A 461373-nucleotide genomic window follows, 5' to 3' on the forward strand; every position below is an offset into this window, starting at 1 on the left:
CCTCTCGGTACTGATCAAGCACTACACGGCGACCATCGCCATCCTGGCGATCCTCAGCTACATCGTCGCCATCTACGGGCACTACCCGGAGGGCGGGGACGTCCCGCGCCACGTACGGTTCGCCCGGCTCGTCCAGCAGGTGGCGACGAAGGCGTCGGCCGCCACGCTGATCCTGCTGACCGTGCTGTTCTTCACGGTGGTCGACCGGTCCGTACCGTCGGACCGGTTCGTCTCCGACCACGCGGGCCAGTGGGGCGCGACGCTCTACATGAGCGTCTTCTACCTCTACTTGGGCGCCGCCTCCGCCGTCTGCGCGTACCAGTGGGCCCTGGCCACGGCGGGCGCCGCCCGACGCCACCTGCGGGTGGGCCTCGGCATGATGACCTTCGCCATGTTCATCGGGGTCGGTTACACGGTCAGCCGGACCCTGTTCATGTGGGTCAGCGTCGTCGACCAGCCGGGGGCTGACTTCGCGCGGACCTTCGACGAGGTCACCGAGGCCGCCCAGGTCGTGCTGTTCGCGTTCTTCGCGCTGGGCGCGTCCATCCCGGCCTTCCACAAGGGCTGGCGGCGGGCGAAACTGTGGCGGGCCCAGGTGGCGCTGCATCCGCTCTGGTACGAGCTGATGACGGCCTTCCCCGACCAGCCCTTCGAGCCACCCCTCTCGCTGCGGCGGGAGCTGACCCGCTTCGACACGCCCGCCGATCTCCGGGTGGACCGCTGGGCGGCCGACATCGCGGACGCGGTGGAGAAACTGCGCCACTACGTGCCGGACGGCCTGCTCGCCGGGGCGAAGGAGGCGGCGGCCGGGGACACACCCGACGCGGCGAAGGCGGGACCGCTCGCCGAGGCGTACTGGATCAGCGCGGCCCTCGCCGCCAAGGCGGGCGGCGCGACGGCGGGCAAGGCGGCCGCCGTCGAACAGCAGCACGCCATGGACCAGGAGGGCGAGGTCGCCTGGCTGGTACGGGTGGCGACCGCGTATCGGACGATCACCCCGGAGCGGAGGCGGCGGCTCCTGGACGGCATGGGGCTCCCGAGCGCGGCGGAGGGGCCCGCGGGCACGGAGCGGACGGCGGCGACGACGGAGCGGACGGCGTGAGCGGTACGACGACGGAGCACGGCGCGGACGACAGCCGTACGGCGGGCGCGGGCAGAACCGACGAGATCAACACGGCCGACGAGACCAAAGTGGCCGACGAGACCGACGTGGCCGATGTGGCCACCGGCCGGGGCCGGAGCGATCGCGTCACCTCGCTCGCCCGCGCGGTCACCGAGGTCTTCCAGCCGCGCAACCTGCTGCTGGTCGGCATGGTCGGCATCGGACTGGCGGCGGCCGGCGACTGGACCGGCCTGCCGTGGGGTCTCCTCGCGGCCCTGTGCGCGGGCATCGTCCCGGCGAGCTACATCGAGTGGGAGCGCAAGCGCGGCACCTGGGGCGACCGGCACGTCGTCGACCGCACCAAGCGCGCGCCGATCTTCTTCGTCATCCTCGGCTCGACAGGCGCCGGTTCGGCGGTGATGGTCCTCGGCGGCGCGCCCACCGGCATCCTGGTCACGATGCTGTCCCTGTGGGGGATGACGATCGGCCTGTTGTCCGTCAACACCGTGTGGAAGATCTCGGTGGACGCGGCGGTCGCCTCCGCGGTCGTGGCGCAGCTCGCGGTGGTCCACTCCCCCTGGTGGCTGCTCGCCTACGCGTTGACCGTCGCGGTGTGCTGGTCCAGGGTGGCGCTGCGGTACCACACCGTGGGGCAGACGATCGCGGGGGCGGCGCTCGGCGCGGCGACGACGGCGGCGTTCCTGTTCGTCTGACCGGAGCACGTCCGGCCGGGTCACCCGTCACGACGAGCCGGGGGCGTCCGGCCCGGTCGGCCCCGGCTGCCCCGTCCACTCCGACGGCTCCGTCGGCTGCGTCTGCTCCGTCGGCTCGGCGGCGTGGGTGACCAGGTCCGCGAGGTCGGGGAACGCCGCGAGCCCGGCGGACGCGACGGGTTCGGCGGACTGCGCCGGTGCCAGCGGCTGCTCGGCCCAGATGGTCTTCCCGCGCGCCGTGTAGCGCGTGCCCCAGCTCTGGGCGAGCTGCGCGACGAGGAAGAGGCCCCGGCCGCCCTCGTCGCTCATGGTGGACCGGCGCAGGTGCGGAGAGGTACTGCTGCCGTCGGAGACCTCGCAGATGAGCACGGTGTCGTCGCGGATCAACCGCAGATGGATGGGGGCGGTCGCATAGCGGATGGCATTGGTGATGAGCTCGCTGACGATCAGTTCGGTGGTGAACGTGACCGATTCCAGCCCCCATGAAGAGAGCGTTCCGGTCACGTCGGCACGTACGCGCGCGACCGCGACCGGATCGTCCGATACCTCCCGGACCACGACGTGCTCGGCGTCCAGTGCGCGGGTACGTGCGACGAGCAGGGCGACATCGTCCTCCGGCCTGTTCGGGCCGACGGGCAGCAGGGCCTCGATGACCGCGTCGCAGGTCTCCTCGGGCGAACGCGCGATCGGCGCCGGGCCGGCGAGCGCCTGCCTCAGTCGCTCCAGGCCGGCGCCGATGTCGTGCTCGGGGTTCCCGAGCAGGCCGTCGGTGAACAGCACGATGTCGCTGTGCTCGGCGAGCCGCATGTCGTACGTCTCGAAGGGGAAGCCGCCCAGCCCGAGCGGCGGACCGCCGGGCACCTCCGGGAAGGCGACGCCGCCGTCGGGCCGGACGACGGCCGGGGCGGGGTGGCCCGCCCGGGCGAGGGCGCAGGAGCGGGACACCGGGTCGTAGATCGCGTACAGGCAGGTGGCTCCCATGAACCCGGTCCCCGCGTCATCGGCGCCGCCCGCCGCTCCGGGCTCCGGCTCGCGCCCCCGGCGGCCCTCCTCCTGGTCGAGCCGGATGACGAGTTCGTCGAGGTGGGTGAGGAGTTCGTCGGGCGCCAGGTCGAGCGCGGAGAAGTTGAGGACGGCGGTCCGCAGCCTGCCCATCGTGGCGGCGGCGTGCAGGCCGTGGCCGACGACGTCGCCGACGACGAGGGCCACCCGGGCTCCGGAGAGCGGGATCACGTCGAACCAGTCCCCGCCCACCCCGGACCGGGCCGGCACATACCGGCAGGCGGCCCTGACCGCGTTCTGTTCCGGCAGGTCGCCGGGGAGCAGACTGCGCTGGAGGGACACGGCCGTGGCGTGCTCGCGGGCGTACCGCCGGGCGTTGTCGACGCAGACGGCGGCGTGGCCGACCAACTCCTCGGCGATGGACAGGTCCTCGGCGTCGTACGAGGCCCGCCCCGTTTGCCGGTAGAAGCTCGTGACGCCGAGGACCGTGCCCCTGGCCCGGAGCGGCACGGTGATCAACGACCGTATTCCCTGGTCGACGACCCACCGGCCGTGCGCGGGCTCGCGGAACCGCCGGCCGGGGTCCACGGACAGGTCGGGCACGAGCGACGACTGCCCGTGGGTGAGGCTCCGGCTCTGCGGCGAGCCGGTGCTGTAGCGGACGAGCCGCCCCGTCTCGTAGAGCGGCCGCCGGCCGTTCGCGGCGGCGGTGGCCATCCGGCGGAGTCCGTCCTTCGTCAGGGGAGGCTCCTCGCCGTGCGCCATCGACTCGAACAGGTCCACGGTGACGAGGTCGGCGAAGCGTGGCAGGGCCGCCTGCGCGAGTTCCTCCGCGGTCCTTGGCAGGTCGAGGGTGGTACCGACGCTCACGCTCGCGTCGTAGAGCAGCTTGAGGCGTTCCCGGGCCTCCGTGGCCGCCCCGGCCAGCGTCCGCAGTTCGGTGGTGTCCCGGAGGGTGACGACCGTGCCCACGGTGCGTCCGCCGACCCGCGTCGGCTGCTGGTTCACGGCCAGGAAGCGGTCCGCGGACCGGTGCACCTCGTCGGTGGCGACGCGGCCCTCCGTCAGGAGCCGGGTGAGGGGCCCGCCGAGGCCGAGCTCGGCGACGGGCCGCCGCTGGGCGTCCGCCGGCAGGTTCAGCAGGCGGCGTGCCTCGTCGTTCGCCAGCAGCAGCCGGCCGTCGCGGGCGACGATGAGGACCCCTTCCCTGACGGCGTGCAGCACGGCGTCGTGGTGCTCGTACATCCTGGTGATCTCGGCCGGTCCGAGTCCGTGCGTCTGGCGCCGCAGACGTCTGCTGACGACCGTCACTCCGCCGACGGACGCGGCGAGCGCGCCGGCACCGCCCCCGAGGATGGGGGGAAGCCGACGGTTGACCGCGGCCGAGGTGTCCGCGACCGTCACTCCGGCGTTGACGACGGCCACCACCCTGCCCCTGGCGTCGAAGACGGGGACCGCCGCGCGGATCGACGGGGACTTCAGCGTGTGGCCCGGGACCATGTCCGTGAAGGGGCGGCCGGCCGTGGCCGGGTACAGGGGTCCGCTGACGCGCTTGCCGATGTAGCCGGGATCGGGATGGGTGTAGCGGATCCCCTTCGTGTTCGTCACGACGATGTAGTCGACGCCGGTGTCACGCTGGGTCTCACGTGTCACCGGTTCCAGCCGCGCGCTCGGGTCGGGCGATCGCAGCGCGGGGAGCAGCCCGGGAGAGTGTGAGAAGGTCTCGGCGACGGACAGCGCGCGGGCACGAGCCACGTCCTCGCCGGTGTGGCGCGCCTGTGCGACGACCGCGGCGACCGCGCCGCCCACCAGCAGCACGATGATCACCACGACGAGGGCGAGCATCTGGCCGGCGACCGTACGCGGCCCGAGCCGCCGACGCGGCCGGGGCTCCGGGTGGCGGGGCCGCGACTGGCGGGGCGGCGGACGCGGACGGACATCTCGATACATATTCACCTCCTTCACCACACATGTGATGCAAATCACATGTGTGGATATCTTTACGCGTTCATGGCGCGCGGGCCGGCCCTCCGGGGAAATCGGGGGCCGGTTGTCAGTGGCGGCTGGCAAGCTTCTCCTCGCGCACCGAGCGTGGCCACTCGATCACGAACGGTGCCTGGCCGGTGCGTTTCATCGGCTCTGTACGTGCGTCTGTTGGTGCGTTTGTACGGGAGGGGCGGTTCGATGACAGCACAGCACGGAACGAAATCCGGGGCCGAGCAGGTGTCCGCGTCCGAACGGCTGCTGTTCGGCGGGCCGTTACGGTACGACATGGGCTGGAGCAAGCACGAGGACGCCGCCCTCCAGCTCAACCTGCGATCTGTGGTCAGGCGGCTGCCCGGGCTGGTCGGGACCACGGTCGGGCTGGCCCGGGAGGCGGACAGGGGCGCGCTGCGGCTGGTGACGCTGGCGGAGGTCGGACGGGGGATCGGGCAGGCGGTCGGGCTGATCGCCGTCAACCGTGTGCTGGCGCACCTGCTCGGGGAGGGCTCGACCACCGACCGCCTCACGGGGGCCGCGCCCGCCCTGGCCGTCGCGGGTGGGGCCGCGCTGCTCGGGGCGGTGCTGCGGGCGCTGTCCACGGCGGGCACGGGGCAGTTGGAGCCGAAGGTCGAGCGGGTCGCCACCGAGCGGTATCTGACACACACCGCCCGGGTCGAGCTGGAGGCGGTCGAGGACGACGAGTTCCACAAGCTGCTCGACAGCGCGCAGTACGGGGCGAGTTCTGCGCGGCGCATGGTGCAGTACTGCCAGAGCGTGGTGACCGCGCTGATGTCGCTGGTCGCGTCCGCCGGGGTGCTCGCCCTGCTGCACCCGGCGCTGCTGCCGCTGCTGGTCGCGATGACGGTGCCCAGCGCGTGGGCCGCGCTGACGGTGGCCCGCCGCCGGTACGTGTCGTTCCAGGTCTGGGTGCAGCACGCGCGGGCAGGGCGGCTGATCAGCGGTTTGCTGATCTCCACCGACGCGGCGGCGGAGATCCGGGCGCACGACGTGGGGCCGTTCCTGCTGCACCACTTCCGGGCGATGTCGCAGTCGCAGGAGGCCGAGCAGCGCCGGCTCTCCCGGCTCGATGCCCGCACGGGCCTGATCGCGGCCGGCTGGACCGGCCTGGCGACCGTCGCCGCGTACGCCGCGCTGGGCGGGCTGTTGTGGGCGGGCTCGATGGCGCTGGCCGTGGGCGGGACGGCCGTCCTCGCCATCCGCACCGGATCGGCCGCCCTGGAGAACCTGATCCTCCAGGTGAACCACCTGAACGAGGAAAGCCTGTTCGTCGGTGATCTGCACCGGCTGTGCGAGGAGGCGGGCCGCCGGGCCATTCCGGTCGGGGGGCGCCCGCTGCCCCCGGCGCCGGCCGCCATCACCTTCGAGGACGTGGTGTTCACGTACCGGGGGAAGGACAGCCGACGCGCGCTCGACGGCGTCTCCCTGACCATCCCGACCGGCAAGATCGTCGCTCTGGTGGGTGAGAACGGCAGCGGCAAGACCACGCTGGTCAAGCTGTTGTGCGGGCTCTATCGCCCCGACTCGGGCCGGATCCTGTGGGACGGACTGGACGCGGCGGAGGCGGACCGTCAGGAGCTGGTCTCCCGGGTCGCCGTGGTGGGGCAGGACTTCTACCGCTGGCCGTTCACGGCGGAGGTGAACATCAGCATCGGCCGCAGCGAGGTGCCGGTGACCGAGGAACGGCTGACGGACGCCGTCCGGTACGCGGGGGCGGAGGAGCTGATCGAGGAGCTGCCCCGCGGCCGGCGCACGCTCCTGGCCCGTGGCTTCAAGGGCGGCCACCAGCTCTCCGGCGGGCAGTGGCAGCGTCTCGGCCTCGCCCGCGCCCACTACCGCGCCGGCCGGGTCCTGGTCGTCGACGAGCCCACCTCGGCGCTCGACGCCCGAGCGGAACAGCGGCTGTTCGAGCAGATCCGTAGCCTCGCGGACGCCGGCCAGACGGTCATCCTCATCACCCATCGCCTCGGCTCGGTACGGGCCGCGGATCTGATCCACGTCCTCGACCACGGGCGGGTGGTGGAGAGCGGCACGTTCGACGACCTGCTCTCCGACACCACCGGCGGACCGAAGGTGTTCCGCGACCTCTACCGCCTCCAGGCCGCCCAGTACGCACCGCAGGCACCGCCCGCACCGGCCGCCTCTGATGCCGTGTCCGGAGCGGTGCCCGGGACAGCGCCTGGGGCGGTGCCCGGCCCCCGGGCGTGAGGGGCGTCGGGCCCGGGCCGCCGCACTGCCCAAGGGCGTCGGGGCAAGCCCTGCCGGATGGTCAGACTCGCGCGGTCCCAGCGGTCCCAGCGGTCCCAGCGGTCCCAGCGGTCCCAGCGGTCCCAGCGGCCCGGACGATCCCGGTGGCATCGGCGGCGTCGGCAGGCCGGGAGTCCGTGGCCACCGGGCCGCTCGGGCCGACGACACCGGCCTTTCCCCCGACCATGGGCTACAAATGCGGGGTCCACCGATCACGGAGACAGAGGCGGGGGGAGACAGACGTGACAGGGCAGGAAAGCGGGACCTGGACCGGGACCGGGGCCGGCAGCGGAATCGGTGCCAGTACCGAGACCGGGGCCGGCGTGGAGACCGGAGGCGGGGCCGGTAGCGGGGGCGGGACCGGTAGCGGGGGCGGGGCGGGCAGCGGAGGCGGGGCCGGTAGCGGGGGCGGGGGCGGGACCGGCGGCGCGGGCGGGGACGTCGGTGGCGTTCCGGATGCCTATCTGACGGGCTACGCCGACATCCTCGCGGCGGCGGCCGCCACCGGCCGCCGCCTCACCCGCGACGAGCTGCTGGCCCGTCGGCAGCTGGGCGAGCAGGCGGCCGACGCCGGTTACGGACTGCGCGCCCTGGTCGGCGCGCACCTCGCCGCCGCCCGCCTCCACTGGCCCCTCACCCGTGCCACCGACTCGGCCGACAGCGTGCTCGCCGCCCTCGAACAGTCCGTGGACGCCTTCGCCGAGGGTTACGAACGCGCGCAGCGGCTCGCCGTACGGCAGGAGGTCGCCGCGCGCCGGGAGTTCATCGACGACCTGCTGTACGGGCGCGGCGAGCTGGGCCGGCTGGCCGAGCGCGCCGAACGCTTCGGGCTGCGCCTGTCCTACGAGCACGCCGTGGCGGTCGCCGAGGGCCCGGTCCCGTACGACGAGGGCGACGCCGTGCCGCGCTCGGTGGAACAGGCCCTGGTCAGCCGGTTCGGCGACCGCAGCATTCTGCTCACCACCAAGGCCGGCCGGCTGGTGTGCATCGCGGCGGGCGACGAGGCGGACGTGCTCGCCTTCTTCGCGAAGCAGGCGTACGCGGCCACGGACGGCGGCCGGATCGGGATCGGCCGCCCGCAGCCCGGCCTGGGCGGGGTGGTGCAGTCGTACGAGGAGGCCCTGAACGTCCTCGACCTCGCCGCGCGCCTCGACCTGGACGGTCCGGTCCTGCGCGCGGCGGACCTGCTCGTCTACCCGGTCCTCACCCGCGACCGGCAGGCGATGACGGAACTCGTCGTGAACACGCTCGGCCCGCTGGAGGCCGCGCGCGGCGGCGCCCAGCCGCTGATCGAGACGCTGTCCGTCTACTTCGACGCCGGGTGCGTGGCGGCGGAGGCGGCGCGGCGCCTGTCGCTGAGCGTACGGGCGCTGACGTACCGGCTGGCGCGGATCCACCAGCTGACCGGGGCGGACCCTGCCGACCCCGTGCACCGGTACACCCTGCAGACGGCGGTGATCGGAGCACGGCTGCTGGGCTGGCCCACACGGGCGTTCTGAGGCCCGAGCCGGGCCGGAGCACCGCGAGAACGCCGGTCGGGGAACGCCGGGGAAGCGTCGCGGGAAGGACGGCGAAAGGTCCGCGGAAAAGTCCGACGGGACCGGCGGAACGGCGGACAGGCAGGGGCCCCGTCTGATAGGTGCCTGTGACAACGACCCGGCATTAAGAACGCGTTAAGACTGCCGGGTTCCGGCAATGCGTACATCCGTTCACGCATGGAAACATGACCGGCGAACAAGGAAGCGCGGAAGTGACGGCGCGGGGCGAACGCGGGACAACCGCGGAAGGAAGCCCGGAGGAGACACGGGCAGAAGCACGCGAGAGGCACGGGACACGACGCGGAACCGGCGGTATCCAGCGGCAACAGGGGGAGGGAACGTCCCATGGGCTTGTTTCTCGGTCTCGGCATCGCGGGGATCGTCCTACTCATCCTCTCGCTGGTCTTCGACGGGGTGCTCGAAGGGCTCTTCGACGGGGTCGGCGCACTGGACGGCCTCTTCGACGGGCTGCTGTCGCTGCCGGTGATCGCCGGTTTCGTCTCGATGCTCGGCTTCGGCGGCGCCCTCGTCCTGGGCACGACGGACCTCGGCACGGGACCGGCCACCGGCACGGGGGTGGTGGCCGGTCTCGGCGCCGGATGGCTGACCTGGCGGCTCAGCCGGGCGCTGATGAACGACCGGACCGCGGTCGCGCCCCGGGGTGAGGACCTCGTGGGCACGACGGGCACGGTGGTCACGGCGATCCCGGCCACAGGCTACGGGGAAGTACTGCTGAGGCTGAGCGGTCAGCCGGTGAAATTCGCCGCGAAATGCGCGCAGCCCGTGGAGTACGGCGCGGAGATCTGGGTGGAGGAGACGCTCTCGGCGAGCGCGGTCTCGGTACGCCCGGTGCGGCGCTGACGGACCGACGGGCTGGGGGCGGGCCGCGGCGACGCGGGTCGGCCGGCCGGGCGGACGGGGGTCGTCCGGGCGGCCGACCGCCGGGGCGCGGGCGTGCGCCCCACGCGTACGGCACCCCCGTATGGCACGCGTACACGCACAACGATCCTGCTGCCGTCGTCCAGGAGACAACGGGAGGCACGGGGAGCCAAAGGAGAGAACCGTATGAGTCCAGTCGTCACAGCCGTGGTGGGGATCGTCGTCCTCGCCGTCCTGCTGGCACTCGTCGTGATCACGCGCTACAAGGTCGCCGGTCCCAGTGAGGCGTTCATCGTCACCGGACGGCGCGGCAAGCGCACGACCGACCCGGACACCGGCCTGGTGTCCACCGACAACAGCGGCCAGAAGGTCGTGGTGGGCGGCGGGGTGTTCGTCATCCCGTTCGTCCAGCAGAAGTTCTCGCTGGACCTGTCCAGCCGCCACATCCCGGTGGCGGTACGGGGCGCGGTCACGCTGCGCGGCGTGAAGGCCAACCTCGAAGGCGTCGCCATCGTCAAGGTCGGCGGTACGGAGGACTCCATCAGGGCGGCGGCCCAGCGGTTCCTCCAGCAGCAGGGCGGGATCGTCGGCTTCACCCAGGAGGTCCTGTCGGGCGCGCTGCGCTCGATCGTCGGCCGCATGTCCGTGGAGGACATCATCCGGGACCGCGCGGCCTTCGCCGGCCAGGTCGCGGAGGAGGCCGAGGCCAGCCTGTCCGGACAGGGGCTGGTGCTGGACGCGTTCCAGATCCAGGACATCACGACGGAGGGTTCGTACCTGGAGGACCTCGGCCGCCCGGAGGCCGCGCGCGCCAAGCAGGAGGCCGACATCGCGGAGGCGGTGGCGCGGCGCGCCGCCGAGCAGGCGCGGCTGAAGGCCGAGGAAGAGATCGCGATCGCCCAGCGGACGTTCGCGCTGAAGCAGGCCGAGATCAAGGCCGAGACGGACGAGGCCGCCGCGCGTGCGGCCGCCGCGGGCCCGCTCGCCCAGGCGGCGCGCGACCAGGACGTCCTGAGCGAGCGGGAGAAGGTCGCCGAGCGCCAGGCCGCGCTGACCGACCGCGAGCTGGACACCAAGGTGCGCAAGCCGGCCGACGCCGCCCGCTACCAGGCGGAGCAGGAGGCCGAGGCGCGCCGTATCGCCCAGGTCAAGCAGGCCGAGGCCGACGCGGAGCGGTCCCGCCTCACCGGTGAGGGCGAGAAGGCGCACCGCGCCGCGCTCGCCGACGCGGTACGGATCGAGGGCGAGGCGGAGGCCGACGCGATCGGCGCGAAGGGCGCGGCCGAGGCGGAGGCGATGCGGAAGAAGGCGGACGCGTTCGACCGGTACGGCGACGCGGCGGTCCTCCAGATGCTGGTCGAGGTGTTGCCGTCGGTCGTGGCGAAGGCGTCGGAGCCGCTGAGCGCGGTGGACAAGATGACGGTGATCTCGACGGACGGCGCGGGCAAGCTGGCCCGTACGGTCACGGACAATGTCGCGCAGGGCTTCGAGCTCCTGGGCTCGACGACGGGAGTCGACCTGGCCGAGCTGCTGAAGGGCATCGCCGGGGGCAAGATCGCGGAGAAGAGCGCCGGGAAGAACGTGGCGTCGAACACCGAGACGAACGCCGAAGCGAACGTGGGCAACAGCACGGTCGGGAGCGGCGCCGGGGGCGGAGCCGGGAACAACGGCCGTATCGAGCTCACGGATTAGGAGTCCGTTCAGCCGGCGTCGGCGAGCCTTGCCGCACGGTCACCTCGTGCGGCAAGGCTCGCCGTCGCCGTTCGCCGTCTCCCGGAGTTCACCGGAGTTCATCTGACGGCCCCTTGTACGGATCCTCTGTTCACCTGCCGGCTGTCGCACCGTTCATCGGGCGCCCCCTAGTGTCGTCCGGCTGGGCGCACGGCCGACAACACCCGCGGCGCCCGCCCCCAGGACAGGCAGCTCCCGTCCACACCGCCGCAGCAGGAACGAATGGAACGAACCGAATGACTCAAGCGACACTGGCTCGGGTCCCGGATCCGGTACCCGAGCCGGAGATCCGCCCCGTCCCCGCGGCCGCGCGGCCGGACCAGAAGCACGACCGGATGCGGGCCCTCGACGGGCTCCGCATCCTGGCGGCGCTCATGGTCTGCGTTTTCCACTACGCGGGAAAGGCCCAGACCTCGCACGCCTGGGGCCAGTCGCCGAAGGAGCTGTTCCCCGACCTGTCGCAGGCCGCCACCTACGGCGCCCTGGGTGTCCAGCTCTTCTTCGTCATCAGCGGTTTCGTCATCTGTATGAGCAGTTGGGGCCGGTCGCTCGGGGACTTCTTCCGCTCACGCGTCTCCCGGCTCTACCCCGCGTACTGGGCGGCCATCGTCCTCACCACCGCGGCCTGCGTGGCGCTCCCCTCCGTCATCGCACCGCTGCGCCTCGACGAGGTGCTGGTCAACCTGACGATGCTTCAGCAGCCGATGGGCGTGGGCCGGGTTCTCGGCGTGTGCTGGACCCTGTGGGTCGAGGCACGTTTCTACCTGCTCTTCGCGCTCTTCGTGGTGTGGAAGGGCGTCACCTACCGCCGAGTCGTGATCTTCTGCTGCCTGTGGACGGTGGCGGGGGTGCTGGCCCGGGTCGCCGACCACCCGCTCACGGACGAGATCGTGATGCGGGACCACGCGCCCTTCTTCATCGGCGGGCTCGCGCTCTACCTGATCCACCGCTACGGCAGCGATCTGCTGCTCTGGGGCATCGTCGCCACCAGCTGGCTGCTCGGCCAGCGCTACTCGACGACGGCGCTGTGGGACCCGAACGCGACGTCCGCGTTCCAGGAGCGCTCCCCCTACGTGATCCTGCTGGTCGTCACCTTCGCCTTCGCCGCCGTCGCGGCCGTGGCCCTGGGCTGGCTCCGCTGGGCGAACTGGCGCTGGCTGACCTTCGCCGGCGCCCTCACGTACCCCTTCTACCTGGTCCACGAGCACCTCGGCTGGTTCGCGATCAGCATCCTGCACCGCCACTTCGGTGTGGAGCCGCGCGTGACGTTCGTGGCCACGATCCTGCTGATGCTCACGCTCGCGTGGCTGATCCACCGCCTGGTCGAGAAGCCCTTCGGCCCCCGCCTGAAGCGCGCGATGAAGACCCAGGCGGACCGGGTACGGACGCAGATCCGCGCGGCGGCCTGAGCCCGCCCGCCCGCATACCTGTACGTACGTACGACGGTGGCCCGGCGGAGGGGGAGATCCCCCTCCGCCGGGCCACCGTGCGACCGCGGTCGCATCCGAACACGGTCACGCTCGAACATGGTCACGCCCGAACGCGGTCGTTACCGTTTGAACGCGTCCCTGGTCTTCGCGCCGGCCTCACGCATATCGCCCTTGGCGCGCGTGGCCCGGCCCTCCGCCGTCATCCGCTCGTTGCCGACGGCACGTCCCAGGGTTTCCTTGATGGCGCCCTTGACCTGGTCGGTCTTGGCACCCGACTTCCTCATGGCGTGGTCGCCACGGGCCTTCCGGTCGGCTGTCATGGTCCCGCTCCTCACTGTCGAGCCGTTTCCCTGACAAGAATCCGCCTGCCCGACTGTCCCGCACGCAAACAAGCGGGAGCGCGTGGCAAAGGTGAACGCCCGCCTCAGTAGCGGTCGCGGAAGTCGGCGAGGATCTCCTTCGTCCGGCGCGCGGACTCCGCGTGCGCGACCATGCGGTCCATGGCCTCCATGTGCCCGACGACCTCGTTGGCGTTGTCGAGGTAGAGCGCACCGGTCAGGTACTCGACGTACGCCATGTCCGGAAGCTCGGGGATCGCGAAGCGGAACAGGACGAACGGGCTGTACGTACCGGGGTGGTGGCCGGCGGCGAACGTGGCGATCTGGAGCGTGACGTTCGGCATCTCGGCCGACTCCAGCAGCCGGTCGAGCTGCGCGCGCATGACGGCGCCGGACTCGACGGGGCGGTGGAAGACGGTCTCGTCCATGACGACCCAGAAGTTCGGGGCGTCGGGCCGGGTGAGCAGGGCCTGACGTTCCATCCGAAGGGCGACGAGGCGTTCGATCCGGTCGGGATCGGTCCGTCCGATGGCCCCGTACGTCAGGACGCCACGCGCGTAGTCCTCCGTCTGCAGCAGCCCCGGCACGAAGTGCGGCTCGTAGGCACGGATGGTGCGGGCGGCCTCCTCCAGGCTGACGTGTCCGCCGAACCAGTCCGGCAGCACATCGTGGAACCGCTGCCACCAACCCGGTTTGTTGGCCTCGTCGGCCAGCTGGAGGAAGGTGACCACCTCGTCGTCGGGCACGCCGTACGCGGGCAGCAGGATCTGGATGTACGGGATCTTCAGCGCGACCTCGGCCGTCTCCATCCGCCGGATCGTCCCGGCCGCGACCCGGAGCAGCCTGGCCGCCCGGTCGCGGCTGATTCCGGCCCTTTCGCGAAGGGCCTGCAGTTGTCTGCTGAGGACCAGCTGGCCGATCGTCGGAGCGGACCGCGGCTCGCTCACACCCCACCCCCGAGCACGAACATGCGGGCAGTTTGCCACAAGGGCCGGATCATGGACATGGTTCGGCCACCGCCCGGATCCCCTCCCGGATCATCGCCCGGTTCACCGGCCGGTGAACCGGTGGCGACGGTGAGAAGATCGGCCGATGGCCGGGAGATGGCGAATGACGGATACCATCGATCCCTGTCGTTGCCGATGACTGCTGGGGTGATCCGTACGTGTCCCGACCGCGTGTAGGTGTGGCCGTGCTGACCATGGGCACCCGGCCCGTCGAGCTGCGGGCACTGCTCGACTCCGTGGCCAAGCAGCGGGAGGCCGCGAGCAGGATCGTGGTCGTGGGCAACGGCGCGCCCCTGCCCGAGCTGCCCGAGGGCGTCGTCGGCGTGGAGCTGGAGAAGAACCTCGGCGTCTCCGGCGGCCGCAACGTCGCCATGGAGAAGCTCCGCTCCTTCGGTGACGTGGACGTGCTCGTCGACCTGGACGACGACGGACTGCTCATCGAGGCCGACGTCTTCACGCGCATCGCCGACCTGTACGAGACCGATCCCCGGCTCGGCATCGTCAGCTTCCGCATCGCGGACGAGACCGGTTTCACCCAGCGCCGGCACGTGCCCCGGCTCCGGGTGGACGACCCGATGCGCGGCGGCGAGGTGACCACCTTCCTCGGCGGCGGACACGCGCTCTCGATGGCGATGCTGGACGAGACGGGCGGCTGGCCGGACGAGTTCTTCTTCACGCACGAGGAGACCGACCTCGCCTGGCGCGCCCTGGACGCGGGCTGGACGATCCGGTACGAGCCGGAGCTGGTGCTCCAGCACCCCCGTACCTCGCCCGCCCGCCATGCCGAGTTCTACCGGATGACCGCCCGCAACCGGGTGTGGCTGGCCCGCCGCCACCTCCCCGCCGTCCTCGTCCCGCTCTACCTCGGCACGTGGATACTCCTCACGGTCGCCCGTACCCGCTCGGCGAGCGGACTGCGCGCGTGGTTCGGCGGCTTCTTCGAGGGCACGCGAACGGCGTGCGGCCCCCGCCGCCCGATCCGCTGGCGGACCGTACGCCGCATGACGGCGCTGGGCCGCCCACCGGTGATCTGAACCGCCTGCCGCTGATCCGATGGGTCCACGGGAGAAAACGCCTCCGGACCTCCCGCCTTCCGCGCCTCCGGACTCCCGTCCGGCCTCATTCCGCCCCGGCGTCCACCTTTTCCGCCGGTGGCACGACGGTGAAATACTCACCGCCCGCCGGAACACCGATTCCGCGCCAGCGAAACGGAATTCCCCTCCCCACACCCGGATCCACGTGGTCCATCAGTGGGAAGTGGACATGCGGCTCGGTCGAATTGCCCGAGTTTCCGCATTGCGTCACCACTTGCCCCGCCTTTACCCGGTCACCTACGCCCACCGTGAGGGATCCGCGCCTGAGGTGGGCGTACAAGGCGTACGTGCCGTTCCCGAGGTCCAGGACCAGATGGTTGCCCGTGATACGGCGCGCGCCGAGCATCTCCCGCACGAAACCCTCGATCGCCAGCAGGTAGAGGAGCGCCGGCAGCGAATTGCGGCTCAGATGGTCCCGCTGCCGGTCCTCCGCGTGGACGACCGTGGCGTCGGCCGCCGCCGGGGGCGCCGAAGGCGGGGAAGTCGCGGTTACGGCGTAAGACCGGCCACAGCGCGGCGAATGACGGGCGCGCGCCACCCGGAACCACGCCACCACCGGACACTCGCCCCGGCCCCGGCCCCGGCTCCCCCTCCGGCTCCGGCTCCGGCTCCCCCTCCGGCTCCGGCTCCGGCTCCGGCTCCGGCTCCGGCTCCGGCACGATGTCGATCGCGTACGCCTGCCCGTACCGTACGTGCCATGGCTCGGCACCTTGTCCGCCGGACTGTTGAGCGCCGACCAGCGACCGAGCCCCTGCCCGGTCGCCAGTGGCCACCGGGCAGGGGCTCGGCCCCGAGAGCGGACTCCGTTACGCCAGCAGCGCCGGGATCGTCCCCTCGTACGCCTCCCGCAGCTCGCTCAGCTCCACGCCGAACTCGCCCTGCACCTCGATCGCCGTGCCGTCCACGACACCGATCCGCGTCACCGGCAGCCCCCGCGCCCCGCACATGTCGGTGAAGCGGAGCTCCTCGCTGCGCGGCACGGCGACGACCGCTCGGCCCGCCGACTCGCTGAACAGGAAGGTGAACGCGTCGAGACCGTCCGGTACGACCAGTCGCGCGCCGTTGCCGCCGCGCAGGCAGGACTCCGTCACGGCCTGGATCAGACCGCCGTCGCTCAGGTCGTGCGCCGCGTCGATCATGCCGTCGCGGGACGCCGAGATCAGGATCTCGCCGAGCAGCTTCTCCCGGTCGAGGTCGACCGCCGGCGGCAGCCCGCCCAGGTGGTCGTGCACGACCTGGGACCAGGCCGAGCCGCCGAACTCCTCGCGGGTGTCCCCCAGCAGATAGAGCAGCTGGCCCTGCTCCTTGAAGGCGATCGGCGTCCGGCGCGTCACGTCGTCGATCACGCCGAGCACCGCGACCACCGGCGTCGGGTGGATGGCCGTCTCGCCGGTCTGGTTGTAGAGCGAGACGTTGCCGCCGGTCACCGGGGTGCCGAGGGCGAGGCAGCCGTCCGCCAGACCCCGCGTGGCCTCGGCGAACTGCCACATCACGGCCGGGTCCTCGGGCGAGCCGAAGTTCAGGCAGTCCGAGACGGCGAGCGGCTTGGCGCCGGAGGCGGCGACATTGCGGTACGACTCGGCGAGCGCGAGCTGCGCGCCCGCGTACGGGTCGAGCTTCGCGTACCGTCCGTTGCCGTCCGTCGCCATCGCCACGCCCAGGTTCGACTCCTCGTCGATCCGGACCATGCCGGCGTCCTCGGGCTGCGCGAGCACGGTGTTGCCCTGCACGAAACGGTCGTACTGGTCGGTGATCCACGCCTTGGACGCCTGGTTCGGCGACGCGACCAGCTTGAGCACCTGCTCGCGCAGCTCCGCCGAGTTCGCCGGGCGCGGCAGCGCGTTCGCGTCGTCCGCCTGGAGCGCGTCCTGCCACTCGGGGCGCGCGTAGGGGCGCTCGTACACCGGGCCGTCGTGCGCCACGGAGCGCGGCGGCACGTCCACGATCTGCTCGCCGTGCCAGAAGATCTCCAGCCGCTCGCCCTCGGTCACCTCGCCGATGACCGTGGCGATGACGTCCCACTTCTCGCAGATCTCCATGAAGCGGGCGACCTTGTCCGGCTCGACCACGGCGCACATGCGCTCCTGCGACTCGCTCATGAGGATCTCCTCGGGCGAGAGGGTCGCGTCACGCAGCGGTACGGTGTCCAGCTCGACCCGCATGCCTCCGGAACCGGCGCTCGCCAGCTCGCTCGTCGCGCAGGACAGGCCGGCGCCCCCGAGGTCCTGGATCCCCGCGACGAGCTTCTCGGCGAAGATCTCCAGGGTGCACTCGATCAGCAGCTTCTCCTGGAAGGGGTCGCCGACCTGGACGGCGGGCCGCTTGGCCGGCTTGGAATCGTCGAAGGTCTCGGACGCCAGCACCGAGACGCCGCCGATGCCGTCGCCGCCGGTGCGGGCGCCGTACAGGATCACCTTGTTGCCGGCGCCGGACGCCTTGGCGAGGTGGATGTCCTCGTGCTTCATGACGCCGATACAGCCGGCGTTGACCAGCGGGTTGCCCTGGTAGCAGGCGTCGAAGACGACCTCGCCGCCGATGTTCGGCAGGCCCAGGCAGTTGCCGTAGCCGCCGATGCCCGCGACCACGCCGGGCAGCACCCGCCTGGTGTCGGGGTGGTCGGCGGCGCCGAAGCGCAGCGGGTCCACGACGGCGACGGGGCGGGCGCCCATGGCGAGGATGTCGCGGACGATGCCGCCGACGCCGGTGGCCGCGCCCTGGTAGGGCTCGATGTAGGAGGGGTGGTTGTGCGACTCGACCTTGAAGGTCACCGCGTACCCCTGGCCGACGTCCACGACGCCCGCGTTCTCACCGATGCCCACGAGCATGGCGTCACTGGCCGGGGCCTTCTCGCCGAACTGCCGGAGGTGGACCTTGGACGACTTGTACGAGCAGTGCTCGGACCACATGACCGAGTACATGGCGAGCTCGGCACCGGTCGGGCGGCGGCCCAGGATCTCGCGGATCCGCGCGTACTCGTCCTCCTTGAGGCCGAGTTCCTTCCAGGGCTGGCCGGTGTCGGGGGTGTCGGTCGCGTGCTTGACGGTGTCGAGGGTCATCAGGCGCTTACCAGCTTCTTCAGGATCGAGGTGAAGAATCCGAGACCGTCGGTACGGCCCGTACCGATCAGCGGCTCCACGGCGTGCTCGGGGTGCGGCATCAGGCCGACGACGTTGCCCGCCGCGTTGGTGATGCCGGCGATGTCGCGCAGCGAGCCGTTCGGGTTGCCGTCCAGGTAGCGGAAGGCAACGCGGCCCTCGGCCTCCAGCTCGTCCAGCGTGCGCTCGTCGGCGGTGTACCGGCCGTCGATGTTCTTGAGGGGTACGGAGATCTCCTGGCCCGTCGAGTAGTCGCCGGTCCAGGCGGTGTCCGCGTTCTCCACCCGGAGCTTCTGGTCGCGGCAGACGAAGTGGAGGTCGTTGTTGCGCAGCATCGCGCCCGGCAGCAGGTGGGTCTCGGTGAGGATCTGGAAGCCGTTGCAGATGCCGAGGACCGGCAGGCCGGCCTTCGCCTGCTCGATGACCGTCTCCATCACCGGGGAGAACCGGGAGATGGCACCGGCCCGCAGGTAGTCGCCGTAGCTGAAACCGCCCGCGAGGACGACCGCGTCGACCTGCTTGAGGTCCTTGTCGCGGTGCCACAGGGAGACGGGCTCGGCACCGGCGATCCGGGCGGCGCGCAGGCTGTCGCGGTCGTCGAGGGTGCCGGGGAAGGTGATGACTCCGATACGAGCGGTCACCGGGACACCTTCTCGGCAGCGTTCCCGTTATCCGCATCCGCGTCGGCCGCCGCGTCCGCGTTTTCGATCTTCACGGTGAAGTCTTCGATGACGGTATTGGCGAGGAACGTCTCCGCCATCTCATGGATACGGGCAAGGGCGGCGTCGTCGACCGGCCCCGCCACTTCGAGCTCGAAACGCTTTCCCTGGCGGACGTCGGCGATGCCCCCGAAACCCAGACGGGGCAGTGCGCGCTGCACCGCCTGTCCCTGCGGGTCGAGGATCTCCGGCTTGAGCATGACGTCGACTACGACGCGTGCCACTGGCACTCCCGGTGGTGTGGTGCGGCTGGTTCTGCTGCTGTTGTTCTCCGGGGAATCCCCCAGACCCGGGGAAATCTCCCGGACCCCCCGAGCTTCCCTCAGCCTACCTGGCCGGAAAATCTACACGGGTAGACGCACACCTCGGGGCGGGAGGCGCGCAGAGCTGCCCATGGGGCGGACGAGGCGGGCGGCCCGGCCGGCCGTCGGATCCGTCGGTCACCCGGATACGACCGGAACGGGCGGCCGTCACACGCGGAGATCGCGTGGTGATTCCGGCCACGAACAACACGCCGGGAAAAAATCAGGAAAAGAATCACGCCCTGGCATTGCCCGGGACACGCTGATGTAATTGGCTGAGCTTCACATTGCGGCAGTGACCGCTGTACAAAGGAATGCAGCGGGAAAGCTGGATTGCCGCACCTTCTCAAAACAGCCGTAAGGACGGTATCACCGCACGTCGACCGTGTTTCCCACACGAGTCGGACACGGGCGGGGGCAGGTACCGAAGGAAAGGACCGATATCCGTGGCGCAGCGCGTAGTGGTTACGCTCTCCGACGACATCGACGGCGGCGAGGCGGCGGAGACGGTCATGTTCGGCCTGGACGGGAAGACGTACGAGATCGACCTCAACCCCGCCAACGCCAAGAAACTCCGCAAGGCCCTGGCGCCCTTCGTGGCGGCGGGCCGGAAGCAGACGCACGCCGGCAGGCGCGGCAAATCCCGTACGAGCTACCGGCACACCTCCCTGGCCCCCGATCCCGCCGCCGTCCGGGCCTGGGCGCAGTCGCACAAGATGGACGTGCCGGCCCGCGGCCGGATCCCGAAGAAGGTCTACGAGGCGTTCCGCGAAGCGCGTTGAGGCGTGCGGGGCCCGCTCGCTCCGTCGCGGCCCGTCCACCGCGGCCCGTCCTACGGGCGCTCCCGTCCCGACGCGCGGAGGTCCCGACGCGCGGAGATCCCGACGCGTGGACCCCGGAGTGCCGTGCCACCGGGCGGGAGCGCGGACGCGCGCCGAGGGGCCCCGAGCGGGCCGAAGGGGGGCTCTGCGCACGGAGTTGCGAAGCACCCCCATTGATCGGCTAGAGTTTGGAGCACGCCGAGGGGCAAGGCCGAAAGGCCGGAAAACCTCACGGAGCGTGCGGGTGTAGTTCAGTAGTAGAACGCCCCCTTTCCAAGGGGGAGGCGCAGTGTGCGATTCCTGTCACCCGCTCCACATCGCTCTCTCCGATCCACTCCTGTGGATCAGGTAGAGTGATGACGCACCGGTCAGCGACTGCCTGTATCGCCAGTCGCCCATCCGATGCGATGCGGACGTAGCTCAGTTGGTAGAGCGCAACCTTGCCAAGGTTGAGGTCGCCAGTTCGAACCTGGTCGTCCGCTCTGACAGAAGGCCCTGATCAATTCGATCGGGGTCTTCTTCGTGTGCGCGCTCGGCTCCGCCGTCTCCTTCGCCGCCTTCCCCGTCCATGACATTTGTCATGAACGCCGATGACAGCGCGCACTGCCCGCCGCCCCGGACCGGCGGAAATCTTGAAGACATGACTGAGCCTTCTCGAACGCTGACCCGGACGCCTTCCTGGAACGACGACAGTGACCCGGTGATCGAGGTGGACGAGCTGCGGCGGGCGTACTCCGGTGGTTTCACCGCGGTCGACGGCGTCTCGTTCTCCGTGGGGCGCGGCGAACTGTTCGCGCTGCTCGGTACGAACGGCGCCGGAAAGACCTCCACCGTCGAACTGCTGGAAGGTCTCGCCCGGCCCGACTCGGGCGAGGTGCGCGTGCTCGGCCACGATCCGTACCGCGAACGCGCCGCCGTCCGCCCCAGGACCGGAGTGATGCTCCAAGAGGGCGGCTTTCCGTCCGATCTGACGGTGGCCGAGACCGTGCGGATGTGCGCGGGCTGCACCAGCGGTGCCCGGCCGGCCGGCGAGGCGCTGGAGATGGTGGGGCTCGGCAGGCGGACGAAGGTACGGGTCAAGCAGCTCTCGGGCGGCGAGCGGCGGCGGCTGGACCTGGCACTGGCGCTGCTCGGCCGGCCCGAGGTGCTCTTCCTGGACGAACCGACCACGGGCCTGGACGCCGAAGGGCGGCGGGACACCTGGGACTTGGTGCGACGGCTGCGCGACGGCGGCACCACGGTCCTGCTGACCACGCACTACCTGGAGGAGGCGGAATCCCTCGCCGACCGGCTCGCGATCATGCACCGGGGAAAGATCGTGGTCTCCGGCACCCCGGCCGAGGTGACCACCGCGCGCCCGTCCCATATCCGCTTCACGCTGCCGCCGCACGTCCCCGCCGGCCGGCTGCCGCTGTCACTGCGTGCGGCGGCCGACGGGCAGCGGGTGGAGATCAGGACCCGGGAACTCCAGCGGGATCTGGGCGAACTGCTGCGGTGGGCCGCGGAGTCGGACGTGAACCTGGGGGCGCTGGACGCACGGTCGGCCTCGCTCGAAGAGGCGTTCCTCGACATCGCGACGGAACACGCGGAAGCGGCGGAAGCGGCGTGAGGAGAACACCGACGGAGACGGTGACGGTGACGGGCACGGGAACGGGGACAGAGATGGCGACGGGGATGGGAATGGCGGAAGAGACAGGGACACGGATGAGCACGGGGGCTGTTGTGACCGGCGATACGGAAAGGCGGGCCGGCGACGGACCCGGTGGCAGGCCCGGCACGCCAGGCAGGCCCGGCCGGAAAACGGACACGGACGCGGCAACGCCCCGTACGAGCACGCCGTCGGGACGTCTCGCGGCGCTCGGCCGCGCCGAGTTCACGCTGCTCCTGCGGAACAAGACGGCGCTGTTCTCCGCTCTGTTCGTACCGGTGGCCACGATCGCGGGCAGCAAGGTGTCGCTCGACCGGATCGACCTCGGCAAGAGCGGACTGAGCATGGTCGAGGCGGCGCTGATCGGAGGCCTCGGAACGGTACTGATCATGGCGGTGTACTCGAACCTCGCCGCCGCGTACACCGCCCGCCGCGAGGACCTCGTCCTCAAACGGCTGCGCACGGGCGAGGCCTCCGACGCGGAAATCCTCACCGGTACCGCCCTGCCGGCGGCCACGGTCACCCTCGTCCAGTGCGCGCTGCTGGTGACGGCGGGCAGCCTGTTCCTCGACGTGAGCGCCCCGCGCCGACCCGAACTGCTGATCGCCGGCCTGCTGATCGGTACGGCCCTGCTCGCGGCGCTGGCCGCGGCGACCTCCGCCGTCACACGCACGGTGGAGAGCGCGCAGATCACCATCATGCCGTTGTTCCTGATCTCGGTGCTCGGCTCGGGGCTGTTCGTCCCCCTGGACGTGCTGCCGGAGAAGGTCGCCTCCGTGTTCGAACTGCTCCCGCTTTCCGGCGTCATGACGCTGATCCGCGCGGGCTGGGTCGGCGGGATCGAGGCGTACGACGTGCTGGGAGCGGCCCTGACCGCGCTGGCCTGGACGGTGCTCGGCGTGTTTGCTGTACGTCGGTGGTTCCGCTGGGAGCCCCGCCGCTGAGCCATGTGGCACCAGGCGCGGGGTCTCGGGGGCCCGGGGGCCCGGAGAACCAGGGATTCGGGACCCGGGGATTCGGGTCCGGCTGACGCCTGCGTGACGCGGGCCATGCCGGCCGTGCGAGCACGACCGACCCACGACGAGGAGAACGGGAGAGCACGATGACCGGGCGGACCGGGCGGACCGGGCCGGTGGAAGGTTGGCGGCGGACCTGCCGACGGGCCGCCGAGGCCGGCCACCGGGCCAGGAGCAAACACGGGAGCGGGAACAAGAGCAAGCCGGCCCGGGTGGAGCAGTACACCCGCGCGACGTTCACGGCCTTCGCGGGCGTCGAGAGCGGAGCGGTCACCACCTCCCTGCTCTTCGAGTCCGCGAGTCCGGCCGAACGCTGGCTGTTCCTGTTGGTCCTCGCCCATTCCGTGCTGGGGGGCCTGCTCGCGAACCGGGCACTGGACTGGCGGCTGGGCCGCCGTGAGCGGCCCGTCCGGCTGACCGTGGGGATGGCCGTGCTGTCCGCCGCGGGCGTCTTCGCCCTGCTGGTGCTGCGCATCGCGGACCAGGTGCCCAAGTCGGAATTCGGCGTGCTTCTGATGTTCCTCATCGGCTTCGGGCTGGCGGGGATCTCGCTGACACTGCGGACGACCGTCCACCGGACGTACGCGGTGCTCGGCGCGGCGGCCGGACTGGCGGTCGTGACCTTGCTGCTCGGGGCGGGCTGGGGACAGGCCGGCCTGAACGCCGTCGGCGTCCTCGCCATGGGCTCGGTGCTCGTCGTGAGCTATGTCTTCTCGGCCTGGCTCGTGGACGTCGTCTGGGAGCTGGACCGGGCGCGCGAGCTGCACACGCGGCTGGCCGTCGCGGAGGAACGGCTGCGCTTCGGGCGGGACATGCACGACGTGATGGGCCGCAACCTCGCGGTGATCGCGCTCAAGAGCGAACTGGCGGTGCAGCTCGCCGAGCGGGGCAGGCCGGAGGCGGTGGCCCAGATGAGCGACGTGCAGCGGATCGCGCGTGAGTCTCAGCGGGAGGTGCGGGACGTCGTACGGGGCTATCGCGACGCGAACCTGCACATGGAACTGGAAGGAGCACGTGGGGTGTTGGCGGCGGCGGGCATCGACTGCCGGGTCGAGGGCGATGACGGTACGGGCCTCGCGGCCGAGGTGCAGTCGGCACTGGGATGGGTCGTGCGGGAGGCGACGACGAACGTCCTGCGGCACGGGGACGCGCGGCGGTGCACCGTACGGCTCGCCGTGCCGGGGGCGGGGGAACGCGGCGACGGGGCGGCGGTCCTGGTGGTCGAGAACGACGGCGTACCGGCGGCGGACGAGAGGGACGAGGGTGACGGCAAGGGGAAAGCGGCCGGGCCCTCGCACGGGTCCGAACCCGCGGCCACGCCGCGGAAGGGCTCCGGCCTGACCGGCCTGCGGGAACGCCTGGCGGCCCTCGACGGCACGCTGGAGGCCGGCCGCGCGACCGGTGACCGCTTCCGCCTGACGGCCCGGATCCCGCTGGCCGTGGCCGGGACGGGTGGTGCGGGGCCGGGCACGAGTGCCGGTGGCGTCGAGGGCGTCGGTGGCGTCGGTGCCGATGCGGGCATGCCCGGCACGGAAGCGAACCGTACGGCCCCGATGGCCGCGGTCCGCGGGGACTCGGCCCGGCCGGGCCGTACCGGAACGGCGTCCCGGACCTGGAGCGGCGGTGACGGCGATGGCGGGGGCGCCGCCGTACCCTCCGTGGCCCCCGGCACCGGTGAGGAGGTCGCCACCGCATGACATCGGCACCCGTACCCCTACCCGAGCCCGAGCCCGCGTCCGTGTCGGCGTCCGGCTCCGGACCGGCAGCCGTGCCCGTCTCCGTACCCGGCCCCGGGGCGGCGCCCGCGCCCGAGTCCGCGTCGGCGCCGGGCACCACCCCGCCCGTGCGCGTCCTGCTCGCCGACGACGAGCATCTGATCCGGGGCGCCCTCGCCGCCCTCCTCGCCCTGGAGGACGACCTGGTCGTCGTCGCCGAGGCGGGCTCCGGCCCCGAGGCACTGGCCATGGCACGCGCCCACCGGCCCGACGTCGCCGTACTCGATCTCCAGATGCCCGGCGCTGACGGTGTGAAGGTCGCCACATCCCTCCGCACCGAACTGCCTGGCTGCCGGACGATGATCGTGACCAGCCACGGCCGTCCCGGCCATCTCAAACGGGCGCTGGCGGCGGGCGTGCGCGGATTCGTGCCCAAGACCGTCAGCGCCCGGCAGCTCGCCGAGATCATCCGTACCGTCCACGCGGGCAACCGCTATGTCGACCCGGAGTTGGCCGCCGACGCGATCTCCGCCGGGGACTCGCCCCTGACCGCGCGCGAGGCCGAGGTGCTGGAGTTGGCGGCGGACGGCGCTCCGATCGCGGAGATCGCGGAGCGGGCCTCGCTCTCGCCGGGGACCGTACGCAACTACCTGTCGTCGGCCGCGACGAAACTGGGTGCCGAGAACCGGCATACGGCAGTGCGTCTCGCCCGGCGCCGCGGTTGGGTATAGTTGGTCCCACGCCACGGCGCAAGCGGACGTAGCTCAGTTGGTAGAGCGCAACCTTGCCAAGGTTGAGGTCGCCAGTTCGAACCTGGTCGTCCGCTCAGGTGAAGTAACAGCATCACCCAGCAGTACGAGGAAGGGCCCCGGTCGGAGCGACCGGGGCCCTTCCTCGTACCCGCCGTGCCCGCCGGGAACCACGTACGCGCCGGAATCCGCGGCTGCCCCCGTGGCCGCCCGCTCACTCCCAGGCGGTGCCGGTCAGGTGCTCGTACGCCTCCAGGTACCGCGTCCGGGTCGCGTCGACGACCTCCCGCGGCAGCGGCGGAGGCGGCTGCTCGCTCGCCCGGTCCCAGCCGGAGGCGGGCGAGGTCAGCCAGTCGCGTACGTACTGCTTGTCGTACGAAGGCTGCGCACGGCCCGGCTCCCAGCCGTCGGCCGGCCAGAACCGGGAGGAGTCGGGCGTGAGCACCTCGTCCGCGATCACCAGCCGCTCGTCGGCGTCGAACCCGAATTCGAACTTGGTGTCGGCGAGGACGATGCCGCGGTCCCGGGCGACGTCCCGGGCCCGCGCGTACACGTCGAGCGTCGTACGCCGCAGCCGGGCCGCGGTCTCCGCGCCGACCTGACGGGCCACCTCCTCGTACGACACGTTCTCGTCGTGGTCGCCGACGGCGGCCTTGGTGGCGGGCGTGAAGATCGGGGCGGGAAGCTCGGAGCCGTCGACGAGCCCCTCGGGCAGCGCCAGCCCGCAGACGGTACGGGTCTGCTCGTACTCCGCGAGGCCGGAGCCGGCCAGGTAGCCGCGCGCGACGCACTCCACGGGGACCATGCGCAGCGGTCGGCAGACGAGCGTACGGCCGGCCCAGTCGGCGGGAGCGCCGGCGGGCAGGTCGGTGGAGATCACGTGGTGGGGGACCAGGTCCTCCAGCCGCTCGAACCACCAGAGCGAGAGCTGGGTGAGGACCCGGCCCTTGTCCGGGATCTCGGTCGGCAGGACCCAGTCGAACGCGGACATGCGGTCGCTGGCGACCATGACGAGGGCGCCGGCTTCGTCGCGGTACAGATCGCGCACCTTGCCGGTGTGGAGGTGCACCAGACCCGGCACCTGAAGGGGTTCGGGCTTTTCTACGAATCCGGACACGGTTCCTCCCGGTGGCTCTGTCCGATCTGAGAGATCGCGTCGATTCTCCCGTATGCCGGAAGGGGCGGCTCCGAGGGGTGGGAGCGGGGCGGCCGCTCCTTGCCGTGGAGGCTCCCCGCTGCCCCACGTGAGCGGGGCAGTGGGGCAGAGTCTTCTCTCTGTCCTGTTGTCCTCTGTCCTCTGTCCTCTGTCCTCAGTCCCGCTTGCAGATACGGTCCAGGAGGTTGGCCGTCGCGCGTTGGACGCGGGCGTCGACATGCCCCGGCCGGTCGAGCGCCGGGGACCAGGCGAAGGTCCCGGAGGCGAAGACGAGCGCTCCGGAGGGGGCGCGGTAGAGCGAGGTCTCCTGGTGACAGCGGGCGTTCTCGCTGTCGCGGTACGGGGAGTGGGCGAGCAGGATCCGGTCCTGGTGCTCGGGCAGGGCGGTGCGCGGGAAGTAGCGGTCGGCCTCACCGGCGACGAGTCCGTCGATCGCGTCGCCCTCGCCCGCGCCGGTCGCCTCCCAGAGCCAGTGGCCGGCGTTCCGCACGACCAGGGGGTGCGGCTCGGGGACCCGGCCCGCGTACTGGATGCCGAGCACCTCCTGCTCCGGCCGGTCCCGCTCGCGCCAGAGGGCGGAGCGGCCGGGGCCACGCCTCTTGCGGCAGGTGAGGAGGCGGTCGGGCACACCGGAGGCCGACGGGGACAGCTCCACCTGCCAGTACATGGTGTTCGCGGACAGGAAGACCAGTGACGTGCCGTTGTCACGCGCCCGCTCGACGGTGCGGCGCATGGGGACGGACCAGTACTCGTCGTGGCCGGGGAAGATCAGGCCCCGGTAGCGGGTGGGGTCGATACGGCCGGCGTGCAGGTCGCGGGCGTCGGCATAGGCGAGGTCGTAGCCGTACCGCTCGGCCCAGCGGATGAAGTCGTAGGCGTGCCCGACGTGCAGCGGCAGGCCGGCGCCCGCGTAGGGGCGGTCGAAGGAGACCGTGGTCGCCGCGTCCTGTTCGCCGAGGAGACGACCCTCCGCGTCCCAGGCGTGGTAGAGGCTGGCGCCGGTGCGGCCGTCCTCGGGATAGAGGTTGTACGCCTGCCAGGTGACGTCGGGGAGCAGGAGGAGCAGGTCGGCGGCGCGGTCGTCGCGCACGGTGAAGGGGACGTGGGAACGGTGGCCGTCGGCGGTGGTCAGAACGGCCACATAGGCACCGAGCGTCCAGTACGACGGAACCTGGAGCCGCCAGGACAGCCACCAGTGGTGGCAGGAGACGGTACGGTCGGCCGCGAGCGGCGGGGGCTGGACGATGCCGGGGAGTCGGGGGCTGGTGGTTATCTTGAACGCGCCGTCGCCGCCGTAGTGCCCGATCCGGTAGATGTCCACGGAGTACTGCTGGGGCGGGTCGACGGTGATGTGGAAGTCGATCGCCTCGCCGGGCGCGACGGCGCCGGCGGACGCGAAGCCCTTGATCTGGCAGTGGACGTCGTCGGCCGTGCGGGCGCCACCGCTGCTGCCGTCGGCCCGGACATGCCCCGGACCACCGACGCCGCCCACGCTGCCCGAGCCGCCCATGCGGCCCGGTACGCCGGGGCCGCAGCCGGTGGCGCTGCCCGCGCCCTCGTTCTCGTCGGCCGGATCGCTCGCGTCGCTCGCGGCCCTCGCGCCATTCGCGCCATTCGCGCCATTCGCGCCATTCGCGCTGTTCGCGCTGTTGCCGTGGCCCGGCCCGCGGGCACCGGCGCCGCCGCCGAACCCGCCGCCGACACCGCCGACGCCGCTGAAAGCGCTGCCCATGTGGGGCTCGGCGTACCAGGGAACCACCTGACCGGTGTCGTCGAAGTAGGTCTCGCTGCCCCGCAACCAGGGCAGTGGCCCCTGCCCGAAGGGGTCGGTGACCGCGTGGGCGAGTGCGCCCGATTCCCATCGCCGGATATGGTCCGCCCCCATCGTGCGCCCCTCCTCCGAGCTCCCGCGCCTCTTGGTGGCACGGTCGTTGACGTGTGCTTCGTGACGAGCGCCGACGCGCCGGTGACACGATCGGATACGACGGGGATACGTCCGGGAGAGGACCACGGCGTGGCCAGGGCCCAGCCGCTCGTCCGGCCGGGGCACGCTCCGAAGGCATCCCCTCTTCCGTGCCCGACGGCTCGGGCCGCCCCGACGCCACCCCGATGTCACCCCGAAGGTCGGCGTTCACCTCCAGCACATCACATAACGCTTGCGCGCCGTCACCGTTCGTCGCGAATTGACGTTAGTGGAACGGCCTACTCCGGATGTGCGACGCGGTACGGGGCAATGTGGCGTTGCGGGTAGCGCGGGGTGTACGGAGGGGCGCAGCGGCGTCCGCAGGGGGAGCGCGGGCGTCAGGTGGGGAGCGCGGCCGAGTCCGTCGGCTGTCGACGGGGAACCGGAGCGGGCCCATGAGGGGACGCCGCATGGGGCGGTTGACGTAGGCGTTGACGTACACCGGCAGGGGCGGGGGCTGGACATGGATGTGGGCTGTCCGGTCGCGGTACGGCATGCGCACGAGCAGGGAGTGTGCGGTGAATGGGAGCGCACTCGCCACTCGACCGCGCTGCCGGACTCAGGACTCCTGGCCCCCGCGTGCGAGCCGGGTCTGCACGGACGCGGCACGGCGTACGGCCCCGAGGCCGTACGCACCCGGCTACGGCTCAGCCGCTCAGGCGCTCGGGCACTCCAGCCGCTCAGACTCGCCCAGCCACTCAACCACTCAGCTCAGCCACTCAGGCGTCCAGGCACTCAGACCAGCCGTACCGGCTTCTCCGCCCGTACCCCCAGCGCCGTCAGCCAGGCACGGAGCGGCTCCGCGTCGCCGCCTTCGACCAGGCTGAGAACCCGGGCGCCCAGGTCCGCCCGGCGCTCGCCGTCGACCAGCAGGGTCGGGCCGTCGAGCCAGTCCAGGCCCGGGGCCGCGCCCGCCGTGTCCACGGCGGAGCAGCAGACCATGGCCGTCACATGGTCGGCCAGCAGGTCACGGCCCGTACGGGGCGGCTGGAGCGGGAACAGCGGCAGCGGGTCCGCGCCCCAGTGGACCAGCGCCCCGCCCGCCGCCTCGGCCGGGATACGCGGCGCAGCGGCCTCCTCCCGGGCCAGCTCGGCACTGATCCCGGCGGCCAGGGCGTCACCGGCCTCGACCGCCGGGCCGTCCTGGCCCGAGAGATGGTCCATGACCCGGGCCAGGGTGGGCCCGGGGGCCGGCGTGGGCTCGGCACCCGGAGCGAACCCCGGCCTCGGCCGAGGGCCGTCCCCCGGCGCGGCACCGGAGGGGACGGAGGAGCCGGGGAAACCGGAGGATCCGACCGAGCGGGAGGGCACGGAGGAACCGGAAGGGACCACAGAACCGGAAGAGTCGACGGAGCCGACGGAGCCGGGTGCGGGCCGTACCGCCATGCCGTCCAGGACCCGGTGCAATCTCGCCGCTTCCGTACGCCACTTACGGTCGACGACCTCTTCCGGATACTGCTGCCAGTCCACCGGCGACCAGTCCGGACCGGCGTCCGCCGGCCCGCCGTGGAACAGCCGTGCGGCCAGCAGCGAGGCCGCCTCGTCCACCACACCGGGCTCCTCGAGCAGATCGCAGGCGGGCCGCTCGCCGAGCCGGGAGGCGAACCCCTCGGCCAGCCGGTCGCGCCGGGAGAGCTCCGTGAGGGCTGAGACCACTCCGGCGTCCAGGCGCGACGGCCAGCGGCCCATGCGCCAGGCGGGCAGGGCCACGCGGGTCAGCAGCCGGTCCCAGCCCGCGTAGGCCAGCCCCACCTGCTCCTGCGCGAGGATCCGCAGGCCGTAGTCCACCGCCAGGGCACGCTCGGAGGCGGCCGCCGCGACGCCCCGTTCCATCAGCGAGGCATGCTCGCCGCAGCCGCGCAGCAACACCCGTGCGACACGGCCGACGAAGCCGAGCGCCAGTCTCCGTACCGGACCGTTGCCGGGGCGGGCCGCGGCTGCGACCGCCGCGTCCAGACCGCGGACGAAGCGGCGGGCGGCGGCTATGTCGGGGTGCGCCGAAGGGCCCGTGCCGGCGACGACCGGGGCGAGCACGGCTCGCAGCTCGGCGACGCGCATCCACCACAGGAAGGGCGAACCGATCACGAGGACGGGCGCGGCGGGCGCCGACCGCTCTTCCTCACGACCACGAAGCCCACGACCGAGCCGGAAACCGCCGCCGACGCCACGCGCCCGCTGCCGCCGGCTCTCCCCGCCCACGCCCGTGCCCTTACCCGTATCCGGCCCTCGGTCGCGCTCGGGTCCGTACGCCGGGTGGGTACGGTCCTCCAGCCAGCTGTCGCAGTCCGGTGTGAGGGCTATGGCGGAGGGGGCGGGTACGTCGAGCCGCTCGGCGAGATCATGGACCAGCCGGTACAGATCGGGGGCCGCCTGTTCCGTGACTCCGACCGTGGGGCTCAGGGCCGGTCTGGCGCGGGCGATCACGGCGGCGACGGCCCCGGCGACGAGCAGCACGGCCACCGCGAACCCGGTCACGGCCCAGCGGGCGGTGCCCCAGCCCGCGCCGCTCAGCCTGCCCGTGGCCCCACCGACCAGCAGGACGACCGCGACTGCGGCGGGCAGGAGAGCGACGGCCAGCGCCCTGCTGCGCACGCGCAGCACGGCGAGCGCCCGGACACGGGCGCCCCGCGCGCCCAGCTCGTCCCCGATAGCGGAAGCGGACATGGTCGGACCCTCACCCCCTCTGCCCAGTGGCCCGTGCGGCTGCGTTGCTCACTCCCCCAGAGTGGCACCCGCCACTGACATCGCAATGTCGGTGAGCCAAGTGCCGGAACGCATGCGCCGACCCTAGTTCGGGCCCTGAAGCGCGTCACCCAGATGGCCTGTTCGTCACTCGATGGAATGGCTCTGGGTAAAGCTGCTGACGTACGCCCATCGGGCTGCCGCCCCCTGACCGCGCGGTCGGCACAGAGAACCGGGCGGCGGACCGGAGGGACCGGCAGACCGGCCGAAACGGCAGCAACGACAGCAACGACAGCAACGACAGAGAACAGGCTGGACCGGCAGAAGCGCGGGGAAGCGGGGAGGGCGGGTCCAAGGCGTGGAGGGACCCCCGCCCGGATTCGGACAGACGTACCCGCCCGGGCACCGCCCCGCCCGTACCGCCCCGCTCAGCCTTCCGCCGCCGCGCGGGCGATGTCCGTACGGTGCTGGGAGTCCGCCAGGCGGACGCGCCCGAGCGCGGTGTACGCGCGCTCTCGCGCCTGCTTCAGGTCCTGGCCCGTCGCCGTCACCGAGAGCACCCGGCCGCCGGAACTGACGACCCTGCCGCCGTCCAGCCGGGTCCCGGCGTGCAGGACGTACGCCTCCGGGGCGTCCTGTGCGGCGATCTCGTCCAGTCCTTCGACGAGGTCGCCCGTGCGCGGGGTGCCCGGATAGTTGTGCGAGGCGACGACCACCGTGACGGCGGCGTCGTCACGCCACGCCAGCGGCGGCAGATCGGCCAGCGTGCCGTTGGCCGCGCCCAGCAGGACGGCGGCGAGCGGGGTCTTGAGCCGGGCCAGGACCACCTGGGTCTCCGGGTCGCCGAAGCGGGCGTTGAACTCGATGACCCGTACCCCCCGGCCGGTGATCGCGAGACCCGCGTACAGGAGCCCGGCGAAGGGGGTGCCACGGCGGCGCAGTTCGTCGACGGTGGGCTGGAGGACCGTGTCCAGGACCTCCGCCACCAGCTTGGGATCGGCCCAGGGCAGCGGGGAGTACGCACCCATACCGCCCGTATTGGGCCCCTCGTCGTTGTCGAGCGCGCGCTTGAAGTCCTGCGCGGGCTGGAGCGGGAGGACCGTCTCGCCGTCGGTGATGGCGAAGAGCGAGACCTCGGGGCCGTCCAGGAACTCCTCGACGACCACCCGGCCGCAGGCGAGCGCGTGCTCACGGGCGGCGGCGCGGTCCTCGGTGACGACCACGCCCTTGCCTGCCGCGAGCCCGTCGTCCTTGACGACGTACGGCGGGCCGAACGCGTCCAGCGCGTCATCGATCTGCTGGGGGGTGGTGCAGACGTAGCTACGCGCCGTCGGCACGTTCGCCGCCGCCATCACGTCCTTGGCGAACGCCTTGGAACCCTCCAGCTCGGCGGCCTCGCGCGACGGGCCGAAGCACGGGATGCCCGCGTCGCGTACGGCATCGGCCACCCCGGCCACCAGCGGCGCCTCGGGGCCGACCACGACCAGCTCGGCCGCCAGCTCGGTGGCGAGCCGGGCCACGGCCGTACCGTCCAGCGCGTCCACCGGATGCAGCTCCGCCACCTCGGCGATCCCGGCGTTGCCGGGCGCGCAGTGCAGAGCGGTGACGTCGGGGTCGAGGGAGAGAGAGCGGCACAGGGCGTGTTCGCGGGCGCCGCCACCGATGACAAGGACCTTCACGGGAGGCAGCCTAGCCCGGAAGGCGCGCCCGGCCGCGTGCGGGCCCGCGCGGAGCTTGGACGGGACCACAGGTGAGGCGCCGTCATTCGTTCGTATATTCCTCCACCACCGTGGCGCCGAGCTCGCGGACGATGAGGTCGTGGCCGGAGAGGGCGGAGTCGACCAGGTCCGGATCGTCCTCCTCCGGAATGTCGTCCTCCAGCGACACCGAGGGCCGCGGCGGAGGCGAGGCGGGTCTGTCCCCCTGGGCCGGCTCGGCCGAGGGCGGGGCGGAGGAGGAGGAGCCGGGGGCGGCGGTGCCGGGCCGTTGCGACGCGGACGAGGACGACGACTGGAACGGGGCCGGCGCCGTGGGCGCGTCACCGGCCGGGGGGCGGGAGCCGGGGCCACCATTGCCACCGCCGGGCGCGGGGGCTCCGTAGCCGCCTCCGCCGGATCCGCCACCGGCGGCCGAGCCCGTGCCCGCGCCTCCGAATCCGCCACCGCTGCTTCCGTGGCCGCCGCCGGCGTTGCCGTAGCCACCGTTTCCGTAGCCGCCACCAGCGCCACCGCCACCGCCGTAACCACCGCCTCCACCAGGGGCGGACGGCGGGGCGGACCCGCCGGACGGGTCGATGATCGCCTCGATCTTCCACTGGACGTGGAACTGCTCGGCGAGGGCCTGGCGGAGCACCTCCTCGCTGCCGCTGCTGGTGAAGTTGTCACGGGCGCCGGCGTTGATGAAGCCGAGCTGGAGCGTCGTCCCGTCGAAGCCCGCGACCTGCGCGTTCTGGCTGAGCAGGATCCAGGTGAAGCGGCGGCGGTTCTTGACGGCCTCCAGGATGTCCGGCCACATGTTGCGCACCTGCCCGGCGCCCTGGGCCATGCCCGGCTCCGGCCCCTGCCCCGGCGCGCCGGCGGGCGCGCCACCGGACTGCGGGATGGCGGCCGCCGGCCGGGTGGGGGCCGTGCCCTGACCGGGTGGCGAGGCGGTGGGCCAGCCGCCGGGCCGACGGCCGCCCTCCGCTCCGGCGGCGCCTGGCCACGCCCCGGGCCGCTGCCGCTCGGCCGCGGGCTCCGGTGCGGACTGCGGTGCGGACTGCGTCGGCTGCGTGGCCGGCGCGGAAGGAGCCTGCGCCGGAGCCGGGGGCACCGGGGCCGGAGGGGGGCCGGAAGCCGCGGGACCGGGAACCGCCGGAGCGGGAGCCGACGTGGCCGGCGGTACGGGAGCGTGCCCGCCGGGCTCCGGTACGTACCCCGCCGGGGGGCCCTGCCCAGGTCCGGCCGTGAACGCGGCGCCCGCGACCGACGCGGCCGCGGCCGCCCCGCGCTCCAGCCGGTCGAGCCTCGCCCGGACCGAACGCTCGTCGTCGAACGCGGCGGGCAACAGGACGCGCGCGCAGATCAGCTCCAGCTGGAGCCGGGGCGAGGTGGCACCCCGCATCTCCGTCAACCCGGTATTGACCAGATCGGCCGCCCGACTGAGCTCCGCGGCCCCGAAGACCGATGCCTGCGCCTGCATGCGCTCGACGACATCGGCCGGGGCGTCGATCAGCCCCTTCTCCCCGGCGTCCGGCACGGCGGCGAGAATGACCAGGTCACGGAGGCGCTCCAGCAGGTCGGCGACAAAGCGCCGGGGATCGTTGCCCCCCTCGATGACCCGGTCCACCACCTCGAACGCCGCGGCCCCGTCGCCCGCCGCGAAAGCGTCGACGACGGAATCGAGCAGGGAGCCGTCCGTATAACCGAGCAGGGCCGTGGCCATGGCATACGTCACACCGTCCTCGGCCGCGCCCGCGAGCAGCTGGTCCATGACGGACATCGAGTCCCGCACCGAGCCGCCCCCGGCCCGTACGACCAGCGGCAGGACCCCGTCCTCGACGGGGATCCGCTCCTTGCCGCACACCTCGCCGAGATAGTCCCGCAGTGTCCCGGGCGGCACGAGCCGGAAGGGGTAGTGGTGCGTACGCGACCGGATCGTGCCGATGACCTTCTCCGGCTCGGTCGTCGCGAAGATGAACTTGAGATGCTCGGGCGGCTCCTCCACCACCTTCAGCAGGGCGTTGAACCCCGCCGAGGTGACCATGTGCGCCTCGTCGATGATGTAGATCTTGTACCGGCTGCTCGCGGGCCCGAAGAACGCCTTCTCCCGGAGATCACGGGCGTCGTCCACGCCTCCGTGCGACGCGGCGTCGATCTCGATGACGTCGATCGACCCCGGCCCGTTCCGCGCGAGGTCCCGGCAGGACTGGCACTCCCCGCACGGTGAGGGCGTGGGCCCCTGCTCACAGTTCAGACACCGCGCGAGGATGCGCGCACTGGTCGTCTTCCCACAGCCCCGCGGCCCGCTGAACAGGTAGGCGTGATTGACCCGGTTGTTCCGCAGGGCCTGCTGGAGCGGGTCGGTGACATGCTCCTGGCCAATGACCTCGGCGAAGGACTCGGGGCGGTAGCGGCGGTACAGCGCAAGGGACGACACACCTACGACGATATCGGCCCCCTACGACAACACACCGCCCCTCCGCCCCCCCGCTCCCCGCCCGCACACGCAAGCGCCCCCCACGCACCCGCCAGAGCCGACCTACCCTTGCTGCCTTCCGGCCCTGGGGGAGTTCAGTCAGATAGCGCCACGTGAGGGGCTGCGCCCACAGTACCCGATGCCGGCACCTGGGAACGAGTTCGCTAGCACTCCTCAACGTCTTGTATTGTTTGCGGCGGAGGATTCGCCTAGAGGCCTAGGGCGCACGCTTGGAAAGCGTGTTGGGGGCAACCCCTCACGAGTTCGAATCTCGTATCCTCCGCAGACGCCTGTACAGGCGAACGAAGACCCCGGACCGCTCAGCGGCCGGGGTCTTCTGCATTGACCTCAGTTCCAGTATCGCTCATTTCCGACATTAGCGACATTCCAGTGCGCAGCGCAGAGTCGTTGGCAGGCGCCGAGTGCACCCCGCCAGCATCGCACCCTGCAAAAAGAGATAGGAGTACAGTTTATGGAGTCGTACTTCTATCTCTGGGGGTGAAGCGTGGACAAGCCTGCCGAGATGTTCGACCGGGATCACGAGTGGTCGGCGCTGAGCCGGTTCATCACCGATCCTCAGCCGGGAGCAACCCTTGGCGTGGTCTCTGGGCGTCGCCGCCAAGGCAAGACGTTCCTGCTGGATGCCGCCTGCCGTGCCACCGGAGGGTTCTATTTCGGTGCGACCGAGGCCGCCGATGCCGAGTCGCTACGGCGGATCAGCACCGCGCTGACCGCCCATGTCCGCCCCGCCGTCCCGTTCCACTTCGTCAACTGGTCGGAGGCGGTCGACGCGCTTCTCGCGCTCGGCTCCGAGCGGCCCGTCCCTGTCGTGATCGACGAGTTTCCCTACCTCGCCAAGGCCAACCCTGAGCTTCCCTCGATCATCCAGGAGGCGCTGCGGCCGCTGCGTGACCAGCGCACCGCCTCCCGCACCCGGCTCTTGCTGTGTGGCTCGGCGCTGTCCTTCATGGGGCGGCTGCTGTCAGGCAATGCCCCGCTGCGTGGACGGGCGGGACTGGAACTGGTGGTCCGCCCACTTGACCACCGCCTCGCCGCCGAGTTCTGGGACATCACCGACCCCCACCTGGCCATGAAGGTCAACGCGATCGTGGGCGGCACTCCCGCTTACCGGCGCGAGTTCGCGCGCGGCGACACCCCCAAGGGTCCGGACGACTTCGATGACTGGGTGGTCCGTACCGTCCTCAATCCCGAGACTCCCCTTTTCCGCGAGGCCCGCTACCTACTGGCCGAAGAACCCGACCTTCGTGACACCGCCCTGTACCTGTCCGTCCTGGCTGCCGTCGCGGACGGCAACGCCACCCGCGGGGGCATGGCCGGCTATCTGGAACGCAAGGCCACCGATATCGCGCACCCCATCAACGTCCTCGAAGACGCGGGGCTGCTGCGCCGCGACGCAGACGCATTCCGCGACAACCGGCCCACCTACCGCATCGCCGAACCGCTGATCGGCTTCTACCACGCGATCATGCGACCGGTCTGGGACCAGCTCGAACGCCCCGGCAGTGCGACTCGGGTGTGGCAGGCCAGCCGTCGACGCTTCGTCAGCAACGTCCTCGGGCCCCATTTCGAACAGGTCTGCCGGGACTGGGCCCTCCATCATGCCGATCCCGGGCATCTCGGCGGCCTGCCCGCCCGCGTCGGGCACGGCGTGGCCCACGACCCCAAGGCCCGCATCGGCCATGAGGTCGACGTGGCGGTCATCGGAATCGCGGATGGTGCCAAGCCGCCGCTCCTGGCCATCGGAGAGGCCAAGTGGAACGACACCATGGGTGCTGCGCACATCGAACGTCTCCGGCACATCCGCGACCTCGTCACCCTGGCGGGCCGCTACGACACCACCAACACCCGACTCATCTGCTTCAGCGGAGCCGGATTCAACGACAAGGCGCACGCCGCGGCGGCGGCCGACCCGGACATCCGACTGATCGACCTGGCGACCCTCTACGGCGAGGTCTGACGTATGCCCACGCATCCGTAACCGGCAGGGACGCAATGGTGAGCGCCACCCTCTGCCGAGCGCTCCGTCAAGGCCCCTGAATGACGCAGAGCACAACCGCCCGAGCCGGACGCTTCCAGCAGGGACGCTTATCCGACTGACGGTCCCAAGCCCTGGATACCTGGCGTGTCACCACGGACGATGCCGATGTGGCCGTCCGCGTCGCCGGCCACGAGCAGGACGCAATCTTCGCAAGAGCGGCACACAGAATTCGCACGGCCTCCCGCATGCCCGGTTAGGTTGATTTGCACTCGATCCCGAGTGCGAACTCCGAATATGCGAACGTGAACAGGTCGCCGGCACCCCTGGCGGCGCAGCCAGCGCAGTCAGCGCAGTCAGCGCAGAAAGAATCGCGGATGGACTACTGCTCCTCCTGCCATCGGACGCTCAACGGTGCCCTCGTATGCCCCGGGTGCGGTGCGTACGCCCCCGACATCGCCCCTCCCGGCCATGACTCACACCACGCGTCGGCCACGACCGCGACACCGCCTCAGCCGTGGCACACACAGGAGTTCCCGGCCCCAGGGGCCGGTGACGACGGCGGCGACGCTCCTCGCCTCGCCACCGCGCCGTTTCGCCTCACCGCCGCGTCGTATCCCCTCGGCGGCGCCGAGGACGCGATGACGGACACCTCGGCGCGGGAGACGGCGGCCGCGGCCGCGGCCGGGACCGCGGACGAAATCTCGGGCGCATCCGGCACCGGACAGCCCGAAAGCCCCGAGCTGTCCGAAAGGCCCGGGTGTACCGAGCCCGCGACGCCGGGCCGCGCGGCCCGGCGTCGTCAGCTGGCCCGGTGGAAGAAGCAGCGGCGCCGCGCCGTGGTCGCCTCGACCGTCGCGCTCGTCGGCGGCGGCCTGACCCTCGCCGTCCTGCCGTCCCGGCCGTCCGCCGGCCCCGCGCAGGCGGCCTCGGCGCCGGAGCCGGCGGCCTCGGCCCCCACCTCTGTGGACGGGACCGAGACCGACTCGTCATCCGTGCGGCCGCGCGCCCGTGACACACGGGAGCCGGGCGCCGACGCCTCCCCGTCCACGGTCAACGACGCGGCGATCAGCGGCTCGTCGCGGAAGACCGACACGGCGGTGGCGGGCGGCGCCGAGAAGAGCCGACGGCAGACCACCGCCGTTGTCACCCGTTCCACAGCGCCCGCGAGCCCGGAGCAGCGCACCACGCCGGTGACGGCCGACGTGGTCCCGCCCGCCGCCGAACCGCCGGCCCCGCGGACCACAACACCCGAACCGCCGCCCTCGGCCCCGCCCGCCGACGACTCCGGCGCGGACACCACCGCGCCCGCGAACCCCGAGGCGAGCACGCCCGCCGACCCGGCCGACCCGGCCAAGCCGCCACGGGAGCAGCTCTGCCTGCTCGTCCTGTGCGTCGGCTGAACGAGGCGTCGGTCGGACCTGAACCAGTCAGTGGGGCGGACCACGAAAGCGGTCCGCCCCACTGACGTTCTTCCTGTCGTACCGGCGGTTCACAGGCGGGCCGGCAGCCCCGGGCCGGGCATCCGTCCAGCGGTCCGTTCAGGGAGAGCGGACAGGGGTGAGCCCCCTCGCCGGAAGCGGATCGGGAGGGGGCCAGGTTGTCGTCGGTCAGCAGGAGGCGGGTGGGACGCTCTGCTCGTACTGGAAGACGTTGTGAGGGTCGTACTTCTCCTTGATCCGGCGCAGTCGGTCGAAGTTGCCGTCCCAGTAGGCGGTTTCCCACTCCTGCATGCCGATGTTCGGGACGTTGACGTAGGCGCCGTGCACGTAGGGCCGCAGCGCCTGGCTGAACTCCGCGATCCACGCCTGGGCCCGCGCGGTCAGTTCGTCGCCGCTGCCCGGTACACCGCGGGTGCCCCAGCCGACGCCCGGCTCGGAGTAGAAGAGCGCGTCGCGGTGCGGGAACGACGTACCGCCGCGGGGGCTCTTCCTGACCGCTCCGCCGAAGGCCTGGGTGAAGAAGTTGCTGTCGTCCGTCGGCGCGTCCCGCATGAACGAGGCGATGATGCTGATCGCCTTGTCCGGGAACGGCTTCTTGGTGAACTGGGAGAAGAACTTCCAGTTCGCGGGTTCGTCCTCGGTCGGGACCTGGAACCCCGCGTACACATCGCCCCAGTTGCCGACCTGCGTCGTGACCTCGGGACGGCCGACCGAAAGGATGGGGGCCAGCAGTTTCTTCGCCTCCGCCGGCGTTCCCTCCGCCAGGACCGCGAACAGCAGGATCTGCTTCGGGTGCACCTCGAGCTGGGTGCCCAGGCGGTTGTCGGTGACCGGAGCCGTACGCTGCCAGTTGTCGAAGACTCCGTGCAGGTCCCCGAGGCCGTCCCACGTCGCCCGCAGGTACGTGACGCTCTTGAGCGGAGCCACCTTGTAGGTGAGGGACGTGACGATCCCGAAGTTGCCGTTGCCCGCGCCGCGCAGAGCCCACAGCAGGTCGGAGTGGTTCTTCAGGTCCGCCTTGATCACCTTGGCGCACTCGGCGCCTTCCGCCACGACGACCTCGGCGCCGATCAGGCTGTCGCAGGCCATACCCAGATACCGGGTGAAGAACCCGAGGCCGCCGCCCAGGGTGGCACCGGCCAGGCCCACGCTGCCTTCCGTTCCCGTCGTCACCGCGAAGTTCTTCTCGGCGAGCGTGGTCACCGCTTCCAGCTGGTTGAGGCCGGCACCGACCGTCGCCGTGCGGGCCCTGGCGTCGATGTGCGCCGACTTCAGCTCGCTGACATCGATCACGATGCCGTTGTCCACGTTCGACCAGCCCTCGAGGCTGTGACCACCGCTGCGCACCCGCAGTGCGACGTTGTGCTGCCGCGCCCATGTCAGGGCGTTGACCACGTCCCGGGTGTTCTGGACGTAGACGATGACCAGCGGATAGTGGACGAACAGCTCGTCCCAGCCCAGGCTCGCCTCCGCGTAGTCGGGATCATTGGGACGCACGATACGGCCGGTCAACTTCGCCGGCGGGCACTTCGCACCCCCAGGCCCGGCACCCTCTGCCCTGACGACGCCCTCGGCCCCGGCGGCCACAGCGCTCGCGGCCGTGGGCTGGGCGGCCGCGACGCCCGGGACGACGACCGCGCCGGCACCGGCGACCGCCGTTGCCTTGAGTAGTCCGCGACGAGAAAAGTCGTTCATGTCCCTGCTCCTTCCGGCCACCAGCCGGATCAAATTATCCCGTTATGGGCGATTTGCGCGAGGCGGACGATAGCAAAAGTGATCACGGTGACCCGCTTCCGACACGCTCAGCAGCCGCCTGATCCCCCGCGTCGTCACCGCGCGGCCGGCTCGTACGCTGAGAGCCGTCGGCAGCCTCGTCAACCGTCGGCGTGACGAGACGGGACGGGGCGAGGCGGGGTCAGACGTGGTCGGACGAGGTGGGACGAGTCCTGCGATCAGGAAGGCGGTGGCCTCGATGCGTCGGCGCATCATCGTCATCACGGCTGTTCACGAACCCGCGGCGCCCTTCCTTCCTCCGACGACCAGTTGACGGCAGGCGCTCTCGCCCGTGACCTGGCCGTGCTCGAAGGCGACCGCGGTATCGGCTGGGCCACGGCGCGTGTGCTCGACCTGCTGCCCGACGGCTCCACCGCCGGCTTCGACCAGGATCCGGACGAGGGGCCCGTCGAGCCCGGCGCGGTGCTGGAGCACTGGCGGGCCCATGACTTCATCGCCCAGGTCCACCCGGCGACCCTGTTCATGCGCCGCGACCTGCTGCTCGCCCTTGGCGGCTGGATGGCTCTGCCGGCCTCCGAGGACACCGGGCTGCTCCTCGCGCTGAACTCCGTCAGCCGAGGCTGGTTCACCCGCGAGTACGGGCTGCTCTACCGCAAGTGGCCCGGCCAGGCGACCAGTCAGGCGGCCCACACGGACACAGCCGAGCGGACCGCGCGCATGACCGTCATCGAGGCCAGAACGCGAGCGATGGCGCGCGCGTGGGGGCGCCGGCCGGCCGACGGGTGAGTCACGGCCGGGCGCGGTTCCACGTCAGGCCACCGCACTTCTCCTCAGCTGGGCCCAGGCGCGCCGGCCTCCGTCCCACCCCGGCTTCGCCCCGCCCCGACCTCCGTCTCACCCCGGCTCAAGCCCAGGCCCGGGCCCGGGCCGCCGAGGAAAATGGTTCGCGTCCGGCGCCCGCCGACGCAAGCATGCGCTCATGCCCCGCTCCGGATCCGAAGGAGAACCCGCGCGCATGCCGTACTCCGGACCACCCGCCTCCCCCGTACGCGTTCCCGCTCGCATCGCGGCCCTCGCCGAGGGGCGCGACCCGCACCCCGTCTGGCAGAACGAACGGGGCGGCCTGACCTTCCGGATCGGCGACAGCGGAGACAGCGGTGGCAGAGACGGCGATGGCGAGAGCCTGTTGTTCGCCAAGTGGGCACCGGCGGGCTCCGGGCTCGATCTGGCCGCCGAGGCGGTACGCCTCGAATGGGCCGGCCGTTTCACTTCCGTACCCCGCGTACGGGAGTACGGGGCCGACGACGCCGGCGCCTGGCTCGTCACCCATGGGCTCCCCGGCGAGAGTGCCGTCGCCCCTCGGTGGAAGGCCGATCCCGCCACGGCCGTACGCGCGCTGGGATCGGGACTGCGGGCCCTGCACGATCAACTGCCCGTGGCCGACTGCCCCTTCAGCTGGTCCGTCGGCGACCGGCTGGCCCGCGCCAGGGCCGCCGGCATCCAGGTGAGCGCGGACCTGTTGTCCGCCACCCCGCCGGCCGACCGCCTCGTCGTGTGCCACGGCGACCCCTGCGCGCCGAACACGCTGCTGCACGAGGACGGTACGTGGTCCGCTCACGTGGACATGGGCGCCCTCGGTGTCGCGGACCGCTGGGCCGACCTTGCCGTGGCCACCTGGAGCACCGGGGTCAACTACGGCCCCGGCTGGGAGGACGCCCTCCTGGACGCCTACGGAATCGCCCCCGACCCGCACCGTATGGACTTCTACCGCCGCCTCTGGTCGGCGACCTGAGCGACGCCCCGGCCCGCCGCTCCGCGCCGGCAAAAGAACTTCCGTCGGCCGGACGTGTCCCGTACCGGAGTCTTGTGGGACGCGCGGTCACGTCTGATGCTGTGGTTTCTTGTTGCCTTCCGTTCGGAGTCAGCCCCCATGAATGCCGAGTGCCCGAGCAACGACCAGCACACCGCCGCCCCACGACCGCGCCGGCGGTCCCTCCTCGTCTCCGCGACCGCCCTCGCCGGCTGGGCGGCCTTCGCCGCGCAGAAGAGCGCCTTCGCCGCCGACGGCGTCGGCGCGGGCAGGGCCGGCGGCGGCAGCGCGGCCCCCGGGGACGAGTGGGATGCCCGGCCGCGCGTCTTCCAGATCAACCGGGAGGAGGCGCGGACCCGGCTCGTGCCGTACGGGAGTGTGACCGACGCGGTGCGCGGGCGGCGGGTCGAGGAATCGCCCTACTACCGCTCCCTCAACGGGGATTGGCGGTTCCGCTGGTCGAAGAACCCGGAGCTGCGGCCCGTCGGCTTCCACGCCCCGGACTACGACGACAGCGGCTGGGACCGGATCCCCGTCCCCTCCAACTGGGAGATCGAGGGGTACCCCGAGCCGATCTACCTCAACATCAAGTACCCGTGGGTCGGGTACGAGACGCCCGAACCGCCCGACATCCCCCGCGAGTTCAACCCCGTCGGCTCCTACCGCCGTACCTTCGCCCTGCCCGCCGACTGGAGCGGGCGCCGTACGCTGCTCTCCTTCCAGGGCGTGAAGTCCGCGTTCTTCGTGTGGGTGAACGGGACGCGCGTCGGCTACAGCGAGGACAGCTACACGCCCGCCGAGTTCGACATCACCGCGCACGTCCGGCCCGGCCGCAACACGCTGGCCGTCGAGGTCTTCCGCTGGTCCGACGGCAGCTGGCTGGAGGACCAGGACATGATCGACCTGTCCGGGATCTTCCGTGACGTGTACCTCTACTCGATCCCGCCGACGCACGTGCAGGACCTGTTCGTCCGCACCGACCTGGACTCCGCCTACCGGGACGCGGTGCTGACCGTCACGACGACCGTACGCGACCGCGGCGGCGCGCGGCCGGACGGGCACCAGGTCGAGGCGGTGCTGTACGACGCCGGGGGGAAGCGGGTCCTGGGGCGTCCCCTCACCGGGCGGGTCGCCTTCCCGGCCGCCGGCGAGGCGGAGGGCGACGCCGTCGTCACCCTGACCGCCGACGTCCCCGCGCCCGCCCTCTGGTCCGCCGAGGACCCGAACCTCTACACCCTCGTGGTCACCCTCACCGACCGCTCCGGCAGACCGGTGGACGTCCAGCGGACCCGGGTGGGCTTCCGCCGGATCGAGTACGGACCCGGCAGGTACACCATCAACGGGAAGCCGCTGATGTTCCACGGCACCAACCGCCACGAGTCCGACCCCGACCACGGCCAGGCGGTCCGCGAGGAGCGGATGGTCGAGGACATCCTGCTGATGAAGCGGCACAACATCAACGCCGTGCGGACCTCCCACTACCCGAACCACCCCCGCTGGGCGGAACTCTGCGACGAGTACGGTCTGTACGTCATCGACGAGGCGAACCTGGAGACGCACGGGGTCCGCGACCGCGTGCCGGCGTCACTGCCCGAGTGGACGGACGCCTGCGTGGACCGGATGCGCTCGCTCGTCGAGCGCGACAAGAACCACCCGTGCGTCGTCGCCTGGTCGCTCGGCAACGAGGCCGGCCAGGGCGAGAACTTCCGGGCCATGGCCGACTGGACACGCGCGCGTGACGCCTCACGGCCGGTGCACTACGAGGGCATGAACGCCGTCGCCGACGTCCACAGCGAGATGTACACCAGCCCCGCCGGCGTGGAGGCGTACGGCCGGTCCGGCAATCCGAAGCCGTACCTGCTGTGCGAGTACAACCACTCCATGGGCAACAGCGGCGGCAATCTCCAGGAGTACTGGGACGTCTTCGAGCGCTACCCGAACCTGCACGGCGCCTTCGTCTGGGACTGGGTCGACCAGGCGATCCGGCTCCCGGTGCCGGGCGACCCGAAGCGGACGTACCTGAGTTACGGCGGTGACTGGAAACCCGGCTACCCGACGGACGGGAACTTCAGCTGCAACGGCCTGGTCGACGCGGACCGGCGGATCCACCCCGGCCTGCTGGAGATAAAGAAGATGTACCAGCCGGTGGGGATATCGGCCGCCGCCGAACCGTCCGCCGGGGACTCCCAGGTCGCGGTTGCGATCCGCAACAAGCACCTCTTCAGCGGCCTGGACGCCTACGAGTTGCGGTGGACCCTGACCCGGGACGGCGAGCGCGTACGGCAGGGCACGCTGCCCGCGCCGAAGGTCGCGCCGGGCGGCACGGCCACCGTGCGCGTGCCCGTGGGGCGCCCCGGCGCGGCAGCCGACGGCGCGGCAGCCGGCACTGACACCGGCACCGGCACCGGCACCGGCAAGGACACGGCCGGGCAAGGGGGCGAATACTGGCTCGACATCGCCTTCGTCCTGCGCCGGAAGACCCGCTGGGCCGACGCCGGGCACACGGTCGCCGCCGAACAGCTCGCCCTCGGGCGGCGCTCCACCGCGACCGAGACCGCGCCCACGCCCACGCCCTCCGCGACACCCGCCGCCCCCGGCCTCACCGTCAGTGAGTCGGACACCCGGGTACGGGTCAGCGGGCGCGGCCTCGACGTGGTCCTCGACAAGACGACCGGCACGCTCGCCTCGTACCGCCACCGCGGCCGGCTCCTGCTCGCGGGCGGGCCCGTGCCCAACTTCTGGCGCGGTCCCACCGACAACGACATCGGCCGGAAGTTCCACACCACGGCACGCACCTGGCGGGACGCGGGCGCCGACCGGACCGTGACCTCCGTCGAGGTCTCGCAGCCCTCTCCCGGCGAGGTGCTGATCGAGGTCGCCGCCACGCTCCCCACCGCGCCCGCGGCGTCCGCCTGGCACACCGTCTTCCGGGTGCTGGGCACCGGCGAGATACGGGTACGGCACACGCTCGACGCGGCCGCGGGCCTGCCCGACCTGCCCATGGTGGGCGCGCTGCTGACCGTACCGGCGGGGTTCGAGCGGCTGGAGTGGTACGGGCGCGGTCCGCACGAGAACTACTCGGACCGCAAGAGCGCGGCCTTCGTGGGGCGTTACCGCTCCACGGTCGACGACCAGATGGCGCCGTACGTCCGGCCCCAGCAGACGGGCAACATGACCGACGTGCGGTGGCTGTCCGTCGTCAACCGGTCGGGGGAGGGCCTGACCGTGACCGCGGATCCCGGTCCCGCCGCCGACGACGCCGCTGATGCCGGCGGCGATGCCTCGGCGGCGGCCGACGCGTCGCTGCTGGAGTTCAGCGCCCTGCACCACTCGCCGTTCGACCTGGAAGGCCCCCGCCACCCGCACGACCTGACGCGGCGTGCCGAGACCGTCCTCGGTGTCAACCACCGGCAGATGGGCGTGGGCGGCATCAACTCCTGGGGCGCCGCCCCGTTGGAGGCGTACCTGCTGCACGCCGGCCGCAGCTACACGTACGGCTACCGGCTGCGGCCCGCGTAGCGCCGCCGCGCGAGTACGCCCCGACCGCCGCTCCAGCGGTTGCCTTTCACGCGCCGTGAGGATGCACCGCAGGGCCGACTGCCGGGGGCGAGAGTCCGGAGCTCGGGGCCGGGTGGCTCAATGGGGGGACGGAACGGGACGGCGGAAGCAGGGGCGGGGAGACGACGTGGGTTATTCGATCGAGCAGATGTCCGAATTCGCCGGGATGACGGTACGGACACCCTTGGACCGTACGACCGCGCACGGTACGACGGCCGCGGGGAGACAGTCATGAGGATCCTCATCGCGGCGGCCGGTTCGTACGGGGACATCGCCCCGTACACCGGACTCGCCGCCCGCCTCCGCGCGGCCGGACACGTGGTCGCGCTCGCCGCCGACCCGTCCTACGACTCGCTCCTGCGCTCCGCCGATCTGTGCCCGATACCGCTGCCCGCCGATCCGCGGTCCGCGGGCGGGGCCGCCGTCGGCCGGGCCTCGGCGGGCGGGTCCGCCGCGGGCCGGGGCGGCGGGGACGTCTCCGGGAGCGGCAACCGCGCCCTTATGCGCGCCGCCGCCGAGTTCGTCCGGACGCTGGGGACCAGCCTCGCCCGCGCGGTCGCCGAGGCCGACCCCGAAATGCTGCTCCTGTCCACCACCACGGCCCCGCTCGGCCGGCAGCTCTCCGAGGCACTCGGCATCCCCGCCCTCGGTGTGGCCCTCCAGCCCGCCCACCCCACCGGGGACTTCCCGCCGCCCGTGAGCGGCGCGCGTTCGCTGGGGAGACGGGGCAACCACCTCGCGGGCCGGGCCGCGCAGCACGTGGTGGACCGGCTGTACGCGGACGCCGTCCGGGCGCTGCGTACGGAACTGGGCCTGCCGCACGCGTCCGCGACGGCGATCCGGCGCGCGCGGGCGGCCACGGTCATGCCCGTCCTGCACGGATTCAGCACGACGCTGGTGCCGTGCCCCGCCGACTGGCCCGCTGAGCTGAAGGTCGTCGGCAACTGGTGGCCGTTCGTGCCCTCCGGCGCCCGGCTGCCGGACCGCCTGGCGGACTTCCTCGCCTCGGGGCCGCCGCCCGTCCTCATCGGCTTCGGCAGCATGGGCGCGGGCCACGGGGAGCGGCTGGGGCGCACAGCCGTACGGGCCCTGCGCCGGGCCGGGGTCAGGGGAGTCCTGCAAGCCGGCTGGGCCGGGCTGTCCGCCGACGACGAACCGCCCGGTGACGACATGCTGACGATCGGGAACGTGCCGCACGCGCTCCTCCTCCCGCACCTCGCGGCGGTCGTCCACCACGCCGGCGCGGGGACGACGGCCGCCGCCCTGCGCGCCGGGTTGCCGTCGGTGCCGGTGCCGGTGACGGCGGACCAGCCGTTCTGGGCCGCCCGGCTGGTCGCGGCCGGCGCGGGCACGGCACCGCTTCCCTTCGCCGCCCTGGCCGCGGACCGCGCCGAGGAGCGCCTCGCCGCCGCGGTCGGCCGTGCCGTACGGGACGCCTCCCTGCGCGCCCGCGCCGAGGCGGCGGCCCGTCACATGGAAACCGAGGACGGCGCGGGCGCCGTGCTGGCGGCGGTGGAGGAGACGCCCCTGGTCGGCGGCGTGTGAACGGACCGGCGAACCTGACCGGCGAACCTGACCGGCGAACGGGGCCGGGGGGCGTGAACGAACCGGCGGGAACCGGCGGACAGGGCCGATGGTCGTGAACGCGGCGGCGGACGGGTCCGGATGGAAGGACTTCACCGGAGCCGTGCGGGTAGCCGGGCGGTCATGGGCGAGATCCTGGTCGGTACGTGTTCCTGGACGGACCGCGCGCTGCTCGCCTCCGGCTGGTACCCGCCGGGGCGCCGCGACGCGGCCGGGAGACTGCGTCATTACGCCGAGCGGTTCCCCGTGGTGGAGGTCGACGCCACGTACTACGCGCTGCCCAGTGTCCGCAACAGCAGGCTGTGGGCCGAGCGGACACCGCCCGGCTTCCGCTTCGACGTCAAGGCGTTCTCACTGCTCACCGGGCACCCGACACGGCCCGAAGCGCTGCCCGCCGATCTGCGCGAGGCGTTTCGTCGACAGCAGCGGCCGGGGCCCGGGCGACGGGACGGCGCGGGCCGTGACGCGAACGCCGCCGCGGGCGCCGGCACCGCCACGGGCACTGGCACCGGCACCGGCACCGGCACCGGCGGTGGTGCCGACAGCGGCGCCGGCACCGGCGGTGGTGCCGACAGCGGCACCGCCGGCGGCACCGACGGCGGGCTGCTCGACGAGATCTGGCGGCGTTTCAGCGGCGCGCTGGAGCCGCTGCGCCGGACGGGCCGGCTCGGCACGCTCCTCTTCCAGTTCCCGCCGTGGCTCGCACCCGGGCCCCGGGCGGAGGCGTTCCTCGACCGGTGCCGGGAGCGTACCGCCGGCTGGCCCGTCGCCGTCGAGTTCCGGCACCCCGGGTGGTGGCGCGCGGAACGGCTCGCCGCGACCTCGGCGTTCCTCGCGGACCGGGACATGACCGCCGTGGCCGTGGACATGGCGCAGTCGCTCGCCACATCCGTACCGCCGGTCTCCCCCGTCACCTCGCGCCGACTGGCGATGACGCGCTTCCACGGCCGGAGCGGCGCATGGGGTACGGGGACCAAGGAGGAACGGTTCCGCCACACCTACGCCCCGGAGGAACTGGCCGAGTGGGTGCCGCGCCTGCGGGCCATGGCCGACGAGGCGGACGCCGTCCACGTCATGTTCAACAACTGCTGTGCCGACGCGTCCGTCCGCGCCGCCGCGTCGATGCGCCGGCTGCTCGACGAGGCAGCGCACCGCCGCCCCGGCCCGGGCCTCCGCAGGTAAGCCAAACCTTTCTTCGCACGTAATGGGAACACAAAGAAACACTGCTGAAACTTTGCCAGATCAATTCGAGTGACGGTGTGTCGTTTTACTCGGCTTTGGTTTTCTGTAAATGTTTTCTCCGTCAGCACATTGTCCGAACCCGTGCGTCGGCACGGGTTCCGGAACGAGGAGAGACCAATGCGCTACGGCCCCGCCCTGCGAGAAGCGGTCGCATCCCCCCGTACGACCCCTCTCATCGGCATCTACGACATGTACTCGGCCTCCATCGCGGCTCAGCACTACAACGGCTTCTTCGTGTCCGGATTCGGGTTCGCCGCCTCGCACTACGGGCTTCCCGACATCGGTTTCATCGCCTGGCCGGACATGGTCGCCTTCGCCGAGCGGCTGCGGCTGGCCTTCCCCGGCCACCACATGCTGGTGGACATCGACGACGGGTACGTGGACCCGGAGGTCGCCTGCCACGTGGTGCAGCGGCTGGAGCGCGCCGGGGCGTCCGGGGTGATCCTGGAGGACCAGAAGCGGCCGCGCAGGTGCGGACACGCGGACGGCAAGCTGGTGCTGCCGCTGGAGGAGTACCTGGAGAAGCTCGAACTGGTGCTGAGCAGCCGGCGGGACATGCTCGTGGTGGCCCGTACGGACGCGACGGAGGAGTCCGAGATCGTGCGCCGGGCGGCGGCGCTGGCGGAGACGGACGCGGACGTCGTCCTCGTCGACGGGGTCCGCAGCGTGGACTGGATCCGCAAGATCCGCAAGGTCGTCGGCGACAAGCCACTGCTGTTCAACCAGATCGCGGGCGGGAAGTCACCGCGGCTCTCCCTCACCGAACTCTCCGAACTCGGCGTCGACGTCGCCATTTACAGCACCCCGTGCCTGTTCGCCGCGCACGGCGCGATCGACGGCGCGCTGGTCGACCTGAAAATGGCGGACGGCCGGCTGCCGGACACCCGGGAAACCGGGGCGATCGGGGTGCGGGGTTCGACGGAACTGCTGGAGAAGAACATCAGCAGGCACCACGAAGTCCCCGAGACCGGTGGGATGCGCGAGAACAGTGAGGTTCTCGATGTGCCCGAAGCCCGTGAAGTCCGTCGGCCGGTTTCCGTCTGACCGGGAGAATTTCGCTTCCGTGACATCGAATCCTTTCCGCCCCGGCACCGGTCGGCACCGGTTGCCGGGCAAAGGGACCCGTCTCGCGCGGACGTCCGCGACGCGTGTGTGCGTCGCGGCGGCCGCGGGTGTGCTGTACGGCGGCGGTGCGGCACAGGCGGCGGACGCGGCGCAACCGGCGGAGGCGGCGCCGACCGCGCCCGCGCCGTCGGCGGCCGTCTCGTCCACGCCGGCGCCGTCGGCGGCCGTGTCGTCGGCGCCCGAGGAAGAGCCGGACGAGCCCGACGATCCGCCACCGCCCGGCAACCAGCACAGGGGCCTCATCGTCATCGACAACTCGTCCGCCGACTCCTGGCTCGAGGTCGACCGGACGCTCAACACGCTGATCGGCAGCAGGGGCACGGCGGGCAGCGACCACGACGGGGGCGGCGGCGCGATCGACGTACACGCCGGAGACGTCCGTGACTCCGGCGGACCCGTCGCGTCCGGAGGTTCATGCCCGTGCCCCGGCACGACGGCCCCGCCCCCGGCACCCCGGTCCTCCCCGCTGGGCTGGATCACTCAGCTCGGCCATCCGCCCTGGCAGGGCGAAGGCAGCGAATAGCGCGCGAGCGACCACACGACAGGGCGGCACACACGGCAGGGCCGCACGCGAGACAGACCGCGAGACAAACCGCGAGACAGACGAGACACATACGGGAAGAGGGTGAGTGAGACATGACGTCCCCGCTCCGGCCGGCGTCCCCGCTCCGGCCGATGTCCTGGCCCGGCCGGGTGCTCAGGGCGGTCGACCCGTATGTCGCCGCCCTTCTCGGTACGGTCCTGTTCGCCGCGCTGCTGCCCGCCACCGGCCGCGCGGGCGTGGCCGTCGGCGGCGCCGCCGACCTCGCCATCGCGCTGCTCTTCTTCCTCTACGGGGCCCGGCTCTCCACCCGCGAGGCGGTGGACGGCCTGCGGCGGTGGCGGCTCCATCTCGTCATCGGGGCCAGTACGTTCGCGCTGTTCCCGCTGCTGGGGATGGCGGCGGGCGGGCTCGTACCGTTCCTGCTCACCGATCAGCTGTATCTCGGACTGCTCTTCCTCTGCGTCGTCCCCTCGACCATCCAGTCGTCCATCGCCCTCACCTCCACGGCCCGGGGCAACGTTCCGGCGGCCATCTGCGCCGGAACGTACTCCAGTCTCGTCGGCATGATCGTCACACCGCTGCTCGCGGCCTGGCTGATCGGGTCCACGGTCAGCTTCTCGACCGACGGGCTGCTGGCCATCGTCGGCCAGTTGCTGCTTCCGTTCGTGGCCGGGCAGGGGCTGCGGCGCTGGATCGGGGCGTTCGTGGGGCGGCACAGGAAGGCGCTGAGCCTGCTGGACCGGCTCTCCATCCTCCTCGTCGTCTACACGGCGTTCAGCCGTGGCATGGAGGAGGGCGTCTGGCGGCAGCTCACCGCACTGCGGCTGCTCACCCTGGTGACGCTGGCCGCGATCCTGCTCACGCTGGCGCTCCTGATCACGTCGTACGCCGCGCGGCGCCTCGGCTTCGGCCGGGAGGACCGGATCGCCATCGTGTTCTGCGGCTCGAACAAGAGCCTCGCGACGGGACTGCCCATGGCCGCCGTGCTGTTCGGGGCCACGGCGGGACCGGTGATCCTGCCGCTGATGCTCTACCACCAGGTGCAGTTGATGGTCTGCGCCGTGCTCGCGAACCGCTGGTCCCGCACAGCGCCGGAGCCGTCCCCGACACCAGGGCCGGCGCCGGCGGAGGAGGCGGGCACGGCGGGTACCACCGCCCCGGGGCCGCGCCCGCTGATGAGCGAGCCGACCGCCTGATCGCCGCCACCCCACCGTCCACAACCGTGAAAAGGTCGTGGACGGAAGCCCGCGTGCCCGACACTTCACTCCAATGCCGACCCTATTGTCCATTTTTACACCCTTGCTCTTTTTGGGTGTATTGCGGTCGACGGTCCGTTCCCATTGGCCAGTTGAACGTTGTTACGGTCGTGGATCCACGAGAATTCTGGGAACGGAACACCGTGTTGGCCGAGGCTTTCTGCGCCAGTGACGAGCGCGTGCGCGAGGCGCAGGCGGTGCTGGACGAGGCTCAGGTGGGACGGAGCAGGACGCTCGCCGCGTTCGCCGTCACCGTCGGCAGCGACGGTACGGTCGCGAACCTGCTGGGCCTGGGTGAGCGCGAGGTGCGCGTGGCGCGCCGGACGGTGGGGCGCGAGGAAGCCCGGTGCGTCGCCGAGGAGTTGCTGCGGGCCCCGCACGTGGCGCAGGCGACGCAGGCGGCGGCTCAAGCCGGGCAGTTGCCCCACATGCCGCAGATGACTCATGACCCCTTCGCCGAGGCACTGACGATGGAGGTCCAACTGCCGCACCAGCGCAACGAAACGGTTCAGCCGGGACCGGAGCCGCCCGCGCAGGACGCGCTGCTGCCGCCGACCGCGCACCTGACGATCCCCACCGCACCCATGGGTCAGCCGGGGCAGCCCCCGGTGCCGCCCATGCCTCCCACGGCGGGCACCGGCACGGCGCCGGAGACCTCGGGCGGCACGGCGCCCTCCGGGGTCTTCGGGGCCCCGACGGCCCCCGTCACACCCATGGCGCCCATGCCGTCGATGCCCCCCATGGCGTCCATGGCCCCCATGGCGTCCATGGCCCCCATGGCGGCCGCGGAGGACGGTGTCGCCTGGTCTCCCAGCATGGACTCCGTCCTGGTGTGGAGCTGGAAGTCCGGGCTCGACCTCCAGACAGTGGCCGCCGAACTGGGCCTGGACCTCCGCGCGCTGCTCCTGCGCGTCCAGGCCCTCGCCGACGACGGACGGCTCAGCGCCGGCTCCTCGTTCTCCGACAGCAGGCACTCCGGTCACCCTGGCCACCCGGGCCACCCCGGGCGGCACCGCCGGCACCCGGAAGACCCCTATCAGGCGTACTACAGCCCCACCACGACGGCGTTCCCCACCGCCGTGCACCACTGATCGCGACCGGATCGCCGGAGGGCGGCACGGCGGGAGGGCCCCTTCGCGGCGCGAGGGGGCCCTCGCCATGCCCGGGCCGCGCGCACCACCCCGGGCGGCCCGGTCAGCGCTGCTCGCGGGCGCCGTCCAGGCGGCGGCGCAGCCCGTACGGGTTGTCGTCGTGCAGCGCGGCCGGGAGCAGCTCGGCCGGGACGTCCTGGTAACAGACCGGGCGCAGGTAGCGGCGTACGGCGAGGGTGCCGATCGCGGTGGTACGGGCGTCGGAGGCGGCCGGGAACGGGCCGCTGTGGACCGTCGCGTAACCGACCTCGACCCCGGTCGGCCAGCCGTCGTACACGACCCGGCCCGCCTTGCCCTCCAGCAGCGGCAGCAGGGCGCGCGCGGTGTCCCGGTCGCCGGTGCCGTGGTGCACGGTCGCGGTCAACTGTCCCTGGAGGGCGTGCGCGACCTCGACCAGCTGCTCCGTGTCCCGGCAGGTCACCACGGTCGCGACGGCGCCGAACACGCCGTCCCGGAGCGCCGGTTCGGCCAGGAAACGCCCGGCAGGGACCGTGAACAGCCTGGCCACACAGGTGTTGGCGCCCTCGCCCGGCCGACCGGCCGCCACTTCCCGTACGTCCTCGACCGCCGCGAGCGCCGCCGTGGCGCGCTCGTACGCGGCGTGGACCCCCCGGGTCAGCATGGTGGCCCCGGTGCACGCGGTCAGCGCGGTACGGGCGGCCACCAGGAACTCGGCCAGCTCCAGGCCGTCGGCGGCCACCAGCAGTCCGGGAGCCGTACGGAACTGTCCCGCGTCACGCGTGAGTTCCCGGGTGAACGCCTCCGCCAGCTCGGCGGACCGTTCGCGCAGGGCGCCGGGCAGCAGGAACACCGGGTTGAGGCTGGTCATCTCCGCGTACACCGGGATCGGTTCGGGGCGCGCGGCGGCCGTGCGCAGCAGCGCCGCTCCACCGGCGCGCGAGCCGGTGAAACTGACGGCCCTGATCCGGGGATCGGTGACGAGGGCCCGCCCGGTCTCCGCGCCCGAGCCGAAGACCAGCGAGAACACGCCCTCCGGGAGCTCGCTGTGGCGCACGGCGGCGGCGACGGCGGAGCCGAGGAGTTCGGCCGTGCCCAGGTGCGAACTCGGCGGCCGGACCACGACCGGACAGCCGGCGGCGAGCGCGGCGGTGGTCGCCTCGCCCGCCACGGAACGGGCGATCGGGGACTCGGCCGCGCCGAACACGGCGACGGGGCCGAGGGCCAGATGGCGTTCGCGCAGGTCGGGACGGGGCTCGGGGGAACGGTGGCGCAGCGCCCGGTCGATCCGTACCTCCGCCCAGCCGCCGTCCCGCACCTCGGCGGCGAAGATCCGCAGCTGGGCCGCCGCCCGGTCGCGTTCGGCGGTCACCCGGCCGGTGGCGAGGCCGGTCTCGGCGACCGCGCGGTTGATCAGCTCACCGCCGAGCGCCTCGACCCGGTCGGCGATCCGCTCCAGGAAGGTAGCGCGCCGCTCGGGGGAGGTGGCGCCGTACGAGCGGGCCGCCCGCTGCGCGAGCACGCACGCGTGGGCGATGTCGTCGGGGGTGGCGGAGCCGTAGGCCGGTTCCAGGGGGGTGTCGGTGCGCGGGTCGGCGGCGGCGAGCGCGGGGCCGGTGCCGGTGCGCCGCTCGGCACCGAGGAACATCGCTCCGGTCAGGGGCATGGGCCGTCTTCCTCTCCGTTTCCTTCTGCGCCGCTTCGTCTTCCTTCTGGACCGCTTCGCCCTGGAGTCGTTCCCGGGCGGGGCTTTTCGGGCACCCGGCCGGAGGCGGGGTCAGGCGCCTGTCCGGAGGCGGGACCGGGGGCGCGGCCGGCGCCGGGGCTCGTGCCGGGTTCCTTCGGTGCGAGCCGCCACACGACGGCGGCGAGTTCGTCACACGCCTCCTGGATCCTCAGCCGTACGTTCGCCTGCTCGGTCACGATCGCCGCCAGCAGCAGCGAGGTCAGCGCGGCCGAGCCGTTGAGGACCTGGAGGCTGATCATCCGCTCCACCAGCGTGTGGCCCTCGAACGCGCCGACGCTGTCGGTCGCCTCCGAGATCGCGAGGACGGACGCGAAGAGCACGTACGGAGCGCTGCCCGCGAGTTCGAAGCGCAGGGCGGCCCAGATGAGGACCGGGAAGATCAGATAGAGCATGCCCAGCGGACTCATCACGGCGACCGGGGTGACCACGGCGGCGACCACGGACAAGGCCACGGCCTCGGGCCACCGCCGTGTGTTCCAGGGCGGCCGGAACCTGGGCAGGATGAGCAGCAGCGGGGTCACGACCAGCACCCCCATCGCGTCCCCGGCCCACCACGCCGACCAGGTCGGCCACCAGGCGTCCGCCGGCAGCCTGCCGCCGAGCAGCAGCGACGCCGTACCCATCGTCGCGCTGACGAGCATCCCGCCCAACGCTCCGAGGAACACCAGCGCCACCCCGTCGCGCAGCCGGTCCAGCTGGGTACGGAACGCCACCTTCCGGAGCATCAGCAGCGCACAGAGCGGGGCGAGGGTGTTGCCCGCGACGATCCCGATGTCGGCGGTGTTGAGCGGACCGAGCGTCCGGACGAAGGCGAGCGCGCCGAGCGTGACACCCGGCCAGACGCCGGGCCCCAGCCGGAGCAGCGCGGCCAGGGCGATCCCGGTGGGCGGCCACAGCGGCGTGACGACCGCCTCACCGAAGGTCACCTGTTTCAGCAGGCCGAGCCGGCCGGCCCCCCAGTAGACGGCGGTGACACCGAGGATCCGGAGCAGCGCCACGGACAGGCGCCCCGCTCGTCGGCTCTCCTCGGTACGCACCACACGAACCATCAGACATCGGTCACCGCCCGGGTACGCCAAGACACGCACTGGCGGGCACGGGCGTCACCCGGGGCGGGCGGGCCGGAGGTGTCCGTACGGGCCTGTCGGCGTGAGCGGCACCGGCGGCACCTCCGGTCGTCCCGATGCCGCCGGAGGGGCCGGCACGGCCGGCGCCCCGTCGTGGCACAGGATCAGGACGGCCGCGTCGTCCGTGTGCCCGGTCGACTCGGCCACCGCCATGACCCGGGCCGCCAGCTCGGCCAGGTCGCAGCCGGCGCCCGCCTGCGCGCGGGCCAGCCGTACCACGCGGGCCAGCCCCTCCTCGATCGGCACGGACGGACCCTCGACCACCCCGTCCGTGAGCAGGACGAGCACCCACCGGCCCGCCAGCCGGCGGCGCGTCACCGGGTACCTCTCGCCCGGCGCGATACCGAGCGGCAGCCCGCCGGCGTCCTCGGCGACCCCGGCCCCGCCGTCGGCGGTGGCCCATACGGCGGGCGTGTGGCCGGCCCGGGCGCTCTCCAGCACCCGGGTGACGGGGTCGAAGCGGAGGAACGTACAGGTCGCGAAGAGGCCACAGCCCACGGACAGCAGCAGGTCGTTGGCCCGGCTCAGGGCCTCGCCCGGATCCCTGGCCACCGCCGCCGTCGCCCGCAGGCCGATCCGGACCTGTCCCATGAAGGCGGCGGCCTCGACGTCGTGTCCCTGCACGTCCCCCACGCAGAACCCGAGCGTGCCGTCGGGCAGCACGAACCCGTCGTACCAGTCGCCACCGATGTCCAGCCCGTCCCGGGCGGGGGCGTACAGCGCCAGGGTCCGCAGCCCCGGCGCGGCGGGCAGCTCGGCCGGCAGCATCCCGCGCTGCAACGCCTCCGCCAGCTCCACCCGGGCCCGGTGCAGCTCGGCCCCCTGCCGCGCCTGGGCGGTGAGCCGCCCGAGCGTGGTCAGCAGGTCATCGGCGCTCGCCGACGGAGAGGCCGACGAAAAGGGGGTACGCCGGGTCATGCACCGCTCCGGGGATGTGCGTGCGCGCGGGTCTCGATGAGGATCCGAGACGGTCCGACAGTCGCAGATTCATCATATTTCTCTCCGCCAACCGTGGCGACCGCCCGACGCGGGTGCCACCGTCGACCGCGGCGAACCCCGGGCACCCGCGAACCGCGGACCCTGTCGAGCCGGCCGACGCCCACGACGCAACGGCCGACACGACAGTGGCGTGCCTGCCCGCACGCCGGCGAACGGCTCAGCCGGCACCCGCGCCGGTGCCCGCGCCCGCGCCGCTCGCCGCCGACGCGCCGAGCAGGGTGGTCGGCGTGCCGGACGCCCAGGGTTCCAGGGCCGGCAGGTGGCGGCGGGCGTGGCGTGCTCCGGCGGTCGGGAGGGCCGCCCGTACGAGGCGGGCCGCGCGCAGCCAGGGCTGCGCGTAGATGTGGTGGGCCCGGCGCTCGATGCCGGAGGCCAGCCGGTCCACGGCCGGGGCCACCGGGTACGTGCGGTCGGCCGGCCAGGGCAGCCGGGCGCGCAACTCGCGCAGCGTCGAGTCCTGTTCCGCGCTCCGTGCCATGTCCGTGTCGGTCCAGCTCAGGTACGCGACCCCGACGCGTACACCGTGGTGCGCGACCTCGGTCCGCAGGGCGTGGGCGAAGGACTCCACCCCCGCCTTCGACGCGCAGTAGGCGGACATCATCGGCGCGGGCGCGAGGGCGGCGAGCGAGGCGATCTGCAGGTAGTAACCGCGCGAGACGAGCAGCGCCGGCAGGAACGCGCGGGCGGTGACGGCGCTGCCGACGAGGTTGACCTCGATCACCCGCCGCCACGCCCCGGGATCGGAGTCCAGGAACAGCCCGCCGGCCGCGACCCCGGCGTTGGCGACGACCGCGTCGACCCGCCCGAACCGCTCGGCCACGCGCCGTGCGGTACGGGTCATGGCGTCCGCGTCCGTCACATCGGCGTGCCAGTGGTCCGCCTCGCCGGGCAACGAGGCGGCGACCCGCTCCAGCGCGGCTTCCTCCGAGCCGACGAGCGCCAGCCGGGCGCCGCGCGCGGAGAGGGTACGGGCGAGCTGCGCGCCGATGCCACGGGCGGCGCCGGTGACAACGGCGGTACGCCCGCGGAGCGGCAGATGGCTGCTCATGAACGGACCTCCACGGTGAGGGGACGGGGCCGGCCCGCCGTCCCCGCGCGGCGCTGCGCGGCGCTGCGCGGGGACGGCGGCGACGACCGTACGGAAAAGGACACCAAGGGAAACGACGACGGGACGACGGGCCGGACAGGGGTCGGGCCCCCTTCCGGTGTCAGGTGGCCGGTGGCAGGTGATCGGCGGCGGGTGACTGGTGGCGGGTGACCGTGGCCGGGCAGGGGGCGCGCGGCCGGGTGGCGCGCGGCCGGGTGGCGCGTGGCCGGGTGGCGCGTGGCCCGGCGGAAGCGGCGCGGCCGAGGCTGCGGATTCGCCGGGACGGCGGGCGGGGGGACCCACCGGATACCGAAGAGGCGAGCGGCGTGGGGAGCAGCGACAGCGACGTACAACGGCCGACTGCCCGCAGTCGTCAGGCCCGCCGCAACGCCACTACCGCGTTGTGCCCGCCGAAGCCGAACGAGTGGCTGACCGCACGCTCGATCGGCCGGTACAACGGTGTCTTGGTCACGCATGCGATGTCGAACTCGTCCGCCGGGGCGTCCAGGTTCGCCACCGGTGGTACGACCCCGTGCTGGAGGCTCAGCACGGTCAGCCCCGCCTCGATCGCGCCCGCCGCCCCCATGCAGTGCCCCAGCACGCCCTTCGGCGCCGTGACCGGGGGCCGGTGCGGAAAGACCCGGCTGATCATCGCCGCCTCCGTCGCGTCGTTCAGCGGCGTCGACGTCCCGTGCGCGTTGACGTGCTCGACATCGCCCGCCTGCCAGCCCGCGTCCCGCAGCGCCGCCTCCACCGCCCTCTGCGCGACCGCGCCCGAGGGGTGCGGGCTCGTCGGGTGGTGCGCGTCCGTGGTCGCCCCGGCGCCCGCCAGCAGCGCGCGCGGCCCCGCGCCGCGCGCCCGCGCGTCCGCCTCGCGCTCCAGCACCATGACGGCCGCGCCCTCCCCCATGACCAGTCCCAGCCGGTCCGCCGCGAACGGCCGGCACAACCGCGCCGGATCGTCCCCGGGCCGGGCCACCGCCGCCGACCGCGAACGGGCGAAGCCGGTCATCGCGACGGGGAAGACGATCGACTCCGTCGCGCCCGCCACCGCGATGTCGCACTGCCCGGTGGTCAGCAGGTCGCGCGCCACGGCCAGCGCCGTGACGCCGGACGAGCACGCCGTGCAGGGCGCCATGCTGGGGCCCGTCGCGCGCATGTTGATCGCGATCTCGGCGGCCGGCATGTTCGGGATCGTGAGCAAAACACCCGCGGGCGATGTCGCGCCGGGGCCGCGCCGGTCGAGCGCGACGGCCTGTTCCGCCAGGCTCGCCGAGCCCCCGCTGCTGGTCCCGACCACGACGGCGACCCGGGTGCCGTCCCAGGACCGTGGGTCGAGCCCGGCGTCGGCGACCGCCTCGCGCGCGGCGAGCAGCGCGAACTTGACGTAACGGCCCATCCGGAACGCCGTGCGTCCGCCGATCGCCGCGTCCAGGTCGATGCCGTCGACCGTACAGGCGAAGTCGACCTCGCAGCCGCGCAGTTCGGGGACCCTCCGGGCGGTCGAGGCCCCGGCGCACAGTCCGTCCCAGGTGGACTCGGTGTCATGACCGGCCGGAGTGATCATTCCCAGGCCGGTGATGGCGACGGCGGGCCGGGGCTGCTGCCGGGTCATCGGCCGACGCTCATGGCCTCGGCCCGGTGCGCACCGGCGCCGTACGTACCGGCGCCAAGCGAACCGGTGCCACGCGAACCGGCCTCCCGCGAACCGGCCTCGCGCGAACCGGTGGCCCGTGCCTCGGTGTCCCGTGCCTCGGTGTCCCGTGCCTTGGCGTGACAGGCACCGCCACGCGCGTCGGCGCCGCTCGCCGCGGCCGTACGCGTGTCCACGCCGCTCGTCCTGTCGCCGCTCGCCGCCGGCCCGAACGTCTCGCCCTGGCGCGTCCCCGGCGCGTACGCCTCGGCCTCGTACGCCTCGTTCGCGTCGTTGAGGAACTTCGCCTCGTCGAGGAACGCCGTGATCTCCGTCAGCGTGGCTCCCTTGAGGAACGACTCCGCGTCGGCGTCGATGCCCAGTGTCTCCTTGATGATCACGGCGAGCTCGGCGACGGCGAGGGAGTCCATCTCCAGACTGTCCATCGTGGCCTCGGGGATGATCTCCACGGTCGGCACCTTGAACGTCTCGCTCAGCACCTCGGCGATCTTCGGGTGGATCTCGCTCATGACATGTCCTTTCGAGCGGATGGATGGGTTCGTGGGGTGAGCCGGCCCGGCGGTGGCACCGCGCTCCCGTCACGGCCGCCACCGGACCAGGGGGTACGCCATGCTCCGGTACGACGCCGGACGGCGCCGCCTCGCGTACGGAGGACGGCGGCGCGGCCCCTCCGGGCTTCACCGCATCGGCAGTACGGATGCGGGGGGCGCCGCCCCCGGGGCGACGGCCGGCCGCGCCGCGTGCCAGGCCGCACCCGCGTCGTCGTAGGCGGCGACGTAGCCGGGCCCGGCGATCGGCCGGTCGGCGAGCCACTCCTCGGGCAGGGCGAAGGAGGCGACCAGGGCGGGGGCGTGACCGGCGAGTTCGGCGACGAGCCGTTCCACGGCCTCGGGCAGTTCGTCGAGGTGACGGGCGGTCAGCCGGCCCCGGGCCAGCAGGTCGCCGCTGTTGCGGTCGATCCACCGGAGCGCGAACAGCCGTCGCAGGGCGCACAGCACCTGCGGGGCTTTCGAAGCACCCTCCGTCGCTCCGGCCGCCTCCACCGCGTCGACCGCCCGCACCGCCCGCACCGCCGCCCCGAACGCCTCGGCCGCGCGTCGGTACGCGTACGCCTCGACGGCCCGGAGCGCCGCGCCGGAGGCGGCGTTCCAGCGCGCCAGCGGGTCGCCGTGCGGTGCCCGCCGCATCCGCTCCCGGGCCCGGGAGAGCCACAACTCCTCGATGTACCAGAGGAGTTGGTTCAGGAAGCGGGGATCGGTCAACGACTGATGCTCCGGGGCGGCCCCGGTGGCCGTGGTGGCCGGGCCGGGCGCGGTCGCCGGACCGGGCATGGTCGCCGGACCGGGCGCGGATGCCGGGGCCGGCCCCGGCATCGCGGCGGGTTCCGGCCTCGCCGCGAGCCCCGGCCTCGCCCCCGGCCCGGGCCCCGGCCTGGCGGGGACCAGCATCTCCGCCGCCGCCTTCGCGAAGATCGCCAGGTTGTCGCCCTCCGCCGTGATGACCCCCTCGATCCCCGTCATCAGCTCGGTCATCCCGTTGTTCTCCAGCAGCCCCTGCGCCCCGCAGCGCTCCCGCGCCTGGAGGATCACCGTCCGCGCCTGCCAGCTGATCCAGCCCTTGGCGACCGCGACCAGCCGCTCGGCCTCCTCCCGTGTCCGCTCCGTGCGCGTCTCCCACGCGTCCACCGCCGTACGGTGCAGGAACGTCATCGCGTACACCGTGGCCAGCGCCTCCACGAGCGGCCCGTGGTGGCTGCGGTGCGCGAACACCGGCACCGTCCGGCCGGACCTGACTCCGGAGATCAGCCGGTGCCCGCCGTACCGCACGGCCAGGGCCAGCGCGGAACGCGCCGAGCCGACCGCGCAGGCGCTCATCGAGAGCTTCCCCGGGGTGACCCGGCCGATCGAGGCCAGGAAGCGGCGCCGCCGGCCGCTCTGGCCGCCGATGAACGTGCCGTCCTCGCCGAGGCGCCCCTGCGCACCGCCCAGCAGGGCGTCCCGGGCCACGAAAACGTCGTCGAACGAGGTCAGGCAGTGGTCCACCGGGCTGCCGACGCGGTTCGGCAGCCGGCGCACCCGTACCCCCGGCAGCGCCCCGGCCGCGTCGGTCAGCGGGGCCAGGAACAGGAAGACGCCCTGGTCCGCGCCGTCGTCCATGATCAGCCGGGCGGCCACCACCCCGGACTTGGGACCCCCGGCCGGGCTGGTGTTCGGCATGAACTTCTGCGCCCCGGCATGCGGGGTCCGCAGTACGAAGCCGTCCCGCTCGCGGTCGTACGTCGCCGTCGTCTCCACGGCGGCGGCGTCGTTGCCGTGGGCCACCTCCGTGCACAGGAACGTGCCGGTCCGGCGCAGCGCCAGGAAGTCGGAGAGGTCCCGGCCGGTGCCGTCCGGGCCGTGCCCGCCGGCCCGGTCCTGGTCGAGCAGGCTGCCCAGGAAGAGGTTGTAGTGGATGCCCGCGACCGTCGTGAACGCGGGATCGACCGGCCCCAGCCACTCGTGCAGCGCGGCGAGCGCGCGCACGTCGGCGACGAGACCCGCCGGCCCGTCGCTCAGCGAGGCGTTGACGGACCGCAACCGCCCGTACGCCAGGGACAGCCGCTCCTCCGCCGATGCTCCGGGTCTGCTCCGGAACATCTCCGCCGCGGCGAGCCGACGCCACGGTCCGTGCTCCCGGTCGAAGCGGGCGCGGGTGAAGTCGGCGCGGGTGCCGAACAGGACGCGCGTCAGTCGCTCCACCAGAGGGGACGGCAGGACGGGGGAGCCGGACGGCACCGACGGCACGGACGGGGCGGACAGGGGTTCCTCGACGGTGTTGTTGAGCATCGCGGTCACACGAGAGTGAACGACCAAAGGCATGGCGAAGAAACGACTATTCAGCAGTCAACCAACCAAGACATTCGTTCGGTGAGCACCCTTGCGCTCCGATGTGCAACAGGTCGCGCACGTGCACAAACTCCCTGGTGCCGCGCCTTGTTCACGCGCGGTACAAACTCTGCCCAGGCCCCGGGCCGTACCTCGTTCACACGCGCCGGAACGCCAGCGCCACATTGTGCCCACCGAACCCGAAAGAGTGACTGATCGCGGTCTCCACCCGCTGCCGCCGCCCCTCCTTCACCACGCAGTCCAGGTCGAACTCCACGGCGGGCGCGTCAAGGTTGGCGATCGGCGGAATCAGGCCATGCTCCAGCGTCAGGACCGTCGCCACCGCGTCGATCGCCCCGGCCGCCGCCAGGGTGTGTCCGACCACGCCCTTCGGGGCCGTGACCGGCGGGCGGTGCGGGAAGACCCGGCCGATGAGCGTGGCCTCCATGGCGTCGTTGAGCGGGGTGGAGGTGCCGTGCGCGTTCACGTGAGCGACGTCGTACGGACTCCAGTCCGCGTCCCGCAGCGCCGCCTCCACCGCCGCCTGCGCGCCCCTGCCGTCCGGCGACGGCGCGGTGGGGTGGTGGGCGTCCGTGCTGGAACCGGCGCCGGCCAGCAGCGCCCGCGGCGCGCGTCCCCGGGCCCGCGCGTCCGCCTCCCGCTCCAGGACCACCGTCGCGGCGCCCTCGCCGATCACGAAGCCGTCCCGGTCGGAGGCGAACGGCCGGGAGGCCACCGCCGGGTCGCCCTTGCGCGTCGACAGCGCGCCCATCCGCGCGAAAGCCGTCACCACCAGCGGCGTCAGCACGGACTCGGCACCCCCGGCGACCGCCACGTCGCACTGCCCGGTCACCAGCAGGTCGCGCGCCACGGCGATGGCGGTCGCCCCGGACGCGCAGGCCGTCGCCGGGGCGAGGCTCGGGCCCTTGGCCCTGAGCGCGATGGCGACCTCGCCCGCCGCCGCGTTCGGGATCATCATCGGCACCAGCGCGGGTGAGACGGACTGGGGGCCGTCCGCCCGCATCTTCAGCGCGTTGTCGACCAGGACAGAGACCCCGCCGACGCCCACGCCGAGCACCACGGCCACCCGGCCGCCGTCCCAGGCCAGCGGGTCGTGCCCGGCGTCCGATACGGCCTGCCGGGCGGCGATCAGCGCCAGTTTCACGAAGCGCGCCATCCGCCACACCGACCGCCCGCCGACCAGCGCGTCCAGGTCCAGGTCGTCGACCGCGCACGTGAAGTCGACGGGCGCGCCCGCCAGTTCGGGGCGGCGGCGCGCGACGGACCGCCCCTCGCACAGGCCGGCCCAGAACGCGCGCTCATCACCGCCCGCGGGGGTCACCACCCCGAGCCCGGTCACCGCGACCGGTCCGCCGTACGGCCCGCTCCCGCCGGCCCGGTCGGCTCTCTGCGTCATGCTCTTTTCCTTCCCTCGGGGATTCTGTGGTTGGAGAGTTGAGGGGGCGGCACGTCACCGGCCCCGGGCGGCACGCCGTCCGCTCCGGGGGCACCGCCGCGCGCATGTCCACCGCCGGCCAGCGGAGCACCGCCGTGCCCCAGGTGAGGCCGCCGCCGAAGGCGGTGAGCAGCACGCGGTCGCCCGTGCGGAAACGTCCCCGCACGGCGGCGTCCGCCAGGGCCAGGGGAATGGAGGCGGCACCCGTGTTGCCCACCCGGTCCAGATGCGTCACACAGCGCCGCTCCCCGATGCCCACCCGCTGGGCGACGGCCCGCAGGATCCGGGCATTGGCCTGGTGGGGAACGAAGTGGTCCACCTCGGCCGGGTCCCAGCCCACCGTGGTCAGCAGGGAGCGGCAGGAAGCCGTCATCCGCTCGACAGCGTGCTGGTAGACCGCGCGGCCCCGCATCCGGAAGTACGTGTCCTCCCGGGCGGGCGCCCCGTCCGCCGCCCGGGGCCGGGCCCGGTCCCGCGCCCCGCCGCCGGCCACGGTGATCAGGTCGTACCCCGCACCGTCGCTGCCGAGGTCGAAGGCGAGCAGTTCCCCGGGGTCGCCGGGGCCGCCCACGCCGATCAGCGCCGCGCCGGCCCCGTCCCCGAACACCACGCCCGACGCGCGGTCGCGAGGGTCCAGCAAGGTCGAGTACACGTCCGCGCCCACCAGCAGCACCCGGTCGTACAGCCCCGAGCCCACCAGCCCCCGGCAGACCGCGAGACCGTAGACGAAGCCGCTGCACACGGCCCCGATGTCGAACGCCGGTACCGGTCCCAGCCCCAGCCGCGCCGCCAGCGCGGGCGCCGTGCCCGGGCAGGGATGGTCGGGCGTGGCCGTGGCCAGGACGACAGCGTCCACGGCGGCGCCCGCGGCGGAGGCGTCCGCCGCGAGGAACCCCTCCCCAGCACCCGCGCCAACGCCCGTACCCACGCCCACGCGCGCGCCCGTACCCACGCCGGCGCCCGCGCGGTCATCCCCTCTGTTGTCATCCCCTCCGTCGGCGTCACCGGGCAGCAGCAGCCGCGCCGCCTCGTACGCGAGGTCGCCCGTCGAGACCCCCGGCCCCGCGCGGTGCCGGCCGGCGATGCCCGTACGGGTGCGGACCCAGGCGTCGTCCACGCCCCACTCGGCGGGCAACTCCTCGTTGCGGACGGGCCGTCCGGGCACCCACCCGGCGACGGCCTCCAACACCGCCGCCCGTACCGGACGGGCCCGCGGCGCCCGCCCCGCCCCGGGCCCCTCCCCTGCGTATTCGCTCGTCACGCGCGGCCCCCATCCGGTTGACGATCACAGCGATCACACGGATCACTTCGACCGGATGACAAACGGTCCCGCGCACAATCGGGTTACTGCGCCATACGGGCGACAGGCGGCGCGGCGGGCCGGGTGGGCTCCCAGCCGGGCAACCGGAGCCGCGCCGCCGACATACCGATTCCCGACGTACCGATCCCGCCGGGCAGGGTCGGCAGCCAACTCGCCCGCCCCGTAAGGTCCTCGATCAGTTCCTCCTCCTTGTACCGCTTGCAGTGGTGGTGCCAGTTGAGGATGCCGGACAGCCAGTTCTCCAGATCCCTCACATGACCGTCCAGTTCCCTCCGCGCCTCGGCGTCCAGCCCGAAGTCGTCGTACAGCACGGGAAGTTCATGGGCCACGACATGCTGGAACTGTCCCATTCGCGAGTTCATCAGGTCATCGACGATCGTGAGAGCCGTCGGATAGTCGCAGTCGAAGAAGTTCCGCACGACGAGCACTCCGTTGTGGATCTCCCCTTCGAACTCGACCTCCTTCTGGTACGAGAACACGTCGTTCAGCAGGGAGACGTAGTCCTGCGCCGCGTTCTCCAGCGCCCTCATCGGGCCGCTCCGGAAGATCTCCGGCCGCGCCGTCCGCGGGTGCCCGGTCCGGCACAGGCTCATCGTCATGGCGGAGCCGAAGGCCCGCCGGCGCGTCTCGATGAAGTCGACGGGGTCGGGGATCCGGTGCTGCGCCCGGTTCGCCAGCTGCCACAGCCAACTCGCGGTCATCTCCTCGACCGCCGCCCGGAGCGCCTGCCGCTCGGCCACGTCCATCGGCCCCGCCGTCCGGGCCCAGAGATCGGCCAGGCCCCTCTCCAGCGCCCCGGCCGGAGGCGGTGTCGGGGCCATGTCGATCGGCATGAACAGCGAGAACCGCCGGCTGCGGACCGCCACGCCCGCCAGGTCGTGGCCGGCGCCGAAGACCGCCGGGAAGCAGTCGCCGCCGTACATGCCCCAGGTCAGCCAGTCCGAGGTCAGATCGAGCTCCTCCGGGGTGGCGTCGGGACGGATACCGGCGGCACACAGCGGCGGGTCGATCCGTCGGAGCCGCTTCTCGTCCCAGACGCCGGAGCGACCCGCCCCGGGCCGGGGCTCCAGCATTCCCGTCCGGTGCGCCCACTCCACCGCGTGCTCCCGCGCGCGCTCCAGGTGCGGGCTCAGCGCGAGGGGGAACGGCATCCGGAAGGCCGGCAGGACGGAGGGCCCGACGTGCTGGAACGGGACATGGCTGAAGCTGCGCGCCCGCGCCGCGCGGCCGGCGCCGATGGTCCGGAGGATGTCGGCCGCGGACGTGCCGAAGCCGACGGGCGTCATGGCGAAGGCCGTGCCCCCGGGCAGGGCGACTCCGGCCGGCCCGGCGCCCCCGTCGCCGCCCGCGCCGTTCATGTAGCGGCTGGAGCGCATGTGCCATTCATGGCCGCCCGACTGCCAGTCCTGGAGGCCCTTCACATACGCCAGGGTGTCGGCGCACTGCCGCGGTGTCAGGCCCTTCTCCGCGAAGAGCGGCCCCAGTTCCGTCAGAGCGGTGTTCTCGAACTGCTGGACGCGCGAGGTCAGCAGATCGTTGACGGCGTCGGCCGCCTCCTGGGTCGTACAGCCCAGGAACGTCTCCAGGACGAGCACACCGTTGCTCAGCTCCCCCTCCTCCTCGATCTCCCGCTGGTAGGAGAACAGGTCGTTCCGCAGGTGGACGGCGTCCGAGAAGGTGTCCTTGAGGACCCGCATCGGCCGGGACGCGGCGATCTCCGCGGGGACCTCGGCGCCCGCCGCGTACTCGACGAGCCCGGCGGACCAGGGCGCGCCGCCGACCTTGCGGCGCATGTCGATGTACTCGACCGGATTCGCGATCCGGTGCGCGTTGATGTTCGCGAGTTCCCAGTCGGACTCGTTCAGCAGGTTCTCGGTGGACTCGGCGAACCGCTTCCGCCAGGCCAGGGACATGCTCGGGACCGTACGGGCCCAGAGGTCGGCCAGTCCGGCCTCGACCGGATTGGCCGGCTCGGGAAATCCCGCCGCCAGCTCCATCGGCATGAAATCGGCCAGTCGTTCGAGATATGCCTTTCCGCCCGCGCGGTCCTGGGGCCGTTTGTAGACCTCCAGGAAATGGTCGTCGAAGAAGAAGACCCACACATACCATTCCGTGACCAGGGACAACGTCGGGCCGTCACAGTCCGGGTGGGTGTACGAGCACAGCAGGGCGTAGTCATGGGAATCCAGGTCGGCCTCCTCCCAGACCCCCGATCCCTCCAGCATGCCCATGCCCCTGGCCCACTTCTTGGAGTGCTCTCTGGCCTCCTGGAGGCGAGGGTTGAGTCGGGCCGGATACGCCATGTAGAAATCCGGCAGTTCAAAGGGCTGTGTCACGGGCGCCCGGCCTTTCCGATGGTTCCGGGATTTGCTCCCCTTCGACGGGAGTGAGCCCAGCAGGAAACCGCACCGCGAACCGCCCCTTGCCTTGCCACCCCGTTGACCGAGCACTACCCGCCACGCCGAGCCGCCATCCACACGTCCCAATAAGTCATATGAACCGATTGAGGGGGGCCGGACGGGGCCATGCGCATGCGGCGCGGCCGGACCCGCGCGATCATCGGGACATGAGCCCCGCCATCCGTCTCGCGCAGCAGCCCGAGGCCGACGAGCTGCTCGGCCGCAGCCCGCTGGCCGCATTGGTCGGCATGCTGCTGGACCAGCAGATCCCCATGGAATGGGCCTTCACCGGCCCGTACACGATCGCCGTCCGCATGGGCACGGACGATCTCGACGCGCACCGCGTCGCCGCGTACGACCCCGAGTCCTTCGCCGCGCTGCTCAGCGGGAAACCCGCGGTGCACCGCTACCCGGGCTCCATGGCCGGGCGCGTGCAGCAGCTCTGCCAGTACCTGGTCGAGCACTACGACGGCGATCCGACCGCCATCTGGCGCGATGTCGCCACCGGCAAGGAGCTGCGGGAGCGGCTGAACGCCCTGCCGGGCTTCGGAGCGCAGAAGTCACAGATCTTCCTGGCGCTGCTGGGCAAACAGTTCGGTGTACGGCCCCAGGGCTGGCGGGAGGCGGCCGGCGCGTACGGCGACGAGGGTTCGTACCGTTCGGCCGCCGACATCACCGGGCCCGAATCGCTGGCGAAGGTCCGGGCGTTCAAGCAGGAGACGAAACGGGCGGCGAAGGCGGCCAAGACCGCGAAGGCCCCGGGGACGCCGAAGACACCGAAGACGCGAAAGACGCCATAGGAGCCGGGCCCCGGCTCGTTCCGCGCCGGTTCCGCGCCCGTTCCACACCCGATCCTCCCCATACGACCCCGTGACCTGTGACACAGCTGTTCACATGCACGCACCCTCATGGCTAGTTTTCGGTCACGCCCCTCACGTTCGTTCACATCTGTTCGCATCGGAAGGACTCTTGTGACCGCAACTCCCCGCAGGCTTCTGGCAATCGCGGCCGCCACGGCGCTCGCCACCCCGCTCCTGCTGTCCGCCTCCTCCCCGGCCACCGCACGGCCGGCGGACCCGGCGAAGGAAGCGAGCAGACTGGCGAAGAAACTGGTCCGTGAGGCCGGTGCCAAGGGCGCCTACCGGCACCTGGAGAAGTTCCAGTCCATCGCGGACTCCCACAACGGCCACCGGGCGGCGGGCACGCCCGGCCACGACGCCTCGGCCACGTACGTCCACGACCTGCTCAAGAAGGCCGGCTACCAGGTCTCCTACGACACCTTCGAGATCACGTACATCGAGACCCTGGCCGAAAAGCTGTCCGTCACCGCGCCGACTCCGCGCGACGTCACGATCAGCGCCCTGTCGTACACCAAGTCCACGCCGGAGGGCGGCATCAAGGCCGACCTCGTGCCCGTCCCGGTCGACGCCACCACGGGGTGCGAACCGGGCGACTACGCCTCGGGAGCGTTCACCGGCAAGATCGCGCTGATCCAGCGCGGCGGCTGCACCTTCGCGGACAAGCAGAAGCAGGCGGGCGCGGCGGGTGCCGTCGGCGCGGTGATCTACAACAACACCGAGGGCGCCCTCAACGGCACGCTCGGCGACCCGAACGCGGGCGTGATCCCCACCGGCGGCATCACGAAGGCCGAGGGTGAGGCCCTCGCCGCGGAGGCCGGGAAGGGACCCGTCACGGTCTCCCTGGACATCCGCCAGCTCCAGGAGCAGCGCCAGACCCGGAACGTCGTCGCCGAGACCAGGGGCGGCCGGGCCGACCGTACGGTGATGCTCGGCTCGCACCTCGACTCGGTCACCCAGGGCCCCGGCATCAACGACAACGGATCAGGGTCGGCGGGGCTGCTGGAGGTGGCTCTCCAGCTGGCGAAGACGCACGAGAAGCCGGCGAACAAGGTGCGCTTCGCGTGGTGGTCGGCGGAGGAACTGGGGCTGCTGGGCGCCGAGGCGTACGTCAAGGACCTCACCGCCGAGCAGCGCGAGGACATCGCGCTCTACCTCAACTTCGACATGATCGCCTCGCCGAACTACGCCCAGTTCGTCTACGACGGCGACAACTCGGACGGCGTGGGCTCGGGCCCCGGCCCGGAGGGAAGCGCCCAGCTGGAGAAGGGGATCACGGACTTCCTCGACAGCAGGAACGTTCCGCACGAGGGCACGGACTTCGACGGCCGCTCGGACTACGGCCCCTTCATCGAGGTGGGCATTCCCTCGGGCGGCACGTTCACCGGCGCGGAGGGGACGAAGACCGAGGCGCAGGCGAAGAAGTACGGCGGGGAGGCGGGGGTGGCGTACGACAAGTGCTACCACGCGGCCTGCGACGACCTGTCCAACATCAACAAGAAGGCGCTCGACATCAACATCGATGTGATCGCCAACGCGGTGGGCACCTACGCCCATGACCTCCGCCCGGTGACCAGGCCGGTCACGGAGCCGGGTCTCAAGACCACCGGCTCCACCAGCGGCACCCCGCACGCCCACGGCCACCAGCCGCGCTCGTAACGACCACGCGCCGTGCCCCGGACCTGACCCAGGCCCGGGGCCCCCGGCCCGCTGCCAGGCTTTCGCGCCCGCCGTACGCGGTTACGCGACGGCGGACGCGAAAGCCGTAGGGGGCTTTCGCCCGGCGCCGCCAGGGGCTCGGGTCAGTTCACGGTGACCGTGTGCAGCAGGTCGTTGTAGCCCGTGGCCGCTTCCCATATGCCCTGGTTCGCGAGCCTGATGGAGTACTCGGGCCGCTGCGACAGCTGCGGGTCGGGGAGGTTGAGCAGCAGGTTGTAGGTGCCGGCCGGGACGTCGGACGGCACGGTCACGCCGCGGTCGACCGTGGTCGTCGTGCCCGGGGCCCATGTGCGGGGGTCACCCGCCAGCGGGAGCCGGTAGACCTGGGCAGTGGACGTGTCGCGCAGGACCACCTCCAGGCCGCGCGGGTTGAACGGCGCCGCGAATCCCTCGTTCCTCACGGTGAAGTTCACCGACAGGGAGCCGCCCCGGCTCACCGAACTCGGGTAGGTGCCGCTCTGGAGGGCGAACCGGTAGCCCAGGTTCCGGGTGATCTCGGGCAGGCAGCCACCGCTGCGCCAGCCGTTGATCACGTTGGGCTCGTAGTCGGTGTTCAGGTACGACCAGTGGAACATCCTCAGCTCGGAGAGAGTGGTGGGACAGCTCGTCCGGGGGGCGTTGACCCCGCAGGTCTCGCCGCCCATCGCCAGGTAGGACGTCTCGGAGGCCAGGTAGGGGTATTCGACGGCGGGGTTCTCGTACGTACCGTAGTCGTCCGCGCTGGCGAGGAAGCAGTCGTTGTGGTGTCCGAGCCGGGCGTTCGTCGAGCCGTTGTACGCCTGGCCGGCCGGGAGCGCGGACGTGCCGTACATCGTGCGCTTGTACTTCGGCGTCCGCAGTTGCACCATGCGCGTCGAGGGCAGCACGCCGAGCGTCTTGTCGACGACGGCCTTGCGGTTGGCCCAGTCGGCGGTGGTCACCTTGCCCGCATCACCGAAGTTCTTGGTGTAGTACCCCTCGCCCCAGGCGCCGACGAAGCCCGCCTGCACGACGTTGATCACGTCGCTGTTCGCGCTGAGGTACGGCCCGAGCTGGTCCAGGTGCGCGAGCACGCGGTCCTTGGGCGCGTCGACGCCGTCCGCCGACTCCGTGTAGGCGAACCGCACGATCGTCTTGAGCCCCGCCTGCCGTACGGCGTCGAACTGCCGCTGGAGCCGGTTCAGGGCGGTCTGGCTGATGGCGCTGTTCTTGAACTCCTCCAGGTAGAAGACGCACATCACCAGCGACACGCCCTCGTTGACGCGGTAGCCGCGCAGGGTGGCCGCGTCGAAGTCGCTCTGGTCGCACCGGGACGTGTGGCGGTAGAAGCCGCGCTCGGGGTTGGCGAAGCCGTCGGTGGTCCCGGGGTACGTCACCGAGACGGCGCCCGCCCCGGCCGCCCCTGCCATCTGGGCCGGCCGGGCGGTATCCGCGGTACCCGCACTCCGGCCGCCCTCCGCGACCTGCGCGGAGACGGGCGAGGCGCCGACGAGCAGGGCGCCCATGAGGGCCGTCGCCGTCAGCCCCGCGCGGAGCGACGGACGACGTGCTGGTCTCTTCATTCTGGTGATTCCCTTCGGGGGATGTGAGGGGACTTCGTGAGGCGGCTTCGTAAGGGGCCGGTCAGCCGGTCAGCCGGTCAGCCCTTGACGCCCGTGTGCGCGATGCCCTGGACGAACTGGCGCTGGAGCAGCGCGAAGGCCGCGATCACCGGCAGCGAGGCGAGCAGCGAGCCCGCCATCAGCACGGGGTAGTCGGTCTGGAACTGCCCCTGGAGGGCCGCGAGTCCCGCCGAGAGCGTCATCTTCTCCGGATCGGTGTTGACCACCAAGGGCCAGAACAGATCGTTCCACGACCATAGGAGCGCCAGTACGGACATCGCGATCACCCCGGGGCGTGCCAGGGGCAGCATGACGTACCAGTAGGTCCGCAGCGGACCGGCACCGTCGAGGCGTGCCGCCTCCTCCAGTTCGCGCGGCAGGCCCAGGAAGAACTGCCGCAGGAGGAAGACGCCGAAGGCGCTGAACATCCCCGGCAGGATCAGGGCCTGGAGGGAGTTGAGCCAGCCGAGCGACGCCATGATCTCGTACTGCGGGAGGACGAACAGCTGCGGCGGCACCATCAGTACGGACAGGAAGAGCCCGAACAGCACCGAGCGCCCGGGGAACCGCAGCCTTGCGAACGCGTAGGCGGCCAGCGGGCACAGCAGGATCTGACCGGCCGTACGGCCCGCCGCCATCAGCGCGGTGTTGAGGAACTGGTCGCTGAACGGCAACAGGTCGAACATCCGGCCGTAGTTGTCCCAGCGGCCCTCCGGCAGCAGCGACGGCGGGACCCGGGTGGCGCTGGAGAGCGTCTTCAGCGAGGTGATGATCTGCCAGAGGAACGGCGCGATCATCACCAGGGAGGCGGGGATCAGGATGGCGTGCACGCCGACGTGCGACGGGCGGCGGGACCGGGCACGGCCGCCCTTGTGGGCACGAGCCCCGGGCGCGGACCCGGCCCCCGGCGCGTTCCCGGCCCCGGGCCCTGTCCCTGGACCCGGCGCGGCGCCCGGCCCGGCCCCGGCCCCCGGCACGGCCCCTGCCTCTGCCCCGGCTCCCGTCGCCGCCACGGCTCTCGGACGGACCTCAGCCATAGTGCACCCACCTCTTCTGCACCCGGAACTGGAGGGCCGTCAGGGCCACGATGACGACCAGCAGCATCATCACGATCGCCGCCGCGTAGCCCCGGTCGTCGGTCAGGAAGGCCCGGTCGTAGAAGAGCTGGACGACCGTCTGGATCCGGGGGAACGCCGGATTCGCCCGGCCGGTCAGACCCGAGCCCGCCAGCACGTAGACCAGGTCGAAGAGCTGCAGGGAGCCGATCACCGAGATGACCGACACGAAGAACGCGGTGGGTGACAGCAGCGGGAGCGTGATCCGGAAGAACTGCCGGACCGGTCCGGCGCCGTCGATGGCGGCGGCGTCGTAGAACTCCTTGGGTATCGCCTGGATGCCCGCCAGGAAGATGATCAGGTTGTAGCCGAGGCTGCTCCAGACCCCGACCGCGGCCAGCGCGAACAGTGCCGTGTCCGGGTCCGCGATCCAGTGCGGCCCGTCGATGCCGACCAGCGCCAGCGCATGGTTGATCAGGCCGTATTCGCCGTTGTAGAGCCAGCGCCAGACCATGGCGACGGCCACCGGCATGGTGACGACGGGCAGGAAGAACAGGGTGCGGTAGACGCCCGTACCGCGCAGGCCCTCCCGGTTGAGGAGTGCGGCGAAGACGATGGCGAGCGGGATGCCGACCAGGCCGAGAGCGGTGTACGCCAACGTGTTGACCAGCGACTGCGCGACCTCCGGGTCGGTCAGCAGGCGGTGGTAGTTGTCGAGTCCGGTCCAGGTGTGGCCGCCGAAGACGCCCCACTGGGTGAACGAGAAGTAGCCGGTCTGGAGGACGGGCCACAGGTAGAAGACCGCGAGGCCCAGCGCGGCGGGCGCGATGAACGCGTACCCCCACAGGGCCTCGGTCACCCGGTCCCGGCGCGGGCGCCACCCGCCGGGCCGGGGCGCCCCGGACGCCGGGGCGGATCTCGCGCGCCGGGGTCCGGACTCGTGTCCTTCGGTGCTGGTCATGCCCCTCACTCCCTGGCCAGCAGGTCGTTCATCGTGCGGGCGAGTTCGGCGGACGCCTCGCCGGCCGTCCGCTCACCGGTCCATGCCTGGGTGAGGTGGGTGAGTTCGGCCTCGTTCCACGCGGCGGTGTTCTCCGACACGGGGAAGGGCACCGCGTAGTCGACGGCGTCCAGGAACGTCGTGAGCGCGAACCGCGGGTGGTCCTTCACCCATGCCTGCTGCGTTCCGTCCCGCGCGGGGAGCGGGCCGCTGCGGCCGATGGCGAGTGCCGCCTGCTCGGAACCGAGGAATTCGACGAACTCCCACGCCTCCCTGGGGTGGTCGGTCGTGGCGGAGACCACATTGGCCACCCCGTGGATGACGGTGGCGCGCTTCTCGCCCCGGGGGAGCGGCGCGACGTCGACCTTGTCCTTGGTGTACTCGTTCGCCGAGAACTCGCCCGCGTTCCAGGATCCGCCCCAGTACATGGCGAGCTTGCCCGCCTCGAAAAGCTGGAGGGGGCTCGTGTCCGTCATGGTCTGAAGATCGGGCGAGTGTTTCTTTTCGATCAGGTCTGTCCAGAACTCCAGCCCTTTGATGGTCTCGGGTTGGTCGTAACCGGACTTCTTGCCGTCGGGGGATATGACGTAACCGCCCGCCTGGGCGATGGTGTTGTACTGGTACTCCTGGAAGCTGGTCAGCGGCGCCGCCGCGCCGTAGACGCCCTTGCCGGGATCGGTCAGCTCGGCCGCCGTCCTGTTGAAATCGCTCCAGGTCCAGTCCGGGGCGGGGTGGTCGACGCCGCGTGCGTCGAAGAGCGCCTTGTTGTACCAGACCCCGATCGTGTCCATGTCCTTCGGCAGCCCGTAGAGCTTTCCGTCGTACGTGTACAGATCGATCAGGGCCTTCGGATAGACGGAGAGATCGACCTTGTCCTCGGCGACCTCCTTGTCCAGCGGGCGGATGACGCCATTGGACGCGTAGAGCCGGAAGTACGGACCGTTCATCCAGAAGACGTCGGGCGCGGACCCTCCGGTGACGGAGGTCTTGAGCTTGTTGAAGTACTCGGTCCACGGGGTGAGCTGCACCTTGACCGTCACGTTCGGGTGCGTCCCGGTGAACTCCCGGCCCAGTTGCTCCAGGACCTTCTTCTGGTTCGTGTCCCAGGCGGCGTACGACAACTCGACCTTGCCGCCCTTGCCGCCGCTTCCGACGCCCCCGGCGCCCGTTCCCCCGCCCGAACAGCCGGAGAGCGCCAGCACCACCCCCAGCGCCCCCGCGCACCAGCGCGCTGCCTTCCCCATGCCCAGTCCTCCTCATGAACGAGGCGCACCGGGGACAGCAACGCGTCGCCGGGGCCGCGAAGTTGTATTAACTATGGAGACCAGGGAAAGTAAGTCAAGAGCCCGGCAGGTAAGAGACGGGTTACGATGCGGACCGCCGGGCCGACGGGCCGACGGGCCGCAGTACGGTCGGTCAGGCGCGGCCCGGCGGCCGGAAGCTTTCGGCCGGGGCGATCTCCCCCGGTGCGCGCAGACCGCGGTCGACGTGGTCCAGCGCCAGCCGCAGCGCGCCCAGGGCCACGCCCTCGTCGCCGAAGCGGGAGACCCTGACCTCGGGCGTACGGATGCACCAGCGGTCCAGCTCGCGCCGCAGCGGTTCGGTGACGAGGTCGCCGGCACGGGAGATCCCGCCCCCGACCACGACCAGTTCGGGATCCAGCGTGAGGACGAGGGCCGAGGTGCCGACGGCGAGGGCACGGACGTAGCGCCGTACGGCCGCGAGAGCCGTACGGTCACCACTCCGCGCGGCCCGGAAGACGGCCTCGACGGCGTCCTGCGGATCGACGCCGCCCCGGCCCGCGCCCGCATCGCCGCCCCCGCCCCGGCCCGCACCGCCGTCCGCGTCGCCCCCCGGGCTCACGCGTTCACCGGCGTCCGCTCCTCCTCCCGCCCCGGCCCCGGCCCGCCAGGCCCGCAGGTGCCCGGGGGCACGCAGCCAGCCGACCGCGGGCAGGGCGCCGATCTCGCCCGCCGCGTTCCCGAAACCCCGGTGGAGCTTGCCGTCGATGATCAGACCGGTGCCCGTGCGCAACCCCGCGAGCAGGAACACCACGTCCTTGGCGTGCCGCGCCACCCCGCGCCAGGACTCGGCCAGCGCGGCCAGCTTGGCGTCGTTCTCCACCAGGACCGGACCCGCCACCAGTCCGCCGACGTGCCCGGCCACGTCGAGCCCCGTCCACTCCGGCAGCGCCTCCGAGAGCATGACCCGGCCCGTGCCGTCGACCAGCCCCGTCGTGGCCACCCCGGTCGCCCAGACGCCGGCGGCGTCCGTACCCGCCCCGGCCAGCGCCGCGCGGACGGCCTCGTCCACGGCGGCCAGCCGCCGCGTGCGGCCCATCGCCGGGGTGACGGCCACCCGCGCGCCGTGCCGGACCTCGCCGTCCAGGTCCGCCACCATGGCCAGCACCTTGTGCCCCCCGATGTCGACCCCGAGCACCCGGCCGGCGTCCGAGCGGAACCGGTAGCGGCGCGCGGGGCGCCCCAGCGTGCCCGGCGCCGGCGCGACCTCCGCCACCCAGCCGCGCTCCACCAGCTCCCGCACCACGTCCTCGGTGGACGCCCGGGACAGGCCGGTACGCCCGGCGAGCTCGGTCAGGGTCAGGGCCAGGGCCGGTTCCCCGCGCAGGGCGTCGAGCACGGCCAGCGCGTTGAGCCGACGGAGCTGGGACAGATCTCCGCCACCCGGATTCTCGGTCATGACACACCCTTGAGGCCGGCCGCGCAAACGGCCAATAATAAGGGACTCCTGCGTAACTCTTGAGGGGATCCCATGGCAGCGGTGACTCTAGCTCTCGTCGGTTCCGGTCTGCGGGGGCGGTCCTACGCGCGGCACGCGGTCTCGTCCGGCCTGGGGCGGGTCGTCGCCGTGGCCGAGCCGGACCCGCACCGCAGGCGATCCGCCGCGGCCGAGTTCGGGATCCCGGCGGAGCGGGTGTACACGGACTGGACCGAGCTGGCCGCGCAGCCGCGGCTGGCCGACGCGACGATCATCGCCACCCAGGACCGGCTGCACGTGGACCCCGCGGTGCGGTTCGCCGACCTCGGCTACCACATCCTGCTGGAGAAGCCGATGGCCGTCGCCGAACGGGACGCCGTCGCGATCAGCGAGGCGGCCGAGCGCAACGACATCCTGCTGGCGGTCTGTCACGTGCTGCGCTACACCCCGTACACCCGCGCCCTGCGCCGGCTGCTGGAGTCCGGCGCGATCGGCCGGCTCGTCAGCGTCCAGCACCTGGAGCCGGTCGGCTGGTGGCACCAGGCCCACTCGTTCGTACGGGGCAACTGGCGCCGCCAGGACACCTCGGCGCCCATGCTGCTGACCAAGTCCTGCCACGACATCGACTGGCTGATCCACCTCTTCGGCGAACTGCCCGAGCGGGTCTCCTCGTTCGGCGGGCTGAGCCACTTCCGCGCCGAGGACCGGCCGGAGGGGGCGGCGGACCGCTGCCTGGACTGCCCGCTGGAGCCCGGCTGCCCGTACTCGGCGAAGCGGCTCTACCTCGGCTGCCTCGGCGACCCGGACCAGGAGTTCTGGCCGCTCTCGGCGGTCACCGAGGACCACACGGAACGGGGCGTGCTGGACGCGCTGCGCACCGGCCCGTACGGCCGCTGCGTCTACGCCTGCGACAACGACGTGGTCGACCACCAGGTCGTCAACATGGAGTTCGCCTCCGGCGCCACCTGCTCCTTCACCATGAGCGCCTTCACCCCCATGGAACACCGCCGCACCCGGCTGCTGGGCACGCACGGCTTCGTGGACGGGGACGGGCGGACGCTGCGGGTGGTCGACTTCCGCACCGGCGGGGAGCGGACTGTCGACGCGGTCGCCGCCACTGCCGCCGCCGACACCGCCGGCGGCTCGAGCGGCTCGGGCGGCGCGGTGGGTCCGTCCGCGGACGACGGCCACGGGGGCGGTGACGAGGCCCTGACGGAGGCGTTCCTGACCGCAGTCGCCACCGGTGACGCCTCGGCACTGCTCTCCGACGCGGCCGAGAGCCTCGCCACGCACCGGGTCGTATGGGCGGCCGAACGGGCCCGGGTCACGGGCACGGTCGTACGGCCGGTGGGCGACTCGTCCCTCTGGGGCGACGACGTCACCGGACGGGGTGGTTCCGTTCAGGCTTCGCTCCCCCTTTGACGCCGGATGCCCCCTTTGCGCTCCGCCGTCCTGGCTGCGCCCCGAGCCGCTCGCCCGGTAGGCTTTCCGTGTGATCTTCAAGCGCATCGGTAACGGGAGGCCGTATCCCGACCACGGCCGGGAAAGCACCCGGCAGTGGGCGGATGTCGCGCCGCGCCCGGTCCGCCTCGATCAGCTCGTCACGACAAAGGGACAACTGGACCTGGAGACGCTGCTCGCCGAGGACTCCACCTTCTACGGCGACCTGTTCGCGCACGTCGTGAAGTGGCAGGGCGACCTCTACCTGGAGGACGGCCTGCACCGGGCGGTGCGCGCGGCGCTCCAGCAGCGTCAGGTGCTGCACGCGCGCGTGCTGGAGCTGGAGCTGGACCAGAGCTGATCCGTACGGTCCTACGGTCCCGAGGCCGATCCGTACCGTCCGAGGCCGATCCGTACGGTACGCACGCGTCGTCTCGGGTCGGGTCGATTCGGGCGCGTGCGGCCCGGGCCCGCCGTTCTCCCGCCGCCGCCGGCCGTCTCGGCCGGCGCTGAGCCTTTCGAGGGCTTTGCCGCCCCCGACGGGCCAATCAGATGATCATTCGGTAGGCATCCATCGCAGGGCCCACTACGCTGCGCGTATGAGCATGCTGACTCCCCCCGGCATGGGCGGAAAGTACCGCATCACCGGCGACACGTACCCCCGCATGCGCCGCCCCCGCCAGCGCCGCAGGATCGTGCGCCTGGCCATCGCCTCCGTAGTCGCCCTCGGCATGGCGGGCTGGGGGACCACGCAGCTCATCGATGTCCTCTCGGGCAACGCCGAGGGGAAGAAGAACACGGCCAAGACAGCCTCGAAGCCCGGCTGCGACCCGGCTGCCGCACCCGTCAAGGCACTCCCCGAGCCGGGCCAGATCAAGGTCAACGTCTACAACGCGACCCCGCGCGTGGGTCTCGCCAAGTCCACGGCGGACGAGTTGAAGAAGCGGGGCTTCGTCATCGGCAAGGTGGGCAACGCCCCGGCGGCGTACGACAAGAAGGTGCCGGGCGCCGGGATACTGGTCGGCTCGGCCGCCGCGACGGACGGCTCACTGACAGTGCTGGGCGCGCAGTTGAAGGGCGCGACACCGAAGGCGGACGAACGGAAGACGGCGGACGTCGACCTCATCCTCGGTACCGCGTTCAAGGAGCTGAGCGTGCGGAAGGAAGCGGCGCAGACGCTGGCGGCGCTGTCCAAGCCGACGAACTGCTGAGCGTTACGAGGCGCCGACGCGGTACGGAGCGGAGGGTACGGGGCGCGGGGCGGAGGGTACGGGGCCGCGAAGGCTCCCCGTACACCCTCCTCGTACTCCGTACCCCGGCACCGCCTGGCGAGCTCTACAGCCCTCCCTCGGACATCCCGTGCACGGCCGGGATCGTGCCCAGCCGGCCTTTCTGGAAGTCCTCGAACGCCTGCTCAAGCTCTTCCCTGGTGTTCATGACGAACGGACCGTAGTGGGCCATCGGCTCCCGGATCGGCTGCCCGCCGAGCAGGACGACCTCGAGGTCCGGCGTGTGAGAGTCCTGCTTCTCGTCCGCGCGGACGGTCAGCGAACCGCCGGCGCCGAAGACGGCCGTCTGGCCCACGTGGATCGGACGGCGCCCGGCACCGACCGATCCCTTGCCCGCCAGCACGTAGGCCAGCCCGTTGAAGTCCTCCCGCCACGGCAGTGTGACCTCAGCGCCCGGCGCCACCGTCGCGTGGATCATCGTGATGGGGGTGTGGGTGATGCCCGGGCCCTCGTGCCCGTCCAGATCGCCCGCGATCACCCGGAGCAGCGCACCGCCGTCCGGCGAGGTCAGCAGCCGGACCTGGCCGCCGCGGATGTCCTGGTAGCGCGGGTCCATCATCTTGTCGGACGCCGGGAGGTTCACCCACAGCTGGACGCCGTGGAAGAGACCACCGGACACGACCAGGGACTCGGGCGGAGCCTCGATGTGGAGCAGGCCCGAGCCTGCCGTCATCCACTGGGTGTCACCGTTGGTTATGGTGCCGCCGCCGCCCTGGCTGTCCTGGTGGTCGAAGATCCCGTCGATGATGTACGTGACGGTCTCGAAGCCCCGGTGCGGATGCCACGGGGTGCCTTTGGGCTCTCCCGGCGCGTACTCCACCTCACCCATCTGGTCCATCATGATGAACGGGTCGAGGTGTCGGTAGTTGATCCCGGCGAAGGCCCGGCGCACCGGGAAGCCCTCACCCTCGAACCCGCTGGGCGCGGTCGTGACGGTGAGCACGGGACGGGCCACGGCGTCGGCCGGGGCGGAGACCCGGGGCAGGGCCAGCGGGTTCTCGACAGTTACAGCGGGCATGGGGGCCTCCTCGGGATCCTTCACCCTCAACTTAGTTGAATGGTGAACATCCTGCAAGCGCCCCTCATTCCCCCGCGCCCCCGCACATCTCCCGCCTCCCCGCGCGCCGTCGGCCCAGGACAGACCGAGGGCGCACCCGTGTACGCGGGTGCGCCCTCGGGGGCGGCGAAGCCGGGGCGGGGTCAGCCGTACATACGGCGCATCGCGAAGTCCACCATCTGCTCGACCGCCTTCGCGTCGAACACCATGCGGTGATCGCCCTCCATGTCGAGCACGAAGCCGTACCCCGTCGGCAGCAGGTCGATCACCTCCGCGCCCGTGATCACGAAGTACTTCGACTCCTTCCCCGCGTACCGCCGCAGCTCCTTGAGCGTGCTGAACATGGGGATCACCGGCTGCTGGGTGTTGTGGAGCGCGAGGAAGCCGGGGTTCTCACCGCGCGGACAGTAGACCTTCGAGGTCGCGAAGATCTGCTGGAAGTCCTCCGCGGACAGCGTGCCCGTCGTGAACGCCCGTACGGCGTCGCCGAGCGACGGAGGTGACGGTTCCGGGTACAGCGGCTGCTCGCCGTACCCGCCGGGGCCGACCCCGCCCATCTGCCCGCCCATCTGCTGGTGCGCGTGTGACGACGGATGCGCGTACTGCTGCTGAGCGCCCGAATTCTGGTCGTAGCCGTACATGGCGGCAAGCGTACTGAGGATCGCGGCCGGGGGGAGCCTCGTCACAGATGAGAGAAGAGGGTTGCTTCTTATTACCCACGGGTAGCATCATCGGTAGCTACTTACTGGTACAAGCACGAGGGTTCTGCCTCCTCTGCCTCCCGAGCCTTACGGAGTCGTCGTCATGGGGCACTACAAGTCGAATCTCCGCGACATCGAGTTCAACCTCTTCGAGGTGCTCGGGCGCGACAAGCTGTACGGCACGGGACCGTTCGCGGAGATGGACGTCGAAACGGCCAAGAGCATCCTCGAGGAGGTCGTCCGCCTCGCGGAGAACGACCTCGCGGCGTCCTACACGGACGGCGACCGCACCCCGCCGGTGTTCGATCCCGAGACCGGCACCGCCCCCCTCCCGGCCACCTTCAAGAAGAGCTACCAGTCCTACATGGACTCCGAGTACTGGCGGCTCGGCCTGCCCGAGGAGATCGGCGGCACGACTTCGCCCCGCTCGCTGATCTGGGCCTACGCCGAGCTGGTGCTGGGCGCGAACCCGGCGGTGTGGATGTACGCGTCGGGTCCCGCCTTCGCCGGGGTCCTCTTCGACGAGGGCACCGAGGCACAGAAGAAGATCGCCGAGATCGCGATCGAGAAGCAGTGGGCCTCCACGATGGTCCTCACCGAGCCGGACGCGGGCTCGGACGTCGGCGCGGGCCGGGCGAAGGCGGTGGAGCAGGAGGACGGCAGCTGGCACATCGAGGGCGTGAAGCGGTTCATCACCTCCGGTGAGCACGACCTCTCGGAGAACATCCTCCACTACGTGCTCGCCCGCCCCGAGGGCGCCGGCCCCGGCACGAAGGGCCTCTCCCTCTTCCTCGTACCGAAGTACGAGTTCGACCCGGAGACGGGCGAAATCGGGGCGCGCAACGGCGTCTACGTGACGAACGTCGAGCACAAGATGGGCCTCAAGGTCTCCAACACCTGCGAGCTGACCTTCGGCGACCGGCACCCGGCCAAGGGCTGGCTGATCGGCGACAAGCACGACGGCATCCGGCAGATGTTCCGGATCATCGAGTTCGCGCGGATGATGGTCGGCACGAAGGCCATCGCCACCCTCTCCAGCGGCTACCTGAACGCGCTGGAGTACGCCAAGGAGCGCGTGCAGGGCCCCGACCTGGCACAGTTCATGGACAAGTCGGCGCCCAAGGTCACCATCACGCACCACCCCGACGTGCGCCGCTCGCTGATGACGCAGAAGGCGTACGCGGAGGGCATGCGCTCCCTCGTCCTCTACACGGCGTCCGTCCAGGACGAGATCGCGGCCAAGGAGGCCGAGGGCGAGAACACGAAGGCGCTGCACGGGCTGAACGACCTGCTGCTGCCGATCGTCAAGGGGTACGGCTCCGAGCAGTCGTACGAGCAACTGGCACAGTCCCTGCAGACGTTCGGCGGGTCCGGCTACCTCCAGGAGTACCCGGTCGAGCAGTACATCCGGGACGCCAAGATCGACACCCTCTACGAGGGCACGACCGCCATCCAGGGCCAGGACTTCTTCTTCCGGAAGATCGTCCGCGACCAGGGGCAGGCGCTGAACACGCTGGCCGAGGAGATCAAGACATTCCTCGCCGTCGGCACGGGCGGTACGGACCTGGCACCGGCCCGCGACGCGCTGGCCAAGGCCGCCGTGGACCTGGAGGCCATCGTCACGCACATGCTGACCGACCTCACGGCCACCGGCGAGGACGTCGCCAACATCTACAAGGTCGGCCTCAACACGACGCGGCTGCTGATGGCTTCGGGCGATGTGGTGGTCGGCTACCTGCTGCTGCGCGGGGCCGCGGTGGCGGCGGAGAAGCTGGAGACGGCGACGTCGAAGGACGTGCCGTTCTACCAGGGCAAGATCGCGGCGGCGAAGTTCTTCGCGGCGAACGTGCTGCCGGGCGTCTCGACGCAGCGGGCACTGGCGGAGTCGGTGGACGGGTCGCTGATGGAGCTGGACGAGGCGGCGTTCTAGTGCCCCTCCCGGCAACGTTTGCCCCGTCGCGACGCCCGGCACGCGCGCTCGCCGCGTTGGCCAAAAGCCCAGGTAGCTCCGCTACATGGACTTCTGACCGCCTTGCGATGTATTGCCCGGCGCGCTCCAGAAGCGGCGTGCCAGGGGAGTGAGGCAGCGTTCCGGGGGCCGCCGTAGGGCCGCTCCCGGACCGCCCCAGGACCGGTGCGCGCACCGGGCTCGGTGCTCGGACCGGTACCCGCACCGGTCCGAGCGTCACAGGACCGCGTCTCCTCTGGCCGTTCTCGACGCCGGCCCCGGGGGCGGCGTCGAGAACGGCCAGAGGGCTGTCAGGGCCGGTACGGCGGGGCCGGGGGTCGCCCCGGCCCCGGAGCGCCCGGCCTCGCGGCCGTACCCGCCCGTTCCGGGCACCATGCCCGCCCGACACGCGCCCGCGGCGGGGCGCCTCTTCCCTCACGGGAGAGGCGCCCCGCCGTTTCCTGTCTCTCCCCCGGGCACCATCTGTGCCCGCACGCACGGCAATTCGTGCCCGTTCGCACCTTGGGCGGGCCTTTTCGCGGCGCTCCGCCCGGGAGCTCGGCACGGGTTCGTTCCGGCCAGGCGCGCGCGGTCCGAACCGGCACTGGAGCCGGTGTCGGGACCCGTCGTTATGGTGAACCCCATGAGCACTCCCGCCCGCTTCGACCGCGGCCACACCGACGACCTCATGTCCTTCCTCGCGGCCAGCCCATCGCCGTACCACGCGGTGGCCAACGCCGCGGAGCGCCTGGAGAAGGCCGGCTTCCGGCAGGTGCGGGAGACGGATGCCTGGGACGGCTCGGCAGGCGGCCGATTCGTGCTGCGCGGCGGCGCGATCATCGCGTGGTACGTGCCGGAGGGCGCCGAGCCGCACACCCCGTTCCGGATCGTCGGCGCCCACACCGACTCCCCGAACCTGCGGGTGAAGCCGCTGCCGGACACCGGCTCGTACGGCTGGCGCCAGGTCGCGGTCGAGATCTACGGCGGGACGCTGCTCAACACCTGGCTCGACCGCGACCTCGGACTCGCCGGCCGGGTCACCCTGCGGGACGGCTCGCACCGGCTGGTCAACGTGGACCGCGCGCTGCTGCGCGTGCCGCAGCTCGCCGTGCACCTCGACCGTTCGGTGAACACGGACGGGCTGAAGCTCGACAGACAGCGCCACATGCAGCCGGTCTGGGGCCTGGGCAGCCCCTCGGAGGGGGATCTGATCCGCTTCGTGGCGGAGGAGACCGGCACGGGCGCCGACGACATCATCGGCTGGGACCTGATGGTGCACGCCATCGAGCCGCCCGCCTATCTGGGCCAGAACCGGGACCTGGTGGCCGGGCCCCGGATGGACAACCTCATCTCCGTGCACGCGGGGACGGCCGCGCTGATCGCGGCGGCCGCCCGGGCAGGCGGCGCGCCGCTCCCGTACATTCCGGTGCTCGCCGCCTTCGACCACGAGGAGAACGGCTCGCAGTCGGACACCGGCGCCGACGGCCCGCTGCTCGGCACGGTCCTGGAGCGCTCGGTGCTCTCCCGGGGCGGTGGGTACGAGGACCGGGCGCGGTCGTTCGCCGGCACGGTCTGTCTGTCGTCCGACACCGGCCACGCCGTGCATCCGAACTACGGCGACCGCCACGACCCCACGCACCACCCGCGCCCCAACGGCGGCCCGATCCTCAAGGTGAACGTGAACATGCGGTACGCGACGGACGGCAGCGGCCGGGCCGTGTTCGCCGCGGCCTGCGAGAAGGCGGGCGTGCCCTGGCAGTCGTTCGTCTCCAACAACGCCATGCCGTGCGGAACGACGATCGGCCCGATCACCGCGGCCCGGCACGGCATCCGGACCGTCGACATCGGGGTGGCGATCCTGTCGATGCACAGCGCGCGCGAACTGTGCGGCGCGGAGGACCCGTATCTGCTGGCGAACGCGCTGGTCGCGTTCCTGGAGGGCTGACGCCCCGGCGGTGCGGCCCTGTCCGCCCGCCCGAGGCGAGCAGCCGGTCCGCACGAGGCTGTGGCAGCCGCACGAGGCTGTGGCAGCCGGCCCGCAAGAGGTGAGCAGCCGGTCCGCACGTGGCCCGCACGTCCGTCGCTCCCGCACCCGCCGCCCGTACGACCGCCGCCCCGGCCACCCGCCGACCCACACGCCCGCCGACCTGACCGGCTTCGGCTGTCGCCTCGAACGGCCGCCGCCCGCATGGCCGTTCCGGACGGGGGTACCCGAACCCATGGCCCGGAACGACCACCACTCACACAGGAGGCGGGATTCATGGGCATAGGCGGATGCATCGTTCTTGTCGCGGTGGGGGCGATCCTCACCTTCGCGACCGACTGGGAGATCGACACGGTCAATCTCGATCTGGTCGGTCTGATCATGATGGCGGTCGGCATCATCGGTATCGCCACGTTCACCAGCATCGCCCGCCGTCGGCGGGCCGTCGTCCCACCGGTCGCCCCGACCGTCGTGGACCGGGACGACCACCACACTCGTTACTGAGCGTGTCGCCGACGACGCGTATGCCGGGCGTCGACGCGTATGGGACGCCCGTGCGCGTCAGACACCCGTGCGCGTCAGACACCCGCACGCGTCAGGCGTCGGCCGGGGCGTCGAGCCCGGCGAGCACGAGCGCGAGGCGGCCGGCTCCCTTACCGTCGGAGCCCCCCGTACCACCCGTGGCGTTCGTACCGCTCACGCGGACCGGCACCCCCCAGTCCTGCTGGTGCACATGGCAGGCCGGGTATTCGTTGGCGGGGTCGTCGTCACAGGACGCGGCCATCGCCGAGACGTGCAGGACGCCCTCCGGCACCCCGTCGGCCAGCACCAGGTCCCGGCTGAGGTCCGTACCGAAACCGGCGCCCTCCGCCAGCAGCTCGGGCGGGGTGGCGGAGACCAGGAGCCGGGTGGAGGGCCCGTACCGCGTGTCGAGCTTCTGGCCCGTCGGGGCCGAGAAGAGCACGTCCAGGCGGAGCGGGCCCGGCGCGACCTCCGTGGCGGCCCGCCGCGTGCGATGGGCGACGGCCTCCACGCGGACCGCCTCGTCCGGCAGCCGCAGCCGGGTCAGCCGGTGGCGCGCGGACTCGACCACGACGATGTCCTCACCGACCAGCACGGCGTCGCTGGGCTCGCGCAGATCCGTGGCGAGCGTGGTCACCTCGCCGGGAGCGCCCTCGTGCGCGCCGGGCGCGTAGCGGCGCAGGGCATGGTTGTACGTGTCCGAGACGGCCACCGAGCCGTCGGGCAGCGCGGTGACGCCCAGCGGGTGCTGGAGCAGGGCCTGCCCGGCCTCGCCGTCGCGGTGGCCGAAGTCGAAGAGGCCGGTGCCCACGGCCGTACGGACCACGAAGCCGCCGCCACCGGCGGCCGCGGGCCCGGCGTCGGCCGTGGCCGCGGCGCCCGTGGCGCCCGCGCTGCTTGCGGCGTCCGCGGTTTCGCCGTCAGGAGCCCGCTCGACGTACCGCAGGGCGCTGGTCTCCGAGTCGGCGACCCACAGCCGGTCCCCGGCCGCCGCGAGCCCGGACGGCTGGGCGAACCACGCCTGGTCCGCCGGCCCGTCCACCAGCCCCTCGTTGGTGGTGCCGGCCGCGGCCTCGACGGTCCCGGTGGCCGGGTCGTACGTCCACAGCTGGTGCACCCCGGCCATCGCGATCCACACCCGGTCCTGCCACCAGGCGACGTCCCACGGCGAGGAGAGATCCACCTCCAGGGCCGGCCCGGCCGACGGTGAGCCCTGCCACCACTGCCTGCCGGTCCCGGCGACGGTCTCGATCGTGCCGTCGGCCGGGTCGTACGCGCGCAGCGCGTGGTTGACGGTGTCCGCGACGATCACCCGGCCGTCCGGGAGCAGGGCGAGCCCCTGCGGCTCGCTGAACGAACCGGGGCCGAAACCGCGCTCGCCCGAGCCGATGCGGCGCACGACCGTCTCGCCGTCCTCCGCCAGCTCCACGAGCTGGTGCCGGGTGGAGTCCGAGACCAGGAAGTGACCGTCGGGCAGGACGAGCGCCTTGCCGGGGAAGCGCAGATCGGTGGCCACCGGCTCCGGCGGCACGTACGGCCCGTCCCCGCGCCGCAGTGTCCCCTTGGCGGCGTGCTCGGCCTCCAGCTCTCCCACCAGGGTCTCGAGCGCGTGCGCGTGCCCCTCGCCCGCGTGCTGGGCGACGACATAGCCCTCGGGGTCGATCACGACGAGCGTGGGCCAGGCCCGTACGGCGTACTGCTTCCAGGTGGCCAGCTCGGGATCGTCCAGGACGGGATGGTGCACCTCGTACCGCTCGACGGCGTCCACGACGGCCTGGTGATCCGCCTCGTGCACGAACTTCGGCGAGTGGACACCGATGATCACGACGGTGTCGCGATGCTTCTCCTCCAGCTCGCGCAGCTCGTCCAGGACGTGCAGACAGTTGATGCAGCAGAACGTCCAAAAATCAATAACAACGCACTTACCTCGCAGGTCCGCGAGGCTGAGGTCCTTGCCACCCGTGTTCAGCCAGCCCCCCTTGCCGATCAGCTCGGGGGCACGGACACGGGCACGTCGGGGCGCGGGCGCGGGGGTGGGCGCCGGGGCGGCATCGTTCATGGTTCAAGGGTGCCACTAGGGAAAAGCCCTGTTCGGGGAGGGCGGCAGGACGGGGCACAAACCGCGTCGAGCGCCATGGCCCGCGCCCGGGGCAGCCCGCCCGGGCACGCGGGCGCAGTTGGGCTTGCCCGAACCTGCCCGAACGCGCTCGAGTTCGCTCCGGAATTCGGGAGTGTCGCACCGGGCCGCACCGAATCGCGTCGGCGGTTTCCGTTGCCCGCCCCCGCCGCCTGATTGCACCGATTCACACCGTACGCCCCGGTCTCGGTGAACCGAGGCCGGGCACAGTACCACCGTCCTGGCGTTCCCGACGTCAACTCGGGCCTACGATCGTCACACGAAAGCACTGCCAGGGTGCCATCGGGCAGCGTAACTTAGCTGCCGAGCCTCCCACGCAGCCCGCAGCCCGCAAGCCGACCGTCAGCCCGCGTACCGCAGAACCGCCGAGGGGTCCCGTGACCGTCCATCCCAGCCTTCAGAACTACGCCGACGCCTGGTCCCACTCCATCGAGGCGCTGACCGAGCTGGTGCAGCCACTCGTCGAGGGCGAGTGGAACAGGCGAACGCCGTGCCCGGGCTGGTCCGTGCGGGACGTCGTCTCGCACGTCATCGGGATGGAGTGCGAGATGCTCGGGGATCCACGGCCGATCCACTCGCTCCCGCGCGACCTGTACCACGTACGGAGCGATTCCGCGCGCTACATGGAGCTCCAGGTCGACGTGCGGCGGCACCACACCGGGCTGGAGATCGTCTCCGAGCTGGAGTACACCGTCATCCGGCGCAACCGTCAGCTCCGCAACGAGAACCGCGACCCCGACACCATGGTCCCGGCGCCGCTGCGCAGCCGGCAGACCCTCGAAACGGCCATGCGGATGCGGGCGTTCGACGTGTGGGTGCACGAGCAGGACCTGCGGCACGCGCTGGACAAGCCCGGCAACCTCGACGGCCCCGGCGCGCAGGTCGCGCGCGACGTGCTGCTGGAGGCGCTGCCGAAGGTGGTCGCCAAGGACGCCGGGGTGCCGCCGCATTCGGCGGTCGTCATCGACGTGAGCGGGCCGGTGGAGTTCCTCCGTACGGTCCGGGTGAACGCGGAGGGACGCGGCTCGATCGACGGCTCGCCGTCGCTCGGTCCCGTGGTGTCCCTGGCGACGGACTGGGAGACGTACTACCGGCTGGCGTGCGGGCGGGTACGGTCGGCAGCGGTGGCGGACCGGGTCAAGATCGACGGCGATCAGGAGCTGGCCGAGGCGATCCTGCGCGAGTTCGCGGTGACGCCGTAGGAAGCCGCGCGCGTCGCACGGGGCCCCTGGGACCGGGGCCCCGTGCCCGCCCCTCCCCTCCCCTCCCCTCCTCTTCGGCCTCCCCTCCTCTTCGGCCTCCCCCCTCACAACCCTTCACACCGGTACGTGCACGGCCTCCACCCGGCTGGCCACCAGCCGTTCCCGCTCGCGGCGCGCGGTACGGGCCCGTAGTCGCAAGATCTGTACGGCCCCCAGCGCCTGGAGGACGAAGAGGGAACTGAAGGCGATCCGGAAGTTGTCGTCTGTCGCGTCCAGCAGAACGCCGACCGCGAGCAACGTCGTCATCGAGGCCGTGAAACCACCCATGTTGACGATTCCGGAGGCCGTTCCCTGACGCTCCGGCGGGTTCGCGGGCCGGGCGAAGTCGAAGCCGATCATCGAGGCGGGGCCACAGGCGCCGAGGACGACGCAGAGCGCGATCAGCAGCCCCATCGGGGCCCGGCCGCCGGGGTACGCGAGCGTCGCGGCCCACAGCAGGGCCGTCGCCCCGACCGTGCCGAGGGCCAGCGGCGCGCGGGCGGCGTGGTGGCGGCCGATGACCTGCCCGTACACCAGGCCGACGACCATGTTGGAGAGCACGACCAGGGTCAGCAGCTCACCGGCGGCGGCCCTGGACAGCCCCTGCGCCTCGACCAGGAACGGCATGCCCCACAGGAGCAGGAAGAACATCGCGGGGAACTGGGTGGTGAAATGCACCCACAGGCCCAGCCGCGTGCCGGGTTCGCGCCAGGCGGCGGCGATCTGCCGACGCACGTACGCGGTGCCGGCGTGCTCGGCCGGCGGCGGCTCGTACCCCTCCGGGTGGTCCTTCAGGAAGAGCAGCGCCAGTACGAGGACGAAGGCGCCGGCGAGGGCGCTGCCCGCGAAGGTCGCGGTCCAGCCGAGGCCGTGCAGGGTGCGGGAGATGACGATGGTGGAGACGAGGTTGCCCGCCATGCCGATGAGCCCGGCGAACTGCGCGATCATCGGGCCGCGACGGGCCGGGAACCAGCGGGTGCCGAGCCGCAGCACGCTGATGAACGTCATCGCGTCACCGCAGCCGAGCAGGGCCCGGGAGACGAGCGCCATGCCGTACGAGGGGGAGAAGGCGAAGCCGAGCTGTCCGACGGTGAACAGCACGATGCCGATGGTCAGCACCTTCTTGGTGCCGAGCCGGTCGACCAGCAGGCCGACGGGTATCTGCATGCCCGCGTACACGAGCAACTGGAGTATGGAGAACGTCGACAGGGCCGAGGCGTTCACGTCGAACCGGTCGGCGGCGTCGAGGCCGGCCACGCCCAGGCTCGTACGGAAGATCACGGCGACGAAGTAGACGGTGACGCCGATGCCCCAGATCCAGGCGGCCCGGCGGCCGCCTGGGGGATCGCCGGGCAGGGTGGCGGAGACCGCGCTGCTCACCGGCTCCCCGCCTCTCCACGGACCAGCACCTTGACGCGGCTGACGTGGCGGCGCACGCACGAGGCGGCGGCCTCGGCGTCGCCCGCTCTGATGGTCTCGAGCAGTTCGGCGTGCTCGGTGATGTTCTTGGCGATGCGGTCGGGGTGTGCCTCCATCACGGCCACGCCCATCCGCAGCTGCCGGTCCCTGAGCTGGTCGTACAGCTTGGAGAGGATCTCGTTGCCCGCGTTCCGCACGATCTCGGCGTGGAAGGACCGGTCGGTGACGGCCACGGCCGCGAGGTCCCCTTCGCCGGCCCGCCGACGCTGTTCCTCCAGCAGCTCCGCGAGCCGTTCCAGCAGCCGCGCGGGGGCGGGTACGGCCTTCCGCACGGCGAACTCCTCGACCAGCAGCCGGGTCTCGACCACGTCCGCGATCTCCTGCGCGGAGACGGCGAGGACGAGGGCGCCCTTCTTGGGATAGAGCTTGATCAGCCCTTCGACCTCGAGCTTGAGGAGCGCCTCGCGCACGGGTGTACGGGACACTCCGACGGCCTCGGCGAGCTCCCCCTCGGTGAGCAGGGTGCCGCCTTCGTAGCGGCGGTCGAGCACGGCTTTCTTGACATGACTGTAGACACGGTCGGCGGCGGGAGGTCGTTTGGCGGGTGCGGCGGCGGGCGCGGGTGCGGGGACAGCGGCTGCTGAGGGCATGCACACAGCTTAGATACAACAGTGGGGCGCCAGCATCGGCAGTCCGGGATACGGACGGGTACGAGGGGACTACGGGGCGAGGGCGCGACTCTGACCCGGGAGAGCCCCGACGGACGGCGAGAGCCGTGGCCGGCGGGTGTCGACGGACGGCGAGAGCCGCGGCCGACGGGTGTCGACGGACGGCGAGAGCCGCGGCCGACGGGAGCCGACCGACGACGGGGCCGACGAGGGCCGACCGAAACCAAGGGCCGGCCGACGAGGCCCGACGCACGACAAGAGCCGACGCACGAGGCCGCCAGGACTGACGGACCGTGACCGGCGCCGCCGGAACGCCCCTGGCGAAGGAACCCACCAGAGAACCCCGCCCCACCCGGGCAACGGCTACGGTCTACGGTTGACGCGGACCCCGGCGGAGAGAGCCCTCGCATGCGACGTCACTGCTCGGAAGCCCTGATCACCCTTGGGCGCGGATACGTACGAGACGCCCCCGGGGTGTTCGGCAAGGCCGCGCTGGCCGCTCGTCACCTGAACCCGCGGTTGCGGGACAGGCCGAGGCGGCGAGTCGTGCCGTCGCGGTTCGGGGCCCGGTTCGCCGTGGACACCCAGGACCTCATCCAGCGGTACCTGTACCTGTTCGGTATTTGGGAGCCGCACATGACGCGATGGCTCCGGACCCGGCTACGGCCCGGGGACACGTTCGTCGACGTCGGCGCGAACATCGGCTACTTCAGCGTGCTCGCGTCCAGGCTCGTCGGCGCCGACGGACAGGTGGTCGCCGTGGAGGCCTCTCCGACGTTCCACGAGCGGCTGTCCCAGCACCTGCGGCTCAACGACTGCCGGAACGTGCGCGCCCTGAACGCCGCCGTCTCCGACAGCCGGAAGACGCTGACGTTCGTGCTCGCCAGCTCGGCGAACATGGGCGCGAACAGCATCGTGCCGTACGACGGGCCGGCGGAATCGTCGTTCGACATCGAGGCCCGGCCGCTGGCCGACCTCCTCGATCCCGCCGAAATCGCCCGGGCGAGGGTGATCAAGATCGATGTCGAGGGCGCGGAGGGGGCCGTCGTACGGGGCATGGCCGCCATGCTCGACCAGCTTCGCCCGGACGCGGAGATCAGCGTCGAGGTGACTCCCGATCGCATGGCCCTGCTCGGTGACTCCGTCGAGGAACTGCTGACCACGATGCGGAGCCATGGGTTCCATGTCTACCGGCTCGCCAACGACTACGCGCCTGCGAGCTATCCGGCCGCACTGCGCGGGACTCCGGTCGTACCGGTCCGGTGGCGGGGCCCGGTGGTGGAGGAGAGCGATCTCATCTTCTCCCGCGTCGACGCGGAACGTCTCGCCTGACGCGACCACCCCGCTCGACGAGGGGAACGGCGGTGCCCGACGGGCAGCGCGGACGACAACGGCCCTCGACCGGATTGCCTGGTCAGGGGCCGTCAACGTGGTGCGGTGGGTGTGGGATTTGAACCCACGGTGACTCGCGCCACGACGGTTTTCAAGACCGTTCCCTTAGGCCGCTCGGGCAACCCACCCATGCCCCGCCCACCAGTGGCGGAGCGCCTACAGCCTACCGGCTGGCAGATCGGGATGTGCGGCGCCGGGCAGTCTCCCGGGGTGGGGGGGGCCGGTCCGCTGGTCGTGGGCCTGGTCGGTGGGTCGGGGCGTGGCGGGCGCGGAAGGTCCTAGGCGACGCAGAATTCGTTGCCCTCGGGGTCCCGCAGGACGACGGCGTAGCGGTCGATGCCCGGCTCGTTCATGATCCGAAGCACCGTGGCACCGGCCCGGGTCACCCGTTCCACCGCGGCCGTGACCCGCTGAGTGCGTACCGTCAGAGGGACGTCGCGTCCGCCGCCCACCTTGAGGTCGAGGTGCACTCGGTTCTTGGTCGCCTTGGCTTCCGGGACCTGCTGAAACCATATGCGTGGTCCGCGCCCCGCCGGGTCGACGATCGACTCCGGCGCTTCCCCGGCGCCGGGTGGCAACTCCTCCTCCAACAGCCCCGCGTCCGCCCAGTAGTCCCGCCATGTCGCGTGCCCACCGGGTGGGGGCTCGGGCACATAGCCGAGCGCCTCGGACCAGAAGGCCACCAGCCTCCGCGGGTCCGCGCAGTCGATCGTCAGCTGTAGCGTCGCTTCCATACCCGCAGGGTCGCAGACGGGTCGGACAATGCTCCCCTCCCGGCTCTTCGGGAGCGTCAGCCGAAGGCCTCCGCCGGGAGTCGGGGACCGTCGTTCCGGTCAGGGGCGGGCGGCGGCAGCCGGCCGGCCCGGCTTTCCGCGACGCGCAGGACGTCGGCCAGTGCCTCCGTCATCCGGACGAGCGCGAAGCGCAGTTCGCGGGAGCCCGCCGTACGGTCGGCGAGGACGGCCTTCGCGCCCGCGAGGACCTCCGTGCCCGAGGTCGTCTGCGCGGTCTCCAGGAGGTCGGCGAGGCGGGACAGCACACTCGTGGTGTCATCCGTCCGCAGGAAGCACGGTTTGCCGTCGGGCGTCGCCCACGGGAGCAGTCGCAGGGAATCGGCCGGAAGCGGGAGCCGGGGCATCGGGTCGTTGTCCTGGTTCATACGGCCGTCTCCCACCTCTCGGCCCCCGTATGGCACGCGCATCCGCACGTCTCGTGGACGAGGGGCGGGACGGCGGGCGGAGCCGGTGGTTCCGACTCTCCGCACGCGAGATGGGTGCCGATGCGGCATGCGGACGAGTAGTACGGCACCGCCTCGGCGCGGACCGGCGGTTGCTGGTGACTCGTGCACATCAGTGGACCTCCGCGACGTTGGAGTACGGCCGTTCTCACCGATCAGTACGTACGGAGGGACCGCAGCGTTGTGCCGCGCGCGGACGAGCTTCCCGATCCGCACGGTCATCGGCCGAATCCGGGTCCCTCCCGTGGACGGCGAAGGGCGGGGGCCGAACCGTGCCCCGGTTCGGCCCCCGCCCTCATGCTCTGCCCTCGGCCCGCGCCCGCCGCGACGAACGCGGGGGGACGTGAACTGTCAGCTCTCGCCCTTGCGTTCGCCCAGGATGACGTCGACCGTCGACTCCTTGCCGTCGCGCTTGTACGTGATCGTGACCTTGTCGCCGGGCTTGTGCGTCCAGATCTGGCCGATCAGGGTGGGCCCACTGTCGATCGGGGTGTCGTTGAACTTCGTGATGACATCGCCCGCCTTGAGGCCCGCCTTCGCCGCCGGGCCGTCCGGAGTGACCGCCGGGGGCCCGCCCTCGCTCTGCGGGGAGATCATCGCGCCGTCGCCGCCTTCCGCCACCGAGACCGTGGCCCCGATCAGCGGGTAGACCGGCTGGCCCGTCTTGATGAGCTGCTCGGCCACGTTCTTGGCCTGATTGATCGGGATGGCGAAACCGAGGCCGATCGAGCCGGCCTGCGACTGGCCGAGACCGCCGCTGCCTGCCGACTGGATGGCCGAGTTGATCCCGATGACCGCGCCCCGGGAGTCCAGCAGCGGACCGCCCGAGTTGCCCGGGTTGATGGAGGCGTCGGTCTGGAGGGCGCTCATGTACGAGTTATTGGAACCGGAGCCGTCACCCGAGGCCACCGGACGGTTCTTGGCGCTGATGATGCCCGTGGTGACCGTGTTCGACAGGCCGAACGGCGCGCCGATCGCGATCGTCGGATCCCCGACCGCGACCTGGTCCGAATTGGCGAGCGGAAGCGGAACCAGTCCGGAAGGCGCCTTCTTGAGCTTGATGACCGCCACGTCGTAGCCCTCGGCCCGGCCGACGACCTCGGCGGCGTGCTTCTTGCCGTCGGAGAACGTCGCCGTGAGGTCACCACCGTTCGCCGCCGACGCCACCACGTGGTTGTTGGTGAGGATGTGGCCTTCCTTGTCGTACACGAAGCCGGTACCCGTACCGCCCTCGCCGTTGCTCCCCTGGGCCTCGATGGTGACGACACTCGGCAGCGACTTGGCGGCCACCCCGGCGACCGTCCCGGCGTCGCGCTTGAGATCCTTCGGGGCTTCTCCCGCGGAGACGGTCGTCGAGCCGATCGACCCGTCGTTGTTCTCGGCGGCCCAGTAACCGACCCCGCCGCCCACGCCGCCCGCGACCAGCGCGGCCACCAGGACGGCTGTGATCAGTCCGGCCGAACGCCTGGGCGGCTGCTTCGGACCGTGGCCGGGCACCGGCGCGCCCCAGACGGCCGTCCCCTGACCGCCACCCCCGTACTCCGGGGCGCCGGCACCGTACGCCGGGCCGGCACCGTACGCCTGTCCACCGCCGTACGCCGCGTCTCCAGTGCCGCCGTACGGCGGCTGTACGGGCGGGGGAGGCGGCCAGCCGGCCGCCGCGGCCTGGGACACCGTAGGAGCCTGTACGGGATCACCCGCCGGGGCGCCCAGGGGCTCACCCGCGACGGCTCCGGCCGGGGGCGCCGCGTACGGACCGCCCTCCGGAGCGCTACCCGGCCCCTGCTGACCGGTCCCCCGCGGGCCCGAAGGCCCGGAGGGAGGCGTTCCCTCGGAGGCAGGCGTGCCTTCCGAAGCGGCGGCGTGGGGAGCGGTGTCGGGAGCGGTCTCCGGTACGGGAGGTACGGACGGGACGGCGGGAGCCTTGCCCTCGTTGCCCTCGTTCTCGGTGCTCACAGCTCGTTCTCCTCGGGTCCACGTCGGTCTTCGGCACTTCGGCACTTCGGCACTTCGGCGGGAGTTCCGCTGTGCGGTCGTACGATGGCGCACGTGTGCTGGGGCCAGCCTTTCCCACGTCGCGTCAGGCCACTGTAAGCAGGACCTGTGCGTCTGTCCGCCATCCTTTATTCCGGACAAAACGAACGCATCCGGAACCGACCGGCCGGGGAACACCAGCTCTTCACCCACGTACCCCGCCACGATGACACCATGACGCCGTGACTGAAGCACGAGAGCACCGCATTCAGGTGGTCGCCCATCGCGGAGCGTCGGAGGACGCCCCCGAGCACACCCTCGCCGCGTACATGAAGGCCATCGAGGACGGTGCGGACGCTCTGGAATGCGATGTACGGCTCACCGCCGACGGACACCTGGTCTGCGTCCACGACCGCCGGGTGAACCGCACCTCCAACGGGCGGGGGGCCGTCTCCGCGCTGGAGCTGTCGGATCTCGCGGCACTCGACTTCGGCTCCTGGCGGGACAGTGAGGAGAGCCCGGACTGGCGGGACCCCGGCTTCACCTCCGTTCTGACCCTGGAGCGACTGCTGGAACTGGTGGTGGACGCGGGACGGCCGGTCCAGCTCGCCATCGAGACCAAGCACCCGACCCGCTGGGCCGGTCAGGTGGAGGAACGGCTGCTCCAGTTACTGAGGCGCTTCGGCCTGGACGAACCCGGGCGGGGCACGGGCCCCGCACCGACGCCCGCCCGCGCGACGCCCCCCACTCACGGCCCGGGCACGGACGTGGGCGGGGGCCCTGGCGCGGAAGTGGTCCCGGGGCCGGACGTGGTCGCGGGGCCGGACGGAGTCAGGGGGGCGAATGAGGTCGGACAGGCCGAGTCGACCGTCCGGATCATGAGCTTCTCCGCCCGCTCGCTGCACCGCATCTCCTCGGCCGCGCCCCGGCTGCCGACCGTCTACCTGATGCAGTTCGTCTCGCCCCTGCTCCGCGACGGACGGCTGCCCGCGGGAGCCCGCATCGCCGGCCCCGGCATCCGGGTCGTCCGCAACCACCCGGGATACGTCGAACGGCTGCACCGCGCGGGACACCGCGTCCACGTCTGGACGGTGAACGAACCGGAGGACGTCGACCTCTGCGTACGACTCGGTGTCGAGGCGATCATCACCAACCGGCCCCGACAGGTACTGAGCCGGCTGGGCCGCCTCCCCTGATCACCAACAGTCACGGAATCAACGCCGTCAGAGGACCTGCGAGCACAGGGGGTCACAGGGAGTGCACCGGCGCATTCACAGAGCGCTCGATCGTCACGACTGCGCCAAAGCCCGGCACATCGCTCGGTTTCCGGTTCCGGGCAATGGGGCATTCACACGGTGGCGTGGGGCGAAGGAGGTCTCGGGGGTGGCGTTTGTGGTGGCACAAGAAGTGCCCACGTCGTCGTGCATGGCCGTTCCCCATGGCCCTGCGGGCGTGGGTAAGGCGCGGCACCGTATGCGGGAGCAGTTGCGACGCAACGGGGTGTCCGATTCGGTCGTGGACGACGCCGTACTGATCCTTTCCGAACTGCTCAGCAATGCTTGTCGGCACGGGCGGCCGTTGGGGCGCGCGGAAATCGGTGACGGTGACATCCGGGCGGCCTGGCATGTCGACAAGGCGGGACGGCTGACCGTAGAGGTGACCGATGGCGGCGGTCCGACGCGGCCGACACCGTCCACGCCGTCGGTGACGGCGCGCGGTGGCCGGGGGCTCAACATCATCACGGCCCTCGCCAAGGAGTGGGGCGTGCGGGACAGCGATACGGGAGAAGTCACCGTCTGGGCGCTCGTGAACGAAGGGCGTCGGCACGAGGACTTCGCTACGCGCGTCACGGGTCCCTCATTGAGCGGACTCGGCAGCGTTGACGGCCTGCGTGGGCTCGACGGCATCGACGGCGCGGACGCGTTGGACGGCGTGGGCAGCGTGAGCGGAATACGCGAGTTCGGCGGCCTGGACTCGCTGGAAGGGCTCGGTTTCAAAGACCCCTTCGACGGCAAGGGCTGAGCAAGGGCCGGCACGCACCGTCGGCCCGGGCAGGTCGGGCAGGTCGGGCAAGTGCGCCGGACCGGGATGCGGCTCACACCTCGCGGGTGACACCCGGACAGGCGGGCCGGGCCGGACGTTTCCCTTTCGGCAGGCGGCCATGGTGAGCCGCTAGTGCCGCGACCGGCACGGTTTGCCCGGCAAGGAGCGCCCGCCGCGCAGCGGCTGATGTCAGTGCGGTGCACTGCGCTCGCTTCGCTCGCTCCCTCTCGGCGCACAGAACCGTCCTCCGGATGCCGAGCGTCATCGCACGGCGCCGGAAGCCCTTGGAGGGGGTCTCCCCTGCCCGAACGGAGTCGAGAGCTCGGTAAAGGAGCTACCTGGGCTCGTGGCCAACGCGGCAGGGGGCGCCTCCCAGCGGTAGCCGGGGGAGCGCGTGCCGGACGCCGCGCCGGGGCAAACCGTCCCGGGAGAGGCATTAGGCTCGGCGGACACCGCACCGCCGCTCACGGGAGAACGTCACACCATGGCGAAGAAGCGTCCCCAGACGAAGTCCGCGAAGGCTCCGAGGACCGCGAAGGCTGCCTCGGGCGTCTCAGGGGCCCCGCTCACGGACGGAGAGATTCCGGTGGTCGGGGCGCGTGAGCCCTGTCCGTGCGGTTCGGGCCGTCGTTACAAGGCGTGCCATGGCCGCGCTGCCGCGCACGCCGTGACCGAGCTGGTCCAGCGCCCGTTCGAGGGCCTGGCAGGCGAGTGCGACTGGGTCGCGCTGCGCGAGCTCGTACCCGCCGCGACGGCCGAGCTGGCCCTCAAGGACGGCCTTCCCGAGGGCGTACCGTCCGTGACGCTCGCCACGGTCCTCCCGATGGCCTGGCCCGCGCTGCGCCGCGACGACGGCTCCGTTCTGCTCGCTCTCCAGAACGACACCTCGTCCGGTGACCTGAGCCGCGATCTCGCCGATGTCCTCCGCCGCGCGCTCGAGGCGGAGCCAGGCAATCCGGTGGCGGCACAGAGGGTGCCGGCCGACGGCCCGCGCCTTCAGGACCTGCTCGACCCCGAGGCCGCCTTCACGCCGGTCGTCCACCCGGGTTTCGAGTTCTGGGTGCCGGACGCCGAGAACGCCACGCCCGAGGTGACCGCCTCTCTGGAGCGCGCCAACGCCGCCGCGATCCCCACGGCCAAGCTCGCCGGCACGGACGCCGCCTACTGGTGCGAGACACCGGAGAAGAACCACCTGCGCTGGGTCATGCCGCATCCCGAGGAGAAGCTGCTGGACGCGCTCGCCCGGCTGCACGCCGCCGGCACGTCGAGCCTCGGCGAGGGGACCCGGCTGGTGGGCTCCTTCCGGGCACACGGGCTCACGGTCCCGGTGTGGGACCTGCCGAGCACGATGGGGGCGGAGGACTGCGAGAAGCCCGCCGCGGAGTTCGCCGAGCGTCTCGCGGCGGCCCTCGCCGTGGAGGCCCCGCTGACCGCGGAGGAACGCCGGGCCCGCGGCGGCCTGACCAACCGCCAGGTGACCCTCAGCTGACGCTGCGGGCCCCGGCCGGGCCCAGGAGGACCCGGCCGGGGCCGACAGGTGCCCGACGGAGCCGGACGGATGCCGGACGGATGCCGGACGGATGCCGGACGGATGCCGGACGGATGCCGGACGGATGCCGGACGGATGCCGGACGGATGCCGGACGGATGCCGGACGGATGCCGGGCCGCGAGACCGTCACGGACGGGAATGAGCTGTGAAGGGTTCCCGAAAGTCCGGAGCGATTCCGGAAAAGAAGGTGACACCTGTCACACCTGCTCTACCTGCGAGTAATTCCTTGTCCGAATTCACTGGATCGAATTTGCGAACCGCAGATCTCTTGTTACGGTTCTGAGAAGCCCGGTCGCTGGTGCATCCCCCGTCGCCAGCGACCGGGCATCCGCGTCTACGGAGCCCGCCGCCGGACCGAGTCCCCCTGTTCCGCTCACCAACGGCCCGTGGACCAAGCCTCGTTGTCACCGAGCGGCGAGCGGACACGTCACCTCTTGAAGCTCTCCCACCCCTCCAAGGGCCCGGAGCTCCCGGCCCGCAGCAGCAACGGACCGGTCTCGCCGTCCCCGTTCCCACTTTTCGCGGTAGCCGCGAACTCCGTCATCGCCGTATGGCGCTCCGCCTCCCGCCCACGCCCGCGCATGTCGTCCCCGTCCCGGCCCGACGTCCCGCGCGGAGTCCCCGGCCGCTCACGCGGCGTCTCGCACACGGCGGGTTCGCCGGTCGCGTCAGCGGCGCAGGACGTCTGCACGGTCCGTCCCCGTGGTCCCATCAGGCTCAGAACGGCGCGCAGTTCACCGCCCGTGGCGTTGCGGTAGTAGACGCGCGCCCAGGTCTCGCGCCCGTCGGTCAGGACACAGGTCTGCGCCTCGATCCCGTCCGGAGAAGCGATTTCGGGCCCGCAGCGCTCGGCCGTGGGCACCACGGCGTCGACGGCCTCCCGGACGGCCACCGCGGTGTCGACGGGCTCGTCCCCCTCAATTCCGGACACTGACGACGCGATTACGGCGTGGGAGCCGGCTCCGGGCTCGATTCCGGTTCTCGCGCCGACGCCGGCGCCCGCCCCCGTGGCGGCCCCCAATCCGGCACCGCCACCGGGGAGGGGCCCGGCAGTGGCCGCGAGCGGCAGCAGCGCGGTGCACACCACCGCGGCGACGAGCCCGGAGACGCGGAGATTCATGGTGGTCCCACCTGCCGCTGGGTACGAAGGGAACATGCGAGGGAAGAAAACAAGGAGAAGCGGTGCAAAGCGAGACAAAGGATGCACAGGAAGCTGCGGGGAGCAGCGGGGAGCAGCACTGCCAGGAGCCGACGATATCGGCGCCGACGTCCCCACCGAGTCGGCGCGCGCCCGATTCCCGTACAACTCGGGCCGCCTCGTACCCGTACGAGTGACAAGGCCACGAAGGCTACGGAGCCCGCGCCGGCACGAGGTGCGCGAGATGCCCTCGGGGCTGCTCCGCCCGGCCCGCGTACGGGCCGGGCGGCGCCCCCGTACGGGCCGCCAAGCGCTTCGCGCTCAGTAGGCGAGCCTGCTGCCACCGTCCGGCGCGCTGTTGCTCGCCTCCACGAGCGCGTCCACGACCGCCTCGACATCCGGCAGCCAGGGCGCCGCCGAGCCGGGCAGCGGCGCCCGCTCCCACCGGACCTGTCCGCCGGCCGCCTCGGACGGCGGCAGGACGAGATAGCCGCCCTCACCGTGGAACCGGAGCGAACTGGGCACCCACGCCTTCGCGTAGAGCAGCTCACCGAGCCGTTCCAGCGTGTACGGGGCCACCAGTAGCGACCAACGGGTGGGGGTCGCGACGACCGGCCCCAGTCGCATGCCCATCCGGTCGAGCTCGGCCAGCGCGCGGGCGCCGGCGACGGCCGGGAGGCTCACCGCGCAGGGGGCGCTGCCGCCGGTGGCCAGGATGATCGGTGCCGTGGGGCGGTTGCCCCACCACCAGCGCAGCATGCGCTCGTCGGTGGTCGCCGCGAGCAGCCCCGGATCGAAGGGGTGCGCACCGGGAACGACGCATTCGGGGTCGGGGCAGGCACAGCCCCGACCCCGGGTCCCGCGTCCACCGGCCGATGTGAGACCGGCGCCCGGGAGGACCGGCCATCTCCACTCGGTGGCGCAGGTGAGTGCCGCGTCGAGCTGAGCGGCCCTCTCCTTGCGCCGGAGCCGGATCCTGCGTCGCCTTCCGAGGATCTCGCGCATATGCGCTCGTTCCTTTCCGTTGAACGCCGAGTCCACATGACGTTTCACTGAACACCGCACCGAACACTGACATCACGCGTGCATCGCTTCACCGTGCGTACATCACTCCGCCGTGCGCACTTCCTGTCCGGCGCGAGGCCCGATCCGGCGTGGCACCGGATCCGGCACGGCCGGGTCCAACTCTCGGGCGCCGGCCCGACCGGCTCCCGGGCTCAAGCCCGACGCCGGGAGCCGGTTCCGACACGCGGTGGTCCGCGGACCGGCCCCGAGGGACCGGACCGTGCCGCTCCGCGCGCTGAGCGGACCTCGGCCGGTCCCGCCCCTCGCGACGGTACGGACGGTCCCTTCGGCCGCGGCGCATGGAGCCTGCTCCGGGCCCGGCACGACCACCTGGCACGGCCCCGGGCCCGAAGCCCGACTGCCGAGCGCGTACCGGCGATCGCGGTCGGTCCGAACGCGATCCGTCTTCGTACTTCGTGCGAACCCGGGGCGAGGGTGGTGGTGCACGCGTGGCACCTCTGTCCCGCTGTCCCGCTGTGCTTTTCTCGCCAGTCCGGGGATGGGTGCGACCCGCGACGGCCGTGAGCTACGGCAATTAAGACGCCCGGGCCCGCCGCCAGGTTCCGGGGCGGTCCCAACTGTCCCTGTCCGTCACCGTTTACGTACCCATCATGTGCGGAATGACGCTCCGCCCGGGCTGTACTGCAAATCGACCCCGGAGGGCCCCTGTTGAGCCACCACAGTCGACCGCAAAACCTGATCGTGGGGGTCATTTTTCGGCCAACTTCAGCGTCTCACAGAAACCCGCCGTTCCACTAGGACAACGCTGGACATTGCCGCAGTTGTGCGTGTACATGTGGACGCATTGATAGCTGCGCAGAACGACATGGGGGTTTGCAATGCTATTGAGCGAATTGTTCCGGTCGAGAGACCGACTGCCATGAGCGCCTCACACCTGCCGAAAGTGGCCGGAATCAATGCCTCTTCTCGCTCCCCTGCCCGAGCCGCCGCGCCCCTGGACCACCTTCCGGCCGCTCCGGGTGTCGTGATCCAGGACCGGCTCGCCGGCTGGGTCTCCGACCTGACCACGCTCCACGAGCTGACCGAGCGCCTGGCGACGACCAGTTCGCTGAACGAAGCGCTCGACGAGCTGCTGCGCGCCGGCGCCGCCCTCGCCGGGGCCCGCCGCGGCCTGGTCGTATGCGAACCGGCCGACGGTCTGGGGCCCGTGACCACCCTGGGGCTGGGGCTCGGTCCGGCGGATCTCGGCCAGCTGGAGACGGTGCCGCGCCGCGTCAGTACGTACGGCCGGCTCCTCGACGGGTCGGCGGGGACCGGTGGCGAGGCCGTCGCGGCCGCCGATCTGCTCGGAGACTCGGCACTGGACCCGCGCCAGCGAGAGGTCGCGGTACGGCTCGGATACGGCGCGAGCTATGCCGTACCGCTCGACGCGGCCGGGCCCGTCCCCGCCGACGGCGGCCCGGCGGCCGGTGGCAGCCTCACGCGCGACGGCAGCCTCAAGGGCGGCACCGCCCGTTCCCCGGGCGTGGTGTCGGGGCGGCTCGGCGCGGCCGTATGGCTGTACGACGAACCGGCCGAGCCCGGCGAACGCCGGCGCCATCTGATCGGCCTCTACTCCCGGTACGCGAGCGCCCATCTCGCCCGGCTGCTGGAGCTGGAGCGGGCGCGGACCCACTCGGCCACGCTCACCGGGGAGCTGCTGCCCGGCCGGCTGCCCCGGATGCCGGGCGTCCGGCTCGCCGCACGCCATCGGACCGGGCGCCACGGCGGCGGCGACTGGTACGACGCGCTGCCGCTGCCCGGTGCCGCGCTGGGCCTCGCTGTCGGTTCGGTCAGCGGCTCGGGCCCGGGCGTCGTGGCCGCGATGGGCCGGCTGCGCGCCTCCCTGCGGGCCTACGCCGTGATGGAGGGCGAGGACCCCGTAGCCGTACTCTCCGACCTCGAACTGCTGCTGCGGCTGACCGAGCCGGCCCGGAACGCCACCGCCCTCTTCGCGTACGCCGAGCCCGGCCAGTCCAAGATCGTGCTGGCCGGGGCCGGGCACGCGCCGCCGCTGGTGGTCGGGGAGCGGCGTGCCGAGTTCGTCGAGACGACCCTGTCCGCGCCGCTCGGAATGCTCACCTGCTGGGAGGCGCCGAGCGTGGAACTGTGGCCCGCGGCGGGAGAAACGGTGCTGCTCTACACGGACGGGCTGCTCCGGTGCACCGGCGACTCGACGGACCGGGCGTTCGGCCGGCTGCGCGAGGCGGCGGCCCGCGTGCCGGCTTCGGCCAGGCACGACCCCGGCGAGGTCGCCGACCACGTACTGCGGTCCGTACTGCCGCGGGGGTGGGACGCCCCGGGGCAGCAGCCGGACGGCCCGGCGCACGCGGACGACATCGTGCTGCTCGCGGCCCGGTTCGGTACGCCCTGACGGATTCGACACCTGCGTCCTGGGCACGCCCTTCTCGTCGCACATACGATGGAAAGACCGGCCGGCGGCCCAGCGGGCCGGTGGCCCGGAAGTCGTAGCCCACGAGGAGAAGCAGTGGCTGATGAGCTCATCCCGGAGCCCCCGGACACCCCGGCGGCCCCGGACACGGAGACTCAGGAAACAGCGGCGGAACCGATCAAGACGAGGAAAAACGGTTTGTACCCCGGAGTGTCCGACGAGCTCGCACAGAACATGAAGTCCGGCTGGGCCGACACCGAGCTGCACGGCTTGGCGCCGATCCCGCAGGCGGCCGAGACCGCCGCGCGCCGGGCCGCGCTCTCCGCGCGCTTCCCCGGTGAGCGCCTGGTGATCCCCGCGGGCAATCTGAAGACGCGCTCCAATGACACGGAGTACCCGTTCCGTGCCTCGACGGAGTACGTGTACCTGACCGGTGACCAGACCCAGGACGGCGTCCTCGTACTGGAACCGAAAACCGGGGGGCACGAGGCGACGATCCATCTGCTGCCGCGCTCCGACCGGGAGAACGGCGAGTTCTGGCTCAGCGGCCAGGGCGAGTTGTGGGTCGGGCGCCGGCACTCCCTCGCCGAGGCCGAACAGCTGCTGGGCCTGCCCGCCAAGGACGTACGGAAGCTCCCCGCCGCCCTCAAGGAGGCCACGGGCCCGGTCCGCGTCGTACGGGGGCACGACGCCGGCATCGAGGCCGCGCTGACCGACAAGGTCACCGCCGAGCGCGACGAGGAACTGCGCGTCCACCTGTCCGAGGCCCGCGCCGTGAAGGACGCCTTCGAGGTCGGGGAGCTCCAGAAGGCCGTGGACTCCACGGTGCGCGGCTTCGAGGACGTCGTGAAGGTGCTCGACAAGGCGGAGGCGACCAGCGAGCGCTACATCGAGGGAACGTTCTTCCTGCGCGCCCGCGTCGAGGGCAACGACATCGGTTACGGCTCGATCTGCGCGGCGGGGCCGCACGCCACCACCCTGCACTGGGTGCGCAACGACGGCGACGTGCGCTCCGGCGACCTGCTGCTGCTCGACGCCGGAGTGGAGACGCACACCCTCTACACCGCCGACGTCACGCGCACGCTGCCGGTCAACGGCCACTACAGCGAGCTGCAGCGGAAGATCTACGACGCGGTGTACGAGGCGCAGGAGGCCGGTATCGCGGCGGTGAAGCCCGGCGCGAAGTACCGCGACTTCCACGACGCGGCCCAGCGGGTCCTCGCCGAGAAGCTCGTCGAGTGGGGGCTGCTGGAGGGGCCGGTCGAGAAGGTCCTGGCGCTCGGGCTCCAGCGCCGCTGGACCCTGCACGGCACGGGCCACATGCTGGGCCTGGACGTCCATGACTGCGCGGCGGCCCGCAGGGAGGCGTACGTGGACGGGACGCTGGAGCCCGGCATGTGCCTGACGGTCGAGCCGGGTCTCTACTTCCAGGCCGATGATCTGACCGTTCCGGAGGAGTACCGGGGGATCGGCGTCCGGATCGAGGACGACATCCTGGTCACGGAGGACGGGAACAGGAACCTGTCGGCGGGGCTGCCGCGCCGGTCCGACGAGGTCGAGGCGTGGATGGCCACGCTCATGCGGAGCTGAGGCGGGAGTGAGCCGAAGCTGAGGCGGGGCTGAGGCGGTAGACCGAGGAGGGCGCTCCGCTCCCCGCTCACATGGCTCTGAGCAGGGCGTCCTCCCGCCACTTGAGAATCTTGTCAAAGCTGACCACCGCGCCGTGGCCCGGCCGGTTACGGAAGTGGACGTGGTCGGCGAGCTGCTCGATCAGCCGTAGTCCCCGGCCGTTCTCGGCGGTCGGGGCGGGCTCGGGAAGCGTGGGGCGGAGCACGCGCCGGGCGGGGAAGCCGGGTCCCGTGTCGGCGACCTCGATACGGCATCGTTCGCCGTCCAGATAGGCGGTCACGCGGTACCCACCGGTCACTACACCCGCCGGTCCATCGGGCATCTCATCCGACGAGTCGATCGTTCCCGACGAATCGACGATCGCTGTCGTGACCGCGGGAGCGCCGTTTCCCGAACCTCCGGTGGCTCCCGCTCCCGCGGTCGCGGCGGTTGCCACCGCGCCCCCTCCGCCGTGCTCGACGGCGTTCGCACAGGCCTCGGTGAGCGCCACCGAGAGGTCGAAGGAGACGTCCGGGTCGACTCCGGCGGTGTCCATGGCGCCGAGCAGAAGGCGCCGGGCGAGCGGAACGCTCGCGGCTTCCCTCCGCAAGTGGAGTGACCACCAGATGCTCATGCTCCAGCCTCCTGGGCCCGGCTCGACATACCGATACGTATTGCCCCCCGCCCCCGGGTGTAAGCACGCGATTAACGTGACGCCCCTCATTCGGCGGACGCGTGTACGACGCGGAGCGGTGTATAGGGGCACGTCAATACGGGTGCGGTCCGGAGCGGCCCGGCCGGAGCGGACGAGCGGCCTCCGGAACGGAGCGGGACCGGCGGGCCCCTCCGGTGCGGTCCCTCTCCTGAGAGCCCCTTCCGGGGCTGTCCCGTCCGGGTCCTCGACCGTCCCGTCCGGAACCTTCGGAAGCGATCCCGTTCCGGACAGAGCATGACCTTCCGGACCTGCCCTACGGGGCCGTGGGCCGCAGTGCGATGATGAGCCCGCCATGTCCGAGCCTGTCGACGTACGCGCTGGAGCCGCTCCGCGGCTGCTGAGGGCCGCGGTGTTCACCGCGGTCTGTGTCGTGCTGTCGGCTCTGGGGCATGTGGTGGCGGCCTGTGCCCCCGTTCCCGGCTGGAGCCTGGTACTGGGTTTCCTCGGGATGTTCGTGCTCGTCGCTCCACTCGCCGGACGACCGCGGTCGACGGCGACGGTCGTCGCCGCGTTGACCGCCGGGCAACTGGCCCTGCATACGGTGTTCGGGCTGGGCCAACGGCACCTCACCATCCCTCGCGGCAGTGATGACGCGCTGATCAGGACGGCCGCGAAGCTGCTCTGCGGAGGCGGTTCCACCTCGCTCAGCACGGCCGACGCGGCCCGGATCGTCGCCGACGCGGGGATCAGCCCGGCCACCGTGCGAGCGGGGGCGGCGGCGGGCAGTGGGGCCGATCAGGCCCACCAAGCGCACCAGCACCTGCTCTCCGCCTCCTCCGCCTCGGGTGCTCTCGCCCCGGACGGGCTGCTGCCCTCGCTCCCCATGGTGCTCGCGCACCTGCTGGCCGCACTGGCGACCGGCTGGCTGCTGCGCCGGGGGGACCTCGCGCTGCTGCGGCTCGCCCAGCTCTCCGTGCCCGGTATCGGTGAGGTCACCGACGGTGCGCCGCTGCGCGCCCTGCGGGCCGCCCTCTCCCTCGTACGAGCGTTGGGCGCCGGGCTGCCCGGGGTGCCCGCGCCTGGGGCTCGGGCCGCGTACACCCCGTGCGCCACCCCGCCGACACCGTCCGGTGAGGCGCTCCAGCACACCGTGATCAGGCGCGGCCCCCCGGGCGCGCACACGCTGTCTCTCGCAGCCTGACGCGACCCGCCCCGCACGGACGTACGGGGACTCCATGTCGCGCTGCCGTCGCGCAACCGCGCCACGGCGGGTCTTGGGGCCCGTCCCGGCCCCTGGCCGTTCGTACTGATCACTTTTCTCCTCACACCGTGGAGTGTGCTGTGTTCTCGTCGTCGACCTCGTTTTCCGCGTCGCGCTCGTCGCGCTCGTCGCGTCCGTCGCGTCCGTCGCGTCCGTCCAGAAACGTCGTCCGTCTCTGCGTCGCCGGGGGTGGCGCCGCGACCGCCCTGCTGCTGGCGGGCCCCGCTGCCGCACACGTCAGCGTCCAACCGCAGGGCGAGGCCGCCAAGGGCGGGTTCGCCACGGTCAGCTTCAAGGTCCCCAACGAGCGCGACGACGCCTCCACCACCAAGGTCGAGGTCAACTTCCCGACCGACCATCCACTGGCGTCCGTCCTGCCACAGCCCGTGCCCGGCTGGAAGATCGACGTCACCAAGAGCAAGCTCGCCAAGCCGCTCACGTCGCACGGCAACACCATCAAGGAAGCCGTCTCCAAGGTCACCTGGACAGCGAACGGCACAGGAGAGGACAAGGGCATCCCGTCCGGGCAGTTCCAGCAGTTCCCGCTGTCGATCGGGCAGCTCCCCGAGGACGCGGACCAGCTGGTGTTCAAGGCCCTCCAGACGTACTCCGACAACGAGGTCGTCCGCTGGATCGAGGAGCCCAAGGAGGGCGCCGACGAGCCGGAGAGCCCCGCGCCCGTCCTGAAGCTCAGCGCGGCCACCGCCGACGAGCACGGCGGTTCCGCCGACGGGACCGCGTCGGCCCAGGACGGCTCCGGGGCGGGCGACTCCGGCAGCGCCGACACGAAGAGCGAGAACGCCTCGGGCTCCGACGGCGACACCACCGCCCGGGTGCTCGGCATCGTCGGCATCGTGGTCGGTGTCGCGGGAGTGGCCTTCGGCGTCCTGGCGGGCCGCCGCCGTACCTCCTGACGCGCCACCAGGCACCTCGCACCAGGGGCGCGCGGAGCAGTTGGTCCCGGCCCCGCGCCCCTCGTGCCCGTACTCGACAACCAGGACATACCCCCATGCACAAGAAGACCCTGATGGCCGCCGCCGCTTTCGCCGTGTCGGCCGCCCTCACCCTGACCGCTTGTGGCGGTGGCGACAGCTCCGGCTCGGCGGACAAGCCGGTGGCCGACATCGCCACCCAGGGCACGACCAAAGCGGCGACCGTGCTCGACAGGCCCTTCACGAAGCCGAATCTCGTCCTCAAGGACACCCGGGGCAAGACCTTCGACCTCCGCGAGGAGACCAAGGGCAAGCCGACCCTGATCTACTTCGGCTACACCAACTGCCCGGACGTCTGCCCGCTGACGATGAGCAACATCGCGATCGCCAGGAAGTCCCTCCCCAAGGCCGACCAGGACAAGCTCCAGGTCGTCTTCGTCACCACCGACCCCGAACGGGACACCTCCGCGGAACTCGCCAAGTGGCTGCCCAGCGCGGGCGACAAGTCCTTCATCGGACTCACCGGTGACTTCCCCACCATCCAGGCGGGCGCGCGTCAGCTCGGCATCGGCATCGACCCGCCCCGGAAGGAGAAGGACGGCACCGTCGTCTCGATGCACGGCGCCCAGGTCATCGCCTTCTCGCCGAAGACCGACGACGGATACGTCCTGTACGGCGAGGACACCTCACCCGACGACTACGCCAAGGACCTGCCCAAGCTCATCAAGGGCGAGAACCCGTGAACCGCCGCACCTCTCTCGCACTCGCCGCGGCCGGCCTCACCGCCACGCTGACGCTGGCCGGTTGCTCCTCCGATCCCACCCCCCGTTCATCGAGTCCGTCTCCCTCCGACGGCTCGTCCGCCTCCCCCGGCAGCGAGCCACAGCTGACGGCGGCGGACGGCTACGTTCCGAAACCGGTCGGCGACCTCGCCGCGGGCTTCCTCGTCATCAGCAACAGCGGTGGCACGGCCGACAAGCTCACCTCCGTCACCAGCGATCTCTCCGACGACGTCACCATCCACAAGACGGAGAACCAGAAGATGACGAAGGTGACGTCCTTCGACATCCCCGCCGGCGGCGAGCTGAACCTCGAACGCGGCGGAAACCACATCATGTTCATGAGTCTCAAACGACAGCCCGAGGAAGGACAGAAAGTCCGCGTCGAGCTCCACTTCGAGAAGACCGCCCCCATGAAGGTCGATCTCCCCGTGAAGCCGATCAACTACAACCCGGCCCGGCACTAGGGCCTTGGCCTTTCGTCCGGCTCGGGCCGGCTCAGTGAGCGGTGCCCGCATCTGCCCGCGGGCAGATGCGGGCACCTCCCCCGGCCGTCGAGGCGCGGCGGCGGGACTCATGAGCCAGGACCGATCCGAACGAGAGGCACCGGCCCGGTACCCAGGGAATCCACCGAGGGACTGACACACCATGACAGCCATCGCCCCGCGCTCGGGAACCGCGTCGCTGACGCGGCTGCTGCTCGTCGCCACGGTGCTGTTCGGCACCGTCTTCACCGCACTCTCCGGCACGGCGTCCGCACATGCCGCGCTGACCGGGAGCACTCCCGCCGACGGGGCGGTGGTGGCCACCGCGCCCCAGGACATCACCCTCACCTTCTCCGAACAGGTCGCCATGGGCGACGACTCGATCCGGGTCCTCGATCCGGACAGCAAGCGGGTCGACGCCGCGAAGATCCGTGACCTGAGCGACGGTGCGACCGTCCGGTACGCCGTCGGCCTGCGCTCCGGGCTGTCCGACGGCACCTACACCGTCGCCTGGCGCGCCGTCTCGGCCGACAGCCATCCCGTCTCCGGCGCCTTCACCTTCTCCATCGGCGCTCCGTCGAAGACAGCCGCGCCCGTGCCCACCGAGCAGGCGGGCGGTGGTCTCGTCGGCGCTCTCTACGACATCGCGCGCTACGTCTCGTACGCGGGCTTCGTCCTCCTTGCCGGCGGTGCCGCCTTCGTCCTCGGCTGCTGGCGGCGCGGCGCGTCCGTACGGCCCCTGCAACGGCTGGTCGTCCAGGGCTGGCTGGCTCTCACCGGTGGCACGCTCGTCCTGCTCCTGCTGCGCAACCCCTACACCAACTCGGGGAAGCTGGGCGACGCCTTCGACCTCGCGGGCCTCCAGGACGTCCTGACCACCAAGACGGGTGCGGCGCTCGTCTCGCGGCTGCTGCTCCTCGGCGCCGCCGCGCTGTTCGTCGCCGTCCTGTTCGGCGCGTACGCCAAGCGAGAAGAATCCCAGGACGAGTCGGAACGCAAGGAGGCGGGCGACCTCACCCTCGGACTGGCCCTGGGCGGCACGGTCGTCGCGGCCGGTATCGCGGGCACCTGGGCGCTCGCCGAGCACGCTTCGACCGGCCTCCAGCCCGCTCTCGCCATGCCGGTGGACGTCCTGCACCTGCTGGCGGTGGCGGCCTGGCTGGGCGGGCTGACCGCACTGCTCGTCTCGCTCTACCGGGCGCCCTCCATCGAGGCCGCGGCGGTGCGGCGTTTCTCCCGCGTCGCCTTCATCAGCGTGGTCGTGCTCGCCGTGACCGGGCTCTACCAGTCCTGGCGTCAGGTCGGGTCCTGGTCGGCGCTCTGGAATACGTCATACGGACAGCTCCTGTTGGTCAAGGTCGCACTCGTGGCTCTCCTGGTCGGGATCGCCTGGTTCTCACGGCGCTTGACGGGGCGGCTCGGGGAGCCGTCGGCGAAGGCGGAGGACGGGGCCGCGGAGGACGAAGGGCGGGAAACCGGAGCCGGGAAGGAGACCGGACCCGAGACCACCGCCACTACCGCCGCCACCACCACCGCCACCGTCGTCACTGACAGTGATAGAGCTACCCAGCTCGCCCGCCAGGAAGCCGCGTTGGCGTCCGCACGCCAGAAGCGCATGCGTGATGCCGACCCCGGCCGTACCGGACTGCGTCGTTCCGTACTGGCCGAAGCCGGCGTCGCGGTCGTGCTCCTCGCCGTCACGACCGGTCTGACCGGCACCGAGCCGGGTCGTACCGCCGAGCGCGAGGCGGCCGGCGCGGCGGACGGCGGCACGGCCGCCGTGGCGAACCAGGGTCCCCTCGACGTACGCCTCCCCTTCGACACCGGCGGGCCGAACGGCAAGGGCACCATCCGGCTCACTCTCGACCCGGCCACCTCCGGCCCCAACGTGATGAAGGTGCTCACCGACGGTCCCGACGGGAAGCCGCTGGACACCCCCGAGGTCAGGGTCGCCTTCACCCTCACCGCCAAGAAGATCGGTCCGCTGCCGATCGTTCCGGAACGGGCCGCCCCGGGGCGCTGGACCGCGGACCCCGTTCTGCTCCCGATGCCCGGTGACTGGCGGCTCCAGGTGACCGTACGGACCTCCGACATCGACCAGACCACCGTCGAGAAGAACGTGAAGATCGGCTGATCCCGTGAGCAAGACCAGACAGGAACACGACGACCGACCCGGCGTCCGCACCACTCGTCCGGCCGAGGAGGGGACGGACTCCGCACGCACACCCTCCACCGGCATCTCGCGGCGGCGGCTGCTCGGCACCGCGGGTGTCGCGGGCGCCACCGGCCTGGCGCTCGGCACGGCGGGCGGAGCGGCGGGGTACGCGGCGACACGGCCGGAGGAAGCGACCGCGCTGACCACCGTCGGCACGAACGCGGTCCCCTTCCACGGCACGCACCAGCCCGGCATCACCACCCCGGCCCACGCCCGGGGGCACCTGATCGCCTTCGACCTGGTCCCGGGCGCGCGGCGCAAGGAAGCCGCGGCGCTGCTGCGCCGCTGGTCGGCGACCGCACGGGCCTTGATGGCCGGCGAACCGGCCACGGGCGGCGGCCACGACACCGGCGTCGCGCTGGACGCCGGCCCCTCATCCCTGACGGTGACCTTCGGCTTCGGCCGCACCTTCTTCGACCGGACCGGGCTGGGCGAGCAGCGCCCCGCGGCACTGGACCCGCTTCCCCCTTTCTCCTCCGACCACCTCGACCCCGGCCGCAGCGACGGCGATCTCTGGGTCCAGATCGGCTCCGACGACGCGCTCGTCGCCTTCCACGCCCTGCGCGCCCTCCAGAAGGAGGCGGGCACGATCGCTCGGGTGCGCTGGCAGATGAACGGCTTCAACCGTTCTCCCGGCGCGGCCGCCCATCCCATCACCAGCCGCAACCTCATGGGGCAGATCGACGGCACCAAGAACCCCAAACCGTCGGAGCCGGACTTCGCCCGGAAGATCTTCGTCCCCGTTCCACCGGCGGCCGGCACCCCCGCCTGGATGGCGGGTGGCTCCTATGCCGTCGTACGGCGGATCCGCATGCTGCTGGACGACTGGGAGAAGCTCTCGCTCCACAAGCAGGAGCTGGTCATCGGGCGACGCAAGTCGGACGGCGCCCCCCTCACGGGCGGTACGGAGACGACGGAACCGGACCTGGACAAGCGGGGGCCCGACGGCAACCTCGTCATCCCCTCCAACGCGCACGCGAGGATCTCGGCTCCCGAGGCGAACGCCGGGGCCGCCATGCTGCGCCGTCCCTTCTCCTTCCATGACGGCATCGGCGCGGACGGCACACCGGACGCCGGGCTGCTCTTCATCTGCTGGCAGGCCGACCCGCTCAGGGGATTCGTACCCGTACAGCGCAAGCTCGACCGCGGCGACGCGCTTTCGGCGTTCATACGCCACGAGGCGAGCGGGCTGTTCGCGGTGCCCGGCGGTGCGGCGGAAGGGGAGTACGTGGGCCAGCGGCTGCTGGAGTCGTGACGCGGGCGGCCCGGGTCCCGGGCCGCCGCCCGAGTGCCCGAGTCGGGGCCCAACAGGGTGCCCGGGCCGCCGCCCGACTGTCCTGACCTGCGGGTTCGCGAGGGCCGCGCGAGAGGCGGCTCAGCCCATTAGGGTGACCGTATGTCGGCCACGCGCTACACCTACCTCGGCCCCGAGGGCACCTTCACGGAAGCCGCCCTCCGTTCGCTCCCCGAAGCCGCCACGCGGGAACTCGTCCCGATGGTCTCCGTGCCGGCGGCGCTCGACGCCGTACGGAACGGGGAGGCGGCGGCCGCCCTCGTACCGATCGAGAACTCGGTGGAGGGCGGAGTCACCGCGACGCTCGACGAACTGGCCTCCGGCGAGCCGCTGACGATCTACCGCGAGGTGCTGCTGCCGATCGCGTTCGCCCTGCTCGTGCGGCCGGGCACGCGGCTGGCCGACGTGAAGACGGTGACCGGCCACCCCGTCGCCCAGCCGCAGGTGCGCAACTGGCTGCGCACCCATCTGCCGCACGCCCTGTGGGAGTCCGCCGCGTCGAACGCGGACGGGGCGCGGCTGGTGCAGGAGGGCCGGTTCGACGCGGCGTTCGCGGGCGAGTTCGCGGCGGCGACGTACGGTCTCGAACCCCTGGTCACGGAGATCCACGACGCCGAGAACGCGGAGACGCGCTTCGTCCTGGTGGGCCGGCCGGCCCGCCCCGCGGCCCCGACGGGCGCGGACAAGACGTCCGTGGTCATCTGGCTGGGCGAGGACCAACCGGGCGCGCTGCTCGAACTGCTCCAGGAGTTCGCCGTGCGCGGCGTCAACCTGATGCTGATCCAGTCGCGGCCGACCGGCGCCGGCATCGGCAACTACTGCTTCGCCGTGGACGCCGAGGGCCACATCTCGGACCGGCGGGTGGGCGAGGCCCTGATGGGCCTGAAGCGGATCTGTCCCAAGGTGCGGTTCCTCGGTTCGTACCCGCGTGCGGGCATGTCGGCGGCGGATGTACCGGCGCTGCGCGCGGGTACGTCGGACGCGGACTTCATCGAGGCTGCCGACTGGCTGTCGCGCAGCCAGGACGGACGCGTCTGAGCGAACCGATCGGCGGCAGGCAGGCCGGCGGCAGGCGGCCGACGGGGCAGCGGCCTGCCGGAGCAGAGGGTGGGGCCCGCCCTGTGGATGTACCGCAGAGTTATCCACAGGAGGGCCCTGGAAGCTGGGGACAAGTCGATAACAGGGGACGGTGAAATCGACAAATCCCCTCGCTCGCCTCACCTCCTCCCCGGCGAGAGCTCCCACCTCACGTCAGCCGAAGACGCTCGGCCAACTCGTCAGAGCGAGTAATTCCCACCCGAATGAGTGCGCATTGACGGCTTGAGAGAAGAATCATCCGATTCGCGCGCGCCGCGAAAACGATCAATTCAGTGATCCACAGATATCCCACACAGCCTGTGGATAACTTCGCCTCCCCTGTGCATTTCTGTGGACAAGACACGGGGCCCTGGCCCCCCAAGTCCCCCCGCCCGCAGGGGCGGTGAGTCAACGACCAAGCATGGAAATGCCTCGTTACGGGGAATGGAGACTATTTTGTTGACGAACGGCGGCCGACGAGCACGAAACTTCCCGACGAGTTTCTCAATTACGGCATTTCGGGCAACGGGGCGCGCCCGTCGATATCGAGTGGGGGCCTGTCGGATCGCACCGGTAGCCTGGTGGGGTGATTGACCTTCGCCTTCTCCGTGAGGACCCCGACCGTGTCCGCGCCTCCCAGCGTGCCCGTGGAGAGGACGTCGGGCTCGTCGACGCCCTGCTCTCCGCCGACGAGCGGCGCAGGTCGTCCGGCGTCCGGTTCGACGAGCTGCGTTCCGAGCAGAAGTCGCTCGGCAAGCTGATCCCCAAGGCCTCCCCGGAGGAGAAGGCGGAACTGCTCAGCAAGGCGGAGCAGCTGAAGGCCGACGTCAGGGCCGCCGACGCCGAGCAGCACGAGGCCGACGAGGAGACCAGGCGACTGCTCCTCCAGCTCGGCAACCTCGTGCACGGCGACGTACCGGTGGGCGGCGAGGAGGACTTCGCCGTCCTGGAGACGCACGGCGTCATCCGCGACTTCGCGGCCGAGGGCTTCGAGCCCAAGGACCATCTGGAGCTGGGCGAGGCCCTGCGCGCCATCGACGTGGAGCGCGGCGCGAAGGTGTCCGGTTCGCGCTTCTACTACCTGACGGGGATCGGCGCGCTGCTGGAGCTCGCCCTCGTCAACGCGGCGATGGCGCAGGCCACCGAGGCCGGCTTCGTCCCCATGCTCACGCCGGCTCTCGTGCGCCCGCAGGCCATGGAGGGCACCGGGTTCCTCGGCCAGGCCGCGGAGAACGTGTACCACCTGGAGAAGGACGGCTACTACCTCGTCGGCACCTCGGAGGTGCCGCTCGCCGCGTACCACATGGACGAGATCATCGAGGCCGACAAGCTGCCCCTGCGGTACGCGGGCTTCTCGCCCTGTTTCCGCCGCGAGGCCGGTACGTACGGCAAGGACACCCGGGGCATCTTCCGGGTCCACCAGTTCGACAAGGTCGAGATGTTCTCGTACGTCGACCCGGCGGACGCGGAGGCCGAGCACCGGCGGCTGCTGGAGTGGGAGAAGCAGTGGCTGACCAGCCTGGGGCTGCCTTTCCGGGTGATCGACGTGGCGACCGGCGACCTGGGGGCTTCGGCCTCGCGGAAGTTCGACTGCGAGGCGTGGATCCCGACCCAGGGCAAGTACCGCGAGCTGACGTCCGCGTCCAACTGTGACGGCTTCCAGGCCCGCCGGCTCTCCATCCGGATGCGGGACGGCAAGCAGGTCAGGCCGCTGGCGACGCTGAACGGCACGCTGTGCGCCGTACCGCGCACGATCGTGGCCCTCCTGGAGAACCACCAGCGGGCCGACGGCTCGGTGGTGGTGCCCGAGGTGCTCCGCCCGTACCTGGGCGGCCGTGAGGTGCTGGAGCCGGGCGCCGCGTGAACACGGACCCCGCCGCCGCGCCGCCGGCGCCCTCGTTTCCGTACCGGCTCGTCGCGACCGACCTCGACGGCACGCTGCTGCGTGACGACCACACGGTCTCCGCGCGCACCCGCGACGCCCTCGCCGCCGCCACCGCGGCGGGCGCGGTCCATATCGTCGTCACCGGCCGGGGCGTGCTCTGGACCCGGCACATCCTGGACGATCTGGGCTACGGCGGCATCGCGGTGTGCGGGCAGGGTGCGCAGGTGTACCACGCCGGCGAGCGGCGGCTGCTGACGTCGGTGACGCTGGACCGGCAGCTGGCGGCGCTGGCGGTCGCCAAGATCGAGGCCGAGGTCGGCCCGCTCGCACTCGCCGTCAGCCGGGACGGACTGGACGGCGAGGTGCTGGTCACCTCCAACTACCGGCTGCTGGAGAAGCAGCTGCCGACGGTGGCCGTCCGCGAGCCGGCGGAGCTGTGGTCGGCGCCGCTGAACAAGGTCTACATCCAGCATCCCGAACTGGGCGACGACGAACTGGCGGAAGCGGCCCGGGCGACGGTCGGCTCCCTGGTGAACGTGGTGATGGCCGGGGCCGGGGTGGTGGAGATCCTTCCGCTCGGACTGAGCAAGGCCACGGGGCTCTCGCTGGCCGCGCGGCGGCTGGGGGTGAAGGCGGCTGACACGATCGCCTTCGGCGACATGCCGAACGACATACCGATGTTCGGCTGGGCGCGGCACGGCGTGGCGATGGCGAACGCGCACGAGGAGCTGAGGGCCGTGGCCGACGAGGTCACGGCCTCGAACGAGGACGACGGCATCGCGGTGGTGCTGGAGAAGCTGCTGGCCCGCTGAAAGCTCGGGGAGGGGCGGCCCGCGCTGACGCGCGCTCGAAGCGGCCGCCCCTGGACGGTGCGCCGGCGGCTGCGCGGAGTGGTTGACGGCCACTCCGGTGCCTGCGGCGACGCTGTCCTGCTGGGAGCCCGTAGGCGCGGCCGTACCGGCCGCCGCCGAAGCTCCACCCCCGGTCCATGGTGTTCCGTGACACCACCACTGTGCCGGGAGCACGGGTGCCGCGCCACCGAATATCGGTACCTGAATCCGGCGTGCCCACGCCGGCCCGGCCACGCGCCGCACGCGACGCGAGGAGGGCACGGGACTGCCGCGGGCCCGCCGGAACGGATCAGCGGCGCTTGCGGTTCCGGCGCAAGTCCCTCAGCTGGTGGGCGACGTCATCCACCCTGGCGTCCACCCGCTTGATGTCGTCGGACATCTCGCACAGCCGGTTGCCGATGGCCGCGACCACCCGGTTGGTGGCGTCGAGCCGCCGGTCCAGGCTGTCGAGCCGGCAGGACATCCGGTGCAGGACCGGCCCCAGCTCCATGAGCGCGACGCCCACCCCGCCGAGGTGGTTCTCCACACGCGTCACGCGCCGGTCCAGGTCCGCGTAGCCCTCGCGGAACTCGCCGCGGAGTTCGCTGCGGAGTTCGCTCTCGGCGTCCAGCAGGTACGTGCGGACCGAACGCGCGATGTCGCTGTCACGCAGGAGCATCGCGATGTTGAGGACTGTTCGACGGGTGTAGAGCGTGAGGCTCGAGCGCCTCTGTGGATAACTTCCAACGCTCGCAGATGAGAGTGACAAGCTGTCACTCTGATATTCGCGCAGGTCAGAGCCGCGCAACACGCGCATCCCATTCAGAGACAGCTCTGAGCGATGCCTGGCTGTCAACTGCCTGATGACGCCTGTGGATACTTCGAAGTAGCGGGCCACGTCCTCTGAACGGACGTGGATGCCGTCGGGGAGCATGACGAGCGCCTTGACCTTGTCGAGGGCGTCGACCCGCCCCATGACACTGTCCCGCATCGAGCGCGATTCGAGCAGAGCACCTTCCGGTGGCATGAATCTGCCTTTCCTGTGTGAAGCCGACGATGAAACGGCCCTCTCCCCGGGCTTCAGGGGCGGAGGTCGGCTCACGGTGTCTGCTCACTCCATGACCGGTGGTGCGGCTCGATGGCCCGGCACCGGCAATCCTCAGCTTCACGAACGCTCGACGTAACGAAATCCAGTTGCCTCCACGCGACAGGAACAACGAGCCGATAAACGTACAGTTACGCGGCATGCCGACGGCAACCCCCGCCCGATGGGCAGGGGTTGCCGTACAGCGGACTCCAAGAGAGCGCGAGCACAAGCCCGTTACGTCCCGCCCTCACTCCTCGCCCGCGAGCGTCAGCGTCCTGAGCTTCTGTCCCGCGTACCAGGTCGCGACCACCGTGACACCCACCAGCAGGCTGATGGCCAGGGTCAGTCCGACGTCCGACGTGACCATGGATCCGTCACCGACCTTCTGGGCGACCGCCAGAGCCCACTGCTGAACGCTGAGCGTCCGCGCCCCCGCCACCAGGCTGCCGAAGAGGGTTTCCCAGACCAGCGCGTAGACCAGGCCTATGACCACCGCGTGCCGGCTGACCGTACCGAGCAGCAGGAACAGCGCGCTGTACGCGATGGACGCGACCAGCGCGGCAACGGTGTAGGAGATCGCGAGCTGCCGGCCGTTTCCGTTCAGGATGAAACCGGCGACGAAGGTGGGGAGCGCCGAGAACATCATGGTCACGGAGATCGCCACGATCAGCTTCGTCATGATGATGGTCGGCCGTTTCACCGGCTTCGACAGCAGATAGACGATCGAACCGTCGTCGATCTCGGGGCCGATGGCTCCGGTCCCCGCGATCACTCCGATCAGCGGCACCATCGTCGCGAGCGCGAAACCGCCCAGCACGTCCGCGGCGATCTGGTCGTCCGCGCCGTTCAGGACCCGGACGGCCGTCGCGAGAAGGATCAGCAGTCCGGGCAGGACGAAGAGCAGCGCGGCCCGGCGCCTGCCGAGCAGGGCCCGGTAGGTGAGCCGGGCGACTGTGGGGTTGTACATGACGGCACAGCTCCTTTCAGGCCGCTCAGGCCGCTACGAGGTACGAGAAGACCGATTCGAGTGACTCGTCCGAGGGCGAGACCGTGAACAGCCGGATGGAGTGCTCACGCGCGACGCGCGGCAGCAGCTCGGTGAACCGGCCGAAGTCCACCGCCTGGACGCGCAGGGCCCCCTCCGCCACATCGACCTCGATACCGGCCGTCGACGGGTCGGCGATCAGCGCGGCGGCGAGGGCGCGATCGTCGCTGGAGCGTACGAGGTAGCGGTGCGGCCGGTCGGTCATCAGGCGGCGGATCTTGCGGAAGTCACCGGACGCGGCGTGGCGGCCGGCGACGATCACCTCGATGTGCGAGGCCAGTTGCTCGACCTCCTCCAGGATGTGCGAGGAGAACAGGACCGTGCGGCCCGTGGCGCCCATACGCCGCAGCAGATCCATCAACTGCATGCGCTGGCGCGGGTCCATGCCGTTGAACGGCTCGTCCAGCAGCAGTACGGACGGGTCGTGGACCAGCGCGGACGCCATCTTGACGCGCTGGCGCATGCCCTTGCTGTACGTACCGATCTTGCGGTCCTGCGCGTACTCCATCTCGACCGTGGCGAGCGCCGTGCGGGCCGCCTTCGCGCCGAGGCCGTGGAGTTCGGCGTTGGCGACGACGAACTCGAGCCCGGTGAGGAAGTCGTACATCGCCTCCCGCTCCGGCACGATGCCGATCTGGCGGTAGACGGACTCGTTGCGCCAGATCCGCTGCCCGTCGAGGGTGACGGAGCCGGTGGAAGGGGCGAGGAAGCCGCCCATCATGTTGATGAGGGTCGACTTGCCGGCACCGTTGGGGCCCAGCAGGCCGGTGACTCCCGGGCCGATCGACATGGTGACGTCATTGACCGCCACCACGTTGCCGAACCAGCGCGACGTGTGCTCGATGTTGAGGGTGGTCACAGCCCGACCTTCCGGTAACGGCGCATGAGGACGGCGTACGAGCCGAGGACCAGCGCGAGGACGACCAGCAGATAGACGACGCCCGCACCGGCCGAGGGGCCCAGTTCGCCCGGGAAGGACGAGGACGCCCCCAGGAAGGCGGTCTGTACGCCGTCGATGAGCGTGATCGGCGAGAAGAGGCCGATCCACTTGACGGCCGCGGGGGAGCCGGATCCCCAGGCGATGGCCTGGAGGGTGGAGACGGCCCCGTACGAGATGGTCAGCGTGGCGATGACGCCGGCGACGCCGAAACCACGGCGCGGGGTGAGGGCGGCCAGGACGAGGCCGATCCCGCCGAAGAGGACGGAGAGGAGCGCCACGGAGACCAGCCCCTGCCCGAAGCCCTTGGTCTGCTCGGCGAAGTCCATCTCGGCCAGCAGAGAGCCGACGTAGAGGATCACGAGCGGTACCCCGGTCAGCAGGAAGAGGGCCGAGGCCATCGCGCCGTACTTCGCGAGGACGTAGTCGACGCGCTCGATCGGGCGGGAGAAATACAGCGGTACGGTCTTGAAGCGCAGGTCGCGGGAGACGGACTGCGGCGCCTGCGCGGCCAGATAGAGACCGATGACGGCCTGGGTGAAAATCGCGTAGCGCGTGTAGTCGAGGGGCAGGTCCTTCAGGTCGGTCGCGACCGCGACGGCGACGATGATCGCCGCGGGCAGGCACATCACCGCGAAGAGGATCATCGGCAGGACCTTGGACTTGCCCGAGCGGCCGAGACCGTAGGAGCCTCGCAGGGACTGCGTGTAGAGGGAGCGGCGGGCGTAGGCGCGGCCGAGGCGCGCTCCGTCGTAACCGCGGTATCCGATGTTGTGGATCCGGGTGTCACCGCGCGGCCCGGCGCCTGTGGCCGGCCCGGCAGCGCCCGCGGGCGTGTCAGTGCCGATGGCGGCGGGGCCGGCGGGCCCACCGTGTCCGGGGCTCGTCCTGTCAGTGCTCATTCCGGGCGCCTCCCTTCCGAGGTGCGTGCTGCGCCTGCGCGGTGGTTCCGGCCCCCACGGCTCCAGGTGCCGCGGATCCCGAGGGTCCTGTGGCTCCCGCTGCCCCCGCGGCCTCCTGCGGGCGGAAGACCTCCGCGATGTGGTGGCGCCGCTGTTCCATCCGTACGAGACCGAGGCCCAGGCCCGCGACGGTGTCGCGGACGACGTCGTACGTCTCGTCCCCCGTCGCCTCGATCAGCAGGATGTGGCCCGCGCCCGGCAGCCCCTCCTCCGTACCCGCGTGCGGGGTGATCCCCGCCGCGGTGAGGGCGTCGACCAGGGCGCGCGTGCCGTCGGGCGTCGCGTCCGTGTCGGTGACCTCGACCGCGAGGGTCGTGGTGGTCTGCGTGAAATCACTGGTGGAACTGGAGCGCAGAAGCGTTCCGCCGTCGATGACGACGACGTGGTCACAGGTGCGTTCCAGCTCGCCCAGCAGGTGCGAGGTGACCAGGACGGAGATACCGAAGTCCGTGTAGACCCTGCGGATCAGGCCCAGCATCTCGTCGCGCCCGACGGGGTCGAGGCCGTTGGTCGGTTCGTCGAGGAACACCAGTTGGGGATCGTGGACCAGCGCCTGTGCGAGCTTGACGCGCTGCTTCATACCGGTCGAGTAGCCCCCGATGGGGCGGTAACGCTCCTCGTAGAGACCGACGTGCCGCAGCGTGTCGGCGGTCCGCTCGCGAGCCGCGGTCGGCGGGAGTCCGGACATGCGCGCCATGTGGACGACCAGTTCGGTGGCCGACACGTCCGGCGGCAGACAGTCATGCTCGGGCATGTACCCAACCCGCTCACGGATGGCACCACCGCTGGTGGCGACATCGAGTCCGAGCACCGAAGCCCGGCCTTCCGTGGCGGGGGACAGACCCAGCAGGATCTTGATCATGGTGGACTTGCCGGCTCCGTTGGCACCCACCAGACCGGTCACTCCCGGTCCGATGTCGAGGGAGAGCCGGTCAAGCGCGGTCACCCGGGGGAACCGCTTGCTCAGGCCTTCTGTCGCGATCACAGTCACGGTTCGACGGTAGTGGCGCGGGACACAACGAGCGTCAGACCAGGCGGCTGGATCCGTGTCAGACTCCAGGCGTACGGACCCGTAGGGGCGTCCGCCCGACCGCCGACCGCCCGACCCGCCGGGTCCCCTCGCGCTGGCCGAAAATCGTTGGCGCGGGGGGCATGACGTGCGAAGAGATGTGCAAGAGGGTGTCGAAAAAGGCCACCCCACCCCACAGACAAAAGGGACCCAGGCCCCATAACCCACAAAAAGTCGCGACCGCTGTCCACAGAATCGCCAAATAGCCTGTGGATAAACAGCTTTGACTGTGGACTAAACCTGTGGGCACCCGTTGCTGACCAATTGGCCGATGACAGCCCGGCCGAACCCGCCCACACGCTCACCACGACCGAGGTGGGAAGCTCCGTCCACGAAGCCCTGGTAAGGGAGTGGACGTAAGCCGCGGAGGTAGGCTCGGCGTCATGAGTCCGCGCCTGAGCACCGTGATCCTCCCGGTCGACCGCTGGCACGAGGGGGGTCGCGCGAAGTGGCGGCGAGCCGAGGAACTCGGCTTCCACACCGCGTACACCTACGACCACCTGACCTGGCGGTCCTTCCGCGAGGGCCCCTGGTTCGGCGCCCTGCCCACCCTCACAGCCGCCGCCACGGCGACCGACCGGCTCCGCTTGGGCACCCTTGTCACGTCGCCGAATTTCAGGCACCCCGTGACACTGGCCAAAGAGCTGATCTCGCTCGACGACATCTCGGGCGGCCGGATCACCCTCGGCGTCGGAGCGGGCGGCAACGGCTTCGACGCCACCGCGCTCGGCCAGGAGGCGTGGACGCCGCGGGAGCGGGCCGACCGGTTCGCCGAGTTCGTGCCCCTGCTGGACCGGCTGCTCACCGAGGGCGCGGTCACTCACCGTGGCACCCATTACTCCGCTGACGAGGCCAGGAACATCCCCGGCTGCGTGCAGCGCCCCCGGGTGCCCTTCGCCGTCGCCGCGACCGGACCGCGCGGTCTGCGGCTGGCAGCGCGGCACGGGCAGGCCTGGGTGACGACGGGTGACCCGAGCCTGTACGAGGAGGGCACTCCGGAGCAGTCGATCGAGGCGCTGCGCGGCCAGATCGGGAAGCTCGACAAGGCCTGCACGGACATCGGCCGGGACGTCGCAGAGATGGACAAGATCCTGCTGACCGGCTTCACCCCTGAGCGGAGCGGCCTGCTGGAGTCGGTGGACGCGTTCGTCGACTTCGCCGGCCGCCATCAGGAGATCGGCTTCACCGAGATCGTGCTCCACTGGCCGATCCCGGACTCCGACTTCGCCGCCGACCAGTCCGTCTTCGAGTCGATCGCCGCCGAGGCCGCCGCCCAACTCGGCTGAACGGCGGATATCGCGCTCAGCGTCTCGGACGGTACCGGGGCAACGGGTCGTGCCTGGGCTCGATCATGATCCGGCGGCCGGCCCGGAGACCCGGGGGAGGCACCTGTGTCCGGCCCGTACGCACTGCTCACACCTGCTCGGGCCGCCCTCCGGACGCTCCCCCTCCGCTTCCCCTCCGTACAGCCGTGCGTATTCATACGCGAGAATGACGAGGTGACCTCCGACTCCTCCGGCTCTCCTGGCTCTCCTGGCTCCCCCGGCTCTTCCGACTCCTCTGGTTCTCCCCACTCCTCTGGTTCTCCCGGCTCTCCCGCGCCTCTCGCCGCTTCCGGGGCCGGTGCCACTTCCGGTCCCGCCGGTTCGTCCGGATCCTCCGGCTCACCGCTTCCCGCCCGGCCCCGGCTGATCGCCACCGATCTGGACGGCACCCTGCTGCGCGACGACAAGTCCGTGTCCGACCGTACGATCGCCGCGCTCGCCGCCGCCGAGGACGCGGGCATCGAGGTCTTCTTCGTCACCGGCCGCCCGGCCCGCTGGATGGACGTCGTCAGTGACCATGTGCACGGTCACGGCCTGGCCATCTGCGCGAACGGCGCGGCCGTCGTCGATCTGCACGCCGGCGGCGAGCTGGTACGGGTCCGCCCGCTGCCCCGCCCGACGGCCCTGGACGCCGTGACGACGCTGCGCGAGGCCGCTCCGGGGACGGCCTTCGCCGTGGAGCTGACCACCGGAATCCACTACGAGCCCGAGTACCCGCCGTTCCACAAGGATCCGGGTGCCACCGTCGCCGCCGCGGAGAAGCTCCTGGGCTGGACGGACGAGGACGCCGCCGCCCCGCTGGTCAAGCTGCTCGCCCACCACTCGACGCTGGCCCCGGACGGTTTTCTCGCGCTGGCCAGAGTGGCGATGGGGGACCGGGTCTCCGTCACCCGTTCCAGCCCCACGGCCCTGCTGGAGGTCAGCGGGCCCGGGGTCAGCAAGGCGAGCACGCTCGCGCTCTGCTGTGCCGAGCGCGGCATCTCCGCCGACGAGGTCGTGGCCTTCGGGGACATGCCGAACGATCTGGAGATGCTGACCTGGGCGGGCACGTCGTACGCGATGGGGAACGCCCATCCGGACGTCCTGGCCGCCGCCTCCGGCCGGACGGCCGAAAACAACGAGGACGGTGTGGCGGTGGTCATCGAGAAGATCCTCGCCCGGCTGTAAACGCGCTACGGCGCGGCGCCCGGGACCCTGCCGCGGCGGATCGCGTCACAGCGGTGCTTCCCACACCACCGTCGTCCCGCCCTCCCCCAGCCCCTCCTCGTACGTGCTCGATCCGCCCAGCGACTCGGCCCTGCGACGCAGATTGCGCAGCCCGCTGCGCCGTCCGCCGGGCGCTATGCCCACCCCGTCGTCCGCGACGGTCAGCCGGACCGCGCGACGGCCGTCCGCGAGCCGGGCCGCCGCGTCGACGACGACCTCGACACGAGTGGCCCGCGCGTGCCGGAAGGCGTTGGAGAGCGCCTCGCGCAGGGCGGCGACCAGATTCCTCCCGGCGGCTTCGCCGATCGAGTCGACCGGGCCCACGAACCGGTGGACGGGCCGGAAGCCCAGGGGCTCCGCCGCCATCGAGATCTCCCGCAGTACCCGGGCCCGCACCCCTGACGGGGCCTCGGCCGGTGCCCGCTGCAACGCGAAGATCGCCGTACGGATCTCCTGGATGGTCACGTCCAACTCGTCCACCGCCTTGTCGATGCCTTGGTACACCTCGGCCCCGACCGTGCCGCGCTGGGCGCTCGCCAGCATCAGGCCGGTCGCGAACAACCGCTGGATGACGAGGTCGTGGAGGTCACGGGCGATCCGGTCGCGGTCTTCCAGGACGGCCAGCCGCTCCCGGTCGCGCTGTGCCTCGGCCATGCGCAGCGCAAGCGCAGCCTGTGCGGCGAACCGGTCGGCCAGACCGCGTTCCGTCTCGCCGAACCGGCGCGCGCCCCGCTCACGGGGCATGGCCAAGGCGCCGAGCACCCGTCCGTCGGTGCGCAGCGGCAGCAGCATGATCGGTCCGAGCCCGTCGGCCGGCCCGGCCTTCATGCGCGGATCGGTGGCGATGTCGTCCACGAACACGGACTCTCCGGAGAGCAGCGTCGCCGTGACCGGGCCCTGTGCCGGGAAGCGACGACCGACCCTGACGGTCGGATGGTCGGGAGAGGCGGCCACAACCTCCAGACCGCCGTCCGGGGTCCGCAGCATCACCACGCCCAAGGCAGAATCCGACAGCCGGCGGGCCTGCTCCGCGACCACCAGGAGCGCGTCATCGGCATCTCCGCCGGACAGCAGCGCGGTGGTGACCGCCACCGATCCGTCGATCCACCGTTCCCGCTGGCGGACGGCCTCGTACAGCCGGGCGTTGCCGATGGCGATCCCGGCCTCGGACGCCAGGACGCGCAGCAGGTGCAGATCATGGGTACTGAACGCGGGCCCGGCCGGGACGCCCGTCGGTTCCGGCGCCTCGGCCGGCTCCGGGCTCCGGGTCCGAGGCGAGTCCGGCCTCGCGGGCGGCCCCGGGCCCTCGGCCGACTCCGGGCTCTCCGGTGTGACCGCCGGCTCCGACCGCTCAGTGCTCCCGGGCTTCCCCGGCCGCCCCGACTTCTCCGTCACGTACAGGTTGCCGAACACCTTGTCCCGGCCCCGGATCGGAACACCCAGGAACGCCCTCATCGGCGGGTGTCCCGGCGGGAACCCCACCGCGCGCGTATCGGTCGTCAGATCGGCCAGCCGGATCGGCTCGGCGTCCCTGATCAGCGCGCCGAGGAGGCCGCCGCGTCCGTCCGGCCACCGTCCGATGCGCCGGGCGACGTCCTCGCCGATTCCGTACGTGACGAAGTCGGACAGGCCCTCGCCGTCCTCGTCGACGATGCCGATCGCCGCGTACCCGGCACCGGTCAGCTCGGCCGCGCTCTCACAGATCCGGCCCAGGACGGAGCGCAGCCCGCGGCCGGCGCCCACCGCGTACATCGCCTCCAGCGTCTGAGGCACCCGCGCGGTGGCCCCGGCGGACAGATCATCCAGGGCGCCGGTCGCGCGTGCGGCCGCGTCGCACGGGTCCCCGGATTCGGACGCGTCCATACCCAGAGGGTAGTAAGTCCCCTTTGGCAGGGAAAGTCGGTCTCGGGTGCGGTGGGCCCAGGTGCATGCGCGCCCCTGGGCTCCCCCGCGCCCAGCCGCCGCCCCGCCCCAGCCGCTGCTCCTGCCGCTGCTCCTGCCCGTTCTACGCGTCGATCGCGACGGCGTCCGCGACCCGCCGCGCGCCGAGCAGGTCCCCCGCGCGCTCCCGATCCAGCATGCGTCGCAGCGGCCCGTCCACGGCAGCCAATTGACCGTACGGACCGCGCTGTACGGTGCGGCCCTCGTCGAGCACGATCACCTCGTCCACCGAGTCGAGTCCTTGCAGCCGGTGCGTGATGAGCAGCGTCGTCCGGCCCTCGGTCACCGCCAGCAGATCGGCCGTCAGCGCGTCCGCCGTGGCCAGGTCCAGATGTTCCGCGGGCTCGTCCAGGATCAGCACGGGGAAGTCGGCGAGCAGCGCGCGGGCCAGTGCCAACCGCTGCCGCTGGCCCCCGGAGAGCCGGGCGCCATGCTCACCGACCAGCGTGTCCAGCCCGGCGGGCAGGCTGTCGGCCCAGTCGAGCAGCCGGGCGCGGCGCAGCGCGTCACGCAGTTCCGCATCGGTCGCGTCCGTGCGGGCGAGCCTCAGGTTCTCCCGTACGGAACTGTCGAAGAGGTGCGCGTCCTGGGCACACAGCCCGACGAAGCGCCGCACGGTGTCGCCGTCCAGCCTCGTCGTGTCCGTCCCTCCGAGACGGCAACCGCCCTCACGTGCGTCCAGGAAGCGCAGCAGCACCTGGGCGAGGGTGGTCTTGCCGGAGCCGGAAGGACCGACGACCGCCACCCTCTTGCCCGCCGTCAGGGTCAGGTCGAAACCGCTGAGCGCGTCCCGCGTCTGTCCCGCGTGCCGGGCAGCCAGGTTCCGCACCTCCAGAGGGAACGGCGACACGGGAGTCCCGGCCGCCCGTCGCGCCCCTTCCGGCTGTCCCGGACCGCCGTCCGGACCCTCCGGCCCCGCCGGTTCCCGTACGGGTACGGGAGCGTCCAGCACCTCGCACAGCCGCTCGGCACCGCGCCGGGAGCGCTGCCGGTACCGCACCGCCAGGGGCAGGCCACTGACCGCCTCGAAGGCGGCGAGCGGGGTCAGGACGATCACGGCCAGTCCGACGCCCGCGAGCCGCCCGTCGTGCACGGCCTGGACGCCGACGACCGCCGACGCGGCCACGGTCATCCCGGCGACCAGGGCGGAGAGTCCGCCGCCGAGCGCCAGCGCGGTCGCGCCGCGCGAGGCGATGGCCGTCAGCGTCCCGTCGGCCGCGCGCACCTCGCGCATCCGGCGTCCGAGCGCGCCCGTGACGGTCAGCTCCGCGGTGCCCCGCAGCAGATCGACGATCCGGGTGGCGAGCATGCCGCGCGCCGGAGCCAGTTGGCGCTCGGCCCGGCGGGCGCAGGCGCCGCTCAGGAGCGGCACGCCCAGCCCCGCGAGGAGCAGGCCCACGGCCAGTACGGCGCCCGCTTCCGGCAGCAGCCACGCGGTGAATCCGACGGTGCCCACGCCGACGAGCAGCGCGGTGCCGACCGGGAGCAGCCAGCGCAGCCAGTAGTCCTGAAGTTCGTCCACGTCGGCGACCAGCCGGGACAGCAGGTCACCGCGCCTGGTCACACGCAGTCCGGCCGGCGCGATCCGCTCCAGCCGCCGGTACACGGAGACCCGCAGATCGGCGAGCATCCTGAGCACCGCGTCATGGGACACGAGCCGCTCGGCGTACCGGAAGACCGCCCGGCCGATACCGAAGGCGCGGGTCGCGGTGACCGCGATCATCAAGTAGAGAACGGGGGGTTCCTGGGAGGCCCGGGAGATCAGCCAGCCGGAGACCGCCATGAGTCCGACGGCGGAGGCGAGTGCGCAGCTCCCGAGGAGCAGCGCGAGCAGGAAGCGCCCGCGCAGTGGCCCGGCGGTGGCCCGCATCCGGGCGAGCGGGTCCCGGGCAGGGCCGGCCTCTCCGCGCCGGAACTCCTCGTACGGGGACTCCTCGTACGGGGATTTCGCGCGCCGGGACTCCTCGTGCTCGGACTCCTCGTACGGGGAGCCCTCGCGCGGGAAGTCCTCGTACGGGGCTCCGCGCCACGCCTCGTCCGCGCCGTCGTCGCGCGGGCCCCGTACCGGGTCCACCGGCGTCGCCGTCGCCCGTACCGCCCCCACGGCCGCCCCGCCCGGCGCCGTACGCTTCGGCAGGGCGACCACCCGGTCCGCCACCGCGAGCAGCGCCGGCCGGTGGACGACCAGCAGGACCGTACGGCCCCTCGCGAGCCGCCGTACGGCCTCGACGATCCCCGCCTCGGTCTCTCCGTCGAGCGCCGCCGTCGGCTCGTCCAGCAGCAGCAGCGGCCGGTCGGCGAGAAAGGCGCGGGCCAGCGCCAGCCGTTGCCGCTGCCCGGCCGAGAGCCCCGCACCATCCTCGCCGAGGACCGTGTCCACCCCGTCGGGCAGCCCGGCCACGAACACGTCGGCACCCGCGTCGCGCAGCGCCGTCCGCACTGCCTCCGCGTCCGCGTCCGGCCGGGCGAGGCGCACATTCTCGGCGATCGTCCCAGCGAAGAGGTACGGCTGCTGGGGGACCCAGGCGATCCGCTCACGCCAGCGCTCCGGGTCCAGGGACGCCAGGTCCCGGCCGTCCACCCGTACCCGGCCCTTCTCCGGCACGGCGAACCCGAGCACCACATTGAGCAAGGTGGTCTTTCCGATACCGCTCGGTCCGACGAGTGCGACCGTCTCCCCCGGCTCGACCGTCAGGGAGGCGGAATCCAGTGACGGCTCCGACCGTCCTCGGTGGCGGACCGTCACCCCGTCCAGCTCCAGGCGCGGCGTCGCGGGCACCTCAGCCCTTCCGCCCGCCGCCACGGGCTCGGTCTCCAGGACCGTGAAGATCTCCTCGGCGGCCGAGAGGCCCTCGGCCGCCGCGTGGTACTGCGCTCCGACCTGCCGAATCGGCAGGTACGCCTCGGGCGCGAGGACCAGGACCACCAGACCGGTGTACAGATCGAGGTCGCCGTGCACGAGCCGCATCCCGATCCCCACGGCGACCAGCGCCACGGACAGTGTCGAGAGCAGTTCCAGCGCGAAGGAGGAGAGGAAGGCGATCCGCAGCGTGCGCAGGGTGGCCCGGCGGTACTCCGAAGTGATCGAACGGATCGACTCGGCCTGTGCCTTGGCCCGGCCGAAGACCTTGAGGGTCGGCAGGCCGGCGACCACATCCAGGAAGTGACCGGACAGCCGGGACAGCAGCCGCCACTGCCGGTCCATCCGGGATTGAGTGGCCCAGCCGATGAGCACCATGAACATCGGGATCAGCGGCAGGGTCACCACGATGACGGCCGCCGAAACCCAGTCCTCGGTGACGATGCGCGCCAGGACCGCGACCGGCACCACCACGGCGAGCCCCAGCTGAGGCAGATAGCGAGCGAAGTAGTCGTCCAGGGCGTCGACGCCGCGTGTGGCGAGCGCCACCAGCGAGCCGGTGCGCATGCCGCTGAGCCAGCCGGGCCCCAGCTCGGCCGCCCGGTCCAGCAGCCGTCCGCGCAGTTCGGACTTGACCGAGGCGCTGGCCCGGTGGGCGGCCAGTTCTGTCAGCCAGGAGACCACGCCCCGGCCCACGGCGACCCCGGCCAGCAGAAGCAGGGGAGTGCTCAGGTCGGAGACGCCGGAACCACGCTGGAACGCGCCCACCACCACCTCGGCGATCAGCATCGCCTGGGCGACGACCAGCCCCGCTCCGGCCAGTCCGAGAGCCACGGATGCCGCCAGGAAGAAGCGGGTGGCCCGGGCGTACCGGAGCAGGCGCGGGTCGATTGGTTTCACGTGAAACACCTACTCCTACGCGTCGGCTATGTGCTGCGTACCGATCCGCTTCCGGAACACCCAGTACGTCCAGCCCTGGTAGAGCATCACGAGCGGGGTCGCGATAGCCGCGCACCACGTCATGATCTTGAGCGTGTACGGGGTCGACGAGGCGTTCGTCACCGTCAGGTTCCACGCCTCGTTGAGCGAGGACGGCATGACGTTCGGGAAGAGCGTGAGGAAGAGCATCGCGACGGCCGCCACGATCGTCACCCCGGAGAGCATGAACGACCAGCCCTCGCGTCCGGCACCGACGGCTCCGATCGCACCCACCAGTGCCACCACGGCGACGATCAACGCCACCAGGCTCGCGCCGTCACCGTGACCGTGCTGGGTCCAGAGCAGGAACCCCAGCGCCAGTACGGCGGTGATCGGTCCCAGCACCAGTGCCAGTTTCCTGGCCCGCGCCCGTATCTCGCCGACCGTCTTCAGCCCGGCGAAGACCGTGCCGTGGAAGGTGAAGAGGGCCAGGGTCACCAGCCCGCCCAGGAGCGCGTACGGGTTGAGCAGGTCCGCGACACCGCCGACGTATTCCATCTGCGCGTCGATCTTCACGCCCCGCACGATGTTGCCGAAGGCGACACCCCACAGCACGGCGGGGATCAGCGAGGTCCAGAAGATCGCGTTCTCCCAGTTGCGCTGCCAGTTCTCCTCGGGCCGCTTGGCCCGGTACTCGAAGGCCACGCCCCGCACGATCAGGCAGACGAGGATCAGCAACAGCGGCAGGTAGAAGCCCGAGAAGAGCGTCGCGTACCACTCGGGGAACGCGGCGAAGGTCGCGCCGCCCGCGCTGAGCAGCCAGACCTCATTGCCGTCCCAGACGGGCCCGATGGTGTTGATCAGCACGCGCCGCTCCTTGCGGTCGCGGGCGAGCAGCTTGGTCAGGACGCCGATCCCGAAATCGAACCCTTCGAGGAAGAAGTAGCCGATCCACAGGACGGCGATCAGGACGAACCAGACGTCGTGGAGTTCCATTGCTCCTCAGCTCCTCAGTACGAGAAGGCCATCGGACGGTCGGCGTCCGCGGGATCGCCGCCGATCCTGGTGGGCGGGTTGAGATCGGCTTCCGTGAGCTCCGGCGGCCCGGCCTTGATGTACTTGACCATCAGCCTGACCTCGACGACGGCGAGGATGGCGTACAGCAGCGTGAAGACGGTCATCGAAATCAGCACTTCGGCCTGGGAGACGCCGGGGGAGACCGCGTCGGCGGTGCGCAGCACTCCGTACACGACCCACGGCTGGCGTCCGGTCTCGGTGAAGATCCAGCCCCAGGAGTTGGCGATCAGCGGGAAGAGCAGCGTCCAGAGGGCGACGATCCAGTAGAGCCGCGCGAACTTGGGGCTGAGTGCCGTGTTCCGGAAGAGCACCAGATTCGGCACCTCGTCCTCGCCCGTCCGCAGGGCCGCTGGCAGCAGGAACTTCCTGCGGGTCAGCCAGAGGCCGAGCAGCCCGATACCGAAGGACGCCATGCCGAAGCCGATCATCCAGCGGAAGCCCCAGTAGGCGACGGGGATGTTGGGCCGGTAGTCGCCGGGACCGTACTTCTCCTGCTCGGCCTTGTTGATGTCGTTGATGCCGGGCACGTGCGAGGTGAAGTCGTCGTTGGCGAGGAAGGAGAGCAGTCCGGGGATCTCGATGGCGACCTTGTTGTGGCCCTCGTCGACGTCCCCGTACGCGAAGACGGAGAACGGCGCGGGGGCCTGGCCGTCCCACAGCGCCTCCGCCGCGGCCATCTTCATCGGCTGCTGCTGGTACATGATCTTGCCGAGCCTGTCACCGCTGATGGCGGTGAGCATGCCCGCGATGACGACGGTCACCAGACCGAGGCGCAGCGAGGTCCTCATCACCGGTATGTGCTTCTTGCGGGCCAGGTGGAAGGCCGCGATGCCGACCATGAAGGCACCACCGACGAGGAAGGCGGCGGTGATCGTGTGGAAGAACTGGGCGAGCGCTGTGTTCTGGGTGAGCACCGCCCAGAAGTCCGTGAGTTCGGCCCGGCCGGCTTCCTTGTTGATCCGGTACCCGACCGGGTGCTGCATCCAGGAGTTCGCGGCCAGGATGAAGTACGCCGAGAGGATCGTTCCGATCGACACCATCCATATGCAGGCCAGGTGGATCTTCTTGGGCAGCTTGTCCCAGCCGAAGATCCACAGACCGATGAAGGTGGACTCGAAGAAGAACGCGATCAGCGCCTCGAAGGCGAGCGGGGCTCCGAAGATGTCACCCACGAAGCGCGAGTAGTCGGACCAGTTCATCCCGAACTGGAACTCCTGCACGATGCCCGTCACGACACCCATCGCGATGTTGATCAGAAACAGCTTGCCCCAGAACTTGGTGGCCCTGAGGTACTTCGGATTCCCCGTGCGGACCCAGGCGGTCTCCAGCCCCGCCGTCAGGGCCGCGAGCGAGATCGTCAAGGGGACGAAGAGGAAGTGGTAGACGGTCGTGATGCCGAACTGCCATCGCGCCAGAGTCTCCGGCGCCAGAGCGAGGTCCACGTCGTTTCTCCTTACTTCGCCGTGGTGCTGCGGCAGCTCGCCCCTTTCGTCCTGGACGTAGCGACAGGAATCGGGCCAGCTTGTGAACGCGTTCACATTCACAAGCATTATGGCGCACCCCATTCGGCCGATCTTCACGGGGGGGTGCCCCTATCTGTTTCGTCAACCCCGGCGGCGTCGGCTTGTAGGGATTGATCCTGGTTTTCGGGAACGTCCCGCGAAGCGGGACGTTCCTGGCGGATCGGGTGGCTGATGGGCAGCCCGGTGGCCGGCCGGGCCGGAGCGACCGTGCCGGTGCGCGGGCGTGATGGGGCCTGGAGGGCAGGGGTGGTGGAGTCGTCAGGCGGCGAGGTCGACGTCGCCGGGGGTGCGTGCTTCGTAGAGGGCGCCGGTGCGGATCATCGCGTGGATGACGTTCACGCGCTGGCGGGCCAGGCGGAGGATCGCCTGGGTGTGGGTCTTGCCGCGTGCGCGTTGGCGGTCGTAGTAGATCCGGGAGGACGGGTCGGTTTTGCAGCCGATCGCGGCGAACGCGGCCTGGAACAGGGCACGTTTGAGGAGCCGGTTGCCGCGGTGGGGTGCGTGCTCGCCGCGGATGGAGGTGCCCGAGGACTTCGTGGCCGGGGCGAGTCCGGCGTAGGAGGCGAGGTGTCCGGCGGTGGGGAAGGTGGTGCCGTCACCGATCGCGACGATCACGGCCGCTGTGGTCCTGACGCCCATGCCGGGCAGGGACGTCAGGAGGTGGAAAAGAGGGAGGGCCTCCAGCAGGGCGGCGATCTCCTGCTCGGCCTGGCGTCGCTGGGTGTGGGCGGCGGCGAGCTGCGCGGCCAGGCCGGGCACGATCAGCGCGGAGGTCTCGGTGCCCGGGACCACGAGGGTCTGCTCGGCCAGTGCGTCGAAGATCTCCCCGGTGAGGTGAGCGGCCTTGCGCGAGCCGTGCGCCCGGAGCAGGGCCTCGCAGCGTGCACGCCCCAGCTTCCTGATCTTCGTGGGAGAGCCGTGCTTCGCCAGGAGGGCCTGAACGTAGGGGTAGGCCAGACGAGGGCCGAGCACGCGTTCCAGGGAGGGGTGGATCTGGGAGAGCAGGCCGCGCAGCCGGTTGGTGGTGCGGTTCACCTCGCCGGCCAGGTCGTTGTCGTAGCCGGTGAGCATGGTAAGCGCCGCCAGCGTCTCGTCGTCCCGGTCGATCGCGCGCAGAGTGTGCGGCATGGTCCGGGCCGTGTCCGCGATCACGAAGGCGTCGCGGGCGTCGGTCTTGGCCTCACCCGGGTAGAGATCGGCGGCCCGCCGCATCGACAGACCGGGCAGGTAAGCCACCCGGCAGCCTGCCGCGCGGGCCGCGGCGATCGGCAGTGCGCCGATGTTGGCGACCTGGTCCACAACCACCAGGACGGTACCGAACTTCGTGACCAGCTTTCCGAACAGTTCCAGCAGCTTCGGTTCGGTGTTGGGCAGCCGCCTGTCGTGGACGGTCTTGCCCAGCTCGGTCAGACCATGGGCGTGGTGGAACTCTTTGCCCAGGTCAAGGCCGAGGAACAGATCTATGTCGACGGTGTCGACCATGCTCGCGTGCCCCCTCGACGTGCACTCGTGCCCGATCCTGGCCGTCCCTGCGGCACCACACGCCGGCAACCACGTTACGCAGACATCCCGTCCCCGAAGTGGTCCGGCGTTGCGCCGGGCCGGGCGGTCGTCAGGCCCCTCATCAGCGGTCAAGCGGTGCCCCGAGACCCGGCGGCAACACCCCCCAGGTCATCACCTCGACAGGGGGCAGACAGCCATACCGGGCCCGGGGGCCAGGCGCCCCATTTCGGAGCCACGAGAAAGGTAACGGGTGCCTACAAGCACCCCGGCCGTGAGACGTCAAGAGGGCGGCCCGAAATCGAGCCGCCCTCAGTGACCGGTCACAGCGCACCGGCCGACGCATCGCACCCCGGCCGACCGTCAGGCCTCCTTGCGGAACGCACCCGCCACCTGAAGGAAGATGTCGTTGGCCTCCATCTCGCCGACCGTGACCCGGACCCCCTCACCCGCGAACGGCCGTACGACCACGCCCGCCGCCTCGCAGGCCGCCGCGAAGTCGAGGGTGCGCTCACCGAGCCGCAGCCATACGAAATTCGCCTGCGTCTCGGCCACGGTCCAGCCCTGTCCGATCAGACTCCGACGGACCCGGTCGCGCTCCGTCACCAGGGTGCCGACGCGCCCGAGCAGTTCGTCCTCGGCCCGCAGCGAGGCGATCGCGGCCTCCTGGGCGATCTGGCTCACACCGAACGGCACCGCGGTCTTCCGCAGGGCGGTGGCCACCGGCTCATGGGCGACCGCGAAGCCGACCCGCAGCCCGGCCAGTCCGTACGCCTTGGAGAAGGTGCGCAGCACGGCCACGTTCGGGCGGTCGCGGTAGAGGTCGATCCCGTCCGGCACCTCGGAGTCCCGGATGAACTCGCGGTAGGCCTCGTCCAGGACCACCAGCACGTCGCCCGGCACCCGGTCGAGGAACCGTTCCAGCTCGGCCCTGCGCACCACCGTGCCGGTCGGATTGTTGGGGTTGCAGACGAAGATCAGCCGGGTACGCTCCGTGATCGCGTCGGCCATCGCGTCCAGATCGTGTTCCTCCCCGGCGGTCAGCGGCACCTGTATGGAGGCCGCTCCGGAGATCTGGGTGATGATCGGGTACGCCTCGAACGAGCGCCAGGCATACATGACCTCGTCACCGGGGCCCGCCGTGGCCTGGATCAGCTGCTGGGCGACCCCCACCGATCCGGTGCCGGTAGCCAGGTGGGCGTGCGGCACCCCGAAGCGGTCGGCGAGCTCGTTCATCAGACCGGTGCAGGCCATGTCCGGGTAGCGGTTGAACACCCCGGCGGCCGACACCGCCTGCTCCATCACCCCGGGGAGCGGCGGGTAGGGGTTCTCGTTGGAGGACAGCTTGTACGCCACGGGCCCGCCGGACGCGGCCGGTTTCCCCGGCTTGTACGTGGGGATGCCGTCCAGCTCGCCGCGCAGTCTGGGGCTCGTCTCGCTCACCGCAGGTCCTCCTCCTCGGGTGTTCACCGGGTCGTACCACTTCCCGCTTCAATACTGCTCACCTTATGAGGATTCGTTCCCCCCGAGAACGCCGGGCACGAACGTACCCGGCGGGCCCGGAAGGACGGGAAGCGCGGGAGCGAGCGGGCCCGTCCCGCGGCAGGTCCTCGGCGAGAACCCCGCGATCTCCGCTCCGGGCCTCCGCTCCAAGCCGCCGCGCCGGGCCTCGCGCCGGGGGGAGCACTGCTCCTCGTCACGTGCGCCGGTGCCTCACGCCCTGGTGCGCGTCGCCCGTAGAGGTGAGTTGAGACCTCTTCGAAACATGGGGCATGCAACAGGTCCATTCAGCCGGTGGCATGGCAGACCGCAGCCCATCACCCTAACGCCCATTTCTTCCAAGGCGGTTGACCGTTTTCGATCATGCAGAAACGTGCCTGCGTGCGGGTGCATATGCGACCATCCTTACCACCCGCCCGAGCCCTACTATCGGCTCGCCATGACAGCAGCAGGGAAGCACCAGGTGAGCCGGACGGACACATCCCGCCGGGGAAACCGGCAAGGTCGGGCGGGCATCCGTGACGTGGCCGCCGCCGCCGGTGTCTCCATCACGACTGTCTCGGACGCGCTCAACGGCAAGGGGCGGTTACCCGACGCCACACGGCGCCACGTCCGGGAGGTGGCCGAGCGCCTCGGCTACCGGCCGTCCGCCGCGGCGCGCACCCTCCGTACCGGCAAGTCGGGCCTGATCGGTCTGACCGTGACGACGTACGGGGATGAACCTTTCACCTTCACCGAGTTCGCCTACTTCGCGGAGATGGCCAGGGCCGCGACCTCCGCCGCGCTCGCCCGCGGCTACGCCCTCGTCATCCTCCCCGCCACCTCCCGCCACGACGTGTGGTCGAACGTCGCCCTCGACGGCACCGTCGTCATCGACCCCTCGGATCACGACCCGGTCGTCGCCGAACTCGTCCGCCAGGGCCTGCCCGTCGTCTCGGACGGCCGGCCCGCGGGCTCCCTCCCCGTCACCGCCTGGGTGGACAACGACCACGAGAAGGCCGTCCTCGATCTGCTCGACCACCTGGCCGCGGCCGGGGCCCGCCGTATCGGACTGCTCACCGGCACCACCACGGACACCTACACCCGGCTTTCCACCAGTGCGTACCTGCACTGGTGCGAGCGTGTCGGGCAGGACCCGGTCTACGAGTCCTACCCCGCCCACGACCCGTGCGCCGGCGCTGTCGCCGCGGACCGGCTGCTGGCCCGCCCCGACCGTCCCGACGCCGTCTATGGGCTCTTCGATCCCAACGGGACCGACCTGCTGGCCGCGGCCAGGCGCTACGGACTGCGCGTACCGGAAGACCTGCTGCTCGTCTGTTGCAGCGAGTCGACCGTGTACGCCTCCACCGAGCCGCCGATCACAACGCTCTCGCTCAAGCCCCGCCGTATCGGAACCGCCGTCGTCCAACTGCTCATCGACGCGATCGAGGGGCTGGAGACCGACCGGCCGGTGGAACAGGTCATACCGACCGAACTGATCGTCCGTACCTCGTCGCAACGGCGCCCGCCGCGCACCACGGTGAGCGCCCCCCGAACCCCGACCAGCGACTGAGGCGAACGGTCCGCTACCGGTCGTCCGGCGATCGTCCGGCACGCCCCGGCACGCTCGTACGAGCCCGGCCGTACGAGCCCGCACGAGCACTTTCCGGAACCACGCCTCTCGCATTTCGGGCGATAGGCGAGAAAAACAGCCGCTGATCCGGAGGTGCGATCGGATTCACCACCCCTGGTGCGTCACACAGGACGAGCGGCATTCCTATGATGGGCGCACGACACCACAGACCTTGCCTTATCGCCGGTGGGCTCACCTCCGACCGGCCGGGCGGGACCGAGCGGTGTACGGCGGTGCGACGGTGGTGGAGGGGTCGATGACACAGGGGGCCGGTCAGGGACCCGTGGTGCGAACGGCGACATTGCGCGATTTCCGCGTACCGCCGTACGCCCAGGTTCCCGTGGGGTCCGGGCAGCCCGTTCCTCCGAGTTCCGGGCAGCCCGGGCAACTCGGCCCCACGGCCGGTGGCCCGGCCGTGCACCCGGGCAACGCCATCCCGCACGACGAACCGCCGGAGGGCTACACGCCCACCGAGCGCGACCTCCCGGTGATCAACCGCGGGGACACCGTCAAGCTGCCGACGGCTCAGGTTCCGGCGCCCGCCGAGTCGCCCGAGACCGACGGCCAGGGGCCGCTCTATGTCGTCGGTGACGTCCACGGCTATCTTGACGAACTCGTCGCCGCCCTGTCCGCGCAGAGACTCATCGACGCCGAAGGTCACTGGGCGGCGGGCAACGCGCGGCTGTGGTTCCTCGGCGACTTCACCGACCGCGGACCCGACGGCATCGGTGTCATCGACCTCGTGATGCGGCTCTCCGCCGAGGCGGCGGCGGCCGGCGGCTACTGCAAGGCGCTGATGGGCAATCACGAACTGCTGCTGATCGGTGCCAAGCGATTCGGCAACACCGAGGTCAACTCCCACGCCGGGACCGCGACATTCCAGGCCGCCTGGCTCCTCAACGGCGGCCAGCGGACCGACATGGAGCGCCTCCAGGACGTCCATCTCCAGTGGATGTCCCGGCTGGACGCGGTCGTCGAGGAGGACGGGCATCTGCTGATGCACTCCGACACGACCGCCTACCTGGACTACGGGTCCAGCATCGACGACGTCAATGACACCGTCCATCAGATCCTGACGCGCAATGACATCGACGAATGCTGGGATTTGTTCCGCAAACTCACCAAACGCTTCGCGTTTCGCGACGAAGGCGGTTCGGAGGCCGTTCAACGGCTGCTCTCGCAGTACGGAGGACGGCGGGTCGTCCACGGGCACAGCCCGATTCCCTATCTGCTCGGCGAAGTCGGCACAGAAGACGCTTCGGATGACGAAGACGACACCGGGCCGGTGGTGGAAGGGCCGCACGTATATGCCGACGGACTTGCCATCGCGATGGACGGTGGTGTGACGATGGCAGGGAAACTGCTGGTCGTACGGCTTCCGTTGGGCAACTGAATCAGCGTGCGACAGGTGAATTCCGCAAACCCCCTGTCACCGCATGCCAAACCCGCTCTACCATCGGCCTATCCGTAGCAGGCTCTCCTCCGTTTCCGCCAACTGCCCGGTCCTCACCGGCGGTCCGGCCCTACGGAGTACCGGGGGATGCACATGAATAGCGCTCCGCACCTGCAGAGCGAGGATCGGGCGGATTTCGAGCGGATCCTTGACGACGTGCTGCGCACTGCGCACGAACGGCCGGACCTCGCGGACATCGGCCGGCGGCTCACTGCCGAGCAGTTGCGCACGATGGCACTGAACGCCACGGATCTGATCGCCACCGCGGCCGCCGCCGAGTACGAGCACTACACGGCGATCCGCGAGGAGGCCCGTTCACCGGCTGCCTCCGGCTCGGTCCGCGTGGACCGCGAGAGGTCGCCGGAGCCGGCCGGCACGGTCGCCGAGGCCGAAGGCCCCGGCGCGGGACTCGCGGCCGTCATCACGGTGCTGGTGCCCGTCCTCGGCGGCATCGCGGCAGTGATCTTCCTGCTGGTCGGCTACCTCCTCAAGGCGCTCAGACCGGCTCCCGCCTTCGCCGGCAGCCTGCTCGCCGTCGGTTGGTTCTTCGCGGCCGTCACCGCCCTGGGCATCCTGGCCGCCGCGACAGGTCTGCTGATCACGGCGCTGCGCAACGGCCCGACCCATGTCCCGGCCGAAGGCACCGGCAACGGCGAACTCCCGGAGGAGGTGGGCCGCGCGCGCGAGGCATGGCGCCATGCCGTGCTCGAACGCGGCATTCTGCCCTTCCTGCGCACCTCTCTGGCCGCCCCGGGCCCGGGCCCGGCCGCCCCCAGGCCACCCCGGTCGGTGAAGAACCTGCCGACGATCGGCTACAGCCGTCCGGACTTCTCCAGCCCGGGCGAGGGCTCCACCGCCGGCCGACGCCCGACGTTCAGCAGCCCGGACTTCACCAGCCCCGACTTCGGCGGCCCGGAGAAACAGCCGGACTGAGCAGGGTTGAGCCGGCTCGGTCCCGTTCGAGCCGGCTCGGTCCCGTTCGAGCCGGCTCGGTACGGCGGCCGGTGAACCCGGTCCGTCAGGCGCCCGGCTCAGTCCGCCAGTGGCAGATACACCCGGTGGCCCGCCGCCGCGAACTCCCTGGCCTTCTCCGCCATGCCCGCCTCGATCTCGGCCTCCTCGGTCTCCGTACCGCCGCCCTCGGCCCCGGCGTTCGTGTCCATGGCGTCGCCGTGCCTGCGCCTGATGTCCTGCGAGATTTTCATCGAGCAGAATTTCGGCCCGCACATGGAGCAGAAGTGCGCCGTCTTGGCCGGTTCCGCCGGGAGGGTCTCGTCGTGGAACTCCCTGGCGGTGTCGGGGTCGAGGGCCAGATTGAACTGGTCCTCCCAGCGGAACTCGAACCGCGCGTCCGAGAGCGCGTCGTCCCACTCCTGTGCCCCCGGGTGGCCCTTGGCCAGGTCCGCCGCATGCGCCGCGATCTTGTACGTGATGACGCCCGTCTTGACGTCGTCGCGGTCCGGCAGCCCCAGGTGTTCCTTCGGCGTCACGTAGCAGAGCATCGCCGTGCCCCACCACGCGATCATCGCCGCACCGATACCGGAGGTGATGTGGTCGTACGCGGGCGCCACATCGGTCGTCAGGGGCCCGAGGGTGTAGAAGGGCGCTTCCTCGCAGATCTCCTGCTGGAGGTCGACGTTCTCCTTGATCTTGTGCATCGGGACATGGCCCGGACCCTCGATCATCGTCTGGACGCCCATGCGCTTGGCCGTCGAGTTCAGCTCCCCCAGCGTCCGCAACTCGGCGAACTGCGCCTCGTCATTGGCGTCCGCGATCGACCCGGGCCGCAGACCGTCACCCAGGGAGTAGGTCACGTCGTACGCGGCGAGGATCTCGCACAACTCCTCGAAGTGCTCGTACAGGAACGACTCCTTGTGGTGGGCGAGGCACCACGCGGCCATGATCGAGCCGCCGCGCGAGACGATGCCCGTCTTGCGGCGGGCCGTGAGCGGCACGTACCGCAGCAGGACCCCGGCGTGGACCGTCATGTAGTCGACGCCCTGTTCGGCCTGCTCGATGACCGTGTCCTTGTAGACGTCCCAGGTCAGCTCCTCGGCCTTGCCGTCGACCTTTTCGAGCGCCTGGTAAAGCGGAACGGTCCCGATGGGGACGGGAGAGTTGCGCAGCACCCATTCCCGCGTGGTGTGGATGTTGCGTCCGGTGGAAAGGTCCATGACCGTGTCCGCGCCCCAGCGGGTCGCCCAGGTCATCTTCTCCACCTCCTCCTCGATGGAGGAGGTCACCGCCGAGTTGCCGATGTTGGCGTTGACCTTCACCAGGAACCTCTTGCCGATGACCATCGGCTCGATTTCCGGGTGGTTGACGTTGGCCGGCAGCACGGCCCGGCCCGCCGCGATCTCCTCGCGTACGGTCTCGGGGGAGACGTTCTCGCGGATCGCGGCGTACTCCATCTCCGGAGTGATCTCTCCGCGCCGGGCATACGCGAGCTGTGTCACCGCCCGCCCACTCCTGCCCCGGCGTGGCTGACGCGGCCTGCCGGGGAAGACGGCGTCCAGTCCGCTCAGATCGGCCGCCCCGCCCCGGAGGGTCCCCCCGCGCGGCGCGGTGTGCTTGAGACCGTCGTCCTCGGGACGGGCCGGGCGTCCCGCGTACTCCTCGGTGTCCCCACGTCCGGTGATCCAGTTCTCCCTCAGGGGAGCGAGGCCGCGGCGTACGTCCGTTTCGACGGCCGGGTCGGTGTACGGACCCGACGTGTCGTAGAGCGTCACGTCCTTGCCGTTGGTGAGGCGCACCCTACGGACCGGCACGCGGAGGTCCGGGCGTGAGCCCTGCACGTATCCCTTGTGCCAGCCGATGGACCTCTGGGACCCACCCGTGCTCTGCTCCGTGCTCTCCGTCGTGCCCTCCGCAAGAGAGGCAGGCGTGTGTACGTTGTGCGTGGTCATGAGACCTACTCCCTACGCCGGCATTACCCGGTAACAGGTTCAGCGGTCGGCGCAGCGATAGGCCCCGGGGATACCCCGGCCGGCTCTGTCAGCGCCCTCTCAGCCCGGTGCTCCGAGCTCCCGCGTGTGCAAAGTGTCTCAACGCTAACGTCATCTTGGGCGAGCTGAACAGAGGGCCCCGGCTTTCTTGCGATGATCGGTCGGTGACCCCATCCGAGCAGCCCCACGAAACACGCGGCCACACGCACGCCCACTCGCACAACCATGGGCCGGCCGCCCCGGTCTCCCAGCACCTGCGCAAGGTGATCGCGGCGGTCCTGATTCCCTTTGCCGCGGCGGTACTCGCGGGTCTTGTCGTGCTCTGGCCCGGTGGCGCGCCGTCCCATGAGCGCACCGGTGTCGGTTTCGACCGGGAGACGGAGCAGGGGCGGGTGGTGCAGCTGGAGTCGGTCAGCTGCAAGGACGTGAACGCTTCGCAGATTCCCTCGACCGGTGACACATCGACGCCGCAGGGGCGCGAGGCCGTGCAGGCGGAGAAGGGGACCTGCAAGAAGGCGACGATCGAGCTCACGAGCGGCAAGGAAAAGGGACATACCTTTGTCGAGATCGTCCAGCCGGACGCCCCCCGACAGTTTCACGTGAAACAGGGCGTTGTGGTGGCCTATGCGCCCGACGCTCCCCGTGATCTCCAGTACTCAGTCACCGATGTGAACCGCAAGGTGCCACTGACGCTGCTGGCGGGTGTCTTCGCGCTCGCCGTGGTCGTGGTGGGGCGGCTGCGGGGAGTCATGGCGCTGGTCGCTCTCGCGATCTCCTTCGCCGTGTTGACGCTGTTCATCCTGCCTGCCATTCTCCAGGGCTCGAATCCGCTGGTCGTCGCCGTGGTCGGCGCCAGTGCGATCATGCTGATCGCGCTGTACATGTGTCATGGTGTGACGGCCCGGACCTCGGTCGCCGTCCTCGGCACCCTGATCTCGCTCCTGTTGATCGGGCTGCTGGGCTCGCTGTTCATAGGCTGGTCGAAACTGACCGGGAACACCGACGACAACACCGGTCTCATCCACGGTCTCTACCCGGAGATCGATATGAGCGGTCTGCTGCTGGCGGGCGTCATCATCGGTTCGCTCGGGGTCCTGGACGATGTGACGGTGACCCAGACCTCGGCGGTCTGGGAGCTGCGGCAGGCGGATCCGACGATGGGCCCACGCGCCCTCTACAAGGCGGCGATTCGTATCGGCCGGGACCATATCGCCTCGGTGGTCAATACGCTGGTCCTCGCCTACGCGGGCGCCGCCCTGCCGTTGCTCTTGCTCTTCTCGATCGCACAGTCGAGCGTCGGTACGGTCGCCAACAGCGAGCTGGTGGCGGAGGAGATCGTACGGACGCTGGTGGGATCGATCGGTCTGGTCGCGTCGGTGCCGGTGACCACGGCGCTCGCGGCACTGGTCGTCTCGGCCGACCGGAAGGCACCGGACGCACGGCAGGACGGGGCGCGGCCAGCAGGCGACGCCGTCGGCCCGGAGGGCGCACCGGCGATGTCCGTACCGAGCCCGTCGGCGCGGGTGACGGCCGGCGGTCGCGGCCGACGCCGTAAGAGGTAGCCGTACGCCCCCGCCCTGAAGCACCGGACCACACCGTCGGAATCCGAACGCCGGATCACGTCATCGGCGCCTGACACACCGGGCCACGTCACCGGCGTCCCGGCGTCCCGGCGTCTCGACGGATCGGGCATGCCATCGGCGCTTCAGCCGGCGTTCTCCTCGGCCAGGATGCGACCGAGCTCCGCCTCCAGGCTGCCCTCGAAGTCCCCGAGCGTGCGCTCCTGACCGAGGGGCACCAGCCTGTCGGTGCGGTCCAGGAAGGCCACCAGCGGGGCGGCACTCACCCGGAAGAGCGCGTGGTCCTCGCCGACCTGGAGGCGGATATGGACATCGGAGAGATCCGCAGGGGCGGTCGGCGCGATGTGCACGTCTCCGTCCCCGCTGGGCGTATTGATGCCGTCGAGCAGCAGCTCACGGCCGAAGGTCCAGGTGACGGGGGCGTCCCCGGGCAGATGGAAGGTCATCCGCACGGCGTAGGGATCGCCCACCTCGTAGTGGAGTTCCACCGGGATCCGGAACGAGAGCTCCTCGGAGACGAGAAAGCTCATCAGGACCTCGGCCTGGACCGACTCGCGCATCGTGCACTCCGGAGTAGATGAAGCAATTGGCTGGGAATAAACCCCGTTGACCCTCTTGACGCAATCGTGGTGCACGCGCTAGCAGATCACAAGGAGTAATTTTTCAGATACTGATAGAGAAGGTTAGCGAGTTCAGTAGCGATCCGATCTCTCTACGTAATCGTTCGATCGCCGGCTGAAGCCGCTCTTGCTGTTGAAATGGTACAGAAATGGCCATCGCGGCAGCTGTGGCGCCTACGGTGATGGGGACGGCCGCGCACACGGTGCCCAGCGCGTACTCCTGCCGCTCGACGACCGGTTCCATCCGGTCCAGGGACCCGAGGCGTTCGAGCAGCGCACGGCGCCCCGGCACGGAGTGCGGGGTGAGCGGGCGCACCGGATGACGGTCCAGGTGATCACGGCGGGTGGCGTCGTCGAGCTGGCTCAGCAGGCACTGCCCCAGGGCGTGCGCGTGAGCGGTCTGCCGGAAGTCGGCCCAGGGGGCGACCGCGGGGGCCGCCGGGCTCTCGGCGACGGAGACGAGCACGATCTCACCCTCGCGGTAGACCCCGAAGTAGACGGGCGTACCGAGCAGGTCCCGCCAGCGGTTCATGGCCTCGGTGATCCGGTGCCGGCGGGCCCGGGCGAGGTCGGCACGCTCCAGCCGTCGCACCGCGTCGCCCAGGACGTAGACGCCCCTCTCGCGGTGGAGGTAGCCCTCGTGCGCCAGTGTGCGCAGCAGGTGGTAGGCCGTGGGAAGCGGCAGCCCGGCTTCGCGGGCGAGCTGTTTCGCGGGCGCCCCGTCCGGATGGGAGCCCACCGACTCCAGCAGACGCAGCGCCCGCTGCACCGAACCGATCAGGGTTGGAGCCACGGTTGACGTAGCAGTGGCCAATGGTCACCCCCAGGCATCGCTGACGGGCGTGGACCCGCCCGCGGGGGCCGCCCCCGCGCGCCCGCCGCGCCCTGGGCGGGAGCCCGAGCGGCCGGAGGAACCGTGGAACGGACCTGTGACCCCTCAGAGACCCTGGACCTGCCTGAAACGATCGCATGAACAGGCACAACGGGCGCACGACGGCCACGGCGATCGTCTGTGGTCTTTCCCAGGAAGCGGCGGGGGTTTGCCACTCTAGAGGCAGGCCGCTGCCGTGGATGGTTTCCCGTTCACCTTTCCCCCGCCCGGGCTAATAGGCGTACGGACAGTCAGACCTACCAGTCACCACGCGAGGACGACGAGGACATGAACTTCCGTACGACATAGATGAGTCCGCCGACCAGAGCCACGAAGATCAGCACCTTGAAGAGCAGCCCGACCAGGAAGGTCAGGACACTCATGATCAGCCCGCCGAACACGACGACGGCGATCACGGGGATCGCGATCCACTTCACCCACCAGGGCAGCCCCGTGACCATCTCCCGAACCGCCATTGCCCCTACCTCGCTTCGCCGATTGCCTCACACAGCCGTGGTACCCGTTCGATGCTAGAGGCGCGAAGGCACGTACGGGGCACTCGCTCCCCCGGATCTCTCCCTGATCCCACCCTGATACCGCTCTGGGGGCAGCGCCGCTACGGCTCAGCCCTCCGGTGGTGAGAAGACGACCAGTACGCGCAGGTCCTCCGAGATGTGATGGAACTTGTGCGGCACTCCGGCCGGTACGTAGACGACGCTGCCCCGGCTGACCGGGGTGGTCTCCTGTCCCACGGTGATCGAGGCCCGGCCGCTGACGACGAAGTACACCTCGTCCTGCCGGTGCGGCTGCTGCGGATCGGTCGCACCCGAGTCCAGGGCGTACAGCCCCACGGACATGTTGCGTTCCCGTATGAATTGCAGGTACGCGCCGTCATGGGCGGCACGCTCCGCTTCCAGCTCGTCCAGTCGGAATGCCTTCATGCCACGATCAGACACATGAAGAATTTCGTAGTCAAGACGATAGCCAACGCGGGCGCCCTCGCGGTCGCGATCTGGCTGATCCAGGACATCACCCTGACCGGCGGAAACGTCGGCAGGAAGGCGCTGACGCTGGTACTCGTCGCCCTTCTCTTCGGCCTGGTGAACTTCCTCGTCAAGCCGGTGGTCAAGCTGCTGACGCTGCCGCTGTTCATCCTCACGCTGGGGCTGATCACCCTGGTGGTCAACGCCCTGATGCTGCTGTTGACGTCCTGGCTCGCGGGCGTGCTGAACCTGAGCTTCCACGTCGACGGCTTCTGGACGGCCGTACTCGGTGGCCTGATCATCTCGATCGTGTCCTGGGCGCTGCACATCGTTCTCCCCGACAACGAGGACTGACCTCCCCATGAGCGACGAGACCAGCGGAACAAGAGCAAGCGCCGACGACCTGGGCGACATGGGTGGTCAGAGGGACCTGAGAGACCTGGGGGACGGAACGCGGGCGGTACGAGCGGGTCTCCCCGACCCGGTTCCGTACGAACCGGCCTTGCCCGGGCCGGTGTTCGCCGCCCACTACCACCTGCCGGGCGAGCCGGCCGGGCCGTACACCTACGGCCGGGACGAGAACCCGACCTGGACCCGGCTGGAGCGGGCCATCGGTGAGCTGGAGGCACCCGGGGAACCCGTCGAGACCGTGGTCTTCGCCTCCGGGATGGCCGCGATCTCGTCGGTCGTCTTCTCCCAACTGGGTGCCGGCGACGCGGTCGTGCTTCCGGACGACGGCTATCAGGCGCTGCCGCTGCTACGAGAACGCCTCGAGGCCTACGGGGTGGAGGTGCGTACCGCGCCGACGGGCGGCGACGCACAGCTGAGCGTCCTGGACGGGGCCCGCCTCCTATGGCTCGAGACGCCCTGCAACCCGGGGCTCGATGTGTGCGACGTCCGACGGCTGGTGCGTGAGGCGCACGCCGCCGGCGCCCTCGTCGCCGTCGACAACACCCTGGCCACCCCCCTCGGCCAGCGGCCGCTGGAACTGGGCGCCGACTTCTCGGTGGCCAGTGACACCAAGGGCATGACGGGCCACGGCGATCTTCTGCTCGGCCATGTGACCAGCCGCGACCCGGATCTCGCCGCGGGTGTGCGGCGCTGGCGCAAGATCGCCGGGGCGATCCCGGGGCCGATGGAGGCATGGCTCGCACACCGCTCGCTGGCCACGCTCCCGCTGCGCCTCGACCGGGCCTGCGCGAACGCGCTGGCACTGGCGCAGGCGCTGCTGACGCGCGACGAGGTGACCGGGCTGCGCTACCCGGGGCTGCCGGGCGATCCCTCGTACGCCGTCGCCTCCGGGCAGATGCGGCGCTTCGGCGCCGTGGTGTCCTTCGTCCTCCCCGACCGGGACCTGGCCGAGCGCTTCCTGGCCGGGCTGCGGCTGGTGGACGACGCGACGAGCTTCGGCGGCGTACGGTCCACCGCGGAACGTCGAGGACGGTGGGGTGGCGACGCCGTACCGGAAGGCTTCATCCGGTTCTCCGTCGGGGCGGAAGACCCCGAGGATCTCATCGCGGACGTCCTGCGCGCCCTGTCGGCGGCGGCCCGCTGAACGGCGCCCCTCCCCTGCTCACCCCACCGTCGGGTTCGTCCGTCGCCTGTGGACCGGTCGGTCCGAGCCTCCCCCCTCGTGGCTCGGACCGGCCAGGTTCCACGCGCGGAGAACCATTTGCCCAAGGCTAGTTGACTCTGCGTCAGTGTCCAATCACAGTAGCGACAGATACCTATCGACTTATTTATAGTTAACGGTCCGTAGTCGCCAGGGACGCACGGTTTGAGACGGGAGTGCGCGAGATGGACCTGACTCTGCTGCGCACCTTCGTCACCGTGCACCGCGCCGGCTCCTTCACTCGTGCCGCGGCGCTGCTGGGCCTCTCCCAGCCCGCCGTGACCGGTCAGATAAGAACCCTGGAACGGCAACTGGGCCGGCCGCTCTTCCTCCGCCAGGCGCGCGGCGTGACGCCCACGACGATCGGCGACGAACTGGCGCACCGGGCGGCGCCGCACCTCGACGCCCTGGTCGAGATCACCGAGACCGGGCTCGACGAACACTCCGGTGTACGGACGCTCCACCTCGCGGGCCCCCCGGAGTTCACGGCCCTGCGCGCCCTGCCCGCGCTCGCCCCGCTCACGGCCCAGGGTCTCGCGCTGCGCACCTCCTTCTTCGGCAACGCCGAGGACACGTTGGAGGGGCTGGCCGCCGGGCACCATGATCTGGCCATCGCCGCCGCCCGTCCGCGCGGCGGGCTGTTCACCGCGACTCCGCTCTGCGACGAGGAACACGTCCTGGTCGCGGCGCCCCGCTGGGCGGCCCGGCTGGGCCACACCGTACTGCGCGAGGGACACGTGGTGCTGGAGCAGTTACCGGTGGTGGAGGTGCACGAATCCCTGCCGCTCGTCTCCCGCTACTGGGCGGCCGTCTTCGAATCGCGGCCCGCCGCCGCGGGCACCGTGATCGCCCCCGATCTGCGCGCCGTCCTGGAATGCGCCAGAGCGGGCGCCGGACTGGCCGTCCTGCCCCGCTACCTGTGCGAGGGCGCGCTGGAACGCGGCGAGGTGGTGGCCCTGCTCGATCCCCCGGTACCGCCGCTGCGCACGTACTTCCTCGTCGTACGCACCGGCACCCTGCGCCTTCCTCCCGTCGCGAAGGCGCACGAGTGGCTGCTGCGTGCCGCGGTGGACTGGTGACCGGGCACCCGGTGGGCGTTTCAGAACCATTCACACGGGCGAACCTCTTCCCATGACCGAACGGCCCGTGGTCAAGCGCACCGCACGCGCCATCCTGCTCGACGGCGACGAACTGATCCTCATCAAGCGCACGAAACCCGGAGTGGACCCGTACTGGCTCACGCCAGGCGGCGGGGTCGAGGGCGGGGACGCCACGGTCGTGGACGCGCTCCACCGCGAGGTCGACGAGGAGCTCGGCGCCAAGATCACCGATGTGGTCCCCTGCTTCGTCGACACCGTCGAGCACATCGCCGACGGCGGGGTGACCGGCGTGAAGGTACAGCACTTCTTCGTGTGCCGGCTGGCGTCCATGGACCCCGCGCTCCGGCACGGCCCCGAGGTCGAGGAGCCCTGCGGGGAGTACGAGATCGTCCGGGTGCCGTTCAGCCGCGTCGGAATCGCGGCGGTCCACCTCGTACCGCTGTCGCTGCGGCACTACCTGGACGGCAACATCGAGGGCGTTCGAGCACTGCACGCTCCCGACCTGGGCTGATCTTGGCTGCCCAGGCCAGGTAGGGGCCCGGATCGTCCCGGCCCGGCACGGGCTGACGGCGCGGCCCGGCCCGGGGCCGACAACCGTGGGCTGCCCGGGCGGACGGTCCCTATGTCGCCACGAGGGCGTCCAGGGAGTCGTGCCGGATCCGCTCCGAGGGGATCCCGATGCCGGTGAGTACGTCGAGACCGCTGCGGATCATCCCGGGCGGCCCGGAGAGGTAGGCGTCGTACTCCTCCCAGGGCCCGTAGTCGCGGACGACGTCCGGAAGCCTCTCCGTCAGCCCCTGGCCCGGCCGGCCGTCCCCGACCACGGGACGCACGGACAGCCAGCTGTGCTCGCTCTGGAGGCGCAGCATCGTCTCCATGTCGTACAGCTCCTGGTCGCTGCGCGCGCCGTAGAAGACCTCGACGCGGCGCCGGTGCCCGTGGTCGGCGACGTCCTCGACCAGCGCCTTGATCGGTGCGATCCCGGTGCCGCCGCCCAGACAGAGCAGGCCGTTGTCGGTGCTGTGGTCGACGACCATCGAGCCGGCCGGGGGGCCGAGGCGGAGTATGTCGCCCGGACTCGCGTGGTGCACCAGGGAGTTGGAGACCCAGCCGGCCGGGACGGCCTTCACGTGGAAGGTGAGCAGACCGTCCGGGCGGGGGGCCGAGGCGAAGGAGTAGTGCCGCCAGACGCGCGGCCACCACGGCGTCTCCACGCTCGTGTACTGCCCGGCGCGGAAGGGGTACGGCTGGTCGGGGCGGACGGTGACGACCGCGACGTCGGGGGTGCGCCGTTGGTGCGCCACCACTTCGGCGTTCCACCAGGCCGGGGCGTACTGCTCGTTCTCCGCCGCCGCGTCGATCATGATCTGCGAGATGGCCGTGTACGCCCTGACCCAGGCGCCCTCGGTCTCGTCGTCCCAGATGGTGGCGTACCGGGTCAGCGCGCCGATGAGGGCTTCGCCGACCGCGGGGTAATGCAGCGACTGGGTGCCGTACTTGCGGTGTCCACGGCCCAGCTGCCGGAGGTAGTCGGTGAGGATGACCGGGGAGTCCATGTGCTCGGCCGCGATGAACAGCGACTTGAGGAGCCGGTCGCGCTGGGTGTCCATGGCCACCGGGAAGAGACCGCGCAGCTCGGGGTGGTGGATGAAGAGCAGCGCGTAGAAGTAGGACGTCAGCTGGTCCGAGACCGGTTCGATCTCGGACAGGGTACGGCGGACGATGATCGCGTCGGGTGAGGCGTCGGTGTCCGCCGGTGGCGCGGCCGTGGGAGGGACGACCGCCGACGGCTGCGGCGCGGGTGCCTCGGGGGGCAGTGCGCCCGGCGTCGCCTGAGCCTCGGGCGGCAGCGCGGCGGAGACGGACGGCTGTTCACCGGCCCGGTCCGGCGCGGGATGTGGTGCGGGTTCAGCCTCGCCATCGGCATCGGCGTCAGGATCGGGCGCGGGAGTGGGCTCGGGCGCCGGCATGGGCGGGGAAGTGGGGAGCGACTCGGGCGGCATGGCCCCGGGCGGGCGGCCGGCCCCGGTCCCCGTGCCTGCGGAGAGCGACTCCGGTCGTACGGATCCGGGCTGGACGAGGGCTTCGGGCGGGAAGCCGGGGCTTTCGGCTCCGGGCAGTCCGCCGGACAGCCGCGCGGCGGCTTCCGTGACCTCTTCGGGGAACGGCTCGCCGACGTTGCCGGCCGGCGCTCCGGCGCCTTCCGGCACCGACGGGTGGTGCGCGGGCGCGTCATCGTCCCCGCCCGGCTTGTCGCGAGGCCGGAACGCGTCCGGTACGGCGTCCTCCGGTGCGGGCCGGCGAGCGCCGTCCGGGCGTGCGACGGGCTCCCCGTTCGCCTCGCCGGGAGGCGGGGTGGAACGCCTCGCGCCGGAGCCCACCGGGCGTATGGCGGCGAAGGAGCGGCTCGGCACTGATATTCGTCCGCGGTCCGTTCCGTCGGTCCCCTCCGGGCCGTCGCCGGCCGGGCCAGGACCTGTCCGGCCCTCGGCGGGCCGCTTCCTGCGCGGGGAGAACCAGCCACCGCCCCCCGAATCACCGGACGTACCGGCGGCCGCGGTGGGGGACGTGCCGGAGCTTCCTGAGGTGCCGGCGCTCCGGGAAGGGTCGCTGCCCCCGGAAGTGCCATTGTCGGCCGACGTGGTGGTCGGAGCGTCCATCGTGTGCCTCGCCTCGAACATCTTTCGGTCGTCTACGCACTTCCGCTGCCCGGAATACGCTAGCAATTCCCCGCTTCGGCCAGGTCTGCCGACGGCCACCGCCGAACCACGCCATACCCCCAATTCGGGCACGAGTGAAGGAGGGTGGCATCGCCCGCGGTTCCTGTCGCCGCATCTTGACAGGGCAGGAGGACGCGAGGTCGAAGAGCGCCAAATACGGATGAACACCACGGGGGCGAGCATGCGAACGCATTGCTTCCCGTGCCGATTCACCGGCCTTCGGGCCCTGTTTCCCGCGAGACCCGGGGGTCAGCGTATTACTGCCGGGGACCCACGAGTTCATAGACCTCGCGCAAATCGCTCCCCGAGTACGTGTGCGTGGACAGTCCCGCCAGATGGTGATCCGCGTTTACCGCCACTGACCTGGGCACCACCGCGAAAATCTCCGCATCCGACATGGAATCGCCGTAGGCGACACAGTCATCCAGCCCTACCCCGAACTCTGCACACAGCCGGTTCGCGATCTTCACCTTGGCCGCCGGACTGAGAATGCCCGTCCGGTCGATGGGCTCGGTGAACGGCAGAGCCGGCCAGCGCGACCCGTGTGCGGCATGGGCACCCCAGTCCAGGAGCCGCGACACAAAGAAGTCAGGAGAGAGCGAGATAACAGCGCAGTAGTCCCCTTGCTTCCGGATATCCGCCCAGACCTCACGGATGCCGAGGAGCCACGGGGCACCTTCGAAGGCGGCCTCGACCTGCTGGGCGGTGAGTTCGGCCCACAACTCGCGTGCGCGGACGGCGAACTCGTCGGGCGTCAGCCCGCGGTTCAGGAAGTCCCGCTCCAACGCGGCGATTTCGGCTCCCAGCCCCAACTGCCGGGAGATCTCGACCGCGGCGGCCGAACCACGGATGAGTGTTCCGTCGAGGTCGAAGAGGTGCAGTCTGCGCGTGCTCGCCATGAACAGCGAGGTTAGTACGTACGGTCCCCTTCCGTCCGCCGAGCGGCATTTCTCACACGGCGGCTCGACGGAACTTCTCACGTGGCCTGACGAAGTGCCGGTCCGGCTTATCAACTGGACGAAAGGCCGGCCGTTCGGACAGCCTGGCCGCCATGCCGACTCCTCTTCCCGCCCTGCCGATCCGCCCGCTGACCATGGCCGATCTCTCCGCCTGTGCCGATCTCGCCGAGAGCCGTGGATGGTCGCGCGAGGAACGTTCCTGGCGGCTGCTGCTGGCCGCCGGCGCCGGTTACGGCATCGACGACCCCGTCGGCGGACCACCGGCCGGCAAGGGATTGGCCGCGGTGTGCGTCCTCACGTCGTACGGACCCGTCGCTCGCGTCGGCGACGGGATGAGGGACGGCCCCGGTGGCCACCGTGCCGAGAATGGCCGGAAGAGGACGCAGCGGCCCTCCTCCGATCCGGTGGACAGCCAGGGCGTCGGTGGCGGGCCTGCCTTCGCCGGAAGGCCGGAGGCCGGTGGAAGGTCCTCAGTCGACCGAGGGCTCGCCGCCGTCGGTAAGTTGCTCGTCGCGGAACGGTACGAGCGCCAGGGTCTGGGCCGACGGCTCATGCGCCATGTCCTGGACGAGGCGGACGACAGGCCCCTCGTCCTCTACGCCACCTCGTACGGACTGCCGCTCTACCAGCGGCTCGGTTTCACCGACGTCGGTGGCGCGGCGCGACTGCGAGGCCATCTCCGCGCCCCCGACCGGCCTTCGCCGGTGACTACCCGTCCGGCGACCGCGCACGACGTGCGGGCTCTGGTACGCCTGGACGCAGAGGTCCTCGGGGTGGACCGCACCGCTCTGCTCACGCGGCTTCCCTCGTGCACGGACCGCATCCAAGTGGCCGAGGAGGGCTCCACGATCACCGGGTACGCGGCGGTCGGGTCAACTCCCCGCGCGGAGGTCGTCGGCCCGGTGATCGCCGAGGACACGGACACCGCCGAGGCGCTGATCACCGCCCTGGTCACCGGCCGGGAGCGGCCCGTACGCCTGGACATCGACACACGGCACTCGGAGTTGTTGCGGCGGCTCAGCGAACGCGGGCTGGCGACAGCCTCCATGACCACGGCGATGACCTATGGGACTCCGTCCCTGCCCGGTGACTGGGCCCGGCACTTCGCGCCGCTGAGCCTGGCCACGGGCTGATCGTCGTCGCTGGCCCCGCGCGGCGTCTCTCGCGGGGCCAGCGGCTCAGACGCTCCGGACGGTCCGCCCGTGCTCCCGCGTAAGGTGCCGGACATGAGCGATCTGGACATACGGCCCGCGGCGCCCGAGGACATCCCCGCCATAGTGGCGATGCTCGCGGACGACCCGCTGGGCGCTCAACGGGAGACGCCCGACGACCTCACCCCGTACACCGCCTCCTATCAGCGGCTGGCCCGGGACCCGAACCAGCATCTGATGGTGGCCGTGCGTGACGGTCGGGTGGTCGGGACGCTCCAGCTGACGGTCATCCCGGGGCTGTCCCGACGCGGTGCCACCCGCTCGGTCATCGAGGGGGTGCGGATCCATACGGACGAGCGCGGCAGCGGGCTCGGTACGCGCTTCATCGAGTGGGCCGTCGACGAGTCCCGGCGCCAGGGGTGCCAACTGGTCCAACTCACCTCCGACGCGAGCCGTGCCGACGCCCACCGCTTCTACGAGCGGCTTGGATTCACCGCCTCACATATCGGCTTCAAGCTCGCCCTGTGAGAGCACGTCAGATCAGGGACTGATGAGTTGGCTCCCCAAAGCCCGCCTCGTCCGTTGATGCGCCTTGTCCATCGGCGCGGCCATGACCGTTTCACGTGAAACATCCGCCGCCTCAGCCTTCGGGCGAGGTCATGCCGCGCCAGCCCCTCTCGTCCACCCCACCGGGCACATCGGCGCCCGGGTCGTACGCCTCGCGGGTGAAGACGAACGAGCCGAGGTCGAGATGGTCCACCGAGCCGTCCGGCCGCCGTACGACCCGCAGGGTCTCACCCGCGTGGTAGCCGTCGAGCCCGGTCCAGGTGCCGTCCGGCTGTCCGACAAAGCGCGAGCCGCGTCCACTGCTCCCTCGGTTCCTTCGGCTCCCTCGGCTGCCTTCCAGCGGAGTGAGTTCCAGTCCCTGGTCCGTCGACAGGGTCAGCACGAACGGGTGTGTGCCCCAGAACCACGGGCCAGTGACCTCCAGCAGCGGCTGGTCGGCCGTGGCAAGGGGACGCCAGGGCTCAGGGAACCTCGGCTCGGCCTCGGCCACGATGGAGACGAGCTCGGCCGCGACCGCCCCCACCGGCGGGCCCGAGGTCACGTTGGCGAGTGCCACCGCGGCCACACCGTCGTCGACACTCACCCAGAGGGATGCGACAAAGCCCGGCAACGATCCCGTATGCCCGGCCAGGCTCCGGCCGCCATGACGGGCCAGTTGGGTGCCGAGTCCGTATCCGCCGTCCCACTGCCCCGTCTCGGGCGGTACCGACGGCGTCCGCATCTCCGCCACCGACGCCGCGCTCAGCACCTTCTCGTCCCCGTCGGCAAGGAACCCGGCGAAGCGGCAGAGATCCGCGGCGGTGGACCAGAGCTGACCCGCCGGAGCCATCAGACCGAGATCCTCCGCGGGTTCCGGCAGCACCACATCGGCCCAGGGGTGGACGGCCCAGCCCTCGGCATGCGGAGCGACGGGCTGTGCGGTCGTACGGTCCATGGCGAGTGGCTCCAGCACCTCCCGGCGCAGCACTTCCTCCCACGGCGCGTCGCGCACCGACTCGACCAGCGAACCGAGGACGGCGAACCCGGGGTTGGAGTAATGGTGCCGCCGTCCCGCGGGGTGCCGTACGGGCCGGTCGCCGAGGACATCGCCCAGCGTGGGCCGCAGCGTGCCCGGCGTCCGCTCCCACCATGGCCCCGGCGACTCCGCGCTCAGCCCCGCGCTGTGGCTGAGCAACTGGGCGATGGTGACCTCCCCCACGCCCGTCCCCGGCAGGTACTTCTCCAGCGGATGGTCGAGGCCGATCAGTCCCTCGTCGCGCAGCCGTAGCACGAGAACGGCGGTGAAGACCTTGGTGATCGATCCGACGCGGTATTGCGTGTCGGCATCCGGCACCTGCCCGTCCGCACCGCTCCGCGCCCCGGACCACACCATCCGGCCGTCCCGGGCCACGGCGGCCACCAACGAGGGCGCCCGCCCCTCGGCCTGGGCCACGGCCACACGGTGCAGAAGAGCCCGGCGCGTACCGGGCAGAAGTTCGTCACAGGATGAGGTCATGCCCCACACCTACCGCCTCGGCGGCACCCCGTCGACTGGTGTTCCGCATACGGCCGGGCGGTCTTCCGCGTGCGGCCGGGCCCCGGCCCTGGGCAGTCACCTCCTGCCGCCCGGCGTGTCCGCCTCTTCGACGAGGGTCTGCGTACCGAGTACGGAAAGGAGCGCGATCCGTTCGGCGTCCTTCGTGCCGGGTTCGGCGGTGTAGACCATGATGCGCAGGTCACCGCCGACAACGTCGAGGATGTCGCAGTCCAGCGTCAGGGGACCCACCTGCGGATGATCGATCGTCTTGCGCGACGCCTCGTGGCGGCCCACGGCCCCGGAATCCCACAGCTCGGCGAACCGGTCACTGTTCGCGCGCAGCTCGTCGACCAGGCGGCGCAGCCGCTGGTCCGTCGGGTACCTGCTCGCGGCCGCACGCAGATCGGCGACCAGCGCTACCTCGAACGCACGCCGTTCCCGCGGGGTGTGGCGGACGCGGCCGCTGCCGCCGCCCGGACCGACAAGGTTGCGCCACACCGCGTTGCGCTCGTTCCCGTTCCACCCGGACGGATCGCCCATCAACGCCGCGTACAACGGGTTCGCCGTCAACAGCGTCCACGCCGCGTCGAAGACCGCGACGGGGGTCCCGGTCAGCCTGTCCAGCAGCCGCTGGACGCTGGGCGTGATGTACGCGGGTACCGTGCCCCGTCCCGGCGGCACGAGCCCTGCGACCTGGAACAAATGAGCACGCTCGGTCCCGGACAGCCGCAGCGCACGGCTCAGGGCCTCCACGACCTGTTCCGAGGGACTGGTCGCCCGGCCTTGTTCGAGGCGCGTCACATAGTCGACCGAGATCCCGGCCAGTAGGGCCAGCTCCTCACGGCGCAACCCGGCGGCGCGCCGGTGCCCGCCCGCCGGCAGCCCAGCCGCCTCCGGGGACACCCGGTCGCGCCAGCGCCGTATCGTGGGCCCGAATTCCGCGGTCGCCATGCCCCCACTGTGCACCGCCTCGCGCCGATGTGCCTGGTACCGGTGGTCCCAGGATGACCGGACGCCTGGCTGACCCCGCCACCGGGGCGGACCCTGGAAACATGCCTACGACACTGATCACTGGAGCGAACAGGGGACTCGGCTTCGAGACCGCACGCCGACTCGTCGCGGCAGGTCACACGGTCTACGTCGGCAGCCGGGACCGGGAGCGCGGACGGCGGGCCGCCGGACAACTGGGGGCGCGGCCGGTCGTCATCGACGTCACCGACGACGGGTCCGTCACGGCGGCGGCCGAGGCCATCGAGGCCGACGGCGGACTGGACGTGCTGGTCAACAACGCCGGCGTCGAAGGGCGCACGCGGGACGGAGGCGTCCTGGGCGCCGCCGACCTGACGGCGGAACTGCTGCGACCGACGTTCGAGACGAACGTCTTCGGCGTGGTGCGCGTCACCCACGCGTTCCTGCCACTCCTGCGACGGTCCGCCGCCCCCGTCGTGGTCAACGTCAGCAGCGGCCTGGCTTCGATGGCCGGAATGACCGCTCCGGGGACACCGGCGTACGCCTATCCGGGGGTCGCCTATCCCGCCTCGAAGGCGGCGGTCAACATGATCACCGTGCAGTACGCGAAGGCGTTCCCGGACATGCGGATCAACGCCGTGGAGCCCGGCTACACCGCGACCGCCTTGAACGCGTACACGGGCACGCAGACCGTCGAGGAGGGCGCCGAGATCATCGTCCGTATGGCACAGGTCGGCCCGGACGGCCCCACCGGGGGCTACTTCGACGTCAACGGCGCCCTCCCCTGGTGAGCGGGAGCAGGCAGCTGGAAGAGTCATCCCAGGCGGTCCACCGAGGCCATGAAGTCCAGCATCCGGCGATTGGTCTCCTCCGCGTGGTCGATCTGCGGACCGTGGCCCGTTTCGGAGATGATCTCGGCCCTGGCGGCGGGTATGAGGCGCGGAACGCGCTCCACCTGCCGACGCGGGTGCACCAGGAGGCTCCGCCTCCCCAGTACGAGGTAGAGCGGAGTGCGGATGGTGGCCAGTTCGTCGTCGGACAGGGGCAAGGGGGCCGGGCGGCGAATGCGATACGCGCGGACAGCGGCTCTGACCATGGTGCGCAGTTCCGGCACGATGAGGACCGGCTGCTCCAGCCAGGACGCCAGCCGAGGGCGCAGCGCCTTCGGCGCCCAGGTCGCGAAGAGGCTGACGAAGATCCAGACGAAGAAGCGCAGCCCCACCTTCTCGAGGCCGCCGGGGTCGAGCAGCGTGGCCGAGGCGACGCGGCCGGGCTCACGGTGAACGTGGTTGAGGACGAGCCATCCGCCGTAGGAGGAACCGACGAGGTGCACACGGTCGAGTCCGAGCCCGGCGAGCGTTTCGTCCAGCCACCGCGCGGCGCGTTCGGGCTGATGGATGGGCTCGCGCTGCGCGCTGCGGCCGGGATCGCCCGGGGTGTCGATCGCGTAGACGGGGCGCTCGGCGCTGAGATCCGGGGTGTTCGGGTACCACATGGCGGAGCAGGATCCCGCGCCGTGCACCAGGACGACGGGGGTACGCGATCGGGCGGCCGGGTCCGTGGGGCCGTAGCGGTAGACGTGCGTGGTGCCGAAGGAGGTCTCCACGTCCAACTCATCGAGCGCGGGTGCCCCCAGCCCGTAGACCGCGTCGCACGCGGCGAAGTAACGGTCACGCCAGGCATCGCTCACGTAGCGGCCGACGTCGGCTCGGGCGCGAGCGGCGGTCTCGGTCACGGTCACCTCCGGATTCCGGTTTCGTGATACGAACGTACCACAATGGTGGTACGGCTGTACCATGAAGGAGAGTCAGCAGGGGCCGTAGCAGTGGAGACGAGCGGAGAACCGGCCGATGCCCAAACGCGTGGACCACGCAGAACGGCGCACCGAGATCGCCGAGGCACTCGTCCGGGTCGCCGGACGACGCGGGCTGCACGCCGTGGGGATGCGGGACGTGGCGGCGGAGGCGGGTGTATCGCTGCGGTTGGTGCAGTACTACTTCGAGACGAAGGAGAAGTTGCTGCTCTTCGGCCTGGAGCGGTTGGCGGAGAGGTTCACGGAGCGGGTCTCCGCCCGTGTCCGGGCCGCCGGCGACGCCCCCGGCCCGCGCGCGATGGTCGAGGCGCTGCTCATGGCGGCCCTGCCGACCGACGAGGAGAGCCGCACGTTCCACCACCTCTACACCTCGTACGCCGTCATGGCCATGCACGACCAGGCGCTGGCGGCCCAGCCCTTCATCAAGAACCCCGAGGCCGCCGAAGACGCCGTGACCGCACTCCTCCGGCAGGCTCAGGAGGCGGCTCTCCTCGAACCCGGTGTCGACGCCCGGCTGGAGGCGATCAGCCTGCTCGCCATGTCCGCGGGACTCGGCACCAGCCTCCTCGTCGGTCAGCGCGACCAGGAGTCCGCCGTCGCGGTGCTCGACCATCATCTTGACCGGATCTTCCGCGCGCGTGACGGTAGCGCGGCGACACGTGCGGACGGAGAGCCGGGAACGGGCTGAGAAACGCGCCCGGAGGCGCCGACGCGGACCGTCAGGTGGTCAGGTCTGGGCCATGTCCACGAACCGCGAGTAGTGGCCCTGGAAGGCCACCGTGATCGTCGCCGTCGGGCCGTTACGGTGCTTGGCCACGATCAGGTCCGCCTCGCCCGCGCGGGGGGACTCCTTCTCGTACGCGTCCTCGCGGTGCAGCAGGATCACCATGTCCGCGTCCTGCTCGATGGAGCCCGACTCGCGCAGGTCGGAGACCATCGGCTTCTTGTCCGTACGCTGCTCCGGGCCACGGTTCAGCTGCGAGAGCGCGATGACCGGCAGCTCCAGTTCCTTGGCCAGGAGCTTGAGGTTCCGCGACATGTCCGAGACCTCCTGCTGGCGGCTCTCGGCGCGCTTCGAGCCGCCGGACTGCATCAGCTGGAGGTAGTCGATGACCACCAGCCTCAGCTCGTTGCGCTGTTTGAGGCGGCGGCACTTCGCCCGGATCTCCATCATCGACAGGTTCGGCGAGTCGTCGATGTAGAGCGGCGCCTGGGAAACGTCCGGCATACGGCGCGCCAGGCGCGTCCAGTCCTCGTCCGTCATCGTGCCGGAGCGCATGTGGTGCAGTGCCACCCGCGCCTCCGCCGACAACAGGCGCATCGCGATCTCGTTGCGGCCCATTTCGAGGGAGAAGATCACGCTGGGCAGGTTGTTCTTGATGGAGGCGGCGCGGGCGAAGTCCAGCGCGAGCGTGGACTTGCCCATGGCCGGACGGGCGGCGATGACGATCATCTGGCCCGGGTGCAGCCCGTTCGTGAGCGAGTCGAAGTCCGTGAAGCCGGTCGGAACGCCGGTCATCTCCCCGCTGCGGGAGCCGATCGCCTCGATCTCGTCGAGCGCACCCTCCATGATGTCGCCCAGCGGCAGATAGTCCTCGCTGGTGCGCTGCTCGGTGACGGCGTAGATCTCCGCCTGGGCGGAGTTGACGATCTCGTCGACGTCGCCGTCCGCCGCGTATCCCATTTGCGTGATCTTCGTACCGGCCTCGACGAGCCGTCGAAGGACCGCGCGCTCATGGACGATTTCCGCGTAGTACGAGGCATTCGCCGCGGTGGGCACCGACTGGACGAGCGTGTGCAGGTACGGGGCGCCCCCGACACGGGTGATCTCGCCGCGCTTGGTCAGCTCGGCCGCCACCGTGATCGGGTCGGCCGGCTCCCCCTTGGCGTAGAGATCGAGGATCGCCTGGAAGACGGTCTCGTGCGCCGGGCGGTAGAAGTCGTGGCCCTTGATGATCTCCACCACGTCGGCGATCGCGTCCTTGGACAGCAGCATGCCGCCGAGCACCGACTGTTCGGCATCGAGGTCTTGCGGAGGCACCCGTTCGAAACCATGGGAACCGCCGTCCCAGGGACCGTCGTCCCGACCGTCCCGGCCACGCTCGTGCTGCTCCTCGCGCCCGCGTCCACGCCCCCGTCCGCGTCCGTCCTGTCCTTCGCCACGGCGCTGCCGGGAGACAGGCAGACGGTCGCCGGGACCGGCGTCGGTCCACGGGTCGTCCAAGGGCTCGGGAACGCTCACCGGCCACCTCCTCACGTCCGCTCAACGGACCTCGCCGTGCCACTCTTTCTACGGCACGACACTGACAAAACGGGAGGTCTGGCTCCGGTTCCGGCGCGTCGGACGCCGGTCCACGGTAGGCCCGCCGACACCGTCAGCCAATCTGGTTATCCACAGGCCATGTGGACGACGAACCAGATGCTGTGGAGAACCCCGGCGAACCTGTGCACGGAACGGGGGACAGCACTGTGGACAACCACGCGACTCCACCGGAGAACCAGCTCTGAGCTGGCTGTCTTCCGTCCACCGGCTGTGGGGGAGAAAAACTTCCCCCATCAAGTCAAGATCATCGGAGGGGTAGTCCGGCAGATCTCCGACCGCATGCAAAAGTAAGGACCATAGACGGATTGCGTCTATTACCTGTGGAAGATTAGATTGAGTGCATGACAGAGGCCCCCACGACATCCAGGCCCGGACGGCGGCGCCACGATCGAGAGATCATCGCGCTCGCCGTCCCCGCGTTCGGCGCGCTGGTCGCCGAACCGCTTTTCGTCATGGTGGACAGCGCGATCGTGGGGCACCTCGGCACCCCGCAACTCGCCGGTCTGGCGATCGCCGCGGGCCTGATGACCACGGCCGTGAGCATCTTCGTCTTCCTCGCCTATGCCACCACCGCGGCCGTGGCGCGGCGCGTCGGCGCCGGAGAGCTGCAGGCCGCCATCCGCCAGGGCATGGACGGAATCTGGCTCGCACTGCTGCTGGGAGTCGCCGTCATCGCCGTAGCCCTCCCTGCGGCGCCCTGGCTCATCGGGGTGTTCGGAGCCTCCGACACCGCCACGCCGTTCGCCATCACCTATCTACGAATATCCAGCCTCGGCATCCCCGCCATGCTCGTCGTCCTGGCCGCCACCGGGGTACTGCGCGGGCTGCAGGACACCCGGACGCCGCTCTACGTGGCCATCGGCGGCTTCGGCGCCAACGCGGCTCTCAACTTGGCACTGGTCTACGGCGCCGGACTCGGCATCGCGGGTTCCGCCTGGGGCACGGTCATCGCCCAGTGGGCCATGGCCGGCGTCTATCTCGTTGTCGTCGTACGGGGCGCGCGGCGCCATGGCGCCTCACTGCGGCCCGACGCCTCGGGCATACGGGCCAGCGCGCGGGCCGGAGTCCCGCTGCTGATCCGCACGTTGTCGTTGCGGGCGGTTCTATTGATCGCCACCGCCGTCGCCGCCCGGCTGGGGGACGCCGAGGTCGCGGCCCACCAGATCATCCTGTCGCTGTGGAGCCTCATGGCCTTCGCGCTGGACGCCATCGCCATAGCGGGACAGGCCATCATCGGCCGCTACCTCGGCGCCGGTGACACCCACCGAGCCAGAGAGGTATGCCGCCGCATGGTGCAGTGGGGCATCGTCGCCGGCGTACTGCTCGGCGCTCTGATCGTGCTGGCGCGCCCACTCTTCATCCCGCTGTTCACCGGAGACCAGGTGGTACGGGACACGCTCCTGCCCGCCCTGCTCGTCGTGGCCGTCTCCCAGCCGGTCGCCGGGGTCGTCTTCGTACTGGACGGCGTGCTCATGGGTGCGGGGGACGGCCCATATCTCGCTGGAGCGATGCTGGTGACCCTGGCCGTCTTCGCGCCGGCCGCACTGCTCGTGCCCACGCTCGGCGGCGGGCTGACAGCTCTCTGGTGGGCCATGGGCCTGATGATGGCCGTTCGGCTGGCCACCCTCTGGATCCGCACCAACTCCGGCCGCTGGCTGGTCACCGGCGCCACGCGCTGAGCCCTGTCTTCGGCCCTTACTCGCCAGGACCGCAGGTTCCGTCATCCTTGCGTCCACGATCCTCAATACCCGAACCTCCGTTTCACGTGAAACATCCCGTGTGACCGTTTCACGTGAAACGTGGAGACGACCCGGAGCACGGGGCACGAGGGGTGCAGAGCATGGAGCAATGAAGAGAGGGCCACACCCCTGCGGGTGCGGCCCTCTTCATGTTCTGCCGGGTACGGCGCCACTCAGGCGGCGACGACCTCGATACCGAGGCTCGCGGCGACCTCGGGGTGCAGACGCACAGACACCTGGTGCGATCCCAGGGTCTTGATCGGCGCACCGAGCTCGATACGCCGCTTGTCGACCTCCGGACCACCGGCGGACTTGATCGCCGAAGCGAGGTCAGCCGGAGTGACGGAACCGAAGAGGCGGCCGGCGTCGCCGGAGCGAACGGCCAGACGCACCTTCACGGCCTCGAGGCGGGCCTTGATCTCATTGGCCTGCTCGATGGTCGCGATCTCGTGGATCTTGCGAGCGCGGCGGATCTGCGCCACGTCCTTCTCGCCACCCTTGGTCCAGCGGATCGCGAAACCGCGCGGGACCAGGTAGTTGCGAGCGTAGCCGTCCTTGACGTCGACGACGTCACCAGCGGCACCGAGGCCGGAGACCTCGTGGGTGAGGATGATCTTCATGCTTCGGTCACCCTTCCCTTATCGCGCGGTGGACGTGTAGGGCAGCAGCGCCATCTCACGGCTGTTCTTGACGGCCGTGGCGACGTCACGCTGATGCTGCGTGCAGTTGCCGGTGACGCGGCGGGCACGGATCTTGCCACGGTCGGAAATGAACTTCCGCAGCATGTTCGTGTCCTTGTAGTCCACGTACTGGGTCTTGTCCTTGCAGAACGCGCAGACCTTCTTCTTAGGCTTGCGCACAGGCGGCTTCGCCATGATGTTTCTCCTGTGTGATCAAGAAGTGGGGTACCAGCCCGCCCTAGAAGGGGGGCTCGTCCGAGTAGCCGCCGCCGGAACCGCCGGAGCCACCGCCCCAGCCGCCACCGCCGCCACCCTGCTGGCCGCCGGCCGGTGCGCTGGTGGCCCAGGGGTCGTCGGCGGGAGCACCGCCGCCGCCCTGCTGGCCACCGCCGGGGCCGCCACCCCAGCCGCCACCGCCGCCACCCTGCTGGCCGCCGCCGTAGCCGCCCTGCCCACCGCGACCGGTGGTCTTGGTGACCTTGGCCGTGGCGTTCTTGAGGCTGGGGCCGACTTCCTCGACATCCAGCTCGTAGACCGTGCGCTTGACGCCCTCGCGGTCCTCGTAGGACCGCTGCTTCAGCCGGCCCTGCACGACGACACGCATGCCGCGCTGGAGCGACTCGGCGACGTTCTCCGCCGCCTGCCGCCAGACCGAGCAGGTCAGGAAGAGGCTTTCGCCGTCCTTCCACTCATTGGTCTGGCGGTCGAAGGTGCGAGGAGTGGACGCGACGCGGAACTTCGCGACCGCCGCACCGGACGGGGTGAAGCGCAGCTCGGGGTCGTCGACGAGATTGCCGACGACCGTGATGACGGTCTCGCCTGCCATGGGTGAACCTCTCGGCGGGGATTGCTTCTGGCTGCTGTGCTGCTACTCGGAAACCTCGGACCCGAGTTCCGAACCGTGGCTCAGTGGATTCTGAGCCGCGGGCTCAGTGGGTCTCGGGGCGGAGGACCTTGGTCCGGAGGACCGACTCGTTCAGGTTCATCTGCCGGTCGAGCTCCTTCACGACCGCAGGCTCGGCCTGGAGGTCGATGACCGAGTAGATGCCCTCGGGCTTCTTCTTGATCTCGTAGGACAGACGACGACGGCCCCAGGTGTCGACCTTCTCCACCTTTCCGTTGCCCTCACGGACAACGGAGAGGAAGTTCTCGATCAGGGGGGAGACAGCGCGCTCCTCCAGATCGGGGTCGAGGATGACCATCACCTCGTAGTGACGCATGTGGAACCCACCTCCTTCGGACTCAGCGGCCACGGTCGATCCGTGGCAGGAGGGTCGTGATGCGTGCGCAACGGTACCGGCCACCACCGACAGCCTCGCTCGGCAGAGCGAGGACCATGGCGGGAACCCGCGGTGAGACCTCTGAGGGCTTGGCGGGCCTGGACAGACACCGGTGCAGAACGTACAGAGTACCCGCAGCCCGCCTTCCGGTTGAAATCCGGCCGCGCTCGGACGCAATCTGTACACATCGGGTGTGTGCGGCGCTACGGTGCGCCGCTTTCCCGCACGGCCAGGAGGTGCCACATGGCACAGGCAATGCGACCGAACTCAGCGACCTCACTCTTCTCCACGGACGGCAAGCGCCACCCGCTCCAGGACACCCTGATGGCGGTGACGCTGGTCCTGGGGCTGCTCGCCTTCTTCACCGCGTTCTTCAACCATCTGCACCTGCTCAGCTCGTGGGCCGGTCTGGTGGGCATCCTCACGGGTGCTTACGGCCAGTTCATTTCCGTGACCACCCGCGAACGCTTCCTCCTCATCATCGGGCTGGGAGCCTCGGCCGTCGGGTTCTTCCTCGGTATGGCACACGGCGGTCTCTTCGGCGGGGTCATCGGCTGACTCCGGAGGGCGTCGGCCGGATCGCGGGACGCCGCCCTTCCGGACACTCCGCCGGAGGCCCAAACGGGGCGCTCCATCGGACCAGTAGGCTTCGGCGCGAGAGCCGGAGCCCCTGTATCCATGGGGACACACCTGCCGAGGAGCGCCCCGCATGAGCCTGACACTGAGGACCATCAGCCGAGAGCAGCATCTGGCGTACATCCAGAGCCTGCCCGCGGCGAGTCATTGCCAGGTCCCGGCATGGGCTGACGTCAAGACCGAGTGGCGCTCGGAGAACCTGGGCTGGTTCGACAAAAACGACCAGCTCGTCGGCGCGGGTCTGGTGCTCTACCGCCAGCTCCCCAAGATCAAGCGCTATCTCGCGTACCTCCCCGAGGGCCCGGTCATCGACTGGTACGCCCCCAACCTGGACGAGTGGATGCGGCCGATGCTGGCGCATCTGCGCAACCAGGGCGCCTTCTCCGTGAAGATGGGTCCACCGGTGGTCATCCGCCGCTGGGACGCCGCCGCGATCAAGTCCGGTATCCAGGACCCGGACGTCAAGCGGCTGCGCGACGTCCAGGCCACCCACATCGAACCGCGCGCCTTCGAGGTGTCCGACCGACTGCGCAAGATGGGCTGGCAGCAGGGCGAGGACGGCGGCGCCGGCTTCGGCGACGTACAGCCCCGTTACGTCTTCCAGGTGCCCCTCGCGAACCGTTCCCTGGACGATGTCCTCAAGGGCTTCAACCAGCTGTGGCGGCGCAACATCAAGAAGGCGGAGAAGGCCGGCGTCGAGGTCGTCCAGGGAGGCTACGAGGACCTCGCGGAGTGGCAGCGGCTGTACGAGATCACCGCCGAGCGCGACCACTTCCGGCCGCGCCCGCTCTCGTACTTCCAGCGCATGTGGAGCGTCCTCAACACGGAGGACCCCAACCGCATGCGCCTGTACTTCGCCCGGCACGAGGGCGAGAACGTGGCGGCGGCGACGATGCTGATCGTCGGCGGCCACGTCTGGTACTCGTACGGGGCCTCCGCGAACCACAAGCGGGAGGTCCGGCCGTCCAACGCCATGCAGTGGCGCATGCTGCGCGACGCCTACGCGATGGGTGCCACGGTCTACGACCTGCGCGGCATCTCCGACTCGCTCGACGAGACCGACCACCTCTTCGGCCTGATCCAGTTCAAGGTGGGGACCGGCGGCGAGGCCGTCGAGTACATCGGCGAGTGGGACTTCCCGCTGAACAAGCTGCTCCACAAGGCGCTCGACATCTACATGTCCCGACGCTGACCCGTCGCGGCGGCGGCCCCGCGCCGACCGGGCGGCGGCCCCCTCCCGTCCTCACGGACAGGCACGGGGACGTCCGGGGAGCGCGGTGCACGCCTCCTTGCCGCCGGCGTCTTCCTCCGTAAGGTGGACCATCTCCGTACGGCCCTCGAGGCCACGGCATCGGCCCACGACACCACCCCCTCTCCCTCACCGCAGCCACGAGAAAGGTCCCGGACCGGCATGGCGCTCTCCCTCTACGTCGACACCGCGCGCTGGCGGGCGCACCAGAAGTCGGTCATCGACCAGTTCCCGGGGCTGGTCCCGGTCTGCAAGGGCAATGGCTACGGCTTCGGCCACGAACGTCTCGCGGACGAGACGACGCGCTTCGGCGCGGACATGCTCGCCGTCGGCACCATCTATGAAGCTGCCAGGATCAAGGACTGGTTCAGCGGCGACCTGCTGGTCCTCACCCCGTTCCGGCGGGGTGAGGAGCCGGTGCCCCTGCCGGACCGCGTCGTCCGCTCCGTGTCATCCGTCGACGGTGTGTTCGCCCTGGTGGGAGCCCGGGTCGTCATCGAGTGCATGAGCTCCATGAAGCGCCACGGCGTCAAGGAGCAGGAGCTCGGTCAGCTGCACTCGGCCATCGAGGACGTCCGGCTGGAGGGCTTCGCCCTGCACCTCCCGCTGGACCGCACGGACGGCTCCGACGCGGTCGAGGAGGTCATCTCCTGGATGGACCGGTTGCGCGCGGCACGGCTTCCGCTGCACACCATGTTCGTCAGCCATCTGCGCGCGGAGGAGCTGGCCAGGCTCCGGCAGCAGTTCCCGCAGACCCGTTTCCGGGCCCGGATCGGAACCCGGCTGTGGCTGGGCGACCACGACGCGACCGAGTACCGCGGCTCCGTCCTGGACGTCACGAGGGTCACCAAGGGCGACCGCTTCGGTTACCGGCAGCAGAAGGCCGCTTCCGACGGCTGGCTGGTGGTGGTTGCCGGAGGCACGTCGCACGGCGTCGGCCTGGAGGCTCCGAAGGCCCTCCACGGTGTGATGCCCCGGGCGAAGGGCGTCGCCCGGGCCGGCCTCGCCACGGTCAACCGCAACCTGTCACCGTTCGTGTGGGCCGGGAAGCAGCGCTGGTTCGCGGAGCCCCCGCACATGCAGGTGTCGATCCTGTTCGTGCCGGCGGACGCCGACGAGCCCAGGGTCGGTGACGAACTGGTGGCCCACCTGCGGCACACGACGACGCAGTTCGACCGCCTCGTCGACCGCTGACGCTCTCGTTCAGGTCAGGTCGCGGCATAGGGACGCCCTCCGCACACCTGCGCGTGCGGAGGGCGTCCGTATGTCGTGGCCGGTTCCAAGGACCAAGGGCCCCCAGGGACGCTCACTACGGTGTCAGACGGCTCAGAGCGCTGAGAAGCGCGCCTCAAGAGCCGTCCACGCGCCCTGAGAGCCGCTCAGGCGGCCCCGGGCGGCCTGGCGCCCCAATCGACCCGCGGCCCCCGCTCCGTCTGCGCCACATGACGGTCGAGGCCGGCCGCCTGCCCGAATACGAACACGTCCTCCGCCCCGTCCAGCACACCGCCCGACGGATCGTCCGAGCCGTCTCTCCGTACGCCGTCCCGCTCCGGCATCAGGATGTCCCGTACGACCAGCGCGCACAGGTACAGCGTGCCCAGCAGGTGCAGCGCGATGGCGAGCTGGTAGCCCTCGGTCGGCAGTCCCTTGTGCTCGTCACCGCCGTTCGTGTACGCCAGGTACATCCAGATGCCGAGGAAGTACAGGACCTCGCACGCCTGCCAGACCAGGAAGTCCCGCCAGCGCGGCCTGGCCAGAGCGGCCAGCGGCACCAGCCACAGCACGTACTGCGGCGAGTAGACCTTGTTGGTGAGGATGAACGCGGCGACGATCAGGAAGGCGAGCTGAGCGAAGCGCGGCCTGCGCGGAGCGGTCAGCGCCAGCGCCGCGATGCCCGCGCTCGCCAGCAGCATGAGCAGCATGGCGTAGGCGTTGACGGCGCCGACCTCCATGGATCTCCCCGTGCGCTGCGTGATGATCAGCCAGAAGGACCCGAAGTCGATCTGCCGCTCCTGGCTGAAGGTGTAGAACTTCTTCCAGCCCTCGGGCGCGAGCAGCATCACCGGCAGGTTCACCGCGAGCCACGAGCCGGCCGCCGCCAGCAGCGCAGCCCCGTACTCCCGGAACCTCCCCGCCCGCCAGCAGAGCACGAACAGCGGTCCCAGCAGCAGGACGGGATAGAGCTTGGCGGCCGTCGCGAGCCCGATGAGGACGCCGAAGGCGAGAGCCCGGCCGCGTGACCACATCAGCATCGCGGCGGCGGTGAGCGCCACGGCCAGCAGGTCCCAGTTGATGGTGGCGGTCAGCGCGAAGGCGGGCGCGAGGGCGACCAGCAGGGCGTCCCAGGGGCGGCGCCGGTGGGTCCGGGTGACGCAGACCGCGATGACCGCGGCGCAGATCATCAGCATGCCCGCGTTGACCATCCAGTACATCTGTTCGCGGTACTGGATGGAGCCGCCCGGGGTGAGCCAGGAGGCCAGCTCCATGAAGAGCCCGGTCAGCACCGGGTACTCCAGGTACTCCATGTCGCCGCTCAGCCGGTCGAAGTACGGGACCAGGTTGTCGGCGAAGCCACGCCCCAGGAAGAGATGGGGGATGTCCGAGTAGCAGGCGTGTGTGTACTGCGAGTTGGCGCCCCGGAACCAGGCCCAGTTGTAGCAGGGCATCTTCTGGACCATGCCCAGCGCGAACATTCCGATCGCGACCAGGGCGACCACCTTGACGGGCGTGAGCCGCCCGCCGCCGGGCCAGGCCCAGCGCCCGGCGGGTCCGCCGATCAGCTCGCTGCCGGCGGCGGCGATCTCGTCCCGCCGCGTGGGCGGCACGACCGACCGGTCCTGGTGCACGGTTGTCTTGTCTGCGCTCGGCATGGCGCCCATCCTGCCGTACGCGCCCATGAACACGGCTGAGGGCCGTCGCACCGTACGTACACAGCCACTGTGCGCGTACGGTGCGACGGCCCTCGTGACGAGCTCAGGAGCTCGCCGGCGCCTCACTCCGGGGTGCTGGTGCCGGGAGGGGCACTAGCCTCCTGCCCCGGCGAAGAACCCGTTGTCGTTCTCCTCGGTCGCCTCGCCGGTCGGCGTCCCCGACGGGGACGGTCCGCCACCGCCCGGCCCGCCGTTCTGGTTGCCCTGGTTGTTGCCGTCGTCGGGGCAGCCGAAGGGGTTGGTGCAGACGTCGTCGGAGTTCGACGGCGACGGCCCTTCGTTCTCCGGCTCCTCTTCGCTCTCCGTCGGCGACGGCGATTCCTCGTCCGTCTTGTCGCTCTCCGACGGCGACGGCGACTCCTCGGTCTCCGTCGGCGACGGGGACACGCCCTTGCCGTTGTAGGCCTCGCCGACCTCCTCGGGCTCCGGGAAGGGGATGACCTCCTCGCCCTTGAGCGCCTCTTCCATGTATTCGTGCCAGATCTCGGACGGGAACGAGGAGCCGTGGATCTTGTCCTGGCCACCTGTGCCGAACATCTTCAGGAACTGGCGGTTCTTGCTCTCGGCGTTGTCGTCCATCCGGTACATGTCGATCGCCGTCGACAGCTGCGGGGTGTAGCCCACGAACCACGCCGACTTGTTGCCGTCGGTGGTTCCGGTCTTGCCCGCGGCCTCGCGGTCCGACAGCCGCGCGTTCTTACCGGTGCCCTTCTCCACCACGGTCTTGAGCACGTCCGTGACGTTGTCGGCGACCGCCGAGCTGAACGCCCTGTTCGCCTTGTCGTCGTGCTCGTAGACGGTGTTGCCGCTCTCCAGCACCTTGGTGACGGAGTACGGATCGCGCTGCTCCCCGCTGGCGGCGAAGGTGCCGTAGGCCCCGGCCATCCGGATGGCGCTGGGGTCGGAGATACCGATCGAGAACGACGGCACCTCGCCACCGACGAGAGAGCTCTCCAACAGACCGGCCTTCTTGGCCGCGTCCCTCACCTGGGGGATGCCGACGTCCATGCCCAGCTGGACGAAGGGGGAGTTGGCCGACTCCTGCATGGCGTAGCGCAGATCGATGGGACCGTAGTCCTTGTCGCCGTCATTGACCTGCAGCCACTCCTTGTCCTCCTCGTTCCGCCAGATCGACCCGTCATAGTTCTTGATCTTCAGCTTGTTGTCGCCGTCGTAGATGGTCTTGTCCGGCGAGATCTGGGTGCGCTGGTCGGCGTTCTGCACCGGTCCCAGATTCGGATCCCGGACCCCGCTCTCCATCGCCGCCGCCAGGACGAACGGCTTGAAGGTCGATCCGACCTGGGCACCCGTCTGGTCCGCGTTGTTCGTGAAGTGCTTGGTGGCGTCCGTACCGCCGTAGATGGCGACGATCTTCCCGGTCGACGGCTCGACCGACGCGCCGCCGAACTGGACGTGCGTGTCGGTGTCCGGGCGCTTCTCGGGGTCGATGTTCGCGTCGTGGACCTTCTTGACTGCCTTGGTGAGCTGATCGACCTTCTTCTTGTTGAAGGTCGTGTGGATCTCGAAGCCGCCCCGGGCGAGTTCCTTCTCCGTGATGCCCCGGTCGTTGTTGTTGATGAAGTACGCCTTGGCCAGGTCGACCAGGTAACCGGTCTGACCGCCGAGCCCCTGGTTCTGCTTCTGCTGCTTCGGCATCGGGAACTCGGAGTACTTGGCGAGCTCGGAGCGGTCGAGCTTGCCGTCGTTGACCATCTCGCCGAGGATCCACTTCCAGCGCTTCGTGGCGTTCTCGTAGTTCCTCTCGGGGGTGGCCCGGGGGTCGAGGGACGGGGCACCGGCCGGGTCGTAGTAGGTCGGACCCTTGAGGACCGTGGCGAGCAGGGCGCACTCGCTCGGGTTCAGAGCGTCCGCGTCCTTCCCGTAGTACGTACGGGCGGCGGCCTGGATACCGAAGGCCCCACGTCCGTAGTAGGACGTGTTGAGGTACCCCTCGAGGATCTCGTTCTTCTCCATCTCGTTGCCCACCTTCATGGAGATGAACAACTCTTTGAACTTACGGCTGAGGGTCTGGCTCTGGTCACCGAGGAGCGCGTTCTTCACGAACTGCTGGGTGATGGTGGAACCGCCCTGGGTGTTGCCACCCATCGCCATGTTGTAGACGGCGCGGCCCATGCCCTTGAAGTCGACGCCGGGGTCGTCCCTGAAGGTCTTGTTCTCGGCCGAGATGACGGCGTCCTGCATCGCCTTCGGGATACGGCTGATCGGGATGTTCTGCCGGTTGGGACCGCTGCCCGCCGAGACCATCGGCGTGTTGTCGTCCCAGTAGTAGACGTTGTTCTGGGATTTGGACGCCAGATTCTGGTCGGGGACCCCCACCAGGGCGTACGCGACCGAGCCCGCCGCGAGCAGCGACCCGAGGAAGGCGATGGAGAGCGCGGCGACCTGCTTCCAGGACGGCACCCAGCGCCGCCAGCCGTACTTGCCGTACCTCGGGTAGTCGATCAGGCGTTTCTTGCCTGACGGCGCAGCGCGCCCCCGGCCGCCCTTCTGGGCCGCTCGTCTGGCTTCGGCTCGGCTGCTGTACGGGCGCCCCTCGCCGGGCGCACCCGAGTGCGACTCCGTGACGGTTTCGCGGGAAGACGCTCCGCGACGGCCTGACGGCTGCTGGGCCGCACGTCTCGCCGCGGCACGTCCACCACCCTGTGGCTGTGGTGGTTTGCGACGGTGCTCGCTCATCGAACGACTACTCCTCGGGCAGGCGTGCACGCCTGGAAGCGGCAGTTGAGTTCCGGTCCCCCCGAAATGAATACGGACGGGCCCCGCGCGGGGCTCATCCGCCATGCATCCGGTAAGCCGACAGTCTTGACGCGCGGCGGCGTCGCTCGGTTCCCGGTGGTCTGCATGCCGCACAGACTACGCACGGCCAAAACCCTACTAGTGCGCAAGTTCACCCCAAATCAGGCAAGTTGCCTACGGAGAATTACTGATGTGACGCCGTTCACGATGACCTCCCTTGTCGCGACTGCCGGTCCGATCTATCGTCTGGATGTATCGAGTCGATACATCAGCACGGGATGACAGCCGTGGACCGACGAGGAGGCCGGACGTGAGCAGACGCTCGGGCATCCTTGAGTTCGCCGTCCTCGGCCTCCTCCGCGAGTCCCCGATGCACGGCTATGAGCTGCGCAAACGGCTCAATACCTCGCTGGGGATCTTCCGCGCCTTCAGCTACGGGACGCTCTACCCCTGCCTCAAGACGCTGGTCGCCAACGGCTGGTTGATCGAGGAGCCGGGCAGTGCTCCCGAGGACGCGCGCGCCGCCTCGCTCGCGGGGCGGCGGGCGAAGATCGTCTATCGGCTGACGCCGGAAGGTAAGGAGCATTTCGAGGAGCTGCTGTCGAACAGCGGCCCGGATTCCTGGGAGGACGAGCACTTCGCCGCCCGCTTCGCCTTCTTCGGGCAGACGGAGCGCGAGGTGCGGATGCGCGTGCTGGAAGGCCGCCGCAGCCGGCTGGAGGAGCGGCTGGAGAAAATGCGCGCCTCTCTCGCCCGTACGCGCGAGCGGCTCGACGACTACACCCTCGAGTTGCAGCGGCACGGCATGGAGTCCGTGGAGCGCGAGGTGCGCTGGCTGAACGAGCTCATCGAGAGCGAGCGGGCAGGACGGGACCAGAGGCAGTCACCGTCCGCACCCCCCGCCACGCGGAAAAGCACATCCGGAGAAGCGGGCGACCTGCCCCGGCACCGGGACGCCGAGCCTTCCGGAGGCACGCCTCCGGGGCGTACCGGCCCGCCGGATCCGTCCGCGGACACCGCCAAGTGAGGTCCTGCGCGTCCGCAGGGTCTCGTCATGAACACTGAGACACAGGGAGCATGCGGAATGGGTTCGGTTCGCGTAGCCATCGTCGGCGTGGGCAACTGCGCCGCCTCACTGGTGCAGGGCGTCGAGTATTACAAGGACGCCGATCCGGCGGCCAAGGTCCCGGGGCTGATGCACGTCCAGTTCGGCGACTACCACGTCCGGGACGTCGAGTTCGTGGCCGCCTTCGACGTGGACGCCAAGAAGGTCGGGCTCGACCTGGCGGACGCCATCGGCGCCAGTGAGAACAACACGATCAAGATCTGCGACGTCCCGTCCACGGGCGTCACCGTGCAGCGCGGCCACACCCTGGACGGTCTGGGCAAGTACTACCGCCAGACGATCGAGGAGTCCGCCGAGGAGCCGGCGGACATCGTCCAGACCCTCAAGGACAAGCAGGTCGACGTACTCGTCTGCTATCTCCCCGTCGGTTCCGAGGACGCCGCGAAGTTCTACGCGCAGTGCGCCATCGACGCCAAGGTCGCGTTCGTCAACGCGCTCCCGGTCTTCATCGCCGGCACGAAGGAGTGGGCCGACAAGTTCACCGAGGCCGGTGTCCCGATCGTCGGTGACGACATCAAGTCCCAGGTCGGCGCGACCATCACGCACCGGGTCCTGGCGAAGCTCTTCGAGGACCGGGGCGTCATCCTCGACCGTACGATGCAGCTGAACGTCGGCGGCAACATGGACTTCAAGAACATGCTCGAGCGTGAGCGCCTGGAGTCCAAGAAGGTGTCCAAGACGCAGGCCGTCACCTCTCAGATCCCCGACCGCGACCTGGGGGCCGACAACGTCCACATCGGCCCGTCGGACTACGTCGCCTGGCTGGACGACCGCAAGTGGGCCTACGTCCGGCTGGAGGGCCGCGCCTTCGGTGACGTCCCGCTCAACCTGGAGTACAAGCTCGAGGTCTGGGACTCGCCGAACTCGGCGGGTGTCATCATCGACGCCGTGCGTGCGGCGAAGATCGCCAAGGACCGCGGGATCGGCGGCCCCGTCCTCTCCGCGTCGTCGTACTTCATGAAGAGCCCGCCGGTGCAGTACTTCGACGACGAGGCCCGTGCGAACGTCGAGAAGTTCATCAAGGGCGAGGTCGACCGCTAAGGACGCACACGCGGACCAGGCAGGAGGCGGCCGGGAGTTCGTCGCTGCCTGAGTCGCACGCCTCTACGAGAAGGGTCGTCGGACCATCCGTCCGACGACCCTTCTCGCATCTCCCGACCTGACGTATGTGACGCTGGCTCACATGCCTGTCGTGCGTGATCTGCGCGTGCTGCTACGCCTCGGCGGTTTCCGTCGGCTGCTCGCGGTCCGACTGCTCTCCCAGGGAGCGGATGGCGTCTTCCAGGTGGCGCTCGCCGCGTATGTCGTCTTCTCACCCGAGAAACAGACCTCGGCCGCCGCGATCGCCTCCGCCATGGCCGTACTCCTGCTGCCGTATTCCCTGGTCGGACCCTTCGCCGGCGTGCTGCTGGACCGTTGGCAGCGCCGCCAGGTGTTCCTGTACGGGAATCTGCTGCGAGCTCTCCTGGCGGGCGTGACGGCATTGCTGATCCTCGCCCCGGTACCCGACTGGCTCTTCTATATCGCGGCGCTGTCCGTGACGGCCGTCAATCGTTTCGTTCTCGCCGGCCTGTCGGCGGCCCTGCCACGGGTCGTCGACGAGGACCATCTCGTCCTCGCGAACGCGTTGTCTCCCACCGCGGGCACCCTTGCCGCGACGGCGGGCGGCGGACTCGCCTTTGTCGTACGGCTGACCACGGTGGACTCCGACGCCACCGTCATGCTGCTGAGCGCTGTCCTCTATCTCTGTGGCGCCTTCACCTCCCTCACACTGGCACGCGAACTGCTCGGCCCGGAACGGCTGTCGGGCCGCCCCCGACTGGGGGTCGCGCTCCGCTTCACCGTCGGCGGACTCACCAGCGGTCTGCGCCATCTCGCACAGCGTCCGGCCGCTGCTCAGGCGCTGGCCGCCATGACGGTGATGCGCTTCTGCTACGGCGCACTGACCGTGATGATGCTGATGCTCTGCCGGTACGGCTGGACGACGCGGGAGGCCGACGGACTCGCGCTGCTCGGGATCACGGTCGCTGTCTCGGGAGCAGGTTTCTTCATAGCCGCAGTTATCACCCCTTGGGGCGGAGGACGTTTCGGCCCCCACGGCTGGATAGGACTCTGCGCGACAACCGCCGCCCTCCTTGAACCCGCCCTGGGGTTGGCTTTCGCGCCGTTGCCTACGCTCGTCGCCGCGTTCGTCCTCGGGCTGGTCACCCAGGGAGCGAAGATCGCCACCGATACGGCCGTACAGACGTCGGTGGACGACTCCTTCCGAGGCCGAGTTTTCTCCCTCTATGACGTCCTCTTCAACGTCGCCTTCGTCGGCGCCGCAGGGTTGGCCGCCTTGATGCTGCCACCCGACGGCCGGTCGACTCCGCTCGTAGTGACGGTCGCGATCCTCTACGGAGCAGTGGCCGTCGCCCTTACCCGGGCACGAAAAGAGCGGTGTTTCACGTGAAACACCACCCCGATCGCGTCGCCGTCGCACGGGTCGTGTTTCACGTGAAACACGACCCGAACCACGTCAGCCCTGCTTGGCCCACCACTCCTTGAGTGCGGCAACGGCCGCGTCATGCTCCATCGGCCCGTTCTCCAGCCGCAGCTCCAGCAGGAACGCGTACGCAGATCCGATCACCGGCCCCGGGCCGACGCCCAGCACCTCCATGATCTGGTTGCCGTTGAGGTCAGGCCTGATGGAATCCAGCTCCTCCTGCTCTTGGAGCCGAGCGATGCGCTCTTCCAGACCGTCGTACGCCCGCGACAGCGCATTCGCCTTGCGCTTGTTCCGCGTGGTGCAGTCCGAGCGGGTCAGCTTGTGGAGCCGACTCAGCAAAGGACCCGCATCGCGCACGTAGCGCCGAACCGCGGAGTCGGTCCACTCGCCCGTGCCGTATCCGTGGAACCGCAGATGCAGTTCCACCAGCCGGGCGACGTCCTTGACCATCTCGTTGGAGTACTTGAGAGCGGAGAGCCGCTTCTTGACCATCTTGGCGCCCACGACCTCGTGGTGATGGAAGGAGACCCGTCCGTCCTGCTCGAAGCGCCTGGTCCTGGGCTTACCGATGTCATGCAGCAGCGCGGCCAGCCGCAGCACCAGGTCCGGGCCGTCCTCCTCCAGGTCGATGGCCTGCTCCAGGACGATCAACGAATGCTCGTAGACGTCCTTGTGCCGGTGGTGCTCGTCGCTCTCCAGCCGCAGCGCGGGAAGCTCCGGCAGCACTCGCTCGGCGAGACCGGTGTCGACGAGCAGCGCCAGGCCCTGGCGTGGGTGAGCCGAGAGAAGCAGTTTGTTCAGCTCGTCCCGCACACGCTCGGCGGAGACGATGTCGATGCGGTCGGACATGGCCGTCATGGCCGCGACCACGTCCGGGGCCACCTCGAAGTCCAGCTGAGCGGCGAACCGGGCGGCACGGAACATCCGGAGCGGATCGTCGGAAAAGGACTCCTCGGGCGTGCCAGGGGTACGCAGCACACGCGCCGACAGATCCTCCAGCCCACCGTGCGGGTCGATGAAGTCCTTCTGCGGCAACGCGACGGCCATCGCGTTCACTGTGAAATCCCGGCGCACGAGGTCTTCCTCGATGGAGTCCCCGTAGGACACTTCCGGTTTACGTGAAGTCCGGTCGTACGCCTCCGACCGGTAGGTCGTCACCTCGATCTGGAAACGCTGATCAGCGTCTCCCACCCGTGCGTCCTTCTGGCAGCCGACCGTGCCGAAGGCGATCCCCACGTCCCACACCGCGTCCGCCCACGGCCTGACGATCTTCAGAACGTCCTCGGGACGGGCGTCGGTGGTGAAATCCAGGTCATTGCCGAGCCGGCCGAGAAGAGCATCCCTGACCGAGCCTCCGACCAGGGCGAGACCGAATCCGGCTTCCTGGAATCGGCGCGCGAGCTCATCGGCGACGGGGGACACTCTCAGCAGCTCACTGACCGCGCGGCGCTGCACCTGGCTGAGTGCACTGGAATTGTCTTCATTGGCGTTCGGCACAACAGAAAAGGGTACGTGCCGCCGTCCTCGCCGGCGTCCCCGTTTCGAGCCCGGACGACCGATGCGCGGGTTTGCGGCGGAGCATGAGAATCTTCCGATCATGTGGGGCGGTCCCCAGCACTTCACCCCCGCGCGTCTCGTTACCATGCGTGGACGCGGCAATCGACAACCACCTATGGCAACCGACGACGACGAGAGACGGGCGAGCGCGTGGCGGAGGCGGCAGACTTCCAGGGGATCGGTCCATCTCCTGCCCGCCGGTGGCTGCGGCGCACAGCCTCCTTGATCGCAGGAGCCCCCTTGCTGGCCGGACTACTGACCGGTACAGCCCCCGCCGCCTCGGCGGCCCCCACAGCGAACGAGGCCACCGGCTCCCGCACCGTCGATGTGTCGCTCGACACACTCAACCCGAGCGCGCCGGTGAAGGGCGACACCCTCACCATCTCCGGCACGGTGACGAACGAGAGCAAGAAAACCGTCACCAACGCTCAGGTGGACCTGCGGGTGGGGCCACGGCTGTCCGGCAGGACCGCCATCGACGACGCCGCGGAGCGTGCCGACAACTCCTCCGGCGATGTGGCTCCGCTCGGCGGCTCGTACAAGGTGACCTTTCCCAAGCTCGCCTCCGGTGTCCCCCAGGACTTCGCCCTCTCCGTACCGGTCGGCAAGCTCGGCCTCGGTGACGACGGGATCTACCAGCTGGACGTCTCCCTGAGCGGCCGGACCGCCGCCGCCCCGTACAGCCACGTGCTGGGTCTCCAGCGCACCTTCCTCCCCTGGCAGCCCGATCCCACGGAGAAGAAGACCCAGCTCACCACTCTGTGGCCACTGACCTCCCGGGCCCATCTCTCGGCGGAGACCGGTTCCGACGACCAGCAGACGCCGGTCTTCGAGAACGACGACCTGGCCGAGGAGCTGGCGCCCGGCGGACGGCTGGAGCAGATGGTCTCGCTCGGCAGTCGGCTTCCCGTCACCTGGGTCATCGATCCCGACGTGATCGCCACCGCCGACGCCATGACACGCAAGTACGAGGTCCGGAACGGCGACACCACCGTGCCGGGCAGGAACCAGGCCGTAGCCGCCCAGTGGCTGAATTCCCTGGAGAAGGCGGTGGCGGGGCACAAGGTGGTGGCGCTTCCGTTCGCCGACCCGGACCTGGCCTCATTGGCACACCGCGGCAAGGACGTCTCCGGAGCGCTCAGCCACCTTCAGCCCGCCACCGATGTGGCCGGGAAGACGGTGGAGACCATCCTCCATGTGAAGCCCTCGGGCGACTTCGCCTGGCCGGTGGACGGCGCGATCGATCCCTCGATCGTCGATGTCGCGACCTCGGCGGGCGCCCACAACATCATCACCCGAGGTGACAGCCTCCAGGACAACCTGCCGTACACGGCGACCGCCGCTCGGCCCATCGGCGGAGGCACCACCGCGATCGTCGCCGACACACGGCTGTCCACCGCATTCCAGGGCGACATGACGGAGGCGGGCAGCTCCACCCTCGCCGTGCAGAAGTTCCTCGCCCAGTCACTGGCCCTCACCCTTCAGCAGCCCGGCGACGAGCGCAGCATCGTCGTAGCCCCGCAGCGGATGCCGACGGCCGCCCAGGCACAGTCCATGGCACGCGCGCTGCGCGGTCTGGACGCCGAGCGCTGGACGGAGCCGGCCGATCTCATCGAGGCGGCGGCGGCCAAACCCGATTCCCAGGCCACCACCAAGGTGCCGAGCGCCGCGCGCTACCCGAAGAGCCTGCGCGGTCAGGAGTTGCCGGCCGACGCCTTCCTCGAGATCAAGCAGACGACCGACCGGCTCGACAACTTCAAGGCCATCCTCAGTTCCCCGGACCGGGTGGCCGCCCCCTTCAGCAACGCGATCAACCGGGCGATGTCGGCGTCCTGGCGAGGTGACCCGGAGGCCGCGCAGCAGTACCGCGGCGCGGTGGAGAACTACCTGCTGAGCCTCGCCGATGAGGTCCAGCTCATCCCCAAGTCCGACCTCACCCTCTCCGGCCGTAGCGCGACGGTCCCGGTGACCGTGCAGAACCAGCTGTTGCAGGGTGTCCAGAACCTGGTGCTGCGCCTGAAATCCGACAACCCCACGCGGCTCAGGCTGGACGGCAACCGGGCGGTCGCGGAGCAGCCGATCAAGATCGACGGCGGGCACAGCCAGTCGGTGAAGTTCACCGGGGCAGGCAACGCCAACGGTCCGGTGCAGGTGACCGCACAGCTCTACACGGTCGACGGCCGGCCCTACGGCGCCCCCATGACGTTCCAGGTCAAGGTCTCGGAGATCACGCCCACCGTCATGCTGGTCATCGCGGGCGGCGTGCTGCTGCTCGTCCTGGCCGGGGTCAAGATGTACAGCCAGCGCAAGCGGGCGGTGGCCCGTAAGGCGGCGGCGGAGTCCACGGACGACGAACAGACCGCGAGGGACACGAATCCCGAGCAGCCGAGTGACCCGACACCGGACACCGGACCGGAAAGCGCGGACGCGTCGGGTGCGGGTGAGAAAGTGGACCGTTGAGCGATGTCGTGGCCGGTGGCCGGGGACGATGAGGTGGGGTTGACCATGAAAGCGCCGTACGACGGTGACCGCGGGCAGGGCGCGGGCGGCGATCCGGCAGGCCAGGTTCCGCCCTCCTCGCAGCCTGCGGAGGATCCCTACGTGCAGGACGCCTACAACCGGGACCCGTACTGGGCACAGGACCTGTCCGCACAGGACCCGGTGACCGAGGCTCTGTACGACCGTGCCTCGCACCCCCCGCCCCCGCCGGGCACCTATCCGGACGCGCGGGAAATGTACCGGCAGCCGCCCGCTCAGCAGTATGCTCCCGACCCCCGTGTGTGGGCCCAGACGCCGCCCCCCGAGCCCGCCGGCCCCTCCAGCCTCCCCTACGGCGACAACCCGCACACCACCCAGTACACAGGCGTCGACGACCTGGTCTCGCGGGCCGGCGACGAGGGCCCCTCCCCGGACGCGTTCGCCCATCTCTACCGCGACCAGCAGGGCACCGGCCAGGTGCTGTCCCCGCCGGAGCCGGAGACCGCGGCGCCGCCGCCTCCCGCCAAGAAGCAGAGCAAGGCCGCGGGACTGCTCAAGTCCAGCGCCGTGATGGCGGCCGGAACACTGGTCTCCCGGCTCACGGGATTCGTACGGAGCCTGGTGATCACCGCCGCGCTGGGCGCGGCACTGCTCGGTGACTCCTTCACCGTCGCCTACACCCTCCCGACGATGATCTACATCCTCACCGTGGGAGGCGGCCTCAACTCCGTCTTCGTGCCGCAGCTCGTACGGTCGATGAAGAACGACGACGACGGCGGCGAGGCGTACGCCAACCGGCTGCTGACCCTCGTCATGGTGGCGCTCGGCGCGATCGTCGCCCTCGCCGTCTTCGGCGCACCCCTGCTGGTGCACGCGATGTCGCCCACGATCGCGGGTGATCCGGCGGCCAACAACGTAGCGGTCACCTTCGCCCGCTACTGCCTGCCCACGATCTTCTTCATGGGCGTGCACGTCGTGATGGGCCAGATCTTGAACGCCCGTGGGAAGTTCGGCGCGATGATGTGGACCCCGGTCCTCAACAACATCGTCATGATCACCACGTTCGGGCTGTTCATCTGGGTGTACGGCACCGCCGCCGACTCCAGCATGACCGTCCGGACCATCCCGCCGGAGGGCGTTCGGCTCCTGGGTATCGGCACGCTGCTGGGCCTGGCCGTCCAAGCGCTCGCGATGATGCCCTACCTGCGTGAGACCGGTTTCCGGTTCCGCCCGCGGTTCGACTGGAAGGGCCACGGGCTCGGCAAGACGGTCAAGCTCGCCAAGTGGACCGTGCTCTTCGTTCTCGCCAACCAGGCCGGTGTCCTGGTCGTCACCCAGCTCGCCACCGCCGCCGGAAAGGCTTCCGGCGAGGACGGCACCGGCATCCTCGCCTACAGCAACGCCCAGCTGATCTGGGGCATGCCGCAGGCCATCATCACCGTCTCGGTCATGGCCGCGCTGCTGCCCCGCATCTCCCGGTCCGCATCGGACGGCGACCCCGGCGCGGTGCGCGACGACATCTCCCAGGGGCTGCGCAACTCCGCGGTCGCGATCGTCCCGATCGCCTTCCTCTTCCTCGCGCTCGGTGTGCCGCTGTCCATCCTGATGTTCTCCTCCAGCGGCCTGGACTCCGCGCGTTCGATGGGCTTCATCCTGATGGCCTTCGCCCTCGGACTGGTCCCGTACTCCGTGCAGTACGTCGTGCTGCGCGGCTTCTACGCCTACGAGGACACCCGGACCCCCTTCTACAACACGGTCATCGTCGCCGCCGTGAACGCCTCCGCCTCCGCCGTCGCCTACCTGGTGCTGCCCTCCCGCTGGGCCGTGGTCGGCATGGCCGCCGCGTACGGACTGGCCTACGCGGTCGGTGTCGGCGTCGCCTGGCGGCGGCTGCGGAACCGGCTGGGCGGCGATCTGGACGGAGGTCGCGTGCTGCGCACCTACGCCCGGCTCTGCCTGGCGTGCGTCCCCGGGGCCCTCGGAGCCGGCGCGGTCGCCTATCTCGTGCTGAACCACGTCAGCGGCGGTGCTCTCGGCTCGGTGCTGGCACTGGTCGGAGGGTCTGTCGTTCTGCTCGGTATCTTCTTCGTCGCGGCGAAGAAGATGCGGATCGAAGAACTCAACGCCCTGGTCGGAATGGTGCGGGGCCGTCTGGGGCGCTAGAGCGGGGCCACCGGAGGCAACCATCGCCGGTCGCCGTGTGTCGTGCATAGCGTCCGACTGTGGGCACAATTGGCTAGGCGTTTAGATTGTTCGCAACGGATGGGGAGGCAGGAGCGACGGTGGCGGAACGTAGCACGGCTGCCGTCGACGTGGCCGACAACAGCGGTGAGAAACCGTCGGCTGCCAAGGCGGCCAAGGCCACGACCGACGGCGTGGCGAAGGCCCAGGACGCCGCGGACACATCCGGCGCTGCCGCGGGCAGCGAACGTCAGGATGCCGCTTCGGGGGGCACCGAGCCCGACTTGCACAGCGGCCACAAGCTCGCCAGACGCTACCGCCTGGAAGAGTGCGTCACCCGTCTGGACGGATTCAGCAGCTGGCGTGCCGTGGACGAGAAACTGCGCCGGGCCGTGGGGGTGCACATCCTCCCGTCCGACCATCCGCGGGCCCGCTCCGTCCTGGCCGCCGCCCGGTCCGCCGCCCTGCTCGGTGATCCTCGCTTCGTCCAGGTCCTGGACGCCGTGGAGGAGAACGACCTCGTCTATGTCGTCCACGAGTGGCTGCCGGACGCCGTCGAACTCACCGCCCTCCTCGCCGCGGGGCCGCTGGAGGCCCACGACGCCTACCAACTGGTCAGCCAGGTCTCCCAGGCCATGACCGCGGCCCATCGCGAAGGACTCGCCCATCTGCGGCTGACCCCGGGAGCGGTCCTGCGGACATCCACGGGTCAGTACCGCATCCGGGGCCTCGCCGTGAACGCGGCGCTGCGTGGGATCCGCGCCGACCGGCCCCAGCGCACCGACACGGAAGCGATCGGCGCGCTGCTCTACGCCGCGCTCACGCAACGCTGGCCGTACGAGACGGATGCCTACGGGCTCTCCGGCCTTCCCAAGGACGTGGGCCTGATCGCCCCCGACCAGGTGCGCGCCGGGGTCCATCGCGGCCTCTCGGAACTCGCCATGCGGGCCCTGGTCAATGACGGTGCCACCGCGTCCCGCCAGGAACCGCCGTGCACCACGCCGGACGAGCTGGCGGCGGCGGTGGCGGAGATGCCGCGCGTCCGGCCCCCCGAGCCCGCCTTCACCGCCCCGCCCGACTACCAGCGCACCACCTACCAGCAGGGCACGTACGGGCAGCCGCAGACTTTGCCGCACACAGCCGTCATTCCTCCGGTGGTGGTTCCCCCACCGCCGCTCCAGAGCCGCACGGGCAAGGCCCTGAAGTGGACCGTGGCCGCGCTCCTCATCGCCGCGCTGGGCCTCGGCAGCTGGCAGGTCGCCGACCATGTCCTCAACCGCGACGAGTCCGCGGACCCGACTCCCACGCAGCAGAGCACCCAGAACGACGACGACAAGTCAGCGACGAAGCCCGGCAAGCCGATCAAGATCGTCAATGCACGTGACTTCGACCCCCTCGGCCAGGACCAGTCCGAGAACCCCGAAGACCTCCAGAAGGCCTATGACGGCGATCCCAGCACCTCCTGGCATACGAGCGCCTACTTCAGCTCCGACTTCGGCCGCCTCAAGTCCGGTGTCGGCATCATTCTCGATCTCGGCAAGGTCCAGCAGGTCGGCACAGTGGATGTCTCGTTCCTGGGCGGCACGACAGGCGTGGAGCTGAGGGCCGCGTCCGCGGACACCCAGTCCGAGCCGACCTCTCTGGACGCCTTTTCCAAGGTTGCCGAGGGATCCGGTGAGAAAGTCGCGCTCAAGCCCGGCAAGGAGCTCAAGACGCGATACGTTCTCGTCTGGCTGACCGACCTTCCCTCGGAACCGGGAGGCAATTATCGCGGGAAGGTCTCGGAGATCCAGGTCACCAGCTGACCGGAACAGGGGAGGGGGCCACCGTTGGACGATGCCGCTCTCGGCGATGCGAGCGATCACGATCTCTTGGGCGCTCATGTGGCGGGTCATCCGCATGCCTTCGGTGAGCTGGTCCGGCGTCATCGGGACCGGCTCTGGGCCGTCGCGCTGCGCACGCTGGGCGATCGGGAAGAGGCGGCCGATGCCGTCCAGGACGCGCTCGTCTCCGCATTCCGGGCAGCCCACACGTTTCGTGGCCAGTCCGCCGTGACCACCTGGCTCCACCGGATCACAGTCAACGCGTGTCTGGACCGGGCCCGCAAAGCCGCTTCCCGGAAAACGTCTCCCGTAGACGACACAGAGCGGCTGGAGCAGCTCCTCGAGCCCCAGGAGTCGGCCGAGGCGCCCGCCGAGCGGCGGGACCTGCATCGCCAGCTATTGGCGGCGCTGGCCACACTTCCCCCTGATCAACGCGCCGCCTTGGTACTGGTGGACATGCAGGGCTACCCGGTGGCGGAAGCCGCCGATGTCCTGGGCGTGCCCACCGGAACGGTGAAAAGCCGTTGCGCCCGCGGCCGGGCCAAACTGCTGCCTTTGCTCGCACATCTCAGAGGAGACGCCAGGGATAGTGGCCGTGTCGACCGGGGAAGGAACCGGACGCCGGGGGCATCCGTCCCACCGGCATCAGGGCCGAAGGACGCAGGACCGAGCGATCCTGCCGCAGTGAAGGGCGGAGGTGGGCGCGCGTGACATCGACGACCGACACGACTCAGCACCCGGATGTCTCGGAAATCTCGGAACTGGCCGAGGGCCTGCTCTCACCGTCCCGCGCCGCTGACCTGAAGGATCATCTCGACGGCTGTCCCCTCTGCGCCGATGTCCATGACTCTCTGACGGAGATCAGGGGGCTGCTCGGCACGATGCCCGGCCCTCCACTGATGCCGGCCGACGTGGCCGGCCGTATCGACGCCGCCCTTGCGGCAGAAGCGCTGCTCCAGTCAACAGCGCCCGACAATGAGGCGTCCGGCATGCCCGACACCTCTACCTCCGAAGAACCGTCCGCCTCCACCGCGCATGTTTCACGTGAAACATCCACCGAGTCGACCGCCCCCACCGAGTCCGTACGGGTCACCGCCCCGTCCACGGAGGCCGTCGGGCAGCCCGTACGAACCACGCGCCCCGCTGGTCACCCGAAGGCGTCCACCGGCCCTGGTCGCAAGGCGGCAGAGCGGCGGCGCAGGCGGACCGCCATCCTGGGCACCGTCTTCGGATGCGCCGCCTTGGGCGTCAGCGTGCTGTTCTTCCAGACAGGGGACTCCGCCACCACGGACAGCAGCGCGGACCAGCAGGCCCGCTCCGAGGTCAGCGCCTCCACGGGGGACGGCAGCAACGAGTTCTCGGACACGCGTCTGCCTCGTCGGGTGGAAGCACTCCTCGCCGCCGAACCGACGACCCAGGAGTCCCCGGCCCGACGGGACGGCGGCTCCACCAGCAACCGCAGTATTGAGAACACGCCCCTCCTCCAGCCCAAGGCCGTGGTGCCGCCCTGCATCCAGCAGGGGACCGGACGTACCGATGCTGCCCTGGCCGCCGAGCAGGGCACCTACCAGGGCAGCCGCGCCTATCTCGTCGTCCTCCCGCACCTCGCCGACGGTACTCAGGTCCAGGCGTACGTGGTCGATGCGGCATGTGTGGACAGCGCCCCCGAGGCCAAGGGCAAGCTGCTGCTGACACACTCCTACCCCCGCCGCTGACGACACCCTCCCGGCCGCGACACCTGGGGAATGCGAGACCCTTAGGATCCGTTGGATGGGGTGACAGTCGTTGATCCGGCCCCAGTAGGCAGTCTGCTGTAGAGACGAGGAACAAACCCGTGACCGACGTCCGTAACGTGATCATCATCGGGTCCGGACCAGCCGGCTACACGGCCGCGCTGTACACCGCGCGCGCGTCGCTGAAGCCGCTGGTCTTCGAGGGAGCCGTCACCGCCGGTGGTGCGCTGATGAACACCACCGATGTGGAGAACTTCCCTGGGTTCCGCGACGGCATCATGGGGCCGGACCTCATGGACAACATGCGGGCGCAGGCCGAGCGCTTCGGTGCGGAGCTGGTCCCGGACGACGTCGTCGCCGTCGATCTCACCGGCGACATCAAGACGGTCACCGACACGGCCGGCACCGTCCACCGCGCCAAGGCCGTGATCGTCACCACCGGCTCCCAGCACCGCAAGCTCGGCCTGCCCAACGAGGACACGCTCTCCGGACGAGGCGTCTCCTGGTGCGCCACCTGCGACGGCTTCTTCTTCAAGGACCAGGACATCGCCGTGATCGGCGGCGGCGACACGGCGATGGAGGAAGCCACCTTCCTGTCCCGCTTCGCCAGGTCCGTCACGATCGTCCACCGCCGGGACACTCTGCGCGCCTCGAAGGCCATGCAGGACCGTGCCTTCGCAGACCCCAAGATCAAGTTCGCCTGGGACAGCGAGGTCGCCGAGATCCACGGAGAGCAGAAGCTCTCGGGACTGACCCTGCGCAACACCAAGACCGGCGAGACCTCGCCGCTCGCCGTGACGGGGCTCTTCATCGCCGTGGGCCACGACCCGCGGACAGAGCTCTTCAAGGGCCAGCTGGATCTGGACAGCGAGGGCTACCTGACCGTGGATGCCCCGTCGACACGGACGAACCAGCCCGGTGTCTTCGGTGCCGGTGATGTGGTCGACCACACCTACCGCCAGGCGATCACCGCTGCCGGCACGGGCTGCTCCGCGGCGCTGGATGCGGAGCGCTACCTCGCCGCCCTGAGCGACAGCGAGACGACTGCCGAGCCGGAAAAGACCGCGACCGTCTGACTCGCTCATCCCCACCCAACCCACAAGGTAAGGAGGCCGCCGTGGCCGGCGACCTGAAGCACGTGACCGACGACTCCTTCGAAGAGGACGTCCTCAAGAGCGACAAGCCCGTACTGGTGGACTTCTGGGCCGCCTGGTGCGGACCGTGCCGCCAGATCGCCCCGTCGCTGGAGGCCATCGCGGCCGAGCACGGCGACAAGATCGAGGTCGTCAAGCTCAACATCGACGAGAACCCGGCCACGGCTGCCAAGTACGGCGTCATGTCCATCCCGACGCTGAACGTCTACCAGAACGGCGAGGTTGCCAAGACCATCGTCGGCGCCAAGCCCAAGGCCGCGCTCGTACGTGACCTGGAAGACTTCATCAGCCACAAGTAAAGGCGCGGCCGAGACCTGCTGCTCAATGTTTCACGTGAAACGGACTCGCCTCCGGCAGGAGGCGAGTCCGTTTCTTTTCTTATGCGCAAGCACGGACAAGCGCTGCCCCGCCGTTATGGGCGTATGGCGATTCGGCCGATGGCCGCCTCAGAGCGGCCGCAGCGCGGGCTCCTTCTTCACAGCGCCCAGCAACCGGTCCAGTGCAAGCTCTACGTCCTCTTTCCAGGACAGCGTGGTCCGCAGCTCCAGCCGCAGACGCGGGTACCGCTGATGAGGACGAACGGTCTTGAAGCCCACGGCCAGCAGATATTCAGCGGGCAGAACACACGCCGAACCCTTCCACCGGGCATCGCCGAATGCCTCGATCGCTCTGAATTCCCGGCGTAGCAGATCCTTGGCCACCGCTTGAGCCAGTACGCGTCCCAGCCCCTGGCCCTGGTGGCCCGGCCTGATCCATGCCGTCATGAGCTGTGCGGCGTCCGAGGACGCCGGGCTCGTCGGGAAGGCCATGGAGCGCGGCACATACGCCGGCGGTGCGTATAGCACGAAGCCGACCGGCACGTCATCGACGTAGGCGACGCGGCCGCAGGATCCCCACTCCAGCAGGACCGCGGAGATCCATGCTTCTTTTTCCTCCGCCGCTCTGCCTGCCCTTACCGCAGCCTCTCCGCGCACCGGATCCAGCTCCCAGAAGACACATGCGCGGCAACGTCCGGGGAGGTCCGGAAGGTTGTCCAATGTGAGCGGTACGAGCCGACGCCCCATGGAGGCTGATCCTCACTTCCTTCACCTGCCGCTCCGCGGGCAGCGGTCGGCGCACTCCGTTCCCGAAGCAGGATGGCTGCGCCGTACACAACGCATCGTATCCACCCATAGGTTCCTGGCACACCGAGAGACAGAAAAGGCGAGCCGGGTTCCCGTCAGCAGGGAACCGGCCCGCCCAGAGGCTGGCGAAGAGTGTCAGCTCGCGCGCTGCTGCTCCTTGTCCTCCCCGTCTCCGACACCTTCGGAAAGGCCCTTCTCCAACACTCGTCCTTCACCTGGGGCCAGGGTGCCGAGGATGCGTTCCAGATCCTCCATCGACGCGAACTCGACGACGATCTTCCCCTTCTTCTGCCCCAGATCGACCTTCACCCGAGTGTCGAACCGGTCGGAGAGCCGGGACGCCAGATCGGTCAGCGCCGGTGACACACGGGCGCCGGCCCTCGGCCCCTTGTGCTTGGGCGCGCTCTCAGGCTCCGAGTCCATCAGCCTGACGATCTCCTCGACCGACCGTACTGAGAGCCCCTCCGCAACAATGCGATGGGCCAGTCGGTCTTGCTCCTCCGCATCCTTCACTGAGAGAAGCGCCCGAGCATGACCGGCCGACAGGACCCCGGCAGCGACCCGCCGCTGTACCGGACCGGAGAGCCGTAGCAACCGTAGGGTGTTGCCGACCTGCGGGCGTGAACGCCCGATCCGGTCCGCCAACTGCTCTTGTGTGCAGCTGAAGTCCTTGAGCAGCTGATCGTAGGCCGCGGCCTCTTCGAGGGGGTTCAGCTGAGCGCGGTGCAGGTTCTCCAGCAGCGCGTCGAGAAGCAGCTTCCCGTCGTCCGTGGCCCGGACGATCGCCGGGATACGTTCCAGGCCGGCTTCCCGGCAGGCCCGCAAACGCCGTTCGCCCATGATGAGCTCATAGGCTTCAGGCCCCGTCTGTCGTACGACAACAGGCTGGAGGAGCCCCACTTCCTTGATGGACGTGACCAGTTCGGCGAGCGCGTCCTCGTCGAATTCCTTACGAGGCTGACGTGGATTGGGCACGATCAGGTCGACCGGTACCTCAGCGAAATGCGCCCCGTCCACCGACCGCAGCTCATTCAGCGTCTCAGCCGCCGGTGCGACTGTCGTCGGCTCCGGAACGACGGGCCCCGGTGGCAGCGAGGTCACCTTCGCCGCGGCCACTCCGCGGTCCGCGGTCAAAACCGCCCCCGCTCCTGAAGAGGCCGCAGCCCCTTCAGGGGAGGACGTCTGATTCTCCTGCGGAGCGCTAGGAATCAGGGCACCGAGCCCGCGTCCCAGGCCCCTACGGCCCCCACTCACTGGATCCCCTCCGACATGCTCTGCTGGCTGTTCTGGATGCCCAAATGAACCTGCTGGGCGTCGTAGTGCACCCCGACTCCCCGCAGGGCGATCTCGCGGGCGGCCTCTAGGTACGACAGGGACCCGCTGGATCCCGGATCATAGGTCAGTACCGTCTGGCCGTAACTCGGCGCCTCAGAGATACGTACGGAGCGAGGAATGCTTGTCCGCAGCACCTCCTTGCCGAAGTGGCTGCGAACCTCCTCGGCCACCTGCGAGGCGAGACGAGTCCTGCCGTCGTACATGGTGAGCAGGATCGTCGAGACATGCAGGCCGGGGTTGAGGTGGCCGCGCACCAGGTCGACATTGCGCAGCAGCTGTCCCAGCCCTTCGAGTGCGTAGTACTCACACTGGATGGGGATCAGCACCTCTGCGCCGGCGACCATCGCATTGACCGTCAACAAACCCAGCGAGGGCGGACAGTCGATGAGGATGTAGTCCAACGGCTGCTCATACGCTTCGATCGCCCGCTGCAGTCGGCTCTCCCGTGCCACCAGCGACACCAGCTCGATCTCCGCACCGGCGAGATCGATGGTGGCGGGGGCACAGAAGAGACCTTCGACGTCCGGGACGGGCTGAACCACATCGGAGAGCGGCTTGCTCTCCACCAAGACGTCATAGATCGAGGGGACTTCGGCGTGATGGTCGATGCCGAGCGCTGTGGAGGCGTTGCCTTGCGGGTCAAGGTCGACGACCAGGACCCGCGCACCATGCAGGGCGAGCGAGGCGGCAAGGTTGACGGTGGTCGTGGTTTTCCCCACGCCACCCTTCTGGTTGGCTACAACCATGACCCGCGTCTGCTCAGGGCGAGGCAGACCGTCACCCGCACGCCCCAGCGCCTCCACCGCCAACTGGGCGGCTCGACCAATAGGGGTGTCGTCCATCGGAGGTGGTGTTTCACGTGAAACATCCTCCCCCGCCGACTCGGTGCGGGGACCGGGGACCGGATCGGTCATCGGTCCCGCGATGTTGGCGTCGGACCGCAAGGATTCACTCTCCTCGACTTCAGACTCGCAATGAACAGAGCCTGCCATGCTTTCGGGGTCAGGAACCAGCGAGGTCCGTGGTTCTGTGGATGAATCCGCCTCTGTGGACAACCCCGTCCCCCTTTCGAGGGTCTTCCGGTCGCGCGATGTGGTAGCCGCGCGACCACGGCCGATGATTCCTTGCAGCAGTGAGCGACGTTTCACGTGAAACACGATGCACGGGCCGCTAGGCCAGGCTGTTACGACACTCCGTAGTACCCGCGTACGGCAGCTTGTATGGAGCACCATCGCTCACCAGGCGCATGGCCCGACTCAACGGCGGCGACGCGCCCGACCGGCTCGAGCAGCCTTGGCCCGCTTGGTGGCGAACCGCACACCGCCGGGGCTCTCCCCGGCCTCCACGCGCACCACGGTGGCCAGCGGGTCGACGATGCCCTCGCCGACATGCAACACCGAGGTCCCCACCACACCCAGCTTGCTCAGTGCCGCACGAGCCCCCTTGATCTCTTCCTCGGCCGTGTCGCCCTTGAGCGCCAGCATCTCGCCGTACGGACGGAGCAGCGGAACGCCCCAGCCGGCCAGACGGTCCAACGGGGCCACCGCCCGGGCCGTCACCACATGTACGGGCTGAAGGGTGCCGAGCACTTCTTCGGCTCGGCCGCGGACCACCGTCACATGATCCAGGCCCAGCAGTTCCACCACTTCCTGGAGGAAGGTGGTCCGACGTAGCAGGGGCTCCAGCAGCGTGATCTTCAAGTCGGGCCGCACCAACGCCAGGGGGATGCCGGGAAGCCCGGCGCCCGAGCCCACATCGCAGACCATGACGCCTTCGGGAACAACCTCGGAGAGCACCGCGCAGTTCAGGAGGTGCCGCTCCCACAGCCGTGGTACCTCGCGTGGACCGATCAGACCGCGCCTCACGCCGGCGTCCGCCAGCAGCTCCGCGTAGCGGACAGCCTCCGGAAAGAATTCGCCGAAAACCGTGCGTGCCTCGTCCGGCGCGGGGGGAAGCTCTGCTGCCTCCGACACGGGAACCGTCCTTCCATACCGATCCACCGACTGGTGGCTGAACTATCAGGCTGACAAAGTTCGGCCCCGCCTGCTCAACAGACGGGGCCGAAAAACGCGGGACCGCTCAGGCAGGGAGCACCACGACGAAGCGCTGAGGCTCTTCGCCCTCGGACTCACTGCGCAGGCCGGCGGCGGCGACCGCATCATGCACGACCTTGCGCTCGAAGGGCGTCATCGGGTTCAGTTTCACCGGCTCGCCGGTGCTCTTCACCTTGTCCGCAGCCTTGGTGCCCAGCTCGGCCAGCTCGGTGCGCTTCTTGGCGCGGAAGCCCGCGATGTCCAGCATCAGCCGGCTCCGGTCTCCGGTCTCCCGGTGCACGGCGAGCCGCGTCAGCTCCTGGAGCGCCTCCAGCACCTCACCATCACGCCCCACGAGCTTCTGCAGGTCCCGGCCGTCCGAGTCGCTGATGATCGAGACCGCCGCACGGTCCGCCTCGACGTCCATGTCGATATCCCCGTCGAGATCCGCGATGTCGAGCAGACCCTCAAGGTAATCGGCCGCGATCTCGCCTTCCTGCTCCAGGCGGGACAGGGTGTCGTCGGCCTCGTCCACGGACTCGGCGGCGGAGATGGTGCCTTCCGTCACGGATGCACTCCTTCTTACTTCTTGGACGGGTGCTTGGGGCGCTGCTGGCCCTTGCGCTGGCCCGGCTTGGCTTGGCGAGCGGAACCGGCGGCGGACTTGCCCGACGGCTTGGACGTGCTGTCCTGCGGCTCGTCCTTCTGCAACGAAGGCTTGCCGGGGGCCGGCTTGTCGGCCGGCGAGTGACCGGCGGCCGCCTGGCGCTGTGCCTTGGTCTGGCGCTTGGGCTGCTGCCGACGCGCCGCGCCACCGGCTTCGGCCTCAACGGTGGCGGTGTCGCTCTTGGCGACTGTGCCGTCGGTCTGTGCTGCCAGTCCCGCCTTCGCCAGGCCGGTGACGAAACGGCGCTCGTTGTCGTTGCGGTCCGGGCCCTTGGCCACGATCGCCTGGACGATGGTGCGCTTACGCCGCGACCGCACCTGCCCCTGTGAGGTGATGGACTTCAGGAGGCGCTGGAGGTACTGGTCCTGCGCCTTGCTGCCCGGCGTCGGGTTCTGGTTGATCACGTACATCTGCTGGCCCATGGTCCACACGTTGGTGGTCAGCCAGTAGACGAGCACACCGACCGGGAAGTTGACACCCGTGACAGCGAAGATCACCGGGAAGATGTACATCAGCATCTTCTGCTGCTGCATGTACGGCGTCTTCACCGTGAGGTCGACGTTCTTCGTCATCAGCTGGCGCTGCGTGTAGAACTGCGACGCGGACATCAGCACGATCATGATCGCCGTGACGATCCGGACGTCGGTCAGGGAAGCGTTCAGGGACGCCACCTTGTCGCTGCTGTCCATGAACTTGGCGGCCAGCGGAGCCCCGAAGATGTGCGCCTGACGCGCGCTGTCGAGCAGGCTCTGGTTGATGACACCGATGGTCTTGCCGCTGGCGATGCTGGACAGCACGTGGTACAGGGCGAAGAAGAACGGCGACTGCGCGAGGATCGGCAGGCACGAGGAGAGCGGGTTGGTACCCGTCTCCTTGTACAGCTTCATCATCTCCTCGGACTGACGCTGCTTGTCGTTCTTGTAGCGCTCCTGGATCGCCTTCATCTTCGGCTGGAGCACCTGCATGTTGCGGGTCGACTTGATCTGCTTCACGAAGAGCGGGATCAGGCAGATCCGGATCAGTACCACCAGGGACACGATGGACAGCCCCCAGGCCCAGCCCGTGTCAGGGCCGAAGACCGCCCCGTACAGCGAGTGGAACTGGACGATGACCCAGGAAACAGGTGTGGTGATAAAACTGAAGAAACTGGCAATCGTGTCCACTAATCAGGCTCCTTGAGCTTTGGGCGAGGTCTCTGCGGCCGGGCCGGGGTCGCCGGTGTCCGGCCCCCCGGAAGGCACGCCAGCGGCGGAGTGCCCGCCCTTCCTGTCGCGCCACGCCGTGCGCAGCATTTCGTGCCAGCGCGGGCGTTTGCGCGGCGGGACGTGATCCACACCGCCGGGCGACCACGGGTTGCACCGCAGAATGCGCCAGGCGGTCAGAGCCGTCCCCTTCACCGCGCCATGCCGGTCGATGGCGGTATATCCGTAGTGCGAGCACGACGGGTAGTACCGGCAGACAGGACCCAGCAGTGGGCTGATCGTCCACTGGTACAGCTTGATCAGAGCCAGCAGCGGGTATTTCATCGCGCGCCCCCTCCCAGCAACCGCCGGAGAGCGGCGTCCAGGTCTCGGGCCAGGTGGGCATGGTCGGCGTCACCCGCTCCGGGCAGCGCCCGTACGACAACCAGGCTACCGGTGGGCAGCTCGGACAGACGTTCGCGTATCAGGTGGCGCAGTCTCCGCTTCACCCGGTTCCGTACGACGGCTCCGCCCACGGCCTTGCTCACGACGAAACCCGCACGCGTCGGGGGAGCGCTCTCCCCAGGCGCGTGCGGGTCGGTTGGACCGCTGCGTAGATGGACGACGAGAAGCGGGCGTCCGGCCCGGCGTCCTCGGCGTACCGCGGTCGCGAAGTCCTCGCGCCGCCTCAGCCGATTCTCGGTAGGCAGCACGTCATGACCTGTTGGCGATCAGGCGGACAGACGTGCGCGACCCTTGCCACGGCGGGACGCGAGAATCGCGCGGCCGGCACGGGTGCGCATCCGCAGCCGGAAGCCGTGGGTCTTCGCGCGACGACGATTGTTCGGCTGGAAGGTGCGCTTGCTCACTCGGGGGCTCCAGAAAAATGTGTGTGGTGGCGGGACATCGCCTGGCTGTCACCGTGCGCCCACGAGTAGCTCGCGTTTACGCCCGAGTGCACCGCTTCAACAACCACAGTTCGTGATCTTTGCCCATCGGAGGCAGGCGGCAGCAGCCATCGACAACTCGACCTGGTCACGGTACGCGCGGCTACGCCATCCGGTCAAACCAGGTCCGGGCCGGGACTCATTGTGCACAGGCTGTGGACAACGACTTGAACCGCGCGGGTCGCCCTGACTACCGTGGCTGAACTCCGGCTTCTTTTCCTGCCGGTCTTCCCGATCCCGTCCCGAGAACCACACATTCGTGGGACCTGCGAGAGAGCGTGCCCCGTGGCTGACGTACCTGCCGATCTTGCCGCAGTGTGGCCACGAGTGCTGGAGCATCTCCTCAGAGAGGGCCAGCAGGGCGTCGAGCCCAAGGACAAGCAGTGGATCGAACGCTGCCAGCCCCTCGCCCTGGTCGCCGACACCGCGCTCCTCGCCGTTCCCAATGAATGGGGCAAGCGGGTCCTCGAGGGCCGGCTCGCCCCGCTCATCAGCGAGACCCTGAGCCGCGAGTGCGGACGGCCCATCCGAATCGCCATCACCGTCGACGACTCCGCCGCGGAGCCCACCCCGCCGGCCCCGCCCCTGCCCCAGCAGTCCCGCTACCAGGCGCCGCAGCACGACCAGTCGCGCCAGAGCGATCCGTACGACGACTACGGGCGCCGCGCGGCGGACGACGGCTACGGCCACCGGCCGTCGGACGACGGACTGCCGTCGGTGCGCCCCGCGTACCCGGACTACCAGCAGCAGCGCCCCGATCCCGGTGTCTGGCCGCGCACCCAGGACGATCTCTCCTGGCAGCAGCAGCGGCTCGGCGGTTACCAGGACAGCGACCCGTACACCCCCCGCCCCCAGCAGCCGCAGCACGACTACCGGCAGCCGCCACAGGGTCCGCACGAGGGCGGCCCGTACGACCAGCGGTCCGACGGGGGGCCGTACGACCAGCGGTCCGAGTACGCCAAGCACTCCGACGCGCGTGATCTTCCGGATCTGCCGGCCCCCCGGCACGGCGGCACGCACAGCGCGGTGCCGGGCGGCCCGCGCGGGGGAGCGCCGGGCCCGCTGGGCGCCCAGCCCGCACCGGCGCCGGGCCCCGGCGAGCCGCATGCCCGGCTCAACCCCAAGTACCTCTTCGACACCTTCGTGATCGGGGCCTCCAACCGGTTCGCGCACGCGGCGGCGGTCGCCGTCGCCGAGGCCCCGGCCAAGGCGTACAACCCGCTCTTCATCTACGGCGAGTCCGGGCTGGGCAAGACCCACCTGCTCCATGCCATCGGGCACTACGCCCGGAGCCTCTATCCGGGGACGCGGGTGCGTTACGTGAGCTCGGAGGAGTTCACGAACGAGTTCATCAACTCGATCCGGGACGGCAAGGGCGACACCTTCCGCAAGCGGTACCGCGATGTCGACATCCTGCTGGTGGACGACATCCAGTTCCTGGCGAGCAAGGAGTCGACGCAGGAGGAGTTCTTCCACACCTTCAACACGCTGCACAACGCCAACAAGCAGATCGTGCTGTCCTCGGACCGCCCGCCCAAGCAGCTGATCACGCTGGAGGACCGGCTCCGCAACCGCTTCGAATGGGGCCTGACCACCGACGTCCAGCCGCCGGAGCTGGAGACGCGGATCGCGATCCTGCGGAAGAAGGCGGTCCAGGAGCAGCTGAACGCCCCGCCCGAGGTGCTCGAGTTCATCGCCTCCCGGATCTCGCGCAACATCCGCGAACTCGAAGGGGCTCTCATCCGGGTGACGGCGTTCGCCTCGCTCAACCGGCAGCCGGTGGACCTCGGTCTCACCGAGATCGTCCTGAAGGACCTGATCCCGGGGGGCGAGGACGCGGCGCCCGAGATCACCGCGAGCGCCATCATGGCGTCGACGGCGGACTACTTCGGGCTGACCGTGGAGGACCTGTGCGGGTCCTCCCGCAGCCGGGTGCTGGTCACGGCGCGGCAGATCGCGATGTACCTGTGCCGTGAGCTGACCGACCTCTCGCTGCCCAAGATCGGGGCGCAGTTCGGCGGCCGCGACCACACGACCGTGATGCACGCGGACCGGAAGATCCGCGCGCTGATGGCGGAGCGGCGCTCCATCTACAACCAGGTCACGGAGCTGACCAACCGCATCAAGAACGGCTGACACCACTGAGGCCACTGGCTGTGCCGGCACGACCGGCACAGCCACGGCGACCGGCACAGCGGCAAGGGGCACGCCCCCGGTACGGGCCGCTGCGACCGTCGCTCGGAAGGCCGCGCCCATGTCCGCGACCGGACGCGGGCCGGGCCATGAGCCACGGGTCGGAGTCGTCCTCCAGGGGCGCTCGGGGACTCCGCGCGGCACGGTCCCCGGGCGCCCTTCACCGTCCGCTCCTCGTCCCCTTCGTGGTCGCTTCCCCGCCTCTTCGCCGCTTCTTCATCGCTTCCGCGTCGTCCCTGCCCGAGGCGCCGTGGCCAGGACGCCGAGGGCCGGCGCACCGCGCGCCACGTCCGCTGTTCGAATCCGGAGACGCGCGGAAGGCTTCTCCACAGATCCTGGAGGAATCCTCCGTCCACAGCTTGGGGACGGGGAAGTTGTCCAGACGGCGTCCACAGGCCCCGCCGCCAGTCGATCATCACGGCAGGTCAGGTGGCTGTGGAATTGTGGCCGACGCCGCTCCACAGACTGTGGACGGAAAACTCTTCCACAGGGCGCCGGATCCGTTGTCCACCGGCGGCCCACAGGCAGGCCTCCGTTGCCCACAGCTCATCCACACCCCTGTCCACTGTTCGGCAACGAAACGCCCGGCATCGCTGAGTCGAGTGAAAGGCGTCACACCAAGGAGCTGGGTTGGGCTGTGGGGAACCGGGGTAAAGCTGGGGACAGCACTGGGGAGAAGTACCGGTGTCCTGTGCATCGGGTGTGCACAACTTCGGCGTGTCCACAGAAGGCGCGAGTTGTCCACGAGCCGCACCCACAGCACCAGTGGACAAAAAACCGGCCCTGACCTGCGGATACAACGTTTTCCACGGTTTCCACAGGCCCTACTACTACTTCCACCTGGAGTTACCGGGGAATTCGCTTCGAAGAAGGCCCTGTGCACAACTCGGCCCCGGAGCCTCCGGCACCCGTCGACTCGACTTGACCCGCGACCGCACCGACTGTCGGTGCCGTGCGTCAGACTGGTCACCGGCATCACAGCCGACGACGAAGGCCAGCAGGGCGAGCCAGCAACAAGCAGGAGGCGGTTCCGGTGAAGATCCGGGTGGAGCGCGATGTACTCGCGGAGGCGGTGGCCTGGGTGGCTCGGAGCCTCCCCGCCCGTCCGCCGGCGCCCGTTCTCGCGGGCCTTCTTCTGAAGGCCGAGGACGGAGCACTCAGCTTCTCCAGCTTCGACTACGAGGTCTCGGCGCGCGTCTCGGTGGACGCGGAGGTCGAGGAGGACGGCACGGTCCTCGTCTCCGGCCGGCTGCTCGCCGACATCTGCCGGGCGCTGCCCAACCGGCCGGTGGAGATTTCCACAGACGGTGTACGGGCGACCGTGGTCTGCGGCTCCTCCCGGTTCACCCTCCACACCCTTCCGGTGGAGGAGTACCCGGCGCTGCCGCAGATGCCGACGGCGACCGGCACCGTTCCCGGTGAGGTCTTCGCCTCGGCCGCTTCCCAGGTCGCGATCGCCGCAGGCCGTGACGACACGCTGCCGGTGCTCACGGGCGTACGGATCGAGATCGAGGGCGACACGGTCACGCTGGCCTCGACCGACCGCTACCGCTTCGCGGTCCGTGAGTTCCTGTGGAAGCCGGAGTCCCCGGACATCTCCGCGGTCGCCCTGGTGCCCGCCAAGACGCTGCTGGACACGGCCAAGGCGCTGACCAGCGGTGACACGGTCACCCTGGCGCTGGCCGGCTCGGGCGCCGGTGAGGGCCTGATCGGTTTCGAGGGCGCGGGCCGCCGTACGACCACACGCCTGCTCGAAGGCGACCTGCCGAAGTACCGCACGCTCTTCCCGACCGAGTTCAACTCGGTCGCGGTCATCGAGACCGCCCCGTTCGTGGAGGCCGTCAAGCGAGTCGCCCTGGTCGCCGAGCGGAACACGCCGGTGCGGCTGAGCTTCGAGCAGGGCGTGCTCATCCTGGAGGCCGGGTCCAGCGACGACGCACAGGCTGTGGAGCGGGTCGACGCGACGCTCGAGGGCGACGACATCTCGATCGCCTTCAACCCGACCTTCCTGCTGGACGGCCTGAGCGCGATCGACTCCCCGGTCGCCCAGCTCTCCTTCACGACGTCCACGAAGCCGGCCCTGCTCAGCGGCCGCCCGGCCGTCGACGCCGAAGCGGACGAGGCGTACAAGTACCTGATCATGCCGGTACGACTGAGCGGCTGACCCCACAGGTGAGTGGCCGGGTCCGGGCGTAGGCTCGGACCCGGGTACGAATCGCCTCAACGCTTAAGGAACGCCTGATGGAGCTCGGTCTTATCGGTCTCGGCAAGATGGGCGGCAACATGCGCGAGCGCATCCGCCGCGCGGGCCACACCGTCATCGGTTACGACCGCAATCCGGACCTCTCCGATGTCCAGAGCCTCGAGGAGCTGGTGGGCAAGCTCAAGGGGCCGCGCGTGGTGTGGGTGATGGTGCCGGCCGGGGCCGCGACCCAGGCGACGATCGACGAGCTGGCAGGTCTGCTGTCCCCGGGGGACGTCGTGGTGGACGGCGGCAACTCCCGCTGGACGGACGACGAGAAGCACGCCGTCGAGCTCGGCATCAAGGGCATCGGCTTCGTCGACTGCGGCGTCTCCGGCGGTGTCTGGGGCCTGGAGAACGGCTACGCGCTCATGTACGGCGGTGACGCGGAGAACGTGGCCAAGGCGCAGCCGATTTTCGACGCGCTCAAGCCCGAGGGCGAGTTCGGCTCCGTGCACGCGGGCAAGGTCGGCGCGGGCCACTTCGCCAAGATGGTTCACAACGGCATCGAGTACGCGATGATGCAGGCCTACGCCGAGGGCTGGGAACTGCTGGAGAAGGCCGATTCGGTCACCGATGTCCGCGAGGTCTTCCGCTCCTGGCAGGAGGGCACCGTCATCCGGTCCTGGCTGCTGGACCTGGCGGTCAACGCGCTGGACGACGACGAGCACTTGGAGCGGCTGAAGGGCTACGCGGAGGACTCCGGCGAGGGCCGGTGGACCGTCGAGGCGGCGATCGACCACGCGGTGCCGCTGCCCGCGATCACCGCGTCCCTGTTCGCCCGCTTCGCCTCCCGCCAGGACGACTCCCCCCAGATGAAGATGATCGCCGCGCTGCGCAACCAGTTCGGCGGTCACGCGGTCGAGAAGGCGTAACGATCCGGCGGCCGGGCGGCCGGCCGGCGGCGGAATCAGCACGTACACACCCGGGAGGGCCGGCGCACACCCATGCACGTCACGCATCTGTCGCTGGCCGACTTCCGCTCCTACGCCCGGATCGAGGTGCCGCTCGATCCGGGCGTCACCGCGTTCGTGGGGGCGAACGGACAGGGGAAGACCAATCTGGTCGAGGCGGTCGGCTATCTCGCCACCCTCGGCAGCCATCGCGTCTCCTCCGACGCGCCGTTGGTGCGGATGGGAGCCGAGCGCGCGGTGATCCGGGCCGCGGTGACCCAGGGGGAGCGCTCGCAACTGGTCGAGCTCGAACTGAACCCCGGCCGGGCGAACCGCGCCCGTATCAACCGGTCGTCGCAGGTCAGACCGAGGGACGCGCTGGGGATCGTACGGACGGTCCTGTTCGCGCCGGAGGACCTGGCGTTGGTGAAGGGCGATCCGGGTGAGCGGCGCCGCTTCCTCGACGAGCTGGTCACGGCGCGCTCGCCGCGGATGGCCGGCGTGCGGTCCGACTACGACCGGGTGCTCCGGCAGCGCAACACCCTGCTGAAGTCGGCGGCGATGGCCCGGCGGCACGGTGGCCGTGGCATGGACCTGTCCACGCTCGACGTGTGGGACCAGCATCTGGCGCGCGTGGGGGCGGAACTGCTGGCGCGGCGGCTCGACCTGATCGCGACTCTGCGCCCGCTGGCGGACAAGGCGTACGAGCAACTGGCTCCCGGGGGCGGCCCGGTGGTTCTGGAGTACCGTTCCTCCGCCCTGGAAGCCGAGGGGAGCCCGGGACCCCCCGACGTGGGTGCGGAGCCGGCGTGGGACACCGCCGCGACGGGATCCGTGGGGCTCGCGGAGCCGGAGTTCGCCGGGCACACCCGCGAGGAACTGTACGAACGCCTGCTGGCCGCGCTGGCCGGTGTGCGCAAGCAGGAGATCGAGCGGGGCGTGACCCTGGTCGGCCCGCACCGCGACGACCTCGTGCTCAAGCTGGGCCGGCTGCCCGCGAAGGGGTACGCGAGCCATGGCGAGTCCTGGTCGTACGCGCTGGCGCTGCGGCTGGCCTCGTACGACCTGCTGCGCTCCGAGGGCAACGAGCCGGTGCTGGTGCTCGACGACGTCTTCGCCGAGCTGGACGAGCGGCGGCGGGAGCGGCTCGCGGAACTGGTCCTGCCGGGTGAACAGGTGCTGGTGACCGCGGCGGTGGACGATGACGTACCGGATGTGCTGGCCGGGGCGCGGTACCTGGTGGCGGACGGCACGGTGGAGCGCGTATGAGTGACGGCAGGGACAGCGGCGACGCCGGGTACGACTCGGCCGCGCCGTACGGTCGGCCCGTGCCGCCCCGGCCGGGCACGGCGGACGGTGCCGTACCGGCGCCCGCCGAGGCCTCGGGGGTGGACCTGGCCCGGGTCGCGTTGCGCGCGGCCAAGGAGCAGGCGCGGGCACGTGGTGCCGCCGCGCAGCAGAAGAAGCAGGCGCGGCGGGGCGGCGGCCTGCGTTCGGGCGCCGGCGCGGACGGCCGCGACCCCCTGCCGCTCGGCGCCGCGATCAACCGGCTGATCACGGAGCGGGGCTGGGAGACCCCGGCCGCCGTGGGCGGGGTGATGGGCCGTTGGCCGCAGATCGTCGGCGAGGACGTGGCGAAGCACTGCGTGCCGCAGCGCTATGACGACAGCGACGACCAGCGGGTCCTGACGGTGCTCTGCGATTCCACGGCGTGGGCGACGCAGCTGCGCCTGCTGGCGCCGCGCCTCGTGGCCCGGCTGAACGAGGACCTGGGCCACGGCACCGTACGCGTGATCAAGGTCCTGGGGCCCGGCGGTCCGCCGCAGCGGTACGGCCGGCTGCGCGCGGCGGGGAGCAGAGGGCCCGGCGACACCTACGGCTGAGACCGGACGCAACGGTCCCGTACCTACCGGACGGCCGGCGGACCCCGGATGTATAGGTATGCGTTCCGCCGGCGTACGCCCTTCGGCCGGTGAGGCAGCGGACCGGAGCGGGCAGGGGCCGGGCGCGGGCCCGCCCGCCTCGATACCCCGCCCTCGGTCCGCCCTCGGTCCGCCCCCGGCCCACGTCCGGTGCGAGTCCGCCCCCCGGTGCGACCGCGCCCGACCCCGCGCCCCTCGCGCCGCGGCCGCCTCCTCTCCTCTCCTCTCCCATCTCCCCGTCCCGGCACGCTCTTTCCGCGCCCCCCGTCCGCGCCCCTTCCGTACGCCCCGCGACACCGCTGTGACCAGGGACGTCGGCCGGGGAAGACGGGGCGTCCCGCACCGTAGCGGCAGGTTGACAGCCCGAAGCGCTCAATGCCGGTGTGAGCCTCTTGGAGCCCCTTCCCGAATATGGGGAGTCGGCAGGCGCTCATTCAGGGCGGCACATCGGTACTCAGGTACCCGCAAACCCCCATTCGTGTCGGCGCTACCGGTAGACTGGTGGGAAATCCCGCTGTGCTTGCGGGAACCGTCAATAGAAGCTGATACAAGCCGAACGACGCAGCCGCTCCCGCTTGCTCGGGTCAACGGCCTGCGCTGTGCCAGAAAGGGCGCTTCGTGGCCGATTCCGGCAACCCCGATGAGAAGACACCGTCCACCGTCACCGGCGAGAACGGCGAACTCGCCGCCTCGTACGACGCCAGCGCCATCACCGTGCTCGAGGGCCTGGACGCGGTCCGCAAGCGGCCCGGTATGTACATCGGCTCCACCGGTGAGCGTGGGCTGCACCACTTGGTGCAGGAGGTCGTCGACAACTCCGTCGACGAGGCCATGGCCGGGCACGCGACCACCATCGACGTGACGATCCTCGCCGACGGCGGGGTGCGGGTCGTCGACAACGGCCGCGGTATCCCCGTCGGCATCGTTCCCTCCGAGAACAAGCCGGCCGTCGAGGTGGTGCTCACCGTCCTGCACGCGGGCGGCAAGTTCGGCGGTGGCGGCTACGCCGTCTCCGGTGGCCTGCACGGCGTCGGTGTCTCGGTCGTCAACGCCCTGTCGTCGAAGCTCGCGGTCGAGGTCAAGTGCGACGGCTACCGGTGGACCCAGGACTACAAGCTCGGTGTGCCGACGGCGCCGCTGCTCCAGAACGAGCCGACGACCGAGTCCGGAACGTCCGTCACCTTCTGGGCGGATCCGGAGATCTTCGAGACGACCGAATACTCGTTCGAGACTCTTTCCCGGCGCTTCCAGGAGATGGCCTTCCTCAACAAGGGCCTGACCCTGACGCTGACCGACGAGCGCAAGTCCGCCAAGGCCGTCGTCGGTGCCGATGTGGCGGGCACGGACATCACCGAGGGCGTGGACGAGGAGCCGCCGGCCCGCACGGTGACGTACTACTACGAGGGCGGCATCGTCGACTTCGTGAAGTACCTCAACTCGCGCAAGGGCGAGCTGATCCACCCCACCGTGATCGACGTGGAGGCCGAGGACAAGGAGCGGATGCTCTCGGTCGAGATCGCGATGCAGTGGAACGCGCAGTACAGCGAGGGTGTCTACTCGTTCGCGAACACCATCCACACCCATGAGGGCGGCACGCACGAGGAGGGGTTCCGGGCGGCGCTGACCGGCCTGGTCAACCGTTACGCGCGCGAGAAGAAGCTGCTGCGCGAGAAGGACGACAACCTCACGGGCGAGGACATCCGCGAGGGCCTCACCGCGATCATCTCGGTGAAGCTGGGCGAGCCGCAGTTCGAGGGGCAGACGAAGACGAAGCTGGGCAACACGGAGGCGAAGACCTTCGTGCAGAAGGTCGTCCACGAGCACCTGACGGACTGGTTCGACCGCAATCCGGTCGAGGCCGCGGACATCATCCGCAAGGCGATCCAGGCCGCCACCGCCCGGGTCGCGGCCCGTAAGGCGCGGGACCTCACCCGCCGCAAGGGCCTGCTGGAGAGCGCGTCGCTGCCGGGCAAGCTGAGCGACTGCCAGTCCAACGACCCCTCGAAGTGCGAGATCTTCATCGTCGAGGGTGACTCCGCCGGCGGTTCCGCGAAGTCGGGCCGTAACCCGATGTACCAGGCGATCCTGCCGATCCGGGGCAAGATCCTGAACGTCGAGAAGGCCCGTATCGACAAGATCCTCCAGAACACCGAGGTGCAGGCGCTGATTTCGGCGTTCGGCACTGGTGTGCACGAGGACTTCGACATCGAGAAGCTCCGCTATCACAAGATCATCCTGATGGCGGACGCCGATGTCGACGGCCAGCACATCAACACGCTGCTGCTGACGTTCCTGTTCCGTTTCATGCGTCCCCTGGTCGAGGCCGGGCACGTCTACCTGTCGCGGCCGCCGCTGTACAAGATCAAGTGGGGCCGGGACGACTTCGAGTACGCCTACTCCGACCGCGAGCGCGACGCCCTGGTCGAGCTCGGCAAGCAGAACGGCAAGCGCATCCGCGAGGACTCGATCCAGCGCTTCAAGGGGCTGGGCGAGATGAACGCCGAAGAGCTCCGGGTCACCACGATGGACGTCGACCACCGGGTGCTCGGACAGGTCACGCTGGACGACGCGGCCCAGGCGGACGACCTGTTCTCGGTGCTGATGGGCGAGGACGTCGAGGCACGACGGTCCTTCATCCAGCGCAACGCCAAGGACGTCCGCTTCCTCGACATCTGAGTCGGCCACAGCTGACGGATTCGACAAGGCCGAAAGGAACACTGACCAGCAATGGCCGACGAGAACACCCCTGAAACACCTGACTCCCCCGACACTCCTGACGTTCCTGGCGACCCGGCTGCCTCCGGTGCTTCCGGCGCCGCGGCTGCCGCCGGTGGAACGAGCGGCGCCGAGGGCTCCGGCGTCCCCGGCACCCCCGGTACGCCGGTGATCCAGGAGACCGTCGAGGCGGTCGAGGGCCTGGCGATGCGCGTCGAGCCGGTAGGGCTCGAGACCGAGATGCAGCGCTCGTACCTCGACTACGCGATGTCCGTCATCGTCTCGCGCGCGCTCCCCGACGTACGGGACGGCCTCAAGCCGGTCCACCGACGCGTCCTGTACGCGATGTACGACGGCGGGTACCGGCCCGAGAAGGGCTTCTACAAGTGCGCCCGCGTCGTCGGCGACGTCATGGGTACGTACCACCCGCACGGCGACTCCTCGATCTACGACGCCCTGGTCCGGCTGGCGCAGCCGTGGTCGATGCGGATGCCGCTGGTGGACTCCAACGGCAACTTCGGTTCTCCGGGCAACGACCCGGCCGCGGCCATGCGGTACACCGAGTGCAAGATGATGCCGCTGTCGATGGAGATGCTCCGGGACATCGACGAGGAGACCGTCGACTTCACGGACAACTACGACGGCCGCAACCAGGAGCCGACGGTTCTGCCGGCCCGTTTCCCCAATCTCCTGATCAACGGCTCGGCGGGCATCGCCGTCGGTATGGCCACCAACATCCCGCCGCACAACCTGCGTGAGGTGGCGGCGGGCGCGCAGTGGGCGCTGGAGCACCCGGAGGCCACGCACGAGGAGCTGCTCGAAGCGCTGATCGAGCGCATCAAGGGCCCGGACTTCCCGACCGGCGCGCTGGTCGTGGGCCGTAAGGGCATCGAGGAGGCCTACCGCACGGGCCGCGGTTCGATCACGATGCGCGCGGTGGTAGAGGTCGAAGAGATCCAGAACCGGCAGTGCCTGGTCGTCACGGAGCTTCCGTATCAGACCAACCCCGACAATCTCGCTCAGAAGATTGCCGACCTGGTCAAGGACGGAAAGATCGGCGGCATCGCCGATGTCCGCGACGAGACGTCCTCCCGTACGGGCCAGCGTCTGGTGGTCGTCCTGAAGAGGGACGCGGTCGCCAAGGTCGTCCTGAACAACCTCTACAAGCACACCGATCTTCAGACGAATTTCGGCGCGAACATGCTGGCGCTGGTCGACGGCGTACCGCGCACGCTCTCCCTGGACGCGTTCATCCGGCACTGGGTGGCGCACCAGATCGAGGTCATCGTCCGGCGGACGCGCTTCCGGCTGCGCAAGGCCGAGGAGCGGGCGCACATCCTGCGCGGTCTGCTCAAGGCGCTCGACGCGATCGACGAGGTCATCGCGCTGATCCGGCGCAGCGACACGGTCGAGACCGCGCGCCAGGGCCTGATGGGCCTGCTCACGATCGACGAGATCCAGGCGAACGCGATCCTGGAGATGCAGCTGCGGCGGCTGGCGGCCCTGGAGCGGCAGAAGATCGTCGCGGAGCACGACGAGCTCCAGCAGAAGATCGACGAGTACAACGCGATCCTGGCCTCCCCCGCGAAGCAGCGCCAGATCGTCAGCGAGGAACTGGCGGTACTCGTCGAGAAGTTCGGTGACGACCGGCGCACCAAGCTGGTCCCCTTCGAGGGTGACATGTCCATCGAGGACCTGATCGCCGAGGAGGACATCGTCGTCACGATCACGCGGGGCGGCTATGTGAAGCGCACGAAGACGGACGACTACCGCTCGCAGAAGCGCGGCGGCAAGGGCGTGCGCGGCACGAAGCTCAAGGAAGACGACATCGTCGACCACTTCTTCGTCTCCACGACCCATCACTGGCTGCTGTTCTTCACGAACAAGGGCCGGGTCTACCGGGCGAAGGCGTACGAGCTCCCCGACGCGGGCCGGGAGGCACGGGGCCAGCACGTGGCCAATCTGCTCGCCTTCCAGCCGGACGAGCAGATCGCCGAGATCCTGGCGATCCGCGACTACGAGGCCGTGCCGTACCTGGTCCTCGCCACCAAGGCCGGCCTGGTGAAGAAGACGCCGCTCAAGGACTACGACTCCCCGCGGTCCGGCGGTGTCATCGCGATCAACCTCCGGGAGATGGAGGACGGCCGCGACGACGAACTGATCGGCGCCGAGCTGGTGTCGGCCGACGACGACCTGCTGCTGATCAGCAAGAAGGCGCAGTCGATCCGGTTCACCGCGACGGACGATGCCCTGCGCCCGATGGGGCGCGCCACCTCGGGCGTGAAGGGGATGAGCTTCCGCGAGGGCGACGAACTGCTGTCGATGAACGTCGTCCGGCCCGGTACCTTCGTGTTCACCGCCACGGACGGCGGGTACGCGAAGCGGACGGCCGTCGACGAGTACCGCGTCCAGGGCCGCGGCGGGCTCGGCATCAAGGCCGCCAAGATCGTGGAGGACCGTGGTTCGCTCGTCGGCGCGCTGGTGGTCGAGGAGACGGACGAGATCCTGGCGATCACCCTCGGCGGAGGTGTGATCCGCACGCGCGTCAGCGAAGTCAGGGAGACGGGCCGTGACACCATGGGCGTCCAACTGATCAACCTGGGCAAGCGCGATGCCGTCGTCGGTATCGCCCGCAACGCCGAGGCGGGCCGTGAGGCGGAAGAGGTCGAAGGGGCCGTGGACCCGGGGGCCGACGAGTCCGCTCCGGCCGCTGTCGCCGCGGACGGGATCGCCGAGGGCACGCGGCCCTTGGCAGGGGAGCACGAGGAGTAGAGCGTGAGTGGAGCCACGGGCGCCGGATCGGCCTCTTCCGGAGCGAGATCGAACGATGCCCGTGGCCCCGCCACGGACTCCCAGGGGGTAACGGTGACCGATACCCGGGGGCAGCAGCCCTCATACGAGAAGTACGGTGCTGAGCAGCCGCAGCAGGGCGCTCAGCCGTATCATCCGCCGCAGGCGTATCCCTCGCCCCAGAGCGCGGGAGCCAAGAGCGGACCCGGTCAGAGCCGGAGCCAGGCACAGATCCATGGCCAGAGCCAAGGCCAGCAGGGGCTCGTACAGGGCCAGAAGGGGACTCCCGTGACATCAGCAGCCTCCACCGCAGGACCCGGTACCGCAGCCGGGCCCGCCCCGGCTGCGGCCCAGCCTCCGGCCGAGGGCCAGGGCACCCTGGCCGGTCAGGCCGGGGCGTCGGCGGTCCGCCGGCCGCGGACGAACGCGCGTACCACCCCGCGTACGCGCAAGGCACGGCTCCGGGTGGCGAAGGCCGACCCGTGGTCCGTGATGAAGGTCAGCTTCCTGCTCTCCATCGCGCTCGGCGTGTGCACGGTCGTCGCGTCCGCCGTGCTGTGGATGGTCATGGACGCGATGGGCGTCTTCTCCACGGTCGGCGGGACGATCAGCGAGGCCACGGGCTCGAACGAGAGCAACGGCTTCGATCTCCAGTCGTTCCTCTCGCTGCCGCGGGTCCTCGTCTTCACGTCGGTCATCGCCGTGATCGACGTGGTCCTGGCGACCGCTCTGGCGACGCTCGGCGCCTTCATCTACAACCTGTCGGCGGGCTTCGTGGGCGGTGTCGAGCTCACGCTCGCCGAGGACGAGTGAGCTCGGGGTATCGATTTTGGGGCTGGCCCTGAAGTGCGCTAATCTTCAGGGGCAGCGCGGGGCTATAGCTCAGTTGGTTAGAGCGCATCCCTGATAAGGATGAGGCCACAGGTTCAAATCCTGTTAGCCCCACCGCGTGGACCGGCCCGTACGGATTTGCTCCGTACGGGCCGGTCGCATAAGGCCCGGCCGATGTGGCCGGGCCTTATGCGACCGGTGGGACGAAGGCCCGGCTCCGAGGCCCGCTCGGATTGCCCCTTGAGATTCCCCCTCGGGGTGACCGGGTCCCCTGTCCGGCGCTCTCCGGGGTGCGGCCAGGTCACCGATCGATATCGGTCGGTGTGTATAGTCGGGCGGCAGAAGTCCCCTACGTCAAGGAAAGACGAGGTCGCGCGGTGAAGAAGCTTCTCCTGGTCGCACTGGCCGCCATCGGCGGGCTCCTCGTGTACCGCCAGATCCAGGCGGACCGCGCCGAGCAGGATCTGTGGACGGAGGCGACCGACTCCGTGCCCGCAGGTTCGGGTGTGTGAGCCCCAGCAGTCCTGAGAATGCGAGCCCCGGCCGCCGAGCGGCCGGGGCTTCGTGCTGTCCGGTGCCCCGTCGGCGCGGCCATTCACTTTCGCGAAATTTTTCGTATGCGTGAGCGAATTGCGCAGGCGCGGGTGGCGTGCGGGTTCCGGGAGGACGGGGCGGGCCGCGTACCCGCGATGAGGGCGGCCGCACAGACAGGGGGCCGGTCCTCGGGGCAGGATGGAGCGGCCCGGGCGCGTCCGGGGACCCGCCGGGCGGGACCGAGGGCGGAGCCGCCCGGACGACCGGACCGGGCGGTGTGGTGGTCGGACGACGGCGCGAAGCGGCCGTGGGGCAAAGGGGGCGAGCGCGTGAAGTGGCGGGGCGGCAGGGGCCGTGATGCGGGCCGTACGGCGGTGGTGGGCCGGGCACGGAGCGGACGGGGCGACCGGCCGGGCCCGACCGGCCGGCTCGGAGTGGCTTCCGGCAGGCGGTCGTTCACCGGCCCACCCGCCGGGCGCGCGGTGCGGATCGTGGCCGTCGGCGCGTTGCTGGCCGTGGTGACGCTGTCGGGAGCGCCCGGGCTGTCGGGCCGGGCGTCGGCCGCGGGCGCGGCGCCGACGCCGTACGGATACGACCCGGAGGCGAAGCGCGTCACCGGCGCGTCGACCACCAGCGCGGCGGAGCCGCTCGACGCCGGCTCCACCTACCGCGACTCGATCGGGCCGAACCGGACCCGTGTCTACCGGCTGAACCTGGACGCGAAGACGAACGCCTATGTCTCCGCCGTCGCCGTGCCCGAAGCGGGCACGAAGGTCGGCGGCCGCGACGAATTGTCGGTCTCGGTCCAGGACCAGCAGGGCAGCGACTGCGGTTCGAACGACGCGCGGTTCGGCAGCAGTTCACGTTTTCCCCGGCCGCTCGCCGCCTACGCCTACCGGCTGATCGACAAGAAGGCCTACAACTGCCAGGAGGCGGGCCCGTACTACGTCGTCATCGAGCGGACCGGCGAGGCCACCTCCTCGGCCGAGCCCTGGGGCCTGGAGATCCGCCACCTCTCGGAGCCCGGTCTGGCGAAGACGGGGCCGACCGCGGCGCCGTCGCAGTGGCCCAGCGCCTCACCCGAGCCGCCGGCAGCCGCCGGCCCGCCCCGGTCCCGCGCCGGTGGCGCCGGCTTCCATGACGCGACCGCGCTGACCTCCGGGGAGTGGTCGACGGAGATCGAACCGGGTGGCTCGCTCTTCTACAAGGTCCCGGTCGACTGGGGCCAGCAGCTCTTCGCCGGCGCGGAGCTCGGCAGCTCGACGGGGAAGGGGTTCGTGACCGGCGCGCTGGCGATGTCCCTGTACAACCCGGCGCGAGGGCTGGTCGACAGCAGCTCCCCGGTCTCGTACGACGGGAAGCAGAAGACGACGTCGCTCGACCCGCTGCCGCCGGTGGCGTACGAGAACCGCTTCGGGTTCAGCACCGGTGACAAGGACATGCGGTTCGCGGGCTGGTACTACCTGAAGGTCAGTCTCGATCCGGAGGTGGGCGAGAAGTTCGGGATACGGCCGTACGGGCTGACCCTGCGGACGAATGTCGAGGGCGAGGCGAAGGCGGGACCGGCCTACGACGGGCCGGCGGGCGAGTTCGCGGTGACGGACGACGACCGGACGGAGGCGACGGACGGCAAGGCGAGGAACGGCGCCATGGTGCTCGTCGCCACGGCCGCTCTCGGCACGGGCACGGTGCTGGTGCTCGGTCTCGGCGTCTGGACGCTGCTGGCCCGGCGACGAGCGGTGGCCTCTTCGTAGAAGAAGTAGAGGGGACGAGGAAAAAGGGGTGCGGCCCGAGAGGCGTCCGCTCCCTCAGATCTGGGTCAGCGCCCAGATGCCCACGGCGAAGCAGACCAGCGCCACCAGCAGCACCGGGATCGCCACCTTCGGGGGCGGTCCCGGACGTATGTGCGATGAGGCGTGGTGTGCGAGCGTCCGTGGCCGCTCGGCGGTGTACGGGCGGGTGGGGGCCGGCTCGTCGGGGCCGGGGCGCACGGGCGCGGCCGCGGTCGGCGCGTGGGCGTGCGCCAGCTCGGTCGGGGTGGGAGCAGAGGCGGGCCCGAGGGAGGACTCGTACCGCCGTTCCGGAGGCGGTGGCAGATGGAAGCTGCCGGTGTCCGACATGGCGTCGGGAGCGGGAGCGGGCGACGGTGCGAACGGGGGTACGGGCGCCGACAGGGGCGCGTAGGCGCCGTCGGTCCGCTCCGCCCGGGGGTCGGAAGGGGGGCCGGTCCGCGGATCCGTCGGCGCGGCCGGTACGGAGCCGGGGGCGGCCCCCGCGTAAGGCCCCGCGTAAGCCCCCGCGGCCCCCGCCCCCACGCCGGAGCCGACGCCTCCTTTGGGCCGGGCGAGGGGCCCGGACGGGCCGTACTCGGGCGGCAGGGGGCCGATCTGGTCGAAGACCTCGACCGGCTCCTCTTCGGGTGACGGCTCGGGCAGCATCTCGACGGCGGTGGCCAGCGCCTTGCGGGCGCCCGTGGCCGTACGGAAACGCGCGTGCGGATCGGGCTGCAACAGGGCCGCCAGGACCTGCCACAGCGGCTCGGGGATGCCCTGGGGCGCCCCCGGAGTGCCATGGGAGACGAAAAGCTCCACCAGGGCCTGGGAATCGGGTTTGGCGCCCTGGAGCAGATAGAGGGCGACGAGACCGGTGGCGAAGAGATCGGCCGGGAAGTCGGGCTCGGCGCCCATGAGTTGCTCGGGCGCGAAGTAACCGGGTGTGCCCACCACGTAGTTGGTCTCCGTCAGCCGCGGCTCGCCCTTGCGCATGGAGATGCCGAAGTCGGACAGCCGCAGATGCGGGCGGGCCGTGCCGGTCGACTCCAGCAGGATGTTGGCCGGTTTGATGTCCCGGTGGACGACCCCCTCCGCGTGCACCGCGGAGAGCCCGGCCAGCAGCTGGTCGAGCAGGGTACAGACGAACCGCGGCGGCAGCGGGCCGTAGTCGCCGATGAGATGCGCCAGGGACCCGCCGCTCACCAGATCCATGGTGAACAGCACCTTGTCGTCGTCCGCCGCCCAGCTGGCGGGCGCGAGGACGTGCGGGTGGTCGATCCGGAGCGCCTGCTCCCGCACGAACCGCAGCAGGGTGTGCGCGTCGCTCTGCTGGAGGACCTTCGCCGCGACGTAGCGCCGGCGGCGGTAATCCCAGGCGCGCCAGACGGCGCCGACACCGCCCCGCCCGATCGGGTCGATCAGCTCGTACCGTCCCGCGAAGACCTCACCCATACCGCCGCGCCGCTCCCCGTCGTCCCGTCCTGAACATTCCGCACGCTTCCCGTACTGCCCTGACGCCGCTCCGTACAACCGCCGCGGTCGCCGCGGCGGCGGCCTGTGCCCGGTCGGGCCCGGTCGTGCCTCCGGCTCGGGCCCCCGGCCCGCGCGCCACCCCCCTGGCGCGCGCCCCCGGCCTCTGGCCCCGGCTCGGAACCGCTCGGAACCGGTCCCGCTGATCGGATCAGCTGATCGGCTCTGCTGATGGGTTCAGCCGGCCGGCCCGCGGCACTAGCCCTGGTGCGCCTCGTAGTGCGCGACCGCCTCGGCGGTGCGGCCGGCGCCGTACACCCGGAGGAACTCCGCCAGTTCGGGCTGGGTCCGGGCGAGCGAGTCGGCGGCGTCGATGATGTCCCCGGCCCCGGCCACCGAGCGCAGCAGTGACTGGATCTCACGGACCACCCGGCGCACGGTGGGCGCGCCCGAACTGTTCGTCGTCTGGCTGGTGCCGGTGAGCACCGAGCCGCCCTGCGACTTCTTGATCTCCGCCATGCGGTCCGCCGCCTCGGCCGCGCTGACGCTGCCGTCGGCCACCTGACCGGCCAGGTCCTGGAGGGCCTGGACCCGTTGGACCACCGCCGGGTTGCCGATCTTCGCGCGTTGACCGCTCATCAGCTGGGAGAGCATCGGCGCGGACAGGCCCAGGACCGAGGCGAGCCGGGCCTGGTTCAGCCCCAGGTCGTCGATGAGGCGACGGAAGAGCGCCCCCAGCGGCTCCCCGTACCAGCTTCGCTGCAGCTCTCTGGCTCTGGCCGTCGATTCCTGCTGTGTTGCGTCCATGCGCGTCTCCCCATCGCTTCCCCAATGCGGCAGCTTCGCTGCTGCGAACCTCGTGGGGCATCTTACGGAGCGTGGTCGCGCACGGGGAGTCCCCATCGTTTTGCCGGATCGCGGGGTACACCCGGTACTCTGGTGCGCGGTGATGGACGTGCCGCTCTCCTCGGCCCGACCGTACCCATCCCGTCCCGGGGCCTTAGCTCAGTTGGTAGAGCGCTGTCTTTGCATGGCAGATGTCAGGGGTTCGACTCCCCTAGGCTCCACGTCCAGACCCCTCTCACCCGTGCGTACACGGTGAGAGGGGTCTTCTCACGTCCGGGCGGGGTCTCCCCTGGGTCATGGCAGCCGGTCCCGCACGTCTGGTTGGACCGTACGAGTGGTGTTCATCCGAAGAACTGCGGACCGAGGGCGTCGCTGCCGGGATTCCCGAGTTGCGTACACATCATGAGGAAGGTATTTAAACCGCCCAACCCGAAAGCGAGGGGTCATGGCCGCCGTCAAGGTCAAGAATCTGTGGACCGTATTCATCACCGCCTTCTTCGCGGTGCTCGCCTCCCTGGGGTTCAGCACCCCCGCCGCTGCCGCCGGTACCGCCGCCGTGCGCCAGCCGGCCGAGCAGCCCGCGTCGGCCCCCGCCGCCGCGCAGCGCACCGACGCCAGGACGGCGCGGGCCCTGCCGCCGAGAGTGCTGCCCCGGGACCGCTCGCTGCCGCCCACGATCAAGCAGCGCATCACCGCCGAGGCGCATGGTTCGTCACCGTCGGTCCGGCACCTTCCGGCGAGCCGGCAGTCGAGCGAGAACGACCCGCGTGCGGCACGCGAGCGGGCGTACGCCGCGGACGCGGCACTCGTCGCCGCGTGAGCGTGGTCAGCGTCCGGCACGCACGACGTGGTCCCGCTTTCCGCCGGGACGGCACAGAGCGCCGACGCCCCGCCGAGTGCCGAGTCCGCTCGCACCGCCCGGACTGCCGGCGGTCCGGAGACCGCCCGAGACCCGAGGATCACCGGAAAGCCGGAGACCGCCCGAAGCCCGAGGACCGCCGGAAAGCCGGAGACCGCCCGGAGCCCGCAGCCCGCCGGAAAGCCGAAGAGCGCCGGAAGCCTCCGGAACGGAGGAAGCCCCGAGACCGCCGGGATGCCCGGGGTCGTCGAGGCCACCACGATGGTCGGCGAGGTCCCCAGGATCAGGGACGGTCGTCCCGGTCCGCGCCGGGCGTTCCCGCCTCCGCCACATGGCTCCCGTCGAGCGGCGCCGACGAGGCGTGCGCGGAGACCTCGGTGGCCGCGGGAGGCTCCACCAGCCAGTCCGGATTCGCCTGCTTGTGCCACCACTTCCAGGCGGCGAAAGCACCGCCGGCCAGCATTCCGAAGACCGCGAGGCCCTTGGCCACGCGACCGGCCCTGGCCCGCCGCTCTTGCTTCCTCGACAGTTTCCGGATCTCCCGCATGGTGACCTGTCCGCGCAGCGCCGCCACGGCCGCCGCGGAGCGGGCCGCGGCCTCCTCGGCCACCGGCTGAGCGGTCGCCACCGCGTGCCCGACCCGTGGGACCGTGTAGTCCGCCGTCTGACGGGCGACCTCGCGGGTGCGGACGGCCGCGCGATGAGCCGCCGCGTCGATTTTCGGGGGTACCCGAGGCGCCACATGGGCGCAGTACTGAACACGAGCCTGCTTCGCGGCCTTCGACATCGTCGGGGCGAGCCGTACGCGGGCCTCATTGGCGTACAGAGCGGCATGCTGCTTCGCCGTACCGGCGTACGGTGCCACGGCTTCCGCGGCGTGCTGGACGCTCTCCTTCGCCGAACCCGTAGCGGCGCGCACGCTGTCCATGCGGGTCACTGGATCAACCTCCTCGGTGGCGTTCCGTGTTTCGCCTGTCCGCCCTTGCCGAAATCATGCCTGCCGGGGTCCGGCCCGGCATGTGGTGCGGGCATCCGGGTCACGCCGCGCTCTTCCCGCTCTCCCTCCGGTCGCGCTTCGCCTTCTCCCGGCCGGTCCGTACGGCCCCGTACCGGCTCGTACCCTTCGCTGTGTTTCGCGCGTTCCGCGCGTTCCGCGCCTCTTTCGTGTGTCCTCCGCAGGGCCTCCCACGGCCCGCTGTGCCTGTCGGCGCCGCTCGCGTGCGAGGATCGGGAGGGTCGGAGAAGACATACGAAGACTTACGAAGACTTACGGAAGGCAGATCGTGGCCGAGCAGCTTTTCGCCACCCTGAAGACCAACCACGGCGACATCGAGGTCCGGCTGCTGCCGAACCACGCCCCGAAGACGGTCAAGAACTTTGTCGAGCTCGCCCAGGGCGAGCGGGAGTGGACGCACCCCGCGACCGGAAAGAAGTCCAAGGACAGGCTGTACGACGGCACGGTCTTCCACCGGGTGATCAGTGGCTTCATGATCCAGGGCGGTGACCCGCTGGGCAACGGCACCGGCGGCCCGGGCTACGAGTTCGAGGACGAGTTCCACCCGGACCTCGCCTTCGACAAGCCGTACCTGCTGGCCATGGCCAACGCCGGCCCGGGCACGAACGGCTCGCAGTTCTTCATCACCGTGGCGCCGACCGCCTGGCTGACCCGTAAGCACACCATCTTCGGCGAGGTCAGCACCGAGGCCGGCAAGAAGGTCGTGGACGCCATCGGCGCCACCCGGACCAACCCGCGCACCGACCGTCCGGTGGAGGACGTGGTGATCGAGTCCGTCGTCATCGAGACGCGCTGACCCACGGGCCGACCGGTCCGCCCTTCCCGCCGAGGGGACGCCCCTCCGGGAACCTTCCCGCCCTGCCCGTCCGTAGTGGTTACATAACCGGCCGGGCAGGGCGGCGCGCTGTGCGCCGCCCGCCGTGACGAGGACCGAGGGGACCGATGGACCACCCGCCTGGAGGCCACGGAGGCCAGGACCAGCCCGCTGTCGGCGAGGGGCTGCCCCACTGCTACCGGCATCCCGGCCGTGAGACGGGCATACGCTGCACGCGCTGCGAGCGCCCCATCTGCCCCGACTGCATGATCAGCGCGTCCGTCGGGTTCCAGTGCCCGGACTGCGTGCGGCAGGGATCCGGTACGGGGCGCGGGCCCGCGGCCGCCCGGCCGCGCACCCTCGCCGGGGGGACCGTCACGTCCGACCCCCGGCTGGTCACCAAGGTCCTGATCGGGATCAACGCCGCGGTCTTCTTCGCGGTGCTCGGCGTGGGCGAGAACCATCTGCTGATCAAGCGGCTCGACCTCATCGGGGCCGCCTTCGACCCGGCGCTCGGCCATTCCGTCGGTGTCGCCGACGGCGAGTGGTACCGGCTGGTCACGGCGATGTTCCTGCATCAGGAGATCTGGCACATCGCGTTCAACATGATGGGCCTGTGGTGGCTCGGCGGACCGCTGGAGGCGGCGCTCGGCCGGGTCCGGTTCCTGGCGCTCTACCTGCTCTCCGGACTGGCGGGCAGCGCCTTCACGTATCTGATCGCGGCGCCCAACCAGGGCTCACTGGGCGCGTCCGGTGCCGTCTTCGGACTGCTCGGCGCGACCGTCGTGCTGATGCGCCGGATGAACTACGACCTGCGGCCGGTCCTGATCCTGCTGGCGCTGAACCTGCTCCTCACCTTCACCTGGTCCGGTATCGCCTGGGAGGCGCACGTCGGCGGACTGGTGGCGGGCACGGTGATCGCCATAGGCATGGTGCACGCGCCCCGCGCACACCGGACGCTGGTGCAGTCGGGGACCTGTGCGCTGGTGCTGGCGACGACGGTCGCGATCGTCGTGCTCAGGACCATGTCGCTGACCACCGGCGGCTGAGCGGGCGACCTCCGACGCCCGGGCCTACCTGATGGTTGTCCACAGTGTGTGGTGGATCTTGTGCACGCCGTGGAGAACATGCGTGCCCCTTGTCCCCGATGTGGGTCTGACCAGCGGCGACAAGGGGCGTGCGAGGCGGCGGAGCGGCGGACGCGGTCACACCGGCGTCAACATTCCGTGGAGTTATCCACAGATCGTCTGACCTTTTCCCCTGCTGTGGACAACGCTGTGGATAAGTCGGGGCGGAGCTTGACGAGCGTGGGTGGATCCGCTACCTCCGCCGCCGGGAGCCGCCGCCGGCCTCGTGGGTCGGAGCCACATCGGGGACGGCTACTTCCACTGGGTGGAGACGCCGAACCCCGCCGCGATGAAGCCGAAGCCGACGACGATGTTCCAGTTCCCGAAGCTGTCCACCGGGAGATCACCGTCAGTTACGTAGAAGACGACGATCCAGGCCAGCCCGATCAGGAACAGCGCGAGCATGACCGGGGCCACCCAGCTCCGGTTGGTGAGCTTTATGCTGGCCGCCTGCTTCGCGGCCGGCGGCGGCGTGAAGTCGGCCTTCTTGCGGATACGTGACTTCGGCACGAGGGACTCTCCTGTCGATGCGCTGCGTGACCGCGCAGGTAACTGAAACGGGCTGCCTGGGCGACGCGCAGGGGGAAACGCCACTCCCGGGCGTCCGTTAGCGTAGTGCTTCCGCGGCGCCGAAGGAGATAAGGGTACGTTGAGCAATTCCGCCGACTCTCTCCCGGAGCGGGCCGACTCTTCCCCGGAGCGGGAGCCAGGAGCGCGCTCCAGGCCCTCCCTGCGGCCCGTACGGCTGCTCACGGCGGCCGTTTTCGGCCTCGCCGGGCTGATCTTCGTCACCAGCTTCAACACGGCCAAGGGCACCAACATCCGCACCGACGCCTCGCTGCTGAAGCTCTCCGACCTGATCCACGAGCGCGACCGGAAGAACCAGCAGCTGGGCGACACCACCGCCGCTCTCCGGGACGACATCGACACCCTGGTCCGCCGCGACCACGGCGCCACCGACGCGGAGAACGCCGGGCTGCGCGCCCTGGAGAAGTCCGCGGGGACGGAGAAGGTGACCGGTGAGAGCCTCACCGTCACGCTGAACGACGCCCCGCCGGACGCCACCGCGAACCCCGGCTACCCCGAGCCCCAGCCCAACGACCTCGTCATCCACCAGCAGGACCTCCAGGCGGTCGTCAACGCGCTGTGGGCGGGCGGCGCGCAGGGCATACGGGTGATGGACCAGCGGCTGATCTCCACCAGCGCCGTGCGGTGCGTCGGCAACACGCTGATCCTCCAGGGGCGTGTCTACTCCCCGCCATACAAGATCACCGCTGTCGGTGACGCGGACAGGCTGCGCAAGGCCGTCGACGACTCGCCCGCGATCCAGAACTACCTGCTGTACGTGAAGGCGTACGGGCTGGGCTGGAAGCTTCAGGAGCGCGGCGAGGAGACCCTCCCCGGCTACTCGGGCACGGTGGACCTGCACTACGCGGAGCCGGTGCGGCCCTCGAAGTAGCCACGGTGTACGCCGGACGGGCGGCTGTGACGAAGAGCAACCCCGAACCTCCGTACAGCTGCCCCATGCGCCGCCCATATGCCCTCGGTGCCCTTTAGTCTGGTGCCGTACCGCCCGAGGGCGGCACCAGGACGGAAGGGACGGCATGTACGGCTGGATCTGGCGGCATCTGCCGGGCAACGCGTGGGTGCGGGCGGCGCTCTCGCTCGTGCTGGCGCTCGCCGTCGTCTTCGTGCTGTTCCAGTACGTCTTCCCGTGGGCGGAGCCGCTGCTGCCGTTCAACGATGTCACCGTCGACGGAGCAGGAGCTGCCGGATGAGCGCGCGCATTCTCGTCGTGGACAACTACGACAGCTTCGTCTTCAACCTCGTCCAGTACCTGTACCAGCTGGGCGCCGAGTGCGAGGTCCTGCGCAACGACGAGGTGGCCACCTCGCACGCCCAGGACGGCTTCGACGGAGTTCTGCTCTCCCCCGGCCCCGGCACTCCCGAGCAGGCCGGTGTCTGCGTCGACATGGTGCGCCACTGCGCCGCGACCGGCGTGCCCGTCTTCGGCGTCTGCCTCGGCATGCAGTCGATGGCGGTGGCGTACGGCGGTGTCGTCGGCCGCGCCCCCGAGCTGCTGCACGGAAAGACATCGCTGGTCCTGCACGAGGGGCGCGGCGTCTTCGCCGGGCTGCCCTCGCCGTTCACCGCCACCCGCTACCACTCGCTGGCCGCGGAGCCCGCCGAGCTGCCGGCCGAGCTGGAGGTCACGGCGCGGACCGAGGACGGCATCGTCATGGGGCTGCGCCACCGCGAACTGCCGGTCGAGGGAGTGCAGTTCCACCCCGAGTCGGTGCTCACCGAATACGGCCACCTGATGCTGGCCAACTGGCTGACGCGGTGCGGTGATCCGGGCGCGGTGGGCCGGTCGGAGGGCCTGGCGCCGGTGGTGGGCAAGGCGTTCGCGTGACCGAACCCCGTCCCGAGCACGGTACGGGTCCCGGAGATCCGTACGGGGAGTACGGACGGCACGAGCAGAGTTCGTACGGGCAGGGCTCGTACGGGCAGGGCTCGTACGGGCAGGGCTCGTACGGGCAGGGAACGCCGTCGCACGAGCAGGGGGCGTACGGCCGGGGACCGTACGAGGGCGCCGACGCGCCGGGGACGGAAAGGCCGGCGGACCCGCTGAACGATCCGCTTCCCGACAGACAGCCGCCGCCCCCGGAGCCGGGCCGGAGACAGGGCGGCCGCCACCGCGGTCGCCAGCGGGAGGGCCAGCCGGACGGGCCGGGCCCGGCATTCCCGGGGCCCCCGCGGGACCACGCCGTGGGGCAGCCGGAACCGGTGCGGCCCGGACCGGGACGGCGCAGACGGCACGGCGCGCCCTGGTCCCCCGAGGGTGAGCGGCCGGCGGAGCCGGGAGCGTCGGGGCCCGGCCCCGTACCGGCGCCGGGCCCCCTACGGCCACCAGGACGGGCATCGGCGCCGCCCGCCGGGCCGGCGGGCCCGGCCGGACCGGGCGTGCGGGAGTTCCCCGTACAGGGGCCTCCCGGGCCGCGGTCTCCCGCTCCGGAGACCCAGCCCCCCGCGCCGGATCAGGCGACCACGGCGGTTCTCCCCGTCATCGGCGCCTCGGACGACGAGACCGTGGGGCTGCGTACGCGCGACACGCGTCGTGCCGCCGCACCGGGGGCGGGAGAGGCCGAGGAGCCCCGCACGGGCGGCCGTGCCGAGCGGCGCCGGGCCGCGAAAGGGGGCGGGCGGGGACGCAGGCGCGCGGCGGCCGCCGCGACGGGGACGGCCGCGGTGCCGGCCGGTGCCGGGGCCCGGTCCGAGGCGGCGGCGCCCTCCCGGCCGCTCTCCCGTGTCGAGGCGCGCCGCGCGGCCCGCGCACTCAAGGAGAGCCCGGCCGTCATCGTCAGCCGGGTGGTCGGCGAGCTGTTCATCACCTTCGGCGTCGTGATGCTGCTGTTCGTCACGTACCAGCTCTGGTGGACCAACGTCCGCGCCGGTGCCTACGCCGGCGACCAGACGAACCAGATCCAGGACGGCTGGGCCAAGGGCCGCAAGCCCGACGCCTTCCGGCCCGGACAGGGCTTCGCCATCATGTACATACCGAAGCTGGACGTCGTGGTGCCGATCGCCGAGGGCATCAGCAAGACGCAGGTCCTCGACCGCGGAATGGTGGGGCACTACGCGGAGGGCGGCCTCAAGACGGCGATGCCGTCCGCCCGCCAGGGCAACTTCGCGGTGGCCGGGCACCGGAACACGCATGGTGAACCGTTCCGCTACATCAACCAGCTCCAGCCCGGCGACGACATCGTCGTCGAGACCCAGGACACGTACTACACGTACGAGATGGCCAGCATCCTGCCGCAGACCCCGCCGTCGAACGTGAGCGTGCTCCGTCCCGTGCCGCCGGGTTCGGGGTTCACCGGGCCCGGTCGCTACATCACGCTGACGACCTGCACGCCCGAATTCACCAGTACCTATCGTCTGATCGTGTGGGGCAAGATGGTGGAGGAACGGCCACGCAGCAAGGGCAAGCCCGACGCTCTCGTGAGCTGAGACCGCGTGAGACCGCGCGTACACAGGACAGCGGCACGTTGACGGGGAACAGGGGACAGGGGCGTTCGCGGTGGCAGGCAGCAAGCACGACGATGAGCGCGCCGAGCGCGAGGACACCCCGTCCGCCCCGGGCCCGGCGCGGTCGGTTCCGGAACCCGCCGCCCCGGACGCCGCGTCGTCGGTGACGCCGCCCCCGGCCCCTCCGCGCAGGGGCCGCAGGAGGCGTCTCGCGTCAGTGGTCAGCGTCTTCGGCGAACTGCTCATCACCGCGGGCGTGGTGATGGGTCTCTTCGTCGTCTACTCGCTGTGGTGGACGAACGTCCTGGCCGACCGCGAGTCCGCCAAGCAGGGCGACGAGATGCGGCACGACTGGGCCCGGGAGGCACCCAAGGGGACGCCCCGCGCCTTCGACTCCGAGGACGGCATCGGGTTCCTCCACGTCCCGGCGATGGACAGCGGCGAAGTGCTGGTCAAGAAGGGCACCAGCACCTCGGCGCTGAACAACGGGATCGCCGGCTACTACACGGAGCCGGTCAAGTCCGCGCTCCCCTGGGACGAGAAGGGCAACTTCTCCCTGGCCGCGCACCGCGACGGCCACGGTGCGCGGTTCCACAACATCCACAAGCTCAAGGACGGCGATCCGGTCGTTTTCGAAACCCGGGACACCTGGTACGTCTACAAGGTCTTCAAGACGCTGCCGAAAACGTCGAAGTACAACGTGGACGTGCTTCAGCCGGTCCCGGAGGAGTCGGGAAAGACCAAGCCCGGTCGCTATCTGACGCTGACGACCTGCACGCCGATCTATACCTCGGACTTCCGCTACATCGTGTGGGCCGAACTGGACCGTACGGAGAAGGTCGACAAGGAGCGCACGCCTCCGCGCGAACTGAGCTGAGGACGGGCCCCTGTTACGCCGATGGCCCCGACACCCTGAGTGGGTGTCGGGGCCATCGGCGTTCGACAGGTCGCCGTCGGCGTCGGCGTCGGCCGTCAGCCGCCGACGCCGGCGAAGAAGCCGCCGCCAGGGCCGTTGTCTCCGTTGTCCCCGTTGTTTCCGCCGTTACCGTTCCCGCCGTTGCCGTTCTGGCCGCCGATGGTGGTGACCGTGACGGTGTCGCCCTTGTTGACCTCGGTGCCCGAACCAGGGTCGACGCTCACGACGAAGGCATTGGGATCGGTGGACGAGTTGGGACCGGGCGCGACATTGAGCCCCAGGCCCTGGAGCGCGCCCTGGACCTCGCCGAAGCGCTTGCCTGCCAGACCGTCGGGGATCCTGACCTTCTCCTGCTGCGGGCCCTTGGAGACGCTCAGCGTGACCTGGTCGCCCTTGGACACCTGGGTGCTGGGAGACGGGTCCTGCGCCGTGACGGTGCCCGCGGGCTGTTCGCCGTCCACGTCGTTCCGTACGACCGAGAGGCCGAGCCCTTCCAACTGGCTCTTGGCGGCGTCGAACTGGTTGCCCACCACCTGCGGAACCGGGAACTGCTCCGTCTTGGCGATCGACAGCGTGATCGTGGACTTCTGCTCGACCTTCGTGCCGCCCTCCGGATCCTGGCTGACCACGGTGCCCGGGTCCTCGTCGGACTCGATCTGCTTGGTCTCGACCTTGAATCCGTCGGACTTGAGTATGTCGGTGGCGCTGTCCACGTCCTTCTGGGTGACGTCGGGGACCTTGATCTGCGGCGCGCCGTCCGAGATGACGACCTGAAGCGTCTCGCCCTGCTTCATCGTGCCGCTCGCCGGGATCTGCGAGCAGATGGCGTCCTTGGGCTGGTCGCAGCGCTCCCGGCCGGACTCGGTGACCTTCACACTCGCGTTGGTGGCGAGTTGTTGTGCCTCTTCGAGCGTCTTGCCGACGAGCTGGGGGACCGGGACCTCACCGCTGTCCCCCTTGTCGGCGAAGACCGCCCTGCCGATCAGGATGGCGCCGATCAGTACCAGGACGCCCGCGACCACCAGCAGGATCGTGGAGGTGTTGGACTTCTTCGGGGCCTGCCGGCGCCTGCTCTGGCGGTCGTCGTAGCCGAAGCCGCCGTCGTCCGGGTTCACCGGGGGGAGCATCGAGGTCTGGCCGGCGGCGCCCGGGGCGGTCGCGGGCATCGCCGTCGTCGCCTGGTTGTCCCCCGCGTAGCCGGCGCCGTAGCCCACCGCTCCCATGGCGGCGGTCGCGGCGACGGGCTGTCCGTCGAGGCACGCCTCGATGTCGGCGCGCATCTCGTCGGCGGACTGGTAGCGGTAGTCCGGGTCCTTGACCAGGGCCTTCAGGACGATCGCGTCCATCTCGGGCGTGATCTCGGGGTCGAAGACGCTCGGCGGCTGCGGCTCCTCGCGTACGTGCTGGTACGCGACGGCGACCGGGGAGTCGCCGATGAAGGGGGGCCGGACCGCCAGCAGTTCGTACAGCAGACAGCCGGTGGAGTAGAGGTCGGACCGCGCGTCGACCTGCTCGCCCTTGGCCTGCTCCGGGGAGAGGTACTGGGCGGTGCCGATGACGGCCGAGGTCTGGGTCATCGTCATGCCGGAGTCGCCCATGGCGCGGGCGATGCCGAAGTCCATGACCTTGACCTGGCCGGTGCGCGTCAGCATGACGTTCGCCGGCTTGATGTCGCGGTGGACGATGCCGTTGCGGTGCGAGTACTCCAGCGCCTGGAGGATGCCGATGGTCATCTCCAGCGTGCGCTCGGGCAGCAGCCGGCGCCCGGAGTGCAACAGCTCCCGCAGGGTCGAGCCGTCGACGTGCTCCATCACGATGTACGGCAGGGAGACCCCGTCGAGGTAGTCCTCGCCCGTGTCGTACACGGCGACGATCGCGGGGTGGTTGAGCGAGGCGGCCGACTGGGCCTCTCGGCGGAACCGGGCCTGGAACGACGGATCGCGGGCCAGGTCGGCCCGCAGTGTCTTCACGGCGACGCTACGGCCGAGGCGGGTGTCGTGGGCGAGGTAGACCTCGGCCATGCCACCACGGCCGAGCACCGAGCCCAGCTCGTACCGGCCGCCGAGGCGACGCGGCTCTTCCATAACTGTTCCAGCCCTCTCCGTCGATCCCGACCGCACCCGTGTGTGGTCCGGCGGTGTGCTGCTCGCGCCTACGCTACCGGGCACGCCGTACCCGGTTGGCCCCTAACGGGCACCTGATACACGACCGGTATCGCAATGTGCAGATATGGATGTGAGCCGTGACCGGCGTCACTGCTTACCGTCGATGACCGCTTTCATGACGTCCTTCGCGATGGGAGCGGCGAGGCCGCCGCCTGAGATGTCGTCGCGGCTGGCGCTGCCGTCCTCGACCACGACCGCCACGGCCACGGGGGAGCCGCTGTCCGTCTTGGCGTACGAGATGAACCACGCGTACGGGTTCTGGTCGTTGTTCTCGCCGTGCTGCGCCGTACCGGTCTTGCCGCCGACGGTCACGTTCGGGATCTTCGCCTTGGTGCCCGTGCCCTTGTCGACGACGGTCTCCATGATGCTCTGGAGCATCTGGGCGTGCTCCTGGGACAGCGGCCGGCTCATCTCCTCCGGCTCGTTCTTCTCCAGGACGTCCAGGTTGGGGGCTTCCAGCCGGTCGACCATGTACGGCTTCATCAGCTTGCCGTCGTTGGCGACCGCGGAGGCGATCATGGCCATCTGGAGCGGGGTGGCGCGGGTGTCGAACTGGCCGATGGACGAGAGCGCGGTCTGCGACTCGTTGATGTCCTCGGGGAAGACGGACTTCTCGACGCGGACCGGGGTGTACTGCTCCTCGTTGAAGCCGAACTTCTTCGCGGTCTCCAGCATCTTGTCCTTGCCGAGGTCCGCGCCCAGCTTGCCGAAGACGGTGTTGCAGGACACGCGCAGCGCCTCGCGGAGGGTGGCGTTCTTGCAGGGCAGGTCGCCCTCGTTCGGCAACTCCTGGGTCGTCCCGGGCATGGTCCACGGCAGCGGGCTGTCGGTGGGCTCGTCGGGTCCGGAGACCTTGCCGTGCTCCAGGGCCGCGGCGGCGGTGAGCACCTTGAAGGTCGAGCCGGGCGGGTAGGTCTGGCGCAGGGCCCGGTTGAGCATCGGGTCGTCGGGGTTGTTCTTCTTGTCCAGCGCGACCCAGGCCTTCTCGTCCGCCTTGCTGTTGCCCGCGAACGTGGACGGGTCGTAGCTGGGGGTGGAGGCCAGCGCGAGGATCTTGCCGGTCTGCGGGTCGAGGGCGGCGACGGCGCCCTTCTTGTCACCGAGACCCTCGAAAGCGGCCTTCTGGGCGGCGCTGTTGAGGGTGGTGACGACGTTGCCGCCCTTCTCCTTCTTGCCCGTGAACATGCTCATGGTGCGGTCGAAGAAGAGCTTGTCGTCGTTGCCGGTGAGGATGCCGTCCTCGATCTTCTCGATCTGGTTGGCGTCGAACGCCTGGGAGGCGTAACCGGTGACGGGTGCCCACATGGGGCCGTCGGTGTAGGTGCGCTTGTAGACGAAGTCGGTGCCCTCGGTCCTGGCCGAGCCGGTGATCGGCTTGCCGTCGACGATGATGTTGCCGCGCTGGTGGCTGTAGCGCTCGATGAGGACACGGCGGTTGTACTTGTGCGAGTTGAGCTCGTCGGCACGGACGTACTGGAGCCAGTTGTCGCGGATCAGCAGGGCCATGACCAGCAGCCCGCAGAAGAGCGCGATACGTCGCAGGGGCTTGTTCACGGACGCACCACCTGGGTCATCTCGGCGTCGGGGGACGGGGCGGGGGCCGGCGCGGGGCGGCGGGCGGTGTCGCTGATACGGATCAGGACGCCGATCAGGGCCCAGTTCGCGAGCACCGAGGAGCCGCCGGCCGCGAGGAACGGCATGGTCATACCGGTCAGCGGGATGAGGCCCATCACGCCGCCCGCGACCACGAAGACCTGGATGGCGAAGGCCCCGGAGAGGCCGATGGCGAGCAGCTTGCCGAACGGGTCGCGGGCGGCGAGCGCCGTGCGGATACCGCGCTCGACGATCAGGCCGTAGATCAGCAGGACGGCCATGACGCCGGCGAGTCCGAGCTCCTCGCCCACGGTGGCGAGGATGAAGTCGGAGTTGGCGGCGAAGCCGATGAGGTCGGAGTTGCCCTGGCCGAGCCCGGTGCCCAGCGTGCCGCCGGAGCCGAACGCCATCAGGGACTTGGCGATCTGCTCGCTCGCCGCGATCTTTCCGTAGCCCTCGAACGGGTCGAGCCAGGCGGTGACGCGCTGCTGGACGTGCGGCTGGAAGGTGGCCACGCTGACGGCGCCGGCCGCGGACATCAGGAGGCCGAAGACGATCCAGCTGGTCCGTTCGGTGGCCACGTACAGCATGACGACGAACATGCCGAAGAAGAGCAGCGAGGTGCCGAGGTCGGTCTCGAAGACCAGGATCAGGATGGAGACGGCCCAGACGACCAGGATCGGCCCCAGGTCACGGCCGCGGGGCAGGTACAGGCCCATGAAGCGGCGGCTGGCGAGCGCCAGGGCGTCGCGTTTGACCATGAGATAGCCGGAGAAGAAGATCGCGATGATGATCTTCGCGAACTCACCCGGCTGGAGCGTGCCGAAGCCGGGGATCGTGATCCAGATCCTGGCCCCGAACCTGGCGGGGAAGAACATCGGCAGCACCAGCAGGAACATCGCCACGGCCATGGAGATGTAGGTGTAGCGCTGGAGGATGCGGTGGTCCTTGAGGAGGATCAGAACGGCCGCGAAGAAGGCGACGCCTATGGCGGAGAACATGAGCTGCTTGGTGGCCGCAGCGGGGATGTTGTCCAGCCGCGGTGACTGGTCCAGGCGCCAGATCAGCACCAGTCCGAGGCCGTTGAGCAGCGTCGACAGCGGCAGCAGCAGCGGATCGGCGTACCGGGCGAACTTGCGCACCACGAGGTGCCCGACGCCGGCGAGAAGGGCGACGCCGAGGCCGTAGCCCAGCATCCCGGTCGGCACCTCGCCGTCGAGCGCGAGGCCGACGTTCAGGTACGCGAACACCGGAATGATGACGGCGAAGGCGAGCAGCAGCAACTCGGTGTTGCGGCGGCTCGGTGCGTCGATCGCGCCGATGGTGGTCGTATTGGTGACAACGCTCATGGTGGTGGAAGGCCCCCTACGGTCGGCTCTACTGCTTCCCGCAGTTCGAGGCCACTTTCTGCTCCTCCTCCGAGAGGCTGGGGCCCGGATTGGGAGTCGCTTTCGGCTTGTTGTCGCTGTTCTTGGCGGGAGAACCGGTCGTCGGCGGGCTGCCGGCCGGGTTCTCAGCGGCTTCTTCGTCGGAGGGGACCGAACCGGCCGCGCTGTCGGCGGCCTTGCGGCGGAGCTCCTCCTTCTGGCAGGCCGACGCCTGCACGGCGAGCTCGTCGATCTTCTCCCGGCCGCCCGCGAGGCTGCCCTCGGCGATCGTCGCCTCGACCTGCTTGCGCTGGTACGGCGGCAGGTACTGGAGCTTGATCGCGGGGTGGTCCTTCTCGACTTTCGACAGCGAGAGCCACGCCAGGTCCTGGCTGATGCCCCGGTAGAGCGCCACGTGGTCCTCGTTGGCACCGACGTAGTACTGGTTCTGGGTCCAGCGGTAGCCGCCGTACAGACCGCCGCCCACGACGGCCAGCGCGAGCACGGTGTAGAACGATCTCTTGAGCCACTTGCGGCCGCCGCGCTGCTTGGTGAAGTCGTCGTCGCCGTACGCGCCGAAGGCGCCGTCCTGCGACATGGAGCCGTAGTCGGCGTCGTCGTCGCCGCTGCCGGGCGGGCCGAAGCCGCCGCCGGGCTGCTGGGGCACCCCGCGGCCGAGGCCGGCGGCGCGGCCGGCGGGCGTCTGCATCGCGGCGTTGTCGGTGGAGTTCAGCGGGAGCTGGTTCTCCGCGACGGCCCCGACGACGACCGGGGTGTCGTTGAGCTGGACCGACAGGGTGTCGCTCGAGTCGAGTTCCAGGACGTCGGCGACGATGCAGGTGATGTTGTCGGGGCCACCGCCGCGCAGAGCGAGCTGGATGAGCGCCTGGATGGTCTCCTGCGGGCCCTGGTAGCTGGCGAGGGCCTCTTCCATCGTCTGGTGCGAGACGACGCCGGAGAGCCCGTCGGAGCAGATCAGGTAGCGGTCGCCGGCCCGGACCTCGCGGATGGAGAGGTCGGGCTCGACGTGGTCGCCGCTGCCCAGCGCGCGCATCAGCAGGGAGCGCTGCGGGTGGGTGGTGGCCTCTTCCTCGGTGATCCGGCCCTCGTCGACCAGCCGCTGCACCCAGGTGTGGTCCTGCGTGATCTGGGTCAGCACCCCGTCGCGCAGCAGATAGGCGCGGGAGTCGCCGACGTGGACGAGGCCGAGCCGCTGCCCGGTCCACAGGAGCGCGGTGAGCGTCGTGCCCATGCCCTCCAGCTGGGGGTCCTCCTCGACCATCACCCGCAGCTGCTCGTTGGCGCGCTGCACCGCCGTACCGAGCGAGGTGAGGATGTCGGAGCCCGGTACGTCGTCGTCGAGCTGCACCAGGGTCGAGATCACCTCGGAGGAGGCGACCTCGCCGGCGGCCTGGCCGCCCATGCCGTCGGCGATCGCCAGCAGGCGGGGACCGGCGTAGCCGGAGTCCTCGTTCCCCTCGCGGATCATGCCCTTGTGCGATCCGGCGGCGAAACGCAGAGACAGACTCATGCGCACCTCGCCCGTCGGCTCGGGGTACAGCCGGTCTCGTGCCACACTGCCCACCCTCCGGTCGGGAGCCTGCCGCGGTCCGCGGTGGGGACCGTCGCGGCTCGCTCGCTCCGCTCGCTCATTGTCGTACTACTTCCGCAGCTCGATGACGGTCTTGCCGATGCGGATCGGAGCGCCCGGCGCGATCGGTGTCGGGCTGGTGAGCCGGGTCCGGTCGAGGTAGGTGCCGTTGGTGGACCCGAGGTCCTCGACGATCCACTGGCCGTCCCGGTCCGGGTAGATCCTGGCATGCCTGCTGGACGCGTAGTCGTCGTCCAGCACGATCGTCGAATCGTGGGCGCGGCCCAGGGTGATGGTCTGCCCCTGGAGGGCCACCGTGGTGCCGGTGAGGGAACCCTCGGAGACGACCAGCTTCGTGGGCGCGCCCCGGCGCTGCCGGCCCGGCTGCTGCTGGCGCTGCTGCGGCGGGGCGGCGGCCTGGCGGTTCTGCTGGGGGCGGGTGTCGGCCCCGCGGCGTGAGCCGCGCTGCGTGACGCGCGTTCCGAACAGATCGCTGCGGATGACCTGAACGGCCACGATGACGAACAGCCACAGGACGGCCAGGAAACCCAGCCTCATGACCGTCAGGGTCAGCTCTGACATTGCCCCCGCTTCACCCTTCGGCTTGCCGGTAAACGATGGTGGTGTTGCCCACGACGATCCGCGAGCCGTCGCGGAGCGTAGCGCGGGTGGTGTGCTGTCCGTCTACCACGATGCCGTTGGTGGACCCGAGATCCTGGATGGTCGGGGGCGTACCGGTCCGGATCTCGCAGTGCCGGCGGGAGACACCGGGGTCGTCGATCCGTACGTCGGCGTCCGTGCTGCGGCCCAGGACGAGCGTGGCGCGGGAGATCTGGTGACGGGTGCCGTTGATCTCGATCCAGCGGCGCACCTGGCTGTTCGGCAGGGCGCCGGCACCCGGGCCGCTCGGTCCGGCGGCCGGACCGCGGGCGCCGGGCGGCGGGCCGGCGGGCATGGGAGGCGCCGAGGCGGGCGGGTAGCCGTAGCCACCGGGGGCGGGCGAGGAGGGGCCCGGCCGGCCGCCGGGACCCTCGGGGGCGCCCCCGGGCGACTGCGACGTACTCGACGCCAGGGTGCGGCTGCGCACCCGGTACAGGCCCGTGTCGAGGTCGTCGGCCTTCTCCAGATGGACCTTGATGGGGCCCATGAAGGTGTAGCGCTGCTGCTTCGCGTAGTCGCGGACCAGCCCGGCCAGTTCGTCGCCGAGCTGGCCGGAATAGGGGCTGAGGCGCTCGTAGTCGGGCGTGCTCAGCTCCACGATGAAGTCATTGGGGACCACGGTCCGGTCGCGGTTCCAGATCGTTGCGTTGTTGTCGCATTCACGCTGGAGGGCACCCGCGATCTCGACGGGCTGGACCTCGGACTTGAACACCTTCGCGAAGGTGCCGTTGACCAAACCTTCGAGACGCTGTTCGAATCGCTTCATGACTCCCATGGGGCACCTCCTCCGTCGTTGCCGTCCTGGTACTGCTTACTGATCGTATCCACGCGCCGGGAAATCGGGTGGTTCCCCTTGTCTGCCCCGTCCATGAGTGTCACCTCTCACACGGGATCGTAGAGGCGGCCTCACGCCAGTGTCCCGCACCCCGGGGCATGCTCAGGCGGCACCGGGTCGGTGGAGGCCGATTCCCCGTTCCGTTTCCCCGGGCCCCGGAGAACGGATGTGAACGGACCCTCGGCGGCGTGCTAGTGTTCTGGATGTCGCCAGGGGCACACACCAGCAGGTGGGAGCACCGGACGACACACCCGATGCGCGGGTGGCGGAATAGGCAGACGCGCTGGATTCAGGTTCCAGTGCCCGAAAGGGCGTGGGGGTTCAACTCCCCCCTCGCGCACAGAGAAGAACCGATGAACGGGTCTTCACCGGAGACGGAAGTCTCGGTGGGGCCCGTTTTTCGTCGTACCCGTGAGTTGTGAGGTATTGCACGGGTCGGTTTCGGCCAGGTGCCGGAGGCCCGGTGCGGGCGGCCGTCGGGGGCTCGGCGGAGGGTTATCCACAGGCGGAGCCGGGGTGTCCTGGGCCAGGAGTACCGTCGTAGCCGGTTGATCTCGCGGTTGGCCCCATGGCTGCTCCCACGGCTGTTCCGAGGGCTGATCTCACGATTGATTCGACTGTTGGTCTCACGGGCCTCGCGCGAGGTACCGCGGCGCGAATACCGCGAATACGGGGGGAGGCGGCACGCCATGGGTCGTGTCGAGATCGAGGTCGGGGACGAGCCGGCGGCGGCGGGAAGGGCTCCGTCGGCCGGGGCAGGACGTATTCCGGTGGTGCCCGGGTTCGCCGCGCGCGCCGAGGGCGCGCGGGCCGCGAAGGAGCGGGGCAAGGCGCTGCGGGCGCGGGTGCCGCGGTCCGCGCACGGCGGCGTGGCGTTTCCGGCCGGGCGGCCCGACGCGGTGCGGGCGGTCGAGGAGTCGAGCCGGGGCCGGGTGGCCGAGCTGACGCCGATACGGGTGGGGCGCATGGCCGCCACACCGTTCGCCTTTCTGCGCGGCGCCGCCGGGCTGATGGCCCACGACCTGGCGGGCACCGCAGTCACGGGCGTGGGCGCGCAGATATGCGGTGACGCGCACGCGGCGAATTTCGGCCTCTACGGGGACGCGCGCGGCCGGCTCGTCATCGACCTCAACGATTTCGACGAGACGGTGGTCGGCCCCTGGGAGTGGGACGTCAAGCGGCTCGCGACCTCCCTGGTGCTCGCGGGCCGGGAGGCGGGCGCGGACGAGGACACCTGCCGCCGCGGCGCGTGCGACGCGGTCGGGTCGTACCGGCGCACGATGCGGCTGCTGGCGAAGCTGCCCGCGCTGGACGCGTGGAACGCGATCGCGGACGAGGGACTCGTCTCGCACGCCGACGCGCGCGATCTCGCCGGAACGCTGGAGCGGGTCGCGGCGAAGGCCCGGAGGAACACGAGCGCGCGGTTCGCCGCCAGGTCCACCGAGGCGGTGGCCGACGAGAGCGGTGGTGCGGCGGGGGCCGGTGGTGCGGCGGGTGATGCGGCCCGGGGCGGCGGCGCGGCGGGAAGTGGCGGGGGTGGTACGGGCGTGGTGCGGCGGCGTTTCGTCGACGCGCCGCCCGTCCTGCGCCGGGTGTCCGACGAGGAGGCCGCGGCGGTCGCCGCCTCGCTGGAGGGGTATCTGGGGACTCTGCCGGAGGACCGGCTGCCGCTGCTGGCGAGGTACGCGATCCAGGACGTGGCGTTCCGGGTGGTCGGCACGGGCAGCGTCGGGACGCGGTCGTACGTGGTGCTGCTGCTCGACCACCGGGGTGAGCCGTTGGTGCTCCAGGTGAAGGAGGCGCGGCCCTCCGTCCTGCTGCCCCACCTTCCGGCCGTCGGATTCGAGCCGCCGGAGGTGGCGCACGAGGGGCGCCGGGTGGTGCTGGGACAGAAGCGGATGCAGGTGGTGAGCGACAACCTGCTCGGCTGGACGACGGTCCACGGCCGGCCGTTCCAGGTACGGCAGTTCAGGAACCGCAAGGGGAGCGTGGACCCGGCGGCGCTGCCCGCGGACCAGATGGACGATTACGGGCGGATGACGGGCGCCCTGCTGGCCAGGGCGCACGCGCACAGCGTGGACCCGCGGCTGATCGCCGGGTACTGCGGCAAGAACGAGGAACTGGACGAGGCCGTGGGCGATTTCGCCGTGGCGTACGCGGACCGTACGGAGGCGGACCACGCGGCGCTGGTCGCGGCCGTCAGGAGCGGGCGGATCGCCGCCGAGACCGGCGTGTGACGGCGGGACGGGGGCCGGGGCGGTGGCGATCGCCCGTAGGCTGGGCGGGTGATGTACGACGCCCCTGGGGAGCCGACGATCCGTAACGACGACGAGCAGGACGTACGACAGGCCGTACGAGACGTGCGGGACATGCCCGGTGGAGACGTACGGGACATGCCCGGTGCGGCGGAAGCCACGGCGACGGCGGGTGTCGGCGCGGACCGGGCCGGCGGCGAGCGGATCGGTGGCGGGCAGGCCGGCGGCGCGGGGGAGTCGACGGATCGGGACGCCATCCCGCCGGCGGACGCGACGGACGCGATGGACGAGACGGGCTCCGAGCGGCCGGAGGCCCGGCTGGACAAGGCCGTGCGCGCGGCCGAGCAGGCGCTGATCGAGTTCGAGATCGCGGTGGAGACGTTCCGGATCGAGGTGGAGAACTTCTCCCGGCTGCACCACCAGAAGCTGGGCCCGATGTACTCCCGGCTGGACGAACTCGACGCGCTCATCGCCGAGGCACGGGCGGCCAGGACCGGGGATCCGGAGGACCTGCGCAAGGCGCGGGAGGCGCGGGCGATCGTGCAGCCGATGCCGGGGGTGGAGGAGCTGTTCCACGACTGGCTGGACTCCGACGGGCTGTCGCAGGAGGCGGCCGCGATGCTGACCGGCCAACCGGTGCGGCCGCCGCAGCGGGTGCGGCCGAGTGACGAGGTGCGCAAGCTCTACCGCGACCTGGTGCGCAAGGCGCACCCGGACCTGTCCCGCGACGAGGCGGAACGCGCCCGGCGCGAGGAGTTCATGACGCGGGTCAACGCCGCGTACGGCCGTGGGGACGGATCTCAGCTCACGGAGCTCGCCGAGGAGTGGGCGGCGGGGCCCGTGCCGGGTACGGACCGGCTGAGCGAGAGCGAGGAGCTCTACGCCCGGCTGGAGTGGCTGGCGCAGCGCAAGGAGATGCTGGCGCTGGTGGCCCGGGAGCTGGAGGAGAGCGCGATCGGCGCGATGCTCAGGATGGCACCTGACGACCCGGACCGGCTGCTTGAGGAGATCGCCGAGCAGTTGCTGGCCGAGGTCTCCGAGCGTGAGGCGGAACTGGCCAGGCTGGTGCAGTAGGTTTTTTCGAGCCCCGCGCGCCCGGAAGGCGGGCTGCCGGAGTCCGGCCATCGCGGTCCGGTCCACCGCCGGGTCCCGCTACTCGGGTTTCGCCGCCGAATCCGTACGAGAGAAGGAACCCCATGGATTTCGCCCCGCTGCCCGCAGTCGACGCCGCCGCGGTTCCGGCGGACGCTCTGGTGCTGGACGTCCGGGAGGACGACGAGTGGGCGGCCGGTCATGTGGAGGGGGCGCTGCACATTCCGATGAGTGACTTCGCCGCCCGCTTCCCGGAGGTGACCGAGGCCGTGGAAGGGGGCCGGCGGGCCTATGTGATGTGCCGGGTCGGCGGTCGCTCCGCCCAGGTCACCCAGTATCTGGTGCGGCAGGGGATCGACGCGGTGAACGTCGACGGCGGGATGCTCGCGTGGGACGGCGCCGGGCGTCCGATGGTCACGGACGACGGTGGCCCGGCTGCCGTCCTCTGACACGCCCGGTGCCCTCCCGTGGTGCTGCGCGTGTCGGGAGTGCTGTCGGTGGCGCGGGTGCTGTCCGTGGCGGGAGCGCTGCCGGTGGCGGGGCGTGGCTGCCCGCCCGTGACCGGCGGTGGCGTGCGGCGTCAGCGGTCGAAGTCCAGCTCCACCTCGGTCGTGGTCGGACGGGACTGACAGGCCAGGACATAGCCGGCTTCCGTCTCGTCCGGCTCCAGCGCGAAGTTCCGCTCCATCCGGACCGCACCGGAGACCAGGAACGCCCGGCAGGTTCCGCAGACCCCGCCCCTGCACGCGTACGGCGCGTCCGCGCGGGCCCGCTCCACCGTCTCCAGCAGCGACTCCCCCTCCCGGACCGGCCAGGTGCCGGAGCGGCCGTCCAGGGTCGCGGTGAGGGTGCTGTGGGCCGGGGCCCGTACCCGTACGGCGTCGGGCGGAGCGCCGGCGGTGCCGGCCGTTCCCTCGTCGATATGGAAGATCTCCTGGTGGACCCGGTCGCGGCGCACGCCGAGAGCGCGCAGGGCCCGTTCGGCGTCGGCGACCAGACCGAGCGGGCCACAGAGGAACCAGCCGTCCACGTCGGCCGTCGGGAGCAGGGCGGGCAGCAGCGCCGTCAGCCTGTTCCGGTCCAGCCGCCCCGACGGCAGCCCCGCCTGCCGCTCCTCTCGTGAGACCACGCTGACCAGCTGGAAGCGGTCCGGATAGCGGTCCTTGAGGTCGGCGACCTCGTCCAGGAACATCGTCGAGGCGACCGTACGGTCGCTCCGGACGAGGCAGAACCGGGCGGTGTCCTCGCGCGCCAGGAGCGTGGCCGCCATCGACAGCACGGGCGTGATCCCGCTGCCGCCCACGATCGCGGCGAAGCGTCCGGGGCGCGGCGTCAGCACGAAACGGCCGGTCGGCTCCATGACCTCGACCGTGTCGCCGACGGCCAGCTCCTTGAAGGCGAACGTGGAGAACTCGCCGCCCTCGATCAGCCGGATTCCCACCCGGAGCACCGGCTCGGGACCGGCCGGGGCGCAGATCGAGTACGTACGCCGGATCTCCCCGTCCGGGGCGGCGCGGCGCAGGGCGATGTGCTGGCCCGGGGTGTGCCGGAACGCTTCGCGCAGCTCGGGCGGTACGGCGAAGGTGACCGCGATCGCGTCGTCCGTGAGCGGCTCGACCTCACTGACCCGGAGCGGATGGAACATCTACAACTCCTTGAAGTGGTCGAAGGGTTCGCCGCACGCCGTGCAGCGGCGCAGCGCCTTGCAGGCGGTGGAGGAGAACCTGCTCAGGAGCTCCGTGCCGGCCGAGCCGCAGTGGGGGCAGCGGATCGAGAGCGTCAGGGGGACCGCGCCGTCCGTACCGCACGGGCGGGGCGGGGCGATGCCGGACTCCGCGAGCTTGCGGCGGCCCTCGGCGCTGATGTCGTCCGTCGACCAGGCCGGGGCGAGGACCGTGACGACGGTGACCTCCGGCACCCCGTGCTCGTGCAGCGCGCGCTCTATGTCCGAGGACATTGCCCCGATCGCGGGGCAGCCGGTGTACGTGGGGGTCAGCTCGACCCGGACCCGCCCGGCCCCCGAGACATGGACCGCGCGCAGCACTCCCAGCTCTTCCAGGGTGAGCACCGGCAGCTCGGGGTCGGGCACGCGGCCCGCGATCCGGCGCAGCTCGGCCTCCAGGGCCGTCGGGGCCTCGTCTTCGCGGCGACCGGTGCCGGTGACGGCCTCCGGGGCGGCCCCGGCCCCGGCCCCGGGACCGGACCCGGGACCGGACCGGACGGTGGACTCGACGGCGGGTCCGGTTCCGGTGCTCGGCTCGGTGACGGGATCCGCCCGGAGCCCGGACCTGGTCCCGGTTCCGGTCCGCCCGGCCCCCGGCTCGGTTCCGGTGCCGGTGCCTGTGCCGGTCACCATGACGCACCCGGGTGGCTGCGGTGCAGGTGCTGCATCTCGGCGAGCATCCGGCCGAACGGCTCGGTGTGCAGCCCTTGTCGGCCCGCGCCGGCCGTCCAGGCCCGGGAGCGCGGTCCGTCCGGCACGGTCAGCGTCGCCCTCTCCAGCACGGAGGCGACGGAATCGAGCCACCGCTCTTCCAGCGCCCGGAAGTCGACGGCGTCCAGCCCTTCGACCGGCTGGAACATCTCGGCGGTGAACGCCCACAGCGCCTCGCAGGCCCGCCGCATCCGCTCATGGCTCTCGGCCGTGCCGTCCCCGAGCCGTAGTGTCCAGTGCTCGGCGTGGTCCTGGTGGTAGGCGACCTCCTTGACGGCCTTGGCCGCGAGCGCGGTGAACTCGCTGTCGGACGAGGCGAGTCGCTCGTACAGGAACCGTTGGTAGGTGGAGAAGTAGAGCTGGCGGGCGATCGTGTGGGCGAAGTCGCCGCCCGGCTGCTCGACCAGGTGCAGGTTGCGGAAGGACCGTTCGTCGCGCAGATAGGCCAGCTCGTCCTCGTCACCGACGAGGGAGAGCAGGATCCGGGCCTGGCCGAGCAGATCCAGCGCGATGTTGGCGAGCGCGACCTCCTCCTCCAGCACCGGGGCCCGGCCCGCCCACTCCCCCAGCCGGTGCGAGAGCACCAGGGCGTCGTCACCGAGCGCCAGCGCCGCGCTGTGCCAGGGGGCGGTCACAGGTGCTTCACCCCCTCGGGGATCTCGTAGAACGTCGGGTGCCGGTACGGCTTGTCGGCGGCCGGGGCGAAGAACGGGTCCTTCTCGTCGGGTGAGGTGGCCGTGATCGCAGAGGACTCCACCACCCAGATCGACACGCCCTCGTTGCGCCGGGTGTACAGGTCCCGGGCGTTACGCAGCGCCATCTCCGCGTCCGGTGCGTGCAGACTTCCCGCGTGGGTGTGGGACAGCCCCCGGCGGGAGCGCACGAAGACCTCCCACAGCGGCCAGTCGCCCGAGTCGCTCATACCGCCGCCTCCACTTGCGTTCCCGTCTCTTCCGCCCGCGTCCCGGTCTCTTCCTCCGGCGGGTGGTCGCTCGGCCGGCCGGGGCGCGCACCGTGCTTCGTGGCGTACGCGGCCGCCGCCTCCCGGACCCAGGCCCCTTCCTCGTGAGCCCGGCGGCGCCGGTCGAGCCGCTGCTCGTTGCAGGGCCCGTTGCCCTTCAGCACCTGCTGGAACTCGCTCCAGTCGATCGGTCCGAAGTCGTACCGCCCCAGCTCCTCGTTCCAGCGGAGGTCCGGGTCCGGCAAGGTCAGACCGAGGGACTCGGCCTGGGGGACGCAGATGTCCACGAAGCGCCGGCGCAGCTCGTCGTTGGAATGGCGCTTGATCTTCCAGGCCATGGACTGCGCGGAGTGCGCCGACGCGTCGTCCGGCGGGCCGAACATCATCAGTGACGGCCACCACCAGCGGTTCACCGCGTCCTGCGCCATCTCGTGCTGGGCCGGGGTGCCCTTGCTCAGCGTCAGCAGCAGCTCGTACCCCTGGCGCTGGTGGAAGGACTCCTCCTTGCAGATCCTGACCATCGCCCGGGCGTACGGCCCGTACGAGCAGCGGCACAGCGGGACTTGGTTCGTGATCGCCGCGCCGTCCACCAGCCAGCCGATCGCGCCGACGTCCGCCCAGGTCAGCGTGGGGTAGTTGAAGATCGACGAATACTTCTGCCGACCCGTGTGCAGCTTGTCCAGCAGCTCCTCGCGGCTCGTCCCGAGGGTCTCCGCCGCGCTGTACAGATACAGGCCGTGGCCCGCCTCGTCCTGCACCTTGGCCATCAGGATCGCCTTGCGGCGCAGCGAGGGGGCGCGCGTGATCCAGTTCGCCTCCGGCTGCATGCCGATGATCTCGGAATGGGCATGCTGCGCCATCTGCCGGACCAGCGAGGCGCGGTACGCCTCCGGCATCCAGTCGCGCGGCTCGATGCGCTCGTCAGCGGCCACGGCGGCGTCGAACGCTGCCTGGAACGCCTCCACCGTCGTCATCCGGGACCCCCTGTCCACCGACCGATCGTTCGGTTCGTCGGCTTCAATGGTGTGGCGGCGGACCGTAGGGTGTCAACCCTGTGGATAACTGACGGGCTACCGGCGGGGATCGGGACGGCATGGATACGTACGACCACCAGGGCGGGAGCGCCGGGGTGCCGCCCGGCGTCGGCATAGCCGGTCTCTCACGCCGTGGCCAGGCGGTGGCAGCCGTCGCGCTCGCGGCCGTCGGGGTAGTGGCCTGTGTGCACCTGGGGATGGTGTTCCTGCACGTCGCCCCGTCGAACACGGCCAGCAAGCAGTACGACGAGGCCGTCGACGACTGGGTCTATCCCGAGTTCGAGCAGAACTGGAAGCTCTTCGCGCCCAACCCCGTCCAGTCGAACATCGCGGTCCAGGCGCGTGCCGAGGTCGCGGACTCCGACGGAGCGCTGCGGACCACCGGCTGGATCGACCTCTCGGCCGAGGACGGCGCGGCGATCCAGGGCAGTCTGCTGCCCAGCCATGCCAACCAGAACGCCCTGCGCCGGGGCTGGGACTTCTACATCGGCTCGCACGACGAGGAGGAACGGCCCAACGGCCTGCGCGGGCGGCTCTCGGAGAGCTACGTTCGCCGCATGGTGCTGTTGCGTCTGGCGGACCGCGAGCTGGGCGGGCGGCCGGCGAGGGTGCAGATCAGGTCCGTCACGACCGCCGTCGCCCCGCCTCCCTGGAGCGACGAGAAGGCGCGGACGCGGCCGTACTACCGGACCTTGTCCTGGTGGACGGTGACGTCGGCGGATCTCCCCGAGGGGGCCCGTGACGGCCGTGCGGAGGGAAGCCGCGAGTGAGCGAGCACGTCACGCCGGGCCCCGGCCCGGTGCCAGCCCCCCGCCTCTCGGACGTGAACCCGCCCGGATCCGGCTCCCCGGATCCCCACCCGTCCGCGCCGTTCCCGTCCCCGTCCGTTCCGCCTCCGTCGCTCACGAGCCTGGGGGCCACCGGCCGCCGGCGGGCGGCGCACGCCCTCCAGCGCGTCACGGCCACCGCCCTCGGGCCGTACCAGAGCGCCGTCCTCCGTATCGGCTTCGCCGGTACCTGGCTGCTGTTCCTGCTGCGTGAGGTGCCTCACCGCGGGGAGCTGTACGGGCCGGACGGTCCGTGGAGCTGGGACATGGCGCGGCAGCTGATCGCGCGGAACCACGCCTTCACCGCGCTCATGTGGTCGGACAGCGCGGTCTGGTTCGAGGCGGTGTTCGCCGTGGCCGTGCTGTCCAGCGCGCTGCTGATGCTCGGCTGGCGCACCCGCACGATGTCCGTGATCTTCATGCTCGGGGTGTTGTCGCTCCAGAACCGCAGCATCTTCGTGGGCGACGGCGGGGACAACGTCGTCCATCTGATGGCGATCTATCTCGTGCTGACGCGCTGCGGCCGGGTGTGGTCGCTGGACGCCCGGCGCGCCGCCACCGCCGCGCGGGCCGCCACCGCTCCCGTACGGGACCGGGTCGGACCGGTCCTCTGGGGCGTCATGGCCGTTCCCCTCCTCGTCGGTACGGTGACCGACGGGGTGACCGTCGAGGTGTGGCTGCTCGTTCTGTGCTGGGGCATGTGGGCCGCGCAGGGGCTGTGGTGGCTCGCGAACCGCCGGGGCCCGACGGGCGAGGCACGCGCCCTGCTGGACGTGCTCGCCAACATCCTGCACAACGGCGCGCTCCTCGTGATCATGGCCGAGGTCTGCCTGATCTACGCCACGGCCGGCTGGTACAAGATCCAGGGCTCCCGCTGGCAGGACGGCACCGCCCTGTACTACCCGCTGAAGCTGGACTACTTCTCCCCGTGGCCCGGCCTCTCCGATCTCCTGGCGGCCAACGGCATCGTGGTGCTGCTGCTGACCTACGGCACGGTCGCGGTGCAGGTGGCCTTCCCCTTCGCGCTCCTGAACCGGCGGGTCAAGAACGTGCTGCTCGTCGTCATGATGCTGGAGCACCTGGGCATCGCCGTCCTGCTCGGACTGCCCTTCTTCTCTCTCGCCATGATCACGGCGGACGCGGTGTTCCTGCCCACGGGCTTCCTGCTGTGGCTCGGCGGCCGGGTCGCGGCCCGGCCGTGGCGGCCGGTACCGAAGAGCGGAGGGGCACCGGCGCCACGGGTCCCCGTACCCTCGTCGGGTGAGCAGTGAGAGACCAGCGGTGGCCGGTGTGGCCGGGCCGGCGGGCGCGGCCGACGAGACCGGGCCGGCCGGTGACACCAGTGAGATCGGCGCGACCGGCACCACCGTGACCCGGGCGCGGAAGACGGTGCGGACCGGGATCGCGGAGCCGACGCAGTACGACGAGGGCTTCACCCCCGAGGTCGGCGTCGGCCCGCACCCGGGGCCCTGGCCCGAGGACGAGCGGTACGACCCGGAACTGCTGGCGCACGGCGACCGGCGCAATGTCGTCGACCGCTACCGGTACTGGACGCGCGAGGCGGTCGTCGCGGACCTGGACACCCGGCGGCACGACTTCCATGTGGCGGTGGAGAACTGGAGCCATGACTTCAACATCGGCTCGGTCGTCCGGACCGCCAACGCCTTCCTCGCCAAGGAGATCCACATCGTCGGCAGACGGCGCTGGAACCGGCGCGGTGCGATGGTCACCGACCGGTACCAGCAGGTACGCCACCACTCCGGCACCGCCGAGCTGACGGCCTGGGCGGCGGCGGAAGGGCTGCCGATCATCGGTATCGACAACCTGCCGGGCGCCGTGGCCCTCGAACGCACCGAGCTGCCGCGCCGGTGTGTGCTGCTCTTCGGGCAGGAGGGCCCGGGGCTCACCGAGGAGGCGCGCGAGCACGCCTCGATGGTCTGCTCGATCGCCCAGTTCGGCTCGACCCGCTCGATCAACGCGGGCGCGGCGGCGGCGATCGCGATGCACGCCTGGGTGCAGCGATACGCCGACATCCCCGAGCCACCGTCCCTCTGACCGCCACCGTCCCTCTGACCGCCACCGGCGTTCCGACCGCCACCGGCCGTCCGGCCGGGCACCGGGACCTGCTCCCGTTCCGGTGCCCTCCGTTCGTGCGGCCTCATTCCGGGCGGCGGACCTCCACCATCCGGAAGCGGTTCGCCACGAACGCCGCGTCGCACAGGGCCGAGTTCGCCGCCGGGTTGCCGCCGGTGCCGTGGAAGTCGGAGAACGCCGCCGTCTGGTTCACATACACCCCGCCCGTCAGATTCAGCGAGAGCTGCGCGGACTCTTCCAGACAGACCTCCTCGAGCGCGCGCTCCGTCTCCGGCGAGGTCGTGTACGCGCCGACGGTCATCGCCCCTTTCTCCCGGATCGTCCGCCGCAGCAGGTCGAGCGCGTCCCGTGTCGAGTCCACCGCGACCGCGAAGGACACCGGACCGAAGCACTCGGAGAGATAGGGCACCTCCGCGCCGCCTCCGGTCCCCTCGCCCTCCCCGGACTTCTCCCAGACCTTACGGGCACCGTCCGCCTTCACCAGCGCGGGCGTGCGGACCACGGCATCGGGGAAATCCGGGTGGGTGATCTCACGGGAGGCGAGAGCCACGTCCCCGAAGTCGGCCGCGCCCTCCAGCCGGGCCTTCACGTCCGGATTGACCAGCGCCCCCAGCAGCCCGTTCGCCCGGGCGTCGTCCCCCAGCAGCCCGTCCACCGCGGCCGCGAGATCGGCCACGACCTCGTCGTAGGACTTCTCCCCGACGTCCGTCGTGATGCCGTCCCGGGGGATCAGCAGGTTCTGCGGGGTCGTACACATCTGGCCGCTGTAGAGGGACAGGGAGAAGGCGAGATTGGCGAGCATCCCCTTGTAGTCGTCGGTGGAATCGACGACCACCGTGTTGACGCCGGCCTTCTCCGTGTGGACCACGGCCTGGCGGGCGTGCGTCTCCAGCCAGTCGCCGAAGGCGGTGGACCCGGTGTAGTCGACGATCCTGACCTCCGGCCGCAGCGCCAGCGAGGCGGCGATCCCCTCGCCCGGCCGCTCCACGGCCAGCGCGACCAGGTTGGGGTCGAAGCCGGCCTCCGCCAGCGCCTCACGGGCCGCCCGGACCGTCATGGCCAGCGGCAGCACGGCCCGCGGGTGCGGCTTGACCAGCACCGCGTTACCCGTGGCCAGCGAGGCGAACAGGCCCGGGTATCCGTTCCACGTCGGGAACGTGTTGCAGCCGATCAGCAGGGAGACACCGCGCGGCGCGGCGATGAAGGATTTCCGCAGCCGCAGCGGATCGCGCTTGCCCTGCGGCTTGGACCAGTCGGCGGCGCCGGGCGTACGGGTCTGCTCCGCGTACGCGTAGGCCACCGCCTCCAGGCCGCGGTCCTGGGCGTGCGGGCCGCCCGCCTGGAACGCCATCATGAACGCCTGCCCGCTCGTGTGCATCACCGCGTGCGCGAACTCGTGCGTGCGGGCGCTGATCCGGGCCAGGATCTCCAGGCAGACCAGCGCCCGGGTCTCGGGTCCCGCGTCACGCCAGGCGGCCATGCCCGCACGCATCGCGGGGAGCAGGACGTCCGGGTCCGCGTGGGGGTACTCGATCTCCAGCGCCGGGCCGTACGGCGAGACCTCGCCGCCCGTCCAGCCGTCCGTACCCGGCTGGTCCAGCTCGAAGCGGGTCCCGCGCAGGGCCTGGAAGGCGGCGAGCCCGTCCGCCGGCGCGCTCTCCCCGTACGCCTTCGGGTGTTCGGGGTGCGGTGACCAGTAGGCGCGGGTGCGGATCGTCTCCAGCGCGCGGTCGAGCGTGGGCCGGTGCTTCTCGGAGAGCTGCTGGGGGCTGAGCCGGGCGGTCATGAGGGACCAACTCCTCGTCGAGCTGGGGCTGGGACAGGGACGAAGACATCTACGGGCCGACAGAGTTAGAGTAACCGAACGATCGGTCGGGACAAGAGGGTCCGGTCAACCTGTGGACAACCGGCCCGGGGACGCCCAGGCCATGCGGGAGGCAGGGGCGACGGGGTCCGGACCGTCTCCGTCCGGGCACTCACACGCGTGGTTCACTCATACGGGAGGATGGCGGCCATGACAGCAAGGGCCGGCACAGCGATCGAGTCCGACCGTGTCGTCGCGGTTGTCGGCACCGGGACGATGGGACAGGGGATAGCCCAGGTGGCGCTGGCCGCCGGCCATCCCGTTCGGCTTCACGACGCCGTGCCCGGTCGCGCGGAACAGGCCGCCACCGCCATCGCCGGCCGCCTCGGCCGTCTGGTCGAGAAGGGCCGGCTCGACGCGGCCGGCCGCGACGCCGCCCTGGCCCGGCTCCACCCGGCCGCCGGCCTCGCCGGGCTGGCCGATGCCGCGCTCGTCGTCGAGGCCGTGCTGGAGCGGCTGTCGGTCAAACAGGAACTGTTCGCCGCTCTGGAGGACATCGTCGCGGACGACTGCCTGCTCGCGACCAACACCTCCTCGCTCTCCGTCACCGCCGTGGCCGGACCGCTGCGCCGGCCGGGCCGTTGCGTCGGGCTGCACTTCTTCAACCCGGCGCCGCTGATGCCCCTCGTGGAGGTCGTCAGCGGGTTCGCGACCGACGAGGCGGCCGCCGCCCGTGCTTACGGAACGGCCAGGGCCTGGGGCAAGACGCCCGTGCGCTGCGCGGACACCCCCGGCTTCGTCGTCAACCGCGTCGCCCGCCCCTTCTACGCCGAGGCGCTGCGCCTGTACGAGGAACGGGCCGCGGACCCGGCCACGATCGACGCCGTCCTGCGGGAGAGCGGCGGCTTCCGGATGGGCCCTTTCGAGCTCACCGATCTGATCGGTCAGGACGTCAACGAGGCCGTCACCCGGTCCGTATGGGAATCCTTCTTCCAGGACGTCAGGTTCACGCCGTCGCTCGCCCAGCGCAGGCTGGTCGAGTCGGGACGCCTCGGCCGCAAGACGGGCCGGGGCTGGTACGCGTACGGCGACGGCGGCCCTGCCGTGCGCGGAAGCGGAAACGCGGGCGACGGCGGGGCCGGGCCCGGGAACGTGGACGGGCGACCGCACACGGCGGAGCCCTGTCCCGCGCCCGCGTCCGTCGGCGTCCACGGCGAACTCTTCGCGGCGGACACCCTGCCGGGCCTGATCGAGGAGGCAGGCGTCGAGGTCGTACGGGGGGACGGTGCCGTGCCGGGGCATCCCGGCTGGATCGAACTCCCCAGCGGGACGCGGCTGTTCCTGGCGGACGGTACGGCAGCCGACGAGGCCGACATGCCCGTCGTCCACTTCGACCTGGCACTGGACTACCGCACCGCCGGCCGGATCGCGCTCGCCCCCGCCGCCTCCGTCGACGACAAGGGCAGGGCGGAGGCCGTGGGCCTCTTCCAGGCGCTGGGCAAGGACGTGAGCGTGATCGCCGACGTGCCCGGCATGATCGTCGCCCGTACGGTCGCGATGCTGGCCGACTTCGCGCTCGACGCGGCAGCGCGCGGGGTCGCGACGGCCGAGGACATCGACACGGCGATGCGGCTCGGAGTCAACTATCCGCGGGGCCCGCTGGACTGGGCCGCGGAACTCGGCCACCGGTGGGTGCGGGACACGCTGTACCGCCTGCACGACGAGTACCCGACGGGCCGTTACGCCCCTTCCCAGGCGCTGTGCCGTCTGGCCGCCGCCCAGGAGGACGACGCGACATGACCACCGCCAAACGCGACACCTATACGCCCGAGACGCTGCTGGCCGTCGCGGTCCAGGTCTTCAACGAGCGGGGCTACGACGGCACGTCCATGGAGCACCTGTCCAAGGCGGCGGGCATCTCCAAGTCCTCGATATACCACCATGTCGTGGGCAAGGAGGAGCTGCTGCGGCGGGCCGTCAGCCGTGCCCTGGACGGCCTCTTCGGGATCCTCGAGGAGGAAGGGGCGACGCGCGGCCGGGCTGTCGCACGGGTCGAGTACGTGACCCGGCGTACGGTCGAGGTGCTGATGGCCGAGCTGCCCTATGTGACGCTGCTGCTGCGGGTCAGGGGCAATACGCGGACCGAGCGCTGGGCCCTGGAGCGGCGCCGGGAGTTCGACCACCGGGTCGCCGAGCTGATCAGGGCGGCGGCGGCAGACGGCGACCTGCGGGCCGACCTGGACACCAGACTGGCGACCAGGCTGCTCTTCGGGATGGTCAACTCCCTGGTGGAGTGGTATCGGCCGCAGGCGGCCGGCGGCCACGACCGGGCGCAGGTGGCGGACACGGTCGTACGGATGGCCTTCGACGGCCTGCGCGCGGGACCGGGCCTGTAGGCCGGGGGCCGGAAGGCCGTCACAGAGCGGGGCCGGCGTCCGCTCCCGGGTCGAGGTCGGTCTCCTCGAACACCAGGAGCGTCCGCGTCGACAGCACTTCGGGGATGGCCTGGATCCTGGTCAGGACCAGTTCCCGAAGGGTGCGGTTGTCGGGGGTGTGCACCAGGAGCAGTACGTCGAAGTCCCCGCTGACGAGCGCGATGTGGGCGGCGCCCGGCAGCTCCTGGAGCTGTTCGCGCACCGTGCGCCAGGAGTTCTGCACGATCTTGAGGGTGATGTAGGCGGAGGCGCCCTGCCCCGCGCGTTCGTGGTCGATCCTGGCGCCGAAGCCCCGGATCACGCCGTCGTCGATGAGCCGGTTGATCCGGGCGTAGGCGTTGGCCCGGGAGACGTGGACGCGTTCGGCCACGGACCGTATCGAGGCCCGGCCGTCCGTCCGGAGGATACGGAGGATGTCACGGTCGATGGCGTCCAGCTGACGCGGTGGCGGGACGGGCCCGGCGCCGCCGCCGGGCCCGTCCGGCTCGGCGCCGCCGTGACCACCACCGCCCGTCCGGGCGTCGACACGGTCCGTGGCCATTTGTTCAGCGCTCCTGTCCCCCCGCCTCACCGGCATGGACGGGCTGAGTCCATACCAGGCTGTGGAGAACCGTTTGTCCACAGGCTGAGGCCGCCTGTAGCCAAAATGCGTCGCCGACCGAACAATCGTTAGGGAAGGCGTGCCGTGTCCGGCACCCCGCTCGCCCGCTCCCACGAGGAGGTGCACGCGTGAAGAAGAGCAGTACGCCGGTCCAGGAACCGCCCGGCACCGACGCCCACCGGCCCACCCCGCCACCGGCCTGGCGTCCGCGTACCGACCCCGCGCCGCTGCTGCCCGATGCCGAGCCGTTCCGTGTCCTGGGCACGGACGCGGCGGCCGGGGCGGACCCCGCACTGCTGCTGCGGCTGTACGGGGAGCTGGTCCGCGGCCGGCGCTACAACACGCAGGCGACGGCCCTCACCCGGCAGGGCAGGCTCGCGGTCTATCCGTCCAGCACCGGCCAGGAAGCGTGTCAGATCGCCGCGGCGCTGGCCCTGAGCGAGCGGGACTGGCTCTTCCCCAGCTACCGGGACACGCTCGCGCTCGTGGCCCGCGGGCTCGATCCCGTACGGGCGCTGACGCTGCTGCGCGGAGACTGGCACTCCGGCTACGACCCGTACGAGTACCGGGTGGCCCCGCTGTCCACGCCGCTCGCCACTCAGCTGCCGCATGCCGTCGGCCTGGCACACGCCGCGCGCCTGAAGGGGGACGACGTCGTCGCGCTCGCCCTGGTGGGCGACGGGGGCACGAGCGAGGGGGACTTCCACGAGGCCCTGAACTTCGCCGCCGTCTGGCGGGCCCCGGTCGTCTTCCTGGTGCAGAACAACGGCTTCGCCATCTCCGTGCCGCTCGCCAAGCAGACCGCCGCGCCCTCCCTGGCCCACAAGGCCGTCGGGTACGGCATGCCGGGCCGGCTGGTGGACGGGAACGACGCGCTCGCCGTGCACACGGTGCTCGGCGAGGCCCTGGCCCGTGCCCGGCGCGGTGCGGGGCCGACGCTGGTGGAGGCCGTCACCTACCGGATCGACGCGCATACGAACGCCGACGACGCCTCGCGCTACCGGAGTGAGGCGGAGGTCGAGATGTGGCGGGCGCACGACCCCGTTCTGCTCCTCGAGCGCGAGCTGACCGGCCGGGGGCTGCTCGACCGGAGGGGCGTCGAGCGGGCCGCCGAGGCAGCGGAGGAGATGGCGGCGCGGCTGCGGGACAGGATGAACGCGGAGCCCGCGCTCGACCCCGCGGACCTCTTCGGTTACGTCTACGCCACACCGACCAGCCAGTTGTGCGAGCAGGCGGACCAGCTCCGTGCCGAACTGGCGGCGGAGGCGGAGGCCGAGTCGGAGGCCGAGGCCGGGCTCCCGGACGCCGCACAGCCGTCGGAAGGACCGGGGCAGACGAGCCCGTCGGGCGGTCCGGGTGTGCCGGGCGGGACAGGCGGCGCAGGGGCGGGTGAGCGGCCATGACCACGGTCGCGGCGAAGCCCGCCACCATGGCGGAGGCCCTCCGGCGCGCCCTGCGCGACGCCCTGCGCGAGGACCCGTCCGTGCACGTACTCGGCGAGGACATCGGCACGCTGGGCGGGGTCTTCCGGATCACCGACGGCCTGGCCGCCGAGTTCGGTGACGACCGCTGCACGGACACGCCGCTCGCCGAGGCCGGCATCCTGGGGGCGGCGGTCGGCATGGCGATGTACGGTCTGCGGCCGGTCGTGGAGATGCAGTTCGACGCCTTCGCCTACCCGTCGTTCGAGCAGCTGATCAGCCATGTGGCCCGGATGCGCAACCGCACGCGCGGCGCGATGCCGCTGCCGGTCACCGTCCGGGTGCCCTACGGCGGCGGTATCGGCGGGGTCGAGCACCACAGCGACTCCTCCGAGGCCTACTACATGGCGACGCCCGGCCTCCACGTCGTCACCCCGGGCACGGTCGGTGACGCGTACGGGCTGTTGAGGGCCGCGATCGCCTCCGACGACCCGGTGGTCTTCCTGGAGCCGAAGCGGCTCTACTGGTCGAAGGCCACGTGGTCGCCGGAGGCGCCGGAGCCGGTGGAGCCGATCGGCCGGGCTGTCGTACGCCGCCCGGGCACGAGCGCCACGCTGATCACGTACGGTCCTTCCGTGCCGGTCTGCCTGGAGGCGGCGGACGCGGCCCGTGCCGAGGGCTGGGATCTGGAGGTGGTCGACCTGCGCTCGCTGGTGCCGTTCGACGACGAGACGGTCACGGCGTCCGTGCGGCGCACGGGACGGGCGGTGGTCGTCCATGAGTCCACCGGCTTCGGCGGACCCGGCGGGGAGATCGCCGCCCGGGTCACCGAGCGGTGCTTCCACCACCTGGAAGCGCCGGTCCTGCGCGTGGCCGGATTCGACATTCCCTATCCGCCGCCCATGCTGGAGAGGCACCATCTTCCGGGAGTGGACCGGGTGCTGGACGCGGTAGCGCGGCTCCAGTGGGAGACGGAGAGCTGATGGCCCAGGTGCTGGAATTCAAACTGCCGGACCTCGGGGAGGGACTGACCGAGGCGGAGATCGTCCGCTGGCTGGTGGCCGTGGGGGACGTCGTCACCGTGGACCAGCCGGTGGTCGAGGTCGAGACGGCCAAGGCCATGGTGGAGGTCCCCTGCCCCTACGGGGGTGTCGTGACGGCCCGCTTCGGCGAGGAGGGCTCGGACCTGCCGGTCGGCGCGCCGCTGCTGACCGTGGCCGTCGGGGCATCGGATCCGGCCGAGGTCCCCTTGCCGGCCGTGGGGCCGCCGGGCCGGTCGGGCCCGTCGGACCAGTCCCCGCCAGGTCCATCAGGTGCGGCGGGCCCGTCAGGTTCGTCAAGGAGCGGACCCGGAGCGGGGGACCTCGGCCGGACGGCCGGCCCTGGGCCGGATCCGGCGGGGAGCGGCCCGTCGGCGGCGACGCGGACTCCCCCGCCCACCGGTCCCGGGTCGGCGCCCGGCAGGGGAGCGGCCGGGGGCGGAAGGTCGGGAAACGTGCTCGTCGGCTACGGCACGGGCGCGCCCACCGGACGCAGGCGCCGGGTCCGCAGGCCTGCGCCCGCCGCTTCCGGGGCGCGCGTCGAGCAGGCGAACGGGGCCGCTCAGGGGCCGGTCCCGGTCGTCTCGCCGCTGGTCCGCCGGCTGGCCCGGGAGCGCGGGGTCGATCTGCGAGCACTCACCGGCACGGGTCGGGACGGCCTGATCATGCGCTCCGACGTCGAGCGGGCCGCCCTGCGGACCGAAGTGGCGGACGCGCGGACGGCCGGATCCGGGTCTGCCGGGCCTGTGTCCGCCCAGTCCGTGTCCGCCGGTCCCACACCTGCCGAGTCCGTGCCGGTGGAGGCCGCCCGGGCCGAGTCCTTCCGTCCCGTCGCGGGTGCCGCCGCGCGCGCGGGCGTGGTACGGGTGCCGCTGCGCGGCGTGGCGGGGGCGGCCGCCGAGAAGTTCGCGCGCAGTCGCCGCGAGATCCCGGACGCGACCTGCTGGGTCGACGCGGACGCCACGGAGCTGATGGCGGTTCGCACGGCGATGAACGCGGCCGGGGGGCCGAAGATCTCGATCCTCGCGCTGCTGGCCCGGATCTGCACGGCGGCGCTGGCGCGCCACCCGGAGCTGAACGCCACGGTGGACCAGGCCGCGCGGGAGATCGTGCGGCTGCCCGAGGTGCACCTGGGCTTCGCCGCACAGACCGACCGGGGGCTCGTCGTGCCCGTCGTACGGGACGCGCATGACCGTTCCGTGGAGTCCCTGAGCGCCGAGATCGCCCGACTGACGGAGGCCGCGCGGGTCGGCAGGATGGCGCCGGGCGATCTGGCGGGCGGCACGTTCACGCTCAACAACTACGGGGTGTTCGGCGTCGACGGCTCCACCCCGATCATCAACCACCCCGAGGCGGCGATGCTCGGGGTCGGCCGGATCGTGCCGAAACCATGGGTCCATGACGGTGAGCTGGCCGTGCGTCAGGTCGTCCAGCTGTCGCTGACGTTCGACCACCGCGTCTGCGACGGCGGTACGGCGGGCGGTTTCCTGCGTCATGTGGCCGACTGTGTGGAACAGCCGGCGGTGCTGCTGCGGTCGCTGTGACACGCTCGCTTCGAGCCACGGTCGCATGGCGGCGCGCTCGCTGTGGCCCGCGAAGGGCATGGCAACCGGACGGGGCCCTGACGCGCGGGTGGGCAAGGGGCCGGGCTCGGCCGATCCGCGGGCGCGTCATCCTCGTCGTCGTACGGTGCGTGCCCCGGTGACCCTGTCGCCGCGGTCGGTCCTCTCCCGGACCGGCCGCTGACGCACGACCGTGTCCCGGCCGGGGCTCCCACGCTCCCGCTGTCACGGGCCGACCTCGTGTGCTTCGCACGGCTCCGCGCGGCGATACTTCTGGCATGACCGCGTATGACGCCATCGTGCTCGCCGGAGGGGCCGCGAAACGGCTCGGCGGGGTCGACAAGCCCGGAGTCCGGGTAGGGGGCCGGGCGTTGCTCGACCGAGTGCTCGCCGCCTGTGCCGGTGCCTCCCGTACGGTCGTCGTGGGCGGCCGGCGACCCACGGCACGGCCGGTTCGCTGGGCCCGCGAGCAGCCGCCCGGCGGCGGACCGCTGGCGGCGCTCGACGCGGGGGTGCGGTGCGTGGACGCCCCGGTCGTGCTCGTGCTCTCGGCCGACCTGCCCTTCCTGGCGACGCCGACCGTGGAACGGCTGGTCGCGGCGATCGGCTCGTCGGGCCGGGAAGGCGCGCTGCTGACCGACCCCGACGGCCGCGACCAGCCGCTCGTCGCCGCGTACCGCACCGAGCCGCTCCGGCGTGAACTCGCCCTTCTGGCCACGGAGTACGGGAGACTGGGCGGGCTTCCGCTGCGCCTGCTGCCCGCCGAACTGGACCTGGTCAGGATCGACGCGGATCCGCTCGCGTCCTTCGACTGCGACACCTGGCTGGACATCTCCGCAGCCCGCACACGCATCAGGGAGCATGGGATCGTGCTGGACGAATGGATCATCGCAGTCAAGGACGAACTCGGCATCGAGCTGGATGTCGACACCCGTGTCCTCCTCGATCTCGCCCGCGATGCCGCGCACGGTGTCGCCCGGCCCGCCGCACCGCTCACGACCTTCCTGGTCGGTTACGCGGCGGCCAAGGCCGGCGGCGACGGGCCCACGGCGGTCGCCGAGGCGGCGCGCAAGGCGTCCGAACTCGCCGTGCGCTGGGCGGAGGAGGCAGAGGGCACCGACGGGCCAGGGACCGGTTCCGATCCCGGGGCCGGTGCCGCGGCCAAGGAGGACGGCCGAGGATGACCGGCCAGGACGGCGAGGTCGACGGGGTCGAGGACGTACTGGCCCTGGTCGGCCGACGGCCGGCCGCGACGTACGGCCCGGGACGAGGCACCGGGCCGGACGACGGCACGGGCTCGGGGGCGAGCCGGCGGTACGGCGCGGACTCCGGCTCTCTCCCCGACACCGGGAACAGCACCGGGACCGGCACCGGAGCCGGCTTCGGTGCCGGCTCCGGCCATGAGGCGGGCACTGCCCCGGAGGGCGGGCCCGGTGCGGCGGCGGCCCACGGCGCAGGGAACACCGGAGCCTCCGGCACCGGCCGAGCGACGGCGGCGGGGCAGGGCACTCCCAGCGCCGGAGCCCCCAAGGCCGGAGCCCCCGGGGCCGGAACCGCCGGTAGTGGAGCCACCGCGACCGGCTGCGGCCGTCCGCGCCGTTCGTGGGACGCGGCCCGGACGCTTGCCGCCCGTGCCGTACGGTCCGACCCGGTCGCCCGCGCCCGCCGGGTGCCGCTCGACCAGGCGCTGGGCCACGCCCTCGCGGAGCCCCTGACCGCGCTCACCGATCTGCCGCCCTTCGACACCTCCGCCATGGACGGCTGGGCCGTCTCGGGCCCAGGCCCCTGGACGGTACAGCCCGTCCAGCCCGCCGCGCCGGTGGCGGAGGCGGACGAGCCGCGGGCTCGGCCGGGCTCGGCCGGGGCCGCGGTCCCCGACGACCGGGGAATTCTCGCCGGGCACGAGAGGAGCGACCCGCTGCCCGACGGCGCCGCGGTACGTATCGCCACCGGCGCGCGTCTCCCGCCCGAGGCCACCGCAGTGATCCGCGCCGAGCACGCGCGTACGGACCGGACCGGTCATCTCCACGCCGAGCGCGAGGTGACCCATGGCCAGGACATCAGGCCGCGCGGTCAGGAGTGCCGGTCGGGAGATCCGCTGCTGCCCGCCGGCTCCTTGGTGACCCCCGCGGTCCTGGGCCTCGCGGCGGCGGCCGGGTACGACGAGCTGCCGACCGTTCCGCGACCACGCGTCGAGGTGCTGGTCCTCGGCGATGAACTGCTCTCGCGGGGGCTGCCCCATGACGGGCTGATCCGGGACGCGCTGGGGCCGATGCTCGCGCCCTGGCTGCGTTCGCTGGGCGCCGAGGTCATCGCCACCCGCCGGATCGGCGACACGGCGGACGACCTGCGGCGCGCGGTCGCCCGGTCGGCGGCGGAGCTGGTGATCACCACGGGGGGTACGGCCGGTGGGCCCGTGGACCACGTCCACCCGGTGCTGTCCCAGCTGCGGGCGGAGCTGCTGGTCGACGGCGTCGCCGTACGGCCCGGTCACCCCATGCTGCTGGCCCGGCTGGACCGAGGGCGCCATCTTGTCGGGCTGCCCGGCAATCCCCTTGCAGCGGTCTCCGGACTGCTGACGCTCGCCGAGCCGCTTCTGCGGACGCTGTCGGGGCGGCCGGCCCGGGATCCGTACCGCGCACAGCTGCGGGATGCGGTCAAGGGCCATCCGCATGACACGCGCCTGGTGCCCGTCGTGCATCGCGACGAGGGGCTCGTGCCCCTGCGTTTCAGCGGCCCTGCCATGCTGCGGGGTATCGCGGTCGCCGATGGACTGGCGGTTGTGCGGCCCGGTGGGGCTCGGCGTGGTGAGGAGCTGGACGTGTTGGATCTGCCATGGATGGCTTCGGCCGAGGGCGGGTGTTTCACGTGAAACTGCCCGGACATGACGCGATGGCCCGGCAGGCCGAGGAACATCTGGTCGCGGCCCGGGTGAAGCTGCCGCGCCGTAAGGTCCAGCGGCCGTTGCTCCAGGTCAGCAGGCGGCTGCTGATGGCGTTGTTCGTGCTCGCCCTGACGGTGTTCATCGTCTATGTCGACCGGGAGGGCTACCACGACAACGCGGACGACTCGGTCGATTTCCTCGATGCCGTCTACTACGCCACCGTCACGCTCTCCACGACAGGCTACGGCGATGTCGTCCCGTACAGCGACAGCGCCCGGCTGGTGAATGTGCTGCTCGTGACACCGCTGCGGGTCTGCTTTCTGATCATCCTGGTCGGCACGACTCTGGAGGTGCTCGCCGAGCGCACCCGGGAGGAGTGGCGACAGAATCGCTGGAGGTCCAACTTGCGTGACCACACCGTCATCGTCGGCTTTGGCACCAAGGGGCGTTCGGCGCTGCAGACGCTCCGGGCCACGGGGCTCAAGAAGGACAGGATCGTCATTGTCGACCCCTCCGGCAAGGTGATCGACTCGGCCAACGCGGAGGGGTATGTGGGGGTGGTCGGTGATGCGACGCGCAGTGACGTGCTGTTGCGCGCGGAGCTTCAGCGCGCCCGCCAGATAGTCATCGCGACCCAGCGCGATGACACGGCGGTGCTGGTCGCGCTGACCGCGCGCCAGCTCAACCGCACCGCCAAGATCGTTGCCGCGGTGCGCGAGGAGGAGAACGCGCCGCTGTTGCGGCAGTCCGGCGCCGATGCCGTCATCACCAGCGCGAGCGCGGCCGGTCGGTTGCTCGGCCTCTCGGTCCTCAGCCCCAGTGCCGGGACGGTGATGGAGGACCTGATCCAGCAGGGCAGCGGCCTCGATCTGGTCGAGCGTCCGGTCATAAAGTCCGAGGTGGGCCTGAGCGTCCGGGAGACGGATGACCTGGTGGTGAGCGTGCTGCGAGGGCACCGGCTGCTCGGGTACGACGACCCCGCGGCGAGCCCGCTGCAGCTGACCGACCGCCTGATCACCATCGTCCGGGCCCAGAGCCCGGGGGTCCCGGAGCAGCAGAACTGAGACGGTGCGCGCCACCCTTGACGCGCCGTCGACCTGCCCGTGAGCCGTCCCTGAGCCGTCTGTGAACTCCCCATGAAGCCCCTTATGGAGCCCCCCGTGAGTTGTTCTTGGTCCGTCCGTGGTCGGCCCGCCAACGTCGGTCGGCACCGGCCGGGTTGAGGAGTAGCCTCGCGGCCATGTATGCGATCACGATTCCGGAACCCGGCGGCCCCGACGCACTCGTCTGGGCCGAGGTCCCCGATCCCGTGCCCGGTGAGGGGGAGGTGCTCGTCGAGGTCGTCGCGAGCGCCGTCAACCGTGCCGATGTCCTCCAGCGGCAGGGCTTCTACGATCCGCCGCCCGGTTCGTCCCCGTACCCGGGCCTGGAGTGCGCCGGCCGCGTCAGCGCGCTGGGGCCCGGCGTCTCGGGCTGGTCCGTGGGCGACGAGGTGTGCGCGCTGCTGGCCGGCGGCGGATACGCGGAGAAGGTCGCCGTGCCCGCGGGGCAACTGCTGCCCGCGCCCACGGGGGTGGACCTGGCCACGGCCGCGGGGCTGCCCGAGGTCACCGCGACGGTCTGGTCGAACGTCTTCATGGTGTCCCACCTGCGGCCGGGCGAGACGCTGCTGGTGCACGGCGGGGCCAGCGGGATCGGCACGATGGCGATCCAACTCGCCAAGGCCGTGGGCGCGCGGGTCGCGGTCACGGCGGGCGGTGCGGACCGGCTGGCGCGCTGTGCCGAACTGGGCGCGGACATCCTGATCGACTACCACGAACAGGACTTCGTCGAGGAGATCCGGAAGGCCACGGACGGCGCGGGCGCCGATGTCATCCTGGACGTCGTCGGGGCGAAGTACTTGGACCGGAACGTCCGGTCCTTGGCCGTCAACGGCCGGATCGCCGTGATCGGACTCCAGGGCGGGGTGAAGGGCGAGCTGAACCTGGGTGCCCTGCTGAACAAGCGCGGGGCGGTCACGGCCACCTCGCTGCGGGCCCGCCCGCTGGCCGAGAAGGCCGCGATCGTCGCGGCCGTACGGGAGCACGTGTGGCCGCTCATCGAAGGCGGTGACATCCGCCCGATCGTGGACCGCTCACTGCCGATGGAGCAGGCTGCCGAGGCGCATCGCGCGCTGGAGGCCGGCGGCCACGTCGGCAAGCTGCTGCTGCTCACCCCCGCGGCGGTCTGACGGCCGGACCGACGGGCCGGCCGTCAGCGAGGCCGGAGGAGGCCGATCACCGGCCGACGACGGAGCGAGCGGGCGGGCCTCCGCGCGAGCGGAATGGTCGGCTCCCGCCCGGCCCGTACGCCCGGGCGCACCCGGTGCGGGCAGGGGCCGCCGACGGGCCGCGGGCCATGCCCGGGCCTCGCGCGCCATGCCCGGGCCGCGCCCGTCGCGCCGGGCCCGTCCCGCGCCGTACCCGTACGTACAGGTGAGCGCCGCTTCCAGCGGTACGGCAGCCGGACGGACCCGCTCTCCACGACGAGACCCGCTTCCCGCGGGCGAGGTGGTCGTACAGCGGTACGGGCCCGCCCTCGGGCAATTACAGGTAAGGGCCCGACCGGATCGCGCCGTGGCCCTGGTCGCCGACCTCTTCCTCTGGCAGCGAGCCGGGCGGCAGCGCGCGGCGCATCTGCTCCAGCTGGGCCCGCGCCGCCATCTGCTGGGCGAAGAGCGCCGTCTGGATGCCGTGGAACAGACCCTCCAGCCAGCCCACCAGCTGAGCCTGGGCGATCCGCAGCTCCGCCTCCGAAGGGATCGCCTCGTCGGTGAAGGGCAGGGAGAGCCGCTCCAGCTCCTCGACCAGTTCGGGTGCGAGCCCGTCCTCCAGCTCCTTCACGGAGCCGGCGTGGATCTCCTTGAGCCGCACCCGGCTCGCCTCGTCCAGAGGAGCCGCCCGTACCTCCTCCAGCAGCTGCTTGATCATGCTGCCGATACGCATGACCTTGGCGGGCTGTTCGACCATCTCCGTCACCGGGACCTCGCGCGCCTCGTCGTCGGCTCCCCCGCCGCCGAGCGCCATCCCGTCCTGCCCCACCACGAGGACATGGGGGCTCTCCTGCGACCGTTCGTTCCTCGGCATCTCCATGCGCTCCATTGTCGCGCACCCGTCGCCCACACGTGGCGTGCCCCCGTACGAAGGTGATCCACCTTGTACGGGGGCACGGACACGCGGCCAGAAGGCGCCGTCTACGTCACGGCGCGGCGACCCATCGAGCCGTTCGAGCGGGTGACCAAGGCAGCCAGGACAGTGGCGACCAGAGGTACGACGATCAGCAGACCGCCCAGCGTCTCCCAGGGGATCACGATCGGCGTGTACGGCGACGAGGGGGTGCCCAGTGCCTCGTCCAGCGACTCCTGGAACATTTCCATGGCGCTCCGGCGCTCGGTCAGCCGGAGGGCGACCGCCGGGAGCACGCCGGCCAGCGAGCCCAGCACCACCCCCATCGTGGCCACCACCCCGCACTGGAAACCGCTGAGCGTCCTGCGCACCCGGGACGGGGCGCCGACGGCCTCCAGCGTCTTCAGGTCGGCCTCGGCGTCGGCCTGGGCGAGCCCGGTCGCGATGGCCGCGGCACCGAGGGTGATCAGTCCGGCGAAGACGGTCAGCACCAGCAGGGTGGTGTTGCTGTCGCCGACGTAGCCCTGCTCCACCCGCAGGCTGACGCTCGACCCGAGCTTGTCGAGGTCGCTGTTCAGCTTCTGCTGCTGCTCACTGCTCGGCAGGGTGCTCGTCGAGTAGTACGCGCCGACCGGAGCGGTCTTGAGGCCCGCCGCCTTGGCCGTGGCCGGAGTCATGAGGACCTCGGCACCGTACGACCGGGGGTCACCCTTGACCTGGTGCGCCGCGATCGACTTGACCTCGCCCGGCGCTTCCTTGCCGTCCGAGATCGCCTTCTGCGCCGCGTCGGAGTCCATGATCAGACGGATCCCGACCTTGCCGTCCTTCTGGAGGTTGAACTTGTTGAACGACACGGCCCGGCCGTCCGCCAGCGCCGTCTTGGCCGCCGGATCCTTGATGCCGAGTACGTCGAGCACCTCGGGACCGCCGATCAGGATGCCCGCCTCGATGCCGCTGTAGTCGTTGTTCTCCTCGCAGCGGGGATCCTTCATGAGTTTGCGCCGCTCCGCCGCGCTGAACTCCAGTTCCGCATCCTGGACATCGGGGGCCCACAGCGGGCACACATTGGCCTTGGGGACGGCGATCTCGACGCTCCCGCAGCCGTCCTCGCCGCCGTAGTACATCCGACAGCCGGCCTTGCCCACCAGGACACGGTCGACATCGGCCCGGACATCGATGGACAGATTCTTCTGGATCGCGTCGCGTACCGCCGGCACGTCCCGGCTGTCGCCGTCGTCGACGACGGCGGACACCGCGCCGTACGGGAGGGACGACTCGTACTTGGCCCGCTGTTCCGCGTCGTCGCTCGCGGCGTACGTGGCGACGGCCACCGACCCGGCGACCGCGGCCAGCACCGCGGCCACGGCGGGCGCCGTGCGCCCCCGGTTCCGTACGGCGTCCCGCAGGGCCAGCCGGGGCGAGAGCGGCATCCAGCGCCCGGCCCGGCCGAAGAAGCCCACCAGCGCCGGCGTCATCGCGACGACACCCAGCTCGGCCAGCGCGCTGCCGGCCGCGACGAGCGTCACCTGCGAGGACAGTGTCGTCCCGTACAGAGCGATCGCCGCACCCAGTGCGGTGGCGATCAGCCCGAGCACCGGGAGCACCCTGCTGCTCTTGCGGACGCCCCGGCGGCCGGTCAGCGAGGCCAGCACGGTCTGCCGGGAGGCGGTAATGGCCGGGACGATCGCGGCGAGCAGGCCGGTCACCACGGCGATGAGCGCGATGCCGAGCAGTTCCAGCGGCCGGATGTCGAGGCCTTCGAAGCGCTGCCCCAGGTACTCCTCCATCAGCGGGCGCACGGCCACGGTGAGACCGAAGGCCAGGACCGTGCCGACCACGGCGGAGGCCACTCCGATCACCAGGCCGCCCGCGAGGACCACGGCACGGATGTGCGACCGGTCGCCGCCGTTGGCGCCCACGAGACCGAGCTGGCGGCGCGAGCGCCGGGCACCGACGGCGAACGCGGGGCCTGCCAGCAGGCAGATCTCCAGCATGGCGAGTCCGACCACGGTGGCCAGGATCACCATCTCTTCGTCCTCGATCCCCCCGCCCGAGTCGTACGGGGACTCACCCGCCTCCTGGTACAGGGGGACATCGGAAAGGGCCGGCGGGTTCAGCGCCACGGCCCGGGACGTCACGACGAGGCCGTGCTTGTTGGTCTCCTTGACCATGTTCCACGTGAAACCACCGGAGATCTTCACCAGGTGGGTGGTGCTGGATTCCACGCCGGGCAGTTCGTCCGCCTTCAGCGCCTTGTCGAGCGGCGCGAGGAAGGTCCCGGGGAGCGCGTTGACCTGATCGGTGTTGAGGTTGCTGGGCAGTTCATAGGCCCCCACGATCCGGTACGAGGTGTCGAGGCCCCGCGCGGTGACCGAGTCGCCCACGCTCAGCTTGCCGGCCTCCAGGAAGTGAGTCGTCGCCGCTATCTCGCCGCTCCGCTGGGGGAAGCGGCCCTCGGTGAGCCGCATGATGCCCTCGGCCATCGGGTCCGACGCCTTCAGCTCACGGATCTCGGTCGGGAGCAGACCGTACGAGGTACGGAGCTTGCCCGTCCCGGTCGAGTCCTCCAGCGTGGTGGCCCCGGCCGGGACACCCTTCTCGAGGTCGGCGGGGCCCTCCGGATACGGCTTGTTCTCGAAGTCTCCGACCGGGCGGTAGCCGTTGCCGTCCGGGCCCTGGTAGAGCGGGGCGCCGCCCAGCTCGGGGTCGGAGATCCGGGCGTCCGACCGGCCCATGTCCCGGGTCAGGGTCTCCGCGACGGAGAGCTCCGAACTGCGGTACGTCAGATCGGCGGCGCCCACCCCGAGGATGGGGAGGGTGAGCATGGCCAGGACGAGGAAGCTGCGTCCCTTGAAGCGCCAGGCGTCACGGCGGGCTATGCGCACCGCGGCGCGCCAGGAGTGGAACCAGGTCTTCACAGGTCGGCCGCCTGCCCGGTGAGCAGCGAGTCCGCGGAGGAACGGAGGGTCTGGTCGACCACGGAACCGTCCCGCAGGAAGACCACCCGGTCCGCCCAGGCCGCGAAGCGCGGCTCGTGGGTGACCAGGACGCCGGCGGCGCCCGCGTCGCAGCGGGACCGCAGCAGGGCGAGGACGGCCTCACCGGTCTCGGAGTCCAGCGCACCGGTCGGCTCGTCCGCCAGGACCAGCCGGCGGTCGCCGACGAGCGCGCGGGCGAGTGCCACCCGCTGCTGCTGGCCACCCGACATCTCGTCCGGGAACCGGTCGGCGAGCTGGGTGAGCCCGATCTCCTCGAGTGCGGCCAGCGCCTCGGCACGCGCCTTGCGCGCGGATATGCCGTCGAGTTCTCGGGGGAGGGCGATGTTCTCGGCCGCGGTGAGAGCCGGGATGAGGTTGTAGTCCTGGAAGACGTAGCCGATGCTGCGGCGGCGCAGGGCCGCGAGGCTCTTGCGGTCGGTGGTGGTGATGTCGGTGCCCTCGACGATCACGCTGCCGGAGGTCGGCTTGTCGAGGCCGCCCGCGATGGTGAGCAGCGTGGACTTGCCGGATCCGGACGGTCCCATGATGGCGACGAGTTCGCCGGGGAAGAGGTCCAGGTTGATGCCGCGCAGGGCCTGTACCTCGGTGGCGCCACTGCCGTGGACGCGCGTCAGCTCCACCAGCCGGAGGACGGGGTCGGCCGAGCGCGCCGAGTTCGGCGACGGCGCCGCGGTGAGCGGCGACGGGCGCTGCGAAGCGTGCGGCGCGTCGGCATCGGGCCGAGGTCCGTGCTGCGGGCCGTTGTGCGGGTGTCGAGGCATGGGTGTGTTCTCCCCTTGGCGTACGCGGGGGTGCGTACGAAGCGGTTGGGTGTGCGGTAGAAGCGTGGGAGCGGCGGGACGGGCGGGCCCGGCCCGTCCCGCCGGGGGGGCCATCGGCGGTCACCGGAGCGGACCGCGCGGCGGACACCGGGGCGGGGGTGGGGCCGATGGCGGGTGGGCCGGCTCGGAGGGCGCGGCGCCATCGGCCGGCGAACCGGGCCGGCCGGTTGCCGCTGGGGCCGGTTACCGCCCGGGCCGGCCGGTTACCGCCGGGCTGTCCGGCCCGGCCGGGAGCCGCCCGCGCGGGCGACCGGGCGCGTGCCCTTGTCTTCGCTCGTGCCTGTGTCTGTGTCCGTGACGGCGTCTGTGTCTGTGCCTGTGCCTGTATGGGTTCCTGAGCCTGAGTCTCTGTTCGTGAGCGAGTCCGTGGGCGAGTCGGTGAGAGAGTCCTCCGTCGCGTCACCGGCCTCTGGCGGAATCACCAGCGAGAGCCGGATCAGCCGCTGTTCGCAGTGGTCGAGCCAGCGGGCCTCGGCCTCGGTCTGGAAGATGAGCTGGTCCAGTACGAGCAGCCACGCGACGTCGTCCCGGTCCGTGGGCGTGACTGTCAGGGCCCGTGCCTTGAGCCGCGTGTAGTCCTGCATCGCCTTGACCGTGTGGTGACGCTGCGACTGGATGACCTCCCGGATGTCGACGCCCGGAGCCCCCACCGCCATGGCGAGTTTGATCGCCAGTTCGTCGCGGGGCGGGCTGGCGCGGTCGACGGGCGTACGGAACCAGGACCGCAGTTCGTCGCGTCCGGAGTCCGTGATGACGTAAAGGGCGTGGCCCGCGTCGTCCTCGCCGTCCTGGACGACCATCCCGTCGCGCTCCAGGCGGGCGAGGGTCGTGTAGACCTGGCCGACGTTGAGCGGCCAGGTGGCACCGGTGCGGGACTCGAACTCCGTACGGAGCTGAGAGCCGTAGCGCGGGCCACGTTCCAGGAGGGCGAGCAGCCCGTGACGTATCGACATACTGAGTATGTATACCGAGTATGTGGCGGCCCGCCAAGCAACTTGAGAGGGACCTTGCGAGTCCGTCGCAAGGATGACGCCGGGCCGGGACCAGGCGGTCACGAAGCGGTTCCGGGGTGGTTCGGGCGGTGGTGGGGCAGCGGCGTGGTGGGTCAGCGGCGTCGCAGCCGGAGCCCGAAGAAGCCGACCCCCAGGCCGAGGAGCACGATTCCGGAACCCAGGGTGAGGACCGGAACGGGGCGCGTCATGGCCTCGTCCACCGCCCGCACCCGTACCGTGCCGGTGTCGCCCGACGGCCGGTCACGGGGCGCGGAGGGCGGTTCGGGCGGGTGGACGGCGTCCTCCCGGTACTCCTCCGCCTCCAGGTCCCGCGGCCCGCCCGCGTCCGTCTCCCCGGTGGCGGCTCCGTCGTCCGTACCGCTGCCGGACGGCGACGCGCCCGCCGAGGCGGAGGCGGGGGGCGTGACGCGGGAGGTCGTACGGGAGGAGGAGGCGGCCGGGGAGGCGGGCACGCCGGACGCGGCCGGCGCGGCGGACGACCGGGCGGGGGAGGCGGCGGCCGACGGCCGCGCGGACGGACTCGCGCTCGGCACCGGTTCGCCCGGGCGCTCGCCCGGCCGGGCGTCCCCGGACTCCGGCCGCCCCGGCCGCTGCCGCCCTTCCCCGGCCGGGTGCCCGGCCAGCGCCTCGCTCGGCACGGCGGTGGCCGGATGCCCCTCGGCGGACGGTGCCGGCGACGTCTCCCCGCCGTTCGCGCCGGGCGCGGCCAGCAGGACGGATAGGACCGCGATCGCGCAGGACGCGCGGAACGTTGAGGTCACCGACTCAGCGTCACACGGGGCGACAACTCCGGCATCCGGAGTGTTCCGGAACAGACACGTCAGGATGAGGCGGGATCAAAAGAGGCGCGGTGACCCCGGAGGGCCCTGTATGGCCCCGCGGCGATCCCGGAGGGGCCGTGTAAGGGCTATGTGAGGCTCGCGCAACGATGTGGGGAGGATCCGGAGCGGCGCGGGACGGCCGGCCCGCCGTCGCTCCCGCAAAGGCGAACCGTGCCCGGCGCCGCACCAAGGGCTGTCCCGTAATGCCCGGCGGGCGCACGACGACGTCCCCGGCGGGCGCACGACGACGGCTACGGCGGGCGCACGACGACGTCCCCGGCGGGCGCCGGACGACGGCTACGGCACCTCGTCGCGATGTCGGAACGCCCGAATACATCCAGTACGTGGGTGCCCCTCGGCCTTGCGACGCACCGCGTCCGACGCCGCCCCACCTATCCGCGCGACCTCTCAGCCCGCGTTGCCCGTGGAGATGGTCAGCTCGAACTCCTGCGAATCGGCGGGTATTGCCGCTCCCGGCCGCGGGAACTGCTCGATCACGATGTCCTCCGCCTGGGAGCCGTCGTTCTTCTTCTTCGGCTCGGCCCAGGTCCAGCCCGCCTCCCGCAGGCACTCCTTCACCGACAGGATGTCCTTGTACCGCAGGTCGGGCGCCTGGACCTTCGTGGGGTCCGAGAAGTCGTCCTGCGCCTCCGTGCACTTGTCGGAGTCGATCGTCCGGTTCCGCTCCGGATCGCGGTGGCCCGCGGGGTCGGCGCCGGCGGACTGGTCGGCTCTCGGGTCGCCCTTGCCGCCGTCGCCGCCGTTCGCGGAGAGGGCCACTATCAGGCCGCCCACGGCCAGGAGCGCGACCACGATCGAGCCCACGACGACCGGCATGGTCCGCCGCCCGCCGCCCGTTCCGCCGCCGGTGCCGTGGCCGCCGACGCCGTGGCCGGTGGCGGTCGTCTGCTGCGGCGTGACGTTGTACGGCTGGGGAACCGGGGGCGGGGACATCGGCGCGGTGGCCTGGTAGCCCTGGCCCGCCTGGGGATAGCCGTATCCCGGGCCGGTCCCGTGGCCGGGGGGTGGCGTCGGCGTGCCGTACGGGCCCGGCTGCTGGTACGGCGTCTGCACGTTGGGGTGCGGAGAGGGGGCCGGTGCCGACTGGTCGAGGGGCGGGAAGACCGCCGACCCCACCCCCGCGCCGCTGTTCTGCGGCAGCCCCGGCACGATCACCGGCGCGGCCGTCTGCCCGGTCGCCCCCAGCACCCGCTCGCACTCTTCGCGCATCGCCTCCGCGCTCGGGAAGCGTTCGTTCGGGTTCTTCTTCAGCGCGCGGGCGACCAGCGCGTCCACCGCCGGGGTGATCGCGCGGTTGACGGAGGACGGCGTGGGCGGCTCCTCCTGCACGTGCGCGTACGCGATCGCGAGCGCCGAATCCGCCTCGAACGGCAGCCGCCCCGTCAGCAGCTGGAAGAGCATGATCCCGACCGAATAGAGGTCGGAGCGGGCGTCCACGCCCCGCCCCAGCGCCTGTTCCGGCGACAGGTACTGCGGCGTGCCGACGACCATGCCCGTCTGCGTCATGGACGTGACACCCGACTGCATGGCGCGCGCGATGCCGAAGTCCATGACCTTGACCACACCGCGTTTGGTCATCATCACGTTGCCGGGCTTGATGTCCCGGTGCACCAGCCCCATCTCGTGGCTGGTCTCCAGCGCGGCCAGCACGTCGGCCGTCACCTTGAGCGCCTTGTCGGCCGGCATCGCGCCGTACCGCGCGACGTCCGCCTGGAGCACGGAGCCCAGCGGCTGCCCCTCGACGTACTCCATGACGATGTACGGCATCAGAGCACCGTCAAGCTCGTCCTCTCCGGTGTCGAAGACGGAGACGATGTTGGTGTGCGACAGCTTGGCCACGGCCTGGGCCTCGCGGCGGAACCGCTCGCGGAAGGACTGTTCGCGACCCAGCTCCGTGTGCAGGGTCTTGATGGCGACCTGACGGTCCAGCGCCGAGTCGTAGGCCAGGTAGACGGACGCCATGCCGCCCTCACCGAGCAGGTCGCGGAGCTGGTAGCGGCCCCCCGCGACCGAACCGCCCGCATAGCGGCCCTGTGCGCCGTGCTGGCTCATGACTGTGCTCCCCCTCGGCGCGCTGACGCTCCGTGCTGAACGCGCCGTCCGTCCGACCGGCCGGGCGGACGGACAGCACACGACCCCGTTAAATCGGGCCAAGATTACGCGCCCAGTCTGCCCGAGGGCCCGGACACGTCAAGCCAGGTGCCCGTTCCGTGACCGTACGCATGCCAAGCGTCCCGGAAGCGTTACAGGAAACACATGGAATTTGCATGTGCGCCGCCGCGGCTAGTTTCATGGCCGGTCCATCCTGGACCGGCGTGTCACACGAAGGCTGTAGCGTGATGTGGCACAGCCACCCTTGAATCACCCTCTGAATCACCCTCTGAGACACACGACACACCGCAGGACCACGCGTATCGCGCGCGAGGGGCTCCGAGCGGACGGAAACGACGGCGAGGACTGATGGCACCCGAACCCGAAGCAGGCGGCGGCGTGCCGGATGCCGCGGACTCCTGGGGCGACGGCGGGCTCGTCGGCGGGCTGGTCGGTGACGGCCGCTACCGGATGACCCATCGCCTGGGCCGCGGCGGCATGGCCGAGGTGTTCGCGGCGGAGGACGTACGGCTCGGCCGCACCGTGGCCGTCAAGCTCCTGCGGGCCGACCTCGCCGAAGACCCCGTCTCCAAGGCGCGGTTCACCCGTGAGGCGCAGTCGGTCGCGGGCCTCAACCACCACGCGGTGGTGGCCGTGTACGACTCGGGCGAGGACACGGTGGGCGGGCAGACCGTCCCGTACATCGTCATGGAGCTGGTCGAGGGCCGGACGATCCGGGACCTGCTCGTCAACGCCGAAGCCCCGCCGCCGGAGCAGGCGTTGATCATCGTCTCGGGGGTGCTGGAGGCGCTCGCGTATTCGCACCAGCACGGGATCGTGCACCGGGACATCAAGCCCGCGAACGTGATCATCACCGACGCCGGCGCGGTGAAGGTGATGGACTTCGGCATCGCCCGTGCCCTGCACGGCGCGCAGTCGACGATGACCCAGACCGGCATGGTCATGGGCACGCCGCAGTACCTCTCGCCGGAGCAGGCGCTGGGCAAGGCCGTCGACCACCGCAGCGACCTGTACGCCACGGGCTGTCTGCTCTACGAACTCCTGGCGCTGAGACCCCCGTTCACCGGTGAGACCCCGCTCTCGGTCGTCTACCAGCACGTCCAGGACATCCCGGTCCCGCCCTCCGAGGTCTCGGACGTGGCGCCGCCGGAGCTGGACGGCCTGGTGATGCGCTCGCTCGCGAAGGAGCCCGACGACCGGTTCCAGAGCGCGGAGGAGATGCGCGGGCTGGTCCAGTACGGCCTCCAGATGCTCCAGCAGCAGGGCGGCCACACGGGCCTCTGGAACACCGGCGCCGTCGAGCCGCACATGGGCGGCGCCGCCCCGATGGGCATGGCCACGACGACGGCGATGCCGGCCCATCCGGCGCCGGGTGCGCACGGTGCGCACGGCGAGACGCCCCAGGGCTCGATCCTGCCTCCGATGAACCCCGACGACGGCGGCTACGACGGGAGTTACCGGCGCGGCGGGGGAGGCGGCGGCCGGAACAAGATGCTGCTCTTCGTCGCCCTCGCGGTGATCGCGGTCGTCGCCGGTGTGGCGTACGCGCTGAGCGGTACGGGCGACAAGCAGCAGAACGACAAGGACACGACTCCGAGGCCCAGCCCGAGCGCGCCGGAGACGACCGAGGAGAGCCCGTCCCCCTCGGCGTCGGAGACCGAGGAGTCGCAGGAGCAGGACACCTCGTCGTCCGGCGGCAACCAGCAGCCCGACTACCCCGACTACCCGCCCGCGCCGGAGAACAACCAGCCGAGCGGGCCGTCGGAGAACGAGCCGGAGGCGCCGCCGTCCTCGCCCAGCGACACGGGCACGGGCAGCAACGCGGGTGTGACGGAAGGGACGTCGGAGGGCAGCGACCCGGGCGCGACCGAGGGCACCGACGCGGGGACGAGCGAGGGCACCGACGCGGGCGGCACCAACACCGGGACCACGACGGGGACGACCCAGGGCGGCGGCGGCGACCCCGGGACCACCACGGAGGGTGCCGGCGACCCGGCGGGCACCGGCGGCTGACGAGCGGCCTGCCGCGCGACGCGTGAAGGAGCGCGTCGGGTGAAGGAGCGCGTCGGCGGCCGGCGGCGTCGGCGCGGCAGTCATCCTGTGAAGGCCGCGCCGACCGCCTCGTACTCCCGCGTCCACCACACCGCCAGGGCCGACACCGCGGCGAACAGCGGGTCGGCCCGCCGGTCGCCGCGCTGGTAGCGCCAGCGCAGGATCCAGAAGTCGTTCAGCCGCTCCCACCACACCCGGTGCACCGCCGCCGCCAGTTCGGCGGGGGCGGCGCCGGTCGCGCGGCGGTAGGCGCGCGCGTACGCCCGTACCTTCCCCAGCTCCAGCTCGCCCGTCGGCCGTACGAAGAAGATCGCCGCCGCCCGGACCGCCTCCTCCGCCCGGGGCTGGACGCCCAGCCGGTCCCAGTCGATGATCGCGGCGGGTTCCGCGCCCCGGTAGAGCAGGTTCAGCGGATGGAAGTCACCGTGCACCCAGCCCGTGGCCGGCTCCGCGCCCGCCGGCGGCCGACGGTGGGCGTGCCGTTCCAGCAGCACCCTGCGCTCCCGCAGCCGGTGCTCGGCCAGCGTGTCGAAGGTGTCCCGGGGGGCCCGGTCACGGGCCAGTGCCAGCAGTTCGTCGATGAGGGCCATGGTGTCGCCGGGATCCGGGCTGTCGTGCGCGAGCGCCGCCGGGCCCGGTTCCATCACCCGCTCCAGGCAGGTGTGGACGCGTCCGAGCAGCGCGCCGAGGCGCCGGGACGCGGCCGTGGTGAGCTGGGCGCCGTCGCGGTGCCGGCCCTCGACCCAGGGGTGCAGGGCGTAGCAGCGGTCGCCGATGACCGCGACCGTGTCGCCCGCGGTGTTCTCGACGGGCGGGGCGACGGGCACGCCGAGCGCCTGGAGCCGCTGCGTGGCGCGGTGTTGGCGGGAAATGGACTCGTGGTCGCCGTCCAGGTGGTGCTTCAGGAAGTACGAGCCGCGGGTGGTCGAGAGTCGGTAGCCGCGGTTGAGCAGCCCCTCGGTGACCGGTTCGCAGGACAGGGGCTCGCCCGCGTTCCGGTAGCGGCGGAGCAGCGTACGGACGGGCGGGGCGGCGGTCGTGCGGAGGGGCGGAGAGGTCACCGCGACGGGCGCGGCTAAGTCATATGAGCGCGGCACTCGCCAGATGTTAGATCACGCCACGTATTGACCTCGTCGCTCCGGGAAGTATTCGACCGTGTGTACGGCTGCAAGCTGGGGCATAAAGCGCATATAGATCGGATCGAACGGTTGTCCGTCTATCGCGAGCGGCCTGGAATCAAACAGTTCGACCTCGGCATCCGTCGGCTCGACGATCTCGACGGTCCCCGTGAACTGGACGGACCACTGCTCGGCCGCCGCGCTGCCGAAGTTGTCCGCGCCGTACGCGACGACACCGCCGCCGCACGCCCGGTGGTAGCCGAGGCCCGCGTGCATCCGGAGCAGGATCGTGCCCTCCGTCACCACGTGGCACGCCGGCGCCACGAACGGCATCGCGCGCATACTCGTCGCCACCCGCCCGTACGGCACACGGGTGAGCAACTGCACGGCGTGGAGTTCTTCGGAGAGCATGATGTCCACTCTCCGCTGCTCGGACGGGGTACGGCCAGAGGAGGCGGCCCCTCGATCCGGGGACGTTGGTCCCGATTGGAACGGCCTCGGACGAGGTAGGGCGGGGTCGAGCGCGTGCCCCGGGAGGCCCTTGCCCCGTGCCGTCCGTACCCTCAGCGCCCTCGGTGCCGTCCGTACCCGCTCGACCCGCCGCCGGTGACCCCCCTCGTCCCGGCGCCTTCCGCCCGGCACCCGCCGTCAGCGCTTCTCCGCCTGGATCCGGGCCACGTAGGCCGCCGCCTGCGACCGTCGCTCCATCCCCAGCTTCGCCAGCAGGCTGGACACGTAGTTCTTGATCGTCTTCTCGGCGAGGTGCAGCCGTTCGCCTATCGCCCGGTTCGTCATGCCCTCGCCGATCAGGTCCAGGATCTTGCGCTCCTGTTCCGTGAGCGCCGCCAGCTTGTCGTCCTTGGCCCCGGCGCCGCCGCGCAGCCGCTCCAGCACCCGGGCGGTCGTCACCGGGTCCAGCAGCGACCGCCCGGCCGCCACGTCCCGCACGGCGGAGAGCAGTTCATTGCCCCGGATCGCCTTGAGCACGTACCCCGAGGCCCCGGCCATGATCGCGTCGAAGAGTGCCTCGTCGTCGGCGAACGACGTGAGCATCAGGCACTTGACGTTCTCGTCCAGCGAACGGACCTCGCGGCAGACCTCGACCCCGCTGCCGTCCGGAAGGCGTACGTCCAGCACGGCCACGTCGGGGCGGGCCGCCGGAATCCTGGCGGTGGCGTCGGCGGCGGTCCCCGCCTCCCCGACGACCTCGATGTCGTCCTCACCCGAGAGGAGTTCATGGACCCCGCGCCGGACCACTTCGTGGTCGTCAACCAGGAAAACGGTGATTTTTCGTTCTTCCTGCACAGAATTCAGTCTCACACACTCACCCCTTCCCTGCCGGAGATCCAGCGGGATAACGTGCCGTTGTTCCGGCGGCCTGCGAGGCTGTGACCAGTGGTTGTTCCCGACTTTGCCGATTTACTTGGAAATCCAATCAAAATTGCAGGTCAGGCAGGGTTTCGCGGGAAAGCGTTCCACTGGGTAACGTGCCTGTGACAGGGCGCTCGCCGGGGCACCTGTCACGCCTGTCCCGACCGGGGCGCACCCACCCCGTGCGCGCGGCCGGTACGGGCGAGCCGCACTGGTTCCCGGCGGATCCCGGGGGCCGGACAGACGGAGGAGCACGCACGTGACCGTGGAGAGCACTGCCGCTCGCAGGCCGCGCCGTAACAGCAGCACCAGTGGTAGCAGCAGTAGCAGCGATGGCAGCGTCGGCAGCAACACGAGCAATAGCGGCGGCGGCAACAGCGGCGGCGGTACCAAGCGCACAGCCGCGAAGAAGACGTCCAAAGCGCAGACCGCCGCGAAGGGCTCCGGCCGCAAGAGCGCGAGCCTGCCGGGCGCGAGCCGGCCCGGCACGGGTCGTCAGGGCGCCGGCCGGCAGGGCGCCGCTCAGGGGAAAACCGGTCGGCACGGCACCGAGACCGGGCCCCCGCTCGTCCAGTTGCTCAGCCCCGAGGGGGAACGCATCGAGCACCCGGACTACGCCCTCGACCTGTCGGCCGAGGAGCTGCGCGGGCTGTACCGGGACATGGTCCTCACCCGCCGTTTCGACGCCGAGGCCACCGCGCTCCAGCGCCAGGGCGAACTGGGCCTGTGGGCCTCACTGCTGGGCCAGGAGGCGGCCCAGATCGGTTCCGGCCGCGCGCTGCACGACGACGACTACGTCTTCCCGACCTACCGCGAGCACGGCGTCGCCTGGTGCCGCGGGGTCGACCCCGTCAACCTGCTGGGCATGTTCCGCGGCGTGAACAACGGCGGCTGGGACCCCAACAGCAACAACTTCCACCTCTACACCATCGTCATCGGCTCGCAGACCCTGCACGCCACCGGCTACGCGATGGGCGTCGCCAAGGACGGCGCGGACTCGGCCGTGATCGCCTACTTCGGGGACGGCGCCTCCAGCCAGGGCGACGTCGCCGAGGCGTTCACCTTCTCGGCGGTCTACAACGCGCCGGTGGTCTTCTTCTGCCAGAACAACCAGTGGGCGATCTCCGAGCCGACCGAGCGCCAGACCCGGGTGCCGCTCTACCAGCGCGCCCAGGGGTACGGCTTCCCGGGCGTCCGGGTCGACGGTAACGACGTCCTCGCCTGCCTGGCCGTGACCCGCGCCGCGCTGGAACGCGTGCGCCGGGGCGAGGGGCCGATGCTGGTGGAGGCGTTCACGTACCGGATGGGCGCGCACACCACCTCCGACGACCCGACCAAGTACCGGGCCGACGAGGAGCGGGCGGCCTGGGAGGCCAAGGACCCGATCCTGCGGCTGCGCCGGTACCTGGAGAAGGCGGGCCAGGCCGACGAGGCGTTCTTCGCGGCCCTGGAGGAGGAGAGCGAGGCACTCGGCAAGCGGGTGCGCGAGACGGTACGGGCCATGCCGGACCCGGACAGGCTGGCGATCTTCGACCACGTCTACGCGGACGGGCACGCCCTCGTGGACGAGGAGCGCGCGCAGTTCGCCGCGTACCAGGCGTCGTTCGCGGACGCCGACGACGCGGACATCACGGCCGGTGCCGGCAGGGCGGCCGGGAACACGGGGGGCAACCAGTCATGACCGTACAGAAGCTTCCGCTCGCCAAGGCGATCAACGAGTCACTGCGCACGGCGCTGGAGACCGACCCCAAGGTCCTGATCATGGGCGAGGACGTGGGCAAGCTCGGCGGCGTCTTCCGGGTGACCGACGGGCTCCAGAAGGACTTCGGCGAGGACCGGGTCATCGACACCCCGCTCGCCGAGTCGGGCATCATCGGCACGGCCATCGGCCTCGCGCTGCGCGGCTACCGGCCGGTGGCGGAGATCCAGTTCGACGGGTTCGTCTTTCCCGCGTACGACCAGATCGTCACGCAGCTCGCCAAGATGCACGCCCGCTCGCTGGGCAAGATCAAGCTGCCCGTCGTGGTCCGCATCCCCTACGGCGGCGGCATCGGCGCCGTCGAGCACCACAGCGAGTCGCCCGAGGCGCTCTTCGCGCACGTGGCGGGCCTGAAGATCGTCTCGCCGTCCACGGCGTCCGACGCGTACTGGATGATGCAGCAGGCCATCCAGAGCGACGACCCGGTGATCTTCTTCGAGCCCAAGCGGCGCTACTGGGACAAGGCCGAGGTCAACACGGAGGCCATTCCGGGTCCGCTGCACGCCGCGCGGGTGGTGCGGGAGGGCACCGACCTCACGCTCGTCGCCTACGGGCCGATGGTGAAGGTCTGTCTGGCGGCGGCCGCGGCGGCGGCCGAGGAGGGCAGGTCGCTGGAGGTCGTGGACCTGCGCTCGGTCTCCCCGATCGACTTCGACACGGTGCAGGCGTCGGTGGAGAAGACGCGCCGGCTGGTCGTGGTGCACGAGGCGCCGGTCTTCCACGGCTCGGGCGCGGAGATCGCCGCCCGGATCACGGAGCGGAGCTTCTACCACCTGGAGGCTCCGGTACTGCGGGTGGGCGGCTATCACGCGCCGTACCCGCCGGCCCGGCTGGAGGACGAGTATCTCCCGGGCCTGGACCGGGTACTCGACGCCGTCGACCGCTCGCTCGCGTACTGAGGAGTGCCGTGACCATGACTGCTGACACCTCCGCGGCCGCCGGCTCCGCCGCCCGCTTCCGTGAGTTCACGATGCCCGACGTGGGCGAGGGGCTCACCGAGGCCGAGATCCTGAAGTGGTACGTACAGCCCGGGGACCCCGTCACGGACGGCCAGGTGGTGTGCGAGGTCGAGACCGCGAAAGCGGCGGTCGAACTGCCCATCCCGTACGACGGCGTCGTGCACGAGCTGCGCTTCCCGGAAGGCACGACGGTCGATGTCGGGGCGCCGATCATCACGGTGGACGTGGAGCCGGGCAGCGGAGAGGCCCCCGTGGCCCCCGAGGCCCCCGAGGTGTCCATGGCCCCCGTGGCACCTGTGGCAGGGGAAGAAGCGGCTTCGACCGAGGCGACCGGGACCGCCGAGTCACCGGCACGGCAGCCCGTCCTGGTGGGGTACGGAGTCGCCGCGTCGTCCACGAAGCGCCGCCCGCGCCGGGGCGTGCCGGTGCCAGGGCGGTCGGCACCGGGTGCGCCCGGCGGGTCCGCCGGGTCCGAGACCTCCGGTGCGGTCGTGAACACGGCCGCGGACACCGCCGCGGACACGGACACGGCCGCGGGCGCCGTGCAGGCGGAGCTGAACGGGCACGGCGGCGCGGCTCGTACGGCCCGTGCCGGCGTCGGCGCCGACACGGCCCGGGCCCGCCCGCTGGCCAAGCCCCCGGTGCGCAAGCTCGCCAAGGACCTCGGGGTCGATCTGGCCACGATCACCCCGACCGGCCCGGGCGGCATCATCACCCGCGAGGACGTCCACGCGGCCACGGCGCCCGCCGCCCCGGCCCCCGCGCCCCCGGCTCCGGCGGCTGCTCCGGCTTCCGCCGCTCCGGCGGCCCCCGGGCAGCCGACGGTCGCGGAGGGCCTGGCGGGCGCGGCGGGCGCGGCGGGCGCGGCCGGCCGGGAGACCCGTATCCCCGTGAAGGGGGTACGGAAGGCCACCGCCGCCGCCATGGTGACCAGCGCCTACACCGCACCGCACGTCACCGAGTTCGTCACCGTGGACGTGACGCGCACGATGAAGCTGGTCGAGCGGCTGAAGTCCGACCCGGACATGGCGGGACTGCGGGTCAACCCGCTGCTGTTCGTGGCCAAGGCGCTCCTCGTGGCGGTCAAGCGCCACCCCGAGGTCAACGCCAGCTGGGACGAGGCCAACCAGGAGATCGTGGTCAAGCACTACGTCAACCTGGGCATCGCGGCGGCCACTCGGCGCGGCCTGATCGTCCCGAACATCAAGGACGCGCACGACAAGACGCTCCCCCAACTGGCCGAGGCGCTCGGCGAGCTGGTGTCCACGGCTCGCGAGGGCCGCACGACACCCGCCGCCATGCAGGGCGGCACGGTCACGATCACGAACGTCGGCGTCTTCGGCGTGGACACCGGTACGCCGATCCTGAACCCGGGCGAGTCCGCGATCCTGGCCGTCGGAGCGATCAAGCCACAGCCCTGGGTCCACAAGGGCAAGGTCAAGCCGCGTCAGGTCACCACGCTCGCCCTCTCCTTCGACCACCGCCTGGTCGACGGCGAGCTGGGTTCCAAGGTCCTGGCGGATGTGGCGGCGGTTCTGGAGCAGCCCCGCCGCCTGATGACCTGGGCCTGATGACCTGGGCCTGAAGGCTCCGAACGGGCCTGAGCACCGAACGAACCCCGAAAAAGGGCTCCGAGGACGGCTCACGGAACGACTCCGGGCCCCGTCGCACGGACGTGTCCGTGCGACGGGGCCCGGGATCCGCCGGCCCGGCCGGCTCAGTCGCGCTGCGCGTCCGCCGGGAGCGAGCGCAGCTTCATCGTCTTGGCCGTCGTCGAGCCGAAGCCGTGGTCGAGCAGCTTCGCCGCGTCCTTGTAGCGGTCGGAACCGTTCAGCACGACTCCGACGAGCGTCTTGCTGCCGCGCGTGGCGGCGAAGACCAGGCACGGTCCGGCGGCGGTGCCGGTGCCCGTCTTGATGCCGATGGCGCCCTTGTAGGAGCCGAGCAGCTTGTTGGTGTTGTACCAGGTGTACGTGCGCGTCTTGTTGTTCGGGGCCTGCGCCGTGGTCTTGTACGAGGTGGCCTTCACGACCGCGCGGAAGTTGGCGTTCTTCATGGCGTACTGGGCGATCTTCGCCAGGTCGCGCGGGGTCGTGTAGTTGTTGCCCTTGCCGGAGATCCCGTCGAAGGAGTCGAACTTCGTGTTCTTCAGCTTCAGTTCGGAAGCCTTCGCGTTCATCTTGCCGATGAACGACTTCGTGCGGTCGGCGGTTGTCTTGCCGGTGCCGAAGGTGTCGGCGAGGGCGTACGCCGCGTCGCAGCCGGAGGGCAGCAGCGTCCCGTACAGCAACTGACGCACGGTCACCTTGTCACCGGTGCGCAGATCGGCCGTGCTGGCGCCCTCCTTGGTGACGTAGTCGCGGTACGCCTGCTTGACGGTGACCTTGCGGTTGAGGTCGACGCCCTTGGTGTTGAGCACCACGGCGATCGTCATGATCTTGGTCGTGCTGGCCATCTGCCGGCGGGTGTCGGCCGCCTTGCCGTAGACCGTGGCGCCGGACGCGTTGTTGAGCAGGAACGCGCCCTTGCCGGTGACGCTCGGGGCGGCGGCGGCCGCCTGCGCGGGCGCGGCCAGCGCGGAGGCGGTGAGCAGCGCGCCGGCGGTGGTGAGAGCGACCGCGGCGGCTCTGCGCACGCCCTGATGGGTGAGGATCAAGGAAACACTCCGTGTTCGCGAATGCCTGGAATGCAGGGAACGAATGCGCGGGCCCGGAACCGGGCCGGTGTGAAAAATGAGTCCCGCGTACGGGACTCACGAAGGGTGCGAATGGTTGCGCGCGAGCCGTGTGGTGACGGACACAGGGGGCGCCGCGCGGCGGGCGTCCGCACGCGATTCCGTACGCGGTCGCCCAGGGCGCGTACGCCGGTGGGGTCGGTGGTCGCGTCGTGGACGCCGTGGCGGTATGCCGGGCGGTGATGGGCCATGAAGCCATGTTCGTGCAGGCGTTCGAAGAAGGGAAGGGTGGAAGCGTGCGAGCCGGGTCGGTTCGCCGCGCGCCCCGCCGCATCACCCCTTGCGGTGACCGGGTTCTGGCGAGCCCACGCCAAGAAAGGGGGTTTTGGGGGCGCATCGCGGGTTTATCGACTTGTCCTCACGCTTGCGAGGGAATAGTTCCTTGCGGGGTGGTTTCCAGCGGATTCGGTGGGCAACTCTGGTCTCGCGACGTCGTCACCACGACCGAGGCGGTTGGCCAACTGCCTGGGCCAGAGCCGTAGGTCCGTACTTCTGCCGTCACATGGAGGAAATGACATGGCAAGCATCCGCACCGTCACCGCTTTCGCCGCCGTCGCCGCGCTGCCCCTCGCCGCAGCGCTCTTCACGGGCGTCGCCCAGGCCGACAACGGCGCGCTGTCCGACGACGGGTCGAACGCGGCGGTGGCCACGATCAGTGGCAGCGGGGTGGGCGACCACAACTTCGGCAATTCGACGACCACGCAGCAGGTCGCGACCGGGGCGGGCGCTTCGAACCAGAACAACACCGCGAACGTGGTCGGCTCGGGCCTCACGTCGATCGACCAGTCCAACGAGAACATCGCGGTGAACTTCCACAACGTCTGGTGGTAGAGCGGCCCGCCAGGTCCGTGAGGCCGGCCGAGCCGGCGGGCTCGCGGAAGTCGGTGGGGTCGACACGTCGGTGGGGCTGACCGAGCCGGTAGGCCTGGGCCGGCAGGGCTGACGAAGCCAGTGGGGGGAATCAAGCCGGTAAGGCGCCAAATGAATACCCAGGCTGGTCCGGGACGCCGGATCGGTCCAGGACAGGGGCCCGTACGTGCCGCGTACGGGCCTTCGCCATGCCGCGATGCCCCTCGTGCAACGGGGTGGGCGGGCCCTACAACCGCGTGACGTCCAGCTCCCCGGCCGCGTACTGTCCGCGGATCACCTTCTTGTCGAACTTCCCGACGCTCGTCTTCGGCACCGCCGCCACCACCGCCCACCGCTCCGGCAGCTGCCACCTCGGGACCGATCCGGCCAGGAACTCCCGCAGCGCCGCGTAGTCGGCCGTCGCGCCCTCGTGGAGGACGACCGTCGCGAGCGGACGTTCGCCCCACTTGTCGTCCGGTACGGCCACGACCGCCGCCTCCGCCACCTCCGGGTGCGCCATCAGGGCGTTCTCCAGCGCGACACTGGAGATCCACTCACCCCCGGACTTGATGACGTCCTTCGCCCGGTCCGTGAGCGTGAGGTAGCCGTCCGGGCTGATGACCCCGACATCTCCCGTCCGCAGCCAGCCGTCCGGGCTGAACCTGTCCTCGGGCCTGAGCGGTTCGCCGCCGACACCGCCGTAGTACGCCGCTGCGATCCAGGGGCCCCGTACCTCCAGCTCCCCGGCCGACTCGCCGTCCCAGGGCAGGAAGTCACCGTCCGGCCCGGCCAGCCGGGCCTCGACCCCGGCCGGGAAACGGCCCTGGGTGAGGCGGTACGGCCATTCCTCCTCGGCGCCGAGCCCCGCCGGCGGATGGGCCATCGTGCCGAGCGGGGAGGTCTCGGTCATGCCCCAGGCGTGGCAGAGCCGTACGCCGAGCTTGTCGTACGCCGCCATCAGCGCCGGCGGACAGGCCGAGCCGCCGATCGAGACATTGGTCAGGGAGGTCAGGTCGCGCGGGCGGGCCGTCACCTCGGCGAGCAGGCCCTGCCAGATGGCGGGCACGGCGGCGGCGTGCGTGGGCTGCTCGCGTTCGATCATCTCGGCGAGCGGGGCGGGCTGGAGGAAGCGGTCGGGCATCAGCATGTTCACGCCGCTCATGAACGCGGCGTGCGGCAGCCCCCAGGCGTTCACATGGAACTGCGGTACGACCGCGAGGGTCGTGTCCCGGTCGGTGAGGCCCATCGAAGAGGCCATGTTGACCTGCATCGAGTGCAGGTAGACGGACCGGTGGGAGAAGAGGACGCCCTTGGGGTCGCCGGTCGTGCCGGAGGTGTAGCACATGGCCGCCGCGGACCGTTCGTCGAGTTGGGGCCAGGCGTACGTGGTGGGGCGGCCGGCGATCAGCTCCTCGTACTCGTGCACGCGCGCGGTCGCTCCGGCCAGCGGACCGCGGTCACCGGGGCCGGCGACGACGATGTGCTCGACCTTCGGCAGACGGGGCAGGAGCGGCGCCAGCAGCGGGATCAGGGTGCCGTTCACGACGATGACGCGGTCGTCTGCGTGGTTGACGATCCACACCAACTGCTCGGCGGGCAGCCGCAGGTTGAGGGTGTGCAGGACGGCGCCCATGGCGGGCACGGCGAAGTACACCTCGACGTGCTCCGCGTTGTTCCACATCAGCGTTCCCAGAACGCGCCCCTCGGTCACCCCGAGGTCGCCCAGGGCGTTGGCGAGCCGCGCGGCGCGATCGCCGATCTCGGCGAAGTCGCGACGCCGGGGTTCGGCGTCACCGGTCCACGTGGTCACGGTCGACCGGCCGTGGATCGTACGGCCGTGCTCCAGGATCCGTGAGATCAGAAGCGGTACATCCTGCATGGTGCTCAGCACGGCGTCCTCCCGGAGGGCACGGGCGCGTGCGGCAGCCGCGCGGGGCGGCCGCGTGACGCGGAGCGCGGAACGGATTCGCGCCGATTGTGCGCACGTACCGATCGGTATGTCACTACCCAGGAGCGAACGACACCCCGCGACACCCCGGGGTTCAGTGGACCGGGACGAGTTCCGGGTCCTCGCGGAGCTTGCCGAGCGCGCGCGAGACCGCGCTCTTGACCGTGCCGACCGACACTCCGAGCACCTCGGCCGTCTGGGACTCGCTGAGGTCCTCGTAGTACCGCAGGACGACCATCGCCCGCTGCCGGTCGGGCAGCCGCATCACCGCGCGCCACATCGCGTCGTGCAGCGCCTGCCGCTCGGCGGGGTCGGGCTCGGGCAGACCCGCGGGTTCCGGCAGCTCCTCGCACGCGAACTCGTCGATCTTGCGCTTGCGCCACTGGGACGTACGGGTGTTGAGCAGGGCCCGGCGGACATAGCCGTCCAGCGCCCGGTGGTCCTCGATCCGGTCCCAGGCGACGTACGTCTTGGTGAGGGCCGTCTGCAGCAGGTCCTCGGCGTCGGAGGGGTTGGAGGTGAGCGAACGCGCCGTCCGCAGCAGTACGGGTCCCCGGGCCCGTACGTACGAGGCGAAGGACGTGTACGACTGGTGCGCGCGCGGCTGGTGCGTGCGCGACGCGTACGCGGCCGGCGCGGCGGCGGAGGCGTTCGTGCAGACAAGCGTGGTCATGGGCTCAACGCTAGGAGCGGTGCCCGTTCCGGGGATCGGTCCCAGGTCCCGAAGCGGTGTCCCCCTGTGGGTGTACGGATGGCGTCGGCCGCACCTCCTGAAGGTGGAGAGGGCGAACACGTCCGTAGGGGTCGGGCGCTCGGAGCGGACGGCCGCGTCCCGGAGCCGGGCCCGACCGCCGGCGCGCCTCCGTCGCGGGTGGGACAGCGTGCCGGCCGCTCGGACGGTCAGTTGGTGCCGATCTTCGCGAGCAGATCGACGATCCTTGCCTGCACCTCGGCGGTCGTGGAGCGTTCCGCGAGGAACAGCACCGTCTCGCCGGACGCGAGCCGTGGCAGTTCCTCCTCGTTGATGCCGGTGGACGTGTAGATGACGAGCGGAGTGCGGTTCAACTGCCCGTTCGCCCGCAGCCAGTCGACGATCCCGGCGCGTCGGCGGCGTACCTGCATCAGGTCCATGACGACCAGGTTCGGCCGCATCTGGGCGGCCAGGCCGGCCGCCTGGTTGTCGGTGGCCGCGAGGGCGACCTGCATGCCGCGCCGCTCCAGCGTCGCCGTCAGCGCCAGCGCGATCTCCTCGTTCTCCTCGATCAGCAGGACGCGGGAGGGGTGCTGCTCGCTGTCGCGCGGGGCCAGGGCCTTCAGCAGTACCGCGGGGTCCGCGCCGTACGCCGCTTCGCGGGTCGCCTGGCCCAGACCCGCCGTCACCAGGACGGGGACCTCGGCGGCGACGGCCGCCTGGCGCAGGGAGGTGAGGGCGGTACGGGTGATGGGTCCGGTCAGCGGGTCCACGAACAGGGCCGCGGGGAACGCGGCGATCTGCGCGTCGACCTCCTCGCGGGAGTTCACGACCACCGGCCGGTAGCCGCGTTCGCTCAGCGCGTGCTGCGTGGAGACGTCAGGCGCGGGCCAGACCAGCAGGCGGCGGGGGTTGTCGAGCGGCTCGGGCGGGAGCTCGTCGTCCACGGGCTGCGGCTGGGGGCGGTTGGCGACCTCGACCGCGCCCCCGGGACCGTCCAGCGGCTCGGGGCCCTCGGCGCCCTCGTCGGGCGCCCCGATCGCGTACGAGCGTCCCTCGATGTGCGCGGCGGGCAGCCGCGAACCGCCGTGGGAGCCGGCGCCGCCGACGTGGCCACCGGCCTGCGGCGGGACGGGCTGTCCCGGCATCCCGGGTACGCCGGTCATGCCGGGCATGCCCGGCCGGGGCTGCGGCTGTGCCGGCGCCTGCGGTTGTGGCTGTGGTTGCGGCAGCGGCCGCGGACGGGACTGAGGCTGCGGGTGGGACGGCGGGGGCGGCGTCTGTGCGTGCGGCTGGGGCTGCGCGGGTCCCGGAGGCCCGGGGTGCGGCCTGGCGGCGGACTCGGCGCGCTCGTCCGTGTCGGGCGGGGTGCCCAGCTTGCGGCGGCGGCCGGAGCCGAGGGAACCGGGGGAGGCCGACTGCCCGGAGGACCGGTTCTGCGGCGTGTTGCCGGCTTGTCCCTGCGCCGGGGCCGGGATTTGGCCCGGGACCTGGCCCTGGCTCTGCTGCGGTACCGGCGTTTGGCCGCCCTGGCCGCCCTGACTCCCTTGTCCTCCTTGGCTGTTCCGGCCCTGGGGCTGCCGTGGCGGCTGTTGTGCCTGTTGCCCAGAGGGCTGAACGAAGGGCACGCCCTGGCCGAGCGTCCGCACGCTGAAGGCCCTGCCCTGGGTGGAGTCCGGAGGAACGGGAGCGGCAGGGACGGCTGGTGCGGCCGGTGCCTCCGCCGGGAGCGGCTGCGCGGGAGGCAGCGGCTGGTGCGCGCCCAGCCGGGGATCCGGCAGGGCGGACGCGGGTGCGGCAGGAGCCGGGGCGGGGGCGGCCGCAGGGGCGCCCGGAGCGTCGTCCGCGGGCTCCGGGTCGTCGGGCCAGCCGGGCGGTTCGGGCATCACGCCGAAGCCGGAAGTGGTCGGGAAGCCGTGGCCGTCGTCGGCGCCGCTCTCGCCCGGAGCGACGCCCGCCGCACCAGCCACACCGGCCGCACCAGCAACATCGGGTGCGCCTGCCGCGCCTGCCACGCCGGTTGCTCCGGCCGTTCCGGCCGCGCCGCCGGTGCCCGCTGCGGGGCTCGCGTTCCCGCCGGTACCCGCGGCTCGGCCGGGGGCGGCCTGGACGGGGCCCGCCCAGCCGTTCGGATCGACGGCCATGGTGCCGGTGTCGAACCCCTCGGGCTCGGACCCGTCGCCGAAGTCCTCCGCCGTCTCCTCGGCACCCCAGACGAGCCCCTGGCCGGGTGCGCCGCTGTCGGGCCATTCCTGCGGGGCCGGGACGTCCGGGCGCGCCCTGCGGCGCCCGGCGGCCGGCAGGGGGTGCGCCTGCGGCGGGGTGTAGTCGGTGTCGGCTTCCGGCCGTACGGTGTCGTGCCTGCTCGGGACGGTGCCGCCGGGCGCGGTCGGCCGCACGGGCCCGGCGGTGGGCCCTGCCGACGGGGCGGGGGCGGGCGTACGGTCCGCTGCCGCGGGCGGCAGCGCGAACGCGCTGCGCGGGCCCTCGGCCGGAGCCCGGTCGTCGGCCGCCTGGGCGGACCGTTCGACGCGCCGCTCAAGCTCCTGCGCCGGCGCCAGGGCGCGCCGCGCCCGGCGCCCGCCGGGCTGTGACGGAACGGCGGCGGCGGACGCGGGAACGGGCTGTGGCGGCGCGGGGACCGGCGCATGGCCGTGCGGCTGAGCCTGCCCTTGTCCCTGCCCCTGAGCCTGCGGCTGCGGCCGCGACCCACTTTGGACGGGCGCCGGCGGCGGGACCGGGCTCGGGGCCTGTGCCTGGACCCGCCGCGGGTCCAGACGCTGCCGCGGGTCGAAGCGCTGGGGGTCCTGGGACTGCCGGGGGTCGAGGGGCTGCCGTGGTGCCTGGGGTTGGCCGGCGGCCGGGGCGATCCGTACCGCACCCCCCGCACCTCCCGCTCCACCGGCCGGCAGCAGCTGGGGAGCACCAGGCGCGGGCGCGTCAGGGCCCCCGGCGGCCTCGGATACCCCGCTCATACGGACCGGTTCGGCCGGCCCCGCCGCGCCCTCCGCAGCCACGGCCCCCACCGGCGGTGCCTCGGCGAAGGGCGCCACCGGCCCGGCGGGCAGCGCGGGCAGCGCGTTCTGCCCCATGCGCCGGGCCCGGCGTCCCGTCCCGCCGGATGCCGCCTCCGGGGGAACGCCCTGCGGAGGCACCGCCTGGCCGAGCGCCGGCCGCCCGGCCGCCGCCGCGCCTTCGGCGGCGGTGACGACCGCTCCCTCGGACGCCGACGAGGACGGGGCGGGGGGCAGTGCGAAGGGGGAGACGGCGTGGGCGCCGGGCGGCACGGACTCCTCGGCCGGGCTGGGCCGACCGCGCCGGCGACCGGTGCCACCTCCAGCGCCCGGTCCCGCGCCGGGGGCGGAATCCGTACCGCCGACAGGGCCCGTGGCCGTGTCCGTACCACCCGTATCCACGCCCGGTCCGACACCCTGCGCGGGAATCAGCCCCCGGGAGCCGCCTTCGGAAGACGCGTCGGCGCCGGCGACGGGCTCGCCGTCCGGGGCGGCGGCCCTGGCCCGGCGCCGGCCCGTCGGCTGCTGATCGGCGGTGTCATCTCCCGGCCCCCCGGGTCCTCCCGGCCCGGCCTGTCCTCCCGGTCCTTCCAGGAACGCGTCCGTGGACGCCCGCCGCGCGCGCCGCCGCCCGCCGCCCGTCCGGGGGCCGCTCTGCCCCGCGGGTCCGCCGGGCCCGCCGGGTACCTGGCCGGGCGATGCCGGGACCTCGGCCGCACCGGGGTCCGCGGGCGCCGCGGCGGGCGCCGGGACCGTACCGGCCCCCTCGCCCAGCGGCAGTTCCAGTACGTACGCGCTGCCGCCCGTGCCCGGCACCTCGTGCGTCTGGAGCACCCCGCCATGCGCGCGTACGATCCCGCGCACGATCGGCTCGTGCACCGGATCGCCGCCCGCGAACGGCCCGCGCACCTCGATCCGTACGACCTGTCCGCGCTGCGCCGCCGCCACCACGATCGTCGAGTCGACGTACCCGCCACCGGGCAGCGCGCGGGTCCGGCCCGTCGAGTCGACCCCGGCCACATCGGCCACCAGGTGCGCGAGCGCCGTCGCCAGCCGGCCGGGGTCCGCCTCGGCCTCGATCGGCGGGGCGTGCACCGCGAACTGCGCCCGGCCGGGGCCGATCAGCTCGACCGCGCCCTCCACCCCGGCCGCCACCACCTGGTCGAGCAGGACGTTCGTCTTGACCAGCGCTTCCGCGCCGGCGTCCAGCCGCTGGTAGCCGAGGACGTTGTCCACGAGGGTCGTCATCCGGGAGTAACCGGCCGCCAGGTGGTGCAGGATCTGGTTGGCCTCTGGCCACAGCTGCCCGGCGGGGTCGTCGGCGAGCGTGCCCAGCTCGCCGCGCAGTTCCTCCAGCGGCCCGCGCAGCGACTCGCCGAGCACGGCCGTCAGCTGCGCGTGCCGGCCGGTCAACTCGTCGTACCGCTCGGTCAGCTCCTCGATCTCGGCCGCGTACCGGTCGCTGCGGTCCGCGAGCTCCGCCGCGTGGCGCTCGGTCGCCTCGGCGAGCTCGGCGGTGAGCCGGTCGGTCGTCCCGGTCAGCTCACCGGTGAGGCGCTCGGTGGTCTCCGCCAGCTCGGCCGCGTGCCGTTCCGTGGCCTCCGTCAGTTCCGCCGCGTGCCGCTCCCGCGCGGCCTCCAGCTCGGCATCGTGCTTCTCGACCAGCTCGTCGTACGGACGCCGGTCGGTGAAGGTCATCACGGCGCCGACGAGCTGGTCCCCGTCCCGTACCGGCGCGGTCGTCAGGTCGACGGGCACCTGCTTGCCGTTCTTGGCCCACAGCACCTGCCCCCGGACCCGGTGCTTGCGCCCGGACCTGAGCGTGTCCGCCAGCGGCGAGTCCTCGTACGGGAACGGTTCGCCGTCCGCGCGCGAGTGCAGCACCAGCGGGTGCAGCTCCCGGCCGCCGAGGTCACCGGCGCGGAAGCCGAGGATCTGGGCGGCGGCCGGATTGACGAGGACGACGCGGCCGTCGGTGTCCGTACCGACCACGCCCTCCGACGCGGCCCGCAGGATCATCTCGGTCTGCCGCTGCGAGCGCGCCAGCTCGGCCTCGGTGTCGACGGTGCCCGACAGGTCACGGACGACCAGCATCAGCAGTTCGTCGCCGGTGAAACTGTGCCGGTCGTTGTACGCGTCCCGGCCGTCCTCCAGGCTCGCGCTGGTGACTTCGGCGGGGAACGAAGCGCCGTCCGTGCGCCGCGCCATCATCCGCGTCGGCTTCGTGCGCCCCCGGGTGTCCGCCACCCCGGGGCGGCGCATCGAGCCGGGGATCAGCTTGGAGTCGAACTCGGGCAGCAGATCGAGCAACCCGCGCCCGACCAGCGCGGTGCCGGGCGCCTCGAACATCTCCAGCGCGATGGTGTTGGCGTTGACGATCGTGCCGTTGGCGTTGACGAGCACCAGGCCGTCGGGCAGTGCGTCGAGTATCGCCGCGAGGCGAGCAGCGCCCCGGGATGGCCTGCTGCTCACGACGACGCTTCCTCCCTGACTACTGCACTGTGCGGACGGCCGCACCCATCTTGCCCGCCGGGCCCTGGCCTGTCACTTGAGGGAGTCTAAGGGCTGGCACGCCCGGCGCGGCGGCGGACGTTTGCCGCCGGACCGCGCCGCGCCCGGGACGGCTTGGCGACCCCGCGGCCGCCGGGCCGATACGGATGGTCGCGCGGCCGTACCGGCGCTCGCGGGCCCGCGTCGGGGATCGTCGCGGGCCCTGTGTGCCTGCCGCCCCCGCGCGCTACCCCCGGGCGGCGGGCAGTACGGGCTCGACGGCCTGCCAGCGCGAGATCTCGCAGCCGTTCGTCCGGTCGAAGGAGGCGTTGACGGCCCGGCCGCGCCAGGTGCCGGTGACCTTCGCGGTGGCGGGGCCGCCGTCGATCATGGTGCACATGGCGTCCTTGGCCACCGGCGCGAACGGGTCCCGCTTCTCCCCCGCCAGTTTCGCCAGCCGGTCGCACGCGGCGGCGGCCCGGGGATGCGACCCGCCGGTCGGCCCGCAGGTCAGCTCGTACGTCCCGTCGGCGGCACGGTCCCCGCTGCCCCGGACGGTGACGGTGAGCCGGTCCTTGGGCGCGCCCCCGCCGACGCCCCCGCCGACACCCTCGGTGGTCCCGGACCCGGTGGCTCCGGATCCGGCGTGCGGCGAGTCCGCGGCCACCGGCCCGGCGGCCCCCAGGACGGCGGCGGACGCGACAAGACAGGCGGCGGCGGTGAGGGAGAGACGAAGAGGCATGGAAGCTCCTGATCGATACCAATCGATACATTTCTGCACAATCCAGGACGACCGGGCGCGCCGCCCCGCCTCCCTAACGCGACCACACCCCCGCTGGTTGCGCACCCCGAGGTGCTTTGCCCCACGGCCCACCTGCCGGGTACCGTGAGAACCGATTGGTCGCAGCGCACCCTGCTGTGTCATCATCTGCACACCGCCCGCGCGAGCGCGGACACCCGTGGAGGCGTCGCCTAGTCCGGTCTATGGCGCCGCACTGCTAATGCGGTTTGGGTCTTAAAGCCCATCGAGGGTTCAAATCCCTCCGCCTCCGCACAGAGATCAAGGAAGCCCCGGCCCCCGGCCGGGGCTTCCTTGCGTGAGGTCCGCTCAAAGCTTGTTTTCGCAGGTCATCCAGGGTCCGGGGAATGGATTTCGCCTGGCGGCGCAGGTCATGTAATGTTGTTCCCGCAACGCCGACCGGGCCGAAAAGCCCGGGAACGCCAAGCACTCGTAGCTTAACGGATAGAGCATCTGACTACGGATCAGAAGGTTGCAGGTTCGAATCCTGCCGAGTGCACACAGGTCAAAGGCCCCGCCGGTTATCCGGACGGGGCCTTTGGCATCAGTGGCTGACATCAGTGCGACCGGAGAGCCGCCCTCAGTCGTCCGACGCCTCCCCCTCCGGTTCCTCGTCGGGGTCATCGAGATGTCAGCCGTCTCCGGGTGTTCTTCCCGGCGCAGCAGCAGCGCGTGGTGGAGCCGCGTCGTAGTCAGTGCGCACCGGTCGCGGTGCTGACACGCTGATCACCAGGTGGGCCGCGCCGAGCGCCGCAGCGGGCAGGAGGGCGCCGGACAGCAGGACCGTTGATGTCATCGGAGTGCGTTTTCAGTCGTGTGGGTGTGGTGCGTCCGCCCAGGCCGCCGGAAGAGAGCGGCGAGCCAGCTCCGCTTGCGCCCGGTTCTTCTGTGATCCGGCTTCCGATGGACGGGGCGGAGCTCTGGGGGAGAGGCGGGGCAAGACGGGGACGGCGTCTTCACCGGCCATACGGTCAACGAGTAACGGCCCGTGTGGTCGGCGACGTTGACGGTCACCGGCATGCCGTGCATCAGCTGTTGCCAGGCCGCGCGTTGCGCGTCGACGTCGTCACACCAGCGGCGTAGTTCGTCGGGTGCGTCGGGTAGGCCGGCGGGCACTCGCCGAACGATGCTTCCCACGGCCCAGGGCGTGCCCGGCGCAGGGTCGAGACGGTCGGCGATGCGGTGTGCCTGCCCCCGCAGCCAACGCAATGCCAGCTTGGGGGAGATCGTTTTCAGAGTGCCCAGCACCACGCGAACGCTTCGGCCGTTCGCCGGGCCCTCGCCGATCACGGTCGCGGTGTAGACGGTGTGCGTCACGATGTGCCACCCACCGCGGGCAGTTGCTTCCGGTGCAGCGCGGCCAACGCTGCGAGCTGACGCCGTTCCCAGTGGGTCGCCGGCCGAACCGATATGCGCCGCGCCTCCCAGGTGAGGCCGGAAGGGCGGACGAGGCGGACGAGCGAGCCGTTCAGAGCGTCCACGTACCCGGCCCGTTCCGAGCCGGAGTCGAACACGGCCGCCCCCACACGCAGGGTCGTCATATCCGGCGACGATGCCTGACCACGCCCGGCCCGGAGGCGGCGAGGCGAGTTCTGCCGCATCACCGGTACCCACCGATTCCCGAATGCGGGTGGGCGGCGATCTCCCGGTTGCACTGCTCAGCAGTCAGCGGGCCGCGCCCGAGCCGGGCCACCTCTCGCTGCCCGACCAACTCCCCCGAGGTACAGGCGGCGGAACTCCCCTCTTCCAATGGCATCGGCACCGCACGCGCACTCGCCCGCATGTACGCCGCGCTGATCGGCGAGGTCGACGGCGTGCGTCTGCTCACCCCGGAATCCCTGTCGTCGGCCACGGAGGAGAAGGCCAGCGGGAAGGACAAGGTGATGGTGATCCCGAGCCGGTTCAGCACCGGATACATGCTGCCTGCGGAGGGCAACCTCATGACCGGCCCGAACGCCTTCGGGCACACCGGCCGCGGCGGCTCGCTCGGCTTCGCCGACCCCGCACAGGGCATCGCCTTCGGGTACGTCACGAACCACATCGTCAGCGGCTCGGACGATGTGCGCGCGGCTTCGCTGACCGAAGCGGTCCGGAAGTCGCTGGCGTAAGCGACCGCCCACGGCGGTGTCGTCTAGCGGATCGCCTCGTCCATGAGTACGTAGAGCAGCCCGACAAGGGAGCCGCTGCTGACGATCTCGCGGCGGTCGATCATGCCCCGCACTTCGGCCAGCGGGATCCACTCGACCCGGTCCGACTCGTTCTTCTCGGTCGGCGGACCTTCGTACGTCGCGCCGTCGGCCCGGAAGACGTGGTGCTGGGAGTCGGTGATGCCGTTGGCCGGCTCGGCGTAGATCAGCGACGTGACCGGACCTGGCCGCCAGCCGGTCTCCTCCAGCACCTCACGGGCTGCCGCGTCGGCCGGCGTCTCCCCTCCTCGACCAGCCCCATGGGCAGCTCCCATGCCCAGGCGTTCGTGATGAAGCGGTGCCGCCACATCATCAGCACCTCGCGGCGCTCGTTGACCACGGCGGCCACGGCCAGGTGACGGAGCTTGACGACGTGGTGCTCCCAGCGGTTTCCGTCCGGCGTCTCGACATCGGTGAGCCACAGGTTCACCCAGCTGTTCTCGTAGATTGGACGTTCCCCGTGGATCTTCCACTGCATCGCTGCGGCCCCTCTCGATCGGCCTCCAGGCCGTAAGCGTCTTCACAGTGCACGTTCCACGTCACGTCGCCCAGGTGGGAAGGCCTCGTTCAGCGCGGCCACGGAGGCCGGGTAGGTACACCCTGGACTCGAAACACGTCTGTGGCCGTCCCCGAAGGGACGGCCACAGGGTCTGCGCAGCCATATGCGCGATGTTTCGCTTGCTGAAGCCGATCCTGCCGAGGACGACTACGGTCGGTCAAGTCGGCAGCACGTTAAGTGGTACCGGTTTTGGACAACCTCGACGGGCGAAGCTGAGGAACGATCAATGTCCGCGAGGTCGATCGACCGGTCATCGAACATGAGCCGGCAGACCATCCGTCTGTCAGTGCTGTCTCAGGGTTGCCTGGCGTCGCTTCCGGGTCACGAACGTGAACGCCGCGCCCGTGCCGAGCAGCAGGGCGCTGAGAGAAAGGATCTTCAGCAGGCCGGACGTACCCGTGTTGGCCAGGCCGCCTGAGCCTCCGCCGGTCTGGGGGGCCGGCTTGTTGGGCGGCACGGAGGCGGGCGGCTCATGGGCCGGCGGCACCGGGGACGGCGGCGGAGTGGGCGTCGGCGTCGGCGTGGGCGTCGGCGTGGGAGCCGGCGTCTCCTTGGGGATGTACACGCCGGCATCGATCGTGTGGTCGACCTCGCCCGGCTTGTCCGGTGCCGTGACAGGTGCCTGTCCATCGCACAACTGCCCGGTCGTCGGCGGGGTCACATTGGAGTCATGTGCCCGGTCGTCACCGGCTCGCGGGAGCGTGAACCGCAGCTCGGTGGCCGGCGGCTGAGTCGGCACCTCGCTGGTGTCCGCGGTACACACATCGAACTCCACCGTGTATTTCGCACCCGGCTCGAGCTCGTAGGCGGCGCCGACGCCACCGAAGTAGTACTCGCCGGCGGCATCGGTCGTGGTCGTGGCGACCTGCTTGCCGTCGGCGTCCAGCAGGTTGATCGTCGCGTCCGGCAGCGGCACTTCGTCGGGGCCCTCGGGGTCCTGGATCCCATTGTGGTCGCCGTCGAACCACACCCGGTTGCCGATCTGGATCGGCGCGTTCGCCGCCGCGTACGCGACGTCGCCGAGCCCGCCGGCCTTGCCGAACCCGCTCTGTGCCTGACTGACGAACTGGTACGCGTTGGTGGCCGGAGCGTTGCCCGGTCCCTGACCGGTCGTGACGTCGTAGTAACCGGTCCCGGAGGTCGCGACGTTGACGGTCGGGTCGAATTCGGTGCTGATGACCCACTGCTGCTGCGGGATGTAGGCCACCGACCCCAGCGCGGTCTCCGCGTGAACTCCGCCGCCGAAGAAGTCGCCCGGGAAGTACTCGACGACGCCTGCGTCCTGGCCGCCACCGGTGGCGGGCGTGGCGTGGTTCGGGCAACTCCCGGTGCCTTCCCACTCGTATCCACCGGTGGGAGAGGCACAGGCCATGGTGATGTCACCGCCGGCCATGCCGTTCTCCGGTGTGTCGTCGCCCGGCCTCGGGTCCAGTCCGCCCCAGCTCACGACGTCCATGAACCTGTCGCGGAAACCGAGGATCATCGAACCGTCGCGGGTGAAGGCGAGGGAGGCGAGCGCCGGCTGCGGATCGATGAAGACGTTGCCCACCTTCCGTTCGTCCCACGTGTCCAGGGAGGTGTTCCACGGGTTCCAGTGGGTGGTCCGGTCGACGTCGTTGGAACCGAAGACGGAGCCGCGCTTGGCGGTGAGCGGGTGGTCCAGCACCGTGCTGAACCGCTCGCCGTCGTAGGTGTAGACGACGGCCTTCAGGTCTTCGCGCCGCTGTGTGCTCTCCGCGCTGCACACGCCGCCGACGTACAGCGTGTTGTTGTAGGACTGAAGACCGAACGGCCGCCAGTCGCCGGGGCTCGCGCAGCCCGGGTCCGGGATGCGTACCGTCGCCTCGGGCGCGGACGCGGTGGTCCCGGTCGCGTCGAAGCTGACCAGGGACCGGGACCGCAGGTTCACCGCGTACAGCGTGGAGCCGTCCTCCGACAGGGCCAGGCCGCCGACGCTCTCCTTCCCCGGCGCGTCGGTGAACCCGGCGTCCTTGTTCATGTTGGTGGCGTCGTGCGGCGTCACCGCGGCGTCCGGCACCTTCGCGAACAGGGTCGGCGCGCTCCCGCCGTCGGTCGGCGTGGTGTAGATCGCGTCACCGCCGCCCGGCCCGTACGGGGTGTACCGCCGGGCGAACGCGCCCTGGAACAGCCGCTGCCGGTACTTGTCGTAGGCCAACGCGAACGTCGTGCCCACCTGGTCCTGCGTGTTGAGCGTGGTCGGGCACGCCGTCTGGTCGGGACACGTACCTCGTTTGTCCGTCCCGAACGCCACCAGTGCCCGCTTGTCCTGCGCGTCGGCGGTGTTCTGGATCGGTACGAAGTACCGTGAGTCCGGAAGTGCGTAGTCCGCCGGGTTCCAGACACCGGTAATGACCGCGTCGTCCTTGCCGTCCGACACGTCCACGAACGTCGTGAAGCTGTCGAAGTGGTTTTCCGCCGTAGAGGCCGGCGCCGCCCGCAGATACTTGTTGTACGGCGCCGGGATGGTGACGTCGACGCGGTACTGGCCGCCGGTCAATGTGGTCGACTGTGATATCACCACCTTTCCGGCGGCATCCGTGGTGCCGGTGACCCGATGGCCGGCCGGGTCCGACACCTCGACCTTCATGCCCCGCTGGGGAACATCCATGGCCGCGTTGACCACGCCGGTGCCGAAGAAATCCCGCAGCACCTCAACTGTCAGGGTTCCGTCGCCGGCCGCGGCGGTGGCCGTCCCGGCCGTCGCGCCCATGGCGCTGCCCAACAGCAGGAAAACGCACAGGCCCGCTCGCGCCAGCGGCCCCGTAGGCTTTCCGGCTGTCCGGGTTAATCTTCCACGTACTCTTCGCACAGCCATCACACTCCCCTCGTCATGTGAACCGAGCACCCGCTTCCAGCCGTACATCCGCTTCACGGCCCCGGGTGACACATCGGTCACGAAAAGGGCTCACCGCTGTTTCGGTGAGCCCTTTCGCTCTTGGTCGTCTTGGCGGATGCGGCGAATTCAGGGACTCGGGAGTGCCATTCCCGGGCCAGTCGCACTCGTCCTCGCTTCCCCACACGGAAACAGCACAAGAATCTGAATAGTCATCCTGAATCGCTTTACCAGCGACGGTACTGTACCGGGTGGCCGCCAAGATCGGGCAAGGGCAGGGGGGAGCAGGGAATGAACGAGCGGAGCACGTTAGTTATGCGTCCCGTGGGGCGTAAGGGAATCAAGCAAAGCTTCTCGCTGGGCGCGGCCCGCCGGCGCCGATGGCCGCGGCCACGCTGGGTGGCAGCCGTCATCGGCGCTGCGGCTGTCGCGGTGGCCACGTTCCTGGTCGCGAGCGGCGACTCCGACCCCACCGGCCCCAGGGAATTGACCTCGGATCAGGCGAACCGTCTGGCGGTCGCGCGGTTCCGCAACTACCAGGTGGGCGGCCGCGCCGTGACGATCAACGTGCCGGGCACCGCCGGTGGGCTGGTCATCACCGGATCCATCGACTACCGCGGTCATGTCGGGTACGGCGTGCTGCACGGCACCGGGCGCGATGCGTCCGGCGACGGGCTGATCGAGTGGACGGCCACCACCGTGTTCGTCCATCCGATGGCGAACGCCCCGGCAAAGGCACCGGCACAACCCCCGGGGTCGGGCTGGTACAGCCGTCCGCTGCAGAAGTACGGCAGTTCACTGGACAGTTCGCTGGCCATCGCGCTGAAACTCGGCAGCGACCGGCCGGACAACGCCCAACTGCTGCCGCAGAACGGTGCCGCCTGGGTGGGACAGGAGCGGTTGGACGGACAGCGGGTGGACATCATGACCGGGCCGAGCGCCGGTGCCACGTCCGGTACGGCGGGTGCCGTGCGCTACTGGATCGGCTCGGACGGCACCATGTACCGGGTTCGCGTCGGCGTGGCCTCCGCACCGCAGCCGGTGGTCATCGATTTCGACACCCAGAAGTACGTTCCGGTCCGGCCGGTACCCGGAGTCACTCCGACGCGGTAGCCGCCGCTCAGGACGTCCGCACCCGCGCTTCCGCGACGAGCAGTGACAGCGAGGGCAGCGGAATGTCCGCCGTGTCCGGGAGCGCCGGAACGGCCGGAACAGCGGTGGCGCCCCTGGTCGTGGCGTTCGGGACCTGCGGCTGCCGCTTGGGCGCCGCCACCTCGGTGAAGGGGATACCTCCGGGTGCCGTCGGCTTCGCCCAGGTGCCGGAAGGCGAGGGCGACCGGGCGGGACGCGGGCAGGGCGCGGTCGTCGCGAGCCGGGCGGGCACCGTCGTCCGGAGATCGTTGCCGCGCAGGCAGTTGCCCTGTCCCTTCGTGGCGGTGGGGAACGTCCAGCCGACGTCGACGCCGTTGGCGGCGAAGGTGTTGTCCAGGACCTGATTGCCGTTCGGCGGAATGTCGGCGGTCGCGGTGATCACCAGCCCGGCGTTGCTGTTGCCGGCGATTCGGTTGCGGACGAACCGGTTGTCGGTGCCGCCGTCGACGCCGATGCCGATGCCCCAGCCGCCGTCGGCCTGCTCGGGGGTGGCCGCCTGCTGGTTGGCCGCGACCAGGTTGCCCGCGATGACGGCATCCCGCTGCGGGAGCAGCTTCTCCTGATGGTCGGAGTTGGTGGTGAGTCCGACCCGGTTACCGACCAGGCGGTTGCCGACCACGTACATGTCGCCACTGGCATTGGTGCCTTCGTAACCGACCGCGTTGAGTTCGGCGATGTTGTCCCGCACCACGATGCGACAGGGCGCGCACTGTCCGACGTAGATCCCCGAGTCGGCCGAGCCCGACGCGTACGAGTGCTCGATGACACCGTTCTGCGCGGAGAACGCGTAGATGCCGTACAGCCCGTTGCGGGTCGCGGTCACGTGGGAGACCAGGAACGACTTCAGGAAGGTGACGGGCTCGTCGCCGGTGTCGTAGCCGCCGGACTGACCCGGCAATCCGGCGGCCGCCTTCGCCGAACCGGTGACCAGGACCCCGTTCTGCGTGTTGTTCTGCACGGTCAGGTTCTCCACGGCCACCCCGGGAGCGGTGACGACGATGCCGTTCGGCTGCCGCAGGCGCCCGTCGATGACGACCTTGTCACGAGACTCGCCGCGAAGGGTGACGCGAGCCGTGGAGATCTTCACCGACTCGCGGTACGTGCCCGGCGCGACCAGTACGAGATCGCCGGGGCGGGCCAGGGACACCGCGGCCGAGATCGTCGGGGCGTCGTCCGGCACCTTGATCGTCACGCGCGAACCGGACGGTCGTCGGCCGTCGTCCGATCCGTCGTCCGATCCGTCGTCGCCGGCGCCGCAGCCGGCCAGTACGGGCGCCAACGTACCGAGTAACGCGGCGATCAGGCGAAGACGGAGACGAGGCATGGGCCTCATCCTGGCACGGACGCCGACGGACTCGCAGGCGCCGGAAGGGATATGGCACAGTTCACTCTGTGCGCCAAGCCGACTCCCACCCGTCACGTCGCGCGTTCCTCGGTGCCACCGGCACGGTGACCGCCGTCGGCCTCTCCACCGGGTGTCAATCACATTCCGCCCGGCCGGACCGGTCCGACGGCCCCGCGCCGACTTCGCCGGTGGCACCGACGGGTCGTCACCAGGCGGGCATCACGCTTCCGCAGCCGGCCCAGCGGAACCTGCTGGCCGTGGTGGCCGACCTGGCCGACCCCGGGTCGGCCCGTCCGTTGCTGGCCGAACTCGGCGAGGCCATCGGCACACTCACCACGGGGACCGACGCGCGGCTGATGGGCCTGCCGCCTGGCGATCTCACCGTGACGATCGGGGTGGGCCCCCGACTGGTGCGCGGGGTCGATCCCGCCCTGCCCGGCGCGAAGGACCTGCCACGGTTCTCCCGCGAGCAGATCGCCCCGCGGGCACGCGGCGGCGACCTGCTGATACAGATCTGCGCCGACGACGCCTTGCTGGTACCGGTCGTGGCCGCCGCGCTTCTGGAGCAGGCCGGTGACCGGATACGCGAACGCTGGCGGCAGTCCGGAGTCCGTGGTGCGAACGTGCCGGTGGCCAAGGGTCTTGCCGTGCCACGAAACCTCTTCGGCTTTATCGACGGCATAGTGGGCCCCCATACCAGGCCCGAACAAGAACGCCACCTGTGGTTGTCCGGACCGGCTCCCGTCGCCGGCGGCACCCTTGCCGTTCTGCGACGCATGGAACTCGACCTGCCGCGGTTCGCCGAACTGTCCGTCGCCGAACAGGAGGCGGTCTTCGGACGGCGCCGAGCCACTGGTGCGCCCCTCTCCGGCGGCCCCGTCGCCTCGGGCCCGGACCTCGGCGCCAAAACGCCGGACGGCCGCTACCTCGTCCCGGCGGACGCCCACGCCCGCAGAGCGCACGCCACCGCGGTCGGCGTCGGCCTCATGCTCCGTCGCTCCTACAGCATGGACGGACCCTCCCCCGGCCTGCTCTTCATCAGCTTTCAGAACGACATGCGGACCTTCACCAACACGCTCACCCGTATGGACAATTCCGACGCCCTGCTGCGGTACACGACCACGACCGCCAGCGCGTCCTTCCTGATACTGCCCGGATTCGACCGGCAACTCCCGCTTGGTTCCCGGCTCTTCCGCTGAACGGATCCCTGCGGCGCCGCGCGTCAGGAGGCGAGCGGGGGCCGGGGCGGCCCGGGCTGTCGGCCGGCCGCAGGGGCCGGCTCAGTGCAGGACCTTTTCCTTGGCCCGCTCGAACTCGGCGTCCGAGAGCACGCCCTTGGACCTGAGTTCGGACAGCGCGGTCAGTTCGTCCGCGCTCGACTTCGGCCCTCGTGCGGTGTCGCGGACGTAGCTTTCGAAGGCCTGCTGCTGCTCCTGTACGTGCTTGACCTCGCGTTCGCCCATTCCGCGGCCCCTGGCGATCACGTAGACGAGGACGCCCAGGAACGGCACGATCAGGACGAACAGCAGCCATCCGGCCTTGGCCCAGCCGCTGAGCTTCCGGTCCCGGAAAATGTCGATGATCACCCGGAACAGCACCACCAGCCACAGCACCCACAGGAAGAACCACAGGACGCTGAGGAAGACACCGAGCACCGGGTAGTCGTACGCGAGCTCTACATAACCGGCCATCATTTGCTCCCCTGGGTGTACGGGGACGGTTACCACTTTTCAGCATCAGCCCGCCGTACCGTCCTCGCCACTCGGCCCGCTGCCGCGGGCCCGGATCCGCTCAGCGGGGGGAATCGCCGGTTCCGCGGGCGGGCGTGTTGATCACCATGCGGGTCATGGTGGCGGCGCTGCCGAGGTAGCGGGCCGGGTCGCAGAGTTGGCCGATGCGGTCGGCGCCGAGCCGGTCCACCAGGTTCGCGTGGTCGAGGAGCTGGGTCTCCAGGCTGGTGCCGGTCTCGATGGCGGCGCGGCAGGCCTCGTAGACGACCTCGTGGGCCCGCTGCCTGCCCAGCACGGGCGCGATGTCCATCATGACGGCTTCGGCGACGATGAGTCCGCCGGTCAGGTGGGTGTTCCGGCGCATCCTGTCCACGTTCACCTCCAGGCCGGAGAGCATGAACTCCGCCTGGTGCAGCGAACCGGACAGGAGCAGGAAGGCCTCGGGCACCGCGGCCCACTCCAGGTGCCAGGGGCCGGTCGCGCGCTCGAAGTCCTGCATCATCGCGTCCAGGAGGGACGAGGACTTGTCGCGCAGCAGCCTGGCGGCGGCGAACATCAGCTCGCTGGAGATGGGGTTGCGCTTCTGCGGCATGGTCGAACTGGCGCCGCGGCCGGGGACGAAGGGCTCCGCGAGTTCGCCGAACTCGGAGGAGCACATCATCATCACGTCCCAGGCGATCTTGCCGAGCGAGCCGCCGATCGCCGCGAAGAGGGAGACCAGTTCCACGAGGCCGTCACGCGCGACGTGCCAGGTGATCGCGGGGTCCCGCAGGTCCAGTTCGGCGGCCAGGGCGGCACGTGTCCGCAGGCCCTCGGGGCCTTCGCCCAGGGAGGCCAGGGTCCCGGCGGCACCGCCGAACTGGACCATCAGGGCCCGCTCGCGGGCCTGCTCCAGCCGTTCGGCGTGCCGGTCCAGGGCGGACAGCCAGACGGCGCAGCGGTAGCCGAAGGTGACGGGGAGGGCGTGCTGGAGGTGGGTGCGGCCGGCGGTGACCGTGTCGACGTGCTCCTCCGCGAGTTGCCGGAGGGCCCGGCGTACCCGGTCGAGCTGATCACCCAGGAGCGCCACGCCCTGCTTGCACTGGAGCATCACCGCGGTGTCCATGATGTCCTGAGTGGTGGCGCCCCAGTGGAGGTAGCCACCGGCGTCGCCGCACTGGTCCGCGACCTGCTTGATGACGGGCAGCACCGGGTATCCGACGATTTCCGTCTCGGCCCGCAGCCGGTCCAGGTCCAGGCCGTCGAAGTCGGCTTTCGCGGTGATCCGCGCCGCGGCCTCGGCGGGGATGACGCCGACCGCCGCCTGTGCGCGGGCGAGCGCGGTCTCGGTGTCGATGACGCGCCGGACGTAGGCGGTGTCGCTGAAGATCTCACGCATTCCCGGGGTGCCGAACATGTCGCGGAACAGGAAGGAATCGAAGACGGTGCTGCTCATGCTCAGTCTCACTTCGCCGAGGGGGAGGTGGGGGAGGTGGGGGAGGTGGAGGTGGAGGTGGAGGCCGGGGAGGGCCGGGGTGAGCGGGCGGCTCCCGGGACGCCTTCAGCGGCTGCTGCCACGGGTGAGGTGATGTTCGGGCGGCCGGCCGGCTCGTCGTCCTCGGGCCGGGCCAGGAAGGCGTGGGGATCCTCCAGGGCGCGTTCGACCTTGTCGACGTCCATCTCCTTGCACCACTTGGCCAGGACGAACGTGGCGACGACATTGCCGAACGTGTTGCAGAAAGCGGTGGCCATGGACATGAAGCGGTAGACACCGAAGAGGACGGCCACGCCCTCGACGGGCAGGTAGCCGGTCGCCGCCACCGTGGAGGCGAATACCACGAACGTGCCGCCGGAGACGGTGGCCGCGCCCTTGGACGTCAGCAGCATGATCAGCAGGAGGCCGAGCTGCTCGGGGATGCCCATCGGGATCCCGTGGACGTTCGCCACGAACAGGGTGCAGATGGACATGTAGAGGGAGGTGCCGTCGAGGTTGAAGGCGTAGCCGGTGGGCACGACCAGGCCGACGGTCTGCTTGGACAGGCCGATGCGGGTGAGCTTCTTCAGCAGCCCGGGCAGGGCCGCTTCGGACGACGCCGTACCCAGGACGAGGGTCATCTCCACGCGGACGTACTGCAGGATGCGCAGGATGTTGAAGCCCGCCAGCAGACAGACCAGCCCCAGGACGCCGAAGACGAAGACGCCGATGACCAGCCAGTACTCGAGGACGAGTTCGGTCAGGGCCAGGAGCATGTCGCTGCCGTTGGTGCCCACCGAGTAGGCGACGGCGCCGAAGGTGCCGATGGGGGCGAGCTTCATGACGACGTTGACGAAGCCGAAGAACGTCTCCGAGACGACCTCCAGGCCCGCGTTGACCTTGTCCCGCATGTACGGCTTGAGCCCGAGCAGGCCGACGCCGAACAGGACGGCCAGGACCACGACCTGGAGCAACTGCCCGGAGGAGAAGGCCCCGACGAAGTTGTCCGGGACGATGTCCTTGAGGAAGGCGGTGAAGCCGTGCTCGCCGCCCTCGGCCTTCGGCGCCCGCGCCGACGAGGCGGCGTCCGGTGCGAGCTCGACGCCCTTGCCCACCCCGAACAGGTTGGCGGCCAGCAGGCCGAGGAGCAGGGCGAGCGTGGAGACGACCTCGAAGTAGATCAGCGCCAGGAACCCGACGCGGCTCGCCTTCTTGAGATCGCCCGCCGAGGCGATGCCCATGACGATCGTGAAGAAGACCAGCGGGGCGACCCCGGCCTTGACCAGCGCCAGGAACAGGTCCCCGACGATCTTCAGGTCGGCCGAGACGCCGGGGAGGACCAGGCCGACGACGATGCCGAGCGCCATGGCCACCACCACCTGCGCCCCGAGCCCCCGGTACCAGCGCTTGCGTGCGGCGGGCGGGGACGCGGCGTCCAGTAGCTGCTCCTGCGACCTCATGCGTAGCACATCCTTGTCTAGACATGACTTGTGTCTAGACAAGGAGAAGGTCACGGGTGCGCTTGTGTCAAGAGGTGTTCACGAAAGCGCGAAAGCGCGAAAGCGCGGATTACCTACGGCTGAGGATCGTCTCGTGGACGAAGTGGTCGCCCGCGTGCGTGCTGACGGCGACCTCGAAGAGGACTCCCCGTGCGTCGTAGTACCGGCGGACGAACTCCAGCCCAGGGCTGCCCGGTTCCACACCCAGGTGCGCCGCCGCCTCCGCCGGCACCCGCACGGCCCGCACCTGCTGGATGACCCGCTCCACGGCCCGGTTCGTACGTGCCTCGACCAGGTCCGAGATCAACCGGGTGTTCTCGCCCAGATCCGCGGCGACGGCCTTGGCGTCCTCGGGCCGCAGATAGACCTTCGCCCAGGAGACGGCTCCCTCCGGGCGCTCCGGATCCCGGCGGACGGACGTCACACACACCTGCCGGGAGCCCTCCGCCAGCCCGGTGACCGCGGCCAGCGCGGCGTCCACCGTCACCGGCTCCACGGTGAGCACGTCCCGTACCGCCGCCTCGCCGTACTGGGTCAACTCGTCGATACTGCTCAGCTTCGTCGTGAACTGGGTGAAGGGCGTCGTACGTTCCACACGCGTGCCGATGCCCTTGTGCCGTGAGATCAGCCCGGCCAGCTCCAGCCGGCGCAGCGCCCGCCGCAACGTCTCACGCGAGACACCGTAATCGGCAGCCAGTTCGGGCTCGGTGGGCAGCAACTCGCCTACGGCCCACCGCCCCCCGGCGATCCTCCCCGTGAGGTCGTCGGCGATCACCACGTACCGCGGCTCGCCCACGGGGAACTCCTTGCCTGCTCAATGACGCCAACAGTGAAATCAGTGAAATCGTAGAACAGGGCCGGCCGAACCCGGCCGGCCCTTACCGCCGGGCCGCCGGAGCGGAGGGTTCGTGAGCCGGACGCGGCCGGCGGGAGCAGGCAGGCAGGAGCCGGGGCTGGGCGTGGGCGGCGGTGTGCGTGAGTATGGGGATGTGGCTGATACTTCGGAGCTTGTCGAATCTCTTGGTCTCGCAGCGCATGTTGAGGGCGGGTGGTTCCGTGAAACGTGGAGAAGCCCGATCGAAGCGGTTCCCGAGGGGTACCCCGGTGCGAGGGCGTTCGCCACGGGGATCTACTACCTGCTGCACCCCGGTGAGGCATCGCGGTGGCATCGGGTGCGCTCGGACGAGCTGTGGTTGTGGCACCGCGGCGGACCGCTGCGGATGCGGATGGGCGGGGACGGCCCCGCACCGAGCGACGCGGACGCTGTCGAGGTGGTCATCGGGGGTGGGGTCGAGCATGGGGAACAGCCGCAGTTCCTGGTACCCGGCGGACACTGGCAGTCGGCCGAGCCGGCGGGAGACGAGCCCGTGCTGGTGACGTGTGTGGTCGCTCCGGGCTTCGCCTACGAAGATTACGAGGACCAGGACCAGGACCAGGACCAGGAGCAGGAGGAGGGGTAGGAGGAGGGGTGGGAGCAGGAGGGGAAACGCGGACGTCCCGCGCGGGGGAAGCCGTCCGGAACGGTGCGAGGCCGTTCGCGGCGTCACGGGTCTCACGGGTCTTGCGGGGTCCGGACCGCCACCACCTGGTACTCGTCCTCGTAGACGATCCTCGCTGAGCCGGTGAAGGGCCTGGGCGGGTGAGAGGAAAGGCGGGCCGCATGGGCTGGCGGTGTGGCGGGCTGCGGTGGGCGGGGGGAGCGCCCGTGCTGGTGTGGCGGCGGGCCGGGGCGGGCCGGGCCGAGCGGCGGGAGAGCGCGCTGTCGTACGGGCGGGCGCTCGGCTTCCGGGTCCTCGGCGCACGTCACTGTGTCGGTGCCCGTGGCCATTCCTGTCCCGTCGGCGCCACGGTCGCCGCACGCGGCACCGGCGGTCTGTGCCCCGAGTGCGCGCGGCTGGACCGGGCGCATTCCGTGGCCGCCGACACCGTCGCCGACGACCCGCGGACGTTCCGGGTCTACCTCGCCTGGTTCGGGCCCGGCCTGGTGAAGGTGGGGATCACCGCCGAGGAGCGCGGGGCCGCGCGGCTGCTGGAGCAGGGGGCGGTGGCCTTCAGCTGGCTCGGCCGTGGGCCGCTGATGTCCGCGCGGCGGGCGGAGGAACTGCTGCGTACGGCGCTCGGGGTGCCGGACCGTATCCCGTACGCGCGGAAGCGGGCCGTACGTGCCGAGCTGCCGGTACGTGCCGAACGCGCCGCCGAGACCGCCCGCGCGCACGCCCGCGCCGTCGCACTGGCGGACTGGCCGGCGGCGCTGGAACGGCTGGAGTGCGCGGTGGTCGACCACGCGGAGGTGTTCGGTCTGGCGGGCACACCCGCGCCGGCGCCCGTGACCGGTGTGGTGACCGAGCTGGTCGACGGCGGTGTCGTCGCCGGGCGGCTGGTCGCCGCCGCCGGGCCGGACCTGCACCTGGCCATGGACGAGGGCGGGACCGTCGTGCTGGACACCCGGCTCATGACCGGCTGGGAACTGGCCGCCGTACGGCCGGCCGACGTCCCGGCCCCGGCCCCACCGCCGCCCGGCGGGCCGGCCGCGGGCACGTCGGCCGCGGGACCCCCGGCCGTCGGCCCCTCCGCCACGGTCGTCACGGCCATGACGGTGCCCGTACGGGACGTCAGGCCGGGGGACGTTCAGGAAGGCCTCTTCTGAGCCGTCCGGTCCGAGTCGTCCGGCAGGTCGGGCCGCCCGGGCCGTTCGTCCCGTACGTGCGGGGCCCCGACGGTCGGGCGTGGCCGCACGGTCGGCTTCCACGGCTTTCTCAGGCGATTCACAGGAAGCGGAAAGGGCCCTCTCAGAGCCCCTCAGCAAGGTGAGCGGCATGACCATCACCTCGCCCCGCGGGCGTACCGAGATGCACAGGCCGGACGGGAGCCCCGTCCGCGTGCTCGTCGTCGACGACGAGACCTCGCTCACCGAGCTGCTGTCCATGGCCCTGCGGTACGAGGGCTGGGAGGTGAGCAGCGCAGGGGACGGCACGGGCGCGGTGCGGGGGGCCAGGGAGTTCCGGCCCGACGCGGTCGTGCTGGACATGATGCTGCCCGACATGGACGGCCTGGCCGTGCTGGGGCTGCTCCGCCGCGAACTGCCGCACGTGCCCGTACTCTTCCTGACGGCGAAGGACGCCGTGGAGGACCGGATCGCCGGTCTGACGGCGGGCGGGGACGACTACGTCACCAAGCCGTTCAGCCTGGAGGAGGTCGTGGCCCGGCTGCGCGGACTGATCCGGCGCTCGGGAGCGGCGGCCGTACGCAGCGAGTCGCTGCTGGCCGTCGGGGACCTGACGCTGGACGAGGACAGCCATGACGTCACCCGCGCGGGCCAGTACATCCACCTGACCGCGACCGAGTTCGAACTGTTGCGCTATCTGATGCGCAACCCGCGCCGTGTGCTGAGCAAGGCCCAGATACTGGACCGGGTGTGGTCGTACGACTTCGGCGGCCAGGCCAACGTCGTCGAGCTCTACATCTCCTACCTGCGCCGGAAGATCGACGCGGGCCGGGCCCCGATGATCCACACCCGGCGTGGTGCCGGTTACCTGATCAAGCCCGCCGACCCGGCGGCGGACGCGCCTCGGTGACGCGGATGTCGCCCCGTGGGCCCGGTGGCGTACGGCGGCGCTGGTCGCTGCGGACCCGCCTCGTCGTGTCGGCCGTCGCGCTGATCGCGGTGGTGGGCACGGTGATCGGGGCCGTCACGGCCATCGCCTTCCGCTCCTACCTCTACGACCAGCTCGACGCGCAGGTGACGGACATCGGGAAGCGCGCGGCAGGCCCCCCGCCGGACAGACTGGCGGGTCTGCCGGACGCCATGCGCGACGGCCTGATTCCCAAGGATCCGCTGAAGATCGTGACGGGCGGGGGCACGCCCGTGGGCACGGTCGGCGCCGAGGTCGCGGAGGACGGCGAAGTCGTCCGGGGCCTGGTCGGCGACCGGTCCGATACCGGCGACTTCGCGCCGGACCTCACCGAGAAACGGCTCACCGACGCACAGGCCGCCGCCCTCGGCAGCGTCACCCGCGACAAGCGGCCCCATACGGTCACGCTGCCCGGCCTCGGCGACTACCGGGCCCAGTACGTCACCGGCGGCAACGGCACCCTCCTCGTCGGCCTCCCGCTCACCGAGGTGCAGAACAACCTCAGCACGCTGGTGATCGTGGAAGTCTGCGTCACCGTGGCCGGACTGGTCGCCGCCGGGATCGCGGGCGGGGCGCTCGTGGGCGTGGCACTGCGACCGCTGCGGCGCGTCGCGACGACCGCCACCCGCGTCTCCGAACTGCCCTTGCACAGCGGCGAGGTGGCCCCGCTGGAGCGTGTCCCGGACGCCGAGGCCGACCCCCGGACCGAGGTCGGGCAGGTCGGTGCCGCCCTCAACCGGATGCTCGGACACGTCGGCTCCGCACTCGCCGCCCGGCAGGAGAGCGAGACACGCGTACGGCAGTTCCTCGCCGACGCCGGCCACGAACTCCGTACGCCCCTGGCGTCCATCCGCGGGTACGCCGAACTGACCCGCCGCGGCCGCGAGGAGACCGGGCCCGACACCCGGCGCGCGCTCGGCCGCATCGAGGCCGAGGCGGAGCGCATGACGGGCCTGGTCGAGGACCTGTTGCTGCTGGCACGGCTGGACGCCGGGCGCCCGCTCGCGTACGGGACCACCGACCTCTCCCCGCTGGTCGTGGACGCGGTGAGCGACGCGCACGCCGCGGGACAGACCCACCACTGGCGCCTCGAACTCCCGGAACCCGGCCGGCCGGCCGCCCTGGTGCACGGAGACGCCTCACGGCTGCACCAGGTGCTCGTCAACCTCCTCGCCAACGCCCGTACGCACACCCCACCCGGTACGACGGTCGTCGCCCGGGTCCACACCCGCGGGACCGACGACCGGCCCGCCCCGCATGCCCGGCCCGCCCCGCATGCCCGGCCGGCCCCGCATGCCCGGCCGGCGTCGTATACCGGGTCGGCGTCGGATGCCCGGTCGGCGCCGTACGTCCGGCCCTGCGTCGTCCTCGAGGTGCAGGACGACGGTCCCGGTATTCCTCCCGCGCTCCTTCCTCATGTCTTCGAGCGCTTCGCCCGCGGCGACGCGTCCCGCTCCCGCGCCGCCGGTTCCACCGGACTCGGGCTGGCCATCGTCCAGGCCGTCGTGACCGCGCACGGAGGGACCGTCGACGTCCGTAGCGTGCCCGGTCGTACCGTCTTCTCCGTACGCCTCCCGCTCGTGCCCGCGGTGGTACGTCCGCCACGGTCCGTTCCGCCCGCGGAAGCTGATCAGGACTCACAGACGGGGCACAGGCTCACCACACGGCCGTGACAGCGCGCCTGGCGAACGTCGAGGCATGCGAACCGACACCCCATGGGGCACTCTCCCGGCCCGGGAGCATCTCCCGGTCGAGGTGACCGACGCCCCCGTCCTCGACGTGACCATTCCCGTCTACAACGAGGAGCAGGACCTCGAACCCTGTGTGCGGCGCCTGCACGATCACCTCGCCCACACGTTCCCCTACAGCTTTCGCATCACCATCGCGGACAACGCCAGCACCGACCGGACCCCCGAGGTCGCGGCCCGGCTCGACGCGTCGATCGCCGAGGTCCGGTCGTACCGCCTGGAGCAGAAGGGCCGGGGCCGGGCGCTCCGAACCGTCTGGTCGCGTTCCGACGCACCGGTCCTCGCCTATATGGACGTGGACCTGTCCACCGACCTCAACGCCCTGCTGCCGCTGGTCGCCCCCCTGATCTCCGGGCACTCCGATCTGGCCATCGGCTCCCGGCTGGCCCGCTCGTCGCGGGTCGTGCGCGGTCCCAAGCGCGAGTTCATCTCGCGGGCGTACAACCTGATCCTCAAGTCCTCCCTCTCCGCTCGCTTCAGCGATGCCCAGTGCGGTTTCAAGGCGATACGGCGCGATGTCGCCCAGCGCCTGCTGCCGATGGTCGAGGACACCGGCTGGTTCTTCGACACAGAGATGCTCGTGCTCGCCGAGCGCGCCGGACTGCGGATCCACGAAGTGCCTGTCGACTGGGTCGATGACCCCAACAGCACGGTGCACATCATCAAGACGGCGACCGAGGATCTCAAGGGCGTCTGGCGGGTGGGTCGGGCACTGGCAGTGGGCGCGCTGCCTCTGGACCGGCTCGCGAGGCCCTTCGGTGATGACCCAAGGGACCGCCGGATCAATGGGGTGCCGGGCGGTCTCGCCAGGCAACTGGTCGGCTTCTGCGTCGTGGGTGCCTTGTCCACGCTCTTCTATCTTCTGCTCTACTCCGTCTTCCGTGCAATGGCGGGTCCACAACTCGCCAACGCGTTTGCGCTGCTGCTCTCCGCGGTAGCCAATACCGCCGCCAACCGGCGGCTGACCTTCGGGGTGCGGGGCCGGGACCGGGCCGTGCGCCACCAGGCCCAGGGGCTGGTCGTCTTCGCGATCGGCCTGACGCTGACCAGCGGGTCGCTGGCGGCGCTGGACGCCGCCTCCGGAACCCCCTCGCACTCCGCCGAACTGGCGGTCCTGATCGCGGCCAACCTCGCCGCGACCGTGCTGCGCTTCCTGCTGCTGCGCGCCTGGGTGTTCCCGGAGCGCCGCACGGACGACCCGATCGCCGCGGCCGCCTCGGCTGCGCCGGCCGCTCCGGTGGAGCCCGGAACGGCCGGCCCCGACACCGCGGTCCTCCCCACCCACCCGCACTCGACCCACCCGAGGAACGCTCGATGACGACGACCCTTCAGCCCGACGGCCCACCGCCGACCGGCGCCGCCTCCGGCGCGGACGCGGACGCCGGAACGGACGCCGCTTCCGGCTCCGCCGCGGGCGCAGGCCGCGCCGCCCGCGCCGCCCGCTTCTGGCGGGGCCGGCCCGAGGACGCGCCCTGGGTGCGTCCGGTCCTCCTCGGCCTCCTCCTCGCCACCGCGCTGCTCCAGCTCTGGAACCTGAGCGCGTCCGGCTACGCCAACTCCTTCTACTCCGCGGCCGTCCAGGCCGGCAGCGAGAGCTGGAAGGCGTTCTTCTTCGGCTCCTCCGACGCCGCGAACTCCATCACCGTCGACAAGCCCCCCGCCGCCCTCTGGCCGATGGCCCTGTCCGTCCGGCTCTTCGGGCTCGGCTCCTGGCAGATCCTCGTCCCCGAGGTCCTGATGGGCGTCGGCACGGTCGCCGTGCTCTACGCGGCCGTACGCCGCCGCTTCAGCGCCTCCGCGGGCCTGATCGCGGCCGTGGTGCTGGCGCTGACCCCGGTCGCCGCGCTGATGTTCCGGTTCAACAACCCGGACGCGCTGCTCGCGCTGCTGATGACCACCACCGTCTACTGCGTACTGCGCGCGCTGGAGGACGGGCGCACCAAGTGGCTGGTGTGGGCCGGGGCCGCGGTGGGCCTCGCGTTCCTGACGAAGACGCTCCAGGCGTTCCTGATCCTGCCGCCGCTCGCGCTCGTGTACGCGGTCTGCGCCCCCGCCCCTCTGCGGCGCCGGCTCGGCGGGCTCGCCCTGGCGGCGGGCGCTGCCGTCGTCTCCGGTGGCTGGTGGGTCGCGATCGTGGAGCTGTGGCCCGCGTCCTCCCGCCCGTACATCGGCGGCTCGCAGAACAACTCCTTCCTGGAGCTGACCTTCGGCTACAACGGCCTCGGCCGTATCAACGGCGAGGAGACCGGCAGCGTCGGCGGAGGCGGTGGCCCCGGCGGCGGCCCCGGCGGTGGCGCCTGGGGCGAGACCGGTATCGGCCGGATGTTCGGCGACAACGTCGGCGGCCAGATCTCCTGGCTGCTGCCCGCCGCGCTGCTGCTGCTCGTCGCCGGGCTCGTGGTGACCCGCAGGAGCCCCCGTACGGACACGGCCCGCTCGGCGTTCCTCGTGTGGGGCGGCGCGCTGCTGATGACCACGGGCGTCTTCAGCTTCATGGCCGGCATCTTCCACGAGTACTACACCGTCGCCCTCGCCCCGTACATCGCCGCCGTCATCGGCATGGGCGTCACGGTCCTGTGGGAGGAACGATCCTCCCTCCCGGCCTCGGCGACGCTCGGAGTGGTGACGGCCGGGACGGCCGTGTGGGGGTACGTGCTGCTCGGCCGCACCCCGGACTACCTGCCGTGGCTGCGCTGGGCGGTGCTGATCGGCGGTCTGGTGGCCGCGGCCGGGATCCTCTGCGCCGGACGGCTGGGCCGACGGCTCGTGCTGCAGGCGGCGGGACTCGGGCTGGCGGCGTCGCTGGCCGGGCCGTTCGCGTACACGCTGTCCACGGTCAACAGCGCCCACACGGGTTCGATCGTCACCGCGGGCCCGGCCGGCCTGCGAGGGCCCGGCGGCGGTCCCGGCGGGTTCGGTGGCCCCGACGGTCCGGGCGGGGGGCGCGGCGACGGCCGTGGCGGCATGACGCAGCCGCCCGGCGTACAGGGCACCGGCCAAGGCCAGGCACAGGGGCAGGCACAGGGGCAGGCACAAGGTCAGGCACAGGGCCAGGGCAGCGGCCAGGGCGACGGCCAGGGCACGGGGCAGCCCCCGAGCGGTGGCCGGATGGGCACCGGTACGGGCCAGCCGCCTCAGCGGAACGGCCAGGGCGGACAGAACAGCCAGAACGGCGGCCTGCCCGGTCGGTTCCCCGGCATGCCCACGGGCGCGATGCCCGAAGGCGGCATGCCCGGCGGAGGCATGCCGGGCGGAGCCGGTGGCATCGGGGGCCTCCTCAACGGCCCGAACGTCAGTTCCGAGGTCGAGGCCGCCCTCGAGAAGAACGCCTCAGACTACACCTGGGCCGCCGCCGCCATCGGTTCCCAGAACGCCGCCGGCTACCAACTCGCCACGGAGAAGCCCGTCATGGCCATCGGCGGCTTCAACGGCAGCGACCCGTCCCCGACCCTCGCGCAGTTCAAGAAGTACGTCGCCGAAGGAAAGATCCACTACTTCCTCTCGGGCGGTGGCTTCGGCGGTGGTCCGGGCGGCGGCGACGGCACCAGTTCCCGGATCAGCGGCTGGGTCGAGGCCACCTACAAGAAGGTCACCGTGGACGGCACCACCCTCTACGACCTCACCGAGAAGAAATAGCCATACACCGTAAGAGAAACCCTTGTACGGTGTATGGGAAACGTCCCGTACACCGTACAAGGAGTTGTGCTCATGACGGCGACCTCCGCGGGACACCCCGCGGCCACCCGTACCCGCCACCCCCAGCGGTGGCTGATCCTCGCGGTCATCTGTCTCGCGCAGCTCACCGTGCTGCTCGACAACACCGTCCTCAGCGTCGCGATCCCCTCCCTCACCCGGGAGCTGAACGCCTCCACCGCCGACATCCAGTGGATGATCAACGCGTACTCGCTCGTGCAGTCGGGCCTGCTGCTCACCGCGGGCAATGCCGCCGACCGGTACGGGCGGAAGAAACTGCTGGTCGCCGGCCTCGCCCTGTTCGGCATCGGCTCCCTCGTCGCCGCCTTCTCGCAGTCCGGTGGACAGCTCGTCGCCGCCCGCGCCGGTATGGGCGTCGGCGGCGCGCTGCTGATGACCACGACCCTGGCCGTGGTCGTCCAGATCTTCGACGACACCGAGCGCGTCAAGGCGATCGGCATCTGGTCGACCGTCAGCTCCCTCGGCTTCGCCGCCGGCCCCCTGATCGGCGGGGTCATGCTCGACCACTTCTGGTGGGGCGCCATCTTCCTGATCAACCTGCCGGTCGCGGTGATCGGCCTGGTCGCGGTCGTCGCCCTCGTACCGGAGTCGAGGACCGGGCAGGGGAACCGGCCGGACCTGCTCGGCGCGCTGCTCTCCACGATCGGCATGACGGCCGTCGTGTACGCGATCATCGCCGGGCCCGAACAGGGCTGGTCGTCGGGCCGGGTGCTGCTCTCCGCCGCCGTGGGACTGGCCGTCCTCGGCGCCTTCGCGGCCTGGGAGCTGCGCGTCCCGTACCCGATGCTGGACCTGCACTTCTTCCGTGACCAGCGGTTCGTCGGCGCGGTCGCGGGCGTCGTGCTCGTCGCCTTCGGCATGGCCGGTTCCCTCTTCCTGCTGACGCAGCACCTCCAGTTCGTGCTCGGGTACGGGCCGTTGGACGCGGGCCTGCGTACGGCTCCGCTGGCGGTCACCGTCATCCTCCTCAACCTGAGCGGGGTGGCGGCACGGCTGGTCTCGAGGACCGGCACGCCCGGGACGATCGCCCTCGGCATGACCCTGATCGCCGCGGGACTCGCGGTGATCGCCGTACTCGGGGCGCACGGGTACGGCGGCATGCTGCTCGGCCTGGTCGTGATGGGCGCCGGGGTGGCGCTGTCGATGCCCGCGATGGCCAACGCGATCATGAGCGCGATCCCGCCGGAGAAGGCGGGCGTCGGCGCGGGGATCAACGGCACGCTGGCCGAGTTCGGCAACGGGCTCGGGGTGGCCGTCCTGGGCGCCGTGCTCGGTTCGCGCTTCGCCGCGCTGGTGCCGGCCGCCGTGGGCGCCGCGTCGCTGCCCGCGGCGCTGGCGGCGGCGGACGGGGAGGCGGAACGGCTGCGGATCGCCGACGCGTTCGCCGACAGCCTGGAGACGAGCCAACTGGCCGGGGCCGTGGCCGTACTGGCGGGCGGCCTGCTCGCGGCGCTGCTGCTGCGCAGGGCGGAGCGGGCGGAACGAACGTAGCGGACAAGACGAGCGGGGCAGGCGTAGCAGGCGGAGCGGCCGGATCCGCTCCGTGCGTGAGGCATAGCATCGGAAGCGGTCCGGCTCGCGTCGCCCGCCGCCCCGCGTTCGTGGTCCGTCGCCCGGCGTCCGGCGCCGGCTGTCCGCCGCGTGGGGGAGCGTTCGTAACGCAGGGGCTACGGTGTGCGGCCGGCCGCGAGGAACCGAGGAGGCTCACCATGGTGTCGCAAGCCGACAGCGCCAATGCCGACAGCGCCAATGCCGGCAGCTCCGAAGCCGACGGCGCGAGGCGTCCGGTCCGTACGAGCGTCTGGCTGGAGGGCAAGCCGGCGGCACGCGGCCGCAGAGGCGCCGCCGACGAGGGCCGGGCGTCCGTGCAGCCGCAGGCGCACACGACGACCGGGCTCGACCGGGAGCGCATCACCGCCACGACGGTACGGATGCTGGACGCGGACGGCCCGGAGAAGTTCTCCATGCGCCGGCTGGCCGCCGAACTGAGCGTCACCGCGATGTCCCTCTACTGGTACGTGGACACCAAGGACGACCTGCTGGAACTCGCCCTGGACGAGGTCTTCGGCGAGGTCCGGGCACCCGACCTGACGGACGACGAGGCCGACTGGCGCGACCAGCTGCGCGAACTGGCCACCAACTACCGGGCGGTGCTGGTCCGCCACCCGTGGGTCTCCCCGCTCATCGGTAAATACCTGAACATCGGACCGCACTCGATGGCCTTCTCCGCCGCCGTCCAGGCGGTCATGAACAGGACGGGGCTCGCGCCGGGCAACCGGATGAGCGGGCTCGCGGCGGTCTTCCAGTTCGTGTACGGCTTCGGCACGATCGAGGGCCACTTCGTGCAGCGCTGCGCCGACGCGGGCCTGAGCCAGGACGAGTACTTCCGGCTGGCCATGGGAACCGTCCGTGAGCAGCCGGAGTACCACGGGACCTTCGAGAACGCCGACAAGCTGATGGCGGCGCGCGGCGGGGACACGGTGGAGGAGATGCGTGACCGCGACTTCACCTTCGCGCTGGAGCTCATCATCACGGGCATCGAGACCATGCGCGACCGGGACTCCTCCCGCGACTGACGGCCGGCGTGCCCACGCCTCGCGCCGCGCGACCTCTCGCGACCTCTTACGGGTCCGGGCCGCCGGACCTCAGTCCTGGGGCGCCAGGTGGGCCGGGAAGCCGCCGGTGGCGAGGGGGCCCCACCGGGTGGGCGTGACGCGGATGATCGACTTGCCCTGACGCACCATCGCCTGCCGGTACTCGTCCCAGTCCGGGTGCTCGCCGGCGATGTTGCGGTAGTACTCGACCAGCGGTTCGACCGACTCGGGAGAGTCGATCACCTCGGCCGTGCCGTCGATCTGCACCCACGGCCCGTTCCAGTCGTCGGACAGGACGATCACGCTCACCCGCTCGTCCCGCTTCGCGTTCCGGGTCTTGGCGCGCTCGGGGTACGTGGAGATGACGATCCGGCCCGAGTCGTCGACCCCGCAGGAGAGCGGGGAGCCCTGGGGGCGGCCGTCGGAGCGGGTGGTCAGCAGGATCGCCCGGTGCCGGGGACGTACGAACTCCAGCAGCCCGTCGAGGTCGACAACCGTGTTCGTCGCGATGTTCGGTGCCATGGCCGCAGCCTAACGCCAGGGCCTGACATCGCGGCCCAGGCCCACGGCCTGGCCCCACGGCCTGGCCCCACGGCCTGGCCCCACGGCCTGGCCTCACGCCCCACGGCCTGGCCCCACGCCCCACGGCCGGAACCAGAGCCGGAGCTCAGACCTCCGGCAGGCTCTCGCCCCGCACCGCCTGGATGTCCAGCTCCACCCGCAGCGTCGTCCCGATCGCCGCGATCCCCGCCCGGACGACCTGGTTGTAGTTGATGGCGAAGTCCTCGCGGTGCAGCTCCGCCGTCGCGTGGAAGGCGGCGCGCACGCCGCCCCACGGGTCGGGGCCCGTGCCGAGGTAGTTCAGGTCCAGGTCCACGTCGCGGACGACGCCGTGCAGCGACAGCCGCCCGTGCACCGTCCAGCGGTCCGGGCCCGCCGGGGTCAGTCCCGTACCGCTGTACGTGATCTCCGGATACCGCTCGACGTCCAGGAAGTCCGGCGACCGCAGGTGCTTGTCGCGCAGTCCGTTGCCGGTGTCGATGGACGCCGCGCTGATGACCGCCTCGACCGACGCCCGCTCGTGGCCGCTGCCCGTGTCGAGGATGTCGATACGGCCACCGAACTCGGTGAACCGCCCGCGCACGCTGGAAATGCCCAGGTGCTGTGCCACCGCGCCCACCGACGAGTGCGCGGGGTCGATGCTCCACGCGCCCGCCGCCGGCAGTTCGGCGCCGCCCTGCCGGGTCAGCACCACGGTGCCCAGGTCCGCGCGACCGGTCCTGGTGACCAGCGCGGTGGAGGCGGCGGGGGCGTAGCCGACGGCCGTGACGACCACGGTGTACGGGCCCGGCGCGAGCGCCGAGCCGTCGCGCACCGCGCCCTCCTCGTCGGCCGTGGCGCGCAGCACCTGGGCGCCGCTCATATCGGTCATGGTCACGATCGCGTGCTGGATCGCCCAGCCGTCGCGTGTCCGTACGTGTCCCTGAAGTCCCATCCCGGTCATCTCCCTGCTCTCCCCAGATCGCATTGATAGCACCGATCCGCCGAAGCATCGATGCTCCTGTCACATTCACCACGCTGATCACGCTCGGCCCACCGGCCACATCCACCGCTAACGGGCCATAGGGCACGGCCGGACCGGCCGTCAACGGCGAGCCCCAACCGCGAGCCCCGTCAATCAGCGAGCCCGCCAAACGGCGAGCCCCGGCCGGCGGGGCGGCAGGCTGTCCCCTGCCCGCCGTCCCCGCCACCGGGGCTCTTCCGTACTGGGCCGGCACGCCGTCTCCGCTACAGAACGCCGTTGCCGCCCAGCGGCCTTATCCGTGACGGTCGCCGCGGCCGCGAGCACCGCGGGCCGCGGCACCGCGCCCCGGACGCCGCCTACTCGCCCGGGTGGGCGAGCTCGATGTCGTGGCCGTCGACCCCGCTGCCCGTGACCGACACCGAGCCCGCCACCGGCGGGTACCCGGTCGCGATGACCGTGTACTCGCCCGCGTCCAGGTCGGCGAAGCCGTACGCCCCGTCGTCCCCGGTCGTCGCGGTGGCGACCACGTTCCCGGCCGCGTCGATCAGCGTGACCCGCGCGTCTGCGGCGGGCCGGCGCCCGGCGCCCGCCCTGATGGTGCCGTGGATCTGCGCACCGGAGCGGAGGGCCGCCTCGACGCGCGTGACGCCCTGGCCGCCGATGTCCACCGGCAGGGCCAGCGGACGGTAGCCCGCGGCGTTGACCGCGACGGTCACCGAACCGGGTATCAGCTCGCCGAACGCGAACTCGCCCTGTGCCGAAGCGGTCCCGGTGGCCAGCACATCGCCGCGCACATCGGTGACGATCACCATCGCGCCCTCGATCGGCTGCCCGCTGTCGGCGGACCGGACCGTACCGGCGAGTCCGCTCGTACCGGCGAGCAGGATGTCGAACGAGAGCGGCTCGTCCCCGACGACCACCGTGGACGCCTGCGGCTGGAAGCCGTCGGCCGAGGCGATCAGGACGTAACTGCCGGCGCCCGGCGCGTCCAGGACGTAACCGCCGTCGTGCTGCGCGACCGCGCGGGCCAGCTGGCGGCCGGCCAGGGAGATCAGGGTGACGGCCGCGCGCGGCACGGCCTCGCCCTCGGAGCCGCGCACCAGGCCGTGCACGGCGGAGGTGCCCGGCGCCGGCGGCGTCGACCGGGTCATCTGCTGCGGGGCCTGTTGCGTCGTCTGTTGCGTTGTGGCGTCGTTCACACGCAGGTGTTCCGGCGCGAGGGTCGCCTCGGCGCCGATTCCGGCGGCCCCGGCTGTCGCGGCGACAGCGGCCGGTACGGACGCCACCGCCTCCGCGCCGCCGGACCCCGCCGGGGACTCCTGTGCCGTGGACGTCTGCGCCAGGGCAACCTGTGCCGACGACTCCCGCGCCAGGGCAACCTGTGCGGGGGCCGCCTGTGCCGGCGCCGCGGCCTCGGACTCGCCGCCCGCCCGCGTCTTGAGCGCGACCTCCTTGATGAACAGCGTCAGCAGGAAGGCCAGGAAAGCCGCCGGGGCCGAGAAGAGGAAGACGTCGGCGACACCGTGTCCGTACGCCACCTCCATGACGTGGCGCATCGGGGCCGGCAACGCGTCCAGGTCGGGGATGCCCCCGCCGCCGGTGCCACCGTGGCCCAGGGCCGCGCCCTGCGGACCGAGCTCGGCCAGGCCGTCCTTCACGTAGTGGGTGACCCGGTTGCCGAGCACCGCGCCCAGCGCCGAGACGCCGACCGCGCCGCCCAGGGAGCGGAAGAAGGTGACGACGGAGCTGGCCGCGCCGAGGTCCTGCGGGGAGACCTGGTTCTGCGTGCACAGGACCAGGTTCTGCATCATCATGCCGATGCCGAGGCCCATCAGCGCCATGTAAACGGCCAGGTGCCAGTACGGGGTGTCGTAGCGGATAGTGCCGAGCAGGCCGAGGCCCGCCGTCACCAGCACACCACCGCTGACGAGCCAGGCCTTCCAGCGGCCCGTCTTGGTGATGATCTGGCCGGAGACGGTGGACGAGACGAACAGGCCACCGATCATCGGGATCGTCATCACGCCGGACATCGTCGGCGACTTGTCGCGCGCCAGCTGGAAGTACTGGCTGAAGAAGACGGTGCCCGCGAACATCGCGACACCGACGAAGAGCGAGGCCAGCGAGGCCAGCGTGATCGTACGGTTGCGGAACAGCCGCAGCGGGATGATCGGCTCGCTCGCCTTGGTCTCGACGAAGACGAAGATCGCGCCCAGCAGGATCGACCCGCCGACCATGGCGTAGGTCTGCCACGAGACCCAGTCGTACTTGTCACCGGCGAAGGTGACCCAGAGCAGCAGCAGCGAGACCGCCGCGCTGATGAAGAAGGCGCCCGTCCAGTCGACCTTCACGTCGCGCTTGACGACCGGCAGCTTGAGGGTCTTCTGGAGCACGACCAGCGCGATGACGGCGAACGGCACGCCGACGTAGAAGCACCAGCGCCAGCCCAGCCACGACGTGTCGGTGATGACACCGCCGAGCAGCGGGCCGCCGACGGTGGCGACGGCGAAGGTCGCGCCGAGGTAGCCGCTGTACCGCCCGCGCTCGCGCGGGGAGATCATCGCGGCCATCACGATCTGGGCGAGGGCGGAGAGCCCGCCGACGCCGATGCCCTGGAACACGCGGCAGGCGATCAGCATCCCGGCGCTCTGCGAGAGGCCGGCCACCACGGAGCCCGCGACATAGATGACCAGGGATATCTGGACCAGGAGCTTCTTGCTGAAGAGGTCGGAGAGCTTGCCCCACAGCGGAGTGGTCGCCGTCATCGCCAGCAGCGACGCCGTCACCACCCAGGTGTAGGCGCTCTGGCCGCCGCCGAGGTCGGAAATGATCTCCGGGAGGGCGTTGGAGACGATCGTCGAGGAGAGGATCGCGACGAACATGCCCAGGAGCAGTCCGGAGAGCGCTTCCATGATCTGTCGGTGTGTCATCGGCGCGCCGGGCGCGGCAGGGGCGTGGCCGCCGCCTCCGTGCTTGGCGTGGCCGCCCCGCACACCGGCTGGTGTGGTCGTAGCCATGTAGTTCCTTGTCTTACGTCGATTTATCGCGTTGGTGTACGGGTGTACGAGACGTCTGCGTGCCCGCGGCCCCCGTGCGGCGGCCGCGGACCCTGCGGTTCCTGCTCTTCATTGCCGCGACTGGTTCTCGTAGTGCCGGTCGCGGCAGTCGCCGAAGTCGGTGCGGAGCCGGCCCAGCAGGCTGTTGAGCTGTCCGACCTCCTCGTCCGTCCAGTCCGCGAGCCTGGTGGCGAACATGTCGGTCGTCCGCCGGGCCAGCTCGCCGAGCAGGTCCCGCCCCGCCGGGGTGATCCGGAGGATGCGCGAGCGCTTGTCGGAGGGGTCGGGCAGCCGCTCGATCCAGCCGCGGTCCGCCGTGTGCGCGACATGTCTGCTGGTCACCGACATGTCCACGGCGAGCAGCTCGGCGAGCCGGCTCATCCGCATCTCGCCGTGCTGTTCCACCAGGCTCAGCACGGCGGCCGAGCCCCCCGGGCACTCGGCGGGCAGGATGCGGGCCAGCCCTCGCTTGACGACACCGACGGCGCTGAGCTGCCGGGAGAGTTCCGCGTACTGGCTCTGTGCGGCCATGGCCCCTCCGGTCCAGAGAATCTTGTTGCTTAGGGCAACCACAAAACCATAGAAGCTGTTGGTTGCCACAGGCAAACTAAATCGGGCTCTCCGGAGTAAAGGAACCCAAAAGCCTTCGCATGGGTGGGGTCAATACCCGGCGCGGGGCGTGCGCGGCGTATTGCGCGGGGTCCGGGCGAGGCCGTATGAGGCTCTGCGCGCACGGGGGGTGCCGTGAGGAGTGAGCCGTGAGCGCCGGACCGCCATGGGCCGACGTTGGGCGAGGGCGCCGCATTCGCTAGGGTCCTGGCGTATGGCACACAACTCCCATGCCCCACAGGGCCCCGAGGGTACTCCGGACCCCGCGGGCAGCACTCAGATGTTCCGTGCGTTCGTCGACGACGGCGAGCCGCAGCGCGCCCAGCCCGCGCAGCAGAGCGGCGGCCCCAAGGTCGGCTTGATCGTCGGTGTGGTCGCGGTCATCGCGATCCTGGCCGTGGTGGGCTGGCTGGCCCTCGGCTGACCGGCGCCGGACCCCGCCCCCGGGTCGTCGGGCCCTGGCCGCCGGGCCCCGTACGCCGGAACCCGCTCGCCACGCGGAACGGGTCGTCACGCGGGACTTGCCTACGCGAAACCCCGCCCGAGCTGCCGCCCACGTGAGGGCGGCGGGCGGGGTCCGTGGTCCGCTCAGTCCGAGATCAGCCCTTCCCGCAGCTGCGCGAGCGTGCGGGTCAGCAGCCGGGAGACATGCATCTGCGAGATGCCGACCTCCTCGCCGATCTGCGACTGCGTCATGTTCGCGAAGAAGCGCAGCATGATGATCTGCCGTTCACGGGGCGGCAGTTTGGCGAGGAGCGGCTTCAACGACTCGCGGTACTCGACGCCCTCCAGCGCCATGTCCTCGTACCCCAGCCGGTCCGCGAGCGAGCCCTCACCGCCGTCGTCCTCGGGCGAGGGCGAGTCCAGCGAGGAGGCCGTGTACGCGTTGCCGACCGCGAGGCCGTCGACCACGTCCTCCTCCGACACGCCGAGCACGGCGGCGAGTTCGGGAACGGTAGGCGAACGGTCCAGCTTCTGCGCCAGGTCGTCACTGGCCTTGGTGAGCGCGAGGCGCAGCTCCTGGAGCCGGCGCGGCACCCGCACCGACCACGAGGTGTCGCGGAAGAACCGCTTGATCTCACCCACGACCGTCGGCATCGCGAACGTCGGGAACTCGACGCCCCGTTCGCAGTCGAACCGGTCGATCGCCTTGATCAGACCGATCGTGCCGACCTGGACGATGTCCTCCATCGGCTCGTTGCGGCTGCGGAAGCGGGCGGCTGCGTAGCGCACCAGCGGCAGGTTCAGCTCGATGAGCGTGTCGCGTACGTACGTGCGCTCCGGGCTGTCCTGGTCGAGCACGGCGAGCCGCAGGAACAGGGAGCGGGACAGCGTGCGCGTGTCGATGGCTTCCGGCTGGGGCTCGCGTGGCTGCACAACATGGGCGAGAGAGTCGAGAGCGTCGAGAGCATGGGGCTCTGGAGAGCTCTTCGCGAGCGTGAGCACCTTCGAGCTGCCCTGTTCTTCGGACATGCCACCCCCTTGAGGTCGCGGACGGTCGCGTCGGCCGCTCCCGTCGGAGGAACGCAGCCTCCACCTGAATACCGGCTGTGGGCCTGCGGCAAACACGGTTCCAGCAGAATGTCACATGTCGGCAACACGCTGTAGTGACTTGTCGACAAGTAAGAGCGGGAAGCGCCCGATTATGGGGTGTTATCTGCCTTTTGGTGGAGGGGAGGAAAGGAGGGTGGATATACCCGAGAGGGTTATGCCTCGATTCGGTTTGCGGATCGCAATCGCGCAAAGCTTCGGGCGAGCAGTCGTGACACGTGCATCTGGGAGACGCCCAGCTCCTGGCTGATTTGCGACTGCGTCAGATTGTTGTAGTAACGGAGCATCAGGATCCGCTGCTCCCTCTCCGGCAGCTGTACGAGCAGATGGCGGACCAGGTCGCGGTGCTCGACCCCGGCCAGCGCCGGGTCCTCGTAGCCCAGCCGGTCCAGCAGGCCGGGCAGACCGTCGCCCTCCTGGGCGGCCTCCAGGGAGGTCGCGTGGTACGACCGCCCCGCCTCGATGCAGGCCAGCACCTCCTCCTCGGAGATCTTCAGCCGCTCGGCGATCTCCGCCGTCGTCGGGGAGCGGCCGTGCGCGGTGGTCAGGTCCTCCGTCGCGCCCGTGACCTGGACCCACAGTTCGTGCAGCCGGCGCGGTACGTGGACGGTCCGTACGTTGTCCCGGAAGTACCGCTTGATCTCGCCGACGACGGTCGGCATCGCGAAGGTGGGGAACTGCACCCCCCGGTCCGGGTCGAACCGGTCGATGGCGTTGATCAGGCCGATCGTGCCGACCTGGATGACGTCCTCCATCGGCTCGTTGCGGCTGCGGAAGCGGGCGGCGGCGTAGCGCACCAGCGGCAGGTTCGCCTCGATGAGCGCCCCGCGTACCCGGGTGTGCTCGTCGCTGCCCGGTTCGAGGTGCTTGAGCCGGCCGAAGAGTACCTGGGTCAGGGCCCTGGTGTCGGCGCCCCGGGCCTGTCCGGTGGGGGCCGTGGCGGCAGGAGCCGTGGCGGCGGGGGCGGGGGGGTCCGCGGGAGGGTCTGGGGGGGCGGTCGCGGGTGAGCTCCCCGAGGGGCTCGTAGAGGGGTCGGGCGCCGAGGAGGGGGCGGTCTCGGTCCGGGGCGACAGGTGGGGCGTAGTACTGGCCGGCACGGTCACGCCACCCCTTTGTGGTCGACTAGGTCAACTCGTCCGTCTCATCGGTCAAAAGCGGTCATAGCATCACAAGACATGTCCAGTGTGTGCAAGCACCTGCTAAATCCGTGTTGGCGGCGCTGTGGTGGCAATTTTCGGGATTAAACCCGAAAGCCCCACACGGAAGGGTGTGGGGCTTGGAGAGGGGGCGGTGCGGGGCGCGGTCAGAACTCGTAGTCGGCGATCACCCAGGTGGCGAATTCACGCCACTGTCCGACGCCCGCCTGGTGGGCGGGGTGGTCCAGATAGCGCTGGAGCGCGGCGCGGTCGGCGACCGCGCTGTTGATGGCGAAGTCGTAGGCGATCGGCCGGTCGCTGACGTTCCAGCCGCACTCCCAGAACTCCACCTCCGGGACCTGCGCGCCGAGCTCCTCGAACGCCTGCGCGCCGGCGACCACGCGCGGCTCGTCGCGCGAGACGCCCTCATTGAGCTTGAAAAGGACCAGGTGACGGATCAAGGGGGCTCCTCGGGCCTTGCCTTGCCGGGGCGGGGCGGCCGGGCCTAGTTGACCAGCGCGGTCATGAACTCGCCGACACCCTGCGCGGCGCTCGAAATGCCCTCGAACCCTACCCCGACGAGGTCGGCTGCCCGGTCCGGGGATGTGATGATCGTGTACAGGACGAACACGACGACCGCGTAGAGCACGATCTTCCTCGCTTGCGCCATCCGCCCGCTTCCTCCCCCTGGCACCCGTGTGCGGTCGCGAGAGTCTAACCATATGAACGTGCGGGACCGGAGGGCCGTCCACGCATACCCTTCGGCCCTCTTCCCCGGGGACGGTCCGGGCCGCCCCTTCTCATCTCCCGGAGCAGCCCTCTTCCCGTTTTGAGGACGAAGGTCCTGCCGCCCGAGGTCCTTCGCCGGGTGGCGTACGCCGCGGGGGAGCGCACGCTGGAAGGGAGCCGGCGGATCCGGCAGGGATCCGCCGGCGAGGAACCGGCCTCCACTGCGGGGCCCGCGCCCGGTTTCTTCCCCTGGTCGCGGCGTGGGCCACAGGCCCGGTTCTCATCAGGGGGAGCGGCCCGTCTTCCCCCCGACGCCGCTCCCCCTGACCCATTCCCAGCGCGGGAACGGCATTCCGCGACGTCGCGGCACCCGCCGTCCGGCGGGTCTTGCCCGCCGGACGGCGCTGCCCGCGGTCTTCGGCCGGGAGGCAGCATGGCCGCATCGGCCACGACGGTGTGGCCGCGAGCCGGGGAGAGCCGATGAACGCTGTTCCGTCCGCCGACGTGTCCGGAGCATCCGGGACAACCCGGGTAGGGGAGCCCGTCGATGTAAAGGACCGTCCCGTCGGGCCGCCGCCACCGTTCGATTCCGAACTGGCGGCCGGGCTGGAGGTGATCGTCAAGCAGCTGCCGACCGCGTTCCGGCTGGAGGACCTTCCCGCGCTGCGAGAGGGCGGCGGGGCGTCGCGTCCCTCGGACGAGGACCTGCGGCAGGACGGTGCCTTCGACATCGAGGAGCGTACGGTGCCGGGGCCGGCCGGTGAAGCGGACATATCCCTGCTCATCTGCAGGCCCGCCGGGGTCTCCGCCGACACGCCGCTGCCCGCCCTCTACAACATCCACGGGGGCGGAATGATCCTCGGGGACAACAGGACCGGCCTGGAGACCATGCTCGACCGGGCGCGGGAACTGCGCCTGGTCGTGGTGTCGGTGGAGTACCGCCTGGCCCCCGAGCACCCGCATCCGGCGCCGGTCGAGGACGCGTACGCCGGGCTGCTCTGGACCGCCGGGCACGCCGCGGAGCTGGGGATCGACCCCGACCGGATCGTGGTGGCCGGCGGCAGCGCAGGGGGCGGTCTCGCCGCGGCCGTCGCGCTGCTGGCACGTGACCGGGGCGGACCTGCCCTGGCCGGGCAGATGCTGCTGTGTCCGATGCTCGACGACCGCAACGACACCCCGTCCAGCCGGCAGATGGCCGGTCTCGGCGTGTGGGACCGTGCGGCGAACCACATGGGGTGGACGGCTCTGCTGGGCGAGCGGCGTGGTGGCCCCGATGTGTCCCCGTACGCCGCTCCGGCCCGGGCCACGGACCTGTCCGGGCTGCCCCCCGCGTTCATCGACGTCGGCTCCGCGGAGACGTTCCGGGACGAGGACGTCGCGTACGCCGTGCGGCTGTGGCAGGCGGGTGGCCAGGCCGAGTTGCATGTGTGGCCGGGCGGGTTCCACGGATTCGAGGGTCTGGTCCCGCAGGCGGCGGTCTCCCAGGACGCCCGCAACGCACAGGGGCTCTGGCTGCGGAGGCTGCTCGGGGTCTGACGGGGCCGGACGGCGAGCCGGGTCGGCCGGGGGCGCTTGGCATCCCCGGACCGAAGACGCAGGATGAGCGGTGTGAAGGAGCTCGCGGGCAAGCTGGCGGCGCTCGACCCGGACGCCGGCGCGGCGCTCCGGGTGATCGCGTACTTCGACCGCCTGGTCGAGGGACGCGCGAGCCTGGAATCACTGGTGCGGGGCGCCGCGGTGCTGTCCGGCTGCCCGGCCCGGCTGGTGGACGAGGAGCGCGGCGTACACGTCCGTGTCACCGCGGACGGCGTACGCACCGACCGCCGGGAGGGCGCCGGGCCGGTCGACCCCGTGTGGATGGCCGCCCCGCTGGTGCCGGGCGGCGCCCCGGCGCTGTGGCTGGAGCGGCCGGGACCGCCCGACGGGGTGCACGCGATGGTGCTGGAGCGGGCTTCGGCCGCCGCCCGCGAGGTCCTCGACCGGACGCGGGGCCGGGTTCCGGCGGAAGACCGGAGCGCCGATCCGGCCTCGGTCGAGGTGCTGCTGGACCGTTCCGCCCCGGAACCGGCCCGTCGGCGAGCCGCCCGTCTGCTGGGCCTGCGGGCCACGGCGACGGCCCGCGTCGTGGCCCCGGCCGGAGCCGCGCTCCTGGTCGAGGCGGTGCCCGTCCCGGGCGGGCGTGCCGCCGCGGCCGAGGGCCTGCGCGCGGGTATCGGCCCGGCGGTGCCCGTGCTCGACCTGCCGGAATCGGCGGTCGCGGCCAGGACCGCCCTCCGGTTCACCGCGGAGGGCACGGACCGGGACCCGGGCCCCCGGACGGTGTACGCGGACGAGCTGGGCGGCCTCGCCCCGCTGGCGGGAACGGTCGGCCCGGAAACGGAACCGATTCCGGACGTACGGGCACTGCAGCGTGCCGTCGCGTCCGCTCCGTGGGCCGCCCGTACGCTCCACTCCTTCGCGTTCGCCATGAGCCTGCGCACGGCGGCGGCCGAACTGACCCTGCACCACTCCACGCTGCAGGGGAGGCTGGCGCAGGCGGAACGCCGGCTCGGCTGGTCCGTGCACGACCCGCAGGGGCGGCTGCGTCTCCAGCTCGCCCTCACCTTGTGGCGACTGCACCGCACCCATGGGCTCTGACCAGCGCCTCGGCGAGTCGCAGCGCGAGCCGGGGCGCACGGAGTCAGGCAGCCTCGTGCGTCGGCAGCATGCCGTCGAGGCTTCCCGCGGGCAGGACCTTGGTCGAGTTGTGTTCGCGGACGATCCGCCAGCCGTCCGGCGTCCGGCGCCAGACCAGCGAGGTGGTGGTACGGATGTCCGTGGCGCCGTCAGGCATGGTGATCCGTGCCACGAACGACAGGGTGGACGCGGCCAGAGTGTGGTCGGCGATGACATGCGGGCCCTCGTCGACCGCATGATGCGCGGAAATCATCCCGCGAAAGGCGGGTTCCCAGATCGAGCCGTACCCGGCGGCCGTCGTCGCCACACGCTGCTCGGGGTCGAAGTCGTCATAGAGGCGGACGTCTGGAGAGCTGAAGTCGTAGAACGCACCGAAGGTACGCCGGAAGTCGAACGGCGCGTCCCCCTCATCGCGCTCCCAACCGAACACCCACCGGCTGTGCAGGTCCGCGACCAATTGTTCATCGTTCATGACTCGACGCTAAGGCCGAAGGCGAGGTTCAGGCAGGGTCCGTCGCACCCACCCATGCGCGGGACGGCCGCACCATCCGGTAAGGCCCGCGGCTTCGCGGATTCCGCGCCCGAAAAGATCAGGTACGTCGAGCGGGATTCTCAGCGGCTTGAGCCGGAAAGACACGTGCTCTCACGGATCTTCGCGCCCATCTCCGGGTCGTCGTCGACGGTGTCGTACGAGTCGTACTTCTCGACCAGCGGCATACCGAGCCGGTCGGTCTGCGTGTGCGCCGGATGCGTCAGGTCCTCCCAGTAGCTGTCGAGGTCCTCGATGACGAACACGGCGCCGCAGTCGTCATCGCTTCCGAAGTCGCGGCCGAGTCACTCAGTGACACGGGTGGCAAGGCGGGCAGGTCGGCGGCCACGGTGCCGAGCAGTGCGAGGGCTTGCTGGGAAACACTGCCCGGCTCGGCCTGGTACACGACGAGCTGCTGGTCCGTCGCACTGGCGATGGTGAACGAGTCGTAGGCCAGGGTGAGCTCGCCGACCTGGTGGTGGTTGAAGGACTTGACCTCATGAGCCTTGCCCCGTACATCGTGCCGGGCCCACAGGGTGCGGAACTCCGCGCTCTTCAGGGACAGTTCACCGACCAGTTCGGTGAGCCGGGGATCGTTCACCAGGTCGCCGCTGCCCGCGCGCAGGGCCCCGAGCCCTGACCTGGCGACCCGCTCCCAGTCGGGGTAGAAGTCCCGGGCGGCCGGGTTCAGGAAGGTGAACCGGACCAGGTTGGTCTCGCCCTGTTCCAGCATTCCGGCGAAGAGGGCGCGCCCGAGGCGGTTGCCGGCCAGCACATCCAGCCGTCGGTCGAGGATCAACGCGGGTGTGTGCAGCCAGCCGTCCATCAAGCGCAGCAGACTCGGCGCGACGGCCACACCGCCACCTCGCGGCACGGGGCCGTGAGCCGTTCGTGCCAGCTGGTGCAGGTACGCCGTTTCCTCGGGATTCAATGTGAGGGCGCGGGCCAGGGCGTGCACCACCTGTGCGGAAGGGTGCTTCTCTCTTCCCTGTTCCAGCCGGGCGTAGTAGTCGGTGCTGACTCCGGACGACTGGGCGACCTCTTCCCGGCGCAGGCCCGGCGTCCTGCGCCGGCCCGACCAGACCAGCCCGTTCTGGCCCGGGCTGATCATCTCTCGCCGGGCCCGGAGAAACTCGCCCAGCGGGTTGTCACTGTCCATGCCGCTACGGTAGCCGCGCTCGCGATCGGTCACCTGGGTGTGGCGCACCCTGGACAGGACCGCCCTGGTTGGCCTCCGGCCCACCGCGCATGCTCGGCCTCATGACAGACAACCTTTCGAACGACTTCTCCCTGCCCGCCGCGGGTGTGCCCGCGGGTCTGCTCGCCGGGCGGATCGCGGTGATCACCGGGGCCAGTGCCGGGATCGGCGCCGCGACCGCACGCCGTTTCGCCGCGGCCGGGGCGGCGGTCGCTCTGCTCGGCCGGCGATCCGGGCTGCTGGACGACCTCGCCGCGACCCTGCGGGAGGAGTGCTCCGCCGACGTCCTGCCCCTCGCGGTCGATGTCACCGACCCTGCCGCGCTGGCCGCCGCCGCGTCGACGATCCGCGCCGGTCTGGGCCGGCCCGACCTGGTCGTCGCCAACGCGGGGGTGATGCTCGGTGCGCCGTTCGACGAGGCGGACGCGGCCGAGTGGGACCAGATGATCGACGTGAACCTTCGAGGTCTGCTGGCGACCGGCCGGGTGTTCATGGCCGACCTGCTCGCCGCGGCCGAAGCCGGACGTGTCGCGGATCTGGTGAACCTCGGCTCGACCGCGGCAGAGGTGATCTTCCCCGACTATCCGGTCTATGGCGCGACCAAGGCGGCGGTCACTCAGCTGACCCGAAATCTGCGCGCCTCGCTCGGCCCTCGCGGCGTACGGGTGCGGTCCGTCGACCCGGCCTTCGCCGTCACCGAGCTCGGCGCCGGCATGGCCCACGAGGCCACTCGGGTCGGACTGGACGAGATGCGGTCTGCCATCACGACCATCACCGCCGAAGACGTGGCCGACGCGATCACCTACTCGGTGGCGGTGCCGGCCCGGGTCAACATCGCCGAGCTGACGGTCGTTCCCACCGCACTCGGCTGAGCACGAAGGGCGGGCGCCCACCGCGATAGCAGTAGGAGAAGAAGACCGCGACGCTGCTCGACCAGATGGGCGCCCCCACCGGTCTGGCGCACACGTACCTCCCGATCGTGGTCTTCGTCCTGGCCAACGGTCTCCTCGGACTGCAGGGCGCGATCGGGTCAGCCATCGCCCGCCGAGGGTTTCGGCAGTCACGGCGTCGCTCACCAGGCCGCACCTTCGCGCGCTGCGGCCACCTGCGGAGAGCACTACGGATCGACACCCGGTTGTGGTTCGTTCCGACGGATCGCGGGTGATTTCCGCTCTGGGGCTCGGCCATGGGCTGTGTCGTCAACGACCCCGGCGAGGCACGCGGAGCTGACCCCGGCGGCCCGGCAGAAGGAGGCTGTGCCACAAAGCGTGGGGTACAAGCGGATACCAAAAAACCGCCCCCGAACCTTTTACAGGTCAGGGGCGGTTTCCTCTGGCGGTAGCGGAGGGATTTGAACCCTCGGTGACTTGCGCCACACTCGCTTTCGAGGCGAGCTCCTTCGGCCGCTCGGACACGCTACCGGGAGAGATCCTAGCCCAAGGTGGGCCGTGGTTCGAAATCGGTATCCGGGGCCGCCCGCGCGGGCGCCTCAGCGGTCGCGGAAGAACGCCGTCAGCAGCCCCGCGCACTCCTCGGCCAGTACGCCGTGGATCACCTCGGGCCGGTGGTTGAGCCGGCGGTCCCGTACGACGTCCCAGAGTGAGCCGGCCGCGCCCGCCTTCTCGTCGAGCGCGCCGAAGACGAGGCGGTCCACCCGGGACTGGACGATCGCCCCCGCGCACATCGTGCACGGTTCTAGCGTCACCACGAGCGTGCAGCCGGTCAGCCGCCAGGCACCGAGGCGGCCGGCCGCCCGGCGGAGCGCGAGGACCTCCGCGTGGGCCGTCGGGTCGCCGGTCGCCTCGCGTTCGTTGTGGCCTGTGGCGATCAGCTGCCCGGCCGGGTCGAGCACGACCGCCCCGACCGGTACGTCACCGGACCCGGCCGCACGCGCCGCCTCGTCCAGGGCACGGCGCATGGACGCCCGCCAGGGTTCCCGTACCGGATCGGGCGCCGGGGTGTGCGGGGGGAGCACTAGCGGACGGTCTCCAGTACGTCGGCGGCCCCCAGTGCTTCCGCGATCTCGGCCATCGCGTCGGACTCCAGCGCCAGCAGTTCGGCCCCGGACAGCCCGAGGTCCGCCAGGATCTCCCGGTCGCCGATGGCGCCCGTGGGCGCGGTCTCCCCCTCCGCCGCGAGGCCGTCGCCGGTGTCCGCGTACTCGTCGTCGGCCCCGCCCGGCTCGCCGTCCTCCGTACCGTCGAGGTCCAGCGTGTCCAGGTCGTCGGCCGGGTCGTTGTCCTTGTCGATCAGTTCGTCGATGAGGATCTCCCCGTACGAGGAGCGGGCGGCCGCGGCCGCGTCGGAGACGTAGATACGAGGGTCGTCCTCGCCTTCCACACGGACGATGCCGAACCAGGCGTCCTCCTGCTCGATGAAGACGAGGACCGTGTCCTCGTCCACCGAGGCCTCGCGGGCCAGGTCGGCCAGATCGGCCAGGGTCTCCACATCGTCGAGCTCTGTATCGCTCGCTTCCCACCCGTCTTCGGTGCGCGCGAGCAGTGCGGCGAAGTACACCGTGACTCTCCCACTGGTCAGAGGTGTGACGATCCGGCGGTGCGCTGTCCCGCCCCGCCCACTCGGAATCGTGGCAGAAACGAGCGCTTCGCGAGAGGTCTTCAGGCGTTGCGTCGGGGAGCCACCTTAATTTGGCTCCCTGTTCGGACCTGGCGCCGGACGGCCTCACTGCGGCCCCGGGATCGGGCGAGGGCCGTGAGCTGACCGTACACGCGCCTCGCACATCGTCCACACATGGCCCGCGCGTCCCGGCGTGGCTCGCGCGTGTGGCCGACAGCCGGAACGGGCGGCGAGGGTGTTGAGGGTGGCGGCCTTTTGGCGCGGGGTGGCCGGTGGTACCTGGCGGCGACACAGGGGCGGCCTGGTGGTGGCCCGGTGGTGGCCCGGCCGGTGCCGGGGCCGGATCACCAGCGGAAGGTGCGCATCCGCATCTGCTGGCGCAGGCGCGCGGTGCGGGCCTTGCGCGGCTTCACGCGCTCGCGCAGCGCCTTCGCCTCGTGCAGCTCCCGCAGGAACTGCGCACGCCTGCGGCGCCGCTCGGTCTCGGTCTCGGTCTTGGTCTCTGCGTCGGCCACGGCCTCCTTGGTCCCCGTCTCCGTCCGCGTCTCCGGCTCGGTCCGGCTGCCGGCGTCGGCAGGTGCCGGGATCTCCGCGGGCACCGGGGTTTCCGTCGCGCTCCCGCTCGACGCCCTGTCCCCGGTGTCGTGCCCGACCCGCCCCGCGGCCTCGGCCCCGCTCTCCCCGGCCCCTGCCCCGTCGAGGGCGGTGCGCCCGCCCTCGACGCGTCGCTCGTTGTCCGGCATCGGCATCTCCCCACCCCCGGCCGCGTCCGTAGGCTTTCTCACCTTCCCTCCCGGCGGGCGGTTGATGCGGATTTCGGGCCTTGGTCGCAGCGCGTACGGTCTTGGCCCCCGGTTACTGTGGTCGGCATGCGGATTCACGTCGTCGACCACCCGCTGGTGGCGCACAAACTCACCACGCTGCGCGATCGGCGCACCGACTCCCCCACCTTCCGGCGGCTCGCCGACGAGCTGGTGACCCTGCTCGCGTACGAGGCCACCCGGGACGTCAGGACCGAACAGGTCGACATCGACACCCCGGTGACGGCCACGACCGGCGTGAAGCTCTCGCACCCCCGGCCCCTGGTGGTCCCGATCCTGCGGGCCGGGCTCGGCATGCTGGACGGCATGGTCCGGCTGCTGCCGACGGCCGAGGTGGGCTTCCTCGGCATGATCCGCAACGAGGAGACGCTCCAGGCGTCCACGTACGCGAGCCGTATGCCCGAGGACCTCTCGGGCCGTCAGGTGTACGTCCTCGACCCCATGCTGGCGACTGGCGGAACGCTCGTCGCGGCCATACAGGAGCTGATCAAGCGCGGCGCGGACGATGTGACGGCCGTGGTCCTGCTGGCGGCGCCGGAGGGCGTCGAGGTGATGGAGCGGGAGCTGGCGGGGACGCCGGTGACGGTCGTGACGGCGGCGGTGGACGAGCGGCTGAACGAGAACGGGTACATCGTGCCCGGGCTGGGCGACGCGGGGGACCGGATGTACGGGACCGCGGGGTTCTGACGGGACCGCGGAGTACTGACGGGGCTGCCGGGCGGGCGGGGCGCCGCTGGGCGGTCGTTTCCCAGGGACCCGGCCCGTCCTCGCGGCAGGTCGCCGGGGTCACTCGCGCGGTGGAGGTCCGGGGGACACCCCGTGCGGGCCGTGGTCGGGTGGAGACGTGCTGCTGCCCGAGAGCGTTCGCCGTCTCGCCGCCTGGTGCGGCGTCGTACTGCTCGTCGCCGGGGTCGGGGCCGTGGCGATCTGGTTGTGCGTGACCTTCAAGACCGCCGTCACCCCCGTCCTGCTCGCTCTCCTCGGCACCGCCCTGCTCCGGCCGTTCCACCGCCGGCTCGTGGCCGTCAAGGTGAACCGCTCGGTCGCCGCCGCGCTCACCTGCGTCGCCGTCGTGGCCGTCGTCGGGGGCGCGGGATACATCGTCGTCAGCGCGCTGTTCGACACCGGAGACCAGATCGTCGCGTCCCTGCGGCAGATCGCCACGAGCGTGACCTCGCACTTCGGCGCCACCGGGACCTCGCTCGACGATCTGCTGAAGAACGCCAAGAGCCTGCTCGGCAAGTTCGGTGCCACCGCCGCCTCCGGCGTGCTCACCGGCATCAGCGTCGTCGGCGAGCTGATCGCCACCGCCGTTCTCGCGCTCCTGCTCATGTTCTTCTTCCTGCGCGACTCCGACCGCACGCTGCGCGCCCTCAAGTCGCTCGCCCCGCACCACACGGCCGCCACCGTCGAGGCCATGGCCCGCCGCGCCTTCGAGGCCGTCGAGGGGTTCATGCGCGGCACCACCGTCATCGCGCTCATCGACGCCGTCCTCATCACCGTGGGGCTGCTCGTCCTGCGCGTGCCGGGAGCCGTCGGGCTGGGCGCGCTGGTGTTCGTCGGCGCGTACATCCCCTACCTCGGCGCGTTCCTCTCGGGCGCCGTCGCCGTGCTGGTCGCGCTCGCCGACCGGGGCTGGGTGATCGGGCTCTGGACGCTCGGGGTGGTGCTCGCCGTGCAGGTGCTGGAGGGGCACGTGCTCCAGCCGGCCGTCCAGAGCCGTACGGTCCAGATGCACCCCGCCGTGGTGATGCTCGCGATCACGGCGGGCGCGACCGTCGCCGGGATCCTCGGGATGCTGCTCGCCGTACCGCTGACGGCCGCCGCGTTCGGTGTCCTCTCGGAGCTGCGACGGCGGTACGGGGACGGCGGTGGCGACGACGGGCACGAACGTCATGACGGGCCGGGCGGTCCCGGCGCCGACCCCGGCCACCCCGGTACGGGGTCCGGTGGGCCGGGCTGTCCCGGTACGGGCACCGGGGGTATTGGTCACTCCGGTACAGGCTCCGGTGGTCCCGGCCACCCCGGTACGGGGACCGACGCCGGCTTTGGCCACCCCGGTACGGGGTCCGGTGGTCCCGGCTATCCCGGTCCCGGCGTCGGCCCGGGCGGCTCCGGCGGCGCTCCGGGCCGGGCCGGCCGGGATTCCGGGGCCCCCGCCCCCTCCTCGCCCTTCTCCCTCTCCTCGCCCTCCTCGCGCTCGTGGAGTTCGAACCAGATCGACTTGCCCTCCCCGCGCGGATCCACCCCCCACGCGTCCGCCAGCATCCCCAGCAGCACCAGTCCCCGCCCGCCGGACGCCAGCTCGCCCGGGGTGCGCACGTGCGGCAGTTCGTCGCTGGTGTCGGCGACCTCGACCCGTAGCCGCCGCTCCCCCCGCGCGCCTCTCACCTCCGCGTACAGCAGCGCGTCCCCGTCGGTGTGCACCAGGACGTTCGTCGCCATCTCGGAGACCATCAGCTCGGCCGCGTCGAGCTGCTCCGCGTTCTCCCAGTCGTGCAGCAGCATGCACAGCTGCCGGCGGGCGTCCGCGATCCGCTCCGGCTCGGCCTGGGCGACGGTCAGCGCGATACGGCGCGGCGGTGCGGGAGCCCGCCCGGCCCCCGTATCAGCCGTGCCCGTGCCCGTACCCGCGCCGAGGGCCGTGCCGTCGAACGCCGCCCCCGCGCCCGTACGGCCCTCCGGCAGGTCCCTGCCGAGCAGCAGCAGGGCGACGTCGTCCTCGCGGCGGTCCGGCAGCGGCCCGGTCGTGTAGTGCGAGGCCGGGCCGTGCACCGCCTGGACCAGGTCGTCGGCGAGCTTCTCCAGCGCGGCCTCGCCGGTCCCGCCGGCCGCCTCCAGGACCGGCCGCAGCCGGGCCCAGCCGGTCGCCAGGTCGTGCCCGCCCGTCTCGATCAGGCCGTCCGTGCACAGCATGAGCGTCTCGCCCGGGTCCAGCACGAGCCGGGTCGTCGGGTAGTCGGAGTCCTCCTCGATGCCGAGCGGCAGTCCGCCCGCGGTCTCCCGTACGACCGCCATCCCGTCCGCCGTACGGATCACCGGGTCGGGATGACCGGCGCGGGCGATCTCGATGACCCCGGTCTCCGGGTCCACCTCCAGGTAGAGGCAGGTCGCGAAGCGCGGGCCGGAGACGATGTACTCCTCGTCGGTCAGGTCGGTCACGCCGCCGGCCCCGCTCCCGGCCCCGGCCCCGCCTCCGCCGACGGCTCCCGTACGAGCGGTGCCCGCGCCGGCGTCCCGGCCGCCCGGAACCGCCTGCGCCGGGTACTCCTGGAGCCCGACCAGGAAACGCGAGGCGCGTGCGAGGACGGCGTCCGGCCGGTGGCCCTCCGAGGCGTACGCCCGCAGCGCGGTCCGCAACTGCCCCATCAGGCCCGCCGCCCGTACGTCATGCCCCTGTACGTCCCCGATGACCAGCGCGAACCGGCCCGGGCGACCCTCCGCCCCGGACCGGCCGCCCGCCCCGGACCGGCCGCCCGGCAGCGGGATCATGTCGTACCAGTCGCCGCCGACCTGGAGGCCGCCGCCGGTCGGCACGTACCGCGCCACCACCGTCATCCCCGGCACCTGGAGACCGAGCGTGGGCATCATCGAGCGCTGGAGGCCCAGGGACAGCTCGCGCTCGGACTCGACGGTCCCGGCGCGGTCCAGGGCCTGCGCCAGCATCCGTGCCACCGTCGTCAGGACGGACCGCTCGTCGGGGGAGAAGGCGACCCGGTGCTTGAAGGCGGCCATCCAGGTGCCGAGCGTGCGGCCCGCCACGACGAGCGGGAGGAAGGCCCAGGAGCGGCGTTCGAAGCGCTGGACGTAATGCCAGGTGGAGGGATAGCGGGCGCGGTACGACTCCGGCGTGGGCAGATAGACGGCCCGCCCGGTCCGTACCACCTCGGCCGCCGGATAGTCGGAGTCGAGCGTCATCTCCTGGAACGGCACCACGTCGTCGGCCGTGTGCCCGTGGTGCCCGATGATGGTGAGCCGTCCGGCGGACGCGGTGTTCGCTGCCGGGCCCGGGGCTCTCGTGGCGCCCGGGCCGTCCGGGGCACCCGGGCCGCTCGGGCCGCCCGAGCCTTCGGACGCACCTGCCGTGCCTCTCGCACCTGCCGCGTCTGCCTCACCCGTCGCCCCTGCCGCGCCCGTCGCATCCACCGTGCCTGCCGCGCCCGTCGTACCCGGCGGCCCTGGGAGGGCCGTGACGCTGAAGACCGCCAGCCCGTCCGGCGAGAAGCCCGGCATCGACAGCGACGCGGCGACCCGCAGCACCTCCTCCGTGGACCGCGCCTCGGCCAGTGCCCGCCCCGCGTCCAGCAGGAACGCCTCGCGCGAGCGGCGCCAGTCGCCGGTGACCGGCCCGCCCCCCACCGTCCTCCCCGGCTGGGGCTCGGCGACCTCCTGGACCGTGCCGTACATGACGAAGTCGCGCCGCCCGTCCTCGTGGGAGGTGACGACCGGCTTGGCCCGGGACCGTACCGTCCGCAGCACCCGGCCGTTCCCGTCCATGATCCGCAGCCGGGCCTCGGCGAGGGTCTCCTCGGCGATGGCGAGGTGCACGATGCCGTCGACCTCGTTCCAGTCGACGGGGTGGAAGCGGGCGCGGGCCTCGCTCTCGGACAGGACGGCGGGCTCCGCGGGCAGCCCGAGCAGGCGGGCCGCCTCCGCGTCGAGGGTGACCGTCCTGGACACGGTGTCCCACCGCCACAGTCCCGTTGCGATGGCGGCCAGGAGATCCTCGGTGCGCATTGCCCCACTTTATGAAGATGTGTGCATGCATTGCCACCGAGGGTGCCCCGTCACCCGGGCGGTAGCCTTGTATCTTCCGGCCCCTCCCGACTTGCTAAGACTGGATGAACGACGATGCATCGGTACAGGTCCCACACCTGCGGCGAGCTCCGCGCCTCTGACGTCGGCACCGACGTCCGACTGAGCGGCTGGCTGCACAATCGCCGAGACCTGGGCGGCATCCTCTTCATCGATCTGCGGGACCACTACGGTCTGGTCCAGCTGGTCGCCCGCCCCGGCACCCCCGCGAACGAGGAGCTGTCCAAGCTCACCAAGGAGACCGTCGTCCGCGTCGACGGCACGGTCTCCGCGCGCGGTGCGGAGAACGTCAACCCGGAGCTGCCCACCGGCGAGATCGAGATCGAGGTCTCGGAGGTCGAGATCCTCGGCTCGGCGGGCCCGCTGCCGTTCACGATCAACACCGAGGACGGCGTCAACGAGGAGCGCCGCCTGGAGTACCGCTTCCTCGACCTGCGCCGCGAGCGCATGCACCGCAACATCATGCTGCGCACGGCCGTCATCTCCGCCATCCGGCACAAGATGACCGCGCTCGGCTTCAACGAGATGGCGACCCCGATCCTCACCGCGACCTCTCCCGAGGGCGCTCGTGACTTCGTGGTGCCCTCGCGGCTGAACCCCGGCAAGTTCTACGCGCTGCCGCAGGCCCCGCAGCAGTTCAAGCAGCTGCTGATGATCTCGGGCTTCGACCGCTACTTCCAGATCGCCCCGTGCTTCCGCGACGAGGACGCCCGCGCCGACCGCTCGCCCGGCGAGTTCTACCAGCTCGACGTCGAGATGAGCTTCGTCGAGCAGGAGGACGTCTTCCGGCCGATCGAGAAGCTGATGACGGAGCTGTTCGAGGAGTTCGGCGGCGGCCGCCATGTCACCTCGCCGTTCCCGCGGATCCCGTACCGGGAGTCCATGCTCAAGTACGGCAACGACAAGCCGGACCTGCGCGCCCGGCTGGAGCTGGTGGACATCTCGGACGTCTTCGAGGGCTCCGAGTTCAAGGCGTTCGCGGGCAAGCACGTGCGCGCGCTGCCGGTGCCGGACACGGCGGGCCAGTCGCGCAAGTTCTTCGACGGGCTCGGTGAGTACGCCGTCGAGCAGGGCGCGAAGGGGCTGGCCTGGGTGCGGGTCGGCGAGGACGGCGCGCTGAGCGGCCCGATCGCCAAGTTCCTCACCGAGGAGAACGTCAAGGTCCTCACCGAGCGGCTGTCCCTGGTCCCCGGCCACGCGGTCTTCTTCGGCGCGGGCGAGTTCGACGAGGTCTCGAAGATCATGAGCGCGGTGCGGGTCGAGGCCGCGAAGCGCGCCGGGCACTTCGAGGAGGGCGTCTTCCGGTTCTGCTGGATCGTCGACTTCCCGATGTACGAGAAGGACGAGGACACCGGGAAGATCGACTTCTCGCACAACCCGTTCTCGATGCCGCAGGGCGGCCTGGAGGCCCTTCAGACCCAGGACCCGCTGGACGTCCTGGCGTGGCAGTACGACATCGTCTGCAACGGGATCGAGCTGTCGTCGGGCGCGATCCGTAACCACAAGCCGGAGCTGATGCTCAAGGCGTTCGAGATCGCGGGCTACGACCGGGAGACCGTGGAGCACGAGTTCGCGGGCATGCTCCGCGCCTTCCGGCTCGGCGCCCCGCCGCACGGCGGCATCGCGCCGGGCGTGGACCGTATCGTCATGCTGCTGGCGGACGAGCCGAACATCCGGGAGACGATCGCCTTCCCGCTGAACGGCAACGCGCAGGACCTGATGATGGGCGCGCCCACGGAGCTGGCGGAGAGCCGGCTGCGGGAGCTGAACATCGCGCTGCGCAAGCCGGTGGCGAAGCCGGGGGACTGACGAGGCATCAGCCGCGCGGTGCGCGCGGGACGAGCCGCGCGGTGCGTGCCGGCTAGTGCCGCGACCGGCAAGGTTTGCCCGTCAAGGAGCGGCGTCCGGTGCGTGTGATCGCAAGGCGGTCAGAAGTCCATGTAGCGGAGCTACCTGGGCTTTTGGCCAACGCGGCGAGCGCGCGTGCCGGGCGTCGCGACGGGGCAAACGTTGCCGGGAGGGGCACTAGGGAGCGAGTGTGAGGGGCCGGGGGCCGTACGGAGTGCGGCCCCCGGCCCCTTGCGCCGAGACGTCCGCCTCATCGAGGTGTCTCACGGCACGTTGAACGGTGCCCGAATCGGCAAGACGGTCGTTCAGGTGATGGTGACGACGCGCCGGGGGCCGTCGGGGATGTCCGTACGATGACCGGCGGCGCAGGCTTCGGTACGGGGCGGAACCTGTTCCGGATGTCATGGACAGGCGATGCGACGACGAGATACGAAAGAGGCCGCACATGCCCGACCGCTCCCCTCGTCCCGTACACCCGCCCCGGCCGGTCGGGGGCCTGTTGCTGACCGCGGGGCTGCTGGCCGTCGGACTGCTCGTCACCGGCTGTGCGGGTACGGCCGGTTCCGCCGACGCCCCGGGCCGGTCCGACGCCTCCGACCAGGTGGACAACGCGGGGCACGCCGTGAGCGGGGGCCCCAGTCCGCTCGTGATGGCACCGCGCGCACTCGAACCCGAGGAGATCCCCGGCCTCGGCGCGGCGACCCGCGCCGCGATCCCGTCGAAGAGTTCCCAGGCCGTGGTGGTGACCGGCGCCGACCGGGACTCCGACCGGTCCGCCGTCCGGGTCTACGAGCGTGACCCTGTCACCGGCTGGCAGCCCGCCTCCGACGAGTGGCCCGCCCACAACGCCGTGCGCGGCTGGACCGACGACCACCGGGTGGGCGACCTGCGCAGCCCCATCGGGGTGTTCGGGCTCACGGACGCGGGTGGCAAGCTCGCAGATCCCGGTACGAAGCTCCCGTACGACCGGGGGCCCGCCTTCACGGCGACCGGCACCGGGGCGCAGGGGGAGCCGCTGGCGGGGTCCTTCGACTATGTCGTCGCCATCAACTACAACCGGAAGCCCGGTACCACCCCGCTCGACTGGACCCGGCCGCTCGGCGCGGAGAAGGGCGGGGGCATCTGGCTCCATGTGGACCACGGAGGCGCGACCCAGGGCTGTGTCTCGCTGCCGCGCGAGCGGATGAGGGAACTGCTGCGGCTGCTCGACCCGGCGAAGCGGCCGGTGGTGGTGATGGGGGACTGGAACGCGCTCGGCCGGTGAGCGGGCGAGCGCGCCGCGATGGTCGGACCACGTGACGGTCGGACCATCTGATGGTCGCCGATCCGGTGATCGGACTGATGGGACTGATGGGACGGTCCGTTGAGCGTTTGGCCTGTTGGTCCGCCGATCGGTTGGTCAGTCGATCGGCTGGTCCGCCCGGCCTGCTGGCGGTTGGTCCGCTGAACCGTTGAACAGCTTGTTCCCTGGTCCGGAAAACCTGTTCTCCGACGAAGTGCACATAGGGCGATGTGCTGATCAGGGCATCCGAGGATCAGTTCGCACCGCCCTGGCCGGCGCTTCCCATCGGGCCGACCTTCACCGGGGAGCCGGAGCCGTCGGTGACGGGCAGCGAGGCGGCGCCCGGCCACTCGAGCTGGAAGGACTTGGTCTCGTCCGGCGGGGTCACGACGAGGGCGGTGATGCGGACGCCGGAGCCGCCGGTGTCGTTGAGCGGGTAGGTGACGCCGAAGAACGTCGACTCGCCGGGCTTGAGGATGGACGAGTCCGCTGTCTCCTGGCCGGTGCGCTCGGCGGAGATCGTTCCCGTGTTGGTCTTCAGGTCGACGCCGGCGTAGGCGGACAGCGTGCAGTCCTGCTCGCCGCCGTTCCTCAGTTCCACCGCGACGGTGCCCTCGCCGTCGCCGTCGATGGTGCTGTCCGTCGCCGTGATGTCCAGTTCGTCGGTGAGGCACATGCCGATCTCGCCGTTCTTGCCGGAGTCGGACCCGGCCCCCGCGACCGCGCCCTGATCGCCGGCGTTCTCCCCGGTGGAGTCCTTCGCGGCGTCCTGGTCCGAACCGCCCGAGCCGGAACTGCCGTCCGAGGAAGACCCGGCGGACGCGGACGACGGGGCGCTCTGCGTCGTGCCGTCGTCGGTCTGGCAGGCGGTGAGCGAGAGACCCGCGACAACGGCCAGGGCGGCGAAGGTGAGCTTGTGAACGCGCATCGTTTCTTCCTCAGTATCAATGGGGGCTGCGGGCTGCTCGGTACGAGTCGGTACGAGCGAGCGTTTCTGAACACCAGGACCCGCCCGGCCCGGTGAGCCGTTCCGCGCAACCGCCCCCTAATACGCCCCTGTTACACGCACAGCCAGGCAAAACGCGCGCCACCACCGCCCTCCGGCGCCGGCACAAGGGGACCGGACACGGTGCGCCACACCGCCCAGGAGTACGTCGCCGGCGGGCCGGGACGGTGGTCCCCGCCACCGTTCCGGACCTGCTCGCGGTCACCGCCCGCCGGGACAGACCCGTAACCCGGCGGATCTTGACCGGTGGCATGCCCTCCTCAACCTCAACCCTCCCCGGCTGCCACGGCGTCCGCGATCCGCACGGCAGAGGGGCCCGGGGCCGGTCGCGCAGACCGGTCCCGGGCCCCTCTCGCCATGCCCTCTGCCCGAAGTGCCCGCCCTACGCGGCCGGCTCCTCGCCCTCGCCGCCGAAGCGCTCGCGGTACGCGGCCAGTTCCTCGTCCGTGATCTTCGCGAACAGCACCGGGGGCACCGTGAACGCCGTACCCGCCGGGACCGACGCCAGCGCCTTCGCCTCCTCCGCCGACACCCAGGCCGCCGTGTCGTCGGCCAGCGCGAACGCCGAGCGCATCGCCCTCGCGGACGCCGGGATGAACGGCTCGGAGACCACCGCGTAGAGATGGATCAGGTTCATCGCCGTACGGAGGGTCAGCGCGGCGCCCTCCTCGTCGGTCTTGATCTCCAGCCAGGGGGCCTTCTCCTCCAGGTAGGAGTTGCCCGCCGACCACAGCGCGCGCAGCGCCGCCGCCGCCTTGCGGAACTGGAGCGCCTCCATGTGGCCCTCGTACTCCGCGAGCAGCCGCGCGATCTCCTCGCCCAGCCGCGCCTCCGCCGGTCCGGCCGCACTGCCCGCCGGTACGGCGTCGCCGAAGCGCTTGCGCGAGAAGGACAGCACGCGGTTGACGAAGTTGCCGAGGGTGTCGGCGAGGTCCTTGTTGACCGTCGCCGTGAAGTGCTCCCAGGAGAAGGAGGTGTCGTCGGACTCCGGCGCGTTCGCCATCAGGAAGTAGCGCCAGTAGTCGGCCGGCAGCAGCTCCAGCGCGGCGTCCGTGAAGATGCCCCGCTTCTGGGACGTGGAGAACTTCCCGCCGTAGTAGTTCAGCCAGTTGAACGCCTTGACGTAGTCGACCTTCTTCCACGGCTCGCGGGTACCGAGCTGGGTGGCGGGGAACATCACCGTGTGGAACGGGACATTGTCCTTGGCCATGAACTCGGTGTAGCGGACCGTGTCGTCGGCGTCGTACCACCACGACTTCCAGTCACGGTTCTCCGTGCCGGTGTCCGGCGCGGCGTCCGCCCACTCCTTCGTCGCGCCGATGTACTCGACCGGCGCGTCGAACCAGACGTAGAAGACCTTGCCCTCGGCCGCCAGGTCCGGCCAGGTGTCCGCCGGGACCGGCACGCCCCAGTCCAGGTCACGGGTGATCGCCCGGTCGTGCAGCCCCTCGGTCAGCCACTTGCGGGCGATGGAGGAGGCGAGCTGCGGCCACTCCTCGCTCGTCGCGTCGATCCAGCGCTCGACCTCGCCCGCCAGCTTCGACTGGAGGAGGAAGAGGTGCTTGGTCTCGCGGACCTCCAGATCGCTGCTGCCGCTGATCGCGGAGCGCGGCTCGATCAGGTCCGTGGGGTCCAGCACGCGCGTGCAGTTCTCGCACTGGTCGCCGCGGGCCTTGTCGTAACCGCAGTGCGGGCACGTGCCGACGATGTAGCGGTCCGGCAGGAAGCGGTCGTCGGCGATCGAGAAGACCTGGCGGATCGCCCGCTCCTCGATGAAACCGTTCTCCTTGAGCCGGCGCGCGAAGTGCTGGGTGATGTCGCGGTTCTCGGCGGAGGAGCTGCGCCCGAAGTAGTCGAACGCGAGCTCGAATCCGTCGTAGATGGCCTTCTGCGCGTCGTGCTGCTCGGCGCAGAACGCGTCCACCGGCACGCCCGCCTCCTTGGCGGCGAGCTCGGCAGGGGTGCCGTGCTCGTCGGTGGCACAGATGTACAGGACCTCGTGGCCGCGCTGGCGCAGATACCGCGCGTACACGTCCGCCGGGAGCATGGACCCCACCATGTTGCCCAGGTGCTTGATCCCGTTGATGTACGGAAGGGCGCTGGTGATGAGGTGTCGAGCCATTGCAGGCTGCTCCCAATTCGCTACACGGGGTGACCGATCGGTCTACGGAATGTCAATATCGTATCCGAGCCTCTTGCGGCGAGTCGCCCACGTTTACGGGGGGAGAGCTTTGCGAAACCCCCATTGCGGTAGACAGGCCGATCCCAGGCCCATCCTGGGAGGGAAAGGGCATCATGTACGAGGCGGACGGGGCCGGGGCGGAACGAGTCGGGGCGGGCAACGGGACAGGGGACGGGAGCATGCGGGTACTGGTCGCCGAGGACGAGGAGGTCCTGGCGGAGTTGGTGGCCACCGGGCTGCGGCGCGCGGGGTTCGCTGTCGACACCGTGTACAGCGGGGACGCGGCGCTCGCCTACCTGGGCCTGCACGACTACGACGTCGTCGTGCTCGATCGCGACCTCCCGCGCGTGCACGGCGACGACGTCGCGCGCAAGCTCGTCGCCGACGCCTCCCGCACCCGCATCCTCATGCTCACCGCGTCCGTGTCCATGGAGGACCGCGTCGAAGGGCTCGATCTGGGCGCCGACGACTACCTGGGCAAGCCGTTCGACTTCCCCGAGCTGGTGTCGCGGGTGCGCGCCCTGCGGCGGCGCAGCGCCCGGCCCGTACCGCCGCAGCTGGAGCGGCACGGGGTACGGCTGGACTCCGTACGGCGGACGGCGACGCGGGACGGCCGTGAGCTGGACCTGTCGCCCAAGGAGTTCTCCGTGCTCCAGATCCTGCTGGAGGCGGACGGGGCGCCGGTCTCGGCCGAGGAACTGCTGGAGCGCGCCTGGGACGCGCACGCGGATCCCTTCACGGGCGCGGTACGGGTCTGCCTGAGCAAGCTGCGGTCCAAGCTGGGGGACCCGCCGCTGATCCGTACCGTGCAGGGGGTGGGATACACGCTGTGAGCAGCGGCAGCGGTACGAAGACCTCATCCGGGCGCCGGCCCCGCCCCCGGATACGGGCCCTCCGGCTGCGCGGAGCCGTCTCCCTCGGCGCCCGTTCCACCACCATCCGCACCCGGGTCGCGCTGATCTACGGCTGGGTCTTCCTGGTTCTCGGCGGCTGTCTGCTCACGATCGTCAACCTGCTCTCCATCGCCAGTACGCAGACCGAGGCCGACGAGATCGCCGGCCGGGTGACGCCGGTGCAGGTGGCTCCCACGCCGCCGTACACGTCCGTACCCGGCCTGATCAGCGAACAGCAGATCGCGCCGGTCACCGCCTACCAGCTCACCGACACCGTCACGGACGTCGCCTCCGACGAGATGCTGTTCTGGTCCGTCGCCGCGCTCGTGGTGATGGCGGCGTGCGCGGTGGGGGTCGGCTGGTGGACGGCCGGCCGCGTGCTGCGCCCGGTGCACGCCATGACCGCGCAGGCCCGGCGGCTCTCGGAGCGCAACCTCCACGAGCGGATCGGGGCGAACGGCCCGGACGACGAGCTGAAGGAACTCGGCGACACGCTGGACGCGCTGCTGGCGCGGCTCCAGAAGGCGTTCGACAGCCAGCGCCGGTTCATCGCGAACGCCTCGCACGAGCTGCGCACCCCCTTGGCGACCCAGCGCACCGCGATCCAGGTCGGACTCGACGAGGGCTGTACGGCGGAGGAGCTGGCCCGTACGAAGAAGACCCTCCTCGACAACAACCGGCGCAGCGAGCAGCTGATCGAGGGGCTGCTGGTCCTGGCGCGCAGCGAGCGCGAGGTGCAGGACAAGGAGCTGATCGACCTCGGCGAGGCGGTCGCGGAGGAGGCCGCCCGGCACCGGCTGGACCGGTCGGTGGTGGTGACGGACGCGGAGCGCGTACGGGGTAACCGGCTGCTGCTCGGCCAGATGGTGGGCAACCTGCTGGTCAACGCGGTGACGTACAACGTGCCCGGCGGCAGCGTGGACATCCGGGTCAGGGGCGCGGAGCTGGTGGTCCGCAACACCGGTCCGGTGGTGGCGGAGGAGGACGTGCCCGCGCTGTTCGAACCGTTCCGGCGGGGCGAGGGCCGGGACCGCATGGGCCGGGGTGCCGGCCTCGGGCTCTCCATCGTCCGCTCGATCGCCAAGGCGCACGGGGGGACGGTCGAGGCGGAGCCGGGGGGCGAGGGCGGCGGGCTGGTGGTGACCGTACGGCTGCCGGTCGCGGAAGCGGATCCGGCTACGGGGGACGTCGTTGACGTTCACGACGCGGGTGCGGGTGGGCGGGATCCCGCTGAGCGGAGGTAGCCGGGCAGTTGCCGGGCAGCGGTTGCGGGGCCGCGCTTCGTTGACGTGACGCGCGTGGCGTGACGCGTCTGACGTGACGAACGGGGCGGGGCGCGTGTGGCGTGACGCGCCTGACGTGACGAACGGGGCCCGCGTGACACGGCGGCGGGCGGACGCCTGGTCGGCATCCGCCCGCCGCTTCGATCGGTTGTGGGTCAACGGCCGGCGCGTTGCGACCGGCGGCCGACGCCAGGACTCACTCGGCGCTCGCGGGCGCCGTCCCGTCCGGCTGCCAGGCGGCGAGCAGATCGCGGTAGAACTCGGCGTCGCCGAGCGCACGCGGGGCGGGGCCCGCGTGGCTGAAGCCGACGTGCGGGGCGTTCGGGTCGGCGCCGAGCCTGCGTACGAAGTTGAAGTCCTTCGCGTCCGGGTCGCCGAACGCCACGAACTGCCAGAACAGCGGCGCCCCGGCGGCGCGGGCGAGGGCCTGTTCCGTGACCCGTACGGCGCTCGGGGCCCCGTCCGTCTGGAAGATCACCAGCGCGGGTCCCGGGCGGCCGGCCTTCTCGTGGAGGGCGACCACCTCGTCGACGGCGAGGTGGTAGTTCGTACGGCCCATGCGGCCGAGGGAGTCGTGCAGCTCGTTGATCTTCCCTTCGTACTCGGTGAGCTCGAGTTCGCCGGTCCCGTCGATCTCGGTGGAGAAGAAGACGAGGTGGACGGTGGCCCCGGCGTCCAGGTGCGCGGCGAGCGCGAGCGCCCGCTCGCCGAGGTGCTGGACGCTGCCGTCCTTGTAGAACGGCCGCATGGACGCGGACCGGTCGAGCACCAGGTACACCGTGGCCCGCGCGCCGCCGAGCCCTCGCTTGCGCAGCGCGGCCCCGGCGGCCTTGTAGTGCTCGGCGAGTTCGGGGGCGCGGGTCTTGAGCCGGGCGAGGGAGAAGGCGGGTTTACCGGCGCTGCCGGTGGATTCCGTGGGCTCCGTGGTGGCGGCGGTGGTCGTGGGCTCGGGTTCGGGAGCGGCTTCCGGTTCCGGGGCGGCTGCCACGGTGGCGGTTTCGGCCCGGGTTTCGGCCGTGGTGTCGGCCTTCGGCCCGGGTACGTCGGCCGACGCGGGCTCCGCCGTGCTCCGGGCCACCTGCCTGGTCTCGGCCTCGGGAACGGGCCCGGGCACGTGGCGCGGCTTCTGCTCCGGCCGCTCTTCCGACTGCTCTTCCGGCTTCGGTCCCGGCTTCTGCTCGGGCTCCGGCTTCTGCTCCGGCTCCGGCGCGGCCGTGCTCTCCGCCCGCTGTTCCGGCACGGTCGCCGCCGTGCCGCTCGCGGCAGCCGGTTCGGCGGGCTCCGTCGGTTCGGCGGGCCCGGCGGTCGCTCCCGTCACCGCTTCCGGGCCGGCCGGCGCTTCGGGCTCGGTCCGGGGCTCGACGCCGGTCTCCGTTCCGGCTCCGGCTTTTGCGTCTTCCGTTGCGTTCAACGCATCGGCGCCGGGTTCCCGGCCCCCGTCCGCCGTTCCCTCCGCCGGTACCACCGGATCCGCCTCCGCCTGCGGATCGTTGCGCGGGGACGACGTGAGTTCGTCCTCAACCGGCCTCTCCACGGACGACGTCGACCGCGACCGGGCCGATGCCTGCGTCGGAACCGTCGCCTTGGCGGCCGGGGGCCGCGGTTCGTCGGCGGTACGGTCCTCGGGGGTGGCCTGCGACGGGACCGTACGGCCGGCTTCCCCGGACGGCCGGGCCCGGTCGAACGCCGCCGCGACCAGATCCGCCGCCCCGGCCGGCTCCGGTGACCTCCGGGCCGGCGGCGGCACCGACGCCCTTGTCGACTCCGGCTTGCCCTCGGTCTTCTCCGATGTCCCGGACGCTTCGGATGCCGTAGATCCGGTAGATGCCGCAGATCCCGTGGAAGTGGTGGCCGACGTGGCCGCGTCCGCTTCGGAAGGACCGGTCGTCCCGGCCGTCGTCCCGGCCGTCGACTCGGTCTTACCGGTCTTCGTCTCGTTCTTCGTCTCGTTCTTCGTCTCTGTCTTTCCGGTCTTCCCGGCGGTCGCCGCCGGTTCCGGGGCCGGGGCCGGGGCCTTGCCCTCGCCCCCGTCCTGGGCCGGTACGGACGCCGCGGCCGATGCCCCGCCCGGCGTTCCGGCCGAAGCCCCGGCCGACGACGCCCCCGACTCTCTGTGCTCCTCCGCACGGTCGCGTCCGAACACCTTGCGCAGCAAGCTCCGAATGCCCATGGGCGAGCCTTTCAGATGAGGTGGGTGCGGTGCCCCGCCGCCGGGAAGCGCATCCCTGGCCACGGCGGATACGTAAGGTTAGCGGCCGTCCGGAAGTGTTCCAGGCAGGGGAGCCCCACGCGAACGCAATCCGGCACTGCCCGTGCACGATCTGTCAAGCCCCCGCGCCCACCTGCGCCCGACGGTCTCCCGGCCGCCCGGCATTCATCGGCCGTTCACCTTCGCGCCGCCGCCCTGCTGGCCTCCGCGCCTAGCGTCGCCGCCGACGAGACATCCCGACAGCCTGTCGGCGCGGTTGCGCGCCGAGTTGTCGCATCACCGGAGGCGTACGTGCGCAACCTGCTGCCGCTGCTCAACACCCACCCGGGCGGTCGTTCCGCCCTCACCTGTCGTTACCGCTGTGGTGACGCCTGCTTCCACGAGGTCCCGAACAAGAGCGACAACGAGTACGTCGGCGATGTCATCGCCGGTGCGCTCTCCCGCCGTTCGATGATGCGCGCCGCCGCCGTCGTGACGGTCGCCACCGCCGCGGGCGGCGCGGTCGCCCTCGGCCCCGGCGGCACCCCGGCCGAGGCGGCCCCCGCCGCCGGCGCGGGCTTCGGCAAGGGCCCCGGGGCCGGCCCCAAGGCCGACGGCGCCCGCGGCCTCCGCTTCACGCCCGTCGCCCCCAACACGGCCGACACCGTGACGATCCCCGCCGGTTACGCCCAGAACGTGGTCATCCGCTGGGGCGACCCCATCCTGCGCGGCGCCCCCGCCTTCGACCCGGACAAGCAGTCCGCCAAGGCGCAGGCGGGCCAGTTCGGTTACAACAACGACTTCCTGAGCCTGCTGCCCCTCAAGGGCGAGCGCGGCCGCCAGGTGCTCGTGGCCAACCACGAGTACACGGACGAGGTCCTCATGTTCAAGGGGTACGACCCCGAGAAGCCGACCCGCGAGCAGGTGGAGATCGCCTGGGCCGCCCACGGCCTCTCCGTCGTCGTGGTCGAGGAGGACCGCGGGAGCGGCAAGCTCACCGCCGTCACCCGCCACCAGCTCAACCGGCGCCTCACCGTCACCAGCGAGTTCCGGCTCACCGGTCCGGCCGCCGGCGGCCCGCTGCTGCGCACCTCCGCCGACCGTACGGGCACCAAGGTCTACGGCACGCTCAACAACTGCGCCGGCGGCACCACCCCGTGGGGCACCACGCTGCACGGCGAGGAGAACTTCAACCAGTACTTCGCGAACGGTTCCAGCGCCACGGACCTCCGCTACGGCATCGGTACGGGCGCCAGCGAGCGCAAGTGGGAACGGTTCGACAAGCGCTTCGACCTGAAGCAGGAGCCCAACGAGGCGCACCGGTTCGGCTGGGTCGTCGAACTCGACCCGTACGACCCGGACTCCACGCCCCGCAAGCGCACCGCCCTCGGCCGCTTCAAGCACGAGGCCGCGCAGCCGCGCCTGACCGCCGACGGCCGGCCCGTCGTCTACATGGGCGACGACGAGCGCTTCGACTACCTGTACAAGTTCGTCTCGTCCAAGCGCATGAAGAAGGGCAACGACCGCGCCGCCCGCGAGCACAACCTGACGCTGCTGGACGAGGGCACGCTGTACGTCGCCAAGCTCACCGGCGACAGCCCGGCCGGCGAGATCGACGGCACCGGAAAGCTCCCGAGCGACGGCGAGTTCGACGGCTCCGGCGTGTGGATCCCGCTCGCCACGGGCGATGTCTCGCACGTTCCCGGGATGACCGCGGAGGAGGTGTACGTCTTCACGCGGCTGGCGGGCGACAAGGTCGGCGCCACCAAGATGGACCGTCCCGAGGACGTCGAGCCGTCGCCGCGCACGGGCCGGGTGTACGTGGCGCTGACGAACAACACCGACCGCGGCAAGTCCGGCAAGGCGGGTGCCGACGAGGCCAACCCCCGTAACGCCAACAAGCACGGCCACATCCTGGAGCTGGCCGAGAACCGGGACAACCCGGCGAGCGAGCGCTTCGCGTGGCGGCTCTTCCTCGTCGCGGGCGACCCGAAGGACGCGGGCACGTACTTCGCCGGCTTCCCGAAGGACAAGGTCAGCCCGATCTCCTGCCCGGACAACGTCGCCTTCGACCCGCACGGCAACCTGTGGATCTCGACGGACGGCAACGCGCTGGGCAACCACGACGGTCTGTTCGGCGTCGCGACGCAGGGCGAGCGGCGCGGTGAGCTGAAGCAGTTCCTGACCATGCCGAACGGCGCGGAGACCTGTGGCCCGGTGATCCAGGACCGCCGGGTGCTGGTGGCCGTGCAGCACCCGGGCGAGATCGACGGCGCGTCGGTCGAGAAGCCGGCCAGCACCTGGCCCGACGGACCGGGCCGGATCGTCCGTCCGTCGGTGGTCTCCGTCTGGCGCAAGGACGGCGGCGACATCGGCGTCTGACCCCCCGGTTACCGCCCCGTCGATTGCTGACCGCTGACCGCCGCTCGTCCACGTCTCCGTCTCACGGCCCCGCTGTCGCCTGCGGCCGGGCCGGGCCGGGCCGGGCGACGGGCGCCGCGTCGGTCGCGGTGACTCGGGGTGGCGCCGTCTCGGACCGGCGCCACCCCGCTCCGTCATCTGAGGCGCGTAGAGCGCGTCATCCCTCGGCCTCCGCCATCACCCCGCACGGTGGTTTATTCAGGCGGGGCTCGGGGGCGGGCCCGTCTACCCTCGGGGTATGGCTTCTGAGGTATCGGACGCGGGGACGACCGTACGGGTCGACAGCTGGATCTGGTCCGTACGGCTCACCAAGACACGTTCCCAGGCGGCCGCCGCATGCCGTGCGGGCCACGTCCGCGTCAACGGCGACCGCGTCAAGCCCGCGCACGCGCTCAAGCAGGGCGACGAGGTGCGCCTGCGGCACGCGGGCCGGGACCGGGTCGTGGTGGTCTCGCGCCTGCTGCGCAAGCGGGTCGGCCCACCGGTCGCGGTGCAGGCGTACGTGGACAACAGCCCGCCGCCACCGCCGCGCGAGCTGACCGCGCCGGTCATCGTCCGTGACCGGGGCGCGGGGCGCCCGACGAAGCGGGACCGCAGGGAACTCGACCGGCTGCAGGCACTGATGCAGTCCCAGGCACGGCAACGGGCGGCGGCGCCGGACGAGTCGGGGACGAACGGCGGCCGGGAGAGCTGACGGGCCGACGGCTCGACGGCCCGGAGGAGGGAGACGGCCGGGGCGATCGGGGCGGCCGGGATGAGTGGGGCGGTCGAGGCGTTCCGTACGTACGCCGCCGGGGCGTCTGTCCAGAACTGGCCAACAATCAACCATAGCTGCACACAGTCATCCCTGTTGCACGGAAAGTAAAACGGGTGTCCGCAGGGAAGGTCATTTCCATGACCTTCGACGGTGAACAGCGCGACCGGTATGACCAGCTCGTCCAGTTCCGGTTGCCCAGCCATCCCCGCAGTGTGGGGCGGGCCCGGGACGTCCTTCGCACGAACATCGATCTGCCCGGCGATCCGGGGGAGACCGCCGCACTCCTCCTCTCCGAGCTCGTCACCAACGCGCTGCGACACGGCAGTCCCCCGGGGCGCGACATCGCCGTCACCCTGCACCGTGTCGACGGTCTGATCCGGCTGGAGGTCGAGGACGCCGGGGACTTCCTGCCCCGGCCGCGTACGCCGGGCCTGGAGGACGAGTGCGGCCGGGGGCTCGCGCTGATCGAGGCGCTCGCGGACGACTGGGGGGTGGCGCCCCGGCGGGGGCCGGGCAAGCGCGTCTGGGTGACGCTCAAGGTGTCGGGGGGCAGATGAGACGAGGTGGGTCGGGGGCTGGGTGTGTGGCGACGCGTTACGGGCGCGGCAGCCGTGGCGCCGCGCCCGTAACGCGTGGAAGAGGAAAGGGATGAGGGGTGAGGGGCCTTGAGGGGCCGGGATGGATCAGGTTCTGCCTCCGTATCCGGTCTCGGTGCGTCCCTCCGTACCTCGTCCTCCCATGTGGTCGTACGCCAGCGCCCAGATGATGAACGCCGACAGCGCGATGTTCACGATCGCCCACAACGGCTGGTGGGGCAGGTACATGAACTGGGACACGAGGACCAGTGACGTGAGGGCTATACCCACGTACCGGGCCGCCGGGACCCGCATCAGGAGTGCGATGCCCGTGAGGGCGACGAGGATGCCCAGGGCGATGTGCAGCCAGCCCCACGCGTCCAGGTTGAAGGTGTAGGCGTAGTTCGTCGCCCGGCCCAGGAATGCATCCCCGCGGACGGCGGTGGCGCCTTGGAGTATGTCCGTAGCCCCTATGACCACCATGAGGACACCGGCGAAGAAGCTGCCGCCGATAGCCCAGGCGGCCTTTCGCTCCGTGTGAGCCCCGGTGCCGTATCCGGTGCCGGCGCCCGTACTCATGCCCATTCCGGTGCCGGCGCCGGCTCCTGTGCCGGTGCCCGTACCCGTGCCCATGCCGGTGGTGGGGGGTCGCTGTGCTGTGTTGTGGCTCATAACCCCATGGTGCGTCGATTGGGGCAAAAGGGATATTTGGCAGGGTGGGATCGGTATAAATATTTAGTAAAGACGCGTGGGATCGGCGGGCTGGGCGGGCCGGGTCGTCCCGGTCGTTCCAGCGGCACCGTCGGTGTCCGGCGCACTCGGGGCGTCCGGAGGCTCCGGCGTACGCCTGGCCTGCGCGCCCCCCGGCCTTCTCGGCCTTCTCAGCCGTCCCACCAGCCAGGCGGTCAGAGCGAGCAGCAGCCCGCCGGCCAGCACGGACCAGGCCGTCGTGCGCAACGAAGCGGTCAGCGCGTCGTAGATGGCGCGGGCGGCGTCCCGGTCACCGTTGTCCGGCAGGTCCTGGAGCAGCGTCCCGCGCGCGACCGCGACGACGACGGCCAGAACCATGGCCCCTCCCGCGTACCCGAGCCCGACCCCGATCAGCGCCCGGCGCCGCCGCACGGCGACCAGCACGATCACGCCCGACAGCGCTACGGTCGCCAGGGCCGGCCAGACGCCCGCCGCCCGGAGCGCCTGCGCCACATCCCGCCAGACGCCGAGCCCTTCGGCCTCGACGGCGGTGATCTGGGTGTGCCGGACGGGGATGCGGTCGGCGTAGGGCACGTGGTCGTGCACCAGCTGCCCCTTCACCCGCTCGGTGATCTGGGCGAGGTCGATGGTCACGACGTTGCCGCCGCCGCTGGTGAGGACGTGGACGGCGGCGTGATGGGCGGCGCGGGCCGCCGTCCGCCAGGCGTTGGCGAAGGCTTCCGTGGTGGCGAAGGACAGCACGGCCTCGTGCAGCAGGCTTCGCACGCCGTCCTGGAGGGGGCCCATGTCGAGCTGCGCCATCACGCCGTCGGTGATCCGGTCGGCGACGGCCTCGTGTACGGCGGGGTCGGAGGCGAGCGGCGCCATCGCGGAGACGAAGCGGTCGGAGTTCCCGATCTCGAGATCGGCCCAGGCGGCGACGGCGCCGACAGGGACGAGGACGGTCAGGAGGACGGTGAGGACGGTGGCGAGGCAGGCCCGCACCGATCGCAGCTCCCGTCTCTCCCGTCCTGTCCGCACACCTCCAGAGAACGGGGCGCGGACGGCGGGCGCGAGCGGTGGACGGCCGACCCGGTGACGAACGCGGGGCGGGGCCCGGTTTGACGGGTGGCGGGCCCAGGTGTGCGCTGGAAGCAATCGGAGACACAAGAGACCGAGAAGCAAGAGACCGAGACACAAAGAGGAGGAGCCGGCCGTCATGACCACACACGCAGCGCCCCCAGGAAGCCACAGGCCCTCCGGCGTTCACCTCCGACGCCCCCGGCCCCCGGCCCTCGACGCCGGCACCCTCGCCACCCTGCGCACCGCGGGCATCTCCCTGCTCCTGGGCATCGGCTACGGCGCGTACGCGCAGTTCATCGCCCGGAGCGGCGGCTCCGCCTCCTACGGTCAGCTCGCCCTGGCACTGATCTCCGGCGCCGTGCTGGCCGTCCTGGTCTTCACCCTGGTCCGCACCGGACACGCTCTGCCCCGTGAACTGCGCGCGGGGGCCTGGGGCGTCCTCGTCGGCTGCGCCATGGGCTTCCTCTACAGCCTCACCGGGCACAGCGTGCTGCTGTCCTCCGGGATCGGCCTGGCACTCGGCGCGGCCACGGTCCTCGGAACGTTCTACGCCTTCTACACGAGAGAGCCCTGACCCCGGCCGGGTTCCGGCCGGAACCCGCGGGGCATCAGGCCGGACCCCGAGGGGATCAGGCCGTGTCGCCGCCCCCGGCCGCCTCGCCGCGCACCACGACCACCGGGCACGTCGCGTGCTGGGTGACGTGCAGGCTCACCGATCCCAGCAGCGCCGCCTTGAAACCGCTGTATCCGCGGTCGCCCACCACCAGCAGGGACGCGGACACGTCCGCCACGCTCTCCAGCAGGGCCTGGGCCGCCGGGGCGGCGACCACCCGGCGCTCGACGCCCGCCGCGACCCGTGGCGGCAGATTCTTCTCCAGCGCCTCGTCCAGGATCTGGCGGGCCATGGCCTCCGGGTCGAAGTCGGCCGGCATGGCCGGCATCATCCCCGCCCAGCCGGTCGCCGGATACTCCCAGCCGATCACGGCCGTCAGCCGGTCGCCCGTCAGCTCCGCCTGCCGTACGGCCCAGAACAGGGCCTTCAGCGAAGGCTCGGAGCCGTCGACGCCGATCACGATCGTGCCGCTCATGGGGTTTCTCCTGTTCACTGCCGAGTGTCGTGGGGTCGTCCCGCGGTTTGCCGTCGTTTCCGCCCGCTCTCCTCTGCTACTCGCTCCCGCCTCCGGACAAACCTGCTCAATCCGCCGTTCGCCGAGCGAGAAGCTGCTCAAAGGGCACGACCGTGTCCGGGTCGTACTCGTCCCGTGCCCCAGTGCTCGTCTCATGCGCACCCGGCCCATCGCCTCGGCCGCCGCCCCGCCCCCGCAGCAGCCGTGCGAACTCCTCGCCCGCCCGGGCGATCCTGGCCGGCAGCCCGCCCGCGTACGCGTCGGCGCCCCCGCCCCAGTCGTCCGTCGCCGCGAAGACCGCGGTCGGCAGGGTCGGCGCGCGCAGGTACGAGAAGAGCGGGCGCATCGCGTGCTCCACCGCGAGGGAGTGGCGCGGGGTACCGCCGGTCGCGGCGAGCAGGACGGGCGTACCGGTGAGCGCGTCCGGATCGACCAGGTCGAAGAACGACTTGAACAGCCCGCTGTACGACGCGGCGAACACCGGCGTGACCGCGATGAGCCCGTCCGCCCCGGTCACGGTGTCCAGCGCCGCCCGTAGCGCGGGCGAGGGGAAGCCGGTGACGAGGTGGTGGGCGATGTCCACCGCCAGGCCGCGCAGCTCGACCACGGTGACCTCGGCCTTCCGGTCTTCGGCGGCCAGCTCGCGCGTCGTGGCCTCGGCCAGCCGGTCCGCCAGCAGCCGGGTCGAGGACGGCTCTCCCAGCCCTGCGGAGACGGCGACGACGCGTACCGGGGCCGCGGCTCCTTCCGCTCCCGCGGTGCCTGGGGCCACCACGGCCTCCGTACGGCCCGGACCTCCTGCCGTTCCCCGGACCCCCGGCGTTTCCGGCGTCCGCTCCGCCATGGTCAGGCCTCCTTCGCGGCGGACGGTACGGATCCGCCGGACAGTACGGCCGCGTCAGCAGTGCCGGCCGAGCCGGCCGCGCCGGCCTTGCCGCCCGCCGCAGCCGGGTGCACCGGCCCGTCCGGCACCCCCGCCGGGCGCAGCGCGGCGAACTCCTTGCGCAGGACGGGGACGACTTCCTCGCCCAGCAGGTCCAGCTGCTCCAGCACGGTCTTCAGCGGCAGCCCCGCGTGGTCCACCAGGAACAGCTGCCGCTGGTAGTCGCCGAAGGACTCCCGGAAGGTCAGCGTCTTGTCGATGACCTCCTGCGGGCTGCCCACGGTCAGCGGGGTCTGCTCGGTGAACTCCTCCAGGGAGGGCCCGTGCCCGTACACCGGCGCGTTGTCGAAGTACGGCCGGAACTCCCGCACCGCGTCCTGCGAGTTCCGCCGCATGAACACCTGGCCGCCGAGGCCGACGATCGCCTGCTCGGGGGTGCCGTGTCCGTAGTGCGCGTACCGCGCGCGGTAGAGGCGGATCAGCTTCTGGAAGTGCTCCTTGGGCCAGAAGATGTTGTTCGCGAAGAAGCCGTCCCCGTAGTAGGCGGCCTGCTCGGCGATCTCGGGCGAGCGGATGGAACCGTGCCAGACGAACGGAGGCACGCCGTCCAGCGGCCGGGGCGTGGACGTGAAGCCCTGCAGCGGCGTACGGAAGTTCCCCTCCCAGTCGACGACGTCCTCGCGCCACAGCTTGTGCAGCAGCGCGTAGTTCTCGACGGCGAGCGGGATGCCCTGGCGGATGTCCTGGCCGAACCACGGATAGACCGGTCCCGTGTTGCCGCGCCCCATCATCAGGTCGACGCGCCCGCCGGCCAGGTGCTGGAGCATCGCGAAGTCCTCGGCGATCTTCACCGGGTCGTTCGTGGTGATCAGGGTGGTGGAGGTGGACAGGATCAGCCGCTCCGTGGTGGCGGCGATGTAACCGAGCATGGTGGTCGGCGAGGAGGGCACGAACGGCGGGTTGTGGTGCTCCCCGGTGGCGAAGACGTCGAGTCCGACCTCCTCGGCCTTCCGCGCGATGGCGACCATCGACGTGATCCGCTCGTGCTCGGTCGGCGTACGCCCGGTGGTCGGGTCGGCCGTGACATCACCGACGGTGAAAATCCCGAACTGCATCGCGGCCACTCGCCTCTCTTGTAGTTGAATCTTAAACTGAGTCGTACTCTATAACGGCGAAGGCCTGATCGGTATTCCGGGAGGCGCTACGCCGGCGGCGGGCCTCCAGCGGCCGGGGTTCCAGCGGCGGCGCCCCGGTGACGGGACCCCGGTGACGGGGCTCCGATGGCCGGGGCTCCGATGGCGGTCCTCCGATCCACGGTGACCGGGCAGGGGGTGGGCGGCCTCCGGTGACCGCGTGTGTCCGACCGAAAGCCGTGCGAACGCGCCCGTCGTGCGGACCGGGCGGGCGCGGCTGTGACACCCGCCATATTCACCACACTCGCACATTGCGACGAAGGGGTTGCGGGTGGGTCGGGAAGCTTCACGCTGAAGTCACATGGAGTTGAGTCGGAAATGCTCCGTGGCGGTCCCGCCGAGGGGCGGCGTAATAGTTACGGCCCGTCAAGTCCCGCCGTATCGACGCCCATTCGTGGCCGCATTCGGGCTCGTACGGAGGCGGCAGACCCGTACGTTATGTGAACGTGTCCGGGCCGGGCGGACGGTGACGGGCAATAGATTTCCGTGTCGCCGGGTCCGCGGGCCGCGCAAACAGTGTTCACATGCCCGAAGTTGAAGGCCGGATCACTGGTCTACGATCGCAAGGAAAAGCCCGTTCCGGGGCTGATCACCGGTCGGCGGACCTGCCGGCCGGCGGGCTGTCCGCCGACGGCCGAGGGGCGAGGCCGACGGGTTCCCGGTCGGCCGCCGGCTCCCGGCCGGTCGCCCCGCGCGCCACGCGGACCGACGGCTCCCCCCGGCGAACGAACCACCCGTCACGCGAAGAAGGCAGTCATCGTGGGCCTTGCATTCCTCAAGCGCCGTCCGAGGTCGAACAGCAGCGGCAGAGGATCGGCGCTCCTGTCCCGGATCCCCCTGACCGCGGGAGTGCTCGCCCTCGAAGTCGGCGAGCCCAACGGCCACCCTCTGGACGGCGCGGACGTCCAGGTGACGGCGAACCACACCGGCCATGTCGTGATGGCCGGCCGCACCGACCCCTTCGGCACCTTCACCGCCGGGCTCCCCACCGGCCGCTACTCCGTCCTGGTCGCCTCTGAGGGTCTGCTTCCCGCGCAAGTGACGGTGGACATCTACGCGGGCAAGCAGGTGCTGTCCCCGATCACCCTGGAGCGCTCCCGCCCCCTCGACCCCCCGCAGCCGGGCATCTGGCTCTTCGACCCGCCGCACACCGCGATACGTTTCATCGCGCGGCACGTCGGCATGGCCAATGTGCACGGCCGCTTCACCCGGTTCGACGGCGGCGTACAGGTCGCGGAACGCCCGGAGGACTCGTACGCCGAGTGCACCATCGACGCGTCCAGCATCACCACCGGCAACAAGACTCGGGACAACCATCTGCGTTCGGCGGACTTCCTCGACGTGGAGAATTACCCGGAAATCCATTTCGCCAGCCAGCGCTTCCAGCGGCACCCCGGAAACAAATGGACCGTGCACGGCTCGCTCTCGCTGCACGGCATAAGCCGGACGGTGAAACTGGAAACGGACTACCTGGGCTCCGTCAACGGCGGTTACGGTGAGGAACTCCGCTGCGCCGCCAAGGCGCGGACGGAACTCCACCGCGAGGAGTACACCCTGAACTGGCGCAACATGCTGGCGCGGGGAATCGCGATCGTGGGCCCGACGATCCAGCTGGAACTGGACATCCAGGTGATGTTCCGCTGCGACGAGACGCCGACGCCGCCGGACTAGTGCCCCTCCCGGCAACGTTTGCCCCGTCGCGACGCCCGGCACGCGCGCTCGCCGCGTTGGCCACAAGTCCAGGTAGCTCCGCTACATGGACTTCTGGCCGCCTTGCGATCACACGCACCGGACGCCGCTCCTTGACGGGCAAACCCTGCCGGTCGCGGCACTAGGACTGGCAGCTCAAAACTCGACCAGCATTTCCCGTTGTCCGGCGAGGTCGGCGGGGGCGTTCGGCCCGCGCCGTCGTCCCCGGCCGGTCGGCTCTCGAACCGGAGTGGTCTCCGGTCTTCGAGCGGGCCGTTGACGTCCCTGCCGGCCTACAGCGGTATGCAGCTCATGAACGCCGCTGGTGCGCGGATGCCGTTCCGCCAATTCGTAGATGATGCTAGCGAAGACCCCGGAAGGAAACGCGACCACGATGCGCCACTGGGTTCTCCAGGAACACGTGTGGGTCAAGGTCCTGGACGAGTCCGGATTCGCCGGGATCACCGTGGACATGTTGCCGTCCACGGTCGCGGGGCCGCGCACCGCGGATACATTGCTGGTGACCGCGGTACGGCGGCCCTGAGCGTTCTGTGCCGCCTCTTGGGTGCCGGAGAGGTCGGCACCTACCGTGGGTGAGTGGTCCTTCGTCTCGCTGCCCAGCGCGGGACGCGTGGTGGCGTGAGTGGTGAATGAGTAGGAGCACTCAGGCACGCGCGTTCGACTTGTTTCACCCTGGAAGGGACACAGCGACTCCAGGGGAGAACATCATGAAATCGGAACGACTGACCGGTCTCGCGCGGCTGACCTTCGGCAACCGCGCCTCGCAGGTCTATCTGGGCCTGGTCGTGGCCGTGGCCGTATGGGTCGGCATCGACACGCTCTTCGTCGCGCACGAGGACGCCTCGCTCGCGGGGGTGTGGCTCGGTTTCCTCGCCGCTCCGACGATCTTCGCGTTCTTCCTCGGCGGCGATCTGCTCGGTGAGGCGGTCGCGGAGTCCTCGCCCTTCTTCTTCTCCACGCTCGTGCTCTCGGTGCTGATCCAGGCGGCGGCCATCGGGGCCTTCGTACGCCTGCTCCGCCACCGGCCGCGCACCGCGCACCCGCGTCAGGCGTGACCGTCGGGACTTTTCCTCCTGTCCTTCCGCGTACGAGCGGTACGGAAGAGCCGGGTCCGTCACGTTGGCTGACGGGCCCGGCTCTTCCGGTCGCGGCAGGTGGTCGGACGCGGTCGGACGCGGCCAGACGCAGTCAGAGGCGTTCAGACGCGGTCGGCCGCGATCAGGACGTACTGGAAGGAGCCGTCCTTGTAGGAATTGATGAACGCGTCCTCGATGCCTGTGACGAGTGAGGACGTGGCCCGCAGCTCCCAGTACGGCAGGGTGGCGGGGGTGAGGTCGATGACGGCCTGGGGTACGAGGCGGTTGTCGGCCATGGCGCGCAGGTACTCCCGGCGGGAGTGGATGTTGCATTCGAAGTGCGCGTTGATCTGGGAGACCCACTTCGAGGGCTGCCCGTAGCGCGGGTTCCAGCAGCCGGTGATGGTCACGTAACGGCCGCCGACCGCGAGGACGCGGGAGTGCTCGGCGAAGAGGTCCTGCAGGTCGACGTACATGCTCGACTCGTTGTTCCACGAGGCCGCGGCCTGCCCGGTCTCGAAGGGCATGCCCAGCATGTTGCAGACGCGGGCGCGGACGTGGTCCTCGATGCCGAGATCGCGGGCACGCCGGTTGGCGAAGTCGGCCTGCTTGGCCGACAGCGTGACGCCCTCGACCCGGCACCCGAAGCGCTGGTGGGCCATGACCATCGAGCCGCCGCGCCCGCAGCCGGCGTCCACGAGCGTGTCGTCGCGCCCGATGGGGCCGAGGTGGTCCAGCAGGAGTTCGGCCTGCGCCGACTCCAGGCGGTGGAGCTCGGCGATCAGCTTCTTCTCGTACGTGCTGTCCTGGGCGTCGCCCAGAGCGGCGTGGTCCACCTCGCCGATGCCGTAGTGGTGGTGGTAGAGGCCGTCGACATCGCCGAGGCGCAGGTTCACGGGCCTGGCCTCGCCGTCCCAGTAGCGGGCGATGTCCCCCTGGTAGGGAGTCGCCGGGGCGGGGATGAACACGGAGGCGTCGGCCGAGGCGTCGGCGGTGGTGCCGGTGCCGGTGGCGGTTCCGGCGGAGGCGCCGGTGGCGAGTTCTTCGGTGCTGGTCACGGGCAGATCCATTCTTCTTACCAGAAGTCGGGCAGGCTGTAGCGATAGGTGTTGGTCTGGTGCCAGTAGTGGTTGCCGTCGACCCACGCGGCCACGCCCCGCAGGAAACGCTGCACGCTCGGGACGGGGCAGGCGGCGGCCAGGGACGCGGCTTCGGCCTCGAAGGTGTGCATGAGGTCGTTGTGGACCTCGACCGCCTTCAGGTAGGCCTCGCGTACGGAGACACTCTCGCGTTCGGCGAGCACCACGGGGAGGTTCAGGTGCCGTCCGGGGGCGGCGAGTTCCTTGGTGTACGAGTACAGGTCGTTCACGATGGTGGTGGCGTTCCCGGCGAGCGCGATGACCCGCTGCATGGCGGGCTGGGCGTGCAGGTCCGCGGGCAGTTCGTAGCCGCCGACGGCGTCGGTGATGGTGGGGCAGGGGCGGAAGTTGTTGAACTGGCGCATCGCCAGGTACTCCCACACCTCGGGTACGTGGTCCGTCTCGGCCCAGGCCGCTTCGGCGAGGTACCCCATGTGCAGCCGGGCCATGTCGTGCCGGAACCGGTCGGCCTGGGAGGGGCTGGCCATGTGGACGAAGTGCTCCATGGCGGAGCGGTACGCGCGTCGGGGCGCGTCCGAGTGGAGCGACTCGGCCCACCGCGGCGCGTACTCCTCCGTCGTGTGCAGCGGGTCGAGGGCGGTGTGCGCCAGCAGCAGGCGTCCGCCGAGGCCGATGGGCGAGCCTCCGTGGTCCTCGCAGTAGCAGTCGTCCACCGCGTTCTCGGCGACCATCAGACGCGTGGCGAGCATCAGGTGGTCGACGGTGGGGGCGTCCGGGTGGCAGGCGACCATGTAGCGGCCCACGGAGAAGCCGTCGAACTGGTCCTCCCAGTCCTCGGGGTACAGATCGACCTCGTCCAGGGCCCAGGCCTTGATCCTGCGGCTGACCTCCGCCACCCGCACGGGGTCGGGCTCCGGCACCGGGTGGTAGTACAGGCCCGGGATCGGAATGCCTTCAGCCGGAGCTGCCGGAGCTGCCGAGGCAGCCGGATCCGTTGGGGCTACGGGAGTCGACAGGGCTACCGGGGCTGCCAGGGGTACGGGAGCCGCCGGGGGGCCCGGGGCCGCCGACGGCTTCGGCGACTCCAGCGACTCCAGCGGCTTCGGCGACTCCAACGTCTCCGGCCCCGACGGCTCCCCGCGCCGGGCCAGGTGCAGGCTCGCCGTGCCCAGGCCGCTGGGACCACGCAGGATCCGTTCCAGGGCGGCGCTCCGTTCCGGGGCGGCGCTCGGTGTCCCTACCTCGTCGGCCGGGGTGTCGGCGGCGTGGGTGTCGAGGGCCCCGCTGCCGACGGTGAGTGGTGCGGACGGCGAAGGTACGACGGGCCGGCCGCCGGTGGCGGCCTCGATGTCGCGGGCGCGCGCGGCCGCGTCGGCGAGGGCGTCCGCCCCGAAGCGGGCGGCGGCCGCGGGCAGGCTCGACTGTGGAGGGGAAAGCTCAGGGGCGGGCATCCATGACTCCGTGGTGGGTGGGGGCTGTCCCCGGTGCCCCGGTGCCCCGGTGCCCCGGCGCGCTCGGCAGGACCGGCCCGGCCGGGCGGGCGCGGCTGCCGGACACGACCTGGTGCCGGGAGGGGCACTGGTGCCGGGAGGGGCACTGGTGCGGGGCGCCGGCGGCTGAGGGGAACTAGTCGCGCCTGCGGGCGATCTGCACGTTCTCCAGGACACCGAGCGCGTCCGGCACGAGGATCGCGGCGGAGTAGTAGGTGGTGACGAGGTAGGAGATGATCGACCTCTCGTCGATGCCCATGAAGCGCACCGACAGCCCCGGTTCGTACTCCTCCGGCAGCCCCGTCTGGCGCAGACCGACGACGCCCTGGTTCTCCTCGCCGGTGCGCATGACGAGGATCGAGCTGGTGTTCTCCTTACTGATGGGGATCTTGTTGCAGGGCAGGATCGGGACCCCGCGCCACGCCGGGACCTGCTGCCCGCCGAGGTCGACGTGGTTCGGGTAGAGCCCGCGGGAGTTGAACTCGCGCCCGATCGCCGCGATCGCCCTGGGATGGGCGAGGAAGAACTTGGAGCCGCGGCGACGGCTGAGCAGTTCGTCCAGGTCGTCGGGGGTCGGCGGGCCGGAGTGGGTCTGGATGCGCTGCTTGAAGTCGGCGTTGTGCAGCAGGCCGAACTCCCGGTTGTTGATCAGCTCGTGCTCCTGGCGCTCGCGCAGCGCCTCGATGGTGAGCCTGAGCTGCTCCTCGGTCTGGTTCATCGGCCCGTTGTAGAGGTCGGCGACCCTGGTGTGGACCCGCAGGACGGTCTGCGCGACGGAGAGTTCGTACTCGCGCGGCTTCAGTTCGTAGTCGACGAACGCGCCGGGCAGCGCGGGCTCCCCGGTGTGTCCGGCCGACATCGCGATCTCGGCCTCGCCGTGACGGTTCTGCCGCTGGTGGGGGAGCGAGCTGAACTGCTGGATGTGGGCCTGGAGGCTCGGCGCCGAGGACAGTACGGCGGCGAAGTCGGCGCGGGAGAGGGTGAGCAGGGTGCCGGCGGTCTCGGCGGTCGCGGTGGACTCCCACCGGGCGTCCTCGTCCAGCAGGACGTCCTCGCCGAAGTGGTCGCCGTCGGCGAGTACGGCCACGGCGACCTCGTCGCCGTACTTGCCGACGGTGGTCCGGCTGACGCGGCCATGGGCGATCAGGTGCAGTTGCTCGGCGGACGTACCGCGCTCGACCAGCGTTTCACCGGCCCGGAAGTCGCGCTGGACGCACCGGTCGGCGATCGCGGTCAGCACCTCCACGTCCTCGAAGCCGCGCAGCAGGGCCAGTTCGCCGAGTTCACGCGGGATCACCCGGACGTCGGCACCGTCCTGGATGAACTCGACGCGCCCGTCACCGACGGTGTAGCTCAGCCGACGGTTCACCCGGTAGGCGCCGCCCTTGGTCTCCACCCAGGGGAGCGTCCGCAGCAGCCAGCGGGAGGTGATCTCCTGCATCTGCGGGGCGGACTTCGTCGTGGTGGCGAGGTTGCGGGCAGCCGCCGTACTCAGGCTGGACTGCCGAGGCGACTCCGGCTGGGCTTCCGGGCTGGTGTCAACAGTCATCGGGCGAGCTCTCCTTCGTAAGGGCGGCGGACGGCATGCGTACGCGTCACCGAGAAAACTGAGAAAGAGGAAAAAGAGGGATGAACATCCGGGAATCCGTCCAGATTCCTGGGAACACTAGCGACCGGCCCGCCCGATCGGCCCAGAGAAGCCGTTGACATTAACTCGATATGATGATCTTGCTCGCTCGGAAGTTTGCCCGGGTGGCAAGCGGTGTTCGGGCGCAGTCGCCGTGCGCTCGGAGCGAGGAGCCGCCCTCCGGCCTGCCGGTCGCGTCGTACGGACCCGCCGGTCGCCTCGTACGGGCGCGGCGGACCGCGTCGTACGGGGAGCGGCCGGCGGTGTACGCGGCCTCCGTCCGGCGTCCGGCCGCCCTCGCGCTGCCCCTGTATCGCATGTATCGCAACCAAGCGCACGCGAGATTCCTCGCGCACCCTGTTGCCCGTCGGCGCCACGCTGTGACACTGTTATGCATCTCTGCATCACGCTGTTATGCGGAGTGTGTCCGACAGTGACATCGATCAGCACGGGGGAACGAATGAAGCGACAGATCGTACAGGCGGCGGTTGGCACCGCCATCGCGACCGCCCTGGGCGTGGGGCTCGCCGTGAGCCCGGCGCAGGCCGCGCCGGTGCTCGGGAAGACCAAGTTCTGCAGCCTGGGCTTCGCGAAGGCCGGCACCACCTGCTTCTACTCCGACGGGGACAAGCTGGCCGTCCACGACAACTGGAAGGACGGCTACCGGTCGGTGTCGAAGTGGCACGTCTACGACCGCAAGAACAACAACAAGATCGTCCGTAAGGGGCAGTGCGTCAACAAGAGCGGCGCCAACACGACGAAGTGGTGCAACTACAACCTCCCCGACGGGCGGTACGGGGGCACCAGCCGTTACATCATCATCTTCAACACCTTCGGTACCACGGCGAGCGGGAAAGTGATCTACAACGACAGCAACGCCGTGGTCGGTTACACCTCAGGGAAGTGATCCCCCGGCCTCCGGTCCACCGGCCCCCGGTCCATTTCTCTGACCGGCGGCCGGTGTTGATTGAACCGGAACCGCAGACAGGCCGTACAGATGGTGGCGGCCCCGACTTCCCGAGCCTGGTCCGCGTGTCACCACCGGGCTTCGCACGGAAGGATCTGCGGGTTGTCGCGCTCCACGGACTCTCGTCAGCTGCCTGAGAAGGACGAGAACGACCAGAACGATGAGAACGACGAGAAAGCCGAGAGCAAGGACGGGGAAGGGGACGGGGTGCTGCCTGTCCCGCGCGCCGAGCGGGACGGGCAGCCCGTCGCCGCGCCGGACGTGCACCTCGTCGCCGAGCGGGACGGGCAGCCCGTCGCCGCGCCGGACGTGCATCCCGTCCCCCCACGGACCACCACCCGCTCCCGGGTGGCCACCGGCCTCGCCGCCCTCCTCGTCTTCGTCGCCCTCGTCCTGCCCAACCAGATCTCCGCCCTCACCCCCGGCTTCTTCGTCCAGATACCGGAGGAGGGCATCCTCGGTGCCGCGCTCCTGCTCCTCCTGCCGCCGAGGCCCAGAAAGGCGGTCGCGGTCGCGGCGGGGACGGGGCTCGGTCTGCTGACCCTCCTGAAGCTCACCGACATGGGCTTCTACCAGGTGCTCGACCGGCCGTTCGACCCGGTCCTGGACTGGATCCTGTTCGACGACGCGGAGTCGTTCCTGCGGGACACGCTCGGCGCGGCCGGCGCGACCGGCGTGGCGATCGGGGTCGTGGCCCTCGCGGCCGGCCTGCTCGCCCTCATCGCGCTGTCGGTCGTACGGCTGAGCGACCTCATGGCCCGGCACAGCCCCGTGACCGCCCCGGGCACCTTCGTCGTCGGTACGGTCTGGGTCGCCTGCGCCGCGCTCGGGCTGCAGATCGCGGGCGTACCGGTCGCCTCGAAGCGGACCACCGAGTGGGTGCAGTACCGCGCGGACCAGGTGAGCGCGGGGATCAAGGACGAGAAGGCCTTCGCCAAGGAGGCCGCGAAGGACGACTTCGAGAACACCCCGCCCGATGAGCTGCTGACCGCGCTGCGCGGCAAGGACGTCATCTTCGCCTTCGTCGAGAGCTACGGCCGCAGCGCCGTCGAGGACCCGGGGATCGCGCCACGGATCGACAAGGTGCTGGACGACGGGAACGAGAAGCTGAGCGCGGCCGGGTTCTCCTCCCGCAGCGCCTTCCTCACCTCACCCGTCTCGGGCGCCGGCAGCTGGATGGCCCACACCACCTTCATGTCCGGTCTGTGGGTCGACAACCAGCAGCGCTACCGCAGCGTGACGTCGAACCACCGCCTGACGCTCACCAGCGCCTTCAAGCGCGCGGGCGACTGGCGGACGGTCGGCATCGTGCCGGGCGTCACCCGGGCCTGGCCGGAGGGCAAGTTCTTCGGCCTCGACAACATCTACGACTCCCGCGACCTCGGCTACAAGGGCCCGAAGTTCAGCTGGGCGCCCGTCCCCGACCAGTTCAACCTGATGGCCTTCGAGCGCCTCGAACACGGCAAGAAGGACCGCCCGCCCCTGATGACGGAGATGATCCTCGTCTCCACGCACAACCCCTGGGCGCCGCTGCCCGAGACGGTCGGCTGGGACGAGCTCGGCGACGGCTCGGTCTACCACGACATCCGCAAGGCGGCCAAGGACCCGAAAGAGGTCTGGACGGACCCCGAGAAGGTGCGCACCGAGTACCGCCGTTCCATCGAGTACACGATGAGCAACCTCATCGACTACGTACAGCGGTACGGCGACGAGGACACCGTGCTCGTCGTCCTGGGCGACCACCAGCCCAACAAGACGGTCACCGGCGAGAACGCCGGCCGCGACGTACCGGTCTCGATCATCGCCCACGACCCGGCCGTGCTGGAGCGGATCTCCGGCTGGAACTGGCAGGACGGCCTGAACCCGGCCCCGGACGCCCCGGTCTGGCGCATGGACCGCTTCCGCGACCGTTTCATGACGGCGTACGGCTCGAAGCCCTACCCGGCGTCCCCGCGCGCCGCGACGCAGGCGGCCCGCTGACGGTCGGGGGCCGCGGTTGCCGGGTGCCGGTCGCGGGCCGCCGGTTACGCCCTGGCCGCTGCGGCGTGCCTGACGAAGTGGGCCCAGGCGTGGGGCGAGAGGGTGAGGGCGGGCCCGTCGGGGGTCTTGCTGTCCCGGATGGGCACGAGGCCCGAGGTGACGATGTAGGCGGGAGCCCATTCGAGGCAACTGCTGTTGCCTTTGCTGTGGAACGACTTGACCCAGTCGTCGGGGGCGAGGTCGAGGGACGTGCTCATCAGGGGAGCGCCTCCGTTCGGAGTGACGTACGGCTAGGCCTGGTCGGCGGCGTGGGCGACGAAGTCTGCCCAGGCCTGCGGGGCGAGCGCGAGCGCGGGCCCGTCCGGGTTCTTGCTGTCCCGTACGGGTACGACGCCGGAGGCGGCGACATGGGCCGGAGCCCATTCGACGCAGTTGTTGCCCCCGGTGCCGCTGTACGACGACCTCACCCACTTGGTGAGCGCGAGGCCGTGGCTCGGACTCATGAGTAGAGCTCCTCCATTTTACGGCGGATCAGGCTCGCCGTATCCATCGGCGACAGAGCGCACGCCCTGAGCAGATCGTAGGTCCGGTGCCGGTCGTCGACGACGGTCTTCTCCTCGAACAGCGTCCCACTCACGCTGTTCTCTTCCCAGACGGCCTGTGTGCGGTCTTCGAAGGTCATCAACTTCGATGAGCCCCCTGCGAGAGCATGTCCCCCGTGTGAGAACGGGAGAACTTGAACGATGCTTGTGGACGTGAGCGCTTCCTCCACCAAGCGGGACAGTTGCTCACGCATGGTTTCCGCCGTGCCGAACGGGCGGAGCAACACCGCCTCGTCAAGGATCAGCGAGAAGTGAGGCGCCGGATCCGCGTGCAGGAGCGCCTGACGGCTGATGCGGGCCGTGACGAGTTCCTCGATACCCTCCGATGTGGCCTTCGGATAGTGGAACCGGAAGAGCGCGCGTGCGTACGCCTTGGTCTGGAGCAGCCCAGGCATCAACTGGCCTGTGTACTCCTGGATGACGCGTGCCTGGGCTTCGAGTTTCATCAGGCGCCGGAACTGGTCCGGATGGACTTCGTGCTTCGCCAGCCCGTACAGCTTCCCGAACAGCCCGTCCGACCCGAACGCCGCGTCCAGCCGTGCCGGCAGGTCCGGCGGGATCATCGCCTCCGCCGTCTCGTACCGGGCCAGTGAACTCTTCCCGTACCGCAGGACGTCCGCCAGGCTTTCCAGGCTCATGCCCGCCCGTTCCCGGAAGCGACGCATTTCCGCGCCGAACAAATCGCGTGCCGAGCGGTCGGGTGTCAGTTCACGCGGTCGAGGGGGCATCGCTCCAACTCCTTTTCCCTGGGAAGGGATTGGGACATAAACGACTTCTGATCCTACGCGGAAACGCCCATCCTTGTATGCGGAACGTGACAACTCGATGACAGAAGGTGTGACCTCCGTATGCGCGAGCAATCCCCCGGAACCGCGGTCGCCACGGCCGAGCTCGAGGCGACCGTCCATGCCGGCGGCTTCTGGCGTCTCGTGCCCGAGTCCGTTCCCCGGGTCTACGACCCCGTGACGTATGAGCTGCTGGAGCGCGTGCTCCGCGGACTGAAGCGACTGGAGCGAGAGACGGAATGACACCGAGCAAGGCGCGGCGACTGCTGTCCGTATTGATGGCGAGGTTCGGCCGGGACGGAATTCTCGCCGTACCCAAACCGCCGCCGGTATCGCCGGTATCGCCGGAACGTCACTGGCCGCCGTGCGACTGCGGGCATTCCCTGTGCCCGTCCGGCCAGAAGGAGGTCGAGCCGCCCTCTCGTGTCCAAACGCTCAGTGAACGCGTCGCCGAACGCAACAAATGGAGTCGGCGCGGAGGGCTGTGAAGAACTCTCCGGGGCGTATACGGGGTGCCGGCATGGTGTTGGTGGAACTCAGCCCGTCCGGGTGCGCGCCAGTCGGTTTTTGTCAGGAGGAGCGGTCTCGGCTGCCGGATTCGGATTCCAGGCGCTTCAACCAGGCGTCGAGGTGAGGACAGGCGGTGCGCAAGGCGCCCAGGCCGAGAAGCTCGATCGCGTCCGGGCCGTCCACGACCTTGCGGTAGGCGGGGTGTGCCCTCAGGATCCGCTTCGACGGCGCCGTGTCGGGGCCGTCGTTGACCAGTTCGGGGCCGCCCGCGGCAGTGACATGAGACCGCAGTACGTCGGCCAGCCTGGGCGACTCGATCAGCTCGGCAAGTTCGTTCGCGGCGGCGAGTACCCAGGCCTCCGTCTCGTGGAGGACGAGGAAGGGCACGAATCGCTCGTCGTCGATGACCCGTGCCATTGCCTCCTCGATATGGCCGACGCGAGCGTACGCGTCACCGGCCGGGGCGCCGGAGAGCCCGGGCGTGTCGGAGGGTAACCCGTACAGATCGAGCATCGTGGTCACCGTGTCGACAGCCGGGTTCCGCAACAGTGCCCGGATGTCGTGCTCGATCTTGGGCCACCTGCTCACCCCGCCTTTGTCGTGCGGCCGACCCGCGGCCCGCCGGGTCTTGAGCGCGACCGGGGTGACCCAGATGTCCCGCACGAGCAGTTCCGGCTGGAGGACCTGCTGCACCAGGCGCTCCTCCGTCGCGCCCTCCACCAGTACGTGAACCTGACGCATTTCCCCCGCCTCACCGCTCCCGCTCGGGCCGGGGTCGACCACCCAGCAGGTTCTTCAGCCACAGGTCACCGAGCGAGTAACTGTCGAGCCAGGCTGCCAGTGCCTCGGGATCGGGCCGGTGCAGTTTCGTCGAGCCGTCCACGCGCTCCGCGACGACGAGTTCGTCGAGCCCGAACTGGTCGACCAGCGTGACGGACTGGGTGGCGGCGAGAATCTGGCTGTGGCCGGCGGCCGACCTGAACAGCTCCGCCAGGACGGTGATTGCGAAGGGGTGCAGTCCGAGCTCAGGTTCGTCGAGCACGAGCAGCGCGGGCGGTCGCGGCTGGAGCAGGAGGACAACAAGGCAGATGAAACGCAGCGTGCCGTCGGACAGTGCGTCGGGTGGGAACACCGTGTCGGACCCGAACTGCTTCCACCGGAGCAGCACGCGTGTCGCTGCGTCCTCGGTGAGGACGAACTCACGGAAGAAGGGCGCGACGGAACGGACCGTACGCACGATCTGCTTGTACGCCGCAGGATGCTCCTCGCCCATGCGTCGCAGGAACGCGGCGAGATTGCGTGCGTCCGGGTGCAGGACCTCCGTGTCGGAGGCGTAGCCCGGTTGCTTCACCGGGGCACCGGGGGTCGTGTCATGGAAGTGGTAGACGCGGCAGCCCCGCAGTATGTCCAGTGTGTGACGGGCCACGCCGCCGGCTCTGAACGGTCCCTCTTCCGCGGCCTCGGCGAGTTTCGACTCGCTGTGGCCCCGGCCGATCTCCTGCTTCAGCGGCTGCTCAGAACGCGTCTTGTCGTGGAACTCCACCACCTCACGGCCGAAGACCAGTTCTCCCCGATGTGAGGGAACCAACGTTGCCTCGTAGGCGTTCACAAGATCGCTTTCGTCGGCCTCCACACGCAGCCCGATTCCCGCGGACCCCTTGGCCACGTCGTGAAGCATGGCTACGGCCCCGCCACGCAGCCCGACCTCCATGCCCAGCTCACCGTCTGCGATGCGTCCGAGCAGCTCGACAGCCTCGATGAAGTTGGTTTTGCCCGCACCGTTGGGGCCGACGAGCACGGTGACCGGGCTCAGGGCCAGCTCGACCTGTTCGATCGACTTGTAGCCGCTGACGGTGATGCGTCGAACCCTGCGTGACATGGTCATCAATGTATCGAGCTATCGAGCTGTCGAGCTCAGGCACGGGCGCGCGGCGCCGACGCCTGGTGCGGCGGGCGGTCCGCCGGGTCGTGGTGCACCGCGACTCGGTGGACCCGATCCGGTGGGCCCCGACCCGGTCCGGCGCGACGTGAACTGATGCAAGAAACGTGGGGAAGAACCCTTCCCCACCAGACCCCCGGTTCACTCACGCGCGTCCCTCACTCGCGCGGGTGAATCCGCCAACATCTGGTCGTAGGGGGAGGTTTGGTGCGGTTACGCTCGGCGACACGACCTCACAAAAAGTTCGGCCCCCGATGGGACTGCAATCCCGATCGAGGGCCTGACCACACAGGAAGACCACACCTTCCCAATGGCTCTTCAGCAGCTTAACGCGCACCCGTGTACCGCGTCGGACGTTCCGGCCGACGTTCCCCCGTCCGGGGTCACCCACATCCGGTTCCGGCATACGGAACGGTTCACCGTCGTCGGCAACCACCTCGCCCAGCACCGGGAACTGTCCCTGGTGGCACGGGGTTTGGCGCTGTACATCCAGTCGCTGCCCGACGGCTCGAAGATCGGCATCAAGGCCCTCGCCGCCAGGTTCCCCGAAGGTGAGATCGCCATCGCCGCCGCCCTGCGCGAACTGGAGAAGTGCGGCTATCTGGTGCGCAGGCGGGAGCGCGGGGCGGGTGGGCGGTGGGTGACCAGGACGTTCGCGTACGACAATCCGGCGGCTGCCGACTCCGGCCGTACGGAAGCCCCGGCTGCCCAGGCCGCACCGCCCGCCCCTCACGCCCCGCCCGTGTCGCTCATCCCGCTCGCTCTGCCCGTGTCGCCCGCCCCGCCGGCCCCGCCGGCGCCGCCCGTCCTGGCCGCGCCGCCCATGCTGCCCGTGTCGCCCGTCCTGGCCGGACCGCCCACGCCGCCCACGCCGCCCACGCCGCCCGCACCGCCCGTGTCGCCCGTGTCGCCGGCCCCGCCGGCGCCGCCCGTCCCCGCCGCACCCGAAGCGTCCCTGCCGACGCCCGAGCAGCCCGACCTCGGCCGCCATCGCGCCGCCGCCGATCTCCTCGCCGGTCTTCGGCGTCAGGACGCGCGTTTACTGCTCTCCGCGCGCGACGTGGCCCGCCTCGCCCCGGCCGTCTCCGCCTGGCTGGAGCGGGGCGTCGAGCCCGTAGCCGTACAGCGCACCCTGACCGCGATGCTGCCGCAGGAGCCGATCCGGTATCCCGCCGCGTTCCTCGGGCACCGCCTGACCACGCTGCTGCCGCCACCGCTGCCCGCCGTACCGACGGCGCCGCGCGTCGACCCGCTCGTCAACTGTGATCGCTGCGACCGCGCCTACCGGGCGCCCGAGCCCGGTCTCTGCGGGCCATGCGCCCGCGAGGCGACCCCCGGGCTCGAGGGCGATTGAACCTCCGGGTCCTTCAGGGAACCGCGCGTGGGCGGCCCGGGTGCGTGTTCCGGGTCTGTCGGAACCTTGATCACCGCCTGCACGTCCTAACGGGCGAATGCCGGGCCGGTGGCGACCGGTGCGGAGCGGTGAGGGGGACGTGGTGGAGCAGCGGTCGTTCTGGGCGCGGGGGCGGGTGCTCGCGGCGTTCGCCCTGCTGACGGCCGGGCTGCTGGTGTTCCACCGGTTCGTGTCCAACGCCGTACTCGGCCTGGGCAGTCTGCTGGAGGCGTTCCTGCCCTGGCTCGGCCTCGCCGTTCCCGTACTGCTCGGCCTGGCGCTGCTGCGCCGCTCGGCCCTCGCGCTGGTGGCCCTGCTGCTGCCGGTGGCGGCCTGGGCGTATGCCTTCGGCGGGCTGCTGCTGCCCGCCGAACGGTCCGACGCGGACGATCTCGTCGTCGTCCAGCACAACGTCAGCGACGAGAACCCCGACCCGGAGGGCACGGCCCGCGCCCTGATCGAGGCGGATCCCGATCTCATCGCGCTGGAGGAACTGGTGCCGCCGGCGCTGTCCGTCTACGAGAAGACGCTCGCCGCGGACTACCCGCACCACGCGGTGGAGGGGACCGTCGGGCTCTGGTCGAAGTACCCGCTGTCCGACGCGCGGATGCTGGACATCGCGCCCGGCGGCATCGGTGAGGGCTGGAAGCGCGGGCTGAGGGCCGAGGTGCGCGCGCCCCAGGGCGAGTTCGCGGCGTACGTGGCCCATCTGCCCTCCATCCGCGTCCGGGCGAGCGGCCTCGCCGCGGCCTGGCGGAACGAGAGCGCCGGTCTGCTGGGCAAGGCCGTCGCCGACGAGGAGCTGGACAGGATCGTGCTGATGGGGGACCTCAACAGCACGGTCGACGACCGGGGGCTGGCGCCGGTGACCTCGCGGATGAACGTGGCGGAACGGGGCTTCGCCCTCAGCTTCCCCGAGACGTTCCCGGTGGCGCGGATCGACCAGGTGATGGCCCGAGGGGCGAGGGTCACCGACATCCGCACCCTGCCCGCCACGCCCAGCGACCACCTGCCGGTCGCCGCGCGCCTCAAGCTGAACTGACTATCCCGTGTCGGACTCCGTCGGGCCGTGCGGGATGCCGTTTCCCCTCCCGCGGCCCACGCCGTGGCCGGCGTCGTGGCTCACGTCGTGCGGGCGGCCCCGGGCGCGGGCGCGCAGGCGGTGCCAGTAGTGGCCGCGGCGCGGGTCGGTGTCGGCGTCCGTGGGGTGGGCCCTGGTGTCGTCGTCCGCTGGGGCGGGGCGCTGCCGGGGGTTCCAGGCGGTCCGGCCGTAGCCCTGCGCCGCGACGCCGCCCCGCCGGTGGCCGTTGATGAGTTGGATCACGGTCGCACCGATCACGATCAGTCCGAGGATCGCGACCACGCTGAGCAGGTTGTTCATCGAGCACTCGCCTCCGGGAGGCGTCGGGCGGGTGCGGGAAGCGCACCCAGGGGTGCCGGGAATGAGTTGGCACGCACCCTTTCGTGTCAGCGTACTCCCGGGGATGTTCGGGTGCTCGCGCTGCTCATGCGATCTTTAAGTTAGGCTTACCTAAGCGCCCGATCGTGTTCGTGCAGGAGGAGGCACCGTGCGGAGAGTGGACAACGCTACGGCGATCCATCGGGGCGAACGGAGTCGGGTGGTCCGGCGCCGGTGCGGCCGGAGCCGGAGCGTTCGGCGCCGGTGCGTTCGGGGGGCAGGCTGTTCGCGGCGGAGCGTTCGGGGGCGGATCGTCCGGGGCCGCTCCCTTGCCTATAACCGTCCCGTCGGTCACCACCTGCTCACCAGTCGCAGTGCCCTCGGCAACGTCGCCATATCCGCTGCCCACGCCAAAAGCGAGTTCGAACCTTTGGGGCCGACGACGTCCCGGTGTCCTCGGTGAGCGCGCGGCGGGCGGACACCCGCTGAGGAAAGCGCGGACGGACCGCCGGGCGAACGCCGGGGAGCATCGCCCGCCCTCCCTCGGAGGCGCATTCGCGGCGCCTTTCGCGGGCGCGCCAACTCAACGGTGGCGCAAGCTGTTTCGTATGCGCCCCCCTACGCACCGTCCCCGCCCTGACGCCAAGTCATGTCCACCGCTGCCTCCGACCTCGCTGCCTCCGCTGCCTCCGACCTCGCTGCCTCCGCTGCCTCGGACCCCGCCGGCTCCGACTCCGCTGACCTGACGATTCCCACTCCGCCGCCTCCTTTTCCTCTTCTTTTCTCCCTTCGTCCGCACGACCGGTTTCCCCCTCACCTCTCCCCCACCCCTCTCCTCCGGAGCTGTGCCATGACCGTTTCCGTCTCCGCCGACGCCATCCTGGCGCGGCAGCGCGCCAGGGAGTCCTCGGCGCGTACGTACGCCCGTTCGTTCCCGATCGTCCCGGCCCGCGCGTACGGCATGACCGTCGAGGGGGCCGACGGGCGTCGCTACCTCGACTGCCTCTCCGGCGCGGGAACGCTCGCGCTCGGCCACAACCACCCCGTCGTACAGGAGGCCGTACGGCGCACCCTCGACAGTGGCGCGCCCCTGCACGCCCTCGACCTCGCGACCCCGGAGAAGGACGACTTCACCGACGCGCTGTTCGCGACGCTTCCGAAGGCGTTCGCGGACCGCGCCCGCGTCCACTTCTGCGGACCCGCCGGTACGGACGCGGTGGAGGCGGCGCTGAAGCTCATGCAGACGGCGACCGGGCGGCGCGGACTGCTGGCGTTCACCGGGGCGTACCACGGGATGACGGCGGGCGCGCTCGGCGTCACCGGCGCCGTGGCGGTCAAGGAGCCGGTCGCGGGGGGCGGGGCCGAGGTGACGCGGTTGCCGTACCCGTACGCCTACCGCTGTCCGTTCGGCGTCGGCGGCGCGCGCGGTGCCGAACTGTCCGTCACGTACACCCAGCGGCTGCTGGACGATCCGGCGGGCGGTGTCGTACGGCCCGCGGCGATGATCGTGGAGGCCGTGCAGGGCGAGGGCGGCGCGGTGCCGGCACCGGACGACTGGCTGCGCGCGATGCGCCGGATCACCCGTGAGCGCGAGATTCCGCTGATCGTGGACGAGGTGCAGACGGGGGTCGGCCGCACGGGGGCGTTCTGGGCGGTCGAGCACAGCGGGATCGTCCCGGACGCGATGGTCATGTCGAAGGCGATCGGCGGCAGCCTGCCGCTCGCGGTGATCGTGTACGACAAGGATTACGACGGCTGGCCGCCGGGCGCGCACACGGGCACGTTCCGGGGCAACACCCTGGCGATGGCGGCGGGCGCGGCGACGCTGCGGTACGTGGCCCGGGAGGGCCTGACCGAGCGGGCGGCGGCCGTCGGCGCGCGGATGCTGGCGCGGCTGGCCGGCCTGCGGACCGAACTGCCGGTGCCCGTGGTGGGGGACGTCCGGGGGAGAGGGCTGATGATCGGCGTGGAAATGGTCGATCCGGCCGGCCCGGTGGACTCCTGCGGCGCGCGCCCGGCCGCGCCGGAGCTGGCGCGGCGGGTGCGCGACGCGTGCCTGGCGCGGGGGCTGATCGTGGAACTGGGCGGGCGGTACGGGGCGACCGTGCGGCTGCTGCCGCCACTGGTGATCACGGACGAGGAGGCGGAGGCGGTGCTGGAACGGCTGGGCGAGGCGATCGCGGAGGTCGGCAAGGAGGCCGGCAAGGAGGCCGGCGCGGAGGTGGGCGCGGGCGTTTCAGCGGCCGGTGCGGTCGCCGCCGCGCCGGTCCCGGCTCAGACGGCGGCCGGTGTCGCGCCGGGTCCTGAAGGGGGACGGCACTGATGCCCACGGAGATGGAAGCGGAGGCGGAAGCGCTGGCTGCGGCGCTGGACGAGGTGTTGCGAGGGATGGCCGGGAAGGACGTGCGCGCGGGTGCTGGCGCGGGCACGGGTGCTGGCGCGGACGCGGGCGTGGACGGTCGCGCGGGAGCAAGAGCGGGGGCAGGAGTGGCCACGGATCAGCTGACCGATCCGTCCGCGGACTCGGGGGCGACCGCCGGGGCCGGCCTTGAGCCGGGGCCGGGGGCGGGGACGGACGCCGGCCCGGTCTCGCTCTCCGGCGGCCCGTCCGGGCCCGAGGCGCTGGAACCGCTGATCGCCACGGTGCTGGAGGCGCTGGCCGGGGGAGCCAAGCGCCGCGACGGCCCGATCGCGCCCGGCCGGCCGGAGGACATCGCGGCGGCGGTGGCCGAGGCGTTCGACAGCGACAGCAAGGAAGACGGCGACAGCGGCAGCGACGGCGAGGGCGAGACCGGCGGCGAGACCGGGGGCGAGGGCACCGGCGCCATGGGCGTCCCCACGGGGCACCCGAGGCGTGGAGCCAGGGCCCTCGCCCGGACCGACGCCCGAGGCGCCGCCGCGCTGCGCCGGCTCACCGAACTCCTCGCCCACGGCAGCGCCGACCCCGCCGACCCGTCCTGCGCCGCCCATCTGCACTGCCCGCCCCTCGCCATCGCCGTGGCCGCCGACCTGGCCGTTTCCGCCCTCAACCCCTCCCAGGACTCCTGGGACCAGGCACCCGCCGCGACCGCGCTGGAGACGTTGCTGCTCAAGGAGTTGGCGCGGCTGGTGGGGTACGACGCGGAGCGCGCGGCCGGAGTGCTGACGTCGGGCGGTACGGAGTCCAACCTGATGGGCCTCATGCTCGCCCGGGACCGCGTGCTGGGCACGGCCACCGGCGAGCAGATCGAGATGACCGGGGTACCGGGGACCTGGGCCCGGGTGCCGGGACAGCGGTCCGCGGGGATGGATGAGACGACCCCGGCCCGTCCGCGCCACTCCGGCCACTCCGGCCGACCCGGCCAACCCGGTCGCCTCGGCCGATCGGAGCGTACGGGCGTTACAGGTGTTACAGGCCGTACGGGCGCTACGGGCGCTACGGGCGTTCCGGGTGCTACGGGTGCTACGGGTGCTACGGGCGTTCCGGGTGTTACGGGCACTACGGGCGTTCCGGGTGTTACGGGCCGTGCGGTCCGTACCGTCCGCCCGGGCCGGCCCCGTATCCTCGCGTCCGCCGCCGCCCACTTCTCCGTACAGCGCGCCGCCGCGCTGCTCGGTCTCGGTGAGGACGCGGTGCTGCCCGTACCGGTCGACCACGAACTGCGCATGATTCCCGAGGCGTTGGCGTCGCTGCTCGACGGCTGTGCCGCACGGGGCGAGCTGCCCGTAGCCGTCGTCGCCACCGCCGGCACCACGGACACCGGCTCGATCGACCCGCTGCGCGCCTGCGCGGAACTCGCCGCCGAACACGGCGCCTGGCTGCACGTGGACGCGGCGTACGGCGGCGGCGCGCTGCTCTCCGACCGGCTCGCCCCGCTGCTGGACGGGCTCGAACTCGCCGACTCCGTCTCCCTCGACTGGCACAAGCTCGGCTGGCAGCCGGCCGCGGCGGGGATCTTCCTGGTGCGGCGCGCGGAGACGTACGCCTCGCTCGCGCGGCGCGCGGTCTACCTCAACCCGGCCGACGACGAGGAGGCCGGTTACCCGAGCCTGCTGGGCCTCTCCCTGCGGACGACGCGCCGCGCCGACGCGTTCAAGATCGCGGTGACGCTGCGGGCGCTGGGCCGGGAGGGTCTGGGCCGGCTGGTCGACGCCTGCCGGGCCCTGGCGGTGGCGGGGGCCCGTACCGTACGGGAACACCCACGGCTGGAGCTGCACTCCGAACCGGTGCTGACGGCCTTCCTGTTCCGGTACCTGCCGTCGGACGCGTCGCGCGGCGACGAGATCAACGCCGCGCTGCGCCGCCGCCTCCTGCGCGAGGGCCGGGCGGTCGTCGGCCGTACGGAACTCCCGGGGGAGGGCCCGGGCCGCGTACGCCTGAAGCTCACCCTGCTCAACCCGCACACCACCCCCGCCGAGGTGGACCGCCTGCTGCACGCGGTGGTGGCGGCGGGGCGGGCGGAGGAGGAGGGCGGCGGGTAGCCCGGCCGGCCTCTTCACCCTCGTGCGTACGTGAGTACCTGTGTAGCCGCGTACCCGCTACCCGCTACCTGCGTACCTGCTACCTGCGTACCGAAACCCCACACCTTCACGGAGGCCCACAGGTGACGACGACCGACAACGCACAGACGGGTGAGGAACCCCGGAAACAGAACGGACAGAGCGGACAGGGCGGCGAACCGGGCCCCTACGACCTCGTCGGCATCGGGATCGGCCCGTTCAACCTCTCCCTCGCCGCACTCGCCGACGGTCTCGCGGACGGCCCCGCCGGCCGGGCGCAGGGCCCCCGTACCCTCTTCCTCGACGCCAAGCCCGCCTTCTCCTGGCACCCCGGCCTGCTGCTCGAAGGCACGGTTCTCCAAGTCCCCTTCCTTGCCGACCTCGTCACGATGGCCGACCCCACCAGCCGCTGGTCGTACCTCAATTACCTGCGTGAACACGACCGGATGTTCCCGTTCTTCTTCTCGGAGCGGTTTCACATACCGAGGCGCGAGTACGACCACTACTGCCGATGGGTCGCCGAGGGGCTGCCCTCCTGCCGGTTCGACGCGCGGGTGACGGAGCTGGCGTGGGACGAGGGCGCCGGGGCGTTCGCCGTCACGTACCGCTCGGCGGACGACCAGGGAGCACGCGCCGTGGAGTCGAGGGTGCTCGCGCTCCAGGTCGTACTGGGAGTGGGCACGCTGCCGGTGGTGCCGGAGGCGCTGCGGCCGTTGCTCGCGAGTGACGAGGAGGAACGAGGAGAGGGCACCGGCTCCGGTGGCCACGTCCGTGTCCTGCACAGCGCCGACTACCGCGCCCGTCGCGCGCGCCTGGCGGCGCTGGACGACGTCACGGTCGTCGGCGCCGGTCAGTCCGGTGCGGAGGTGGCGCTCGACCTGCTGCGGCACCAGGACGGCACGGGCGCGGGCGGCCCGTACGTACGCTGGCTGGCGCGTACCCCGGCCTTCGCGCCCATGGAGTACTCGAAGATCGGCCTGGAGCACTTCACCCCCGACTACATCCGTTATTTCCGCGCCCTGCCCGAGCAGCGCCGCGAGCGGCTCGTACGGGAGCAGTGGCAGCTCTACAAGGGCGTCAGCGAGCAGACGCTGGCCGAGATCCACGACGAGCTGTACGAACGGACCGTCGGCGGTGCGCCGCCGCGCGCCGCGCTGCACCCGGGCGTGGCGATCGAGGGCGCGGAGCGCACGGGCGACGGGGTCCTGCTGACGTGCCGGCACGTGGAGCAGGACACGTGTTTCGAGGTGCGCACGTCCGCGGTGGTGGCGGCCACGGGGTACGCGGCGGCGCGCCCGGCCTTCCTGGAGCCGCTGGCGAAGCTGGTGGACTGGGACGACAGGGGCCGCTACCGGGTCGACGGTTCGTACCGGGTGGCGCTCGACGCGCGGGTGTCCGGCACGCTGTACGTCCAGAACGCCGAACTGCACACGCACGGCGTCGGCGCGCCCGACCTGACGCTGGGCGCGTGGCGGGCGGCGACGATCCTGAACGCGGCGGCGGGGCGGACGGTGCTGCGGGTGCCGGAGCGGGTGGCGTGGACGACGTTCGGGGCGCCGGAAAGGCCGTAGGCCGGAGCCGTAGGGAAGGCGGGACCGGCAGCGGGCCCGGTCCGTATCCGGGCCCGGCCCAGGTCCGGTCGGACCTACTGCTCGGCGGCGGACGTGTAGCTCTTCTCGATGGCGTCCAGCACCTGGCCCGCGCCGGTGTACCCGATGCCGAGCATCCACAGGTTGTCGTCCACCTTGAAGGCCATGCCGTTCTTCACCGCGTCCAGCCTCTTCCACAGGGGGCCGCCGACGATGTCGGTCTCCTGAGCCTTCTTGGCGTCGCCGTAGGTGGAGTAGTAGAGGACGTCCGCGTTGGCCTCGTCGATCTGTTCGGGGCTGACGTCGAGGGAGAAGGCTTCCGCGTCCTGGTTGTCCGGGCGGCCGACACCCAGGTCCTTGAAGAGGGAGCCGACGAAGGTCTTGTTCATGTAGATCCGGGTGTCCGCGCCTTCCACGAACCGTACGAAGCCGAACGTGGTCCGCTTCGCCTTGTCCGCCCCGCCGAGCGCTTCCGTGACGCGCTTGACGTGCGCGTCGTAGTCGGCGACGACCTTCTTGGCCTCGTTCTTCCTGCCGAGGGCGTCGGCGTGGAGTGCGAAGTTCTCGCGCCAGGTCGCCCCGGTGCTCTCGGAGAAGACGGTGGGGGCGATGGCCGAGAGGGACTTGTAGTTCTTCTCGTCGCGGACCTTGCTGCTCAGGATCAGGTCGGGCTCGAGCGCGGCGATCGCCTCCAGGTTCGGCTCGGCGATGACGCCGACGGGCTTGACGCCCTTGAGCTCGTCCTGGGGGAGGTACGTGGAGAAGGGCGCCTTGTCGGCGACGGTGGTGGCGCCGACCGGGGTGACTCCGAGGGTGACGGCGGAGTCGAGCGCGTCGGTGTCCAGGACGACGACGCGCTCGGGCGCGTCCGTCACCTTCACGTCGCCCATGACGGTCTTGACCGTGTGCGTCGCGGCACCGCCGCCGGAGGAGGCGTCCTTGCCGCCGCTCCCGCCGCTCCCCCCGCCCGCGTCGCTGTCGCCGGTGCAGGAGGTCAGGGAGAGGGCGAACGCGGTGGCGGCGGCGGTCACGGCGATACGACGGACGAAGGTCTGTGACACGGCGGAAGCCTCCCGGCGACGGCGACAGCCCGGACTTCCCGGACGTAAATAAGGCAAACCTAACCTTGTGGCCGACGCGGCAACAAGTCACGGTCCGGTCACGGGTGGTGGTGCGGTGGTGGGGCCGGCCGGCTCAGGTCAGTACGTCGGCCAGGCGGCGCCACTGCGCACGGGGCAGGGATGCCGGGCCGCTGAGGGTGGTGTCCGGGGTGACGATCTGAAGGGCCACGTGGTCCGCGCCGGCCGCGTGGAAGGCGTCGACGCGGCTGCGGATCTGTTCGTCGGTGCCCCAGGCGTAGACCGCGTCGATGAGCCGGTCGCTGCCGCCGCCTGCGAAGTCGTCCTCGGTGAAGCCCAGCCGCTGGAAGCTGTTGGTGTAGTTCGGCAGGGCCAGGTACCCCGCGAGGTAACCGCGTGCGGTGGCCCGGGCCGTGTCCGGGTCGGCATCCAGGACGACCTTCAGCTCCGGCGCGAGGAGGGGGCCGGAGCCCAGGATCTCCCTGGCCTGTGCGGTGTGCTCGGGGGTGACGAGGTACGGGTGGGCGCCGCCGGTCCGGTCGCGGGCGAGTCCGAGCATCTTCGGGCCGAGGGCGGCGAGCACCACGCGCTCCGCCGGGACGCCGGCCGCGTCCAGGCCGTCCAGGTAGGTGACCATGGAGGAGTAGGGGCGCCGGTACTGCGAGGCGATCTTGGCATGGCTCGCGCCGATGCCGAGCACGAACCGTCCGGGGTGTGCGGAGTCCAGCGCCTGGAACTGGCCGGCGACGTCGGTGGGCTCGTGCTGCCAGATGCTGAGGATGCCGGTGGCGACGGTGAGCGTCGAGGTGGCCTCGATCAGGGGTACCGCGTGCTCGACCGCGCTGTTGCCGCCCAGCCAGACGGCTCCGAAGCCGAGTTCTTCCAGTTCCGCTGCGGCCTCGGGGATCTCGGCACGGAGTGCGGGCTCCTCGGAGCGCAGTTCCGCGCTCCAGATTCCGTAGCGGCCCGGCTTGTCCTGTGCTGCTGCCATGGTGTCTCTCCTGGTGCGCTGGGGTCCGTCTTCGCCTCCGATCTTGTCGTGTGATCACGCCGACGTCACGACAACACGAACACGGGGCCGGATCGCTCTGGCGCACCCGGTGCTCGGTCTCAGGCGGTGGCGGCTTCCTCCACGGTTGACCGCACGTGAAGGATGGTGTCGACCCCGGTGATGTCGAGCAGACGCCGCAGCCTCGGCCCGGGTGCGGCCACGCGCAGAGCGGTTCTTTGGCGCACGAGGACGAGAAGGTTCACAAGCGAAGAGTCCGCGAAGGTGACGCGGGAGGTGTCCAGGACCACCTTCGCGTGGGTCGCGGCCGCGGTGGTCAACGCGTGGGCCAGCGGCGGGATCGAGTGCATGTCGTACTCACCGTCGGCCACGACGACCCAGGCGTCCCGCCACGGGTACTGAGCCACCGGTTCCCACGTCGCGCCGTGCCCGTCGGCGAGGTCGGGCGTACGCGCGCTGCTCCCAGCGGTGTCGCTCGTAGAGCCCACTGCGACCGCTTTCTCCCATGGCATGCCAGAGCCTCCTGCCCGCCCACTAAAACGTGTCGGCCAATGCGTGAAAACTATGTCATGTAACTGGGTTCTGGCAAACCTTTCGTTTACCATGCGATGCATGACCGGAGAGTCCGCAAACCGCACCGGATGGACGTTCATCACCAACCACGCGCGCGTCCTTGCAGCCATCGCCGACGACCCGAGCGTGCGCATCCGCGACATCGCCGCTCACTGCCGGCTCACCGAGCGCGCCGTTCAGCGGATCATCTCGGATCTTGAGCAAGACGGTTATCTCTCCCACACCCGCGACGGACGCACGAACACCTACCGCATCAATGCGGAGAAGGTGCTGCGCCATCCGGCGGAAGCCCGCCTGACCGTCGCTTCACTGCTCTCACTCCTCGCGCAGGACGAGTCCGACCGCGACAGGGAGCCTTCCTTCCAGTAGTTGCTGCCGGCGGGGCACGGCTCCCGGCCGACGCGACAGGCGACCAGGCGAGGCCGGTCGGGCCGCCCGGATGGAGCCGGCCCGCCAGCGCGGCGAACGCGCTCGTCACACCGCTGGGCGTGTCCGCGGGGACCCACCAGACCGGGTTGTAGTGCTCACGGTGGCGGTGGGCGAAGTGCAGCGCGAGGGTGCTCTTGCCCGTCCCGCCGAGGCCGTGCACGACGGTCGGGGGTGTCGGCGGGCCGCCGCCCATCGCCGAGCGAAGCCGCGCCATGTCCGCATGGCGGCCGACGAACACGGGGCTGTGCGGCGCGGGCAGATTGTCCAGGCCGTCAGCGGCTCGCACCTCACCGGGTCCCCGGACGGCGGTGGCCGGCAGGTTGATGGTGCGGCTGTCGATCACGGTGCCGTCGCCGGTGCTGATGACACCTTGATCGGTGCCGACAGCCACGGCCCGCGCTCCGGCCGCCGCGACGCCGGGGCGGTCCGTCACCGCCCGGCCGTCCGTCACCGCGCGGCCGTCCGTCACCGCGCGGCCGTCCGTCACCGCGCGGCTGCCTGTCACCGCCCGCCGCCCGTCCGTCATTGTTCGTCCGCGTTCCCCGCTCGCGCGTCACCGCTGGACGGTGGCGCCGCTGCCCGTGCTGATGACCCCGGAGTTGTTCCGTACGGCGACGGCGCCGTCACCGGAGGCGGTGACGGCGCCGCCCGAGACGGGGAGCAGCCGCGCGAGGTCGGCGGTGAGCGCGGGATCGTCGAGCAGGGCCCGCTTGATGTGAGCGCGCAGCAACGCCTGGAAGTCCGCGTCGTCCGGCGCGTCGGCGAGGTTGCGGATCGCCGTCCCGATGTCGTCGCGGCTCTCCTCGCGGCGCCACAGCCGCTGCACGATGCGCCGTCCCAGCGAGACCGTCGCGTCGGCGGCCGAGTCCGTGGTCCGCGTCACCACGGCGCTTCCGTACGCCGCGACGGCCGCCGTCACGTACGGCCCCACCTCATACGTCGGCGCCCTCGTGCGTCGGGGCGCCCCGCGCCCTGAGCATGGCACGGAACGCCCGCCTCCAACCACCCTCCGGTGCCTCCTCGGCCCCGGTCCCGCCCCGCCCCGTCCCCGGCCTTGGTTGACGCCAGAAGGGTTATATGCGTGAGGTAGCGTATGTGTATGGGCCTCAAGCGGACCACGGTCTACGTGGAAGAGCAGGACCTCGCGGTCATCAAGGAAGCGGCCGCACGTCGGGGGGTGCCCGAAGCGGAGATAATCCGACGGGGGATCCACCTGGCGGCGATGGGTGAGCGCCGGTGGGAAGAACCATTGGACATGCCCACCTTCGACAGTGGTGATCCGACCCTGGCCAACCGTGTGCGGGAGATCCTTTACGACGACTCCCGCGCATCTGAGGAGTCCCACGAGGCTGACGGGGACCACAAGACTCACGGAGGCCACGGACAGCGCGGCGGCCATGGGGGCCACGCCGCGTGATCCTGATCGCCGATACGGGTGCGATGCTCGGGGCACTCGACCGGGCGCACCCGCAGCAGAAGCAGATTCAGCATGCCCTGGCCGAAGCAGGACTGGTCGTCATCCCTCCGACGGTGCTCACAGAGCTCGATCACATGGTCCGCAGAGCGGTCAAGGACCGGAGCGGTGGGAGGCGTCCGCACGAAGTACGGCAGTTGGGGGCGGAGGAGTCCCGGAGGACGCTCCAATGGATCCTGTCGCAGGTCGCACTGACCCGCATGGTGATCCCCGTCATCGACGAGAACATCCTCCGTACGGCCACCGTGGTGATGAACCGTTATGCGGGCCTCGCTGTCGATCTCACCGATGCCACCTGCGTCGCACTTGCCGAGGAGTACCGCACCGACTGCGTCTTCACCATCGACGAGCGGGACTTCCGTGCGATGCGTCCCCTCACCGGCCACGCCTCCTTCCGCCTGCTGCCGATGGACCTTTGATCAGCCGGTCCGCTGTGACCGGCGCGCTGCCACGGCATAGCCTCACTCCATGCCACCTGCCAAGAAGCGCCCGCGCGGTTACGACCCCGTCAGGACCCGGGCCGCCGTGCTCGCGCAGTTCGGGAACGTACGGGAGGCCGTGGGCGGGTTGTCGGAGCGGCAGCTGGCGCTGCCGGCCGGGCTCGGGGGCTGGAGCGTGCGGGAGCTGGTGGCGCACATCGCCATGGGCGTGGACTCCGTCAGCCGGTACATCGAGCAGCCCGCACCGTCCGGGGCGGGGAGCGGGCCCGCCGGTCCCGTCGTCGCGCTCACCGAGTGGCCCTTCGCCACCGCCCGGCACGCCGGCGCCATCTCCGAGGACGTGGCGGCCCTCGCCGCCTCGGCGGAGCCCGCCGAGCTGTTCGAGCGGGTCGCCGAGCGCGGCGCCGCGCTGTGGCCCGGGGCGTCCGGGGAGCGGGTGCTCGCGGTACGCGTCGGGGCCATGCGGCTCGCGGACTACGTGGTCACCCGCGCCGTCGAGCTCGTCGTCCACACCGACGACCTGAACCGGGCGGCCGGGCTGGGCATCCCGTACGACCGGCAGGCGCTCGCCGCCTGTACGCGGGTGCTCGCCGACGCCCTCGCGGTGAAGGCGCCCGGCGCGTCGACCGAGGTCCGGGTGGCGCCGTACGCCGTCGTGCAGTGTGTGGCCGGTCCCCGGCACACGCGTGGCACCCCGCCCAACGTGGTGGAGACCGACCCGCTGACCTGGGCCCGGCTGGCCACGGGCCGCACCACCTGGACCGAGGAGATCGACGCCGCGCGGGTCACCGCGAGCGGGGAGCGCGCCGACCTGGGCGGGCTGCTCCCCCTGATGCGGTGACGCCTTGATGCGGTGAGGCGCTGATGGGGTGACGGCTTGAGGCGGCGACTCCCTGACGCCCTGACGCCGCGCCAACACGCCCCCGCGAGGCCGCCGCACCCGCGATACCGCGACGTCGGGACACAGGACGGAACCGCGACCCCACCCCTCCCGTCCCATCGGCATGCGGAAACAGCAGATCATTCCTGTCACTGCCGTCACTACCGTCGCGCTGCTCTCCCTGGCCGCCTGCGGCACGGAGTCCGGGGCAGGGTCCGGATCCGGGTCGTCCGCCTCGAAGCAGGGCAAGGGGAGCGGTTCGGTACGTACCGACCTCCCGCTCACCGGCGTCCGCTGGGGCGTCGACAGCGTCACCGTCGACGGCAAGAAGGCCGTCCCGCCCGCCGGCGCGAGCGTGGAGATCGACGACCGGGGCCAGGCCAGCGCGCGTACGGGCTGCAACTCCATCGGTGCGCAGGTCACCGTCGACGGTGACACCGTCACCGTGGGCGACAAGCGCACCACGGAGATCGGCTGCGAGAAGGAACTCCAGGACTTCGAGAAGGCGCTGAACGGCGCGTTCTCCGGGAAGCTCACCGCGAAGGTCCAGGGCGAGGCGCAGGACAGGCGGCTCACCCTCACCACCTCCGACGGCACCGCCACCATCGCACTCAGCTCCCAGCCAGACTCCTCCCTCATCGGCACCAAGTGGAGCGTCAGCGCGCTGACCGACGGCGACGTCGCCGCCTCCCTGCCCCGGGGCACCGACGGCAAGGCGTACTTCACGTTCAGTGAGCAAGCCGGCAAGGAGGCCGGGATGGGCACAAACAAGTCCGAGGGCGCAAAGGACAAGGCCGGGGGCCCGAAGGGCAAGACCGAAGGCACCCTGAAGGGCAACCTCGGCTGCAACCGCTTCAGCGCCCCCGCCACCGTCTCCGGATCCACGATCAGCGTCGGGCGGATCGTCTCCACCCGGATGTCCTGCGCGGAGCCCGAGATGAAGCTCGAACAGCAGGTGAGGAAGGTACTGGAGGGACAGATCACATATGAGCTGCGCCACCGTTCCCTGACGCTCGAGACGGAGGGCGGACAGGGCCTCGACGCCGTCGCCGCCTCCCCGGAACCGTCCGGGAGGGCCGTCCCGCCACGGGCCTGACGCGCGTCCGGCGTACCGGCTGGCATGCGCCTGATCAGGCGGCTCCGCCACCCCCGCCGGAGCGCCCCGCCCGCGCCGGGCCCGTATCCCCAATTCGGACCAGTGGTCGATCTCGCCTACACTCGGTGGCGTGCCTCGTGGTGATGGACGACTCAACCACGACCTGCTCCCCGGCGAGAAGGGCCCCCAGGACGCATGCGGCGTCTTCGGAGTCTGGGCTCCGGGCGAAGAGGTCGCCAAGCTTACCTATTTCGGTCTGTATGCCTTGCAGCACCGTGGACAGGAGTCCGCGGGCATCGCAGTGAGCAACGGGTCCCAGATACTGGTCTTCAAGGACATGGGCCTGGTCTCCCAGGTCTTCGACGAAACGTCGCTCGGCTCGCTCCAGGGCCACCTCGCGGTGGGCCATGCCCGCTACTCCACCACCGGAGCCTCGGTGTGGGAGAACGCGCAGCCGACGTTCCGGGCGACGGCCCACGGCTCCATAGCGCTGGGCCACAACGGCAACCTGGTCAACACCGCCCGGCTCGCCGAGATGGTCGCCGACCTCCCCAAGGAGAACGGCCGGGCCACGCAGGTGGCCGCCACCAACGACACCGACCTGGTCACGGCGCTGCTGGCCGGGCAGACGGACGACGACGGCAAGCCCCTCACGGTCGAGGACGCCGCCGCCCGTGTCCTGCCCGAGGTCAAGGGCGCCTTCTCGCTCGTCTTCATGGACGAGGGAACGCTGTACGCGGCCCGCGACCCGCAGGGCATCCGCCCGCTGGTCCTGGGCCGGCTGGAGCGCGGCTGGGTGGTCGCCTCCGAGAGCGCCGCGCTGGACATCTGCGGTGCGGCCTTCGTCCGGGAGATCGAGCCGGGCGAGCTGATCGCGATCGACGAGAACGGTCTGCGCACCCAGCGATTCGCGGAAGCGAAGCCCAAGGGCTGCGTCTTCGAGTACGTGTACCTGGCCCGGCCGGACACCGACATCGCCGGCCGGAACGTCTACCTGTCCCGGGTCGAGATGGGCCGGAGACTGGCCGAGGAAGCCCCTGCCGAGGCCGACCTGGTCATCGCGACGCCCGAGTCCGGCACCCCCGCCGCGATCGGCTACGCCGAGGCCAGCGGTATCCCCTACGGCTCCGGGCTCGTCAAGAACGCCTACGTCGGCCGGACCTTCATCCAGCCGTCCCAGACCATCCGCCAGCTGGGCATCCGCCTGAAGCTGAACCCCCTCAAAGAGGTCATCCGCGGCAAGCGCCTGGTCGTGGTGGACGACTCCATCGTCCGCGGCAACACCCAGCGCGCCCTGGTCAAGATGCTCCGTGAGGCCGGCGCCGCCGAGGTGCACATCCGGATCTCGTCGCCGCCCGTGAAGTGGCCCTGCTTCTTCGGCATCGACTTCGCCACCCGCGCGGAGCTGATCGCCAACGGCATGACGGTCGAGGAGATCGGCGTCTCGATGGGCGCGGACTCCCTCGCCTACATCTCGATCGACGGGATGATCGAGGCCACGACCATCGCCAAGCCGAACCTCTGCCGGGCCTGCTTCGACGGCGAGTACCCGATGGACCTGCCCGACCCCGAGCTGCTCGGCAAGCGGCTGCTGGAGACGGAGCTGGCGGCGGGCACGGCGAACACGGCGGCGACCGACGCGCTGCGGCGCCCGTAGGACCGGCGCCCGCTCGCGTCCGCCTCAGTACGCTCATGTCCCGCCGATGCCCTCGCGTCCGCCCGCGCCGCCCGCCCGTGGCAGGCGCTCCCGTCCGCCCGTATGTCCGCGACAGCGCCACGCCGGGCGCCCGCAACAGCCCGTACGCCCCCGACACGCCGTACGCCCGTACCGCCCCGTCCGACGGTGACGGCGCACCTCACGTACCGTCCGACGACCGAACGCCGACAGGAAAGTAGCCAGCCATGTCCGAAACGACCACTGGTGCCAGCTATGCCGCCGCGGGCGTCGACATCGAAGCCGGAGACCGCGCGGTAGAGCTGATGAAGGAGTGGGTGAGGAAGACCCGCCGCCCCGAGGTCCTCGGTGGCCTCGGCGGCTTCGCCGGCCTCTTCGACGCGTCCGCCCTCAAGCGCTACGAGCGCCCGCTGCTCGCCTCCGCCACCGACGGTGTCGGTACGAAGGTCGACCTCGCCCGGAGGATGGGCGTGTACGACACGATCGGCCGCGACCTCGTCGGCATGGTGGTCGACGACCTGGTCGTCTGCGGGGCCGAGCCGCTGTTCATGACCGACTACATCTGTGTCGGCAAGGTCCACCCGGAGCGGGTCGCCGCCATCGTCAAGGGCATCGCCGAGGGCTGTGTCCTGGCCGGCTGCGCGCTGGTCGGCGGCGAGACCGCCGAGCACCCGGGGCTGCTCGGCGAGGACGACTTCGACGTCGCGGGCGCCGGTACGGGCGTGGTCGAGGCGGACCGGCTGCTGGGCCCGGAACGTATCCGTACGGGTGACGTGGTGGTCGCCATGGCGTCGTCCGGTCTTCACTCCAACGGGTACTCGCTCGTCCGGCACGTGGTCTTCGACCGGGCCGGCTGGGCGCTGGACCGGGAGGTGCCGGAGTTCGGCCGGACCCTCGGCGAGGAACTGCTGGAGCCCACCAAGATCTACTCGCTGGACTGTCTGGCGCTGACCCGGACCACCGAGGTGCACGCCTTCAGCCACATCACGGGCGGCGGACTCGCGGCCAACCTGGCCCGGGTCATCCCGGAGGAACTGCACGCCACGGTGGACCGCTCGACCTGGACGCCCGGCGCGGTCTTCGACGTCGTCGGTACGGCAGGCCGGGTGGAGCGCCTGGAGCTGGAGAAGACGCTGAACATGGGCGTCGGGATGATGGCCGTCGTCCCGGCCGAGTCGGCCGACGCCGCGCTCACCACGCTGGCGGACCGGGGGGTGGACGCCTGGGTCGCGGGAGAGATCACCGAGCGGGGCGACCACACGGAGGGCGCCGCGCTGACCGGCGACTACGCCGCCTGAGGCGGAGGCGGACACCGGTGCCGGGAAGGACCGACGGGACCGACGGGGCCGGCGGGATCGTCGGCCCCGCCGGGATCGTCGGCCCCGTCCGACCCCGCGGTCACGGACCGTGCCGGCTCACTGGCGTACGGGCAGCACAGAACCCGGTCCGGGGCGGTGGCCCCGGACCGGGTCCGCGAGGTACTGCTGCGAGGAAGACGGACGATCTGGACGTCAAGCGCCGCGGCGCTGCGTCGAGGGCCCGGCCTCGTCGTCCTCGTCCTCGTCGGTGTTGTACCGATCCGCGTACTGTGCGTACGGGTTGTCGTCCTCGTCGTCGTCCTCGAACGGCTCGCCGTTCGGCGGCTGGCTCGAGGTCGACGCGCCCAGCTCGTTGGCCAGACGCGACAGGTCAGTCCCGCCGCTGTTGTACTTCAGCTGGCGGGCGACCTTCGTCTGCTTGGCCTTGGCCCGGCCGCGCCCCATGGCTCGACCCCCTCGGTGACGGGGCTCGACGGCCCCAGAGTCTTGACACGCGTTCATGAATCAGAACGAGCTCCCCGCGGAGAGACCCGTCCGTAGGGCTTCAACGGTACCTGCTTCTGCGGCCATACGGTACGCCGCCCGCATGACGCGCCCTGGCGCAGGCCCGGCGAGGCGCCCCGTCCTCGCTGGTCAGCTGCGATTTTAACCTCTTCTGGGCGGGGCGACCCGCCGACCGGCGTGAGTCTCGTCTCCTGTACCGAGACGGGCTGCCCCTCGCGGGGCGTTCCATGTCATGGACGCGTCAATCACCACCCGCCCGCGTCGCCTCCAGTGTTGAGTTTCCGTCGTTCTTACGGCGATTTTCAGACACCATGGCGACGGGTACCGGCCGCCCCCGGCAAGGCCGACGCGCTTCCGCGGCGGCCGGCGCGCGGTCCGTGACGGCCGGTTCCGGGCGGCCCCGCGACGGTCAGCGCGAGCCGGCCTCCAGGGCCTGGGCCATCCGGTGCTCGGCGAGCCGGTCCGCCGCCGCGGCCGGCGGAATGCCGTCTGCCTTCGCACGTGCGAATATCCCCAGCGTCGTGTCGAAGATCTTCGCCGCCTTCGCCCGGCACCGCTCGAAGTCGAAACCGCGCAGTTCGTCGGCGACCTGGATCACACCGCCCGCGTTCACCACGTAGTCGGGCGCGTACAGGATGCCCCGGTCCGAGAGGTCCTTCTCGACGCCCGGGTGGGCGAGCTGGTTGTTGGCCGCGCCGCACACCACCGCGGCGGTCAGGACGGGCACCGACTCGTCGTTCAGCGCGCCGCCGAGCGCGCACGGCGAGTAGATGTCCAGGCCCTCCGTGCGGATCAGGGCGTCGTTGTCGGCCACGGCCGCCACCTGCGGATGGCGGTCGGTGATCGCCCGTACCGCCTGCTCCCGTACGTCCGTCACGACGACGTGGGCGCCGTCCTGGAGCAGGTGCTCCACCAGGTGGTGCCCGACCTTGCCGACGCCGGCGATGCCGACCGTGCGGTCCCGCAGCGACGGGTCGCCCCACCGGTGCTGGGCGCTCGCGCGCATGCCCTGGAAGACCCCGTAGGCGGTCAGGACCGAGGAGTCGCCCGCGCCCCCGTTCTCGGGGGACCGGCCCGTCGTCCAGCGGCATTCACGCGCGACCACGTCCATGTCCGCGACATAGGTGCCCACATCGCACGCCGTGACGTAACGGCCCCCCAGAGAGGCAACGAATCGGCCATAAGCGAGCAGAAGTCGCTCGGTCTTGATCTGTTCCGGATCGCCGATGATCACGGCCTTGCCGCCGCCGTGGTCCAGTCCCGCGAGGGCGTTCTTGTACGACATGCCGCGGGAGAGGTTCAGCGCGTCGGCGACGGCGTCCTCCTCGCTCGCGTACGGGTAGAAGCGCGTGCCGCCGAGGGCGGGGCCCAGGGCCGTCGAGTGAATGGCGATGACGGCCTTGAGGCCACTGGCACGGTCCTGGCAGAGCACGACTTGCTCATGGCCGCCCTGCTCGGAGCGGAACAGGGTGTGCAGCACATCGACAGGCACGCCGGTCACATCGGTCACGGTGGTGACTCCCAAGTACGAATCGGCGATGGGGAACGACCCTCCTGTGGGTGGGGAGGACCGCCGGGCGGGCGCGGCGGACACGCGCCGCGGGCCGGGCAAGCAAGAGCGTAAGTCCTCCGGGGGTGTGGATCAGCCGCAGTGCTGCGGATCACCCCCTTGCGGAGTACAGGCATGGGACGATGCGCCGCATGCCGGCGGTGTCTGCGATTCTCGTCCCTTACTCGTCCTACCTGCGGATCTACGAGCCGTTGGCGGCGTTCCCCGAGCCCGAGAGGGCGCACTGGGCGCGTTACGCCAAGCGGGACCGTACGCCGACCGCACAGGACGAACTACGGCGTTCCCTGGCCGATTTGGTGCCCACCCCACCGGTCCCCGTGCCGGTCCACGAGAGCGGCGACGCGTTCGTCACCGAGGTGGACGGCGTGGTGTGCGTGTGCCCGTGGCGGACCCGGCTGCGCGGCTGGCTGGCGCTGGAGGAGTTGAGGGAACAGCTCCCGGCGCCGCTGCTGGACGCCGTGCTGCCCCCGGTCGTGCGCGGCCAGGCGGCGGCCGACTACGAGCGCTGGCGGGAGGGCAATCCGGACGCCCGGCCCTGGATCAGGACGGCGGTCTGGCAGGTGCCGGCGCGCTGGTTCGCGCTGTTCTCGGACGACGAGCGGCTGTACGAGGCGGGCGGTACCGGAGCCGGGAGCGACGGCGGCGGGGCCGCCCCGGTGCTGCGCTACCGGACGCCGATGGTGCAGGCCAGGCGGCGTCTCGCCCGCGCGCTGAAGACGCTGCGGGACACGATGGACGACGGGCCGCTGATCGAGGGGCTGGTGGACGTGGGGCGGTGGCTGGAGGAGTTCCACCCGCGCTCGCTGGTCGAACTGGACTACGGCGGGCTGGTGCACGCCCTGCCCGAGTCCGCACTCGCCGAGGACCGCTCGGCGGCCGACGTGGCCGCCGCGATCGCCGCGCTGCGGGACGGCGACGGCGAGGGCGCGGGGGAGGCGTACGGGCGGCTCATGGAGCGCTGGCGGGCCGTGCGGGAGCGGCAGTTCGCCAACTGAGCGGTCGATCGTCCGCCGACTGGCTGGTTCGTCCACCGTCCCCCGGGAAAGCCCTTACCCTTTGTGATCCGTGACTCACGAGGCTCACGGGTTTCGCGAGAACCATGAGGCTCCATGAAATTCATGTAACCCATGCGACTCGTGGGGTTTCTGTGAGCTCATGAGTCACTGAGGTGTGCGTGACTGGTGTTACGTGGCTTACGTGGCTCACGCGGTTCGTCGCCCCGGGGGGAGGGGCGGAGGTCCTGATCCGGGCTTTTGCCTCAAGCGTGATGGACCGCACTAACAGGGCTCTTGCGCCCATCGCCCACCCTCGTGTCAAAATAGGACAAGGAGTCCGGGGAGGGTTCCTTCCGTCCAACCATGGGCGGAATGCTCGGCATTGCCACTCTATATGGGGGGTCCGGTGACTCCTGATCACTGTGTGACTGATCGTATCTGTGACGTGACTGTCCGCTATGGCATGGTCCATCGGCTTCCGCCGCTGATGAACACCTCAGAGGGCAATTCCATCGGTTTGGCCGACGTGGCTGGACGGATGGTGTAGTTGTAGTGCCGAGGACAAGCCGTTCGTCCTATAACCGACTCGGCCCGCGTCTGCCATTTCGGGCAACGTGGGTCAAGGTGCAGAATTTAGAGGAAAGAACCGAGATCGTTCGGTTCTCCCGAGGAGGCCGCTCATGACCGCTCGCACCCCTGAAGCTGAGGCGCTGCTGACTCCGGCTGAGGTTGCCACGATGTTCCGCGTGGACCCGAAGACGGTCACGCGCTGGGCAAAGGCCGGCAAGCTCACGTCCATCCGTACCCTCGGTGGGCATCGTCGGTACCGCGAGGCAGAGGTCCGCGCACTGCTCGCGGGTATCCCGCAGCAGCGCAGCGAGGCCTGAAAACCCCCATCCGAGCCCTTTTCGGGCTCATGACCAGGGTGCAGCCGGGCCCCCCAATCTCGGTCGTTCCCGCCCCATAGCTCCACACGACGGGCGCCTGCCCCAACAGGCCCCATGCCCAGGCAACATGGGTACGTCGTCGACCGCGCTGGACTCCGCCGGGTCCAGCGCGGTCTTTTTTCATGTCCCGGGGAGGCGGGAGTCGAGGCCCTGTTGACGGTGCGGGGAGGGCTGGGGAGGGCTTGGGGAGGAGTGGGGAGGGGGCCGGGGGGTGGATCGGGAGCCTTGGTGGGATGGTGGGCAGAGGGCTGAAAAGAGGGTGCAATTGCACATATTAAATTGGTGGTTTGTATGGACCCGGTAAATGCCCTCTTTTTCGGAACGGATTCGGTGATGCCCGTCACATGGCAAGTCTCTTGCCAAGAGGGGGCGCTTCCACTAATGGATCTTGAGGATTCCTAGGCCGATGGAGCGGAGTCCGGGAGACCGGTCGTGAAGATCTGGTCGCCGGGGACGGTCGTGGGAACGGGGACGCGGGGGGCGGTCGCGAGGGCCGGCCCGCGGTCCGGACGGCGCGCTACCGGCTGTCGGTCAACCGGCCCGCGAAGAAGCCCCCTTCGAGGAAACCGTCGTCGATGCCGTCCTCGGCCGACCTGCGCTCTCCGGCGAGCCGTTGGAGGCGGTGGCAGATGGCGCAGGCGCCGGTGCGGTGCGGATGCCCGGAGGCCGCCGCCAGGCCGGACGCGGCCACCAGATGGGCGCGCAGCAACGCGCCGGTCTCGTGCTTCGTCGTCGATGCGGTCACGCCACCACCCCCGGTGTGGGTCCCCGGGATGCGATGAGCGGGACCCTGATGCTTGAGTACCCCCCGGCCGTTGGCGTCGTCAAGACAGGAATGGCAAGGCCCACCCGATTTGGGGGCGCCATTACTGCCGCGTTACCGCGCCGTCGACGGCACTTGCCGTATGCAATGGGGTCCGATTCATACAGCCGTCTACGCGCCAAGGAGACGCGCGAGGGAGGGCGAACGGCTCGCGACGGCGTCCCGGCGGCGCGCGAGGCAGCACTTTCCGGCCTCTTCGGGCGGCGGGTGCCGGGCCTGTTTCCGCATGGCGGTGCCGTCGGCGTTCGTTGTGTCCAGGTGTTCGGGCATGCGAAAGGGCCCGCGTCTTAGGGAAGACGTGGGCCCTTTCGTTACTGCGGTCCTGACGGGATTTGAACCCGCGGCCTCCACCTTGACAGGGTGGCGAGCACTCCAAACTGCTCCACAGGACCAGACGGCCGCCACACCAGCGGATTCACCGGACCGTTCCGTCCGATCGCCCGCTGTTCCGTGGCTGCGAGGAAGACTGTACAGCAGCTCAGAGGGTGCGGTCGAACTGAGGACGCGCGGCTCACTCCGGCCGGGCCGGAGGCCGCTCGCGCCACGCCGCGACCGCGTTCCGGCACGGCCCCCCGCCACCGCCGCGGCCTCGCTACGGCACGGCCGCGTCGATCGCCTTCATGATCCGCTTGTCCGAGACGGGGTACGCCGTGCCCAGGGCGTGCGCGAAGTAGCTCACCCGCAGCTCCTCGATCATCCAGCGGATGTCCAGGACCTGCTGCGGGACCGGCCGCCCCTGGGGCAGCTGCTCCAGCAGCCAGGCGTACTCGTCCCGCATCTCGTGGACCTTCTCCATGCGCGTGGTGTCGCGCTGGACACTCGTCGGCATCTGTTGCAGCCGGCGGTCGACGGCCACGAGATAGCGCATCAGGTCCGGCAGCCGGCGCAGCCCCGCGCGGGTGACGAAGCCAGCCGGTACGAGGCCCGTCAGCTGCTCCCTGACGTCCTGGACGTTCTTGACCAGGGCCGGGCTGCTCGTGGCCTTCAGACGGCGCTCACAGGCCTGCCAGGCGGCCAGGACCTGCCGTACCTGGTCCACCGCCCGCACCGTCGCGTCCACCAGGTCCGCGCGCACCTTGTCGTACAGCGCCCGGAACGACGCCTCGTCCCAGGCCGGGCCCCCGTGGTCCGCGATCAGTTTGTCGGCGGCGGCCGTCGCGCAGTCGTCGAACAGCGCCTGGACCGAGCCGTGCGGATTGCTCGACAGCGCCAGCTTCTGCTGGTTGGTGAGCCTGTCCGAGGCGAACTTCGCCGGATTGACCGGGATGTTCAGCAGGATCAGCCGCCGGGTGCCCGCCCACATCGCCTGCCGCTGCTCGGCCTCGGTGTCGAAGAGCCGTACGGCCACGCTCGCGCCCTCGTCGACCAGCGCCGGGTACGCCTTGACGGGCTGGCCCGCCCGCCGTGTCTCGAAGACCCGCTCCAGCGTGCCGATCGTCCAGTCGGTCAGCCCCGTCCGCTCGACGGCCGCGCCGCCCGTCCGCTCCGCGGTGGCCGCGGCGGCCTTGGAGAGCGCCTGCCGGGCCTTGGGGCGCAGTTTCAGCCGCAGGGCCTCCAGGTCCTTGTCCTCGGCGATCCCGCGCCGCCGTTCGTCCACGATCCGGAAGGTGACCTTGAGGTGGTCGGGCACCCGGGACAGGTCGAAGTCGTCGGCCGTGACCGGGACGCCGACCATCCGCTTCAGCTCGCGGGCCAGCGTGGCGGGCAGCGGCTCCGCCAAGGGGTCGGGGAGGGAGGCGACACGCTCCAGGAACGCCTTCGCGTAGTTCGGCGCGGGCACGTAGTGGCGGCGGATCGGCTTGGGCAGCGAGCGGATCAGCTCCATGACCACCTCCTCGCGCAGGCCCGGGATCTGCCAGTCGAACCCCTCGTCGGAGACCTGGTTGAGCACCTGGAGCGGGATGTGGACGGTCACGCCGTCCGCGTCCGTACCCGGCTCGAACTGGTACGTCACCCGGAACTTCAGCCGGCCCTGGCGCCAGGAGTCCGGATAGTCGTCCTTCGTGACCGCCCCGGCCTTGTCGTTGATGAGCATCGACCGCTCGAAGTCGAGCAGTTCGGGCTCCTCCCGGCGCTTCTTCTTCCACCAGGAGTCGAAGTGCGCGCCGGAGACCACCTCGTCCGGCACCCGCCGGTCGTAGAAGTCGTACAGGGTCTCGTCGTCCACGAGGATGTCGCGGCGCCTGGCCCGGTGCTCCAGCTCCTCGACCTCGCCGAGGAGTTTGCGGTTGTCATGGAAGAACTGGTGGTGCGTACGCCAGTCGCCCTCCACGAGCGCGTGCCGGATGAACAGCTCGCGCGAGATCTCCGGGTCGATCCGGCCGTAGTTGACCTTGCGCTGCGCGACGATCGGCACCCCGTAGAGGGTCACCTTCTCGTACGCCATCACGGCCGCCATGTCCTTCTCCCAGTGCGGCTCGCTGTACGTACGCTTCAGCAGGTGGCCGGCCAGCGGCTCGATCCACTCGGGCTCGACCTTCGCGTTGACCCGCGCCCACAGCCGGGAGGTCTCCACCAGCTCGGCGGACATCACGAAGCGCGGCGGCTTCTTGAACAGCGCGGAACCGGGGAAGACGGCGAACTTCGCGCCGCGCGCGCCCAGGTACTCGTTCTTCGCGCCGTCCTTCACGTCCTTCATGCCGATGTGCGACAGCAAACCGGCGAGCAACGACACGTGGACGGCCTGGTCCGCCGCGTCGTCCTCGTTGAGATGGATGCCCATCTGCTTGGCGACCGTACGGAGCTGGGAGTAGATGTCCTGCCACTCCCGGATCCGCAGGAAGTTCAGGTACTCCGCCTTGCACATCCGGCGGAAGGCCGACGAGGACAGCGCCTTCTGCTGCTCCCGCACGTACCGCCAGAGGTTGAGGAAGGCCAGGAAGTCCGATGTCTCGTCCTTGAAGCGGGCATGGCTCTGGTCGGCCTGGGCCTGCTTCTCGGCCGGGCGCTCGCGCGGGTCCTGGATGGAGAGCGCGGCGGCGATCACCATCACCTCGCGCACACAGCCGTTGCGGTCGGCCTCGATGACCATGCGGGCGAGCCGCGGGTCCACGGGCAGCTGGGAGAGCTTGCGGCCGAGTGGCGTCAGCCTCTTCGAGGAGTCCTTCCGGGAACCCCGGCGGGAGTCTTCCCGGGGGCCCTTCCGGGACTCCCGCACGGGCTGCTCGGCGTCCTGCCGTACGGCCTGCTCCGCCTCCTGCTCCTGCCGTGCCGCCTGTCCCGATTCCTGCCGTGCCGCCTGGGCGACGTCGAACGCGCCCAGTTCCTGGAGCAGTTGCACACCGTCCCGGATGTTGCGGTGGTCCGGCGGGTCGATGAAGGGGAACTTCTCGATGTCCCCGAGGCCGGCGGCGGTCATCTGGAGGATGACGGACGCCAGGTTCGTCCGGAGGATCTCGGCGTCCGTGAACTCCGGGCGCGACTCGAAGTCCTCCTCCGAGTACAGCCGGATACAGATGCCGTCGGACGTACGGCCGCACCGGCCCTTGCGCTGGTTGGCGCTGGCCTGCGAGATCCGTTCGATCGGCAGGCGCTGGACCTTCGTGCGGTGGCTGTAGCGCGAGATACGGGCGGTGCCCGGGTCGATCACGTACTTGATGCCGGGCACGGTCAGCGAGGTCTCGGCGACGTTCGTGGCCAGCACGATCCTGCGGCCGCTGTGGCGCTGGAAGACGCGGTGCTGCTCGGCGTGCGAGAGGCGCGCGTACAGGGGCAGGACCTCGGTGTTCCTGAGCCTGCGCTTCTCCAGGGCGTCGGCGGTGTCACGGATCTCGCGCTCGCCGGAGAGGAAGACGAGGATGTCGCCGGGCCCCTCGGCCTGGAGCTCGTCCACGGCCTCGGAGATGGCGGTGATCTGGTCGCGGTCGCCCTCGTCGCCGTCCTCCTCCAGGAGGGGGCGGTAGCGGACCTCCACGGGGTAGGTGCGGCCGGACACCTCGATGACGGGGGCGGCGGCCCCGGCGGGGCCCGCCGGGCCGGGGCCGGCGACAAGGCCGCCGGCCGTGGGGGCCGCCGGGCCGGGGCCGGTACCGGTCGCCTCGACGGTGCCGGTCGCGGTCGCGGTGCCGGGGTCCTTCGCGGTGCCGGTGCCCTTCGCGTCGCCGGGGCCCGGCACGTCGCCCGGGCCGTTCGGGCCGCGCGAGCCCACGGTGGCGAAACCGCCGAAGTGGCGGGCGAAGCGCTCCGGATCGATGGTCGCGGAGGTGATGACGACCTTGAGGTCCGGCCGTCTGGGCAGCAGCTGGGCGAGGTAGCCGAGCAGGAAGTCGATGTTCAGGCTGCGCTCGTGGGCCTCGTCGATGATGATCGTGTCGTACGCGCGCAGTTCGCGGTCCGTCTGGATCTCGGCGAGCAGGATGCCGTCGGTCATCAGCTTGATGAACGTCGTGTCCTGGTTCACCTGGTCCGTGAACCGGACCTTCCAGCCGACGGCCTCACCGAGCGGGGTGTCCAACTCCTCCGCGACGCGCTCCGCGACCGTACGGGCGGCGATCCTGCGGGGCTGGGTGTGCCCGATCATGCCCCGGACGCCCCGGCCCAGCTCCAGACAGATCTTGGGGATCTGCGTGGTCTTGCCGGAGCCGGTCTCGCCCGCCACGATCACGACCTGGTGGTCGCGTATCGCCTTGAGGATCGCGTCCTTCTTCTGGCTGACCGGAAGCGCCTCGGGGTACGAGATCCTGGGCACCCGGGCCCCGCGCAGCCGCGTCCGCTCGGCGGCCTTCTCGGCCTCGCCGGCGATCTCGTCCAGCACGGCCTGCCGCGCCTCGGGTTTACGAATGCGCCGGGCGCCTTCCAGTCGGCGGCCCAGCCGGTGTGCGTCACGGAGCGAGGCGTCGGCGAGCAGGGTCTGGAGGTCGGCGAAGGAAGTAGACATACCGAAACCAGGATCTCATTGGGCGCGCGCGGCTTGCGAACGCATTTCGCGCGGCGGTACGGGATGCCCCGGACAGGCGTCGGCGGCCGGTACGGAACGGCCGTGATACCCCGGGCTCGCGCGCAGGCCCAAGGGGGCGCGGGGGGCGCGTTCCGGCGGACTTCGGTGGCGGTGGTGACCGGACGGGCCCCAGCGCGGGCAACCCCGCACCCGCGGCTGACGACCGACCACACCAGCGGGCCGGGTCCGCTACGTTGGCTTCGGGACCAGGAGCACGAAGCAGAGGAGGCGGCATGTCGGCGGGCGCAGCCGAGGGATCTCAATTCAACCTGCCCGAGACCCTGAGCTGGGAGGAATTCCAGCAGCTTCCGGACGACATCGCCGAGGGGATCGAGCTTTGGCAGGGCAGGGTCGTGTGGAACAGGCGCGGCCCACTGGAGCACCAGCGATTCGCCGTGCGCATGCGCAACGCGCTCGAGGCTGACGCCCGCCGCGCCAAGCGGGAGGAGACCAGCGGCAAGGAGCAGCGCTGCTGGCAGGTCGAAGTGGAGACCAACGTCTTCTTCACACCCGACAGGTCCAGCTTCCTCACCCCCGACTTCCTGGTCCGCCGCTGCCTGCCCCGCGGCGCCGACACCTTCGCCGCCGACACCATCCTTGTGGGTGAGGTGCTCTCCGGTTCGGATACCCCCAAGCGCAGGCAGTGGAAGATGGACCGGTACGCGGAGGCCGCCATCCCCTGGTACTGGGAGATCGAGCTCGACTCCGGCAGGACCTGGGACATCACCTCGGTGCGGGCGTACGAGCTGGTCACCATCGACCGGACCGGGCTTGCCGTCAAACCGCTGCGCCCTTCGGTGTACGTACCCGTGGGTGAGTGGGAGCCGGACGGCCTCGGTATCGAGTTCCCCGAGCCCTTCGCCCTGAGCATCGCTTGGGAGGATCTGGCGTTCTAGTGCCGCGACCGGCAACGTTTGCCCCGTCGCGACGCCCGGCACGCGCGCTCGCCGCGTTGGCCAGAAGTCCAGGTAGCTCCGCTACATGGGCTTCTGGCCGCCTTGCGATCACACGCACCGTCCGAGTATCTCGGCGAGGGGCGCTCCGCCCGCGGGAGACACCAGAAAGCTCCGGACGTCATACTGTCCGGAGCTTTCCTTGACGCTAGTGGCTGGGGCCGGGATCGAACCGGCGACCTATCGCTTTTCAGGCGATCGCTCGTACCAACTGAGCTACCCAGCCACGCAACCTCGCGGTTGCAAGCGGTCCTGACGGGATTTGAACCCGCGGCCTCCACCTTGACAGGGTGGCGAGCACTCCAAACTGCTCCACAGGACCAAACAATGTGCGAGCACCAGTCTCGCACACGGTGTTGCGTGCCCCCAACGGGATTCGAACCCGTGCTACCGCCTTGAAAGGGCGGCGTCCTGGGCCACTAGACGATGAGGGCTAAGGGCCCGCCTGGGCGCTTTGCAGCGCGTCGGGGACGTGAGAAGCATATGGGATGGCGGGAGCGATCGCCAAAACGCTTTACGGGGGCCCTTCCCGGTCCGTCGGCCGGGGCACCCCGTGAGTGCCTACGGGGAGGGAGCCGGAGGCGAGGGCGCCCGCGGCGAGGGGCCCCCGGCGCCGGACGGTGAGGGCCGGGAGTCCGGTGGCACGGGCCGGGTGCCCTGTGGCGCGGCACCGGGCCGGTCGTCGGAAGACCCGGCCGCGGGCGGGGCCGATGTACGGGGGGACGGGGACGGTTCCGCGCCCGGCGCCCCCGCCTCCTGCGGCAGGTGCCTGCTGACCTCGGCCGTCGTCAGGCCGAGACCGCCCAGGGTGATCTCGTCCCACGCCTGGAGCCGCTTGGTCTCGCGGTCCAGGTAGAGCACGGAGGTACGGACCTTCTCGGGCTCGTCGTTCTGCACGGCGCGCAGCCCGCCGCCGCCCGTCGAGCCCTCGATCTTCAGCCGGGTCCCCAGCGGCAGGACCTCCGTCTCGCGGTGGTGGACGTGGCCCGAGAGCACGAGCGGGACCACGCCGTCGGTCTCCCGCGCCGCCACCGGGTTGTGGGCGACGGCGATGTCCACGGGGGTGCCGGCCCGTTCCTGGTCGCGCAGGGCGGAGGCGAGCCGGATGCCCGCCAGGCGCTCCGCCGGGTCGCCCTCGGCCTCCACCGAGCGGTCGGGGGTGTACTGGGGGTCCCCCGTGCCCGCCACGCGCACCCCGGCCACGGTCACGGCCCGGCCGTCGTCCAGCACCCGGACGTTCTTCATGCGCTTCAGGTACTCCTGGGTGCTCTGCGAGTCGTGATTGCCGCGCACCCAGACATAGGGGACGCCGAGGTCGGCGACCGGGTCCAGGAAGGCGTTCTCGGCGGCGGCGCCGTGGTCCATGCTGTCGCCCGAGTCGATGATGACGTCGATCTTGTACTGCTCCACCAGCGAGCCGATGATGTGCCAGGCCGCCGGGTTGAGGTGGATGTCCGAGACGTGCAGCACTCGCAGGGTGGCCGGGTCCGGCTGGTACGTGGGCAGCGCGGAGGTCGCGTCGTACAGCTTGGTCACATTGGTCACCAGCCGCGCCAGCTCCTTCTGGTAGACGTCGAAGTCGCTGACGATCGAGCGCGCGTTGCCGACGACCTGCGGGGCGGACGAGAGGAGCCCCGAGAACTTGGGCTCCAGGACGGACTTCGGGTTCCAGGTGGCGTACGCGCCGACGCCGGACGCGGCGAGGAGCGCCAGCGCGAGACCGCCGGCGGCCAGCGCGCGGCCGGGGCGGCGGTAGACGACGAGGCCGAGGGCGGTGGCGCCGGAGACGACGGCGACGCAGGAGCGGACGGCCAGGTCCGTGGTGCCGTCCAGGACGTCGTGCGAGACCTCGTCCTGGAGGCCGGAGAGCCGCTCGGGGTGTTCGACCAGGGCGGTGGAGCGCACCGGGTCGAGCTGGTCGACGTCCACGTCGAGACGGATGGGCCCGGTGTGGGTGTTCAGCTCCAGCGCGCCCAGCGGCGAGACATTGATCTTCGTACCCCCGGCCAGGGAGGGGCGCAGGGTCATGCTCGTGTCCATCGGCCCGACGGGGGTCCGTACGCTCCCGACGATCAGCAGCCCGAGCCAGGCGCCGAGCAGGACGACCGCGGTCAGGGCGAAGGCGCGGGCGTACGGGTTCGGGGGGTCGGCGGAGAGAAGGGAGCCGGGCGGGGGCGCGTAGGTAGGGGGACGGGTACGACTGTGCGTACGGGACCGGGACCGTGGTCGTGACCGGTCCGGCCACAGGGACCGGACGCGGGTCCGGACCCCGGCCCGGAACCGAACCCCGGTCCGGAACCGGGTCCCGGTCGGATTCGGCCGGAACCGCCGGGGGAGCCGGGACCGGAGACGGCCTGTGATGCGGCCGAAGGCGGAACGGAGGGACGAGCGGCGGCGTACATCACGGGCCATTGGGCGCGTATTCCCTGCGGGAGGGGCGGACATGCGCGCATTGGGCCGGGTGGCCGCGCACGCCGCCGCACCCGTGCGACACGCGCGGTGCACAGGGCCCCTTACGTCGCCGTACGCCGTCCTGCGGCGCGCCCGGCGCGCCCGGCCCGTTCGGCTTCCGGGGGCCGGCGGCCGGTGGCCGGGTGGCGAACGGTTCCCACGCGGCGCCCGGCCGTCAGCCCCAGCCCAGTTCGTGCAGCCGCTCGTCGCTGATGCCGAAGTGGTGGGCGATCTCGTGCACGACGGTCACCGACACCTCCCGCACCACCTCGTCCTCCGTCGCGCAGTGGCGCAGGGTCGGGCCCATGTAGATCGAGATGCGGTCGGGCAGGACGCCCGCGTACCACTCGCCCCGGTCCGTGAGCGGTGTGCCCTCGTACAGCCCCAGCAGTTCGGGGTCGGAGGGGTCGGGTTCGTCCTCCACGAAGACCGCGACGTTGTCCATCACCCGGGTCAGCTCCGGGGGGATCCGGTCGAGGGCGTGGCTCACCAGCTCTTCGAACATCTCGCGTGTCATCTCCAGCACATGGTCATTGTCCAGTGCCCGCCTGTGGTTCCGCGCGGGTCCGCCGGCCGGCCGTCCCGTTCGCCGCCGCCGAGGAGCCGGTGCGGGCCGCGCTTCTCGTACGAGCTACGGGTCCGGGCGTGTCCCTGGTGGCGGAAAGGAAGTTGAGCAGTGCGATCGACCTCCGCCGTCGGCGGGGAGATTCCGTCTCGCGCCCCCCGGAGGCCCTCGTGCGCCAGTTGTCCGCCCCAGGCCGTCTCGCCGTCTGGATCGCCGCGTCGCTGGCGGTCGCCGCGACCGGGGGCTGTGTGAACGTCGGTGACGACGGTGACGACGGAGGGAAGCCCGTGCCGTCGCGGTCGGCGGACCGCGTCGAGGACGGGACGGAGCCCGACGGCGGTACGGACGAGGTCGGGGGAGCGCCGCACTCCTGGCACGGCCGCGCGGGCGACGGAAGCGGGGCCCATGAGCACGGGGACGCCAAGGGGGGCGCGGACGGCGGGGACGGCGACGGTGACGGCAGCCGCGGCGGCGGGGCCGAGCGGGCGCGCGGCGCCTCCGCGGAGCCCGGTGCGCGGACCGAGCCCTCGCGGCCGTCGTCGGCCGGTGGCGGGAAGGCGCAGGGGGGCGACGGGCCGAGCGCGCCGGGCCGGGACGGCGAGCCCGCTCCGGAACCCCCGCGCACCACGCCGAGCGCCCCCGTGCCCCCGGCGCAGAGCCCGGACCCGGGCCCGGGGCCCGTACCGGAACCGGAGTCGCCGAAGCCGGCGGACCCGTCCACGACCCCGTCGGCCGCGGTGCGTTCGGCCGGGCTGGCGGCGGCCGGCGGGGCGGGGCCGGAGACGGGGAGGGGGATGCGGGACGAGCGGGAGGCGTCACCTCAACTGGGCCCGAGGTAGCCCCTGAACGAGGCCCCGGCGGTCGCGCGTCGCGTGCCGGTACGGCGGTGCGGCGGGTGCGGTTCGGTGGCGCGGGGCGTCGGCGGCCGAGCGTACGGTGGGCGGGCCGTACGGGCGATCCGGAGGCGGTTTGCCTTACCGGGGGGTGGGTGCGTATGGTAGTAGATCGTTTGATCATTGCCCGGCGCCGAAACAGAAGAGCGCCGTGTGGCGCGTACTCTCCCTCTGCCGTGGCAGACCGCATTGAGGCGGTCGAAGTGCGAAATCACGGGGTTTGGGCGCGTGCCGAGACTCCGGAAGGTTTCGCATTTCGCATGTCCATTTCCAGCGCTGACCGCGTCGTCGTGTCCGAGGACGACTTCATCGACAACGAGCGTGACGACCAGCCCGCGCCCACGGCCGCCGAGGACGCCGTGGCAACCGACGGGGCCGGGGCCCCGGAGGTCACCTTCGCCGACCTGGGCCTGCCGGACGGCATCGTCCGCAAGCTCGCCCAGAACGGCGTCACCACCCCCTTCCCCATCCAGGCCGCGACCATCCCGGACGCCCTGAACGGCAAGGACATCCTGGGCCGTGGCCGTACCGGCTCCGGCAAGACGCTCTCCTTCGGCCTGCCGCTGCTGGCCACGCTGGCCGGCGGCCACACGGAGAAGAAGAAGCCTCGCGGCGTCATCCTCACGCCGACCCGTGAGCTGGCGATGCAGGTGGCGGACGCGCTCCAGCCGTACGGCGACGTGCTCGGCCTGAAGATGAAGGTCGTGTGCGGCGGTACGTCCATGGGCAACCAGATCTACGCCCTGGAGCGCGGCGTCGACATCCTCGTCGCCACCCCCGGCCGGCTGCGCGACATCATCAACCGGGGCGCGTGCTCGCTGGACCGGGTCCAGATCGCGATCCTCGACGAGGCCGACCAGATGTCGGACCTGGGCTTCCTGCCCGAGGTCACCGAGCTGCTCGACCTGGTGCCGGCCGGCGGCCAGCGCATGCTCTTCTCCGCGACCATGGAGAACGAGATCGGCACGCTGGTCAAGCGCTACCTGACCGACCCGGTCAGCCACGAGGTGGACAGCGCCCAGGGCAACGTCACGACCATGACGCACCACGTGCTCGTGGTGAAGCCGAAGGACAAGGCCCCGGTCACCGCGGCGATCGCCGCCCGCAAGGGCCGCACGATCATCTTCGTACGGACGCAGCTGGGCGCCGACCGGATCGCCGAGCAGCTGCGCGAGGCGGGGGTCAAGGCGGACGCGCTGCACGGCGGCATGACGCAGGGCGCGCGGACGCGGACGCTGGCCGACTTCAAGGACGGTTACGTCAACGCGCTGGTGGCCACCGACGTCGCCGCCCGGGGCATCCACGTCGACGGGATCGACCTCGTACTGAACGTGGACCCGGCCGGGGACCACAAGGACTACCTGCACCGCTCGGGCCGTACGGCGCGGGCCGGCAAGTCCGGCGTCGTCGTCTCGCTGGCGCTGCCGCACCAGCGCCGGCAGATCTTCCGGCTGATGGAGGACGCGGGCGTCGACGCCTCGCGGCACATGGTCGGCGGGGCCGGGGCGTTCGACCCGGAGGTCGCGGAGATCACCGGAGCCCGGTCGCTCACCGAGGTCCAGGCGGACTCCGCGAACAACGCGGCCAAGCAGGCCGAGCGGGAGGTCTCCGACCTGACCCGGCAGCTGGAGCGCGTCCAGCGGCGCGCCGTGGAACTGCGCGAGGAGGCCGACCGGCTGGTGGCCCGCGCCGCGCGGGAGCGGGGCGAGGACCCGGAGGCGGCGGTGGCGGAGGTCACGGCCGAGGCCGAGCGGGCGCTGGAGGAGGCCGTGGCGGCAGCGGCGGCGGCCGCCGTACCGGCGCAGCGGGAGGAGCGCCGGGGCGGCCGCGACGAGCGGGGCAACTTCGGCCGCCGTGACGACCGCGGCGAGCGCAGCGGCCGGGGCGGCGCGCGGGGCTACACGCCGCGTGACGACCGCGCCGGTGACCGCGGTGAGCGGAACGACCGGGGTGACCGGGGCGACCGTGGCGGCTTCCGCCGGGACCGGCGCGACGACCGCCGGGACGACCGGGGCGGTTTCCAGCGCCGGGACGACCGGGGTGACCGTGGCGGCTTCCGCCGTGACGACCGGCGCGACGACCGCAGGGACGACCGTGGCGGCCGCTCCTTCGAGCGTCGCGACCACCGGGGCAGCGACCACCGGGGCAGCGACCGCCCCTTCAACCGCGACCGGCGTGACGACCGCCCCTCGGGCGGCTACCGCTCCGGCGGCCACGACCGCCCCGCGACCCGCCGCGACGACCACCGGAGCGACTTCCGGGGCGGCTCGACGGGCACCGGCACCGGATCCTTCGGCCGCCGCGACGACAAGCCGCGCTGGAAGCGCAACGGCTGACGCATGAGTCCGAACGGCCCGACCCCGGCCGTGACCTGACGCACCACCAGGGCCCGTGCCCCACCTCCGGGTGAGGCACGGGCCCCGCGCCACCCCCGCGACGCTCCCCCGAGCACATGCCCCATCCCGCGCGACATCCCCACAGGGGGGATACCCGATCGGCTCACCGCCCCGGGCGGGCTATGCTCGTGTGTGTTGTGCCGAGGGCCGTTAGCTCAATTGGCAGAGCAGCGGACTTTTAATCCGTTGGTTGTGGGTTCGAGTCCCACACGGCCTACACCTCAGCCCCAGGTCAGACACCGTCTGGCCCGGGGCTGAAGTCATTTCAGGGCGTCGCAAGATCGTTAGCTGGCCCCCTGCTGGCCCGATGGCAGACGTCAGCTGCCGCACTTGTGGCAGGGGGTGCTCCCTACCCGGGCGATCTTCCTGCCCTTCTCGTCGGTCTCCCAGATGTCGGACCGGGATCCGTCACAGCCAGGGGTAGGGCACGGTACGACCTCCGACACTTGAGCCATTCCTGCTGTCTCCTGTTCTGGATGATCCGCAGCTCCTGCACGCCTTGCGATTGACGGTGGTCACGCGGCCGCGGGCCCCGAACTCGTAGCGGTCTTCGACCATTCCGGCACAGGCAGCGGTGGAGCAGCGGGCGGTCACGCGCGTTCTGGAGAATGCGTCGCCGCTGGGTGATTGGTCGCAGAAGAGGCACGGGAAGAGAGTCTTTCCGTCCTCGTTTTCCACGTAGGCGATGGCCTCGGCGACCTTGCAGTGAGGGCAGATGAGTGCCACGTCGTCCTCTCATCTCGTCTCGGTTGACCGCCGAGTGTTACGCCCCGGTGTGCGGCATGTGTGCCGTTCGGCCCTCCTTTCACTCGGTTGGGTGGATCGGTGGATCTCGCCTCCTTACGGGGCCGGCGCCCCGGCCGGTGCCCACGGGGGAGAGCGACCGGCCGGGGCGGTAGGCGGGCCCGGCGTCAGGCCGGTGCGGCGCCGGCGGTGGGCGCCTGATGGCACGGGCAGGCGCAGCGGATCCGCAGCACCACCGCGCCGCCCGCGGTGACGTCGGCCGGGCCGTCGCAGTGCTCGTGTTCACCGATCCGGCACTCGGGCTGTTCGGGCTGAGTGCGGGTGCCGCTCACTGATGCTCGCCGTCGTAGCGCGGCCAGGACGTCTGGGTGGGCCAGTGGTAGTGATCCACCGGCCCGTCTCCGGGCAGGCCGCTCTTTCCGTGCCCCTCGCGCTCGGTGCAGCGCAGGACATCGCCCGGCCGGGCAATCCAGCACAGCCCCGGGATGGGCGTGCGTGCGGGCTCCGTCGCGGTCACCGGGTTCCGCCCTGGCGTTCGTGGCCGACGTGGAGCAGTTGCGCGACGGCGGTCGGGGAGCACAGGGTGCGCGCATGCTTCGGCGGGGCGGCCCAGTGGATGCCGGACGGTCCGGTCCGGTCGAGGCGGGGCACGGTCAGGTAGGTGCTGTGGCCGAGCGCGGAGGCGTGCGGGGAGTCCCAGGTTTCGGCGGCCCCGGCGGGGACCAGGGCGAGGTACCAGCCGGGCGGTGACCAGATCACGGGGCCGCCCAGCGGGGCCAGGGCGGCGGCCACGGCCGACTGCTCGGGGGCGCCGGCCGCCGCGTGCACGAGACGCTGGGGCATCTTCACCGCGTCGAAGAGGATGCCTACGCCGAGGACGGCGGGGCGGCCGTCGCGCCAGTCTCTGAACGCGGACTCGGGATCCTTGATGGATTTGGCCAGCCACCGTTCGACGGGGGTGATGGTGGGCTGGTGGAAAGCGGTCATGGTCGGCTCCTGGGCTGCATGGACTGCGGCGCCGGCCGTGCCTGGCGGGGGTTGGCCGACGCCGCCTCATGCAGATCACGCTACGAAGTGGCGCGATCACAGCCCAGTGGCAGAACGCCCTACTCGGCCCGTCAATTCTCGCTCAGCTAGTGCCGGGAGGGGCACTAGTAGTGCTTGGTCATGTTGGTGCGGGGTGTGGCATGTCGCGGTGACAGGTGGGGCAGGCGCCGGTCCAGATCGCGAGGAGTAATTGCAGCTCGCGAACGACTTGGTAGAGGCTCAGGCCGACGCCGTCTCTTTTGGGGATCGGCTCAGTCGCTGCAGGGTGCAGAAGGCGTGGGCGACCGAGACGAGGGTGACGTGGTGGTGCCAGCCTGGCCATGTCCGGCCTTCGAAGTGGGCCAGGCCCAGGGTCTGCTTCATCTCGCGGTAGTCGTTCTCGATGCGCCAGCGGAGCTTCGCGGTGCGCACGAGGACGGGCAGCGGAGTGGTCTCGGGCAGGTTGGAGAGCCAGAACTGCACGGGCTCGTCCTGGTCGGCGGGCCATTCGGCCAGCAGCCAGCGGACCGGGAGCCCGGTGCCAACCGTGGCCTTGCGGATCTCCCGTCCGGCAGGCCGGACCCGCAGGGCCACGAAGCGCGAGTACATGCGCTTGCGCCCGCTGCGGCCACTGCCCGGCCTCGATCCCTCCCGCCACTGCACCGGCCGCGCGGCGCGTTTCCCGGCCGCGATGACCAGGCTCTTCACGGTCTGTGCTCGCTCGGGGTAGGCCGGGACCGGCCGTCGGCCCAGGCCGGAGTAGGCCGGGGTGCACGGCTGTGCATCCCCGGGGTGCGCCGTGGTCGTGGTCGAGATGCCCACCACATAGTCGAGACCGCGTTCTTCCAGGCCGAGCCGGAAGGCGGCGGTGTCCCCGTAGCCGCCGTCGGTGATGACCTGGGGTACTTCGATGCCCCAGGACCGCGTCTCGTCGATCATGTCGAGGGCCAGCTGCCACTTCTCGACATGGCCCACCTCGGCGGGGATGGCGCACCTGGCACGGCGGGCCACTTTGGCCGGATCTGCCTTCGGCGAGGCGGGGTCCCAGCTCCCGGGCAGGAACAGACGCCAGTTCACCGCCGCCGAGGCACCGTGGGAAGCCAGGTGCAGAGAGACGCCGGCCTGGCAGTTGGTGACTTTGCCCGCTGTGCCGGTGTACTGCCGGGTCACGCACGCGGACGCGTCCCCGTCCTTGAGGAACCCGGTGTCATCGATGATCAGCGCGGTGGGCTTGATGACCGGCTCCATGCGCCAGGCCAGCCGGGCCCGCACATGCGCTGCATCCCACGGACTGGAAGTGACGAAGTGGGCCAGGGCCTGACGGTTCCCGTCCTCGCCCAGGCGGGCGGCCATCGGCTCCACCGACTTACGCCCGCCGTCCAGCAGCAGACCCCGCAGATAGACCACACCCCACCGTCGCTGATCCACCCGCGCGAACGGCTCGAACATCTCCGCCGCGAAGTCCTCCAGATCACACCGGACCGCAGCCAACTCCCCACCCAGCACACCCGGTCAACGACAGGACCAATCAAAAAGACACGCCATCCCAGACCGCACATGACCAAGCACTACTAGGACGTGTTGTCCTACCCCTTCAGAGAGAGGGGTCGACTCCCAGGCGAGCGGCGAGCCCTCGCAACGGGGTGTTGCGCCGTCGCTCCGCCTCCAGCATCTCCCGGACTGTGGATGCGGCCAGCGTCTGGAACTTGATCCACTCCGGTTGGTCGGCCTCCACCTCCAGCAGCGTCTCAAGGGCGCCGTCAACGTCACCGGTCTGGTACTTGGCCTGAGCGACGTCAACCCGGTAGGACGCGGCGTGCACGGGCCTCGTGATTTCGCTGACGTCCACGCTGTCGGCGATTTCCAAAGCGTCAGCTGGTTCTGGCTCTCGTCCCGCGAGAGCGATGTTGACCTGCTGTGTGCGGACGTCGATCACCGAGAACGCGCTGCCGTATGCACGTACCGATCCTGAACGGGTCGCGGCGGCCTCTGCCGTGTTCAGGAAGGAGACTGCTTCGTCTCGGTTGTTCTGCCGGGCTGCCGGAGTAGCGGCGGCCACCAAGAGGTTGCCGTACACGGCGTACTGCGCGGGAGTCGCCTTGCGGAATTCAGGCTCCAGTGCGTCAGCTTTCCGCACGGCTACGTCCTGTGCCTGCTCCCAGCGACCCTGTCGAAGCAGGACCCAGGAGAGGGTGGAGATGCCCATGCCTTCCATGAGCGGGTCGGAGGCGCGTTGTGCGGCGGCGAGTTGCTTCTCCACTGCGGCGAACGCCCAGTCCGGGTGCCCGGCTTGCGTGGCCAGTGACGCGGCCAGTTGGTACGCGAGGGCGAGCTGCCTCCATACACGTTCCGTGTCGACTTCCCGGGCGACCGCCCGGCCATCGCGAAGCAGCAACGGCAGCGTGCTGGCCAGTTCCGAGTAGCCGCCGGCCCAGTACTGGCTCGTGGCGGCCTTCACGTCAGCAGTCCATGCGTCTGCGTCGGGTGGGTCTTCAAGGTCGTTTCCCGAGAGGACTCCGGGCAGGGCGGCGATGTCCTGGATGGCGTCCCGCAGGGCGAGTAGACCGCCGTCCTCGGAGAGTTCTTGGGTCACGGTGGGCTGTCCTAGTAGGCGCTCAAGTTGCACGTCGAGGGCGCGAGCGAGCGCACGTAAGGTGTTGATGCGGGCTGATTGTCGAACGTTCTGTTCGAGCTTGCGGATCGTGTCGACATGGACGCCGGCCCGCTCAGCCAGCTCTTCCTGTGTGACGTCACGGAACTCTCGCAGGGATCGAATGCGATCCCCGATGGTGGTGTTCATATGGACCCCCCCCGCCAGAAGGTTGTCTGCCCACGGTACTGCGTGAGGCCCTCGGACACGCGAAAGCGCCCCTGTCCCGGCATCAGCCGGGACAGGGGCGCGGTCGTTCAGTCGATCGAGTACGGAACCAGTTCCAGCGGTATCTCCTCCGGCGGCTTCTGCCGGACGGCGAGCCGCCGGTTGGCGCGGCGGATGATCCGCATCGCCATCCGCAGCAGTCGCTCCAGCGCGCTGACTTCGGCCTTCTTCGTCTCCACCAGCGTCGTCAGATGGTCCACCTTCTGCTCCAGGACCTCGAACCGACGCCGGATTTCCGGGCTGACGCGCAGCTCGTCGCCGTCGTCTTCCTCGAGGGCCCCGGCCGCCGATCGCCGCGTGGAAGCTCGGCCAGTACGGTGTCGACCCGGCCGGCACCACCACGCTCACCGCGGGCGACAGCGGCCGCAACTACATGGGCAAGACATGGGCCAAGGGCGCCAGCATGGCGTTCCCCACGATCCACGGCCACCGCGACGGCTACAACACCCAGTGCCCCGGTGACGCCTTCTACCAGCAGCTCGCCACCCTCCGCTCCTGGGCGGCGGGACCCGTCACCGGCCTGACCCGACGGCCTGGAGGATGACGGCCCACGACCAGGCGGGGAACACCGCGAACGCCTCCGTCACCCAGACGCCGGTGATCGTCCAGGAGACCTCGGCCACCCGGGCCGGCAGCTGGACGGCCAAGTCCTCCAGCAGCTACCTCGGCGGCAAGTCCTCTTCCAGCTCCGCCAAGAACGCGAGCCTGAGCTGGACCTTCACCGGCAAGTCGGTGGCCTGGATCGTCTCCCGCGCCTCGTCCTCCGGCCAGGCACACGTCTACGTGGACGGCACCAAGGCGGCGACGGTCGACCCCAGGTCCGCCACCACCAAGTACCGCGACGCGATCTGGACCAAGACCTGGTCCACCAACGCCAAACACACCATCAAGATCGTCGTCGTCGGAACCTCCGGCCGCCCGACCGTCACCACCGACGGGACCGTCTACCTCACATAGCGGGAGCGAACCTCGGAAACGACGGCGGGACCCGTCACCTGACGCGCGGTGTGCCGCCTGATGGCACCGGGTCCTCGCCGTCAGGCTCGGCGGGCGCAGGACGTGAGGCGGTCGGCGAGCGCGATGGCGAGGCCGCGCAGTTCGTCGGGGCGCTCGACGACGAACGGCAGGCCGCGACCTCTGAGGCACTGCGCCGGGGAAGGCGGGCCTGGACGGCTGTCCGTCGGTCCCCGCGCCATCGGTGCCGCCACTCGTGTGCGCGGCCACGGCCGGCTCTCGCACAGCCGACCGGGCATCGGCCGCAAGAACCTGGACGCTCTCGTGCGGCTTGGAGCCGGCACTCACCCGACGCGACCGGCCTGCCGCGTCCCGCCCCACCGGCGTGTGCCTCCCGGGCCGGACGTGGGAACCGAACGTGAGGTCGAAATGCCGCCAGACTCCTCGCCCCGGACGTACGAGCATCGGCATGTCCGCGAACACGACAGAGGGATGGGCGAACATGACCGCGGTGCTTGAGGGCAAGGTGGCATTCGTGACCGGTGGCAGCCGGGGCATCGGCGAGGCGGTCGCGCTGAGGCTGGCCGAGGACGGCGCCGATGTCGCGCTGACCTGTCAGCACGGTGTCGAGCGCGCGGCGTCCGTGGTGGACCGGATCAAGGCTCTCGGCCGCCGCGCCTGGGCCGTCAGCGCCGACTGCGCGGATCCGGTGGCGGTGCGTGACGCGGTGGATCAGGCCGCAGCCGAGTTCGGCCGGCTCGACATTCTCGTCAACAACGCGGGGGTCGGTGTGCTCGGCCCCGTCGAGGAGTTGTCCCCGGCGGACGTCGACCGCGTGCTGAACGTCAACGTGCGGGCGCCGTTCATCGCGTCCCAGGCCGCGCTCCGGCACATGACCGAGGGAGGGCGGATCATCAACATCGGCAGTTGCATGGCCGAGCGCGTCGCGTTTTCCGGGGGGTCCCTGTACGCGACGAGCAAGACCGCCCTGACCGGCCTGACGAAGTCGCTCGCGCGTGAGCTGGGGCCGAGGGGCATCACGGCCAACCTGATCCACCCCGGGCCCATCGAGACCGACATGAACCCCTCCGACGGCCCGGGCGCCGAGACGCAGCGGGGTTTCACCGCGCTCGGCCGCTACGGGCAGCCGTCGGACGTCGCCGCGACCGTGGCCCACCTCGCCGGTGCGGGCGGCCGGTACATCACGGGCGCCGCCATCGCCGTGGACGGTGGCTTCGCCGCCTGAGGCCGCCCGGCACCTCGGGATCCCGGCCGCGCCGGCGGGCGGGGGCGGTGCGGCCGGCGGGGCGTGTCACAGGCGGGGACAGGGGAGCGTGCGGTTTCCCGCGTGGGGGGTGCGGGCGGCCGGGCCCGTCCTGGCGGATCCGCAGCCGCGGCACGCTCTGCGGGTCACGGCGAGCACGCGGCCGGCCGGGCCGTACCGGTAGCGGTCCTCGACCATCCCGCCGCACCCGGCGGTGGAACACCGCGCGGTCACCCGGGCGGTCGAGAGCACCGGGCCGGGGCTCGGCGGGCGGTCGCAGAAGAGGCACGGGAAGAGGGTCTGGCCGTCCTCGTTCTCCACGTAGGCGATCGCGTCGGCGGCCTTGCAGTGGGGGCAGATGAGCGCCATGGCGTCCAACCTCGTCTTGTGGGGACGGACGAGTTCTATGCCATGGAGTGACGGGTGTGGGCCGGTCCGGGCTGTTCTCACCCGGTCGGGTGGATCCGCACGGCCGGGCGGGGCCGGGGCGGGCGGATGGCGCCGCACGGGGCGGTGTGCGCCCGGGGCGGTGTGTCCGCACGGCCGGGCGGGGCCGCTCGGCCGGTGGGCCGTCGGCAGGACGTCGGCCGCCGGGCCGCCAGGGCCGTCGGGCCCGGCGGTCAGGCCAGGCGGTTCTGCATGTCCGGATCCTCGGCGGCGGTGGGCAGGGGGCGGTGGCCCTCGGAGTGGTGGTTGACCCAGCCGCAGACCCCGCAGCTGTAACGGCCGTCGAGGCCGGCGATCTGCGTACCGCACTTGCGGCACTCCGCGTACGTGATCTGCGGGCCGTCCTCCGGCTCGGGAGCCGTGACCGGCTCCACCTCGGGAGGCCATGTGCCGATGTGCTCGCTCATGTACCGGAGGTTACCCAGCATCGTCGCGGGCACCGCGCCGGAGTGTGACCACCGAACCGCAGGGGTGGGGGTGTGACAGCCGGACAGGTCCTGGGCCGTCGGGCGCTGCGGACCGTCCGGAACCGCGGACCGTCGGGGACCGCGGACCGTCCGGAACTGCGGACCGGTCCGGAACGTCGCACCCTGGGGCCTATGGGTGATGCTCCGATCGTCGTTCACCGGCCGTCCAGAACGGGCGGCAGGCGGGTCACGGTACGGGGGCGGATCATGGGGCTCGCCCATTCGGACGATCATCTGATCGAGTTTCTGCGCCAGGCGGGGCTGCCGGACGCGTGGGAGCTGCTGGACGATCCCCGCTGGGTGGAGTGGCAGGGCGGGGCGCCGCACGAGTACGGCGCGGGCGCATGAGTGTTCGAGCGGCGTTCCCGGAGGCGGTTCAGCCGCCGGCGTCCGGCTCGCCCGGTGTGTTCCCGGTGCCGCCGCCCGCGATCGCCGTCAGTTGCGCCAGGCCGTCGATCCGCCAGTCCGCCGCCGCCACGACCTCGGGGGCGTCCGCCCACAGGTGGCCCCACGGCCCGCGCCGCAGATGCGCCGTGCGCAGGCCCGCCGCCCGCGCCGGGAAGAGGTCGTACGCGGGGTGGTCACCGACGTACACCGTCCGCTCGGGCGCCGTGCCGGCCACCTCGATGACGCGTGCGAAGAACTGGGGCGAGGGCTTGGCCACACCCCATTCGGCCGAGGTCGCCACGAGGTCGGCGGGCAGGCCGAGACCACGCAGCAGTTCACCGGCCCGGTGGGTCTGGTTGCCCGCCAGGACCACCCGGACGCCGAGCGCGCGGACGTCGGCCAGGGCGGACCGTACGTCCGGGTAGAGGTCGCTCTCGTCCAGGTGCTCGCCGTGCCCGGCCGCCTCCCGGGCCCGGTACGCCTCGTCCAGGTCCAGGCCCGGCCGGAGGAGCCGCAGCGCGTCGCCGGCGTCGTGGTTCCGTACGGTGGCGGCGCCGACGAGCGCGGAAACGGTGTGCCGGGGGACCCCCAGCCAGTCGGCCCACGAAGCCCACTGGCGGTCGTCGCGGACGAGTGTCTCGCCGATGTCGCACACGATGGTTTCCATGGTCGTCAAGGGATCAACCATCGGCCCCACTCCCGGTGTTGGATCACGGGACACGCTCTGCCCATTGTCAGTGGCGGGCCGTAGCCTAGTACCCATGTCCGCATCCTCACCCACTTCCTCAGACGACCGTGTGACCGACCGCGCCGCCAACGCCGCCGCCGACGGTGGTGCCGCTGCCGCTGCGGCTGCGGCTGCCGCCACGGCCGCCGTTCGCTCCGCCGCTGTGGTCAACGCGGAGATCCGGGCCCTGTGGGGCCGGGCCGGCGGTGCGCTCTCGCCTGCCGAGCAGGAGCACTATCAGCGCCTGCTGGTCGAGTGGGCCGCCGCCGTCCGGGCCGATGTGGTCGAGGCGGCCTGACACCGGCCCGCGGCGGCTTTCGTCAGCCCGCGGCGGGATGTGGTCATGACCTTGCTCAGGATGGCGTAGAGTTGTGTTCACCGACGCGGGGTGGAGCAGCTCGGTAGCTCGCTGGGCTCATAACCCAGAGGTCGCAGGTTCAAATCCTGTCCCCGCTACTTGTAGGGCGAAGGCCCGGATCCTCAGAGGATCCGGGCCTTCGCTGTTGTCCCGGCGCACACCGCCCCGTATGGGTGCGCCGCCCGCCGCGGCCCCGACCGGCCGGCCGCTCCATCAGTCGTTTTCCGACCGCCCCGTTGTCCACGTATTGGATGCTTCGCCCACTCGGCGGACGGCGGGTCGCGGCTCGGGCGAACAGCGGCCAGCCTGGATAGGCAGGGCGCGGTACCGTCCGCAGCCGCAGGCGGACCGGCAGGAGACCTTTCGTGGGGATGCTGACGAAGCTGCGAGAACGCGCCGGCCGTGTCGGCGGTGCGAACGCCGGGGGCGGGCGGGGCTCCGACGCGTGCCCGGACGAGGGCCGCGCCGGGCGCGGGCCGCGCGGGCAGGCAGGGCGGACCGGGTCAGGAGCCGGCCCGGGGGCGGGCTCCGGCTCGAACGCGGGCTCCGGATCGGGCGCCCACTCGGGCTCGGGCTCGGGCTCGGGCGACGACCGCGGCGGCCTCGGCGGACACCACCTCGGTGGTCTGGGCGGTGGCTTCGGCGGCGGACGTGGCGACAACCCCGGCAGCGGACGCGGCGGTCATGCCCGGAGGCCCCGCCGGGGCGCCGCCGCCGGGCGCAGGCTCGTGCGCTACCTGCCCGCCCTCGTCATCGTCGCCGGGACGCTCTACGACTACTTCACCCCCGCACGCATCTCCGCGTCCCCCCTCTTCGCCGCGGCCCCGCTGATCGCCGCCCCGTTCTACTCCCTGCGAGGCACGCTGCTGGTGGCCGTGGCGGCGCTGGCCGCCGAGTCGGGACTGCACCTCTACGCCGGTGCCGGGGACCAGGCCCAGAGGATCAGCGGCCTGCTGACCGTCCTGGTCGTCGCCGGCCTCGCGCTGTACATCAACGGTGTCGTGCGCCGCAGCGGTCAGCGCCTCGCCTCCGCCCGCATCATCGCCGAGACCGCGCAGCGCGCCGTGCTGCCCCGGCCCGCCGAGCGGATCGGCGGGCTGCGGGTCGCCGCGCGGTACGAGGCGGCACAGGAGGGCGCGTTCATCGGCGGTGACCTGTTCGCCGTTCAGGAGACGCCGTACGGGGTGCGGCTGGTGGTCGGTGACGTACGGGGGAAGGGGCTGGTGGCGGTCGAGGCCGTGGCCGTCGTCATCGGAGCCTTCCGGGAGGCCGCCGAGCAGGAGACGTCGCTGGAGGGGGTCGCGCGCCGGCTGGAGCACTCGCTGACCCGCGAGATGCTGCGGCGGGAGGGGCTGGACGCCGCCGAGGGCTTCACGACGGCCGTCCTCGCCGAGATCCCGCCCGACGGGGCCGTCGTCCGGCTGGTGAACCGAGGACATCCGGAGCCGCTGCTCGTGAACGGCGACGGCGCGGTACGGACCCTGGCTCCCCGCGACACCGCGCTGCCGCTCGGGATGAGCGAGCTGGGCGGGTGGCCGGACCGGGTCGAGCAGGCCGCGTACCCGCCCGGCGCGACGCTGCTCTTCTACACGGACGGCCTCTCCGAGGCGCGGAACGCCCAGGGGGTGTTCTACGTCCCCAGCGAGCGGCTGGACGGGCGGGTCTTCCAGGGGCCCGACGAAATGCTCCAGGCGCTGATCGACGACGTACGGGTGCACACGGGCGGCGGCAGCCAGGACGACATGGCGCTGCTGGCGGTCACCAGACCCCCCGAGGGGGCCACGGAGCGCCGCCGGACCATACCGATCGTGCTGTGACGGCCCGCGGGGACCGGACGGGCGGGGGCGCCGTGACGATCAGGTCGGTGCGCCGGACACCGACGGGCATCGCGAGGCGCCGTCGGACCGCGCGGGGCCGCCCGGCTGCCGCCACCGGGCACAGCCGGGCACTGCCGGGCACCGCCGACCGCCGGCAGTCGCCATCGGGCACCCATGGGCACCGTACGTAATCGAAAGATCTCCCTCCGCATAACAGTTGACATACCGTCAGGTTTGTTGTCGTCCCCAAAGAGCGGTCAACTCGCCCTGTTGTGCCCGCGTATGCGCTGGTGCGTCCGTTGCGAAGTTGTTAACGATCACTGGGAACAGCTTGGAATAAGGCCCCGACGTCTATTAACGTTCGATAACGCAGCGCGGTCGTCCCAGTCGTCGCCAGAGACGACGCCGTGCGCGGCGCCGAATCCCGCAAGGAACCGGGGAACCACCACATGGGGTGAATCGGACGTCTTTTGCCGCCCTGGCGGCCGAAGCGTCCGTAGGAGACCTTCCTGCTCCGAACCCGTCAGCTAACCCGGTAGGCGAGAAGGAAGGAAAGGAGCACGCCCCAGTGGCGTCCAACAAGCCTGCCCCCGCGGCCACCATCGAAACCCACTCCTTCGCGGCGACGGACGCGACGGAGTCGGAGGCGACGTGGGGGGAGTGGAATCCCACCGCGGAATCCATTCGCCCCGTCCGCGGCAGGCACCGCGTCACCAGCAAGCGCAACGGGCTGGCCCGCAGCTCCACCGTCCTCGGCGTCGGCGTCATCGCCGCCGTCGGCGCGGGTGGCATCGCCACCGCGCAGGACAAGCCCGCGGTCTCCATATCCCTTCCCGACGCCATCGCGGACAACCTTCCGGACGCCTCCTCCCTGCCGGGCATGGGCTCGCTGGCGACGGACGACTCCGAGACCGAACTCCTCGCGAGCGCGCCGCTCACCACCGCCGGGCTCACCGCGGAGGACGCGGAGCAGGGCACCGCCGACGCCGGCGAGGCGCTGCGCGCCCGTATCCTCCAGCAGGCCGAGCAGCAGCAGTCCGCGGCCGAGGCGGCGCGGCTGGCGGCCGCGGAGACGGCGGCGGCCAAGAAGGCCGCCTCGGACGCCGCCAAGCAGCAGTCGCAGGCCGAGAAGGAAGCCGCCGAGGCGAAGAAGAAGGCCGAGGAGGAGGCCAGGGCGAAGGCGGAGGCCGAGCGCCTGGCCAAGCTGGCCGCCAGCTTCTCGCTGCCGACCTCCTCGTACACACTGACCTCCACCTACGGTGAGTCCGGCTCCCTGTGGTCCTCCGGCTACCACACCGGCCTGGACTTCGCCGCCCCGACCGGTACGCCGGTCAAGGCGGTCCACGGCGGCACGATCAAGTCGGCCGGCTGGTCCGGCTCGTACGGCTACCGGACGGTCCTGGAGCTCGACGACGGCACGGAGATCTGGTACGCCCACCAGTCCTCGATGACCGTCAGCGCCGGCCAGAAGGTCACCGCGGGCGAGGTCATCGGCCGGGTCGGCGCGACCGGGAACGTCACCGGCGCGCACCTGCACCTCGAAGTGCACACGGCGGGCGGCTCGGGCATCGACCCGATGGCCTGGCTCCAGAGCAAGGGCGTCACTCCTTGATCCCGCGAATCCCCGGATCCTCGTAATCCCCGGATCCCCGGATCCCCGGATCCCCGTGATCCTCGGATCCTCCTGATCCACAGCGACGTCCCCGCCCCGGAGGGCCGGCCGCACACCGCGGACCGGCCCTCCGGCGCGTGGCCGTCTGCTGTCGGTCGCCGGTCGCCGGTCGCCGGTCGCCGGTCCTCGGCCCTCGGTGCCGTCCGTCGGCAGTCGGCAGTCGGCCATCCAGTCGTCACCGGCCCCCACCGCTAATGGCGGTAGGGGTTGTAGTCCTCGTAGTCGACGTACTGGGGCGGTACGGCCATCCGGCCCGTGGCCCGTGCCGCATACGTGAGCGCGGGCCCGGCCGTGTCCCTGCGCTGCCACAGGTGGTGGAGCAGCTCCTGCTCGCGCGCCACGAAGTCCGGCTCCGCCGAGCCCCGGTGGGCCCGGTGGCGCAGGAAGGCCAGTGAGGTCGCGAACGCCTCGTACTCCCCGACCGAGCGTGCCGCCGCCGCGCCGTACGTCCGCCCCGCGAAGTCACGTGCCATCGTGCGCGCCCGCATCGAGGAGAGCGCGTGCGCCGCGGCGGGGGCGAGCCAGCCGGCGGCGGCGTACGCGGGCAACTCGGCCGCTATCGTGCGCAGCTCGCGCTGCCGGGTCCATATCGACAACCAGGTCAGCAGCGCGAACACCGGTGCCATGAAGGCCCCGTAGACGATGTAGAAGCCGAACGGTCCGAAGAGGCCCGTCGAGCCGTTCCACAGGGCGTGCATGCCCATGGCCAGCGCCAGGCCCAGCAGCGGCAGGACGACCCGGCGGACCCTGCGGCGCCCGGCGGCCGCTGCCGCCAGCCCGAATCCGATGCCGGTGAGCACGGTGAACAGCGGGTGTGCGAACGGGGACATGACGACCCGCACGAAGAAGGTCGCGACCGTGACGGAGGCGAGACCCGAGCGGCCCATGTTCTCGTCCTCGCCGAAGGCGTTGCCGAGATACAGCACGTTCTCGGTGAAGGCGAAGCCGGTGGCGGTGAAGCCCGCGATCACGACGCCGTCCACGAGCCCGGTGAAGTCGCGCCTGCGGAAGAGGAAGACGAGCAGGACCCCGGCCGCCTTGGCGCTCTCCTCCACGACCGGCGCTATCACCGTGGCGCCGAGTGATTCGGCGCTCGCCGGGTCGGCGGTGGCGGTGGCGATCCACTCCGTCGCGAAGGAGTTCGCGATGATCGAGATCAGGGCCGCCGCGCAGGCGCCCCAGGAGAAGGAGAACCACAGGTTCGCCCAGGGGCCCGGCTCGACCCGGTCCAGCCAGCGGAAGGCCGCCAGGAGGAGCGGCACCGGCAGGACCGCCAGACCGAGGCCCACGACGAAGCCGCGCGTGCCGGTCTCGTCGCGCACGAGCGCCAGGATCAGCAGCCCGCAGAGGGCCAGCAACGTGAACACGGCGGCGGCCCGGAACGCTCCGTGCCGCCAGAACGCGCGGCGCGGCCGATAGCGCCCGCGGCCCGCGGCCGGCACCGCGGCCCACAGGTCACCGTCCCGGAGCTGCCGCTCGTACACGGGCATCTCCGGGCGGCCGTGCGGACCGGTGGGGCCGGGGGGTTGAGGATGTGGTTCTGACACCTGACGACCCTAACGACGACGACCGACATCGTGACGACCGACATCGTGACGACCGACATCGTGACGACCGACATCGTGACGACCGACATCGTGAGACGGACCAGCGCCATTGCCTTCGGTCACACCTGGGGCCGTGCGCCCAGGGGCACCGCCAGAGGCGCACGGCCGGGCTCACGCGTCCGCCGCCAACGGGTCCCGGTCACTCCGCGAGTGGCCCCTCGGTCCGGCGGAACAGCAGGTCGTGCACGACATGTCCCTTCTCCAGGCCCTGTCCCTCGAACCGGGTCAGCGGACGGTACGCGGGGCGTGGCGCGTAGCCGCCACCGGGCGCGGTGTTCTCGAAGGCCGGGTGTGCCGTGAGCTCCGCGAGCATCTGCTCGGCGTACGGCTCCCAGTCGGTGGCGCAGTGCAGGACGGCGCCGGGCTTGAGCGCTCCCGCCGCCAGCGTGAGGAACTCCCGCTGGATCAGCCGCCGCTTGTGGTGCCGCTTCTTGGGCCACGGGTCGGGGAAGTAGATCCGCAGTCCGTCGAGGGACGCGGACGGAACCATCTCGCGGAGCAAGATGATCGCGTCCCCGTTCGCCACGCGTACGTTGGTGAGTCCGGCGCGCTCTGCGAGACCCAGCAGGTTGCCCTGGCCCGGCGTGTGCACGTCGACGGCGAGGATGCCGGTGTTGGGGTCGTCGGCGGCCATCCGCGCGGTGGCCTCGCCCATCCCGAAGCCGATCTCGAGAACGACCGGCAGCCCCCCGAACATCTCGTCCAGGTCCAGGACCCGCTGCCCGTCGATGTCCAGGCCCCACACCGGCCACAGCCGCCGCAGCGCATCGCCCTGGCCCGCGGTGACCCGGCTGCGACGCGGCTGGAAACTGCGGATGCGCCGCTCGAAGTGCGACCCGGCGGGATCGGCGGCGGGCCCGGACCCGTCCGGGAACATCCGGCTCATCATCCGGTCGCCGGCGCTGGGCGCCGCACCGGTCGGTCGGCCGGTCTCGGTCGGCTGGGCCGTCTCGGCCATGTCAGTCATCTCGGTCTTCTCGTGCTCGGCCACAGTGCTTCCGATTCTACGGAGACCGGGCCGCCCCCTGTTTTCCCCTGTTTCTCCAGCTTTCTTCTGCTTTCTCCCGTTCCCCTTCCGGTCGTCGCCCTCCTCAGCCCGCGGTCAGCAGCTCCAGTGTCCGGCGGGCCACCTCGCGCCCGATGGGCAGGGACGCGGTGGCCGCGGGCGACGGGGCGTTCAGGACGTGGATCGTGCGCGGGCGCCGGGCGATCAGGAAATCGTCGGCCAGGGTGCCGTCCCGCAGCACGGCCTGGGCGCGTACGCCGGCCTCCGTCGGCCGCAGGTCCGCGTCCTCGACCGCGGGCAGCAGCCGCCGCACCGCCGTGGCGAAGGCGTGCTTCGAGAGGGAGCGGTGCAGCTCGCCCGCCCCGTATCGCCAGTGCCTCCGGGCTATCCGCCAGGCGCCCGGCCAGCCGAGCGTCCCGGCCAGCTCGGCCGGGCGTACGTCGGACCAGGCGTACCCCTCCCGGGCCAGCGCCGGAACCGCGTTCGGCCCCACGTGGACCTGTCCGTCGACGCCCCGGGTCAGATGCACCCCCAGGAACGGGAAGGCCGGGTCCGGCACCGGATAGACCAGCCCCCGGACGAGACCGGGCCGGGCCAGTTCGAAGTACTCACCGCGGAACGGCACGATCCGCATCTCCGGCTCGTCGCCCGCCAGCCGCGCCACCCGGTCGCAGTGCAGCCCCGCGCAGTTCACCAGCGCCCGGGCCCGGACCACCTGGCCCGTCGCCGTCCGGACCGCGATGCCCCAGGGGCGGCGGTCGACGGCCGCGACCTCCGCGCCGTACCGCACGGACGCGCCCGACGCCTCCGCCGACTCCGCGAGCCGGCGCGCGACCGCCGTGAAGTCGCACACACCGGTCGTGCCGACGTGGATGGCCGCGAGGCCGCGCACCTGCGGCTCGTAATCGGTGATCTGCGCGGGGCCCAGCTCGCGCACCGGGATCCCGTTCTCCCGGCCGCGCTGGACCAGGGCGTGCAGCCGGGGCAGCTCGTCCCGCCGCGTGGCGACGATCAGCTTGCCCGTGATCTCGTGCGCGATGCCGTACTCGGCGCAGAACTTGACCATCTCGGCACCGCCGCGCACCGCGTACCGCGCCTTGAGCGAGCCGGGCCGGTAATACACCCCGCTGTGGATCACTCCGCTGTTGCGGCCCGTCTGGTGCCGCGCGGGCCCGTGCTCCTTCTCCAGCACCACGATCCGGGTCCCGGGGGCGGCACGAGTGATGGCGTACGCCGTCGACAGACCGATGATCCCGGCACCGATCACCAGCACGTCGCAGTCGAACCCGGCGCGTCCGCCCATCGCCGTCACCTCCCACCCCGATAGTGCACTGGCCCGCTGACAACGCGCTTAAACCCGAGAGCGCGCCGGTTCGACAGGAAAACGGGGGAGCCGGACCGCCGGGGGCCGTCCGGCGGCCGGGCGGTGACCGTGTGGCGACCGGGCGGTGGCCGATCGAGCGCGACCCGACGCGGTCGGAGCCGTCGAGCCGCAGCCGTGGCATCACAGCCGTCGAGCCGCAGCCGTGGCGCCGCAGCCGTGGCGCCGCTCCGTCGTGCCTCAGCCGTCGGCCGGGCGGCCCCGGGCAAGGCCGGGGCGACCGGGCGGCCCCGGGCACGGCCGGGGCGACCGGGCGGCCCCGGGCACGGCCGGGCACGACCCGGTGCCGACGGTCGCGCACGCCCGGCACCGCCGGATGGGCCGGTGCGTCCCGCCCGTTACGCCGGTGCCACCAGCAGCGGGCGCGCCCGCTCGCGCAGTTCGACCACGCGCGGCTCGTCCCCGTACGGCTCCAGGCGGTGCAGCAGGTCCCGTACGTACTCGGTCGTCCGCGCCGACGAGATCCGCCCGGCGACCTCCACCGCGCGCGTGCCCGCCGCGCAGGCCGCGTCGAGATTGCCCGACTCCAGCTCGGCCACCGCGCTGACGACCAGGCGCAGGCCGTGCGAGCGCACGAACTCCTCCGTCGGTCGGGACAGCGCCTGCTCCGTGAACTGCCGCACCTGGCGCGGTGCCTTCAGGTCGCGGTAGCACTCGGCCGCGTCCGCCGCGAAGCGGTCGTACGAGTAGAAGCCCAGCCACGCCGGGTCCGCGTCGCCGTCCCGCGAGCGCTCCAGCCAGCCCTCGGCCGCCTTCAGGGCCGCCCCGGCCGCCACCGCGTCACCCGCCTTCGCGTGCGCGCGCGCCTCCACCAGCCGGAAGAAGCTCATCGTGCGCGCCGTGGCCAGGCCCCGGTTGCGCTCCAGCGCCGCCTGTGCCAGGTCCACGCCCTCGTCCGCGAAGCCGCGGTAGATCGCCTGGAGCGCCATCGAAGCGAGCACGTAGCCGCCCAGCGGTACGTCGGCGGCGGCCCGGGCCAGGCGCAGGGCCTGGATGTAGTAGCGCTGTGCGGCCTCCTGCTGGCCGGTGTCGAAGGCCATCCAGCCCGCCAGCCGGGTCAGTTCGGCCGTCGCCCCGAACAGGCCCCGGCCCACCTCGTCGCTGTACGCCCCGAGGAGCAGCGGCGCGGCGTCCACCCGCAGGCACTCCGGCACCATGGACGAACGCCAGTCCCCGCCGCCGTACTTGGAGTCCCAGCGGCGGGCGTCGGACGCGGCCTCCCGCAGCTTGGCGACATCGCTGTGGCCCACGCGCAGCGCGGATATCTCCCCCTGCGCGCCTCCCGCGCCCGGACCGGCGCCGTCCGCGCCCGGTCCGCCCCCGCTGCCCCCGGCGCCTCCGCCGTGCGCTCCCTGCGCCGCCTCCGCGACGGCCGTGTCCCGGGCCACCGAGGAGTCGGCGGGGGTTATCAGCCAGCGAGAGGCGGGAGTGGCGTAAGCGCTCACTGCGAAAGATCCGGCCAGCGACTGCCAGATGCCCCCGCTGCCCGCGCGCCGGCCCGCGAGGTCCAGCCGGTACAGCTCCGTCGCCGCGTGCACCGCCGCCCCGACGTCACGCGGGAAGGCCAGCCCGACCTCGGGGGCCGGATCCGCGTCGGCGAGGCCGATCTCATGAAGCGGGACGGGGCGTCCCAGTTTCGCCCCGATCGCGGACGCGATCAGATGCGGCGCCGCCCCCTGCGGCACCATCCCCTTGGACACCCAGCGGGCCACCGACGTCTTGTCGTAACGAAGGGTCAGACCGCGCTGGGCGCCGAGGTCGTTGACCCTTCGGGCGAGGCCGGCGTTGCTGATTCCCGCGAGGGCGAGAACAGTGCCGAGTTTTTCGTTCGGCCCGCGTTGCTCCCTGGACATGCGCCACCCCTCGACACAGACGGCCGCCGCGTCCGCGGCATAGGCGCGCGGCATTCGTAAACCCAGCGTAGTTCGACACATCCCGACCGTTAAGGGGCGGACTTCCGTATGGCGGGATTGTTGTCCGTGCCTCCGGGGGGCGTCGCGGGGCCGCGGGGCCCTTACCGGGGCCCCGTGCTCCGCCTGTGTGGCCGTGCGCCCGGCCGTGCGCTCTTCACCTGGATCAAGAGGGGGCGCTTCCATGAGACCTGCGTGGGTCGGCCCACTGCGTACTGGAACCAGTGGGCTGGGGGATACCGCCGCCCCAATCCCCGCGGGCGGCGGATCGGTCCGGGAGGCGTGCCGCGCCTTCCGGACCGAGCGCGCGCCGGCGTCGAAGCGCCGTGCGCGGCACGGAGATTGGCCGAATCATGCCCATCGGGCGAGGGTCATGTCTTCGCCATGTGGCGAATGCCAGGGGCGCATTCCTCTCGTCACCCGCGCTTCCGTAGCCCCTCCTGTGCGCTGTTGTCATGGCAGCATGTTCCCGAACGGCTCCGGTACGGGCTCGGGTCCGGCCCGGCAGCCGAGGCTGACATGACGGACGGGGCGGACGCGACGGCACGGACGACACGTCGGGACCGTTGTACGTGGCGGACACGGCGGGATCGTCGTACGCGGCGGTTCGGTCGAAGCGACGGACGTGGCGGGACCGGTCGACGCGGTGGACGCGCCGGCGCCGGTGACGTGACGCACGGCCTCGTCCACAGGCTGTGGACGCGCGAACGTGGAGGCGGCGATGCGCTGGTTGGTGGGGTGGAGCAGTATCGCCGCGCGCTTCGGGACGGCCGGATCGGTCGGCCCGGTGGACGACATCGGCGACGGCGGCGGCACGGTGCACCCGGTCGGTTCCCAGCTCCTGTGGGGCGACCCGGACCCGCTGTGGGCCGTCGGCGACTGGCGGCCCGACGAGGTACGGGTCGTGACGGTCGACCAGTTCACCCGGCTCGCCGTGCTCGGCTCGTGCGGGGCCGGTGACGAGGAGCTGCGGGTCGGCCTGTTCGCGGCCCGCGGCGGGGCGCTGCGCCATCTGACCGCCTGGCCGGGCAGCTACACGGCGGTCGCCCAGATCGGCCGTCGGGTCACCGTCGTCGGTGACCTGGCCGGCGCCCGGCCCGTCTTCTACACGCCCTGGGCGAACGGCACGGCGTACGCGACGGCCGCCCTGCCCCTGGCCGACCTGATAGAGGCCCAGCTCGACATCGGGCACCTGGCGGCGCTGCTGGCCTGCCCCGAGACCCCCGAGGCGCTGCGCGACTCCACCCCGTACGAGGGCGTGAAGCGCATCCCGCCGGGCCACGCGCTGGTCCTGCGCGAGGGCTCGCGCGAGATCACCGGCTACGAACCGGTCGCCTCGCTCGCCGTCGCGGGCCCCCAGCGGGACCCGGACCTGGCGGTCGAGGGCGTACGGGACGCGCTCGTCGACGCCGTACGGGCCAGGCTCCTGGCGCCCCGGCACGCGCCCGAGACGACCCTGCCGCCCGACCCCGGGCCCGTCCCCGGCATGGGCCCGGCGGACCGGCGCGCGGCGCGCGGGGCGCCGGTGCCGGGCATCGGCGCGGACCTGTCCGGCGGCAGCGCGTCCGCCACCCTCGCGCTGCTGGCCGCCGGGCTGCCCGGCGCGCCCGGCACCGTCCTCGGGCACGGCACGGGCGCCGGGGAACGGCTGCTCGCCGTCACCTTCAACGACCTGTCCTCCGCCGGACACGACGAGGCCGAACTGGAACGGGCCCGCGTCATGGCCGCCAACCCCCGGCTGCACCACGTCGTCGTCCCGGCGGGCGACGAGGCGCTCCCGTACGCCGAACTGGAGGGACCGCTCACCGACGAGCCGGGGCCGTCCCTGGTCACCGCCGAACGGCACCGCCGCCGGCTCGCTGCGGGCAGCGCCGACCACTTCACCGGCGGGGGTGCGCGCGAAGTGCTCGACGCGCACCCCGCGCGCCTGGCCGATCTGCTGCTCGACCGGCGCAGACGCCACCTGCTGCAGCCGGTCACCGCGCTCGCCCGGGCCGAAAGACCCTCGCCGGCCTCGGTGTTCATCCCGCTGACCGTCTACCGGGCCGCCCGGCGCCTGGCGCGTACGCCGTACCGCACCGGCCTCGAAGAGGCCGCCGCCCGGCTGCCCGAGGCCAACAGGGCTCCGCTGTCCGCCGCCGCGAACGGCCCGCTGGGCGCTTCGCTGGCCGCCATGACCTGGTCGAGACCCGGGCCCGCCGCGCGCTGGCTGACGGGTGAGGCGCTCGCCGAAGTATCGGTTCGGCTGACGGGCGCGGCGACCCGGCCGACCTCCGTCCAGCGCCCCGGCGAGGCGCGCGCCCGCGCCGCGCTGGCCCGCCACGCCGCCGACCACCGGGTCTTCGAACAGGCCGCGGAGATCCGCAGCCAGCGCCTGCACGCCCCCTTCCTGGACAACCAGGTCGTACGGGCCTGCCGTGAGCTCCCCGAGGCGCTGCGGGTCCAGCCGGGCGCCCGCGCGGAGATCCTGCGCACCGTGCTCGCCGGAGCCGGTATCCACGACCTGCCGCCGGGCTGGGGCGCCACGTCCCGCCCGAGCGAGGCCGCGGCGGCCCACACGGGCCTGCGGGCGGCCGTCGGCGCGCTGATCACCCTCTTCGACGCGCCGCTGCTGGCGGACGCGGGCCTGGTGGAGGCCCGTGTCGTACGCAAGGCGCTGCGCGCGGCGGCGGAGGGCGAACCGGTCCCGCTGGACGGGATCGCGGACCTGGTCTCCACGGAGTTGTGGCTGCGGCGGCTGCTGGCGCGGCGCGGCACCTGCTGGACGGGGACGGCGGCGCCGAGGCAGCGCGCGGTGGCGGGCGGAGTGGTGCCGAGGCCGTCGCTGCACGGGTGAACGCGGCCGCGGGCGTCGGGAGCGCGGGACGGGCGACCGCCACGGCCGCCCGCCGTCCCCCGTACACGGAGAAGCTCGCGGAACCGGTGCCTGGTGCCGCGTCAGCCCGGGCTCGCTCCACTCGCCGCCCCGGCACGGCCGGCCGCGGCGTTGCCGAACCGACGAGCAGGCCACTACGGGGCCGGTCCGGCGCCTTGCGCCGGACCGCACCAGGACGCGTCGCTACCGGGCGGACCTGGGCTGACGCGGCACGGGCGTCGGGCCGTCCACTGTGATCGAGGCCGTGTACGCGGCACGGGGGCGGTCGAGGTCGACGGTGACGGACGACCCGGCCCGCATGGTCGCGCCGTGACCGATGCGGACGCCGCCGACCGACAGGCCGACCCGCTGCCGGAGCCGGCCGCCGCCGTCCGGCCGCGCCTCCGGTTCGGTGCCGTCGCCGAGGACCGCGTACGCCAGCAGGCTCAGTCGGTACTCGGCCGACGTGGGCGGCGGTGGCTCCGGGCTCGGCGGGGAGCCGGGCGCGGGGGTGGGCGGCACCATCGGCCCGGGGGCCGGGGACGCCGGTGGCCGCGCCGGCGGCGCACCGGCGGGCGGTGACGCCTTCGGAGGTGGAGCCGACGCGGCCACCGGGGCCGGGGGCGGCGCCGGCTTCGGGGCCGTGGACGGCGCGGGTTTCGTGGAAGGAGGGGTCGGAGGCGCCTCACTCGGCCCGGGCCGGGGCGCGGCAGGTTCGGCCGGCTCGGGCGGCCCGGGCACGGGGGAGCGCGGGACGACGGGCTGCGCGACCGGCGGCCTCGCCTTCGGCGGCGCGGCTTGCTCGGCGTCCCTGACCAGCGCGTAGACGAGCCCGGCGGTCGCCGCGACCGCCACCAACCCGGCGATCCCCGCCTTCAGCGGGGCACCGATCCCCTCCGACACGGCGGCGCCACCCTGCCCTCCGCCGGAAGCGCCCCCACCGGCCCCACCCGCTCCCGTGGCCCCGCCCGCTCCCGTGGCCCCGCCCGCCCCCGTGGCCCCGGCCGCACCGCCCGCGCCCGAAGCCCCTGCCACCGCACCGGTGGCTCCCGTCGCCGCGGCGGCGGCACCCGCTCCCGCCGCTCCCGCGACACCGCCCGCCACGGCTCCCGCGGCCTTGAGCGAGAAACCGGCGGCGAACCAGCCGATCACCGCGACCGGCAGCAGCGCCGGGATGGCGCTGTTGACCTGGGCCAGCTCCCCCGCCGCGAGGCGGCACTTCGCGCACTCCGCCAGATGCTTGCGCAGCCCGCGCTCGGCGCGTGTCCGCAGGCCGCCCCGGGCATACGCCCCGAGCCGGTCGGCGTACCGGGCGCAGTCGCCCCCCGAGGTGAGGGCGGCACTCACATGCGCCTGCAGATATGCCTGCTTGAGCCCCTCGCGCGCCCGGCCGGCCAGGACGGCCGTGGCGTTGGCGGACAGCCCGAACAGCGGCGCGACCTCGCTCGGCGACTCCTTCTCGACCGTCGTGTGCCAGAGCACCGCCTGCCAGCGCTCGGGCAGGCTCCGGAACGCCCGCACCGCCATCGAGCGTTCGGCCTCGCGCATCGCGAGCACCTCGGCACCCAGGTCCGTCGTCTCCGCCTCGGAGACCTCACAGGCGCGGCCGGACTGCGCGGCGAACACCGCGAAGTCCTCGACCAACTGCTCCCGTCGGGCGGACCTCGTCCAGCTCGCGGCCACCCGCCGTACGGTCGTCAGCAGGTACGCCCGCACCGCCTGCTCGGGCCCCGCACCGCCCCGTACGGCCTGTAACGTGCGGGCGAAGACCTCTGCCGTCAGGTCGTCGGCGGTATGCGCGTCCCGGCAGCAGGTACGGGCGTACCGGCGCACGGCGTTCGAGTGCCGACGGAACAGTTCCGCGTACGCGCTGTCGTCGCCGTCGCGCATCCGCTGCAGCAACTCGCCGTCCGACGGCGGAAGTCCGACGGCCCGTGAGGTGTCCGTCGCCCATGAGTCACCTTCCGCCCGGGAGCCGACACCGGCCCCGACACCGGCACCGGCCCCGGCGTCGCCCCCGCCCGCGCCCGGGGTCCCGCTTCCTCGTCCCCGTCCGCCCTGGCTCGGCACCTGCCGGTCCGGCGCCCTCCGTGCGTCCCCGCCGCCACCGAGCGATTCGTCCCGTCCGTCACCGCTCATCGCGGAAGCCCCCGTAACGCACCCACGCACACTTCACGCGCGCTTTGACCCCAACATCGGGTCAGCGTGCCACAGTGCGTCGCGCGGCCCAGCCCTTCGAGCCCGCAACCACTCGTCCGGGGACGTTTCCGGAGAAGGAGCTTTGACCTTCACCCTTCCGGGGAATGGTCAACGCCCCTCATCTGACATTCAGTTCGACGACGCCCCCTTGCCGGGGGGCGTCCGCACCGCTCACGCGGGTCGGCCGATCCGACGAGCACGGCTCACGCGGGTCGGGGCCGCAGTCCCTCCAGCAGGATGTCGAGCAGCCGCGCCGAGGCCGCCGCCTGCTGCGCCGCGTCCGGCAGCGAGGGCGCGGCCGTGGCTATCACCAGCAGGATGTCCGCCACGGTCACATCACCCCGCAGCTCACCCGCCTGCCGCGCCCGGTCCACCAACTGGCCCACGACGTCCAGCAGTTCCACCGCGCCCGGGTCATCGGCCGGCGTGTCCGGGCCTGGTCGGCCGACCACGCGCAGATCAGGCTGACCGGCCTGCCGCTGCTGCGGCACCCGCGCCTCCTCGGGCACGTCGCGCAGCCCGCCCGCCGAGGGACCGCCGGTCTCCGCCGTGTCCTCGCCGTCCACACCCACCCGCAGCACCTGCGGAGGAAGCAGCCGGCCCGCGCCCGACGCCACCGACGTACGCAGGAACCTGGAGAGCGCCGGCCACGGCTCGTCCTCCTGTCCCAGGGCCGTCCGCGCCTGGTCCGTGAGCCGGGACGTCTCCTCCTCTGCTATGCGCCGGACCAGCACGTCCTTGCTCGGGAAGCGCCGGTAGACCGTGCCGACCCCGACCCGGGCCCGCCGCGCCACGTCCTCCATCGGCGCCCCGTACCCGAGTTCGCCGAACACCTCACGGGCGGCCCGCAGAACATGCTCCAGATTGCGCTGCGCGTCCACGCGCAGCGGTGCCGACCGGCCGACGGCGGCCCCGGCCCCGCCGACTCCGGTCCCCCCGCCGCCCGTCCGCCCGGCGCCGGACGTGCTCACCGCGCCGACAACGGCCTGGCCCTGTAAATCCTGAATGCGTGTCATTGTTCCCCCGGTACATGATGTCTCCCCCCGGAGACTCCCCGCCCTGAGTCCTGGCAGCACGCTGCCGGACCGGTCGGAGGCTGGACACTCCGACGACATACGAACATAGTTGAGCCCGGGGCAATTCAGAAGAGGGTAGTTCCGCACATAGTGCCCCCCGATCGGACCAGGACCGGCAAGACGCCTTTCCACCCCCGGCGACCGCTCCCGCCCGCCCCGCTGACCTGCGCCCCTGCCGAAAGCCCCGGGCCCTTCCCCGCCCGCCGCCCGCCGCGGCCTCCGGTCACACAATCTGTCGTGCCTGTGGACAAACACCGGGGCCCGTTGCCTCATGGGATGGTGAAGGCTGAGATCTCCGAGGGGACGACCCCCGCACCAGCGCCCGGAGCACGCGTTCTCGTCGTCGGCGGCGGCTACGTCGGGATGTACACCGCCCTGCACCTCCAGCGGAAGCTCAAAGCCAAGGGGAGGAAGAGCAGGAGCGGGGACAAGGGGGGCAGAGAACACGGTCGGCCGGGGCAGCACGGCGCACATGATGAAGCGGAGATCGTCGTCGTCTCGCCCGACCCCTATATGACGTACCAGCCGTTCCTCCCCGAGGCGGCCGCCGGGAACATCTCGCCCCGCCACGTCGTGGTCCCCCTCCGTCGCGTGCTCCCCGGGTGCACCGTCCTCATCGGCGAGGCCACCGCCATCGACCACGCACGCCGCACCGCCACCCTCAGGACCCTCGGCACCGAGGCGGAGGGCGCGGGCACCGTCGAACTTCGCTACGACGAGCTGGTGCTGGCCCCGGGCTCCGTCTCCCGTACGCTGCCGGTCCCCGGCCTGGCCGACCACGGCATCGGCTTCAAGAGCGTCGAAGAGGCCATCGGCCTGCGCAACCACGTCATCGAGCAGATGGACATCGCCTCCTCCACCCGTGACCCCGCGGTCCGGGACGCCGCCCTGACCTTCGTCTTCGTGGGCGGCGGCTACGCGGGTGTCGAGGCGCTGGCCGAGCTGGAGGACATGGCCCGCTACGCCACGCGGTACTACCACAACGTCAAGCCCGAGGACATGAAGTGGATCCTCGTCGAGGCCACCGGACGGATTCTGCCCGAGGTCGGCGAGGAGATGGGCCGGTACACCGTGCGCGAGCTGCGCGCCCGCAACATCGACGTACGGCTCGACACACGCCTCGACTCCTGCGAGGACCGGGTGGCGGTCCTGAGCGACGGCGCCCGCTTCCCGACCCGTACGGTCGTGTGGACCGCGGGCGTCAAACCGCACCCCGTCCTCGCCGCCACCGATCTGCCCCGCGACGCGCGCGGCCGGCTGCGCTGTACGGCACGGCTCGGCGTCGAAGGCGTCGAGCACGCCTGGGCGGCCGGTGACGCCGCGGCCGTACCCGACCTGACCTCGGACGAGCCCGGCAAGGAGTGCGCCCCCAACGCGCAGCACGCCGTACGGCAGGCAAAGGTTCTGGCCGAAAACATCCTGGCTTCCCTGCGCGGCGAACCCCTCCAGGACTACCGTCACGCCTATGCGGGTTCGGTCGCGTCGCTCGGCCTCCACAAGGGTGTCGCGCATGTCTACGGCCGTAAGCTCAAGGGCTATCCGGCCTGGCTGATGCATCGCGTCTACCACCTCAGCCGCGTTCCCACCTTCAACAGGAAGGCCCGAGTCCTCGCCGAATGGACTCTTTCCGGACTCTTCAAACGGGAGATCGTTTCCCTCGGCTCGCTGGAACACCCGCGCGCCGAGTTCAAGCTCGCCGCGGGCGGCGAACGTCCCAAGGACAGGAACGACACGGACGACACGTGAGGCACGGGCCCGGTCGGCACGTACGACCGGACCCGGCTCCGGCCTCGTGGGTACGACCGACCTCCCGCCCGCGGGCCGGGCCTCACCGGACGTGTGACCATAGGTGGGCTCCTACCTGCACAGAGTGATCCGCCGGCCCCTCCGAACGACCAGCAGAAGCCCCGCGGTACGCGGAACCGCAGTACCGCCTACGCCGCCCACGCAGCGACACGACACCATGAGGCTGAGAATCCGTGAACTTCACGCGTTGGAGCGCCCGGCTCCCCGGTACACAGCGCCGCGCCGCGGCGCGGACGGGCCGCGGCGCCGTGCCGGCGGCCCGTGGTGAGTACGAGCGGCAGCCCGGGGCCGGGCCCGATCCGGACCCGGAGCCGGACGTCCCGGCGCTGGAATCCCTCGCCGTACGCGAACTGTTCGACGGCCTGCCTGCCCTTGTCGCACTCGTGTACGGTCCGGATCACCGCATCGCGTATGTGAACGACGCCTACGCGGCGGCCTTCGGACCGCGAGCCACCGGCGGCACAGCGGCGCGGTGCTGCCCCGAGCTGGCCGAACTCGGCCTGTTCCCGCTCCTGGACCAGGTGCTGCGCAGCGGCAGGCCCCGTACGGTCAAGTCCCGCAAGGTCAAGGTCCTCTCCCCGGCGCAGCCCCACGAGCCGGGCGGCCACCGGGAATCGGCCGACGCGTCCCCCGACGGCAAGCCGGCTAAACCGGCCAAACCGGCCACGTCGAGCAAGCCGTCCACGTCGTCCCCGGACGGCGTTCCGGAGCCGGATCCGGCCCCCGGGCCGGCCGCCGCCCGCAAGCAGGACGACGACCACAAGCACCATCGCGATCGCAAGCAGGAGCGTGACCGCAGGGCCGGACACCACCCGCGGCCGCCCGCCCCGCGCGGCGAACGCTCGTACACCATCACCTGCACCCCCGTCGACTGCCAGGGCACCGGCGGTGTGCTCGTCTTCGCCGCCGACGTCACGGACCACGCCGAGGCCGCCGAACGGCTGCGCACCAGCGAACGACGGCACCGCCAGACCGCCGTCACCCTCCAGCGCTCCCTCCTCCCGCAGGAGCTGGAGCAGCCCGACGACCTGCGCGTGGCCGCCACGTACCAGCCGGGCGGCGCGGACGCGGCCGTCGGCGGCGACTGGTACGACGTGATCACGCTCGGCGCCGGACGTACCGCCCTGGTCATCGGCGACGTCATGGGCCGCGGCGTCCGCGCCGCGGCCGTCATGGGCCAGCTGCGCACCGCCGTCCGTGCCTACGCCCGGCTCGACCTGCCGCCGCACGAGGTCCTCCAACTGCTGGACGGACTCGCCGCCGAGATCGACCCCAACCAGATCGCCACCTGCGTCTACGCCGTCCACGACCCCAACGAGGGCCGGCTCGTCTACGCGTCCGCCGGCCATCTGCCGATCCTCGTACGGAGCGAGGACGGAACGGTCCGGCGCGCCGAGGAGCCGACGGGACCGCCGCTCGGCACCGGGGGCTGGCTGCACACCTCGGGCTCGATCCCCCTCCCGCCCGGTTCCACCGCCGTCCTGTACACGGACGGTCTGGTCGAACGCCGGGGCGAGGACATCGACGAAGGCGTCGCCTCCCTGGAACGCGCGCTCTCCGGTGCGCAGGGCACGCCCCAGGTCGTCTGCGACCGGCTGCTCCGTTCCCTCGGCATCGCCGCCGACCACGACGACGACGTCGCGGTGCTCGTGCTCCAGCACCCGGCCCGTACCGGAGCCGACGCGGAGCTCTTCCACAACGCGGCGCTCGACCTGCTCGGCGGCGTCGAAGCCGCCCCGCGCGCCCGCGCCTTCGCCACGGGCGTGCTGGCCTCCTGGCGCTTTCCGGTGGAACTGCGCGACCTGGGGGTGCTCGCCACGAGCGAACTGGTCGCCAACTCCCTCCAGCACGGCACCCCGCCCATGCTCCTCAGACTCCGCCGTACCGACCGTCGGCTGATCATCGAGGTGACCGACGGCGACGACCACCTGCCGCGCCGCCGCCGCGCGGAACCGGCGGACGAGGCGGGCCGGGGCATCTCGATCGTCGCGGCGATCGCCTCGTCCTGGGGCTCGCGCCGGACGCCGGGCGGCGGCAAGGCGGTGTGGTGCGAATTCGCCCTGCCGGAGTGAGGGGGCCGGCCGGGCGGTTCCTCAGGGAGAGACGGCTTTCGTCGTGTCCGGGTCCGGATCCGGCAGGTGCCGCGCCACGACCCGCGAACCCGCCGCGAGGAACGGCTGGTCCTGTACGGGCGTGAGCCGCCGCCCGAGCCGCAGCGCCAGCACGGTGACGCCCAGCGAGAACACCACGAACGTCACGACGTACGGCCCGTGCAGGGCCGCGCCCATCGGCCCGCCGACCGCCGGCCCGACCGCCAGGGCAAGCTGTTTGACCAGCGCGAAGACCGAGTTGTACCGCCCGATCATCGACGGCGGCGCCAGATCGGCCACCAGCGGCGCCACGGTCGGGGACAGCATCGCCTCGCCCAGCCCGAACAGGGCGTACGTCGAGACGAACGCGACCGTCGCCAGGTCCTGGCCACCGAGGCCCAGCCCGGGCCCGAGCCCGGCGTACCCCGCCAGCAGCCAGGCGGCGGTCCAGACCAGACCGACCAGCGCGATCACCCGGCTGCGCCGGCGCCGCTCGACCAGCCGCAGGATGGCGAACTGCGCGATCACGATCACCGCCGTGTTGGCGGCCAGCGCGATGCCCAGCGTCGCGGGGTCGATGCCGGCGGCCTCGGTCCCGTACGCGGCCAGCCCGGACTCGAACTGCCCGTAGCAGGCGAAGAACATCACGAACCCGAGCCCGCACAGCTGCACCATCGCGCGATGACGGAGCAGCGCCCGCAGCCCGCCGCCCCCGTCCCCGCCGCCATCGGCCGCGCCGCCCCCGTCTCCGGCGCCCGGCAGGGAAACTGCGGCGGTAAGACGGGCCGGCCTCGGCAGCCGCACGGTCAGCGCCACGGCGGCGAGGACGAGGAACATCACGGCCTCGACGGAGAAGAGGAGAGTGAAGCTCCCTGGCCGGCTCTCGTCGACGATCTGTCCGCCGATCAGCCCGCCCACGCCGAGCCCGAGGTTGGACAGGAAGAACTGCGTGGCGAACGCGCGGGTGCGGGAATCCGCTCCGGAGCACCACACGATCATCGTGGCGAGCGCCGGCTGCATGACCGCGGTCCCCGCCCCCAGCAGGGCGGCGGCCGGCAGGACGGCCGGTACGTTCTCCGCCACGCCCATCGCGAGGGCTCCCACGGCCGCCGCCACCGCGCCGCCCACGAGTACGGGCAACGGGCCGCGCCGGTCGATGACGCGCCCGGTGAAAGGCAGCACCACCAGCGCCGCCAGCGCGAACACCGCGAGCACGGCACCCGCCGTGCCCGCTCCCAGGCCCCGGACCTGGGCCACATACACATAGAGATACGGAACCGTGAACCCCAGCCCGAACGCGCTCAGCGCGTTCCCCGCCTGGATCCGGCGCATGGCCGCGCGCGTCGCCGTACCCGTCGTCCTGGTCACACTCACCTGCCTCGACAGCTTGAAGATGAAGACTTCGAAGATAAAATTCGAGGCTCAACAATACACATTGAAGGACTTCAATGCCACGTGAGGCGTGGCATACTGCCCCGATGTCCGACACCCCCGCGAAACCCGCCGCGCCGGGTCTCCAGGAGCCGAGCCTCGACGAGCAGATCGCCGCGTACCAGCGCGAGTTCCGAGACCTCGACCCCCAGGTCGAGCAGATCGTCTCGGCCCTCGGCCGACTGAACCGCCGGATGAACGTCGCTTACGGCCGCCAGGTCTCCGACCTCGGCATCAGCAACACGGAGTGGGAAGTGCTCAAGACCCTCGTGGTCTCCGGAGCCCCCTACCGCCTGGGCCCGGGCGAGCTCGCCAAACGTCTCGGTCTCACCCCGGCCGCCATGACCCACCGCATCGACCGCATGGCGGGCGAGGGCCTGGTGACGCGCGACCGGGACGAGACCAATCGGGTGCGCGTCATCGTCGAGCTGACGGACGAGGGCCGTACGAAGTGGCTGGAGGCGATGCGGATGGCGTCGGCCTTCGAGGAGGATCTGCTCCAGGACCTCTCGGGTGAGGAACGGGGCGTGCTCGGCGAGATGCTGATCCGGCTCCTGCGCCGGGTGGAACACGCCCAGCCGGACGCCGGCGGCCGGCTGACGGACCTGGACTGACGGCCCGGGGCCGGGGTCGCCGTGCGGACACGGCGACCCTCGTTTGACAGGCCCTGAGCCGATCCGTAAGGTGCTTCGAGTTGTCATGGAGCTGGAACGGTTCTGCGACAGCCACTCCCGCCGCTCGGACGCGGCACCCAACACTCAGTACGACTCCCGGCCGGGGTCAATTTCGGCATGCCGAAATTGATTTCGAATGACTCGATTATGAGTCGTCTACGGAATCCGCTAGGGTTTGGGACGTCGGAACGGCGCAACAGCCGGGAAGACACAACCCGCTGACTGGGAATCAGGCCCGCAGGGATCTGATAGAGTCGGAACCGCCGGAAAGGGAAACGCGAAAGCGGAGAACTGGAAAGCGAAACCCCGCTCCGACGGGGAATCGGACACGAAAGAGTCTGATAGAGTCGGAGACACGAAACACCGAAGGGAAGCGCCCGGAGGAAAGCCCGAGAGGGTGAGTACGAAGGAAGCGTCCGTTCCTTGAGAACTCAACAGCGTGCCAAAAGTCAACGCCAGATATGTTGATACCCCGACCTTCCCCCAGCTTTGGGGTTGGGTTGAGGTTCCTTTGAAACACAACACAGCGAGGATGCTGTGGACCGTCCGGTCTTATTCCGGCCGACGGTTCCGCTCTCGTGTGTGTGAACCGGATGACCGGTGAAGCATTCACGGAGAGTTTGATCCTGGCTCAGGACGAACGCTGGCGGCGTGCTTAACACATGCAAGTCGAACGATGAAGCCTTTCGGGGTGGATTAGTGGCGAACGGGTGAGTAACACGTGGGCAATCTGCCCTGCACTCTGGGACAAGCCCTGGAAACGGGGTCTAATACCGGATATCACTTTTCCTCGCATGGGGGAGGGTTGAAAGCTCCGGCGGTGCAGGATGAGCCCGCGGCCTATCAGCTTGTTGGTGGGGTGATGGCCTACCAAGGCGACGACGGGTAGCCGGCCTGAGAGGGCGACCGGCCACACTGGGACTGAGACACGGCCCAGACTCCTACGGGAGGCAGCAGTGGGGAATATTGCACAATGGGCGGAAGCCTGATGCAGCGACGCCGCGTGAGGGATGACGGCCTTCGGGTTGTAAACCTCTTTCAGCAGGGAAGAAGCGTGAGTGACGGTACCTGCAGAAGAAGCGCCGGCTAACTACGTGCCAGCAGCCGCGGTAATACGTAGGGCGCAAGCGTTGTCCGGAATTATTGGGCGTAAAGAGCTCGTAGGCGGCTTGTCGCGTCGGTTGTGAAAGCCCGGGGCTTAACCCCGGGTCTGCAGTCGATACGGGCAGGCTAGAGTTCGGTAGGGGAGATCGGAATTCCTGGTGTAGCGGTGAAATGCGCAGATATCAGGAGGAACACCGGTGGCGAAGGCGGATCTCTGGGCCGATACTGACGCTGAGGAGCGAAAGCGTGGGGAGCGAACAGGATTAGATACCCTGGTAGTCCACGCCGTAAACGTTGGGAACTAGGTGTGGGCGACATTCCACGTCGTCCGTGCCGCAGCTAACGCATTAAGTTCCCCGCCTGGGGAGTACGGCCGCAAGGCTAAAACTCAAAGGAATTGACGGGGGCCCGCACAAGCGGCGGAGCATGTGGCTTAATTCGACGCAACGCGAAGAACCTTACCAAGGCTTGACATACGCCGGAAAACCCTGGAGACAGGGTCCCCCTTGTGGTCGGTGTACAGGTGGTGCATGGCTGTCGTCAGCTCGTGTCGTGAGATGTTGGGTTAAGTCCCGCAACGAGCGCAACCCTTGTCCCGTGTTGCCAGCAGGCCCTTGTGGTGCTGGGGACTCACGGGAGACCGCCGGGGTCAACTCGGAGGAAGGTGGGGACGACGTCAAGTCATCATGCCCCTTATGTCTTGGGCTGCACACGTGCTACAATGGCCGGTACAATGAGCTGCGATGCCGTGAGGTGGAGCGAATCTCAAAAAGCCGGTCTCAGTTCGGATTGGGGTCTGCAACTCGACCCCATGAAGTCGGAGTCGCTAGTAATCGCAGATCAGCATTGCTGCGGTGAATACGTTCCCGGGCCTTGTACACACCGCCCGTCACGTCACGAAAGTCGGTAACACCCGAAGCCGGTGGCCCAACCTCCTTGTGGGGAGGGAGCTGTCGAAGGTGGGACTGGCGATTGGGACGAAGTCGTAACAAGGTAGCCGTACCGGAAGGTGCGGCTGGATCACCTCCTTTCTAAGGAGCATCTCGGTTCCTCTTCGGGGGAATCCAGGGCCACTACGTCGGCGAGTGTTCGACGGTGGTTTGCTCATGGGTGGAACGTTGACTATTCGGCATGGTCGGTTGGGATGTTCACTAGTACTGCTTCGGCGTGGAACGTGGGGATCGTGGCTGGTTGTGTCGGGCGCGCTGTTGGGTGTCTGAGGGTGCGGCCGTTGTGGTTGTCCTTCAGTTTGCCGGTCCCGGTGAAGCATCGCTTGTGGGTGGTGTGTGACGGGTGGCTGGTCGTTGTTTGAGAACTGCACAGTGGACGCGAGCATCTGTGGCCAAGTTTTTAAGGGCGCACGGTGGATGCCTTGGCACCAGGAACCGATGAAGGACGTGGGAGGCCGCGATAGGCCCCGGGGAGCTGTCAACCGAGCTGTGATCCGGGGGTGTCCGAATGGGGAAACCCGGCAGTCGTCATGGGCTGTCACCCGCTGCTGAACTCATAGGCAGTGTGGAGGGAACGAGGGGAAGTGAAACATCTCAGTACCCTCAGGAAGAGAAAACAACCGTGATTCCGGGAGTAGTGGCGAGCGAAACTGGATGAGGCTAAACCGTATACGTGTGAGACCCGGCAGGGGTTGCGTATGTGGGGTTGTGGGAGCGTGCTTGATCGGTCTGCCGGCCGGTCGGTGAGTCAGAAACCGTATGGGTAGGCGAAGGGCATGCGAAAGGCCCGGCGTAGAGGGTAAGACCCCCGTAGCTGAAATCTGTACGGCTTGCTTGTGCGTTTCCCAAGTAGCATAGGGCCCGAGAAATCCTGTGTGAATCTGGCGGGACCACCCGCTAAGCCTAAATATTCCCTGGTGACCGATAGCGGATAGTACCGTGAGGGAATGGTGAAAAGTACCGCGGGAGCGGAGTGAAATAGTACCTGAAACCGTGTGCCTACAAGCCGTGGGAGCGTCGCTGTGTGTGCTTGCACATGCAGTCGTGACTGCGTGCCTTTTGAAGAATGAGCCTGCGAGTTTGCGGTGTGTTGCGAGGTTAACCCGTGTGGGGGAGCCGTAGCGAAAGCGAGTCCGAATAGGGCGATTTTAGTAGCGCGCTCAAGACCCGAAGCGGAGTGATCTAGCCATGGGCAGGTTGAAGCGGAGGTAAGACTTCGTGGAGGACCGAACCCACCAGGGTTGAAAACCTGGGGGATGACCTGTGGTTAGGGGTGAAAGGCCAATCAAACTCCGTGATAGCTGGTTCTCCCCGAAATGCATTTAGGTGCAGCGTCGTGTGTTTCTTGCCGGAGGTAGAGCACTGGATAGGCGATGGGCCCTACCGGGTTACTGACCTTAGCCAAACTCCGAATGCCGGTAAGTGAGAGCGCGGCAGTGAGACTGTGGGGGATAAGCTCCATGGTCGAGAGGGAAACAGCCCAGAGCATCGACTAAGGCCCCTAAGCGTACGCTAAGTGGGAAAGGATGTGGAGTCGCAGAGACAACCAGGAGGTTGGCTTAGAAGCAGCCATCCTTGAAAGAGTGCGTAATAGCTCACTGGTCAAGTGATTCCGCGCCGACAATGTAGCGGGGCTCAAGCGTACCGCCGAAGTCGTGTCATTGCAGTACATACTCCTAACGGGGACTGTGATGGGTAGGGGAGCGTCGTGTGCCGGGTGAAGCCATGCTGGAAGGTAGTGGTGGATGGTTCACGAGTGAGAATGCAGGCATGAGTAGCGATTCACACGTGGGAAACGTGTGCGCCGATTGACTAAGGGTTCCTGGGTCAAGCTGATCTGCCCAGGGTAAGTCGGGACCTAAGGCGAGGCCGACAGGCGTAGTCGATGGATAACCGGTTGATATTCCGGTACCCGCTTTGAAGCGCCCAGTATCGAATCCATTAATGCTAAGGCCGTGAAGCCGCCCTGATCTCTTCGGAGTTGAGGGGAGTGGTGGAGCCGTCGAACCAAGGTGGTAGTAGGTAAGTGATGGGGTGACGCAGGAAGGTAGTCCAGCCCGGGCGGTGGTTGTCCCGGGGTAAGGGTGTAGGACGCACGGTAGGTAAATCCGTCGTGCATGTGTCTGAGACCTGATGCCGAGCCGATTGTGGTGAAGTGGATGATCCTATGCTGTCGAGAAAAGCCTCTAGCGAGTTTCATGGCGGCCCGTACCCGAAACCGACTCAGGTGGTCTGGTAGAGAATACCGAGGCGTTCGGGTGAACTATGGTTAAGGAACTCGGCAAAATGCCCCCGTAACTTCGGGAGAAGGGGGGCCATTCTGGGTGATCATCTTTACGGTGTGAGCTTGGGGTGGCCGCAGAGACCAGCGAGAAGCGACTGTTTACTAAAAACACAGGTCCGTGCGAAGCCGTAAGGCGATGTATACGGACTGACGCCTGCCCGGTGCTGGAACGTTAAGGGGACCGGTTAGCTGACTTTCGGGTTGGCGAAGCTGAGAACTTAAGCGCCAGTAAACGGCGGTGGTAACTATAACCATCCTAAGGTAGCGAAATTCCTTGTCGGGTAAGTTCCGACCTGCACGAATGGCGTAACGACTTCTCGGCTGTCTCAACCATAGGCCCGGTGAAATTGCAGTACGAGTAAAGATGCTCGTTTCGCGCAGCAGGACGGAAAGACCCCGGGACCTTTACTACAGTTTGATATTGGTGTTCGGTTCGGCTTGTGTAGGATAGGTGGGAGACTGTGAAGCCCGTACGCCAGTATGGGTGGAGTCGTTGTTGAAATACCACTCTGGTCGTGCTGGATGTCTAACCTGGGTCCGTGATCCGGATCAGGGACAGTGTCTGATGGGTAGTTTAACTGGGGCGGTTGCCTCCTAAAGGGTAACGGAGGCGCCCAAAGGTTCCCTCAGCCTGGTTGGTAATCAGGTGTTGAGTGTAAGTGCACAAGGGAGCTTGACTGTGAGACTGACGGGTCGAGCAGGGACGAAAGTCGGGACTAGTGATCCGGCGGTGGCTTGTGGAAGCGCCGTCGCTCAACGGATAAAAGGTACCCCGGGGATAACAGGCTGATCTTCCCCAAGAGTCCATATCGACGGGATGGTTTGGCACCTCGATGTCGGCTCGTCGCATCCTGGGGCTGGAGTCGGTCCCAAGGGTTGGGCTGTTCGCCCATTAAAGCGGTACGCGAGCTGGGTTTAGAACGTCGTGAGACAGTTCGGTCCCTATCCGCTGTGCGCGTAGGAGTCTTGAGAAGGGCTGTCCCTAGTACGAGAGGACCGGGACGGACGAACCTCTGGTGTGCCAGTTGTTCTGCCAAGGGCATGGCTGGTTGGCTACGTTCGGGAGGGATAACCGCTGAAAGCATCTAAGCGGGAAGCCTGCTTCGAGATGAGGACTCCCACCTCCTTGAGGGGGTAAGGCTCCCAGTAGACGACTGGGTTGATAGGCCGGATATGGAAGCCAGGTGACTGGTGGAGTTGACCGGTACTAATAGGCCGAGGGCTTGTCCTCAGTTGCTCGCGTCCACTGTGTTAGTTCTGAAGTAACGAACGGCCGTGTTGTTTTCCGGTGGTTGTTATCTTCATAGTGTTTCGGTGGTTATTGCGTGAGGGAAACGCCCGGTTACATTCCGAACCCGGAAGCTAAGCCTTTCAGCGCCGATGGTACTGCAGGGGGGACCCTGTGGGAGAGTAGGACGCCGCCGAACAATTGTTGTGGGTATGCCCCGTGTTGAAGAAACCAGGTTTCTTCGGTGCGGGGCATACCTGCGTTCACGGGACGGTACGGCGCGGCCCGCTACGTAGAGACCGGGCTGCGGAGCGAGTCCGGCCGAGGTGGCCGCTCCGGGACTGGCGGTCGGCCCAGGAGCCTCGCGCAGGACGTCGAGGAGGCGACGCAACTCCGCGAGTGCTTGCCGCCTCGTGGTGCGATGGCCTCCAGCGCTCGGGCCGCGCGCTCGGGGGACGTGGCCGCCGCGTACGCGCCGCCGTCCGCGAGGCCCGTGGTGACGGACAGCGGAGGTTGAAGATGCGTTCGGCGGTTGCGTGGCTGACGCATGTCCGTTGGGCGTCTGTGAGGGGCGCGTTGCTGAGGAACGCCATCGCGTCGTCGGTGTCTTCGTAAGGCGCGTCGATGGCGTACATGACGCGGTCCGCGCCGACGGCGGTGAGGGCGCGCTCGTACCAGGTCGGCGAGCCAGTCGTCAGGGCTGCCCGGACCGGTCCCGGTCGCTCGACGATGCGCATGAGTCCGATCTCGGTGCGCTCGCCGGGAACGACGTCGAGGCGGTGGGCGGTGTCCAGGAACGCATCGGTGGCGATGTGCTCCTCGACAGCGATGATCCGCTGCATTGTCCGGTCGCCCTGTTCCTGCCGGTCAGGTGCGGCGTCCGCCGTCGACCGACAGCGTGGTTCCGGTGATGTAGGAGGATTCGTCCGAGCACAGCCAGACGGCGGCGTCGGCGATCTCGTCCGGGGTGGCGAGACGGCCGAGCGGGGTGAGTGCCTTGTGCTGGGCGATCATCCCGGTGCCCTCGGTGGCCCGGTCCAGGTGCGCGGTGCGGGTCATTCCGGGGGCGACCGCGTTGACCCGGATGCCGTCGGCGGCGTAGTCGACGGCGGCAGCCTTCGTCAGTCCGACGACGCCGTGCTTGCCGGCCACATACGCGGGAGACAGCGGGATGGCGTGCAGGCCGCCGCCGGAGGCGATGTTGACGATCGCCCCGCCCCCTGCCCGGCGCAGTGCGGGAATCTCGTGCTTGAGACAGAAGAACGTGCCGGTCAGGTTGATCCGCAGCACGCGTTCCCACTCCTGTGCCGGCATCCCGGTCAGCTGCCGGCCGCTCGACGGGACACCGGCGTTGTTGACCGCCAGGTCCAGCCGCCCGAACTCGGCGACGGTCCGGCCGATCGTCGACCGGACGGAGTCCTCGTCGGCGATGTCGACCCGGATGGCGATCGCACGCCCGCCTATCCCGGTGATCTCCTCGGCGGTCTCGTGCGCCGCGGCCTCGTCCAGGTCGAGGACCGCCACCGCCGCGCCGCGGCGGGCGAGACCGGACGCGATGGCACGTCCGATCCCGCTGCCGGCCCCGGTGACCAGGCCGACCTTGCCGGTGAAGTCGCTCACGCCAGCGTCTCGTGATTCGCCCACGCCGCCTTGAACGGGTAGCGGGTGCGCCAGGTGTCGAAGACCTCGCCGACCTCCGGCGCGGCGAACAGGGTCCCCAGCGCCTCCACGTCGGCGGCGCCGAGCTGGACGACGGCGGTGGCGATGAACGCCGGGATCTGCTCCTCGCCTGGGACCGGGATGTGGCGCTGTGCGGCGAACGTCTGGAGCACGCCGGTACCCCTCGTGGCCTTTTCGAGGTCCGCGAAGTACTGGTTCAGGTCGGCGTCGGGAATCGGTTCGGTGAACTGAACGAACATGGTGTGGTGGATCATGTCTCCATATGACCACCGGGTGCCCGGCCGAGTCCAAGACCTCTTCCGCAGGTATTCGATAACCTGAAGGAATGGATCTGTTGGAGGTCAGGGAGCTGCGGTACTTCGTCACCGTCGCCGAGGAACTGCACTTCGGCCGTGCCGCCGACAGGCTCGCCGTCGCGCAGCCCGCCCTGTCGAAAACCATTAAGCGCGTCGAGTCCCGGCTGCGCGTCACTCTCTTCGACCGCACCAGCCGCAGCGTCGTGCTGACACCCGCGGGCGCGGCCCTGCTGGAGCACGGACGGCATGCGCTGAACGCGATGACGGTCGCCGTGCAGAAGGCTCAGCGCGCCGCCGACGACGCACCGCTCAGGTTCGTGATCAAACCCGGAGGGGACGCGAACCTGCTCTCCGGAATCCTCGCCGCCTACGCGGAGCAGCCCGGCGCACGACGGGTCGACATCCTCTTCAGCGGCGCCACTGACCGCACCGATCATCTGCGCGACGGGCGCGCCGACGCGGGCCTGCTCTACGCCCCGTTCGATGACCTTGGCGGGCTGGCCACCGAGACCCTCCATGTCGAGGACCGGGTGGCCGTCCTCCCCGGAGAACACCGGCTCGCCGGGCGCGACAGTGTCGCCTTGAGCGACCTCAGTGACGAGGTCTTCCCGCGGTGGCCGGGCGTCCCCGGCGGCGGGAGCGGTCCCGAGATTGCCGATGCCAGTGAACTCACCGCTCTGGTCCGGATCGGCCGCGTCGTCGCCGTCCTGCCCCGCTCGCTCATCACGCCCGTGCCCTCGGGCATCGTATGCATCCCTGTCCCCGACGCGGGACCGAGCCGGATCCTCATCGCCCGCCGGGACGACGACCACCGCGACCACGTCACCGCACTCATCACCGCCGCCGCATCACTGCGACAGAAATGGGTCGAGCCGACCGTCAGATGACCGTGCGGCCATGCGGCGGCCGCGGTCGGGCTGGGCGCGGTCAGGCTGTGTAGCCTGACCGCCCTGTCCCAGGCATGGCCCCCGCGTACCAACTGGGCGGCCCGGCCGAACCCTTCCGCTGGAGCAGCTTCCGCGCGCAGCTGAGTGCGTACGGGGCGTAGTACCGGGGAAGTGCGGCGGGCGCGGAGGGGATCAGGGGTGCCGCACGCGTGCTCGGTGGTTCAGCGGGGCGCCGCGGACGTCGGCGGGAGGGGCGGCGGCTCCGGCAGGTCGTGCTGGGGCCAGCGGTCCTTGGCCTGTTGGCGGGAGCGGAGCAGTGCCAGCGTCGGCAGGCCGCGATCCTGACCGGTGGCCAGTAGCTCCGGAAGGCGGGGGAGCGGGGCGACGGCGGCGGCATCGTCCAGGACGAGCGTCATTGGTGGGTCGAGCCGACCGTCAGATGACCGTGCGGCCATGCGGCGGCCGTGCTCGACCACGTACGAGGCGAGTGCGGTGAGCAGCGGCATCGCACCCGGGCGGGAGCGCGGATCCTCGATCGGCTCGCCCACCACATAAAGCGTGCCCCCTTCGCGCGCGAAAGAATCCAACGCGAGCGAATCGGTTCGGTTTGTCGTACAGGCCTCCCGGACGTGGACCGAGGACAGCGCGGACAGCGCACGGGCCGTCAGCTGTTGTGCCTGGTCGCGCCGTTCGGGATAGGCCGTGAGCGCGGACTCCAGCAGGCCCGCCAGCCCCGACGCCGCCTTGGGGTGGGTGCGCAGGATCCGTACGGCGTCCCGCGCCCCAGAGCCCTGCGCCCAGCGGTGCACCTGTTTGAACGGTCGGCCGTCCACGGCCGCCGCGTGCAGCCAGCAGCGCAGGAGGGTCTCCGCGGTGTCGGCGACGGCCGCGTCGAGAAGGGCGTGCGGGCGTACGGGGGCGAGCAGCGCGACCGCGCGCTCGCCCGCCGCGCCGGGGTCCTCGCAGCCGGTGACGGGGGACCAGTGGAGCCGGGCCGGCGTGTCACACCGGTGGCCGGGGTCGTGGAGGAGTACGGGGCCGAGCTTGGCCCGCGCGTCCTTCGTCTCCGCCCAGAGGGTGGGGTCGGAGGTGACGACGAGGGCGGGGCCGGCGGCGTCCAGCACGGCCTGGAGGGCGGTGGGACGGCGGGCGGCGGCATCGCCGTAGCGCACACCGGGGAGGGTCGGGAAGGAGGCGGCGTTCCCGAAGGGCTCGGAGGATACGTGAGATGCGTGCGCAATGGGGGGCGCGAGGAGGGCTGGATGTCCGGCGGATGTGGGGGTGACAGGAGCGGCGAGGGGTTCGGGACTTGCGGAGGGTGCGGCGGACGCGCCGGTCACGGAGGAGGCGGTCGTGGCGCTTGTGACGGTCGTGGGTGGGTCGGTGGCGGTACGCGGCCCCGCCGTCCCCGGCGGCTCCGGTCCCGTCGGCCCCTGCCCCGCCGTCCCCGTCGGCTTCGCGACGGGAGTCGCCTCCCATGCCGTCCCGCGCGGTGGCTCCGCCGCCTTCACCGGTCCTCCCGGCGTCATCGCCGCCGCGGCCGCCTGTTCCCGGCGACGTGCCCGTACGACGCGGTAACGGGCCGTCACGCCCAGCACGAACACCGTCAGCACGGTCAGCACCATCAGCTGGCTTATCAACAGGCCCCAGAAGAGCCCGTATCCGGACAGCTCTCCCGGCGGGGTCTCGGGCCAGGCCGCCGGCAGGTCGTGCGGGGCTGACGCGAGTTCGCGCATGGCCATCGGCGTACGGGTGAAGCTCACGTTCTCCGGCCAGCCGCCGTGCGTGAGCAGGCCCGCCAGACCGGTGGCCGTCCAGACCAGCAGCGTCAGGCCGAGCAGGAAGCCCAGCAGGCCCACCAGCAGCCCGTCCGGCACCCCGCCGCCTTGCCGCCCGTCCCGGCCGTCGGCGGCGGAGCCGGCACCGGGCCCGGTGCCGTCGTGGTGGCGCGCCATCTCACGCCACCGTCGACTCGGTGGACTCGTTCAGCCTCCGTTGCCGCTCCAGCAGGGCCGTCCGCTGCTCCGCCTCCCAGTCCGCGGTCCGTAGCTCCTCGGGCAGGCCGTCACCGCCCAGGCCCCTGGCGTCCCGCGGTCGGTGCGCACCCGGTGTCCCCGGTGTTCCCGGCATCCCCGGGGCCCCGGGGGCGGCCGGCGGGCCCGAACTCTCCGTCATGGCCCGGTCGGTGAAGACCAGCGGCCGTTCCGCCTCGGTCACCAGGTGCTTGACGACCTGGACGTTGCCGTTGACGTCCCAGACCGCGATACCGGGGGTGAGCGTCGGAATGATCTCCACAGCCCAGCGTGGCAGGCCCAGCACGAGCCCCGTCGCTCTGGCCTCGTCCGCCTTCTGGGCGTAGATCGTGCGTGTGGAGGCCATCTTGAGGATGGCGGCCGCCTCCTTGGCCGCCGCGCCGTCGACCACGTCGGACAGGTGGTGCACGACGGCGACGAAGGACAGACCGAGGCGCCGGCCGAACTTCAGCAGCCGCTGGAAGAGCTGTGCCACGAAGGGCGAGTTGATGATGTGCCAGGCTTCCTCGACCAGGAAGATGCGCTTCTTGCGGTCGGGGCGGATCCAGGTGTGCTCGAGCCAGACGCCGACGATCGCCATCAGGATCGGCATCGCGATCGAGTTGCGGTCGATGTGCGAGAGGTCGAAGACGATCAGCGGGGCGTCCAGGTCGATCCCGACGGTGGTCGGCCCGTCGAACATGCCCCGCAGGTCACCGTCCACCAGCCGGTCCAGCACCAGCGCCACGTCCAGGCCCCAGGCCCGTACGTCGTCCAGACCCACGTTCATCGCCTCGGCCGACTCCGGCTCCGGGTGGCGCAGTTGCTCGACGATGTCCATCAGCACGGGCTGGCGCTCGACGATGGTCGCGTTGACGTAGGCGTGCGCGACCTTGAGGGCGAAGCCGGAGCGCTCGTCCAGGCCGTGGCCCATGGCGACTTCGATGATCGTACGGAGCAGGGCGAGCTGCCCGGTCGTGGTGATCGCCGGATCGAGGGGGTTGAGGCGGATACCGCCGTCGAGCGCCGCCACCGGGTCGAGCCGGATGGGGGTTATGCCCAGCTGCTCGGCGATCAGGTTCCACTCGCCGTGGCCGTCCTCGCCCTGTGCGTCGAGGACGACGACCTGGCGGTCGCGGAACCGGAGCTGGCGCAGGACGTAGGTTTTCTCCAGCGCCGACTTGCCGTTGCCCGACTCGCCGAGGACCAGCCAGTGGGGGGCGGGGAGCTGCTGCCCGTACAGCTGGAACGGGTCGTAGATGTAGCCCTTGCCGCTGTAGACCTCGCGGCCGATGATCACACCGGAGTCGCCGAGGCCGGGGGCCGCGGTGGGCAGGTAGACGGCCTGGGCCTGGCCGGTCGATGTGCGGACGGGCAGCCGGGTGGTCTCCACCTTCCCGAAGAGGAAGCTGGTGAAGGCGTCCGTGAGGACGGACAGCGGGTCTCGCACGGCAGGCCCCTTTCGGCTGGTCGGTCAGGCGGGCGGTCGGTCGGGCACTCGGGCGGGCGATAGGTCGGGCGGGTCGTTCGGTCGGGCGGGCCGGCCATGGGGCGGGCGGTCGGGCAGTGGCCGGTGGCCTCCGCGACGGATACGGGTGCGGGTGCGGATACGGCTGCGGGGACGGTCGACGCGTACGGCTATGGCACGGCAACCGCTACCGGCGGATACCGGTCGCGAACGGCAATGTGTTCACGAAAGCCCGGTGGTGCTCACGATCGCACCACTCCAGCTTCAGGTACGACTTGCCGGCCGAGGCCCTGATCGTCCGTTTGTCCCTGGCCAGTGCCTCCGGTGACCTGGACGACACCGTGATGTACCCGACGAGGTTGACGCCCGCCGCACCGCTGGCGAGGTCCTCGCCGCGCTGGTCCAGCCGGCCGTGGGCGGCGATGTCGCGGGGGTCGACGGTGCGGTTCATCTTGGCGGCGCGGCTGGCTTCCGCGTCGTCGTTCGTCTTCTCCGTGAGCATCCGCTCGATGGCGATCTCGGTGGGTTCGAGATCCATGGCGACCGAGACCGTACGGATCACGTCCGGGGTGTGGACGAGCAGCGGCGCGAGGAAGTTCACGCCGACCGGGGTCAACGGCCATTCCTTGATCCACGCGGTGGAGTGGCACCAGGGCTCGCGGGTGGCCGACTCGCGCGTCTTGGCCTGGAGGTACGTCGGTTCCACCGCGTCCAGCTCGGCCGGCCAGGCGTTGCGTTTCGTCATGGCCTGGATGTGGTCGATGGGGTGGTCGGGGTCGTACATCGAGTGTACGAGGGAGGCCAGCCGGGCCTGGCCGAGCGGCTGCCGTACCCGGATGTCCGCCTCGGCGAGCCGGGCGCAGATGTCGGTGAGCTCACGGGCCATCACGACGGCGAGCCCCGCGTCCCGGTCGAGCTTGCGCGGGCCGCCGGCCGCGCGCGCGGCGCGGGCCATGGCCTGGCCCTCGGCGGCCAGCTCGCGGGTGTAGTGCATGCAGGCGACCAGGTACGCGCGGTGCTGCTCGCTGGAGGTGGAGACCATCGACTGGAGCTGGTCGTAGGAGTCCTGGAGCCAGGCGGGAGCGGTGGAGTCGCCGCGCTGGGCCACGTCCTTGGCGTGCGCGTCGGGGTCGGCGGGCAGCGTACGGGCGAGCATCTGGATGCGGGTGACGAAGCCGTCGCCGTTGGCGACGTGCTTGAGGAGCGTGCCGAACCGGTCGACCAGGGCCTCCTGGTCCTCGCTGTCGCGCAGCCCGACGCCGGGGCCCTCGATCTCGATGGCGGCGGTGACGGTACGGCGGTCGGCGTGCAGCAGGACGGCGATCTCGTCCGGACCGAACGGCGCGGACAGCCAGTTGATCCGCCCGATGCCCGGCGGCGGGCCGACCTCGACCTCGCGGCCGTCGAGCGTCGTACCGGCCTCCATGGCGCCGGAGCGGTAGGCGGTGCCGGCGCGCAGGGTGCGCTTGAAGCTGCGGTTGATCTCGAACCACTTGTAGAACGTGCGGTGCTTGTACGGCACGTACACCGCGGCCAGCGCGAGCGCCGGGAATCCGGTGAGCGTCACGATCCGCAGCGACAGCACGGGCACCAGCAGGCCGCACATCATGCCGAGGAACGCGCCCGCGATGATCAGGGCGATCTCGCCGGTCTCACGGTTCTTGCCGACGATCGCGTTCGGCCGGGCGCGGCCGATGAGATACGTACGGCGGGGAGCGAGCGGATGGGACTGGGTCGTCAACGCCCTCCACCTCCTGTGCTGTTGTTGCCGGTGCTCGACGCGGACCCGCGGGAGCCGTGCGGGGTGCCGCCGGTGGGACTGCTACGGGGCGGGGGCGCGGACGGCAGGGGGCTGCCGCCGCCGGCCGGGCCGGAGGCGCCGCGCGAGCTGTGCGCGGCGACGCCCCCGGAAACCGCGTTGGCGGGCCGGGCGCCGCCTCCGCTGCCCGCCTGCTGCTGGCCGCCGCGGCCGCTGTGGGCCTTGATGCCCTGGGAGACCAGCGCGGCGGGGGAGCTGATGACGGCGGCGGCCTTCGCCCCGTCGGTGGCCTGCTTGCGGTTGCTGCGGGAGGCGGCGATCTCGTCGCCGAAACCGGGGACGAAGCGGTAGATCATCGCCGAGGCGAAGATCGCCAGCAGGATGATGGCGAGTCCGGAGACCACGGCGGAGAACGCGTCGGGTCCGTCGTCGGCGGAGAGCGCGCCCGCGAGGCCGAGGACGATCACGATGACGGGCTTGACGAGAATGACCGCGATCATGATGCCGGCCCAGCGGCGGACGTGGCCCCACATGTTCTTGTCGACGAGCCCGGCGTAGACGACCGTGCCGAGCAGTGCGCCGACGTAGAGCAGCGCGGCCCGGATCACCAGCTCCAGCCAGAGGATCCCGGCGGCGAGGATCGACACGAGCGCGACGACGATCAGCATGATCGGCCCGCCGCCGATGTCCTCCCCCTTCTTGAGGGCCTCTGCGAAGCCGCCGAAGAAGACGTCGGTCTGGCCGCCGGTGGCCGTCGAGATGACCTCCGTGACGGAGTCGGTCGCGGAGACGACGGTGTAGAGGACGAGCGGCGTGAACGCGGAGGCGAGGACGGTCAGCCAGAGGAACCCGATGGCCTCGGACAGCGCGGTGGTCAGCGGCACGCCGCGGATGGCGCGCTTGGCGACGGCGAGGAGCCAGAGGACGAGGGTGAGGATGGTGGAGGCGGCGAAGACGACGGCGTACTGGCGCAGGAAGGCGTCGTTGGTGAAGTCGACGTTGGCGGTCGACTCCACGGCGTCGCTGAGCTTCCCGACGATCCACGCGGCGGCGTCGGCGCAGCCGCGGGCGAGGGAGGAGAGGGGGTCGAGGGCGTTGGCGGGGTCGTCGACTCCACTGGTGCGCGAGGTGCCGGAGGATCCTCCGTCGCTCTCGCAGTAGTCCTTGGCCCTGCCAGGGATGAGCTCGCACACGTTGTCGCTGGGGCTGGGCGACGGGTCGGGGGCCATCGGAGCGGCGGCGGCGCGCGCGGACAGGGCGAGGACCATCGCGAACGCTCCGGTCAGGGACAGGGATACGGAGCGGGCGGCGGCGCGGAGGCGGTGAGTGGCCGCCACCCCTGACGTTCGGCGGGGCGCGTCGTGGTGACGGCCGGCGTGCGGGGGGCGGCCGGTGGACAGCCGTCGGCTACCGGGCATAGGTGAAGCCTCCAAATCCCTCAACGGCCTTGGCGATCTCGTCGGCTGTGGAGGCTCGGTCGCCGCCGCTGACCGGCGTGGGGCCTTGGGACTGGGTCGACGAGGCGATCCTCCAGTCACCGTCGATCCACTTGAGCTTCTCCGTGATGGTGAACCAGCTCTCCGTCACCGGCTTGGTCGAGCCCTCCCCGGCGAGCCCCATGAGACCGGTCGACCAGACCTCGACCGTGGCCGCGTCCCCGCTGATGTCCGTGACCTTGGTCCCGATCGGCACGGTCCGGGAGATGAAGGTGAGACCCGTGGGCGCGGTGCCGTCCTCGTTGAGCCCGACGCTCTGGAAGAAGGACGGCGAATAGGCATCTTCCATCCTGCTCAGCAGACTGTCGGCCGTGGCGGGGTCGTGTGTGGCGCGGATGATCTCCTGCCGGGTGCCGGCGTCGAACATGCCGTCGGAGCCGAGCGCCACCGCGTAGTTCGTCGCCGCGCTCGCCGCGCCCTGTTCGTCCCGGGCGAAGCCCGACGGTATCGAACCGTTCTTGCCCGTCACCGGCTTGACGCCCGTCGCCGCCGTGGAGTCGGAGCCCGGGCGGGACGACGCCTCCTTGGGGTCGTCCGACGCGCCGCCTCCGCCGCCTCGGTTCGCGAACGCGATGGCCGCGATGAGGAGGACCACCACGCCGACCACGGTGATCAGGGACCGCGAGGAGCGGGCCGGGCGGCGGGGGGTGCCGTGGCCGTCGCCGGTTCTGTCCGGCAGGCGGGTACGCGTCTGGCCCGAGCCGCCGAAGCTCTCCTCCGTGCGGCCCGGGTCGCCCCCGTAGCCGTGCTCGTCGCCGAAGCTCATGCCGCGTACGCTCCCTCAGCCGAATGCGGATCCGCCACCGGTCCCGCGTGGTCCGCGTAGTACGACGGTAGCCGTGCTGGTTGCCGCGCGGACGCGGTGTGGTGACTCGACATCAGGGAGACGCAACCTCAGCCGTTGGGCGCGACGGGCGGGTGGTGTTGGAGGTGGTCCGGCGCGGACGGCCGGTGCCGGGCAGGAACAGTTCGGTGCGGATGGGTGGCCGGTGCGGACGGGACGCGGTGCGGTGCGAACGGTGCGGTGCGTACGTACGGTCCGTACGGCTCCCGTGGCGGGACGCGCGCGTACCGCGAACCGCTCGCTCAGACCGCCATCCCGTACACGATCGTGAAGAGCGTGCCCAGCGAGCCGATGATGAAGACCCCGGTCAGCCCCGCGACGATCAGTCCCTTGCCCTGTTCCGCGCTGAAGGTGTCCCGGAGCGCCGTCGCGCCGATGCGCTGTTTCGCCGCGCCCCAGATCGCGATCCCGAGGCAGAGGAGGATGGCGACGGCCATCACCACCTCGATCATCACCCGAGCCTCGTTCCCCAGTGTCCCGAAGGGCCCCCAGTTTGGGGCGATGCCACCGATAATGGTAGTGATGTCGCCTTTTTCGGCTGCCAGGTACATGTAACTCACCGCCCCTGTATGGGTCGTTCACGCCCATGCCCCCATGGCACGGGTCCCGCTCTATCTTCGCTGATGGAACCGCCCGCGTATGCCGCTTGGCTGCTCTCTTTACCCGATCCCCGCACATATGACCGGCGTCACCGCCCTGACCAGGGTCGGAGTCTCCTGCTTCCGTCCTCCGCTCCTTCGCTCCCAGCCTCGGATCAGTTCGTACCCTTCCCGCCTCGGGGCTTACACGTGCGCGCGAGCGTATGTCCGAAGGTGTGCGCGGTCTCTGGCATGCCCTTCCCGGCCACCTTCAAGTCCCCCTGCTGAACAGCGCCTTGTCCGCCTACACTGACGCAGGACGGAGCGCGTCCCCCGGACCCGGAGGGTGTTTGACGGTGCGTAAGGCATGGGTTGTCGCTTCCGCCGTCTGTGGGGCCTGTGTCGGGTTCGTCGCGTTGCTGGTGGTCGGTACGTATTCCGCCGCGGCCGGACTGGCCGGCGGGGGCGGGGGCCGGGCGGTGGGGCTGGCCAAGGGGGCCGTGCCCGCCGCGTACCAGCCGCTCGTGCAGCGGTGGGGCAACCTCTGCCCCGCCATCAACCCCGCCCTGCTCGCCGCGCAGCTGTACCAGGAGAGCGGCTGGAACCCCAGCGCGCAGTCCCCCGCCAACGCCAAGGGCATCGGGCAGTTCATCCCCGGGACCTGGGAGGCGCACGGGATAGACGGGGACAAGGACGGGGACCGGGACATCTGGGACCCCGCCGACGCGATCCCCTCCGCCGCGACGTACGACTGCGAACTCGCCGGTTACGTCAAGGACGTGCCCGGTGACCAGACCAGCAACATGCTCGCCGCGTACAACGCCGGCGCGTACGCCGTCATCAAGTACGGGGGCGTGCCGCCGTACCGCGAGACACAGAACTACGTGAAGATCATCCGGACGCTGGAGAAGAGCTTCGCCGCGCCCGTCGCCGGGGTCGAGCCGTCCAGGCAGGCGGCCGGCGCCATCACCTACGCGCAGGAGAAGCTCGGGACGCCGTACCTGTGGGGCGGGAACGGCACGGCCGCCCAGGGCGGGCGGTTCGACTGCTCCGGGCTGACACAGGCGGCGTACCGCAGGGTGGGCATAGAGCTGCCCCGGGTGGCCAACGACCAGTACAACGCGGGGGAGCATCCCTCCCGGGACGAACTGCTCCCCGGTGATCTCGTCTTCTTCTCGGACGATCTGACCAACTCACGGGCCATCCGGCACGTGGGCATATACGTCGGCGGCGGATACATGATCAACGCGCCGTACACGGGAGCCGTGATCCGGTTCGACAAGATCGACACCCCGGACTACTTCGGGGCGACCCGGGTCACCGAGGACGGCGCGAAATCGCTGCCGACCGACCTGCCCGGCAGCCGGCCCGGGGCCTGAGGGACCCCTAGTCCAGGGGGGCTTTGCCCCGGCGACCGGTCGGGGCAGGGCCGTCGGAAACGCGCGGCGCCCGGCCGGTGGCCGGAACCCTTCCTCGGAACGGGGCTCTGAGCTGCGACGATGTGTCACTCTTCGATAACGTCATGGTGATCGTTCGGTAGAAAGTGGAACGCTCATGGGGCACAGGCCGTTGCCTGAGCGACAGCTGCGGTGGAGAGCCAGCAGCATGTTCCGTACCGACCACGGGGGTTGGTGGAAGCCGCGCGCGGGCACGCGCCGCGGCGGGTGACAAGGCAAGGGGCCGCAGCAGATGGCTGGACTCTCAGCTGGACTCTCACTGGAGGGGTCGAACCCCGATGTCGGCCTGCTCTACGACATCAACGGCCTGGCCAAGGACGCTCCGGCGTGGTCGGACCGGGTCATGGAGTTCGTCGGCGAGTACGGGATCATGCTCGCGATGGTGCTCGTCGCGCTCTGGTGCTGGTGGAGCGTGCGCCGGCGCGGGTCGGCGGAGGACTCGGTCACGGCCGTCGCCGGGCTGGTCTGGGCACCCCTGGCCGCCGGCGTCGCGCTGCTGATCAACATCCCCATCCGGGGGTTCGTCGGGCGCCCCAGACCCTTCGTCGACCACAAGGGCCTGGAGGTCCTGGTGGACGGGAAGACGGACTTCTCGTTCGTCAGCGACCACGCCACGATGGCGATGGCCATCGGCGTCGGCGTCTTCGTGGCACACCGGAAGTTCGGCCTCGTCGCGATCGGCCTGGCGCTCCTCGAAGGCTTCTGCCGGATCTACATGGGGGTCCATTACCCGACGGACGTGATCGGCGGGTTCGCGCTCGGTACGGCCGTCGCGCTGCTGCTCACGCCGCTCGCGACCGCCCTGCTCACGCCGCTGATGTGGGCGGTCGCGCGCTCCGAGCGCCTCGGTTGGTTCGTACGGTCACGGGCCGCGCGCGAGGCGGACCGGGACCGTACGAACGACACGGGGCGGCTCGACCCGGTCGCCGAGGGCGGGGCTCGTTCGCTCGACGTGTCCGAGGCGCGTCCCGACGACAACAATCTCGCTGCCTGAGCTGCCTGAGCTGCCTGAGCTGCCTGAGCTGCCTGAGCTGCCTGAGCTGCCTGAGCTGCCTGAGTCGCACGGGTCGCATGGGTCGCTGAACCGCCGAGGGCGCCTGAACCGCCCGGCCGAGTGGGTCCGACCGGCGTCCCTACGGCCCCTCCCGCACCGCGGACACCACCACGTTCGAGTCCCAGTGACCGTGCGCGTCGATCAGCCCGCCGCAGGTGATCAGCCGGAGCTGCGGGTCCGGCACCGGGCCGTAGACCCGCGCCGTCGGGAAGTCGCCCGTCCGGTACGTGTCCACGGCCGTCACCCGGAAGGGCAGCCGCCGCCCGTCCCCGCGCTCCGCCTCGACCAGGTCGCCCGGACGCAGCCGGCCCAGCTTGGCGAAGACCGCGTTGCGGATGTTGTCGCGACCGTTGCGAACAGGAACCGTGCCGGGGTTGGCCGGGGCGTCCCGGTGGCCGACCAGGACGGCGGGGCCGGGCTCGCCGGGGCGCGGGCCCAGGGCGTACCAGCCGACCTTCATCGCGTCGCGGAAGCCCGGCGCGTCCAGCGAGCCGTTCTCGTCCAGCCCGAGCGGGAGGACGTCGGCGGTGAGGCGGAGCACCGGGATCCGCAGGCGTACCGGCGCGGACCCCGCGTCCGCCACCCGTACGGGCCGGGGCTCGGCCGCGGGCGCGGACGCGGAGGACGGCCGCGCGGGGGGCGGCGCGTACCACTGGGGGAACAGGTGCAGCAGTACGGCGGCCACGCCGCACAGCCCCGCGATCGTGAAGAGAAGCGCGATCGCCGCGTCGGCGGCGCCCGTGGCGCCCGCGCCTTCCCCTGCCGCCCTGTTTCTTCCGGTCAGTGGTGGTCCAACGGGGCACGGCGACGGTAGCGGCGCGCCACGAGGACCGTGCCGGCGGAGGCCGCCGCGGTGGCGCCGACGGCCAGGGTGAGTTCCGCCGTGCCGGTCCGCTCCCGGGCCTCGTCCGGTGGGCCGGCGGCCACGTGCCGTGTGCCGTGAACCGCGCCGCCCCGTGCCGCGCCCGAGGGCGTCGCTCGCAACTGGCCCGCGGCGGAGGCCACGGAGGACCGGGGTGCGGTGGACCGGGGCGCGGCGGGCGCTGAGGACGGGGGCGCTGAGGTCGGGGGTGCGGCGGCGGGGGACGTGCCCGTCGGGGGCGGGCTCGGTTTCGGCCGCGACGTCGACGAGATCGTCCCCGACACGGACGGGCTCGGCGGGGCCGTGGCGCCCCGTGGCGCCGCGGGCGGGGCCGCCGGTGGGCCGGCCAGCGGGCCGGGTGGGCCGGCCGGCGGTGGGTCCGATCCCGGTGCGGCGTCGGCGATCACGGCGAAAAGAGTGGTGGCGGTGACGACGGCGAGTGTGCCGAGCGTGGCTATGCGGGAGGTGTGCGGGTGCGCGAGCCGGTGCGTGAAGCGGTGCATGAGGACACCCCTGAGGGTCTGAGGGTCTGAGGTCCGAGGGTCGGGAACCGAGGCTGTCGGCGGCCGATGGCTGGTCGCTGTCGGCTATGTACAGGCCATCGCCCGTCGGTCCGTACGGCCACCTCGGTGGGCCGTACGGCCTACAGCGACCACTCCGCCCCAGCCCCCGGCCGGCCGCTCCGCGCACCCGCCGCTCCTGACCGCCGCCCCGTCCCGCCCTGTCGCGGGGCCTCCGCGACCGCGTCCGTCAGAGCGCCTGCGGGAAGTCGAACAGCCGGTCCGGGTCGTACGTCCTCTTCAGCCGCGTCAGCCGGTCCGCCGCCGTCCCGTAGTACGCCGAGCGCCAGTCGGACAGTTTCGGGTCGGTGTAGTTCTGGTACGCCCGGCCGGACGCGTGCCGACGCATCGAGGTATGAGCGCTTTTGAGCCAATCCTGGTGTGCCGTGCCGGAGGTGCCCGGCTGCCAGGAGGCGATGTACTGGGCCAGCAGCCGCGCGCGCCGGTGCACGAAGGCCGTCGCCGCCGGGTCCGTGCGGTTGATCGCGCCGCCCAGCGCCGTGAGGATGACCGAACCGCCACCGCCCCGGTAGGCCGGGAGCCGGGTGAACTCCTCGGTGGCGGAGATCAGGGCGCGTACGGCCGCGGGCGTCAGGGACCGGTCGTAGAAGTCCGAGGTTCCCGCGTACGTCTCGCGGCGCAGGGCTCCCCGAGGGCCCCGGCCGGGCGTCGTGCCGGGCAGCCGGCACTGCTCGTCGCTCAGCTCGGAGCAGCCACCGAACAGCCGCATCGCCTCCTCGTACCCGCGGCGGCGGACCGAGACCGAGCGCGCGGACCCCGGACCGCCGGGGCCGTCGGCGAGCCGGTCGAGGGCGTTCTTCAGCTCCGTCTCACCGCCGAGCGAGAAGGCGGAGAGGGAGACGGTGGGGGCCACGCCGCCGGGCCCGGCGGACAGGTGGAGCGAGGACCAGATCTCGTCCGGCTGCCCGGGCCCCCACGCCTGCCACGCCCGGACCAGGGTCTCGGCCTTGGACCAGGGCCAGGAGGCGAACGCGGTGACGGCCTCGGGCGCCGGGTGGGTACGGAAGCGCAGCTCGGTGACGATGCCGAAGTTGCCGTTCCCGGCGCCGCGCAGCGCCCAGAAGAGGTCCGTGTGTCGTTCGGAGTCGGCGGTCAGCCGTTTGCCGTCGGCGGTCACGAGGGTGGCGGACAGCAGGTTGTCGCAGGTCAGCCCGTACGCCCGGGATACGACCCCATGGCCGCCGCCGAGGGTGAGCCCGGCGATGCCGACGGTGGGGCAGGAACCGGCGGGGATCGTACGGCCCCGGCGCGCGAGCGTCCGGTAGACGTCGCCGAGCCGGGTGCCCGCGCCGATGACGGCGTCCGGCCCGGCCCGGTCGATCGCGTCGAGGCGTGAGACGTCGATGACGAGCCGGCCGTTGCCGCTGGACCAGCCCGCGTAGGAGTGGCCGCCGCCGCGGATGGCGACGGGGACGCCGCCGGAGCGGGCGAAGGCGAGGCATTCCCTGATGTCGTCCTCTCCGGAGACATAGGCGATCGCGGCGGGCCTCAGGTCGTCGAACCGGGTGTTGTAGAGCTGACGCGCGGTCGCGTACGCGGCGTCGTCGGGGCGTACGAGCTCACCGTCCAGACCCTTGCCCAGGGCGTTCCAGGCGGCGGCGCCGACGGGCCGGGCGGAACCGGAGGCGGCGGCCGTACCGCCTGTCCCGGCCGAGCGGGAGGCGCCGGTCCTGTCCGGCGTGCTCTTCCCGTCGACGCCATCGGTGCCGTGCGTACCGGAGCCGCCGGAGCCGCCGGAGCCGCCGGAGCAGGCGGTCGCCGTCGTGGCCGTGAGGGCTCCGGCCGCGGCCGTGAGCAGCGTGCGCCGTTCCATGCGGCGACCTCCTGAGGAGCGATGCCGGGGAAGGGCCTTCCCCGGGGAACGCGCGGTCGACGTCCTGGGAAACGGGACGAGACGCGCGGGCCGTCGGGTTCCGTCAGGCGGGCGGTGTTTCGTGTCACCGGTGGACGCGGGGCGGCGGTCGTCGGGGCCGCGGGAGCAGCGGGAACAGCGGGCCCGGTGGTGCGCGAGTGGTGTCAGGGCGACAGGGCGCAGGGCGACGGGGCGACAGGACGACGGGGCGACAGGCATCGCGGTAACGCGCGGGGTGTCACGGCGCCCGGGCTGTCAGCGTGCGCGGGCCGTCAGGGCGTTGCCGCGTCCGACTCGGCAGCGGCCGCCGCGTGCGCCCGCGCGTCCGTACGTGCCCGGTCACGCGCCCGGCGCGCGGGGCCCGACCAGCCGCACGAACAGCGGGCCAGGCAGAACGAGCCGCGTTCGACGGTGGAGGCGGTGTGGCCGAGGGGGCCGAGGGGTCCGGCGGGACCGGGGGAGTCGGTGGAGTTGACGGTGCCGGCGGGGCCGGGGGTGCCGGCGCGGCGCTCGGGGATGTCGGTGCGGCGCTCGCGGGTGTCTGTATCGCACACGCCTCCACCGTACCGGCGGGGCGGCGGCCGTTGACCCCGACGGTCGGCCGGAATCCGTCCCGGCGTGACGGGGGACGCGGGCGGTCGTTATGGGAAACGGGCGGACTCGGACAAGCGGCGGCCAACTGCAGGGGGTTTGGCAGGCGATGGTGGTGCGGGAGCACAGACGCAGAGGCGCGGCGTTCGCCGCCGTGGCCGTGGCGGGGGTCGTGGCCACCGGCACCGGCTGCTCCACGAGCACGGGCGCCTCGGCCGACGACCGGCCGGGCCGGGACCCCGCGGCCGTGCGCGGCGCGGCGGATGTGCTGATCGCGGCCGGGAGTTCCAGGGCCCGCACGTCCATGGAGATGGCGGCCGGCGGGACGCGCGTGACGATCCGGGGCGAGGGCGGCTACGACTTCGCCATGCGGATGGGGCGGCTCCGGGTCGTCCTGCCCAAGGACCCGGCGGGCACCAGCGAGCACCGGCCCATCACCGAACTGCTCTCGCCCACCGCCCTGTACATGAAGAACCGGGGCGCCGGGGTGCCCGCCGACAAGTGGGTACGGGTCGACTCGACCGACCTGCGGGACGGGAACCTGGTCACGGGCGGGGCGACGGATCCGCTGACCGCCGCCGAACTGCTGCGCGGCGCCCGGGACATCACCTTCGTCGGCGAGCAGGACCTGGCCGGCACGCGCGTCCGGCACTACCGGGGCGTCACGGACATCGGCCGGGCCGCGAAGTCGGCGGCGCCGTACGCGCGCGAGGCGCTGGCCGCCGCGGCGGACGGGTTCGGCGAGGACGCGGTGCCGTTCGACGCCTATCTGGACGAGGCAGGGCGGCTGCGCAAGGTCAGGCACCGGTTCAACTACGTCAACCAGGGGCGGACGTTCGAGGTCGCCTCGACCACGCTGCTGTACGCGTTCGGGGTGGGCGTCGCCGTCGCGCTGCCGCCGGAGGAGGACATCTTCGCCGGCGAGATCAAGATGTGACCTTCGGCGGGCGGCGGCCGGGGCGGGAGCGCACACCATCGGCCACCGCCGTGCGCGGGGCCCGGAACAGACGCCCGTACCTGCGCCGATGCCGGTGGCTGACGCGGGTAGACGCATCGCCGGACAGGGATCGGCAAGAACGGATCAAGCCGTAACCCCGGAGGGCCAAGACGGAAATGGTCCGGACGTGCCATGCGCGCGCGTAGCACGCTCCCTACGCTGGAGACGAGACCGGCAGGGAGAGGTGACAGCACGTGGGTGCGTTGCGTACGCCGACCGTCCAGGACCACGTGGCCCTCGCCGAGATCGAGCTGTGCGGGGAGTTGATGATCGCGGCCTCCGCCGCGGACGGGGAACGGCTGAGTCCGGACCGTATCGACGAGGTACTGAACGTGACGGCCGAGCGCCCCGGAGCGGAGCTTCCCGGCCGGGCCGGGGTGGCCGGGCCGCCTCGGGTGGCGGCTGTCTCGTCCTGTCCCTCCCGTCCCGCCCGGCTCGTTCGACGGACAGGGGCCCACGGGGAGTGAGCGCGCCGGCACGGGGGCCACGGTGCTGTGACCATGCCCCCGGCCGGCGCTTTCGCCAGTCGTGCCGGCGGTCGCGCCGGCGGTCGCTTTCGCGACGTTCCGGTGGTCAGCGGGCCCTCAGGTGCGGAGCAGGCGCGCGATCGCCTTGGTCGCCTCGTCCACCTTCGCGTCGATCTCGTCGCCCCCCTTGACGGCCGCGTCCGCCACGCAGTGACGCAGGTGCTCCTCCAGGAGCTGGAGGGCGAAGGACTGCAGGGCCTTGGTGGAAGCCGAGACCTGGGTGAGTATGTCGATGCAGTAGACGTCCTCGTCGACCAGTCGCTGGAGTCCGCGGATCTGGCCCTCGATCCGGCGCAGCCGCTTGAGGTGCTCGCCCTTTTGTTTGTGGTAGCCGTGCACCCCGTGGTCGTGGTCCGCGGCGCCGGCGGCGTCGCCGGCGTCGCCGGCCGATCCCGCGGAACCGGTCGGTACGGTCGCTCCCGCCGTCGGCACGGAAGGCGCGTCCTCCGCCATCGCGCCGGCCGCTTCAGTGGTCGTCATCGCGTCCTCCCGGTGGTGCCGCGTTCCTGGTGAGCCCGAAAGGGCGGTCATACCGGTGTTTATACCCCACCTGGGTATAGGGTACCGGTTTGTGCGGTCTGGTACAGGGCCCTGTGTCGAGCCCGTGGCCGATGGGCGACACTGGGATGCCGGTTAGCTGTGGCCGGATGATGCGCCTAGCATCACCCTGACCGAATCCCATGTAACCCGAGGACCCCACGTGCGTTTTCGTCTGACCCCCAGGGAGACGAGCTTCTACGACATGTTCTCCGCGTCCGCGGACAACATCGTCACGGGCTCGAAGCTCCTGATGGAACTCCTCGGTGCGGATTCCTCCGCGCGGGCCGAGATCGCGGAGCGGATGCGGGCAGCGGAGCACGCGGGAGATGACGCCACTCACGCAATCTTCCATCAGCTCAACTCCTCCTTCATCACGCCGTTCGACCGCGAGGACATCTACAACCTCGCCTCCTCGCTCGACGACATCATGGACTTCATGGAGGAGGCCGTCGACCTCGTCGTCCTCTACAACATCGAGGAGCTGCCGAAGGGCGTCGAGCAGCAGATCGAGGTCCTGGCCAGGGCGGCCGAGCTGACCGCCGAGGCCATGCCGCACCTGCGGACGATGAGCAACCTCACCGAGTACTGGATCGAGGTCAACCGGCTGGAGAACCAGGCCGACCAGATCCACCGCAAGCTGCTGGCGCACCTCTTCAACGGCAAGTACGACGCGATGGACGTGCTCAAGCTGAAGCAGATCGTCGATGTGCTGGAGGAGGCCGCGGACGCGTTCGAGCACGTCGCGAACACGGTGGAGACCATCGCGGTCAAGGAGTCCTGACGTCAGTGGACACCTTCGCACTGGTCGTGACCATCGGGGTCGCGCTCGGCTTCACGTACACCAACGGCTTCCACGACTCCGCCAACGCCATCGCGACCTCGGTGTCCACCCGGGCACTGACCCCGCGCGCCGCCCTCGCCATGGCGGCGGTGATGAACATGGCGGGCGCGTTCCTCGGCCAGGGGGTCGCCAAGACCGTCAGTGAGGGGCTGATCGCCACGCCGCACGGTGAGAAGGGGATGGCCATCCTCTTCGCCGCGCTGGTCGGCGCGGTCGTCTGGAACCTGATCACCTGGTACTTCGGGCTGCCCTCCTCTTCCTCCCACGCGCTGTTCGGCGGCATGGTGGGCGCCGCGCTGGCCGGCGGGACCGAGGTGATCTGGACCGGGGTGCTGGAGAAGATCGTCATTCCGATGTTCGTCTCGCCGGTCATCGGCCTGGTCGCCGGTTACCTGGTGATGGTCGCGATCATGTGGCTGTTCCGCAGGACCAACCCGCACAAGGCCAAGCGCGGATTCCGGATAGCCCAGACCGTGTCGGCGGCCGGGATGGCGCTCGGACACGGTTTGCAGGACGCGCAGAAGACGATGGGCATCGTGGTGATGGCGCTGGTCATCGCGGATGTGGAGCAGTCCGGCGACGAGATCCCGGTCTGGGTGAAGATCGTCTGCGCGCTGATGCTGTCCCTCGGTACGTACGCGGGTGGCTGGCGCATCATGCGCACACTCGGCCGGAAGATCATCGAGCTGGACCCGCCGCAGGGGTTCGCGGCGGAGACGACCGGCGCCTCGATCATGTTCGGCTCGGCGTTCCTGTTCCACGCGCCGATCTCCACGACGCACGTCATCACCTCGGCGATCATGGGCGTCGGGGCGACGAAGCGGGTCAACGCGGTGCGCTGGGGGGTCGCGAAGAACATCATTCTGGGCTGGTTCATCACGATGCCGGCGGCGGCACTGGTGGCGGCCCTCAGCTTCTGGGTGGTCCGGCTGGCGTTCGGCTGACAGGCCGCGTCGCGCGCTGTCGCCGTCCTGTCGCGCGCTGCCACGCGTTGTCGCCGTGGTGTCGCCGTGTGCCCGTTCGCTCCGGCCCGTGCGCGCGTACGTCGCCACACAAGTGGGCCCGCCCCCCTGGGAGAGGGGGCGGGCCCTTCGTCGTGCGGTGGCACCGCCATGCAGCACCGCAGGACGCGTCGTCGCCGTCCCGTCAGCCGAAGCGGCCGGAGATGTAGTCCTCCGTCGCCTGTACGGACGGGTTGGCGAAGATCCGCTCGGTCTCGTCGATCTCGATGAGCTTGCCGGGCTGGCCGACGGCGGCCAGGTTGAAGAACGCCGTACGGTCCGACACCCGCGCCGCCTGCTGCATGTTGTGCGTCACGATGACGATGGTGAAGCGTTCCTTCAGCTCACCGATCAGGTCCTCGATGGCGAGGGTCGAGATCGGGTCCAGGGCCGAGCACGGCTCGTCCATCAGCAGGACGTCCGGCTCGACCGCGATCGCGCGGGCGATGCACAGGCGCTGCTGCTGACCGCCGGAGAGGCCGGACCCGGGCTTGTTCAGCCGGTCCTTGACCTCGTTCCACAGGTTCGCGCCCTTGAGGGACTTCTCGACGATCTCGTTCAGCCGGCTCTTGCCGTACTTGCCGTTCAGCCGCAGCCCGGCCGCGACGTTGTCGTAGATCGACATCGTCGGGAACGGGTTGGGGCGCTGGAAGACCATGCCGACCGTACGGCGTACGGCGACGGGGTCGACGTTCGAGCCGTACAGGTTCTCGTCGTCCAGCAGCACCTTGCCCTCGACGCGGCCACCGGGGGTGACCTCGTGCATACGGTTCAGGGTGCGCAGGAAGGTCGACTTGCCGCAACCGGACGGGCCGATGAAGGCCGTCACGGAACGGGGCTCGACGGTCATCGAGATGTCGTCGATGGCCCGGTGGGAGCCGTAGAACGCGGAGAGTCCGCTGACGTCGATGCGCTTGGCCATGTCAATCACTGCTTCTTTCGTGGCCCCGGTCGGCGGAGCCGGATGTCGTGGCCTCAGCGGCCGGTCTTCGGGGCCTTCCAGCGGGCGATTCCGCGCGCCACCAGGTTGAGGATCATGACGAAGGCGATGAGCACCAGTGCCGCGGCCCAGGCGCGGTCGATCGACGCGACCTCGCCGGCCTTGTACTGCTCGTAAATGTAGAAGGGCAGCGACGACTGCGCCCCTTCGAAGGGGTTGGAGTTGATCAGCTGGCTGCCGAAGACGAGCAGGATGATCGGCGCGGTCTCACCGGCGATACGGGCGATCGCGAGCATCACACCCGTGGTGATGCCGCCGATCGCGGTCGGCAGGACCACCTTGAGGATCATCCGCCACTTCGGTACGCCGAGGGCGAGCGCGGCCTCGCGCAGCTCGTTCGGGACGAGCTTGAGCATCTCCTCGGTGGAGCGGACCACGACCGGCATCATCAGGATCGCGAGGGCGAGCGAGCCCATCAGACCGGACGGCTCGATCTTGCCCATCAGCATGATCGCCAGGATGAACAGACCCGCGACGATGGACGGGATGCCCGTCATGACGTCCACGAAGAAGGTGACGGCCTTGGCCAGCGCGCCCTTGCCGTACTCGACGAGGTAGACGGCGGTCAGCAGGCCGATCGGCGTGGCGATCACGGTGGCGATGCCGACCTGCTCCAGCGTGCCGATCAGCGCGTGGTAGACACCGCCGCCGGCCTGGGAGCTGGGGACGCCGGCCATGGAGTGGCTGAGGAAGTACGGGTCGAGGACCTTCATCCCGCGGCTGACGGTGACCCAGAGCAGCGAGAACAGCGGGATCACGGCGAGGATGAAGCAGACCCAGACGACGCTGGTGGCGAGGCGGTCCTTGGCCTGCCGGCCGTTCTCCACCGCCGAGGTCACCGCGTACGAGATGACCAGGAACGCGACCACCGCGATCAGGCCCCACTGCACCCGGCTCTGGAGCCCGGCGCCGGCGCCGACGGCCACGCCGATCACGATGCCGGCGGCGGCGAAGCCGGCCGGTGCCCAGCGGGGCAGGCCGCGCTGGCTGAGGCTCTGCCGGCGCTCGGGGCCGGAGCCGGGGACGCCGCCCGGGGCCGGGCCGGGACCGCTGCCGGAACTCTTGTCCGGCGCGGTGGCGGTCGGCCTGTTCCGTATGGCCGCGCTGCCGGCCGGAACGGCCGCCGGGCCGTTGCCCGCCGCGCCGCTGTGTGCGTTACTCATGCGTTGGCCCCCGAGTACTCCTTGCGGCGGGCGATGATGAGGCGGGCCGCGCCGTTGACCAGCAGGGTGAGAAGGAAGAGCACCAGGCCGGACGCGATCAGCGCGTCCCGTCCGAACTGGTCGGCCTCGTCGAACTTCGCCGCGATGTTCTGGGCGAACGTTCCGCCGCCCGGGTCCAGCAGGTGGAGCGACATCAGGAAGTTCGGGGAGAGGACCGTGGCGACGGCCATCGTCTCGCCGAGCGCGCGGCCGAGGCCCAGCATCGAGGCGGAGATGACGCCCGAGCGGCCGAAGGGGAGGACCGACATGCGGATGACCTCCCAGCGGGTGGCGCCGAGCGCGAGCGCCGCCTCCTCGTTCATCCGCGGCACCTGGAGGAAGACCTCGCGGCTGACGCTGGTGATGATCGGCAGGATCATGATCGCCAGCAGGATGCCCACGGTGAACATGTTGCGGGCGACGCCGGGCTGGGTCTGGTCGAAGATGTACGTCCAGGAGAAGTACTGGTCGAGCCAGAGGTTCAGACCGCCGAGGTACGGCACGAGGAAGAGGGCGCCCCAGATGCCGTAGATGATCGACGGCACGGCGGCCAGCAGGTCCACGACGTACGCGAGCGGCGCGGCCAGCCGGCGCGGCGCGTAGTGCGAGATGAACAGCGCGATGCCGACGGCCACCGGAACCGCGATCACCAGCGCGATGACGGAGCTGACGACCGTGCCGAAGAGCAGGACCGCGATGCCGAAGACCGGCGGGTCGCCGGCCGGGTTCCAGTCGAAGGTCGTGAGGAAGTTGCCCTCGTCCTGGGAGATGGCGAGCGTGGCGCGGTAGGTGAGGAAGGCCGCGATCGTGGCCATGATGACGAGCAGCAGAATGCCCGAGCCCTTGGAGAGGCCCGAGAAGATCGTGTCGCCCAGGCGGCCGGTCGAGCCGCCCGGTGCGGACTTGGCCGGTGGGGCCGGCGGAGTGTCTATCGGTGTGGTGGAAGCCATGGTCTTTCCGGTCTGTGTGGGGGAGAGGGGGCTCCCCTGGCGGCGGTGCACCGGATGGGTTGGACGGCCGCCGGCCCGGAGGTCTGTCCGGGCCGGCGGCGTCACGAGAGGGCCCTGGTCAGGAGAGGCCCTTCACGGTCTCGCGGACCTTGGCGTTGATCTCGGCGGGGATCGGCGCGTAACCGGCCTCCGAGAGCAGCTTCTGGCCGTCCTCGCTGGAGGTGTAGTTCAGGAAGGACTTGACCGCGGGCAGGGTCTCGGCCTTGTTGCCCTTGTCGCAGACGATCTCGTACGTCACGAGGACGATCGGGTAGGCGCCGTCGGCCTTGGTGGCGTAGTCGAGGTCGAGCGCCAGGTCCTTGCCGGTGCCCTTGATCTTGGCGGCGGCGATGGCCTTGGACGCGTTGGCCGAGGACGCCTCGACCGGGGCGCTGGCACCGGTGTCGATCTTGACCGTGGGGATCTTCTGGGAGGTGGCGTACGAGAGCTCGAAGTAACCGATCGAGCCGTCCACCTGCTTCACCTGCGTCGCCACGCCGGAGGAGCCGGAGGCCGCCTGGCCGCCCGGGGCGGGCCACTTCTTCTCGGCCTCGTACTTCCAGTCCGAGGCGGCGGCGGCACCCAGGTACTTGCCGAGGTTCTGGGTGGTGCCGGAGTCCTCGGAGCGGTGGAACGCCTGGATCTGCTTGTTCGGGAGCGTGGCGTCCGGGTTGAGCTTCTTGATCGCCTCGTCGTTCCAGTTCTTGATCTTGTTGTCGAAGATCTTGGCCAGCGTGGGGGCGTCCAGGACCAGGTTGTCCACGCCCTGCAGGTGGTAGCCGATCGCGATCGGGCCGCCGACCATGGGCAGGTTTATGCCCTGGCCGCCCTTGCAGGTCTGCTTCGACTCGGCGACCTCTTCGGGCTTGAGCGCCGAGTCGGAGCCCGCGAAGCCGACGGTGCCCTGGTTGAAGGCGACGATGCCCTCGCCGGACGACGAGGACTTGTAGTTGACCTCGACGCCGGTGCAGGTGGCCATGTAGTTCTTGACCCACAGGTCCATCGCGTTCTTCTGCGCGCTGGAGCCCGACGCCCGCAGCTGGCCCTTGGCGTCCGCGCAGACCTCCTTGGAAGCCGCCGAGGCCTTGGTGCCCGAGTCGCCGGGTGCCGTGTTGTCGTCGGATCCGCACGCCGTGAGAACCAGGGCGCCGGAGACGGCGAGGGCACCGAGCGCGGTGGCGCGCAGCCCGTTCTTGCGCTGAAGCTTCACTTCGGGTGTTCCTTCCAGAAGCCGCCGGTCTCTGCCTGTTGTACGGCGGCGTGCGTCGAGGTGGCTGGTGGCGGTGCTCGGTCCGTCACCTTGTGAGGCCGAAATTAGGCAGATCAGGTGAAGCCGCCGACGGGCGGGAGTGAACGGGAGGTGAACCTCGACGGACACCTGGGTGTGGGGCCTTCCGGGACGGGGCTTCCGGGAGGCCCGGCCGGCCCCGGGCCCGAGTGACCGGGCCGGGGGCCGGGGGCCGGGGGCCGGGCCGGACGGCCGAAGGGCCGCTACGCCGGGAGCGGCGTCCGCAGCAGCTCGTCGACCAGGAGCTTGTCCCTCTCTTGCGTCAGGCGTTGCGTTGCCGCGCTCGGGGGGAGCCAGAGAAGCCCGTCCACCTCGCGGTTCGGCTCGAAGGTGCCGCCGGTCGCCTCGGCCGCCCAGTAGCGGACCTCCTTGGGGCGGGCCTCCACCTCGTAACGCAGAGTGGGCAGTTCCGGGCCCAGGACGCATGTCATGCCGGTCTCCTCCCGCACCTCGCGGACCGCCGCGTCCCGGGCGTGCTCGCCGCGCTTGAGCTTGCCTTTCGGGTGGGACCAGTCGTCGTACTTGGGGCGGTGGACCAGCGCCAGTTCGATGCCGGAACCGGACGGGGCGCGGCGCCACAGGACGCAGCCCGCCGCCAGGACCGGCGCCCCGGGGGCCGCCGTCATGGCTTTTTCACCGCCGCCGCCTCCTGCCACACCCGCTGGAACGCGTACCGCGCCGCCTCCACCTCGTGGCGCTGGTCCGCGTGCAGGACGCCCAGCGCATAGGCCGTCGCCGGGGCGATCCGGGGGGTGCGGGCGGCGTTCGCCGCGGCCGCCGCCGCCTCCGCCGCGTCGCGGTGCCGGTCCAGGGCCTGGCCCGCCACCGTCAGCACCGGGTCGGCCGTGCCCGCCGGGCACCAGATCTCCTGGGCGTAGCGGTGCAGCCGCAGCAGCTGCCGTACGTGGTGCCAGGGCGCGTCCTGCGTCTCGCCGTCCGCCGTCGTGGCCAGGCCGCTCACCAGGGCCTCCGCGTTGTACGGGTGCGCCGCGCGGGTCAGCGGGAGCGCGCTCACGGCGTCCAGCAGCCGGCGTTCGGCGTACGCGGCGGGCCCGGGCAGCAGCTCGGCGGCGGGCGCGCTCGCGATCGGGGCCAGCGGCACCTCGGAGGCGAGGACCGCCACCGAGTCCGCCACCGCGTGGAAGCGCGACGAGCCGAGCGCCTGGAGAGCGGCGGAGTGGGCGCGTGTCCTGGCCAGGGTGAGCCGGCGCTCCAGCAGCGCGCCGGCCCGGGAGGCCCCGACGGTCAGGGTGCCGGACGGGCCGGATGGCGGGCCGGATGGACCTGAAGGGCCGGACGGGCGGGACGGGGTCGAGGTGCTGGAGGTGTCCGAAGGGCCGGGCGCGGCGGCCGGCGCGGAGAATCCGCCCCGCGCGGACGGCCCGGCCGCGGTCTGTCGTTCCGTACGGCCGCCCCGTTCAGCCCGTTCGCCCCGTTCCCGTCCCGTACGGCCGCCGCCCGCGGGCACCGGCACGGCCGCCGGTGCGGGTACGGCCGCCGGTGCGGGTACGGGCGCCGGTACGGGCGCGGGCACCGACAGCCGCGCCAGCGCCCCCATCAGCCGGTGCAGCCGGTTCGCGCACGCCTGTTCCTGGGCGAGCGTGCCGGTGAGCCAGCCCAGTTCCGTGACGAGCTGGTCGGCCCAGCCGGGGTCCAGCAGTGGCCGGAACGTGTGCAGCGCCCCGCCGATCCTGCGCGCCGAGCCGCGCAGCGAGCGCGCCGCCGACTCGGCCGCCGCGGCGTCCGCGCCGCTCTCGTCGTACAGCCGCACCCCGCGCAGGAAGTCACCGGCCCTGGCGTGCAGATAGCCGGCGAGGACCTCCCCCGCGGTGAGCCGGTCGCCCGCGGTCACCCGCTGGTCCTCCGGCGCCGGCGCGGGGCCGCCGCCAGGGACGCCGGAGGTAAGCCCGCCACCGGACGGCGCTCTCCCGGCACCGCCCGGGGCGCGGGGATCGGAGCCGGGCCCACCGGCCCCCTGTCGCCCGGCGGTCCCACGACGGCCGGTGTCCGGGCGCCCGGAGCCGGGGCGACGGTCGGTGTCCACTTCATGGTGCTGCACGCCTGCGCCTCCGGGCGTCTATGAGCATTTCCTGTACGTGCCGCAGCGGCGTTCCGTCCGCGTCCGTCGCGTGCCGGGTCCAGTTGCCGTCCGGGCCGAGGTGCCAGGAGGACGTGGAGTCGGACATCCCCGTGTCGAGCAGCCGGATCAGGGACGCGCGGTGCGCCGGGTCCACCACCCTGACCAGCGCTTCGATACGGCGGTCGAGGTTGCGGTGCATCATGTCCGCGCTGCCGATCCAGACCTCCGGCTCCCCGCCGTTGCCGAACGCGAAGATCCGCGAGTGCTCCAGGAACCGGCCGAGCACGGACCGTACCCGGATGTTCTCCGAGAGCCCCGGCACCCCCGGCCGCAGGGCGCAGATGCCCCGCACCCAGACGTCCACCGGCACGCCGGCCCGTGAGGCCCGGTAGCAGGCGTCGACGACCGCCTCGTCGACCATCGAGTTGACCTTGATGCGGACGGAGGCGGGGCGGCCCGCGCGGTGGTGCGCGATCTCCTTGTTGATCCGGGTGATCAGCCCGTCGCGCAGCGACTTCGGGGCGACGAGCAGCCGGCGGTAGGTCTCCCGGCGCGAGTAGCCGGACAGCCGGTTGAACAGGTCGGAGAGGTCCGCGCCGACCTGCGGGTCCGCGGTGAGCAGGCCGATGTCCTCGTACAGCCGGGCCGTCTTCGGGTGGTAGTTGCCCGTGCCGACGTGGCTGTAGCGGCGCAGCGTGTCGCCCTCCTGACGGACCACCAGCGACAGCTTGCAGTGCGTCTTCAGCCCCACCAGGCCGTACACCACGTGGCAGCCGGACTCCTCCAGCTTGCGCGCCCATTTGATGTTGGCCTGCTCGTCGAAGCGGGCCTTGATCTCGACGAGGACGAGGACCTGTTTGCCCGAGTCGGCGGCGT

At 71.1% G+C, this 461373-nt stretch carries 368 protein-coding genes, 17 tRNA genes, 3 rRNA genes, 1 other RNA gene, 6 pseudogenes and 1 riboswitch (2 of these 396 only partly in view); of the genes and pseudogenes, 193 read left to right on the forward strand and 202 right to left on the reverse strand.

Going from position 1 to position 461373, the window contains the following annotated elements; all coding sequences use genetic code 11:
- Both ACU6P3_RS16065 and ACU6P3_RS16070 read left to right on the forward strand, forming a co-directional pair.
- Positions 1-1102, forward strand: the 3' portion of a protein-coding gene (locus ACU6P3_RS16065) for an MAB_1171c family putative transporter (protein WP_447197703.1). It extends 203 nt beyond the left edge of the window; the window shows 1102 of its 1305 coding nt (coding positions 204-1305); its start codon lies beyond the left edge, outside the window; its stop codon occupies positions 1100-1102.
- Between the two features lie 89 nt (positions 1103-1191).
- The gene (locus tag ACU6P3_RS16070; RefSeq protein WP_447197910.1) at positions 1192-1815 is read left to right on the forward strand and encodes a hypothetical protein; all 624 of its coding nucleotides are present in this window, start codon (positions 1192-1194) and stop codon (positions 1813-1815) included.
- Positions 1816-1842: 27 nt separating this feature from the next.
- Here the strand turns inward: ACU6P3_RS16070 and ACU6P3_RS16075 are convergent, their stop codons facing one another.
- Complete coding sequence (locus tag ACU6P3_RS16075) at positions 1843-4767, reverse strand: SpoIIE family protein phosphatase (RefSeq protein WP_447197704.1); 2925 nt, start codon at positions 4765-4767, stop codon at positions 1843-1845.
- A gap of 234 nt (positions 4768-5001) precedes the next feature.
- Between ACU6P3_RS16075 and ACU6P3_RS16080 the strand changes: the two genes are divergently transcribed.
- The 5 genes from ACU6P3_RS16080 (at position 5002) to ACU6P3_RS16100 (ending at position 12622) form a co-directional block, all read left to right on the forward strand.
- Positions 5002-7026, forward strand: a complete 2025-nt coding sequence (locus ACU6P3_RS16080; protein WP_447197705.1) for an ABC transporter ATP-binding protein — start codon at positions 5002-5004, stop codon at positions 7024-7026.
- Between the two features lie 503 nt (positions 7027-7529).
- A complete protein-coding gene (locus ACU6P3_RS16085) occupies positions 7530-8564 on the forward strand; it encodes a PucR family transcriptional regulator (protein ID WP_447197911.1) in 1035 nt (344 codons plus the stop codon).
- A 384-nt stretch (positions 8565-8948) separates the two neighbouring features.
- Complete coding sequence (locus tag ACU6P3_RS16090) at positions 8949-9464, forward strand: NfeD C-terminal domain-containing protein (RefSeq protein WP_447197706.1); 516 nt, start codon at positions 8949-8951, stop codon at positions 9462-9464.
- Between the two features lie 204 nt (positions 9465-9668).
- Positions 9669-11174 carry a flotillin family protein gene (locus ACU6P3_RS16095; protein WP_447197707.1) on the forward strand — a complete coding sequence of 502 codons (1506 nt, stop codon included), beginning with the start codon at positions 9669-9671 and terminating at the stop codon, positions 11172-11174.
- A gap of 275 nt (positions 11175-11449) precedes the next feature.
- Complete coding sequence (locus ACU6P3_RS16100) at positions 11450-12622, forward strand: acyltransferase family protein (protein WP_447197708.1); 1173 nt, start codon at positions 11450-11452, stop codon at positions 12620-12622.
- A 140-nt stretch (positions 12623-12762) separates the two neighbouring features.
- Here the strand turns inward: ACU6P3_RS16100 and ACU6P3_RS16105 are convergent, their stop codons facing one another.
- Together ACU6P3_RS16105 and ACU6P3_RS16110 are read right to left on the reverse strand one after the other, a co-directional pair.
- A complete protein-coding gene (locus ACU6P3_RS16105) occupies positions 12763-12963 on the reverse strand; it encodes a CsbD family protein (protein WP_037803972.1) in 201 nt (66 codons plus the stop codon).
- Positions 12964-13067: 104 nt separating this feature from the next.
- Entirely contained in the window at positions 13068-13928 is an 861-nt protein-coding gene (locus tag ACU6P3_RS16110; protein WP_447197709.1) for a Sco1979 family transcriptional regulator, read from the reverse strand.
- A gap of 254 nt (positions 13929-14182) precedes the next feature.
- Here ACU6P3_RS16110 and ACU6P3_RS16115 point away from each other — a divergent pair, with 254 nt between their 5' ends.
- The gene (locus ACU6P3_RS16115; RefSeq protein WP_447197912.1) at positions 14183-15022 is read left to right on the forward strand and encodes a glycosyltransferase family 2 protein; all 840 of its coding nucleotides are present in this window, start codon (positions 14183-14185) and stop codon (positions 15020-15022) included.
- 85 nt (positions 15023-15107) lie between these two features.
- Here the strand turns inward: ACU6P3_RS16115 and ACU6P3_RS16120 are convergent.
- The 4 genes and pseudogenes from ACU6P3_RS16120 to purS form a co-directional block, all read right to left on the reverse strand.
- Positions 15108-15827, reverse strand: a pseudogene (locus ACU6P3_RS16120) (M23 family metallopeptidase); the annotation flags it as partial.
- Between the two features lie 61 nt (positions 15828-15888).
- Positions 15889-18138 (reverse strand): phosphoribosylformylglycinamidine synthase subunit PurL, encoded by a 2250-nt coding sequence (gene purL, locus ACU6P3_RS16125; protein ID WP_447197710.1) that lies wholly within the window; start codon positions 18136-18138, stop codon positions 15889-15891.
- Positions 18138-18818 carry a phosphoribosylformylglycinamidine synthase subunit PurQ gene (purQ, locus tag ACU6P3_RS16130; RefSeq protein WP_447197711.1) on the reverse strand — a complete coding sequence of 227 codons (681 nt, stop codon included), beginning with the start codon at positions 18816-18818 and terminating at the stop codon, positions 18138-18140. The genes purL and purQ overlap by 1 nt, the downstream gene beginning before the upstream one ends.
- Positions 18815-19120 carry a phosphoribosylformylglycinamidine synthase subunit PurS gene (gene purS / locus ACU6P3_RS16135; protein ID WP_447197712.1) on the reverse strand — a complete coding sequence of 102 codons (306 nt, stop codon included), beginning with the start codon at positions 19118-19120 and terminating at the stop codon, positions 18815-18817. Before purS ends, purQ begins: the two co-directional genes overlap by 4 nt.
- 524 nt (positions 19121-19644) lie before the next feature.
- On the opposite strand from purS, the gene ACU6P3_RS16140 reads away from it, so the two are divergent.
- The 8 genes from ACU6P3_RS16140 (at position 19645) to ACU6P3_RS16175 (ending at position 25224) form a co-directional block, all read left to right on the forward strand.
- On the forward strand, positions 19645-19980 hold the full coding sequence (locus ACU6P3_RS16140; protein WP_030751601.1) for a histone-like nucleoid-structuring protein Lsr2: 336 nt from the start codon (positions 19645-19647) through the stop codon (positions 19978-19980).
- A 279-nt stretch (positions 19981-20259) separates the two neighbouring features.
- Positions 20260-20334 (forward strand) — tRNA-Gly (locus tag ACU6P3_RS16145).
- Positions 20335-20428: 94 nt separating this feature from the next.
- Positions 20429-20501, forward strand: a tRNA-Gly gene (locus ACU6P3_RS16150).
- 158 nt (positions 20502-20659) lie between these two features.
- The gene (locus ACU6P3_RS16155) at positions 20660-21628 is read left to right on the forward strand and encodes an ABC transporter ATP-binding protein (RefSeq protein WP_447197713.1); all 969 of its coding nucleotides are present in this window, start codon (positions 20660-20662) and stop codon (positions 21626-21628) included.
- A 113-nt stretch (positions 21629-21741) separates the two neighbouring features.
- Positions 21742-22611, forward strand: coding sequence for an ABC transporter permease (locus tag ACU6P3_RS16160; protein WP_447197714.1), 870 nt, complete (start codon positions 21742-21744; stop codon positions 22609-22611).
- Between the two features lie 158 nt (positions 22612-22769).
- Positions 22770-24380: a sensor histidine kinase gene (locus tag ACU6P3_RS16165; protein ID WP_447197715.1), complete on the forward strand. Its 1611-nt coding sequence runs from the start codon at positions 22770-22772 to the stop codon at positions 24378-24380.
- Positions 24377-25129 carry a response regulator gene (locus ACU6P3_RS16170; protein ID WP_447197716.1) on the forward strand — a complete coding sequence of 251 codons (753 nt, stop codon included), beginning with the start codon at positions 24377-24379 and terminating at the stop codon, positions 25127-25129. Before ACU6P3_RS16165 ends, ACU6P3_RS16170 begins: the two co-directional genes overlap by 4 nt.
- A gap of 22 nt (positions 25130-25151) precedes the next feature.
- A tRNA-Gly gene (locus tag ACU6P3_RS16175) sits at positions 25152-25224 on the forward strand.
- A gap of 137 nt (positions 25225-25361) precedes the next feature.
- On the opposite strand, the gene ACU6P3_RS16180 is transcribed toward ACU6P3_RS16175, so the two are convergent.
- From ACU6P3_RS16180 to ffs, 6 genes are all read right to left on the reverse strand, one after another.
- Complete coding sequence (locus ACU6P3_RS16180; protein ID WP_447197717.1) at positions 25362-26264, reverse strand: phosphoribosylaminoimidazolesuccinocarboxamide synthase; 903 nt, start codon at positions 26262-26264, stop codon at positions 25362-25364.
- Positions 26265-26457: 193 nt separating this feature from the next.
- Positions 26458-28188, reverse strand: coding sequence for a N,N-dimethylformamidase beta subunit family domain-containing protein (locus ACU6P3_RS16185; RefSeq protein ID WP_447197718.1), 1731 nt, complete (start codon positions 28186-28188; stop codon positions 26458-26460).
- An 813-nt stretch (positions 28189-29001) separates the two neighbouring features.
- On the reverse strand, positions 29002-30930 hold the full coding sequence (locus ACU6P3_RS16190; RefSeq protein WP_447197719.1) for a hypothetical protein: 1929 nt from the start codon (positions 30928-30930) through the stop codon (positions 29002-29004).
- 446 nt (positions 30931-31376) lie between these two features.
- The gene (gene purD, locus ACU6P3_RS16195; protein WP_447197720.1) at positions 31377-32627 is read right to left on the reverse strand and encodes a phosphoribosylamine--glycine ligase; all 1251 of its coding nucleotides are present in this window, start codon (positions 32625-32627) and stop codon (positions 31377-31379) included.
- A gap of 82 nt (positions 32628-32709) precedes the next feature.
- The gene (locus ACU6P3_RS16200; RefSeq protein ID WP_447197721.1) at positions 32710-35085 is read right to left on the reverse strand and encodes a DNA polymerase III subunit gamma and tau; all 2376 of its coding nucleotides are present in this window, start codon (positions 35083-35085) and stop codon (positions 32710-32712) included.
- Positions 35086-35151: 66 nt separating this feature from the next.
- Positions 35152-35250, reverse strand: an RNA gene (gene ffs / locus ACU6P3_RS16205) — signal recognition particle sRNA small type.
- A 72-nt stretch (positions 35251-35322) separates the two neighbouring features.
- On the opposite strand from ffs, the gene ACU6P3_RS16210 reads away from it, so the two are divergent.
- The 3 genes from ACU6P3_RS16210 to ACU6P3_RS16220 all read left to right on the forward strand — a co-directional run bounded on the left by ACU6P3_RS16210 (position 35323) and on the right by ACU6P3_RS16220 (position 38523).
- Positions 35323-35407, forward strand: a tRNA-Ser gene (locus tag ACU6P3_RS16210).
- A 222-nt stretch (positions 35408-35629) separates the two neighbouring features.
- On the forward strand, positions 35630-37102 hold the full coding sequence (locus tag ACU6P3_RS16215) for an AAA family ATPase (RefSeq protein ID WP_447197722.1): 1473 nt from the start codon (positions 35630-35632) through the stop codon (positions 37100-37102).
- A 395-nt stretch (positions 37103-37497) separates the two neighbouring features.
- Entirely contained in the window at positions 37498-38523 is a 1026-nt protein-coding gene (locus ACU6P3_RS16220) for an SCO2400 family protein (RefSeq protein ID WP_447197723.1), read from the forward strand.
- Positions 38524-38730: 207 nt separating this feature from the next.
- On the opposite strand, the gene ACU6P3_RS16225 is transcribed toward ACU6P3_RS16220, so the two are convergent.
- Entirely contained in the window at positions 38731-40257 is a 1527-nt protein-coding gene (locus ACU6P3_RS16225; protein WP_447197724.1) for an FAD-binding oxidoreductase, read from the reverse strand.
- 336 nt (positions 40258-40593) lie between these two features.
- Between ACU6P3_RS16225 and ACU6P3_RS16230 the strand changes: the two are divergent.
- From ACU6P3_RS16230 to ACU6P3_RS16270, 9 genes and pseudogenes are all read left to right on the forward strand, one after another.
- A pseudogene (locus ACU6P3_RS16230) lies at positions 40594-41082 on the forward strand (glycosyltransferase family 2 protein); the annotation flags it as partial.
- 229 nt (positions 41083-41311) lie between these two features.
- Complete coding sequence (locus ACU6P3_RS16235; protein WP_447197725.1) at positions 41312-42088, forward strand: phosphotransferase; 777 nt, start codon at positions 41312-41314, stop codon at positions 42086-42088.
- 138 nt (positions 42089-42226) lie between these two features.
- Positions 42227-45625 carry a beta-galactosidase, LacZ type gene (gene lacZ, locus ACU6P3_RS16240; protein ID WP_447197726.1) on the forward strand — a complete coding sequence of 1133 codons (3399 nt, stop codon included), beginning with the start codon at positions 42227-42229 and terminating at the stop codon, positions 45623-45625.
- A 270-nt stretch (positions 45626-45895) separates the two neighbouring features.
- Entirely contained in the window at positions 45896-47209 is a 1314-nt protein-coding gene (locus ACU6P3_RS16245; RefSeq protein ID WP_447197727.1) for a glycosyltransferase, read from the forward strand.
- A gap of 162 nt (positions 47210-47371) precedes the next feature.
- A complete protein-coding gene (locus ACU6P3_RS16250; protein ID WP_447197728.1) occupies positions 47372-48430 on the forward strand; it encodes a DUF72 domain-containing protein in 1059 nt (352 codons plus the stop codon).
- Between the two features lie 177 nt (positions 48431-48607).
- Positions 48608-49534 carry an isocitrate lyase/PEP mutase family protein gene (locus ACU6P3_RS16255; RefSeq protein ID WP_447197729.1) on the forward strand — a complete coding sequence of 309 codons (927 nt, stop codon included), beginning with the start codon at positions 48608-48610 and terminating at the stop codon, positions 49532-49534.
- Positions 49535-49553: 19 nt separating this feature from the next.
- On the forward strand, positions 49554-50138 hold the full coding sequence (locus tag ACU6P3_RS16260) for a hypothetical protein (RefSeq protein ID WP_447197730.1): 585 nt from the start codon (positions 49554-49556) through the stop codon (positions 50136-50138).
- A 152-nt stretch (positions 50139-50290) separates the two neighbouring features.
- Positions 50291-51355: a bile acid:sodium symporter family protein gene (locus ACU6P3_RS16265; protein WP_447197913.1), complete on the forward strand. Its 1065-nt coding sequence runs from the start codon at positions 50291-50293 to the stop codon at positions 51353-51355.
- 203 nt (positions 51356-51558) lie between these two features.
- Positions 51559-52506 carry a hypothetical protein gene (locus ACU6P3_RS16270; RefSeq protein ID WP_447197914.1) on the forward strand — a complete coding sequence of 316 codons (948 nt, stop codon included), beginning with the start codon at positions 51559-51561 and terminating at the stop codon, positions 52504-52506.
- Between the two features lie 103 nt (positions 52507-52609).
- Here the strand turns inward: ACU6P3_RS16270 and ACU6P3_RS16275 are convergent, their stop codons facing one another.
- The 10 genes and pseudogenes from ACU6P3_RS16275 to ACU6P3_RS16320 all read right to left on the reverse strand — a co-directional run bounded on the left by ACU6P3_RS16275 (position 52610) and on the right by ACU6P3_RS16320 (position 67115).
- Positions 52610-54190 carry an aldehyde dehydrogenase (NADP(+)) gene (locus ACU6P3_RS16275; protein WP_447197731.1) on the reverse strand — a complete coding sequence of 527 codons (1581 nt, stop codon included), beginning with the start codon at positions 54188-54190 and terminating at the stop codon, positions 52610-52612.
- Positions 54181-55311, reverse strand: coding sequence for an MASE1 domain-containing protein (locus tag ACU6P3_RS16280; protein ID WP_447197732.1), 1131 nt, complete (start codon positions 55309-55311; stop codon positions 54181-54183). Before ACU6P3_RS16280 ends, ACU6P3_RS16275 begins: the two co-directional genes overlap by 10 nt.
- A 63-nt stretch (positions 55312-55374) precedes the next feature.
- Entirely contained in the window at positions 55375-56316 is a 942-nt protein-coding gene (locus ACU6P3_RS16285) for a PP2C family protein-serine/threonine phosphatase (protein ID WP_447197733.1), read from the reverse strand.
- Between the two features lie 238 nt (positions 56317-56554).
- Positions 56555-57445 (reverse strand): SDR family oxidoreductase, encoded by an 891-nt coding sequence (locus tag ACU6P3_RS16290; protein ID WP_447197734.1) that lies wholly within the window; start codon positions 57443-57445, stop codon positions 56555-56557.
- A 412-nt stretch (positions 57446-57857) separates the two neighbouring features.
- On the reverse strand, positions 57858-59099 hold the full coding sequence (locus ACU6P3_RS16295) for a beta-ketoacyl-[acyl-carrier-protein] synthase family protein (protein WP_447197735.1): 1242 nt from the start codon (positions 59097-59099) through the stop codon (positions 57858-57860).
- A 323-nt stretch (positions 59100-59422) separates the two neighbouring features.
- Positions 59423-59647, reverse strand: a pseudogene (locus ACU6P3_RS16300) (acyl carrier protein); the annotation flags it as partial.
- A 168-nt stretch (positions 59648-59815) separates the two neighbouring features.
- Entirely contained in the window at positions 59816-61963 is a 2148-nt protein-coding gene (locus tag ACU6P3_RS16305) for an acyl-CoA dehydrogenase family protein (RefSeq protein ID WP_447197915.1), read from the reverse strand.
- 196 nt (positions 61964-62159) lie between these two features.
- Complete coding sequence (locus ACU6P3_RS16310; RefSeq protein WP_447197736.1) at positions 62160-63419, reverse strand: beta-ketoacyl-[acyl-carrier-protein] synthase family protein; 1260 nt, start codon at positions 63417-63419, stop codon at positions 62160-62162.
- Complete coding sequence (locus tag ACU6P3_RS16315) at positions 63325-64647, reverse strand: beta-ketoacyl-ACP synthase 3 (protein WP_447197916.1); 1323 nt, start codon at positions 64645-64647, stop codon at positions 63325-63327. The genes ACU6P3_RS16310 and ACU6P3_RS16315 overlap by 95 nt, the downstream gene beginning before the upstream one ends.
- Positions 64648-64802: 155 nt before the next feature.
- Positions 64803-67115 carry a terpene synthase family protein gene (locus ACU6P3_RS16320; protein ID WP_447197737.1) on the reverse strand — a complete coding sequence of 771 codons (2313 nt, stop codon included), beginning with the start codon at positions 67113-67115 and terminating at the stop codon, positions 64803-64805.
- Positions 67116-67345: 230 nt separating this feature from the next.
- Here ACU6P3_RS16320 and ACU6P3_RS16325 point away from each other — a divergent pair, with 230 nt between their 5' ends.
- Positions 67346-67978 carry an HhH-GPD-type base excision DNA repair protein gene (locus tag ACU6P3_RS16325; RefSeq protein WP_447197738.1) on the forward strand — a complete coding sequence of 211 codons (633 nt, stop codon included), beginning with the start codon at positions 67346-67348 and terminating at the stop codon, positions 67976-67978.
- A 171-nt stretch (positions 67979-68149) separates the two neighbouring features.
- On the forward strand, positions 68150-69694 hold the full coding sequence (locus ACU6P3_RS16330; RefSeq protein WP_447197739.1) for a M28 family metallopeptidase: 1545 nt from the start codon (positions 68150-68152) through the stop codon (positions 69692-69694).
- Positions 69695-69837: 143 nt separating this feature from the next.
- On the opposite strand, the gene ACU6P3_RS16335 is transcribed toward ACU6P3_RS16330, so the two are convergent.
- The 5 genes from ACU6P3_RS16335 to ACU6P3_RS16355 form a co-directional block, all read right to left on the reverse strand.
- Positions 69838-71295, reverse strand: a complete 1458-nt coding sequence (locus tag ACU6P3_RS16335; protein WP_447197740.1) for a DUF4832 domain-containing protein — start codon at positions 71293-71295, stop codon at positions 69838-69840.
- A 77-nt stretch (positions 71296-71372) separates the two neighbouring features.
- Positions 71373-72164 carry a carbohydrate ABC transporter permease gene (locus ACU6P3_RS16340; protein ID WP_447197741.1) on the reverse strand — a complete coding sequence of 264 codons (792 nt, stop codon included), beginning with the start codon at positions 72162-72164 and terminating at the stop codon, positions 71373-71375.
- Positions 72165-72363: 199 nt separating this feature from the next.
- Positions 72364-73350 (reverse strand): carbohydrate ABC transporter permease, encoded by a 987-nt coding sequence (locus tag ACU6P3_RS16345; RefSeq protein WP_447197742.1) that lies wholly within the window; start codon positions 73348-73350, stop codon positions 72364-72366.
- 5 nt (positions 73351-73355) lie between these two features.
- Positions 73356-74633 carry an ABC transporter substrate-binding protein gene (locus ACU6P3_RS16350; protein ID WP_447197743.1) on the reverse strand — a complete coding sequence of 426 codons (1278 nt, stop codon included), beginning with the start codon at positions 74631-74633 and terminating at the stop codon, positions 73356-73358.
- A gap of 172 nt (positions 74634-74805) precedes the next feature.
- Positions 74806-76089, reverse strand: a complete 1284-nt coding sequence (locus ACU6P3_RS16355) for an ROK family transcriptional regulator (RefSeq protein ID WP_447197744.1) — start codon at positions 76087-76089, stop codon at positions 74806-74808.
- A 72-nt stretch (positions 76090-76161) separates the two neighbouring features.
- On the opposite strand from ACU6P3_RS16355, the gene ACU6P3_RS16360 reads away from it, so the two are divergent.
- From ACU6P3_RS16360 to ACU6P3_RS16370, 3 genes are all read left to right on the forward strand, one after another.
- Entirely contained in the window at positions 76162-77529 is a 1368-nt protein-coding gene (locus tag ACU6P3_RS16360; RefSeq protein WP_447197745.1) for a Gfo/Idh/MocA family protein, read from the forward strand.
- Positions 77530-77599: 70 nt separating this feature from the next.
- Positions 77600-77908, forward strand: a complete 309-nt coding sequence (locus tag ACU6P3_RS16365) for a type II toxin-antitoxin system VapB family antitoxin (RefSeq protein WP_030751798.1) — start codon at positions 77600-77602, stop codon at positions 77906-77908.
- 238 nt (positions 77909-78146) lie between these two features.
- The gene (locus tag ACU6P3_RS16370) at positions 78147-78758 is read left to right on the forward strand and encodes a LytR C-terminal domain-containing protein (protein ID WP_447197746.1); all 612 of its coding nucleotides are present in this window, start codon (positions 78147-78149) and stop codon (positions 78756-78758) included.
- Positions 78759-78882: 124 nt separating this feature from the next.
- Here the strand turns inward: ACU6P3_RS16370 and ACU6P3_RS16375 are convergent, their stop codons facing one another.
- Together ACU6P3_RS16375 and ACU6P3_RS16380 are read right to left on the reverse strand one after the other, a co-directional pair.
- Entirely contained in the window at positions 78883-79854 is a 972-nt protein-coding gene (locus ACU6P3_RS16375) for a pirin family protein (RefSeq protein WP_447197747.1), read from the reverse strand.
- A gap of 182 nt (positions 79855-80036) precedes the next feature.
- Positions 80037-80534, reverse strand: a complete 498-nt coding sequence (locus tag ACU6P3_RS16380) for an SseB family protein (protein ID WP_030744657.1) — start codon at positions 80532-80534, stop codon at positions 80037-80039.
- A 163-nt stretch (positions 80535-80697) separates the two neighbouring features.
- Between ACU6P3_RS16380 and ACU6P3_RS16385 the strand changes: the two genes are divergently transcribed.
- The 3 genes from ACU6P3_RS16385 to ACU6P3_RS16395 all read left to right on the forward strand — a co-directional run bounded on the left by ACU6P3_RS16385 (position 80698) and on the right by ACU6P3_RS16395 (position 85030).
- The gene (locus tag ACU6P3_RS16385) at positions 80698-82524 is read left to right on the forward strand and encodes an acyl-CoA dehydrogenase (protein ID WP_447197748.1); all 1827 of its coding nucleotides are present in this window, start codon (positions 80698-80700) and stop codon (positions 82522-82524) included.
- 661 nt (positions 82525-83185) lie between these two features.
- On the forward strand, positions 83186-84487 hold the full coding sequence (locus tag ACU6P3_RS16390) for a M18 family aminopeptidase (RefSeq protein WP_447192982.1): 1302 nt from the start codon (positions 83186-83188) through the stop codon (positions 84485-84487).
- A 315-nt stretch (positions 84488-84802) separates the two neighbouring features.
- Positions 84803-85030: a DUF6458 family protein gene (locus ACU6P3_RS16395; protein ID WP_030744652.1), complete on the forward strand. Its 228-nt coding sequence runs from the start codon at positions 84803-84805 to the stop codon at positions 85028-85030.
- A 91-nt stretch (positions 85031-85121) separates the two neighbouring features.
- Here the strand turns inward: ACU6P3_RS16395 and ACU6P3_RS16400 are convergent, their stop codons facing one another.
- A complete protein-coding gene (locus tag ACU6P3_RS16400) occupies positions 85122-87107 on the reverse strand; it encodes an NHL domain-containing thioredoxin family protein (protein WP_447192983.1) in 1986 nt (661 codons plus the stop codon).
- A 455-nt stretch (positions 87108-87562) separates the two neighbouring features.
- Here ACU6P3_RS16400 and ACU6P3_RS16405 point away from each other — a divergent pair, with 455 nt between their 5' ends.
- Positions 87563-88387 (forward strand): maleylpyruvate isomerase family mycothiol-dependent enzyme, encoded by an 825-nt coding sequence (locus ACU6P3_RS16405; protein ID WP_447192984.1) that lies wholly within the window; start codon positions 87563-87565, stop codon positions 88385-88387.
- A gap of 114 nt (positions 88388-88501) precedes the next feature.
- On the opposite strand, the gene ACU6P3_RS16410 is transcribed toward ACU6P3_RS16405, so the two are convergent.
- Positions 88502-89806: an MFS transporter gene (locus ACU6P3_RS16410; protein WP_447192985.1), complete on the reverse strand. Its 1305-nt coding sequence runs from the start codon at positions 89804-89806 to the stop codon at positions 88502-88504.
- Positions 89803-90495 carry a GntR family transcriptional regulator gene (locus tag ACU6P3_RS16415; protein ID WP_344268896.1) on the reverse strand — a complete coding sequence of 231 codons (693 nt, stop codon included), beginning with the start codon at positions 90493-90495 and terminating at the stop codon, positions 89803-89805. The genes ACU6P3_RS16410 and ACU6P3_RS16415 overlap by 4 nt, the downstream gene beginning before the upstream one ends.
- A 426-nt stretch (positions 90496-90921) precedes the next feature.
- Here ACU6P3_RS16415 and ACU6P3_RS16420 point away from each other — a divergent pair, with 426 nt between their 5' ends.
- A complete protein-coding gene (locus ACU6P3_RS16420) occupies positions 90922-91845 on the forward strand; it encodes an FkbM family methyltransferase (RefSeq protein WP_447192986.1) in 924 nt (307 codons plus the stop codon).
- Between the two features lie 103 nt (positions 91846-91948).
- Here ACU6P3_RS16420 and ACU6P3_RS16425 read toward each other — a convergent pair.
- The 4 genes from ACU6P3_RS16425 to ACU6P3_RS16440 form a co-directional block, all read right to left on the reverse strand.
- A tRNA-Ser gene (locus tag ACU6P3_RS16425) sits at positions 91949-92033 on the reverse strand.
- Between the two features lie 150 nt (positions 92034-92183).
- A complete protein-coding gene (locus tag ACU6P3_RS16430) occupies positions 92184-92639 on the reverse strand; it encodes a VOC family protein (protein ID WP_447192987.1) in 456 nt (151 codons plus the stop codon).
- Positions 92640-92695: 56 nt separating this feature from the next.
- Complete coding sequence (locus tag ACU6P3_RS16435; protein ID WP_447192988.1) at positions 92696-93064, reverse strand: hypothetical protein; 369 nt, start codon at positions 93062-93064, stop codon at positions 92696-92698.
- A gap of 429 nt (positions 93065-93493) precedes the next feature.
- Positions 93494-95098, reverse strand: coding sequence for a S1C family serine protease (locus ACU6P3_RS16440; RefSeq protein WP_447192989.1), 1605 nt, complete (start codon positions 95096-95098; stop codon positions 93494-93496).
- A 260-nt stretch (positions 95099-95358) separates the two neighbouring features.
- Here ACU6P3_RS16440 and ACU6P3_RS16445 point away from each other — a divergent pair, with 260 nt between their 5' ends.
- The 3 genes from ACU6P3_RS16445 to ACU6P3_RS16455 all read left to right on the forward strand — a co-directional run bounded on the left by ACU6P3_RS16445 (position 95359) and on the right by ACU6P3_RS16455 (position 98648).
- A complete protein-coding gene (locus tag ACU6P3_RS16445) occupies positions 95359-96312 on the forward strand; it encodes a glycerophosphodiester phosphodiesterase (RefSeq protein WP_447192990.1) in 954 nt (317 codons plus the stop codon).
- A 277-nt stretch (positions 96313-96589) separates the two neighbouring features.
- A complete protein-coding gene (locus ACU6P3_RS16450; protein ID WP_447192991.1) occupies positions 96590-97138 on the forward strand; it encodes an ATP-binding protein in 549 nt (182 codons plus the stop codon).
- 505 nt (positions 97139-97643) lie between these two features.
- The gene (locus ACU6P3_RS16455; RefSeq protein ID WP_447192992.1) at positions 97644-98648 is read left to right on the forward strand and encodes a DUF5926 family protein; all 1005 of its coding nucleotides are present in this window, start codon (positions 97644-97646) and stop codon (positions 98646-98648) included.
- 488 nt (positions 98649-99136) lie between these two features.
- Here ACU6P3_RS16455 and ACU6P3_RS16460 read toward each other — a convergent pair whose 3' ends face one another.
- Together ACU6P3_RS16460 and ACU6P3_RS16465 are read right to left on the reverse strand one after the other, a co-directional pair.
- Entirely contained in the window at positions 99137-99829 is a 693-nt protein-coding gene (locus ACU6P3_RS16460; protein ID WP_447192993.1) for a hypothetical protein, read from the reverse strand.
- A 339-nt stretch (positions 99830-100168) separates the two neighbouring features.
- Positions 100169-100852 (reverse strand): bifunctional DNA primase/polymerase, encoded by a 684-nt coding sequence (locus ACU6P3_RS16465; RefSeq protein WP_030744592.1) that lies wholly within the window; start codon positions 100850-100852, stop codon positions 100169-100171.
- An 886-nt stretch (positions 100853-101738) separates the two neighbouring features.
- Between ACU6P3_RS16465 and ACU6P3_RS16470 the strand changes: the two genes are divergently transcribed.
- Both ACU6P3_RS16470 and ACU6P3_RS16475 read left to right on the forward strand, forming a co-directional pair.
- Positions 101739-103286 (forward strand): PP2C family protein-serine/threonine phosphatase, encoded by a 1548-nt coding sequence (locus tag ACU6P3_RS16470; RefSeq protein WP_447192994.1) that lies wholly within the window; start codon positions 101739-101741, stop codon positions 103284-103286.
- Between the two features lie 114 nt (positions 103287-103400).
- The gene (locus ACU6P3_RS16475) at positions 103401-104894 is read left to right on the forward strand and encodes an aminopeptidase P family protein (RefSeq protein ID WP_447192995.1); all 1494 of its coding nucleotides are present in this window, start codon (positions 103401-103403) and stop codon (positions 104892-104894) included.
- Positions 104895-104961: 67 nt separating this feature from the next.
- Here ACU6P3_RS16475 and ACU6P3_RS16480 read toward each other — a convergent pair whose 3' ends face one another.
- Complete coding sequence (locus ACU6P3_RS16480) at positions 104962-105546, reverse strand: ATP-binding protein (protein WP_447192996.1); 585 nt, start codon at positions 105544-105546, stop codon at positions 104962-104964.
- Positions 105547-105919: 373 nt separating this feature from the next.
- On the opposite strand from ACU6P3_RS16480, the gene ACU6P3_RS16485 reads away from it, so the two are divergent.
- The 9 genes from ACU6P3_RS16485 (at position 105920) to ACU6P3_RS16525 (ending at position 116307) form a co-directional block, all read left to right on the forward strand.
- Positions 105920-106768 carry a hypothetical protein gene (locus tag ACU6P3_RS16485; RefSeq protein ID WP_447192997.1) on the forward strand — a complete coding sequence of 283 codons (849 nt, stop codon included), beginning with the start codon at positions 105920-105922 and terminating at the stop codon, positions 106766-106768.
- 266 nt (positions 106769-107034) lie between these two features.
- Positions 107035-107742, forward strand: a complete 708-nt coding sequence (locus ACU6P3_RS16490) for a YcnI family copper-binding membrane protein (protein WP_447197917.1) — start codon at positions 107035-107037, stop codon at positions 107740-107742.
- A 95-nt stretch (positions 107743-107837) separates the two neighbouring features.
- Positions 107838-108503: an SCO family protein gene (locus ACU6P3_RS16495; protein ID WP_344268938.1), complete on the forward strand. Its 666-nt coding sequence runs from the start codon at positions 107838-107840 to the stop codon at positions 108501-108503.
- Complete coding sequence (locus ACU6P3_RS16500; RefSeq protein ID WP_447192998.1) at positions 108500-109006, forward strand: copper chaperone PCu(A)C; 507 nt, start codon at positions 108500-108502, stop codon at positions 109004-109006. The genes ACU6P3_RS16495 and ACU6P3_RS16500 overlap by 4 nt, the downstream gene beginning before the upstream one ends.
- A 181-nt stretch (positions 109007-109187) precedes the next feature.
- Positions 109188-111158: a copper resistance protein CopC gene (locus tag ACU6P3_RS16505; protein WP_447192999.1), complete on the forward strand. Its 1971-nt coding sequence runs from the start codon at positions 109188-109190 to the stop codon at positions 111156-111158.
- Positions 111159-111162: 4 nt separating this feature from the next.
- Positions 111163-112494 (forward strand): iron uptake transporter deferrochelatase/peroxidase subunit, encoded by a 1332-nt coding sequence (gene efeB / locus ACU6P3_RS16510; protein WP_447193000.1) that lies wholly within the window; start codon positions 111163-111165, stop codon positions 112492-112494.
- A gap of 141 nt (positions 112495-112635) precedes the next feature.
- On the forward strand, positions 112636-113571 hold the full coding sequence (pheA, locus tag ACU6P3_RS16515) for a prephenate dehydratase (RefSeq protein ID WP_447193001.1): 936 nt from the start codon (positions 112636-112638) through the stop codon (positions 113569-113571).
- Between the two features lie 625 nt (positions 113572-114196).
- On the forward strand, positions 114197-115474 hold the full coding sequence (gene serS / locus ACU6P3_RS16520) for a serine--tRNA ligase (RefSeq protein ID WP_447193002.1): 1278 nt from the start codon (positions 114197-114199) through the stop codon (positions 115472-115474).
- On the forward strand, positions 115471-116307 hold the full coding sequence (locus ACU6P3_RS16525; RefSeq protein WP_447193003.1) for an HAD family hydrolase: 837 nt from the start codon (positions 115471-115473) through the stop codon (positions 116305-116307). The genes serS and ACU6P3_RS16525 overlap by 4 nt, the downstream gene beginning before the upstream one ends.
- 328 nt (positions 116308-116635) lie before the next feature.
- On the opposite strand, the gene ACU6P3_RS16530 is transcribed toward ACU6P3_RS16525, so the two are convergent.
- The 5 genes from ACU6P3_RS16530 to ACU6P3_RS16550 all read right to left on the reverse strand — a co-directional run bounded on the left by ACU6P3_RS16530 (position 116636) and on the right by ACU6P3_RS16550 (position 121341).
- A complete protein-coding gene (locus tag ACU6P3_RS16530; RefSeq protein ID WP_447193004.1) occupies positions 116636-117352 on the reverse strand; it encodes a hypothetical protein in 717 nt (238 codons plus the stop codon).
- A gap of 307 nt (positions 117353-117659) precedes the next feature.
- Positions 117660-118379, reverse strand: a complete 720-nt coding sequence (locus tag ACU6P3_RS16535) for an ABC transporter permease (RefSeq protein ID WP_447193005.1) — start codon at positions 118377-118379, stop codon at positions 117660-117662.
- 25 nt (positions 118380-118404) lie between these two features.
- Positions 118405-119316 (reverse strand): ABC transporter ATP-binding protein, encoded by a 912-nt coding sequence (locus ACU6P3_RS16540; protein ID WP_030744561.1) that lies wholly within the window; start codon positions 119314-119316, stop codon positions 118405-118407.
- Entirely contained in the window at positions 119313-120296 is a 984-nt protein-coding gene (locus ACU6P3_RS16545; RefSeq protein WP_447193006.1) for an ABC transporter permease, read from the reverse strand. The genes ACU6P3_RS16540 and ACU6P3_RS16545 overlap by 4 nt, the downstream gene beginning before the upstream one ends.
- A complete protein-coding gene (locus ACU6P3_RS16550; RefSeq protein ID WP_447197918.1) occupies positions 120286-121341 on the reverse strand; it encodes an ABC transporter ATP-binding protein in 1056 nt (351 codons plus the stop codon). Before ACU6P3_RS16550 ends, ACU6P3_RS16545 begins: the two co-directional genes overlap by 11 nt.
- Positions 121342-121808: 467 nt before the next feature.
- Between ACU6P3_RS16550 and ACU6P3_RS16555 the strand changes: the two genes are divergently transcribed.
- Positions 121809-122711: an LLM class flavin-dependent oxidoreductase gene (locus ACU6P3_RS16555; protein ID WP_447193007.1), complete on the forward strand. Its 903-nt coding sequence runs from the start codon at positions 121809-121811 to the stop codon at positions 122709-122711.
- Between the two features lie 402 nt (positions 122712-123113).
- A complete protein-coding gene (locus tag ACU6P3_RS16560; protein ID WP_447197919.1) occupies positions 123114-123917 on the forward strand; it encodes a Cof-type HAD-IIB family hydrolase in 804 nt (267 codons plus the stop codon).
- A 45-nt stretch (positions 123918-123962) separates the two neighbouring features.
- Here the strand turns inward: ACU6P3_RS16560 and ACU6P3_RS16565 are convergent, their stop codons facing one another.
- The 6 genes from ACU6P3_RS16565 to hisC form a co-directional block, all read right to left on the reverse strand.
- Positions 123963-125819, reverse strand: a complete 1857-nt coding sequence (locus tag ACU6P3_RS16565) for a sensor histidine kinase (RefSeq protein ID WP_447193008.1) — start codon at positions 125817-125819, stop codon at positions 123963-123965.
- Between the two features lie 142 nt (positions 125820-125961).
- Positions 125962-129657, reverse strand: a complete 3696-nt coding sequence (gene cydD / locus ACU6P3_RS16570; protein ID WP_447193009.1) for a thiol reductant ABC exporter subunit CydD — start codon at positions 129655-129657, stop codon at positions 125962-125964.
- Positions 129658-129672: 15 nt separating this feature from the next.
- Positions 129673-130671 (reverse strand): cytochrome d ubiquinol oxidase subunit II, encoded by a 999-nt coding sequence (gene cydB / locus ACU6P3_RS16575; protein ID WP_447193010.1) that lies wholly within the window; start codon positions 130669-130671, stop codon positions 129673-129675.
- Between the two features lie 14 nt (positions 130672-130685).
- A complete protein-coding gene (locus ACU6P3_RS16580; protein ID WP_447193011.1) occupies positions 130686-132194 on the reverse strand; it encodes a cytochrome ubiquinol oxidase subunit I in 1509 nt (502 codons plus the stop codon).
- Positions 132195-132533: 339 nt separating this feature from the next.
- On the reverse strand, positions 132534-133757 hold the full coding sequence (locus ACU6P3_RS16585; RefSeq protein ID WP_447193012.1) for an IS110 family RNA-guided transposase: 1224 nt from the start codon (positions 133755-133757) through the stop codon (positions 132534-132536).
- 381 nt (positions 133758-134138) lie between these two features.
- Positions 134139-135218, reverse strand: a complete 1080-nt coding sequence (hisC, locus tag ACU6P3_RS16590; RefSeq protein ID WP_447193013.1) for a histidinol-phosphate transaminase — start codon at positions 135216-135218, stop codon at positions 134139-134141.
- 496 nt (positions 135219-135714) lie between these two features.
- Between hisC and ACU6P3_RS16595 the strand changes: the two genes are divergently transcribed.
- From ACU6P3_RS16595 to ACU6P3_RS16605, 3 genes are all read left to right on the forward strand, one after another.
- Positions 135715-136827: a LacI family DNA-binding transcriptional regulator gene (locus tag ACU6P3_RS16595; RefSeq protein WP_447193014.1), complete on the forward strand. Its 1113-nt coding sequence runs from the start codon at positions 135715-135717 to the stop codon at positions 136825-136827.
- A gap of 301 nt (positions 136828-137128) precedes the next feature.
- Positions 137129-138280, forward strand: a complete 1152-nt coding sequence (locus ACU6P3_RS16600) for a metallophosphoesterase (protein WP_447197920.1) — start codon at positions 137129-137131, stop codon at positions 138278-138280.
- Positions 138281-138427: 147 nt separating this feature from the next.
- Positions 138428-139273 carry an ABC transporter permease gene (locus ACU6P3_RS16605; RefSeq protein ID WP_447193015.1) on the forward strand — a complete coding sequence of 282 codons (846 nt, stop codon included), beginning with the start codon at positions 138428-138430 and terminating at the stop codon, positions 139271-139273.
- Positions 139274-139371: 98 nt separating this feature from the next.
- Here ACU6P3_RS16605 and thiC read toward each other — a convergent pair whose 3' ends face one another.
- Positions 139372-141246 (reverse strand): phosphomethylpyrimidine synthase ThiC, encoded by a 1875-nt coding sequence (thiC, locus tag ACU6P3_RS16610; protein WP_447193016.1) that lies wholly within the window; start codon positions 141244-141246, stop codon positions 139372-139374.
- A gap of 203 nt (positions 141247-141449) precedes the next feature.
- On the opposite strand from thiC, the gene ACU6P3_RS16615 reads away from it, so the two are divergent.
- On the forward strand, positions 141450-142847 hold the full coding sequence (locus tag ACU6P3_RS16615; protein WP_447197921.1) for a YibE/F family protein: 1398 nt from the start codon (positions 141450-141452) through the stop codon (positions 142845-142847).
- Between the two features lie 143 nt (positions 142848-142990).
- Here ACU6P3_RS16615 and ACU6P3_RS16620 read toward each other — a convergent pair whose 3' ends face one another.
- The 4 genes from ACU6P3_RS16620 to ACU6P3_RS16635 all read right to left on the reverse strand — a co-directional run bounded on the left by ACU6P3_RS16620 (position 142991) and on the right by ACU6P3_RS16635 (position 145297).
- Positions 142991-143425 (reverse strand): SsgA family sporulation/cell division regulator, encoded by a 435-nt coding sequence (locus tag ACU6P3_RS16620; protein ID WP_447193017.1) that lies wholly within the window; start codon positions 143423-143425, stop codon positions 142991-142993.
- A 103-nt stretch (positions 143426-143528) separates the two neighbouring features.
- Positions 143529-144299, reverse strand: coding sequence for an IclR family transcriptional regulator (locus tag ACU6P3_RS16625; protein WP_447193018.1), 771 nt, complete (start codon positions 144297-144299; stop codon positions 143529-143531).
- Between the two features lie 314 nt (positions 144300-144613).
- Positions 144614-144832, reverse strand: coding sequence for a DUF5326 family protein (locus ACU6P3_RS16630; protein WP_030744526.1), 219 nt, complete (start codon positions 144830-144832; stop codon positions 144614-144616).
- A gap of 147 nt (positions 144833-144979) precedes the next feature.
- A complete protein-coding gene (locus ACU6P3_RS16635; RefSeq protein ID WP_447193019.1) occupies positions 144980-145297 on the reverse strand; it encodes a cupin domain-containing protein in 318 nt (105 codons plus the stop codon).
- A gap of 15 nt (positions 145298-145312) precedes the next feature.
- Between ACU6P3_RS16635 and ACU6P3_RS16640 the strand changes: the two genes are divergently transcribed.
- The 4 genes from ACU6P3_RS16640 to ACU6P3_RS16655 all read left to right on the forward strand — a co-directional run bounded on the left by ACU6P3_RS16640 (position 145313) and on the right by ACU6P3_RS16655 (position 148562).
- On the forward strand, positions 145313-145693 hold the full coding sequence (locus tag ACU6P3_RS16640) for a phage holin family protein (RefSeq protein WP_344269004.1): 381 nt from the start codon (positions 145313-145315) through the stop codon (positions 145691-145693).
- 58 nt (positions 145694-145751) lie between these two features.
- Complete coding sequence (locus ACU6P3_RS16645) at positions 145752-146894, forward strand: cystathionine gamma-lyase (RefSeq protein WP_447197922.1); 1143 nt, start codon at positions 145752-145754, stop codon at positions 146892-146894.
- A gap of 242 nt (positions 146895-147136) precedes the next feature.
- Positions 147137-148030, forward strand: coding sequence for a LysR family transcriptional regulator (locus ACU6P3_RS16650; RefSeq protein WP_344269007.1), 894 nt, complete (start codon positions 147137-147139; stop codon positions 148028-148030).
- 52 nt (positions 148031-148082) lie between these two features.
- Complete coding sequence (locus ACU6P3_RS16655) at positions 148083-148562, forward strand: NUDIX domain-containing protein (protein WP_447193020.1); 480 nt, start codon at positions 148083-148085, stop codon at positions 148560-148562.
- A 109-nt stretch (positions 148563-148671) separates the two neighbouring features.
- On the opposite strand, the gene ACU6P3_RS16660 is transcribed toward ACU6P3_RS16655, so the two are convergent.
- Both ACU6P3_RS16660 and ACU6P3_RS16665 read right to left on the reverse strand, forming a co-directional pair.
- The gene (locus ACU6P3_RS16660; RefSeq protein WP_447193021.1) at positions 148672-150465 is read right to left on the reverse strand and encodes a globin domain-containing protein; all 1794 of its coding nucleotides are present in this window, start codon (positions 150463-150465) and stop codon (positions 148672-148674) included.
- Positions 150466-151028: 563 nt separating this feature from the next.
- The gene (locus ACU6P3_RS16665) at positions 151029-151670 is read right to left on the reverse strand and encodes an HAD family hydrolase (RefSeq protein ID WP_030744405.1); all 642 of its coding nucleotides are present in this window, start codon (positions 151668-151670) and stop codon (positions 151029-151031) included.
- Positions 151671-151822: 152 nt separating this feature from the next.
- Between ACU6P3_RS16665 and ACU6P3_RS16670 the strand changes: the two genes are divergently transcribed.
- Both ACU6P3_RS16670 and ACU6P3_RS16675 read left to right on the forward strand, forming a co-directional pair.
- On the forward strand, positions 151823-152863 hold the full coding sequence (locus ACU6P3_RS16670; RefSeq protein WP_447193022.1) for a GNAT family N-acetyltransferase: 1041 nt from the start codon (positions 151823-151825) through the stop codon (positions 152861-152863).
- Between the two features lie 93 nt (positions 152864-152956).
- Entirely contained in the window at positions 152957-153409 is a 453-nt protein-coding gene (locus ACU6P3_RS16675) for a GNAT family N-acetyltransferase (RefSeq protein ID WP_447193023.1), read from the forward strand.
- A gap of 112 nt (positions 153410-153521) precedes the next feature.
- Here ACU6P3_RS16675 and ACU6P3_RS16680 read toward each other — a convergent pair whose 3' ends face one another.
- On the reverse strand, positions 153522-154943 hold the full coding sequence (locus tag ACU6P3_RS16680) for a serine hydrolase domain-containing protein (protein ID WP_447193024.1): 1422 nt from the start codon (positions 154941-154943) through the stop codon (positions 153522-153524).
- 96 nt (positions 154944-155039) lie between these two features.
- Positions 155040-155915, reverse strand: coding sequence for a helix-turn-helix transcriptional regulator (locus ACU6P3_RS16685; protein ID WP_447193025.1), 876 nt, complete (start codon positions 155913-155915; stop codon positions 155040-155042).
- Between the two features lie 101 nt (positions 155916-156016).
- Between ACU6P3_RS16685 and ACU6P3_RS16690 the strand changes: the two genes are divergently transcribed.
- The gene (locus ACU6P3_RS16690) at positions 156017-156724 is read left to right on the forward strand and encodes an SDR family NAD(P)-dependent oxidoreductase (RefSeq protein WP_447193026.1); all 708 of its coding nucleotides are present in this window, start codon (positions 156017-156019) and stop codon (positions 156722-156724) included.
- Positions 156725-156747: 23 nt separating this feature from the next.
- Here ACU6P3_RS16690 and ACU6P3_RS16695 read toward each other — a convergent pair whose 3' ends face one another.
- Positions 156748-157668: an alpha/beta fold hydrolase gene (locus tag ACU6P3_RS16695; protein ID WP_447193027.1), complete on the reverse strand. Its 921-nt coding sequence runs from the start codon at positions 157666-157668 to the stop codon at positions 156748-156750.
- Between the two features lie 115 nt (positions 157669-157783).
- Here ACU6P3_RS16695 and ACU6P3_RS16700 point away from each other — a divergent pair, with 115 nt between their 5' ends.
- A complete protein-coding gene (locus ACU6P3_RS16700; RefSeq protein ID WP_447193028.1) occupies positions 157784-158434 on the forward strand; it encodes a TetR/AcrR family transcriptional regulator in 651 nt (216 codons plus the stop codon).
- 39 nt (positions 158435-158473) lie between these two features.
- On the opposite strand, the gene dnaB is transcribed toward ACU6P3_RS16700, so the two are convergent.
- Positions 158474-159988, reverse strand: coding sequence for a replicative DNA helicase (gene dnaB / locus ACU6P3_RS16705; RefSeq protein ID WP_447193029.1), 1515 nt, complete (start codon positions 159986-159988; stop codon positions 158474-158476).
- 422 nt (positions 159989-160410) lie between these two features.
- On the opposite strand from dnaB, the gene ACU6P3_RS16710 reads away from it, so the two are divergent.
- Positions 160411-161748 (forward strand): MATE family efflux transporter, encoded by a 1338-nt coding sequence (locus tag ACU6P3_RS16710; protein ID WP_447193030.1) that lies wholly within the window; start codon positions 160411-160413, stop codon positions 161746-161748.
- 233 nt (positions 161749-161981) lie between these two features.
- Here the strand turns inward: ACU6P3_RS16710 and rplI are convergent, their stop codons facing one another.
- From rplI to rpsF, 4 genes are all read right to left on the reverse strand, one after another.
- Positions 161982-162428, reverse strand: a complete 447-nt coding sequence (gene rplI, locus ACU6P3_RS16715; protein WP_447193031.1) for a 50S ribosomal protein L9 — start codon at positions 162426-162428, stop codon at positions 161982-161984.
- 18 nt (positions 162429-162446) lie between these two features.
- Entirely contained in the window at positions 162447-162683 is a 237-nt protein-coding gene (rpsR, locus tag ACU6P3_RS16720; RefSeq protein WP_003967857.1) for a 30S ribosomal protein S18, read from the reverse strand.
- Positions 162684-162726: 43 nt separating this feature from the next.
- The gene (locus ACU6P3_RS16725) at positions 162727-163314 is read right to left on the reverse strand and encodes a single-stranded DNA-binding protein (RefSeq protein ID WP_447193032.1); all 588 of its coding nucleotides are present in this window, start codon (positions 163312-163314) and stop codon (positions 162727-162729) included.
- A 103-nt stretch (positions 163315-163417) separates the two neighbouring features.
- The gene (gene rpsF / locus ACU6P3_RS16730; RefSeq protein ID WP_006604399.1) at positions 163418-163708 is read right to left on the reverse strand and encodes a 30S ribosomal protein S6; all 291 of its coding nucleotides are present in this window, start codon (positions 163706-163708) and stop codon (positions 163418-163420) included.
- A 303-nt stretch (positions 163709-164011) separates the two neighbouring features.
- Between rpsF and ACU6P3_RS16735 the strand changes: the two genes are divergently transcribed.
- The 3 genes from ACU6P3_RS16735 to ACU6P3_RS16745 all read left to right on the forward strand — a co-directional run bounded on the left by ACU6P3_RS16735 (position 164012) and on the right by ACU6P3_RS16745 (position 166847).
- On the forward strand, positions 164012-164326 hold the full coding sequence (locus ACU6P3_RS16735; protein WP_030744374.1) for a hypothetical protein: 315 nt from the start codon (positions 164012-164014) through the stop codon (positions 164324-164326).
- A 151-nt stretch (positions 164327-164477) separates the two neighbouring features.
- Positions 164478-165596, forward strand: a complete 1119-nt coding sequence (locus ACU6P3_RS16740; RefSeq protein ID WP_447193033.1) for a lipid II:glycine glycyltransferase FemX — start codon at positions 164478-164480, stop codon at positions 165594-165596.
- A 219-nt stretch (positions 165597-165815) separates the two neighbouring features.
- Complete coding sequence (locus ACU6P3_RS16745) at positions 165816-166847, forward strand: alanine racemase (RefSeq protein WP_030744369.1); 1032 nt, start codon at positions 165816-165818, stop codon at positions 166845-166847.
- Positions 166848-167032: 185 nt separating this feature from the next.
- Here the strand turns inward: ACU6P3_RS16745 and ACU6P3_RS16750 are convergent, their stop codons facing one another.
- Complete coding sequence (locus ACU6P3_RS16750) at positions 167033-168523, reverse strand: glycosyltransferase family 87 protein (RefSeq protein WP_447193034.1); 1491 nt, start codon at positions 168521-168523, stop codon at positions 167033-167035.
- 153 nt (positions 168524-168676) lie between these two features.
- A complete protein-coding gene (locus tag ACU6P3_RS16755; protein ID WP_447193035.1) occupies positions 168677-171280 on the reverse strand; it encodes a transglycosylase domain-containing protein in 2604 nt (867 codons plus the stop codon).
- A gap of 370 nt (positions 171281-171650) precedes the next feature.
- On the opposite strand from ACU6P3_RS16755, the gene ACU6P3_RS16760 reads away from it, so the two are divergent.
- From ACU6P3_RS16760 to ACU6P3_RS16770, 3 genes are all read left to right on the forward strand, one after another.
- Positions 171651-172367 carry a PadR family transcriptional regulator gene (locus ACU6P3_RS16760; RefSeq protein WP_030744360.1) on the forward strand — a complete coding sequence of 239 codons (717 nt, stop codon included), beginning with the start codon at positions 171651-171653 and terminating at the stop codon, positions 172365-172367.
- Between the two features lie 57 nt (positions 172368-172424).
- A complete protein-coding gene (locus ACU6P3_RS16765) occupies positions 172425-173507 on the forward strand; it encodes an inositol-3-phosphate synthase (protein WP_447193036.1) in 1083 nt (360 codons plus the stop codon).
- 142 nt (positions 173508-173649) lie between these two features.
- Positions 173650-174918, forward strand: a complete 1269-nt coding sequence (locus ACU6P3_RS16770) for an MFS transporter (RefSeq protein ID WP_447193037.1) — start codon at positions 173650-173652, stop codon at positions 174916-174918.
- Positions 174919-174984: 66 nt separating this feature from the next.
- On the opposite strand, the gene ACU6P3_RS16775 is transcribed toward ACU6P3_RS16770, so the two are convergent.
- Entirely contained in the window at positions 174985-176451 is a 1467-nt protein-coding gene (locus ACU6P3_RS16775; protein WP_447193038.1) for a CCA tRNA nucleotidyltransferase, read from the reverse strand.
- A 210-nt stretch (positions 176452-176661) separates the two neighbouring features.
- Between ACU6P3_RS16775 and ACU6P3_RS16780 the strand changes: the two genes are divergently transcribed.
- The 7 genes from ACU6P3_RS16780 (at position 176662) to trxA (ending at position 186179) form a co-directional block, all read left to right on the forward strand.
- Positions 176662-178971, forward strand: coding sequence for a DUF6049 family protein (locus ACU6P3_RS16780; RefSeq protein ID WP_447193039.1), 2310 nt, complete (start codon positions 176662-176664; stop codon positions 178969-178971).
- A gap of 45 nt (positions 178972-179016) precedes the next feature.
- The gene (gene murJ / locus ACU6P3_RS16785) at positions 179017-181152 is read left to right on the forward strand and encodes a murein biosynthesis integral membrane protein MurJ (protein WP_447193040.1); all 2136 of its coding nucleotides are present in this window, start codon (positions 179017-179019) and stop codon (positions 181150-181152) included.
- 119 nt (positions 181153-181271) lie between these two features.
- Positions 181272-182975, forward strand: coding sequence for a protein kinase family protein (locus ACU6P3_RS16790; RefSeq protein WP_447193041.1), 1704 nt, complete (start codon positions 181272-181274; stop codon positions 182973-182975).
- A 24-nt stretch (positions 182976-182999) separates the two neighbouring features.
- Positions 183000-183704, forward strand: a complete 705-nt coding sequence (sigM, locus tag ACU6P3_RS16795; RefSeq protein ID WP_447193042.1) for an RNA polymerase sigma factor SigM — start codon at positions 183000-183002, stop codon at positions 183702-183704.
- Entirely contained in the window at positions 183701-184708 is a 1008-nt protein-coding gene (locus ACU6P3_RS16800; RefSeq protein ID WP_447193043.1) for an RsmA family anti-sigma factor, read from the forward strand. Before sigM ends, ACU6P3_RS16800 begins: the two co-directional genes overlap by 4 nt.
- Positions 184709-184827: 119 nt before the next feature.
- Positions 184828-185802: a thioredoxin-disulfide reductase gene (trxB, locus tag ACU6P3_RS16805; protein WP_447193044.1), complete on the forward strand. Its 975-nt coding sequence runs from the start codon at positions 184828-184830 to the stop codon at positions 185800-185802.
- A gap of 41 nt (positions 185803-185843) precedes the next feature.
- On the forward strand, positions 185844-186179 hold the full coding sequence (gene trxA / locus ACU6P3_RS16810) for a thioredoxin (protein ID WP_030744338.1): 336 nt from the start codon (positions 185844-185846) through the stop codon (positions 186177-186179).
- A gap of 147 nt (positions 186180-186326) precedes the next feature.
- Here the strand turns inward: trxA and ACU6P3_RS16815 are convergent, their stop codons facing one another.
- From ACU6P3_RS16815 to rpmH, 9 genes are all read right to left on the reverse strand, one after another.
- On the reverse strand, positions 186327-186944 hold the full coding sequence (locus ACU6P3_RS16815; RefSeq protein ID WP_447193045.1) for a GNAT family N-acetyltransferase: 618 nt from the start codon (positions 186942-186944) through the stop codon (positions 186327-186329).
- Between the two features lie 195 nt (positions 186945-187139).
- The gene (locus ACU6P3_RS16820) at positions 187140-188258 is read right to left on the reverse strand and encodes a ParB/RepB/Spo0J family partition protein (protein WP_447193046.1); all 1119 of its coding nucleotides are present in this window, start codon (positions 188256-188258) and stop codon (positions 187140-187142) included.
- Positions 188255-189331 carry a ParA family protein gene (locus ACU6P3_RS16825; RefSeq protein ID WP_078854342.1) on the reverse strand — a complete coding sequence of 359 codons (1077 nt, stop codon included), beginning with the start codon at positions 189329-189331 and terminating at the stop codon, positions 188255-188257. Before ACU6P3_RS16825 ends, ACU6P3_RS16820 begins: the two co-directional genes overlap by 4 nt.
- 264 nt (positions 189332-189595) lie before the next feature.
- Positions 189596-190312 carry a 16S rRNA (guanine(527)-N(7))-methyltransferase RsmG gene (gene rsmG / locus ACU6P3_RS16830; RefSeq protein ID WP_030744325.1) on the reverse strand — a complete coding sequence of 239 codons (717 nt, stop codon included), beginning with the start codon at positions 190310-190312 and terminating at the stop codon, positions 189596-189598.
- A gap of 106 nt (positions 190313-190418) precedes the next feature.
- The gene (locus ACU6P3_RS16835; protein WP_447193047.1) at positions 190419-190940 is read right to left on the reverse strand and encodes a Jag family protein; all 522 of its coding nucleotides are present in this window, start codon (positions 190938-190940) and stop codon (positions 190419-190421) included.
- A 14-nt stretch (positions 190941-190954) separates the two neighbouring features.
- Complete coding sequence (gene yidC / locus ACU6P3_RS16840) at positions 190955-192202, reverse strand: membrane protein insertase YidC (RefSeq protein WP_447193048.1); 1248 nt, start codon at positions 192200-192202, stop codon at positions 190955-190957.
- Between the two features lie 3 nt (positions 192203-192205).
- Entirely contained in the window at positions 192206-192565 is a 360-nt protein-coding gene (yidD, locus tag ACU6P3_RS16845) for a membrane protein insertion efficiency factor YidD (protein ID WP_447193049.1), read from the reverse strand.
- Positions 192562-192933, reverse strand: coding sequence for a ribonuclease P protein component (rnpA, locus tag ACU6P3_RS16850; protein WP_447193050.1), 372 nt, complete (start codon positions 192931-192933; stop codon positions 192562-192564). Before rnpA ends, yidD begins: the two co-directional genes overlap by 4 nt.
- An 18-nt stretch (positions 192934-192951) precedes the next feature.
- A complete protein-coding gene (gene rpmH / locus ACU6P3_RS16855; protein ID WP_003949374.1) occupies positions 192952-193089 on the reverse strand; it encodes a 50S ribosomal protein L34 in 138 nt (45 codons plus the stop codon).
- Between the two features lie 363 nt (positions 193090-193452).
- Here rpmH and dnaA point away from each other — a divergent pair, with 363 nt between their 5' ends.
- From dnaA to ACU6P3_RS16910, 11 genes are all read left to right on the forward strand, one after another.
- Positions 193453-195303 (forward strand): chromosomal replication initiator protein DnaA, encoded by a 1851-nt coding sequence (gene dnaA, locus ACU6P3_RS16860; RefSeq protein ID WP_344269103.1) that lies wholly within the window; start codon positions 193453-193455, stop codon positions 195301-195303.
- 1090 nt (positions 195304-196393) lie between these two features.
- Positions 196394-197524 (forward strand): DNA polymerase III subunit beta, encoded by a 1131-nt coding sequence (gene dnaN, locus ACU6P3_RS16865; RefSeq protein ID WP_344269106.1) that lies wholly within the window; start codon positions 196394-196396, stop codon positions 197522-197524.
- 77 nt (positions 197525-197601) lie between these two features.
- Positions 197602-198477 (forward strand): phosphogluconate dehydrogenase (NAD(+)-dependent, decarboxylating), encoded by an 876-nt coding sequence (gnd, locus tag ACU6P3_RS16870; protein WP_030744308.1) that lies wholly within the window; start codon positions 197602-197604, stop codon positions 198475-198477.
- 72 nt (positions 198478-198549) lie between these two features.
- Positions 198550-199764, forward strand: a complete 1215-nt coding sequence (gene recF / locus ACU6P3_RS16875; RefSeq protein WP_447193051.1) for a DNA replication/repair protein RecF — start codon at positions 198550-198552, stop codon at positions 199762-199764.
- Entirely contained in the window at positions 199761-200378 is a 618-nt protein-coding gene (locus ACU6P3_RS16880) for a DciA family protein (protein WP_447193052.1), read from the forward strand. Before recF ends, ACU6P3_RS16880 begins: the two co-directional genes overlap by 4 nt.
- Before the next feature lie 636 nt (positions 200379-201014).
- Positions 201015-203093 (forward strand): DNA topoisomerase (ATP-hydrolyzing) subunit B, encoded by a 2079-nt coding sequence (gyrB, locus tag ACU6P3_RS16885; protein ID WP_447197923.1) that lies wholly within the window; start codon positions 201015-201017, stop codon positions 203091-203093.
- Positions 203094-203339: 246 nt separating this feature from the next.
- The gene (gene gyrA, locus ACU6P3_RS16890) at positions 203340-205904 is read left to right on the forward strand and encodes a DNA gyrase subunit A (protein ID WP_447197924.1); all 2565 of its coding nucleotides are present in this window, start codon (positions 203340-203342) and stop codon (positions 205902-205904) included.
- 93 nt (positions 205905-205997) lie between these two features.
- The gene (locus ACU6P3_RS16895) at positions 205998-206735 is read left to right on the forward strand and encodes a DUF3566 domain-containing protein (RefSeq protein ID WP_078854337.1); all 738 of its coding nucleotides are present in this window, start codon (positions 205998-206000) and stop codon (positions 206733-206735) included.
- 58 nt (positions 206736-206793) lie between these two features.
- Positions 206794-206867, forward strand: a tRNA-Ile gene (locus ACU6P3_RS16900).
- A 263-nt stretch (positions 206868-207130) separates the two neighbouring features.
- Positions 207131-207265, forward strand: a complete 135-nt coding sequence (locus tag ACU6P3_RS16905) for a DLW-39 family protein (RefSeq protein ID WP_003958712.1) — start codon at positions 207131-207133, stop codon at positions 207263-207265.
- A 351-nt stretch (positions 207266-207616) separates the two neighbouring features.
- Entirely contained in the window at positions 207617-209041 is a 1425-nt protein-coding gene (locus ACU6P3_RS16910; RefSeq protein ID WP_447193053.1) for a hypothetical protein, read from the forward strand.
- Between the two features lie 54 nt (positions 209042-209095).
- Here ACU6P3_RS16910 and ACU6P3_RS16915 read toward each other — a convergent pair whose 3' ends face one another.
- Entirely contained in the window at positions 209096-210511 is a 1416-nt protein-coding gene (locus ACU6P3_RS16915; protein ID WP_447193054.1) for a serine/threonine-protein kinase, read from the reverse strand.
- Between the two features lie 276 nt (positions 210512-210787).
- The gene (locus tag ACU6P3_RS16920; protein WP_030744288.1) at positions 210788-211336 is read right to left on the reverse strand and encodes a helix-turn-helix domain-containing protein; all 549 of its coding nucleotides are present in this window, start codon (positions 211334-211336) and stop codon (positions 210788-210790) included.
- A 187-nt stretch (positions 211337-211523) separates the two neighbouring features.
- Here ACU6P3_RS16920 and ACU6P3_RS16925 point away from each other — a divergent pair.
- Positions 211524-211596 (forward strand) — tRNA-Ala (locus ACU6P3_RS16925).
- 224 nt (positions 211597-211820) lie between these two features.
- Positions 211821-212195 carry a DUF6344 domain-containing protein gene (locus tag ACU6P3_RS16930; RefSeq protein WP_447193055.1) on the forward strand — a complete coding sequence of 125 codons (375 nt, stop codon included), beginning with the start codon at positions 211821-211823 and terminating at the stop codon, positions 212193-212195.
- 322 nt (positions 212196-212517) lie between these two features.
- Here the strand turns inward: ACU6P3_RS16930 and ACU6P3_RS16935 are convergent, their stop codons facing one another.
- Positions 212518-213171, reverse strand: coding sequence for a DUF5324 family protein (locus ACU6P3_RS16935; protein ID WP_447193056.1), 654 nt, complete (start codon positions 213169-213171; stop codon positions 212518-212520).
- A gap of 346 nt (positions 213172-213517) precedes the next feature.
- On the opposite strand from ACU6P3_RS16935, the gene ACU6P3_RS16940 reads away from it, so the two are divergent.
- Positions 213518-214045: a peptidylprolyl isomerase gene (locus ACU6P3_RS16940; protein ID WP_030744280.1), complete on the forward strand. Its 528-nt coding sequence runs from the start codon at positions 213518-213520 to the stop codon at positions 214043-214045.
- A 146-nt stretch (positions 214046-214191) separates the two neighbouring features.
- Entirely contained in the window at positions 214192-215112 is a 921-nt protein-coding gene (locus ACU6P3_RS16945; protein ID WP_447193057.1) for a rhomboid family intramembrane serine protease, read from the forward strand.
- Between the two features lie 330 nt (positions 215113-215442).
- On the opposite strand, the gene crgA is transcribed toward ACU6P3_RS16945, so the two are convergent.
- Positions 215443-215700 (reverse strand): cell division protein CrgA, encoded by a 258-nt coding sequence (gene crgA, locus ACU6P3_RS16950; RefSeq protein ID WP_030744276.1) that lies wholly within the window; start codon positions 215698-215700, stop codon positions 215443-215445.
- 139 nt (positions 215701-215839) lie between these two features.
- Between crgA and ACU6P3_RS16955 the strand changes: the two genes are divergently transcribed.
- The 5 genes from ACU6P3_RS16955 (at position 215840) to ACU6P3_RS16975 (ending at position 220096) form a co-directional block, all read left to right on the forward strand.
- Entirely contained in the window at positions 215840-216649 is an 810-nt protein-coding gene (locus tag ACU6P3_RS16955; protein WP_447193058.1) for a DUF881 domain-containing protein, read from the forward strand.
- A 145-nt stretch (positions 216650-216794) separates the two neighbouring features.
- Positions 216795-216968 (forward strand): hypothetical protein, encoded by a 174-nt coding sequence (locus ACU6P3_RS16960; protein WP_030744272.1) that lies wholly within the window; start codon positions 216795-216797, stop codon positions 216966-216968.
- On the forward strand, positions 216965-217603 hold the full coding sequence (locus ACU6P3_RS16965; RefSeq protein ID WP_030744270.1) for an aminodeoxychorismate/anthranilate synthase component II: 639 nt from the start codon (positions 216965-216967) through the stop codon (positions 217601-217603). Before ACU6P3_RS16960 ends, ACU6P3_RS16965 begins: the two co-directional genes overlap by 4 nt.
- Positions 217600-219201: a class E sortase gene (locus tag ACU6P3_RS16970; protein ID WP_447193059.1), complete on the forward strand. Its 1602-nt coding sequence runs from the start codon at positions 217600-217602 to the stop codon at positions 219199-219201. The genes ACU6P3_RS16965 and ACU6P3_RS16970 overlap by 4 nt, the downstream gene beginning before the upstream one ends.
- A gap of 181 nt (positions 219202-219382) precedes the next feature.
- On the forward strand, positions 219383-220096 hold the full coding sequence (locus tag ACU6P3_RS16975) for a class E sortase (RefSeq protein WP_447197925.1): 714 nt from the start codon (positions 219383-219385) through the stop codon (positions 220094-220096).
- 95 nt (positions 220097-220191) lie between these two features.
- Here ACU6P3_RS16975 and pknB read toward each other — a convergent pair whose 3' ends face one another.
- From pknB to ACU6P3_RS17005, 6 genes are all read right to left on the reverse strand, one after another.
- Complete coding sequence (pknB, locus tag ACU6P3_RS16980) at positions 220192-222219, reverse strand: Stk1 family PASTA domain-containing Ser/Thr kinase (protein ID WP_447193060.1); 2028 nt, start codon at positions 222217-222219, stop codon at positions 220192-220194.
- Between the two features lie 168 nt (positions 222220-222387).
- Positions 222388-223854, reverse strand: a complete 1467-nt coding sequence (locus ACU6P3_RS16985; protein ID WP_030744261.1) for a peptidoglycan D,D-transpeptidase FtsI family protein — start codon at positions 223852-223854, stop codon at positions 222388-222390.
- On the reverse strand, positions 223851-225242 hold the full coding sequence (locus tag ACU6P3_RS16990; protein WP_447193061.1) for an FtsW/RodA/SpoVE family cell cycle protein: 1392 nt from the start codon (positions 225240-225242) through the stop codon (positions 223851-223853). The genes ACU6P3_RS16985 and ACU6P3_RS16990 overlap by 4 nt, the downstream gene beginning before the upstream one ends.
- Positions 225243-225270: 28 nt before the next feature.
- Positions 225271-226836 carry a Stp1/IreP family PP2C-type Ser/Thr phosphatase gene (locus ACU6P3_RS16995; protein WP_447193062.1) on the reverse strand — a complete coding sequence of 522 codons (1566 nt, stop codon included), beginning with the start codon at positions 226834-226836 and terminating at the stop codon, positions 225271-225273.
- 84 nt (positions 226837-226920) lie between these two features.
- Complete coding sequence (locus tag ACU6P3_RS17000; RefSeq protein ID WP_447193063.1) at positions 226921-227433, reverse strand: FHA domain-containing protein FhaB/FipA; 513 nt, start codon at positions 227431-227433, stop codon at positions 226921-226923.
- A gap of 10 nt (positions 227434-227443) precedes the next feature.
- Positions 227444-228286: an FHA domain-containing protein gene (locus tag ACU6P3_RS17005; protein ID WP_030744253.1), complete on the reverse strand. Its 843-nt coding sequence runs from the start codon at positions 228284-228286 to the stop codon at positions 227444-227446.
- A 316-nt stretch (positions 228287-228602) separates the two neighbouring features.
- On the opposite strand from ACU6P3_RS17005, the gene ACU6P3_RS17010 reads away from it, so the two are divergent.
- From ACU6P3_RS17010 to ACU6P3_RS17025, 4 genes are all read left to right on the forward strand, one after another.
- Positions 228603-228686 (forward strand) — tRNA-Leu (locus tag ACU6P3_RS17010).
- A 349-nt stretch (positions 228687-229035) separates the two neighbouring features.
- Positions 229036-230583 carry a DUF2252 domain-containing protein gene (locus ACU6P3_RS17015; protein ID WP_447193064.1) on the forward strand — a complete coding sequence of 516 codons (1548 nt, stop codon included), beginning with the start codon at positions 229036-229038 and terminating at the stop codon, positions 230581-230583.
- Between the two features lie 48 nt (positions 230584-230631).
- Positions 230632-231675: a J domain-containing protein gene (locus ACU6P3_RS17020; protein WP_447193065.1), complete on the forward strand. Its 1044-nt coding sequence runs from the start codon at positions 230632-230634 to the stop codon at positions 231673-231675.
- A gap of 122 nt (positions 231676-231797) precedes the next feature.
- Positions 231798-232142 (forward strand): rhodanese-like domain-containing protein, encoded by a 345-nt coding sequence (locus ACU6P3_RS17025; RefSeq protein WP_344269169.1) that lies wholly within the window; start codon positions 231798-231800, stop codon positions 232140-232142.
- Between the two features lie 131 nt (positions 232143-232273).
- Here the strand turns inward: ACU6P3_RS17025 and ACU6P3_RS17030 are convergent, their stop codons facing one another.
- From ACU6P3_RS17030 to paaA, 5 genes are all read right to left on the reverse strand, one after another.
- Complete coding sequence (locus ACU6P3_RS17030; RefSeq protein ID WP_447193066.1) at positions 232274-233338, reverse strand: 2Fe-2S iron-sulfur cluster-binding protein; 1065 nt, start codon at positions 233336-233338, stop codon at positions 232274-232276.
- Positions 233339-233815 carry a 1,2-phenylacetyl-CoA epoxidase subunit PaaD gene (paaD, locus tag ACU6P3_RS17035; protein WP_447197926.1) on the reverse strand — a complete coding sequence of 159 codons (477 nt, stop codon included), beginning with the start codon at positions 233813-233815 and terminating at the stop codon, positions 233339-233341. It lies immediately after the preceding gene.
- A gap of 227 nt (positions 233816-234042) precedes the next feature.
- A complete protein-coding gene (gene paaC, locus ACU6P3_RS17040) occupies positions 234043-234762 on the reverse strand; it encodes a 1,2-phenylacetyl-CoA epoxidase subunit PaaC (RefSeq protein ID WP_447193067.1) in 720 nt (239 codons plus the stop codon).
- Positions 234759-235049, reverse strand: coding sequence for a 1,2-phenylacetyl-CoA epoxidase subunit PaaB (paaB, locus tag ACU6P3_RS17045; RefSeq protein ID WP_447193068.1), 291 nt, complete (start codon positions 235047-235049; stop codon positions 234759-234761). The genes paaC and paaB overlap by 4 nt, the downstream gene beginning before the upstream one ends.
- Positions 235046-236062, reverse strand: a complete 1017-nt coding sequence (gene paaA / locus ACU6P3_RS17050; RefSeq protein ID WP_447193069.1) for a 1,2-phenylacetyl-CoA epoxidase subunit PaaA — start codon at positions 236060-236062, stop codon at positions 235046-235048. The genes paaB and paaA overlap by 4 nt, the downstream gene beginning before the upstream one ends.
- Positions 236063-236181: 119 nt before the next feature.
- Here paaA and ACU6P3_RS17055 point away from each other — a divergent pair, with 119 nt between their 5' ends.
- The 3 genes from ACU6P3_RS17055 (at position 236182) to ACU6P3_RS17065 (ending at position 239004) form a co-directional block, all read left to right on the forward strand.
- Positions 236182-236892 carry a DUF5819 family protein gene (locus ACU6P3_RS17055; protein ID WP_447193070.1) on the forward strand — a complete coding sequence of 237 codons (711 nt, stop codon included), beginning with the start codon at positions 236182-236184 and terminating at the stop codon, positions 236890-236892.
- On the forward strand, positions 236889-238220 hold the full coding sequence (locus ACU6P3_RS17060) for an HTTM domain-containing protein (protein ID WP_447193071.1): 1332 nt from the start codon (positions 236889-236891) through the stop codon (positions 238218-238220). The genes ACU6P3_RS17055 and ACU6P3_RS17060 overlap by 4 nt, the downstream gene beginning before the upstream one ends.
- 97 nt (positions 238221-238317) lie before the next feature.
- Positions 238318-239004: a TrmH family RNA methyltransferase gene (locus ACU6P3_RS17065; protein WP_447197927.1), complete on the forward strand. Its 687-nt coding sequence runs from the start codon at positions 238318-238320 to the stop codon at positions 239002-239004.
- A 103-nt stretch (positions 239005-239107) separates the two neighbouring features.
- On the opposite strand, the gene paaN is transcribed toward ACU6P3_RS17065, so the two are convergent.
- Positions 239108-240829 carry a phenylacetic acid degradation protein PaaN gene (gene paaN, locus ACU6P3_RS17070; RefSeq protein ID WP_447193072.1) on the reverse strand — a complete coding sequence of 574 codons (1722 nt, stop codon included), beginning with the start codon at positions 240827-240829 and terminating at the stop codon, positions 239108-239110.
- 228 nt (positions 240830-241057) lie between these two features.
- Here paaN and ACU6P3_RS17075 point away from each other — a divergent pair, with 228 nt between their 5' ends.
- Positions 241058-242647, forward strand: a complete 1590-nt coding sequence (locus tag ACU6P3_RS17075) for a 3-hydroxyacyl-CoA dehydrogenase (protein ID WP_447193073.1) — start codon at positions 241058-241060, stop codon at positions 242645-242647.
- Positions 242644-243243: a TetR/AcrR family transcriptional regulator gene (locus ACU6P3_RS17080; RefSeq protein ID WP_352085950.1), complete on the forward strand. Its 600-nt coding sequence runs from the start codon at positions 242644-242646 to the stop codon at positions 243241-243243. The genes ACU6P3_RS17075 and ACU6P3_RS17080 overlap by 4 nt, the downstream gene beginning before the upstream one ends.
- 19 nt (positions 243244-243262) lie before the next feature.
- On the opposite strand, the gene ACU6P3_RS17085 is transcribed toward ACU6P3_RS17080, so the two are convergent.
- A complete protein-coding gene (locus ACU6P3_RS17085; RefSeq protein ID WP_447193074.1) occupies positions 243263-243823 on the reverse strand; it encodes an Lrp/AsnC family transcriptional regulator in 561 nt (186 codons plus the stop codon).
- 188 nt (positions 243824-244011) lie between these two features.
- Here ACU6P3_RS17085 and pdhA (ACU6P3_RS17090) point away from each other — a divergent pair, with 188 nt between their 5' ends.
- The 7 genes from pdhA (ACU6P3_RS17090) to ACU6P3_RS17120 all read left to right on the forward strand — a co-directional run bounded on the left by pdhA (ACU6P3_RS17090) (position 244012) and on the right by ACU6P3_RS17120 (position 253020).
- Entirely contained in the window at positions 244012-245286 is a 1275-nt protein-coding gene (pdhA, locus tag ACU6P3_RS17090; RefSeq protein ID WP_447193075.1) for a pyruvate dehydrogenase (acetyl-transferring) E1 component subunit alpha, read from the forward strand.
- Positions 245283-246287 (forward strand): alpha-ketoacid dehydrogenase subunit beta, encoded by a 1005-nt coding sequence (locus ACU6P3_RS17095; protein WP_030744213.1) that lies wholly within the window; start codon positions 245283-245285, stop codon positions 246285-246287. Before pdhA (ACU6P3_RS17090) ends, ACU6P3_RS17095 begins: the two co-directional genes overlap by 4 nt.
- Positions 246287-247888 carry a dihydrolipoamide acetyltransferase family protein gene (locus ACU6P3_RS17100; RefSeq protein WP_447193076.1) on the forward strand — a complete coding sequence of 534 codons (1602 nt, stop codon included), beginning with the start codon at positions 246287-246289 and terminating at the stop codon, positions 247886-247888. The genes ACU6P3_RS17095 and ACU6P3_RS17100 overlap by 1 nt, the downstream gene beginning before the upstream one ends.
- 296 nt (positions 247889-248184) lie before the next feature.
- Positions 248185-249090: an NTP transferase domain-containing protein gene (locus tag ACU6P3_RS17105; protein WP_447193077.1), complete on the forward strand. Its 906-nt coding sequence runs from the start codon at positions 248185-248187 to the stop codon at positions 249088-249090.
- Positions 249087-250778, forward strand: coding sequence for a molybdopterin molybdotransferase MoeA (locus ACU6P3_RS17110; RefSeq protein WP_447193078.1), 1692 nt, complete (start codon positions 249087-249089; stop codon positions 250776-250778). Before ACU6P3_RS17105 ends, ACU6P3_RS17110 begins: the two co-directional genes overlap by 4 nt.
- Complete coding sequence (locus ACU6P3_RS17115; protein WP_447193079.1) at positions 250742-251854, forward strand: potassium channel family protein; 1113 nt, start codon at positions 250742-250744, stop codon at positions 251852-251854. Before ACU6P3_RS17110 ends, ACU6P3_RS17115 begins: the two co-directional genes overlap by 37 nt.
- A gap of 176 nt (positions 251855-252030) precedes the next feature.
- Positions 252031-253020: an NAD(P)H-quinone oxidoreductase gene (locus tag ACU6P3_RS17120; RefSeq protein ID WP_447193080.1), complete on the forward strand. Its 990-nt coding sequence runs from the start codon at positions 252031-252033 to the stop codon at positions 253018-253020.
- Positions 253021-253375: 355 nt separating this feature from the next.
- On the opposite strand, the gene ACU6P3_RS17125 is transcribed toward ACU6P3_RS17120, so the two are convergent.
- The 6 genes from ACU6P3_RS17125 to ACU6P3_RS17150 form a co-directional block, all read right to left on the reverse strand.
- Positions 253376-253921 carry a bacterial proteasome activator family protein gene (locus ACU6P3_RS17125; protein WP_344269219.1) on the reverse strand — a complete coding sequence of 182 codons (546 nt, stop codon included), beginning with the start codon at positions 253919-253921 and terminating at the stop codon, positions 253376-253378.
- Between the two features lie 101 nt (positions 253922-254022).
- Positions 254023-256872: an FtsX-like permease family protein gene (locus tag ACU6P3_RS17130; RefSeq protein ID WP_447193081.1), complete on the reverse strand. Its 2850-nt coding sequence runs from the start codon at positions 256870-256872 to the stop codon at positions 254023-254025.
- A complete protein-coding gene (locus ACU6P3_RS17135) occupies positions 256869-257714 on the reverse strand; it encodes an ABC transporter ATP-binding protein (protein WP_447193082.1) in 846 nt (281 codons plus the stop codon). The genes ACU6P3_RS17130 and ACU6P3_RS17135 overlap by 4 nt, the downstream gene beginning before the upstream one ends.
- A gap of 263 nt (positions 257715-257977) precedes the next feature.
- Positions 257978-258727 carry a PadR family transcriptional regulator gene (locus tag ACU6P3_RS17140; RefSeq protein ID WP_447193083.1) on the reverse strand — a complete coding sequence of 250 codons (750 nt, stop codon included), beginning with the start codon at positions 258725-258727 and terminating at the stop codon, positions 257978-257980.
- Positions 258728-258879: 152 nt separating this feature from the next.
- Positions 258880-259548, reverse strand: a complete 669-nt coding sequence (locus ACU6P3_RS17145) for a hypothetical protein (protein WP_447193084.1) — start codon at positions 259546-259548, stop codon at positions 258880-258882.
- Positions 259549-260016: 468 nt separating this feature from the next.
- A complete protein-coding gene (locus ACU6P3_RS17150) occupies positions 260017-261681 on the reverse strand; it encodes a protein kinase domain-containing protein (protein ID WP_447193085.1) in 1665 nt (554 codons plus the stop codon).
- 408 nt (positions 261682-262089) lie between these two features.
- On the opposite strand from ACU6P3_RS17150, the gene ACU6P3_RS17155 reads away from it, so the two are divergent.
- Positions 262090-263754: a protein kinase domain-containing protein gene (locus ACU6P3_RS17155; RefSeq protein ID WP_447193086.1), complete on the forward strand. Its 1665-nt coding sequence runs from the start codon at positions 262090-262092 to the stop codon at positions 263752-263754.
- Positions 263755-263834: 80 nt separating this feature from the next.
- Here the strand turns inward: ACU6P3_RS17155 and ACU6P3_RS17160 are convergent, their stop codons facing one another.
- The 3 genes from ACU6P3_RS17160 to ACU6P3_RS17170 all read right to left on the reverse strand — a co-directional run bounded on the left by ACU6P3_RS17160 (position 263835) and on the right by ACU6P3_RS17170 (position 266216).
- On the reverse strand, positions 263835-264854 hold the full coding sequence (locus ACU6P3_RS17160) for a phosphotransferase (protein WP_447193087.1): 1020 nt from the start codon (positions 264852-264854) through the stop codon (positions 263835-263837).
- A 51-nt stretch (positions 264855-264905) separates the two neighbouring features.
- Positions 264906-265322: a pyridoxamine 5'-phosphate oxidase family protein gene (locus ACU6P3_RS17165; protein ID WP_344284728.1), complete on the reverse strand. Its 417-nt coding sequence runs from the start codon at positions 265320-265322 to the stop codon at positions 264906-264908.
- A 237-nt stretch (positions 265323-265559) separates the two neighbouring features.
- Positions 265560-266216, reverse strand: a complete 657-nt coding sequence (locus ACU6P3_RS17170) for a response regulator (RefSeq protein WP_447197928.1) — start codon at positions 266214-266216, stop codon at positions 265560-265562.
- A 325-nt stretch (positions 266217-266541) separates the two neighbouring features.
- Here ACU6P3_RS17170 and pdhA (ACU6P3_RS17175) point away from each other — a divergent pair, with 325 nt between their 5' ends.
- The 3 genes from pdhA (ACU6P3_RS17175) to ACU6P3_RS17185 are packed head-to-tail and all read left to right on the forward strand — an operon-like array spanning position 266542 to position 270571.
- Positions 266542-267963: a pyruvate dehydrogenase (acetyl-transferring) E1 component subunit alpha gene (pdhA, locus tag ACU6P3_RS17175; RefSeq protein ID WP_447193088.1), complete on the forward strand. Its 1422-nt coding sequence runs from the start codon at positions 266542-266544 to the stop codon at positions 267961-267963.
- Complete coding sequence (locus ACU6P3_RS17180) at positions 267960-268940, forward strand: alpha-ketoacid dehydrogenase subunit beta (protein ID WP_344284722.1); 981 nt, start codon at positions 267960-267962, stop codon at positions 268938-268940. Before pdhA (ACU6P3_RS17175) ends, ACU6P3_RS17180 begins: the two co-directional genes overlap by 4 nt.
- Before the next feature lie 14 nt (positions 268941-268954).
- Positions 268955-270571 carry a dihydrolipoamide acetyltransferase family protein gene (locus ACU6P3_RS17185; RefSeq protein ID WP_447193089.1) on the forward strand — a complete coding sequence of 539 codons (1617 nt, stop codon included), beginning with the start codon at positions 268955-268957 and terminating at the stop codon, positions 270569-270571.
- A 146-nt stretch (positions 270572-270717) separates the two neighbouring features.
- Here ACU6P3_RS17185 and ACU6P3_RS17190 read toward each other — a convergent pair whose 3' ends face one another.
- Positions 270718-271635 (reverse strand): D-alanyl-D-alanine carboxypeptidase family protein, encoded by a 918-nt coding sequence (locus ACU6P3_RS17190; protein WP_344284734.1) that lies wholly within the window; start codon positions 271633-271635, stop codon positions 270718-270720.
- A 615-nt stretch (positions 271636-272250) separates the two neighbouring features.
- Here ACU6P3_RS17190 and ACU6P3_RS17195 point away from each other — a divergent pair.
- A complete protein-coding gene (locus ACU6P3_RS17195; RefSeq protein WP_447193090.1) occupies positions 272251-272565 on the forward strand; it encodes a hypothetical protein in 315 nt (104 codons plus the stop codon).
- 265 nt (positions 272566-272830) lie between these two features.
- Here the strand turns inward: ACU6P3_RS17195 and ACU6P3_RS17200 are convergent, their stop codons facing one another.
- The 4 genes from ACU6P3_RS17200 to ACU6P3_RS17215 form a co-directional block, all read right to left on the reverse strand.
- On the reverse strand, positions 272831-274474 hold the full coding sequence (locus ACU6P3_RS17200) for a long-chain fatty acid--CoA ligase (RefSeq protein ID WP_447193091.1): 1644 nt from the start codon (positions 274472-274474) through the stop codon (positions 272831-272833).
- Positions 274475-274625: 151 nt separating this feature from the next.
- Positions 274626-275204: a SigE family RNA polymerase sigma factor gene (locus ACU6P3_RS17205; protein WP_447193092.1), complete on the reverse strand. Its 579-nt coding sequence runs from the start codon at positions 275202-275204 to the stop codon at positions 274626-274628.
- A 227-nt stretch (positions 275205-275431) separates the two neighbouring features.
- Positions 275432-280708, reverse strand: a complete 5277-nt coding sequence (locus ACU6P3_RS17210; protein ID WP_447193093.1) for a response regulator — start codon at positions 280706-280708, stop codon at positions 275432-275434.
- A 265-nt stretch (positions 280709-280973) separates the two neighbouring features.
- Positions 280974-281468 carry an SSI family serine proteinase inhibitor gene (locus ACU6P3_RS17215; protein ID WP_030744152.1) on the reverse strand — a complete coding sequence of 165 codons (495 nt, stop codon included), beginning with the start codon at positions 281466-281468 and terminating at the stop codon, positions 280974-280976.
- 219 nt (positions 281469-281687) lie between these two features.
- Between ACU6P3_RS17215 and ACU6P3_RS17220 the strand changes: the two genes are divergently transcribed.
- Positions 281688-281778: transfer RNA gene (locus ACU6P3_RS17220), tRNA-Ser, on the forward strand.
- Positions 281779-281951: 173 nt separating this feature from the next.
- A tRNA-Arg gene (locus ACU6P3_RS17225) sits at positions 281952-282024 on the forward strand.
- A gap of 814 nt (positions 282025-282838) precedes the next feature.
- Here ACU6P3_RS17225 and ACU6P3_RS17230 read toward each other — a convergent pair.
- Positions 282839-283066, reverse strand: coding sequence for a hypothetical protein (locus ACU6P3_RS17230; RefSeq protein WP_447193094.1), 228 nt, complete (start codon positions 283064-283066; stop codon positions 282839-282841).
- Between the two features lie 108 nt (positions 283067-283174).
- On the opposite strand from ACU6P3_RS17230, the gene ACU6P3_RS17235 reads away from it, so the two are divergent.
- Positions 283175-283633 (forward strand): serine hydrolase, encoded by a 459-nt coding sequence (locus tag ACU6P3_RS17235; protein WP_447193095.1) that lies wholly within the window; start codon positions 283175-283177, stop codon positions 283631-283633.
- 23 nt (positions 283634-283656) lie between these two features.
- Here ACU6P3_RS17235 and ACU6P3_RS17240 read toward each other — a convergent pair.
- A pseudogene (locus tag ACU6P3_RS17240) lies at positions 283657-284189 on the reverse strand (NUDIX hydrolase).
- A gap of 364 nt (positions 284190-284553) precedes the next feature.
- Entirely contained in the window at positions 284554-287001 is a 2448-nt protein-coding gene (locus tag ACU6P3_RS17245) for an SdrD B-like domain-containing protein (RefSeq protein WP_447197929.1), read from the reverse strand.
- A gap of 555 nt (positions 287002-287556) precedes the next feature.
- On the opposite strand from ACU6P3_RS17245, the gene ACU6P3_RS17250 reads away from it, so the two are divergent.
- Positions 287557-288237 carry a hypothetical protein gene (locus ACU6P3_RS17250; RefSeq protein ID WP_447197930.1) on the forward strand — a complete coding sequence of 227 codons (681 nt, stop codon included), beginning with the start codon at positions 287557-287559 and terminating at the stop codon, positions 288235-288237.
- Positions 288238-288244: 7 nt separating this feature from the next.
- Here the strand turns inward: ACU6P3_RS17250 and ACU6P3_RS17255 are convergent, their stop codons facing one another.
- On the reverse strand, positions 288245-289600 hold the full coding sequence (locus ACU6P3_RS17255; RefSeq protein ID WP_447193096.1) for a right-handed parallel beta-helix repeat-containing protein: 1356 nt from the start codon (positions 289598-289600) through the stop codon (positions 288245-288247).
- A gap of 68 nt (positions 289601-289668) precedes the next feature.
- Between ACU6P3_RS17255 and ACU6P3_RS17260 the strand changes: the two genes are divergently transcribed.
- Complete coding sequence (locus ACU6P3_RS17260; RefSeq protein ID WP_447193097.1) at positions 289669-290820, forward strand: Dyp-type peroxidase; 1152 nt, start codon at positions 289669-289671, stop codon at positions 290818-290820.
- An 81-nt stretch (positions 290821-290901) separates the two neighbouring features.
- Here ACU6P3_RS17260 and ACU6P3_RS17265 read toward each other — a convergent pair whose 3' ends face one another.
- The 4 genes from ACU6P3_RS17265 to ACU6P3_RS17280 form a co-directional block, all read right to left on the reverse strand.
- Positions 290902-291312, reverse strand: a complete 411-nt coding sequence (locus ACU6P3_RS17265) for an SHOCT domain-containing protein (protein WP_447193098.1) — start codon at positions 291310-291312, stop codon at positions 290902-290904.
- Between the two features lie 100 nt (positions 291313-291412).
- Positions 291413-292786 (reverse strand): class-II fumarase/aspartase family protein, encoded by a 1374-nt coding sequence (locus tag ACU6P3_RS17270; RefSeq protein WP_447193099.1) that lies wholly within the window; start codon positions 292784-292786, stop codon positions 291413-291415.
- Positions 292787-292794: 8 nt separating this feature from the next.
- Positions 292795-294264 (reverse strand): cation:dicarboxylate symporter family transporter, encoded by a 1470-nt coding sequence (locus tag ACU6P3_RS17275; protein ID WP_447193100.1) that lies wholly within the window; start codon positions 294262-294264, stop codon positions 292795-292797.
- A gap of 109 nt (positions 294265-294373) precedes the next feature.
- Positions 294374-295099 (reverse strand): GntR family transcriptional regulator, encoded by a 726-nt coding sequence (locus ACU6P3_RS17280; RefSeq protein WP_447193101.1) that lies wholly within the window; start codon positions 295097-295099, stop codon positions 294374-294376.
- 193 nt (positions 295100-295292) lie between these two features.
- Between ACU6P3_RS17280 and ACU6P3_RS17285 the strand changes: the two genes are divergently transcribed.
- From ACU6P3_RS17285 to ACU6P3_RS17320, 8 genes are all read left to right on the forward strand, one after another.
- Positions 295293-295763, forward strand: coding sequence for a cupin domain-containing protein (locus ACU6P3_RS17285; RefSeq protein WP_447193102.1), 471 nt, complete (start codon positions 295293-295295; stop codon positions 295761-295763).
- Positions 295764-295963: 200 nt separating this feature from the next.
- The gene (locus tag ACU6P3_RS17290) at positions 295964-296950 is read left to right on the forward strand and encodes a DUF2797 domain-containing protein (RefSeq protein WP_447193103.1); all 987 of its coding nucleotides are present in this window, start codon (positions 295964-295966) and stop codon (positions 296948-296950) included.
- Between the two features lie 169 nt (positions 296951-297119).
- Complete coding sequence (locus ACU6P3_RS17295) at positions 297120-297878, forward strand: response regulator transcription factor (protein WP_447193104.1); 759 nt, start codon at positions 297120-297122, stop codon at positions 297876-297878.
- A gap of 5 nt (positions 297879-297883) precedes the next feature.
- Entirely contained in the window at positions 297884-299608 is a 1725-nt protein-coding gene (locus tag ACU6P3_RS17300) for a sensor histidine kinase (RefSeq protein WP_447193105.1), read from the forward strand.
- Positions 299609-299633: 25 nt separating this feature from the next.
- Positions 299634-301001, forward strand: coding sequence for a bifunctional glycosyltransferase family 2/GtrA family protein (locus ACU6P3_RS17305; RefSeq protein ID WP_447193106.1), 1368 nt, complete (start codon positions 299634-299636; stop codon positions 300999-301001).
- Positions 300998-303319 carry a glycosyltransferase family 39 protein gene (locus ACU6P3_RS17310; RefSeq protein WP_447193107.1) on the forward strand — a complete coding sequence of 774 codons (2322 nt, stop codon included), beginning with the start codon at positions 300998-301000 and terminating at the stop codon, positions 303317-303319. The genes ACU6P3_RS17305 and ACU6P3_RS17310 overlap by 4 nt, the downstream gene beginning before the upstream one ends.
- 72 nt (positions 303320-303391) lie before the next feature.
- Positions 303392-304888 carry an MFS transporter gene (locus ACU6P3_RS17315; protein ID WP_447193108.1) on the forward strand — a complete coding sequence of 499 codons (1497 nt, stop codon included), beginning with the start codon at positions 303392-303394 and terminating at the stop codon, positions 304886-304888.
- 218 nt (positions 304889-305106) lie between these two features.
- Positions 305107-305973 (forward strand): TetR/AcrR family transcriptional regulator, encoded by an 867-nt coding sequence (locus ACU6P3_RS17320; RefSeq protein WP_447193109.1) that lies wholly within the window; start codon positions 305107-305109, stop codon positions 305971-305973.
- A gap of 69 nt (positions 305974-306042) precedes the next feature.
- On the opposite strand, the gene ACU6P3_RS17325 is transcribed toward ACU6P3_RS17320, so the two are convergent.
- The 4 genes from ACU6P3_RS17325 to ACU6P3_RS17340 all read right to left on the reverse strand — a co-directional run bounded on the left by ACU6P3_RS17325 (position 306043) and on the right by ACU6P3_RS17340 (position 311100).
- On the reverse strand, positions 306043-306513 hold the full coding sequence (locus ACU6P3_RS17325; RefSeq protein ID WP_344281606.1) for a PPOX class F420-dependent oxidoreductase: 471 nt from the start codon (positions 306511-306513) through the stop codon (positions 306043-306045).
- Between the two features lie 145 nt (positions 306514-306658).
- Positions 306659-307486 carry a YceI family protein gene (locus ACU6P3_RS17330; protein ID WP_447193110.1) on the reverse strand — a complete coding sequence of 276 codons (828 nt, stop codon included), beginning with the start codon at positions 307484-307486 and terminating at the stop codon, positions 306659-306661.
- 386 nt (positions 307487-307872) lie between these two features.
- Positions 307873-310443, reverse strand: coding sequence for an MFS transporter (locus ACU6P3_RS17335; RefSeq protein ID WP_514414748.1), 2571 nt, complete (start codon positions 310441-310443; stop codon positions 307873-307875).
- Between the two features lie 195 nt (positions 310444-310638).
- Positions 310639-311100: a MarR family winged helix-turn-helix transcriptional regulator gene (locus ACU6P3_RS17340; RefSeq protein WP_447193112.1), complete on the reverse strand. Its 462-nt coding sequence runs from the start codon at positions 311098-311100 to the stop codon at positions 310639-310641.
- 292 nt (positions 311101-311392) lie between these two features.
- On the opposite strand from ACU6P3_RS17340, the gene ACU6P3_RS17345 reads away from it, so the two are divergent.
- A complete protein-coding gene (locus ACU6P3_RS17345) occupies positions 311393-311602 on the forward strand; it encodes a hypothetical protein (RefSeq protein ID WP_030744089.1) in 210 nt (69 codons plus the stop codon).
- A 164-nt stretch (positions 311603-311766) separates the two neighbouring features.
- Here ACU6P3_RS17345 and ACU6P3_RS17350 read toward each other — a convergent pair whose 3' ends face one another.
- The 4 genes from ACU6P3_RS17350 to ACU6P3_RS17365 form a co-directional block, all read right to left on the reverse strand.
- The gene (locus ACU6P3_RS17350; protein ID WP_030744087.1) at positions 311767-312651 is read right to left on the reverse strand and encodes an RNA polymerase sigma factor SigF; all 885 of its coding nucleotides are present in this window, start codon (positions 312649-312651) and stop codon (positions 311767-311769) included.
- Positions 312652-312884: 233 nt separating this feature from the next.
- Positions 312885-313826 carry an RNA polymerase sigma factor SigF gene (locus ACU6P3_RS17355; protein ID WP_447193113.1) on the reverse strand — a complete coding sequence of 314 codons (942 nt, stop codon included), beginning with the start codon at positions 313824-313826 and terminating at the stop codon, positions 312885-312887.
- A gap of 206 nt (positions 313827-314032) precedes the next feature.
- Complete coding sequence (locus ACU6P3_RS17360) at positions 314033-314326, reverse strand: Dabb family protein (protein ID WP_447193114.1); 294 nt, start codon at positions 314324-314326, stop codon at positions 314033-314035.
- A gap of 44 nt (positions 314327-314370) precedes the next feature.
- Entirely contained in the window at positions 314371-314535 is a 165-nt protein-coding gene (locus ACU6P3_RS17365; protein ID WP_344281629.1) for a hypothetical protein, read from the reverse strand.
- Positions 314536-315074: 539 nt separating this feature from the next.
- Here ACU6P3_RS17365 and ACU6P3_RS17370 point away from each other — a divergent pair.
- Both ACU6P3_RS17370 and ACU6P3_RS17375 read left to right on the forward strand, forming a co-directional pair.
- A complete protein-coding gene (locus ACU6P3_RS17370) occupies positions 315075-316130 on the forward strand; it encodes an alpha/beta hydrolase (protein ID WP_447193115.1) in 1056 nt (351 codons plus the stop codon).
- Positions 316131-316202: 72 nt separating this feature from the next.
- A complete protein-coding gene (locus ACU6P3_RS17375) occupies positions 316203-317231 on the forward strand; it encodes a helix-turn-helix domain-containing protein (RefSeq protein WP_447193116.1) in 1029 nt (342 codons plus the stop codon).
- Between the two features lie 43 nt (positions 317232-317274).
- Here the strand turns inward: ACU6P3_RS17375 and ACU6P3_RS17380 are convergent, their stop codons facing one another.
- From ACU6P3_RS17380 to ACU6P3_RS17390, 3 genes are all read right to left on the reverse strand, one after another.
- A complete protein-coding gene (locus ACU6P3_RS17380; protein WP_447193117.1) occupies positions 317275-317742 on the reverse strand; it encodes a YybH family protein in 468 nt (155 codons plus the stop codon).
- A gap of 140 nt (positions 317743-317882) precedes the next feature.
- Entirely contained in the window at positions 317883-318065 is a 183-nt protein-coding gene (locus tag ACU6P3_RS17385; RefSeq protein ID WP_447193118.1) for a hypothetical protein, read from the reverse strand.
- A complete protein-coding gene (locus tag ACU6P3_RS17390; protein ID WP_447193119.1) occupies positions 318023-318958 on the reverse strand; it encodes a helix-turn-helix transcriptional regulator in 936 nt (311 codons plus the stop codon). Before ACU6P3_RS17390 ends, ACU6P3_RS17385 begins: the two co-directional genes overlap by 43 nt.
- A gap of 101 nt (positions 318959-319059) precedes the next feature.
- On the opposite strand from ACU6P3_RS17390, the gene ACU6P3_RS17395 reads away from it, so the two are divergent.
- On the forward strand, positions 319060-319869 hold the full coding sequence (locus ACU6P3_RS17395; RefSeq protein WP_447193120.1) for an SDR family oxidoreductase: 810 nt from the start codon (positions 319060-319062) through the stop codon (positions 319867-319869).
- A 461-nt stretch (positions 319870-320330) separates the two neighbouring features.
- On the opposite strand, the gene ACU6P3_RS17400 is transcribed toward ACU6P3_RS17395, so the two are convergent.
- The 4 genes from ACU6P3_RS17400 to ACU6P3_RS17415 all read right to left on the reverse strand — a co-directional run bounded on the left by ACU6P3_RS17400 (position 320331) and on the right by ACU6P3_RS17415 (position 322173).
- A tRNA-Ser gene (locus ACU6P3_RS17400) sits at positions 320331-320418 on the reverse strand.
- Between the two features lie 68 nt (positions 320419-320486).
- Positions 320487-320915, reverse strand: coding sequence for a tRNA adenosine(34) deaminase TadA (gene tadA / locus ACU6P3_RS17405; RefSeq protein WP_447197931.1), 429 nt, complete (start codon positions 320913-320915; stop codon positions 320487-320489).
- 56 nt (positions 320916-320971) lie between these two features.
- A complete protein-coding gene (locus tag ACU6P3_RS17410; protein WP_447193121.1) occupies positions 320972-321514 on the reverse strand; it encodes a tRNA adenosine deaminase-associated protein in 543 nt (180 codons plus the stop codon).
- A 404-nt stretch (positions 321515-321918) separates the two neighbouring features.
- Positions 321919-322173 (reverse strand): hypothetical protein, encoded by a 255-nt coding sequence (locus tag ACU6P3_RS17415; RefSeq protein WP_447197932.1) that lies wholly within the window; start codon positions 322171-322173, stop codon positions 321919-321921.
- Between the two features lie 270 nt (positions 322174-322443).
- Between ACU6P3_RS17415 and upp the strand changes: the two genes are divergently transcribed.
- Together upp and ACU6P3_RS17425 are read left to right on the forward strand one after the other, a co-directional pair.
- Positions 322444-323082, forward strand: coding sequence for a uracil phosphoribosyltransferase (gene upp / locus ACU6P3_RS17420; protein WP_030744069.1), 639 nt, complete (start codon positions 322444-322446; stop codon positions 323080-323082).
- A gap of 157 nt (positions 323083-323239) precedes the next feature.
- Positions 323240-324325: pseudogene (locus tag ACU6P3_RS17425) on the forward strand (AI-2E family transporter); the annotation flags it as partial.
- A 152-nt stretch (positions 324326-324477) separates the two neighbouring features.
- Here the strand turns inward: ACU6P3_RS17425 and ACU6P3_RS17430 are convergent.
- Positions 324478-327132: an ATP-binding SpoIIE family protein phosphatase gene (locus ACU6P3_RS17430; protein ID WP_447193122.1), complete on the reverse strand. Its 2655-nt coding sequence runs from the start codon at positions 327130-327132 to the stop codon at positions 324478-324480.
- Positions 327133-327246: 114 nt separating this feature from the next.
- Between ACU6P3_RS17430 and aspS the strand changes: the two genes are divergently transcribed.
- Positions 327247-329019: an aspartate--tRNA ligase gene (gene aspS / locus ACU6P3_RS17435; RefSeq protein WP_447193123.1), complete on the forward strand. Its 1773-nt coding sequence runs from the start codon at positions 327247-327249 to the stop codon at positions 329017-329019.
- A gap of 484 nt (positions 329020-329503) precedes the next feature.
- Positions 329504-330322, forward strand: coding sequence for a L,D-transpeptidase family protein (locus ACU6P3_RS17440; protein WP_447193124.1), 819 nt, complete (start codon positions 329504-329506; stop codon positions 330320-330322).
- Between the two features lie 271 nt (positions 330323-330593).
- Here the strand turns inward: ACU6P3_RS17440 and ACU6P3_RS17445 are convergent, their stop codons facing one another.
- Together ACU6P3_RS17445 and metG are read right to left on the reverse strand one after the other, a co-directional pair.
- Complete coding sequence (locus ACU6P3_RS17445; protein ID WP_447193125.1) at positions 330594-331268, reverse strand: DUF4232 domain-containing protein; 675 nt, start codon at positions 331266-331268, stop codon at positions 330594-330596.
- A gap of 460 nt (positions 331269-331728) precedes the next feature.
- Entirely contained in the window at positions 331729-333468 is a 1740-nt protein-coding gene (metG, locus tag ACU6P3_RS17450) for a methionine--tRNA ligase (protein WP_447193126.1), read from the reverse strand.
- A 239-nt stretch (positions 333469-333707) separates the two neighbouring features.
- On the opposite strand from metG, the gene ACU6P3_RS17455 reads away from it, so the two are divergent.
- The gene (locus ACU6P3_RS17455) at positions 333708-334361 is read left to right on the forward strand and encodes a response regulator transcription factor (protein WP_030744054.1); all 654 of its coding nucleotides are present in this window, start codon (positions 333708-333710) and stop codon (positions 334359-334361) included.
- Between the two features lie 50 nt (positions 334362-334411).
- The gene (locus ACU6P3_RS17460) at positions 334412-335665 is read left to right on the forward strand and encodes a sensor histidine kinase (protein ID WP_447197933.1); all 1254 of its coding nucleotides are present in this window, start codon (positions 334412-334414) and stop codon (positions 335663-335665) included.
- Positions 335666-335900: 235 nt separating this feature from the next.
- Here ACU6P3_RS17460 and ACU6P3_RS17465 read toward each other — a convergent pair whose 3' ends face one another.
- On the reverse strand, positions 335901-337874 hold the full coding sequence (locus ACU6P3_RS17465; protein ID WP_447193127.1) for a VWA domain-containing protein: 1974 nt from the start codon (positions 337872-337874) through the stop codon (positions 335901-335903).
- A 330-nt stretch (positions 337875-338204) separates the two neighbouring features.
- On the opposite strand from ACU6P3_RS17465, the gene ACU6P3_RS17470 reads away from it, so the two are divergent.
- From ACU6P3_RS17470 to ACU6P3_RS17480, 3 genes are all read left to right on the forward strand, one after another.
- Positions 338205-340274 carry a PhoX family protein gene (locus tag ACU6P3_RS17470; RefSeq protein WP_447193128.1) on the forward strand — a complete coding sequence of 690 codons (2070 nt, stop codon included), beginning with the start codon at positions 338205-338207 and terminating at the stop codon, positions 340272-340274.
- Positions 340275-340551: 277 nt separating this feature from the next.
- Positions 340552-341007, forward strand: coding sequence for an Hsp15 family ribosome-associated heat shock protein (gene hslR / locus ACU6P3_RS17475; protein WP_447193129.1), 456 nt, complete (start codon positions 340552-340554; stop codon positions 341005-341007).
- Between the two features lie 200 nt (positions 341008-341207).
- Positions 341208-341627, forward strand: coding sequence for an ATP-binding protein (locus ACU6P3_RS17480; RefSeq protein WP_051764727.1), 420 nt, complete (start codon positions 341208-341210; stop codon positions 341625-341627).
- 126 nt (positions 341628-341753) lie between these two features.
- On the opposite strand, the gene ACU6P3_RS17485 is transcribed toward ACU6P3_RS17480, so the two are convergent.
- Positions 341754-342317 carry a DUF7144 family membrane protein gene (locus ACU6P3_RS17485; RefSeq protein ID WP_199813981.1) on the reverse strand — a complete coding sequence of 188 codons (564 nt, stop codon included), beginning with the start codon at positions 342315-342317 and terminating at the stop codon, positions 341754-341756.
- Between the two features lie 63 nt (positions 342318-342380).
- Positions 342381-343376: a hypothetical protein gene (locus ACU6P3_RS17490; RefSeq protein ID WP_447193130.1), complete on the reverse strand. Its 996-nt coding sequence runs from the start codon at positions 343374-343376 to the stop codon at positions 342381-342383.
- 178 nt (positions 343377-343554) lie between these two features.
- On the opposite strand from ACU6P3_RS17490, the gene ACU6P3_RS17495 reads away from it, so the two are divergent.
- Positions 343555-343992 (forward strand): hypothetical protein, encoded by a 438-nt coding sequence (locus tag ACU6P3_RS17495; RefSeq protein WP_447193131.1) that lies wholly within the window; start codon positions 343555-343557, stop codon positions 343990-343992.
- Between the two features lie 55 nt (positions 343993-344047).
- Here the strand turns inward: ACU6P3_RS17495 and ACU6P3_RS17500 are convergent, their stop codons facing one another.
- From ACU6P3_RS17500 to ACU6P3_RS17510, 3 genes are all read right to left on the reverse strand, one after another.
- Positions 344048-344506, reverse strand: a complete 459-nt coding sequence (locus ACU6P3_RS17500; RefSeq protein WP_447193132.1) for a universal stress protein — start codon at positions 344504-344506, stop codon at positions 344048-344050.
- 106 nt (positions 344507-344612) lie between these two features.
- Entirely contained in the window at positions 344613-345395 is a 783-nt protein-coding gene (locus ACU6P3_RS17505; RefSeq protein WP_447197934.1) for an FMN reductase, read from the reverse strand.
- Positions 345392-346543 carry an LLM class flavin-dependent oxidoreductase gene (locus ACU6P3_RS17510; protein WP_447193133.1) on the reverse strand — a complete coding sequence of 384 codons (1152 nt, stop codon included), beginning with the start codon at positions 346541-346543 and terminating at the stop codon, positions 345392-345394. The genes ACU6P3_RS17505 and ACU6P3_RS17510 overlap by 4 nt, the downstream gene beginning before the upstream one ends.
- Before the next feature lie 837 nt (positions 346544-347380).
- On the opposite strand from ACU6P3_RS17510, the gene ACU6P3_RS17515 reads away from it, so the two are divergent.
- From ACU6P3_RS17515 to ACU6P3_RS17525, 3 genes are all read left to right on the forward strand, one after another.
- Positions 347381-348292 (forward strand): YceI family protein, encoded by a 912-nt coding sequence (locus ACU6P3_RS17515; RefSeq protein ID WP_447193134.1) that lies wholly within the window; start codon positions 347381-347383, stop codon positions 348290-348292.
- A 412-nt stretch (positions 348293-348704) separates the two neighbouring features.
- Positions 348705-348854 (forward strand): hypothetical protein, encoded by a 150-nt coding sequence (locus ACU6P3_RS17520; protein ID WP_447193135.1) that lies wholly within the window; start codon positions 348705-348707, stop codon positions 348852-348854.
- 184 nt (positions 348855-349038) lie between these two features.
- Positions 349039-349386, forward strand: a complete 348-nt coding sequence (locus ACU6P3_RS17525) for an SCO4225 family membrane protein (protein WP_447193136.1) — start codon at positions 349039-349041, stop codon at positions 349384-349386.
- A 143-nt stretch (positions 349387-349529) separates the two neighbouring features.
- Here the strand turns inward: ACU6P3_RS17525 and ACU6P3_RS17530 are convergent, their stop codons facing one another.
- The 3 genes from ACU6P3_RS17530 to ACU6P3_RS17540 form a co-directional block, all read right to left on the reverse strand.
- The gene (locus ACU6P3_RS17530) at positions 349530-350477 is read right to left on the reverse strand and encodes a geranyl diphosphate 2-C-methyltransferase (protein WP_447193137.1); all 948 of its coding nucleotides are present in this window, start codon (positions 350475-350477) and stop codon (positions 349530-349532) included.
- Between the two features lie 5 nt (positions 350478-350482).
- Complete coding sequence (locus ACU6P3_RS17535) at positions 350483-351958, reverse strand: family 2 encapsulin nanocompartment cargo protein terpene cyclase (RefSeq protein WP_447193138.1); 1476 nt, start codon at positions 351956-351958, stop codon at positions 350483-350485.
- 175 nt (positions 351959-352133) lie between these two features.
- Positions 352134-353546 carry a family 2B encapsulin nanocompartment shell protein gene (locus ACU6P3_RS17540; protein WP_447193139.1) on the reverse strand — a complete coding sequence of 471 codons (1413 nt, stop codon included), beginning with the start codon at positions 353544-353546 and terminating at the stop codon, positions 352134-352136.
- A 538-nt stretch (positions 353547-354084) separates the two neighbouring features.
- On the opposite strand from ACU6P3_RS17540, the gene ACU6P3_RS17545 reads away from it, so the two are divergent.
- Positions 354085-354531 (forward strand): hypothetical protein, encoded by a 447-nt coding sequence (locus ACU6P3_RS17545; RefSeq protein ID WP_344283342.1) that lies wholly within the window; start codon positions 354085-354087, stop codon positions 354529-354531.
- Between the two features lie 162 nt (positions 354532-354693).
- Complete coding sequence (locus ACU6P3_RS17550) at positions 354694-356571, forward strand: alkaline phosphatase family protein (RefSeq protein ID WP_447193140.1); 1878 nt, start codon at positions 354694-354696, stop codon at positions 356569-356571.
- A 44-nt stretch (positions 356572-356615) separates the two neighbouring features.
- On the opposite strand, the gene ACU6P3_RS17555 is transcribed toward ACU6P3_RS17550, so the two are convergent.
- From ACU6P3_RS17555 to ACU6P3_RS17565, 3 genes are read right to left on the reverse strand one after another with little or no spacing between them, the layout of a single operon-like run.
- Positions 356616-356828 (reverse strand): DUF397 domain-containing protein, encoded by a 213-nt coding sequence (locus ACU6P3_RS17555; protein ID WP_344279526.1) that lies wholly within the window; start codon positions 356826-356828, stop codon positions 356616-356618.
- 33 nt (positions 356829-356861) lie between these two features.
- A complete protein-coding gene (locus ACU6P3_RS17560) occupies positions 356862-357074 on the reverse strand; it encodes a DUF397 domain-containing protein (protein ID WP_447193141.1) in 213 nt (70 codons plus the stop codon).
- On the reverse strand, positions 357071-357901 hold the full coding sequence (locus tag ACU6P3_RS17565) for a helix-turn-helix domain-containing protein (RefSeq protein WP_447193142.1): 831 nt from the start codon (positions 357899-357901) through the stop codon (positions 357071-357073). The genes ACU6P3_RS17560 and ACU6P3_RS17565 overlap by 4 nt, the downstream gene beginning before the upstream one ends.
- Positions 357902-358021: 120 nt before the next feature.
- On the opposite strand from ACU6P3_RS17565, the gene ACU6P3_RS17570 reads away from it, so the two are divergent.
- Positions 358022-358201: a hypothetical protein gene (locus ACU6P3_RS17570; RefSeq protein WP_344279534.1), complete on the forward strand. Its 180-nt coding sequence runs from the start codon at positions 358022-358024 to the stop codon at positions 358199-358201.
- A gap of 327 nt (positions 358202-358528) precedes the next feature.
- Here ACU6P3_RS17570 and ACU6P3_RS17575 read toward each other — a convergent pair whose 3' ends face one another.
- Both ACU6P3_RS17575 and ACU6P3_RS17580 read right to left on the reverse strand, forming a co-directional pair.
- On the reverse strand, positions 358529-359209 hold the full coding sequence (locus ACU6P3_RS17575; RefSeq protein ID WP_447193143.1) for a DUF4276 family protein: 681 nt from the start codon (positions 359207-359209) through the stop codon (positions 358529-358531).
- A gap of 10 nt (positions 359210-359219) precedes the next feature.
- On the reverse strand, positions 359220-360347 hold the full coding sequence (locus ACU6P3_RS17580) for an AAA family ATPase (RefSeq protein ID WP_344279540.1): 1128 nt from the start codon (positions 360345-360347) through the stop codon (positions 359220-359222).
- 370 nt (positions 360348-360717) lie between these two features.
- On the opposite strand from ACU6P3_RS17580, the gene ACU6P3_RS17585 reads away from it, so the two are divergent.
- Together ACU6P3_RS17585 and ACU6P3_RS17590 are read left to right on the forward strand one after the other, a co-directional pair.
- Complete coding sequence (locus ACU6P3_RS17585) at positions 360718-361761, forward strand: hypothetical protein (protein ID WP_447193144.1); 1044 nt, start codon at positions 360718-360720, stop codon at positions 361759-361761.
- Between the two features lie 175 nt (positions 361762-361936).
- Positions 361937-362842, forward strand: coding sequence for an endonuclease/exonuclease/phosphatase family protein (locus tag ACU6P3_RS17590; RefSeq protein ID WP_447197935.1), 906 nt, complete (start codon positions 361937-361939; stop codon positions 362840-362842).
- Here ACU6P3_RS17590 and ACU6P3_RS17595 read toward each other — a convergent pair whose 3' ends face one another.
- A complete protein-coding gene (locus ACU6P3_RS17595; protein ID WP_447193145.1) occupies positions 362843-363181 on the reverse strand; it encodes a hypothetical protein in 339 nt (112 codons plus the stop codon).
- 868 nt (positions 363182-364049) lie between these two features.
- Here ACU6P3_RS17595 and ACU6P3_RS17600 point away from each other — a divergent pair.
- From ACU6P3_RS17600 to ACU6P3_RS17610, 3 genes are all read left to right on the forward strand, one after another.
- Positions 364050-365522 (forward strand): diaminobutyrate--2-oxoglutarate transaminase family protein, encoded by a 1473-nt coding sequence (locus ACU6P3_RS17600; RefSeq protein ID WP_447193146.1) that lies wholly within the window; start codon positions 364050-364052, stop codon positions 365520-365522.
- Entirely contained in the window at positions 365522-367660 is a 2139-nt protein-coding gene (locus tag ACU6P3_RS17605) for a pyridoxal phosphate-dependent decarboxylase family protein (RefSeq protein WP_447193147.1), read from the forward strand. The genes ACU6P3_RS17600 and ACU6P3_RS17605 overlap by 1 nt, the downstream gene beginning before the upstream one ends.
- Before the next feature lie 122 nt (positions 367661-367782).
- Positions 367783-369249, forward strand: coding sequence for a lysine N(6)-hydroxylase/L-ornithine N(5)-oxygenase family protein (locus tag ACU6P3_RS17610; RefSeq protein WP_447193148.1), 1467 nt, complete (start codon positions 367783-367785; stop codon positions 369247-369249).
- A 74-nt stretch (positions 369250-369323) separates the two neighbouring features.
- On the opposite strand, the gene ACU6P3_RS17615 is transcribed toward ACU6P3_RS17610, so the two are convergent.
- The 3 genes from ACU6P3_RS17615 to ACU6P3_RS17625 all read right to left on the reverse strand — a co-directional run bounded on the left by ACU6P3_RS17615 (position 369324) and on the right by ACU6P3_RS17625 (position 371867).
- A complete protein-coding gene (locus ACU6P3_RS17615; RefSeq protein WP_447193149.1) occupies positions 369324-370328 on the reverse strand; it encodes an ABC transporter substrate-binding protein in 1005 nt (334 codons plus the stop codon).
- Between the two features lie 133 nt (positions 370329-370461).
- Entirely contained in the window at positions 370462-371337 is an 876-nt protein-coding gene (locus ACU6P3_RS17620; protein WP_447193150.1) for an LLM class F420-dependent oxidoreductase, read from the reverse strand.
- Positions 371338-371456: 119 nt separating this feature from the next.
- Positions 371457-371867: an STAS domain-containing protein gene (locus ACU6P3_RS17625; protein ID WP_447193151.1), complete on the reverse strand. Its 411-nt coding sequence runs from the start codon at positions 371865-371867 to the stop codon at positions 371457-371459.
- Between the two features lie 100 nt (positions 371868-371967).
- Between ACU6P3_RS17625 and ACU6P3_RS17630 the strand changes: the two genes are divergently transcribed.
- On the forward strand, positions 371968-372297 hold the full coding sequence (locus tag ACU6P3_RS17630) for a helix-turn-helix transcriptional regulator (RefSeq protein WP_344279567.1): 330 nt from the start codon (positions 371968-371970) through the stop codon (positions 372295-372297).
- Here the strand turns inward: ACU6P3_RS17630 and ACU6P3_RS33600 are convergent.
- Entirely contained in the window at positions 372182-372883 is a 702-nt protein-coding gene (locus tag ACU6P3_RS33600; RefSeq protein ID WP_514414736.1) for an AAA family ATPase, read from the reverse strand. The two genes, ACU6P3_RS17630 and ACU6P3_RS33600, sit on opposite strands and share 116 nt — an antisense overlap.
- 27 nt (positions 372884-372910) lie before the next feature.
- On the reverse strand, positions 372911-373276 hold the full coding sequence (locus tag ACU6P3_RS17635; protein WP_447193152.1) for a hypothetical protein: 366 nt from the start codon (positions 373274-373276) through the stop codon (positions 372911-372913).
- Positions 373277-373456: 180 nt separating this feature from the next.
- On the opposite strand from ACU6P3_RS17635, the gene ACU6P3_RS17640 reads away from it, so the two are divergent.
- From ACU6P3_RS17640 to purM, 6 genes are all read left to right on the forward strand, one after another.
- Entirely contained in the window at positions 373457-373774 is a 318-nt protein-coding gene (locus ACU6P3_RS17640; protein WP_344279576.1) for a ribbon-helix-helix domain-containing protein, read from the forward strand.
- A complete protein-coding gene (locus ACU6P3_RS17645; protein ID WP_447193153.1) occupies positions 373771-374250 on the forward strand; it encodes a PIN domain-containing protein in 480 nt (159 codons plus the stop codon). Before ACU6P3_RS17640 ends, ACU6P3_RS17645 begins: the two co-directional genes overlap by 4 nt.
- A 49-nt stretch (positions 374251-374299) precedes the next feature.
- Positions 374300-375112: a maleylpyruvate isomerase family mycothiol-dependent enzyme gene (locus ACU6P3_RS17650; RefSeq protein WP_447193154.1), complete on the forward strand. Its 813-nt coding sequence runs from the start codon at positions 374300-374302 to the stop codon at positions 375110-375112.
- A gap of 163 nt (positions 375113-375275) precedes the next feature.
- The gene (locus ACU6P3_RS17655) at positions 375276-376247 is read left to right on the forward strand and encodes an META domain-containing protein (protein ID WP_447193155.1); all 972 of its coding nucleotides are present in this window, start codon (positions 375276-375278) and stop codon (positions 376245-376247) included.
- A gap of 130 nt (positions 376248-376377) precedes the next feature.
- Positions 376378-377904, forward strand: a complete 1527-nt coding sequence (gene purF / locus ACU6P3_RS17660; protein ID WP_030743970.1) for an amidophosphoribosyltransferase — start codon at positions 376378-376380, stop codon at positions 377902-377904.
- Positions 377905-378149: 245 nt separating this feature from the next.
- Positions 378150-379220: a phosphoribosylformylglycinamidine cyclo-ligase gene (purM, locus tag ACU6P3_RS17665; RefSeq protein ID WP_447193156.1), complete on the forward strand. Its 1071-nt coding sequence runs from the start codon at positions 378150-378152 to the stop codon at positions 379218-379220.
- A 213-nt stretch (positions 379221-379433) separates the two neighbouring features.
- On the opposite strand, the gene ACU6P3_RS17670 is transcribed toward purM, so the two are convergent.
- Together ACU6P3_RS17670 and ACU6P3_RS17675 are read right to left on the reverse strand one after the other, a co-directional pair.
- Positions 379434-379685 carry a DUF3073 domain-containing protein gene (locus ACU6P3_RS17670; protein WP_030743966.1) on the reverse strand — a complete coding sequence of 84 codons (252 nt, stop codon included), beginning with the start codon at positions 379683-379685 and terminating at the stop codon, positions 379434-379436.
- A 469-nt stretch (positions 379686-380154) separates the two neighbouring features.
- The gene (locus ACU6P3_RS17675; RefSeq protein ID WP_447193157.1) at positions 380155-381255 is read right to left on the reverse strand and encodes a Leu/Phe/Val dehydrogenase; all 1101 of its coding nucleotides are present in this window, start codon (positions 381253-381255) and stop codon (positions 380155-380157) included.
- 191 nt (positions 381256-381446) lie between these two features.
- On the opposite strand from ACU6P3_RS17675, the gene ACU6P3_RS17680 reads away from it, so the two are divergent.
- Together ACU6P3_RS17680 and bldC are read left to right on the forward strand one after the other, a co-directional pair.
- The gene (locus tag ACU6P3_RS17680) at positions 381447-382310 is read left to right on the forward strand and encodes a DUF8083 family protein (RefSeq protein ID WP_030743962.1); all 864 of its coding nucleotides are present in this window, start codon (positions 381447-381449) and stop codon (positions 382308-382310) included.
- A gap of 680 nt (positions 382311-382990) precedes the next feature.
- Positions 382991-383197, forward strand: coding sequence for a developmental transcriptional regulator BldC (gene bldC, locus ACU6P3_RS17685; protein ID WP_030743960.1), 207 nt, complete (start codon positions 382991-382993; stop codon positions 383195-383197).
- 577 nt (positions 383198-383774) lie between these two features.
- On the opposite strand, the gene ACU6P3_RS17690 is transcribed toward bldC, so the two are convergent.
- The 3 genes from ACU6P3_RS17690 to hrpA all read right to left on the reverse strand — a co-directional run bounded on the left by ACU6P3_RS17690 (position 383775) and on the right by hrpA (position 388956).
- Positions 383775-384002, reverse strand: coding sequence for a DUF6274 family protein (locus ACU6P3_RS17690; RefSeq protein ID WP_447193158.1), 228 nt, complete (start codon positions 384000-384002; stop codon positions 383775-383777).
- Positions 384003-384397: 395 nt separating this feature from the next.
- Positions 384398-384472 (reverse strand) — tRNA-Asp (locus tag ACU6P3_RS17695).
- 200 nt (positions 384473-384672) lie between these two features.
- Positions 384673-388956 (reverse strand): ATP-dependent RNA helicase HrpA, encoded by a 4284-nt coding sequence (hrpA, locus tag ACU6P3_RS17700; RefSeq protein ID WP_447193159.1) that lies wholly within the window; start codon positions 388954-388956, stop codon positions 384673-384675.
- A gap of 293 nt (positions 388957-389249) precedes the next feature.
- Here hrpA and ACU6P3_RS17705 point away from each other — a divergent pair, with 293 nt between their 5' ends.
- Positions 389250-389912, forward strand: coding sequence for a Uma2 family endonuclease (locus ACU6P3_RS17705; protein WP_447193160.1), 663 nt, complete (start codon positions 389250-389252; stop codon positions 389910-389912).
- 209 nt (positions 389913-390121) lie between these two features.
- Here ACU6P3_RS17705 and ACU6P3_RS17710 read toward each other — a convergent pair.
- From ACU6P3_RS17710 to ACU6P3_RS17730, 5 genes are all read right to left on the reverse strand, one after another.
- Positions 390122-390195: transfer RNA gene (locus ACU6P3_RS17710), tRNA-Phe, on the reverse strand.
- Positions 390196-390216: 21 nt separating this feature from the next.
- Positions 390217-390291, reverse strand: a tRNA-Asp gene (locus tag ACU6P3_RS17715).
- A 39-nt stretch (positions 390292-390330) separates the two neighbouring features.
- Positions 390331-390403 (reverse strand) — tRNA-Glu (locus ACU6P3_RS17720).
- Between the two features lie 127 nt (positions 390404-390530).
- A complete protein-coding gene (locus ACU6P3_RS17725; protein WP_447193161.1) occupies positions 390531-392381 on the reverse strand; it encodes a metallophosphoesterase family protein in 1851 nt (616 codons plus the stop codon).
- Positions 392382-392595: 214 nt separating this feature from the next.
- Complete coding sequence (locus tag ACU6P3_RS17730; RefSeq protein WP_030743955.1) at positions 392596-392946, reverse strand: metallopeptidase family protein; 351 nt, start codon at positions 392944-392946, stop codon at positions 392596-392598.
- Between the two features lie 209 nt (positions 392947-393155).
- Between ACU6P3_RS17730 and ACU6P3_RS17735 the strand changes: the two genes are divergently transcribed.
- The 3 genes from ACU6P3_RS17735 (at position 393156) to ACU6P3_RS17745 (ending at position 396491) form a co-directional block, all read left to right on the forward strand.
- Complete coding sequence (locus tag ACU6P3_RS17735; protein WP_447193162.1) at positions 393156-393824, forward strand: hypothetical protein; 669 nt, start codon at positions 393156-393158, stop codon at positions 393822-393824.
- Between the two features lie 314 nt (positions 393825-394138).
- Entirely contained in the window at positions 394139-396214 is a 2076-nt protein-coding gene (locus ACU6P3_RS17740; RefSeq protein ID WP_447193163.1) for a DEAD/DEAH box helicase, read from the forward strand.
- 204 nt (positions 396215-396418) lie between these two features.
- Positions 396419-396491: transfer RNA gene (locus ACU6P3_RS17745), tRNA-Lys, on the forward strand.
- 694 nt (positions 396492-397185) lie between these two features.
- On the opposite strand, the gene ACU6P3_RS17750 is transcribed toward ACU6P3_RS17745, so the two are convergent.
- The 6 genes from ACU6P3_RS17750 to ACU6P3_RS17775 all read right to left on the reverse strand — a co-directional run bounded on the left by ACU6P3_RS17750 (position 397186) and on the right by ACU6P3_RS17775 (position 401122).
- The gene (locus ACU6P3_RS17750; protein WP_447193164.1) at positions 397186-397350 is read right to left on the reverse strand and encodes a hypothetical protein; all 165 of its coding nucleotides are present in this window, start codon (positions 397348-397350) and stop codon (positions 397186-397188) included.
- Positions 397347-397535, reverse strand: coding sequence for a hypothetical protein (locus ACU6P3_RS17755; RefSeq protein ID WP_447193165.1), 189 nt, complete (start codon positions 397533-397535; stop codon positions 397347-397349). The genes ACU6P3_RS17750 and ACU6P3_RS17755 overlap by 4 nt, the downstream gene beginning before the upstream one ends.
- Positions 397532-398005, reverse strand: coding sequence for a hypothetical protein (locus ACU6P3_RS17760; RefSeq protein WP_447193166.1), 474 nt, complete (start codon positions 398003-398005; stop codon positions 397532-397534). The genes ACU6P3_RS17755 and ACU6P3_RS17760 overlap by 4 nt, the downstream gene beginning before the upstream one ends.
- A 279-nt stretch (positions 398006-398284) precedes the next feature.
- Positions 398285-399550 carry an IS701 family transposase gene (locus tag ACU6P3_RS17765; RefSeq protein WP_447193167.1) on the reverse strand — a complete coding sequence of 422 codons (1266 nt, stop codon included), beginning with the start codon at positions 399548-399550 and terminating at the stop codon, positions 398285-398287.
- Between the two features lie 88 nt (positions 399551-399638).
- On the reverse strand, positions 399639-400844 hold the full coding sequence (gene relB / locus ACU6P3_RS17770) for a type II toxin-antitoxin system RelB family anti-toxin (protein ID WP_447193168.1): 1206 nt from the start codon (positions 400842-400844) through the stop codon (positions 399639-399641).
- Between the two features lie 107 nt (positions 400845-400951).
- Positions 400952-401122: a hypothetical protein gene (locus ACU6P3_RS17775; protein ID WP_447193169.1), complete on the reverse strand. Its 171-nt coding sequence runs from the start codon at positions 401120-401122 to the stop codon at positions 400952-400954.
- A gap of 89 nt (positions 401123-401211) precedes the next feature.
- On the opposite strand from ACU6P3_RS17775, the pseudogene ACU6P3_RS17780 reads away from it, so the two are divergent.
- Positions 401212-401879: pseudogene (locus ACU6P3_RS17780) on the forward strand (hypothetical protein); the annotation flags it as partial.
- A 499-nt stretch (positions 401880-402378) separates the two neighbouring features.
- Positions 402379-403122, forward strand: a complete 744-nt coding sequence (locus tag ACU6P3_RS17785; RefSeq protein WP_447193170.1) for an SDR family NAD(P)-dependent oxidoreductase — start codon at positions 402379-402381, stop codon at positions 403120-403122.
- 66 nt (positions 403123-403188) lie between these two features.
- On the opposite strand, the gene ACU6P3_RS17790 is transcribed toward ACU6P3_RS17785, so the two are convergent.
- Both ACU6P3_RS17790 and ACU6P3_RS17795 read right to left on the reverse strand, forming a co-directional pair.
- Positions 403189-403509, reverse strand: coding sequence for a hypothetical protein (locus tag ACU6P3_RS17790; protein ID WP_447193171.1), 321 nt, complete (start codon positions 403507-403509; stop codon positions 403189-403191).
- Between the two features lie 251 nt (positions 403510-403760).
- The gene (locus tag ACU6P3_RS17795) at positions 403761-403994 is read right to left on the reverse strand and encodes a hypothetical protein (RefSeq protein WP_344279664.1); all 234 of its coding nucleotides are present in this window, start codon (positions 403992-403994) and stop codon (positions 403761-403763) included.
- A gap of 192 nt (positions 403995-404186) precedes the next feature.
- Here ACU6P3_RS17795 and ACU6P3_RS17800 point away from each other — a divergent pair, with 192 nt between their 5' ends.
- A complete protein-coding gene (locus ACU6P3_RS17800) occupies positions 404187-404402 on the forward strand; it encodes a hypothetical protein (RefSeq protein WP_447193172.1) in 216 nt (71 codons plus the stop codon).
- 28 nt (positions 404403-404430) lie between these two features.
- On the opposite strand, the gene ACU6P3_RS17805 is transcribed toward ACU6P3_RS17800, so the two are convergent.
- Positions 404431-405108 carry an HAD family hydrolase gene (locus tag ACU6P3_RS17805; RefSeq protein WP_447197936.1) on the reverse strand — a complete coding sequence of 226 codons (678 nt, stop codon included), beginning with the start codon at positions 405106-405108 and terminating at the stop codon, positions 404431-404433.
- A 94-nt stretch (positions 405109-405202) separates the two neighbouring features.
- Between ACU6P3_RS17805 and ACU6P3_RS17810 the strand changes: the two genes are divergently transcribed.
- The 4 genes from ACU6P3_RS17810 to ACU6P3_RS17825 all read left to right on the forward strand — a co-directional run bounded on the left by ACU6P3_RS17810 (position 405203) and on the right by ACU6P3_RS17825 (position 408955).
- Entirely contained in the window at positions 405203-405466 is a 264-nt protein-coding gene (locus tag ACU6P3_RS17810; RefSeq protein WP_447193173.1) for a hypothetical protein, read from the forward strand.
- 84 nt (positions 405467-405550) lie between these two features.
- A tRNA-Met gene (locus ACU6P3_RS17815) sits at positions 405551-405624 on the forward strand.
- A 267-nt stretch (positions 405625-405891) separates the two neighbouring features.
- Entirely contained in the window at positions 405892-407343 is a 1452-nt protein-coding gene (locus ACU6P3_RS17820; RefSeq protein WP_447193174.1) for a PP2C family protein-serine/threonine phosphatase, read from the forward strand.
- A gap of 405 nt (positions 407344-407748) precedes the next feature.
- Positions 407749-407900: riboswitch (cyclic di-AMP (ydaO/yuaA leader) on the forward strand.
- A gap of 11 nt (positions 407901-407911) precedes the next feature.
- Entirely contained in the window at positions 407912-408955 is a 1044-nt protein-coding gene (locus ACU6P3_RS17825; RefSeq protein WP_447193175.1) for a M23 family metallopeptidase, read from the forward strand.
- A gap of 251 nt (positions 408956-409206) precedes the next feature.
- Here ACU6P3_RS17825 and ACU6P3_RS17830 read toward each other — a convergent pair whose 3' ends face one another.
- The 4 genes from ACU6P3_RS17830 to ACU6P3_RS17845 all read right to left on the reverse strand — a co-directional run bounded on the left by ACU6P3_RS17830 (position 409207) and on the right by ACU6P3_RS17845 (position 414862).
- Positions 409207-410505 (reverse strand): PrsW family intramembrane metalloprotease, encoded by a 1299-nt coding sequence (locus tag ACU6P3_RS17830; protein ID WP_447197937.1) that lies wholly within the window; start codon positions 410503-410505, stop codon positions 409207-409209.
- 256 nt (positions 410506-410761) lie between these two features.
- Positions 410762-411511 (reverse strand): tRNA (guanosine(46)-N7)-methyltransferase TrmB, encoded by a 750-nt coding sequence (gene trmB, locus ACU6P3_RS17835; RefSeq protein ID WP_447197938.1) that lies wholly within the window; start codon positions 411509-411511, stop codon positions 410762-410764.
- A gap of 202 nt (positions 411512-411713) precedes the next feature.
- Positions 411714-412931, reverse strand: a complete 1218-nt coding sequence (gene lhgD / locus ACU6P3_RS17840) for an L-2-hydroxyglutarate dehydrogenase (protein ID WP_447193176.1) — start codon at positions 412929-412931, stop codon at positions 411714-411716.
- 416 nt (positions 412932-413347) lie between these two features.
- Positions 413348-414862, reverse strand: a complete 1515-nt coding sequence (locus ACU6P3_RS17845; protein ID WP_447197939.1) for an NsdA family TPR-like regulatory protein — start codon at positions 414860-414862, stop codon at positions 413348-413350.
- 778 nt (positions 414863-415640) lie between these two features.
- On the opposite strand from ACU6P3_RS17845, the gene ACU6P3_RS17850 reads away from it, so the two are divergent.
- Complete coding sequence (locus tag ACU6P3_RS17850) at positions 415641-417755, forward strand: asparagine synthase-related protein (RefSeq protein WP_447193177.1); 2115 nt, start codon at positions 415641-415643, stop codon at positions 417753-417755.
- 222 nt (positions 417756-417977) lie between these two features.
- Here the strand turns inward: ACU6P3_RS17850 and ACU6P3_RS17855 are convergent, their stop codons facing one another.
- Entirely contained in the window at positions 417978-419912 is a 1935-nt protein-coding gene (locus ACU6P3_RS17855; RefSeq protein ID WP_447193178.1) for a sigma-70 family RNA polymerase sigma factor, read from the reverse strand.
- A gap of 263 nt (positions 419913-420175) precedes the next feature.
- Positions 420176-420988 carry a TetR/AcrR family transcriptional regulator gene (locus ACU6P3_RS17860; RefSeq protein ID WP_447193179.1) on the reverse strand — a complete coding sequence of 271 codons (813 nt, stop codon included), beginning with the start codon at positions 420986-420988 and terminating at the stop codon, positions 420176-420178.
- A gap of 336 nt (positions 420989-421324) precedes the next feature.
- Between ACU6P3_RS17860 and ACU6P3_RS17865 the strand changes: the two genes are divergently transcribed.
- Positions 421325-422794, forward strand: coding sequence for an NAD(P)/FAD-dependent oxidoreductase (locus ACU6P3_RS17865; protein ID WP_447193180.1), 1470 nt, complete (start codon positions 421325-421327; stop codon positions 422792-422794).
- Between the two features lie 233 nt (positions 422795-423027).
- The gene (locus ACU6P3_RS17870) at positions 423028-424926 is read left to right on the forward strand and encodes an ATP-binding SpoIIE family protein phosphatase (RefSeq protein ID WP_447193181.1); all 1899 of its coding nucleotides are present in this window, start codon (positions 423028-423030) and stop codon (positions 424924-424926) included.
- Between the two features lie 21 nt (positions 424927-424947).
- Here the strand turns inward: ACU6P3_RS17870 and ACU6P3_RS17875 are convergent, their stop codons facing one another.
- Positions 424948-426276: an MFS transporter gene (locus ACU6P3_RS17875; protein ID WP_447197940.1), complete on the reverse strand. Its 1329-nt coding sequence runs from the start codon at positions 426274-426276 to the stop codon at positions 424948-424950.
- Positions 426277-426422: 146 nt separating this feature from the next.
- Here ACU6P3_RS17875 and ACU6P3_RS17880 point away from each other — a divergent pair, with 146 nt between their 5' ends.
- The 4 genes from ACU6P3_RS17880 (at position 426423) to rrf (ending at position 432814) form a co-directional block, all read left to right on the forward strand.
- Entirely contained in the window at positions 426423-426989 is a 567-nt protein-coding gene (locus ACU6P3_RS17880; protein WP_030743886.1) for a MarR family winged helix-turn-helix transcriptional regulator, read from the forward strand.
- Between the two features lie 668 nt (positions 426990-427657).
- Positions 427658-429184, forward strand: a 16S ribosomal RNA gene (locus ACU6P3_RS17885).
- A gap of 309 nt (positions 429185-429493) precedes the next feature.
- Positions 429494-432618 (forward strand): 23S ribosomal RNA (locus ACU6P3_RS17890).
- A gap of 79 nt (positions 432619-432697) precedes the next feature.
- Positions 432698-432814 (forward strand): 5S ribosomal RNA (gene rrf, locus ACU6P3_RS17895).
- Together the 16S, 23S and 5S rRNA genes form the textbook arrangement of a ribosomal RNA operon.
- A gap of 668 nt (positions 432815-433482) precedes the next feature.
- On the opposite strand, the gene ACU6P3_RS17900 is transcribed toward rrf, so the two are convergent.
- Together ACU6P3_RS17900 and ACU6P3_RS17905 are read right to left on the reverse strand one after the other, a co-directional pair.
- Positions 433483-434235: an SDR family NAD(P)-dependent oxidoreductase gene (locus ACU6P3_RS17900; protein WP_447193182.1), complete on the reverse strand. Its 753-nt coding sequence runs from the start codon at positions 434233-434235 to the stop codon at positions 433483-433485.
- Positions 434232-434549, reverse strand: a complete 318-nt coding sequence (locus ACU6P3_RS17905; RefSeq protein ID WP_447193183.1) for a hypothetical protein — start codon at positions 434547-434549, stop codon at positions 434232-434234. Before ACU6P3_RS17905 ends, ACU6P3_RS17900 begins: the two co-directional genes overlap by 4 nt.
- 71 nt (positions 434550-434620) lie before the next feature.
- Between ACU6P3_RS17905 and ACU6P3_RS17910 the strand changes: the two genes are divergently transcribed.
- On the forward strand, positions 434621-435478 hold the full coding sequence (locus tag ACU6P3_RS17910) for a LysR family transcriptional regulator (protein ID WP_447193184.1): 858 nt from the start codon (positions 434621-434623) through the stop codon (positions 435476-435478).
- A 221-nt stretch (positions 435479-435699) separates the two neighbouring features.
- Here the strand turns inward: ACU6P3_RS17910 and ACU6P3_RS17915 are convergent, their stop codons facing one another.
- The 6 genes from ACU6P3_RS17915 to ACU6P3_RS17940 form a co-directional block, all read right to left on the reverse strand.
- Positions 435700-437433: a type VI secretion protein gene (locus ACU6P3_RS17915; RefSeq protein WP_447193185.1), complete on the reverse strand. Its 1734-nt coding sequence runs from the start codon at positions 437431-437433 to the stop codon at positions 435700-435702.
- Between the two features lies 1 nt (position 437434).
- Positions 437435-438940 (reverse strand): ATP-binding protein, encoded by a 1506-nt coding sequence (locus ACU6P3_RS17920; RefSeq protein WP_447193186.1) that lies wholly within the window; start codon positions 438938-438940, stop codon positions 437435-437437.
- 205 nt (positions 438941-439145) lie between these two features.
- On the reverse strand, positions 439146-440699 hold the full coding sequence (locus tag ACU6P3_RS17925) for an SCO6880 family protein (protein WP_447193187.1): 1554 nt from the start codon (positions 440697-440699) through the stop codon (positions 439146-439148).
- Complete coding sequence (locus ACU6P3_RS17930) at positions 440696-441985, reverse strand: hypothetical protein (protein ID WP_447197941.1); 1290 nt, start codon at positions 441983-441985, stop codon at positions 440696-440698. The genes ACU6P3_RS17925 and ACU6P3_RS17930 overlap by 4 nt, the downstream gene beginning before the upstream one ends.
- 139 nt (positions 441986-442124) lie before the next feature.
- Positions 442125-442979: a DUF8175 domain-containg protein gene (locus tag ACU6P3_RS17935; protein WP_447193188.1), complete on the reverse strand. Its 855-nt coding sequence runs from the start codon at positions 442977-442979 to the stop codon at positions 442125-442127.
- A gap of 320 nt (positions 442980-443299) precedes the next feature.
- Positions 443300-443608 carry a DUF8827 family protein gene (locus ACU6P3_RS17940; RefSeq protein WP_003985768.1) on the reverse strand — a complete coding sequence of 103 codons (309 nt, stop codon included), beginning with the start codon at positions 443606-443608 and terminating at the stop codon, positions 443300-443302.
- 383 nt (positions 443609-443991) lie between these two features.
- Here ACU6P3_RS17940 and ACU6P3_RS17945 point away from each other — a divergent pair, with 383 nt between their 5' ends.
- Positions 443992-445014 (forward strand): C40 family peptidase, encoded by a 1023-nt coding sequence (locus tag ACU6P3_RS17945; protein ID WP_447193189.1) that lies wholly within the window; start codon positions 443992-443994, stop codon positions 445012-445014.
- A gap of 310 nt (positions 445015-445324) precedes the next feature.
- Positions 445325-446086, forward strand: coding sequence for a phosphatase PAP2 family protein (locus ACU6P3_RS17950; RefSeq protein WP_447193190.1), 762 nt, complete (start codon positions 445325-445327; stop codon positions 446084-446086).
- Between the two features lie 139 nt (positions 446087-446225).
- Here ACU6P3_RS17950 and ACU6P3_RS17955 read toward each other — a convergent pair whose 3' ends face one another.
- The 4 genes from ACU6P3_RS17955 to ACU6P3_RS17970 all read right to left on the reverse strand — a co-directional run bounded on the left by ACU6P3_RS17955 (position 446226) and on the right by ACU6P3_RS17970 (position 449959).
- Positions 446226-446831 carry a sortase domain-containing protein gene (locus ACU6P3_RS17955; RefSeq protein ID WP_447193191.1) on the reverse strand — a complete coding sequence of 202 codons (606 nt, stop codon included), beginning with the start codon at positions 446829-446831 and terminating at the stop codon, positions 446226-446228.
- A 95-nt stretch (positions 446832-446926) separates the two neighbouring features.
- Positions 446927-447511 carry a hypothetical protein gene (locus tag ACU6P3_RS17960; RefSeq protein WP_447193192.1) on the reverse strand — a complete coding sequence of 195 codons (585 nt, stop codon included), beginning with the start codon at positions 447509-447511 and terminating at the stop codon, positions 446927-446929.
- 247 nt (positions 447512-447758) lie between these two features.
- Positions 447759-449402, reverse strand: coding sequence for an FAD-binding oxidoreductase (locus ACU6P3_RS17965; protein WP_447193193.1), 1644 nt, complete (start codon positions 449400-449402; stop codon positions 447759-447761).
- 311 nt (positions 449403-449713) lie between these two features.
- On the reverse strand, positions 449714-449959 hold the full coding sequence (locus ACU6P3_RS17970; protein ID WP_447197942.1) for a hypothetical protein: 246 nt from the start codon (positions 449957-449959) through the stop codon (positions 449714-449716).
- Between the two features lie 182 nt (positions 449960-450141).
- Here ACU6P3_RS17970 and ACU6P3_RS17975 point away from each other — a divergent pair, with 182 nt between their 5' ends.
- Both ACU6P3_RS17975 and ACU6P3_RS17980 read left to right on the forward strand, forming a co-directional pair.
- Positions 450142-450969, forward strand: coding sequence for an SCO4651 family lipoprotein (locus tag ACU6P3_RS17975; RefSeq protein ID WP_447193194.1), 828 nt, complete (start codon positions 450142-450144; stop codon positions 450967-450969).
- A 254-nt stretch (positions 450970-451223) separates the two neighbouring features.
- On the forward strand, positions 451224-451496 hold the full coding sequence (locus ACU6P3_RS17980; RefSeq protein WP_037804982.1) for a hypothetical protein: 273 nt from the start codon (positions 451224-451226) through the stop codon (positions 451494-451496).
- A gap of 117 nt (positions 451497-451613) precedes the next feature.
- Here the strand turns inward: ACU6P3_RS17980 and ACU6P3_RS17985 are convergent, their stop codons facing one another.
- Positions 451614-452036, reverse strand: a complete 423-nt coding sequence (locus ACU6P3_RS17985) for a metal-sensitive transcriptional regulator (RefSeq protein WP_447193195.1) — start codon at positions 452034-452036, stop codon at positions 451614-451616.
- Between the two features lie 220 nt (positions 452037-452256).
- Here ACU6P3_RS17985 and ACU6P3_RS17990 point away from each other — a divergent pair, with 220 nt between their 5' ends.
- Entirely contained in the window at positions 452257-452877 is a 621-nt protein-coding gene (locus ACU6P3_RS17990; protein WP_447193196.1) for a DUF47 domain-containing protein, read from the forward strand.
- Between the two features lie 5 nt (positions 452878-452882).
- Entirely contained in the window at positions 452883-453881 is a 999-nt protein-coding gene (locus tag ACU6P3_RS17995) for an inorganic phosphate transporter (RefSeq protein WP_447193197.1), read from the forward strand.
- A 202-nt stretch (positions 453882-454083) separates the two neighbouring features.
- On the opposite strand, the gene pstB is transcribed toward ACU6P3_RS17995, so the two are convergent.
- The 7 genes from pstB to ACU6P3_RS18030 all read right to left on the reverse strand — a co-directional run.
- Positions 454084-454860 (reverse strand): phosphate ABC transporter ATP-binding protein PstB, encoded by a 777-nt coding sequence (gene pstB, locus ACU6P3_RS18000; RefSeq protein WP_030756263.1) that lies wholly within the window; start codon positions 454858-454860, stop codon positions 454084-454086.
- 53 nt (positions 454861-454913) lie between these two features.
- The gene (gene pstA / locus ACU6P3_RS18005; RefSeq protein WP_447193198.1) at positions 454914-456101 is read right to left on the reverse strand and encodes a phosphate ABC transporter permease PstA; all 1188 of its coding nucleotides are present in this window, start codon (positions 456099-456101) and stop codon (positions 454914-454916) included.
- Positions 456098-457090 carry a phosphate ABC transporter permease subunit PstC gene (gene pstC / locus ACU6P3_RS18010; RefSeq protein ID WP_447193199.1) on the reverse strand — a complete coding sequence of 331 codons (993 nt, stop codon included), beginning with the start codon at positions 457088-457090 and terminating at the stop codon, positions 456098-456100. The genes pstA and pstC overlap by 4 nt, the downstream gene beginning before the upstream one ends.
- Positions 457091-457208: 118 nt before the next feature.
- Positions 457209-458339, reverse strand: a complete 1131-nt coding sequence (pstS, locus tag ACU6P3_RS18015) for a phosphate ABC transporter substrate-binding protein PstS (protein WP_447193200.1) — start codon at positions 458337-458339, stop codon at positions 457209-457211.
- Between the two features lie 281 nt (positions 458340-458620).
- Positions 458621-459043: an NUDIX hydrolase gene (locus ACU6P3_RS18020; protein ID WP_447193201.1), complete on the reverse strand. Its 423-nt coding sequence runs from the start codon at positions 459041-459043 to the stop codon at positions 458621-458623.
- Positions 459040-460269 (reverse strand): CHAD domain-containing protein, encoded by a 1230-nt coding sequence (locus tag ACU6P3_RS18025; protein ID WP_447193202.1) that lies wholly within the window; start codon positions 460267-460269, stop codon positions 459040-459042. Before ACU6P3_RS18025 ends, ACU6P3_RS18020 begins: the two co-directional genes overlap by 4 nt.
- 193 nt (positions 460270-460462) lie before the next feature.
- A protein-coding gene (locus tag ACU6P3_RS18030) for an RNA degradosome polyphosphate kinase (protein ID WP_447193203.1) crosses the window boundary here: on the reverse strand, positions 460463-461373 show its end. The gene runs 1342 nt beyond the window's last position; only the last 911 of its 2253 coding nucleotides appear in the window; its start codon lies beyond the right edge, outside the window; the stop codon is at positions 460463-460465.

The organism is Streptomyces hebeiensis (assembly GCF_052983195.1).

Coding starts and splice junctions, on each gene's coding strand:
- ACU6P3_RS16075 (WP_447197704.1), bottom strand. CDS start 4,767: ATGTATCGAGATGTCCGTCCGCGTCCGCCGCCCCGCCAGTCGCGGCCC.
- ACU6P3_RS16080 (WP_447197705.1), top strand. CDS start 5,002: ATGACAGCACAGCACGGAACGAAATCCGGGGCCGAGCAGGTGTCCGCG.
- ACU6P3_RS16090 (WP_447197706.1), top strand. CDS start 8,949: ATGGGCTTGTTTCTCGGTCTCGGCATCGCGGGGATCGTCCTACTCATC.
- ACU6P3_RS16095 (WP_447197707.1), top strand. CDS start 9,669: ATGAGTCCAGTCGTCACAGCCGTGGTGGGGATCGTCGTCCTCGCCGTC.
- ACU6P3_RS16100 (WP_447197708.1), top strand. CDS start 11,450: ATGACTCAAGCGACACTGGCTCGGGTCCCGGATCCGGTACCCGAGCCG.
- ACU6P3_RS16105 (WP_037803972.1), bottom strand. CDS start 12,963: ATGACAGCCGACCGGAAGGCCCGTGGCGACCACGCCATGAGGAAGTCG.
- ACU6P3_RS16115 (WP_447197912.1), top strand. CDS start 14,183: ATGGGCACCCGGCCCGTCGAGCTGCGGGCACTGCTCGACTCCGTGGCC.
- purL (WP_447197710.1), bottom strand. CDS start 18,138: ATGACCCTCGACACCGTCAAGCACGCGACCGACACCCCCGACACCGGC.
- ACU6P3_RS16155 (WP_447197713.1), top strand. CDS start 20,660: ATGACTGAGCCTTCTCGAACGCTGACCCGGACGCCTTCCTGGAACGAC.
- ACU6P3_RS16165 (WP_447197715.1), top strand. CDS start 22,770: ATGACCGGGCGGACCGGGCGGACCGGGCCGGTGGAAGGTTGGCGGCGG.
- ACU6P3_RS16170 (WP_447197716.1), top strand. CDS start 24,377: ATGACATCGGCACCCGTACCCCTACCCGAGCCCGAGCCCGCGTCCGTG.
- ACU6P3_RS16185 (WP_447197718.1), bottom strand. CDS start 28,188: ATGGGGGCGGACCATATCCGGCGATGGGAATCGGGCGCACTCGCCCAC.
- ACU6P3_RS16190 (WP_447197719.1), bottom strand. CDS start 30,930: ATGTCCGCTTCCGCTATCGGGGACGAGCTGGGCGCGCGGGGCGCCCGT.
- ACU6P3_RS16220 (WP_447197723.1), top strand. CDS start 37,498: ATGGACTACTGCTCCTCCTGCCATCGGACGCTCAACGGTGCCCTCGTA.
- ACU6P3_RS16225 (WP_447197724.1), bottom strand. CDS start 40,257: ATGAACGACTTTTCTCGTCGCGGACTACTCAAGGCAACGGCGGTCGCC.
- ACU6P3_RS16235 (WP_447197725.1), top strand. CDS start 41,312: ATGCCGTACTCCGGACCACCCGCCTCCCCCGTACGCGTTCCCGCTCGC.
- lacZ (WP_447197726.1), top strand. CDS start 42,227: ATGAATGCCGAGTGCCCGAGCAACGACCAGCACACCGCCGCCCCACGA.
- ACU6P3_RS16245 (WP_447197727.1), top strand. CDS start 45,896: ATGAGGATCCTCATCGCGGCGGCCGGTTCGTACGGGGACATCGCCCCG.
- ACU6P3_RS16250 (WP_447197728.1), top strand. CDS start 47,372: ATGGGCGAGATCCTGGTCGGTACGTGTTCCTGGACGGACCGCGCGCTG.
- ACU6P3_RS16255 (WP_447197729.1), top strand. CDS start 48,608: ATGCGCTACGGCCCCGCCCTGCGAGAAGCGGTCGCATCCCCCCGTACG.
- ACU6P3_RS16265 (WP_447197913.1), top strand. CDS start 50,291: ATGTCCTGGCCCGGCCGGGTGCTCAGGGCGGTCGACCCGTATGTCGCC.
- ACU6P3_RS16275 (WP_447197731.1), bottom strand. CDS start 54,190: ATGCCCCTGACCGGAGCGATGTTCCTCGGTGCCGAGCGGCGCACCGGC.
- ACU6P3_RS16285 (WP_447197733.1), bottom strand. CDS start 56,316: ATGACCCGGCGTACCCCCTTTTCGTCGGCCTCTCCGTCGGCGAGCGCC.
- ACU6P3_RS16290 (WP_447197734.1), bottom strand. CDS start 57,445: ATGAGCAGCCATCTGCCGCTCCGCGGGCGTACCGCCGTTGTCACCGGC.
- ACU6P3_RS16295 (WP_447197735.1), bottom strand. CDS start 59,099: ATGACCCGGCAGCAGCCCCGGCCCGCCGTCGCCATCACCGGCCTGGGA.
- ACU6P3_RS16305 (WP_447197915.1), bottom strand. CDS start 61,963: ATGCTCAACAACACCGTCGAGGAACCCCTGTCCGCCCCGTCCGTGCCG.
- ACU6P3_RS16310 (WP_447197736.1), bottom strand. CDS start 63,419: ATGACGCAGAGAGCCGACCGGGCCGGCGGGAGCGGGCCGTACGGCGGA.
- ACU6P3_RS16325 (WP_447197738.1), top strand. CDS start 67,346: ATGAGCCCCGCCATCCGTCTCGCGCAGCAGCCCGAGGCCGACGAGCTG.
- ACU6P3_RS16335 (WP_447197740.1), bottom strand. CDS start 71,295: ATGAAGAGACCAGCACGTCGTCCGTCGCTCCGCGCGGGGCTGACGGCG.
- ACU6P3_RS16345 (WP_447197742.1), bottom strand. CDS start 73,350: ATGACCAGCACCGAAGGACACGAGTCCGGACCCCGGCGCGCGAGATCC.
- ACU6P3_RS16350 (WP_447197743.1), bottom strand. CDS start 74,633: ATGGGGAAGGCAGCGCGCTGGTGCGCGGGGGCGCTGGGGGTGGTGCTG.
- ACU6P3_RS16355 (WP_447197744.1), bottom strand. CDS start 76,089: ATGACCGAGAATCCGGGTGGCGGAGATCTGTCCCAGCTCCGTCGGCTC.
- ACU6P3_RS16360 (WP_447197745.1), top strand. CDS start 76,162: ATGGCAGCGGTGACTCTAGCTCTCGTCGGTTCCGGTCTGCGGGGGCGG.
- ACU6P3_RS16370 (WP_447197746.1), top strand. CDS start 78,147: ATGAGCATGCTGACTCCCCCCGGCATGGGCGGAAAGTACCGCATCACC.
- ACU6P3_RS16375 (WP_447197747.1), bottom strand. CDS start 79,854: ATGCCCGCTGTAACTGTCGAGAACCCGCTGGCCCTGCCCCGGGTCTCC.
- ACU6P3_RS16380 (WP_030744657.1), bottom strand. CDS start 80,534: ATGTACGGCTACGACCAGAATTCGGGCGCTCAGCAGCAGTACGCGCAT.
- ACU6P3_RS16385 (WP_447197748.1), top strand. CDS start 80,698: ATGGGGCACTACAAGTCGAATCTCCGCGACATCGAGTTCAACCTCTTC.
- ACU6P3_RS16390 (WP_447192982.1), top strand. CDS start 83,186: ATGAGCACTCCCGCCCGCTTCGACCGCGGCCACACCGACGACCTCATG.
- ACU6P3_RS16395 (WP_030744652.1), top strand. CDS start 84,803: ATGGGCATAGGCGGATGCATCGTTCTTGTCGCGGTGGGGGCGATCCTC.
- ACU6P3_RS16400 (WP_447192983.1), bottom strand. CDS start 87,107: ATGAACGATGCCGCCCCGGCGCCCACCCCCGCGCCCGCGCCCCGACGT.
- ACU6P3_RS16415 (WP_344268896.1), bottom strand. CDS start 90,495: ATGCCCTCAGCAGCCGCTGTCCCCGCACCCGCGCCCGCCGCCGCACCC.
- ACU6P3_RS16420 (WP_447192986.1), top strand. CDS start 90,922: ATGCGACGTCACTGCTCGGAAGCCCTGATCACCCTTGGGCGCGGATAC.
- ACU6P3_RS16430 (WP_447192987.1), bottom strand. CDS start 92,639: ATGGAAGCGACGCTACAGCTGACGATCGACTGCGCGGACCCGCGGAGG.
- ACU6P3_RS16435 (WP_447192988.1), bottom strand. CDS start 93,064: ATGAACCAGGACAACGACCCGATGCCCCGGCTCCCGCTTCCGGCCGAT.
- ACU6P3_RS16450 (WP_447192991.1), top strand. CDS start 96,590: ATGCGGGAGCAGTTGCGACGCAACGGGGTGTCCGATTCGGTCGTGGAC.
- ACU6P3_RS16455 (WP_447192992.1), top strand. CDS start 97,644: ATGGCGAAGAAGCGTCCCCAGACGAAGTCCGCGAAGGCTCCGAGGACC.
- ACU6P3_RS16460 (WP_447192993.1), bottom strand. CDS start 99,829: ATGAATCTCCGCGTCTCCGGGCTCGTCGCCGCGGTGGTGTGCACCGCG.
- ACU6P3_RS16465 (WP_030744592.1), bottom strand. CDS start 100,852: ATGCGCGAGATCCTCGGAAGGCGACGCAGGATCCGGCTCCGGCGCAAG.
- ACU6P3_RS16470 (WP_447192994.1), top strand. CDS start 101,739: ATGGGGGTTTGCAATGCTATTGAGCGAATTGTTCCGGTCGAGAGACCG.
- ACU6P3_RS16480 (WP_447192996.1), bottom strand. CDS start 105,546: ATGAGCATCTGGTGGTCACTCCACTTGCGGAGGGAAGCCGCGAGCGTT.
- ACU6P3_RS16485 (WP_447192997.1), top strand. CDS start 105,920: ATGTCCGAGCCTGTCGACGTACGCGCTGGAGCCGCTCCGCGGCTGCTG.
- ACU6P3_RS16495 (WP_344268938.1), top strand. CDS start 107,838: ATGCACAAGAAGACCCTGATGGCCGCCGCCGCTTTCGCCGTGTCGGCC.
- ACU6P3_RS16505 (WP_447192999.1), top strand. CDS start 109,188: ATGACAGCCATCGCCCCGCGCTCGGGAACCGCGTCGCTGACGCGGCTG.
- pheA (WP_447193001.1), top strand. CDS start 112,636: ATGTCGGCCACGCGCTACACCTACCTCGGCCCCGAGGGCACCTTCACG.
- ACU6P3_RS16530 (WP_447193004.1), bottom strand. CDS start 117,352: ATGCCACCGGAAGGTGCTCTGCTCGAATCGCGCTCGATGCGGGACAGT.
- ACU6P3_RS16535 (WP_447193005.1), bottom strand. CDS start 118,379: ATGTACAACCCCACAGTCGCCCGGCTCACCTACCGGGCCCTGCTCGGC.
- ACU6P3_RS16545 (WP_447193006.1), bottom strand. CDS start 120,296: ATGAGCACTGACAGGACGAGCCCCGGACACGGTGGGCCCGCCGGCCCC.
- ACU6P3_RS16555 (WP_447193007.1), top strand. CDS start 121,809: ATGAGTCCGCGCCTGAGCACCGTGATCCTCCCGGTCGACCGCTGGCAC.
- ACU6P3_RS16565 (WP_447193008.1), bottom strand. CDS start 125,819: ATGGACGCGTCCGAATCCGGGGACCCGTGCGACGCGGCCGCACGCGCG.
- cydB (WP_447193010.1), bottom strand. CDS start 130,671: ATGGAACTCCACGACGTCTGGTTCGTCCTGATCGCCGTCCTGTGGATC.
- ACU6P3_RS16585 (WP_447193012.1), bottom strand. CDS start 133,757: ATGGTCGACACCGTCGACATAGATCTGTTCCTCGGCCTTGACCTGGGC.
- ACU6P3_RS16595 (WP_447193014.1), top strand. CDS start 135,715: ATGACAGCAGCAGGGAAGCACCAGGTGAGCCGGACGGACACATCCCGC.
- ACU6P3_RS16605 (WP_447193015.1), top strand. CDS start 138,428: ATGCACATGAATAGCGCTCCGCACCTGCAGAGCGAGGATCGGGCGGAT.
- thiC (WP_447193016.1), bottom strand. CDS start 141,246: ATGACCACGCACAACGTACACACGCCTGCCTCTCTTGCGGAGGGCACG.
- ACU6P3_RS16620 (WP_447193017.1), bottom strand. CDS start 143,425: ATGCGCGAGTCGGTCCAGGCCGAGGTCCTGATGAGCTTTCTCGTCTCC.
- ACU6P3_RS16630 (WP_030744526.1), bottom strand. CDS start 144,832: ATGGCGGTTCGGGAGATGGTCACGGGGCTGCCCTGGTGGGTGAAGTGG.
- ACU6P3_RS16635 (WP_447193019.1), bottom strand. CDS start 145,297: ATGAAGGCATTCCGACTGGACGAGCTGGAAGCGGAGCGTGCCGCCCAT.
- ACU6P3_RS16640 (WP_344269004.1), top strand. CDS start 145,313: ATGAAGAATTTCGTAGTCAAGACGATAGCCAACGCGGGCGCCCTCGCG.
- ACU6P3_RS16645 (WP_447197922.1), top strand. CDS start 145,752: ATGGGTGGTCAGAGGGACCTGAGAGACCTGGGGGACGGAACGCGGGCG.
- ACU6P3_RS16650 (WP_344269007.1), top strand. CDS start 147,137: ATGGACCTGACTCTGCTGCGCACCTTCGTCACCGTGCACCGCGCCGGC.
- ACU6P3_RS16655 (WP_447193020.1), top strand. CDS start 148,083: ATGACCGAACGGCCCGTGGTCAAGCGCACCGCACGCGCCATCCTGCTC.
- ACU6P3_RS16665 (WP_030744405.1), bottom strand. CDS start 151,670: ATGGCGAGCACGCGCAGACTGCACCTCTTCGACCTCGACGGAACACTC.
- ACU6P3_RS16670 (WP_447193022.1), top strand. CDS start 151,823: ATGCCGACTCCTCTTCCCGCCCTGCCGATCCGCCCGCTGACCATGGCC.
- ACU6P3_RS16675 (WP_447193023.1), top strand. CDS start 152,957: ATGAGCGATCTGGACATACGGCCCGCGGCGCCCGAGGACATCCCCGCC.
- ACU6P3_RS16680 (WP_447193024.1), bottom strand. CDS start 154,943: ATGACCTCATCCTGTGACGAACTTCTGCCCGGTACGCGCCGGGCTCTT.
- ACU6P3_RS16685 (WP_447193025.1), bottom strand. CDS start 155,915: ATGGCGACCGCGGAATTCGGGCCCACGATACGGCGCTGGCGCGACCGG.
- ACU6P3_RS16690 (WP_447193026.1), top strand. CDS start 156,017: ATGCCTACGACACTGATCACTGGAGCGAACAGGGGACTCGGCTTCGAG.
- ACU6P3_RS16700 (WP_447193028.1), top strand. CDS start 157,784: ATGCCCAAACGCGTGGACCACGCAGAACGGCGCACCGAGATCGCCGAG.
- ACU6P3_RS16710 (WP_447193030.1), top strand. CDS start 160,411: ATGACAGAGGCCCCCACGACATCCAGGCCCGGACGGCGGCGCCACGAT.
- rplI (WP_447193031.1), bottom strand. CDS start 162,428: ATGAAGATCATCCTCACCCACGAGGTCTCCGGCCTCGGTGCCGCTGGT.
- rpsR (WP_003967857.1), bottom strand. CDS start 162,683: ATGGCGAAGCCGCCTGTGCGCAAGCCTAAGAAGAAGGTCTGCGCGTTC.
- ACU6P3_RS16725 (WP_447193032.1), bottom strand. CDS start 163,314: ATGGCAGGCGAGACCGTCATCACGGTCGTCGGCAATCTCGTCGACGAC.
- rpsF (WP_006604399.1), bottom strand. CDS start 163,708: ATGCGTCACTACGAGGTGATGGTCATCCTCGACCCCGATCTGGAGGAG.
- ACU6P3_RS16735 (WP_030744374.1), top strand. CDS start 164,012: ATGGCACAGGCAATGCGACCGAACTCAGCGACCTCACTCTTCTCCACG.
- ACU6P3_RS16740 (WP_447193033.1), top strand. CDS start 164,478: ATGAGCCTGACACTGAGGACCATCAGCCGAGAGCAGCATCTGGCGTAC.
- ACU6P3_RS16745 (WP_030744369.1), top strand. CDS start 165,816: ATGGCGCTCTCCCTCTACGTCGACACCGCGCGCTGGCGGGCGCACCAG.
- ACU6P3_RS16750 (WP_447193034.1), bottom strand. CDS start 168,523: ATGCCGAGCGCAGACAAGACAACCGTGCACCAGGACCGGTCGGTCGTG.
- ACU6P3_RS16755 (WP_447193035.1), bottom strand. CDS start 171,280: ATGAGCGAGCACCGTCGCAAACCACCACAGCCACAGGGTGGTGGACGT.
- ACU6P3_RS16765 (WP_447193036.1), top strand. CDS start 172,425: ATGGGTTCGGTTCGCGTAGCCATCGTCGGCGTGGGCAACTGCGCCGCC.
- ACU6P3_RS16770 (WP_447193037.1), top strand. CDS start 173,650: ATGCCTGTCGTGCGTGATCTGCGCGTGCTGCTACGCCTCGGCGGTTTC.
- murJ (WP_447193040.1), top strand. CDS start 179,017: ATGAAAGCGCCGTACGACGGTGACCGCGGGCAGGGCGCGGGCGGCGAT.
- ACU6P3_RS16815 (WP_447193045.1), bottom strand. CDS start 186,944: ATGGGGCGTCGGCTCGTACCGCTCACATTGGACAACCTTCCGGACCTC.
- ACU6P3_RS16825 (WP_078854342.1), bottom strand. CDS start 189,331: ATGGCAGGCTCTGTTCATTGCGAGTCTGAAGTCGAGGAGAGTGAATCC.
- yidD (WP_447193049.1), bottom strand. CDS start 192,565: ATGAAATACCCGCTGCTGGCTCTGATCAAGCTGTACCAGTGGACGATC.
- gnd (WP_030744308.1), top strand. CDS start 197,602: ATGGAGCTCGGTCTTATCGGTCTCGGCAAGATGGGCGGCAACATGCGC.
- recF (WP_447193051.1), top strand. CDS start 198,550: ATGCACGTCACGCATCTGTCGCTGGCCGACTTCCGCTCCTACGCCCGG.
- ACU6P3_RS16880 (WP_447193052.1), top strand. CDS start 199,761: ATGAGTGACGGCAGGGACAGCGGCGACGCCGGGTACGACTCGGCCGCG.
- gyrA (WP_447197924.1), top strand. CDS start 203,340: ATGCGCGTCGAGCCGGTAGGGCTCGAGACCGAGATGCAGCGCTCGTAC.
- ACU6P3_RS16915 (WP_447193054.1), bottom strand. CDS start 210,511: ATGGGTGAGGTCTTCGCGGGACGGTACGAGCTGATCGACCCGATCGGG.
- ACU6P3_RS16920 (WP_030744288.1), bottom strand. CDS start 211,336: ATGGACGCAACACAGCAGGAATCGACGGCCAGAGCCAGAGAGCTGCAG.
- ACU6P3_RS16930 (WP_447193055.1), top strand. CDS start 211,821: ATGGCCGCCGTCAAGGTCAAGAATCTGTGGACCGTATTCATCACCGCC.
- ACU6P3_RS16945 (WP_447193057.1), top strand. CDS start 214,192: ATGGACCACCCGCCTGGAGGCCACGGAGGCCAGGACCAGCCCGCTGTC.
- ACU6P3_RS16960 (WP_030744272.1), top strand. CDS start 216,795: ATGTACGGCTGGATCTGGCGGCATCTGCCGGGCAACGCGTGGGTGCGG.
- ACU6P3_RS16965 (WP_030744270.1), top strand. CDS start 216,965: ATGAGCGCGCGCATTCTCGTCGTGGACAACTACGACAGCTTCGTCTTC.
- pknB (WP_447193060.1), bottom strand. CDS start 222,219: ATGGAAGAGCCGCGTCGCCTCGGCGGCCGGTACGAGCTGGGCTCGGTG.
- ACU6P3_RS16990 (WP_447193061.1), bottom strand. CDS start 225,242: ATGAGCGTTGTCACCAATACGACCACCATCGGCGCGATCGACGCACCG.
- ACU6P3_RS17000 (WP_447193063.1), bottom strand. CDS start 227,433: ATGTCAGAGCTGACCCTGACGGTCATGAGGCTGGGTTTCCTGGCCGTC.
- ACU6P3_RS17005 (WP_030744253.1), bottom strand. CDS start 228,286: ATGGGAGTCATGAAGCGATTCGAACAGCGTCTCGAAGGTTTGGTCAAC.
- ACU6P3_RS17015 (WP_447193064.1), top strand. CDS start 229,036: ATGGGTCGTGTCGAGATCGAGGTCGGGGACGAGCCGGCGGCGGCGGGA.
- ACU6P3_RS17025 (WP_344269169.1), top strand. CDS start 231,798: ATGGATTTCGCCCCGCTGCCCGCAGTCGACGCCGCCGCGGTTCCGGCG.
- ACU6P3_RS17030 (WP_447193066.1), bottom strand. CDS start 233,338: ATGTTCCATCCGCTCCGGGTCAGTGAGGTCGAGCCGCTCACGGACGAC.
- paaB (WP_447193068.1), bottom strand. CDS start 235,049: ATGAGCGACTCGGGCGACTGGCCGCTGTGGGAGGTCTTCGTGCGCTCC.
- paaA (WP_447193069.1), bottom strand. CDS start 236,062: ATGACGACGGTGGAGGCGTTCCAGGCAGCGTTCGACGCCGCCGTGGCC.
- ACU6P3_RS17055 (WP_447193070.1), top strand. CDS start 236,182: ATGGATACGTACGACCACCAGGGCGGGAGCGCCGGGGTGCCGCCCGGC.
- paaN (WP_447193072.1), bottom strand. CDS start 240,829: ATGACCGCCCGGCTCAGCCCCCAGCAGCTCTCCGAGAAGCACCGGCCC.
- ACU6P3_RS17075 (WP_447193073.1), top strand. CDS start 241,058: ATGACAGCAAGGGCCGGCACAGCGATCGAGTCCGACCGTGTCGTCGCG.
- ACU6P3_RS17080 (WP_352085950.1), top strand. CDS start 242,644: ATGACCACCGCCAAACGCGACACCTATACGCCCGAGACGCTGCTGGCC.
- ACU6P3_RS17085 (WP_447193074.1), bottom strand. CDS start 243,823: ATGGCCACGGACCGTGTCGACGCCCGGACGGGCGGTGGTGGTCACGGC.
- ACU6P3_RS17095 (WP_030744213.1), top strand. CDS start 245,283: ATGACCACGGTCGCGGCGAAGCCCGCCACCATGGCGGAGGCCCTCCGG.
- ACU6P3_RS17100 (WP_447193076.1), top strand. CDS start 246,287: ATGGCCCAGGTGCTGGAATTCAAACTGCCGGACCTCGGGGAGGGACTG.
- ACU6P3_RS17105 (WP_447193077.1), top strand. CDS start 248,185: ATGACCGCGTATGACGCCATCGTGCTCGCCGGAGGGGCCGCGAAACGG.
- ACU6P3_RS17110 (WP_447193078.1), top strand. CDS start 249,087: ATGACCGGCCAGGACGGCGAGGTCGACGGGGTCGAGGACGTACTGGCC.
- ACU6P3_RS17115 (WP_447193079.1), top strand. CDS start 250,742: ATGGATGGCTTCGGCCGAGGGCGGGTGTTTCACGTGAAACTGCCCGGA.
- ACU6P3_RS17120 (WP_447193080.1), top strand. CDS start 252,031: ATGTATGCGATCACGATTCCGGAACCCGGCGGCCCCGACGCACTCGTC.
- ACU6P3_RS17125 (WP_344269219.1), bottom strand. CDS start 253,921: ATGGAGATGCCGAGGAACGAACGGTCGCAGGAGAGCCCCCATGTCCTC.
- ACU6P3_RS17135 (WP_447193082.1), bottom strand. CDS start 257,714: ATGCCTCGACACCCGCACAACGGCCCGCAGCACGGACCTCGGCCCGAT.
- ACU6P3_RS17140 (WP_447193083.1), bottom strand. CDS start 258,727: ATGTCGATACGTCACGGGCTGCTCGCCCTCCTGGAACGTGGCCCGCGC.
- ACU6P3_RS17150 (WP_447193085.1), bottom strand. CDS start 261,681: ATGAGCCAGCACGGCGCACAGGGCCGCTATGCGGGCGGTTCGGTCGCG.
- ACU6P3_RS17155 (WP_447193086.1), top strand. CDS start 262,090: ATGGCACCCGAACCCGAAGCAGGCGGCGGCGTGCCGGATGCCGCGGAC.
- ACU6P3_RS17165 (WP_344284728.1), bottom strand. CDS start 265,322: ATGCTCTCCGAAGAACTCCACGCCGTGCAGTTGCTCACCCGTGTGCCG.
- ACU6P3_RS17180 (WP_344284722.1), top strand. CDS start 267,960: ATGACCGTACAGAAGCTTCCGCTCGCCAAGGCGATCAACGAGTCACTG.
- ACU6P3_RS17185 (WP_447193089.1), top strand. CDS start 268,955: ATGACTGCTGACACCTCCGCGGCCGCCGGCTCCGCCGCCCGCTTCCGT.
- ACU6P3_RS17195 (WP_447193090.1), top strand. CDS start 272,251: ATGGCAAGCATCCGCACCGTCACCGCTTTCGCCGCCGTCGCCGCGCTG.
- ACU6P3_RS17205 (WP_447193092.1), bottom strand. CDS start 275,204: ATGACCACGCTTGTCTGCACGAACGCCTCCGCCGCCGCGCCGGCCGCG.
- ACU6P3_RS17215 (WP_030744152.1), bottom strand. CDS start 281,468: ATGCCTCTTCGTCTCTCCCTCACCGCCGCCGCCTGTCTTGTCGCGTCC.
- ACU6P3_RS17230 (WP_447193094.1), bottom strand. CDS start 283,066: ATGACGACCCTGCGTGTGGGGGCGGCCGTGTTCGACTCCGGCTCGGAA.
- ACU6P3_RS17245 (WP_447197929.1), bottom strand. CDS start 287,001: ATGGGCGCGACGGCCGGGACGGCCACCGCCGCGGCCGGCGACGGAACC.
- ACU6P3_RS17255 (WP_447193096.1), bottom strand. CDS start 289,600: ATGCCTCGTCTCCGTCTTCGCCTGATCGCCGCGTTACTCGGTACGTTG.
- ACU6P3_RS17265 (WP_447193098.1), bottom strand. CDS start 291,312: ATGGCCGGTTATGTAGAGCTCGCGTACGACTACCCGGTGCTCGGTGTC.
- ACU6P3_RS17270 (WP_447193099.1), bottom strand. CDS start 292,786: ATGAGCAGCACCGTCTTCGATTCCTTCCTGTTCCGCGACATGTTCGGC.
- ACU6P3_RS17275 (WP_447193100.1), bottom strand. CDS start 294,264: ATGAGGTCGCAGGAGCAGCTACTGGACGCCGCGTCCCCGCCCGCCGCA.
- ACU6P3_RS17290 (WP_447193103.1), top strand. CDS start 295,964: ATGGGCTGGCGGTGTGGCGGGCTGCGGTGGGCGGGGGGAGCGCCCGTG.
- ACU6P3_RS17295 (WP_447193104.1), top strand. CDS start 297,120: ATGACCATCACCTCGCCCCGCGGGCGTACCGAGATGCACAGGCCGGAC.
- ACU6P3_RS17300 (WP_447193105.1), top strand. CDS start 297,884: ATGTCGCCCCGTGGGCCCGGTGGCGTACGGCGGCGCTGGTCGCTGCGG.
- ACU6P3_RS17305 (WP_447193106.1), top strand. CDS start 299,634: ATGCGAACCGACACCCCATGGGGCACTCTCCCGGCCCGGGAGCATCTC.
- ACU6P3_RS17310 (WP_447193107.1), top strand. CDS start 300,998: ATGACGACGACCCTTCAGCCCGACGGCCCACCGCCGACCGGCGCCGCC.
- ACU6P3_RS17315 (WP_447193108.1), top strand. CDS start 303,392: ATGACGGCGACCTCCGCGGGACACCCCGCGGCCACCCGTACCCGCCAC.
- ACU6P3_RS17320 (WP_447193109.1), top strand. CDS start 305,107: ATGGTGTCGCAAGCCGACAGCGCCAATGCCGACAGCGCCAATGCCGGC.
- ACU6P3_RS17325 (WP_344281606.1), bottom strand. CDS start 306,513: ATGGCACCGAACATCGCGACGAACACGGTTGTCGACCTCGACGGGCTG.
- ACU6P3_RS17330 (WP_447193110.1), bottom strand. CDS start 307,486: ATGGGACTTCAGGGACACGTACGGACACGCGACGGCTGGGCGATCCAG.
- ACU6P3_RS17335 (WP_514414748.1), bottom strand. CDS start 310,443: ATGACACACCGACAGATCATGGAAGCGCTCTCCGGACTGCTCCTGGGC.
- ACU6P3_RS17340 (WP_447193112.1), bottom strand. CDS start 311,100: ATGGCCGCACAGAGCCAGTACGCGGAACTCTCCCGGCAGCTCAGCGCC.
- ACU6P3_RS17345 (WP_030744089.1), top strand. CDS start 311,393: ATGGCACACAACTCCCATGCCCCACAGGGCCCCGAGGGTACTCCGGAC.
- ACU6P3_RS17350 (WP_030744087.1), bottom strand. CDS start 312,651: ATGTCCGAAGAACAGGGCAGCTCGAAGGTGCTCACGCTCGCGAAGAGC.
- ACU6P3_RS17365 (WP_344281629.1), bottom strand. CDS start 314,535: ATGGCGCAAGCGAGGAAGATCGTGCTCTACGCGGTCGTCGTGTTCGTC.
- ACU6P3_RS17370 (WP_447193115.1), top strand. CDS start 315,075: ATGAACGCTGTTCCGTCCGCCGACGTGTCCGGAGCATCCGGGACAACC.
- ACU6P3_RS17380 (WP_447193117.1), bottom strand. CDS start 317,742: ATGAACGATGAACAATTGGTCGCGGACCTGCACAGCCGGTGGGTGTTC.
- ACU6P3_RS17390 (WP_447193119.1), bottom strand. CDS start 318,958: ATGGACAGTGACAACCCGCTGGGCGAGTTTCTCCGGGCCCGGCGAGAG.
- ACU6P3_RS17395 (WP_447193120.1), top strand. CDS start 319,060: ATGACAGACAACCTTTCGAACGACTTCTCCCTGCCCGCCGCGGGTGTG.
- tadA (WP_447197931.1), bottom strand. CDS start 320,915: ATGCGCCGTGCCCTGGACGAGGCGGCGCGTGCGGCCGGGTCCGGTGAC.
- upp (WP_030744069.1), top strand. CDS start 322,444: ATGCGGATTCACGTCGTCGACCACCCGCTGGTGGCGCACAAACTCACC.
- ACU6P3_RS17430 (WP_447193122.1), bottom strand. CDS start 327,132: ATGCGCACCGAGGATCTCCTGGCCGCCATCGCAACGGGACTGTGGCGG.
- aspS (WP_447193123.1), top strand. CDS start 327,247: ATGCATCGGTACAGGTCCCACACCTGCGGCGAGCTCCGCGCCTCTGAC.
- ACU6P3_RS17440 (WP_447193124.1), top strand. CDS start 329,504: ATGCCCGACCGCTCCCCTCGTCCCGTACACCCGCCCCGGCCGGTCGGG.
- ACU6P3_RS17445 (WP_447193125.1), bottom strand. CDS start 331,268: ATGCGCGTTCACAAGCTCACCTTCGCCGCCCTGGCCGTTGTCGCGGGT.
- metG (WP_447193126.1), bottom strand. CDS start 333,468: ATGGCTCGACACCTCATCACCAGCGCCCTTCCGTACATCAACGGGATC.
- ACU6P3_RS17455 (WP_030744054.1), top strand. CDS start 333,708: ATGCGGGTACTGGTCGCCGAGGACGAGGAGGTCCTGGCGGAGTTGGTG.
- ACU6P3_RS17465 (WP_447193127.1), bottom strand. CDS start 337,874: ATGGGCATTCGGAGCTTGCTGCGCAAGGTGTTCGGACGCGACCGTGCG.
- hslR (WP_447193129.1), top strand. CDS start 340,552: ATGGCTTCTGAGGTATCGGACGCGGGGACGACCGTACGGGTCGACAGC.
- ACU6P3_RS17480 (WP_051764727.1), top strand. CDS start 341,208: ATGACCTTCGACGGTGAACAGCGCGACCGGTATGACCAGCTCGTCCAG.
- ACU6P3_RS17485 (WP_199813981.1), bottom strand. CDS start 342,317: ATGAGCCACAACACAGCACAGCGACCCCCCACCACCGGCATGGGCACG.
- ACU6P3_RS17495 (WP_447193131.1), top strand. CDS start 343,555: ATGACCACACACGCAGCGCCCCCAGGAAGCCACAGGCCCTCCGGCGTT.
- ACU6P3_RS17500 (WP_447193132.1), bottom strand. CDS start 344,506: ATGAGCGGCACGATCGTGATCGGCGTCGACGGCTCCGAGCCTTCGCTG.
- ACU6P3_RS17510 (WP_447193133.1), bottom strand. CDS start 346,543: ATGCAGTTCGGGATTTTCACCGTCGGTGATGTCACGGCCGACCCGACC.
- ACU6P3_RS17520 (WP_447193135.1), top strand. CDS start 348,705: ATGCGCCACTGGGTTCTCCAGGAACACGTGTGGGTCAAGGTCCTGGAC.
- ACU6P3_RS17525 (WP_447193136.1), top strand. CDS start 349,039: ATGAAATCGGAACGACTGACCGGTCTCGCGCGGCTGACCTTCGGCAAC.
- ACU6P3_RS17530 (WP_447193137.1), bottom strand. CDS start 350,477: ATGGATCTGCCCGTGACCAGCACCGAAGAACTCGCCACCGGCGCCTCC.
- ACU6P3_RS17535 (WP_447193138.1), bottom strand. CDS start 351,958: ATGCCCGCCCCTGAGCTTTCCCCTCCACAGTCGAGCCTGCCCGCGGCC.
- ACU6P3_RS17540 (WP_447193139.1), bottom strand. CDS start 353,546: ATGACTGTTGACACCAGCCCGGAAGCCCAGCCGGAGTCGCCTCGGCAG.
- ACU6P3_RS17545 (WP_344283342.1), top strand. CDS start 354,085: ATGAAGCGACAGATCGTACAGGCGGCGGTTGGCACCGCCATCGCGACC.
- ACU6P3_RS17555 (WP_344279526.1), bottom strand. CDS start 356,828: ATGAGCACGTCCCTCGACCTCGCCCCCGACGACTGGGTCAAGTCGTTC.
- ACU6P3_RS17560 (WP_447193141.1), bottom strand. CDS start 357,074: ATGAGTCCGAGCCACGGCCTCGCGCTCACCAAGTGGGTGAGGTCGTCG.
- ACU6P3_RS17565 (WP_447193142.1), bottom strand. CDS start 357,901: ATGCCCCCTCGACCGCGTGAACTGACACCCGACCGCTCGGCACGCGAT.
- ACU6P3_RS17570 (WP_344279534.1), top strand. CDS start 358,022: ATGCGCGAGCAATCCCCCGGAACCGCGGTCGCCACGGCCGAGCTCGAG.
- ACU6P3_RS17575 (WP_447193143.1), bottom strand. CDS start 359,209: ATGCGTCAGGTTCACGTACTGGTGGAGGGCGCGACGGAGGAGCGCCTG.
- ACU6P3_RS17580 (WP_344279540.1), bottom strand. CDS start 360,347: ATGTCACGCAGGGTTCGACGCATCACCGTCAGCGGCTACAAGTCGATC.
- ACU6P3_RS17585 (WP_447193144.1), top strand. CDS start 360,718: ATGGCTCTTCAGCAGCTTAACGCGCACCCGTGTACCGCGTCGGACGTT.
- ACU6P3_RS17595 (WP_447193145.1), bottom strand. CDS start 363,181: ATGAACAACCTGCTCAGCGTGGTCGCGATCCTCGGACTGATCGTGATC.
- ACU6P3_RS17600 (WP_447193146.1), top strand. CDS start 364,050: ATGACCGTTTCCGTCTCCGCCGACGCCATCCTGGCGCGGCAGCGCGCC.
- ACU6P3_RS17605 (WP_447193147.1), top strand. CDS start 365,522: ATGCCCACGGAGATGGAAGCGGAGGCGGAAGCGCTGGCTGCGGCGCTG.
- ACU6P3_RS17620 (WP_447193150.1), bottom strand. CDS start 371,337: ATGGCAGCAGCACAGGACAAGCCGGGCCGCTACGGAATCTGGAGCGCG.
- ACU6P3_RS17625 (WP_447193151.1), bottom strand. CDS start 371,867: ATGCCATGGGAGAAAGCGGTCGCAGTGGGCTCTACGAGCGACACCGCT.
- ACU6P3_RS17630 (WP_344279567.1), top strand. CDS start 371,968: ATGACCGGAGAGTCCGCAAACCGCACCGGATGGACGTTCATCACCAAC.
- ACU6P3_RS33600 (WP_514414736.1), bottom strand. CDS start 372,883: ATGACGGACGGGCGGCGGGCGGTGACAGGCAGCCGCGCGGTGACGGAC.
- ACU6P3_RS17640 (WP_344279576.1), top strand. CDS start 373,457: ATGGGCCTCAAGCGGACCACGGTCTACGTGGAAGAGCAGGACCTCGCG.
- ACU6P3_RS17650 (WP_447193154.1), top strand. CDS start 374,300: ATGCCACCTGCCAAGAAGCGCCCGCGCGGTTACGACCCCGTCAGGACC.
- ACU6P3_RS17655 (WP_447193155.1), top strand. CDS start 375,276: ATGCGGAAACAGCAGATCATTCCTGTCACTGCCGTCACTACCGTCGCG.
- purM (WP_447193156.1), top strand. CDS start 378,150: ATGTCCGAAACGACCACTGGTGCCAGCTATGCCGCCGCGGGCGTCGAC.
- ACU6P3_RS17670 (WP_030743966.1), bottom strand. CDS start 379,685: ATGGGGCGCGGCCGGGCCAAGGCCAAGCAGACGAAGGTCGCCCGCCAG.
- ACU6P3_RS17680 (WP_030743962.1), top strand. CDS start 381,447: ATGCCGGCGGTGTCTGCGATTCTCGTCCCTTACTCGTCCTACCTGCGG.
- bldC (WP_030743960.1), top strand. CDS start 382,991: ATGACCGCTCGCACCCCTGAAGCTGAGGCGCTGCTGACTCCGGCTGAG.
- hrpA (WP_447193159.1), bottom strand. CDS start 388,956: ATGTCTACTTCCTTCGCCGACCTCCAGACCCTGCTCGCCGACGCCTCG.
- ACU6P3_RS17705 (WP_447193160.1), top strand. CDS start 389,250: ATGTCGGCGGGCGCAGCCGAGGGATCTCAATTCAACCTGCCCGAGACC.
- ACU6P3_RS17725 (WP_447193161.1), bottom strand. CDS start 392,381: ATGGCCCGTGATGTACGCCGCCGCTCGTCCCTCCGTTCCGCCTTCGGC.
- ACU6P3_RS17740 (WP_447193163.1), top strand. CDS start 394,139: ATGTCCATTTCCAGCGCTGACCGCGTCGTCGTGTCCGAGGACGACTTC.
- ACU6P3_RS17760 (WP_447193166.1), bottom strand. CDS start 398,005: ATGACCGCTTTCCACCAGCCCACCATCACCCCCGTCGAACGGTGGCTG.
- relB (WP_447193168.1), bottom strand. CDS start 400,844: ATGAACACCACCATCGGGGATCGCATTCGATCCCTGCGAGAGTTCCGT.
- ACU6P3_RS17785 (WP_447193170.1), top strand. CDS start 402,379: ATGACCGCGGTGCTTGAGGGCAAGGTGGCATTCGTGACCGGTGGCAGC.
- ACU6P3_RS17790 (WP_447193171.1), bottom strand. CDS start 403,509: ATGGCGCTCATCTGCCCCCACTGCAAGGCCGCCGACGCGATCGCCTAC.
- ACU6P3_RS17795 (WP_344279664.1), bottom strand. CDS start 403,994: ATGAGCGAGCACATCGGCACATGGCCTCCCGAGGTGGAGCCGGTCACG.
- ACU6P3_RS17800 (WP_447193172.1), top strand. CDS start 404,187: ATGGGTGATGCTCCGATCGTCGTTCACCGGCCGTCCAGAACGGGCGGC.
- ACU6P3_RS17805 (WP_447197936.1), bottom strand. CDS start 405,108: ATGGAAACCATCGTGTGCGACATCGGCGAGACACTCGTCCGCGACGAC.
- ACU6P3_RS17810 (WP_447193173.1), top strand. CDS start 405,203: ATGTCCGCATCCTCACCCACTTCCTCAGACGACCGTGTGACCGACCGC.
- ACU6P3_RS17830 (WP_447197937.1), bottom strand. CDS start 410,505: ATGCCCGTGTACGAGCGGCAGCTCCGGGACGGTGACCTGTGGGCCGCG.
- trmB (WP_447197938.1), bottom strand. CDS start 411,511: ATGATGAGCCGGATGTTCCCGGACGGGTCCGGGCCCGCCGCCGATCCC.
- lhgD (WP_447193176.1), bottom strand. CDS start 412,931: ATGGGCGGACGCGCCGGGTTCGACTGCGACGTGCTGGTGATCGGTGCC.
- ACU6P3_RS17845 (WP_447197939.1), bottom strand. CDS start 414,862: ATGTCCAGGGAGCAACGCGGGCCGAACGAAAAACTCGGCACTGTTCTC.
- ACU6P3_RS17850 (WP_447193177.1), top strand. CDS start 415,641: ATGCGCTGGTTGGTGGGGTGGAGCAGTATCGCCGCGCGCTTCGGGACG.
- ACU6P3_RS17855 (WP_447193178.1), bottom strand. CDS start 419,912: ATGAGCGGTGACGGACGGGACGAATCGCTCGGTGGCGGCGGGGACGCA.
- ACU6P3_RS17860 (WP_447193179.1), bottom strand. CDS start 420,988: ATGACACGCATTCAGGATTTACAGGGCCAGGCCGTTGTCGGCGCGGTG.
- ACU6P3_RS17865 (WP_447193180.1), top strand. CDS start 421,325: ATGGTGAAGGCTGAGATCTCCGAGGGGACGACCCCCGCACCAGCGCCC.
- ACU6P3_RS17875 (WP_447197940.1), bottom strand. CDS start 426,276: ATGCGCCGGATCCAGGCGGGGAACGCGCTGAGCGCGTTCGGGCTGGGG.
- ACU6P3_RS17880 (WP_030743886.1), top strand. CDS start 426,423: ATGTCCGACACCCCCGCGAAACCCGCCGCGCCGGGTCTCCAGGAGCCG.
- ACU6P3_RS17905 (WP_447193183.1), bottom strand. CDS start 434,549: ATGATCCACCACACCATGTTCGTTCAGTTCACCGAACCGATTCCCGAC.
- ACU6P3_RS17910 (WP_447193184.1), top strand. CDS start 434,621: ATGGATCTGTTGGAGGTCAGGGAGCTGCGGTACTTCGTCACCGTCGCC.
- ACU6P3_RS17915 (WP_447193185.1), bottom strand. CDS start 437,433: ATGGCGCGCCACCACGACGGCACCGGGCCCGGTGCCGGCTCCGCCGCC.
- ACU6P3_RS17930 (WP_447197941.1), bottom strand. CDS start 441,985: ATGGTCCTCGCCCTGTCCGCGCGCGCCGCCGCCGCTCCGATGGCCCCC.
- ACU6P3_RS17935 (WP_447193188.1), bottom strand. CDS start 442,979: ATGAGCTTCGGCGACGAGCACGGCTACGGGGGCGACCCGGGCCGCACG.
- ACU6P3_RS17940 (WP_003985768.1), bottom strand. CDS start 443,608: ATGTACCTGGCAGCCGAAAAAGGCGACATCACTACCATTATCGGTGGC.
- ACU6P3_RS17950 (WP_447193190.1), top strand. CDS start 445,325: ATGGCTGGACTCTCAGCTGGACTCTCACTGGAGGGGTCGAACCCCGAT.
- ACU6P3_RS17960 (WP_447193192.1), bottom strand. CDS start 447,511: ATGCACCGCTTCACGCACCGGCTCGCGCACCCGCACACCTCCCGCATA.
- ACU6P3_RS17965 (WP_447193193.1), bottom strand. CDS start 449,402: ATGGAACGGCGCACGCTGCTCACGGCCGCGGCCGGAGCCCTCACGGCC.
- ACU6P3_RS17975 (WP_447193194.1), top strand. CDS start 450,142: ATGGTGGTGCGGGAGCACAGACGCAGAGGCGCGGCGTTCGCCGCCGTG.
- ACU6P3_RS17985 (WP_447193195.1), bottom strand. CDS start 452,036: ATGACGACCACTGAAGCGGCCGGCGCGATGGCGGAGGACGCGCCTTCC.
- pstB (WP_030756263.1), bottom strand. CDS start 454,860: ATGGCCAAGCGCATCGACGTCAGCGGACTCTCCGCGTTCTACGGCTCC.
- pstA (WP_447193198.1), bottom strand. CDS start 456,101: ATGAGTAACGCACACAGCGGCGCGGCGGGCAACGGCCCGGCGGCCGTT.
- pstC (WP_447193199.1), bottom strand. CDS start 457,090: ATGGCTTCCACCACACCGATAGACACTCCGCCGGCCCCACCGGCCAAG.
- ACU6P3_RS18020 (WP_447193201.1), bottom strand. CDS start 459,043: ATGACGGCGGCCCCCGGGGCGCCGGTCCTGGCGGCGGGCTGCGTCCTG.